The following is a 461,373-nucleotide window of genomic DNA, read 5'->3' as shown; positions in this document are numbered from 1 at the left end:
AGTCGATGTAGAGGGTGCCCGCGACGGTGTTCTCGACGATGTCGGGGAAGACCTGTTCGATCTGCTCGTCCTGGGGCAACATCGTGATGACGATGTCCTTGTCCCGGACCGCCTCTGCGACGCTGCCTGCGGCGGAACCGCCTGCCTCCTTGAGCTTGTCCAGCCCCTTGGGCCCGATGTCGTAACCGGTCACCTCGTGTCCGGCCTTGACCAGGTGTCCCGCCATCGGGCTGCCCATGATCCCGAGGCCGATAAAACCGATCTTGCTCATTTGATCCACTTCCAATCAAGCTCGGGGTCTTTGTATTCCAGGCCGATCCAGCCGTCGTAGCCTGCGGCGCTGAGGGTTTCGAAGAGTGTGGCGAAATCGAGTTCGCCGGTGCCCGGCCGTCCGCGGCCCGGATCGTCGGCGATCTGTACGTGGCCGATGTGCTGGGCGTAGGTCTTGATCACCTGGATGAGGTTCTCGTCCATCCGCGCCAGGTGGTAGAGGTCGCAGAGGAAGCGCACGTTCGGCTCGCCGGTCTGCTCGATCACGCGCACGGCATGCTCGGCGCTGACGATCGGATAGTGCGGCGACTCATGCGCGTTCAGTGCTTCCACGAGCACCGTGGCGTCGATCCGGGCGGCCGCTCGGGCGGCCAGCCGCAGATTCTCCAGCGCCAGCTCGTCCTGCTTCGCCGGGTCTTCGCCCGCAATACGGTTGCCGTAGAGGGCGTTCAGCGCGCGGCAGCCGGTGCGCGCGGCGATCCCGACGGCCACCTCGATGTTGTCGCGGAACCTGGCGATCTCCCCGGGGACGGAAACCAGGCCGCGACCCACCGGAATCAGATCGATGAAGTTCAGGCCGACCAACTGCACACCGGCGTCGTCGATCGCGCGAACAAATGCGTCGATCTCGTTATCGCCCGGCGTCGGGTCTTCGCCGAACGGCCACCAGAATTCGACCGCTTCGAAACCGGCGGCCTTGGCGGCGGCGGGACGCTCCAGCAATGGCAGATCGGTGAATAGAATAGAGCAATTGACGTCGAATTTCGGGAGACCGGACTCCCCTGCGTAATGCTTCACTCAGCTCCTTCGCGGTATTTCTTCCAGCTGCCGACGCGGGTGATGTCGATCAGCTCCGGGTACGAGGTCGGCGGGCGCCGCAGCACCATCGACAGCACCGACCTGCCGTCGTCCAGCTCGATCGCGCCGAGCTCCAGCTCGGGCGGTTCCGCAGGTAGCAGGTGTTCGCGGAGCACATCGAGGGGCACGTCGAACAGTTCGCCGGTGATCGAGTAGCCGCCGTCCGGCGACGGGTCGAGGCCGGGAAAGCGGTCGCCCACCGAGAAGAATCGGTACCGCGGCGCGGTTTTCGCCTCACCGGCGAACGGCGCACCGTTCAACAGATGGTTGAGCGGCCCGCCGCGCATGGCGGAACCGTTCAGGAATATCAACGGCATAATCGGGTCCTTTTGTGTCGAATTTCACCAAGTATGCAGGGATTACGGGCTATCGGGATAGATGAGATCAACCCAAAGCTGATCGATCATTCTGAAGTAGCATTTGTATGATGCTCCAGCCGAATAGCTTCACCAGGTCGGAACTAAGTCCCGATGGATAGGTCCGTCACTGGTGGTGAGTGGCTGCGTCGAGCCGCCGCGCCGCACAGCGACGATCTCGGCGGCGATGGCGACGGCGGTCTCCTCGGCCGTGCGCCCGCCCAGATCGAGTCCGATGGGCGAATGCAACACGGCCAGTTCGGATTCCGAGAGACCGACGGCGCGCAGGCTGGCCATCCGCTCGTCGTGGGTGCGGCGCGATCCCATCGCACCGACGTAGGCAACGGGTAGACGTAATGCTCTCTCCAGCAAGGGGATATCGAACTTGGCGTCATGAGTCAGCACGCACAGCACGGTCCGGGAATCGACGGTGGTGCGGGCCAGATAGCGGTCGGGCCACTCCACAACGACCTCGTGGGCGTCGGGAAATCGCGCCTGAGTGGCGAAGACGGGGCGGGCGTCGCAGACCGTGACGTGGTAGCCGAGAAACCGGCCGATCCGCGTCACGGCGGCGGCGAAATCGATTGCGCCGAAGACGATCATGCGCGGCGGCGGCACGTAGGATTCCACAAAGATGGTGACCTCGCGATCGCCACAACCGATCACGCGCACGCCCGTGGCGGCAACCTCGAGCATGGCCCTGGCTTCCGCAACCACCGCGGGATCAAAGGTCACTCCGAGCGTCCACCACGGTCCCAAAGCCATTGCGGCGCCGGTGTTCAGGTCGCGAACGAGCGCCACCGGCTCGGCCGATCGGAGCAGGGCTTCGATCGTGTCGTGCTCGGCGGGGGTGATCGGCTGGACGAACACCTCGATCTTGCCCCCGCAGGTCAATCCGACGGCGAACGCGTCGTCGTCGCTGTAGCCGAAGGTTTCGCGCACCGGCTGCCCGGTGCGCAGCGCCGCGCGGCAGAGCTCGTACACCGCACCCTCGACGCAGCCACCGGAAATGCTTCCGATGACAACGCCTTCGGCGTCCACCGCCAATACGGCGCCCGGTGGCCGCGGCGCGCTGCCGCTGACGCCGATGACGGTGGCGACGGCGTAGGACTTGCCCGCCGTGTGCCATTGCAGGAGTTCTGCCGCGAGGTCACGCATTTCGATTCGCCGTTCTATCCGCCGAGCAGTAGTTCGATGGCCGTGATGCCGAAGTAGCCGGCGAACACGACGCCGACCACCCAGATCAGCCAATGGATTTCGCTGAACTTGCCGCGCGCCGCCTTGATCACCACGAAGGCGATGACGCCTGCGCCGACGCCGTTGGTGATCGAGTAGGTGAACGGCATCAGCACGATGGTCAGGAAGGCCGGTACGGCGACTTCCAGGTCGGCCCAGTCGATCTTGCGGGCCTGGGTCATCATCAGCGCGCCGACCAGCACGAGTGCCGGTGCGGCGGCCTGGATCGGCACCACGGCCGCGAGCGGGGTGAACAGCACTGCGAGGCAGAACAATCCACCGGTCATCACGCTGGCCAGTCCGGTACGTGCGCCCTCACCGACGCCCGTCGCGGACTCGACGTACACGGTGTTGCCCGCGCCGCCGCTCACGCCGCCGATGACCTGTGCGACACCGTCGATGGTCAGCACCTTGCCGAGGCCCGGCATGGTGCCGCGCTCGTCGAGCAGCCCGGCCTCATCGCAGACCCCGAACACGGTGCCCATGGCGTCGAAGAAGCCGGTCAGTACCAGGGTGAACAGCACGACGCCCGCGACCAGCCCACCGGCCTTGGCGAATCCGCCGAGGAGGTCGATGTTCAGCAGCAGCCCGAAGTCCGGCGCGGCGAAGAAGCCCTTCGGCGTCTCCGGGACGACCGGCCCCCACGTCTTCGGATCGATCTTCGCCAGCGAGTTGACCGCGATGGCGAGCACCGTGGCGATGGCGATGCTGATCAGGATGGCGCCGGGCACCTTGCGGATGAACAGCGCGAGCATGAGCAGCAGTCCGACGGCGAAAATCACTACCGGCCAACCGGAAAGGTGACCGGCGACGCCGAGCGTGACCGGTGGCCCGGTCTGCGAGCCATGGCCGACCACCCCCGCGGACACCAGGCCGATCATCGCGATGAACATGCCGATCCCGACGCCGATGGCGTTCTTGAGCGACAGCGGGATGGCGTTGATGATCATCGTGCGCAGGCCGGTCGCGGCCAGGATCACGATGATCACGCCCATCAGCACCACCAGGCCCATGGTCTGCGGCCAGGTCATGTGCGGGGCGGCCTGGAAGGCGACCACCGGAACGACACCGAGGCCGGCGGCCAGGGCGAGCGGAACGTTGCCGACGAGGCCCATCAGAATGGTGCTGAGCCCGGCCGAGAACGCGGTCGCGGTGGTGAGTTGCGCGATGCTCAAGCTGTTGCCGTCAATGTCCTGGACCCCGCCGATGATCAGCGGGACGAGCAGGATAACGTAGGCCATCGCGACGAAAGTGGTGATGCCGCCGCGGATTTCGCGGGAGATCGTGGTCTTGCGTGCACTCAACCGGAAGTATCGGTCGAGCGGGGACCTTCCGGTGACCGGCTCCGGGACGGAGGAGTGGGTCTGGACTTGGGTCATGGCGTGCCCTCCTCGGGGCATGGCCGACCTACGAACCGGCCGTTACGGCCGGATCGCGTGGTTCGGTTCTGCTGTTGTGGGGTCCCTACCGCGGTCGCTGGACACGAGATACGGTCTGCCCCTGTTGATCAACTGCTCCGGATGATGTCTTCCGGACGCACCGGCACTCGGTTGATGTGCACGGTTCCTCCTGCGGATCGGCATGCGTCCCGAATGGCCGAGACGATCGCGGGAGTCGAGGAGAGTGTGGGTGGCTCTCCGGCGCCGCGCAGCCCGTATGGGGCGTGCGGGTCGGCGTTTTCGAGAATCTCCAGCCGCTGTGGCGGCGTATCGAGAATCGTGGGGATCAGGTAATCGGTGAAGGACGGGTTGAGCACCTTTCCGTCGCGAACTTGAATTTCCTCCATGACCGCGAGGCCGAGACCCTGCGTAGAGCCGCCGTGGATCTGGCCCTCCAGCGACAAGCGGTTCATGATCTTTCCGACATCCTGGACGGCGTCCAGGGCGACGACCTTGACCAGGCCGAGTTCGGTATCGACATCCACCACGGCCCGGTGCACGCACAAGGCGAGCTGGGTGTGGCTGTTGCCCTGACCGGTCACCGGATCCATGCCGGTGGTCGGCTTGTGGTGGTATTCCCTTGTCTCCTCGATGATCTCGTCACCGAGCAGGTCGACGATCGCGGCGTAGACCTCACCGTCGCGGGAGACCACCTTGCCGCCGATCAGTTGCAGGCCGCGGGTGGCGCCGAAACGTCCTTGGGCAAGGGCGAGTACGCGCATCCGCACCGCCTCGCACGCGGCCTTCACCGCGCCGCCGGTCATGTAGGTCTGCCGGGAGGCCGAGGAGGAACCGGAGTCGCCGACCTGGTTGTCGGCCGGGTGAATGGTCACCCGCTCGATGCCGAGCTCGGTGCGCGCGATCTGGGCCTCCACGGTGACCAGTCCCTGGCCGACTTCGGACGCGGCGGTGTGCACCAGCGCAACCGGTTCGCCACCGATGACTTCCAGCCGCACCCGGGCGGTCGACAGGTCGTCGAAACCTTCGGAGAAGCAGATGTTCTTGATGCCGACGCCGTAGCCGATGCCGCGCACGACGCCCTCGCCGTGCGTGGTTTGCGAGGCGCCGCCGGGCAGGTTGCGGATGTCGGAGGCATCCAGCGGTCCGGGCAGCGGCATGGCGCGGGCCTGGCCGAGCATCTCGGCCATCGGCATCGGGGCGTGCACGATCTGCCCGGTCGCCAGCTTCGAGCCCTGCGAGACCGCGTTGACCTGACGGACATGGATCGGGTCGAGCTCGAGTGCCTCCGCGACCTTGTCCATCATCGACTCGTGCGCGAAACACGCTTGCACCGCACCGAATCCGCGCATCGCGCCGCAGGGCGGGTTGTTGGTGTACACGCCGTACGCGTCGATCTTGATGTGCGGAATCTCGTACGGGCCCACCGCGAGTGAGGACGCGTTGCCGGTGACGTTGAGCGTCGCGGAGGTGTAGGCACCGCCGTCGAGCACGATCTGCACCTCGGCGAAGACGATCTTCCCGGCGCGAGTAACACCGTACTCGTAGCGCATCTGCGCCGGATGCCGGTGCACATGCCCGAAGAACGATTCCTCGCGGTTGTACATCATCTTGATCGGCTTGCCGGTGTAGAGCGCGAGCATGCCCGCGTGGATCTGCATCGACAGGTCCTCGCGGCCGCCGAACGCGCCGCCGACCCCGGCCAGGGTCATCCGGATCTTGTCGTCGGTGAGGCCGAGACAGGGCCCGATCTGCTTGAGGTCGTTGTGCATCCACTGGGTGGCGACGTAGAAGTCGAGCCCGCCGTCCTCGCCCGGCGCGACCAGACCGGCCTCGGGGCCGAGGAACGCCTGGTCCTGGATGCCGACCTCGTACTCGCCGGACACCACCACATCGGACAGCGCGCGACCGACCGCCATATCGCCGACCCGGACGGGCTGGTGCCTGGCGATGCCGCCGCGCTCCTGCACCTTGTTGGCCTCGGGGTCGGCGACCACCGCGAGCGGATCGGTGATGGGCGTCAACACCTCCCACTCGATGGCGATCACCTCGACCGCGCGGCGCGCGATCTCCGGATGGTCCGCGGCGACGAGCGCGATCGGCTCGCCGTGGTGGCGGACCTCGCCGATCGCGAGAACCGGTTGGTCCCAGGACATGTCGAGGCCGAAGACATTGCGGCCCGGCACGTCCTCGTGGGTGAGCACGGCATGCACGCCGGGCAGCGCGAGCGCCTGGCTGATGTCGATGCTGACGATGCGGGCACGCGGGTGCGGGCTGCGCAGGGTGGCGCCCCACAGCATGCCGTCCATCCACATGTCGGAGGCATAGGCGAACTCGCCCTTCACCTTCAGAGTGCCGTCGGGGCGCAGCGGGCTCTCGCCGATGCCGCCCTTGCCCGGCGCGGCGACCTCGCCGGGGAATCGCGTGCTGCGTACCGAAGTCATCGCTTTTCCTCTCGCCGTTGGGAGTTCGTACAGTCGCTCGGTGTTGTCATGCCCGTCCCCGCATCAGCCGTTTGCGGGCGGCGGCGCCTGCGCGACCGACCTGGTCGTGCGAGACCGTGCGCAGTTCGTCGTTTTCGACGACGGTGCGACCGCCGACGAGCAGCCTGGCCAGCGGCGGCGTCGGACCGAAGACCAGCGCGCAGACCGGGTCTTCGACGGCGGCTCGGAAGCCGTCCACTCGCCACATCGCGATGTCGGCGAGCTTGCCGACCTCCAGACTGCCGAGTTCCTGCTGGCGGCCGAGATTGCGTGCGCCACCGAGGGTTCCGATCTCCAGGGCCTGCCGCGCGGTGAGCGCGGTGGGTCCGTGCACGGCCCGCTGGAACAGCATGGCCTGGCGCATCTCCCCCGCCATCGAGGTCAGCTCGCTGGATGCCGCGCCGTCGACGCCGAGGCCGACCGGCGCACCCGCGCGCAGCAGCTCGGAGACGCGGGCGATACCGGCACCGAGGCGAGCGTTGGAACTCGGGCAGTGCGCCGAGCCGGTGCCCGTCTCGGCGAAGCGGCGGATGTCGGCGTCGTGCAGGTGCACCGCGTGCGCGAACCAGACGTCCTCGCCGAGCCAGCCGAGCTTCTCCATGTATTCGACCGGGGTGCAACCCATCTGCTCGCGGCAGTGCTCTTCCTCGTCGAGCGTCTCCGCGAGGTGGGTGTGCAGCCGGACGCCCTTGGTGCGCGCCAGCAGCGCGGCGTCGGTCATCAGGCCCTCGCTCACCGAGAACGGCGAGCAGGGCGCGACGGCGACCCGCAGCATCGAGTCGAACGACGGATCGTGGTACTTGTCGATGGTTTCCGAGGTGTTGATCAGGATCTCGTCCCGGTCCTCGACCACCTCGTCCGGCGGCAGGCCGCCGTCGGACTGACCGCGGTCCATCGAGCCGCGGCACGGGTGGAACCGGATGCCGAGCTCGTGCGCAGCGCGGACCTCGGCGTCGAACAGGTCGCCGCGGCCCTTCGGGAAGACGTAATGGTGGTCGCTGCTGGTGGTGCAGCCGGTCAGTGCCAGCCAGCCCAATCCCGCTGCGGCCGCGCCGTATACGACGTCGGCGTCCATGGCCGCCCAGGTGCGGTAGAGGCCGGTCAGCCATTCGAACAGCGTCGAATCCTGGAACAGGCCCTGGCTCGCCCACTGGTAGAGGTGGTGGTGGGTGTTCACCAGGCCGGGGGTGACCAGGCAGCCGGTGCCGTCGATGCGTTGCGCGTCGGGCACGATGGGAGCCGGTCCCGCACCGAGGGATTCGATCCGGCCGTTCGCGATCACCAGGTACCCGGAGGCGATCTCCGGGCCGACCACCGGTGCGATGTAGGCGTTTTCGATGATCGTCTTCATTGCGCCGTCGCCTTCCGCTGAGCCGCGAGCCGCACGGCGTCGAGGATCTTCTCGTATCCGGTGCAGCGGCAGAGGTTTCCGGCCAGTGCCTCGCGGATCTCCACATCGGACGGATCGGGGTTGTGCTCGATCAGGTCATGCGCCTGCACGATGAGACCCGGTGTGCAGAAACCACACTGGACCGCGCCCGCCTCGACGAACGCCTGCTGCATCGGATCCAGCTTCGCGCCCTGCGCGAGACCTTCCACCGTCCGCACCGAACAGCCTTCGGCCTGACCGGCGGCCACCAGGCAGGAACACACCGGCGTGCCGTTCAAATACACCGTGCAGGAACCACATTCGCCCTGCTCGCAAGCGTTCTTGGAACCGGGCAGGCCCATCCGCTCGCGCAGCATGTAGAGCAGGCTCTCGCCCTCCCACACGTCGTCGACGGTCTCCGTGGAACCGTTCACGTCGAAGGTCACGCGCATCAGGCTGCCTTCCTTTCTGCTAGGTAGTCCGTCCATGCCCAGCCCAGGGTGCGGCGGGCCTGCACCGAGAGAGCGTGCTTGCGGTAATCGGCGGTGCCACGGACGTCGTCGATCGGCTTGGCGGCGGCCGCGACCAGCGCGCCGAACTCGCGCAGCACCCGGTCGGTGAGCGGTGCCGGATCGTGCCACGGCAGCTGCGTAGCCAGGAATTCCTCGGCGGGCTTGGCGCGCAAGGGCGTCGGGCCGGACGAACCGATGCCGGTGCGCACCGTCCCGTTGCTCGGATAGAGCGCAATGGCGAACGAACACACCGCGATCACCATGGCGTTGCGGGTGCCGACCTTCGAGAAGTACTGCGGCCCTTCGGCGGGCGGCAGCCAGACCGCGCTGATCAGCTCGTCGGCCTCGAGTGCGGTCTTGCGCACCCAGATGTAGAAGTCGTCGATCGGGATCATCCTGGTGCCGCGGGCCGCCGACGCGACCTCGACCACCGCGTTGCCCGCGAGCAGCGCGGGATGGGCGTCACCGGCCGGGGACGCGCCACCGAGGTTGCCGCCGACCGTGCCGCGATTGCGGATCTGCGGCGAGCCGACGGTGCGGGAGGCCTGGGCTAGGCCGGGGAGTTGGTTGCCGAGCCGGTTGATGATCCGAACGTAGGGCACGCCGGAGCCGATTCGGATCTTGCCGTCGATCTCTTTGTAGTCGAACAACTCTCGGCACGGGTTCAGGTCGAGCAGGGCACTCGGGCGGCCCTTGTCGAAGTTGAGTTCGACCATCATGTCGGTGCCGCCCTGAATGGGGGTGGCGTCCGGGCGGCCTGCCTTGATATCGAGGGCATCCGCCCAGGAGGTGGGTCGTAGGAAATCCATCGTCACTCCCACGCCGGGCCGGCCGCGGCCGCGTCCTCGCGCAGCACGGTGCCCTCGATCAGGCCGTAGGGGCGGTCGGCGGCGTAGAACACCTCGTTGTCGTTCTCCAGTCCGAAGGCGGACAGGTCGACGACGAAGTGGTGCTTGTTGGGCAGTGACAGCCGGACCTCACCGATCTCCGGGCAGGTGTTGAGCACACGCTCGCCCATCGCGTAGAGGGTCTGCTGCAGTGAGTAGCTGTAGGTTTCGGCGAACGCCTCCAGCAGCGCGCGCCTGGCCTCGCGGTAGGTCTTGTCCCAGTCGCTGGGCTCGCCGATGAAGCGCCACTCCGCGTTCACCTCGGTGGCGAGGACGCGGTCGCAGGCTTCCTTCAGCGTCGTGTACTTGTCCTCGAGGTAGCCGTGGAACTCCGAGCCAGTGGAGTTCAGCACCACCAGGCCCTGCAAACCCGCGACGACCCAAGCGTTTTCGCCGTTGTAGTGCACTCGCGCGGTGCGGACCTCCTGGCCGGAACGGACGAACGAGTGCTGATCGTTGCTCGCGTCGAGCACGATGCGCTCCCAGGCGTACTCCTCGACGCTGACCCGCGCGTGGTGGATGGTCGGCTGCGAATCGACGAAATGCTTTGCCAGCAGCACACCGAACGCCTCGGGCGAGGAGATGCCGTGCTCCTTGGCGAACGCGAAGACGGTGTTCTTCTGCGTGTCGGTCGTCAGCACCGCGGCGTTGTCGCCGGTGAGGTGCACGTCGTCCATGTCACCGGAGAGGGCGACGCCGACATTGAGGTCGCGGATCTCGTGCACGCCACCGTTTTTCGTCACGCTGACGACATGGGTCTCCGCTTTGCCATATCGGTTCGGTCCGAGCTTGATCGACATTGTTCAGCTACCTCGATAGGTGGAGTAGGAATACGGACTGAGCAGCAGCGGCACGTGGTAGTGCGCGGCCGGGTCGGCGACGGTGAAGTCGATGGCGACCGAGGGGTAGAAGGGGCTGATCTCGCCGGTGTCGAAAGTCAGCCGGTGCGTGCCGGTTTCGGGCGCGGGCAGGTCCTTGATGCGGCCGTCGTCGTCGGTCTGCCGTTCGGCGAGCACGGTGCCGTCGGCGCGCGACAGCTGGACCCGCAGCCCCGCGGCGGGGCGCCCGGTCACCGCGTTCAGCACGTGGGTGGACAGACTCACTTGTCCCCCAACAGCTTTCGCACACGCAGCCGGGTGATGTCGGCGAGCTCGCTCTGCACCTTGATGCGCTCGTCGAGCAGCGAGTTGGTCAGGCGCTTGCGCAGCTCGGTGAGCATCTCCTCGGCGCTGCGGCCGGTGGCGCGGATCAGGAAGACGTGGCCGAAGCGATCCTCGTAGGCCCGGTTGCCCGCCGCGAGCTCCGTGCGCACCGCGAGGTCGGCGGTCGCCGCGCCGGACTGTTCGCCGCGCGACCACGCTGCCTCCCGCTCGGACAACTCGGCCTTGGCCCGGTCACCGATGCGCGGATGCGCCGACAGCGCCTCCTCGACATCCGGCCAGCTCAGCTCGCACACCGCGGCAACGGCCGCGTCGGTGGCACGCGCGGCGTCGGGATAGGGCCGGGAGGCCGCCACCTTCTGCGCCCACCGCCGGGACGCGCAGCAGGTCAGCAGTTCCTGCTCTGCCTGGTCCGGCGGCAATGCGTTGAGCCATCCGATGTCGCCTGCCATCTGACCTCCTGTCGGGGTTCACCAATCTGTTCCGCAAGTACACCCGCAGCGGAACAGCGCAGCTAGAAACGAGAAATCTGAACTGTGCGCCAGTTCACAGCCAACTCTTTGTGCGAATGTCCAAGGGCGTTTACCAGGGGGGCGACTGTTAGCCTTCGCAACGTGCGCCTTCGATCACTGCTGACCATGGCGGACCTGGGGCTCGAGCTCGTCACCGGCGAGGAAGAGCTGGACCGGTTCGTGCGTTGGGTGGTGACCACGGACATGCTCGATCCGGGTCGCTACCTGTCCGGCGGGGAGCTCGTGCTCACCGGCTTGCAGTGGCGGCATGATCCCGCCGACAGCGAGGTGTTCGTGCGCGCGCTGGCCCAGGCCGGGGTGGCCGGGATGGCCGCCGGTGACGCCAGGTACGGAGGTGCGCCGCCGGATGTGGTCGAGGCCTGTCGCAAGCATCGGATTCCGCTGTTCCGGGTGCCGGAGACAGTTGCGTTCGCCGCGGTCACCGAGCAGATCACCCGCAATCTGTCGACCGGGCGGGCGGCGGATCTGACCGCGATCCTGGACCGGCATCGCCAGCTCGTCTCGGGTGCCGGGCTCGGCTCGGTGCTGGAGCTGATCGAACGCGATCTCGGCATGCGATGTTGGGTGGTGTCGTCAACCGGTCGGGCGGTAGCCGGGCCCGGCACGCCGCCACCGGTCGAGGTGACCACCGCGTTTCTCAGTGCCCGTCGGCTGCCGGTCGCGTTTCTGCACGAAGGCAGCCGGTATTCCCTGTTCGCTGTCGATGAGCATCGAACCTCGCGGGCCGCGGACTGGTTCCTGGTCTTCGAGGGTGACTACACCGAGTGGCCCGAGGAGCGGCGCGCGCTGGCCGGTGAGCTCGCAGCCGTCGTGTCGCTGGAACGCGCGCGGCAGGACGACCGGCAGAGCGCCGAGGGGCGACTCGCGCAGGAACTCGTCGAGTTGATCGTGTCCGATGCCAAGCCGACAGAGATCATCTCGCGGCTGGAGCTCACCGGGCTCGGCCCCGCGGAGACCTATATCGCGGTCGCAGCCGCCGCCGATGACACCTTGCGGCCCGGGGAGTTACGCGTGATGTTGCGCGAAATCCTGTACGGCAGAAGGCCTGCCGCCGGTGTGGTGGACGGCGAAGCGATCGCGTTGATTCCGGCAGGTCCGGATACGCCGGTGATCGATGAAATCAACCGTGCGGTAACCGCTTTGGAGCCCGGGCTGCGTGGTAGCCGACTATCCGTGGGCGTCAGCGGCGTTGTCGACGGCGAGGGCCTACGCGGCGCCGTCGAAGAAGCCCGGTACGCCCGCCGGATGGCCGCAGGCCGACTACAACCCGCCAGCGTCGTCGGGCACGACGAACTCGCCACCCACATGCTGCTGCTCGCGTCGGTCCCCGACGAGGTCCGCCGCATGTTCCGGCTCCGCCTCCTGGACCCGCTCACCACCTATGACCAGGACAATCGCGCCGACCTCGTGCACACCCTGGAAACCTTCCTCGAGGTTTCGGGTTCGTGGACCAAGTGCGCCGACCTCCTGCACGTCCACGTCAACACCCTGCGCTACCGCATCCAGCGCATCGAAGAACTCACCGGACGCGACCTCTCCCGCCTCGAAGACCGCGTCGACTTCTTCCTCGCCCTCGCATTGCGCTGATCCTTCTGACACGCAACAGCTTCGGCACACTTACACGTCCGTCGAGCCGACCTGGATGATCTTCTGGAGGTTCAGGCGCGTCATCAGGTCCCGATGCAGGATACGGAGAAGATCGGTCAGGTCGGCCCGCTGTTCGGGGGTCAGGCTGGCGAGCAGGTCGGTCTCGCGGCCGAGCACATGATCGACCAGCCGTTCCACCAAGGCGTGTCCGGCTGGCGTGAGTGCGATGACCACGCCGCGGGAGCCGTCGTCGAGTGGCGCCCTGGTGACCAGGCCCTCGGCTTCGGCGCGGGTGACCCGCTGGGAGATCGCGCCCGCGGTGAGCATGGTGCGCTCGGTGAGTTGCCGGGTGGTCAGCTGATACGGCTCGCCGCTGCGGCGCAGCACGCTGAGTAGATCGAGGGTGGCCGCGTCGGTACTCTCCGCGGCGAGCACGCGGCGGCGGTCGTCGCCGAAAGCCTTGGCCAGATGCCATATTCGCGTCACGACGCCGATGCCGTCGACCGGGGTGCCCGGCCGCTCGCGGAGCCAAGCGAGCGCGATCGCGTCGACGGGATCGTTGTCATCCATGCCACTCCTCGGTTGCGTTTAGGTCTAAACGTCATCTACGTTTAGACCTAAATGTACTCGATGAGGGAGCTGACATGGGACGGAACATCGTGGTCACCGGCGGAGCCACCGGGATCGGCCGGGCGATCGCGCGCATCTTCGCGGCCGCGGGCGACACCGTGGTGATCACCGGGCGCCGGGCCGAGCCGCTGCACGCGACCGCGGCCGAACTCGGCGTCACGGCACGCGTCTGCGACGCGACCGATCCGGCGCAGATCGAGGCGCTGGTCGAACAACTCCCCCGCGAAATCGACGTGCTGGTCAACAATGCGGGCGGCAATACCGACTTCGACAACGAGGCGCCGACCGACCTGCGGAGTCTCGCCGCCGCGTGGCGGGCCAACCTGGACGCCAACCTGATCAGCGCCGTGCTGATGACCTCCGCACTGCGCGAACGGCTTTCGAGCACGGGGGCCGTGGTGAACATCGGCTCGATCGCCGCGGACAAGGGTGCGGGCGCGTACGGTGCGGCCAAGGCCGGACTCGCCTCCTGGAACACGCAACTGTCCGCGGAGCTCGGGCCGCAGGGCATCACCGCGAATGTCGTTGCGCCCGGCTACATCTCCGACACCGAGTTCTTCCGTGACAAGTTGACCGACGAGCGGCGCGAATCCCTCATCGCCGCGGCACACACCCGGCGCCCCGGCGTCCCGGAAGACATCGCCGCCGCGGTGCACTATCTCGCCTCGCCCGCGGCCCGGCAGGTGACCGGCCAGGTGCTGGCGGTCAACGGCGGCGAACGCACCACTCGATGAGCCCCGGAAAACCGGCGCGGCGCGCGGCGCAAGGCGGGCAATAGGGGCGATCCGGGCATCCCGGTAGGTAGGGGCTAGCATGGGCGAGCTGGTAACGGTGGATTTGCCGATCCCAAGGTGGTTCGATGACTAAAGCTGTTCCAAGGCCGGTTGCACTGGGCGATGATGCTGCCCGGACACTGGCGAATGCTACGAAGAGCGTTCCGCAGATGGAGTCGATCACCCCACGGTGGTTGGTTCATCTGTTGAACTGGGTGCCCGTCGAGGCCGGTATCTACCGGCGTAACCGGGTCACCGACGAACAAACCGTCGATATTCAGTGCGATAACTTCGACGAGTCTCCGCTGCCGGAGACGTTTATCGACTACGAGCGGGACCCGCGGGAGTATCGACTCAAGGCGGTGCACACCATTCTCGATGTGCACACCCGTGTTTCAGATCTCTACTCGAGCCCGCACGATCAGATTGCTCAGCAGTTGCGGTTGACCATCGAGGCAATCAAGGAGCACCAAGAGGGCGAGCTGATCAACAGCCCGGACTACGGTCTCATCGCGAACGCCACGAAGAAGCAACGGATCTCGACGATCGCCGGGCCGCCGACGCCGGACGACCTCGACAATCTGATCACGAAGGTCTGGAAAGAGCCGGGGTTCTTCCTCACCCACCCGCAGGGCATCGCGGCGTTCGGCAGGGAATGCACCCGGCGCGGTGTGCCGCCGCCGACCGTGAGCATGTTCGGGTCGCAGTTCCTGACCTGGCGCGGGATTCCGATCATTCCGTCGGACAAGGTTCCGGTGGAACGCGGGAAGACCAAGTTCGTGCTGATCCGCACCGGCGAGGCCCGTCAGGGCGTGATCGGTCTGTATCAGCCCGGCCTGGCCGGTGAACAGGGCCCGGGCCTTTCGGTGAAGTTCATGGGTATCGATCGCAGCGCGATCGCGTCATATCTGGTGTCGCTGTACTGCTCGCTGGCGATCCTGACCGACGATGCGGTGGCAGTGCTCGACGGAGCCGAGGTGGGCAAGTTCCATGACTACGCACCGACCTACCGGAGCTGACATCTCGCGCCCAGCGGACGATGGTGGCGCCGAGTGGATGCTGCCGGACGAGGCGACGCTGAATCGCCTTGCCGGAGCGTTCTTCTCGGCGCTGCCGTCGGGGTCGGCGGGCTTGCCCGCCGCTCCGGTGGGCCTGAGTGTGGCACAGCCGGATATGCCGACGTCGCCGCCGAACGCACCGGTGCCGTCACCCGTGCCAGCGGCGACAGCTGCTGGTGCGCCGGGGTTCTCCGGTGCGACGCATCCTGGTGGGCACACGCCGGATGCGGCATCGACGGGCGCATTGGGTACACCACCCCCAGGTGGCCGCACATCGTCGGGTACACAAGGTGTTTCGGGTACGACGCCGCCCGGCGGCAGCACCCCCGAGCCGTCGGTCCCCGGTGTCTACGGCACCGCGCCCGCCAGCGGCCGCACGTCGGCCCCAGGTGCGCAGGGACTTTCAGGCACCACTCCGCCCGGCGGCAGCACGCCGGAGCCGACGGTGCCGGGTTGGGGACGCGACGTGCCGATGGCCGACGCCGCGGGCCCGCCTGCGTACCCACCGGCGAATACCGCCGGAATACACAACGACCGATTCCTCACCACACTGCCGTCGTTGAGCAGTGTGCTGTCCCCGCAACGCTTTCCCGATGCCGCGCCCCAGCAAGCCGCCGGTGCGCCGAGCTTCTATTTCCTGGATTCGCCCGGTGCCGCGGCATCGACCGGTCCCGCCGCGTCGTATCGGGTACCCGACGCGCACCCGCCGCTCAACGTGCACGCGGTGCGCAACGATTTCCCGATCCTGAGGGAGCGGGTGAACGGGCATCCGCTGGTGTGGTTCGACAACGCCGCGACGACGCAGAAGCCGCGCGCGGTGATCGAGCGCATCGCGCATTTCTATGAGCACGAGAACTCCAATATCCACCGGGCCGCACACGAATTGGCGGCGCGGTCCACCGATGCCTACGAGCAGGCCCGCGACATCGTGGCCCGGTTCATCGGCGCGTCCTCGGCGGAGGAGATCATCTTCGTCCGCGGCGCCACCGAAGGCATCAACCTGATCGCCCAGACCTGGGGCCGCAAGAACATTCGCGAGGGCGACGAGATCATCATCTCGCACCTGGAGCACCACGCGAACATCGTGCCCTGGCAGATGCTGGCCGCCGAGACCGGCGCCCAGCTGAAGGTCATTCCAGTGGACGACAACGGCGAGCTGCTGCTCGGCGAGTACACCAAGCTGCTCTCCGATCGAACGAAACTCGTTTCGGTGGCGCATGTTTCGAACGCGCTCGGCACCATCACGCCGGTGCGCGAGATCGTCGCCGAGGCGCAGCGGGCCGGGGCGGTCACCATCGTCGACGGCGCGCAATCGGTCCCGCACACCTCGATCGACGTGCGCTCGATCGGCGCCGATTTCTTCGTGTTCTCCGGCCACAAGCTGTTCGGGCCCACCGGAATCGGCGTGGTCTACGGAAAATCCGAGATACTGCAAGATGTTCCGCCCTGGCAGGGCGGCGGCAACATGATCAGCGATGTCACCCTGGAACGTTCGCTGTTCCAGCCGCCACCCGGGCGATTCGAGGCGGGCACCGGCAATATCGCCGACGCGGTCGGGCTCGGTGCGGCAATCGAATACGTCGAACGCATCGGCATGGACGCCATCGCACGCTACGAGCACGAACTGCTCGAGTACGCGACTCCTCGGGTCGCGTCGGTGCGCGGCATCCGACTGGTGGGCACCGCCGCCGACAAGGCGAGCGTGCTCTCGTTCGTCATGGCGGGCTACGAGCCGCTCGAGGTCGGAAAGGCGTTGAACGAGAAGGGCATCGCGGTTCGGGCCGGTCACCACTGCGCCCAGCCGATTCTGCGCCGCCTCGGCCTGGAGGCGACGGTGCGTCCGTCGTTCGCCTTCTACAACACGTGCGAGGAGATCGATCGGATGGTTGCCGTCCTCGAACAACTCGCCGCTCGCGCGCCGCGGTGAACGCGGCGACCGGCAGTACCTGACACCTTTACGTCAGCCGCATATCACGTGCGGCTGACGTAAAGCTCTGTGCGCCAACGGCAGCCGATACGGCTGGAATCAGTACGACTTCGCCTGACCCGACCACCGCAGGTTCAACGTCCCGGATAAGCGCGCAGGGAAGGAGATCTGCTTTGGGTTCCCGTCCGAGGTGTAGCGCTGCTCCGGGCGCGCGGCGAGCCGGTCCAGCCAGTAGGTCGAATCGAAGTCGACCGCTGTTCTGCCCGAACGGATTCGGGGAACGGCCGTGGGATCGAGTTCGCCGTATTGCGACGGCGCGGGCTCGGAGCCGACCAGCATCACCGCCTCGAACGCGTAGCTCGTGCCGTCCCAGCTGCCCGCGGTGGCCAGGGTGCGATCGGCCGGGGCGATGCCGAGCGGCAAGGCCATGGTCCGGACCGGACCCGGGGTCGCCGACTCGATCGCGCGGACGTTGTCCGCCAGCTCGCGTTGGACTCCGGTGCTGTCGAGCTGCGCGAGGTTCGCGTGGGTCGCGGTGTGCGCGCCGATCTCGTATCCGTGTGCGGCCAACCACGATAGGGCTCGCGGATCGTCACCGAACGGCTGATTGTTGACGTAAAAGGTGGCGGTCGGCGCGAAGTCGGGGTGCTCGACTCGGAACTGTTCGAGCATGCCGACAACGGTATCGGGCGCGACCTTGCCGTCGGCGGTGAACGCGAGCTGGCTGAGGGTCGAGTCGTCGAAGGTGAGCACTATCGGGTGTGTGCCCGCGGGAAGGTCGATGGCGCCGGAGATGTAGGCGGCAGCGGTCACGGGACGGTAGTTCTCGCGGTACAGCCGATCGAGTTCGGCGCGGAATTTCTCTGGCGTCTGGTCGTATTCGCTGTCCGGCTCGGACGCCAGCTGGTGGTACATGAGGACGGGCACAACGCCGAGCTCGTTGGCGCCCACCGCGGCAGGATCGGGCGCAGGACTGTTCGACGGCTGCGCGGCCGCGATCAACGTACCGGCGGGGTTGGCCGGGCCGGGGTCCGCGGCACAGGCCGCGGTGGCCGTGCACGCCAGCACCGACAACATAACTCGAACACCGATAGTCGCGTTCTTCGTCACCGCGCAAACAGTACGCGAGCGCGACCATTTCGTTGTGTAAGGAACTCGGGCAAAGTAGCGACGGGCGCGGGCCGAACCCGCGATAGTTGAGCGATATCCTGACGAAAGTTGGTGTGCGCGTTGCTAGAACGACTAGGCGTTACAGGACACCGGCGTTTGGCGGCAGTCCTAGTTATCTCAGTCTTATCAATTCTTGTCGCTTCTGTGACCCTGAGTTGGGTGCGCACCGAACCGCGGGGATTGACCGTCACCGGTCTCCCGAGCAGCCTGGTCGGCGCGGCGACCTTGTCCGCCATGACATTGCGCGTGGACGCGGGTGAATACGACCCCGCCACCATGCGACTCGAACTCGACGGCAAGCCCGTCTCCGGCACCATCGACGGCCGCACCGTCGTCTACCGGCCAGGAGCGCTGCCCGACGGCGAGCACAAGTTCACCGCCGAGATCCCACCGAACTTCCTCGGCTTCCTGCGCACCGGGCCCGGCGTGTCCAAGACGTTCACCGTGGACAACGAGGCGCCGACTTTGGAGCTGACGCAGCCGACCGGCGTGACCTCTTACCGCCAGCCGGTTACCTTGCGCGGCAAGGCTAATGGGGCCGAGCGCGTATCCATCGGCACCCAGTCGGTGACACCCGCCGACGACGGGGCGTTCGAGATCACGATGCCGCGAGCGCAAACCGGCGGCCAGGTGGTAGCCGTGGACGCGGCGGGTAACGAGGCCGTGCAGGCGATCACGGCGGCGATAGAGCAGCCGCGGATCAAGGCGGTACATGTGACCGCGTACGGCTGGTCCGACGACGGACTCCGCGAGGACGTGTTGAACATGGCCCGCGACGGGCGCATCAACACGGTGCAGCTCGACATCAAGGACGAGGACGGCGTCGTCGGCTACGACTCCCAGGTGCCGCTCGCCCGCGAGTCGGGTGCTGTCAACAGAATCTACGATGCCCCTGCGGCATTGCGGCAATTGCACGACATGGGCATTCGGGTGGTGGGCCGGATCGTCGCGTTCAGAGACAAGACGATGGCCGAATGGGCCTGGCAGACAGGTCATCAGGACTGGGTGATCCAGACGCCGTCCGGTGAACCGTATTCCAGCAAGTACGGACCGATCGCCTTCACCAACTTCGCGAATCCCGAAATGCGCAGATACAACATCGATCTCGCGGTCGAGGCGGCCAAGCTCGGCTTCGACGGGATCATGTACGACTACATCCGGCGCCCGGACGGCGCGCTATCGCAGATGCACTTCCCCGGCTCGACCAGCTCGCCCACTGTATCGATCGCCGAATTCCTCAGAGAGAGCCGCGATCCCGTGCGTGACGCGGGCGCCGATCAGAGTGCCGCGGTGTTCGGTATCGCGTCCACCAGACCCGACGAGATCGCGCAGGACATTCCGATGATGGCCAAGTACGTCGATTACATCGCGCCGATGCTGTATCCCTCGCATTGGAACTCCGGTGAGTACGGTGTCGCCAACCCGAACTCCCAGCCCTACGACATCATCTTCCGCTCGCTGCAGGACTTCCGCACCCAGACGCAGGGCACCGCCGCCAAGGTCGTCCCCTGGTTGCAGGACTTCAGCCTCGGCGTCAGCTACGGACCCGGCGAGGTCAGGGCGCAGATAGACGCCGCCAACGACGCAGGCGTGAACGGTTTCTTCCTCTGGAGTCCCACGGTCCGCTATCACCTCGCGGGCCCCTCGGACTGAGTTCGGCAGGCGATCGCGCAACGCCCTGACGATGCGCGATCGCCATGCACGACCGATCGGTTGGATTGAATGAGCGGCAGCACACCCGTACCAGTCGACGCGGTTACGCTGGTGGAGTGAACGTTGAAGTGACGCGCCTACCGGGTATCGGTGTGCGCAAGGACTTTCCGGTCAAGGGCGTTCGCCGCCGGATCGGCGTCATCGATCACAAGGACGGCACGATCTATCTGATCGTCAGCAAGTCCGACAATCCCGAGGCCACCGACCAGATTCCGTTATCGGCGTCGGAGGCGGCCGCACTGGCCAATCTGCTGGGCGCCCCACAGCTGGTCGCTCAGCTGCGCGAGGAACATCGCGAGTTCGACGGCGTGAACACCCGGCAGTTCTCCATACTCGGCGGCTCCCCCTACGCCGACCGGCCGCTCGGCGAGACCGAGATGCGTACCCGGACAAGGGTTTCCATCGTCGCGATCATGCGCGGCGGGGCGGTGATCCCGTCACCGGGCCCGGATTTCACCTTCGCCGCCGGCGACCTGCTGGTGATCGTCGGAACCACCGAGGGGCTGGACGCCGCCGCCAGAATCCTCACCGACGGCTGAGCCTGTCCGCGATCAGCCGCTGAACAGGTCGAATACCGCTTCCGCCCGGTCTCGGGCGCGGTACATCTCCCACGCGGTGGCGGCGAGGTCGTCGGGATCGAGGGTGCGTCCTTCGAGCGAGCCGAAACGGCCCGGGTCGGCGGTGACCATTGCGTGGATGTCACCGCGTTCGATCAGTCTGCCGATGGTGAGGGTGGCCGCGTAGACGCCCCGGTCGGCGAGGGCGGCGTTGAGGGTGACGGCGTAGTTGCGCAGAGCGGCGGAGGGCAGGGCCAAGTGGCCGAGCATCGGCATGGGTCGGACGCTGGAGAGGCCGCCCGCGAAGAGTAGTGCGCCAGTGCCCCTGTCGAGCATGGCCGGGAGGACTTCGTGCACCATGTCGACGGCCGGCCAGACCCAATCGAACGCGGATTGCGCCGTGGTGGAATCGATTTCGGTGAGCGGGATGGGTTGTTGCGTCGGGCCCGGGCCGTAGTAGGCGACCTCGATGTCGCTGTCACCGGCGATCTCGGCGAGGACAGACTTCAGGCGGGCGCGGTCGGTCACGTCGGCGGCATAGGCGGTGGCATCGATGCCTTGCGCGGCAAGCTCTTTCAGATAGCCCTCGTGGCGTGCGTCGCTGCGCGAGACCAGCGCGACCCGGAATCCTTCGCTACCGAAACGCTTCGCCATGGACATGCCGAGGCCGGGTCCGACGCACGAAACCGAGGAGCCCCTCGACTTTTGTAGGATGGTCCTCATGACCAAGCCGATGCGCCGCGACGCGGCCCGCAATCGCGAGAAGCTGTTGCGGGAGGCCGCCGGTGTATTCACCGAGCAGGGGCTCGACGGATCACTGGAGGAGATCGCGCGGCGGGCCGGGGTCAGCATCGGCACGCTGTACAACCACTTCCCGCACCGCGACGCGCTCATCGAAGCGCTGCTGCCGCCGCGCCTGGCCGCCATCGGCGAATTCGCCACCCGGGCCGCGGCCGAGCCGGACGCCTGGCTGGCGTTCAGCGGATTCATCGAGGAACTACTCGGCCAGATGACCACCGACCGCGGCCTGCTCGAGGCGTTCACCGGCGACCATCCCGCCGCCGCCCAACTGGCCGAGGCCTGCCATCGCGGGATGTCGCACCTGTCGACACTGCTCCAGCGCGCCCGACAGGCGGGCGCGGTGCGTGCCGACGCGAGCGACGAAGACGTGGTGCACCTGGTGTGGGCGCTGTCGCTACTCGGCGAGGCGACCGGATCACCCGCCTGGCGTCGCTGCCTGGAACTCGTCCTCGACGGCCTGCGCCCCATCCACCAACCGACCCGATAGGAGCAGCACCGTGCCATATGCCAAGGCCGCCAACGGCGTTCGCCTCGCGTACCAAACCGCGGGCGCGGGCGCTCCCCTGCTGCTGCTCGCCGGGCAAGCCAACAATCACCACTGGTGGGACGGGATCCGCGAGGACTTCGAGACCCGGTATCGCACCATCACGCCCGACTGGCGCGGCACCGGCGACAGCGACAAGCCCGACGAGCCTTACAGCACAGTCGGTTTCGCCGACGACGTGATCGCGGTGCTGGATGACCTCGGCATCGATCGGGCCGCGGTGTACGGCACGTCCATGGGTGGCCGTGTCGCACAATGGCTGGCCGCCCGCCATCCGGAGCGAGTGCACGCCCTGGTCCTCGGCTGCACCTCCCCCGGCGGCAAGCACGGCATCGAACGCGGTCCCGACATTCGACAGTCGCTCATCGACCCCGATCCGGCCGTGGCGCGGCAGGCGCTGCTGGAACTGATGTACACCCCGGAATGGTTGGCGCACAACGCCGGTCCGTACAACACCGTCGGCGACCCCGCGATGCCCGCCTATGTCAGGCGTCGCCATCTGATGGCCAGCAACAAGCACGATGCCTGGGATGTCCTGCCGGACATCGAGACTCCGACCTTGATCGTGCACGGCACCGAGGACCGGTTCAATCCGGTCGCGAACGCGCCGCTGCTCGCCGAACGCATCCCGCACGCGCGCATGCACCTGATCCCCGGCGCCCGGCACGCCTACTTCGACGAATTCCGGGCCGTCGCGGGTCCGCTCGTGTTGAACTTCCTGGACGAAGTGTGCGCATAGCCCTATTCGTGCGCCTGCCGAATTGATCGAATTCCGCCGAAAGCCTTGACTCAGGCAGGTTCCCGGGGTTATTATTTCTACAGAGGAAAACATTCGACGTGGTTGTTACATGACCCCAAGTATCGAATGCCTATTGTGCTGCGCCGAATCTGTGAGTAACTTGGGACGTTGCGCTGGCTGCCTCCTGTCCGACCACACGAACCCAATTCCGTGAATCGCCATCAATGATGTGGTGTTCGCTTCTTGCGGTGTGCGAGTTTCGTTCGGTAGGTGACCACACGCAATTCATCAGCAGTGTGAGGTCGCGGAAGGACGCACCGTGTCAGTCTCGTCCCAGAAAGTCACCACAACAGCCCAGGTAGTTGCCGGTATCCCCGGCGCCCCGAAGCGGGTGTCGTTCGCCAGAATTCGTGAGCCCCTGGACGTGCCGGGGTTGCTCGACGTGCAAACTGACTCGTTCGAATGGTTGATCGGCGCACCGCAATGGCGGGCGCGCGCCGCCGCACGCGGCGAGAACAGCACCGCGGGCGGGCTCGAAGACGTGCTCGCCGAGCTGTCCCCGATCGAAGACTTCGCGGGCACCATGTCGCTGTCCCTGTCCGACCCGCGATTCGAAGAGGTCAAGGCCTCGATCGACGAGTGCAAAGACAAGGACATGACCTACGCGGCGCCGTTGTTCGTCACCGCGGAGTTCATCAACAACAACACCGGTGAGATCAAGAGCCAGACGGTCTTCATGGGAGATTTCCCGATGATGACCGACAAGGGCGCGTTCATCATCAATGGCACCGAGCGTGTCGTGGTCGCCCAGCTGGTTCGTTCGCCGGGTGTCTACTTCGACCAGTCCGTCGACAAGACCACGGAGAAAGACCTGTACAGCGCGCGGGTCATTCCGTCACGTGGCGCATGGCTGGAGTTCGACATCGACAAGCGCGACTCGGTTGGTGTTCGCATCGATCGCAAGCGTCGCCAGCCGGTTACCGTGCTGCTCAAGGCCTTCGGCTGGACCGCAGAGCAGATCACCGAACGGTTCGGGTTCTCCGAGATCATGATGTCGACGCTGGAAAAGGATCACACCGCGGGCACCGACGAGGCGCTGCTCGACATCTATCGCAAGTTGCGTCCGGGTGAGCCGCCGACCAAGGAGTCCGCGCAGACCCTGCTGGAGAACCTGTTCTTCAAGGACAAGCGTTACGACCTGGCGCGCGTCGGGCGCTACAAGATCAACAAGAAGCTGGGCCTGGACATCGCCTCGGCCACGTTGACCGAGGAAGACCTCGTCGCGATCATCGAGTATCTCGCCCACCTGCACGTGGGCGACAAGACGATGACCGCGACGGGCGGCGTCGAGGTGCCGATCGGGGTCGACGACATCGACCACTTCGGTAACCGGCGCGTGCGCACGGTCGGTGAGTTGATCCAGAACCAGATCCGAATCGGTCTGTCCCGCATGGAACGTGTGGTCCGGGAACGGATGACGACGCAGGACATCGAGGCGATCACACCGCAGACCCTGATCAACATCCGCCCGGTGAGCGCGTCGATCAAGGAGTTCTTCGGGACGTCGCAGCTGTCGCAGTTCATGATGCAGGACAACCCGCTCGCGGGCCTGACCCACAAGCGCCGCCTCTCGGCGCTCGGGCCCGGCGGCCTGTCGCGGGAACGGGCCAGCATCGAGGTCCGCGATATCCACTTCAGCCACTACGGGCGGATGTGCCCGATCGAAACGCCGGAAGGCCCGAGTATCGGTCTGATCGGCTATCTTTCGGTGTTCGCGCGGGTCAATCCGTTCGGGTTCATCGAGACGCCGTACCGCACGGTGGTCGACGGTCAAGTGACCGACCAGGTGGTCTACATGACGGCCGATGAAGAGGAACGGTACATCCGCGCCCAGGCCAACTCGCCGGTCGACGCGGACGGGCGGCTGCTGGAGAACAAGGTGCTCGCGCGGCGCTTCGGCGACGAGGTCGAGTTCGTCGCGCCCACCGAGGTCGAACTCATGGATGTGTCGCCGCGCCAGATGGTTTCGGTCGCGTCGGCGATGATCCCGTTCCTCGAGCACGACGATGCCAACCGTGCGCTGATGGGTGCGAACATGCAGCGGCAGGCAGTTCCGTTGATTCGTTCCGAGGCTCCAGTGGTGGGCACCGGCATGGAACTGCGGGCTGCCATCGATGCGGGTGATGTTGTCGTCAACGAGAAAGACGGTGTGGTGGAGGAGGTTTCGGCCGACTTCATCACCGTGATGGCCGACGACGGGACACGGAAGAGTCACCGCCTACGCAAGTTCGCGCGATCGAATCAGGGCAACTGCGTCAACCAGCGGCCGATTGTCGACGAAGGCGCGAGAGTCGAAGCGGGACAAGTACTTGCCGATGGCCCGTGCACCGAGAACGGTGAGATGGCGCTGGGCAAGAACCTGCTCGTCGCGATCATGCCGTGGGAAGGCCACAACTACGAGGACGCGATCATCCTGTCGCAGCGCCTCGTGGAAGAGGACGTGCTCACCTCGATCCACATCGAAGAGCACGAAGTCGATGCTCGGGACACGAAATTGGGCGCCGAGGAGATCACCCGCGATATCCCGAACATCTCGGACGACGTGCTGGCCGATCTCGACGAGCGCGGCATCATCCGGATCGGTGCCGAGGTGCGCGACGGCGACATTCTCGTCGGCAAGGTGACGCCGAAGGGTGAGACGGAGCTGACCCCCGAAGAACGGTTGCTGCGGGCCATCTTCGGCGAGAAGGCGCGCGAGGTCCGCGATACCTCGCTGAAGGTGCCGCACGGTCAATCCGGGAAAGTCATTGGCATCCGGGTCTTTTCGCGTGAGGACGACGACGACCTGCCTCCCGGTGTCAACGAGCTGGTGCGCGTGTACGTGGCGCAGAAGCGCAAGATCCAGGACGGCGACAAGCTCGCCGGTCGCCACGGCAACAAGGGTGTCATCGGCAAGATCCTGCCGACCGAGGACATGCCGTTCATGCCGGACGGCACCCCGGTCGACATCATCCTGAACACGCACGGTGTGCCGCGTCGTATGAACATCGGCCAGATCTTGGAGACTCACCTCGGGTGGATCGGCAAGACCGGCTGGGAGGTCAAGGGCTCCCCCGACTGGGCGCAGACCCTGCCGGAAGAGTTGCTGTCCGCGCCCGCGAACAGCAATATCGCCACACCGGTGTTCGACGGTGCGCGCGACGAGGAGCTCACCGGGTTGCTCGGCTCGACGCTGCCGAATCGCGACGGCGACGTAATGGTCGGCGGGGACGGCAAGGCGACGCTGTTCGACGGTCGCTCCGGTGAACCGTTCCCGTACCCGGTCGCGGTGGGCTATATGTACATCCTGAAGCTGCACCACCTGGTAGACGACAAGATCCACGCCCGTTCGACCGGCCCGTACTCGATGATCACCCAGCAGCCGCTCGGCGGTAAGGCACAGTTCGGTGGTCAGCGCTTCGGTGAAATGGAGTGCTGGGCCATGCAGGCCTACGGCGCCGCCTACACGCTGCAGGAGCTGCTCACCATCAAGTCCGACGACATCGTGGGTCGCGTGAAGGTCTACGAGGCGATCGTCAAGGGCGAGAACATTCCGGAGCCGGGCATCCCGGAATCGTTCAAGGTGCTCCTCAAGGAACTCCAGTCGCTGTGCCTCAACGTCGAGGTGCTGTCATCCGACGGCCACGCGATCGAGATGCGTGACGGCGACGACGAGGATCTCGAGCGCGCCGCGGCGAACCTGGGCATCAACCTGTCCAGGAACGAGGCGGCCACCGTCGAGGATCTGCCCAGCTGATAATCATGCGCCGAGATCGCCTGCCGGGCAGGCGATCTCGGTGCGTGATCGCTAAACGTGAACCGCGGCAACCGCGTCGGTCAGGTCCGGGTTCTTCGGCTTGGTGCGCGGCAGGAAGAACGCCGGAACCAAGGTCAGGATGATCAGCACCAGCGCCACCACGTAGGTGTGGCTGAATGCCGTTGCGGCCTGGTTCAATCCGGTCTCCAGCACGCCGGGTGGCAGCTTGCTCGCGAACTCGGGATTCGAATTGGCCGCGATCGCGGGCTTGGCGAATTCCCTGTTGTTCAGGAAGTTGGTCAGCACCACCGAGATCGTCGCGGTGCCGATCGAACCCGCCGTCTGGTTGACGATGTTCATCAGCGTCGAGCCGCGGGCGACCTGCTGATGGCTCAGCGTCTGGATGGCCGCGGTCATGATCGGCATCATCGTGCAGCCCATGCCGAGGCCCATCACGAACAGCGCGCCGAGCATCAGCGGGTACGAGGTGTCGACGGTGAGCTGGGTGAAGAACACCGTGCTGACCGCGATCAGCGTGATGCCGACCAGCACGATCTTCCCCGGCCCGATCTTGTCGACCAGCTTGCCGGCAATCGGCATGGTGACCATCGCGCCCAAACCCTGTGGGATCAGCAGCAATCCGGCCTGCAACGCCGATTCGCCACGGACCTGCTGCAGATACGTCGGCAGCAGCAAGGCCCCGCCGAAGAACGCGATCGCGAACAGCACCATAGTGAGCACGGCCATGGTCAGCGAACGGTTGCGGAACAGATGCAGATCGATCAGCGGATGCTCGGTGCGCAGCGCGTGGAAGACGAACGCGACCAACATGACGGCGCCGATGATGGCGGGCAGCAACACCTTTGTCGCGATCACCGTGCCCTCACCGGGAATGGACGAGACGCCGTACAGGAACAGCGCGAGTCCGGGCGAGGCGAGCAGCATGCCGAGGAAGTCGAACGACTCCGACGGCTCCGGCTTGTCCGCGGGGAACACGACGTAGGCCAGGATCAGCGCGATCACGCCGATCGGCACGTTGATCAGGAAGATCCACTGCCAGTGGAATTCGATCAGCCAGCCGCCGAGGATCGGGCCGCAGATCGGGCCGAGCAGCATCGGCACACCGAGCACGGCCATCACCCGGCCGACGCGTTGCGGGCCTGCCGCGTGCGTCATGATCGTCATGCCGAGCGGCATCAGCATGCCGCCGCCGATGCCCTGGATCACCCGAAATGCGATGAGCGACTCGATGTTCCACGCGGTGGCGCACAGCACGGAGCCGAGGACGAAGAAGGTCAACGCCGCCATGTACAGGCGTTTGGTGCCGAACCGGTCCGCCGCCCACCCGGTGAGCGGAATGACGGTGGCCAGTGCGAGCGTGTAGCCGGTGATCGTCCACGCCGCGATGGCGTAGCTCGTCTCGAATTCGGCTTGGAAGGTCGGAAGCGCGATATTGACGACGGTGATGTCGAGGATCGACATGATCGCGCCGAGCACGACCACGCCGGCCACTTTCAAGACCGCCGGGTCTAGTTTGTCGGCGGTCGGGTCAGGCCCCGTCGCCTGATTATCCGGAGGTTGAGTCACCGCTTCAGCGTTCCACCTCTTCGGCTCCTACACCAGCAATTTCTGTGGCAATTCGCGAGAACAATTCTCGAGGGCGGTCAGCGCGGCCGTTGTCGAGGCCTCGCTGGCAGGGAGCAGCGGCAGGCGAACCGCGGGGCTGGGGATGCGTCCCTCGGCAGCCAGGACCGCCTTGATGACGGTGGGGTTGGGTTCGGCGAACAGCGCGGTGGACAGAGCGGCGAGCCGGTGGCTGAGGGCGCGGGCCTCGTCGAGCGGGCCGTCGCGCCAGGCGGTGACGAGGGCGGCGAACTGTGCGGTGACCAGGGTCGCGGAGGCGAGGATGCCGCCTGCGGCGCCGAGGGCGAGCAGGGGTGCGGCGAAGAGGTCGTCGCCCGCGAGGACGGCGAAATCGGCTGGGCGCGTTCGCATCAGCTCGATGGTGGTGTCGTCGATGCTGCCGACGGCGTGTTTGACGCCGATGATGTTCGGGTGCGCGGCGAGCTGGCCGAGGGTGTCGGCGCCGAGGATGCGGCCGGTGCGGTACGGAATGTTGTAAATGACCAGCGGCACGGGGCTGGTGGCGGCGAGGGCCTGGAAGTGGGCGAGCACGCCCGCCTCGGAGGGGCGCGTGTAGTACGGGACGACGGTGAGCGCGGCGGTGATGTGTGGGCTGAGGGCCGCGACCGCGTCGATCGAGTCGGCTGTGCAGTTGGAGCCCGCGCCGACGATCAACTGGGCGTGGTGTTCTCGGCAGACTCGCGCGCAGATCTCCACGACGAGCGCGCGTTCCACGGCGGTCAGGGTGGCGGCTTCCGCAGTGGTGCCGAGCGCGACCAGGCCGGTCGCCCCTTCCGTCAGGGCCGAATGGGCCAGACCTTCCAACGCGTCGGCGCCTAGCGCGCCGTCTGCGGTGAACGGCGTGACAAGGGGGACGAATAAGCCTGCGAGCGTCATGAGTATGAGCTTGACCGGATTGAACCTTCAGGTCCAGTTCACGTTTCTACAGTTGAGCATAAGATGAGCTGATGCTGGACATTCGTAAGTTGCGGCTACTTCGCGAGCTGGCGCATCGCGAGACCATTGCCGCGGTCGCCGACGCGCTCGCCTACACGCCCTCGGCGGTGTCCCAGCAGCTCAGCGCGCTCGAACGGGAAGCCGGTGTGCCACTGCTCGAGCGGACCGGGCGGCGGGTCACGCTGACCCCGGCCGCGCGCACGCTGGTCGAGCACGCGGAGACGATCCTCGCGGTGCTCGAACAGGCGGCGGCCGAGTTGGCCACCACTCGTGCCGGACTGACCGGAACGTTGCGGATCGGGGCGTTCCCGACCGCGGTTCGGACGATCCTGTCCCCCGCGCTCGTCACGTTGAGCCGCGATCATCCGGGGCTCGAGCTGATGGTGACCGAACTCGATCCGGCGACTGCGCCCGCCGCGTTGCGGGCGGAGACCTTAGATGTCGCGCTGGTCCAGGAGTACGACTATGTGCCCGTCGAGCCGGATTCGGCGTTGGACACCGAGCCGTTGCTCGAGGAGACCATCTATCTGGCCGCGCTTTCCGACGCGTCGCTGGCCAGCTGGCGCGAAACCTCCTGGATCGCAGGGACTCCCGATACGTTGTGTCACACGATGACCGTGCGTGCCTGTCAGGCAGCGGGATTCACGCCGCGTATTCGGCATCATGCCGACGACTTCGGCACCGTGCTGGCGCTGGTGGCGGCGGGTCAGGGGGTGGCGCTTGTTCCGGAGCTCGGTGCGTTGACGTGTCCGGCGGAGGTCACGCTGACGCCGCTGCCGACGCGGCGGCGGACGTTGCTGGCGTATCGGCGGGGTACCGGGGACCATCCCGCCGTTCGGGCCGCTCGCTCTGCGCTGCATGCCTCGGTCGAGGAGATCGAGGCGGCAAGGCTGCCTCAGCTCAGTCGGTAGCGGCTGGTCGGCACCACGTCGATGTCGCGGTCGGCGCCGAAGGTGCTGATGCTGTTCATCAATCGGTTGATTCGCCGGGTCAGTTCGGCGTTGTCGCCGTTGCTGCCGTAGAACGCATGTGCGTCGGTGAGGGCTTCGATCGGGAACAGTTCCTCGACGATGGCCGCGATGTCGGGGGCTGCGTCGGTGACACTTTCGAGCACGAGGTTCTGGACGTAACCGAAGGTCGCCTGGGTAGCGATGGCGACCTCGGTGTGCTGGTCGCGCCAGCGGTGTAGCCATTCGGCTTGCGGGAGGGTGTCGGGGCGGCGCAGGAACGCGATGTTGGCCAGGCCCGGTGCGCGCTCGCGGAGTGGGACGCTGGGCGGCTCGATCGGGCTCACTTCCTCGACTCGCCAACCGGCGACCCGCTTCGCCGTCGACGCGAGAATGTCGGCGACGGTGTCGGTTTCGTGTTGATCGGGCAGCCAGACGCTGACTACGGCGTTTATCGGATCATCGAAGGTGGTCAGGCGCAGCATCGCGTTCGCGACGGTGGCGTCGGAGATGTTCGCCTGCACCGCAATGGTTCCGGCGGCCGACAGGCGCACGGTCAGTTCGTCGGCGAGGAGGTCGCCGGCGTCCCAGAGTGCGAACATCACCTTCATCGTGCAGCTGCTTTCTGTAACAGGTTTCACCTTGGCGCAGCGTAGCTCAAACTGTCGCGGGCACAGCTAGGGTTTGCGAAGTGAACAGGTTGGATCATCTTGTGCTGGCCACGCCCGATCTGCCGGACGCGGTGGCCACGGTGACCCGGTTGCTCGGGGTGGCACCGGTCGCGGGCGGGCGGCATGGCGGCCGAGGGACGCGTAACTTCCTGCTCGGCCTCGGGGACGGTGGGTATCTGGAGATCATCGGGCCCGACGACGACCAGCCCGCGCCAACGCTTCCCCGGCCGTTCGGGATCGATGAACTGGCCGAGCCACGGGTGGTGACCTGGGCGGTGCGGGTTACCGACATCGACGCGGTTGTTGCCGAAGCCCGGGTGGCCGGTTACGACCCGGGCGATGCCTTCGAGATGTCCCGCGACACTCCGGACGGGCAGGCGCTGCGCTGGCGGCTGACGTTGTCGCGGGACGCAGGTGTGGTTCCATTCCTTATCGACTGGGGTGCGACCGCGCATCCGTCCGCAAACCTGCCTGCGGTGACGCTGCGCGCCTTCGAGGCCGTGCACCCGGACCCCGCGGCGACCTCCGCCCGGCTGGGCACGCTCGCGGTCGATCTCGCGGTGCGACCGGGCCTGCGACCGGCTCTGATCGCCACTCTCGACGGGCCGAACGGCACCCTCACACTGCTCTGAATACTTGCCATCGCCTCGGGTAATCGGTCGGCACTGACCGAAGGTGGGTGGCCTGTGAGGACGATATCGACCGATATTCCGGCGCGGCTCGATCGTTTGCCGTGGTCGCGCTGGCACTGGATGGTGGTGATCGGGCTCGGATCCGTCTGGATCCTGGACGGCCTCGAGGTCACCGTCGTCGGCAGCGTGGCGAGTCGGCTCTCCGAACCGGGCAGCGGCATAAACATCACGGCCGCACAGGTTTCCGGGCTCGCGGCGGCGATGTATGTCGCCGGGGCGGGCTGCGGTGCGCTGTTCTTCGGTTGGCTCACTGACAGATTCGGCCGCAAGAAGCTGTTCCTGATCACCCTCGCCGTGTATCTGTTCGCGACAGCGATGACCGCGCTGTCGTTTTCGATGTGGTGGTTCATCCTGTTCCGCTTCCTCACCGGATTCGGCATCGGCGGCGAGTACGCGGCGATCAACTCCGCGATCGACGAGCTCATCCCGCGAAAGTATCGTGGGCGCATCGACATTGTCATCAACGGGACGTTCTGGCTTGGTGCCGTCGGCGGTTCGCTGCTGTCCATCGTCGCGTTGAACACCGACCTGTTTCCGGCGAATATCGGCTGGCGCTTGACCTTTGCGCTCGGCGCCGTGTTCGGGCTGATCATCTTGGTGGTGCGTCGCCATGTGCCGGAGAGTCCGCGCTGGATGTTCATCCATGAGCGCGAGGACGGGGCCGAGCAGACCGTCGCCGACATCGAAAAGCAGGTCCGCGCCGACACCGGACGCGAGCTGGAAGACGTGTCGGATCAGCGGATCGAGATCCATCAGCGGCGCACCATCAGCTTCCGGGAGATCGCCGCGGTGATGGTGAGGCACTATCCCAAGCGCAGCGTGCTCGGGTTGTCGCTGTTCATCGGGCAGGCGTTTCTGTACAACGCCATCACCTTCAATTACGCACTCATCCTGTCGAAGTCGTTCCATGTGGCCGACGATCGGGTCGGCTACTACTTCGCCGTGATCTGTTTCGGCAACTTCCTCGGACCGCTGCTGCTCGGCAAGCTGTTCGACACGGTCGGGCGCAAGCCGATGATCGCGGGCTGCTACATCGGCTCCGCGATTCTATTGTTCGGCACCGCATGGCTTTTCGCGGCGGGAGTGTTGTCCGCGGTGACGTTGACCGCGTGCTGGACCGCAGTGCTGTTCGTCGCCTCCTGCGGCGCCAGCGCGGCGTATCTGACGGTGAGCGAGATCTTTCCGATGGAGACGCGCGCCATGGCGATCGCGTTCTTCTACGCGCTCGGGACCGTCGCGGGTGGCGTGGCCGGGCCGCTGGTGTTCTCGAAGCTGGCCGCCGACGGTGATCCCGGCAAGATCGCGCTCGCCTTCGCCATCGGGGCCGCGGCGATGTTCGCCGCCGGGCTCGTCGAGGTGGCGTATGGCGTACGGGCGGAAGGCCGTTCGCTCGAGGACATCGCGAAACCGCTGAGTGCTACCACCGCGTCGGCCGAGGCTTCCTAAATTGTCTCAGACACCTTAGTCTGGAGGCCAGTCACGCCGAAGGGACACCGATGTCAGCCGCCATGCCGCACGCGCCGACCCGCGCCTTCAACAGCCTCGTCACCCACGGTTGGAATCGGCTCGCCCGGGTGTACAACATCCCCCTGGTGCAGCGGGTCGCCTACCGGCCGCCGCAGGACGAGATCATCGCGCAGCTGCGGCAGGATGATGTTCGCCGGGTCGCCGATGTCGGTTGCGGCACCGGGATTCTCGCGTCTCGCATTCACCAGGACCTGAAGCCCGACGTCGTCTTCGGTTGTGACGCTTCGGTCGGCATGCTGCGACAGGCGAAAGCGCGCTCCGGCGAGGTCAATTGGGCGTACTTCCCGCCAACCGACGAGATGCGGCTACTGGTCGAGGCCGCGGGCTTCCGGGTCACCGAGCAGCGCGCGGTGCGCAGGCCCGTGCCCAACCCGCTCGTGCCGGATGTGCTGACCGTCGCCCGGCGCGCCTGATCGGAGAATCGCTGTGCCACAACCGAGCTCGACCCAGTACCTGACCGCGCGGATCGACCGGCTGCCCGGGCCCATCCCCGCCGCATGGGGCGCCCGGATCCGGTTGCACACCGGGATCGAGGGTTTCATCAGCCGAATCCAGCAGCAGCACTATCGCTTTCGGGACACCGTCGCGTGGCCGAGCCTGCGCAGGATCGGTGTCGGCGAGCAGCTGCTCAATACCGCGCGCGTGCGACACGGCCGGATGTTCGACCGGGTATACGACGTCGCGCGTACCGCCCACTGGTACGTCTGACCTCGAAGTTCCGCCAGGTCACGGCCCTTTCACGGACTCCGCCCGCCTCGCCGACGAACTGTCGGCAGGCCGATGTAATCTTGTCGACCGGACGCGCTGCCCCAGCCCCCGCCAGCCGACCGTTTTGATACTGACATCGGTCTAAGGTTCGAGAGGGGCAGGTCGTTGGATCAGTCTGTTGATGTTCCGAACGTCGCACGTGGGGGCGGCGAAACATCGAGCACGGTGCTCGACGGAGCTATGGAGTCCGAGACGGTTCGACCGGTCGAGGAAGTGCTCGGCGCGGGCCGGGCGCAGAGCGCGGGCACCTTCCGCTTCTGGCGGGCCGATCAGCGCTGGGAATGGTCCGACGAGGTCGCGCTCATCCACGGCTACGAGCCGGGGTCCGTGCGGCCGTCCACCGAATTGCTGCTGTCGCACAAGCACCCCGAGGATCGGGAGCAAGTCGCGAACACCATCGCCAGGACGGTCGAGACCGGCGAGCCCTTCTGCAGTCGCCACCGGATCATCGATACCAGGGGGTGCGTGCACCACGTCCTCGTCGTCGGCGACGACATGCTCGAAGGCGGCGAGGTGGTCGGCACGTCGGGCTATTACGTCGATATCACCAACGCGCTCGAAGAAGACCGCAGGCAGACCCTCGACGGCGCGCTGCCCGAGCTCTACTCCGCGCGGGCCGAGATCGAGCAGGCCAAGGGTGCCCTGATGCTCATCTACGGAATCACCGCCGAGCAGGCGTTTCGGGTGCTCATCTGGCGTTCCCAGGAGACCGGGACCAAACTGCGCGCGCTGGCCGCCCAGCTCGTCTCCGAGGTGACGATGCTGGACGGGCCGATGGTCGAACTGCGCACCCGATTCGACTATCTGCTGCTGACGGTGCACGAGCGCATGTGAGCTCAGCGCGGGCGGTCGAGGATCTTGCCCGGGTCGATGGTGCGGTCCACCACGGCACGAGCGAGGTCCGGCAGCCGCCCGCGGGTTTGCCGGGCGTAGCCACGCAGCGCGCCGAACGCGGTTTCCGGGTCGAGATCGCCGTGCGCGGCGAGCATGCCCTTGGCCTGCTCGATGACGATCCGGCTCTGCAGCGCCAGCTGCAACTGCCCATTGACCGTCTTGTGGTCGGCGAGCAGCCGGGCCTGCAAAATCGCGATGCTCGCGATATCCGCGAGCGCCTGCCCGACCAGCAGATCGTCCTCGGTCAGATGCTCCTCGCCGGCGCTGAACAGATTCAGCGCGCCCACCCGATCCATCCGCAACCGCATCGGCAGCGCGTACACCGACCGAAAGCCATCCAGCAGAGCCTGTTTGGCGAACGCAGGCCACTGATCGCGCGCGTCCTCGAGGTCCTCCACAATCACCCGCTCACTACCCCGATACGACTGCACACACGGCCCGTCCTGCGCCTGAATCTGCAACAACTCCAACCACCGCGTCGCCTCACTGGTCGACGCCAGCACCTTCAACTCCCCGTCCTCCCCCGCCAACAGCACCGCGGCAGTATCAACAGGTAGCAAGTCAACAGCCCGATCCAGCAGCTCCTGCACCACGTCCACCGGCTCGTAATCCTCCACCAGCGAGTCCGCCAACTGCACAAACGCCTCAACCAGCCGCCGCTCCCGACTCATACCCGCCGTCTCCTTCCAATACGCCGGGCCCCGCAATCACCCGACACTTTCGTACCCTCCGGATGCCCCCACTGCTCGCCGCCAATCGGCCCCCACCTTCAGACCCTCGTCACACCCCCTGCGGCCGACCATGATTCACGCCACCCACCACCCCCCGCCACGCCGCTCACCAGGCGATTCGCTCCCCCGGGCTCACCTGAGGTAATCTCTTCGAGCGCCCAGCGATGGGCGTGAACGGGCTGTGGCGCAGCTTGGTAGCGCACCTGACTGGGGGTCAGGTGGTCGCAGGTTCAAATCCTGTCAGCCCGACAGCGAGAAACCCCTCCTGACCTCGGTCGGAGGGGTTTCGTCGTTACTCGACGATTCGGAGCTCGGGACCAATTTGGGACCAATCGCCCTGGCCCATGCGTGCCAGCAGTTCGGGCAACTGTGGTCCCCCGTGCCGAACTCGCCCAGCTCATCGTCGTCGGCAGTCACGGACACGGCGGCTTCACCGGAATGACGATCGGGTCGGTCAGCAGGCCGTACTGCACGGCGCCAACTGCCCGATACCCGCACCCGAACAAGTCGGGTGCGGGTATACCCCTCGGCAATTACGGCCGAAATTCAGACCCGGCTACAACGCTCGGTCTTTGGTCTCCACCAGCGCCTTGGTGCAGAGGAAACTCAGCACCGCCAATCCGGCCATCATCACACCGATTGCGTTGCTGCCGTACGCCGATGCGAGCGGGGTGGCGATCAGCGGCGGAATCGCACCACCGAGCACGCCGCCCAAGTTGTAGCCGAGTCCGGCCCCGGTATACCGATAGCGAGTCTGGAACATCTCCGGCAAGAGCGCACCGAACGGCCCGTATGCGACGCCGAAGATCGCCAGGGTAGTCAGGACGCCCATCACGAAGGCGGCCCGAGAACCGCTGTCCAGCAACGGAAACAGCAGCAGCGACCAGAAGATGGCGAGTCCGGACGAGACCATGATGACCTTGCGACGACCGAGCCGATCCGAGTACAAGGCCGAAAAGACAATGGCCGCACCGAAAACCACAGCTGCCACGATGCCTACGGTCAGCACGAAGAGACGGCTGAAGCCGAGGGTCTTGGTTCCGTAGCTGGTCAGGAATGCGGTGCCCGTGTAGAAGAAGCCGAACAGGATGGCCATCGCACCTGCCGAAAGCAGGATCTCCTTGGTCTGGACGCGCCAGGCTTCGAGGAACGGAATGCGCGTGTACCCGGTGTCGAGTGCGCGTTGCGTCGCACTCGCACGGAAAACGGGTGTCTCATCGATCGCCAGGCGCACATACAACCCGATGCCGACCAGCACGATGGAGAATACGAACGGGATCCGCCAGCCCCAGGTGAGGAAGTCGTTGTTCGTATCACCGAATACCGTGCCGGTGATGAGGAAGGTGGCACTGGCCATAGCGAAGGCGAAAGCGGACCCCATCTGCGGGAACATCCATAGAGGCCACGCTTTCCCGGTGGCGCATACTCGGCTGTCAGCAGTGTCGCACCTGCCCATTCGCCACCGACGGCGAACCCTTGGCCGAATCGCAACAGCACCAGGATCAGCGGTGCCGCGATGCCGATGGTCGCCGCGCCGGGGAGCAGGCCGATCAGCAACGTGGAGATACCCATCAGCAAAAGCGTTGAGACAAGGGTCTTCTTACGACCTATCCGGTCCCCGAAATGCCCGAAGACCATCGCGCCAACCGGCCTTGCGACGAAGGCGACCGCGAAAGTCGCGAATGAGGCGACGGTGCCCGCCGTCGAGCCGAGCGCAGGAAAGAACACCTTCGGAAAGACGAGCGCCGCCGCGGTCCCGTAGATGAAGAAGTCATAGAACTCGATGGTGGTGCCGATACAGCTTGCGACGGCCACGCGCCGCATACTGGTGTTGGCCGTCGTCAGCGTCTCCTGTTGTGGCGACAGTCTTTTCATACGTTCCTCATCTCATGCGCCACGCGCTGCCGGTCGGTGCGCGTAGTGAAGGGGACCGTAGTGATCTAGATCACTTTGCACTACCCCCGAAGAGGGGTAGTCGCTCAGCAGGAGGCCACGGGCACCGGCTTGCGCACCACCCACGCCGCGATCGCGTGCCAAACGTTCCTCGGCCGCGATCCGATCGTCCGCACGCAGTACCGCGCGGGCCACCGGCCGGGTGCCCACGACGCGGAACTTGCTCGCTTGGCCGGATTCGGACTACTTCGGGTGTAGTTTACTGATCGTTAGCTGTCCGCCCCGGTCCGTCTGGCAGGGAATGGAGTAGGTGATGGCACGCTGGGGATGTGCGGTGGTGACAGTGGCCGCCGTGATGTCACTAGGCTCGATATCCGGGACCGCCGCGGCAGATCCGGCACCAGAGATGGCGACGCACGCGTCCGACACCGTGGGTTACGGTCCGGTCCTGCCTCAGGGTGACGCCGCCTGGGTGGCCTACGGGCTGCTGGGCGATACCGATCTCGCGCCGCAGGGAGCGAACGACTGGGCTTGCAAACCCACGGCGGAGCATCCGCGGCCGGTCATTCTGCTGCACGGCTCCTGGAACAGTGCCATCGGCGGTTTTTCGCGCCTGTCTCCGCAATTGTCCCAGGCCGGTTATTGCGTCTTCGCACTGAACTTCGGCCGCCCCGACGTCGCCGGTGCCGGGCTAGTGCAACCCTGGATCGGCGCCGTCGGACCGATCACGGAGTCCGCGCGCCAGCTGGCCGTCTTCGTCGAACGGGTGCTCGCGGCGACCGGCGCACGACAGGTGGACATGATCGGACATTCCCATGGCGGGTTGGTCATTCGCCAATACCTGAAGGACGGCGGCGGTGCCGACCCAGCCGATCCCGCCGCGAACAAGGTCGAGAAGGTAATCACCTTCGGTGCCACCAATCACGGCACCACACTGATCGGACTGGGTAGCCTCGCGGTAGCTGTCCAACAACACTTGAGTTCGGGCTTTCTGCCGCTCTTGCAGGAATTCATCGGCCCAGGAGGCATCGAGCAACTCGCCGGCTCGCCCTACCTCACGCAGTTGAACGCGGACGGCGACACCGTTCCAGGGATCGAATACACCGTCGTCGGCACCCGATACGACGAGGTGAGCACACCGTTCGACGCCACCTATCTGAACGCCGGTCCGGGCGCCACTGTGCACAACATCCTGCTGCAGGACGGCTGCCCGCTCGACACGTCCACCCACAACGGCCTGCCCTATTCACCGCGGGCGGCCACGATCGCATTGCGGGCGCTGGATCCGGACAACCCACCAGAACTGGCCTGCACGCCCAATCTGTAATCCAAGCAAGTCCGTCGCCTCGGGAGTGATCGCGCACCGCTGCCGTCACTCGCCTGGCAACGAATAACACTCGGCCACATACACTTTGGAGCCAGTCCAGCTGCCTGTAGGAGCTGCGGAATCGTCCGCGGCCGAAACACCCACCGACAGAAGAAGTCCCGTGCGGCCGAGAGTTCCGCCGGAATGACAAGTATGGTCGGGGCATGTCGACGACGCCCGACTCCTTCCCCCGCCGGAGCGCTCGCACCCAGCGATTTACGCTCGGCGCACCGCGTGCTTTCACCGTGGCCCCCGACGGTGCGCGCGTCGTGTTCCTGCGCTCCTCCTCCGGTACGGACCGGGCGAATTCCGTCTGGGTCCTCGACATGGCGCTGGGCGAGGAACGGGTGGCGGCCGACCCGCGCGCCCTGCTGGGCGGCGCAGCCGAGGACCTGCCACCTGAAGAGCGCGCACGTCGCGAACGCAGCCGCGAAGGCGGCGAGGGGATCGTCGGCTATGCCACCGACGATGCCGTGGAGTTGGCGGCTTTCGCGCTGTCCGGCCGGTTGTTCGTGGCCCAACTGCAGGCCGGCACGGCACATGAACTCCCGGCCGCCGGTCCGGCGATCGACCCGCGTCCCTCCCCTGACGGCCGCCACGTCGCCTATGTCGCACACGGCGCGCTACGGGTCGTCGGGACGGAAGGCAAGGACGAGCGGGCGCTCGCCGAGCCGGAGTCGGCCAACGTCACCTACGGTCTGGCCGAGTTCATCGCGGCGGAGGAGATGAGCCGCTATCGGGGTTTCTGGTGGTCGCCGGATTCGCAGCGTCTGCTGGTCGCGCGCGTAGACGACACGCCGGTTCAGCGCTGGTGGATCTGTGACCCGGCCAGGCCGGAGGCTGACCCACGGCAGGTCGCATACCCAGCGGCGGGCACCGACAACGCGGACGTACAGCTGTTCGTGATCGGCCTGGACGGGGTGCGCACGGAGGTCGTCTGGGATCGGGAGCGCTATCCGTATCTCGCACATGTGCACTGGTCAGCAGCGGGTGCCCCGCTGCTACTCGTACAGGCGCGTGATCAGCGCAGTCAGCTGTACTTGGCGGTGTCCCCGGAGACCGGCGCGACCCGGATCGTGCGCGCCGACGAAGATCGAGTTTGGCTTGACCTCTTCCCCGGCGTGCCCTGCTGGAGCCCGTCGGGACACCTCGTACGGATCGTCGACGAGGGCGACGCACGGGTTCTCGCGGTCGGTGACCGCCCGCTGACCGGCCCACAGTTGCACCTGCGCGCGGTACTCGATGCCGGGCAGGACGACGTGCTGGTCACCGCATCGGCCGGCGCGGAGGCCGCCGTCCCGGAAACCGGCGAGGTACACGTCTATCGGGTCAACGAGGTTGGCCTGGAGCGGGTTTCGCGCGAGCCGGGTGTGCACTCGGCGGTGCGCGCCGGGGGCACCACCGTGCTGATGTCCGCCGCACTCGACCGGCCGGGCACCCAAATCCAGGTACTTCGCGATGGGACACCGGTGGCGACAATCGCCTCGTATGCGGAAGATCCCGGTCTGTCTCCGAGAGCGACCCTGACCGAGGCGGGCAAACGGCGCATCCCGTGCACCGTCCTCCTCCCCCGTGATCACGACGGCAAGACCCCACTCCCTGTCCTGATGGATCCCTACGGCGGTCCGCACGGTCAGCGGGTGGTCGCCGCGCACAATCCGCATCTGACCTCGCAATGGTTCGCCGACCAGGGGTTCGCGGTCGTGGTCGCCGACGGTCGCGGCACCCCTGGTCGCTCCCCTGCCTGGGAGAAAGCGGTCCGCGACGACCTCGCCGCAGTCGTCCTCGAAGACCAGGTGGACGCGGTGCAGGCGCTGGCCGACGACTTCCCCCTCGACCTGAACCGAGTCGCCATTCGCGGCTGGTCCTTCGGCGGTTATCTAGCGGCGCTCGCGGTGCTGCGCCGCCCGGACGTCTTCCACGCGGCCGTGGTGGGCGCGCCGGTCACCGATCTCCGTCTGTACGACACCCACTACCAGGAGCGCTACCTCGGCCACCCGGACGAGCAGCCGGACGCCTATCGGCGCAACTCACTGATCGACGACGCGGGCCTGGTAGACGCGGCCGAGCCGCACCGGCCGATGATGATCATCCACGGCTTCGCCGACGACAATGTGGTCGTCGCCCACTCCCTGCGGCTGTCCTCGGCGCTGCTGGCCGCCGGTCGGCCGCACGAAGTGCTGCCACTGTCCGGCGTCACGCACATGACCCCGCAGGAGTCGGTCGCCGAGAACCTACTGCGCCTCCAGCTGGAATTCCTGCGTCGCTCGCTCGCATAGCCGAGCAACTCGGGTCGCTCGCCCCGTCATCCGGTACACCAACGGCCACTGGCGAATTCGACAGCGCGGGCGGCATCGTGCCTGTGGGTGCGCCACAACGGTGGTGACACCCCACGCATCCGGGAGGTCGTGAGCCAACTCGGGGTCCAGGGTGTGGGCGTGCCGCCGAAGGTCGAGCCGATCGTGTTGTCCATACCGAGCGTCAGGTGTTGTCGGGGTAGGTGCGCCGCCGAGCAGGTGGAACGGGCGTCACCGCGGCACTGAAATCGACACCGGCACAGCATGATTCACACTGGTCCACGCGGTCGATGGCGGCGGCCACGGGCATGAGTCAGTCGGCGGTCTCGCGGATCTGATCGACACCGCGGCGCCCGGCAAGTTCGATCTGCACCTCACGAACGACGACGAGATCGCCGCTGTGAGCGCCCGGCAACCTCACCGGGCCGCGCTCTCGTTCCGGGAGCGCAACCGCATCCTGAGTCCGATCGGCTTCAGAGTGACGAGCTCATCGACTTCGAGTTGGTACTTCGAATCCGACTCGAGGTCGAACGCGTACAGCACGTGTGCCAGGATCAGGACGATTTCATGGATCGCGAACTGGCGCCCGATGCACGAACGCAATCCGATGCCGAACGGCTTGTATGCACCTGCCGTGCGCCGCGGGGTTGTGTCCGGAGCGAACCGATCCGGATCGAACCGGTCGGCGTCGGGTCCCCACGCGCGTTTGTCACGTTGGGCGGCAAGGAGATTCACATACACCCATTCGCCGCGCCCGATGTTGTAAGCACCCAGGTGGGTGTCCTGCTTGGGTCGCCGGAAGTACCCGCCCGCAACCGGCCACAATCGTAGCGTCTCATCGACTACTCGACGCAGATACTGAAGCTTCGCCACCTGCTCGTAAGTGAGTGTCGTCGGGTCGCCTCCGGCGATTGTGTCGATCTCCTGGCGCACCCGTTCGACGATGTCGGGCCGATCCCCCAGCGCGTGGAGAGCGAAAGCCAATGTGCCTGCACTCGTTTCGTGGCCAGCAATCAGAAAGGTGAGTACCTGGTCCCGCACGACCGTCCGCGACAGCGGGTGTCCGGTGTTCGGGTCAGGCGTTTCCATCATGCGCTGCAGAAGGTTAGGGGCCTCGGCGGCAGCGGGCCGACAATTGTCGATCATGCCGTCTGCGATTCGCTGCAGCTCCGCAACGTTGCGCTGGTGACGCCGCTGGGCGAATCGACCGATCGTCGCATCCAGGAGCTTTATCGAGACCGGTCGACTGGCGTACCGGAGCACGTCGAGCATCAGTTTCACGACCGGTAGACTTTTCTCGGCGCGCGGCCTGTCAAGCTTCGTGAAGCTATGCCCGAATCCCGCGCGGGCGATGACTTCCAGTGCCATGGAGTTCATTTCACCCGCCACGTCGACGGGATCGCTGCTCTGTTCCCACTTGCGTATCAGCTCGCCGACCACCTGCACCATCACTGGGTGGTATACGCGCATAGCCTCACGAGTGAACCCCGGCATGAGTACGCGGTGCGCGGCCCCCCACTGCGGATCCTCGGTGGACGCAACAATCAGCCCGGTGCGCACCACCTTCCGCAGGCGCCGGATCGGAGGCCCGAACTCCTTCTCCCACAGGGATTCCGATTGCACCACATCAACGAGGTCCGCGCTGTTGACGATCACCATCCGCATCGGACCGAAACGCAACTCATAGACCGAGCCGACCTTCTCCGAAAGCTTGGCCATCGACTGAACCGGCTTACGAGGGTTGATCGACAACACGTCACCGAGCACGGGAAGTCTGCCGGGCGGGTACGGAACCTCGTTCAGAGCGCGATATTTCCCTTCGATTGCGGAACACTCTACAGATCCAAGCGCAGGCAAACCCGAGCGCGAAATCCAGCCCTCGATGTACACGCGCTCAACCGATGTCGGGCAAACTCGCGTGCGCGTCGAGCTCGATGCCCAGTCCCCGGAGTCGGTGGTCGAGCAGTAGCCAGGCTTCCGTGGTGAGCTGGTCGACCAGGGCGTGCTGGCTGATCTCGCGGTGCACGAGCCACCAGCGGACCGAGGCGTCGATGAGGCCGAGTAGGGCGACGACGAGGCGGTCGGCGGCTTGGGGGTCGGCACCGAATTCGGGGATGTATCTTGTTGCGGCGGAGGATATTTCGGAGGCGAAGGCGCTGCCGCCTATTCTGGGTTCGTCGTTGCCGCGGCGGTAGTTTCGTTCGAGGAGCAATCGGTACAGGTTGGGGTGTTCGCTGGCCCATCCGACGTGTTCGGCGATCGGGGCTCGGATGATCGCGTACGGGGAGCCTTCGATTTCCAGTGCGGCACGGATCTGGTGGGTGAGGTCGTCGTGGGCTCGGCGGGCGACGGCGAGGTCGAGTTCTTCTTTGCTGGCGAAGTGTCGGTAGACGTGGCTGCGCGCCAAGCCGGCGCGGTGCGCGATCTGACCGGTCAGCGCCTCGGGGCCGTGCTCTTCGATGGCGGCGATGGCCGCGTCCACGATGGTTCGGCGGCGCTCGTCCCGGCCGGGGGCGCGGCTGGTCGATCGCCGGGCCTCGGCGGTGTCGGTCCAGCGTTGTTGTGCCACGGGGTCTCACGTTATCGGAAGTCGAGCAGGTCACGCGGCAGGATCCCTTGCCCGCGCGGCTTTAGTGGTACACACTGTACCCGCTGGGTACATGGTGTACCCGCGAACGCTGGTTACATATATTTGCCAGTGGTGCGCCCCCGAGCCAAAGGAGACTCGATGGCCGCCTACCGGTCGAGTTGGATGAACGACGATCTCGCCGCGCTGCGCGATCTTGCCCGAGCCTTCTTCGAGAAGGAGGTCACCCCGAACATCGACAAGTACATCGACCAGCATCATGTCGACCGCGACCTGTGGAACAAGGCGGGCGCACTCGGGCTGCTGTGCCTGTCCATCCCCGAGGAATACGGCGGCGGCGGTGGCACTTTCGCGCACGAGGCGGTGCTGATCGAGGAACAGGCCAGGGCGCTCGACACCGCATGGGGCGCGAGTCTGCACAACGGCATCGTCGCGCACTACCTGCTCAGCTACGGCACCGAGGAGCAGAAGCAGCGGTGGCTGCCGCAGATGGCCAGCGGTGAAGTGGTCGGCGCGATCGCGATGACCGAACCCGGCACCGGCTCCGACCTGCAGAACATCAAGACCAAGGCGGTCCGCGACGGCGACGAATACGTCGTGAACGGATCCAAGACCTTCATCACCAACGGCGCCCAGGCCGACCTCATCATCGTGGTCGTCAAGACGGACACCACGCAGGGCGCCGCGGGCGTCAGCCTGGTGCTCGTCGACGCTGATCGGGACGGATTCCGGCGCGGGCGGGTGCTCGACAAGATCGGCCAGAAGGGCCAGGACACCTCCGAGCTGTTCTTCGAGGACGTCCGCATCCCGGTGACCAACCTGCTCGGCGCCGCGGCGGGCCAGGGCTTCGTTCAGTTGATGCAACAGCTCCCGCAGGAGCGCCTCATCATCGCCGTCGGCGCGGTGGCAGGCATGGAAACTGCTCTGGAACAGACGCTTCGGTACACCAAGGAACGAGAAGCGTTCGGCCGCACCATCTTCAGCTTCCAGAACACCAAGTTCAAGCTCGCCGAAGTCGCCACCGAAGCCAAGATCGCCCGCGTCTTCACCGACGACTGCATCGCCAAACACATTGTCGGCGAACTGGATATCGCCACCGTCGCGATGGCCAAGTGGTGGACCACCGACCGCGCGATGTCGGTCGCCAGCGAATGTCTGCAACTACACGGCGGCTACGGCTACATGACCGAGTACCCGATCTCGCGCCTGTGGGTCGACAACCGCGTGCAGATGATCTACGCGGGCACCAACGAGATCATGAAGGAAATCATCGCCCGGACCCTGTGACGGACACGGCCCCCGACGTGACCATCCGCGTCGGGGGCCGCGCCCACCCCGTTCGCCGTCCGGCTGAATGCCTCTCAGATATGTTGGCGCAGTAAGCGACCGGACGCGGATCCAGTTGCAGACGTTCAACTGGAGACGCTGGCCTGGCAGACTTGCGGGGAGAACGGCGCCGAGTGCGCCTCGCTGCCTTGGCGGCCTACAACCGGATGGTCGGCACGGAATGCCGAGAGTGGTGTCGCGCCGACAGCAGCTGCCCGCTGCAAGGCCGCGATATCGCCGCCGAATATCGCGGCCTGGTCCTGGCGAGGTACTGGAGGTCGGCGATACCGGTGTGGTTGTTGTAGGCGGCGCTGTCGCCGCGATCGAAACCGATACGGCGAGTAGCGCGGGCGGTCGAACGCTATGCCGGTGGCGACGGGGTCACGTGGTGGCGGGGAAAGGCTGGGTCGCGCGCACCGGTGCTCAGCGGGGCCGGTCCGCGCCGTTCGATGAGCCCGTGCCGCTACGGCTCGGGCACCTCCTCGGTGCGCGGGACGTGACTCGATTCTGGGGCAACGGATGACTCGGCAGGAAGGGGTGATCGGCGACGGCTCGCCGGAAAGGTGCGCTCCAGCCACATTCCGGCCATCGCGGAGGTCACGATGGACAGCACGACGATGCTGGTGAAGAACTTCTCGTTGATGAGGCCTGCGGACAGTGTGACGGTTGCCAGGACGATCCCGGGGCCGCCGCGGGCGTTCAAGGCGACCGCGAAATTCTTTGCGTCGCGGTTGGATTCGCCGACCGCGCGGGCGGCGGCCCATACGCTGACGCCTTTCACCGCCGTCGCGGTCAGGAAGAAGGCGGCGAAGAAGGTGATGTCGAAGTTGCGGGCCAGGTCGAGTTGCATTCCGACGCCGGCGAAGTAGATGGGGATGAAGAACGCGAGGGAGAACTGTTTGATGGTGTCGCCCGCGCTCACGCTGAGTGCGGGCTCGACCTCTCGCCGGTCCGGCGGCGTGGCGATGTCGGCGGAGGCGATCCCGGCCAGCAATGCGCCGAAGATGGCGTTGATCCCGAGGAAGATGCAGGCCAGGACCAGCACGAGGGCGAACACCAGCCGGAACGCGACGGGACTGGCCCTTTCCACCAGGTTCACCCTGCTCGTGGCCAGCCGGTTGAACAGCTGCTTACCGACGAGCAGCACGGCGGCGATGAACACCAGGCTGACGATCACCTGATACGTGATCGCGGCGGTGCCGTCCAGCCCGAGTAATGAAATGAGCCCGAACGTTTGACCGTTCTTCGTCTGAACAAGACCGAATGTCACGGCGAGCGCCACGTACAGCACGACGTCCTCGAGCAACGCCACCGCCAGCACGATCCTGGCGAAACTGGTATTGAGCAAACCCAGATCGAGCATGATGCGCGAAATGACCGGAATGCTGGTGACGGCGAACGCTATTCCGAAGATGAGCGCGAAGGTGGCCTTCGTCCCGTGCGGGCCCGAATAGTCGTCGTGATCGAGCGCGAGGGCCACCGCGAGGCCGAGCACCATCGGGATGACCAACCCGGCCGCGGCCAACGCGGCAACCGTCCGCTGCCGACCCGGGTTGCGATAGGTCATGACCTCGCGCCCGGCCAGGAACATCAGCAGTAGCAGTCCGAATTCGTTGAGCACCTGCAACCCGGAGTGGACGACGCCGGTGGCCGGAAACAGCTCGCCTGCCACGCCGGGCGCCAGCTGCCCGAACACCGTCGGCCCTAAGAACAGGCCACCCAGGATCTCGCCGATGACCGGAGGTTGACGCAGCCTGGCACAGATCTGCGCGCCGACATGAGCGGCGATGAGGATGATGGCGAGCGCGACCAGCAAACTGGCGAACTCGTCCCGGGAAAGTGACATTAGACGCTCCTTGCCCCGTTAAGTTTGGCTCGAATTCAATGGAGTCGAGTGGCCTCCGGCGGCAAGGCCGCCAGCTTGTGGTCCACGGGCGGCCAGGGCTCGCTCGCGATCCGCCGAGTCGCCGTACCCGCGACGATGAAGGCGGCAGCGAACGGGAACCACGCCACAGCCCCCCAGACCGCGAGCAGCGACACGATGCCCGGACCAACCGAATGCTGCACGCCCACACCGATACTGAACACCGCGAGGTGTGCACCGCGCTCGCTGCTCGGCGCGTGCTCGTAGGACAGCTCCCAGGCCCCGGCGACCTGTAACGACTCCCCCACGGTCAACGCGATCACGCCGACGACGAGGGCGCCGACCCCGGCGACAGGTGGCAGCACAGCGCCCGCCGCGAAACAGGCGCACGTCACGGCCAACAGCACCCCGGCCACCTGCTCCGCGCGGGCCGCGCCTTGGATGGTGGCCGCCCACCGGCTCAACCTGCGCTGCAGCACCACCACCAGCACGGTGTTCAACACGTACAACGGCGGCAGCACGGCCGCGGGAAGCTGAGTTTGGTTGAGCACGTACAACGGCAGGGCCAGCTGAAGAATGCTGTCGTGCATCAGCATGACGACATTGAGCGAGGCGAGAGCGAGGTAGCGCGGCCGGACCCGGCGGTGCGGCGGATCATCGCTGCGGGTCCGCGGCGCGCAGGCATTGGGTATGCCGGACAACAGGATTCCGGCCAGCGCGAAGGAAACCGCGTTGCCGATCGGCAGCACGTTGTAGGCCGTCGTGGTGCCGATCGCGATCGCCGTGCTGGTTATCAATCCACCGACCGCGAACCCGCCATTGCGCACCGCGCGCACATAACCCATTGTCTCGCTGCGTTTTTCGGTCCCGACCGTGGCACCCACCATCGCCTGGAACGCGGGCGAGGCCAGCCGGTCCAGCACGGTCACCAGCGTGATCAACACGATGAATTCGGCCACGGTGCCGACGAAGAGAAACATCGGATAGAGCAACGCGTGGGCGAAATGTGTGACCCGCAGAATACGCTGATAGCCGAACCGATCGGACAGCATGCCGAGCGGAGTCACGGCGGCAAGCGCCACCGCGCCCGCGACCGCCAGACCACCGGCGATGACGGCGATACTCAACCCGAGCCGCTGACTGAAATACACTGCGGCACCGGAGGCGAACACACCCGTACCGACCGCGTCTGCCAAAGCAGAACCGGCGATCCGACCGGCGCCGACCGGTGGCAGGACTACCTTTCGCATCGCCTGCGCGCGGGTCACGACGCCATCACGACTTCCAGCTGCTGTACCGCCTGTTCCGCTGCGGCACTGGCGGATTCGACATCATCGGCGACCGAAGTGCAGTACGCGACCCGGTCGTCCGAGTCGCGCATCGGCACCACCAGCCGCGCACCGGGTTCCTTGAGGACCGTGCAACCGCTCACGCACGCAACCGCGATGGCTTCATCGACATGGTCCACGCGGAGCAGGCGACCGGACGCAGGCGGGACCCGATACCGAATGGCACCGGCCCGCGATGCGCGACCGGGTTCGGCCAGCAGCGCGTCGACTACCGGCAGCATCCGCTCGCCCAGCGACTGCCGCACCGCCAGCTCGACCAGATCGATTCCCGCCGCCGCGTGCAGCAACTGCGGGATCTGGTCACCGCCCGCACGGGTGTGTGTCTCCACGATCCGCGGCCCATCCACCGTGCGGATCAGCTCCGTGTGTGTCGGCCCGAAGGCGATACCGAGTGCGTCCAGAACCGAGCGCACATAGGCGGCCACCGGTGCGTCGGCGGCCGTCGCCTCGCGGACCACGTGCCCGATTTCCACGAAGTTGGCGTCCTTGATCTTGCGTGTGATCCCGAGGATCCGATGCGAACCGCGTTCCGAGAACGCCTCCACGCTGATCTCGTCGCCGTCGAGATACCGCTCGACCAACAGGTCACCGTCCACCTCCGACAGTGCGGCGTGGAGCTCAGCCGCGGTCGAGATTCGGACGATGTGCTCGCTGCCGGAACCGCTGCGCGGCTTGAGGATCAGCGGCAACCCGTACTCGTCGGCGAAGTGCTTCAGATCCTGCGCAGTATCGACCGCCGCCGCCGGTGTGTCATCGATCCCGCACGCCCGAAGTTGTTGCCGCATCAGCGTTTTGTCGTATACCCGGGCGATGACGTCCGGAGCGTGGAAGGGCAGGCCCAACGCGCCCGCGATCGCCGCCGCCCGATGCTGGTCGTACTCACCGAACGCGCCGACCGCGTGAATCGGCTCGAGCTCGTGCACGCTGCGTGCGAGCGCGACCCATTCGCCGGTCGATGCTGAGTCATCGAGCGCGATGACCCGGGCGCACGCACCGGAATGGCGAATTCTGTGCAGCCGAGGCACCGCGACCATGACGGTGATCCGCAACTCGGCCAGCCGACTCCGCAAAGCCGGCGTGACATCCCGAGCCCCGCCGATCAGCAGGAAGTGCCCGATCATCGCGGCACCACGGTGATACTGGCGAACAACCGCGTCAGCCAACTCTCCAACTCATCGGGGTCGGGCCCGGCGATCATGCCTGCGAAGGCGAGATGCTCAGGCTCGTAGCCAGGATCGGTCGTCGTCGGTGCGCCTTCCGGATGAATCCGGTGCGTCACCAACACGGGATCGGCAAGCAGTTCCGATGGCACCGTGACCGAGACCGGCGCCCCCGCATAGACGTGCCCGGGAAAGAGGAAGTCACCGTAGTAGAGCTCAGGCGCGGGTTCGGCGATCAGATCGGTCGCCAGCTCGCCGCGCACATCCGTGGCCATATCGACGGTGTGCAGATGAACACCGCTACGCCGAAACAGCATCTCGCCGAGATGCCCACCGCCGCCGCGCGCGGCGACCTCCAGGAACGCGGGGCCGTCCGCGGTCATGATCGCCTCGAGGTGGAACGTCACGGTCTCACCCCCGAGCGCGCGCACGCACTCGCAGGCCCACTTCTCGAGGTCCGGCGCGTCGTATTGGACTGTCCCGGAGGGCCGCCCGTCCTCGTAGTCCAGGCAGGTTCCGACGTATCGGGCGACCTGCACGGCCACCGGCTCGCCCCGGAACAGGAAACCGTCGATGGCGCAGACCGGGCCGTCGAGATACTCCTCGATCTCGTACCGCTCGACGAACCCGGGCTCCCGGCTACGCTCGGCGATCAGCTCGCGAGCACCGGCGTAGTCGTCGCAGACGAAGATCCCCCGGCTGGCATTCGCGTCCCGCGGCTTGACGACCACCTTGCCGGACCACGGACTCTGCTCCGGCATCGCGGCGACCGGGAACCACCGCGGCACCCGAATCCCTTCTCTGGCAAGGACTTCCTTCATGACGACCTTGTCCCGGAAGCGCAGCGCCGTCGCGGGCCGCATGCCGGGAATGCCGAACTCCTCGCGCAACTCGGCGGCCGGCATGATCAACAGCTCGCGCCGGGCGAAGATCCGGTCGAACGGCGACTGCTCCCGCAGCCACGGCCGGAGCTGATCGACAACCGGCAGACCGGGCGCCAATTCGAGCTTGCCGCAACGAATACGGGCCGGGATGTTGCCGAGTCGATCGGCATTGCCCGCGTAGACGACGTCGTGCTCGCCGTGATCGAACGCCCGCTCGTAACCCATGCGCTCGAACTTGCTCTCGTGCAGGACAAGGATTCTCATGCCGCACTCACCATGGGAGCGAGCAGGTCTTGACGGTCGTGTAGTTCCGCATTGCCTCGACGACCCCTTCTTTGTCTCCGAGCCCCGAATCCTTGAGCCCACCGAACGGCATCGACTCCAGCCGGTAGCCAGGGACTTCCGCGATATTGACGTTCCCGGCATGCAGCCCAGTGACGAAGCCGAACGCACGAGTCAGGTCGCGGGTGAGCACACTGGCCGACAGCGCGTACCGGCTGGAGTTGGCGATCCGGATGGCCTCGGCGTCATCCGCGAACCGCACTATCGGTGCCACCGGACCGAACACCTCCTCGGTCACCAGCGCCATCTCCGGCGTCACCCGCTCGACGACGGTCGGCGCATAGTGCGCGCCGACACGTACTCCGCCGCAGGCGATCTCGGCACCAGCACGGACCGCCGCGTGCACGGCATCTTCGATACGCCTGGCCGAACCCTCGTCGATAACCGTGCCGATGTCGGTCGCCGAATCCAGCGGATCGCCGGTTCGCCATTTCCGGGTCTGCGCCACGAGCAGCGCCGTGAACTCCGCCGCGACGGCGTTCTGGACCAGCACCCGCTTGATCGCGGTGCAGCGCTGGCCCGAATTGCCGTACGCGCCACGGGCAACGAGTTCGGCCGCCGCCGCCAGATCGGTGTCGTCGCAGACGATGGCCGGATCGATCCCGCCGAGTTCGAGGATCACCCGGCGGTATCCGGCCCGGTCGGCGATGCGCTTGCCGACCGTGCTGCTGCCGGTGAACGCGATCATGCTCACCCGAGGATCGTCCAGTAGCGCCGCACCGAGTTCGGCCGGATCGCCGGTGACCACCTGGAGCATTTCCGGCGGCAGCCCGGCTTCGTAGAGTGTGTCGGCGAACATCAACGCCGAAAGCGGCGTCTTCTCCGACGGTTTGAGCACCACCCGGTTGCCGATCGCGACGGCCGGAACGACCTTGTGCGCCACCTGGTTCAGCGGATGGTTGAACGGCGTGATCGCGCAGATCACCCCGAGCAGCGGTTCGGTGAGGGTGACAATCTTTCGTGCGCTGCCGCTTTCGGTCACGTCGCCCGGATAGACGCCGCCATGCTCGACGAGCACCTGATTCGCCGCGCACTGCAGGACATCGCAGGTGCGGCGGACCTCGTGCCGGGTATCCCGCAGGCACAGACCGGATTCCAGCGTGATCAGCCGCGCCCACTCGTCGGCCCGCGCCTCGATCAGTTCCCGTGCGCGCACCAGAATCCGATGTCGCTCATACCGACTGAGCGAGGACCGGAATCCCTCGGCGAAATCCAGTGCCTGCCGGACATCATCGGCGCTTGCCCGCCCGACGAGTCCGATCACCTCCCCGGTATGCGGGTAGCGCACTTCGATCGCGGAGGCACAGACCGGCCGCTTACCGCCGATCCGCGGCCCGTCCTCGCGGATGGCCAATACTTCAGTGCTCATATCACCAACTCCACCAAGCGTTCAGACGCTGCCGGGTCGCCCATTTCGAGGATCGTCTCGAGCGGCACGCCGAGCCGGTCGGCGAGTGAGCGCGAGTTCTGCTTGAGGCTGCCGATCCGCAGCGGCGGGCTGCCGAGCGCGTCGAGCCGCCGCAACCCGTCACACGCGCCCATCGCGTCATTGGTCACCAGCACGCACGACGCTTGCAGCTCGACCATGATCTCCAGCGCCTCGGGTGCCCTGGCCTCGAGCAGGTCGCCGCCGATCTCGACCACGACGAGGTCGGCGCGGTCGGCACAGTGCCGGATCAAGGTGCGTAGCATCGCCCGAAACCGTTCGACGTCGACGTCATAGGTCGAGGGCATGCCCGCGTCCACGAAATCGGTGACCACGTCGTAGTTCGCGTCGCGGTAATGCAGGCGGTCGCGCGCCCGGCCGGTGCCGCACGCCTTGATCGCGGCGATGCGCATGTTCGGGCGACACCGTTTCGCGGCGATCCCGAGGTTGCAGACCAGGGTCGTCTTGCCCACCTCGGCGGACGTGCCGCAGACGAAAAGCACCGGCGTGTCCGTGGGCTCCGGCGCGATGTCGGCGATCGGAATCACCGGCGCGTCAGCGATATTCACGATGCGGCCGTTGCCGGGAAAGCCGACGACCTCCACCGGCATTGCCCGCGAACCGTAGTACGCGGGCACCGCGACGCAGGTGGCGACCAGCCCGCCCTGCGCGACGAGGTCGAGCGGGTCGCCGGTGGCCAGCGGCCGGTCCGGGACCTCGCCGACCAGATTCGTGCCGGAGCGGCGGGTGCCGAGCAGCGCGACGAACACGTCGCCGGGATAGATGCGCACGGCCGCCCCGGTTTCGTCCTCGACATGGTCGTAGGCGCCTTTACCGTCCAGACAGCGCACCAGGACGAGATCGCCATCGCGCGGCTCGTTGTTCACCGGGACCAGCTTCTCCCGGCCGTCCAGCAGTGCCGATGCGTTGCGCACGCACGAGCAGATCAGCTTGACGGATTCGCCGGCTACCTTCGGTCGCAAGGGGTTCATACCGGCACTAGTCCAGCGCGACCAGTTGGACGGACGAGACATTGCGCTGCTCAACACCTTTGAGCGAGGCCACCGCGTGGTCGAGCGAGCCGACCGCCTCGTCGGCGTCGCGTTTGCCGAGCATGGCATCGAGCTCGCCCTGTAGTCGCGCGCACGCGGTCGCGAGGTCTTCCGGGGCGGGTGTCTGATCGGTCATTGCCTTTTCTCCATTCATTCGACGGTCACACTCCACAGCTCGCGGGGGTTGATCGCGTCATCCCGCATGCCGACGATGTTGCGGCGACCGTGCGCCATCCGGTTGTTGTCGATCAGCAGCAGATCGCCCGAGTCCATCGGGAAAACCGCTTGGAAGGCGGGATCGGCCGCGTTGGTCACCAGGTAGTCGACGGCTTCGGTGTAGGCGTCGAAATCGTCGATCTCCCCTTTGAGGTCGGGAAGTTTCTCCGTGATGTCCTGCTTGAGCCGGACACCGACGTCGTAGGCATCGGCGGCGTCGGGCAGCGGGTAGCACAGCGGGATATCCGTGTACTCCTCGCGAACGTTGTTGGCCGCGAATTGAATCGGCGTCGTGGTGAGCCGTTCGAAGTGCCGGGTGAACGTCTCGCCGTCACGCGCGGCGAGACGGGCGAACAGGTGCCGCCAGCTCAGCACCAGTGACTCGCCGCGCTGGCCCTCGGGAGTGTCCCGCCAGCCGGGGTCGACCATCAGCATCGCGAAACACGCGGGCCGCGGGGTGCGCCAGGAACGCGCCGAGTGCGGGCGCAACTCCCCCTCCTGATAGTGCACGGACTTGCGCGTGTACTGACCCGGCGGCTTGTACTTGACGCGATTGATCTGGGGATGTGGATCGTCGTCGGCCAGTTCGCTGCGCGAGGCGTAGTTGTCCAGAGGCTTGCCGAAACCGCGCAGGAACTCGAGGTACTTGCCCGGCTCGGTGGGAAAGCCGCGGACCAGGCAGACGCCGCGTTGATCCAACACCGCGCGCGCGGCGGCAACGACATCGGCGACGGTCTTACCGGCCGCGGGCACGCTTGCGCCCAGGATGGTCTCACTGGAAATCTCAGGGGCCGATTGTTCAAGCATTTTCGCGTTCCTTTCGTGCGTGCAGCAACATGGTGGCCAGCGCGACGCGGGTCAGTTCACCGGCGTCGGGGCGTTCGGCGCGCTCGGTCAACAGGCTCGCGGCCGCGTCCGAATGTCCTTGGCGGAGTAGCAGATCGGCGAGTTCGACGGCCACCTCCTCCTGCGCGGCGTTACCGGCCAGACTCTGCCGGTAGAGCACTTCCGCCAGGGCGGCGTCGCCGAGCTCGCGATCGGTGAGCCGAGCCAGCCTGCCCAGCGTGTAGGGGTGATTCGGACGTCCGGCCAGCGCGCGCAACATCAGTCGGCGCGCCTCGTCCGGGTCGTTGCGCTGCCGCCAGACGAGCTGCGCGTAGTTGCACAGCGTCCGCGGGTGCCGCGGATCGAGTTCCAGCGCGCGCCGGTACCGCTTCTCGGCGTAGTCCGCGTCGGCGTGCTTGTGCAGCGCGGACAGCGCGAAGTTGCTGTGCGCGCGGGCATGCCGGGTGCCCGCCGCAACCGGTCTGCCAGCGTTGCGTTTGACGTCATCCGGTTGCCAGTGGGTCTGCTCGGTCCACAGCGCGAGTAACCGGTAGTCGTCGGCATGCTCGGGGAACCGCGCGCGCATCTCGGCGAGCCCGATCGGGTCCGGCCGGTCCGGCAGATAGCCGAATCGCTCCATCGTCTCCCATTCGGAGAGCGTGATGAGCTCCGCGAGCTCCTCCGGATAGTCCGGCCGGGTCGACGTGGCGTTGACGACGGGGCCGCTCCGCAGCACGGATTCGTCGAAGTCCTCGCCGATGGTGCGCAGGAACTTCGCGAAGTCGTCCGCCAGTCGTTCCTGGTGTCCGATGAAGTCGATCTCGTCGTCCGGCGGACCGATGTAGGACCGGTAGATATTGCCGAGCGCACCGGGGAGCACGGAAACGGCCTTGCGCACAAAGGTTTCGAAGTCGTCGCTGGCGCAGTGCTCGTCCAGCGGATACACCGGCCGCCAGCCCTTCTCCATCCGGTAGGCCCAATACGAGCGATACCACTCGATCGGGCTGCGGACGAATGCGCCGACGCAGGAGTACTGCGCACGGTCGTAGGACGCGAGCAGGTCGTGGTCGCGCATCGCGGGATCGCCGATGTATTCCACCTCGATCCCGAGCTCGCCGAGCTTCGACCGGATCCAGGTGCTCCCGGTTTTGGGTACCAGGAGAAGTAATGCGTTGCTACGGACGAATCGAATAGCCATCTGAGCCTCCTTCGGCCGGTTCTTTCGAGCGACCTGCAAGCAGTCGCAAGCGAGTGGCGAAATGGTCGGTGACGTGATTACGGAACCGGAGTGCGAGATCGGGCAGCCGGTCCTTCGGCCGGGGCGGCTTCGACTCGACGCCGGGGCGGACGAGGCAGTGCACGAGCACGCAACCGTCCTGGTACGCAACGGCTTCCCGCAACGCGGCGGCCACGGCTTCGCGCCCGTCGCAGCGCCAGGCCGCCCGGTAGCCGCAGGCCAGCGCTGCCGCGGCGAAGTCGACGCCGCCACTGTTGGTGCGCTGACCGCCGGTGGATTCGTGGCGGCCGTTGTCCAGCACCACGTGCAGGAACGGCGTGCGGACGTGCCGGGCCAGGGTTGCTAGGGAGCCCATCCGCATCAGCAGCGCACCGTCACCGTCGAGCACGGTCACCGGCAACCCGGTGATGGCGAGCCCGGCGCCGAGCGCGGAAGCACAGCCCATCGAACCCACGAGATAGAAGTGGTTGTCCCGGTCGTCGAGGCCGTACAACTCCCGCGACGTGTAGCCGGTCGTTGCGACGGTCGGACGCGAGATGCCCAGTGCAAGCCAGCTATCGAGCACCTGAGCCCGGGTCGGCCGCGGTCCGCCGCGCAGTACTCGCACGGTAGCGCGCGGAAGTGGTTCGGGCTCAACGACTTCGCAGGACGGCACCGCGTTGTCCATAACGCCTTTTTCCAAAACGAATGCCGTCGAAAGCCGTTCGTCACACCGATCGGCCGCATAGGCCAGCTGCCGCGCTGCGGTGGCCGGGTCGGCGGCGAGGTTGTCGGTTTGAATATCCAACAGCCGCAACAGGTCCGGGGTGATCTGCCCCATGAGCGCGTGCTGCGGTTCGTCGGTTCCCGCTGGCCAACCACGGCGCGAGACGCCGAGGATCACCGGGATCTCGAACGGTTGGGTGAGCGAGCTCAGCGGATTGACCATATTGCCGAGACCCGAGTTCTGCGCGAGCACCAGGCCGCGCGAGCCGGCCAGCCAGGCGCCCGCCGCCATCGCCACCGCCTCGCCCTCGGAGGTCGCCGGAAAGTAGGGTCGCGTCCCGTCTTCGAGCATCGAATACAGGCCCGAGATGTAGGAGCACGGCACGCCGGTGATGCAGCCGATCCGGTGGTGGTCGAGTTCGTTCAGGAACCAGCCGGGGTTCAGCATGGCACCTCCTGCATGTCGCGGGTGGCCAGGGCATTCGGCGAGCGAAGCAACCGCATGCTCGACGACCCCTGCGGGTCGGGGGGTTCGTCCGCGCCTCGTAGCTGCCGGGCGAGGAAGCCTGCGATCAACTCGTCCTTGGCGCGCTGATTATCGGCGCCGACGATTTCGTGTCCCTCATCCGGAAAGAGCGCCAGCGTCGCGTCCCCACCGGCCCGGGCCAGCGCCAGGAACATCCGGCTCGACATCTCGACCGGCACCCGCGCGTCGTTGGCGCCGTGTACTAGTAGCACCGGACAACCCAGCGTCGCAGCGTTATTCACCGGCGACCGCTGTGTCAGTTGCCGTCGCTGGTCGCTGATTGCCGGATCGCCGATGCGGCGGCGGACCATCGGCGCCGCCGTGCGCCACGGTGCGGGCAGGTTCGCGACGAAGTCCACCAGATCGGTGAGCGGCGATGTAGCGACGACACAGCTGAACGCCCGGGCAGAGGTGGCGGCGAGCTGGAGCACGGCGTAGCCGCCGTAGCTGCCGCCGACCAGCGCGATGCGCTCGGGATCGACGTAGCCACGCCGAATCGCCCAGTCCAGGGTGTCTTCCAGGTCGTCCTGCATGGTCGCGCCCCACTGCCGATCGGCGGCGTTCACCCAGCGGGCACCAAAGCCGATCGAGCCGCGAAAGTTCGGCTCCAGCACGAAGTATCCCTGCTCGGCCAGCCACGCCCGGCGAAGTTCGAACTCCAGGCCGGTGCGCCGCCAAGGTCCACCATGGACGAGCAGCACGGCGGGTTTCGCCCGATCGTGCTCGCGGGGTCCGGCCAGATAGGTGACCGCTCGTTCCCCCGTCCGCATCGGCACGTCGGCCACGCGGCAGAAGATCGATGAGGGACGCCGGGCCGGTCGCGCGTGCGATATCGGCCACAGCTCGTCCCTGGCGGGCTCGTAGCCGAAATACTTTGCGTCCGAGTCGGTCTGGTGCTTGGCAACGAGCCAGTAGCGGTCGCCGAGCTGTCGTTCCAGGATCAGCGGCTGCGCGACGAGCCGACGCCGCAGCGCGCGCAGCGGCTCTTCCAGCGTCGGCTCGAGCGCGACCATGCGCCGCCGGAACCGTTCCACCTCGAGGTACTCCGGTCGCCCGGACGCCGAATCCGCCAGCACCCGGGCGATGTCGGCACGCTCGACGGAAAACAGGGTCTTCTCTTCCGACGCCTGCTCACCCTCTTCGCAGCGCAACGCGACGAGGCACGTTCCCGTATCACCCTCGGGCAGCACGAAATACGCGAGTTCGCCGTCGGCGGAGAAGTGGCTGAACCGGGTGACCAACGCGGCCTCGTGCGGTACGTGCAGGAACAGCTGCCTGGCCGCTCGGTCGTGCCAGACGTCGCGTGATCCGTCCGGGTTCACCGTCTCGATCAGGCGCGGCCGGAAGTCGGCATCGAAGTAGCACGCCGCGAATCCCGTATTGCGCAGTACGCGAGTGCGTTCGCCGGTGCGCAGGTCGAGGACGTCGTAGTCGTGATGCTCCGGGTCTCTCGCGTTGGTCGCGATGAGAACCTCCGCCGGGCGCCGGGGACTGAGCCCCGCGATTCGCAGCTGCGCGCCCGAATCCTGTGCCGCCACAGTCCATTCCCCGTCTTGTAGCCGGTGCAGCGACCACTCTTCGCTGCCCGTGGCGTCCGCCAGGGCCAGCCCGGTGCCGGGCAGGTGGGTCCAGCTGAACGCGCGCACGCGGTCCGGCGTACCGGTGATGCGAGACTCGATGCGGCGGCGCGCGACGTCGAACAGCACCAGCCGCGGCGTCGCGTCACCGCTCGACAACCATGCGATCCGACGCCCGTCCGCACTCATGGTCGGCGGGCCGTTCAACTCCCCCGCGCTCATCGTGTGACCGCCCGATCATGTACTGCCGCAACCACGTCGAGCACCGTGTCGAGATGCGGCGGGCGCGGCACGGTCAGTCGGATACCGACCGGGAAATCGGTGGGGTAAGCGGAGAGGTCGTGCAGCAGCCGGACCGGGTAGCCGATCTCGGCGAGGCAGGCCGCCGCCTTGCCGGCCAGCGGCGTCTCCATGCACAGGTAGTTCGACTGTGACGGCCACACGCGCAGATTCGGGATCTCCCCCAGCGCGGTGATCATCCGATCGCGGGATTTCCTTGCGGCCTCGATACTTTCGACGACACGTTCCGGGTGCGCGAGCAGGTGACTTGCCGCGCGCTGCGCGATCCCGGACACCGCGTTCGGAATCAGCGGGATGGACGCGCCCTCTTCGAACGCGGCGGAGGCGGCGAACCCGATCCGCAGATTCGCCAGACCCCAGGCCTTCGAGAACGTCCGCACCACATATAGATTCGGATACTGCGGGACCAGGCTCAGTGCCGAGAAGTCGGCGAAGTCCGCGTACACCTCGTCGAGCACGACGACTCCCTGTGCCCGCTCGAGCAGTGTCGTGATCGCGTCGGGCGGGAACTGGTAGCCCAGCGGATTCCGTGGCGACGAAAGGGATATCACCGCCTCCGGCCGGTCCAGGTAGGGCTCGAGCGCGGGGAGCAGTTCCTCGGGTTCGCGCACCGGAACCGCCACGCGCTGCCAGCCCTCCTGCGCGCATATCGTTGCGGTCAGGTGGAATCCGGGCGCGACGTCGACCACCAGTCCGCGATAGTGCTTGCGCAACAAGACATCGATCAGCTGCGTGGCACCGGCCGCTACTCGGACCGAACCGGCAGGCAATCCGAAGTATCGCGCGCAGGCCGCGGCCACGGACGTACACCAGGTCTCGTCCTTTGTCGTCAGATCGACCGTGCCCAGCGCCGCCACGATCTCCGCGGTGTGCGCGACCGGGTCGAGGAACTGACTGCCGGTCCAGGTGAGATCCACCGTCACCGGAATCTCCGCTTCTTGCCACCCGGCGGAGTGATCCGCGAGCACAACTCGAACTCCACTTCCTGATCCGGCAGCAGCTCGTCGACGGCGGCACGCAGGCTGCGGCGCAAGGCTTCCGGTTCCGGCCATCCGGCGTCCGGCATCCAGCGCAGCAGCGCTCCGTCCATTCTGGAGACGATCTGGAAGTCGCCCATGCCGGGCAGCGAGCCGAACCGCTCGGTCAGCTCCTGCGTTTTCAGCCGACGGGAACCGAAGCGCAGGGTTCGCGGTTCACGCCCCCACAGGCGCAGCAGCCGCTGACTGCCGTCGGCGTCGGTCTCGAGTTCGGCCCGGTCGCCGGTGCGGTAGCGCAGGAAAACGGTGTCACGGTAGATCAGATTGGTCAGCACCAGTTCACCGACGCCCGCGTCGCGCACGGCGCCGTCATCGGTCAGTACCTCGAGCCGCACGTTCGGCGCGAACACCTGATAGCTGTCCTCGCCCGGCCGAGTCGCCGCGATCAGCCCGCCCTCGGTGGACGCCAACGCGTCCACCACCGGCGCGCCGTAGTACTCGGTGAGCCGGGCCCGGTCGTCGGTGTGCAGCGGTTCGCCGCTGACCAGCACCAGCCGCGGCGACCAGGGCGGACTCGCGATACCCTGTGCGAGCAGCGCGGCCCGCAGATCGAGCAGATAGGTCGCTTTGCCGTACAGGATTTGCGCGGGCAGTCGGGTGAAGGTCTGCGCCGCCTTGGCCGAGAGGTCCAGCTGAATTCGGGCGTAGAGACCGTAATTCAGGGCGGGCAGCGGTCGGACGAAGTTGTCGCGGCCCGGCTTGTTGCTGACGAACAGCACCGCGAGCTCGCCCGCGGTGAAACCATCCGGCGGCAATCCGGCCAGCTCGCAGATCTGCGTGAAGAAGTGGTAGTTGACGGCGTACCAGGACGCGTCGTCCACGGCGACCGTGAGCGGGTTGCCGGTGGTACCGCTGGAGGTCAGGTGATTCTCCCCGGTCGGCGCACCCGAAGTGAAGTCGGTGACGCCGTGGTCGTAGGCCCGGCGATCGACGATCGGCAGCTCCGAAAGCTTCTGTGCGCCAACGCCTCGGTAGAACGGCACCGTGGCACGCGCATGGTCGAGCAGGTTCGCCTCGGCGTTCTCGGTCAGCGGTTGCACGGCCGTCCAGGCTCGGCGCAGACGGATAACGTCCTCCACCGTTTCCTCGGCCCGGCTCAGGGATCCGTTGCTCGCCACGGCTTCTCGGCCCGGCGGAACGTAGCGGCTGTACTGCGCCTTGGCTTGATCGAGTTCCGCGTTGTTCGCCAGCTCGAACACCCGGGACAGGTCGGCGATGCCGTCCTCCAGCCCCCGCATGGTTCGCTGCTCCGCCAGATCTCCGCACAGCCGCTGCATGGCGATGATCGCCGCGCGCAGGCTCTGATTCGCCCAGATAGCGACGGATACCCCCGCCTCTTCGAACACCGCCGCCTCGACGTGGGAGTACTTCGTCGGCACGATAGCGACCGGCACCCGGGAGTCCCATTCCGCCATGAAGGCGAGGATCTCGTCGGGGACAGTCTTCTTCGAGTGGATCAGCACTGCGTCGGCGCCGGACTCGGCGTACAGCCCGCAACGGTCGATCGCCTCGGACAGTGACTGTCCGGCTACCAGCGCCTCGCAGCGCGCGACCAGGAAAACGTCGGCGGCCGTATCCTTCGCCGCCTTCAAGCGACCGCAGAACTCGCCCGGCTCGGCCAGGACCTGGCCGGCGGCGAGGAAGGAATTGGCCTTCGGGAACAGCTTGTCCTCGATGCAGGCGCCGCCGACGCCGATCCGCTGCAATCTGCGCACCGCAAGCCGCACATTGTTGAAGTCGCCGTAGCCGGTATCCATGTCCACCAGCGCCGGCACGGCAATTCGGTCCGAGAGCATTTCGATGCGCTCCATGACCTGGGTCCACGACAACTCATTGGAGTCGCGCAACCCATTGATCGCCGATAGACCGAGACCGGAAACCCAAACGCCCGGAAAGCCTGCGTCCTGTGCAATTTGTGCAGAAACCGCGTCGTGTGCGCCCATTAAGAAATCGAGACTGTCACGTCCGAATAGGCTCTCCAGAGCACGAACTTTCTCCATCACACCTCCATACCCCAGATGTGAGGTTCGCTGATACATCCCCCTATAAGGCGATCAGGCACAGGAGAAAATGATCATCGTCAGGGCGATGATCACTTTCCCGCCGCTTAACCTCGCGTTCATCCAAGCATCCTCCGATTCATCCAAATGTCAACCGACTGAAACCAATTGCCGGGATCGCTCTACAGCACCTACCCACCGATCACGAACGGGTGACACCGACAATCGCACCGGGCCCCCGAAAAATGGGGCATGACAGCAACTGAACTAAAGTTACCAATGAAGACAGCGGCCAGAGCATCTGTGTTGATCATGGAGGCACGGGTCAACTATTCGCCAAAAAGGTTTGCAGAGCTGGTGTTTCACGGCGCGACCCTGACTTCTCCGCCGACTTGTCGCGCGCCTTGCACACGCTGCCGCCGAACGCGTACACCCGATTGTGTTGGTATGCAACTTGTTCCACGCATGGAACACGCCGGCGCACTGACCGGTCCGCAGGTGTACAAGCACAAGCGGAAGAAATATTCCGTTTGAAACGAAGCACAATCACGGCGTCATGGCAAATGGGGACAAATGGGGTGCCTAACTCCAGCCGCACGTGGTAAAACATTTGACATCACCGCTGTGCGTCCGACGCCGTTAATGATCTCGTGTCACGCACCGGTCGTATACGGGAGATCCGCAAGGGGGATCAATGATCTTGAAGTACGACGTGTCGTATTCACAACGGCTGGAAGCCGAAGCGGTACACATATTCCGCGAAGTGGCAGCAACACTCCGCCGCCCGGCACTGCTGTTCTCCGGCGGCAAGGACTCGATGGTTATGCTGCACGTCGCGTTGAAGGCGTTCTGGCCCGCGCCGCCGCCGTTTCCGATACTGCACATCGACACCGGACACAATTTCGACGAGATGCTCACATTCCGCGACGAAATCGTCGCCCGCTACGGCGTGCGACTGTTGGTGGAGCGGGTGCAGGACGATATCGATGCAGGCCGGGTCACCGAGGAAAGCGGACCGCGAGCGAGCCGCAATCGTTTCCAGGCCGTCACGCTGCTCCGGGCAATCGCGGAGCATCGATTCGACGCACTGTTCGGCGGCGCCAGACGCGACGAGGAGAAGGCGCGCGCGAAAGAGCGAGTGTTCAGCTTCCGTGACGAATCCGGCCAGTGGCTGCCGCGCAACCAGCGCCCCGAGGTCTGGGATCTCTACAACGGCAAGTGCCGCACGGGCGAGCACATTCGCGTCTTCCCGCTGTCCAACTGGGCTGAGCACGACATCTGGTGCTACATCCGCGATGAACAGGTCCCGCTGCCCGACCTCTATTACGCCCACCGGCGCCAGGTGGTCCAGCGGGACGGAATGTTGTTGCCGCACACGCGGTTCCTCCCGCTACTTCCCGGCGAAGATCCGTTCGAGGCCACCGTGCGGTTCCGCACGGTCGGCGACGCCACCTGCACCGGATGCGTGCGGTCGATGGCCGCGACTCCGCAGGAAGTGCTCAGCGAACTGCAAACGAGCAGGCTGAGCGAACGCGGCGCTACCCGCGCCGACGATCGCATCTCCGAGACCGGGATGGAAGATCGCAAGAAGGAGGGCTACTTCTGATGTCGGATCTGCTACGCCTGGCCACCGTCGGCAGCGTCGACGATGGGAAATCGACGCTCATCGGTCGCCTGCTCTACGACTCCAAGGCAATCCTCGACGACCGGCTCGCCGCGCTGGAACAAGAGGGCATCACGCACGGCCGGGACGTCCCCGATCTCGCCTTGCTCACCGACGGCCTGCGGGCCGAGCGCGAACAGGGCATCACCATCGACGTCGCCTACCACTACTTCGCCACGCCACGGCGCCGGTTCATTCTCGCCGACACACCGGGCCACGTGCAGTACACGCGCAACATGGTGACCGGCGCATCCACCGCCGACCTGGCACTGGTCCTGGTGGACGCCCGCAACGGCATGACCGAGCAGTCGCACCGGCACGCCTTCATCGCGAGCCTGCTCGGCGTGCCGCATTTCGTGCTGTGCGTCAACAAGATGGACCTGGTCGACTGGTCGCAATCGCGGTTCGAGGAGATCCGCGCCGAATTCACCCGGTTCGCCGCCAAGCTCGACATCCACGACCTCACCTTCGTCCCCGTCTCCGCGCTACGCGGCGACAACGTGGTGCAGCCGAGCCTCGAAATGCCTTGGTACGAAGGCACTTCGCTGCTGCACCATCTCGAGGAGATCCATCTGGCGTCGGACCGGAACCTGATCGACGCCCGGTTCCCGGTGCAGTACGTCATCCGTTCGCGCCAGCAGTCCGGCGACTTCCGCGGATACGCGGGCACCATCCGCGGCGGTGTGTTCCGGCGCGGCGACGAAGTGCTGGCGCTGCCGTCGCGCAAGGCCAGCCGGATCGAGGCGATCTTCGGTCCCGGTGGGGTCCCGCAGGACGAGGCGTTCACGCAGCAGGCCGTGGTGTTGCAGCTGGCCGACGAGATCGACGTCGCACGCGGCGACCTGCTCTGCCGCTCCGGCAACCGGCCGCAGATCGCGCAGGACCTCGACGCCATGGTCTGCTGGCTGTCGGACGAATCGGCCCTGTCCGAGAACGGGACCTACACGCTGCGGCAGACCACGGCGAGCACGCGGTCATGGATCCGGCGGATCGACTATCGGCTCGACATCACCACCCTGCACCGAGACCAAGCGGCTACCTCGTTGGCGCTCAACGAGATCGGGCGCGTCCGACTGCATACCTCGACACCACTGCTGTTCGACGCCTACCGCCACAACCGCGACACCGGCGGCTTCATCCTGGTCGACGAGCACACCAACAACACCGTCGCCGCAGGCATGATCATCGGTCCCGCGGCCACCGCGGGCAATGTCGTCTGGCACGCAGGCGATGTCCGGCGCGAGGAACGGACCGGCGCGGGCACGACGGTATGGCTGACCGGACTTTCCGGAGCCGGGAAGTCCAGCATCGCCGTCGCCCTCGAGCAGGCGCTGGTCCGTTCCGGCAGACCGGCGTATGTGCTCGACGGCGACAACTTGCGCCACGGGCTCAACGCCGATCTCGGCTTCAGCGCCGTCGCCAGGGCCGAAAATGTCCGCCGCACTGGGGAAGTCGCGCGGCTCTTCGCCGACGCGGGCGTGGTCGCGATCGTCGCGCAGATCAGCCCCTATCGCGCCGACCGAGATCGCGTGCGCGCGCAGCACGAAGCGGCCGGTCTGCCGTTCATCGAGGTGTTCGTCGATACGCCACTGCACGTCTGCGAAGCCCGCGACCCGAAAGGCATGTACGCCAAGGCGCGGGCCGGTGAGATCAGCGGCTTCACCGGTGTAGACGAGGTTTACGAGCCACCGCCGCGCGCGGACGTCGTGCTTCGCCCGGAGGACGGCGACCCGACGGCACTGGCCGCCAGCCTGCTCGGCGCGCTCAGCGACCTCACCGCCTGAACACGGCCAGATGCAGCACTGCGACCACCAGGCCCACCGCCGCGACACCGGCCCACAGCACAGTCCGCCCCGCCGAGGCGAACAGCAGCTGTCCGACCGGTGCGCCAGCGGCCAGTCCGAGATTCCACATGAACCCGTAAGCCCCTTGGTAGGCACCGATTTCGCCGACGGGCGAGCGCGCGGCCATGAAATCCGCGGCCAGCGGCACCTGCATGATCTCGCCCACCGTCCACACCGCCACCGTGACCGCGTACCACCCCGGGTTGTCCGCGAAAACCGTTGCCCCCAGGCCGAGTGCGATGAACGCGGCGGACAACGCGGCGGCAAGCCCGAACGGCATCCGGGCCACCGCGGGCGTAATGACCGGCTGGAGCACCACCACCAGCACCCCGCTGAGCGACAGCACCAGACCCAACTCCGTCGGCGTCAATCCCTGAGCGGTCATGTCCAGCGGCAGCGCACCCTGCTTCTGCATGTAGAGGCAGGACAGGATCAGGGTCGCCACGAGGAACCACGCCACGACCGGATCGGCATACGGTGCGCGGATACCGTGAATGAGCCCCGCGCCATTCGTTTTCCCGGTACCCGGCACCTCCGGCAGACCCGCGGCGAACAACGTGAACAGGGCCGAGGTGACCGCTCCGAGCACGAAGATGCCGGGCGGCCAGAACTGCACCAAGGGACCGGCGACCAGCGGGGACAGCGAGCTGCCGATGTTGCGCGACCAGTAGAGCCGCCCGTAACCGGTGATCTGCGCGTCGGCCGCCATCAGGGTGGGCACCATCGCGTTGGCCGCGGGCCGCGGCATGGACGCGCACGCGGTACTGAGCAGCACCAGCGCGGTCACGGCCACCACGCCACGGACGCCTGGCAGCACAGCGCACGCGAGGATGCCGACGGCTTGCGAATACACGATCGTCTTTCGCGGCCCGTATCGGTCGGCGAGCACACCCCCGGCAAGCGACGCCACCGTCTGCCCGACCCCGCTCGCCGCCACCACGGCGACGATCCCCACGCTCCCCAGATGCGTGACACTCGCGTACAGCACCACGAACGGCGGAGTCGGCATACCCAGTCGATTGAGCAGGATCCCGGCCCACAGCAACCGGAAGGCCCGCGGCCCCGCGTCGCTCGCCGACACCACCCGCACGCCGACCAGTATGCCCCCGGCGCGGTCGGCCGAAGTGCCGTTCGACCCAATATGTTTCGCCGAACTAACCGAACTACCGCCGAGCCCGGCGTAAGGACAGAGCTATGACAACTTCCTTTCTCGATCGTGCGCACGCCGTCCTCCGCGACACCCCGGTGGCGGACGGCCACAACGATCTTCCCTCGGCCATGCGAACCAAGGCCGGTTACGACCTCGATGCCGTCGACCTGGCAATGGATCAAAGCGCGCTGCTACACACCGATCTCGATCGCCTGCGCACCGGTGGCGTCGGCGCGCAGTTCTGGTCGGTATACGTGCCATGCCACCTAGCAGGTGACGCCGCGATCAGTGCCACCCTCGAGCAGATCGACTTCGTTCGGACGCTGATCGCGCGATTCCCGGATCGCCTGCAGTTCGCGAGTACCGCCGACGATATGGAGGCCGCCCGCGCCGCGGGCCGGATCGCCTCGTTGATGGGTGCTGAGGGCGGCCACAGCATCAACTCCTCACTCGCGACCCTGCGCGCCCTGCATCAACTGGGCGTGCGATACATGACCCTCACCCACAACGAGAATGTGCCGTGGGCCGATTCGGCCACCGACGAGCCGAAGGCCGGCGGGCTGACCGCGTTCGGCACGGAGGTGGTCCGGGAGATGAACCGCGTCGGCATGCTGGTCGACCTGTCCCACGTCTCCACCGACACCATGCGCGCAGCCATCGCCGTTTCCGAAGCGCCCGTGCTGTTCACGCACTCCTGTGCCCGCGCGCTCTGCGACCACCCGCGCAACATCCCCGACGACGTCCTGGCCACCCTCCCCGCCAACGGCGGCGTAGCAATGGCCACCTTCGTCGGCTACTTCCTGCTGCCCGCCGCCAAAGCCTGGGCCGAGGAAGCCGACGAAAACGGCCGCGCCCACGGCTTCCACCGCCTGGACCGCTCACCCGAGGCGACCGCCTGCCGCCAAGCATTCCAGGCCGACCACCCCCGCCCACACGTGACCACCGCGACGGTCGCCGACCACCTCGACCACATGCGCGAGGTGGTCGGCATCGACCACATCGGTCTCGGCGGCGACTACGACGGCACCAACTACCTCCCCGCCGACCTGTCCGACGTCTCCGGTTACCCCAACCTGATCGCCGAGCTCCTCACTCGCGGCTGGTCCGAACCAGACCTCGGAAAACTGACCTGGCACAACGCCGTTCGCGCCCTCCGCGACGCCGAAGACGTCGCAAAGTCCCTACAGCGCACCCGTCGCCCGTCCACCGCCACGCTCGACCAACTCGACGGTTCCGTGCGCTAGCAACATGTTTCGATCAGTCGAGCTCCCGGCTCACCGAAATCCGTTTGCCAGCAGGGTTTTCAGTTGGTCGTGCGGGAGCGCCGGTGAGTGGTGGTTGTCTCGGCCGGTCATCGAGGTGTTGACGATGAGGGCGTTGAGGACGGACTCTTCGACTGCTTCGACGACTGCGGTCAACCTCGTCGATCCATGCGGTGCCGGTCATTTCGCGATTCCACGAGATAGCGAGGAGAGTTGGATGGTCCACTAACCGATCTCCAGCAGTGGCCATTTGACCCAAGCGACAGACAGGTTCGGCTTCGCACACCTGCCCCTGACTTCGCACACTCCTCAGCACGCCACGAGCTATGTGGAAGAAGAAGCAGGTGTGCGAACAGGCCTGGCCGCCGCCGTACTAGCTGATCACGCCGGAACTGCACACCCTTTGTCTGAGCCGCACACCCTGTATGCGGGCGTGCGGGGTGTGCGGCCTAGACAAAGACATCCCAGGAGCTTGAATGTCAAGCAGCGGACTGCTGAGCTGGGTCGGGCCAGGCTGTGGTCTCGTTGTAGAGGGTTCCGGTTTTGAGGCAGCCGTGCAGGATCCCGACGAGTCGGTTGGCGAGCTGGCGTAGCGCGGCGTAGTGACCGACACCGCGGGCTCGCTGACGGTCGTAGTAGTCGCGGGCGCCCCGGGACCACATCAGCGCGGATTGCGCCTGGGTGGTGAGGGCGTCGATGAGCCGGTCGTTGTGTACGAACCGGGCCAGGGCGACCTTCTTCTTGCCCGACGCGCGGGTGATCGGGGAGGTGCCCGCGTAGTTCTTGCGGGCTTTGGCGCTGCGGTAGCGGTCGGGGTCGTCACCGAACTCTGCGAGCACCCGGGCACCGAGGACCTGTCCCAAACCGGGCTGGGACGCGATGATCTCAGCGGCCGGGTGCTGCCCAAAATGCGCCTCGACCTGCCCCTGCAACGTCTTGATCTGGGTGTTGAGGACAGTCAGGACCGCCAGCAGCGCCTGGACCGAGGCTGCGTAGGCCTGCGCCACGACCTCGGGCTGGCCGAGCTGCTCGCTGCGCAGTGCGGCCGCAATAGCGGTGGCTTTGTCGGCGACGTTGCGGCGGCGCGCCCGCTTCAACGCGGCACTGATCTGGGGGATCGTGAGCCGGGCCGCCGCAGCTGGGGTGGGTGCTTTGGCGAGCAGTTCCAGGGTGTCGGCGGCGTCGAGGTCGTCGAACGCGGCCAGCGCGGCGGGGAAGTAGTCACGCAGAGCGTGACGCAACCGCTGGGTGTGGCGAGTTCGGTCCCAGATCATCGTCTTGTGAGCACGGGCCACCACCTTCACGGCCTCGGCTCGCGCGGAATCCCCAGCGACAGGTCGCAATTCGTGGGAATGGGTGCGGACCATATCCGCCAGCACGTGAGCGTCACCAGCGTCGCTTTTGGCACCCGAGACTCCCAGCCGGTCCCGAAACCTGGCCGCCTGCAATGGATTCACCGCCAGTACCGTGTATCCGGCGGCGACCAGCGCCCCGACCCAGGGACCGCGGTCGGTCTCGATCCCGACCAGGACCTCGACCTCGTCGGCGTCGTCGACCAGGCCGCCGAGGATCGCGTGCAGTCTCGCCATTCCGGCGACGCCCTCGGGCACGCGCGCTTTGGCCAGGCGGCGCCCGGCGGTGTCCATCACCTCCACGTCGTGGTGGTCTTCAGCCCAGTCATCTCCTACGAACAGTCGCAACAATCCTCCAATTGCTAATGCCGATCACCGTCGAGCAGCCAGCAGGAGAACCATCAGCGACCTAATCAAGCAGTGCTCACGCCCATTCGGGCGGGCACGACATCCCAGCAGCGATCAACTCTCCCGGCCTACCGGCAGGGGCACGGTCTTTCTCCAGGACTCGAAGTCCAGGGTGCGAAAGTGCTCACCTACCGGCCGGCTACTACCAGGAGTGTGCCGGATAGCTCACTCCCAGAACTGATAAGGGTGTGCACCCCTTAACTCGCCACGCTGACAACAGAATCCTATGACTCGCCTCGATGGGTTAGCCTCGATCACGCCGGGCCTTCGGCCCGGCGTGATCGGGTTCGGATTGTGTTTTTCAGCCAGGTGGGCGGGGATCGAGAACAGCCGCAGCCGTAAGGTTTTCGGTTCCCAGCGGGCGCGCGTCGTGGTCGTGCAGGGCGAGGGTTTGCATCCATGCGGTCAGATCCATGGCGAGCGCGACGAGGGCGAGCCAGATGCGGTTGGCGTTGTAGCCGTGGAACGGTAGGTTCCGCAGGCCCGTGTCCTTGGCGGCACGGATGCGGTCCTCGCAGCGGGCGCGGCGGCGGTGGCGTAGTTCCAGGTCCGGGAGCTGGCCTTTGGTGGTGTTGGCGACGAACGCGGTCAACCTGAGTCCGTCGCGGTCGGTGGACCGCAGCTGCGCACCGGGATGCGGGCGTTCCTTGCCGACTGTGAGCCGCATGCCCGGTGGCCATCCGGTGAGGTCGAGGATGCCGGTGGCCTCGATGACCCAGGCGCCGTCGCGGACCTCGCCGTCAGCGTCGTAGGCCGGTGTCCAGTCCTCGGGCGTCGGGTAGGCGTCGAGGGCCTGCACGATCTCGTCGGTGAGGGTGAATCCGATCGAGTACTGCAGTCGGCGACGGTGGCAGTAGCTGAGGAACCCGTGGGTGCCGCCGCCGGAATCGGTGCGCACCAATACTTTCCGACCGACCCGCCACGACGGTTGCCACGGCAACCGCGCAAGGGCTTCGTGGAGCACCTACTTGTGGTCGGCGGCGGTGTTGGAGCCGGAATTACCTGGTCGCAGCATCGCCGCGGCGGGCTCGCCGGTGCCGGTCGTGCCGTGGTCGATGAACGCCCACAGCGGGTGGAACCCGAAACCTTTCTTGAATGTCGTTGCGGCACATTCTTTTTCCGAGTGGACGTCGGTCAGGGTGGCGTCGAGATCGATGATCAGCGGATGCTCGGGGTCGATATCGTGGTCCGGGGCGTGCTGACCGGGCTGTCCCCACCCTCGTGCTCGCGCGTCGGCGCGAGCAGAAGCGATGGCGGCCAACGCTTCCGGTGCGTCGGCGGCCAGCACCGACACCAGCCGTGACACCGTCGGATCCGAGGCCACCAGCCCGAACACACCCGGTTCGGCCCGCAGTAACGACAGATCCGACACGCAGTCCCCGCCGACCGCGAGCGAGATCGCCAAATCCATGATGATCATGCACGGCCAGAGGTTTACGCCACGGTGCCAATGCCAATGACAGGCCCTTGACCAGGCCGATCTTCTCAGCGGTCCGCAGCAACAGCACCGCCCCGGCCTGCGACACCACCCCCGAACCGTCCCCGTCGACAACCAGCCGCGGATACGACGATATTGACTCACTCACCAGAAAGGTGCTCCGTAACTCGATCAATTCAACCTTAGACAAGTCGAATTATCGCAGCTCAGAGCACCTTTCGCCATTCCAAAGGCGCCTCATCGGCAATTACCATGACCGGGCGAGGTTAACATTGCCGATCACCGCTGCCGTCCCGGCATCAGCACTGCGACCACCACGGCCGCGCCCGCCGTCGCGGTGGCCGCGGCCAGCGAACCTGCGTGCACCGAGGACATGAATGCGTCGCGCGCGGTGTGCATCGCGGGTCCGGCGACCTCCTCGGGCAGCCGACCGGCCACGCCGAACGCCGCGACCACAGACTTGGACGCCTCCTCCGCGGGCACCCCGAGCGCGGCGAACCCCCTGTTGACCCGGTCGGCGAAGACCTGGTTCATCACCGAGCCGATCACCGCGATGCCGAGCGCCGCACCGATCTCGCGGGTAGTGTCGTTGACCGCCGATCCTGCGCCGAAACGATTGGCAGACAAGGCATTCATGATGGTGTCTGTCGCAGGTGCGGTGCCCCAGGCCAGACCGGCCGCCATGAGCACCATGGAGCCGACCACCGGCCCCCAGTAGTTGGAGTCGGCGTCACAGGCCGTCGCCGTGAGCACGAAACCCGCTGTCAGCGAAAGCATTCCGAGCGTCACCACGATCCGCGTCCCGATCCGCACGGTCAGCGCCATGCCCACCGGCGCCATCAGGCCCAAGACCACGGCGAACGGGAGGGTCGCCAGACCTGCCTTCAGGGTGTCGTAACCGCGGATCACCTGGAAATACTGGGTGATCAAGAAGACGAAGCCGAGCAGGCCGAGGAACGCCATCATGATGGCGACGCAAGCCGCGGTCACCCGCCGGTCCCGGAAGATGACAACCTCGAGCAGCGGGTTGGCAACCCGCAACTCCCACCAGCCGAACAGCACGAAAAACACCGCAGCGCCGGCGAATCCACCCAGGGTGAGACCGGACAGCCAGCCGTCGGTCGGACCCTCGATCACGGTGCGCACCAGCAGACCGACCCCGGCGATGGACAGCAGCGCACCGACCACATCGAACCGGCCGGCATGTTCGGCACGCGAATTCGGCAGCAGCACAAGGCCGCCGATCAACGCCACCGCCACGATAGGCAGGTTGACCAGGAACAACGAGTGCCACGAGTAGTGCTTCAGCAGCAGACCACCCGCGACTGGTCCAAGCGCGACGCCGAGACCCGAGACCGCCGTCCAGACGCCGATCGCCGCGGCACGCTCCTTACGTTCGGTGAAGATGGTCGACAGCAGCGCCAGTGTCGCCGGATAGATGAGCGCGGCAGCCACACCGGTGGCTGCCTGCGCGGCGATGAGCTGGCCGGTCGTCGCTGCGCTCGCCGCGGCCGCCGAGAACACCGCGAACAGGACCAGGCCGATCTGCAGAGTTGTCTTGCGGCCGAAGCGATCTCCGAGGCCACCGCCGGTGAGCAGCAACCCAGCGAACACCAACGTGTAGGCATCTACGATCCACTGCATCGCCGTGGTGGAAGCGCCGAGGTCACGCCCCAGGGTCGGCAGCGCAACGTTGACCAGGGTCGCATTGACCACCGAGAGCAGCACGCTGACGCACACGACGGCCAAGGCCAGCCAGCGGCGCGCGCCGCCGCGTCCAGCCGGTTCGAGTTCGGCAGGAGTCCGTGACGGAGGTGCCTGCTTGATGGCCGCCGAGGTGTCGGCCTGCCCGGAAATTGAAGCGTTCACGTCGCCCTCCTATAGAACGATGCACTACTATTGTGTAACACTGTTCTACATCATTGTGGGCCAAGCCGTCAACCAGGGAAAAGCGGTTAAGATAACAGCCCAGAATCCGAACCGAGGAGACCCGACAGTTATGGCCGACCGCGCCCGCACCCCGAGCAAGGACGTCGAGCGAGCGCTCGTCGAAGCCGCCGAGGCGGTCCTGATACGCGACGGCCTGGCCGGCGTCACTGTGCGCGCGGTCGCAGCCGAAGCCCGCGTTGCGCCGATGGGTGTCTACAACCGATTCAGCGGAAAGCATGGCCTGGAACGAGAACTGCTCATCCGCGGCTTCCAAAACCTGCGCACCGAAGTCGGCGCACCGGCTGATGCCGACCCGCTCACCAGGCTGCGCAACGCGAGCATCGGATACCGCAGATTCGCCATCGAGCACCCCCAGCACTACATGATGATGTTCCACCAGACCTCGGCCAGCGAGCACTTCGCCAACGAAGCGGTCCAGGACACCGCGAACGGCGCGTTCAGCGAACTGGTCGCCAATGTCCGCTACGCCATCGCACGCGGCGCGATCGCCGAGGGTGACCCTGTCGCGCTCGCCCAGCATGTCTGGTCGGCGCTGCATGGCGCCGTGTCGCTCGAACTCGACGGCGCCATGCGCGTCGCCGACCCGGCGGCCAGTTACGCCGAACTCGTCGAGCTGCTCATCCGGGGCCTGCGGACCGGTCTCTGAACTACCGGTCCTACCCGCCCGGGATACGGGCGGGGTACGGGTCGTCGTCACGGCAAAGATGTTGCGCTGCGGGCGATCCCGCGGCGCTGGCGGCCGACCTTGTCCGCGATCAGGTCGGCCAGCTCGGGGTGTTCTCCGAGGTATAGAAATGCCCGCCGTCGAACACCTTCATGTCGAACTCAGACGTCGTGTGATCCGACACCATCACCTACGCGAAGAAGATCCGCACCCGCGCAACAGAATTGGGACGCGCGGACGGACTGCCGCTCATCATGAGCTCGTTCCACGCGACCTACGGCACCTCGGAAGCCGAGGTGCGTCGACTGGTGCGTGAGCGCGACGAGGCCACCGATTTCGAGGCCGGACGGATCGCGCTCGCCGACATGCTCGGCGGCGGCGTCGATCTGTCCGGACTCCCGTTGGATCAGCCCATCCCGGAACACCTGTTACCCGACGTGCGGTCGGTGCGCCGCCGACGCGGCCGAGTCGAGATCTTCAGCGGCTTCGCCCGTTCCGGAAAGAGGCTGCGCGAGTTGATCATTGCCGCCAAGGACGCCGGCCACTGGGCGGCCGCGGGCACCCCGGAACAACTCGCCGACGCCATCGCCGAACGCTACGACGCGGGCGTGCTGGACGTGATCAGCCTCGGCGGCCTCGCCGACCCCCGCACCCGTGACTTCCTACTGAACGGCCTGCTCCCAGAACTGCGGCGCCGCAACATAATCGGCACCGACTACGTGGGCGCGACCTTCCGCGACAACCTCGAATTGCCGCCCCTGCCGCCGATCGCACCTGCCTAGCGGACCGGCGCGATCGGCAAAGGCAAACTACTCGGTGAACGCGACCGCACCGGACGGACAGATGTTGACCGCCTCACGGACAGCATCCGCACTACCTGCGCCCGGTTCGGCCGCCAACACCTTGACGAGACCGTCATCATCGTCCTGGTCGAAGACGTCGGGCGCCGTCAACGCGCACAGCCCGGCGCCGACACAAACGGATCGCTCGGCAGTTACCCGCATGAGATCTCCTTTCGCTTCTCGCGCAACATCATTCACCATGTCACCGGAAGTTCGTTCACACCCTGAATCGTCGAACCCGGCCGCAAAACCAGTCGCTCCACCGGCACAGCCAGCCGCAATGTCGGGATACGCGCGAACAACGCCCCGAGAATGATCTCGAGCTCCAACCGCGCCAGATTCTGACCCAGGCACTGGTGCACGCCGTAACCGAACGCGATGTGATGACGCGCCGAGCGGTGCACATCGAAGGTGTCCGGCTCGGCGAACACCGAACCGTCGCGGTTGGCAATGGCATTGGACACGATCACGCCGTCGCCCGCCTTGATCACCTGCCCGTCGATCTCGATATCAGCCTTCGCGAACCGGCCGCCCGCGAGGTCGGCGATGGCGAGGTAGCGCAGCAGTTCCTCGACCGCGCCCGGGATGAGGGTGGGATCGGCGCGCAAGGCGGCGTGCTGATCCGGATGCTCCAGCAGCGTGATCACCGACAGGGAGGTCATCGATGCCGTTGTCTCGTGGCCCGCGACGAGCAGCAGGATCGCACTCGACACCAGTTCCTCGCGGTCGATCTCGCCGTGCGCCAACTGATCCGCGACCAGGCCGGACAGCAGCCCGGGGCCGGGTTCGGCCTGCAACCTGGCGATCAGCCCGTCAAGGTAGGCGCCGAGTTCATTGCGCGCGGCGATCGCGTCGTCCGCCGTCGTTGCCTGCAACAGCCGCCGGCTCGCGTCCTGGAACAGCTCATGGTCCTCGTACGGCACCCCGAGCAGTCGGCAGATCACCATGGACGGCACCGGCAGCGCGAACTGGCTGACCAGGTCGGCCGGCGGCCCCGCGGCCAGCATGTCGTCGATGAAGCCGTGCACGATCTGCTCGACGTCGGCTCGCATGCCCTTGACGCGCTTGACGGTGAATTCGCTGATCAGCATGCGCCGCTTCGGTCCGTGCTCCGGCGGGTCCATGCTGATGAACGCCCGTCGGCTGTCTTGGACAGCACGAACACGTGGCGAGGTGGCCGGAAAATCAGCGTGTGTCCGATCGGACGACAGCCGAGGGTCGGCGAGCAGCGCCCTAGCGGTCTCGTGCTTGGTAACCACCCAGGCCGGACGACCATCGAAGAGGGTTACCTGTCGCAGCGAGGGCGCTTCGTCCCGGAACCGGGAGTACTGCTCGGGCAGTTGGTAAGGACACGTGCGGTCGTTCGGGAAAGTAGGAGCATTGTCGGTTCGGGGCAGCGAAACAGTGTCGGTCATCAGTTCCCCTCGAGCTCGTAAGATACGCTTAGTACTCTATTTTCAGGTTAAAGTGTCTTCCCAAGCGACGCAACGTTTTTCAGGAGCTCGACTTCCAGTGAATGTCCGGCAATCCGTCGACGCGACGGACGACTACCGCAAAGGCACCCGCCGGCGCGGCGAAGAACTCGAACGCGCGATCCTCACCGCGACGCTGGATGAACTCGCCGACGTCGGCTACTCCGGCCTGACCATGGAGCGGGTCGCCCTGCGCGCCCGCACCAGCAAGACCGTCCTCTATCGCCGCTGGCCCGGCCGCGCCGAACTGGTCATGGACGCGTGCAAGATCGGTCGCATACCGGAGGTCGACATCCCCGATACCGGTTCCCTGCGTACCGATGTCCTCGCCCTGCTGCGTCAGATGTCCGCGACCATGGCCACCCCGTTCGGCGGCATCATGCGCGGCCTGCTCGCCGAGATGACCCGTGATCCCGAACTCGGCCGCCTCATCCGGGAACGGGTACACAAGGTCGGCCCGGTGAGCATCAACGCCATCCTGGAGCGGGCGATCGAGCGCGGCGAGGTCGATCGCCGCATCCTGGACTCCCGGCGCGCCACGGTCGCAACCGATCTGCTGCGCAACCATTTCCTGCTGTTCGGCACACCGGTCGACGACGCGATCATCGTCGACATCGTCGACGAGGTGTACCTACCGCTGGTCCTACGCCACCCACAATCCGCTGCGGAGTAACGACCACCGGTGAGATACGAAGCACCGCTGAGACTTACACCCGGCGAACAGGCCTGAACATCGGCGGTACAGCGGGCGAACTGTAGCGAGAGTCGACGGCACCACGGGCGCGGACCCCTTAGCTTTAGTTCCGTGTGGAAATGTCTGCTATGTCTGTTAATCACCCTGACAGTGATCACGGCACCCAGTCCGGCGTACGCGGCGGCGGATGCCGCTGTCGAAGCGCGCGGCACCGTCTTCCTCGACCAGAACGGCAACGGCGTGCGCGACAGCGGCGAGCGCGGACTGCCGGATGTATCGGTCACCGACGGATCCGTCTGGGCGAAGACTGACAAGGACGGCGGCTACCGCCTGCAGATAGATCCGAAGCGCCGGGAAACCGATCTGGTACAGGTGGTTTCGCCGGACGGCTACACCCCGGTACTGCGCGAGGACTCGGTCCCCCGCTTCTTCCGCGCACTCGACGAGGGCAAACCCCGGCAGGACGGCATCGACTTCGCCCTGGTCCCGGACAAGCGCGCCGCCGATCCGCGCGAGGCGTGGCTCATGTTGTCCGACACCGAAACCGACAACCGCAGCGACGCCTCCGCCGCGAACACGCAAGCCCAGTGGACCGGGCAGGTCGAGGCGATGGCACGGAACCGGGAAGCCACCGTCGCCATCGCGACCGGCGACATCACCGTCACCGACTACACCGCGCCGGGTCGCCGCCAGGGCAGCTACGACATCCTGCGGACCGGCCTCACCAAGGGTCGCTTCGGCCGCCCGTTCTACCCGGTGATGGGCAACCACGACGCGGGCGGGACCGGGAACAAGCCCGGGTACGCCGCGAGCATGGAGGTCTACCGGCGCAATATGGGACCGGAGTGGTACAGCTTCAACCGCAACGGCCGCCACATCGTGGTGCTGGAGAACAACTACGACACCAGTGCGCTGAATCCCCAATTGCAATGGCTCCGTGAGGATCTGAGCCGCCATGCCACGGGCAAGCAGGTGTTCGTCTTCGCACACCGGTCGCTGTTCACCAAATGGGGTCCGGGACAGGCCATTCAGCCGATCGTCGACGAACTCGCCCGCTACGACACGCGAATGTTCGCCGCAGGCCACAACCAGCAGAGCGAGTTCCGCCGCGGCGCGTTCCCGCGCTCGGTGGAGGTGAACAACATGGGCGCCACCTACGGAATCGACGGCGCGCGACCCGGTTACAAGGTGCTGGACTTCGCCGGCATCACCGATGACCCGGCGACACCGCAGAACGAGGACACCGGCTACGTCTCCGGCACGCACCGGCAGTTCTTCGTGCGCGACCGGACAGCCCTGGTGAGTCCCGCACCGGACAGCGCGCATCGGGCAGGCACCTCGATCCCGGTCGACCTGTATGTCGAGGATGCCGGTCGGACTCCGGCGAATGCTCAGGTACTGGTGCGTGATGAACGCGGCGGCGAGGTGTGGCGCGCGGACCTGCGCTTCGGCAGCACGCAAGCCCCACCCGGCTGGGTGAACTGCTACACGCCGCCCGGCGGCCAGGCCGAGTCCTGCCCGGCCATTCGCACCAACTGGGCGACCGCACACGGCAGCATCATGTTCCTGCAACCAGGCACCTACCGCGTCGAGGCGAACGCGACCGATACCGCGGGCGCGAAATGGCCTGCGCTGCAAGGAACTTTCCGCGTGCTGCCCGTCGGCGCACCACCGTCCGCCGGCGCGGACTGGCCGCGCCAGGGCGGTACCGAATCAGGTGGCTCCACCGCGGCATCCGACCCGGGTGCGGTGCTGGACCAGCGGTGGTCGGCCAACACCGGCGAGCAGTTCGGCCTCAACGGTGCCGCGGTGTCAGGCGACCTCGTGGTCGTGACCTCCCAAGCCTTCGCCTCGCCCTACAACCAGGTGCTGGCCTACCACCGCGACACCGGCAGGGAGCTGTGGCGAACCTACCTGGACGGTGACGCCGAGTCGTTCCCGACCGTGCAGGGCGGCCGGGTGTATCTCAGCACCGGAGTCGGCCGGGTCTACGCGCTCAACTCGCGTACGGGTGGCGTTGATTGGCAGACCATCGATGACGAGAATCGCACCGGAAAGACCGTGCGCCGCTATGGCCGAGCGGGCGGCCCGGTGAGCGTCTTCGACCTGCCCGAGCAGCATCGCGCGGTCGCGGTGTACCAGAAGTACGACCAGATCGTCTGTCGCGACGCCGCCAACGGCAAGCAGCTACCCGGCGGCTTCACCGCACCCGCGGGCTGGGGCGAATTCCACAGCGCCGCGGTACGCGGGAAGGACAAGGCCGCGGCCTACCTGCACTCGGGATCGAGCCAATCCCTCATCGCGATGGACCTGAACACCTGCACCCGCCGCTACTCCGTCGACACCCCGGGCGGACTGTTCAGCCACTCCTCCCCCGCGTTCACGGACGCGGATCGCCAGCTGATCACCATGACCGGCGGCGGCCTCAGCGGCCACGACCCGCGCGACGGGCGCGCACTGTGGCACGCCGAAATCCCCGGCAGCGCTTGCGAACCGGGCCCACCCCCGGTGACGAGTCCCGCTGTTCGCGGGCAGAACGTCTACGTCGCGTCCATCGATGGCACCGTCCGCGCATACGACACTCAAGCGAGCAATCCGGCCGAACCGATCTGGACGACCGGCACCGGCTACCTGCCCGGCACCAGCCCCCGCGACGACCCCGCGCGGGTCGCCGCAGGCTGCACCGCCGCACCGAACGCCCCCGCGATGCACGCGCTCGTCACCGAAACCGTGGTCTACGCGGGCACCTGGGACGGCCGACTGGTCGCACTCGACCGCCGCACCGGAAAGCTGTTGAAGCAGTACGACTTCGGCGGCGCGATCACCTCGGCGATGTCGGTCACCGGCGACTGGCTGTTCGTCCTGACCACCGACGGCACCGTCCACGCGCTGGCCCGCCGAGCGGACCAGCCCGGTACCTGGCCTATTTCTTGATCAGCGCGATCTTGGTGGTGTCGATTTGCACCCCTGGGACTTTCAGGACTTTCAGGGCTGCGGCAAACGCCGCGACGGCGTCGTTCTCGGCAGTGGCGGCTTTGTTTGCGAGGTCGACGTCATCCGGTTCGGCCTCGCTGTCCTTCGCCGCCGTTGCGGCGATCTTGGACTTGTCGATGATGTTGGTCACCTCGTCCATGGCCTTTTTCGCCTGGGCGGCCTTGTCGGCGGCCTCGGAGGCGGCGGTACCGGCGGCAGCGGCCGCCTTATCGAGCGCCGCGTCGACCTCGGCGTCGGTACCGCCGCCGGTCGCGGCCTGGGCCGCGGCCGCAGCGGCGACCTCCGGCGTTTCCGCCTCGTCCGCTTTCTCAGCGGCTTCATCGGCCTTGGTTGCCGCCGCGTTGGCCTTGGTCGCGGCGTCCTCGGCGGCCTTCTTGGCATCCTCTGCGGCAGAGTTGACCGCGCCGGAAAGGAGGTCGCTTGCTGTCGCCAGCAGGGTAAGCCGCGACGCGGCGCTGTAGGCGCGTTGGCAGTGCTAGATGATCAGTGCCTTCGCGAGCTCCCCGGCCTTGCCTTCCTGCGGTTGGGCGTTTTCGCCTGCACACTTGCCTGACCACGGCGGATCCGCGTAGGCGGGGGGTGGCTGCCAGCCCCGCTCCCAGACACATGGTGGTGAGCGCCACGGTCGATACCAGCGCACGCATTCCAGCCTTCACGAACACCTCCAGGAGAGATATCGAAATCGGGCAATGGACAAACGCAGCCAACCCCGGGATCCCGGGAGCCGGATGATCGAGCCAATCTCCTGTTCCACACCATCAGCGTCCAGGATCAGCGGAAGCGGCAGTTCGTGTCGCGCACACGACTCACTGCCGCCTGCGGTAGCGGACGCGGCACGGCTGCTGTAACTGCACCACCATCTTGGAGTGATCGTTGCGGTAGGTGTCCGACGGCTGTGCCAGCTCGAATTCCCAGTCCCGCAATAGAATCGAGAAGATCGCCTTCAACTGCATGAGCGCGAACGGCGCCCCGACGCAGCGATGCCGGCCCGCCCCGAACGGAATCCAGGTCCACCGGTTGACGATGTCTTCCTGCCGCGGATCGAGATAACGCGCCGGGTCGAAGGTGTCCGGGTCGGGGAAATCCGCCGGAATACGATTGGAGATCGCCGGGGTCGCGGCCACCATGTCACCAGCCGCGATCCGGTGACCGCACACCTCGAATTCGTCCCGCGCGATCCGCATCAAGATGATCAGCGGCGGATGCAGCCGCAACGTTTCCTTCAGTGCCGCTTCCAGGTTCGGAATCTGACGCAGCGCGTTGTGGCTGACCTCCGAACCGTCGGCATACAGCTCGTCCAGCTCGGCCACCACCGCGCCCAAAAGCTCGGGGTGGCGCAGCAATTCGATGATTGTCCACGCCGCTGTACCCGAGGTGGTGTGATGCCCGGCGAACATCATCGAGATGAAGATGCCGGTGATCTCGCTGGCGGAGAACCGCGGCACCCCCGCCTCGTCCTTGACCGACACCAGCACATCGAGCATGTCGCGATCACCTTTGCCCGCAGGTGGATTCGCCGCTCGACCGTCCATGATCGCCTGCACCAACTCGACCAACTGCACCCGCGCCGCATCCCGACGACGGAAGCTCTCGATCGGCGCGTAGGGATCGACGTAGGCCAGCGCGTCGGTGCCCTGCTCGAGCTCGTGGTATAGATGCGCGAACCGAGAATCGAGCTCCGCGCGGAACTTTCGGCCGATCAGGCAGGACGAGGACGTATAGATCGTCAATTCGGCGAAGAACTCGAGCAGGTCGATCTCACCTTCGTCCGCCCAACCGGCCAGCATCCGATCCACCTCACCGGCGATGGTCGCGGCATGCCCGCGCATATGGTCCGCCCGCAACGCCTGGTTGTGCAGCATCTCCTTGCGCCGTTCCGGACTGGCGTCGAACACCACGCCCGCACCGAAGATCGGCTTCATGAACGGGTAGGCCGCGCCCTGATCCAGGTCCTCGTCACCGGCTCGGAAGAAGAACTCGTTGGCGTCGGCCCCGGACAGCAGGATGACATCCCGCCCGGCGAGCTCGAACGACCCGACGTCACCGCATTCGGCGCGAACCCGCCGCATCAACGCGATCGGATCGGTGCGGAGCTCCTCGAGATGCCCGTGCTCGTCCGCTTCCCCGGACACCCGCTGCGGCTTGACCAGTGTCATTGGAAATCCTTCCCAGAAAATGCCCGACACACTAGGTGGACATGTGTCTGGACACTACACGGAAAGGGTCTCCCGACAAGCCCACTTCAAGCCAAAGGGCCGGTCCCGCACGCCCGCCTCGCTGTACTGCAGGCCGCGGATGACCGATGGCCGAGCACGGCTTAGGCGCGCTGACCGTCGAGGTTTCAGACGGAAGCATCGCAACGGGGCGAAGGGGCGAACGGGCGAAGGGGCGAAGGGGCGGTCAGATCTCGCGTCGGGTCGGTTCGAGGCACGAGTCCGCAGCCGTCGCATACGTGTGTGGCCCGCCCAGCGGTATCGAGATACCACCGGGCGGGCCACTTCCCCGTACACCCAAGGAACGCCGCCACGTCCACAAGGGCCGCGTAGATACTAACCCGTACCCGGTCCCACAGCGGGGAGGCGCTACCCCGTGTGCAGGGCGCGGAAGACTCGGTGGAGGTCAGCCTTGTCTTCGAAGCCGATGCCCGGAGTGTCGGTGAGCCGGAGGCGGCTGTGCTCGATGACGGCGGCGTCCGCGAAGCCGCCGGTGGGCTGGAACTCGCCGGGATAGGACTCGTTGCCGCCGAGCCGGAGGGCCGCGGCGATGTGCAGCGAGAAGAGGTTCTCGCCGGTGGCCAGCGGGCCCGGGCCGTTGGCGCTCCTCTCCGGAAAAGAGCGAATGCTCGCCGCCCTGCGGGACTGAGCCCGTCGACTATCCGGTGCGGGCGTCGGGCGCCGCGGTCAGCGCCGCATCGATGACGCGGACGATGTCGCCGACCGTCCAGCAAGAGAGCATCTGTTGCACCGTCAGCCGGACCCCGAGTCGTTCCTCGATGGCGACAATGCCGATCGCGACCGCGACCGAATCGAATCCCAGATCACCGACGAGGATCTCCTCGGGACGGGACTGCCGGACTTCCATACCCAGGTCCGTCTCGAAGATGTCGAGCACTATGGGCAGCGTGTGTTCGGACACGATCTGAGCCTATCGGCCGAATCCGGGCCGGTCTTGCATCGAATGATCGGACTGTACTCAACGAACGGCGTGGTTACGAACGGCGTTGAGAAGAGATCGACTTTCGGTCGATGAGCCGCCCGGGTCGCGGAAATTAGACTCGCCGCCATGATGACGAGCACGCCGCGGGTTCTGGTCGTCGGCGGCGGCATCGCGGGACTGACGCTTGCCGCGGCCTTGCGGTGCAACGGAATCGAACCGACGGTCGTGGAACGGGTCGCGCGGTACGGGGACGTCGGATACGTGATCACGCTGTGGCCGATGGGCCGCCTGGTGATCGAACACCTCGAATTCGGTCGGCGTTTCGACGCGCTCACGGTGCCGATCAACACCTACTCGACCCATGTCGACGGCGGTGGCAGGCTGCGCGACTTCGACTTTCGCGGTCGCCTCGGCGACGGTGTCCCGCGAGCGCTGCGACGGTCCGAGCTGATCGAGTTACTCGGATCCTACGGCGGGGGCACCGAGGTGCGGATGGCGCGCACCGTGGCGGGCATCGAGCAGAACGGTCGCGTCGTCGTTGTGCGTTTCGACGACGGTGCGACCGCCGAATACGACGTGGTGGTCGGTGCCGACGGCATCGACTCCGGAGTACGCAGGCTGGTCGCCGGGAACGTGCCGATGCATCGCACCGGGCTGCGGCTGTGGACCTGGTGGACGCGCGGCATCGGCGTCGCACCCGACGAATCGCACGAGTTCTGGGGTAAGGCACGGTATTTCGGCTACAACCCGACAACCGGTTCGGTCGGCTGTGCGGCCGCGCTACGCGCCGCGGGTGCCCCGGCGACCCCGAGTCAGCTCCGCGACCGCCTGTACGGCGTTGCGGGACCGATGGATTGGATGATCGACGCGCTCGACGGCATCGATCGGGTCGGCTGTTTCGACCTCGACGATCTGCGAATGCCGAACTGGCAGTTCGGTCGGGTGGTGCTGCTCGGCGACGCGGGCGCCGCCTTCCTGCCGACCGCGGGCGTCGGGGCATCGATGGCGATGGAATCCGCGCTGGTGCTCGCCGAGGATCTGTCGAAGGTGGATGCGGCCCAGGTACCCGATGCGTTGCGGCGGTATGTGCTGCGCCGCCGAACCCGAGTCGACGCCGTACAGAACAGATCGCGGTGGCTGATTCCGGTGATGCTGCGCCGGACCAGGTTCGGCACCGCGTTGCGCAATACGATGATGCGCGCGATGCCCGAGCAGGCGGTGATCTCCGAGATAACGCGCTGGAATCCGTGAGTCGGCTATCGCCCGGCCCGCGACAGCTCGGCCACATCCAGCAGCAGGTCGCGCAGACAGTCGGCGAACTCCGTTAGGGCACAAGGCAATATCCGAGGATCGGCAACGACACCGACGGACAGCTGATCGCGCAGGATCAACATGGTGACCATGAGCTCGTCGGCCATCAGCGGCGACAGCGGCAGCGTGGCGGTCACAGCGCGGCCGAATACGGTGTGCCGCCGGGTGAATCCCGGTGTGATGCTCACGCTGAGCTGACAGGTGTCGCGCACCATCCGCGCCATCAGGCGCGTCTGCGCCCGCCACGGCAGATACTGCAGATCCACACTGGCCGAGGCTAATGCGCGGGCCTGCGCCACCGGATCGATGGCGGCCAGTCCTTCCCGCACCGCCCGGACCCGATCCGTCACCGGCGCACCCGACGCGGCGACATCCAGGAACGCCGACGCGCTGGCATTACCCGTGTGACGCAACTCCGCATCGAAGGTGACCGGCACCATGATTCGCAGGTCGTTCCCCGAAACGTGCGGCGCCACCCGCCGATACGCTTCGGCCGCGGTCGCCAGCAGATACTCCGTGCTCGACCCGGCACCGCGCGCCGCGTTCTGCCGTATCCGCCGCACCGGAACCGAGAACACGGCGACCTGCCGCACGCAGTCCGGCGGCGGGAACGGCAGTACTCGCCCACCCCGGCGCACCGAACGCGCGGCGCGATACTGTCGAGGGACCTCGGTGCAGGTCCGCCAGGTGAGTGACCTGGTGAACGGAAACCGTGGTGCGGTAACGAATCTGGCGTAGTCGACGACCGGATCGCCGACGGTGTCGACGACGAGCGCGGCGAAACCCGGCGCGGCCAGACCGTCGCTCAGGCAGTGATGCACGCGCAGCAGCACCGTCTGGCTCCCGCGGTCCTGCTCGGTAACCAGGGTGATGTCCCACAGCGGCGCGGTGCGGGTCATCGGGGTCGCCATGAGCCGCTCGATCGAGCGCAGCAGCCCGCTCCGGTCCGCCACCACGGACTCGTGCACGCGCGGCCGCGGATCTACTTCTGCCCGAATGAATCTCGGGCGCCGCCGGAGGCGCTCGGGCAGGCTCAGCCGATACAGCTCGGGCTCGCGAGCACGCGCGGCCACCCGGGTACGCAACTGCTCGATCGTGATCGGATCTCCCGGATCGAGCTGAAAGCCGAGCATCCAATGCATCGGGTGCCCGATGCTGTCGAGGCGCAGATACTGACAATCCAACTCGCTCAACCGATCCCCGCGCCGTCCGATGGTCCGTCTCATGGTCCGAGCTCCCCTGGATAGCCGAAGTACCGCACCGTCGGCGCCGATTCGCCGCGGCCGATGGATTTCGCGAGCACCCGGCTCGGCCCGACCTCCACCAGCCGCGGACAGCCGAGCCGGGTCAGTCGCCCGATGACGGCGGTCCACCGCACCGGTGCGGTCAGTTGTCGCTCGGCCAGTTCTCGCCACCGCGCGGCGGTATACCGCCCAGCGTCCACATTCGCGACCACCTCGATAGCGGTCGACCGGAATTCGACCGCCGCCAGGGCCTGACGCAGCATCGGTGCCGCGGATTCCATGAGCGGGGTGTGAAATGCGCCGTCGACGGCGATTCGCACGACCTTCAGCCGGGACTTGCGGGCCGCCGCGGCCACCGCCTCGACCCCCTCGACCGTGCCGGATACGACGACCTGCCGCGGCCCGTTCACATTGGCCACCCAGACCAGCGCACCGCCGGAACGCGCGGCGGCGGTGAGCTCTTCGACGCTGTCCCCGCTCGCTCCGAGAATCGCGGCCATCGTGCCGGGTCGCGCCCGGATGGCCGCCCGCATCGCCGCGCCACGAGCCGCGACCAACCGCGCACCGGCCTGCGGCGTCAGCGCACCCGCCGCCACGAGCGCCGTGTACTCCCCCAGGCTGTGCCCGGCGCACGCGAGCACCCCATCGACCAGCCGATGCTCGATCAGGTAGTCCAGCGCCATCAAGGACATCGTGAAGATCGACAACTGCGCCGCATCCGTACTCCGCAAACGCTGCTCGCCCGTCCGTAATACCAGCTCGGCAATGTCACACCCGGTCCATTCGGAGACATCGCAGACGATCCGCCACTGTGGCGTGTCTCGCCATTGCTCGCCCATGGCGGGTCGCTGCGCGCCTTGACCGGGAAAGATCAACGCACATCCGGTTGGCTCGCCGGACCGGGTCAGCGTTGCCACCCTGTCGTCGCTCTCGAGCACAGCACGAGCGTATCGCCGGGCGCGGCACCGGTATTCGGTCAGACGTTGAGATCGGTTCAGCGAACGCACGATGATCCGCGCCGCGCCCGTCGATACGCTCGCGGTAGCTCGAACCACGAAGCCCGGTGTGCGACATCGGCCGTGGCACGGACAGCGCCTCGATGAGAGGGAACCGTGGACAAAACCGCAGTGACCACCCGACCTTCGCCCGACGGCGACCGAAAAGCGTTAGCAGAGTTGCGCTTCGAGCAGACGGTGCCCCGCTCCCTGGTGCATCGCGCCGCGGTCAACGAGGTGTTCCTCACCGACGCGGCGGTCATCGGCAAACGCGAATGGGCCGTGGCCGCCATGCTCCCCCGCAGTCACATGCTGTTCAACGACGGTGGCAATCCGGATTATCTGGACACGATCGCGATCATGGAGGTCACCCGGCAGGTGACCGAGTATGTGGCGCACCAGTTCGTCAATGTGCCGGACAACCAGTTCCTCGTCTTCCGGGATATGCGGATCGATGTCTTCGCACCCGAATGGCTACGCGCGGGGCCGGATCCGGCGCGCGTGGTGACCATCGTCAATGCGCGCACGTCCGAGCGACTGGCGCAGCACCCGGTGACCATCATCGTCGACGGCCACGAGTGCGGGCGGGCCGGCGGACGGTGGCTGCCGCTACCGCAGCACTACTACGAATACATTCGCGAACGGGCGCGGAAGAAGACCCTGAAACTCGACCCGGAACCGGCGCGCCAGGTCGACCCGGCCGCCATGCTCACCCCGGACCGGGTCGGCCGATACCATCCGCGAAATATCTTGCTCGCCAACGGTATCGCGACCGATGACGACAGCATGACCTTCCTGTTCACCTTCGATCCGACGCATCCGGTGTTCTTCGATCATCCGATGGATCACGTGCCGGGCATGTTGATGCTGGAGGCGGCCAGGCAGGCCTGCCTGGCCGCGCTGTCCGAGTATCGGAACACCGACCCGCGCCGAGCTCTGATCGTCGGCTGTGACGTCGATTTCGGCAACTTCTGCGAACCCGATCTGCGCACCGACTGCCGTGCCGAGATCGCCGACTCCGGCGCTCCCGGCCCGAGCAGGCGGCATCGGGTGCGCGTCGCCTTCGAACAGGCGGGAGAGTCGCTCGGCGCCATCACCCTCGAGGTGCTCGACGAATCCGGTTCGGGCTGACGGGAGAACCACGTGACGACACCGGAACGCGTCGCGGTGGTCGGGGCTGGGGTCTCCGGTATCGCCGCCGCGCTTGCGCTACACCGCGCGGGCTGCACGGTAGAGCTAGTGGAACGCGACGATCGAATCGGTGGCCGCCTCGGTTTCGCCGAACTCGACGATCGCGAGGTGCTGCTCGGCGGCAAGAACATCGGACGTGGCTACACCCGATTCCGAGCCATGCTCGACCTGCTCGGTGGCACCGGATACGAGCCATTCGGCATCAATACGTCCCGGATGGTCGCAGGCCGACTTGTCGGCCTGGACAGCGACAACCGCACCGAAGCGATCAACGGCATTCTGCGCATGTGCGATTGGCGGGACCTGACCAAACTGGACCGCATCGCCAGGAAGGTGCGGGCCGCGGACACGGCGCGGTTCCTGGGGTCCGATCTCGCCAGAAGCCTGGCGCGCCACGATGATCGGCCGCTGTCCGAGCACTTCGGCAAGCGCACAACTGACAACTTCCTCCGTCCGATCACGGTCCGGATGAACGGCGCCGAGCCGGACGAAGCCTATTACGGCAACTTCCCCACCAATATGGGGATGCTGCTCGACAAGTTCGACCAGCCGATCGTCGGGCTGTCGGCGCTGCTGTCCCGCATCGCGGATCTGGTCGAAATCCGTTACCGCACTCGCGTTACCGGCATCTCCCGAGTCCAGGGCGGGGTTGTCCTCGACCTCGTCGACGCGGGTGGCCGTGCCACGCAGACGCGATACGACGCCGTCGCCGTCTGCACGCCCGCCTACGCGGCAGCGCCGCTGCTCGCACCGCTGTCGGAGGCGCTGGCCGGGCTGCTGCGCGCGGTGCGATACTTCCCGGCCACGGTCGCGGTCGTGCGGTACGTCCACGACGTCTTCGCCGCCGATGTCCGCGCCATCGCACTGGACGACCAGCCGTGCAGCAACGCGGGAAGCTACGGCAAGGACACGAGAAACATTGTCCGATACACCTTTTCGGGCAAGCACGGCCGCCTCGGCGACACCGCCGAAGCAGACGTTCTCGACCTGGTCACCGACACCGAACAGCAGTTGCGCAGCCACCTCGGTGTCGTGCGACAGCCGAGAACCGCAGCGGCCATCCGCCATTGGCCGCAGGCCTACTGCGGCTACCTGCCGCACTACGGCGACTTCCTCGACACGCTCGCCGCGACCGCGACCCCACTCACCGGTATCGCCTTGGCGGGCGACTATCTGCTCGGCACCTCACTCGAGGCCTGCTGTCGCTCCGGCGAAAACGCGGCCGCCGCACTGCTTTCGGCACCGGTGCCACAGGGAGCGAACAGGTGAGAATCCTGATCGTGGGCGGCGGTATCGCCGGGCTCACCCTCGCGGCACGGCTCCGGCAGCGCGGCCTGCGCCCCACCGTGATCGACACGATCGACAGCTACGGCCGTGCCGGATACGCGATCACGTTGTGGCCGACCGGCAGTCGGGTGCTGCACGGCCTCGGCCTGTGGAACTCCTTCATCGATATGAGTGCGCCGCTACGGCGCTACGTCGTGCACGATCGCGACGGCGCCATCCTGCGCACCTTCGACCTCGACCGCCTCGACGCGCACAACGGGCTGCCGCGCGCGGCGCCACGCGCCGAGCTGCTCGCCATTCTCGAGTCGGCGAACGGCGGAACCCCGGTCGATCTGGAGACCGAGGTGGACCGGATGCGGCAGATCGGTTCCACCGTGCGGGTCCGCTTCGACGACGGCCGCGAGCGCGATTTCGACCTGGTCGTCGGCGCGGACGGCATTCGCTCACGAACCCGCAGACAGGCCGAGCTGGACACCGCCGAGCACCGGTTCGGCTGGCGCATCTGGTGGTGGTGGGCGCGCCGCGGTGTCACCCCACCGGGCGAGCTGCACGAAACGTGGGGGCTGCGGCGGATCATGTCCGCGTATCCGACCCAGGATCGAGTCGCCTGCTTCGTGGCGATCGCAGGCTCGTTCGACAGCGCGGCCGCCTCGGCAGGCACCGACCAGTGGCCGCCGAGCGACACCGACGCATGCTGGATCCTGCGCACCCTGCCCGACGCCGACCGGGTCGAATGCCTGGATCTGGTGGAAGTCACTGTTCCCCAGTGGATTCGGGGCCGAATCGTGCTGCTCGGGGACGCCGCGGCCGGGCTGGTGCCGAGCACCGGCATCGGCGCGTCGCTCGCGATGGAGTCGGCGGCGGTACTCGACGACGAACTCGTACGCGTCGACACCGCGCACATCGACATCGCCCTGACCCGGTTCGCCCGCCGTCGCATGCCCCGGGTCGATGCCGAGCAGCACCGGGCCAGGGTGTTCGGCGATTTCATGATGCTCGAATCGCCGATCGCGCGGCACTTCCGCGATCTCGGACTGCGCTACTTCCCGACGCCGGTGCTCTGCCGCGAGCTCGACCGCCGCAACCGCATTCCGCTGTGAACACCCATTGCCGAGGGAGACCCCATGACAACCATGCCGCTGGACGATATCCCCGGACTGTTTCGCTGCGAGACCGTCTCGCGCACCGACGCCACCGCCGAGCTGCTCGCGCTGACCAGACAGCTACGCGCGGGCACCGCCAACCGCGAGGTGTACACCGTGCATCAGCACGTCGAGTGTCCACCCGAGGTGCTCTACGACTATCTCCTCGATATCCGCAGCGTGGCCGAATTCACCTACAGCATGCGCAATTTCCGGCCCGACGGTGACAGCGGCCGGTACGTCGGCGAGGACGCGACCGACCCGGACACCAAGATCCATCTGCGGATCCGCGGCAATCGCGAGGTCGGCACCGTCGACTACGAGTCCGCGTTCGACCAGGGCGACGATCTGTGGATGGTGTTCTGCGGCCGGGTGCTGTCCGCCCGCCACGTGCAGCGCCGCAGCGGCGCGCTGGTGTCGTGGACGATCTGGCGCCACCCGTACTACGACAAGAATCCGTACCCGCATCTTGCCCCGCGCCGCGGCCGCGTGTGGCCCGGGTCGATGTGGCCGCTGTTCCACGCCTGCGATGTGCTGGAGCTCCGCAATATGCAGCGGATCCTCGAATACCGCATGCGGGCGCAGCCGTCGTCCGTCGCCGGGCGGTGACCCGTCGTGACCGATAACTATGGCGAGGCGGCGGAGTTCTACGACATCGCCGGTCGCCCCTACTGGAAGCCGCGCGCAGCCGCATTGACGAAGGCGATGTCGCCTGCGACACAGACGAATACGCCGATCGTGGATGTCGGCGCGGGCACCGGACTGGTCGTCGAGATCATCGGTGCCGCGGTGGCCGAAGTCCCGATCATCGCGATCGAACCCTCCCCTGCCATGCGCGCCGCGCTCGCCTGCCGGGTGCAGTCGAACGCGCTGGCACCGCGGGTGACCATCATCGCGTCCACCCTCGAGGACACCGCCCTGCCCGACCGGCTCGGCGGCCTGATCGCGTGCGGGGTGCTCGGGTATCTCGCACCCGACGATCGCCATCGGCTGTGGCGACTGCTCGCCGACCGGCTGGCCCCCGGCTGCCGCGCGGTAGTGGACTCCGCGCCGTTTCCCGCCACCCGGACAGTCCGGCCGATTCGGGTCGGTGTCGCGAGATTCGGTGTGCGACAACACGAGATCTGGCTCAGCTCACGGCCCGCCGCTATCCCGGGGCAGATCGAATTGACCACCACGTGCCGAGTGCTGCAGGACGGGCGGACGGTACGGGAGACGGTGAACACGGTGCAGTGGTGCGCCCTGGATATGCGGACCATCGCCGAGGAGGCCACCGCGGCGGGGCTCACCTGCCGTCGCGCCGGATGGGACCTCGCGACGCTGTCCGCCGCCGCGATCGGGCCTCTCGATGCTCAGCGGAGCGCCGCGGCGGCATCCACCAAGTGTTGAGACAGGTGTGACCATTCGGCCGAGGAACCAGGCCCGTACCCAAGGATATCGTCGTCTCAGACGGTGCCGGTTCGCCCGGCACAATCTTCCACCCCGGTCAGTGTTCGAAGTGGCGACGCGAGGAGTGTCATGCCGAATCAGATTGCGTCGGAGACAGATTCGACATTCTGGCACGGATTCACCAATATGCGCGGTTTTCGCCGGCGCGGCATCAGTATCGCCTCGGCCGAGGGTGTTTGGGTGGTGGACACCGAAGGCAACAGGTATCTCAACGCATTCGGCGGACTGTGCAATCTGAGCCTCGGCGGCGCCCATCCGGAGATCATCGAGGCCATCCGCGAGCAGGCGGGCAAGCTGCTGTACTTCCCCATCGAGCGCGCGACCCATCAGGCCGCCGACGAGTACGCGCGCCGACTGGCCACGGTGACCCCGGACGGCATGAACACCGTCTTCTACGCGTCCACCGGCTCCGAGGCCAACGAAACCATCATCAAGATGATGCGCCAGTATCAACGGCTCCGTTTCGGCGCGGACACCACCAAGCTCGGCGTGATCGCCTTGGACCGGGCCTACCACGGGGTCACCTACGGCGCGTTGAGCGCCACCGGCTCCGCGTTCCGCCGGTTCCGAAAGCAGTTCGAACCGCTGGTGCCCGGCTTCCACCACGCACCGTCGCCCTACGCGTATCGATGCGAATCCGGTTGTGCCGGAACATGTACCCTCGCGTGCGCCGATGCCGTCGAGACCATGGTCGAGCGGCTCGGCGCGGCGAACATCGCGGGTGTTCTCGTCGAACCGGCGCTCGGGGTCGGTGGCGCCATCGTGCCGACCCGCGAGTATCACGAGCGACTGCGCGAGATCTGCGACCGCAACGACATGCTGCTCGCCTACGACGAGGTGATCACCGGATTCGGCAGGCTCGGTGAATGGTTCGGCGCCGACTACTTCGGAGTGCGACCGGATTTCATGGCGCTGTCCAAGGGCATCAACAGCGGTTACCTGCCGTTCGGCGCCGTGGTCGTGCACGACGCCGTGTACCGCGAATTCCTTTCCACGGTAGACGGTTTCATCGCGACCGGCAGTACGACGAACGGCAACCCGCTCTGCTGCGCCTCGGCACTGGCGACCCTCGACATCATGGAGCGCGACGGCATCGTCGATCAGGTACGCCAGACCGGCAAGTACCTCTTCGACAAGTTCGCGAATCTGCGCGAGCACTCGATCGTCGGCGACATTCGCGGGGCCGGCCTGCTGATGGGCATCGAGCTCGTCAAGGACCGGAACACCAAAGAGCCGATCCCGCAACAGCAATGGCAGGTGATCGAGGACCGGCTCGCGCTGAGCGGACTGATCATCGGCAGTCAGGGCGCGGAGGGCCTCGGCGGCACCATCGGCATCGTCCCGCCGCTCACCATCACGACCGATGAGGTCGACGAGCTCTATCGACGCCTCGACGGCGTGCTCGCCAGGTATTCCCGGCTCACGACCAAGGGCTGAAACCCGTTACCGCAGAAAGAAACCCAACCATGTACACCGATCCGAGGAGAACGCCGTGGGGTCCATGCTGAGTTCGGAGGAACTCGACGACATCGTACGCAGCGCGGTCGCTTTGGCGCTCGCCGTCGAGCTCGACGACGTGACGTCGGACAAGTTACTGATTCCGGAGCTCGGCGCGGAATCAATCGACTTCCTGGACATCACCTTCCGGCTCGAACAGTTCCTGCCGATCTCGGTGCCGCGCGATGACCTGAACGAACAGGCCGAGGACGTGTTCGGCGCCGGAGCGGCGGTCGACACGCTCCGCAGGCTGACGCCGCTCGGCGCCTATCTGGTCCGCGAACGTCTGCTCGGTGTCGACCTGAGCAAGGTCGAGCCCGGCATGCGCGTCGAAGACGTCGCCGCGCTCTGGACGGTGCACACCTGGGGTGGCCTGTGCCAGCGGTTGCTCGACACCATCCCGGAGAAGTGCCAGGTGTGCGGTGGCGGCCGCACCTTCGTGCGCAACGAGGACGGCGAGTTCCACGCCGAATGTGACAGCTGCGCAACCGAACTCACCGCGATCCCCGGCGACGAGCTGAACCAGCTCTGGTTCGAGCAGATCCGCGATCTCGACGAGGTGGCGCAGCTGCTCGAGCAAAGCCGGGTGCAGGCGGCCGAAGCGGAGGCCGCGACCGGTCAAGCCCAGACGCCCGCCAACGCCGTCGCGGAGTGACCGGTGTTCGGCGAAGCGCACCAACGACGGGTGGTCATCACGGCAGCGGAGATGGTGACACCGCTCGGCTGGGATGCCGAGACGACCTTCCGTGGCTTCGTCGACGGCCGCTCCGGCGTTCGCACCACCTCACGATTCGACGCGTCCGGACTCGGCTCACAGGTGGCGGGCGAGGTCGATGACGGGTTTCTGGCCGCGGCGGTGTCGGCGGGGTACCTCGCGGGCGTCGAGGAGCTGTCGAGCACGGCGCCGCGCGCGATGCAACTCGGGCTCGCCGCGGGCACCGCCGCCGCGAAACACGCTGCGGGGCTACGTGGTACACCCGCCGAGCGATTCGGGGTGTGTGTCGGCACCTCCGGCCAGATGTACGACATCGGCGCCCTGGACGGGCTGATCCACAGCAGGCAACGCACCTCGGCCGCGGCCGGACCCGGCCGGGAGTTCGTCGGCCTGCTCGCCGCGCAGCGCCACAGCATGCGCAAGAACGCCAGCGCGGCGGCGCTGGCCAATGTCTGCGGCGCGGCCGGGCCGACCATGACGGTGTCCGCGACCTGCGCCTCGGGCACCCAGGCGATCGGCGAGGCCGCCCTCTGGGTCCGGGAGGGCGACGCCGACGTGGTGCTGGCCGGTGGCTGCGATTCGCTGCTCAGCTTCCTCGGGATCTCGTCGTTCGATCTGCTCACCGCGCTGGCCACCCGGTACAACGACCAGCCGAGCGCGGCAAGTCGTCCGTTCGACCGCAGACGCTGCGGCTTCGTGATGGGCGAGGGCGCCGCCTTCGTGGTACTCGAGGAGCTCGGACATGCGCTGCGGCGCGGCGTCGAACCGCTGGCCGAGGTGGCCGGGTACGGCGCGTCGTGCGATGCCTACCGCATCACCGACAGTCCGCCGCACGGTGAGGGCGCCGTACTGGCGATGTCGGGCGCCCTCATCGACGGCGGACTCCGGGCCGAGGACATCGACTACATCAGTGCGCACGGCACCTCGACGCTGATCAACGATCGGGCCGAAACACGGGCCGTGCACAAGGTTTTCGGGGACCGGGCGACATCGATACCGATCAGCTCGCAGAAGTCGATGATCGGTCACACGATCGCCGCCGCGGGCGCGATCGAATGCGTCACCTGCCTGTACGTGCTGCGCACCGGTCTGATTCCGCCCACCATCAACTACGAGTTCCCGGACCCGGACTGCGATCTGGACTATGTGCCGAATACGGCTCGCGCGCAGGAGGTTCGAGTCGCCATGAGCAACTCGTTCGGCTTCGGCGGCCAGAACGCGAGCATCGTGCTGCGCCGCTGGCCGGGCCCGGCGGACGGCAACGGCCATGCGTGAACGCGTGGTGGTGACCGGGGTCGGTGCGGTGTCCGCGCTCGGCAATGATCCGCGGACACAGTGGAATGCCTTGCTACGCGGGCAATCCGGGGTCGCGCCGCTGCACGCTCTCGCCGAGGACATCGAGCTGCGGGCCGGTACCGACCGGCCGCTCGCCGCGGGCCGGGTGCACGGTATCGATCCGCGGGACTGGATCACCGACCGCAAGGCCGCCCGTGCCATGCGGCTGCATACGCACATGGCCTTCGCCGCGACCGGACAGGCGATGACGTCGGCGAAGATCCACCGGGGCAATGTGGACGCCGACGCGACCGGAATCACGTTGGGCGTCACCATGATCGACTACGACATCGCCGATCTGGAACTCGCCGCACGGCGATCGGTACACGATTCGACCGGCTTCGACATCGAACGATTCTGCCGCACCGGCTGGCGCGCCATCTCCCCCATGGTCTCGATCGTGATGCTCAACAACGCCACGCTCTGCCAGATCGCCATGCAGTACGGGCTGCACGGGCCGAACGCCTCGTTCAGCCCGTTCGGCGAGGCGGGCGGGCAGGCCATCGGCGCGGCGCTGCGCATGCTCCAGGAGGGCGACGCCGAGGTCATGCTCGCGGGCGGGGTCAGTCCGCGGCTGAATCTCTCTGCACTGCAACGCATTCTCTACCTGGACATCGTCGCGGCGAGCACCGACCCGGCGGCCGAGTCGTGCAAACCCTTCGATCGGGACCGCACCGGAACCGTGCCCGGCGAGGGAGCGGCCGTGCTGGTGCTGGAGACCCTCCCGCACGCCAGAGCCAGGGGTGCGCACGTTCTCGCCGAGGTACTCGGTCACGGTGCCGCGGTCGGCGTGCCACCCGGCCGGGAACCGCACCCGCCGCGCCGGGCCATCGAACAGTCGCTCGCCGTGGCGCTCGACGACGCTGCGGTGTCACCCGATCGGCTCGCTTGCGTGTATGCCGACGCGCCGGGTCTGCCGTCGGGTGATTCGGTCGAGGCGGCCGCGATCGGCGCGGTACTGGGCAAGCACGCGCCTGACGTCCCGGTGACGTCCGCCAAGGGAGCCACCGGCCACCTGCTGGCGGCCGCACTGCCACTGCACAGTGTCTTCGCGGTGCACAGCCTGGTCGAACGGCGCGTACCGGCGATCACCAATCTTCGTCGTCCCGAACCCGATTCGGGCCTGGACCTGGTGTGCGACCGGCCGCGCCGGATCGGCACCGGCGATGCCGTCGCGTGCCTTGCCGCAGGGTTCCAAGGGCAGAGCGAGTGCGTCGTATTCGGCGAGTTCGAGGCGAAGGGGACGTGATGCGATTCCTGCTCTACGACCGGGTGCTCGAGGCGACCAAAGGCGAATCCATGGTCGCGGTGAAGCATGTCTCGCTCACCGAGGACCATCTGGCCGCGGGCTACGCGGGCCGCAGGGTGCTCAGCGGTTCGCTGCTGCTCGAGTCGATGGCCCAGGTGGCGGGCTGGCTGGTCCATCTGAGCACCGATTTCACCGTCTCGGCCTTCCTGTGCATCATCGATCGCGCCGAGATCGTCGGCGAGCTGCCACCGGGCCGGGCGATGCGGGTCGAGGCCCACATGCTCAGCCTGAGCAAGCGCTGGGCGCAGCTCAGCTGCGACGCCTACGACGAAGCAACGCCCGTCGCGCGCATCGCGCGGTTGAACTACGTCCTGCAGGACATCCACGACCCGGCCGAGGTCGCGGCCGAGGAAAACCGGTTCCGCTACTACTCCGGCTGGCCGCTCGACCGGATCCGGGCCGTACAGACCGGGACGGTGACCCCGTGAATCGGGTTGTCGTCACTGGCCTCGGAGCGGTGACGCCGATCGGGCTCGGCCACCGCCAATTCTGGGACAACCTCGTGGCAGGCACCTCGGGTGAGGCGCCGATCACGCTGTTCGACGCGTCCGCGCTGCCGACCCAGATCGCCGCCGAGGTAACCGAATTCGACGTACACGACTACTGGGACGGCCCCTTTCCGGCCGAGCTGCGCGCCGACCGGCAGGCTCGCTTTGCACTCGCGGCCTGCGCCATGGCACTCGCCGACAGCGGCTTGACCCGGCCGGGCGATCCGATCATGGCGACCGCCACCGACCGAGTCGGGCTGGTGATCGGTGCGGGGCTCGGCCTCGTCCGCATGGACGACATCGCCGGGCATCTCGACGACGACGGCCGGTTTCGCGTGCCCGCCCCGCTGACCAACGGGGCCACGATCGATCCGGTCTCGTTGATCCGTGACCCACAGGACCTGGTGATCGGGCTGCTGGCCGGACACCTCGGCGTCACCGGGCCGACCACGGTGATCAGCTCGGCCTGCGCGGCAGGCGCGCACGCCATCGGCACCGCGTTCCGGCTACTCCGGCGCGGCGACGCCGACGTCGTGCTCTGCGGCGCAATGGATTCCATGATCAACCCGCTCGGCATGGCCGGGCTCGTCGCGCTCGGCGCACCGTCCACCGACAATCTGCCGGGCCGGACCGGCAGGCCATTCGATGCCACCCGAACAGGTTTCGTGGTCGGCGAGGGTGCGGGCATGGTCGTGCTGGAGACCGAGGCACACGCCCGCCGCCGGTCGGCGCCCTGGTACGCCGAGGTTGCCGGATTCGGCAGATCCCTTGACGCACACCGGTTCACCGAACCGCACCCGGACGGCGCGGGTGCCGCCCTGGCCATGCGTGCGGCCATGGCCGACGCGGACGTGACCGCGGACCAGGTCGGGCTGGTCAATGCGCACGGCACCGCGACCATCCTCAACGATCGGGTGGAGACCACCGCGATCAAACACGTCTTCGGTAGTGCGGCAGCACGACTCGCGATCACCGCGAACAAGTCGATGACCGGCCATCTCATCGCCGCCTGCGGCGCCGTGGAATTCATCAGCACCGTGCTCAGCGTGCGCACCGCCACCGTGCCGCCGACCGTCAACTATCGCCATCGCGATGCCGAATGCGACCTCGACTATGTGCCGGGCACGGCACGGCACCTGCCGGTGGACGTGGCACTGACCAACTCGTTCGGCCTGGGCGGCCAGAACGGCTGTCTCGTGGTGCGCCGCGCCGCCGACGACTCGATGACACCAGTCCGATGATGGGATCGCGCACATGCACGTGTTATTCGTGAACCCCGACGTCCGGGACAAGAGCGTGATCTACGGCAACCGCATGCTCAATCCGGTTCCGGTCAACCTCGCCTACCGCGCGGCCATGACCTCGGTGGAGCACCGCGTCACGGTGATCGACGAGAACTCCACTCCCCTGACCGATTTCGCGTCCTTCGCCGATGTCGACCTGGTCGCCGTCACCTCGAAGTTCTTCGGCGAGCGCCGAACCGGTGAATTGGTCCGGGGTTTCGGTGAACTCGGTACACCGGTCGTCGCCGACGGATACTTCCCCAGCTACGACCCCGAGGCCGAGCGGATCGGCGCCGCCGCGATCATCCGTGGCGAGGTCGAACAGATCTGGCCGCAGGTGCTCGACGACGCGGCCCGCGGGCACCTACGTTCGAGCTACCTCGGCGGACCCGTAGACCTCGCGACACTGCCGCAGTACGGTCCCGAGCACCTCTCGCCGCACGACTACGTCTTCCCGATCGAAGCCACCAGGGGATGCCCGTTCTCGTGCAACTTCTGCATCGAGACCAGATATCACCACGAGGTGTTCCGCACCCGCCCGATCGAGCACGTACTCGCGCAAATCGACGCGCGCACCGGCGATTTCGTGCAGTTCTCGGACATCAACATCGTCGGCAACCCCCGCTACGCGCGGACGCTGTTCGCCGAACTCGAACCGCTTCAGGTGCTGTGGGGCAGTCAGGCGACGATCACCATCGCCCAGCGCGAGTCGCTGGTGGCGGCGGCCGGACGGGCCGGGTGCATGCTCGTGTTCATCGGCCTGGAATCGGTTCGCCCGCAGAACCTCATCTCCTCGGACAAGGGTTGGAGCCGCCCGACCGACTACCGCGGCCACATCGCCCGCCTGCACGATGCGGGCATCGGGGTGATCGGCTCGTTCGTCTTCGGTTTCGCGGGCGACACCCCGGACGTGTTCGAGCGGACCCTCGAGTTCGTCGTCGAGAACGAAATAGAGATCGCCCATTTCAACCCGCTCGGCAGCGGCCCCGGAGTTCCGCTGTACGAGCAACATCGACGCGAGGGTCGCATGATCGACCCCGGCCCGGCCGGTCCCTCCCACCTGCGCGCCTCGGTGGCGCCGGTGTCGATGACCGTCGGTGAGCTCGAGGACGGCCTCGAATACCTCTACACCAGTACCTATTCCCGCGCGGTGACCCGGCAACGGCTGCGCCGCCACATCTCCGACAGCACCCTGCCCGGCCCGCAGTCCGCGGCCAAGAAGCGGGCCATCATCGGCCTCAACCTCGCCTATCGGCGCGCCGTGGAGCGACACTATGGATCGGCCGTCGGCGCGGGTGGCGTCGGCACCCGGCACGACACGGAGCGACGGCCATGACCGCCGCCGCGACCTCCGTTCTGCTACCGGCGATCTCGGGCAGCACGGCAATGACGGTCGGCGTCGACATCGCGGCGGTCGGCCGGGTGCGCGCGCTGCTCGCCACCGGCAACGCGTTCGCCGACCAGGTCTTCCGCCCGGCGGAGATCGCGTACTGCGTCGGATTCCGTGATCCCGCACCACATTTCGCCGCACGATTCAGCGCCAAGGAAGCCACTCTCAAGGCTTTGCACGTCGGCCTCGGGCTACCACCGGCGATCCGGCGGCTGCGCGACATCGAGGTCTGCCGGGCGACCGGAGCACCACGGTTACTCCTGCACAACCGCCTCATGATGCTCGCGCAACGACGCGGTATCACCGGTGCCGCACTGTCATTGAGCCACGACGGTGACTACGCCGTCGCCTACATACTGCTGGCCACCGAGGCGGTGCGCGGATGAACCGCCTCAGTGACTCCGTCGCGATGGTGACCGGCGCCGCGGGCGTCTTCGGGACGGCCATCGCCACCCGATACGCCGAGGAGGGCGCGTCGCTGGTCCTCACCGACGTCGACGAGACCCGCCTGAAGGTCACCGTGCAGGCGGTCGAAGCCGTTGCCGCCGTGTCGATTACCGCCTTCGCGGCCGACCTGACCGAACCCGCCGCGGTAACCCGGCTCTTCGAGCACACCGACGAAGCCTTCGGCCGAATCGACGTGCTGATCAACAACGCGGGCGGTGCGCTGCGTTCGCCGCTGGTCTTCCACAACGACGCCGACTGGCATCGCATGCTCCGGGTCAACCTCGATACCGTCTTCTATTGCAGCAGGCAGGCGGTGCGCCGGATGCTGCCGCGGCGCAGTGGGCGGATCGTCAACGTCGCCTCGGCTCTCGGATTGACCGGCGGCGCCGACGAAGTCGCGTACGCGACCGCGAAGGCGGCGGTGATCGGCTTCACCCGCAGCGTCGCCCAGGAGGTCGGCCGACGCGGCATCTGCGTCAACGCCATCTGCCCCACGCTGGCCGACAGCGGCGTCAGCCGGGAGTACTTCGGGGGCTTCGATGTCGACATCCGGGCGGTCGCAGGCTATCTCGCCCGGCGTGCGGCGATGCCGCGCGCGATCGCGCCGGACGACGTCGCCGATATCGCGGTCTTTCTCGGCGCACGCGAAAGTGCGTACCTCAATGGGCAGGCCATCCTGGTCGGCGGAGTGGGATAGGAGTACCCGTGCGGTTCCTCATGGTTGACGCGATCACCGAGCTGGACGGCGGACGCCGGGCCGTCGGGGTGAAGAATGCCGCGATGAGCGAAGACTACTTCGCCGATCACTTTCCCCAGCAGCCGATTCTGCCCGGTGTGCTGGTGTTGGAGGCGATGACCCAGCTGGCGCGCTGGCTGGTGATCACCAGCAGCGACTTCCGCACCACCGTCGTGCTGAGCGCGGTGCAGCACAGCAAGTTCATCGACTTCGCGGTGCCGGGTGATCGGCTGACCGTCGAGGTGGACAGCCTCGACGGCGGCGCCGCGCCGGTCCCGTCGGCCGAGCTCGATTTCCGCGGTACCGCGCAGGCACACGGGCGCAAGATCGCCACCGCCACCTTCCGCTGCCGGAGCTACCCGCTGGCGGAGTTCGAGGATCCCGAAAGCACCCGCAGGCACTATCAGGTGCTGATGCTCAACGGTACGAAGGTGAACGGGAAATGAGGCGCCGCGTCGCCGTCGTCGGTGCGGGAATACTGTCCTGCCTCGGTACCGACTATCGCGCGCAGTGGCGGCGAATTCTGGCCGCCGAGACCGGATTACGGCGACGAGACAACGACAGTCCCTCGGAGATCGGCTATTTCGGCGCGGTCGACGACGCCGGACATCCCGTCGCGGCCGCCGACCGCAAGCATCTCAAACGGCTGACCAGAGCCTCCCGGCTAGGCGTATTCGCGGCCGATCTGGCGGTAGCCGACGCGGGTCCGGTCTTCCGTGCGGCGGCGGCACCGCGGCGCGGAATCTATATCGGCTCCAACGAAAACGAGGACGAGCAGAACTACCTCGAACGGTTCGCTCCGGTCCTGGCCACCGCGCGGCGCGCCGACGGCACCCTCGACTACGAACGACTCGGCTACGCGGCACTACACCGCGCCAAGCCGGACTTCCTGCTGTCCGGCCTGCCCAACGCGGCGCTGTGCCAGATCACCATCCGGCACGAGATCTGCGGCGCGAACAGCACTTTGGTCGACGGCTCGGCGATGGGTCTGTGCGCGATCGGGCGGGCCTTCCGCGCCGTGCGCGACGGGCGCGTCGATGTCGCGGTGTGCGGCGGAACCGACGCGGGCGCCGACGAATTCGCGCGACTCGCGCTACGCGAATTCGGGTTGACCTCGGCCTGCGCGGACGGCGTGCGCTCGGTCCGCCCCTACGACCGGCACCGCGATGGCTACATCTGCGCCGAGGGAGCTGCCGCGCTCGTACTCGCCGATGTCGAGCTGGCCCGCGCCAACGACGCGAACATTCTTGCCGAGATCATCGGTTTCGGCGCCGCCACCGATCGCGGTCGGCCGCTCGCCCCCGACCCCGAAGGCAGTGGCATCCGCGGCGCGATCGCCCGCGCGGTCGCCGACGCCGACATCGACCCCGAACAGGTCGGCTACGTGTACGGGCACGGGGACGCCACCGCCGACGGTGATCGCTCCGAACTGCGCGGCATCGCGGAAACCCTGGCCCGCGAACGACGGGTGCGACTCACCGGCACCAAGGCCGCCACCGGCCACATGGGCCCGGCCACCGATGTCGCCGAGGCGGCGTTCGCCTGCCTCAGCGTGCGCGACGGCGTCATCCCGCCGACGCTCAATCTCGGCAGGCTCGACAGCGCCGCACGCGATATCGACGTCGTCGCGGATCGGCCGTGCGCACTCGGCGCGCGGTACGCGATCACGCTCAGCCGGAACGTGGACGGTCCCGAGGTCGCCGCGCTGGTGCTCGGCGCACCGCGAGAAGAGAGGTGAGGCGCCATGTCGGAGGATCTCGCGGGTCGATCGGTCCTGGTCACCGGCGGTTCCCGCGGCATCGGCCGGGCGATCGCGCTGGAGTTCGCCGACCGCGGCTGCGACGTGATCCTGACCTACTGGCGCAAACGCTCCGCCGCCCGCGAGGTGGTCACGGAGATCGAACGCAAGGGCAGGCGGGCGCTCGCGCTGCGCGTCGACGTCGGCGAAAGAGACCAGCTGAAACGGCTTTTCGCGGACATCGGCGAACAGTGGGGCGGAATCGACTGCTACGTCAACAACGCCGCGTCGGCCATCATGAAACCGCTGTTCGCGCTGGAGAACCCGCACTGGCGCTACACCCTCGACACCAACGTCACCGCCGCACTGTTCGGTTGCCGCGCCGCGTACGAGCTGATGCCCGACGGGCGCGGCGCCATCGTGCTGCTGTCGAGCATGGGTGGCCGCCGCTATCTGCCCAATTACGGCGGCCTCGGCATCTGCAAGGCGGCGATCGAATCGATGGGCCGCTACCTGGCCGTCGAACTCGCGCCGGGGGTCAACGTCAACACCGTCTGCGGCGGGCTCATCGAGACCGATTCCGTGCGCGCACTGGCCGGCGCCCAGGAATGGATGCGGCAGGTCGCCGAGGTCGGTCCGATGCGGCGGATCGGGCGACCCGAGGATCTCGCCAAGGTCGTCGCCTTCCTGTGCACCGACGACGCGAGCTGGATCAGGGGCCAGACCATCGTCGTCGACGGTGGCGCCTCGCTGACGTCCGGATAACCAACGACTAGGAGAAGCTCCCGTGCGTACCGTGATCGAGCAGACCCGGGAAATCTACGACCTGACCCACCGTCAGATCACCCTCACCCCCTCCGGCCAGGCCATGATGGCCTACCTCTGGCGCGACTGGGGCGGCTACATCGGCCAGCTGAGCTGGACCACCAGAGATCAGCTGCGCGAGCTGACCCGCGCCACCGCATTGGCGCCGAAAAAGGCCGGCCTCGATCTCTGTTGCGGCACCGGCGGAATCGCCCGCTACCTGGCCGAGGCCACCGGCTGCGCGATGACCGGCATCGACTACTCCGGGCCCGCGATAGACATCGCCCGCCGCACCGCGGCCGATGTCACGCCGCCGATCCGCTTCGATCACGGCGACGCCCGCGAACTGCCCTACCCCACCGCGACATTCGACGCGGTGGTGAGCGTGGACAGTCTGGTCATCGTGCCCGACCGGCATCGGGTCATCGCCGAGTGTGCCAGGGTGCTGAAACCCGATGGCCGCCTTGTCTTCACCGACGAGGTGCTGACCGGACCATTCCCGCGGGACACGGACACGTTGCGTGCCTTGTCCGTCTACGGCCGCTTGTTTCCGCAAACGCCGTCGGGGTACCGGCGATTACTGACCCACGCCGGATTCGTCGGCATCGATATCCGGGACAGTACCGCGATGTTCGTCGCGATCAACCGGCGTTGGGCCGAGTCGTATCGACTGTTCGAGACGCAGGGGCGAGAGGTGCTCGGCGACAAGCTGTTCGACGACGGCCTGGCCTTCTTCGAGACACTCGGATATCAGGGAGCGGCGCACCGGCTCGGCCAGATCCGGGTGCTCGCCACCCGCAGGCACGGCTAGCCGATGTTCCACGCCGCCAGCCGAACCGGCCGCGAACACCGCACGACCACCGTGCCCGCGGCATCCACACTCGCGGTGCTGCATGCTGTTTCGAAGACCTTCGGCAGCGGGGACACCGCCGTGCGCGCACTGGCAGCGTTCGACCTGACCATCGCCGCCGGCGAACTGCTTGTGGTACTCGGCCCTTCGGGATCGGGCAAGACCACGTTGCTGAACGTGTTGGGCGGTATCGAAGCCCCGACGTGCGGTGCGATCAGCATCGACGGTCGAGCACTCACCGGTCTCGATGCGAAGGGGCTGTCCGCGCTGCGCCGGGAATCGCTCAGCTTCGTCTATCAGTTCTTCAACCTCGTGCCGACCCTCACCGCCTACGAAAACATCGCCGTACTCGCCGAATTGACCGGCGGTTCGGTCCGATCCCGCGTCGATGCAGTGCTCGCCGAGGTCGGGTTGGCCGACTGCGCGAACCGCTTCCCCGCCCAGCTGTCCGGTGGCCAGCAGCAGCGGGTCGCGATCGCGCGGGCGCTGGTGAACCGGCCGCGGCTACTGCTGTGCGACGAGCCCACGGGCGCACTCGATCTGGATACCGGGCGCAGCGTGCTCACCCTGCTGCAGGATCTGTGTCACCGCGACGATCGCGCCGTCGTGCTCGTCACCCACAACCAGGCCATCGCCGCCATCGCCGACCGGGTGCTGCGCATGTGCTCCGGTCACATCGTCGAAGATGTGCACCAGACCACGCCGCTGGCGGCGAGCGAGGTCTCCTGGTGAATCGGCATCCGACGTTGCGCCGAAAACTGTTGCGTGACATCCGCACCCAGTGGCCGCAGTTCGCCGCGCAGACCGTGATCATCGTGCTCGGAGTCGCGCTGTTCACCGCGTCCTACGGCGCGTACCGAAACCTGACGGCGTCCTATGACGGGACATTCGAGACGGAACGGTTCGCCCACGTCTGGGTCACCGGCGGTGCCTCGACCGTCATTGCGGCGCAGGCGCGCACGGTGCCCGGGGTCGCGGACGCCATCGTGCGCAAGCAGGCCGACCTCCCGCTGCGCGTCGGTGTGGAGAAGTTACGCGGCCGGATCGTCGGCATTCCGCCGGATCGCCCACCCGAGATCAACTCCCCGACCATCCTGTCCGGGCACTATCCGGCCGCGAACGAGATCCTGGTCGAGCATCACATGGCCGAGCACTTCGGGCTACGCGCCGGCGCAACGCTTTCGGTGCTCGGACCCGACGGCTGGCGCGACGTTCCGGTCGCGGGCGTGGCGTCCTCGGCCGAGTACCTCTGGCCCGCGCGCAGCCGACTGGACATGTTCCCGCTGCCCGACAACTTCGGCGTGATCTTCGCGGCCGCGCCATTGGCCGCCGCGGTCGTGCCGGACGCGACGGACCAAACCCTGATCCGATTCGCCGAAACCCCGAACCAGGCCGCGATGGACCGGATTCGGGATCTCGCGAACAGCAACGGTGCGCAGGAGGTACTCGACCGTGCCGACCAACCGTCGAACTGGTTGCTGCGCATGGACATCGACGCGTTCGGGCGCCTCGCCTATCTGTTTCCGCTGCTGTTCCTGAGCGTCGCCGGTCTGGTCGCCTACATCCTGCTGAGCCGGCGGGTGCGGACCGAGCGTCCGGTGATCGGTGTGTTGCTGGCCGGTGGCATGGACCGCGCGACGATCCTCTGGCATTACCTGCAGTACGGCATCGTGGCGGGGCTGGCCGGTGCGGTGAGCGGAATCCTGCTCGGGCTGGCCGGATCCGGTGCACTGAGCAGCATCTATCTGCGGGCGATCGACCTGCCGGAGTCCGCGGCGGTGGTCGAGGTCCTGCCGATCACCCTCCTCGGCGGGCTGGTCTTCGGCGTCGCGGCGGGCGCGCTCGGCGCACTGGCACCGGCGCTGCTCGCGTTCCGCACGCCACCTGCGACGGCGATGCGCGGGCCCGCACCACCCGGTCCCGGCCGAATCAGCCTGCCGGAACGGCTGATTCCAGCGCTGCGCCGACTTCCCGCGCGCTGGCTGCTCGTGCTGCGCAATATCGGCCGCAGTCCGCGACGCACCTGGAGCACGGTACTCGGCACCGCACTCTCGCTGTTGGTCATCCTCACCTCCTGGACGATGCTCGACACCATGGCCGAGGCGTTGGACGTGTCCTTCCATCAGGTCCAAACCGCCGACGCCCGAGTCGATTTCACCACTCCGGTAGACCAGGCTCGCCTGACCGAACTGACCGGCGCCGCCGGTGTCCTTGCCGCCGAACCGATGGTGCAACTGCCGGTCACCATGACCGCGGGCGGCCGTACGTATTCGACCGCACTCATCGCGTTGCCCCGCGACACCACGATGCACGGACTCCGCCCGGTCGCCGGTTCCACCGTGTCCCGCACCGCCGACGGCATTCTGGTCGGCAAGGGCATCCGGCGCCTGCTGCAGGTCGATTCCGGCGCCACGGTCGAGGTGAAAGTGCCTGGCGTGCAGGCTGTCCGGGTACCTATCGCGGGTGTGCTCGATGAACCGATCGGCACCTTCGCCTACCTTTCGCTCGAACAGCTCGACGCGCTCGCGGGTGCGCAGGTCCCGGTCAACTCGGCGCTGCTGCGGCTCGCGCCGGGCACCGATCCCGATCACCTCCGGCGCGAGCTGTCCGGCCGCCCCGGTGTCGCGGCTTACGAGGATCTGGCCGAGCTGAACCGGCTGATCGACCGCTACGCCGGATTCTTCTTCGTGTTCGTCGGCGTGATGCTGGGATTAGGCGGCGTGATGGCCTTCTCGATCATTTTCACCACCATGTCAATCAATATCGTCGAGCGGCGTCGCGAGGTCGGCGTGCTGCGCGCGGGCGGCATGCCACCGGGGATGGTCGCGCGCCTGATCACCGGCGAGAACCTGCTGATGACCCTGCTCGGTATCGCGCCAGGCCTCGTGCTCGGGGTGCTCGGCGGCCACGAGTTCCTGTCCACCTACACAAACGACCAGTTCCAACTCGAGCTGGTCGTCCGGCCGGGCACGCTCGGCATCGCGACGCTCGTGATTCTGGCCGTCGCCACCGTGTCGCTACTGCCCGGGCTGCGTGCCGTGCGCGGCCTCGACCTCGCCGCGATCATTCGCGAACGGTCCGACTGAGCCGCGGAGGTGTGCTGATGAACCATTCCGCCTTCGTCACCGGCGGCAACCGCGGCATCGGCCTGGCCATCGCCCGCGAGCTCGCGGGCCGAGGCAAACCAGTGGCGGTGTCGCTGCGTTCGGGTGCGCCGCCGGACGGATTGTTCGGTGTGCCTTGCGATGTCACCGACGAGCGACAGGTCGATCTCGCGTTCGCCGCGATCGAGCAGGATCTCGGCCCGGTCGACGTGCTGGTCGCCAATGCGGGTATCACCAAGGACGTGCTGCTCGCGTCGATGACCGAGGCCGACTTCGCGTCCGTGGTGGACACCAACCTGGTCGGCACCTTCCGGGTGATCAACCGGGCGGCCCGGACCATGATTCGACAGCGGCGCGGCCGGATCATCCTGGTGTCGTCGGTGACGGCACTGCTCGGTTCGGCAGGGCAGACGAACTACGCGGCATCCAAGGCGGGCATGATCGGCCTGGCGCGGTCCCTGGTGCGCGAACTCGGCGCCCGCAACATCACCGTCAACGTTGTCGCGCCGGGCTTCGTGGACACCGACATGACGGCTTCGCTGACCCCACAGTGGCGGGCGGAGGTCACCAAGAAGATTCCGCTCGGCCGCATCGCCCGTGCCGCCGAGATCGCGCGGGTCGTGGCCTTTCTCGCCAGTGACGACGCGGGTTACATCACCGGCGCGGTGATTCCGGTGGACGGCGGGCTCGGCATGGGCCACTGACGACCGCGGTGCAGTCCGTTGGCCTGCTGTGGCGCGTGGGCCTGCCCGTTGCCCGCGCTGTCGTCGAGCAGCGCGATCAGTCCGGTCTCATAGGCCACCGCGACGGCCTGCCCCCGCGTCCCGACCGCTAGTTTCTGCAGCACGTGATGCACGTGGCTGCGCACGGTTGTCGCCGAAACCGAAAGCTGCCGTGCGATTTCCGCGTTGGAACGGCCGTGGGCGAGCAGTCCGAGGACCTCGGCCTCGCGGCGAGTCAGGCTCCCGGCAACCTGGATGTCCAGGTTCCGGGTAACGCTGGAGGCGACGACGTGGTCGAGGCCACCGACGATCTGCGGCGGCACCACCAGCCGATTGCCCACCGCGACAACGCGAATGGCGCACAGCAGCTCGAACGGCGAGCAGCCCGAGGACAGCAATGCGCGCACTCCGGTCCGAACAAGCTTGACCGCGCGGGCCACGTCCTCCTCCGTCATCACCATGATGACCTTCGAGGCCGCGACGATTTCCGCCAGGCGATGTTTTCCTTCGACCGCACCGACGAGCAATACGACGTCCGGTGCGTGTGCCTTGATGGCGCCGATAAGGCTGTGCCCACCGGCGACATCGTCGACGACATCAATATCGGGCTCGCGATCGAATTGCACGCACAGACCCGAACGCATCAAGGCACTGTCCGCGCAGACCACCAAGCGAATGGTCACCGGTCTGCGCGCCGACATGTCCGATCCTCGGCAATCGCTCACCGATCCGAAGATCGGTGCCGCAACGGTAATCGTGCCGCGAAGTTGCGGTGCACGCCATTGCACTTGATCAGTTCCCTTGCGTGACAAAACATCTCACGCTCCTATCAGTCCTGGACTGTTAACCAGGGTAGCACGTAAATGTTGTATAAATACCTTGTTTCATCCGTAATATCTTGTGCAAATCAACGATTCTTCATGTGCACACTGTCGATTTACCGAAGACCGCTTCGGCGCCATTCTCAAACGGGCGTCCTATCCTTTCGGTCACCATAGCCCTCACGCACCCGGAGTAGCGTGGCGGCAATTTCGCGACCTGCCGTGCCCACTAATGAGCTCAGCGTTGTGCGATCCACGGTCCAGCGTGGCAGCCGTTCGAGAAACTCGCCGACCTCGGCCATCGCCGCGATCACCTCGGCCGCGCCATCGCCGGCCGTGCTCGGCGCGATCCGCATTTGCAAAGTAATTGCACCGCAACGCTTTCCGATAAGGCGCGCGACTACCGCCTCCGCGTAATTCTGCACCGACGGCCGCGGCCGCGCGCCGATCGCGCGCGGCGAAAGCACCAGCCTGCCCAGCAATCCGACCCGCCGATAACCCGAGAAGAGTGGAGATCGCGCCGCCCGACGGAACATCGCGTCCATGGCCGCCGCGATGTCGGCGGCCGACTGCCGGTCGTGCTCGGCCGCTTCGACCGCCGCGCGGGCGAGTCCGGCGGCCATGTCGTTGCGGTAGTGCGTGCGCAGCCAATGCGCCATATCAGGTGCCGCGCGGGACATCTGCTCGAAGACCTGGGCCGAGATCATCGCCGCCCCGATCGGGACCAGCGCATCACTGAGCGCCTTGGACAGCGCAACCAGGTCCGGCCGGAAGCCACGACCGGTACAGGTCAGGAAGTTATCGATATCGCATCGCCAGAAACCGGTGAACACCTCGTCGACGCCGACCAGAAAGCCGCCGGGCCCGCGCCGGTGCTCGATCTCGTCCAGCGCCGATTGCGGTATCTCGACGCAGTCGTAGCCTTGCACGAGCTCCAGCCAGACCAGGGCGATATCGTTGCGGCGCAGCGCTCGTCGCAGCCCATCGAGGTCGTCGATGTCGACCTCGAGCACCTCGACCGGGTACGGGCTGAAGGCATGCTCATCCCGGTCGCGGAAGAACGAACTCGTCCTGCTCAAGGCCAGCGACATCGGGCCCTTGCCGGAATAGTTTCCGCGACAGGTGATCACCGTCGCGCGACCGGGCCGACAGCACAGGGCGGCAAGTATCGCGCTGTCGACCGCGCTCTGCCCGCTCACCGCGGGGAGCATGATCGGCAATCCGGTCAGCTGCGCCAACTTCGCTTCCAGCCTGGGGGTTTCGTCGCCGTCCGAGCCCGCCGTCAGAATTGCCTCGGGCGACTGCACGTTGTGCCCGCGGAACGCGGGACCGGTGCCGGAAGCCAGGTCGGTGTAGGTGCGCGCGCCGAGCCGGTACGTGACGCCGTCGGCATGGTCGAAGGTCAGATTGATGGCCGCGAGATCGATCGCCCGGGTCTGCCAGGTGTTGCTGTGCATGCGCAGCCGCGCGCTGCGGGCAAATCTGTTGCGCCGCATCCGCTCTATCGCCGCGCGCTCGTGCCGATCCGTCGGCCGCCAGCGCATCAAAGTCTCGGACAGCATGTGCATTGCCAGTCCGTTGCCGCCGAAGGTCGACACGTGCGCGATGCTGTCCATCGTGTTGTTCCACAGCGCGAACATCTCGCGAGTGAACGACACAGTGCCACAGGGCATCTCACTGTCGGCGCCGACCTCACCCAGGAACACCAGGTCGGCCACGGCCACCGATCCGCGGAGCGTATCGAGTGCGGCTTCGTCGCCGAGCAGACCCAAGGCCACCACGGCTCCGCGCGCGCGTGCGTGCGTGAGCTCGATCCGCACCGACGCCATCTCGACCTGCGTAATACCGTCGGTAACAACGACATACGATTCCCAGTCCGCGCCGAGCCGACGCAGAAACTCCTCGACGGTGCCGACAATCACCATGCCGTCCGCGACCACCGCTTGCAACCCGGGCACCGCGTGCCCGAATGCGTATCGCGCGGTCCCGGTCGAGTCGAGCACCAGAATGCGGCATGCCCCGGCGCCGCCGCCACGATTATGCCGGTTGCGCAGGTACTTCCCCACCGTACCCAGTGCCTCCACACCGGAATTCACGAATACCGAATGCCATGCGGTTCCGGTGACATCGCCACGACTGAACATCCGGTGCAGCAGATAGGCCGCCACGGCACCGTCCGGCGGCACATAGGTGCTCGCCAGCACCATGTTCGGCGACTTCGCCGCGACCCGCTCGGCCAACACCTCCCGCACCCGGCCGTAGTCACCGGAAAACGCGGTCACAATGTGCGGTCGCGCCCACCGCGAGCCCCCCGGAGCCACACCAGCCGACATCGCCACGCTCCTCGCCGAACTCGATAGAAATACAGCGGCCACCGACAGCGCCACCCGCCCACTGATACCGGGCATGATCAAGTCCAGCCAGAATACCGCCGAAAACCCCGCCCTTTCATCGGTCGAACGCTGATATGAATATCAACGCTTGTCGGATATCCCTCGCATCGGACCGGCCGCAAATGAATTACGTGACAACCGAATCCAGCTGTTCCCTACGCCCTGCTCGCCACCACGATCTCATTCGTCCACGTCGACTCCGTATCCGCGCGCCAGGGTGGCCAGGTCGGTGGTGTATCCCTGACCCACCGCACGCAGCCGCCAGACGTCGCCGCGCAGATAGATCTCTGCGAGCAGCAAAGTTCGCTCCTCGGTCGCCGCATCAAGCGTTGATCGCACGGCGGTGCTCGCCTCGCTGCCCGGCGCGGTTTCGCATGGTGGCGATGCTCAACGACATGTTCGCCGCGGTCGTCCACTGCGTCGGCGCCGAAGGCGGATGGGTGAACAAGTTCGAGGGCGACGCCGCGCTCTGCGTATTCGGCCCACCCGACAACAACATCGGGCATGCCGCCGCTGTCTTGCGCGCAGCGCGATCGCTGCAAATCGCACTGATCGCGCTCGCCGAGAAGTATCCCGAACTCGATGCCGCGATCGGGGTGGCCTCCGGAGTCGTCGTGGCAGGCAATATCGGCGCCGAGCACCGCTACGAATACACCGTCATCGGCGACCCGGTGAACGTCGCCGCCCGTCTGACCGAACGCGCGAAGACCGTACCCGAACGGATACTGGTCGCACACGACACGATCGCCGACGCCGCCGACGAGGCTCGATGGTGGCAGCCGCACGAAACGTTGATGCTGCGCGGCCGCTCTACGCCGACGAAGACTTTCACCCCGGTCCCGGCCCACGATCCGACCGGGGCGCGCGCCTGAGTCCGCTACTCGAGGATCGCCGTGAGCCCGTACTCCGCGAGCACCTGCTGGACCACTTTGGCGAGTTGCTCGGCGTCGACCAGCTTCGGCGGGTGAAAACCGTTGGCGCGCAGTGTGATTTCCCCGGCGGATTCGAAGAGCGAAACGTAGAGGTTGCCACCGCGTTCGGTCAGCACGGTCCGCGAGTCGAGGCTCTGATTGACCAGGCCGAGCCTGATCGTCGAGGCCGGGTGGCCGTCGATGCAGAGCATCGCAGGGTCGATTTCACCGAGGTTGGAACATACCGAGACGGTCGCGTCGGCGGCGACCTTGCGCACCAGCACGGCGAACAAAACACGCGGTAGCGCGACCGCGATCGGAATCAGCGGTGCGGCGGGCTGTCCCGTGGTGACGGCCGCACTCAGCTTCTCCTTGATCAGGGCACGCAACGGGGCCAGGTCGGTGAGTGCTCCGTCACGAAGGTCCACCTCGAAGTCGATGGAAGCCAAGGCATTCGCGCGACGGTCCTCGTCGCTGCGGGTGCTGACCGGCATGATCATGCGAGCCAGCCCTTGTTCGTCGGTGCGACCGATCTCGGTGGCGATTGCCGCGGTCACCGCGACCGCCAACGTGGTCGCGGATCCGCCTCGGGCCCGGGCGGCCGCGTGCCATTGCGCCGCCGGAACTGTCGCGTCGACCGTCGGCAGGCGGAAATTCCGGTCGTCCACGTCGCTCTGGGCTTTGGTGTCGCCGCGCCGGGAAACGGCCAACTGCGCCGCCAGCCCGACGGCTTTCAGCAACGCCCCGCCACGTCGCGCGGCATCGCGAAAATCGCCGGACAGCAATCGCATCCGACCGAATTCATCGGACGAATAACGGACGTCGAAAGCCTTCCCCGCGACCGCCTCCGCGATCGCGTCACAGAACGCGAGACCATCAGCGATTGTGTGCGAAGCAAGCAGCGATACTGCACTTTCGCCGTTGTCGCAGTTGACCACCGACAACCGCCACGCAGGGCCGCCGAAAGTATGCAACTCCGCGCGCCCTTGCTCGACGATCCACGTCTCTAGATCCGCACGCGGAATGGGCGTCTCCGCGACCTCGAGCGGGGCGAATTCGGCTCGCGCACTCCACCGGTCACCTGCGGCAGGAATCATCGCAGCCACGACCACCCGCCCCAACCTGCCGGTTCGCAATGCCGCGTGAAATTCCGTCAGGGCGGCCATATCCACCGCACAGTCGTAACGCCAGACCGCCTGTATCGCCAAGGTCCCACCGAGCGCGGAATGCCCCCGCGCACTGACACAATCGATGTCGCCGAGACGGTACGCCATGGTAAATCTCCCTCGAATTGCCGCAGCAGCTACAGCGGTGCGGACTGCCGGACCCGGACATTACATCCGGCCCGGCAGCCCTGCGGTCAACCCTGTATCGGTGGGACAGCCCATTCCGCATCAACTCGAGTGATTTCCCTCATTCGGTGGCGGATTAGTTCACGAGATGATCGGCATACCGCACAATGGCAGCGAGAGCATCCTGAAATCAACGGGGTCGCCCGATCTCCCGAGCAGATGTCGGGCTCATCACCGAGATCCTGGGAAAGGGACGACTGGAGCGCGGCTATCAGCCCGACTTTCCGCTGCTGACGGTGGCCCGCAACCCCGGTCGATTCGGGCTCAGCCGCCCGTCCCGCCCCGGGGTGCCGATGCCGGACCCGTTCTGGCTACCCACTCCCAAGATGGTATTCGACTGGCACCGAGCCGGTTTGGGCCATTTCTTCCGCTACCACCTGCGCTGAAGAGTCCTGGACAAGCGAAGCGCTCAGCCGCGTTGGTCGCTCGGGGTGTACGGGATGTTGAGGGCGTTGTTCTCGTCGACGCGGATGGGGCGGCCGAGTTGGGGGAAGGCGCGTTGGGCGCAGGTGGGGCGTTCGCATACTTTGCAGCCGGGGCCGATCGGGATGGCGGTGCTCGGGTCGTCGATCGGGAGTCCGTGGGAGTAGACGAGTTTGTGGGCGTAGCTGAGGTCGCAGCCGAGGCCGATGGCGAAGTCGCGTTTGGGTGAGAGGTAGCCGGGGGTGCTCTCGTCGGTGGTGCGGGCCAGCCAGAGGTAGCGGCGGCCGTCGGGCATCTGTGCGATCTGGGTGCGGATCCGCCCTGGCGTGCCGAAGGCCTCGTGGACAACCCACAGTGGGCAACTTCCGCCGACGCGCGAGAAGTGGAATGCGGTGGCGGACTGGCGTTTCGAGATGTTCCCGGCCCGGTCGGTGCGGACGAACAGGAACGGGACACCACGTCGACCGGAACGCTGCAGGGTGGACAAGCGGTGGCTGACGGTTTCGAAGCCGACCTCGAACTTCGTCGACAGCAGATCGATGTCGTAGCGCAGCGCTTCCGCGGCGTCGTGAAAAGCGGTGTAGGGCAGGATGAGTGCCCCGGCGAAGTAGTTGGCCAGCCCGACCCGCAGCAGGCCGCGTGATTGTGCGGCAAGCGAATCGGCGCGCGCGATGATCGCGTCGATGGTGTCGGCGTGGGTGAGGAACGCCAACTGGGTCGCGAGCTGAAAAGCGCGCTGCCCGGCCGAAAGTCGTCGCGCGAGGGTGAGGATCCGGGTGCCTGGATCGAAAGTACGTTTCGGGCCGGGCTGATCGGGATCATCGGTCCTGATCGAGACCGCGATGTCGTGTTCCTCGCGCAGCAGTCTGGTCAGCTGTAGATCCAGCCCACCGAGTGTGAATCCGCGCCGGGTGAACAGTTCTTCGGCGGCGGCATCCAGGTCGGGGATGTGGTTGCGATTGTCGTAGAAGAAGTCTCGAACATCCTCGTACGGCATGCCGATACCCGAGCCGTCGGCATGGGTATCGATACCGGCGGAAACACGTTCGAGCTGTTCGGTGGCGCCACGCAGCCGACGGTGCATGCCGACCAGCACCCGCGCCGCGGCGGGGATCCGGGAAACGAGTTCATCGATCTCCGTGGTCGTGATGGTCGCACCATCCGGATCCTCGGCGAAGACTTCCTGAAGGTCGGCGAGCAGCCGCGCATCGGTGTCGGCGGCGAAGAACTGCATGTCCAGATCGAAGGTCGAGTTGAGCCGCAGCAGCACCGGCACGGTCAGCGGCCGCTGGTCGTCTCCAGCTGATTGATGTAGCTGATCGAGAGCCCGAGCGTCGTGGCCATCCCGGTCTGGGTCAGCCCCCGTTGCTCACGCAGCGCCCGCAGCCGACCGCCCGCGTACATCTTCTGCATAACCCGAAATCTAGCACCACCGTCTTACACAACTTCCACAACTTTGCAGATTACCTTCCACAAATATAGGCATTTGCGAGGTGTTTCCGCTGTGAACCGTTGTGTGTAGCGTGCGAAATAGCACGCATGAATCGATGTCTGGAGGATTTCAACGGTGAAGAATCATCTCGTTCGCACCCACCGCTCCGCCGAGCAGTTCCCCCGCGACGAACACCTCGCGTGGCGCATCGCCGAGGTCGCCACCGACCCGGTCGAGGTGGCGCCTGAAACGGCGGAGATGATCATCAACCGGATCATCGACAACGCCTCGGTCGCGGCGGCCTCGCTGACCCGCCGCCCGGTCGCCAATGCCCGCGCCCAAGCACAGGCGCACCCCTACCAGCCGGGTGCGGCTGTCTTCGGTGTCGGCGGCAGCTACTCCCCCGAGTGGGCCGCCTGGGCCAACGGCGTCGCGGTGCGTGAACTCGATTTCCACGACACCTTCCTCGCCGCGGAGTACTCCCACCCCGGCGACAACATCCCGCCGATCCTGGCCGTCGCCCAGCACGCCGGCCGCACCGGCCGGGACCTGATCCGCGGCCTGGCCACCGGATACGAGATCCAGATCGACCTGGTGCGCGCGATCTGCCTGCACGAGCACAAGATCGACCACGTCGCCCACCTCGGCCCATCCGCGGCGGCCGGCATCGGCACCCTGCTCGGCCTCGACGCCGAGACCATCTACCAGGCCGTCGGCCAGGCGCTGCACACCACGACCGCGACCCGGCAGTCACGCAAGGGCGAGATCTCCAGTTGGAAGGCCTACGCACCGGCGTTCGCGGGCAAGATGGCCGTCGAGGCCGTCGACCGCGCGCTGCGCGGCGAGGGCGCGCCGTCGCCGATCTGGGAGGGCGAGGACGGGGTGATCGCCTGGCTGCTCGGCGGTCCGAACAAGGAGTACTCGGTCCCGCTGCCCGGCCCCGGCGAGCCCAAGCGGGCCATCCTGGACTCCTACACCAAGGAACATTCCGCGGAGTACCAGAGCCAGGCACCGATCGACCTGGCCCGCCGGATGCGCGACCAGATCGGCGATCTCGACCAGATCGCCTCGATCGTGCTGCACACCAGCCATCACACGCACGTCGTCATCGGCACCGGCTCCGGTGACCCGCAGAAGTTCGACCCGACGGCCTCGCGCGAGACCCTGGACCACTCGGTGATGTACATCTTCGCGGTCGCGTTGCAGGACGGAACCTGGCACCACGAGCGGTCTTACGCGCCGGAGCGGGCGCAGCGGCCCGACACCGTCGAGCTGTGGCGCAAGATCTCCACCGCCGAGGATCCCGAGTGGACCCGGCGCTACCACTCCACCGACCCTGCGGAGAAGGCATTCGGCGCACGTGCCGAGGTCACCTTGAAGAGCGGTGAGGTGATCGTCGATGAGCTCGCGATCGCCGACGCGCACCCGCTCGGCGCGCGTCCGTTCGCCCGCGAGCAGTACATCGCGAAGTTCCGCACGCTCGCCGAGGGCGTCATCGCGCCGGCCGAGCAGGATCGCTTCCTCGAAGTCGCCCAGCGCACAGCCGAACTCAATGCCGCTGAGCTTTCTCAGCTGTCGTTCACCGTGTCCGACGAGGTCCTCGCGCGGGCGCCGCAACTGCCGAAGGGGCTGTTCTGATGAGTGGACTGATTGCCGCGGACACCTCGGCCGCCGACAAGCGTGTGGCCTTCCGTGCGGGTTTGACTTCGGGTTCGATTCAGCGGTTCCCCGGCGCGTTCAATCCGTTGGTGGCCAAGCTGATTCAGGAGATCGGGTTCGAGGGAGTCTATGTCTCCGGTGCGGTGATCTCCGCCGATCTCGCGCTGCCCGATATCGGGCTGACCACGCTCACCGAGGTTTCCGAGCGTGGGCAGCAGATCGCACGGGTGACCGAACTGCCGGTGCTCATCGACGCCGACACCGGTTTCGGTGAACCGATGAGTGCGGCGCGCACCGTGACCGTGCTCGAGGATGCCGGGATCGCGGGTTGTCACTTCGAAGACCAGGTCAATCCGAAACGCTGCGGCCACCTCGACGGTAAGGCCGTGGTGCCGACCGAGGAGATGGTGCGCAGGTTGCGGGCAGCCGTATCCGCAAGGCGGGAGCCGAATTTCGTGATCTGCGCGCGCACCGATGCCGCGGGGATCGAGGGGATCGACGCCGCCATCGAACGCGCCAAAGACTATGCCGACGCCGGAGCGGACCTTATCTTCGTCGAAGCGTTGATCACTGAAGACGATTTCGCGAAGTTCCGTGCCGCCGTCTCGATTCCGTTGCTGGCCAACATGACCGAGTTCGGCAAGTCCGAGCTGCTGACGGCGAAGACCTTGGAGTCGATCGGCTACAACGCGGTGATCTACCCCGTTTCCACACTGCGCCTGGCGATGTGGGCTGCCGAGAACGGGTTGCGCGAGATCTTCGCCGAGGGTACCCAGTCCGGTCTGCTCGATCGGATGCAGCCGCGCAGTCGGCTCTACGAACTGTTGCAGTACGAGCGCTACAACGAATTCGATTCCGAAGTCTTCAATTTCAGCTTGGGAAGGGACCAGTGACTACAGCATCGCATCGCGATTCGATGAGGGGTGGTGGCCGGGCGACGGGTGGGCCGGAGACCGCCGTACCGACGATCTACAAAGGTCTTGCCGGTGTCGTCGTGGACACCACTGCCGTCTCAAAGGTGGTGCCGGAAACCAACTCGCTGACCTACCGCGGCTACGCCGTGCAGGATCTGGCCGAACACTGCGGCTTCGAGGAAGTCGCCTACCTGCTGTGGTACGGCGAGTTGCCCAATGCCGCTCAGCTGGAACGGTTCTGCCAGCAGGAACGCGCCTCGCGCCGCGCGGATCGGTCGCTGCTGTCGCTCGTGACGAAGATGCCCGACAACTGCCACCCGATGGATGTCGTGCGCACCGCGATCAGCTACCTCGGTGCCGAGGACCCCGCCGCAGAGGACAACAGCCCGGCGGCCAACCGCGCCAAGGCATTACGGATGATGGCGGTACTGCCGACCATCGTCGCGGCCGACCACCGCCGCCGCCACGGCCAAGACCCGATCGCGCCGCACTCACATCTCGGCTTCGCCGAGAACTTCTTGAACATGTGCTTCGGCAAGATCCCGTCCCGAGAACTGGTGCACGCGTTCGAGGTCTCGCTGATCCTTTACGCCGAGCACAGTTTCAACGCTTCGACCTTCGCCGCCCGCGTGGTCACCTCGACCATGTCCGACGTCTACAGCGCGGTGACCGCGGCCATCGGCGCGCTCAAGGGCCCGCTGCACGGCGGCGCCAACGAGGCGGTCATGCACGACATGATCGCGATCGACGATCCCGCCCTGGCCGAGCAGTGGCTGCGCAACAAGCTCGCCAAGAAGGAAAAGGTGATGGGCTTCGGGCACCGGGTCTACAAGAACGGCGACTCCCGGGTACCGACGATGCAGAAGGCCTTCGTCGACATCGCCGCCGCCACCGACGGTCACAAGTGGGTCCGGATGTACGAGATCCTCGAGCGCACCATGAACGAAGCAACCGGCATCAAACCCAACCTCGACTTCCCCACCGGCCCCGCCTACTACCTCCTCGGCTTCGACATCGAGGTCTTCACCCCCATCTTCGTGATGAGCCGAATCACCGGCTGGGCCGCACACATCATCGAACAGAGCGAATCCAACGCCCTCATCCGCCCCCTAAGCGAATACGTCGGCGTACCCCAACGCCCACTCCTCGCCTGACAGAACAGTCGAATAGCCCCGGGAGCTGACTATGGCCTGGGCTTCGATTGGGGGCGGGTCGCACCCTCCGCGATGAACTAACGTGTGTTGGTGAAGGGGCCCTTCGGATCTTGCTGTGGATGTGGAGTTCGCTCGGCGGCAATAGGATTCGGGGTGGTCAGGTTGGGGAGGGCGGGTTGAGCCGTGCCACTACAGGGAATGGGGGGATCGTGACTGATATCGAACAGCACACTCAGGGTGTGGCCGAGTGGGTTGAGACTCGGGATGGGCGGCGGCTGTTTGCGATGGTGTTGGCGGGGCCGCGCTCTGATGTCGCCACACCTACTGTTGTGTTCGAGGCGGGGTCGGCGGCGGGGCGGTGGTCGTGGGCCGCGGTGCAGCCGGAGGTCGGGCGGTTCGCGCGGGCGATTGTGTACGACCGGTCCGGGTTGGGGCGTAGTGCACCGGATTTGGCGGATCGGACCTTGTCGCACATGGCCGATGATCTGAATGAGGTGCTCGATCATTTCGGGCCGGGGCCGTTCATTCTTGTCGGTCATAGCGCGGGTGGGCCTATTGTGCGTCTCGCCGCAGCGCGTCGCCTCGATCGGATAGCCGGTCTGGTGCTGGTCGATCCCACCGACGAAGCAGCCGATGTGTTGTTCAGTCGCGGGTTCCGTCGAATGGAGCAAGTCGCGATTGCCGTCGGTGCCGTTCTTGCTCGGTTGGGGCTGCTGAAGTTCTTGTTTCGTGGGCAACTGCGCGACGTCCCGGCCGACGTTCGCCGCGATATGGAGCGGGAGGCATTCAATCCCAGCGTGATTCGCACCCAACGGCAGCAGGCACGCACGTTCCTCGACGAGCTCGCCACCTGGCGCGATACCCCGCCTGAGCTGGGATCCGTCCTGGTCACCCTTATCTCCGGCGCACTCCCGGGAGACGGCATGAACGCTTCGATGCGTGCCGCGGCCATCGCTTCGCACGCCCACCGCGCCGCACAATCGCCGCACGGCCGCCATGTGATGGCCGAACACTCGAGCCATTACGTCCCCGCCACCGACCCGGAACTGATCGCCCGCGAGATCGCCGGAATGATCCCCTCGGCGGAATCTTCGCCTGAAGAATCCGGATAGAATTTACCCAATTGCACATTGTCGCGTTGCTACGGAACGTATACCGTGCAATGTCTTGCCGCAGCTTAACTTCTGTGTAGAACAACTTACACTGCTGGCCCGAATTGGTCGCGCGTCCTAAACTCTCAGACCCGACGGTATTCGACGGAAAGTAGCCGATGGGTAAGCACCGCGCAGTACGAAAGCCCGACGTTCCGATGCGGTTGGCAATGGTGTCGACAGCCGCACTGCTCACCGCCCTGGTCACCGCCGACCGGGACAGCTCGCAGAGCGGTACGCCGACCGCCACCGGCAACCACACCACCGTGGGCGAGCCGAGTGGCCCGTTCTCCGCACCACAGCCGGAAGCCCTGCCGGACGCGCCGAGTGACGAGCGCCCCTTCGTCGAGACGGCGCCGCCTGCCGAACCCGAGCCCGGCGGCAGACATCGTCGCGAAGATCCGCCCGCACCGGTCGACGAGCCCGAAACCCCGCCCCACCACGACGTGCTCAGCGGCATGACGGCCGCCTGGGTCTCGGGCACCACGCAGGGCTACGAGTGGCTGGTGCACATCGAGCAGTGCATCGTCTCGCACGTGATGTCCAACATGGAGCAACGCACCGTGTGATCGACCGTAGCGACTTGCGGTGAGTCGTTGCGGTCGGCACTATGACACCAGCTATGCCGCCGGTTTCCGATTCCGTTTCCGACAGCCTCGATGGCCTGTCCGTTGGTGATGCGCTGGGTGCGCAGTTCTTCGTGCCCGGCCGGTCCGTACCCGATCTACTCGCCGGGCGACCGCCGGCCGCTCCGTGGCCGTGGACCGACGACACCGAGATGGCCTGTTCGGTCTACTCGGAGATCCGCAACCGCGGCCACGTCGACCAGGACGCCCTAGCGGCCGTGTTCGCCGATCGCTGCGAACCCTATCGCGGCTACGGCGGCGGCACAGTCGTTGTGCTGCACGAGATTCGCGACGGCCGCGCGTGGGGTGACGCGGCGGGCGCTGCTTTCGGCGGACGCGGCTCGTGGGGAAACGGCGCCGCGATGCGGGTCGCCCCGCTCGGCGCGTACTTCGCCGCCGACCTGGACCGAGCGGCCGCGCAGGCGGCACTGTCTGCCGAGGTCACCCATCGGCATCCGGAAGCGATCGTCGGAGCGATGGCGGTCGCGGTGGCGGCGGGCCATGCTGCGGCGAGTCGCGAAACAGGCTGTGCACCAAGCGAATTACTACAGGTGGTCGAGCCGTATCTGGTCGATGGCCGGACGGCCGACGGTATCCGTCGAGCCCGGAAGCTGCTGGGCCGGTCGGTAGCCGAAGCGGCATATGAGCTCGGCAATGGCGCGGAAGTCAGCGCACAGGACACGGTCCCGTTCACCCTGTGGGCGGCGGCAACCTTTGTCGGTGATTATCCGGCCGCTATCACGGCGTGCGTAGAGGCTGGTGGTGATGCGGACACGACGGCTGCGATCGTCGGTGGAATCGTGGCGGCGCATACGGGAATCGGACGTCGAGGCGATATCCGCGGCATCCCGGAGGAGTGGTTGACCGCGCGCGAACCGCTCCCCGCATGGGCGACAGATTGACGCCCGATCATGTGTGGTTAGCACGGATTCCGGTCAGACAATGACCCGCATGATTGGTACTCGCCGATACCCAGCCACGCGAAGCGCCTTCTACTTCGCCGCGCTCGAATTAGGTTCACGGTCGAACAGTGGCGGCCACACTATTTGCAGCCGGTCGGGATCGGCGACAGAGTTCATTACTGCCCGTCCGCGCAGCCGCTTGGCATATGCCTCTGCGAATGCCGGACCGTCCGGTCCGGTAGTGCCGCTACAGAGGTAGCAGTAAATTAGCCGAGTATGCGCATCGCAAGCATCGAGATTTCGAGATGTCACGTCAAACACCGCTCACGACAAGGCATTTCCCCAGTTGAAGAGACCGCTCCGGCGCTAGTCGCCTGCGATTAGCCTCGATCTTTCGCCGGGTTGATGTGCTGGCCTGATCGGGTTCGGATTGGGTGTTTCGGTCGTAGTTTTCCGGTTGCGGGCAGGGCAGCTGGCCCGCGCAGCGGGCTGGCTGCCGGGTTCCACTGGCCCGGGTGGTTGGTTTCCTTGGTTGCAGGGACGGTTTCTGGCTGGTCAGCCGGGTTGCAGGCGTGCTGCGGCGGTGGTGAGCAGTTCGGTGTAGGGGGCGTGCCGCGCCAGGTGCAGTGTGGTTTTGCGGGCATGGCGGGCGATGCGTCCGGCGGCTGAAAACAGCCGCAGCCGTAGCGTTTTCGGTTCCCAGCGACGTGCGGGGTGGTCGTGCAGGGCGAGTGTCTGCATCCAGGCGGTCAGGTCGAGTGCGAGCGCGACGACGGCGAGCCAGATGCGGTTGGCGTCGAAGCTGTGGAACGGAAGATTGCGCAGGCCAGTGTCTTTCGCGTTTCTGATCCGGTCTTCGCAGCGGGCCCGCTGGCGGTGACGCAACTCGAGGTCGGGCAGCTGGCCGCGGGTGGTGTTGGTGACGAACGCGGTCAACCGCATCCCGTCGCGGTCGGTGAACCGCAGCTGAGCACCGGGGTGTGGTCTCTCTTTCCTGACGATGAGCCGCATGCCGGGCGGCCATCCGGTCAACTCGGTGATGCCGGTGACTTCCACGACCCAGGCGCCGTCGCGGACCTCGCCGTCTGCGTCGTAGGCCGGTGTCCAATCCTGCGGATTCAGGTGGGTGCCCATGGCGGTGACGATCTCGTCGGTGAGAGTGAACCCGACCGAGTACTGCAGCCGGCGGCGGTGGCAGTAGTCGAGGAACTCGTGGGTGCCGCCACCGGAATCGGTGCGCACCAGCACTTTCCGGCCGACCCGCCATCCCGGCTGCCACGGCAGCTGAGCGAGGGCATCGCGGAGAACCTGCTTGTGGTCGGCAGCGGTATTACTACCGGCGTTGCCCGGCCGCAGCATGGGCGCGGCGGGCTCGCCGGTGCCGGTGCGACCGTGGTCGATGAACGACCACAGCGAGTGGAAGCCGAAGCCCCGCTTGAACGTCGGTGTGGCGTTCTGTTTTTCCGAGTGCGCGTCGGTCAGGGTGGCGTCGAGATCGATGATTAACGGATCATCGATGTTGATCCCGTGACCGGGGGCGTTCGGCCCAGCCACGGCCCACGCCTGCGCCCGCGCGTCCGCGCGTGCAGAAGCGATGGCGGCCAACGCTTTCGGTGCCTGGGCAGCCAGCGCGGTGATCGTCCGCGACACCGTCGGATCCGAGGCCACCAGACCGAACACGCCCGGCTCGGCCCGTAACAACGCCACATCCGCGGCGCAGTCACCACCGACCGCGAGTGTCACCGCCAAATCCAGCACGATCTTGCCCGGGTCGTGGACAGCCATCGGTTTGCGCCACGGCCCCAACTGTTCCGACAAACCCCAGGTCAAACCAGTTATCTCGGCAGTACGCAGCAGCAGTGCCGCACCTGCGTGTGACACCACGCCCGCACCGTCACCGTCGATGGTCAGCCGCGGATACGGCGATATAGACTTGCCCACCAGAAAGGTGCTCCAAAACCTCGATCAATTCAGCCTTCGCAAGTCGAATTATCGCAGGTCGGAGCACCTTTCGCCATTCCCGCCGCAGGTTAGGCGCCATTACCATGATTGGCCGAGGTTAGTTACGAGTCAAACAGGAGCCGCAGTGTGATAACGGTCACACTGACACAGGCAAACACCATCCAGGCAGAGAGGCGTGAACCACCCCTGTCGAGTTAAATTCTGGCTACTGAAACTTATTTGCTCCGCCACGAGCAGCTTGATACGATAATTTCATCACAACAATTGTTGAAGATCAGTGATGACTAGATTTTCCATCAGCGTGATGATTTGTCAATGATTTCGGTTCAGAATACATGGATGAGCCGGTGGAAATCAAGCGCAGTTCACCGGAGGGAAAGCAGTGCAGGGGCTTACGCAAGAGGACGTGCGACATACTTTCGACGGTGGTCTCCCGTCCAGCAATAACATAGAGACCGCAATCATTGTCGGCGCCGGACTGTCCGGGCTGGCCGCCGCATATGAATTAGCGAAGCAAGGCACCCGAGTCACCGTCCTCGAAGCAAGTGATCGTCCAGGCGGGCGGACCTGGACCTATCGTCAGCCATTCGCCGACGGCCTGCATGCCGAAGCCGGCGCAATGACGGTGACCGAGCAATGCCATTACACCATGCATTACCTCAGGGAAATGGGCCTCGAGACCGAACCGAGCGATCTGGTCGACACCGACTTCAGCTACTACCGCAACGGCATTCGGATCCGCCCGGACCAGGTCGACGACCACGCCGAAGCCCTGGGCCTGCATGCAGACGAACAACATCTCACCGTCGCCGACCTCTTCGCCAGATACGTCACCAAGTTCAACGAGAACATCGGCCCGGAGGTCGCGGCCCTCGACTGGACCCCGACACCACACCTGCTGGAACTCGACCGGATCTCGGTGCGCCGCATACTCGAGGACCGCGGCGCATCCGCGGCCGCGATCGGACTGATCGAGCCGCTGTTCCTCGAAATGCGTGGCGGCGAACTGGAATCCGCCTCGGCGATGGCCTGGGCCCGCTACGAGTCCAGCCCCCGCTCCTTCTCCGCCGCGGACGCCCAGTGGTACAAGATCAAGGGCGGCACCGACCTGCTCGCCCACGCGCTCGCGGACAAGATGAAAGACCGCATCCACTACCGGAAGCCGGTCGTCCGCATCACCCAAACCGATCAGGACGCGCAGGTCACCTTCCTCGACCGCGACAGACTGCACACGGTGAGCGCGGACCGGGTCATCGTCACCGCACCGTTCAGCAGCATGCGACGGCTCAACCTGTCGACGGCCCGGTTGTCGGCCGCAAAGCACACGGCTATCCGCAAACTGAAGTACGTTTCGGTCCTTCGGATATACCTGCAGATGCGCACGAAGTTCTGGCCCGAAGATCGGCTGATGTTGTCGACCGACACCCCGATCTGCACGGTGCGCGATGCCACACCACGCCAACCCGGCCCCCGCAAGATCCTCGAATGCTGGCTCACCGGATGGCCCGCCCAGGCGGCCGCGAGCATGAGCGAGGACGAGCGGGTCGATTTCGCGCTGACCGAAGTGGAGTCGATGCTGCCGGGCGCACGCGACAACTTCGAGCTCGGCACCTCCGTAGCCTGGGACAACGAACCGTACGCCGGCGGCGCCTACGTCCTGCCGGAGGTGGGCCACAGCGAGCTCATGGCGCACACCCGAACACCTGAGGGCCGAATACATTTCGCAGGTGAGCACACCGCGTTCGAACCGAACGGCGGCTCGATGAACTACGCACTGGAGTCGTCTATTCGAGTTCTCCTCGAACTATCTTCCACCAGCTGACCTTTCCGCCACCGCCCAGCGCAGCACCGCCGGGCGGTCGGCCCACATTCGCGAGCAAGAAAAACTGAATCGCAACACCAGAAGGGAGGAGCGCTTTGCTTCATCCGCGCTTGTTGATCGTGTCGGATTGTGAGGGGATCGAGGATACGGTCAACGACCTCAAACGGCACGGTTTCGAACCCGAGCCGTCCTCGACGGGAGCCAAAACCATGGCGTCCTACCCCGACTTCGACGTAATACTCATCGACCTCGACTTCACCGATTTCGACGGGCTCACCCTGTGCCGGGAAATCCGCCGAGCCAGCGACATCCCGATCATCGGTTTCTCCTCGTTCGAACTCGACCAGGTGCTCGCGCTGGAAGCGGGTTGCGACGACTGCGTCGTCAAGCCGTACCACAGCCGTGAGCTCATGGCGCGCCTGCGAGGTCTGCTGCGGCGCGTGCACATGATGTCCCAACCCGCACTCATCGTCGGCCAGCTGGAGATCGACTCCGCGCTACGCGAGGTCCGAGTCGGCAATCGACTGGTCGAACTGACCCGCAAGGAGTTCGAACTGCTCCGCCTGCTCGCCACCGAACCGCAGAAGGTCTTCTGCCGGGCCGAGCTGTTGCAGCGGGTGTGGGGATACGACGACGTGGACGCCGAGGTGACGTCCTTGGCCAGCCGGACGATCGACACCCACCTCAGCAGTGTCCGCAAGAAGCTCGGATCGGCGGACTGGATCGTCACCGTGCACGGCGTCGGCTTCCGCTTCAATGAGGAAGCGACGCGCGGCAAGTCGGCGCTCGCCGCCGAGCCGGCCAGCGCCGGCGGAGCGGCCGGATAGCCTGCTACCCCGTCCGCGGCGGGAACTGCGGACTGAACGTGCCGCCGTGCACCGCGGCGAACTCGCCGATGATGGCGTCCTGCTCCGCTCGCACGTCGCGCCCCTGGCACAGCGAGTCGAGCACCGCGCTCGACTCCTGGTGCACTCGCTGTACGGCGTCATACGGCATGTGGGTGAACGCCACCAACTGGTACAGCGGCGTGTGCAGATCGGGACGCAGCTCGTGCAACCGTCGTTCCAGCGCCTTGCGTTCCAGGAACAGCGGGCTGTTCACGTGGTCGGAGAGTTCCTCGAGGTTCTGCATCGACAACTCGGCGAGCGCGTGCCCCGCCTTGACCCGCACGTCGCTGTATTCGTCGACGACGACCTCCGCGACGCTCTTCACGGTGCCGCCCTCGGCGCGGACCGCGGCCTGGAACTTCTCCAGCAGACTCGCCAGCGTGGCGGCGTCCTCGAAGCTGCAGTTGATGCCCTGCCCATAGAACGGGACAACGGCGTGCGCGGCATCACCGACCAGCACCGCGCGCCGATGGTGATACGGGGCGCAGTTGATGATCCGGAGGTATCCGGGACTCCGGCTCGCCAGTTCCTTACCGACCTCGGCCATCCGGCCGAACACATCCGGGAACTCGGTCGCGCAGTACTCGCTGATCGCCGCCGCCGACGGCAGGCCCGAAAAGTGCCGCCGCGCACCGTCTCCGGCCAGCGGCTTGAACAGACTGGTGGTGAACGTCCGGTCCCGGTTCGGTTGCGCCTGGAGGAAGTGATCGCCGCGCGGCCACAGATGCATACCCGTCGGATCGGCGTCCCCGTAGTCCATGGTGATCTCGGCGTAGCCGTGCGCGATCGTATCGCGCGTCATCCACATGTCCTTCGGGTGTGCGGCGACGATGGCATCACGCACCACGCTGTTGGCGCCGTCGCAGCCGACGAGCAGATCGCCGGCCACCCAGGTCGAGGACCCGTCCCGATCCCGCAGCAGTGCCGAGCCGCGCCCGGTATCAACGTCGATACACTGCTGCCCGTAGTGGATCCGCGCACCCGCGCGCAATGCCTGGTCCCGCAACAGGTCCTGCAAGACCCCGCGCGGGATGGACAGCAGGTGATGGTTGTACATCGTCCCGTACGCCTGGGTGGAGATCGCACCGTCCCGATGGTGGATGATCCGCTTGGCCAGCACCGAACCCTGTAGGTAGAGGCGGCGCCGGACCGACAGCGGCAGGCAGTCGAGCCCACGCGAGGTGAGCGTCAGGTTGAACGAGTGCCCCGACCCGGTCCCGGCCGACTCCGTTTGCCGCTCAAAGAGATCCACCTCCAGCCCCTGCCGCCGCAGCAGCGTGGCCAGCGCGCAGCCGACCGGTCCGGCGCCGATGATCACTACCGAGCGCATCGCTAATTCAGTCATTGTGGTCTCCTCCAAAGGCGATCCCGTCCGGCTGCGCGATGGCGCCGACGGCGCGGAAGTACTCGAACATCCGGTGGATCCAGCCCGGATCCGCTTGCGGATAAGGACATCCGACATCGGCGAGAGCGCGCCCGGACTTCTCGTTGTCGAACGAGTGCGCGCCGAGGCGCATCACACCCTCACGCATGAGCGGCACCAGGGGCCCGAGTCCGCGTCGCTGATCGTCGTTCTCGGCGGCCTCGCGTTCCAGCGCGGCCATCCACTCGGTTCCGGTGGTCGAGTCCGTCGCGTAGCCCTCCGCGCGAATGGTCTCGATGATCGCGGGCCAGGCGAGCCCGTCGGGGTGGTACAGATGCCAGTTCTCGTTGTCCGCCTTGCCTTCTGAGAGGCGGATGATGGCCCGCGCCACGTAGTCCACCGGCAGCAGATCGATGGCGGGTGTCTCGACGATGTCGTCCGGGTAGCAGCCGAGCAGTGCAAAACCCTTCATCTGCAACCAGAAGAAGTCGTCGTGCCTGCACGCGCCGGTGCGGCGGTGACCCGCGATGCGGCCGACGCGGTGCACGGTGACCGGCAGCCCGGCCTCCCGTGCCCGGAACGCGAGTTGCTCAGCGACCCACTTGCTTTGCGAGTACCCGATGCCCAGCGACGCGGGGTCGCCCGGCACCGTGTCCTCCCCGACCCGACCGGACGTGGAGTCGGGCGGGAAGACACCCAGCGTGGAGATCAGGCGCAACGGCGTGCGGTTGATCCCGCAGAAGTCGAGCAGGTGCCGCAGTCCGTCCACGTTCGTGCGCTTGACCGTGTGATAGGGCACAACGAAATTGATATGCGCGGCAGCGTGATACACGTCGGTTACGTCACGGGCCTGGGCTTCGTAGTCGTCGCCGAGGCCGAACCGTGGCTGGTCGAGGTCGCCGAGGCAGATGTCCACCTCGTCGAGCCCGGAGGGATCGAGCGCGAACTTCCGGAATGTCCTACGCAGGCGGTCCCGCCCGTCCGCGACGCTGTCGGCGCGGACCAGGCAGCGCACGCGATGCCCGGTGCGCTGTAGCTCATCGAGCAGGTGGCTACCAAGGAATCCTGTTGCGCCGGTGAGGAACACGGTGCCGTCGACCGGTTCCTGCCGCTCCCCCACGACCAGGTCGTGCAGGGCGGCGTCCGCCGAAAGGTCCGGCGCCGCAGCGGCATTGCGGTCGGCGAGGCTCTTCGTCATCCCGCGCGGTGTCGGCGTGCTCAGCATCGTCGACAGCGCGACGTCGGTGTGGAAGTGCTGCTTGACCAGCCGGTGCAGGCGCGCGGCGAGCAGCGAGTGGCCGCCGAGGACGAAGAAGTCGTCGTCCGGCGTCGCCGGACGGTCGCCGAGCACCTCGCTCCACAGTTCGGCCATCGTCCGTTCCGAATCCGTCCATGCGACATCGGATTCGGTGGGGTCCGGTGTTGTGGACTCGGTAGGCAGCGAAGCCAGGGCACGGCGGTCGGTCTTCCCGTTCGGTGTCACCGGGATGGCGTCGATGCGGGTGACCTGCCGCGGGATCATGTATCCGGGCAGGACGGCACCGAGCCGAGTGCGCCAGTCGGTGGGCGGCTCCGCGTCGCTCTGCACGAAGGCGTGCAGCGCACGGTCACCGCCGTCGGAGACCACGATCACGGCGGCCGCGTCCACGCCCAACTCCCGTTCCAGCGCGGCCTCGACCTCCCCCGGTTCGACGCGATAACCGCGGATCTTGACCTGGTCGTCCTTGCGGCCGCGGTAGTGCAGGCGTCCGTCCGGTGCCAGCACGACCACGTCACCGGTGCGGTACATCAGCTGACCGGGGACGAACGGATCGGGGACCATGGCTTCGCGCGTCTTGTCCGGCAGCCCGATGTATCCGGGCGAAACGACCGGGCCCGCAACGCAGAGTTCCCCCTCGACACCGAACGGCACCTGTCGGTCCGCACCGGTCGAATCGGCGTCGAGCACATACGCGTCGACGCCCGCGACCACCCGCCCGATCGATGGAATGGTCGGCCACGTGTCGGAATCGGCGGGAAGCTGGTCCCAGCTGCAGAGGTGGGCCTCGGACGGCCCGTAGGCGTTGATCAGCCGAGCATCCGGATTCCGCCGGAACATCGCCCGCACATCGCCGGTGATGACCAGCCGCTCGCCGGTGACATACACCTCGCGCAGATCCGGCAACTCCACCGTGGATGAACTCAACACGGCGGCGAGCTCGCGGAGCGTGACGAACGGGAGATACGCCCGCTCGACCCGCTCTTCCGCCAGCAGCGCGGCCAACGCCTCGAAATCGGTACGGGCCTGCGCTGGCGGGATGACCAAAGTTCCGCCGTTGCAAAGGGTTCCGAAGACCTCGATGGCGAACACGTCGAAGGCGGGCGGCATGTATTGCAGGGTGCGCATCCGCCGGTCCGACGTGAAGATGGCCTGGTTGTGCACGAGGTTGGCCAGCGTGATCTCCGGCAGCCGGACGCCCTTGGGGCGGCCGGTGGAGCCGGAGGTGTACACGATGTAGGCCGTGTCATCCGGTGTCTTCCGGGACTCGTCCAATGCAGCTTCCGTACTGGGGATTTCGGTCGAGTCGATGACCTCGAGACCGGCGGGCAACGATGCATCCGCTATGTCGATCTCCGGCGCACGCACCAGAATCGTTGCACCACAGTCGTTCAAGGTGAAGTTCAGTCGCTCCCACGGCTGATCGGCGTCGAGCGTGACGTAGCTGCCGCCCGCACGCAGGATGCCGATGACCGTCGCGATCAGATCCAGTCCCGGCCGCATCAACACGGCGACCGGCTGCCCGTCGCGGACGCCCCTGTCCACCAGTATCGCCGCCACCGCGTCTGCGCGCCTTGCCAATTCGGCGTAGGTGGTCACGGTGCCGTCTACCGTCACCGCGGGATCCGCACTCGCTGACGCCGTGGTCGCCGCGAACAGGTCGGCGGTCAACTCGGTGCCGAGTTCGGCCGCATCCGTCCGGCGGGCGCACAGGTCGGCGATCGCCCGCTGCTCCTCGTCGCTCGTCCAGTGCAGGTCGTCGACCTGCGCGTCCGGGTCGGCGAGCACGCTGTCCAGCAGCATCCGCAGGCGCAGAGCCAGGTATTCCGTGAAGTTCTCGCCGTCGGCCGCGGCTGTCGCGTGCTCGACGACCAACGTGTAATGGTCCGAGGTCTCGTCCACCGTGATCGCCAAGTCGTACTTGGCGCCGCCCGTCTCGTGTTCCCACGTCTCGACTCCCCAGTCGGGCAGGTCCAGACGTCGAGCAGCGGCGGGCATTACGGTGACCATCGCGTTGAACAAGGCCCCGTCCTGACTGCCCCCAGCCGCGCGCAGCTCGCCCAGGACAGCTTCCAGCGACGCATGCCGATGCCGAAGTGCCTCCAGCACTTCCCGTTTCACCGCACGCAGCACATCGCGGGTCGAGTCACGGTCGAACCGGTGCTGCAGCACAACGGTATTGGTGAGATGCGCGAGCACCTCGGCGTCACCGGCACCGCGCACGGACACCGGGATGCCGAGCAGTACGTCGTCCTGACCGGTCTGCCGGTGCAGCAGCACGAAACTGAGCGCGACAAAGAACATGCTGGTGGTGACGCCTTCCGCGGCGCAGAACGCACGCAGCGCCGCCGACACCCGCTCGTCGAGCACAACCTCCCGGGTGACGTGCCGCGCCGGCCCCTCGGCAGGCAGCCCGAGTGGCGCCGCCGCTGGTGCGTCCGCCAGCTTGTCCCGCCAGTACCGCAGTGTCTCCGCATCGGCGGACAGCTCGGTCCAGCGCTCGTAGGCCTCGATGGCCTGGCGCCGATCTTCCTGCGGCGGCTCGTCACCGTGCGTCACCGCGGTGTAGGCCGCTTCCACCTGACTGAGGTACGGCTTCCACGACATGCCGTCGAAGACGGTGTGGTGGATGTTGAACACCAGCACGCTATGGCCCGCATCGCTGAACCGAAGGTGGCGCACCCGCGCGAGTGGACCGGCGCGCAGATCGAAAGCGGCACCGGCGATCTCGGCCACCTGCTCGGCCACCCAGGCATCGGCCGCGTCGCCTGGATGGTCACGCACATCGACGGTCGGCGCCAACTCGCGGTGCACCACCTGTCGCAGCTCACCGTCCGCCGCCATCTCGAAAGTGGTGCGCAGTGCGGCATGGTCTCGGTGGACGACGTCCAGCGCCTCGACGAGACGGTCGTGGTCCAGCCGAGTTCCCAAACGCAGGACCAGTGGCTGGTTGTACGCCGTGGGATCGGCGCCGTAGATGCTGTCGAACCACAGTCCAGGTTGAGCCGGTGACGCGGGCAGGCGCTGCGCGCCGTTCGCGGTGTGTTGATCAGTAGCCGTCATGTCAACCTCGCACGCTTGGTGCGGATCAGGTCGGCGACACCGCGCACGGTGCCTGCGCCGACGATTTCGTCGGGTGCCAATGCGACACCCAACACGTCCTCGAGCCGGGCGCCGAGGTCGATCAGTTGCAGTGAGGTGACCCCGCTTTCGATCAGCCCGGCGTCCAGGTCGAGCTCGCCCGCCTTGGTGATGTCCGCCAGCGATGATCGGACAACCGCGGCCAGCCGGTCCGGGGTTTCGCTACGTGTGGCGTTGTCGCCTTCCGCAGCCTCCTCTTCGGCGGCCTCGTCGGCGCTGTGGGCCGCGAGCCGCGAGCCGAGTTCCTTGCGGTCGATCTTGCCGTTGGCGTTGCGCGGGAAGGCGTCGACCACCAACACCATCGACGGAACCATGTAGTCGGGCAGTTGATTTCGCAGATACGCCGTCAGGTCGGGTTCGGCGATTTCGTGACCGGTCGCCGGAACACACCACAGCGCAAGCTGATCCGCCGCGCCATCGCTCGGCACGGCCTGCGCGACGGCCTGCTGAACGCCGGGGAACGCCTCGGCCGTCACCTCGACATGCCTTGGCTCCACTCGGAATCCGCGCACCTTCACCATCTGGTCGGTGCGGCCTGCTAGGACGATCTCCCCGTCGGTGGTCACTTTGGCCAGGTCCCCGGTCCGCAGCAGTCGCTGACCGTCGTGCCGGACGAACTTCCGCTCGGTCTGTTCCGGGTCGCCGAGATATCCGAGGGCCACGCCGTCACCCGCGATGCACAACTCGCCGATCTGGTCGGGTTGGCATTGCTCCAGTGACTCGTCGCGCACCGTCATCTCGACGGTGGGCATCGGCCGGCCGACCGGGATCTCGGCATCGGACAGGTCCGCCGAGGTGATCTTGTGGACCGCGGTCAGCGCGGAGTTCTCCGTGCACCCGAAGGCGTTGAACACGTCACCGTCGACGACGGCCAGCGCGCGTTCGAGGTGCGACGCGGACGGGAAGTCGCCGCTGACGATCACCGTCCGAACGTGGTCGAGGCTCTGCCCATGATGCTCGACGAGCAGATTGAACAGGCCGACGGAGAGGTTGAGTACCGTGATCCGCTCGCGCGCAATCAGTTTCGCGAGCTCACCGAGTGGCGGCATCTCCTGCGGCGCGATCGTGAGGCGACCACCCCGCAGCAGGCAGGTCCAGATGTCGGTGGTCGACGCGGCGAACGCGGGCTGCGCCAGCTGCAGGAACCGGTCGTCCGGTCCCGGTGTGAAGCCGGTGAGATGCTGGGAGACCCGCGAGATCCCACGATGCGCGATCACCACGCCCTTGGGCACGCCGGTCGAACCCGACGTGAACAGGATGAACGCCGGCGCGGCCGCAGTAACCGCGGACGGTCCCGATTCGGTGGACAACGACGACGCCGCCGACAACAGATCACTGACCGGCAGGCATGTCTCCGCTGGAATCCCTTCTGCCGCTTCCGCGTCCGTCACCGTGAGCACCGGCTCAGCGACCTGAACCATGCGCGACTTGTGCTCTGCGGGATGGACCGGATTGAACGGCACCACCACGAGCCCGGCCTTGAGGATGCCGAGGATCACCTGATAGGTGGCGAGACTCCGCTCGAGATGCACCCCCACCCGTGACCCCGGGGCGAGTCCGCGTTCCCGCAGCGCTCGCCCGATTTGGCTACTGAGGCCGTCCAATTCGGCATAGGTCAGCGTGGTGCTGCCGTCGGAAATCGCTTCCCGTTCGGCATGTGCACGCGCGGTCCGCACGAAGGCGTCGGCGATCGTTTCGGTGGTTGCGGCCTCGGACGTGCCCGTCGTGACGGACTCGGCTGGGGCGGTCAGTGTGTGTTTCATCGCGCGGATGTCACCGTTCCTTCCGGTGTGGATGGTCCTGGGCGGCGCGGCGCCAGGCCGAGGTGCCGCAGGCTGGTCCGGCCGAACGGGGTCGACGGATCGGCCAGGTCGAGCGGCAGGTCGAAGTGGTCCCGCTCGGGCACGATCTGCGCGGTCACCGGGATCGACTGTGCGGCCAGGTATTCCGCGTACATCTTGTGCTGGCGCAGGTACGTTCGCGTCTCGTAGCGCCCGGCGGCGAGCAGGATCGAGTCGCAGCGCGGCGGCGGCATCCGCAACGGGCTGCAGTCGCGGGCGAGCTCGGGTGTCAGCCGGACCGCGTCGTTGACATAGGTGTCCGGGATCTCGGTGAGGTCGTACAGACCGCTCAGCAGGCACGCGCTGCGGACCTGGGGTGCACTCTCGCCGGTCAGCGCCGCGGCGAGCAGGTGCGCGCCCGCGCTGCTACCCGCCACGTGCAGCTGCTCCGGGTCGATGCCCAGCATCGGCCCGGTGGTGACGAGCCACTCCAGGGCCCGGGCCACCGAGGCGATCATGCCGGGCACCGTGCGGTCCGGGGCGAGCCCGTAACCCACAGCGACATAAGCACATCCGTGCGCCACCGCGTGTTCGGCAGCGAAGCAGGCGTCGTCGATACCGGACTCCTGCCAGTGCCCGCCGTGCACGAAGACCAGCGCGGGCGTCTCCGGCCCCCGAGTACCTTGCGGCACAGCGGGAAACACGTGGCACCGCTCGCCGTGTCCCTCCCCGTACGGCACGGCGATGTGCACGTCGAGCTGGGACCGGGCGGCGTCGCTGTGCGTCCGGTACCGCCGCAACGACCGGGCGGTATCACGCGCGACCGAACTCGGCGAGTATTCGCGGTCGAGTAGCTTACTCATCGGCCTTACGCCCTTCGATGACGCCGTGCGGCGTCCAGCCTTCGTTGCGGATCCGCTTGATATCGACGAAACCGGAAGCGACGAGCCACTCTTCGTGCTCGTGCCACGGATAGATCGTCGACTCCTCGGCGGGCAATGTCGCGAAGTACACGTTGTCCAGCGCGGTGTAGAGCGGGCCGCGTCCGTCGTCGTCGGCGAACGCGTTGAACACGATCACCCGGCCGCCCGGCGGCAGCGCCGCGTGCGCTCGTTCGAGCAGCGCCCGGTTCTGCTCCGGTGACCAGATGACGAACTGGTGCGCGAACAGCGCCATGTCGTATCCGCCGGGCAGCGGGTCGCCGAACATGTCACCGGCGACGACGTCGATCCGGTCGCCGAGCCCGGCGGCGGCGATGTTGTCACCGGCCACCTCGACGGCGCCCGCGAGGTCGAATACCGTGATCTTCAGGTGCGGGTGGGCCTGTGCGATCGCGATCGCGTTGACCGCGTCGCCACCACCGATGTCCAGCACCTTGGTCACGCCGCTGTAGTCGACCTGGTGCAGCAGCACCGGATTGGACAGCTCCGACCAGGAATGCATGCCGCGGAAGAACAGCGCCTCCAGCTCCGGCGTCTGTTCGAGCCGGGTGTACAGGTCATTCCCCTTGCCGGGCAGGTGTTTCAGGCCGAGGTTCTTGCCGGTCCGCAGCGACTCGGCGTACTCCTTCGCGGGCAGGTAGGACAGCCGCTGCTGGAAGTCGATGATGTTGCGGATGAGCGGCCAGGTGCCGTCGGCCATCGCGTCGTGCAGCATCGCGCTCAGCGTGTACTCCTCGCCCTCGCGGTCGGTAAGGCCGAGCGAGGTGGTGCCGAGCAGCAGCTGGCGCGCCGATTTGGCGGGTATGCCGAGGCCGGCGGCGGCCTGGTCGCTGGTGGACGCGCCGTTCAGGTCGAGGTATTCGAACAGTTGCAATTCCGAGGCCGCGCGCAGCTGCTGAAAGGCAGCGAACCCGAACAACACCGGGACAAGCGAGGTGAGGTCGACCGGTTTCGTCAGCTCGGTCTTCAATTCCGTCATTGTGATCGTATTCCTCCAGCAGTTGTTCTTGATCGGTGTTTGCCGCGTCTAGAGCCGGGTGCGGAAGGTCCACAGTTCCGGGAAGAAGCGGTGTTCGTTGATGGTGCGCAGCCACGGTGCTCCGTCGGTGCCCGCCGTTCCGTTCTTGCCGCCGAGCATCCGTTCGACCACCAGCAGGTGGGTGGAGCGCCAGTGCGAGAACTGATACGCGACCTCGAGCAGGCACTCCGCCAGCCGATGCGTCTCGAGATGCCGGTCGGGGTGCCGATAGATCTCCAGCCACACGTCTTCGACGAGCGGATTCGACTCGTGTTGCTGCGTCGGCGGTTTCGCGACGCAGTCGACCGGAATCGGAAACCCCTGCCGGGCAAGGTATTGCAGTACCGCGTCGTAGAGTGACGGCTCGGCCAGCTCCGCCCGCAGCATCGCGTGGCCGTCCCGGATCGCCGCTGTCACTTGACGTTCCGGCCGGTTACCCATCACGAATTCCAAGGCGCGGTAGGCGAACGACTGGGTGCCCGAGGCGTCGTTGAGCACATCCCGGAACGCGACGTACTCGTCGACCGACATGCCGTTCATCGACTCCCAGCAGGCCACGAGCACCCGCTGCGTGCGGGTCGCCCGGGCCAGCGCCAAGCAGGTGTCGGCCACGTCGTCGCGTTGCAAGGCGCAGCGGGCGGTGTCGAGATCGTCGATCACCGCACGGAACAGCAGCTCCTTGACGTGACTGATCAGGATGAAGTTCATCTCGCCGCGGGCTTCACTGCGCGGGCGTTGCAGCTCGTGCAGCTCGTCCATGTGGGCGTAGGTAACGTACTCGGGCGCAACGTATTCGGGGGCGCGGGTCATTGCACTCCTTCCACGGCGCGGCACAATGCGTCGACTGCGTTCGCCACCTGCTCGTGCGTCACATACAGCGGCGCGAAGGCGAAGCGGATCAGGTCGGGCGGCCGGGCGTCGACGAGCACGCCGCTGTCGGCGAGTGCTTCTTCGACCTTGTCCGCCTGGGGAACTCGCAACGCGAGGTGTCCGCCGCGGCGGTCCGCGTCCAACGGGGAGGCGAGCCGGCCCAGCAGTTCCGGGCTACGGTCCGCGAGGCACTCCAGGAAGAACTCGCCGAGTTCGCTGGAACGCCGGTGCAATTCGTGAATACCCACCTCGACCAGCGGGGCGAGCGCATGATTCAGGGCGACGAGGCTGAGCAGCGGCGGCGTGCCGGTGCGTGCCTGATCGATATCGTCGGCCGGGATGAAGGTCTGCACCATCGCGAACGGCTTGGCGTGCCCGTGCCAACCCGACAGCGGGAAGTCCACTGTCGGCTGAAGCCGGATGGGGACGTAGGTGAAAGCCGGTGCGCCCGGCCCGCCGCCGAGATACTTGTAACCGCACCCGACGGCGAGGTCGACCGCGTTGGCGTCGAGATCGACCGGCAGCACACCGGTGGCATGGCTGAGGTCCCACACCGATATAGCTCCGACGGCATGGCACAGCGCGGTGGTCGGGCGGATCTCGCGTCGCTCTCCCGTGCGGAAATCCACGGGCGCGGCGAGGGCCGCCGCCACCCGAGAGCCGTTGTCCCGCAGGTAAGTATCGAAGCCGTCGCGCGACTCGACAACGAGCTCGCGGTCAAGAAGCTTGGCCACCGAATCCGCGATGTACAGGTCGGTCGGAAACGACTCGGCCTCGATCAACAGCACCGGACGGTCCGGACGCAGGCGGCAGGCGGCGGTGAGTGCGTTGAACAAGGTCGTCGAGGTCGTCTCACCGGCCACCACCACCTGACCGGGCCCCGCACCGAGCAAGGTGCCCAGCTTGTCGCCGACCGTCCGCGGCAGATCGAGCCAGCCGTCCTTGAACCAGGCCTGCACCTGTCGAGGCGCCCACTGGCCGGTCACGACGCGATCGAGCTCGGCCGCAAGGCCGCTACGGGGCGGGCCGAGAGAGTTTCCGTTCAGGTGGATGACGCCGTCGGTTGCGAACGCACGCACGTACTCGGTGAGCGGAGCAAGATCGTCACGACGTCGCGCTTCATCGAGCAGGCGGGAGTTACCCGCGCTTGGCATAGTTGCTCTGGACTCCGGCAGAATTGTCATCAGATGTTTAGCGCCGATACCCCTCGTTTCATGAGGAGGAGGAAGCGCTGTCCTCCAATCGGTGTCGGTGGTGCGGGCTAGGTTGTGGGGTATGGATGAGGTGGTGCGGTACAGCTTTCGTATGCGGCCGGGCCGCACTGCGGAATCGGCCCTGATCTCTGAGTGGCATCGCTGCCGGTTCTTGTGGAATGAAGCCGTCCACCAGCAGAAGTCGGGAAACAGGCTGACTTTCGCCAGACTTGGAAAGCTTCTGACCGAGGCCCGTTCGGCAAGTGCGTGGTTGCGGGAGGGTTCGCAGGTCGCACAGCAGCAGACGCTGCGGACCTATGCGCAAGCGCTCACTCAGTCGTTCACCGTCAAGGGCCGGGGGCGACCGGTGTTCAAGGCCCGCAAGAGGACTTTGGTGTCGCTGGAGTACACGCGCCGCGGATTCACCGTCAGCGATGGGCGGTTGATGCTGGCCAAGGGCATCAGCGTCCCGGTGGTGTGGTCGCGGGAGTTGCCGTCCGAACCTACCAGCGTGCGGATCATACGAGATTCGCTCGGACACTGGTATGTGTCGTTCGTCGTCCGTCGCGCCGTCGAGCCCGCTGCCAAGACGGAGGGTGGCATCGGCATCGACTGGGGTGTGCGAACCACAGCCACTACAACAAACTCGGCATTCGATCTTTCCTACTGTGGGTATCGTGCCCGCGCCGCGGCGGAACTGGCTCGGGCGCAACGGAAGATGGCCCGCCGGAGGGTCAAGCACGGCCAGCAGTCTGGTGGGTATCAACGAGCCGCGCGAGTGGCGGCGAAGCTGCATAAGAAGGCGGCTCGGCAAACCCGACACGATTCGCGTGTCTGGGCGAAAAGTGTTGTCGACCATCATGATGTGATCGCGGTAGAGGACTTCAAGCCGAAATTCCTGACGAAGTCCACGATGGCGCGTAAGGCCGCTGACGCCGCTATCGGTGCGGCGAAGCGAGGGTTGATCGAGCGTGGCAGGCGGGCCGGCCGGAGGGTGGTGTTGGTGCAGCCCGCACATACGAGCATGACGTGTTCGAGTTGCTTCGCGAGAGCCAAGCAGCGACTCGAACTCGGCGAACGAACCTTCCGATGCCACGGCTGCGGATATACCGAAGGCCGGGATCGGAACGCTGCCAGGGTGATTCTGGCTGTGGCAGAGCGCGGCCACACACGTGTTGAGGATGTAAGACAATCGGATGACCTCCTTCGGGCGGTTGGTTCGGTTGCGGTCTGAGCGTGAGATCTCCTGTTTTTCGGACAGAAGAAGCGTTAAGCCTCGCTCACTTTCTGCTCGTCGTCGATCGCCGGAACCCATACCTGCCCGGTGATCTGCACGCTCGCGGTGCCGTCGTGCACCGAACCGGTGCAACCGAATACGGACTCGCTACCGTCGGCCGTCACCTGGCGGACCGTCACCCGACTGCCGTCGGTCAGGCCGAGCCCGGTGAGACCGAGCGCGGCTGCCGCGGGCAGGCAACCGGCGTCCTCGGGAATGCCGAAGCCGGGCGCGAACACTCGGGCCAGTACCTCCTGTCGATCCGGGTCCCAGCGAAACGCGGTGAGATCCGTCAGCCCTAGCTCCCGCATGCGATCGAGATCCGGGACGGGCAAGGATCGTGGGTCCTCGGTGACCCGAACGAAGTTGAAGGCGCGGCCGACGCCACCGGCGTGCGACGTACCCATGTTCCAGCCGAACACTTCGGGATCGTGCGGAATCTGTTCGTGCACAACGGGTCCGTCGAACGGCACCCGTACCTCGTTGCCGTCGGTCCACAACCATTGGCAGCCGACCTCGGCGGTGCGGCCGACTTCGCCCGGCGCCAGCTGGCCGGTGCCGACCAGGCAGGCGGCCACGCCCGCCAGCGAGTGCGTGCCGAACGGTGTCTCGCCGTCGGTGTTGAAGATTCGCGACGCGAAAGTCTTTTGGGTTCGGGAGCATTCGCTGACCAGCGCGCTCTCGTCCGAATTACCTTGGCGCGCATACTCGGTGGCTTCGGCCACCACATCGTCGTCGCACCGGCCGTCCGGGATGAGCACGTCCAGGGTGCTGCCCTGGCCAGGCGCCGCACCGAACATGTCCACTCGTAGTACTCGCATCACTCGCCTCCGAGGTGCTTCTCGGCGAAGTCGACAACGACCTGTTCGTCGCCCTGATACGGCTGGTCCAGCCGCGGCCAGTGCACGACGAGATCGGTGATGCCGACCTCCGCGAGCTCGCCGGCGGCATCCTCGTAGGCGGCCAGCGAACTGGTGATCCCGCCCACCGCCGCGTCGGCGACGAACAGCTTGCCGAGGGTGGCCGGATCCCGGCCCGCCCGCTCGCACGCGGCGTCGATGCCGCGCACCTGGTTTCGCAACGTGGGCACGACCTCGCGCAGCGGTCGCATGCGGAAGTCGTTGGGCGGGCCGGAGGTAACCCAGTACCGCGCGAACGTGGCCGCCAGCGCCATGCCCCGCGGGCCGGTCGCGGCCACCGCGAAGGGCAGGCGCGGCACGTCCTCGGCGCGCGGATGGAAACTCACGCCCGACGCGGTGTACCAGCGTGACACCTTTGTCACGGAGCCACGGACGAGCACGGTGTCGAGGAGTTCGACGAACGCCTCGAATCGGTCGGCCCGCTCGCGCGGGCCGAGGTCCGGCCCGCCGAGCACGCTCGCGTCGAAGCCCGGTGCGCCGGAGCCGAGTCCGCAGATCAGCCGTCCGCTCGCGATGTCGTCGACGGTGACGAGTTCCTTGGCGAGCGCGACCGGATGGCGGAAGTTCGGGGTGGCCACGAGCATGCCGAGGCCGATGGAGTTGGTGACGGTGGCGGCGGCCGTGAGGGTCGGAATCGAGCCGTACCACGGGCGATCGGCGAGCCAGCGCCACATCAGGTGGTCGTAGGTCCAAGCGTGCTGGTAGCCGAGTTGCTCGGCGGCGCGCCACCGGTCGGCGGCGACCTTCCACTCGTGCTCGGGCAGCAGGACTATGCCGTGTTTCATCGGCGCGCCTCCTCGAGTCGCATGTCCGATACCAGCCGGGCCGCCCGATCCAGCACGTGCAGGATGTCGGTGACCAGCGGTCGCATCGCCCCGCCGGACTTGGTGACGACCGGGTGGTGGTGGCCGTCGACGTTGGGGTACAGCCCGTTGTGCTTCAGGTCCGCGGTGAGATCCGCGATCCGGGAATCGAGCTGTCCCACGAATTCGGCGTGGCTCACCGGGCGGCGCATGGTCAGGAAGAAGTTGTCGTACAGGTCCTCCTTCTCCCGCGAAACGCTCACACCCGGTGCGCCGACGGACTGCTGCAGCAGCGAATTCCCGTCCGGCACAAGGTGATCGGCAATGTGACTGTGCGTCTCTTCGTTGCGGGCGACCGCCTTGCCGAGCGCCGCACACGACGGGTCGTCCTGCCACGGCATTTTGCCGCGGAAGAGTCGACGGACCGGTCGATAGTCCGGTGCCCAGGTGCCGCTGAATGCCGGGTGCTGCAACGCCATTCGCACCCTGATGTCGGCGTGATAGTGGTCCCGGGGGACGGTGGACGAGTAGAGCAGCATCGCGCTGTACCCGTCGAGGCAGGCGGATAGGAGGTCTAGTTCGCGCTCGCCGGGCCCGTCGGCATCGTCGTCGGAGTGATGACATACGACGTCGCGCATAGCTCGCCACAACAGGAACGAGACCTGGTGTCCCGCGATCCAGCGGTACCAGAACAACCGTTCCTCCTCGACCGGGTGGGCGCCGAAGACCGGGTAGTCCAACATTTCTCGGTCAACAGCCGCCGCCTCGTTGTCCGCATCCGCGGATCCCTCGAAGTCGTCGCCCACCGGCGGCATGAACAGCACGTGCGGCTGCAGTGGGGGCGGACGACGCCCATTCGAATCATGTCCGTTACGGCTACTCACGACCCTGCTCCAGGAAAGTAGAGGAACTCCATCTCGAGACCGTTGGGGTCCACGACGTACAAGCTCTGCATGCCGTCCGGATCGGTCACGATGTCGGACGGTGCCTCGTCCCTGGCCCACTCGAGGTCGGTCGATTGCCGCGCCTTCAGCCACTGCTCCCGAAGCGTGACAAGGTCTTCCGGTCGGTTCACCGTGATACCGACGTGTTGATATTGGTAGCCGAGCGGGTCCGGGCCGTCTTGCGTGTGCTCGGCCCGGTCGAAGACGTGAAACCGCACGTCCCCCGTCTTCAGCTCAACCAGCTTCTCGATTCCCGGCAGTCGCTCGAGAGTCAGTGGCGAGAAGTTGTTGAGCTTCCATTCCACTGTGGCGCCGAGGAATTCCTGGTACCACCTGATCGTGGAGTCCACGTCGTCGGTCTGAATGGCGAGGTGGTGAAATCTCGGCGCGATGTCAAGCCCGTGCATCGGATGCCTTTCCGTCCCGAATGTGCTCATGGCGGGTCCCTCACCGCTGTGGGAGGGAATGTCCCAGCACCTTCCATACTCGACGGACAGCGACGTCCGGGGCAATCAAAAGGGGTTCAAGAAACTCTTAAATCGCCGTCAGACAACAATTGTCGACACTTGCCGGAAACCTTTGCCTGCCAGGGGGTTTAGTCCGGCCCGGACGGGCTACTCCAGCGCACAATGGGATTGAAACGAGCGTTCACCAAGGCATGGCCTCGGTGAACGCTCGAAATGGACGATTTCGTCCGCAAACTATGTTACGCCGCAATGCAATCGGCGCTCCTCACAAACGCTTCCCGACCTCCTCGGCGGGCTGCATCGCGCCGCTGTCCTGGGTGGACGGGTGCGCGCGTTGCACGAGATCGGGTATCAGCGTGAGCAGCCCGCACAGCGCCATCGCCGCACCGATCCACAGCGGTGCCGCGAGGCCGAGCCCGGTGCTGATCCCGATACCACCGAGCCACGGGCCGAGCACGACACCGATGTTGATGGCGGATCCGTTGACGGTGTTGACCAGTGCACCCTCGTTCGACATCGACATCACCCTGGCGGCCATCGCCGGGTTGAGCGGCAGACCGACCAGGCCGAGCAGCACGGTGGCGACGAGCGTCGGCGCCTTGTATTCGACGCACAGCGCGAAAGCGGTGAGTACCAGCATCAACGCGATCAGCCCGCCGAACAGGATCGGCCGCGTATAGCGGTCCGCGAACCGGCCGACGACGGCATTGCCCACCACCGTCGCTATCCCGTACACGGCGAACAGCAGCGGCACGGTCGCCGGCGCGAAGTGTGTCGCGTCGGTGAAAATCGGTGAGAGATAGGTGAATCCGGCCACCACCGAGCCGATGACGAGGGCGTTGGTCACGTACGCACCCCACAGGCGCAGGTTCCGGAAGGCCTGGATCTCCGACCGGAAGTCCATGGTCTGGGTGTTACCGCCGGACGGAACCAGCAGGACGACCGCCGCGATACACACCACCGCCAACGCGTCGACCAGCCAGAAGCTGGCTCGCCAGCCGAAGTGCTGCTCGATGAAGGTGGCCACCGGCAGACCGACCACCTGGGCGACCATCATGCCGCCGTACAGCACCGACATGGCGCGTCCGCGCCGCTCGGCACCCACGAGTCGCACGCACACCGCGGCGGCGACGCCGAAGAAGGCAGAGGCGGCCAGCGCGGTCACTACCCGCGCCACCACGAGCACCCAGTAGTCCTGGGCCAGAGCGCCGATCGTCTGCCCGACAACGAACACCACGAGCAGCCAGATCAGCGACTTCTTCTGCGGCACTTTGGATAAGCCGACGATCAGCACCGGCCCGCCGACGACCATGCCGAAGGCGAAGATCGAGACGAGGTAACCGATGGCGGCAATCGACACACCCAGGTCGCTCGACATGCCGGGGATGAGCCCGGCGACCATGATCTCGGTCGTGTTGAGGCAGAAAACACCCAGGCCCAACACGTATACGGCGAAAGGCATAGCTCCCCTCCGGGGCGGAATGTGCGATTCGGTGTCAGCTGTCCGATGGCTGGGCGAACGCGGTCCACCGGTTGCCGAACGGGTCGGTGAACTGTCCGATGATCAGACCGGTCGCGTCGGAGAACGGATCCATCAGGCGTTGTCCGCCAGCCTGTTCGCAGCGTGCGAGCAGGTCGGGGACGTCGGTGACGAGCAGTCCCGGAATCGCGTAATCGGCCGGGTTCGGCAGGGTCGACACATCCATCGTCCCGCCGATCGGTTCCTTCGAACCGCCGGGGTGAATGCTGTAGTAGATCGCCCCTTCAGCGGCTTCGTCGCGCTCATACTTCCAGCCGAAGGCCTGTTCGTAGAACTTCCGTGTCGCCGCGAAATCCGTTGTCCCGATTTCGAACCACGCCGTGGCGTTCGGCACCGGGGCCGAACGAGCCTCGCGCACAGCGGGTTCAAACAGGCCTAGCTTGTTCCCCTGTACATCGGTGATCACCGCGTGCAGGTCGCCCGCAGCAGTACGGGCGGGATCCTCGAAAACCTTGGCGCCCAACGATTCCAAATGCGGAATCGTTGCCGCTATGTCATCACAGACCACGCTGATCCACAGCGCGTCCGTGCTGCCTCGGCGCAACGCGCCCATACTCGACGGCGCACCGGGCGCGGTGATCGTGTAATAGCCGGGGCCGAACGAGGTGAATTGCCAATCGAATATCCGCTGGTAGAACTGCTTATTGAGCTCCGGATCAGTGGCGGCGATTTCAAACCATCCCACAGTAGTCGGGTGCGTACCCGAGGTGCTCACGACTCCACCTCGCTAACGCTCGGTTCCGTCGTACGCACTGGGGCGCTGTGTCTTTGGTTCACTCGCTGACGCTCCCTCACGACCACTCCTCCTGTATGACAGAGTACGAGTTGGTGTAGCAATTGATACCGTAAACTAGTTTCCAGCGGGAAATCAAGTCCATGACCGGGTGAGGAGCGGCCAGTGCCTGTTGACGAAAACGAAAACAGCCAGGTACTCGACTGGCAGGACGGGATCGAGAACGCGCTGGCTCACCTGACGTGTGTGCTGGTGGCGCAACGCACCCGGACGACCCCCGAGCGGGTGAGTTGGCAGCAGTACGACGTGCTCGAAATGCTGCGCCTGCGTGGCCCGATGACGCCGTCGTCGCTGAGTAACGCACTGAGCGTGTCGCGGCCGACGATGTCGAAAGCGCTTCGGGTGCTGAAAGATCAGGACCTGGTCGAACAGGCGGCGCTCGGTACGGACCGGCGGGAACAGACGACCTCGCTCACCCCGGCCGGACGCGAATTCCTGGACCGCGCGGCGGCATGCAGGCGGGATAACGCCAAGATCGCCGAATCCGTGCTCACCCCGGCCGAGCAGACCGTCTTCGCCGAACTGTGCGGCAAGGTTGCCGAGGCTATCAACGCGTCCACCCAACCCGCGCCGATATCGTCATAGCCTGCACCGATTTACGGCTTCAAGAGCTTTTGACAGTAACTTGAAGATTCTCTGGATGTGCCGGGCACACCAGTCCGGATATGTTCGATGTAGTGGAAATTGGCCGCAGCCATAGTGCTTGCCATCGGTCAAACCATTGCGTCGAAAGGAGTTTGCCGTGCCTGAATTCAGCGCCGGCACAATACAGTCCGCGATCGTGGGTTTCGATCCGCTCGAGCGCAGTTGGGTCACCGGCGAGAATGCGGGCCTGTCGTTCGCTACCGCGCCCGCGCTGGACGGTGAGTTACTCGTCGATGAGCAGGCGCGCCAAGCAGTCGCCACCGATCTGGGCAACATCACCAACCACCAGCCCGCTGCGGTACTGCGGCCGCGCTCGGCGGACGACATCGCCGCGATGATCCGCTTCTGCCGCGCGCACGACGTGAGCGTGTCGGTCAGAGGCGCGGCACACACCACCCTCGGCCAGGGCCTCACCGACGGCCTGGTCATCGAGAACAAGTACCTCAATCGCATCCATTCCATCGGCAAGGACGTCGCCGAAGTCGACGCCGGGATCCTGTGGAAGGACTTGATCGAAGCCGCATACGAGCAGTCACCGCGACTGACACCGCCCGCGATCACCGGCTACACCTCGCTGACCGTCGGCGGGACCCTCTCGGTGGGTGGCCTCGGCGGTCTCGTCGGCGCGCTGAACACCGGCCTGCAGGTCGACCACGTGCGCGAACTCGAGGTCGTCACCGGGACCGGCGATATCGAGCGCTGCTCGCCCACGCACAAGCCTGATCTGTTCGAGGCGGTACTCGGCGGGCTCGGACAGTGTGGCGTCATCACCAAGGCCGTGCTCGACCTCGTGCCCGCGACGGAACGTGCCCGCAGCTACGTGCTGGAGTACACCGACAACGGCAAGTTCTTCAGCGACATGCGCACGCTCATCGAGCGGCCCGCCATCGACCACGTCTATGCCGAGATGTACTCGCCGGAGTCGGAGCCGACCCACCGGCTGTACGCCACAGTCCTTTACGATCCGGCCACGCCGCCGGACGATCAGGTCGCCGCGGAGGGTCTGACCACCGAACCGCTGATCGACGACACCACCTACCTGGATTACGTGTACAAGATCGACACGCTGGTCGACGGTATGCGGGCGGAAGTCGGCTGGGATCAGCTGGTCAAGCCCTGGTACGACGTGTGGCTGTCGGGCGCGGTCGTCGAGGAGTACGTCGGCGAGGTACAGACACAGCTCACCGCGCGCGATATCGGGCCATTCGGGATCAGTTTGATCTACCCGCAGCGGCGTTCGCGGATGACCAGGCCGTATCCGCCGGTGCCCGAGGCGAATGGCTCCGACTGGGTGTTCGTTCTCGATATCAACACCGTGGCCGAGACCCCCGGCGTCGATCCGGCGTTCATCGAAGAAATGCTGGACCGCAACGACCGAATGTTCGCCCACGCGCGCGATCAGTACGGTGCCGTGCTCTATCCGATCGGCTCGCTGCGATTCACCGCGCAGGACTGGCGCGCCCATTACGGCGACAAGTGGACGGCTTTCCGGGCCGCGAAGACTCGTTACGACCCGAGCGGCCTGCTCGCCCGTGGGCTGCGCATATTCGAGGACGCGTAACCGCTTTTCGCCGGAGTAAGCCGTCGAACTCGCATTCGCGCAACGACCTCCAACTACGCATTCAGAACTGTAGGGAGTACCCCCCATGCCTCCATCCAAGCCCGAGCTGACCGGGACCACCGGTGCCGTTGCCAGCACCCATTGGCTTGCCTCCGCGGCGGGCATGCGAATTCTGGCGAACGGCGGCAACGCATTCGACGCCGCCGTCGCCGCCGGATTCGTGCTCCAGGTCGTGGAACCGCACTTCAACGGCCTCGGCGGCGATCTGTCCGTCGTAGCGCATCGCGCGAAAAGCGATGACGTGCAACAGATCTGCGGCCAGGGCCCGATGCCGCAGGCGGTCAGCATCGACACCTTCGCCGAGCTCGGATTGAACAGCATTCCCGGCTCGGGCCTGTTGCCCGCCTGCGTGCCCGGCGCGTTCGGCGGCTGGATGCGGTTGCTCGCGGAGTTCGGCACGATGCACCTGGCCGATGTGCTGCAACCCGCGATCGGCTACGCGGACAATGGTTTTCCGTTGCTGGCCGAAACCGCGCAGGCCATCGAAGTGCTCGCTCCGCTGTTCCGCGAGGAGTGGACGGGGTCGGGTCAGACCTACTTGAAGGGTGGCGCCGCCCCGGCCGCGGGCAGTCGCTTCCGTAATCCCGCGCTCGCCAATACCTATCAGCGCCTCATCAAGGCGGCGGAGTCCGCATCGACCGACCGCGAAGCTCAGATCCAGGCCGCGCACGACGCCTACTACAAAGGCTTTGTGGCGGAGGAGATCTCGGAGTTCCTCGCGTCCGGTCCGATGCTCGATGCCACCGGCAGGCGCCACCGCGGCCTGTTGACCGCGGACGACCTGGCCCAGTGGCAGGCGACCGTCGAGACCGCGCCGAGTCACGGCTATGGCCCGTACCAGGTGTTCAAACCGGGGCCGTGGTCGCAGGGACCGGTGTTCCTGCAGCAGCTCGCGCTGCTGGACGGATTCGATCTGAAGAAGATGGGTCAGGGCAGCGCCGACTACCTGCACACCGTGACCGAGTGCACGAAGCTTGCGATGGCCGATCGCGAAGCCTGGTACGGCGATCCTGCCTTCAGCGATGTTCCGCTGGCAGCCTTGCTCGACGAGGACTACAGCCGGGAACGCCGCGCTCTGGTCGGGCCCCGCGCCTCGCTGTCCCTGCGGCCGGGGGCGCCCGGCGGCCGCACCTCGTTCATCCCCGAGCGGTCCGAGCCGGACTATCCGGAGGCCGAATCGGAGTGGATGTCCCAGCTGCGCAACGGATTGCCGACGATCCTGCAGGAGACCACGACGAAGGGCGACACCGTCACCGTCACCGCCGTCGACCGGCACGGCAACATGGTTGCCGCGACCCCGAGCGGCGGCTGGCTGAAGAGTTCACCCGCGATCGCGAGCCTCGGCTTCCCGCTCGGCACCCGCGGCCAGTGCGGCTACCTCACCCCCGACCACCCGAACTCGTTGGCGCCCGGCAAACGGCCGCGAACCACGCTCAGCCCGACCGTGGTGCTGCGCGACGGCCGCCCGTACGTCGCCTTCGGCACACCGGGCGGCGATCGGCAGGACCAGTGGACGTTGCAGTTCTTCCTCAACGTCGTCGACTTCGGGCTCGATTTCCAGGCCGCGACCGAGACCACGGCCTTCCACACCGATCAGGTGCCCGCGTCCTTCACCCCGCACGCGCATCGACCCGGCGTGCTGGTGGCCGAGGAGACCTGCGACCCGGCGGTCGTCGAGCAGCTGGCACAGCGTGGCCACGAGGTGGAACTCGTCCCCGCGTACTCGCTCGGCCGCGTCTGCGCGGCCGGCTTCACCGAGGACCAGGAGTTCGTCCGAGCGGCCGCCAGCCCGCGCAAGCGGCACGCCTACGCGGTAGCCGAATAGCGCTGGGCGACAACATTTTCGAAAGGGAACAACGATGACGACCACCGAACACCGTCCGGAGATCATCGAACTCACCGATGAGCAGCAACGCAGGGAGTGGCAGGCCTTCACGCTGTCCGGCCTGCCCGAGATGATCAGCGCGATGCACGTCTGCCACGCGGTACGGGCCATTGCCGACACCCCGCTGCTGGAGCGACTCCGTTCCGGTCCGCGCAGCCCCGCCGACGGCCTGCTGGCCGGGATCGATCCCGATATGGGGCCCGGCTTCCTGCGCTACCTGGTCAATCGGGGCATTCTCGAAACCCGGGGCGAGGAGTTCTACCTGACCCGGCTCGGCGAGTTCCTCACCACCGACGTCTCGCTGGCCAGGCTCGGCGTCTACGTCGACGCGTACGGCATGGTGACCAGCAAGACCGGTGATCTGCTCACCGGCAAGGCGGTCTACGGCAAGGACGTGATCCGCGACGGCGGCAAGCTCGGCGCTCACTGCGACACCCTGTTCTCCGCCTTCCACACACCGACCCTGCTGACAGCAATGCGCGGCCGGAATGTCTCACGCATCCTCGACATCGGTTGTGGCGGAGGTCAGTTGGTGGTGGACGCGTGCCTGCGCGACCCCTCGCTGACCGGTATCGGATTGGACATCGATGCCGACGCCGTCGCGGTGGCCAACGAGCACGCCCGCACCTGCGGTGTGGCGGATCGGGTCAAGTTCGTCGTCGGTGACGCCTTCGCCCCGAAGACCTGGCCCAAGGAATGCTTCGAGGCCGACGGGCTGTGCATGATGAGCGCGCTGCACGAGCACTTCCGGCACGGCGAGCAGGCCGTCATCGACCTGTTGAACGAGATCTCCGCGACGTTCCCGGCACTGAAGATCCTGCTGGTCGGCGAGCCCGAAATCCGTTACGACAGCAGGGAAAACGACGACGACTTCTTCCTGATCCACGTGCTGACCGGTCAGGGCCTCCCCCGCGACCGCGCCGCCTGGTTCGACGTGTTCGAGAAGTCCGAGCTGACCTGTCGCCGGATGTACACGCGACCGGAAGCCGGGCCCCGGTTGTGCTTCTACGACCTGGCCGGGAAGGACCAGCCGTGACCAGCTCGACACGGACGACCGTGGTCGAGACCGAGCTGGACCTGTTCTCCACCGAAGCACTCCTCGACCCGGTCCCCCACTATCAGACCTTGCGCGACCTGGGTCCGGTCGTGCACATGACCGAACACGATCTCTACGGTCTGTTCCGATACGACCAGGTGCGTGCGGCGCTCACCGATTGGGAGGGGTTCAGCTCCGCCCAGGGCATCGCGATGAATCCCACCGCCAACGAACTCTCGGACGGCTCACTCCTTTCGATGGACCCGCCGCGCCACCGCGCGGTGCGCAAGGTGATGGACGATGCGCTGCGACCGAAGTATGTGCGCCAGGTCGCGGGCAATATCGAGCAGCTCGCCGACGAGCTCGTCGATGATCTGATGCGGCGCAAGGACTTCGACGGTGTCACCGATTTCGGAGCCAAACTGCCGGTCGACATCGTCATGGACCTCATCGGCTTTCCCCGCGACGAACAGCGGGACAAGATTCTGGTGTGGGCCCTCGGCGCCTTCAACTACTTCGGGCCGCCCGGCGATCGTCAGCTGTCGACCTTTCCCGATGTACAGGCGCTCATGCAGTATCTCGTCGCCGACGCGACACCGGACAAGCTGCTGCCCGATAGCTTCGGCCAAATCGTCTGGGAGGCAGCAGATCGCGGCGAGATCAGCGAGAACGAAGCACTGATGACCATGAGCGCTTACGCCTGTGCCGGGTTGGACACCACCATCGCCGGGGTCGCCAGCACCCTCTGGCTGCTGGCCCAGAACCCGGATCAGTGGGCGGCTGTTCGTGCGGACCCGAAACTCGTCCCGGGCGCGTTCCTGGAGGGCGTCCGGCTGGAGACACCGATCCAGCACTTCTCCCGAGTCACCACCGAAAACCGGGACGTCGACGGCGTCACGATTCCCAAGGGCGCCCGGGTCCTCGTCTCCTACGCCGCGGCCAATCGGGACGAACGCCACTATCCCGAGCCGGACAGCTTCCAGGCAGACCGAAATCCCGCTGACACTGTCGGTTTCGGCTTCGACGTGCACAACTGCCCAGGACGCACCCTCGCTTCGATGGAGGCGAATGCCCTGTTCGGCGCGCTCGCCAAACGAGCGACCACGCTCGAACTCACCGGCGACCCGATCCGGGAACCGAACAACATCACCCGGGGACTGGAAACCCTCCCCATCCGTATCTCCTGAAAGGGGCGACCATGAGAGCGGCACAGATTGTCGAATACGGCGCCCCACTCGAGTTGCGCGAAATCCCTGATCCCGCACCGGAACCCGACGGCGTGGTGCTCGAAGTGCTCGCCACCGGTATCTGCCGCAGCGACTGGCACGCGTGGATGGGCGATTGGGGGTGGATGGGTGGCCAGGTCGCGCTGCCGCGCACGCTGGGTCACGAGATCGTCGGCACGGTAAAGGCTGTCGGTGCCGAGGTGCGCGGCGTGCGGATCGGCGACCGCGTCACCACCCCGTTTCACCTGGCGTGCGGCACGTGCGCGTACTGCCGTTCGGGGCAGGCCAACGTGTGCGACAACATGCAGGTGCTCGGGTTCTGGTGCGACGGTGGCTATGCCGAGTACGCCCAGATCGCCAACGCCGACTTCAACTGTGTGCCAGTACCGGACGAGCTCACGCCGGTGGCGGCCAGCGCGATCGGGTGTCGATTCATGACGGCCTTTCACGCGGTCACCGAGCAGGGGCAGGTTCGTCCCGGCGAATGGCTGGCGGTGCACGGCGTCGGCGGTGTCGGGTTGGCGGCGGTGCAGATCGCCAGTGCCGCAGGCGCTTCCGTGGTCGCGGTGGACATCGACCCGGCCAAGCTCGCGCTCGCCAAGGAGCAGGGCGCGGCGCACACGATCGACGCGAGCGTCGAGCAGGATGTGCCCGCGGCGGTCCAGGAAGTCACCGGCGGCGGCGCGCACGTCTCGATCGATGCGCTCGGTGTCCAGGCGACGGTGGTGAATTCCGTACGCTCGCTGCGCAAACGCGGGCGGCACGTCCAGGTCGGGCTGACCAGCGCGGCGGATGCCGGGGAGATCGCGCTCCCGATGGACACCATCACCATCGGTGAGCTGTCCATCGTCGGCTCGCACGGCAACCCGCATTCCAGCTATCCGCGGCTGCTCTCGCTGGTCTCGTCCGGTCGGCTCGCGCCACAAACGCTGGTGCAGCAGACCGTTTCACTGGATCGCGCCGGGGAAGTCCTCTCCGCGATGAGCGATTTCACCACCAATGGCATCACCGTCATCGACCGCTTCTGACACGGACCGGGAGGACCCATGGATACCGCATGCAGCACCGTGGGCGTAGCGGCCCGAAACTTCCTGTCCCGTAAGCACCTGCTGTACATCGACGGTAGGTTCGTCGCCGCGGCGGCCGGTCGGACGTTCACCACGATCGACCCGTCCACCGGCGGGGATATCACCGAGATTGCCCATGCGGGAGCGGAGGACGTCGCAGCAGCCGTCACCGCAGCCCGTGCCGCGCTCGACGGACCGTGGAGTCGCTTGTCCGCAGCCGACCGCGGCCTGCTCATCGCGCGCATCGCCGATCTCATCGAGCGCAATGGCGAGGAACTTGCCGAGCTCGAAGCCCTCGATGCGGGCAAGCCGATCACCATGACCCAAGCGCTCGATATTCCGGCGGCGGCGGCCCAGTTTCGCTACTTCAGTGGCTGGCCGGCGCGGATCGAGGGCGAGACGATCCCGGTCGCGGTGCCGAATACGTTGTGCTACACCAGGAAAGAGCCGGTCGGGGTGTGCGCCCAGATCATCCCGTGGAACTTCTCGCTGTTGATGACGGCCTGGAAGGTCGGGGCGGCGTTGGCCGCCGGGTGCACGGTGGTGCTCAAGCCCGCGGAGCAGACGCCGCTGACCGCGCTGCGACTCGCCGAGCTGATCGAGGAGGCGGGTTTCCCGGCGGGCACGGTCAACGTGCTGACCGGTGACGGCGAGACGGGTGCCGCGCTGGTCGATCACCCTGGCGTCGACAAGATCGTATTCACCGGGTCTACCGCGGTGGGGCGTGAAATCGGCGCGAAGGCGGGCGCGCAGCTCAAGCGGGTGACCCTGGAACTCGGCGGGAAGAGTCCGAACATCATTCTTCCGGACGCCGACCTCGATGCCGCGATCGCCGGGAGCTACAACGGGATCTACTTCAATACCGGCCAGGCGTGCAATGCCGCATCCAGGCTGTATGTGCACGCGAGTGTGTTCGACGAGGTTGTCGAGGGACTGGCGGCGCGGGCGAAGAGCGCGCAGGTCGGTCCGGCGCTGGATCCGGCAACCGAGTGCGGGCCGGTAGTTTCGGCCGAGCAGTACCGGCGGGTGCGTGGTTATATCCACGACGGGGTCGCCGCCGGTGCGACATTGAAGTCGGGCGATATCCCCGCATCGGTGCCGGATGGCGGATACTTCGTTCGCCCAACGCTTTTCACCGATATCACGCCGGACATGCGGATCTGCCGCGAGGAGATCTTCGGACCGGTTCTGGTGGCGGCTCCGTTCGACACCATCGACGAAGCCGTGCGCCTGGCCAATGACACCGAATACGGTCTCGCGGCGGGTGTATGGACCCAAAACCTCAGCGACGCACACACTCTCGCCGCACGCCTGCACGCAGGCTCGGTCTACCTCAACACGTGGGCACCGGGTGATCCGGCGGCCCCGTTCGGCGGGGTCAAGGCGTCCGGTGTCGGCCGGGAGATGGGGCGCGCCGGGCTCGACGCGTATCTCGAACCGAAGACCGTGTGGGCGACCCTCGCGTGAGCAGACGATAGCGAAAGGATAAGACGATGTGTGGAATCGTCGGCTGGGTAGATTTCGATCGTGATCTCACTGCCGAGCGCCGAGTTCTCCAGATCATGGTGGACACCATGGCTTTTCGTGGGCCGGATGCCGAGGGCATGTGGTTGCATCCACATTGCGCCCTAGGGCACCGGCGACTTTCGGTGATCGACCTCGAAGGCGGTAAGCAGCCGATGGTCACACCGGAAACGCTGCCCGACGGGACGCCACTGGCCGCGATCAGTTACAGCGGCGAGGTATACAACTTCACCGAGCTTCGCGACGAACTCGAGGCGCACGGTCACCGCTTTGCGACCAGGAGCGACACCGAGGTCGTCCTGCGGGCATACCTGGAGTGGGGCACGGAATTCGTGCGGCGGCTGAACGGCATGTTCGCGTTTGCGATCTGGGATAGCCGTGTCGAAGAACTGCTGCTGTATCGGGATCGGTTGGGCGTCAAGCCGTTGTTCTACTATCCGACCCCGAATGGTGTCCTCTTCGGGTCCGAGCCGAAGGCGATTCTCGCGCATCCGGAGAGCCGGGCGGTGCTCACCATCGACGGACTGCGCGATGTGCTGTCGTTTGTTCGTGTGCCCGGGCAGACACCGTTGCAGGGCATGTACGAGGTCCGGCCCGGGCATGTTGTTCGGGTTCGCGATGGTCGGCGAACCGAGGAGAAGTACTGGGAGCTGGAATCCCGGCCGCACACCGACGACATCCCCGCGAGCGTGGGCAAGGTCCGAGAGTTGTTGGAAGACATTGTCGCCCGGCAATTGGTCGCCGATGTTCCGCTGTGCACTTTGCTGTCCGGCGGTCTGGATTCCAGCGCGTTGACCGCCCTCGCCCAGCGCAAGCTCGATGGCGGCGAGCGTATCCGGAGTTTCTCGGTGGATTTCGAAGGGCAAGTGGAGAACTTCGCGCCGGAGCCGCTCCGGGAAGCCCCCGACCAGCCGTTCGCGACGGAGTTGGTGCGGCACGTCGGTACCGACCACGAGACCATCCTGTTGAACAACGCGGATCTGGTGTCGCCGAGCATACGGTCGGCGGTGTCGCGGGCTTGGGATCTGCCGTTCGGTGACGGCGATCTCGGGCCGTCGCTCTATCTGCTGTTCCGCGCGGTACGGCAGCAGTCCACTGTTGCCCTTTCCGGCGAATCCGCGGACGAGGTGTTCGGCGGATACCTATGGTTCCATGACGAAAAGGCCGTGCAGGCCAATACATTTCCGTGGCACGCGCTCGGCGAGCGCTCGATCACCGAGCAATCGACGGCTTTCCTGAATCCAGATCTGACGGCGAAGCTGAACCTTCCGGAATACATTGCCGACCAGTATCAGACTGCCCTGCAAGAGGTTCCGCACCTGACCGGCGAGACCGGGCACGATCGACGGATGCGGATCGCGAGCTACCTGAATCTCACGCGGTGGCTTCCGGTAATGCTGGACCGCAAGGATCGGTTGAGCATGGCCAGCGGGATCGAGGTGCGTGTCCCGTTCTGCGATCATCGCCTGGTCGAGTATGTGTTCAATGTGCCGTGGTCGATCAAGACCTTCGACGGGCGGGAGAAGAGCCTGTTGCGCGCCGCGACCGCGGATCTGCTCCCGGAATCAATTGTGAAACGCCGCAAGGCACCTTATCCGTCCACCCAGGATTCCGGGTACGACCGGGCGATCAAGCAGATACTGGGGAAGATCGTCGCGGAACCGAGTTCTCCTGCCCTGCCTTTGTTCAATCTGGACGCGATCGACAAGCATCTCAACGCGCCGGTCGACGGTGCCTCATCGATGCAGGAAAGAGGGCTATACAACGAGACGCCGATTCGCCTCGCCGAATGGCTGGACGCCTATGACGTGGACGTAATGGTATAATTTCCATTTGGAAACTAGTTCTGATCACGCTGAGGGGAGTGGATATGTCGGATCGAACCGGACGGCAAGCGAACGACAGTATTACGCTGCAAGGCGTCCGAGAGAACAACCTGAAGAACGTGTCGCTGGAGATCCCCAAAGGACGGCTGACCGTCTTCACTGGCGTATCGGGTTCGGGTAAGTCGTCGCTGGTGTTCGGCACGATCGCGGTCGAGTCGCAGCGACAGCTCAACGAGACCTTCCCCTGGTTCATCCGCAACCGGCTGCCGAAGTACGAGCGGCCGCACGCCGAGGGCATGTCGCATCTGTCCACCGCCATAGTGGTGGACCAGCGACAGATCGGCGGCAGTTCCCGCTCGACCGTCGGCACCATGACCGAGATCAATCCGATACTGCGCGTGCTGTTTTCACGGCACGGCAAACCCAGCGCGGGCGAGTCGACCATGTACTCGTTCAACGTTCCGCAGGGCATGTGCCCCGAATGCGAAGGACTGGGCCGCACCGCGAAACTCGACCTCGACCTGCTGCTCGACAAGAAGAAGTCGCTGAACGAGGGCGCCATTACCTCACCGCTGTTCGCCGTCGGCGGCTATCCGTGGATCACCTACGCGGAGTCCGGCGTGTTCGATCCGGACAAGCCGTTGCAGGAGTTCACCGCGGAGGAATACGAAAAGCTGCTCTACGGCGGGGGTTTCAAGGTCCGGCGGCCCGGCAAGGACGTGACGCACTCCAACGAGTACGAGGGCATCGTCGTCCGGTTCAATCGCCGCTACCTCAAGAACGGCCTCGATGCGCTGAAGGACAAGGAGCGCAAGGACGTCGAGAAGGTCGTGACGACCAGCACCTGTGAGGTCTGCGGCGGCGGGCGGCTCAACAAGGCCGCGCTCGCCTCGAAGATCAAGGGCAAGAACATCGCCGACTACGCGGACATGGAGGTGAGCGAGCTGATCGTCGAGCTGGGGAAGATCGATGATCGGGTCGCCAAACCCGTTGTGCAGGCGGCCATCACAGCTCTGACCCGCTTGGAGTCGATCGGTCTGGGTTACCTCAGTCTCGCCCGCGAGACTTCCACTCTGTCCGGCGGTGAAGGACAGCGGCTCAAGACGGTGCGCCATCTCGGCAGCAGCTTGAGCGACCTCACCTTCATCTTCGACGAGCCGAGCGTCGGCCTGCATCCGCGAGATGTGCACCGCCTCAACGAGCTTCTCGCCGAGTTGCGCGACAACGGGAACACCGTGCTCGTCGTGGAACACAATCCAGACGTCATGGCCGTCGCCGACCGGATCGTCGACATGGGTCCCGAGGCCGGTGCGCACGGCGGCGAAATCGTGTTCGAGGGGACCTACCGGAAGCTCCTGACGGCCGACACGCTCACCGGCCGAAGGCTGCGTGAACACACAGGTTTGAAGGATGAGGTCCGCAAATCGACCGGCTCGCTGGACATCAGCAAGGCGACGCTGAACAACCTGCACAATGTCTCGGTGAGTATCCCCACTGGAGTGCTCACCGCCGTGACCGGCGTGGCGGGCTCCGGTAAGAGTTCGCTCATATCAGGGGCTTTCGCCGCTCAGCACCCGGATGCGGTCATGGTGGACCAGTCGGGCATCGGCATCTCCTCGCGATCGACGCCTGCTACCTATGTCGACATCATGGACACCGTCCGCAGCTTGTTCGCGAAGGCCAACGACGCGGAGCCCGGGCTGTTCAGCTTCAACTCCACCGGTGCCTGCCCGGCTTGCAAGGGGCGCGGTGTCATCGAGACAGACCTCGCCTACATGGATCCGGTCACGGTGACCTGTGAGGTGTGCGAAGGCAAGCGGTACAACGACGAAGCATTGCAGAAGACGTTGCGCGGCAAGAACATCGCCGAGGTGCTTGCGCTCACGGTCGAAGAAGGGCTCTCCTACTTCACCGAGGAGAAGGTGACCGACAAGCTCGTGCTCCTTCGTGAAGTTGGCCTGGCGTATTTGACTCTGGGCCAACCGCTTTCGACGCTGTCGGGCGGCGAGCGTCAACGGCTCAAGCTCGCACTCCGGCTCCAGGACACCGGCACCGTCTTCGTGTTCGACGAGCCGACCACCGGACTGCACATGGCCGACGTCGACCGGCTACTCACCCTCTTCGATCGCCTTGTCGACGAAGGAAACACGGTCATCGTGGTCGAACATGATCTAGAGGTCGTCAAACACGCCGACTGGGTAATCGATCTCGGGCCCGACGCAGGGCGACACGGCGGTCGAGTGCTGTTCGAGGGCACCCCGAAACAGCTCATCTCGGACAAGAAGTCGGTCACCGCTCAGTACCTGCGGAAGGACCTCGAACGAGCAGATCGCTGACTAGCCCGGCGCGGCGAGCGCTCGGTCGGCCAGTGCGGCAACGATCGGAGTGAGAGCTTTCGCGTAGGTGACCGTCAGGTGGTTGTCGTCGCGGTAGATGAGGTTGTTGCGGTTGATGAGTGGGCAGCGGGCGGTGGTGCAGAACAGCTCGGTGAGGTCGACGTACTGTGCGCCGCCCGCTGTCGCCGCGGCTCGTTCGGCGGCGATGCCCACGTCGTTCACGGCAACCTGACGGGTCGGCGCGCAGGCCAGTGCGTCGTCCAGATGGTCGGACAGGCAGGTCGGCGCGGTGCTGTGCGGATCCGGAATGGGGCCGAGGACAAGGACATTCGCGCCGGTGGCCCGTAGCTGCGTGGTCAGTCTGGCCAGGCTGTCGATCCAGGCTTGGTCGTAGGTGGTGAAGCCGAAGTCGCCGCCGTAGCGCCGGGACATGCTCAGCACGATCAGCCGCGGATGCTCTGCTTGCAACCGGGTCAGGATCTGGTGGCGCCACTGCACACATTCGGTGTACTCCCGGCCCAGGTAGGGGCTGGTGATGGGCAGCTCCATCAGCGGGCAGGTGACCTTACTCATCGTCTCCAGTCGCCAATGCCGCTGCTCGGCAACCTGTTCGAACGCCGGGCTCCACATCGCGGCGTGCGAATCGCCGACCAGTGCCACCGTGCTGGCCGAATCGGGATCGCCCGAAACACACTCGGGCTGACCGACGTCGAGCCACGAACGCACGCAACCGTTTCCGAACACCGCGGCCTTGTCGCCCGGTGCGTCCGCCAGTGCCGGTGACAGATTCGAGGGGACAGCTCGCTGTTCGGCCGACGCCGCGACGGCAGCCTGCACCTGTGCGGTCAGCTGTTGCACCGCCGCATCGTGCGGATCGATGGCTTGCGACGACGCTGTCTCCGGTGCCGCCATAACCGTGAGAGCCTCGGCCGCCGCACCACGACCGACCGGAGCGGGCACAAACACCAGCAGCGCCACCGCGACTCCGACGGCTGCCGCGGTGACGCCGCCGCCACTGGCCAGACTAAGCGCCGCCGAACGTCGTAGCGGAGCCGCGAATCGGAGCGGATCCTCGACGAACCACAGGGTGAGCATCGCGAGACCACCGGCCGTGACCACCGCACCCACGGCACCGACTGTGTCGAGGCTGTGGCCGAACACGTGTGGTGCGAGCAGCAACACCGGCCAGTGCCAGAGATACCAGGAGTAGGAAAGTCGACCGAGTGACCGCAGCGGACTCACCGACAGCGCCCGACCGACTCCCCAGCGGGTCGCGGCACAGCCTGCGACTATGACCAGCACCGCGCCGAGGACAGGCAGCAGCGCCGCAGTACCGGGATACGGCGTCCGCCCGTCCAATCGCGTACAGGCAAACAGGATCAACGCCAACCCCAGCCACCCGGCAACGGTGGCCACCGATTCCGGCAGCCGCCGCCACACCGGCACCGAGAGCGCCACGATGCCGCCGAGCGCCAGCTCCCACGCCCGCGCAGGCAGTGCGAAGAACGCCCAAGGCGGCAACGTGCGAGTCCAGGTGAACGAGACCGCGAACGACGCCGCGGCAACCACCGCGAGAACAAGCAGGTACGGAGTCGGCGAGGCATCCCCTCCGCGCCGACTCCGCCGGTGCGCAAACCAGGCGACTCCAATGATCAACGCAGGCCACAACAGATAGAACTGCTCCTCCACCCCCAGCGACCAGTAATGCTGAAACGGCGACGGCGGCGTATCAGCAGCCAGGTAATCCGTGCCATTGAGCGCAAGCCGATAGTTGCCCACATACAACGCACTGGCAATCCCGTCACCGAGAACAGCCCGAGCCTGCAACGGCGGCAGCAACACCGCCGCCCCCACCGCCGTGGCAACCAGCACGATCCCCGCAGCAGGCAACAACCTCCGGGCCCGAGCACCGTAGAACCGCGCAAGCCGGATCGTCCCGGTGGCGGCCACCTCACGCCACAACATTCCGGTAATCAGAAACCCGGAGATGACAAAGAAAACATCAACCCCGACAAACCCACCACCAACTCCCCAAACCCCTGCATGAAACACAACCACCGCCAAAACCGCAACAGCGCGCAGCCCCTCGACGTCAGTCCGGAACGCCCGCACTCCCTGCCCCGCACCAGACCGACCACCCGAGCCGTCCTGCCGAACCATCAATTCACCGGAGGCAGTCCCTATCATGGGACGCATTCTTACCAACTCTTGCCAACAATGTCCCAACGACATTTACTAATCAAGACAGACTGAACAAATCTGTAAGCCACGCTTATTTACCACCGACAGAATTCCGGCGGAGCACCGATACCGGGTGATCGTCGGACTCGCCCGACTTTCAGATGCTTGACGTAATGATTACGTCACTATATTGTTGACGCGTGCTGTTCCCAACTCCCCCATTGAGCGACGCTGACGAACGCGTGCTGTCCGAAGTGGACCTCATGCGCGATATGCTGCGTCACCAGCTACAGGGCGCACCCACCGGGTGGACCGGTGGGCTGCGGAAGTTCCTGACCGCAGACGCGGTGGCGGCGTCCAACTCCATCGAGGGGTTCAAAGTCGCCACCGTCGATGTAGAGGATCTGATAGTCGGCGAGCGCGATGTCGATGTCTCCGAGGAAAACCGTGCGGAGACATTGGCCTATGAGCAAATGCTGACGTATATCCAGACCTTGCACGATGCCGAAGACTTCTCCTACAGCAAGGGCCTCCTCAACGCATTGCACTGGATGTTGCAGGGACACAGGCACGCTGCGCGCCGACCAGCCGGACAATGGCGACGCGGACCCGTATATGTGACCGATGTACGCGATCCGAGCATTGCCGCATACACCGCACCGGCGGCCACAGCCGTGCCGGCGCTAATGGAGGAGTTGGTGGATTGGCTCGATATCGAAAAGGGATCGCATCCCTTAGTTCGCGCCGCGATGGCGCACCTGCATCTGGTATCAATCCATCCATGGGCTGACGGCAATGGCCGTATGTCACGCTCGCTCCAAACATTGATGATTGCGCGGGAAGGCGTGCTGGCCCCAGAGTTCTCCTCGATCGAGGCGTGGCTGGGACGCCCTGGCAATACCTGGGAGTACTACCAGGTATTGGGACGGTGTGGTAGCGAGTATCGACCAAATCAGGATGTCTCGGAATGGATCCGGTTCAATCTGATCGCCTATCACCAGCAGGCGCAGACTGTCCACGCGAGGTTCATGCGTTCCGGTCGGGTGTGGGAGGTGCTGGCCGATTTCGCAAGAGGAAACAGCCTGGACGAGCGGCTCATTGCCGCGATGCACGATGTAGCGATGTCGGGTCGGGTACGTCGCTCCCGCTATGAACAGAACGAGGGACTGAATCTGCAACAGGCACAACGCGATCTACGCGAACTCGTACGTAGGCAGATCCTGGCACCGGTCGGACGCACCCGCGCCCGGTTCTACGTCGCAGGTGCGATGTTCCCCGAGACAGCGTTGGAGATCGCCCACACCCCAACGACATTGACAGATCCTTACGCTATCGCCCGGTAGCGAATCGCCGCCCTAACATCGGGAATCGGCTTTCCTGTGGGCGCCTTATCCATGGAGGCCATGGGCAACGGAGTAGCCGATGACGGCTGCGGCCAGACCCCCGCCGATACCCACTACGACATTGAGGATCGCGTACCGGTAGCTGCCTTGCTCGGCGAGGCGGACGGTCTCGTAGCTGAAGGTGCTGTACGTGGTGAACGCACCGCAGAATCCGGTGCCCGCCAACAACATCCACGGCGCCGACAGGCCCGCACCGGTCAGTCCGCCCAGCACGAGGCAACCGACTACGTTGACGGCCAGTGTGCCCCAAGGGAAACGGCTGTCATGGCGCACCTGGACAGCCCGGTCGAGCAGGTAGCGCGAGGGTGCACCGAGGGCCGCACCCACGATCACCAGCAGCGCGTTCATGACGCCACCTCCACCCGGGCGAACCGGGCTGCGGCCCGGGTGAGCAGCAGGGCAACGGTGGTGGCGACCAGTGCCGCGACCAAGGTGGCGATCAGGTAGACAGCGGCGATGAGGACGGTGCCCGGGTCGAGCAGCGCGCGAATGTCTTCGGCATAGGTGGAGAAGGTGGTGAACCCACCGAGCACCCCGACACCGAGAAACGGGCGGACCAACGGGTGCACCGGGCGGATCTCGGTGATCACGACCATCAGCACACCGAGCAGGAAACTCCCCGCAACGTTGATCGCGAATACCGCCCACGGGAATCCGCCCGCAGGTACGGGCCAGGCGAGGAGCAGGCCGTAGCGGGCCAAAGCCCCGAGCGCGCCACCCAACGCAATGACGGCGAGCACCGCGCCGTGCCCGCCTGTGAGCTCGCGCCGCTGGCCACGGATGTGCAGATCGATGTCGGGATCGACGGAAAGGCATGCTTGCGGGTCGATGGGCACGGCTGTCTCCTACTCCAAGGCCGCCCGAGAGCGGGGTGATGGGGTAGGGACTGTTGGCCGGCGATGCCCGCGGTTGTTCCGAATCCGATGTCCGGAGCGGCGAGCCCCACCGCCGCGGCAACCATTATATGCCGTGTCAACACTGCGGTGCGCGCGAGGTATGGCCGGAGGATTCCGAGGTCGGTCAGAGCACAGGTGTCATCGACGACGGAGATTGATCACCGCGCGGATCAGCCTCGGTGCGGCGAGCCCGGCGGCCAACGCGGTCAGCGGCACGAGAACCTGGCCCCAGGCATCCCGGATCGGGCGATAACGCGCAACACCGTGACTGATTTCGATATAGCCGAGCGGGCGCGCATCAATGCCGCCGCCCAAAACACCATCCGCACCACCGAATCCGATACCCGCGCGCGCAACGGGGACGACGGTGATGCCGTCGGCCGTGATCGGTTCGCCGAAAACCATTGCCGCCCCGGATTTTCCACTGACCAACTCCGCCATCTGCTCCCGCATCGCCACCGCATCGGCCGCCGCGAGCTCGGTGGAAACCGGATCCTGCGATGCCTGCATAGTCCTGAACCTCCATTGCCGTCGAAAGTGCCCGATCTCGAGGCTAGCTGGACGGTGCGCGGCAGAGCGCAACCCGGCGGTGCTGGCCCGCCGGGTTGCGTTCTGCCGTATTCGATTTCAGACCTACATGGCGAGTCCGCCGTGGTGGGTCTCGGTCTTTCCGCGCTGCTGGGGAGCAGACTTCGCAGCCGGGGTGCGGCTGGGCGGGTTGTCGCTGAAGGCGAAGGTCGCGACGGAGTAGGCGATGGCGCCGGTGTTCACGGCCAATGCCTTGTCGTTGATGTTCTTGGTCGTGTCGCAGGCACCGTGGTAGCAGGCGTCATAGGGCTTGCCCGCTTCGCCGCCGAACATCTTCTGTTCCTCGGGTGTCTTGATGCCCTCCGCGCCGGTGAACAGACCACCGACCGGGATCCCGACCGCCATGAACGGGCCGTAGTCCGAGCGCCCGTCGAGGGTTGCCGGGACGTGCGGGAGGCGGAGGAAGTCGAAGTAGCGAGCCAGGTTCTTCTCGATATCGACAGACCCGGCCGGTCCCGCGCTGCCGTCATAGATCATGTACGAGAAGTTCGGCGAACCGATCATGTCGTAGTTGGCATAGAGCGCGATCTTGTTGCGGTCCGCCTCGGGCAGGTTCGCCACGTAGTGATCGGAGCCGAGCAGGCCGAGCTCCTCGGCACCCCACCAGGCGAACCGGACCTTGTTCTTCGGCGGCAACTTGGCCAGCTGCAACGCGACCTCGAGCAGTCCGGCACTGCCGGAGCCGTTGTCGTTGATACCCGGACCGGCCAGCACGGAGTCGAGGTGCGCCCCCGCCATCACGACCTTGTCCGCGTTGCCGCGCTTGGTCTCCGCGATGATGTTGTTGGTCTTGCGGGTCGTGCTCTCGGTGTCGGTCTTCAGCCGGACCACCGTGTTCGCCGGGGAGGCGAGGTCGACGCCGAGGGCGAAGCTCACGCCGACCACCGGCACCGTGATGCCGGGCCCGCCAAGGGTTCCGGTGAAGGTGTCGGTACGGCCGGGCTGACCCTCGTTGAAGATGATCACGCCCGAGGCACCAGCCGTCTGCGCGTTTCGGGCCTTGTCGGCGAAGGTGCAGGTGCCGCGCTGCAGCAGGGCGATATTGCCCGCGGTGAAGCCCGCGAAGTCCTGCGCCTCGCAGCCGGAGGTCGAGCTCGGTTCCGGCGTGGGCGGCAAGACCAGATCGACGGCCTGGACTGTGCCCTGCGCGTTCCCGGAACCCGAATAGGTCAGGGTCGCGAAGTCACCGAGTTCGCTGCTGCCCGGCGCGGTCGGCTTGTAGACCTTGGCGTCGGGTGAGACCTGCTCCATGGCCGCGGTCGACTTCTCCCGGAAGAACGGGAAGTCGAACTTCTGCACCGTCACCTGGTATCCCGCGCCGCGCAGCTTTCCGGCCACGTAGTCGCTGGACTTGTCGAAGCCTGCTGTGCCGGAGGCGCGGGTGTGGCCGTTGGCGTCGGCGATCTTCTGGAACTCCTGCAGGTGCCGCTTGATGTTGGGCGCCTGGACCGAGTCGGCCAGTTGTCGCTCGGGTGGCGCGCCTGGGTCGGCGTGCGTGGTCCCGGCCAGCGCGAGGGATAGAGCGAGAGGCAGAGCGGCGGCTACAGCGATAACGCGACAAGCCTTGGCACGGCGGAAGATATGGGGCATGAGGGCTCCTCCAAAGGGATGGACAAATCCCGATCTTCGGAGGTTAGGCCCGGTATGTCGCTTTGGTGAAACCCCAGTCGAACTGGGGAAAGAGGTTGCGGGGGTGCGTCATCCGAGACGCGGTGGGGAAACCGAGAACGACGAAACCCCCGGCATGCGCAGGCAGCCGGGGGTCTTCGTGGTCGAACTACGTTCAGCCCTTGATCAATTCGGGTGCCGCGGCCTCGGACTCATCGGCGGCCACGTGGTCGGCTGCCCGGTTCGGCAGCAGCACCGCCATGACGATCACGACAATTGCCACGACGGCGGATACCAAGAAGGCCAGCCGCATACCGTCCAGGTGAGCGGTGATCGCATCGACGCCGTCCTCGACGAGCGAGGTGCTTCGGGCCGACATCACGGTCACCACCAGGGCGGTACCGAAGGCCGCGGCGACCTGCTGCAGGGTGCCGAGCATCGAGCTGCCGTGTGAGTACAGGTCATGCGACAGCGCACCGAGGCCGAGGGTGAAGACCGGGGTGAAGGTCAGGGCCAGCGACACCATCAGCAGGATGTGCAGTGCCAGCAGCTGCCAGTACGGCATGCTCATCGAGATCTGGGTGAATCCGAACAGCGACGCGGCGATGCCGATCGAGCCCGGGATCACCAGCAGTCGTCCGCCGAACCGGTCGAACAGCCGCCCGATGGTCGGTCCGAGCAGACCCATCGCCAACCCGCCCGGCATCACCAGCAGGCCGGTGGCCAGCGGGCTCAGGCCACGCAGGTTCTGCAGGTACAGCGGCAGCAGGATCATCGAGCCGAGCATGGCCATGAACGCGACCGACATCAGCACCAGCGCCTTGGTGTAGGTGCCTGCCAACAGGACCCGCAGGTCCAGCAGCGGACTGCCGGAGCGCTGCAGGCTCAGCTGACGGAACACGAACGCGGCGATGAGTGCGACACCGGCGGCGACGATCAGGGCCGGGCTGGTGAGGTTGTCGGCCTCGAATCGGCTGAGCCCGAACACCAGTCCACCGAAGCCGAGTGCGGCCAAGAACACGCTGGCCCAGTCGATCGCACCGGTCTGCGGCTCACCGACGTTCTCCAGCTGACGCAGGCCCAGCCAGGCGACCACACCGGTGATCGGCAGCACCAGCACGAAAAGCCAACGCCACGAACCGACCTGCAGCACCAACCCGGAAATCACCGGTCCCATCGCGGGGGCCACCGAAATGGCCAGGGTGACGTTGCCCATCACTCGACCGCGATCCTGCTCGGGTACGACGGTCATCAGCGTGGTCATCAGCAGCGGCATCATCACCGCGGTGCCGCCGGCCTGAATGATCCGGCCGAGCAACAGCACCTCGAAGGTCGGCGCGACGGCCGACAGCGCGGTACCGGCCAGGAAGACACCCATCGCCGTGGCGTAGGCCTGCCTGGTCGAAACCCGTTGCAGGAACCAGCCGGTGGTGGGAATGATGGCCGCCATGGTGAGCATGAACGCGGTGGAGACCCACTGCGCCGCCCGCTCGGTGACGTCGAGATCCTCCATCAGGCGGGGGATCGCGTTGATCATGATGGTCTCGTTCAGGATCACCACGAAGGTCGCGAGTACCAATACCCGGATTACGAGCGGTGTCCGTCCTCCCGTCGCGGGAGCGGCTGTTTTGGCGGACATCGGGTTACCTCCGGCATAGATGTTGACAGCAAGTGCGTGGCCTAGAGGTCCGAGGTCCCGGCGCCACAATGGATGAGACGGACTCGGGTGCTCGAACTCATCGGGCGCGCATCAGTAAACCGGGCGGTACCGACAAACTTCACCGGGTTTTACTGGCGATCCAGCTGCTATCTCGGCTGAAAGTGCTGTTCAGGGGCGTTTTGATGCCAGGCATCGGTGCCTGATCGTGAGCCTGATCACTCATCCATCCCGAGGAGTGGACTCTGCGCTCACGTTGTCGCGGCGTGCCGGGTCAGGAAGTCGTCGATCATCGTGTTGACGGTGTCCGGTACTTCCAGGGCGACGAGATGGGCCGCGCCTTCGAGTAGGACGAACTCGGCTCCGGGGATACAACGGGCCATCTCTTCGACCTCGGCCGGTGGGAAAGTCGCGTCCTCTCGGCCGGCGACTACGAGGGTTGGCGTGCGGATTTCAGTGAGCAGTTGGCGCTGATCCGGTCGCAGCGAGACGACGCTGCGGATCGCCGCAGATACCGAGGCAACGTCGTTGGCGCGCGCGACGCGCAGCATCGCCTCGACTACATCGGGTCGGGTTCGGCGCGAGGTCGGTCCGAGGAAGGCGGCGACGACGGATCGGGTGAGTGGTGGACGGATGCCGCGCAGTATCCGGGCGATCGCCAGCAGAGCCGCGTATTCGAGGCGTTGGCGTCGTGGTGCGGGCGAGGCCGTGCCGTTCATCAGCACGGCGCTGGACACGCGGTCGGGGTAACGGGCGGCGAAGGTGGCGCCGACCATCGCGCCCCAGGAATTGCCGACGATGGGGGCTCGGTCGAAGCCGAACGCGTCGAGGGGCTGCGCGATACATAAGGCGCATTCGTCGAAGGTGAAGGTTCGGGTGAGCGGGCTGCTCGCGCCGTGGCCGGGTGGGTCGATCGCGATGGTGGTGAATCGCGGGGCGAAATGCGCGACCTGGGCTTGCCACAGCGAGTGGTCCATCAACAGGCTCGGCCATAGCAGGATCGGGTCGCCCGCGCCCGCGATCTGGACGTGGAGCGTCCCCAATTGTGTTGGTATATCGCGGGTCTCGATGGTTTCCTCCGTTCACCCGAAGGCTTGTTCTACGGAATGCGTCCTTATCGCCGACGGTGGATCGCTGAGCATCGCAAACGTTACGCCGGAGGGCGGCTTTTCCGAGGGCGTGAGGTCGGGGTGATCGCCAGTTCATAGAGTGCGTTTGCCCCGTGATTCACCATTCGGCGAAGGAACCGTCCTTGCGGTGCCAGACCGGGTTGCGCCATCGATGGCCCAGCTCGGCGGCGCGCACGACCGCTTTCTCATCGATTTCGATCCCGAGCCCGGGGGCGTGCAGCAGGTCGACATAGCCGTCGCGGTAAGCGAATACGGCGGGGTCTACGAGGTAGTCGAGTAGGTCGGATCCGGTGTTGTAGTGGATGCCGAGGCTTTGTTCCTGGATGAGCAGGTTGGGGGTGGCGAAGCCGACTTGCAGGCTGGCCGCCAGCGCGATGGGTCCGAGCGGGCAGTGCGGCGCGAGGGCGACGTCGCGGCTCTCGGCGAGGGCGGCGATCCGGCGGACCTCGGAGATGCCGCCCGCATGCGAGAGGTCCGGTTGGATCACGGCGACGCCTTGGTCGAGCACGGTGCGGAAGTCCCATCGGGAGTACAACCGTTCGCCGGTGGCGATGGGAATGCTTGTCGCGCGGGTGATCTCGCCGATCCGGTCGCTGACCTCGGGCACCAGCGGCTCTTCGACGAAGAAGGGCAGGTACGGCTCGAGCAGCGGCAGTACCCGTCGCGCCATCGCGACGGAGAGGCGGCCGTGGAAGTCGACGGCGATATCGAAGTCGTCGCCGGTCGCTTCGCGCACGGCGGCGACGCGGTCGACGATGTCGGTGGTGGCGCGCGGGCTGTCGATCGCTTCGAGTTCGGCCGATCCGTTCATCTTGATCGCGGTGAAGCCCTGCTGCTTTCGTTCGAGCGCGGCTTGGGCGACGTCGTCGGGGCGGTCACCGCCGATCCAGCTGTACACCCGGATCCGATCGCGGACCGCGCCGCCGAGCAGCTGCCAGACCGGGACGCCGAGGGCCTTGCCGGTGATGTCCCAGAGTGCTTGGTCGATACCGGCAACCGCGCTCGACAGGATCGGTCCGCCGCGATAGAAGCCGCCCTTGGTGAGCACCTGCCAGTGCGCCTCGATACTCATCGGATCCTTGCCGACGAGGTAGTCGGCCATTTCGTCGACGGCGGCGGCGACGGTGTGCGCGCGGCCCTCGATCACCGGTTCGCCCCAGCCGGTGATGCCCTCGTCGGTGTCGACGCGCAGGAAGCACCAGCGCGGCGCGACCAGGTAGGTGGTCAGTGCGGTGATCTTCACCGTGATTCCTTTCGTACGCTCCAGCCGCCGTCGACGACGAGGTTGGCTCCGGTGATGAACGAGGCGTCATCGGAGGCGAGGAAGGCGACCGCGGCGGCGACCTCCTCCGGGGCGCCTAATCGGTCGAGGGCGGTGGCTCGTGCGGACAGTCGTCTGCCTTCCTCGTCGACGTCGTCCCAGACCGGGGTGAGAACAGGGCCGGGCAGGATGGCGTTGAATCGCACACGGGCGGGGCCGTATTCGACGGCGAGTTGTCGAACCAAGGCGGTCAACCCGCCCTTTGCAGCCGCGTAAACCGGGTACCCGGGCAGCCCGAACTGCGCGTGCACGCTGGATATGGCGACCACGTTGCCGGTGCGGGCGCGCAGATCGTCGATGAAGGTGCGCACGCCGAGGAACAGCGGCGTCAGGTTGATCGCCAGCCCTTCGTCCCACTGCGGACGGGTCAGCTCGTGTGCGGGGATGGTGGCCTGTTTGGATGCGTTGCTGCACAACGCGTCCAGTGGACCGAACAAGTCGTTGACCCGGTCCCGCAGCTGCACCCATGACTCCTCGCGCGAGACATCGCACCGGACGAATTCGGCGCGATGACCCGCCGCGCGAATCTTCGCGGCGACGTCCGCTCCCCCGGCTTCGGCGATATCGGCGATGACGACCGAGGCTCCCTCGGCGGCGAGGCGCTGCGCCGTGGCGGCACCGATGCCCGATGCGGCACCGGTGACGACCACGACTCGGTCTGCCAGACGACTCAATGGAATTCCCTTCGTGGTCATCGTTGAATGTCTGCGCCGGCGAGCAGGTCGAGTTCGTGCCGGAACGGCAGACCGGCCCAGTCGCCGGGTACGGATACCGCGAATGCGCCGCAGGTGGCTGCCAGCCTCAGGTTGTGCCGGACCGGGCCGCCGTCGAGGACGCCTGCCAGGTATCCGGCGACGAACGCATCACCGGCCCCCACCGGATCCACCATGGTCACCGGAACCGCCGGTTCCCTGAGCAACCTGCCGCAGTGCAGCGCGAGCGCGCCCTCCGCGCCGAGCTTCAGCACGACCTGCGACGGGCCGAGGGCCGCAAGGGATTCCGCCATTGCCGCCGCGCTCGCGGTGGGCACCAGCAGCGCCGCCTCGTCGAGTCCGGCGAACACGATGTCGGATCGCGACACGAGTTTCGCCAGTTCCGCCGCGGCTTCCACGCGGGGCCACAGCGCACTGCGATAGTTGATGTCCAGCGACACCGTCACGCCCGCGTCGACCGCCGCGTCCAGCGCGGCGTGCACCGCGTCGCGTGCGGACGAGCTCAGCGCCGGGGTGATTCCGGTCAGGTGTAGGACACCCGCCATGGCGATCTGTTCTTTGTCGACCTCGGCCACAGACAGCCGGGAACCGGCAAGTCCTCGCCGGTAGTAGGTGACCCGGATCCGGTCTGCGGTACGTCGTTCCCGCACCATCAAACCGCTCGGCAGGTCCGGATCGATCCGGCATCGAGATACGTCGACGCGCTCGGCGCGCAGTCGATCCAGCACCATCGTGCCGACCGCGTCGTCACCGACGCTGCCGATCCACGCGCTCTCGTGCCCCAACCTGCTGACCCCGATGGCAACGGTCGCCTCGGCACCCGCGAAATCCATCCGCATCGCCGCACCCGGAGCCAATGGCCCCGGCCCGATCGCCCCTACGACTCCCATCGCTTCGCCGAGCGTTACCAGCTTGCCCCTCATGACAATCCGTTCGCCGGGACCGACCGCCGGGACAGCTCCTCGCGCAGCACCGCAACCCGTTCCCGTAGTGCGTCCAGATCGCCGCCGGTGCAGGCATCGCCGATGAGCGGGGAGCCGATCCCGAGGGCAGTAGCGCCCGCGTCCAGGTAGGCCCTGGCATCGGCGAGGGCTACGCCGCCGGTGGGCACCAACGGGATGTCGGGCAGCGGGGCCCGGATCGCTCTCAGGTATTCGGGTCCACCGACGGAGGCGGGGAAGACCTTGATCATGGTGCTGCCCGCCGTCCAGGCGTGGTGAATCTCGGTGGGGGTGAAAGCACCTGAGATCACCGGGATGCTCAGTCGGCAGGCCTGGTCGATGACCTCGTCGCTGACGATCGGGGTAATCAGGTAAGCGGCTCCGGCATCGACCGCGCGGTCCACGTCCTCCGCCGTCAGGACCGTGCCGACGCCGATCGGGTGGGCGAATCCCGCGCAGTCGCGGAGCGCGTCCAACGCGCCGTCGGTGGTGAGCGTGAATTCGACCGCGGTGATGCCGGATTCGTGCAGGACGGCGGTGACTTCGGCGAACCGGGCGGCGGTCGGTGCGCGCAGGATCGCGATGACCGGCGTTTCCAGCTGCAAGAGATTATCGGCCATCGGTGCGCACCAATCCCGCATCGGCGTAAGGAGTTCCAGGCAGGCCGACGGCGCCGGGGACGCAAGCGAACAGGCGCCCGGCATCGGGCTCGTCGGCGGCCTTTCCCTCTGCGGCGGTAGTGATCACCAGGACGTCCAGGTCCGGCCCGGCGAACACACAGCTGGAGACTTGCGATGGACCGACTTCGATGATCGCCCGCCGCTGCCCGATGGGGTCGAAGGCGTGCACCTGTCCCGCGCCCCAGACCGCTACCCACACCCAGCCCTCGCCGTCGACGGTCAGCCCGTCGGGTTCGCCGTCCGCGAATCGCGCGAATGGTCGCCCCTCGCCGAAAGTGCCGGTGGTGATGTCGTATTCGAAGGCCTCGACCTTCTTCGTCGGGCTGTCCACGTAGTAGAGGACGGTGCCGTCGGGACTCCAGTCGATGCCATTGGAGATGGTGACCCCGTCGCGCAGGGTGTTGAGCGCACCGTCGGGGTCGAGCCGGTAGAGGGCGGCACTGCCCTGAATGCCGTCTTCGGACATGGTGCCCGCGAACAGACGGCCGTGCGGATCGGCCTTCGCATCGTTGAGGCGCCGCCGAATCCCGTCGTCCGGCAACGGTATTGCCGCGAGCCGCGTGGTGGTGCCGTCGGCGTCGATCCGAGAGATGGTGTCGCCCGCGGTGGCAAGCAATCCACCGGATGCGCACGGCACGACCGCACTGACCGGCGGCGGCATGCTGACGGTCGATCGAACGGTGAGGTCGAGCGTCGCTCGGTCCAATGCCGCCCGATGGATGTGTCCGCCGCGGATGTCCACCCACACCAGCTCATCGGTCCGGCTGTCCCACACCGGACTTTCGCACAACCGCCCCGGTGGCGGAGCGCACGGACGCGCACGCAACGTGATCATGGTTCGCTCCTGAAATGTCGGTCGGCCCCGGCGATGCCGGTGACCGTGTTGTCCGCAGGCCATGGCTAGGTCGGCAACCCGACCGCACGTTCACCACTGCGCCGCTGCTGAATCACCACTGCGGCGACAAGCAGCGATCCCTGTGCGACGTTCTGCCAGAACGTGTTGACGCCAACAACATTCAGTCCGTTGTCCAGCGCCCCGAGCAGCACGACCGCCAACAGCGTGCCGCCGACCGTCCCCTTACCGCCCTTGAGCGCGCACCCGCCGAGCGCCGCCGCGGTGATCGCCTTCAGCTCGAGACCTTCACTGCCCGACACCGGCTGACCCGATCCGGTCCGCGCGGTCAGGATGATGCCCGCGATCGCGGCCACCACACCGGCGAGCACGAACACCGCGATCAGGTACTTGTTGATGTTGATACCGGAAAGCCGTGCGGCGGTGTCATTGCCGCCGATGGCGTAGATGTTGCGGCCGATATCGGTGTACTTCAGCAGCACATGCACGGCCAGCGCGACAATCGCGAGGATGATCACCGGCACCGGCAGCCCGATGATCTTGCCTCGGGCCAGGAAGATGAACAGGTCGTTGTCCAGCACGAAGCCCTGCGCCTTGCCGCCCGAAATCAGTTGGGCCAGGCCCTTGTACGCCGCCAACGTGGCCAGCGTCGCGATCACCGGGTTCACCCGGCCGTAGACGATGATCAGCCCGTTCACCAGGCCGAGCACCACCCCGATGCCGATCGCGGCGAGGATGCCGAGCAGTGCGTTGCCGGAGGTCGCGGTAAACGCCATCGCGCTGAGCACCGAGGCGACGCCCGCTTGCGAGCCGACCGAGATATCGAGCGCACCACAGATGATCACCACGGTCTGCACGACGGCCAGCAAGCCGAATACCGTGACCGCGTCACCGATTCCGGCCAGGTTCGCCGGATCTAGGTAGCCGTCGTTGAGCGAGCCGAAGATCGCGACGATGACTACGAGCGCCCCGATCAGGCTGAGGTTTCCGGGGCCGATCGCGTGCAGTAATCGGCGAGGAGTGAGCGCGGCTGTATAGCGGGTCAGCGGAGGAACAGGTGTGGCGGAGGCCGGCACCGGCGGCAGTTCAAGTTGTTGCTCGGTCATCGGTTTCCTTGAGAGATATGCGTCAGGTCTTCGGCCATGGCCAGCGCGAGAATGGCCTCCTCGCTGGCCGCACTGCGGTCGAGTTCGCCGGTGACGCGCCCGTGCTGCATGACGACGATCCGGTCGGCCAGGCCGAGTACTTCGGGTAGTTCCGAGGAGATCACCAGCACGGCGACCCCGGCTTCGGCCAATTCCTCGATGATTCGGTAGATCTCGGCCTTCGCGCCGACGTCGACACCGCGGGTCGGCTCGTCCAGGATCAGCACCTTGGGTTTGCGGGCCAGCCAGCGGGCCAGCACCACCTTCTGCTGGTTGCCGCCGGAGAGTTTGCGCACCTCCTGCTCGATCGAGGGCGTGCACACCCGCAGCGATTCCACGTAGTGCTGGGCGAGCCGCCGCTCCTCGCCCGCCCTGACGAATCGAAACCGCCGCAGGTGGTCGAGCATGGCCAGCGAAATGTTGTCGCGCACACCGCGATGCAGCAGCAGGGCTTGGGCTTTGCGTTCCTCCGGCGCGTAGCCGATGCCCGCCCGCACCGCGTCTCGTGGCTGACGCAACCGCAGCTGCTTGCCGTCCACCCGCACCACGCCGGAGCGAATCGGCAGATCACCGGCCAGCGCACCCGCCAACTCGGACCGGCCCGCACCGACCAATCCGGCCAGCGCGACCACTTCACCGGCGCGCACCTGGAGGCTCACATCTCGTACGTCGTCGGTGGTGACCGCGTCGACGTCGAGCAGGACCCGACCCGGCGTGCTCGGTCCGCGGGCGAACAGCGTGGACAGGTCGCGGCCGACCATCATGCGGACGATCTCCTGATCGCTGGTCTCCGCGGTCGCGCGCACGCCGACCAGCGCACCGTCCCGCAATACCGCGACCTGGTCGGCGAGCTGGAAGATCTCCCGCATCCGGTGCGATACGTAGATCACCGCCAACCCACGCGCACGCAACCGGCCGATCAGCGCGAACAGCGATTCGGTTTCGTGGTCGGACAGCGAGGAGGTCGGCTCGTCGAAGGCGATCACCTTGGCCTCGGTGGTCAGCGCCCGCATGATCTCGACCAGCTGCCGTTGTGCGGCAGTCAGTTTCGAACCGAGGGTGGCCGGGTCGAGGTCACGGTCGAAGCCGAGCCGGGCCAGGTCGGTGCGCATCCGCTCGTGCAACGCCGCGCGGTCGAGCAGGCGGCCCGCCCGGCGCGGCAGTGCCCCGAGGTAGACGTTCTCGGTGACCGAGACATGCGGCACGATCTCCGGCTCCTGGCCGATCACCCGGATCCCGGCTGCCCGCGCGTCGGCCGGGGTGGCCGGTTCGAGCACGACCCCGTCGAGCTCGAGCCGACCGCTGTCCGGGCGGTGATCGCCGCCCAGGATCCGGATCAGGGTGGATTTGCCCGCGCCGTTCTCCCCCATCAACGCGGTCACCGCGCCGGCGGGGAAGTCCAGGCTCACGTCGCGCAGGGCGGGCACCCCGGCGAAACTCTTGCTGAGGCCGGTGGCGCGCAGGCCGGTCAGCTGCATGTGACGCCCGCCTGCTGCCAGCTGCTGGAGTCGACCATTGTGGTCGGCGCGAAGGCCTCGGCGGGCATGGCCTTGCCGTTCTTCAGGTAGTCGTAGATCGTCTGCACCGCGAGCGCGCCGACATCCTTGCCGTTGATGAACAGCGCCGCCTTGAACCCGGTCGGCTTGCCGCCGCGCCACTCCTTGCAGGCCAGGTAGGCGCCGAGGCCGACACCGAGCACATTGTCGGCGGCGTAGCCGGAGTTCTGGATGGCGGCGACGCCACCGCTGACGTTCTCGTCGTTGCAGCCCATGACGATCCAGTTCTTGACCGAGCGGTTGCCTGCGACCGTCGCGGAGATCTTGTTCTGGGCATCGGAGGGGGTGTTGTCGGTGCCGACGTCGATCACCTTGACGTCCACCCCGGCCGCCGCGCGGAAGGCCTTCTTGTTGGCCTCGACCCGGTCGGTGCAGACCGTCACATCCTGTTTCCAGGCGTCGACGATCGCGGTCTCCTCCGGCTTCCAGCCCGCCTTCTTGAAGTCCTCGCCCGCCCGGCGGCCGACCTCGGTGCCCATCTGGGTGCCGCTGAAGCCGACCCGCGGAACCAGTTGGTCCTTGGCGCATTTCGACGGATCCGGGCCGGTGGTACAGACCTGGTCGTCCGAGGTGAGCAGTGCGACGCCGCCGGTCTTGGTGAGCTGGGCGACCTGCGGACCGACCGAGGGATCCGGCACCACGACGATCACGCCGCTGGCCTTCTGGTTGATCGCGTTGTTGACCTCGGTGACCGCCTTGTTCGCGTCGTTGCCCAGGTTCACGACCTTCAGATCGATGCCCAGTTCCTTGGCCTTCGCCTTGGCGCCCTCGGCCTCGCCGATGAAGTACTCCTGGTCGCCCTGTTTCTGGGCGTAGACCAGGCTGACCGCGCCCGTCTGGTGCTGTGGGCCACTGGCGGCTGAGTCGGACTCCTTGCCCGATGAGCAGGCGGTCGCGGCCAGCGCCAGCGACACCCCGCACAGAACGGCACTGGTCCAACGTCGTCGATGGGTCCAGGACATGGGCACTCCTCGGTGATCTGACGCATACTCGCGTCGTGTAGTGATGCCGGTTACAGTAAGACTTCCACTAACTGTTGTAAATACTGTTGGTCGAAGTCGTTGGGTATGTTGGCGACCACCAGCGGAGGAGGAGGCCCGACCCGTGTACCAGCTGACCGCGCGCGACATCCGGCGCCGCAACAGGTTCGGCGTGCTACAGGCGGTGTATGCCGCCGTCGGCCACATCAGCAGGCAGGAGATCGCCAGGGCGACCGGCCTGTCGTTCGCCACGGTCGGCAACATGATTTCCGAGCTGCTCGACGTGGGCGTGCTGGCCGAACTCGGCTACGACGCGCCGGGCATCGGCCGACCGCGCGCCCAGCTCGCGATCAATCCCGAGCGCGGCATGCTGGTCGGGGTCGATATCGCCGAAACCGCTATCCACTTCGACCTTTTCGACCTGGCCATGACGGTGCAGCGATCGGTCGAGATCCCCGTCGATCCGGCGGCCACCGAACCCGACGATGTCGTCGCGCTCATCACCCGCGGCATCGGCGAGCTCACTGCCGACGATGCCGACAAGGTGCTCGGCGTCGGGCTGAGCGTGCCTGGGCTGGTCGAACCCGTCGGCGGCGTCTCGGTGTTCTCGCCGTACTGGCATTGGCACGACGTGCCGCTCTCACAACTGCTCGAGCAGCACCTCTCCTACCCGCTCTATCTCGATAATCCGCTCAAAGCCAGTACCGCGGCGCATCTTTGGTTCGGCGCGGGCCGGGACGTGGACGATCTGATCGTCGTCACGCTCCGCGCCGGTGTCGGCATCGGTGTGGTCGTCGACGGCATGCTCTATCGCGGCGTCACCAACAGCGCGGGCGAATGGGGGCACACCAATCTGGTGCTCGACGGACGCGAATGCCGTTGCGGGCGAATGGGTTGCGTCGAGGCGTATGTGAGCGCGCCCGGCATCGTGCGCACCCTGCGCGAACTCGCACCATCGAGCCCTTTGTTCGACACCGACGATGCCGTCACCATCGCGGCCATCGCCGAGGCCGCCGAGCGTGGTGAGACCGCCGCGCTGGAAGTCATCGACAAGACCGGCCATTACCTGGGCGTTGCGGTCGCCAACCTGGTGAACCTGTTCAACCCGAGAACCATCGTCTTCGGCGATCTCGTCGCGGACCACCTCGGCGCACCACTCTTGGACGTGACCCGCCGCGTAGCCGCCCACCACGCGATGACCGACCCCTTCGACGCAGTGACACTGCAACTTTCAACCCTCCCCCACAACCCCGCCAGCCTCGGCGCCGCGACCTTCGCCCTGGAAGGTTTCCTCGCCGACCGCGAAACCTTCGGTTCGATCGCCGCCCGCCGTGCCCTCCGAACCCCCACCCCCTGACCATCGACTCGACACCGAACCGAGTTGACCGGCCGCCGAGAATTGAACGATCTTTATCCCGTCACCATCCCTAGACTCACCCAGATGATTTACGAACCCGCAGTGTGGGCAGCCGCGGCAATGGGGGCCGTGGCGGTGTACCGGCTGCGCTGGTGGCGGGACATCCCTGAATCACGGCTGTTCACAATGGCGTTCGGCGCGCTCAGCGGCGCCTACGTCCTGGCCGTACAGCCGGTCGTCGAAGGACTCAACGGCATCTCGATCGATGTCACCGGAAGCGCGATCGCCCTGCTCGTCTCCGTTCTGCTGGCCACGCTGTCCTTCAGCGCTTTTGCCGCTGTCGCGCTCAAAATCCTTACCGGCTCACGACATCCCGGTCGCTACGTCGGTCTGGCATGGTCGGTGGCGGCGGCGATCTTCGTCGTATGCTGGATCACCGGCGACGCACGGCAATCCAAGACGCTGAATACATTCACCGCCGACGACGTCCCCGCCGCGGTATTCGCCCTCACCTACGTGATACTCGCGATCGCGACCGGCCTGACCACCGTGGTCGCCACCTGGCGGGTGCTCCGGCGAAAAGGCTTGCGCCCGAGGCTCAGTCGCGCCACCGGCGGCTTGTTCATAACAGCAGCCTGCCTGGTCGGCCTCGCCGCCTCGCTACTCCTCAACGCACTGGTCCTGCACCTGTCACCAGGAAATGCCCAGATCCTCGAGCAGATCTGGTGGTTGCCGATCACCATCGGTCTCGCAGTCGCGGGGCTGTGAGGCGAAAGGACGCCTTCATTGTCGAACACCTTGCGGCAGTGTGGATACGGGGACGGTTGAGAGGGCGGCGGCTTTTGCGGCGATCTCGGCGACTGGCTTGTCGACGGTGGCATCCACGATCACCAGGGGTGACAGGTAGGTCTTCCTGTTCATTCTGCCCATGAATGCCTGCCAGCCCGGGAGTTGGCGTAGATAAAGCTCGTCGTCGTGCAGCATGAAGGCGATTACCTGTCTGGTGTCTCGCGCCGTTGCTCGTAGCGGAACGACTCTGATCTCGTGGAAGGATTCCCAGCCGACCCGTAGACCAGTTTTCGGTATGTGCACGCCTTCCGCGTCGAGGACGACCACCGGGTGACCTGGTAGCGACCACGCCAGCAGCAGGTAACCGATGTATCCGATGACCGGGACACTCACGACGACCGCTGTCCCGATCAACCATGGATTCGTCCATACAACGCCCACAATGAGTAGGACAGCGACGATGAACAGGTAGGGCGCCGTCATCCGCATGATGCCCAGAGAGGTCAGCCTGATCTCCACTTTCTCGGACGAGCCCGGCGTAACCAGCTCCCTAGGCATCCCGCGGCTGATGTTCAGTAGCCGGATCAGCGCAAGCTTGCGACGGATCGTGACATAGCCGAATCCGACCACCATCAAGATGATCACTGGCACCAACACGATGAATGGCAGGCCAGCCAGCACGTTGAGAGTTCCCAGCAGCGAACCGATGACCAAACCGCCGGGTATAGCGACCAAGCCCATCCGGAGCTGAAAGTGCTTCAGCGCCTTCTCCGCATGAGCACTCGCGATCCGATCGGTCTCGGGATCGACGGCGGGCTCGCCACGCAGCAGCGCCTTCCGCGTGGCAGGGTCCAGATCGCGCCAGGTCTTCATAAACTCCACTCCTCTTAGAGAAGGAGCACCTTAACCGACCAAAGTGTCCGGTACCGCCGCTAAACTGCTCATCGAGCCAGTGGTACTTCGCGCGGCGAGCCCATTCCTGCCTGGCCGAGTCGGCTGGCTACTCCCATCGCAGGAGGTGGTGCCGTGCCGATTCGTCGAAGTGTGCTGGTTGCGGTGATGTGCGCGGTCCCGATCCTGAGTTCGCCCCAGGTGCATGCGGAACCGCAAAGCGACGGCTGCCACCAGGGCAGCGTGATGACCGGGCGGTTCATTCCCGGCACCGGCAGTGCGGGACAGTCCATCTGGCGTGAAGCCGCCGTGCACGAATGCGCGAGCTCCCTCCTCCCTGGCATCGACTCCGGTCGGTTCACCGCGACCATCCCGTGGAGTGCGCCCGGCACGAATTCGGTGGCCGAGTTCGCCTGGTCGGATGGAAGTGTCAGCACCGCAACCGGATACGGCAACGGTCTATGGCTGATCACCGGCGGTCCGGCGACCGGCCACGGGATCCAGGTGAACGTCGCCGACCCATGGAACGGGTGGTACCTCAGCAACGCCGACGTCGTCGTCACGTCCGTCGCCTTCGTGTCCTGACCAAGCCGCATACTGGCCCATGTTCGGTTTCATCAGCATTCGGGCCGGCCGGCCCAGGCGAGGAACTGGTTTGCGGTGAAGATCGGCTTGCCGAACCTGATCGCAGTCTTGGCCTTGCCGGATTGTGACCCGGCCTCGGCAACAACCAGGGCGTCGCACTTGGTTTTGGTCACGGTCCGCACGGGCACGAGTCCGCGAGTTGTGGTGAGGTCTTCCATCTCACCCCGCGACCACTCGTTGCCTTTGCCGTCGATGACCGTGCCGGTGAAGCAAATTCGAGCGCCGACGATTAGAACCTCGTTGATGTCCTGCTGAGTGACATCGACGTCGGAATCAAGGATGGCGTGCCCGAGCTGGTCCTCGAGTTGCCGGAGCAGCGCCACGGTTCGGTCGTCCAAGTGGAGCTGCTGGGCTTTGGTGCGCAGATACCCCGCCAGAACCTGTTCGAGTGTTGAAGAGGAGGTGGCGGCTCCGATCGCCTTGTAACAGCTCGGCTCGTGGCCTCGCTCGAGTAGATATCCGGTTCGAGCCTCTCCTGGGGGAAAGATGTCGGCGTGCGTGTGTGTCGTGGATCGGCGCATCGAGATCTCTCGCACGGCGCGGGCCCGGACGAGAGCATGTGAAGCGTTGAGTTGCTCCCGCTCTGCCGGTGACAGCATCGCATTGTCGAGCTCAGTGCCGACGGGCATGGGCGCGACATAGCCGTTGCGCTTGAGCTCGTAATCGAGGTAGCCGAGGTGTTGGTCGATGTCGATGCCGACTGGAGTTCTGCCCGCCAGGTGAGGTGCCAGTGCAGCCCAGGCTTCAGTCAGCAAGGGGGCAAGTTGGACATCGCTTGCGGTGATGCCGTAGGCGCTGCGGGCGTCACCGAGATCGCGGCCGGGGTTGATCAGCGTGGTGATCTCGGTGCCATCGTCGGTCACCACGGCGATCTCCACCGGCCGTGGCTTCCAGGCGCGTCCTTCGTCGCCCACGGTGCAGATACCCAGGTACGCGTTCCCCCGCGTGACCGTCTCGGGCCTGTCCGACTGTAGGAAACGGCGGATGCGTTGGTCGACTTTGAGGTCTCGGGGTTGCACCTCGCGCCGTAGTACGAGTCCATTCATCGATGTGCACCGGCTGAGTGCGACGTACAGTTGCCCGTCGGCGAAAGTCCCTCCGCTGAGGTCGACTACGAGGCGATCCAGCGTCTGGCCCTGACTCTTGTGGATCGTGATGGCCCACGCGAGGCGGAACGGCAATTGGGTATAGGTCCCGACCACTTGGTGGCGGAGCGTCCCACCCTCGAAGACTGGACGGGTGACCTCCCACGTGTACGGGCGCACCTCAGCAGCTTCGCCTGCGGGAAGTTCGACAGTGACGACCGGATCGCCGCGGTCGACGCGGTGTCCGATGATCCGCCCGATGGTTCCGTTCACCCATCGATCGCTCGGGTCGTTGGTCAGGAGCATGACCTGCGCCCCGACCTTGTACAGCAGATCGTCCTCGGTCGGCGCATCGAACCCGTCCACGTCTCCGGTCGTCGTGGCTCGATGGCGCGATTCAGTGCCGGGGAGTTGCTCGAGCATCTCCCGATTGCGGGCTTTCGCGATCCGATTGGTGGTGGTCAGTGTCAGCCAGTACTCGTCGACGGGCGGCCGGAACGCCGTATCGGTTCGCGAATTCAGTTCTGCGCGAGCGCCTTCCAGCAGTGCACCGACACGCACAGCATTCAGGATGTCGACGAGTCGCGAATCGCCGATCTGCCGGAATACGGTGGTGAGCTCGGTCATCGGGAAGTGCCTGCGGTCGTAGGCGTCGGCGGAGAAGAAGTATGGCGAGGTGTACCGCGTGCCGAAGTACTCTGTTTCGGCCTCGGTTACCACGGGCGGCAGCTGGAACAGATCGCCGACCAGCACCAGTTGAACCCCACCGAAGTGGGTTCCCGGCCTGGGCCCGAAACGTTCCAGCGCAGCGGCAAGGCAGTCGAACAGGTCTGCGCGCACCATCGATGCCTCGTCGATTATCAGCGTGTCGAGGTTCCGAAGAGTGGTGGCGAATTTGCTCGGAAAGTATCTGCCCCACTTGACCTCCTCGAGGGTGGTCGTCGATCGGAACGAGAACAGCCGGTGGATCGTGTAGCCCTCGACATTGAGTGCGGCGATACCCGTGGGTGCGGCGACGACGACATTCCGGTTCGTTGTCGAGAGGAACCGACGGATGAGCGTGGACTTGCCTGTACCAGCTTTGCCTGTGAGGAAGAGGTTCTCGCCGCGTTCGAGGCGGGACAGCGCTTCCTTGAACTCACCGGTGAGCGTGAGACCGGCAGATTCTTCGATGAGCATTTGGCGACCCCCCAGTATTTTCAGCCATTGCGGACTTGATCGCGCCTGTTAATCCGTCTATTACACCCAGAAGATGCCCGGATGCTCGCACGGGATCGACTGTGCTGTCACAACATTGATCGCCGTGAACGAGCGACCGGTCCCTCTCTGTCAGGCTGTGGTGAGACACTCGGACTTCCCTGAGTTCACTGTTTGAGGGCATGACTGGAGCAGCAATCCCCATGAGTAGCCCGAACCCCGCGGCCCGAGGTGGTGGGCCGGTTGATCCGGCGCCGAAGCCGACGCGGCGGACCTTCACCGCCCAGTACCGCGACAAGATCATCGAGGAGTACCGTGACGCCCCGCACGGGCAGAAGTCCGCGGTCCTGCGCCGTGAGGGTCTCTACCAATCCCAGATCGCCGAGTGGACCCAGGCCCGCGCCGCGAAGCTTTCCGGCGCCGCCCAGCACGCTGCCCGGCGATCCAGTGAAGCGGTCGCATCCCAGGCCGTGGACACGGCCGGGTGTCGGGAGAACCAACGTTTGACGCGTGAGAATGCCCGTCTGGCAAAGCAATTGAAGCAGACGGAGGCCGCGCTCGAGATCATGGGAAAACTGCATGTGCTTTTGGAATCCATCTCCGAGAGCACGGGCACAGCGCCGCGACCGACCAAGCCATGACCGACGCCTACGGCGACCTACGGGCCGTCGAGGTCCCTATCCGCCGGGCCTGCACGCTGATCGGGCGGGCACGAGCCACCCACTACCGCCATCAGCGCCCACCGATCCAGGGGCCCAAACCCGCGCGGGCGGTCCCGGGTAACGGTCAAGGGCTCACCGCCACCGAACGCGCCCATGTGCTCACGGTGATCAACTCAGCGCCCTACGCCGACCTGGCGATATGCCAGATCTGGGCGCGGGAACTCGACGAGGGTAACTATTGGTGCTCGATGTCGAGCATGTATCGCATCGCCGCGGGCGCCGGTCAGAACCGGGAACGGCGACGACAGGCCACCCATGCGGCGAAGGTGAAACCCGAACTCCTCGCCGACGGCCCGTCACAAGTGTGGACCTGGGATATCACCAAACTACGCGGCCCTGCCAAGGGTGTCTGGTTCCACCTGTATGTGCTCATCGACATCTACTCCCGCTACAACCCGTCCTGGATCGTTTCCCACCACGAAAGCGCTGAACTGGCACAAGAATTCATCGACGAGGCCATCGCACGCAACGGCGCCATCCCGCACACCGTCCACGCCGACCGCGGCCCGTCGATGACATCGGGGCTGGTCTCGGAGCTGCTCACCAACCTCGGTGTCACCCGATCCCATTCCAGGCCACGGGTATCCAATGACAACCCCTTCAGTGAGGCGCAGTTCAAGACCCTCAAATATCTTCATGATTTCCCGAAGTCCTTTGCCTCCCTGGCGGATGCGCGGTTGTTCCTGGAAGGATTCTTCAACGAGTACAACCACATCCACCGCCACTCCGGTATCGGCTGGCACACCCCCGCATCAGTGCACTTCGGCACCGCCGACGCGATCGACGAGGCCCGCCAGATCACCCTGACCGCCGCCTACCACGCCAACCCCGCCCGCTTCGGCCGCCGACCCACCCCACCGAAAATACCGGCCATCTTCTACATCAACGAACCCACACCCCAACCCCAAATCAACTGATCAGCACTGTCTCACTTGACTTGACAAATTCCGGGTTGGTTTCCAGGCTATTCGACGACTAGCGGGAGAGGGCGGAGGTCGGGTCCAGTGTGTTCGATGAGGAACGGTCGGGCCACACGCAGTCGCTCGAACTCGAACCAGGTGACAGCCAAGTCTTTCAGACTGTGTGCGGTGGCCAACACCGGCCGGATCACCGCTTCGGTTTGCTGGGTCAGCGCGAGAGTATTCGCCGGGTACACCACTTCCGGCCAGTTGGGCCGGACCGGTTGTTTGTACTTCGGCGTGCCCGCGACGTGCTGGGTGAAAAGAGCATCGGCAGAGTCGATCTCGGCTCGTACGCTGGCGACCATTGCGTCGATGTCGAGCGGACCAGCGGTGGTCACGCCTTTCGGAAGTTCCAGCCCGGTAACGCAATTGACGGTGTGGTACCCGTTGAGCAGGACGCCGATCTCCTCTGTTTGTTCGATGTCCAGCACCCAGGCGCCCGGCAACCTGGACAGTCCCGTACCTGAGCCGACATCGACGTGCCAGATGGCAAGACGGTTGTCGATGCGGTTGAGTACCGCGACGGCGAGGAACCTTGTCGTTGACGTCATGGACGTGAAGGTACCGCCGGGTGCCGACATGTCGAGCATTTCCCAGCGAATCGCTTTGCGTACAAACAGAAGTCGCCTGCAACCACTTGGACATAGCTGGGTACGGTGAGCCCGGGCGTGGGGTGACGCGTCGATTGTGTCTTCGATCGATCGGCGGGGAGCATGGCCAGTTCGCCGAGCAGCGGGACGGTCACACCCGGTTTCGCTACGTTCTACATGCCGTAGCCGGGCGCGGGGTGTTCTGCGAGGAGGACGCCCGAAACTCGTTGCAGGCTTTGGCGGCGGCGAAGTTCCATCGTTGCGCCGTAGCGTCGGGTCGGTGAGACCGAGGCCTGGCAGGCGCACCACCGCGACAGCACCAGCAACGATCGTGGGTCGTCCTCGTTCAGTGAGACCAGCAGGGTCGCGTTCCGCTGCGGGAACGCGGGCCAGTCGACGTGCAACAGCACGAGTGACTCCTGGTCGGGTTGCGCAACCACGGCTTGCACATGGAGCTCCGGCCAGTCCAATGCCGAACTCGGCTGCGGCACCGCCACTTTCTCGGCTAGCGCCTGCGCGTCCAGGTTGCCCGCGCGGACGAGGTAGGCCGTCCAGATCAACCCTGATCCGAAGAGCAGGGTGATGCCGATCAGCCCGACCGCTAGGCCCACCGATCGACAGTAAGCCGAAACAGTCCGCGACGCAGCAGGATTCCGTGGTCCTTAAAACGCTGACACTCGCGGCTGGATTCAGCTGCCGCCGCCATTGGATGCGATGGGAGGCAACGCAGGAGTTGACTCAACGGTCGCGTCACACGGTTCGGGACCGGGCGCTGCTTCCTGTTCAGGTTCGAGCGTGGGTTCCGGCATCGGCGTCAGCACCGGTTCCGGCTCCGCGCCAGGCTCTGGCTCTGGCTCTGGCTCTGGCTCTGGCTCTGGCTCTGGCTCTGGCTCTGGCTCTGGCTCTGGCTCGGGCTCGGGCTCAGGTTCGGGTTCCGGCTCGGGCTCGGGTTCCGGCGCCGGTTCGGGTTCCGGCGCCGGTTCGGGTTCCGGCTCCGGTTCGGGTTCCGGCTCCGGTTCGGGTTCCGGCTCCGGTTCGGGTTCCGGCTCCGGTTCGGGTTCCGGCTCGGGCTCGGGCTCCGGCTCCGGCTCGGGATCCGGCTCCGGCTCGGGATCCGGCTCCGGCTCCGGCTCCGGCTCCGGCTCCGGCTCAGGTTCAGGTTCAGGTTCAGGTTCGGGTTCGGGCTCCGGCTCGGGATCCGGCTCAGGCTCAGGCTCGGGATCCGGCTCCCACACAGAGTCGTCTGGAGGCGCTGGCGCCTCGTACTCGGGAATCGGGGGGACGCCGAAGTACCTTGGTGTGTACGGGATCTTCGATGTCGTGTCGGGGATCTCGTCGGGCCTCCGCTCGCTCTCAGGCGTTGTCTGGGGCTCTGGGGTGGGTGTCTGTTCGCCGGTCGGCGGCTGCCCACCCTCTGGCTGTTGCCGACCCTCCGGCTCCGGAGTCGAGTGCGGCTCATGCTCTGGGCGCGGCTGCGGCTCAGTCTGCGGCTCAGGGCGCGGCTGCGGCTGCTCGAACTCCGATCGGAATTCTCTACGCTGCGCGAGGAACTCGTCGACCTGCCGTTGCATCTCCATCCGCTGTGCGAGTAGCTCGTTCGGCCGCAGACCCGCCCCTTCGAGCGCGGCGGTCCGATCCGCGAATTCGGCTACGCGGTGGGCAAAGGCCTCCTCGCCGGTGCGCCGCAGCTGCTCCGGAGTCATGCCGTCCGGATCGATGCCGAGCGCCCGCGCTTTCTCACGGGTTGATTCGGCAACCTCGGCAGACTGCCGGACCTCCGCCGGTGCACGCTCCCCGGCCGGTTTCGACGTGCTCTCGGCTCCCGCTGCGGTTTCCGACTGTGGGTGCGCGGTGGCGGCCGGTCTCTCGGTGGCCGTGTTTTGCTGCTGCCCGAATCCGGCTCGGAGATCGTTTCGCAGGGACAGGACCTCATCGATCTGCCGTTGCATGGCCTTGCGATGGGCGAAGTGTTCGTCGGGCGGCAAGCCCGCAGCGTCCAGGTCGGCCATCGAGCCGGTGAGTTCCGACAAACGACGCACCACCGCATCCATACCGGCGCGCTGTACCTGTTCCGGGGTCATGCCCGCCGGATCGACGCCCAGTCCGCGCAGCTTCTCGCGGGTCGAATCCGGAACCCCCGCGGGTTGTTCCTGCTCCGGTGCGGCCTGCCGCTGTTCCTCGGCATGCGCACGGGGCTGGGCTTGTTCCGTTCCAGGAGTGTGGGTTTCGGACGCCTGCTGGCCGGTGGAGCTCGCCGCGATAGGCGCCTCGGCCCCGGTCGAGGCGGGACGACGTTCGGGTGTACCCGCACGCGATTCGGACCCGGCCGCACGTGATTCGTTACTGCCTGTTCGGGGCGTTGTCGGTTCCGGCGCCTTCACCGACGGCTTCGACTGGTGGCTGTCAGGGCTGGCTGTCGGCTTCGAATGGCTGCTGTCGCTGGCGGACGCCTGTGCAGGTGCTGCGGGGTGTGATTGGCCGCCTCCCGCTGTCTGCGCTGGACCGGACGGATGCGGTGTGCCCGGAGACTGGACCGCGCCGGTCGGCTGCCCGGCACCCGTCGGATCGGCCGCACCGACCGGGTGCTCGCCACCGGTGTTCGTCGAACCGCCGACTTCGTTTCCAGGGGATTTGATCTCGCCACCGATGGGTGAAGCCTGCTCCAGCGGAGCGGCTTTCGCATCCGCGGATGCGGCTGGGTGCGGCTCGCCGGTGGACGACTCCGGGTGCTGTTGCACCGACTCTGGTCGCGCATTACCTTCCTGCGGTGCAACGGGATTCGTGCCCTCGTTCACGTGTCCGGTCGGGTCCGTCGCGTGCGGCGGCGTGCCAGCGTTCTGTCCTGCATGAGTCGTGCCGGTCTCCTGCCCCGCACGGGTCGGTGAGGTAGCGCTCTCGCCACTCTGTCCGCTCGGGGCGGCGGCCTGAGATTCCCGGGGGCCAGCGATGATTCCGGATTCGCTGGTCCCAGCCGGTGTCACCTCGTTCGCACCCCTGCCCGAGGAGCCGTCTGGCATACCGGCACGGCTTTCACCATTCCGTCCTCCGGAATTCGTATTGGACGGGCTCTCAGCCTGATTCCGGGTACCGCTCGGCGACTCGCCCGGATGAGTGGGCGATCCGCCGTTCTCATTCACCGGATCCGCGGTGCGGGGCGCGGAACCATCGCCGGTACCGTTCCGCGAACCACCATCAGCACCGCCTGCGGGTCGGACCGGCGTGGAACCGCCGTCGCCGCCGTACCGTGCAGAATCCGGTGCGTTGAAACCTCTTGCACCAGAACCGCGCCCGGTCGGTGCATGGCGAAACCCTTTGCTACCGCCCGTCAATACACCGTACGCCGCGCCGCCGGTCAGCAGGCGTGGGTCCCAGGTCCAACCATTGGCGATACCACCGACTCCCCACGCCCCCAGCGCGCCGACCATGCCCGAGCCCGCGCCGACGGCCGCACCTTTGAGCGCCCCGCTCCAACGTCCCTCGGGTAGTGGAACTTTCGTCGCCGCCTTGCCCAGCAGTCCACCTGCGGGGCCGCCGATCGCGCCCGCAGCGGCTGCGGTATAGGCGGTCGTGCCGACCCGGTTCCAGTCGATGCTGTCGCGATGTCCAGCCCCGACCTGGTATCCCTGAATGGCGAGGTCCTGGCCCGCACCGAGCACGGTGCTGAAGACGACATGTTTCGCCGTGAACTTGGCAAGCGCGGCGAGACCGGTTTTCGCGGCGAATCGAGCGATGGCACTGACCGCCCGCTGACCGAGCAACCGCACCGCCAGCCGGGTGAGGCCGACGGCCGCCGCTTCGACGAGCGGTGCGGTGGGCGGAAACAACCATGCCGCAGCGATTTCGAACGCCAGCATGGCCAGCGAGCTGATGACGAGGATCTTGGTGTACTCGATCTCGGTGGCCAGCGCATCCGCGGATTCCGCGACCGAGTCCAGGATGTCGGCCAGCTCCCCGAACGACTCCGGGCCACGGTCCAGCTTGTCCAGCGCGGTGGTCATCGCCTCGATGCCCTCGCCCCAGGGGTACGCGTCGATGGTCGCTTTCTTGGCTGCGGCCAGGTCCGGTAGCAGGTCACGGATGTCGGCGGCGGCCTTGCGCCAGTCGGCGGCGATGGCCCACATCTTGTCTTCATCGCCGTCGGGCCAGTCCGATCCGGCGATCCAGCCGAGCCTTTCCAGCTCGCTGGGGATAGTGATGGACACGCGTTGTCAGCAGTAGTCGATCTACCGCCGGTCCATTCGAGCCAGCAGATCTGCGGCCTTGTACTGCCCGTCGGAGTACGAGTCGAGGGTCACCGCGGTATTGCCGATGCCCTCGGTGAGGTTCTTGTGCGCGGCCATGTAGCCCTGCGGGCCGTCGGCGAAGGTGCTGCCGTAGCCGTCGCCGCCCCAGGCGGCACCCTTTGCTGCCAGCGAGGTCTCCAAGGTGCTGAGAATGTCGTTCATCCGATCCCGCAGCACGCCCATTTTCCCGGCCGCACTGACCAATTGCTCCGGGGTCACCCCGACCTTCGACGCCACACCTGATCCCTTCAACCAACGATCCGGATTCAGACGATGTCAGTGCTGGATCGCGCCGGAAAGATCCGCGGCACCGATTTGACGCTTCCCTGACATGCGCTGCGGTGCAACAGTTCTCACCGAAGAAGCAGATCCGCCGGTCGCGCCGCTGACACCAACACGACTGACCGCCAACCAGTCCGGCGGCTTTGACGCGTCCTTTACGGCCACAAGCGCTACGACGAGCGCGCGTGCTCTGCCCGCATACGCTCCGCCAACGTGCGGAAGATCGTGAAGTTCGGAATCAAGCTCACCGGAAGCGATTCCAGCGGCACCGACTCCCCCACCACACCAACACTGACCCACCCCTTATCCAGGGCGATCCCCGTCACCCGCGACCACAGTTCCGACCGCTCCCCCGCGCCGATCTCGTCCTGCGTCATCCAGAAGTGCTCGAAGTCGAGGCAGCCACCCGCCTCCAGCACATCGGTAGCCATAGGCAACTGCGTGGCGGTGATCTCCCGATCGATCTCCGGACCCCACTCTTCCGGATGCTCGATCCCATGCCGCAACACAATCGGCTCACCGAGCGTGTCGTCAAGGGTGTAGGCGTACGAGACCTGGTTCAGCGCAGGAGAATCCGCGTGCTCGACGATGTTGCGCCGCAGCGTGGTGGTGTCGTACCGAATACATCGAGCTACACCCCCGACGATCACCACGAGACCCCGCTCGTACAGATCCAGCCGAACACGGCGGTTCCGACCTTGGATATAGGCCAGCCACAACAGATCCCACAGCAGCCGACCACCGACCATCAGCATCCCCGTCACACCGACAATCGCCACCACCGCAACACCACTCGCAAACCCGAACACTGCCACCAAGCAGGCGGCAACCGTCGCCACCCCTTCGATGACATAGCGCCGGACATCGGGTTGCGCTGCCGCATAGGTCCTTCGGTGCAAACCCAGATCCTCCCGCGCAGCGACACGGCCGATATCAGCGCGAAGATCGCGATCATCGCGGGCAGGATCCGTCACGACGGCTGACTATGCCCCGAACCGCCAGCCCCGACCACGGTCATTGACGGAACCCATACACATGGCCCATCGACGACCGACCCGAGCTCAGCGGCGCAGCGCGGTTTCGCTTTCCATGTGCAACAGCTTCTCGGGATTGCGCACGGCGTAGAGACCGGTGATGAGACCGTCGTCGATGCGCAGCGCCAACACGGTGTCGACCTCGCCAGCGAGTCGGTAGATCAGCCCCGGAGAACCGTTGACCTGCACCGGCTCGACCGACATCTCCGCACGAATCCGGTCGAACCCGACGGCCAGCAACCGAGCCACCTTGTCGGAACCGATGACAGGTCGCGGCACAGCCTGCTTGATTCCGCCGCCGTCGCCCAGTAGGACAACGTCCGGCGCGAGAATGTCGAGCAGGTCTTGCATATCGCCCGTTTCGATCGCCCGCTGGAACGCAGCCAGCGCATCTCGGGTCTCGGCCTGCGATACAACCCCGCGTGGTCGCCGCGCGGTGACGTGCGCCCGCGCCCGGTGGATGATCTGGCGAACCGCGGCCGGAGTCTTGTCGACAGCTTCGGCAATCTCGTCGTAGGACAGATCGAAGACCTCGCGCAACACGAACACCGCACGCTCGGTCGGCGCGAGCGTCTCCAACACCAGCAGCATCGCCATCGACACGCTGTCGGCCAACTCGACATCATCGGCCACGTCCGGTGCGGTGAGCAGCGGCTCGGGCAGCCAGGACCCGACGTAGGACTCTTTGCGTCGGCCGAGCGTGCGCAGCCGGCTCAACGCCTGCCGAGTGGTGATCCGCACCAGGTACGCCCGCTGATCCCGGACCATGTCGAGATCGACGCCCGCCCACCGCAACCACGTCTCCTGAAGCACATCTTCGGCGTCGGCGGCCGAGCCGAGCATCTCGTAGGCGACGGTGAACAGCAGGTTCCGGTGCGCGATGAACGCGGCGGTGGCGGGATCAGGGCGGTCACCCTGGCCGCGGTCCTCGGGCGCGGTCTTGGACGTACCTGCCATGGGTGGCTCCTGTCTCGCTCTCAGCTGTGTCACCCCACCAGACGCCGGGTCCCGCGGTTTTGTGACACCCCCGAGCCTTTGGCGCTCGTCACGCCGCCGCGTCTGTCACACGGATCGGGTCGTCGGCATCTCTTGTTCGTTCAGTGCAACACCACGAGTGAGGACGAAGTCATGGAATCTCGTATCGACCTGATCACCAATCCGATCGGCGTCAAGTTCGCCAAGCGGTTCGCCAATGCCGGCATGGTGATCCTCCAGTCGTCGCTGCCGAAGACCACGCAGGAGCTGGTTTCGCTGCGCGTCAGCCAGATCAACGGCTGCGGTTGGTGCATCGACCTGCACACCAAGGATGCCGCGGCCGCCGGTGAAAGCGCGCTCCGGCTCAACCTGGTCGCCGCGTGGCGCGAGGCCACCGTGTTCACCGAGGCCGAGCAGGCCGCGCTGGCACTCGCCGAGCAGGGCACCCGGCTCGCCGACGCCCACCAGGGCGTGTCCGACGAGACCTGGGCCCAGGCGAGCAAGCACTACGACGAGGACCAGCTGGCGGCGCTGGTTCTCCTGGTCGCCTTGATCAACGCGGCCAACCGGATGGCGGTGATCGTGCACCAGAAGGGAGGTTCCTACCAGCCCGGCATATTCGACAGCCTGATGAGCTGACCGGCAGGCAAATGGTGGTCCGGCCCGGGATCATTCGATCCGGGTCGGTCCCGCGCCTGTGCAGGTGCGCTGCACAGTGATCTAAAACTTACGCGGATAGGCCGCGGGCCGCGCAAAACTGGGAATGAACCGAGCGGTCCCAACGAGCGGACCCGAAACCGTGTCGATGAGGTCAGCCGCGATGACAGTGCCACCGCCCGCCCATTCCGTGAGCAACGAACCGCAGACGACCAAGCACAATTCCGTCCGGTTGCGACGGCCACGAATAGTCGCCGTGATCGCGCTGTCCGCACTGGCGGCGGGGGCGGTAGCGGGCGTCATCGCGACCCGACAGCCGCGACTCGACGGGTCGCCCGCACAGGTGGTCGCGACACAGACTTTGACACCGGAGGAGGAGGCAGAAGACAGATTCTACGACTTGAATGAGCTGGCCAAAGAAAGCTTCAATGCCGGGAAAATCAAGCAAGCCCGCGCCTACGCGCGAGAGTTGATGGCGCTGACGCCGCAGTACCAAGGGAATTGGAACTACGGCAATGCCGTGCACGACGCCAATATGGTGCTCGGCCGCATCGCGGTGCGTGAGGGGCACCGCAATGACGCCAAGCGTTACTTGCTTGCGGCGGGCATGAGTCCTGCCTCCCCGCAGATGAATTCATTCGGTCCGAACATGAGCCTAGCCATGGATCTGCTGGCAAAGGGCGAACGCCAGGTCGTCCTGGAGTACTTCGAATTGTGCCGAAAGTTCTGGGAGTTGCACCGTGGCCGATTGGATGAATGGAGTCGGCAGGTCAACGACGGGGCGATTCCCGATTTCGGCGCGAACTTGCTCTATTGAGCGGCACCGATCTCGCCAACTGTTGCCACGCTTGGGCTTTCACACCTGGTTAAGCTGCCGGACCGTAGCTTTGCGTAGGGTCGGATCGTGGTTGCTTTAGGGGTGGAGCGGTGGACTCGGCCGATGGTCGGCCCCACGGCGGTGCGGCCGGAGCCTGAGGGCAGATTGGATGACACCGCGCGGGGTTGGTGGGTCACGATCACGCTGACGGTGATCGCGGCGGTGACGCGGTTCGTGCGGCTCGGCTCGGTCACCGATGCGGGGCTGCCCGTCTTCGATGAGAAGTACTACGCGTTGCAGGCGTGGGACATGCTGCACAACGGGATGGGCATCGAGGACAACCCCGGCTACGTGGTCGTGGTGCATCCACCGGCGGGGAAGCTGCTGATCGCCATCGGCGAGGTGCTGTTCGGTTACAGCCCGCTGGGCTGGCGGTTCTCGGCGGCGGTGGCCGGAACCGTGTTGGTACTGCTGGTGATCCGGATCGTCCGGCGGCTGGCCCGGTCGACGCTGATCGGCGCGATCGCGGGCATCCTGATGATCACCGACGGCGTCACCCTGGTCTCGTCGCGGATCGGCATGCTCGACATCTTCCTGGCGGTGCTGGTCACCGGGGCGTTCGGCTGCCTGGTCGTCGACCGCGACGAGGTCAGGACGCGGATGGCCGCCGTCGAGGCCGCCGGGCGAATCCAGTTGAGCCCGTTCGGGCCTCGGCTGGGCGTGCGGTGGTGGCGGTTCTCCGCCGGTGTGCTCCTCGGATTGGCCTGTGGCACAAAGTGGTCGGGCGCCTACTTCATGGTCGTCTTCGTGATCCTTTGCCTGAGTTTCGATGTCGTCGCGCGACGGCGCCACGGTGTGCTCCGGCCGTTCGTGGGCACCATCGTGCGCGACGCCGCTCCAGCCGTTTTCGCGCTGATCATCGTGGCGATCGGGGTGTATCTGGGCTCCTACGCGGGGTGGTTCGCCAGCGAGAGCGCGATCAACCGGCACGCCGTCGGGATACAGGTCGGCCATGGCGGGTTCTTCTCGCTCGTACCGGAAGCGTTGCGGTCCTTGTGGTTCCAGCACGGCGCGGTGCTCGAAGTGCACACCCACCTGACCAATTCCGCGGGTTTCCACCATCCGTGGGAGTCCAAGCCGTGGACGTGGCCCATGGGGCTGCGACCGATGCTCTATCACTTTCCCGAGCCCGGGCAGACCACCGGATGCGGGCAATCGGCGTGCGTGCGCGCGATCATGCTGATCGGCACGCCCGCGCTCTGGTGGCTGGCGCTACCCGCCGTGGGGTGGGCGCTGTGGCAGTCGGTCACGCGCCGCGACTGGCGATACCTCGCCGTGCTCGCCGGCTATGCCGCCGGCTGGCTGCCCTGGTTCGCCGTGCTGGACCGGCAGATGTACTACTTCTACGCGACCGCGATGGCCCCGTTCCTGGTCATGCTGGTGGCGCTGGCGCTCGGTCAGCTCCTCGGACGCGCCACCGAATCCAGCGAGCGGCGTGGCACCGGATTGCTGCTGGTCTGCCTCTATCTGGGGTTGGTCATCGCGAACTTCGCCTGGAACTACCCGATCCTGACCGCGCTGCCGATCACACTCTCTACCTGGCAGCAGCACCTCTGGTTGCCGAGCTGGCATTGACCGACGGGTGATCAATCTCATTTAGGTGAGGCTTGCCTAACTGACAATCAGTCGTTCTAATGGCCGACATGGACACAATCCATATATCCCGCCGCCGCCTGCTCACGACCGCCTGCACAGTCGGGCTGGGCGCCGTCGCCACCGCGTGCAGCCGGTCCGCCGAGGACGAACAGTTCACGGGCCCGGGCGGCTGGTCGTTCACGGACGACCGGGACGCCACCATCCGTACGAAGGAGATCCCCTCCCGGATCGTCGCGTTCGTCGGCGCCGCGGCGATGCTGGCGGACATGGGCTTACAGGATCGTGTCGTCGGGGTCTTCGGCGAAACACGCACGGCGGCCGATGAACTCGCCCCACTCATCGGCGATCTCGACCTCAGCAAGGTGACCGTACTCGGCAACAACTGGGGCGAGTTCAATGTCGAGAAGTACGCGGCGCTCGAACCCGATCTCCTTGTCACGGATATGTATGTGCGCGACCGCCTCTGGTACATCCCGGATGAGAGCAAGGCGAAGATCCTGACGATCAATCCGAATGAGGCGGCGGTGCGGGTCACCCGCCGGACGCTGCCGGAGACCATCGCACGCTACGGCGAGCTCGCTCGCGCGCTGGGCGCGGATCTGAACGCACCCAAGGCAATCCAGGCCAAGGCTCGATTCGACGCGGCGGCGCAGGCGGTCCGCGACGCGGTCGCGCAACGGCCGGGACTGCGCGTCATGGCCGCCTCCGCCGCGCCGGGCATCTTCTATGTGTCCGATCCGAAGGCATCTGCCGATCTGAGCTATTTCGCGGAGTTGGGGGTGGATATGGTCCGGCCGGACCACCTCGGCAGCGACGACTTCTTCGAGCAGCTGAGCTGGGAGCATACCGACAAGTACCCGGCCGACCTGATCCTGCTCGACCGCAGATCCACCGGGCTGTCACCGGACGCGCTCGCCGCCAACCCGGTGTGGCGCGGCCTGCCCGCGGTGCGCGGCAACCAGATAGGCAGTTGGCAGCCGATCTACCGGTTCTCGCACGCGGGAACCGCACCGCTGCTCGAGGATCTGGCCGCGACCATCCGACGCTCCGGCAAAGTCATCTGACGAGGAATCATCATGCGCGCCCAACCTTTTCGTTTCTTCGAGAACGTGCCGTTCCTGCGGACCGAGCTGCTCAGCCCGTCCCAGCTCCGCATCGTCTTCGGTGGTAAGCCGCTGGCGGGCTTCGCAAGTGGCGGACGCGACCAGAGCCTGTCGCTGTTCCTGCCGCAGCCCGGCCAGTCGAAACCGTGGATACCGGTCGATGCCGGTGACAACTGGTTCGCCGAATGGCGGGCCGCCGATCCCGCCGTCCGCGCGGTGATGCGCGCGTATACCGCGCGCGAGCATCGGCCCGAAACAGCGGAGCTGGATATCGATTTCGTGCCACACGCCGATGGTGGACCGGCCTCGCGGTGGGCGGCCGAGGCGCAACCGGGAGATCGGGTCACCATCCTCGGGCCGTCCGACGGCGACAATCGCAGCGTCGCCTTCCGCCCGCCCGGCGACGCCGGATACGTCCTCATCGCCGCGGACGAAACAGCGTTGCCCGCGGCGGCGAGCATCCTCGAATCGCTGCCCGCCGGAACGGTCGCCAAGGTCTGGATCGAGGTGCCACACAAGGCCGATCGCAGGCAGCTGAACACCAAGGCCGACGCCGAGATCACCTGGCTCGTGCACGACGACCGCGACCGCGGCCAGATCGTGCGGGCAGTCGAGGCCGCTGCCTTGCCGCACCGACGGCCTTACGCGTGGATCGCGGGTGAATCGGGTGTGGTGCGTGCGCTGCGCCGCCACCTGGTCACCGAACGACGTATCCCGAAGGCCGACGTGACCTTTCGCGGCTACTGGCGCCTCGGTGCTTCGGAGGACGACCTGCGTAACGAATGAGCCGGTCGGTACTCCCTTCGACCGACGACTACCGGGACCGCAGGTTCTGATGAGTTAGGTCCTCTCGATCCTCAGGCAATCCGGGAAAAGTGCTTTACATCTAAAGCTTTAGATATAAAGTACTTGCTACCGCGACTTCTGAGGAGAGCGAATGAAGGTCGTGTGCATCGGCGGCGGGCCCGCCGGACTGTACTTCGGGCTGCTCATGAAGCAGCTCAACGCCGACCATGACGTCACCGTGGTCGAACGCAACCGTCCCTACGACACCTTCGGCTGGGGCGTCGTCTTCTCCGACGCCACGATGGAGACCATGCGGGTGTGGGATCGCACCACCGCGGACCGGATCGAGTCGGCGTTCAATCACTGGGACGACATCGAGTTGCGGTTCAAGGGTCGCGTCCTGCGCTCCGGCGGACACGGTTTCGTCGGCATCGGCCGCAAGAAGCTGCTGAACATCATGCAGGCGCGGTGCGAGGAGGTCGGGGTAAAGCTCGAGTTCGACCGAGAGGTCAACTCCGACAGGGAGTTTCCCGACGCGGACCTGATCGTCGCGGCCGACGGTATCTCCTCCAGGATCCGCAGCGAGCACCGCGACGTCTTCGCCCCCGACCTGGTGACGCGCCCGAACCGCTACATCTGGCTGGGCACCGAGAAGCTGTACGACGCTTTCACTTTCGACTTCGTCGAGACCGAACACGGCTGGGTGCAGGCCCACATCTACAAGTTCGACGAGAACACCAGCACCTTCATCGTCGAAGCGCCGGAACACGTTTGGCGAGCACACGGGCTCGACCAGGCCCGACCCGACGAGTCGGTGGCCTTCTGCGAGCGGATCTTCGCCGACAACCTGCAGGGCGAGAAGCTGATGACGAACTCCCGTCATCTGCCGGGGTCGGGGTGGCAGAACTTCCAGCGGGTCAAATGCGAGCAATGGTGGCTGCACAACGGCAACAGCCACGTCGTGCTGATGGGCGACGCCGTGCACACCGCGCACTTCGCCATCGGCTCGGGCACCAAGCTCGCACTCGAGGACGCCATCGAACTGGTGCGCCAACTCGGCGAGCACGGCGACACACCCGCGGACCTGCCCGCCGTGCTCACGCAGTACCAGGCGGTCCGGTCGATCGACGCACTGCGACTGCAGAACGCGGCGTGGAACGCGATGGAGTGGTTCGAGGTGTGCGGCGAACGCTATTGCGACCAGCTGGAACCCGAGCAGTTCATGTACTCGATGCTCACCCGCAGCCAGCGCATCAGTCACGAGAATCTGCGGCTGCGCGACAAGGGCTGGCTGGAGAACTACGAGCGCTGGTTCGACGCGCGGGCCGGAGTTACCCGAACCGCTGAAGAGCCTTCCGTCCCACCGATGTTCACGCCGTACACCGCCCGCTCGGTGACGCTGAAGAACCGGGTGATCGTCTCACCGATGGCCCAGTACTCGGCGGTCGACGGAGTGCCCGGCGACTTCCACCTGGTGCACCTCGGCGCCCGCGCGCAAGGCGGTGCCGGACTGGTTTTCGCCGAAATGACCTGTGTGAGTGCGACAGGCCGGATCACGCCCGGTTGCCCAGGCCTGTACACCGACGAGCAACGGCAAGCGTGGCAGCGCATCGCCGACTGGGTGCACGACAACACCGACGCGAAAATCGGTATGCAGCTCGGGCATTCAGGCGCCAAAGGCTCCACTCGCCGCATGTGGGACGGTACCGATCAACCGCTCACCCCTGACGACGATGAACCGAACTGGCCGTTGATCTCGGCCTCGCCGCAGCAGTACCTGGACGGGGTGAGCCAGTGGTCGCGGGCGATGACCCGGGCCGACATGGACGGGGTGACCGCCCAGTTCGTCATCGCGACCCGCCGCGCCGCCGAGGCGGGCTTCGACTGGCTCGAATTGCATTGCGCGCACGGCTATCTGCTGTCCAGCTTCATCTCGCCGCTCACCAACCAGCGCACCGATGACTACGGCGGCTCGTTGTCGAACCAGCTGCGCTATCCGCTGGAGGTCTTCGCGGCCGTCCGCGAAGCATGGCCCGCCGAACTGCCTATGTCGGTGCGGATTTCGGCACACGACTGGGTCGAGGGCGGCATCACTCCGGCCGATGCCGTCGAGATCGCCAGGTGGTTCAAACAGGCTGGCGCCGACCTGATCGACTGCTCCTCGGGCCAGGTGACCAAGCAGGAACAACCGACCTTCGGACGCATGTGGCAGACACCGTTCGCCGACCGGGTACGCCAGGAGGCCGGCATCGCCACCATCGCCGTCGGGGCGATCTCCGAGGCCGACCACGTGAACAGCATCGTCGCCGCCGGACGGGCCGACCTGTGTGCCATCGCCCGCCCGCACCTGGCGAACCCGGCCTGGACCCTCACCGAGGCGGCCAAGATCGGCTACACCGACCTCGGCTGGCCCAAGCAATATCGCGCCGCCAAACGGCAATTCGAAGCGAACATCCAGCGCCAGCAGACCGCCGCGGCAGCGGGGAAAGGCTGACCATGCCCGAGGTCGACTCCACCCGCGGTCTCGCCGACCGGCACGCGCTCGTCACCGGCGGATCACGCGGTATCGGCGCCGCGATCGCGAGCAGGCTCGCACACGACGGCGCGCGCATCACCGTGCTCTCCCGCGACTTCGCGCGTGCCACCGAAACCGTTGCGCGGCTGCCGAAGTCGGCACAGGCGCACGCCATCGCGTGCGACATCACCGACCCGGAGGCGATCGCGGCCGCGTTCACCGACGCCCGCCTGCTGCACGGCGCGGTCGACATCCTCGTCAACAACGCCGGGCAGGCCGCGAGCGCACCGCTGCGACGCACCAGCGATGAACTGTGGCAGCGCATGCTCGCGGTCAATCTCACCGGCACCTTCCTGTGCACGCGGAGCGCGGTCACCGACATGCTCGCCGCCGGACGCGGCCGAGTGATCAACATCGCCAGCACGGCCGGGCTACGCGGCTATCCCTACGTCACCGCCTACGCGGCAGCTAAGCACGGTGTGATCGGTCTGACGCGTGCGCTGGCACTGGAACTCGCGAGCACGCCGATCACCGTGAACGCGATCTGCCCTGGCTTCACCGACACCGACCTGTTGCAGGAGAGCGTGACTCACGTGATCGAGACGACCGGCCGCAGCGCCGACGACGCACGGGCGGCCTTCACCCGGCACAACCCGCAGGGACGGCTGATCGAGCCGGACGAGGTCGCGGCCACCGTCGCCTGGCTGTGCTCGGATGCTGCGGCTTCGCTGACCGGCCAGTCGATTTCAGTCAGTGGCGGGGAGGTGATGTGAGGTGACCGTCCGCCCCGAGCTCGGCGACGAACGCATCGGCATGGAGGCCCGCACCGTCTCCGGCGATCACCTCGACGTGCGACTGTGGTTGCGATTGCTGGCCACTACCAACGAGATCGAGCAGGAGATCCGCACCCGGCTGCGGGTGCGGTTCGCCACCACCCTCCCCCGCTTCGACTATCTGGCGCAGCTCGACCGGCATCACGACGGCCTGCGGATGAGCGCGCTGTCCCGCTATCTGATGGTGACCGGCGGCAATGTCACCGGCCTGACCGATCAGCTCGTAGCCGAGGGCTGGGTCGACCGGGTCCCGGATCCGGTCGACAAGCGCGCGACGCTGGTGCGGCTGACCGAGCTCGGGCGCGAACGCTTCGAAGAGATGGCCGCCGAACACGAACGCTGGCTGACCGAGATGTTCGCCGGGTTCGGCCGCGGCGACGAGCAGGCGCTGTTCGATCTGCTCGGCATGCTGCGCGTGCACTTGGCCGGGACGGCCGACCCTGCCCCTGTATCGAACCACCAGGAACGCTCATGACGCAGAACCTCGACCCCGCACTGCGCGAGGCCAACCGGACCACCCTCGCCGACTACTCGAGCATTCATTTCCAGTGGCGGGTGCACGACGGTGTCGGCACGATCATGCTCGACCGGCCGGACCGCAAGAACCCGCTGACCTTCGACTCCTATGCCGAGTTGCGAGATCTGTTCCGCCGCTTGGCCTATGCCGAGGATGTCGCGGTGATCGTGCTGCACGGCGCGGGTGAGAACTTCTGTTCCGGCGGCGACGTGCACGACATCATCGGTCCGTTGATCGCGCTGCCCGCGCCCGAGCTGTTGATGTTCACCCGGATGACCGGTGATCTGGTCAAGGCGATGCGGGCCTGTCCGCAGCCGATCGTGGCCGCCGTCGACGGGGTCTGCGCGGGGGCGGGTGCGATTCTGGCGATGGCGTCCGATCTGCGCGTCGGGACCGCCCGCAGCACAACGGCGTTCCTGTTCACCCGGGTCGGGCTGGCCGGGTGCGATATGGGGGCCTGCGCGATCCTGCCGCGCATCATCGGGCAGGGTCGAGCGTCCGAACTGCTGTACACCGCACGGGCGATGACCGGTGACGAGGCGTACGCGTGGGGGTTCTTCAACCAGCTGGCCGAACCGGAGCAGTTGCTCGAAGCCGCCGGGAAGCTCGCGCAGCGGCTGGCCGAGGGGCCGACCTTCGCTCAGGGCATCACGAAAACCATGCTGCACCAGGAGTGGTCGATGTCGGTGGACCAGGCCATCGAAGCCGAGGCACAGGCCCAGGCGCTGTGCATGCTCACCGAGGATTTCAAGCGCGCCTATCACGCGTTTCGCGATAAGCAGCGGCCGAAGTTCGAAGGGAACTAGTCATGTCCGAAGATCACTGGGACTGGCCGTTTTTCGAGGACGAGCATCGAAAGATGGCCGCCGGATTGCATGATTGGGCAGCCGAGCACGTCGACCACGAGACCGGCGACCTCGACGACCGTTGCCGCCAGCTGGTTCGGGACCTCGGCGACGCGGGCTGGCTGCGATACACCGTCGCCGGTACCGAGTTCGGTGGCATCAACGACCAGATCGATACGCGGGCAATATGTCTCGCTCGCGAGATCCTCGGCGAACGTGACGCACTCGCCGACTTCGCGTTCGCCATGCAGGGACTCGGCTCCGGCGCGATCAGCCTGGCGGGCACCGACGAGCAGAAGCGGCACTATCTGCCGCGGGTGGCCGCCGGAACGGCGATTGCGGCGTTCGCGCTCTCGGAGACCTATGCGGGCTCCGATGTCGCCGCGATGTCCTGTGCCGCGCGCGCCGACGGCGACGGGTTCGTCATCGACGGGGAGAAGACCTGGATCTCCAACGGTGGCATCGCCGACTTCTACGTGGTCTTCGCCCGCACCGGGGAAGCCGAAGGCGCACGGGGCATCTCGACCTTCATCGTCGACGCGGACACTCCGGGCCTGCACATCGCCGAACGCATCGACGTGATCGCCCCACATCCGCTCGCACGGCTGCGTTTCGACGGCTGCCGGGTGCCCGCCTCGCGACGGCTCGGCGATGCGGGTGCGGGTTTCACGATCGCGATGCGCACCCTGGACATCTTCCGGACCTCGGTGGCGGCTGCCGCCGTCGGCTTCGCCCGGCGCGCCATGGCCGAGGCCCTCACCAGGGCGACGTCGCGGCGCATGTTCGGCGGGGTGCTCGCCGACTTCCAGCTCACCCGAGCCGAACTCGCGCAGATGGCGACCACGATCGACTCGACCGCCCTGCTCACCTATCGCGCGGCCTGGCAGCGCGATCAAGGTCGGCGCGTCACCCGCGAGGCCGCCATGGCCAAGATGGCGGCAACCGAAGGCGCCCAACAGGTTATCGATGCCGCCGTGCAGATGTGGGGCGCGCTCGGTGTGGTCCGCGAGCAGCCGGTCGAGCGGCTCTACCGCGACATCCGGGCGCTGCGCATCTACGAGGGCGCCACCGAGGTACAGCAATTGATCATCGCCCGTGAACTACTGCGCGGCGCCACCGCCGATGTGACGTCCTGACCCACGATTCTCCTTCTCCCCCAATAGGTTCGACCATGACAAGTGCGCACATCGACACCTTCGCCCGCGACAACCTGCCCCCGATCGACCAGTGGCCCGATCTCGTGTTCGACGCACCCGAGTTGCAGTTTCCGGACCAACTCAATTGCGCCGGTGAACTACTCGACCGTCAGGTGGCCGACGGCAACGGCGACCGCCTGTGCGTACAGGCACCCGGCGGGCCACGGTGGACCTACGCCGATCTGCACGAGCAGGCCAACCGCATCGCGTCTGTGCTGGTGCACGACATGGGACTCGTGCCGGGTAATCGGGTGTTGCTTGACGCACCGAACAACCCGATGCTCGCGGCGTGCTGGTTCGCCGTGATGAAAGCGGGCGGCATCGCCGTGACGGCCATGCCGCTGCTTCGGGTCAAGGAACTCACCCAGATCGTCGACAAGGCGCGAATCACGCACGCGCTCTGCGATGCCGCGCTGTCCGCTCGACTCGACGCGGTAGTGGCGGCCTGTCTCACACTGGACCAGGTTCGCTACTTCCACAGCGAGTCCGACGACGGTCTCGAAGCGCTGATGGCACGCCACGACGGCCGGTTCGACACGGTGGCCACCGCCGCCGACGACGTCTGCCTGATCGCCTTCACCTCCGGCACCACCGGCGTGCCGAAGGCGACGGTGCACTTCCATCGCGATGTCATGGCGATCTGCCACTGCTTCCCGCAGCACATCCTGCGGCCGGAGGCTGACGACGTGTTCATCGGAAGTCCGCCGCTGGCCTTCACCTTCGGCTTGGGCGGGCTGCTGCTGTTTCCCATGTCGGTCGGTGCCTCGGCGGTGCTGCTGGAGCAGGCAGGCCCGCCGCAGCTGCTCGATGCGATCGAGAAGTTCGGCGCGACAGTTCTTTTCACCGCGCCCACCTCCTACCGCTTTCTCGCCCGGCACGACCTGCGCGGAACCTCGCTGCGCAAATGCGTTTCGGCGGGCGAGCCGTTGCCACCGGGCACCCGCGCTCGATGGCGCGAGGCCACCGGTATCGAGCTGATCGACGGCATCGGCGCGACCGAGATGCTGCATATCTTCATCTCCGCGGACGAAGCGCACGCCAGGCCCGGTGCGACCGGCCTGGCGGTACCCGGATATGAGGCGCGTGTCGTGGACGAAGACGGAAACACTTTGGGCCCCGGCGAGATCGGCCTCCTCGCGGTGCGTGGCCCGACCGGCTGTCGCTACCTCGCCGATGAGCGCCAGACCACCTACGTGCGCGACGGCTGGAACTACACCGGTGACGCCTATTCGATCGACGCCGACGGCTACTTCCACTATCAGGCCCGGTCCGACGACATGATCGTGTCGTCCGGCTACAACATCGCCGCACCCGAGGTCGAGGATGCCCTGGCCGGGCACTTCGCGGTCGCCGACTGCGCGGTGATCGGCATACCCGACGAGGATCGCGGTCAGATCGTCAAAGCGTATGTGGTGCTACGTCCGGAGATCGAGGCACGCGAAGGTATGGTGGAGGAGTTGCAGGATTTCGTGAAACAGACGGTGGCGCCGTACAAATACCCGAGGGCGATCGCGTTCGTCGAGGCGCTGCCGCGGACGCCGACCGGCAAGCTACAACGCTTCCGGCTGCGTGAAGTCGGTGCGGTGCACGGCGATTCGGCGGCGACGGCATGAGGGTGCTACAGCCACCGGGGTGGCCACGCCCGCGCGGTTACGCGAATGGCATTGCCGCACGCGGAGAGCTGGTGTTCGTGGCGGGCATGATCGGCTGGGATGCCGATGGTGTGATCCGATCCGATGACATCGCCGACCAGGTGCGCCAGGCACTGCTCAACATCGTGGCGGTGCTCGCGGAGGCAGGCGCGGAGCCAGCGCACATCGTTCGAATGACCTGGTACGTCACCGATGTCGACGCGTACGTACAGGCGTATCGCGAAATCGGCGTGGCCTTCCGCGAGATCATCGGCGACTTCTACGCGGCGATGACCGCCGTCGAGGTTACCCGCCTGGTCGAGAAGGACGCCAAGGTCGAGATCGAAGCCACCGCCGTGATCCCGGACCCGCCGCAGGCTGGGACAGCAGAGCAGGAGTGAACTCATGGGAGTTGTTGTCACGACGAAAGCGGGTGCCGTCGAAGGTCGTACCGACGGTGGGCTTTTCGTCTTCAAGGGCATCCCCTATGCCGCCGCACCAGCCGGGGCGCTCCGCATGCAAGCGCCCGTCCCGGTCGCCGACTGGGATGGCACCAGGCCCGCGCTCGAATTCAGCGTCGCGCCACCGCAGTTGCCGCTGACACCTGGCACCCCACCACTGTGGCGGCCCGCCGACGGCCTGGACTGCTTGAGTGTGAACGTCTGGAGCCCCGGCGGCGCCGGTGACCGGTTGCCCGTCATGGTGTGGATTCACGGCGGCGGCTGGAAGGCGGGATCGTCCAGCGATCCGGCGCACGACGGCGCGATCCTCGCCCGCGGTGGCGTCGTGCTGGTGACGTTCAACTATCGAGTCGGCTTCGAGGGCTTCGGTTTCGTCCCCGGCGCCCCCGCCAATCGCGGCTTCCTCGACCAGACCGCGGCACTGCGCTGGGTGCACGACAACATCGCCGCCTTCGGTGGCGACCCGGACAATGTGACGGTCTTCGGCGAATCCGGTGGCGGATTGTCCATCGCCGCTTTGCTTTCCGCGCCCGGCGCGCGCGGGCTGTTCCGGCGCGCCATCGTGCAGAGCCCCGCCGCACGCTTGCTTCCCGAACAAGAGGCCCAGCGGATCGCCGAAATCATTGCCGCCGCACTAGTGTCCTGCGCCTGAAATTCATTCAATTTATTCCGGGATGTGTTGGTGGGGGCGTAGGTTCGGTGCGTGGCGATGGGGCGACCGAAGTCCGAATTGGTGCTCAGTGATGAGGAGCGGGCGGCGTTGACCCGTGGTGCGCGCGCGGCGAGTTCGTCGCAAGCGTATGCGCTACGATGCCGAATCGTGCTCGCCTGCGCCGAGCCCGCTCCCAACACTGAAGTTGCTGTGCGGCTTGGGGTTTCGGCACCGACGGTGGGTAAGTGGCGGTCACGGTTCGTTGCCTCGCGGTTGGCTGGTTTGGCCGATGAGCAGCGGCCGGGTCGGCCGCCGTCGATCCTGCTCGACCAGGTCGAAGAGGTCCTCACCGACACGTTGGCTTCGAGCCCGGTGAACGCGACGCACTGGTCGCGGGCCTCGATGGCAGCTCACAGCGGATTGTCGAAATCGACGATCGGGCGGATCTGGCGCAGGTTCGACCTCAAACCGCATATCCAGGACGGATTCAAGCTCTCGACCGATCCGCTGTTCGTGGAGAAAGTCGTCGATGTTGTTGGCCTGTACCACAATCCGCCCGAGCGGGCCGTGGTGCTGTGCGTGGACGAGAAGAGTCAGATCCAGGCACTGGACCGTTCCCAGCCAGTATTGCCGATGATGCCGGGCATGCCCGAAAGACGCACCCATGACTACCAACGTCACGGCACCACAACACTTTTCGCGGCATTCAACGTCGCCGACGGCACCGTGATCAGCGAGCTGCGCCGACGTCACCGCGCAGCCGAGTACAAGAAGTTCCTGGTCGCTATCGACAAGGCGGTGCCGGCCGAGTTGGACGTGCACATCGTGTGCGACAACCTCGCCACCCACAAAACCCCGGCCGTCTACCAGTGGCTGGCACGGCACCCGCGCTTCCACGTGCACTTCACCCCGACCGGCTCATCCTGGCTCAACCAGGTCGAACGCTGGTTCGCCTACCTCACCGACCAACTCCTGCGTCGCGGCGTGCACACCAGCGTCCAGTCACTCGAACGCCAGGTAAACGCATGGATCACCACATGGAACGACAACCCAAAACCGTTCGTATGGAAGAAGACCGCCGAGGAAATCCTCAACTCCCTGGCGAAATATCTTCAACGAATTTCAGGCGCAGGACAATAGTTACGCAGTTGGGCGGCAGAGTCTTTGGCGAGCCGGCCGTACTCGGTGTCCCCGGGAGATCGGCTTGATCACCGAGGTTCATCCGGCGGCGGATCAGGCGAAGAGGTCACTCTCTTCCGGCACGACGTCGACTTGGATCAGCGAGGGACCCCGGTCGGCGAATGAGTGTTTCAGCGCACTGGCCAGCCCGTGGGGGTCCGTGACAGCGACCGCGGGCACGCCGTATCCCTTTGCAATGGAGACGAAGTTGATTCCTGGCAGGGTCAGCCCGGGAAGCTCGGGGGCGTTCAGAAACGAGCCGAAATCGGCGAGGACCTGGTAAATGCCGTTGCGGACAATGACATAGGTGATGTCGAGGTGTTGTTGTGCCGCCGACCATAAGCCGGTGATGCTGTAGTTTGCCGAGCCGTCACCGATCAGCGCGACCACCCGTCTGCCCGGCTGTGCGAGGGCGACACCGACCGCGGCAGGTAGTCCGTAACCCAATCCGCTTGCCGCGGCGTAGAAGTAGCTGTTCGGCTGGTTGATCGGCACCATGTCCCACCAGCTCCCCAGGGACGGGGCCTCGTATATCCAGGACGCGTCGTCGGGTCGCAATTGGGCGAGGACCTGCTTGAGTCGCGTGTTGGCGAGGGCACTGCCAGGCTGCCCGACAGGTTTCGAAAGCGGCTGCGGCATAGGGCGTTTACCCGAGTCGACCAGCTTGGCGAGTCGGGCCAAGGCGTCGGCAGGGTCACCGACTACCGCGTCGCCCACCGGGCTACGTGCCGCTTGATCCGGGTCGGCGGTCACCGCTATGAGTTCGGTGCCGGGTTTCAAATACGGGCCCGGTGTCCAAGCGTGATAGGGCAATACGGCTCCGCCGATCCAGGCGATGAAGTCGTAGGGCGCGAGTTGGTCGTGGATCTGTTCGACGGACAGACCCAAAGTGCCTTGGTAACAAGGGTGATCGGTGGGAAAGCCGATCCGGCCGTATTCGAAGCTGCCCAGCAGCACCGGTAGCGCGACCTGTTCCGCCAGTGCGACGGCGGCGTCCCACCCGCCGCACACGTCGACGTCGGGGCCGAGGACCAGCACCGGATTTCGAGCGGCGTTCAACCGCTCGGCGAGCCGTTCGAGTGCGGCGGTGGCGGCAACGGGTCGTCCTGCGACCGTCCTGGCGACCAGAAAGGACTGGTTGTCCGAGTCCGCTGTTTCGTTCCAATCCGACAGTGGCACAGACACATACACCGGACCGGTTGGCGCGGTGGTAGCGCACGCGATGGCGCGGGCGAGCACCGCGGGTACCGACTCCGGCGAGGGCGCTTCGAAGCTCCGTTTGACGTGCGGCTTAGTGGGCTTGCCCGTAACTCTGTCGGGGGTCAGTGGTTGAGGTAGAGGCCGCAGGCGCAGTCGAGGGCTTCTTGAGGGCTACCGATAGGCAGCCCGGAGGGCAGGATCTGGTCCTGGTATTTATCGTTGCTGGCCAGGTAGAGACCGAATCCCCAGAATGATGCCGACGAGCCGTATCGCAGGCGCAGCAGCGGTAGCCGGTTCCCGTCGGCGAGTTCGGCTTCGACGTAGGCGAATTGGGCGTGGAAACGGATGTGCAGCTCGACCAGCTGGGGCCAGTGGTCGCGGGCGTGCTGGCGCAGCCGCTGGCCTAGGGAAGTTTTCGTCGAGGCAGGGATGGCAGCCATACCGGCCATCTTGCCTGTTGCGGCGTGTCGTCACTGGTGACGGTGCCGAACCAGGGCATCCTCGCGCGGTCGGTTCGAAATTGATCGTGATGAAAGTTGTTGCCCACGTGCCTGTTTGCCGTGCCCGCCAGATCATGTTGACCGCGTCCGGGCGGCGCCGGCTGCAAAAGATCGCCTATTCCCGCACCCTCGCCTACCAGCACGTCATCCGGGCCCGGATCGTCTTGGACGCCGCGCGCGGGCACTCCAACAATATGATCGCAGCCCGCCGCGGCGTGGTCGTCGACACCGTGCGGCTCTGGCGCGGCCGATACGCCGACCACGGCCTGGCCGGGCTGGGCGACCGGCCTCGGTCGGGTCGCCCGCCGCGGTTCACACCGCTGCAGCGAGCCCAGGTCAAAGCCCTCGCCTGCGGACTACCAGCCGAGACCGGGGTGCCGTTGTCGCGGTGGAGCAGCAGCGATCTGGCCGTCGAGTCTGTCAGATCCGGTATCGCCGAATCTATTTCAGCCTCGACGATCCGGCGAATCCTGGCCGGTGCAGCACTCAAACCGTGGCAGTTCCAGTCGTGGATATTCATCCGCGACCCCGATTTCACCGCCAAAACTGCCCGAGTGCTCGACCTCTACCACCGGATCTGGGACGGGCAACCCCTCGCCGAGAACGAATACGTGATCTCCTCCGACGAGAAGACCTCCATCCAGGCCCGCTGCCGCTGCCACCCCACACTCCCGCCCGGCAAGTCGCGAATGATGCGCATCAACCACGAATACGACCGCGGCGGAGCACTGTCCTACCTGGCCGCCTACGACATCGGGCGCGCCCGCGTCCTCGGGCATTGCGCAGCCAAGACCGGAATCGCCCCGTTCATGACCCTGGTGCGCGACGTCATGACCAGCGAGCCCTACGCCTCGGCGAAACGGGTGTTCTGGGTGGTCGACAACGGGTCGAGCCACCGCGGGAAAGCCGCATGTGACCGGCTCAGCGCCAGGTTCCCCAACGCGGTCATGGTCCACACCCCGGTGCACGCCTCCTGGTTGAACCAGGTGGAGATCTATTTCTCCATCCTGCAGCGCAAAGCCTTGTCTCCCAACGACTTCACCAGCCTTGACCAAGTCGAAGACCGGCTCACCGCCTTCGAGCGTCGCTACAACGAGACCGCCCCGCCCTTCAAATGGGAGTTCACCCACACCGACCTCAAGGACCTCCTGGCCCGGATCGAGCGGCATAAACAGAACGAGCACTCCCAACAACCCACCGGCTGCGAGCACCAGCCTGCCGCATAACCAGCCGCCGCGTGAACCCCCGAGAAACTAACGGGCAAGACCACTTAGTACTGCAACGGCACCTATGTGAGTGAGTGCTGGTAGATCTGGTGTGTGGTGTTGGATCGTGTTGTGGCCGAGTTGGATTCGTTGATGTCACGGATTGCGGGCAGGTTCGCCCGGTCCGAGCCGCGGGAGCGGGCGCGGGAGTATGTGTCGGGGCTGTTGGCGGGTTTGGAACGCAAGAACGGGTGGACGCTCGCTGAACGTGCTGGTGAGGGCAGTCCGGACGGGATGCAGCGGCTGCTGCGCAAGGCTGATTGGGACGTCGATGCGGTGCGTGATGATGTGCGTGACTATGTGGTCGAACATCTGGGTGATCCCGAGGCTGTGCTGGTCGGTGACGAGACCGGATTCCTGAAGAAGGGCGTGAAATCTGCTGGGGTGCAACGCCAGTACTCCGGCACTGCCGGTCGCACGGAGAATTGCCAGATCGGGGTGTTCCTGGCCTACGCCTCGCGCCACGGGCATGCCTTGATCGATCGTGAACTCTATGTTCCCGAGTCGTGGACCTCGGATCGAGACCGCTGCCGCGACGCCGGGATCCCCGACGAGGTCGAGTTCGCGACCAAAGCGCGGCAGATGATCGCCATGCTGCAACGGGCGCTGGCCGCGGCAGTGCCGTTCGCGTGGTTCACCGCCGACGAGGTCTACGGACAGGCGCCCTACCTGCGGGACTGGCTCGAGGACCAGGACGTGTCCTATGTGCTGGCCACCCGCTGTGACCACCAGCTGAGCACCCGCGCCGAGCGCACCGCACGCGCCGACGAACTGATCGCCGACCTCGCCGCAAGCAAGTGGCAGCGGCTCTCGGTCGGAGCCGGCGCGCACGGACCCCGCGAATACGACTGGGCACGCCGCCCGATCGAGGGGACCTGGGCCCGCGGGCGCGGGCACTGGCTGCTGGCACGACGCGCGTTGAGTCCCAACAGCAACGGCGTCTACGAGATCGCCTACTACATCTGCTACGGCCCGCACCGATCCCGCCTGGTCGACCTGGCCTGGGTCGCCGGGTCACGCTGGCATGTGGAGGAGGCGTTTCAGCAAGCCAAGGGCGAAGCCGGGCTCGATCACTACCAGGTCCGCAGCTGGCGGGCCTGGTACGCCCACATCACCCTCTCGATGCTCGCACTCGCCTGGCTGGCAGCGTCGAAAACCCTTGCCGCAAAAGGGGAACCAGCGAACTCGAGCAAGACATGATCGCGCTCACGCTACCGGAAATCCGCCGCCTGCTCATCGCGTTCGTGCTCACCCCACACCATGTCGCCGATCACATCTGGGCCTGGTCGAGCTGGCGGCGACGCCGCCAGCACCAAGCCCGGTTATCGCACTACCGGCGGCGCGGCCACCCACTCACCTGAGTGCCGTTGCAGTACTAGGCAATGTCGTCGAATCAGGGTTGGCGAGCATGCCCTGCGAGGTGAGCAATGCGCGGCACTGCTGGCCGCTCATGATGACCAAGGGTGTGCCCGCCAGGTAGGAGTTGACCAGGTTGCCCATGGCCTGCCCGAAGCCTGCGGCCGAATGCAGGCTCACCAGGACCGGGCCGCCGGTGGCCTGCGCGTATCCGTCGGCCATGGCCAGTCCGGCGCCCTCGTGCAGCGCGAGGATGTAGCGGAAGTCTTCCGGAAAGTCTTGCAGGAAGGGCAATTCGTTGGAGCCCGGGTTGCCGAAGAATGTCGTCATTCCCCGTGCGCGCAACACCTCATATGACGCTTCCCGCACTGTCGCCACGGCCGCTCCTCCGATTACCCCTGGTCAGTTGTCTTTCCGGTCGAGTGATTCACGAATCTCGGCCTGGGCCGCGTGCGGCAGGGTGTGCATGATCTCGCGGACGCGGTCCTTGCGGCGCAGCACCGCCTGGCGGACCGGCATGCCCGGCTGCGCCTGCATTTGCGGGATGATGCCCTCGACCTCTTCGGCGCCACCGTGGTGGTGGCCCGCGTCGAACATCGCTTGCTCCCGGGCCATTTGGGCTTCGTCCTTCTCCTCGGACATACCGATCGGGCCCTGCATGCGTCCGTTGAGGAACTGCTTGACGACCGGTTCATCGGACGTGAGCAGCACCTCACGCGGGCCGAACATGACCAGCTGACGACGGAACAGCATGCCGATGTTGTCCGGCACGGTGCGCGCCAGGTTGATGTTGTGCGTGACGATCAGGATCGTGGCATCGATCTGGGCATTGATGTCGATCAGCAGCTGGCTCAAATAGGAGGTGCGGACTGGATCCAGCCCGGAGTCCGGCTCGTCGACGAGGATGATCTGCGGGTCGAGCACGAGGGCGCGGGCCAGGCCCGCACGCTTGCGCATGCCGCCGGAGATCTCACCGGGCAGCTTCTTCTCGTCCCCGAGTAGACCGGTGAGCTCCAGCTTCTCCATGACGATGTTCTTGATCTGCGACTCCGACTTCTTCGTGTGCTCCCGAAGCGGGAAAGCGACGTTGTCGTAGAGGGTCATCGAGCCGAACAGCGCGCCGTCCTGGAACAGCACGCCGAAGAGCTTGCGGATCTCGTAGAGCTCCTTATTGGAGCAGGTGGTGATATCGGTGTCACCAATATAGATCGAGCCGCGTTCCGGGCGTAGTAGCCCGATCAGCGACTTCAAAAAGACCGATTTGCCCGTACCCGACGGGCCGAGTAGCGCGCTTACCTCACCGTATGGCAGCGTCAGCGAGACGTCCTGCCAAATTCGTTGCGAGCCAAATGATTTGGTTACGCCCTCAGCCCTGACCGCGACGCCCATTGCAGACCTCCATAGATTCCCGACGAGAATCCACCGGCGAGGCCTGACCGCCTCCGACATCTCGTGCTGGACCGTCGATCCACTGTAAGGCCGGGAGCGGCACCGCGGTCGAATTCTTGTCGCATTTACCGATTCGACGCACTAATGAAACTGGACGGTTGACCCGGTTTTGTTTGATGCATGCTGATCGATCGTCGATCACCGACAGGTGGCCAGCGGATGAGATCGGCCGCTGTGCGGTCTGCGGCTCTTGGTTGCGAAGGGTGGCGTATGTCCCGGTTCGGATTTCGGCGTGGTGCCGCGGCAGTGCTAGCTGCGGGTTCGTTGCTCGCCGGTATGGCGTTCGCCGCCCCCGCCTCTGCCGACTCGTACGACCCCGGGGCTATACCGCTGAGCCGATACGCGCCCGCCGGGGAACACGAGGCGGTCAGTACAGCGGCGGTGTATCCGTGCCAGGCCCTCTACGCCGTGTACGACGCGGTTGGCCACGTGCTCGGCAACCATTCGGCCATGACCTGCACGCGCGAGTTTCCCGGCGGTCTGGACTCGCCGGTCGGCGTCGATTTCTACTACCCGAAGGACATCGCCACGATGACCCGGGTGCCTACGGTGGTCTGGATTCCTGGCTTCAGTTCCGAACCGGGCAATTACGATGCCAGCGCCCGGCTGTGGGCGAGCAACGGTTTCGTCGTCGCGATGCCGCACGACCTGGTGAACTCGCTGGACGAACTCCCCCTCGCGGCTGCGGCGGCCCTGTCTTCGGCTAATCGCGATCCTCGAAATGTGTTGCACGGCAAGCTCGATCTCAGCCGCACCGTGATCGGCGGCCACTCGGGTGGCGGGGGTGCCGCGATCAATGGTGCCGGTATCCCGCCGAACATCTACCAGCTGATCGATCCGGACTTCCGCATCATCGGCGCGGTCCCCACCCAGCCCGGACCGGTCGCGGCGGCCTTCCTCGTCAACGTCCCCACCCTGTTCCTCACCGGCTCGGCCGACTTCATCGTGCCGCAGTTCCTCCCGCGACTCGTCGAATACGACCTCGCTTTCAACGCCCCCGCAATCCTGGTGTGCCTCAAGGGCGTAACCCACTGGACCCCCTTCGACGACGCAACCCACAACCCGACGGCGACCATCACCCTCGCCTGGCTGCGCTACCTCGTCGACGGCGATAAGACCGCCGCAAGCTACTTCACCGGCCCCGGCTGGAAACTCCGCGCCGACCCCGCCGTCGACTACGCCCTCCGCAACGGACGCGCCGACAACCTCCCCGCTTAATACTGCAACGGCACTCAGGTGAGTGGGTGGCCGCGCCGCCGGTAGTGCGATAACCGGGCTTGGTGCTGGCGGCGTCGCCGCCAGCTCGACCAGGCCCAGATGTGATCGGCGACATGGTGTGGGGTGAGCACGAACGCGATGAGCAGGCGGCGGATTTCCGGTAGCGTGAGCGCGATCATGTCTTGCTCGAGTTCGCTGGTTCCCCTTTTGCGGCAAGGGTTTTCGACGCTGCCAGCCAGGCGAGTGCGAGCATCGAGAGGGTGATGTGGGCGTACCAGGCCCGCCAGCTGCGGACCTGGTAGTGATCGAGCCCGGCTTCGCCCTTGGCTTGCTGAAACGCCTCCTCCACATGCCAGCGTGACCCGGCGACCCAGGCCAGGTCGACCAGGCGGGATCGGTGCGGGCCGTAGCAGATGTAGTAGGCGATCTCGTAGACGCCGTTGCTGTTGGGACTCAACGCGCGTCGTGCCAGCAGCCAGTGCCCGCGCCCGCGGGCCCAGGTCCCCTCGATCGGGCGGCGTGCCCAGTCGTATTCGCGGGGTCCGTGCGCGCCGGCTCCGACCGAGAGCCGCTGCCACTTGCTTGCGGCGAGGTCGGCGATCAGTTCGTCGGCGCGTGCGGTGCGCTCGGCGCGGGTGCTCAGCTGGTGGTCACAGCGGGTGGCCAGCACATAGGACACGTCCTGGTCCTCGAGCCAGTCCCGCAGGTAGGGCGCCTGTCCGTAGACCTCGTCGGCGGTGAACCACGCGAACGGCACTGCCGCGGCCAGCGCCCGTTGCAGCATGGCGATCATCTGCCGCGCTTTGGTCGCGAACTCGACCTCGTCGGGGATCCCGGCGTCGCGGCAGCGGTCTCGATCCGAGGTCCACGACTCGGGAACATAGAGTTCACGATCGATCAAGGCATGCCCGTGGCGCGAGGCGTAGGCCAGGAACACCCCGATCTGGCAATTCTCCGTGCGACCGGCAGTGCCGGAGTACTGGCGTTGCACCCCAGCAGATTTCACGCCCTTCTTCAGGAATCCGGTCTCGTCACCGACCAGCACAGCCTCGGGATCACCCAGATGTTCGACCACATAGTCACGCACATCATCACGCACCGCATCGACGTCCCAATCAGCCTTGCGCAGCAGCCGCTGCATCCCGTCCGGACTGCCCTCACCAGCACGTTCAGCGAGCGTCCACCCGTTCTTGCGTTCCAAACCCGCCAACAGCCCCGACACATACTCCCGCGCCCGCTCCCGCGGCTCGGACCGGGCGAACCTGCCCGCAATCCGTGACATCAACGAATCCAACTCGGCCACAACACGATCCAACACCACACACCAGATCTACCAGCACTCACTCACATAGGTGCCGTTGCAGTATTAACCCGCTGACGCGGTGGGCTAGATTCGCTTGATGGTCGCCAACCAGGCTGGGGCGCCGTTGTCGCCGTGGTATCTCGTCAGGACTCGATCTGGTTGGACGGCAACGATATCCCAATCATCGGCGCGATCGAAGGCTCCGCTGAGTTCGTCCTGGGTGACGGGGTGTGGGCCGGGGTCGGGGCCGATGTCGCTGAAGCACAACACATATAGGGTTCCACCGGGTTCGATTGCTGACGCGAGGCTTGCGGCGTAGCCCGGTCGCTCGGCGGCGTCGCAGGTGTGGAACATTCCGCAGTCCAGCACGGTGTCGAACTTGCGGCCCAAGCGGTCCAGGTGGAACGCGTCGGCCGTGGCGAATTCGACCTCGATCCCCCGTTCGTCGGCCCGCTGTCGGGCGATCGCGAGGGCGGTGTCCGCTACGTCGACACCTAGGACCGAAAAGCCAAGTGAGGCAATGTAAAGCGCGTTGTCGCCCGAGCCGCAGCCGACATCGAGCACCGCTCCGGCGAATCCGCCTTCAGCGGCCACCCGCGCTATCGCGGGCTGCGGGCCACCTACGTCCCACGGCGCAGGGCCATCCTGATACGACGCGTCCCAGGGGAGGCCGGTCATCCGCTCGTGACTGGTCGGTTGCCGACCGTCGAACGGATCTTCCGCTGACCGCTCCGACAACGTCTTCTCCTTCAGGCGACCGACCATGTCACCTCATCATGGCACTGCCGCCGCCGTCATTTGACGTATCCGATGCGCTGGTTCATCCAGTCGCCGAGCCACTGGACGGCGTTTCGGCCGGAGCCGTCGACGATCAGGGCTCCGTAGTTCGCGTGCACGCCGGAGGCGACGAAGTTCGCGGCGCTGAGACCGTCGACGACGAGGTTGACCAGGTTGATGTCGTGAAAGGGGGCCATTCGGCCGAGCGGGGCGGTCAGGTCGTCGAGGTCGAGGGCCGGCTGGGCGATGGTGCGCGCGGGGGTGGGGGCCGGTTTGCCGAGCACCACCGGCGGGGTCTGCAGTGCCTTGCCGGAGAACATGTCGACCGCTGCCGAGGCCAGGTCGGCGCCGATCGGCAGCAGGCCGGACAACGCGGCGCCCGCGCCGATCAGATCGGGTGCCTGTCCGGGTGGCGGGACCAGCTTCTGCACCACCGACCAGGCGACGTCTTGGATCCGGGCGACGATGGTCGCCAGCCGCGGGATATCGACGCTGGACAGGATCGAGGTCACCCGTGCCGCGACCTCGGTGTAGCCCTGCGAGTCCGGGATGATCGACAGCACCTGCGAAATCCATTTGAGGTCAACGGATCCGACGAGTTCGACCAGGGGTTGCAGCTGGTTGTTCAGCGCACCGGCGACCTCGTTGGCGCCACCGGCGTCCATCGCGACGATCTTCTGCGGCAGCAAGTTGAGGTTGTCGAGGATGCCGGGGAGGTCGAACGTGGTGACGTCGGCGGCGACGTCGAGTGCCTGGTCGACCATCACGGTCGGCTTGAGCAGCGACAGGATTCTCGTCGACGATCCGAGGGTGTTGGACGGAGTGGAGGCCAGCGGTGCAACCCGGTTGCGAACGGTGTGTGCCTCGGCGCGCAGCGAGCGCGCCTTGGGTGAGTTCGCGGCCAGGGTGCCGACGCCCCGGTCCAGCAGTTTGGTCGCGGTGTCGGCGATCATGGAGGCCGCCGACGCGGCACCCGCTAGGTCGGAATCCCCTGCCGCGGTGAGCACTTCGCCTGCGTTGCGCTCGGCGGAACCTTCCGGGGCGGCGACCAATCGGGCGGTGGCGGCCGGGTTGGCCGCGCCGGAGTCGATCAGGTCGGCGAGTGGGTTGATGGTGTCCAGCAGCTTGTTCGCGCTGGTGCGGACCCGCGCCAGGTCGATGCCCGCGGGGGAAGCGAGCCCGGCACTCAGACCGGCGACGGAGGCGGCCAGGCCGGGGAGGTCGGACTTCGAGAAGTCCGAGGTCAGGGCCCCGGCCAGCGGGAAGCTGGTGTCGGCCGGTGCGGTGCCGCCGCTGAGGGCCTTGCTCAGGATCGAACCCAACGCGCCGAGCAGTGGGTTGACGCCCTTTTGGATCGAGCAGTAGAGATCCTTGGGGTCGCAGATCGAGGTGACCCGGCCCGAGAGCTTGCCCATGCCCAGCGGGCGGGGATCGGCGATGCCGGTGCCCGCGGTGCCGGGGCCGACGGCTCCTTCGCCCTTGGTGCCCGCGCCCGGGTCGGAGAGCAGGCCGACGGCCAGCACCCGGTCGGCGGGGACCGGGCCGCGATCGTTGCCGATCTCGGCCGCAAGGTCGCCTGCGGCGTCGGCGCCCTGGCTGTAGCCGTTGATGGTGAATCTCGCAGTGGGGCAACGGGAGCTGTAGTCACGCAGCGCGGCGGTCGCGTTGTTCAGTGCGGTGTTCTTGCTGTCGGCGTAGGTGTAGCCGTTGTCGAAGGCGCGGGCCATGTAGGGGGTGAAGAAGATTTCGGAGCGCGGACCCTGCTGGCGTTGGATGGCCTCCGCGATCGGCGCGAGCATGCCGACGGGGCGCGCGGGATCGGCGTTCTCGTCGGTCTCCCAGGTGCCGGGGATGAACAGGTTGAAGGTCGCCGCGCAGCCGCTCGGGTCCGCGTGTGCGATGGCGGGGGCAGTGACAGCAGTCGAACCGACGGCAACACCGACGGTCACCATCGTGGTGACCACATACCGCTTGGACGAACGCATGACGGACATCTGCACCTCACTACCGAGCTCGCCTCGGTGGCCGATCGCCGCGCGGACACGCGCCTCACCGAGCCGTCCGCCTCGAGGCGAGTGGACTGCGCTCGGGGCCCGTCGCCGGGCGAAGTAGCGTGCCGCGCTTCGATATATGGAATTCATGTCGAAGTAGCGCCGCCTGCACCGCGGCCTCTTCGTCTGGTCGATCCGGGACTACGTTAAATCAATTTCCCGAAACATGAACTCTCAGCGGTGCCTTACTAATGCTCTTTAAGAAGCCCTTTCAATCGACCCCGTTCAGCCGAGGACGAATGGGAGTTTCTTTGTCAGTTCGCCCAATTCGGCTTGTTCGGCTTCGGTCGGGATCCGGCGGCCGGTGCCGATGAGCAGCACGTTCTTGTCGGACCAGGACTCGGGGAACGGTGCCCCGGTGATCCTTTCGAGCATCTCGCGGGCGCGGGCCAGGGTTTCGGCGGGCGGCTCGGGTGCGTTCGGTAGGTCGACGATCAGGTCGAGGTGGTGCAGCGTCCATTCCATGACGTAAGCGCCCAGGTAGTCGCCGACGGTGAGTACGTAGTCCTGGGTGCTTACTCGGAGATCCGGATTCGCGAGTTCGGCGGCGCGACCCGCGGCGGCGCCGACGTCGTCGAGGTGAAACTTCAGCAGTTCCGGCTGCTCGTACGCGGCGGCCAGGCGGACGATGAGCGCGTCGAGTGGGTCGTCGCCCGTCGGTGGCTCGACGACCTTCCAGTAGGTCACCGCGTCGCGGTTCGGTTCCTTCTCGGTGGGGGTCACGAGGGTGATCAGGACGTCCTGCGCGTCGATGATCAAGTGACACACCAGGTCCCGCACCAGCCAGCCGGTGCAGCCGGACGGCCGCTCGAAGTCCTGGTCCGGCAGGTCTGCGACGGCCGTGCGCAATGCTGTCCAAGAGCGTGCGAAGAGTTCCACGGCGGCAAGTTAGCAGCGCGCGGACGCCGCAGCGACCTGTTTTCGGGCAATGGCCGACCGATGGTGTGTGCACCGGCCGGCCACAGCCGTTCGGCGCGGGATCAGTGCGGGCGTTGGACGCGGGCGATGGTCCGGTCCATGATCCACGCCATCAGCCCGGGTGCGACGGCGGCGAGCCAGCTCATCAGGCGACCGGACAGGGTCGGTACGACCGAGGCGCGGCCGCGGGCGGTGCCGACGAGCAGGGATTCCGCGACAGCGCTCGCGGTGATCGGTGCCGACGAGCTCAGTGCCCGCAGCTCCGGTGGTTTGGTCGCGGCCTCGGCTGCCAACTGCGGGGTGTCGACATCGGGCGGCATGACCACGGTGACCGTGACGCCATGGGGTTTGAGCTCTTGACGCAGCACCTCGCAGAGCGTCCGCACAGCGGACTTGCTGGGGCTGTACGCGCTGTAGCCGAAGCAGGGCAGCACGGCCGCCAGCGACGAGATGACCGTGACGCTGCCGCGTTCACCGGCGCACAGATCCGGTAGCGCCGACTGGATGATGTGCAGCGCCCCAAAGTAATTCACCGCCATGTGCCGGACGAAGTCGGCGTCGTACAGGTGCGCGAAGTAGTCGGGTTTGGCGATACCCGCGCACGCGATCACCGCACCGATCTCACCGTGGCGGGCACGGGCTTTCGCCACGGCGGCCTCGACCACCGACTTGTCCGTCACATCGGCGGCGAACACCGCCAAGCGCGGCTCGGACTCCGCGAAGGCCGAAAGACATTCCAGTGCAGTGTCTTCGAGCGCGAGGACACTCACCCGAGCACCCGCGGCCAGCGCCAACTCGGTCACCACCAGCCCGATTCCGCTACTGCCGCCGGTGATCACGACATGGCGACCGTTCCAGTACCGCACCACGTCGGCGGGCAAGGCGAGCTGGTCCGCGCGGCTGGATATGACCTGCGGGCCCGCACCATTCGGCAACGACCCATCGCGCCCGGTCAGGTAGAGAGGCTGAGACATAGCAAGCACTTCCTTCCGTCACGATCACCCGGCAACCACCGAGCGTCTCGTTCAGGTTGGGCGGCTCCCGTCAGAGCAATGCCAAGCCGACCGCAAAGCCGCGTAAGAATCCGCTCCGCCCGCCCTGATCGACGGCTGGGTTCGACTGCGGCGGGTTCGGGCTGCGTGTAGAAACGGGGTGGGTGTACCGAGCGGGACGAGGTTGGTATGTGGAAGATCTGTCAGACTTGCGCGGTCGAGCATGACGAGGTGGCGGAGAGCTGCCGGACGTGCTCGGATGAGCGGCAGTGGGTGCCTTCCGCAGGCCAGCAGTGGACGACGCTGGAGAAGCTCGCCGCGGCGGGGCACAAGGTGGCGGTGCGGGAGTTGGAGCCGGATCTGTTCGGCTTGACGGTCGAGCCGGAGTTCGGGATCGGGCAGGAGTCGCATCTGGTGCGGACGCCCGCGGGGAACGTGCTGTGGGACGTGACCGGATACGTCGATGAGGATGCGGCGCAGCGGGTTCGGGAGCTCGGGGAGGTGGTCGCCATCGTGCCGAGTCACCCGCACCACTATGGCGTGCAGGTGGAGTGGAGTCGGGCGCTCGGCGGTGTGCCGGTGCTTGTCGCCGAGGCCGACCTGGCATGGGTTGCCCGGCCGGATCCGGTGATTCGTCCGTGGTCCGGTCAGCTCGATCTGTTGCCGGGTATCACGGTGCGCCAGTTGGGCGGACACTTTCCGGGCAGCGCGGTGCTGCACTGGGCGGCCGGGGCCGCGGGCAAGGGTGTGTTGTTCAGTGCGGACACCATTCAGGCCAATCCGGACCGCAAGACAGTCGCGTTCATGCGTAGCTACCCCAACCGCATCCCGCTGTCGCCCGGGGTGGTCGAGCGGGTCACGAAAACGGCGGAAGAGTTCGAATTCGATCGCCTCTACGACAACTTCGGCAAGGTCATCGACGGTGACGCCCGCGATGCCATCCGCCGTTCCGCCGAGCGCTATATCGGCTGGGTGCGTGGCGATTTCGTCCACTTGACCTGAGTTACCAACCCCACCAACAGCATTCGCGTCGGTGCCGCACGATTCCGATCGGCTGTCCCCTCATCGATCGTCGGATCGCCACTCACGCCCGAGCATTCGGATCATCGACGGGTAGACGATCAGTCGCCGCACCGGCGCGATCGCGGCCAGGTAGGCGGCGCCGAACACGCCATTGGGTTTCACCAGTATCGCCAGCTGGCCGCGATATCCACCGGACACTTCGTCGGGCACCCAGCCGATGTGTAGCAAGGCGTGCACGGTCCGGTTCGCGTACTCCGACACCCACTCGTCGTCGATGAGGTACACCGACTTGAACGGAATCATGCGCAGGTCCGGGCCCGGCGGAGCGGCAAGGAGATCCGCGGGCAGCCGGTCGCGCAGGGTGCGCACCCGGGTGCCGACGCCGGAGTCTGGTCGGTCCCAGCCGAACGCTTCGCCGAGCGTCCAGCGAATTGCGAAGAGCGCGCGGACAACTCGCGAGGTATCTACCGGGTTGCTGTCAGCGAACTGACGAACCAACCGAGGGAAATCGTCAGGGCCGCCGGGGGTCGGCAGCGCCCACACGTCCTCCACTCGGAAGTCACTCGCGATTGCGTGAATCCGCCAGGGCTTATCGATGTGCGCGGCTTTCGAGAGCCTCAACACGGGGCAGGGGTGAAGCCCCAGCGGGCGGTGTCGGTGATTTGCGCGAGGCGCGAAATCTGGTCGCCACGAGTGGTGATGACGTGCGCGAAGGGCGCGTCGACCTCGGTGTCGCCGTTGCGGGCCGGGCCCCAATAGCGGCCGAGCACGACGACGCGGTCGGGGGCGACGGAGAGGTACTCGGTGGGGTCGACGTGGATGTCGCAGACCTTGCCGAGCACGTCCCACATTCGATGAACCATGTCGTCCGGACCGTGGTGCAGTCCGGCGACTCCGTGCGGCATGCCCGCGCTGATCTCGCCGACGAAGTCGTCGGTCAGCAGCGTTTTGAGCCCTTCGATATCGACCTTGGCCAATGCGGCGTAGAGCTGTTCGGCGGTTTCCGTTGCTGTGTTCACGATTCCTCCCAGCTAGTATTGGAGATCTGTCTCTAATACTAGCTGTAGGATTGCTGTCATGCCCAGACCTGCGATGTACGACACGGATCTGCTGCTGGATACGGCGGCCCGGATCGTCGCGTCAGCCGGGGTGGGCGGCCTGTCCGTGAAAGCGGTAGTCCGCGTTTCGGGCGCACCGAGCGGATCGGTGTATCACCGCTTCCCCACCGGCGCGGCGCTGAACGGTGCTCTCTGGGTCCGCACGCTCGAACGGTTCCACGCCGGGTTGCTGCCACTGCTGGCCGCCGACGATGCCGTCGAGGCCTGCGTCGATGCGGCTCGCTACGTGCTCACCTGGTCGCGTGCCCACCCCGACGAGGCGCACGTCCTACTCGCGGGCCCGGCCGCCTATCTGCCGGACCGATGGACCGCCGACCAAACCGCGCGGAACGCCGAACTCGGCTCCGCACTCCGAGCGGCGATCGGCAACGTCGCCCGACGGCTCGAACCAGCCGAACACGCCAGCGACAAGGTAGTGATCGCCGTGATCGACCTGCCCTACGCCATCGTCCGGCGGTATCTCGACGCGAACACCGAAATCCCGCACCACGTCGAACAACTCGTCGCGACCTCGGCTCGCGCGATCGTCACTCCCCCGTGACGACTTCCGCTTTCCGTGGCGGAATGCTGGTGCGTTCGGCTTCCAGCAGGCCGTTGATGTGATCGGCCAGCCAGACGACGGCGGCTTCCGACGCCTCGGACACGCGATCGGTGAACGACACCGGACTGTCGGTGACGCCGTGGGCACGATCGGGGTTGATCCATTGCTCGCGGCTGAAGAGCGTCTCCGCGCCGCGTTCCTCGAAGGTGTAGCGCAGGGTGGCGTCGTGCCCGCGGTCGTACAGCATCACCCGTCGGGGACGCTCGTACTCGCGCACCTCCCAGTACAGGTGGAAGTCGATCCCGTCTGTGACGCCGTGCTCGTAGATCGCATCGCCCAACCGGAAGGGTCGCTCGGTCACGCCGCCGACCGAACGGGTGTAGGGATGCCACTGGGGCCAGAATCGGGCCTGTGTGATCAGGTCGAATACAGCCTCGATGGGGCCGTGCAAGAGAACCTCGAACCTCAAGACGACCTCCGCAATCGGGGGAAACGCCCGGCACTCGGCCGTACTCAGCAATCCATCCGGACCCGCTGGATACGGTTCGAACATTCAACCATGCAGAACCGTCTATGTATGGTGACCCTGGACACTGGCACCGGTGGTTACTTGCCGTCGTGCCGGTGCCCGATTTCCTTCGTCAGGGCGATGATGTCGGTCAGCAATTTCGGCGATTCGTTGCATTCGTCGGTGGTGACGCGCTTGCTGCTGCCGTCGCGGTAGTTGACGGTCACGGCGTAGAAGTACGAGTCGCGGCAGTCGCTCGGGCCGGTGTAGGCGTCGGTGAGCGTCCGGAACTCGGGGCTGTCGACCATCTCGAACAGGTTGCCGCGCCGCTGGTTATCGACCGTTTCGTCGACGACGTACAGCTGGTTGACCCCGGCGAAGCCGCCGGTCTGGTTCACCTCGACGCTGGTGGCCGTCGAAGTCTCTGCCCCGGAACGGCTTTCGCCCGCGCCGCCGCATGCTGCCGTCGAGAGCAGCAGCGCGCCGACCACAGCGGAAAGGAGCAGCGGCTGCGCGAGACCGCGGCGATACCGAGATTCGCTCATAGCCGCAGAGTATCGGCGCGGGCGCGTCGAGACAATGCCGTTGCTCCCCAGTTGAATCGCGTCAGGAAGCGATGTCACCGCCACTGCGGGCCCGCAGGATTCGTTGAGCACCGGTCAGCGCCGCCGCGCCGAGGACGTCCTCCAATTGCTCCCAGCGACTGACCAAGTCGGCGAGCATCATCATCATGACGTCGGGGAAGGCGTAGAGGAACGTCTTGTACCGATAGTGGTCCAGGTAGTAGAGGCGGACCGCGGTCACGGCGGTCACGGTGCTGGTTCTGGCGTCGAAGAACAGGTCGTGACTGCCGAGTACCGCGCCTCGGGTCAGCACGGCGCGGTCGTAGACGCCGCCGAAATCCACCTCAACGTCACCCTCGGCGACCACGTAGACGCCGTGCGCGGTGTCGTCCTCGCGGCAGACGGGATCGCCAGGGCCGTAGGTGAGTTCATCGAACATCGAGGCCAGGGTCTCGAGGTCGGCGTCGACGAGGGGCGCGAACAGGCGCACGCCGAAGGGATCGACGCCCGCGGCGAGGCAAGCCACCCGGTCCCGCAGGCACTCGAAGCTCACGTGGCTCATCCGCATTCGCGCGAAGCGTTTCATCCGGTCGATGTCGCGGCGTTGTCGGCGTGAAGTTTCCGTGCTCGGCGGGCTATAGATCGACGGGTCGTCGGCGATCCGGGCCGCCTCGCGCAGACCCGATTCGTAGCCGCTGTGCACGCAGCCCAGTGGTAGCTGTTCGTCGCCTCGCCCGCGAAGAACATGCGGTCGCCGACGGGTTCGGCGAGGGTGTCGAGATCGCGCGGGGACGCGTCGACGCCGATACAGGCGTAGGAGCCGTGCGCGAACGGATCCGATGACCATGCGGTCCTGGAAACCTGCTTGGGCGCAGGGCTTTCCGCGCCGAAGATGTCCCGCACAACGGTGGTTGCGTAGTCCTCGACTTCCGCGTCGGACCACGTTTCCATGGCGCGGCCAAGTGATGCGCCGAGCAGCAGCACCAGGATCGGCTTGCCGTGTGACTTCCACATGCTGATCACCACGGTGGGGTAGCTGTCGGTCGCGCGGCGAGTTGTTCGACCAATTCGGTGAGCGGATTGCCCTCGGTCCCGTGAATCCAGTGCGCGCCGAGGTCGACACCGTCGCTGTCGGTCCAGATCCGGCCGCCGATCCTGGCCCGCGCCTCCAGCACGGTCACGGGATGCCCGCACTTCCGAAGTGCTTGTGCGGCAGCTAATCCTGCGATTCCCGCGCCAACGATGAGGACACGAGACGGCCCTTTCACATCGGCGATCCGCCCCGCGGGAGCGGGCTCCGAATCATCGTTCGAAGAACGAATCGCCCGGCTGTTCCATCACCACAGTATCGAGGAAACATGTTGCGCGACAACGCACATTTATCAGATCGTAAACCGACCAATCGACCATTTCTGTCTTGCGAAACAGACAAAAGCCAGTTTTACAGCACTAGGCCAATGACCCGGCGAAGTGATCGGCATCACCGAGTTTCACCCGAAGTGATCCATTGCATAGCATTACTATTTGGTCATGCCGCTAGGCTATGAATCAACTCGTTGCCATCTCGGTAAGGACGGAATCGTCATGCTGGATACGGTACGCACACAGAAGATCCGCATTATCGAGCAGTTCTTCTTCCGCATCTCGACGAAGGACCTCGATGGACTTCTCGCGCTGTGTACCGAGGACACGCAGATGTCGATTCCCTATCAACTTCCGGGCTTTCCGGACTACATCGACGGCGCGGACGAGGTCCGCCAGGCGTGGTCCGCGCTGGACCGATACGAGCCGAGCACGATCGCGATCGTCAACGTCGAACCGATGCTGAACCCCGACGCCTTCCTGGTGGAAGCCAAGGGCCACATGATCGTTGCCGAAACCGGCAGGCCGTACCGCAACGACTATCTGAACATCTTCCGCTTCCGCGACGGCAAGATCGCCGAGTGGACCTGTTATCGCGATCCGATGCGGCAGGTCGCCGCCTTCGGCGCCGAGAAACTGGCGACGGAAGCCGATTCCTTGGCGCCGATGGCGTCGTGATCACAAAGGCTTAGTGAGCGTCCGGGAACTCTCGCCAGCGGCGGCTGGTGGTGGGTTGCCCTTGGATGCGCCCACGCCGGGGGCCGGGATGCTGGATCGATGAATGTGGTTGCGGGTGAATGATATTCGGGTCGGCGTGGCGTAGCCCGAACATGAAGAACTCCTGGTAGATCAACGGTTGTCGAGACCAAGTTCCACCAGGAGTTCGTGTGCCAGTATTGCCGAGTTGGCTGTGTTCGTCATGCCCGGCCCACGGCAAGTCGCCGACGCCGTGTCCGGCGTATCCATCTTCGTGCAGCGACGAGCAGTGGGTGCTGCTCGAACCGCTGTTACCCGCGCCGGGCAACACCGCGGGTAAGGGTGGGCGCGGTGAGAAACATCCCCGCCGCCTGGTGCTCGACGCGATCTTCTACCTGGTGCGTGGCGGCATCGCCTGGCGAGCGTTGCCCACCGACTTCCCGCCCCCGACGACGGTCTACGACATCTTCTGTCGCTGGACCAAAGCCGGCGTGTGGCAACGAATTACCGATGTGTTGCGTGACCGGATCCGAGTCCGCGCGGGCCGGCGGCCCATCCCGACGGCGGCGATCATCGACTCCCAGTCGGTGCGCGGGGCCGACACCGTGCCCACCGGTTCACGCGGATGGGACAACGGCAAAAAGGTCGGCGGACGCAAACGTCATATCGCCACCGACACCATGGGCCTGCTACTGGGGGTCGTGGTCACCGCCGCCAGCACCCAGGACCGCGACGGCGCGGTCCCGCTACTGGCCGAGCTACGGGAGCGGTTCTCCACCATCGCACTGACCTGGGCGGATTCCGGCTACAGGGGCAGGTTGGTGGCCTGGGCGCACCAGGTCCTGGACCTGGCCGTGACGATCGTCAAACGCACCGATCCCGGCTTCGTCATACTGCCGCGCCGCTGGGTCGTGGAACGAACACTGGCCTGGATCAGCAAACACCGCCGCTGCGTCCGTGACTACGAAACCCGACCCGAGCACCACGAAGCCATGGTCTACATCGCCACCATCATGACCATGTCACGCCGACTCACCCGAGCATGACCGAAGTTCCCGGACGCTCACTTAGGCCGCTGCGGTCCGGATGATGTTCGCGACCACGTCCGGACGGGAGACGTAGATGGCGTGGCTGCCCGGGGTCTCGACCACGGTCGCGCCGATCCGCTCGGCCATCGAGGCCTGCGCCGCGGGCGGGATCATCTTGTCCTCGGTGACGCGCAGGTACCAGCTCGGCTTCAGCCGCCAGGCGGCCTCGCTGATCGCCCCGCCGAGCGCTTCCAGACCCCACGGAACCTGGGAATCGGCCAGGAACGCCCCCTCCTGCGGGGTGAGGTCGCCGGCGAACGACTCGTGGAACTTCGCCCGATCGAGGAACAGGTAGCCCTGCTCCGGCGGCAGGATCGGGGGCTGCGGCCCGTCCTGCGGGAAGGTGCCGAGTAGCGTGTTCACCGACTCGCCCTTATCGGGTGCGAACGCGGTGATGTAGACGAGCGCGACGACCTTGTCGTGGGTGCCCGCCTCGGTGATGACCGCGCCGCCGTAGGAATGTCCGACGAGGACGACCTCGCCGTCGATGTCGTCGAGGATCTGTCGCGTGGTCGCGGCGTCGTCGGCGAGTGACTTGGTCGGGTTCTGCACGACGCGCACGCTGTACCCGTCCTGGGTGAGGTCGTCATAGACCGCCCGCCATCCCGACCCGTCCACGAAACCTCCGTGAACCAGGACGACGGTCTTGTTCTTCGCACTCATAACGAGTCTCCTCTGCGCCGAATTGCTGTTCGCACCACCGAATCTAGGCTCGCGGGTAGGAGCGGTGAATCCGTCAGATGACGTATATCAGCCGGGTTGCCGACTCATCGCGTCGCGCAGTGCGCTGCGGGTGGCGATGCCGAGTTTCGGGAAGACGCGGTGCAGGTGCGTGGAGACCGTCCGTGCCGACAGGAACAGTCGCTCGGCGATCTCCTTGTTCGTCAGTCCCGAAGCCGCCAGCTCGGCGACCGCCTGCTCCTGCGGTGTCAACGCCGAGCCGCGAGCCTCGACGGGTGCGGGTTCGCCTGCTGCGGGCAGTTCCGATCGAGTCCGTTCCAACCACGGAATCGCTTGCAGCAGTTCGAAGGCCTGCGCCGCGATCGTCAGATGCGCTCGGGCCGCCGCTGGTTCGCCTTCGCGACGCAGGCGTTCGCCGTACAGCAGTTCGATTCGGGCACAGTCGAATACCCATCGACCACTGTCCGGCGTGGCCAGCGCATCCTCGAACAGGCTGCGCCACTCGAGTGGATCGGTAACGGCGAGAGCGGCTTTGGTGAGCATCCGGAGTCTGCTCGAAAGCTCGGGCAGACCGGCCGCGACGGCGGCCTCGGCGTGGGCGCGCGCCTCGACTACCCGGCCACTGCGCGCGGCGGCTTCGGTGAGATCGAGTACCAGCCAGAGCGCGTGTGGTGTGTAGCGCAGGAAAGCACCTGGTGGGTTGACCGACGCGGCATGCCGATACGCCTCGTCGAAACTCGACCGGCCGAGCGCGACGAGGCATCGGATGTGCGAGGAGTACCCGGCGTAGGTGGCGAGGTGACGCGGTGCGGCCCACAGCAGCAGTTCCTCGGCAGCCAGGTCGGCGGCCTCGGTATCGCCACGAGCCGCGTCGACGAGTGCGCGCAGGAATCGGCCCGGCCCGGCAACCAAGGTGTAGCCGAACTCGGCGCACAACTGGAGCCCCTCGTCGGCGACCTCGATCAACTCCGCCCAGTCACCTTCGAAGAAATCGGCCTGCGCGATCAGGAACAAAGCCTCGATGGCTTTCGCGACCGCCCCACCGCCGCGACCGTCGATGATCACCCGCCACAAGGATTCCCGGGCGAGGCCGACGCGATCGACATAGGCCGCCGCTGTCGCGACGCGGACGATGCGCAAGGGGTCGGCGGAGAAGCGCAGTCCGTCGAGTGCGTCGACGAGCTGGCGCAGCATGGGCGGCTTGGCTTCGACAGGATTGGCAAAGACGTTGTGCAGCAACGACAACGTGTCCATCGGTTGCGGCTGGGCGCGCTCGAGCACTTCCCCGATGTCGTCCCAGAGTTCCGGCTGTCCGCTGTAGAAACCGACGTACAGCAGCGTGTGCAGGGCCTCGACCATGACGTCCGCGCCGCCACCGATATCGTGCTCGTGCACGCAAATAGTCGCGAGCAGCAACCGGTTTGCGGTGGCGGCGTCACCTTCGTCATTGAGCAGCTGGGCGGCCGCGGCGACCGCCGTCTCCAATGACGGTGTGTCACGGACCTCTACGCGGTTCGCGTCCAGCAACAGCCGCGTGGTGTCCGCAAGGTCACCGGTGATCGACGCGCCCAGATAGGCCGCGCGAGCGGTGCGCCGGGCGCGATCGGCGTCCGAGGTGCTCAACTCGGCGGCCCGCAGCATCGCGGCCGTCGCACGTCTGCTGTCGCCGTGACGGATCAGCTGCTGCGACAACGCTTCCAGTGACGTGGCGATCTCGTCGTCGGGACCGATCGCCGCCTGCCCCAGATGCCAGGCCCGGCGCCGCGGGTCCTCGGCGAAGGCCTCGGCGAGGATGCGATGGACCTCGTGGCGTTCCGCACTCGTCGACTGCTCGATCACCGCCGCGCGAATCAGCGGATGACGGAACTCCCACCGGCCGGTGTGCGGGTTCGCGCGGAGGATCCCCGCGCGTTCGGCGGGCGGTAGATCGGCCAGGCCCGCCGGTGTGGGCGAACAGTCGTCCAGGGTCACGCTGTTCTCGGCACCGGCGAGAATGACGAACAGCAGCATCCGCCGCGTTCCCGCGGGCAGCCCGGCGAGCCGATCGGCGAACATGCGCTGCAACCGGTCGGTGAGCGGCAAGACCGCGGGCAGGTTGGCCGGGGACATGCCGTTCTCGAACGCGGCGGGCAATTCGAGCAGCGCCAGCGGATTGCCGTGCGCGTCGGCGCGCAGACGGCGGCGCACCCGTGCCGTCAGCGCGGGATACACCGCGCGCAGCAGCGCGTCGGAATCGCTGTCGTCCAGCGGTGCCAGGTCGTGGACCCGGAAACCACTGCGGGTGAAGCCGTCATCGGCGTCCGCGCGCACCGCGACGAGCATCCGGATGTCGCTGCCGATCCAGCGCCGGGCCGCGTAACTCAGCGCCATCGTGCTGGACAGATCCAGCCACTGCACGTCGTCGACGATCATCAGCAGCGCGGCGCCCCGTTCCGCCGCCGCCCGCAGCAGCGCCAGCGTCGCCGCGCCCGCGATCAGCTGCGACGGCATCGCGCCCGGGGTCAACCCCATGATCACCCGCAACGCGTCGCGATGCGCGGCACCGAGCTCATCGATTTCGCTCAGCAGCGGATGCAGCAGTTGATTGAGCGCACCGAACTTCAGCTCGGCCTCGTACTCGAGCGCCGCCGCCCGCAAGATCCGCAGACCATGCGACCCGGCGATATCGGCGGCCACGTCCAGCACGGCCGTCTTGCCGACACCCGGCTCACCCCGGATAACCAAAACCGGCTGGTCAACGGCCTGTCCGAGGACGAACGCCGCAACCAGGTCACGCTCGACTTCACGACCAACCAACACGGCGACCCAACCCTCGCTCGACAGCACGGTTCATCGAGTCAACGCACGCGACGAACAGAAACACAACTACTTCGCTCCATGATCGCGTCGAGGCAGCGCGTACGTACCCGATACAACCAGAACGCGAGACGGGCAATGTCCGGTTCCCGTCCCGCCGAGGAGACGAATCCGCCACCGAAGGCCGATACTGTTTGTACGCACTGTGATTCATCGATACGACCGGCCCGATCCGAAATGCCGGTTATTCGGAGGACTCACATTCCGGCCGTCAGCGGCGCTTCGTGCAACCTACGGACCGGTAACACCCGTTCGCTGTGCACATATTTGGATAAGAGGTGCACACTACGCGGGACCGTGAGTTGTCACCCCCGCCCGTCGATCGGGCCAGCTCTGGAGAGGAAGGAGTCGGCGAGTGTTCAGCCGCATCGCCATCGTGAACCGGGGAGAGGCCGCAATGCGCCTCATCCACGCCGTCCGAGATTTGGCCGCGGCAACCGCGCGTCCGATCGAAACCGTTGCTCTGTATACCGATGTCGACCGGAACGCGACGTTCGTGCGCGAGGCCGACATCGCCTACGACCTCGGTCCGGCATCCGCACGCCCGTACCTCGATCTGAAGGCGCTCGAGCAGGCGCTCGTCGCGACCGGCGCCGACTCGGCCTGGGTCGGTTGGGGTTTCGTCGCGGAAGACCCGGCGTTCGCGGAACTGTGCGAACAGATCGGGGTCACCTTCATCGGCCCGAGCCCGGATGCCATGCGCAAGCTCGGCGACAAGATCGGCGCGAAGTTGATCGCCGAGGAGGTCGGCGTGCCGGTCGCGCCGTGGAGCCGCGGCGCGGTCGAGACCGTGGAGGCCGCCATGACGGCCGCCGCCGAGATCGGCTACCCGCTGATGCTCAAGGCGACCGCCGGTGGCGGTGGGCGCGGTATCCGTGTCGTCACCAACGACGCCGACCTGGTCGATGCCTACGAGCGCACCCGGCAAGAGGCCGCGCGCGCGTTCGGCAGCGGCGTCGTCTTCCTGGAGCGCCTGGTCACCGGCGCCCGGCACGTCGAGGTCCAGGTGATCGCGGACGGCCAGGGCACGGCGTGGGCGCTGGGCGTCCGCGACTGCTCGGTGCAGCGGCGCAACCAGAAGGTCATCGAGGAGTCGGCGTCACCGGTGCTCAGCGCCGAGCAGGCGGCCGAGCTCAAGGCGTCGGCCGAGCGGCTGGCGATCGCGGTCGATTACCGCGGCGCGGCGACCGTCGAGTTCCTCTACCACCCCGGCGACCAGCTGTTCGCGTTCCTCGAGGTCAACACCCGGCTCCAGGTCGAACACCCGATCACCGAATACACCACCGGCTTCGACCTCGTTCGGGCGCAGCTGCACGTCGCCTCCGGCGGACGGCTGGAGGGCGACATGCCCGTGGAACGCGGGCACGCCATCGAGGCCCGGCTCAACGCCGAAGACCCCGACCGCGACTTCGCGCCTGCGCCCGGCCGCATCGCGCGGCTGAATCTGCCTGCGGGCCCTGGCATCCGGGTAGACACCGGTGTCAGCGAGGGCGACACCATCCCCGCCGACTTCGACTCGATGATCGCCAAGATCATCGCCTACGGCAGCGACCGCGAGCAGGCGCTCGGCCGACTGCGCCGAGCGGTCGCGCAGACCCGCGTGATCATCGAGGGCGGCGCGACGAACAAGAGCTTCGTGCTCGACCTGCTCAACCAGCCCGAGGTGATCGACGGCAGCGCCGACACCGGCTGGATCGACCGCGTCCGCGGCGAGGGCAGGCTCGTGTCGCACCGGCACTCCGCCATCGCGCTGGCCGCCGCCGCCATCGACGCCTATGAAGAGGACGAGCGGGCCGAGCAGCATCGGCTGCTGTCCACCGCCTCCGGCGGGCGCCCGCAGGTACAGCACGAGAGCGGCCGACCGCTCGACCTCAAGCTGCGCGGCTCGGGCTACCGCGTGCGGGTGGCCCGCATCGGCGCGCACCGGTTCCGCATCGGCATCGAGGCGAGTGGTGACATCCGCACCGCCGACGTCGATCTCGAGCGTTTCGACCGGCACACCGGTCAGATCATGGTCAACGGCACCCGCTACCGCCTGACCACCGGCACGCACGGTCCGATCCACCTCGTCGATGTCGACGGTGTGACCCATCGGATCAGCCGCGACGAGGGCGGCGCCGTCCGCTCCCCCGCGCCCGCGCTGGTCGTCGCGACGCCGCTCGAGGTCGGCGCCGAGGTCGAGGCCGGCGCACCGGTGCTGGTGCTGGAAAGCATGAAGATGGAAACGGTGCTGCGCGCGCCGTTCAAGGCCCGGCTCAAGGAATGCGCCGTCACCGTCGGCACCCAGGTGGAGACCGGCGCACCGCTGCTGTGGCTCGAGCCGCTCGGCGATGAGGACGAGGCCGAAGCCGAGGCCGCCGTCGGGTCCGTCGAACTGGACCTGCCCGTCGGTCCCGCACAGATCCAGCCGCACGAACGGACGACCCGCGGCCAGGAGGACCTGCGCAGCCTGCTGCTCGGCTACGACGTCGACCCGCACGACGACAGCCGCGTGCTCAGCGACTACCTCACCGCGCGCCGAGCCGCCCTCGCGGACGGCCGCAGGCCGCTCGCCGAGGAACTCGAACTCATGCAGGTGTTCGCCGACCTTGCCGAGCTGAGCCAGAACCGCTCCTCGGAGGAGGACGGCAACCACAGCCACGTACACAGCGCCCGCGAGTACTTCCACACCTACCTGCAGAGCCTCGATGTCGAGCGGGCCGGGCTGTCGGAGTCGTTCCAGGCCAAGCTCTCCAACGCGCTCGCGCACTATGGTGTCACCGAGCTGGAGCGTTCGCCCGAGCTCGAAGCCGCGGTCTTCCGGATCTTCCTCGCTCAGCAACGTCCGTCCGACACCGTCACCGTCATCACCACGCTGCTGCGCGAGTGGTTGCAGGAGCCGATGCCGGATCGCGCGCTGCGCGAGCCGGTCGGTCTGGCGCTGGAGCGACTGGTGGCCGCCACCCAGGTGCGCGTCCCGGTTATCGCCGATCTCGCGCGTGGCCTGGTGTACGCCTGGTACGGCCAGCCGCTGCTGCGGCGCAACCGGGCTCGCGTGTACACCAACATCCGTAAGCACCTGCGCCACTTGGACGCTCACCCGGACTCGACCGATCGGGCCGACCGCATTTCCGACATGGTGCGCAGCACCGAGCCGCTGGTGCGGCTGCTCGGCCAGCGGCTGGTGCGCGGCAACCAGGACAACACCGTCATGCTCGAGGTGCTGACCCGCCGCTACTACGGCAACAAGGGCATGGCCGGGGTGCGCACGCACGAGGTCGGCGGCTGCACCTTCGTGATCGCCGAACGCCGTGGCTTGAGCCTGGTGTCGGCGGCGGTGCGTTTCGACGCACTCGACACCGCGCTGCGCGGGCTCAAGGAGCTGGCCAGCGGTGCCGCGTCCATCGACGCCGACATCTACCTCAGCTGGGAGAAGCAGCCCGCGGACTTCGACGCGATGGCGGCGGCGTTGCACGAGGTGCTCGGCGCGCATCTGCTGCCGAGCCAGGTGCACCGGATCACGGTCGCCGTCGCGGGTAGCGGCGGCGCGGTGATGCACCACCACTTCACCTTCCGTCCGTCGGCCACCGGCATGGTCGAGGAGCGACTGATCCGCGGCCTGCACCCGTACATCGCACAGCGGATGCAGATGCAGCGGCTGCGCAAGTTCGACCTCACCCGGCTGCCGTCCTCCGACGACGAAGAGGTGTACCTGTTCCGTTGCGTCGCCAAGGAGAACCCGTCCGACGAGCGCCTCATCGCGTTCGCGCAGGTACGTGACCTGGCCGCGCTGCGCGAGCAGGACGGCAGGCTGCTCGCGCTGCCGACCGCCGAGATCGCGATCGCCACCTGTCTCGACTCGATCCGCCGGGCGCAGTCGTTACGGCCGTCGGCGAATCGGTTCAACACCAACCGCATCGTGATGTACATCTGGCCGCCGATCGACGTCAGCCCGGCCGAGCTGGAAACCGTTGTCCGGCATGTGCGTCCGACCACCGCGGGCGCCGGGCTGGAGGAGATCCTGCTCATCGCGCGGCAGCGTGATCCCGAGACCGGCGAGCTCACCAAGGTCGCCCTGCGGATCGGCTTCGATGCCACCGAGGTGACCGTCGGCGAACGCACCGACGAGGTGGTCGAGCCGCTCGACGAGTACCGCCAGAAGGTGCTGCGGGCCAGCAGCCGCGGCACGGTGTACCCGTACGAGCTGACCGGTTCGCTCGGCGAGTTCACCGAGTACGACCTCGACGCCACACACACGCTGGTTCCGGTCGACCGGCCCAAGGGACGCAACACCGCCGCGATCGTGGCCGGTGTGGTCAGCACCCCGACCCCGCAGTATCCGGAGGGCGTCACCCGGGTGGTCCTGCTCGGCGATCCGACGAAATCACTTGGCGCACTGTCGGAACCGGAATGCCGCCGGGTGATCGCCGCGCTGGATCTCGCCGAAGAGATGCGGGTACCGCTGGAGTGGTACGCGCTGTCCTCCGGCGCCCGGATCTCCATGGAGTCCGGCACCGAGAACATGGACTGGGTGGCGGGCGCGCTCAAGCGCATCGTCGAGTTCACCCAGGACGGCGGCGAGATCAACATCGTGGTCGCGGGCATCAACGTCGGCGCGCAGCCGTACTGGAACGCCGAGGCGACGATGCTCATGCACACCAAGGGCATCCTGGTGATGACGCCGGACTCGGCGATGGTGCTCACCGGCAAGCAGGCGCTGGACTTCTCCGGCGGCGTGTCGGCCGAGGACAACTTCGGCATCGGCGGCTACGACCGGGTGATGGGTCCGAACGGGCAGGCGCAGTACTGGGCGCCGGATCTGGCCGCGGCGCGCGACGTGCTGATGTCGCACTACGACCACACCTACATCGCCCCCGGCGAGCAGGGGCCGCGCCGGTCGCAGACCAGCGATCCGATGGATCGGGACGTCTCCGACTTCCCGCATGTGCTGGCGGACAGCGACTTCCGCACCGTGGGCGAGATCTTCTCCGCGACCGCCAACCCGGATCGCAAGAAGCCCTTCGATATTCGGACGGTCATGCGGGCGGTCTCCGACCAGGACCACCCCGTACTGGAGCGCTGGGCCGGGATGGCCGACGCCGAGACGGCCGTGGTGCAGGACGCGCACCTCGGCGGAATCCCGGTGTGCCTGCTCGGTATCGAGTCGCGCGGCGTGCCGCGGCGCGGGTTCCCGTCCACCGACGGGCCGGACACCTACACCGCGGGGACGCTGTTCCCGCAGTCGTCGAAGAAGGCCGCGCGGGCCATCAACGGGGCCAGCGGCAATCGCCCGCTGGTCGTGCTGGCCAACCTGTCCGGCTTCGACGGTTCGCCGGAATCGATGAAGAAGCTGCAGCTGGAATACGGCGCCGAGATCGGCCGGGCGATCGTGAACTTCCAAGGGCCCATTGTGTTCTGCGTGATCTCGCGGTACCACGGTGGCGCGTTCGTGGTGTTCTCTAAGCAGCTGAACCCGAACATGACCGTGCTCGCGCTCGAGGGCTCGTTCGCCTCGGTGCTCGGTGGCGCTCCGGCCGCCGCAGTGGTGTTCGCCGGTGATGTCAACCGGCGTACCGCGGCCGATTCCCGGGTGCGGGACCTGGCGGCGCGGGCCGCGAACGCGTCCGGCACCGATCGGGCGACGCTGACCGCCGAGCTCGATGAGACTCGGTCGTCGGTGCGCACGGAGAAGCTCGGTGAGGTCGCCGCGGAATTCGACAAGGTGCACAACATTCACCGCGCTGTCGAGGTCGGTTCGGTCGATGCGGTGATCAGTGCGGCCGAGCTTCGGCCGCGAATCATCGATGCGATCGAGTCGCGGCTGCTCGGTTAGTACCCGCTGACGATTGCCCATAGGCGAGCCCGGTCCGTTATTCGGACCGGGCTCGCCTTGTTTATGACGAAGCTCTCCCCGCGCGCAAAGCGATTCTGAGTACGGTCGAATGCCGCAGGCCTGCTACCGGCGCCGCTGCGACCGCAGTTGGTCGGTGATTGGGCGGTCGCGGGGATCTGTCTCGTTCGGCTCGGCCAGGTGCGTCCGGTGGGGCTGCCCGGTTCGATCGGTGTGCGCAGCGAGAATGCGGCACATCGAGTTGCTGTCGAATGGGACGGGCCGGATGGGGTCGAGAGTGGTGTGTACATTCCGCGGCGGGACAGTGGATCGCCGTTGAATGTGCTGCTCGGTGGACGACTGTTTCCGGGTGTGCACAGCCTGGCCCGTTTCGAGGTCGAGGAGAGCGAGCACGATCTGCACGTCGCGTTCACGAGTAAGGACAGTTCGACCCGGGTCAGTGTGGATGTCCGCACGGCCGACGAATTGGCGGGCAGCACACTGTTTCCCGACCTGGCCGCGGCCTCGGAGTTCTTCCGCCAGGGCCGCATCGGGTTCTCCGCCAGCCGTGACGGTAGACGTCTCGACGGTCTCGCGTTGAACACGTCCAAATGGCAAGTGCGCGCGGCACATACGCACGCTGTCCAGTCGACGTTCTTCGACGACCCGACTCGATTCCCCAGTGGCAGTGCGACTCTCGACTGCACGTTGCTCATGCGTGACGTCCCGGCCAACTGGACCGTCACCACGCCGATGCAGATACCGGCCATGGCCTGATTCTGTTCGGTGCGAACGATGTCTTGCGCCGCGGACGACCTGTCCTGAGGTTCCGGGATGACCGCAAATCACCTGGGCCGAGGCCGTCAGCGACTATCGTCAGCTTCGGCTGGTACTCGGACGTGCACAGATTCTCGGGAGGCATGCGTGCGCACCTTTGGCGACCCGATCGACATCTTGCTCGTGGAGGACGACGCCGGTGACGAGCGCATGACGCGAGAGACGTTGGAAGAGAACAAGGTCGGCAACACCCTGCATGTGGCTCGCGATGGACAGGAAGCGTTGGATTTCCTGTACCGGGAAGGCAATCACAGCGACGCACCGCGGCCCGAGCTGATTCTGCTCGACCTGAACCTACCGAAACACGACGGTCGCCAAGTCCTCGAACGAATCAAAGGCGACCCGGACCTGTGCGCTATCCCGGTGGTCGTGCTGACCACCTCCGCCACCGAACAAGACGTGCTCGGCAGCGATAAGCACCACGCCAACGCCTACATCACCAAACCCGTCGACCTGGTGCAGTTCCTGCACGCGATCAAGCAGCTCGACAACTTCTTCATCCAGTTCGCCAAGGTGCCTCAGCACGACTGACCGCGGAAAGCGACCCGGTCAGGATTCGATCCGGATGTATGCGAGATCGAAGTCGTGACGATCGAATTCGGTGCTACGGGTACGCGCGCCAAAAGATCTGGGGCCTCTTGTATGTTGGTGGAGTCTTCTCACCGGAAGAGTCCATGGGCTCTCGCAGGCTTCGGCCTCACCGACTGGTTTCTTGGTGTCACGTGGCATCGAGAAGGTGGGAGTCGCTTGCGACTTCGGTGAGGTATGCCTTGATCAGTTCACGTTTCTCTCCGCACGTCATTGTTATCGGTGCGGGTCTCGGCGGTCTTTGTCTCGCGCAAGGGCTGCGCCGAGCGAGGATCGGTGTTGCCGTCTATGAACGAGATGTCGCTGCGGTGGCGCGGTGCCAAGGCCACCGGCTGCATATCGATGGGCGTGGCCGGCGGGCGCTGTCGGAAGTCCTTCCGCCGCAACTGTTCTCGCTGATTGGTGCCATCGCCGGGCGGCCTGCGCCGAACGTCAATGGTTTCGACCATCAGCTGCGCCCGACCGGGGTGTTCGCGCTCGACGGTCCGGCACTTGGTCGACCAACCGGGGCGATGCCCGCGCACACGGTTCTCGATCGGCAGGTGCTGCGTCGGATTCTGCTCACCGGACTCGACGACGTCGTGCATTTCGGACGCCATTGCGTCGGTTACGACGAAGACGGGGAGACCGTGACGGCCCGGTTCGCCGATGGTGGCACCGCGCAGGGGTCGGTGTTGGTGGCGGCCGATGGCGTCGGGTCGGTGATTCGTGCCCAGCGGCTACCTCACGCGCACGTGATGGATTCTCAGACGCGCTTGATCTACGGCCGCGTGCCGCTGACACCTGAACTGCGCGACGCGTTACCGCCTGCGATGTTCAGCGTCTTCAATTCCATTGTCGGACAAGACCGCACGTTCGTCGGCATCGCGCCGGTGGAGTACCGCGAACCACCGACGACCGCCGCAGCCCGACTGGCACCTGAAGTAGCTCTCGAACCAGCCGAAGACACTCTCGCCGTGATGTTCGGTCGCCGCCTCGATCGGCTCGGACGCTCCGATCGCGAGCTTCGCGCGGCCTCCGGCCAGCAGCTCCGCGAAATGGTCCTCGAACAACTCGCCGGTTGGCATCCCTTGGTGACCCGGATCGTCGAGGCGTGGACTCCGTCGAGCGTCTACCCGATCAAAGTGCGCAGCAGCGTGCCGATCCCACCATGGCCGACCTCGAACGTGACGCTGCTCGGCGACGCGATCCACGCTATGAGCCCGGCCGCCGGGGCGGGCGCGAACATGGCACTGCGGGATGCCGCCGCGCTCGCCACCTCGCTGACCGAGGTCGCCGCAGGGCACCCACTCCTGGCCGCGGTGGACGGCTACGAGCGGGCGATGGCCGACGAGGGTTTCCGGATGGTTCAGTTCTCGGCCGCGAATGGGACACAAACACTCGGAGCGGACCCGCTGCCCAGCTGACCCAACCGGCGGCGTTGACAAAGCGGAACACTGCTCCGTATATTTATGTGGAGCAGCGTTCCGCTTCAAGATAGCCGAAGCCGCTGCTCCTGAACACCTCACCTGCCATCGGCAGCGTCCATCGAAGGAAATGCGCATCATGAGTGAATCGACTTACCCCGCCGACATCTTCGGCTCCCCCACCCCGGTGCTCTCGGTCAGCCCGGTCGTGCTGTCGGCTCCCGGCCGACCCGTGGACCTCCAGCTGCGTGTGTCCGCACCGCTGACCGGCAGCGATCTGCCGATCATCCTGCTCTCGCACGGTCAGGGCCACTCGAACAACCTCTCCTCGCTGAACGGCTACGCACCCCTCGTCAACTTCTGGGCAGCGCACGGCTTCGTCGTGATCCAGCCGACCCACCTGAGCTCCACGACGCTGAGCCTGGATCCCAATACCCCTGGGGCACCGATGCATTGGCGATCACGCGCCGAGGACATGCGACACATCCTCGACCAGCTCGACGCGATCGAGGCCGCCGTCCCACAGCTCGGCGGACGCCTGGATCACGGCAAGGTCGCCGTGGCCGGGCACTCGATGGGCGGGCACACCGCGAGCCTGCTGCTGGGTGCACGGCTCATCGATGCGGACGGAACGGAAGTAAACCTGATCGAGCCCCGGATCACCGCGGGCGTACTGCTTGCCGCGCCGGGCCGCGGCGATGCCCTCACCGAGTCCATTGCGCAGAACTACCCCTTCTTGTCGACCCCGGACTTCTCGACGATGACGACACCCGCGCTAGTGGTCGCCGGGGAGAAGGACGCCTCGGCCCACCTGACCGTGGCCGGCCCGGACTGGCACTCCGATCCGTACTTCCTGGCGCCCGGCCCCAAGTCCCTGCTCACCCTGTTCGACGCGGAGCACGGGCTCGGCGGGATCTCGGGATACGACGTCGCCGAGACCACCGACGAGAACCCTGCGCGAGTGGCCGCGGTCCAGCACCTCACCTCGGCCTACCTCCGCACCGAGTTCTACCCCGGCGATACCGCCTGGCAGGCGGCCCGTGACGCGCTGACGGGCAGCTCCGACCCGCTCGGACGGGTCGAATCGAAGTAAGCCGAAAAGGAACCCTCCGAATTGCGCGAAACACGGTGGGATGCTTGCTGATCCGATTCTGTCGGCAGGTACCGCTAGCCTGCTGACATGGTCGGAACAGACTCGGCACTGCGCCGACTAACACGCGAGGTAGGCAAGCTACTCCAGCCGTACGGCTTCGACGGCTCGGAAGACACGTGGGTGCGGGTCGTCGAGGGTGGTGTGGCGTCGGTCGGACGCACCCGAACACTGCGCACCTGGACCGACGGGCAGCAGGTGGTCAGATTCGGTCTGTGCCTCAGCGCTACGCCGATCGCCTGGTGGGAGTTCCGCAACTGGCGCAATGCGCGGCTGGGTCTCCCCCGCCTGCCGCTCGAGCAGGCGACCGGCCCCGGACTGATCAACGACCGTGGCATGCCGGCCGACCTGACCGAGATGTGGTCGCTGCGGGTGGATCCGGCCCAACCGGGTCGGCATGCGCTGCAGGCGGATGTCGACACCATCCGCGGCGAGCTACACCGGCGCGTGCATGCCTACGCGCGCCGAGCGCTGCGGCTGCTGGAACCGGACCGATATCTCGATGAGCTGTTGGCCGACCCGGATCCGCGGTTCGCGACCTGGGAGGCGGTCGTCGTCCTACTCGCCGATCGCGGACCGGGACCGGAACTCGACGAAGCGGTCATCCAACTGCGCGCATGTCTCGCAGATCAGGATGCTGCTGCTTACGTAGAGGATCTCATCGCATATGCGGAAAGCCGAGCCGCCCTGGTCTGAGCCGACCCGTCAAAAGGGTGCCAGAACTTCGCGTTTCGCGGCGGTGGCTATCTCTTCCCCTCCCAACATATAGCGCACTACGGGGCTTGCGGCAAGACCCGGGCACTACGGCATACTCGTCCGCCGTAGCCAGAACCTGCGTAAATGGGAGTAATGAGTGACGGACATCGACGTAATCATCGTGGGTGCGGGCCCGAGTGGCCTGATGCTGGCCGGTGAACTACGCCTGGCCGGAGTGCGAGCGCTGGTACTGGAACGGCAGTCGGCGCAGCGAGACACCCCGAAGGCCAGCGGCCTCGGCGGACGGATCCTGGACCTGCTGCGCTACCGAGGCCTGCTGGATCGATTCGAAGCAGTCAGCAGCGACCCGCACGTGGCTCCCCGATTCCCTTTCGGCAACATCTATTTGGACTTCACCGCCATGGCGGAGTCCCCGATGCACGCGTTGCCGATCCCGCAACATGAAGTCGAGCGACTGCTCGACGAGCACGCCCGCGAACTCGGCGCCGAGGTCCGGCGCGGACACGAAGTGATCGGGTTGAGTCAGGACGATGCCGCGGTGACCGCGGACGTGCGCGGGCCGGACGGGACCTACCAGGTGACCGCCCGATACCTGGTCGGCTGCGACGGCGGGCGCAGCCGGGTCCGCGAGCTGGCCGCGATCCCCTTCCCCGGCACCACCTATCCGGAGGTCAACAGGCTCGCCCAGGTCACCGTGCCCGATTCGGTGACTGTGCTCGACAACGGCGACATCGAAGTTCCCGGGCTGGGTCGAATCGTTGCGGGTTTCACCCGAACAGACAACGGTGTGTTCGCGTTCGCGGTCATCGACGGGATGTGGTCGCTGCAGACCACCGAGGACGAGTCCGTCGAATACGACGACGACGAGCCGCTGACCCTGACCGAGTTGGCGGCCAGCGCGCGCCGGGTGCTCGGCGCGGAGCTGCCGCTGGGCGAACCGATTCGACTGTCGCGCTACACCTTCAAGGATCGGCAGATCGAACGGTACCGCGACGGCCGGATCATGTTGGCCGGTGACGCGGCCCATCTGTTCCCCGCCACCGGAACGGCGCTCAATGTCGGCATGCTCGACACCGTCAACCTTGCCTGGAAGCTCGGCGCCGAGATCAACGGTTGGGCGCCGGAGGGGCTGCTGGATACCTACCACGACGAACGGCACTTCGCGGGCGCGCGGGCAACGTTGCAGACACGGGCGCAGGTGGCCCTACGGCGCGGAATCGACCTGCCGGGCGAGGCGCTTCACCAGGTCTTCCAGGAACTGGTCACCGACGAGCCCGCGCTGCGCCGGATGGGAGCCCTTGTCGGCCATGCCGATATCCGGTATCCGATGCCCGGCTCCGACCGGCACGCCTTGCCCGGGACTTTCGCGCCCGATCTCACCTTGCACACCGACGAGGGCGTCACCAGCGTCGCCGAGCTCATGCACGACGCACGGCCCGTGCTGCTCGTCCTCGCCGATCGTCCGGATCTTCGTGAGATCGCCGGAGACTGGCAGGATCGCGTCGATATCCGCACGGCGAAAACCGGTGACCGACCGGCCGACGCGCTGTTGATCCGCCCGGACGCCCACATCGCTTGGGCCGCAACGATCGACGAACCCGCCGACACCGCCGCAGCCACGCTGCGCGAGGCGCTCTCGCACTGGTTCGGGGCTTAGAAAACAGCCACAGCCGCCTCCGCTCGAGGGCGGCTAGGTCAGCGACTTTGCCCCCAGTTAGGTGATCGCGCAGGTTCACCCGAGCTCTGGCGACGCCTCCACTTCGTTTCCGATGCGGGCCAGCACGTCGATCTGGGCGGCGTTGTAGAGGTCGTTCATGGCCACGTCGACTGTCTCCCAAGCGAAGTGGGCGCCACGGGGGGCGTCGGCGTAGGCATTCAGCAGATCAGGATGCCCGGCGAGCATGGCCCGGACCTGTGGCCCCATACGTTCGGCCAGGTCGCGGCGGGTCTGCTCGTCGGCGTCCGCAGGGAGCTGGTCGAACTCGATGGTTTCGGGTTCCGCATTGTAGGCCTGCAGCATCTTGATGTAGGCGTCGATGCCTGAGGGGCCGAGCACGCGGGCCAGCACGACGATGAACGCGCGGTCGGCGTCGGAGAGGTCCGCGCGCGCGGCGGCCTCGGCCAGTTCCGGCGGCAGGTCGGTCGGGGCAGCGTGCCGGATGGTCAGTGCGAGCTCGACCCGAATCCGTTGCAGCCGTTCGATACTCGCGGCGAGCTCGGCGTCCAAGGTGCGTAGCGCCTGTTCGGGATGTTCGTCGGCCGCACCCATCTCGGCGATCTGGGCCAGCGAGAACCCCAGATCGGTGAGCCGTTTGATCCGCAGCAGGCGCACCAGATGCGCGACGCCGTAACTCTTGTAGCCGTTGGACCGTCGCTCGGGCTCGTCCAGCAACCCGACCTGGTGATAGTGCCGCACCGCCCGCACGCTCGTGCCCGCGAGTTCCGCGAGCTGACGGGTGCTCCACGCCACGACTGCCTCCTCAGGAATCGAAGCTGCCGGCCGGAGACCGCGCCGATAGCTCTTCCATTCAAAACTATGCCGGTGCGGCACGGTCAACCCAATCGGGGTGCCTCGACCCCGCGCGAGCAGGCGAGACTACCTTCCCAAGCACCGGCGAGTAGCCCTTACTTGGCGTCCCAGTAGCACTCGACCACGGCTGTCGTGAACGGGAATCGCACCGGTGTCGGGCCGAAGGTGATCCGGCCCGCGGTGTCCCCCGCGGTGGTGATCATCTCGGCGACCTTCGCGGCCTCCTCCGCCGGGCAGTGCACGATCACTTCGTCGTGCTGGAAGAAGACCAGCTCGGCGCGGAGACCGGCATGGGTCATGGCATGACGCAGGCCTGCCAGCACGAGCAGGGCCCAGTCGGCGGCGCTGCCCTGTACAACAAAGTTGCGGGTGAAGCGGCCGCGGGCGCGCGCCGCGGCGTTGCTGCCGTACCCGTTGACCTGCTCTTGGGCCAGGTCCGCCTGCTCGGGCGAGGTGACGGAGGCCGGTGGGCAGGTGCGACCCAACCAGGTGCGCACCAGCCGACCCTGCTCGCCGGCGCGTGCCGCGTCGTCGACATAGGCCATCGCCGTGGGATAGCGGCGGCGGAGTTCGGCCATGTGGGTCAGGGCATCGCCGGAGGTCTGGCCGTAAATGGCGCCCAGCAGCGCGAGTTTGGCCTGGGCGCGATCGCCGCCGAAGGCGCGTGCGGCCAGATCCGCGTACAGGTCTTCGCCGCGACCGGCCACTTCCATCAGCCCCGGGTCGCGAGAGACCGCGGCAAGTACTCGCGGCTCCATCTGATCAGCGTCGGCGACCACCAGGGACCAGCCGGGGTCGGCGCGGATCGCTTGCCGGATCACCTTCGGGATCTGCAGGGCCCCACCGCCGTTGGTGGTCCAGCGGCCGGAAACCGTTCCGCCGGGCAGGTATTCGGGACGGAAGCGACCGTCGTGCACCCACTGTTCGAGCCAGGACCAGCCGTTGGCGGTGTGCAGACGGTAGAGCGATTTGTATTCCAGCAGTGGCGCGACCGCGGGGTGATCGATCTGCTGTAGCTCCCATTTCCGGGTGGAGGACAACAAGAATCCGGCGCGGGCGAAGGCTTTGATGATGTCGTTGGGCAGGTCTGGTCGAACCCGTACGCCACCGAAGGCACGCGATACCTCGTCGGCCAACTCCGCCATTCGGCGCGGTTCCAGCCCGCCCGGAAAGCGCTCGCCGAGCAGCTTGTCCAGCAACTCGCGGTGCACGTCTGCGCGCCAAGGGATTCCGGCTCGGGACATCTCGGTGGCCACCAGCATGCCCGCCGATTCGGCGGCAACCAGCAACCGCATTCGCTCCGGATGTTCGGCTTTCGCGGTACGGGCTATCTGTCCCGCGTAGACCTCCAGCAGGGCAGTGAATTCGTCTGTGCCGGGTGGCAGCGGCACCGGGCCCGACTCGAACAGCGACGGCTGGGTCTCGGCGGCGCGTGCGGGCGCGTCCGCTGGGACGGGCAGGTTGTGCAGTCGCGCCCAGGCCGCCGCCAGCGAACGGGCCTGGCCGGACTGTCCCTCCTCGTGCCCGATCAGCAGGGCTTCGGCGGCCTGCACGTCGTAGCAGCGCTCGACCCGCACGCCCGCCGCCAGCAAGGGTCGGTAGATCTCCGCCGTGGATCGCCAGACCCACCGCTCGACCTCCGGCCGCGCGCGCACCGCCTCGGCCAGCGAGGGCTCGCATATCACCGGCCCCGCGGGCCGACCGTCCTGATCGAGCGGACAGAGGCGCGCACCCCCATCACCCGTCTCCGCCACCGCCCATCGCATGTCCCGAAGTCTCGCACCGGGCACCGACATCTTCCTCGGTGGTCGACCACTTCGCGAGAGTCGCGGTGCGGATCACCAGGCCGGGCGGCCGCCGATCGGCACATTCACGAAGCTCGGTTCGTTCGAGTCGAGCTGTAAATGCTGCGGTTTGAGCTGACTGTCGACCAGCATCGGCAGCAGTGGCAGTCCTTTCGGGAGGTTGCCCGCGAAGACGTCCACTCGCAGCCGGTGGCCGGGTTGCAGGACGGCATCGGTCGGGGTGAGGCCGATGTCGAGGGTGGTCGGCGCGCCGGGGAGGATCGGCTGGCGGCTGCCGAGGGTCAGCTGTAGATAGGGGGCGGTCAGGTCGCCGTTCGAGGAGCGCGCGCTCTTGTCGGGGTCGATGGCGCGTAGCGAGGCAACGAGTTGGCCGGTGGCCAGCACCGTCGATCGGCCGTCGGGAGCGACATCGTTGACGGTGGCGGTCCAGTAGCCGTCGATCGCGTCGAGCACGGTGTTGAGGTGAACGTTGACTGGGCCGGAGATCAGCGTCGGTGCGCCGACCGGTGCGCTGGTGAAGGTCAATCCGTTGAGTTCATGGGGCCGTGCGTCTTTCGCGCAGCCGGACAGGATCGAAGCCGCACCGGCGGTCACCACAGCGGTGTCGTTGGAGCAGATACTCGTCACGCCCGGTGCGACGGTCAGCCGTCCCGGGATGAAATCGTCGGCGGCGGTGAGGCTTCCGTCGTGCACGCTGGTGTTGCTGGTACCGCTTGGTGCGGCGCTGAGGCACATGGGCTGGTATTCGACGCCGGCGCGCGGGAACTGGTCGGTGCTGGTCCAGCCGCCGCCGATCTGCTTGCTGGTGACCGGCCCGTAGCCGTCGATGCCGTTGTCGATGCCCTTGAGCCACTTGTCGAACCACGCCCGCTGCAATACGTCTAGTCGGGGCGGGAAGCCCGGTTCACCGAAATCCGCGCCGACGTTGATGTGGTAGGCGTTGTCCATCAGCAACTGCTTCTGCCCCGGAGGCAGCTGGATCTGTTGGTAGATAACGGGTTCGGTGTTGGTGAACACATCGTGCCAACCGCCGACGACAAAGGTTGGCGTGCGGATCCGTTCCGGGTGCGACAGCATGCCGTCGCGCAGCGGACCGTGTTCGTTGAACAACGCGCGCACGGAGTCGGGTAGCTGGTCGACATCGGGCACGGTCAGTGCGGCGAACAGCAGGTCGAAGAACGTCATCGGACTGGAGACGCGGTCCGCCAACCACTTCCAGTCGAAGCGTCCCTGCGCGGCGGACAGCAGGTCCGGCAGCAGCTTGGTGCCGTTGACGCCGACCAGCCACGCGGGCACGAAACCGATCTGCAACGCGCCACCCGGTGCGAGGATGTCCCGCAACAGATCACTGCCCGGCACCACCGGAAAGATCGCCTTCAGCGCGGGAGGCTGCTTGTCGGCGGCCTGGATCTGATTGACCGCGGAGTAGGAGACGCCGCTCATCCCGATATCGCCGGTGGACCAGGGCTGATTGGTGGTCCAGTCGATCACCTCGACGGTGTCCTGCTGCTCGCGCGCGCCGAAGAACTCCATCACCCCCTGAGAGAATCCGGTGCCGCGCACGTCGACGACCACCTGGGTGTAGCCGGACTTGATCAGGTTGCGGTCGACGGTCAGGTTCCGTGGCAGGCCGGTGCCCCACGCCTTGGTGATGTCGGTGATGCCGTCGAAAGGCGTTCCGGTGAGGTCGAAGTCACGGAATAGCTGCAACAGCGCGTCGCCCAGCACCGGTACTGCCATCGCCGAATCCAGCACGTTCCACACCAGTTTGGTGTACGGCGTGAGGTTGAGAATGGTCGGCGTCGGCTCGGCGATCGGTGCGCCCGCCGCGTCGGCGGGACGATAGATGTTGGCTTTCAACACCGTTCCATCACTCATCGTGATGGGCACGTCCCAGTCGATGTGCACGTTCGGATAACGAGGTGACGCAGTGTAAGTCGCGGCCCACGTCGCACCATCCGCACCGGCATCCGGATTTGCATGTGCCACAGGAGAATACGGCGTTGCCATGAACAGGGCCGCGGATACCGCCAACAGCATCCGAAGCGCGAAACGATAGGGGGCGCGCATGCCGCCACCATATGTGGGCTGCATCACTATCGACTAGGACCGAGCCGGGCGGAGACAGTCGCCGAATCGAGCGCTGCGGTCACTGCTTTGGCGCGAACAGCGCAGTATCGGGCGCGTGCGATGCCTTGTAAAGAAGTCTTTCTAAAGATATCTTTAGATGGTGGCTGACCAGCATTCGCCCCGCTCCATCCAGCTGACCGACCCGCGCGCGCTACGCGCTTACGCGCATCCGACGCGACTTGCCTTGGTGGGCTTATTGCGTCGCGAAGGTCCTATGACCGCCACTCAGGCCGCGGACGCCATCGGCGAAAGTGTTGCCAGTTGCTCCTTTCACCTGCGCCAGCTCGCGAAGTATGGGTTGGTGGAGGAGGCCGGGGGTGGTCGTGGGCGGGAGAAGCCGTGGCGCGCGACCGCGATGTTCACCAGCTGGGACACCAGCAGTGCGGATCCGGCGGCGGCAGCCGCCACGGAGGCACTCGAATTGGCCGTCGCAGAGCGGTATTTCGAGCTCATGGCGCGCTGGGTTCAGACCCGCGCCGAGGAACCGGCCGCGTGGCAGGAAGCTGCTCGGTTCGGCGACACGGTGTTGCACTTGACAGTGGCGGAGTTGCGGGAGCTCGGCGACAAGTTCCAAGAGTTGGTACAGCCGTATCTGGAGCGGCTCGACGACGCGAGTAAGCGTCCCGCGCAGTCGCGTCCGGTTAGCCTGCTGCAGTTGGCGTTCCCCGTGGACGCCGCAGGCAGGGACAGCCACCGGGGCTGAGTACCGTGGCCGCTACTCCCTCCTGGCTACCTGAGCTTCTGCGGGATGTGACCTTCCGCCGTTACTGGACCGGCCAGACCGCATCCGCCCTCGGCGATCAGGTCTCACTCTTCGTGATTCCATTGGTCGCGGTTGTTGTCGTGCATGCCGACGCCGCACAGATGGGTTATCTCATGGCGGCACTCTGGTTGCCGCACTTGCTATTCGGATTGCATGCCGGGGTCTGGGCGGATCGCCGCGCTCATCGGCGCCGGGTGATGATCGCGGCAGATCTCGGGCGCCTCATACTCATTGCCAGCATCCCGCTGACCTATCTCTGCGGTGGACTGACCCTCGTCCAGCTCTACCTCGTCACCTTCGCGGCGGGCACGCTCGCTGTTCTCTTCGACGTCAGCAACGCGGCCCTGTTTCCCGCTCTTGTTTCGCCGCAACGGTATATAGCGGGCAACTCGCTACTCGGCAGTAGCCGGGCCATGTCAGCGATTTCCGGTCCGAGCATCGGCGGCTTGCTCGTGCAGGTTCTGTCAGCGCCGTTCGCCCTGCTTGCCGACGCGGTCTCGTTCGCCGTCTCCGCCTTCACCTTGTCCCGAATCGCACCTACGGAACCGCCTGCGCAGCAGGCGGTTCGAGGCCAGCTTGCCGAGGGCGGCCGGTTCATCGCACGCTCGCCCATCATGCGCGCCGCACTCGCCGCCACCGCCATTGTCAACTTCTTCACCTTGATGGTGGCCGCGGAGTTCATGCTCTATGCCATCAACACCCTGCACCTCGAACCCGGTGTGCTCGGCATGGTTTTGGGTGCGGGTGCGGTCGGCGGGTTGCTCGGCGCGTTCACTGCCGGGCCGCTCGCCAGAAAGATCGGTGTCGGCCCGACCTTCCTTGTCGGCTGCATCGCCTTTCCCGCCCCCATGCTGCTGATTCCGGCCGCCCATGGCTCCGATCCCGTCGTCCTCGGCCTACTCACCGCGGCCGAATTCGGTTCCGGTGTCGGCGTGATGTGGCTCGACATCGCCGCATCCTCCACCTTCACCGCCATCACCCCGAATCCCCTGCGCTCCCGCGTCTTCGGCGCATACCGCACCATCAACTACGGTGTCCGCCCCCTCGGATCCCTCGCGGGCGGCGCCTTGGCCACCACCATCGGCCTGCGGCCCACCCTGTGGGCAGCCGTAATCGGCGCGCTCACCGCATTCCTGTGCCTTCTACCGTCGCCTATCCCCCGCCTTCGCGAACTGCCGGTGTCCCCCGCCAATCCGGTCAATGACGGAGCACACCAACAGATTTGAGTCCTTCCCGCTATCGAAGGACGTCAAGCGCTCATTGCAGGTTCTTGTGCCAGTGGTCCCGGTAGGGCGTCGGCGTGGATGATGCGGAGGTTGCTGACGGCTCGGGTGAGGGCGACGTAGAGGCGGCGCAGGCCACGCTGTTCGGCGTCGACGATACGGGTTGGTTCGATGACCAGGACGGTGTCGAACTCGAGGCCTTTGGCGAGGGTGACCGGGACGAGGCTCAACCGGGCGGAGTCGCTGCTTGTTTCGTCGGTGCCAAGGATGACGTGTCGTAACCCGCTGCCGGAGAGGACTTTATGTAGTTCCGGGATATCACGGTCGGCGGCGATCAGTCCGACAGAACCTTCGTCGGCCAGCGCGGTGGTGCATGCCGCGACGACCGTCTCGGTCATCTCGTCCGGTGCTGTTCTGCTGGTCTGGAGGGCGTCGGCGGACTGTCGATACGATGCCGGGCCGCGTAGTTCGGGGGCGATGTGTGGCAGTAGGCGGGCGGCGTAGTCGATGACCTGTGCGGGGACGCGGTAGCCGCGGGTCAGTTCCTCGATCTGGCCGTCCGGTCTGCCGAGGTGGGTGAGGACGGCGGTCCAGTCTTCGACAGCCGAAAGGCTGGTGGCTTGGGCCAAGTCGCCGAGGACGGTGCAGGAGCCCGCAACGCGGCGGCCGATCGCTCGGATCTGCATCGGGCTGAGGTCCTGGGCTTCGTCGACCACGATGTGGCCGAGTTTCGCGGGGCGCTCGATCATGGCCGAGGCCTCGTCGATCAGCGCTAGATCGGCACTGGTCCAGCTCATTGCCTTCAGGCTGCGCGGACGTGGTGTGCACAGGATGGCGTGTTGCTCATCGGTGGAGAGGATGCCGTCCGCCGCACGGGCAAGGTAGTCGCTATCGGTCAGGAGATCGAAAACTATTCGCGCAGAATCGGTCTCGGGCCACATCTGCTGGACGGCGCGGACAATGGCGGTGTTTCGACGTAGCTGACGCAGGGTGGCGGTGCTGCCCGGATGCCCGGCCCGCTCCATCTGACGCAGCACGAGCAGGGCCAGGCGCTGAGCGAGCAACTCGATACCGCTGCTGTAGTCGGTGCCGCGGTCGCGCACCTCGTCGAGTTCGTCGGCGACCTCTTCGGGATACAGGTGCCAGGTGCGTTGGAGATGCTTGACATGCACCGTCTCGTCGAAGGGCCGGATTCGTGACCACAGTTGGCGCCGAACAACTTCCGCCATCCGGGCGTCACCTTTGATCCGCTCTGTCCGCGGTTCTTCGGCACGCGTAACGGTGATGCCCGAGTTCGTGAGCTCATCGATGGTGGTTTGCAAGACCTCTACTTCGCCGAGGGCGGGCAGTACGTTGCGCACATAGGCGAGGAAGGCGCGGTTGGGGCCGATCACGGCGACCCCACCCTCGCGCTGCAACCGTTCCCGCTCGGTGAACAGCAGGTACGCCAGACGATGCAGGCCGACAGCGGTCTTTCCGGTGCCGGGCGCACCCTGCACGCACAACGTGCGCTCCACCGGCGAGCGCACCAGGCTCATCTGTTCGGGCTGGATCGTGGCCACGATGTCGCGCATCGGCCCCTTGCGCGGCCGTTCGATCTCCGCGGCCAGCAGATCGCTGCCGCCTGCCTGCGCGAATCGCCGGTCGAGCGATTCGTCTTCGAAGGCGGACAGCTCGCCGTTGTGGTCGAAGCCGAACCGGCGGCGAACTCGGACCTTCATCGGATCCTGTTGGCTCGCTTCGTAAAAGGCACGCGACAGCGGGGCACGCCAGTCGATGACCATGAGCTCGCCCGCCTCGTCACTGACGCCGCGGCGTCCGATGTAGACGCGATCACTGTCCGGCGCGGCCGAAGGTGCACCGACATCTCGGATCTCGTCGTAGACGTCGCCGAGTGGGAAGTCCAGGCGTCCGAAGAACAACGGCACGTCGTCGAGGCCGGAGAGCTCCTTGATCTCCCTCTTGTGGAACTGGCGCGCCGCGAAGTTCTGGACCTTGTCGAAGACATCGCCCTCGCCCACACCCGTGGCGAGCGCCGCGACGGCCACTTCTCGGAGACGAACGAGCTCCGCCTGGCAGGCGCCCAGGTAGTCGCGTTCGACGCGAATCTCGGGCTCGACCTGGTCGTGATCAATGTGCTGCATGGTCGCCCAAGAGCAAGATCTCGCCGACGCGTTGCGCAGCACCGTCCGACCGAGCGACGAATTCACCGCGCATCTTGTTGCGGCGCAAGTCTTCAGCGCGCAGCGAATCCTCACGTACCACAATGCCCAGGCGATACGGTCCGGACAGAGTGCCGACGAGATCTACCAGACGGCCGTCGCGCACGCCGAGACCGCTTTCGGCCTCCTGGAGAGCGGATTGCCGCGGCGGTCGTGATTGCTATCCGATGTGTGCGGCGAACAGGTCGTCGACGAGGCGGTGAGCGTAGTCGGCACTCAGACCGTCGGGGCGAAAGAGTATGCGGTACATCATCGGAGCGACCACACGGTCGAGAATGACTTCGACATCGGGTGTGGATTCGCCGCGGCGATCGGCGCGGGCCACGATGATGCCGATCTGCTCCGCGGCGTAGTCCGAGCACTGTCCGGCGTTCGTGCCATCGGGGTCGCCGAGCAGGGCGTCGCGGGTGTAGGCGCGGCCGGGGGGTGAGTTCATTTCATCGAGGAATTGCTCGGCCCAGGCGGCCAGGTCGGCGGCCAGGGTGCCGTGGTCTTCCGGTTCGGTTTCCGGCCGGAGTCGTTCGACCGCGACGTCGGAGAGCAATTCGCGCAGGTCACCCCAGCGGCGGTAGATCGTCGACGGGGTGACTCCGGCGCGGGTGGCGATCAACGGAACGGTGAGCGCGTCGCGACCGACCTCGGCCATCAACTCTTGCGTGGCCGTGTGGACCGCCTGTTGGACGCGAGTGCTTCGCCCTCCGGGACGAACCATCGGCTTGCGACTCATCCCGTCACCTTAATCGCGTCGAGGGGGTCGTCGAGCTGCGGAGACGCGGTCTGTTCGTAGGCCTGCCCGACTCGGAGCAGGGCGGCTTCGCCGAAGGGATGGCCGAGTAGTTGCATGCCGATCGGGAGACCCATTCGGTCACGGCCGACCGGTAGTGACAGCGCGGGGATTCCGGTGATGTTGGCCGGGGCGGCGAGTCGCACGTAGGCGTCGGCGATTGCCTCGGATGTGCCGTCGGGCCAGGTCACGGTTTGTTGACCGACCCGTACCGCAGTGATCGGAACCGACGGTGCCGCAATCACATCCACGTTCGCGAGCACGTCGGCCCATGCGCTGCGCATCATGGTTCGGGCACGTTGAGCGCGTAGGTAATCCCCTGCCGACAGCAGCTCACCGGCCTCCAAGAGGACGCGCACATCATCGCCGTACTGCTCGCCGGACGTGCGGAGGGTTTGCTCGTGGTAGGAACTGGCTTCCGGAACCATCAGGCCCCACTGGGTGGCGTGGATGTAGCGGGTCATCGGGATTTCGACGTCGACGAGTTGGGCACCGAGGTCGCGCAGGTGATCGATGGCTCGCCAGACCGCGGCCGTTGTCTCGGGGTCGACGTGGTCGAAGTAGTAGTTGGTCGGTATGCCAATTCGCACTCGGGTCAGATCGGGCGGGGTCAGGTCTTCGGCGGGCGTCGGGACCGAAGCTGGATCGCGAGGGTCGTATCCAGTCAGCGCGGTCAGCACCAGGGCGGCGTCGGCGACTGTGCGGGTGATTGGACCGATGTGGTCCAGCGACCACGACAGCGGGACGACGCCGTGGCGGGAGATCCGGCCATAGGTCGGTTTGAGTCCGACGACGCCGTTGAGTGCCGCCGGTACCCGAATCGAACCGCCGGTGTCGGTGCCCACCGCAAAGGTTGCCGCCCCCGCCGCAACGGCTACGGCGGATCCGCCACTGGATCCACCCGCGACCCGAGTTGGGTTGCGGGCGTTACGTGTTTGCGGGGTGATCAGACCGTAGGCGAATTCGTGGGTGTGCGTCTTACCGAGCAAGACGGCTCCGGCGGCGCTCAGGTTCGCGGCGACAGCGCTGTCGGCTTCGGCGCGGTGGGTGGACCGAACGCGCGAACTGGCCGTGGTCCCGATACCCGCGACATCGATCAAATCCTTCAATCCCATGGGGATTCCGTGCAGCGGACCTCGCGAACGTCCGGCGGCAATCTCGGTTTCCGCTTCGTGTGCTGCGCGCCGGGCTCGATCCGCAGTCACCGTGACATAGGCGCCCAACCGTGACTGCACCTGATCTATGCGGCCGAGTACCGAATCGACCAATTCGACGGGCGAGATCTCCTTGGCATGGATCGCCGCCGATGCCGCGGATGCCGTCAGCTCATACGGTTTCATCGTGGTCTTCCTTCGCGCGGTAGACGGCAGCGGGCGGGGTGTCCGCGAAATCGAGCTCCCGCAAAACCGCGACGACAGAGTGGATGTGCTCGGCGGTGGCTGCCAGACCGGCGTGCCGCTCGAGCGGCAGCACCAGGCCCGCGCGTGCAGTCCAGCGCGCCGCCTCGGGCCCGGTGAGTGGGTGTGTCGACATGGGACCTTCCATCGATCGTTAAACGCGAATGGTTTGCGTTAACGTCACAGTAGGAGTTACCGTCACTTAACGCAAACCAATTGCTTTTACCGTCAGTCGGAGGAACCCCATGCCCGCATCCCAGTCCTGGACCGTCGGCAACCTCACCATCCACCGCATCGACGAGATCGCCCTGCCACCACACACCGGAGCCTGGCTACTCCCTGCGGCCACCCCCGAACTGGTCACCGAACAACGTTGGCTGCAACCAGATTTCGCCGACACAGACGGCACGCTGAACCTGGACAGCCACACCTTCGCCGCAACGATCGATGGATTGCGCGTACTCGTCGACACTGGCATCGGCAACGGCAAAACGCGCGCGAACCCCGCCTGGAACAACCTCGACACCGACTACCTACAGCGTCTCGCCGCGGCCGGATTCCCACCCGAGTCCATCGATCTCGTCGTACTCACCCACCTGCACACCGACCACGTCGGCTGGAACACCCACTGGCACAACGGAAGCTGGAGCCCCACGTTCCCCAACGCCCGCTACCTCACCTCACGCACCGAATGGTCCTTCTGGGCCGACTACGACATGGACGAGCCGCGACAGCAGATGTTCGACGACTCAATCCACCCCATCAACGACGCCGGCCTCCTCGACATCCTCGAAATCCCCGACTCAGGACTCGACGTCTCCCCCGGCCTACGCCTACTCCCCACCCCCGGACACACCCCCGGCCACCTCGCCGTCCAACTCGGCCACTCCGCCCTGATCACCGGCGACTGCATCCACCACCCGATCCAATTCGCCCACCCCACCATCGGCAGCTGCGTCGACATCAACCCCCACCAAGCCGAATCCACCCGCCGCGCCCTACTCCACTCCCTCGCAGGCACCGAAACCCTCCTCCTCGGCACCCACTTCCCCTCCCCCACAACAGGTCTCGTAGTCAACGACGAAACCGGCTACCGACTCATCCCCAGCGATCGGTAGTGATTATGCCCATCGCCGCCAGTGCGGCCGCGGGTTCCGGCATCGAGACGGTGACCATTCGACCGCTGGCCAAGGTCAAACGCAGCGCAGGTCCCATGTTCGGGGTCAGGAACCATTCGCGTTTTCGGGTCCAGTAGGTACCCCAACGACTCCGAAGCGTGACCGGCAAATCGACGATCTCGGCGCGGGCAATGTTCGCGCGGGCGACGGTAACGCGAGGGAAACCGAAGGCACCGAGATTCACCGTCAGGCCATCAGGCCCCGCGCTGACACGTTGACTGGCCTCCACTATCGCCTTCACTAGCGCGATGATCATGAGCGCCGTGAACAGGAACCTCAGCACCACAGAATATGACACCAAACCGAGGTAGGTCGCGAGGACCACACCGAAGATGTCGATCCACAACACCGGCCAATTGGTGGCTCGGCAGGTGTAGACCATCGCAGCGGGCATCACATCAACTCCTCAATCAAGCCGAGCACCTCGGCCTTGCCGTAACCATTTGCACGTGCAGACTCGATCAGCTGGTGCACGGCCTGCTCCACCGGCGCTGTAGTAGGAGCAGCCGCGGTGACTCGGACGCCACGCCCGCGCCGGAAGTCCACGACCCCCTCCTCCCGCAGGCGCCGATACGCGGCGAGCACGGTATTGCGATCGACAGCCAGCGCCTGCGCCAATTCCGTTGCAGGCGGGAGCTGTTCGTTGACCACCAGTTCCCCCGTGATGACCGCACGTCGGACGCACGCCGCGATCTGGTCTTGCAGCGACGCCCGGGAGGCCTGATCAATATGCCACAGCATGGTACTAATGAAACTAGCACTATTTCTGGAGTTCAGCCGCGCATCGATACGGTGCGGGGCGCCTCCTGACAACGCCGCATCAAGGACCCACCGCCGAGCTAATGAAAACGGCCCGGAGCTGTGTGCTCTGAGCCGTCTTCTTTGTAGCGCGGACACAGGATCTGAATCTACGACCGCTGGGTTATGAGTTCGGACGTGTTCGAGTCACATCATCAACTCAGACTTCGTTGGATGGCGGCTCATCCAACGACGAAATCTCCTGCAGAAGGCGCCACCCGAACCGAAGGAACCGACGTTGCCCGGCTTCCGAATGGCGCGCGTTGTAATTGGTGTAGTGCCCCACATGTCTATCGTCTCGATATCGTCGAAGACGTCGGCAATTTCAGACTCGAGAAAACACCAAGGAGCTACCGACGCGACGCCCGCAGGATCCTTTCTCCGAACGAATCCATGCGGTGCGATCAACGGCATAGATTCACGGTAACCGATCGAAAAGACGAAGTCAGGCCACAGATCGAATCCATACGATATTGTGTCATTTCCAGGGTCGACCGTCTCATTCACAACAACCGCCGCCAGCGCATCTCGAACAACTCCAGAACTTCCCGTCCGAAAACGCGTCGCCGCCGAAAAAGCCTCGAACTTCTCCTCCATTTCGCTTTCCGACTTCCGACGAGCACGCAGCGACGGTTCCAGCAATGAAGGCTGCGGCATCATCGACCGTAATAGATATAGCTGGAAGTCATCGGGGTTCAACACCCTAGTCCTTTGCTGCGATCATCGAACCATAATTTCAATGTTACCGCCGCGCCCTACTTTCGGTCTGTGGTGATGATTTTCCAATCCTGGGGCCGACACGCCATAGGCGCCGACCCCAGTCATGGAGCATCACTGCTTGCGCTTCAGCGGCGCATTCTCCCTCGCTGCGGGTCGTAGCAGATCAGGCCATACTCGTCTGCCAACTCGACGACCTGGTCCGAAATCTGATGCTCAGTGCCACGCAGTATGTGCATCAGAGACACCGGACCACCCACCTGTCCGGCTTCACTGACGGCCGGTGGGCCGAATCCGCCTTTGTCGTCGCGGTCCGACGCAGGCCGGAGGAGTTCCTCGATATAAGCCGCGACTTTAGGAGTCGATGGCAGGTTTCCGTCGTCGCGCACCAACTAGCACTCGGACAGTTTCGAGCAATGCCTATTCGAACTGCCGGTCCATGCATGTCTCCACCGTAGCGCCGGGTTCAGTTGGGTTCCAACCGTTCCCATCCATGGTGCCGCACCCAGCTCTGGGCTCGGGTTGGCTCACACGACAAGCACCTGAACTCGAAGTCGTCAACATCACGACTGCGCACCGCGATGATTGCGCCACCATCGCTGCCCCCATTTCCGCCACGCCACCTGCAAACCGAAGTAAAGAAATCCGACGGCTGCGCAGGCCTGCGCGTAGCGAATTTGCGTCTCGTCACCCAAACCTCGCGTGAAAGCGTAGTAGATCGATGCCGTCAATAATGCGATGCATATAACTATAGAAACTGACTGTATCCATCTCATTATAGAAACTGACCGTATCCATTTCATTTCAGAATACCCCCGGAAGCCAAGGCCCGTTGAGGCCGCCCAGCGAATAGACATCCGACGAACCATCCGCGTTCGAGCCCATTTGAATCGCGCCAGCCTGTATTGTGAGAATCGCACCAATAATAATCGCAGGAACACTCTGCCCTAGGGCTCCGAGGCCAGTAATTCCAACTCCGACCCACGTGGCACCTTGTATGGTTTGCGACATTGCAGGGTCTAGATGCATATGATAGCCATACCAGCGACCCTCGAGATAACTGCCGTCACCAAAATATGTTTTCGATATTTCGCTGCCACGCGGGATATTCGATGCGCCAGACAATAGCCGAACATCCGCCACTCTCGATTCAGGAGCTGGCGAACTTGCCGGCGCTGGCTTGTCATCGCCCCCAAAGGTGTTGACGCTCGGCGCTTCGATCGAACGATCTTTTAACTGCACCCCAGGACTATATATTAGCGCCGCATCGGCGATCACGGGAATCACCGCGACCGCAGCAGCACATGTTGGGCATCTTCCGCTGAGATCCAGAGAGTTCACCGGGTCGCCGTTGACATAGTCATAGTTGTTAGCCGAACCACCGGGGACGGGGTCGGTTTGCAGGAATCGGCCCAGGGTGGGTAGGTAGGTGCGAGCTCCCATTTCGAGAGCTTGCTGGCTGGCAAGGTGTTCGATGGGGACAGTGTGCTGGCCGAGCCATCCGAAGTCCATGCCGCCCTCGGCGGTGGCCGGGATCGGGATATCGCCGAAAGCGCCGGTGGCCGGGTCGATGTTCTGACCATAGGGGTCGTAGAGGTGGAGCGTGCCGGTACGCGTGCCTGCACCGTCGGCGGTGAACAGGATGTCGCCGTGGATGTTGGGGTAGGACCAGTTGCTGCTATTGGCGGTGTAGTTCTTGGTGAGTAGGGCACCGCCGGGCAGCTTCAGCAACCGCTGACGCAGGTTGCCGGATCCGTCGAGGACGAAGTCGGGGCCACCGGAGTCGGAGGTGAACCCGTAACGGGTCACCTGTGCAGGTTTGTCGTTGTCTTTGACCGTTCGCATCGTGATGCGGTCGATGACGTCGCGACTGTAGGTGACCGAGCGTCCGGCAGCGGTTTTGCTGGTTACGTGGCGGCGGGTGGAGTCGTAGCCGAGGGTGTCGGTACCGACCTTGATCGCGTTGCCGTATTTGTCGTAAGTGAACGAGAGATCAGTGGCACCGTTGGTGGACAGCAACCGGTCTGCATCGTCGTAGCAGTAGTTGGTGGTAGCAGGGGCTGCGCCGTTGAAGCTGTCGGTGAAGGCAGTACGGTTGGTGTTCAACCCCGCCTTCTTGTTCGGTCCGCAGCCATTGTCACCGGCGAAGGTGTAGGTGAGCTGGTGATGCGGCATGGTCGCGCCGACGAGGCGGCCAACACCGTCGTAGGTGTAGGCGTAGTCGTAGTTGGTGCCTGTGTTAGTGGAGTCGGTGATGGTTTCGTTGGTGATGCGTTGGTCGCGGGAACGGGTCACCGCACTGGTGACCACGGAATCGGGTACCTTCCAGGCATAAGCTGCGGCCGAGCCGACATCGTTATGCGTGATCGAGAGGTTGGATTTGTTGCTGTAGGCAACGCTTTTCAGGATCCCTGCGTTATAGCCGGGGGTGGCGACAGCGGTCCCGTCCAGATCCAGGCGCGTCAGGCGAAACGCGTCGTCCCAGGAATAGTTCAGGGTCGAGGCGACACCCTTGACCTTGGTGGTCTCACTGGCCTTACGCCCTGCGCGGTCGTATCCGACCGTGGTGGTGACGTCATTGGGGTCGGTGTAGGACACTGTCCGGCCGAGCAGGTCGACCACTTTGGTGGATGATCCGTTGTCGTCGCTGATCTTGAGTTTTAGCGGGTCACCACCGACTGCGTAGTCGTAAGCGCTGCTGCGAACTGGCTGGTCGCCCATCGCGGGGTACAACGTTTTGACAATCCGGCCGCGGGCGTCATAGCTGCGGCACGACCATGGCTCGTTGTTGGTGCGCATGGCGGAGATACGTCCTGCGGCGTTGTACACCGTCTCGACGATGTTGGCCGACCCGTCCGCGTCCTTTGCCCCGAGGACAAGTTTGACCCTGCCTCCTTGGCTGACGGCTGCGGACTTCGAATCACACGGGTTCGCGCGGGTTTCGTTGTCCCCGTAGTAGGTGGAGGCACCATGTTTGTCGGGATTGGTGAGGTCACCGGCAGGCAACACTGCAGTGAGTTGGCGCAGGAACCCTTGGCCGGGCCGCTCGAACACTGTCCGGCTGGTCAGATTGATCCCGCCCGGGTCACCGGTCTTGGAGACCGCCAGCCCGAAGACCGGGTCGATCCCGTTGGCCGGGTCGGAGTATCCGGTCGTGATCTGTTTAGCCGGGGCACGTTCGACATCACCACCGGAGGTGTTCTCAGTGACCAGGTTGGTTTCGAGTCCGTAGCGGGGCTGCAGGTTCTGGCCCGGCACAGTCACCGCACTGCCGGAACCCGGTGGTGTCCAGGTGAAATCGAGTGCACCGGCGGTGCCGCTGCGGTTGTAGTAGTCGACCCGGACTCGATGCCAACCACCGGGGGTGGTGTTGGTGTAGGTGCCGGGAACGGTAGCGGTGGCGGCTTTGTCGGTCCAGCTGTCCACGATCAACACGTCATCGATCCACAACCGGACACCGTCGACCACGGTGAATCCGAGCTTGTACTCACCGGTCGCGGGGAACTTGACCTCACCCATGAACCGACCCGACCAGCCATCACTGTTCGCCACCGGCGGCGTCGAACCCCAGCTACGTTTCAGGCTGCCGTCGGGGCTGCCGACACCGGTGCCCCACTCCTTCGGGACACCTGACAAGAACCGGTTGTCGTAGAACGCGGACTCCAACCCGACCAGATTCTCGTCAAACCCCTTGCTGACGTGCGGCATGGTCTGCGCACACTCGGGCTTGGGCAATTGCCCGTTGAAACAATCACCGGGGGCCGGACCGTACTGGTCCGTCGGGCGATCGGCATGGTCATAGATCACCGTCGAGCGCCGACCAGTCGTGTCGACCTTGGCCGTCTGTTTGTCTTTGGCGTTCCATTCGGTGCGGACAGTGTCGCCGACACCATCTGTTGAGGTGAGTTGACGACCTGCATCGTCCCAAGTCACCTTGCGGACACCCCATTTGTCGATGCCGCTGACATTGAGCAGTGAGCCTTTTTCATCCTGCTTGATGCGGGACTGCGGGATCTGTTGCCCTGCAAGGTAGTTCGACTGGACGTATGGCGAAGCCCCTGGTAGATCGGTTGTTTACCGCAACCTCCGAACACCAAGGGCTTCGATGCTTTTCTACCGTGCCGCGCTGCCGTTGTCACGTCAGACCCTCGACTACGTGGCCGGGGTGATCCGGCGACACCGTGGCGCGATCGGGTCGGTGTGGCGGCGGTTGAACCCGGGCCGGCAGGCGTTGCTGGTGCTGGCTTACCTGCGTAAAGGCGAAACTTTCGGTGATCTGGGAGCCGGGTTCGGGGTGTCGACTACGACGGCGTGGCGGTATGTCGAGGAAACCGTGGAACTGCTGGCCGGGCGTGCTGTGGGTCTGCGGAAGGCGTTGCGGCAAGCCAGGACTGACGGACATGCCTACCTGATCCTGGATGGCACGCTGATCGCTATCGACCGAGTGGCCGCGGATCGGCCGTTCTACTCGGGCAAACACCGCCACCACGGCATGAACGTGCAGGTGATCGCGACACCTGACGGTGACATCGCGTGGGTATCGGGCGCGTTGCCCGGCAGCGTGCACGATCTGAAGGCGGCCTGGATCTGGCGGATCTGCCACGAACTCGAGGCCGCTGGCTGGATCACCTTGGCGGACAAGGGATATCAAGGCGCTACCGCGCTGCTGACCCCGTACAAGGGTAAGAACAAGCCGGAATCCCAGAAGGCCGCCAACCGCGCGCACGCACGACTACGCGGCTGCGGCGAACGAGCCAACGCCCAGCTCAAGAGCTGGCGGGTGCTGCGGAAACTCCGCTGCTGCCCCGACAAAGCCGGACAGCTGGTCAAGGCCATCCACGTGCTACAGGATCGCGAAATCCGGACTGCCCGACAAGGATGAAAAAGGCTCAGTGCAGACTTGCCTGTGGTGTTGTATTGGTAGCCGTGGACGAGTCGGAAGCCCGTGTCTGCGCCGTCTGATTTAGGGGCGGTGAGCTTGATCGCCCGGGAATGCGGGGGCCGGGGTATTTCGGGGTCGTCTCGAAACTCGTCGTATTCGATCAGATACCGTTCGGCGTTCGAGTTGTAGGCCCCCTGTGTGGCCCGCCAGTCCACCGCCAAGCTGTCCCGGACCTCGTCCAGCGACCCGACAGCGTCCATGGCCTTCTGCTTTTTCTCGGTGTTGTTACCCGCCTCGTCGAAATCGCGTTTGGCGTTGATCAGGTTCAGGTAGCTGTAGTCCCGGATTTCCGAACCCGGGTTCTCGATCCGGCCCAGGGCACCGACGATGTACCACAAACGGGTTTCGGTGCCGTCCCAGTACTTGATCCGGCACAGCTTCTGCGCCGGTGCCGAGTTTGCGCCCGGCGGCAAAGCTGTTCCGCCGTAACAGTTGTTGCTGTTGTCGGTGTTGTAGTACAGGGTGTGCGCGCGATCCGACACCGGGTCCTTGATCTCGGTCAACCGCGCCGGATTCCCGGCATACCGGTACTGCAGAGAGGCAGGCTTCTTGCTGTCGGCCACCTTCGATACCGCGGACAGGGTGCCGTCGACGTTGAAGACCGACACCACACCGTCCTTGGTGACCGAGACCCGGCCCTCGGCATCAACAGCGAGAACACCGTCCTCATCCCTCGGTGGGGTATAGCCGCCCGCCGAGGCTTTGGCCCAGCCGTGCTTACCGCCTGAGGAATCGGTGAGCACGACCGACCCGTCGAGCATCTGGGCCGAGACAAACTCGCTGCCCATCAACCCGAGTGTCCATCCGCCCGGCAACGGCGACGGGTCCTGGGCGAACAACCAATCCGTCGTTACGATTTGAGGATTCCAGTTGTGGGTCCGCGAGGTACCGGCGCCCGTGGTGCTCTTGGCCCACAACACCATCTTCGGCCGCTCGGTCGTGCGGTGATAAAGCTCGATCTTGATCGGCACCCGCTGCCCGCCGGTCAGCGACACATCGGTGTTCTTCTTCGCGGTCGCGGTGGAGAAGTCACCGCCGACCGTGGCCGGGTTCGGATTGTCGTAGGCGAGGTTGTTGTCGACCCAGATCTTCGCGCCATCGGCGTGCGAGCCCGCGAAACTGAAATCACCCGTCACCGCTGCCCGGAAGTACCCTTCCCACCGCACGACGAACCACTGCTTGTCCAACGCGGCCGGCATCGGATCTTCCCGGAAGGGAGAGTTTTCCGGCACGTTGCTCCAGACGTTGCCCCAGTCCAGATTCACTTGAGCTTCGTTGCGCACCATCACCGGAGTCGCGTCTGCGGCACCGTTGTGGTCGGCGTCGTTGAAATACGACGCGCGCACACCATTCCCGTCTCCGCCCTGTCGCGAGTTGTAGGCGAAGGTGACTCCGGCGGCCCCGCCGACGGCCTCGAACACCGGCCCCGCTGCGCTGGTCTGCGCGTTGCCGTTGAAAAGGTTGACCGTGACCGGACCTATCTGGTCCGTCGGCGCCGGCCCCGGCTGACCGACGCGCTTGTCGATGGTGAAGTGCCCGACCCATTTGGACGGAGTAGGAGTTGTCGCACCGGCTGCCACCGTCGCCACGGTCCAGCTGTAGCGGGCGCCGTCGGTCAGCACATGCTGCGGCACCGTCCACTTCGGTGCGCTCAAGCAACCGGAATCGACCACGCTCCCGGAGCGGCCGTCGAAACCGGTGGAGATCTTGAAGCAATACTTGGTACCCGACGGGGCCGCGCTCACCGCCAGCGTCGGTTCATCGGTTGCTATTACCGAATCCTCCACCGGTGCAACCAGGTTCACCTGCGGGCCCGGAGCCGGGGGGTCGGTGGGGTTCGTCGGATCCGTGGGATTCGTGCCGCCGTCGCTATAGTCGACGATCAACGCGCCCTGGAGTTGTTTGTAGGTGTAGGTATTGGTGGTTTCGGCGCCACCGAGCATGAACCAGGTGTTCTTGTCGGTAGCTTTGACCCGCTCGCCGAGGTAAGTGGTCAGCGCCGGGCCAGTGAGGGAGCCGGATTCAGCGATACTTGCCGAAGCCAGCTGCGGGCCGATCGCACCGAAGCCAAGCGGTGTGGTGGCCTGATACAACGTCAGCTGGGATGCGGGCTTCATCTCTACCGGCGCGGCCCCCAGCTTCAGATCCAGGCGCGCACCGGTGACGGTCTTGCCCGCCAGCGGCGCAAGGTCGTAGCGGATCGCCGAGCGCCACAACACGTTCTGGCCAAGCCAGTCCCGCGCGTTGCCGGTCCGGATACCGCAATTCTGTGTGCACGGCGCGGCACCTGCTGGTAAGCGATCGATTCAGCTTGCTGACCGAATCCGAAGGTGTAGGTCGGATCGACCACGACCGGAAACTTGCGGGCAGAGTCTTTCAGCCACTTGGTGTCGACAGCGACCGTGAGCTGCCACGCGTCACCGTCACGGGCGAGGGTGTAGGTGCCATCGGTACGGGCCGAGGGCTTCTTGTCCTTGTCGTTACCCGCGGAATCCCAGACCTCGATCGGGGGTAGCGCGGCGACGACCTTGCCAGCTTTGTCGCTGATCCTGACCGTCTTGCCGTCGACCTTCGGCGTCAGCGCGCCGGTGTTCAGCTTGAACACCCAACGCCCTTCGCCCACAGCAGAAGCCGACTTCAGGACGATCGACTCTTTGATCGCATCCGCGGTCACGTCGTAGGTGACGTCAGTGTTCGGCAGGGCGTTGGCATAGGTCGCGGTCGACCCGGTGACCTTACGGCCAGCCTTGCCCGCACCCTTCAACTCCAGGGTGACCGGGGTGCCGTTCTGGTTGACCCGGAACAGATTCGGGTCGTTGGCGAACTCGGCGAGGTCGATCCCGACACCGGTCCGTGCTGCGGTAACACGTTTGGAATCCTTCTGCTCCACCAGCCGGGTATCGATCGGATCCCAACCGCCCTTGCTGTTGCGGACACTGACCGGGACCTGCGACAGCACCATTGTTTTGGTGCCGTTGGCGTTGGTGAACTCGACCGAATCCTCGGTCCGCGCCGACTCTTTCGACGTCTTCGGATCGAAACCGCCCTTCGCCGGAACAGCAGCGGCACCGCCAGCGAGCAGTGGCGTGAAATCGGCCTCCGGTTGGGCCTGCTTACCAGTTAGCGAAGGCTTCGAAACGGCCTTCGAAATTATCAGCGGAACATCGCGCGGGTTCTTCGGTTTCGGTGCGGCGGCAGCCTGTGGCGCCACAATCACCTGTATCAATGTGGCAATCAGCGCGGCAACCAATACGGCCGCCCACGCAATCCTGCTCAGGCCATGCATATAAGAGGGCCACCAACGCAGCGTGGCACCCCGACGGTGAGTACTCATCAAACTCCCCAATAACGAGCCCATCGACGACCAGCCCGAAGCAAGCCGTGACAACACGGGCAGACCAATTCCTGACGGAACCAGATTCAGCTGAATTCGACGACGTTCACCACGTCACCGTTACAGCTCTCGATGTCTTACTTCATATTTCTATCAAGCAGCAATGCTCCAATTCGATAAGAGGCAAGAGGTTGCCGATCAACCTACGACAAGGCTCGTCATGGCAGCCCGAACAGCGTTGCAGCCCTGAAGGTTTCGACACTTCAAGTCAGGCGCATACGCCATCGACTCAGCAGCGAACAGGGAAGTGATCTAGAGGCGGAATGTCCCGCAAACTCGAGAGGTTGTCCATGCACAACCTCGCCCGACCACTGGAACGGCGTACGCCGTTGCCACGCAGCTCGTTTCGAGAACTTCTCTTCAAGGAGTCATTGACCGATACACACTCCCCCGACATGAACTTCTTGATACCGAACGATATCGAGGCGACCACCGCCCGCCCGAACAACGGTACAGTCGAAATCAAATGGGGAACGCCCACAAGATCACTGGGGAACCGATCCAGTATGGCTCATGGTGCGGCCAACAACCCCTGGGCCAAGGCTGCCGTTACGGCAGCGGTGCGGTCGGAGACGTCGAGTTTCGTGAATGCGCGCTGGAGATGTGTTTTCACGGTTGTCTCGCTGATGTGCAGGAGTCGACCGATGTCGGCGTTGGTCAGTCCGTGCGCGACGTGACCGAGTACCTCCACCTCGCGGGCGGATAATGCCACGCGCGGGTGCTGACGTCGGTGATGCAGTCTTGCGCTGATCGATGGGGTCAGCACGGTCTCGCCGCGGGCGGCCGCGCGCACGGCGGCGGCGAGTTCGGCGCGCGAGCTGCCCTTCAGCAGGTATCCGCAGGCCCCGGCCTCTACCGCGCGCACGATGTCGGCGTGGGTCTCGTAGGTGGTGAGGATTACCACCCGGGTGTCGGGGCAGGCGGTCAGGATCCGCTCGGTCGCCGTAGCACCGTCGACATCGGGCATCCGCAGGTCCATCAACACCACGTCGGGCCGCAGCGCGGTTGCCACTGTCACGGCCTCCGTCCCACCGGCCGCCTCGCCGACAACAGCGAGATCGGTTTCCCGGGAAAGCATTCCGCGCATGCCCTCCCGCACCACTGGATGGTCATCGACGATCAATACAGTGATCACGCTGGCACCACGATATCTACCCGGGTGCCCATCCTCGGGGCGCTCGTGACCGTGACCGTCGCGCCGATCTCCTGCGCCCGGCTGCGCAGGCCGGGCAGCCCGAATCCGTTGGTGTCGTCGATGTCGAACCCGATTCCGTTGTCCGCCACCGACAGTCGCACCCCCTGGTCGATCTGGGTGAGTGTGACATGCACGCTGTCGGCATGTGCATGTTTGCGTACGTTGGCCAACGCCTCCTGCACGGCACGTAGCAGCACCACCTCGGTACCGATATCTAACTGCGGCACAGTCGAATCCAGCTGCACGACCACCTCGATCCCCGTCTCGTCGGCGAGCCTGCGACAGCGCCGCCGCACCGATTCGGCAAGCGGGCCGGTGCCCAATTCCGGGGGTGTCAACGCCTCCACCATGGTGCGCGCTTCGATCAGGTTCTCCCGCGCGGTGGCCTCGATCAGCGCGATATGGCGGCGTGCGACAACGGGATCCACGTCGAACTCCGATTCCACGGCCTGGGCCAGCGTCGCGATGCCGGTGAAACCCTGGGTCAGGGTGTCGTGGATTTCCCTTGCCAGCCGGGCACGTTCGTCCGCAGTGCCAGCTTCGCGGGACAGCCGGGCGACTTCGGCACGGCTCCCTTCCAGCTGGCGCAGCAGGACGGTCAATTGTTCACCGCGGTCGATGGCCAGCGCGATCGTCGCCCCGATCGGCGGGTTGAACACCACCGCGATCAGCGAGATCGCCAGGCCCATCGGCACATCTGTCTGGCGGACGAGCGAGTAGACCAGTGGCGTGAAACTGATCGCACCGGCGACCAACATCGCCGGCCGCACCGGCAGCGACATGTAGATCAGTGCGTACACCACCATCACCGCCGCGACGGCCTGTGGCGACCACCAGGCGACAACGAGATACAACACCAGCGCTACGGCCACGAACAGCACCGAGTTCCGATTCACCGTACGGCGATAGAACTCTTCCGGTTTGTTGCGGCGCGGCGCCAACTGCGCCGACCAGGCCAGCAGGCAAGCCAACGCCGCCAAACTCGTCCACTGGTACCCGGCGGACTCACGCTGCAACACGACAACGAGAACGCCGGTGGCGATGATGCCGACCACCACGTAGGCCGCCCAGATCCGAACCCAGAAGTCCCACCCCACGGGCACCGGGCCGCGCGCTGTCATGTTCCGACGATAACCTGGATCGGGCCTCCAGGTGTCCTTCGAACGGCGGACGTTTACCCCGCCGTATCCGCATACGCTGCGACAAAAGGCCACGTGAACAAGGGATTCACCATGACGACAAGTTCGGTCACGCCCAACCCGACCCTCTACCCGCCGCGCTGGCAGCCAGCTCTGCTGCGCTGGCACCACACCCGAGTGTCATGGTGGCAGTCGTGGCAGATTGCCGCTCAGGTGGTGCCGCGTTGGCGCAACCGTAGCGTCGCCGACTTCTACGGCAGCGGACTCCCCGGCCAGGACGACATCATGGTGGCCCGCATGCCGTTTCGGCGCTATGTCGCGGTGCGCAGCCCGGAGCTGGCGCGGCATGTTCTGGTCACCAACCAGGCCAACTACACCAAGAGCGCGGAATACGACATGCTCGCCGTGGGTTTCGGGCATGGCCTGGTCACGGAGCTGAACGAGCAACGCTGGCAACGAAATCGGCGCCTGGTGCAGCCGGTGTTCGGCAAACGCAATATCGCCACCCTCGCGGGCCCGATCACCGACGCTGCGCGCGATAGCGCCGACCGCATCCTCCGGCTCGGTGCCGACGGCGCATCCGTCGACGTGAACGCCGAAATGAGCAGGTTCACTCTCGATATCGTGGTCCGCACCATGTTCGGTGTCGACCTGACCGGACCGATGTCGCAGATCAGGTTCTCCCGCTTGCTGAGCCTTTTCGGATTCGGGTTCGTCGTGGCCCCCGTTCGTCGGCTGCGCGCACTCGCCGAGCTCACGGACCGGCATGACCTGCCCATGCGGGTGATGCGCGCCGCCAGTTGGCTTATCGCGCCGCGTACCGTCGCCGATCTCCGGCACGTCGAGCGGGTGATCGACCAGCTCATCGCCGATCACCGCAGCGGTGCGATCACCCATCGCGACAACCTGCTCGCGCTGCTGATGGCGGCGTGCGACCCGGAGACCGGACACCGCTACACCGATGCCGAAATCCACGACGAGCTGATGACATTCATCGGTGCCGGGATGGAAACCACCGCCACCGCGCTGACTTGGACGTGGAAGCTACTCGCCGAACACCCTGATGTCCGCGCCCGCCTGCATACCGAACTCGACGACGTCCTGGCCGGCCGCACCCCCACCGCCGACGACGTGGATCTCCTACCGTGGACGAAAGCCGTTTTCGCCGAGACCATGCGACTCTATCCGCCCGTCGTCGGACTCGCCCGCGTTGCGAAAGACGATGACCTGCTGGGCGATTTCCCGATTCAGGCAGGCACCACCATCGCGCTCAGCCTGCACGCCCTACATCATCACGACGGTGTCTGGCCGAACCCCGAGGTCTACGACCCGACCCGCTACCTGACAGAAAACCTGACACCCACTCAACGCCACGCTTCCGTGCCCTTCGGAGCCGGAAAGCGCATGTGCGTAGCCCACGTCTTCGCCAACACCGAAGCCGTTCTCGCACTGGCGACCATTGCCCAGCGCCTCGAGCTGGATCTGGCGACCACCAAACCGATTCGCCCCCAGTTCTCCTTCACCGGTGGTCCCGACGGACCGCTGCCCATGCATGCGAGCGCCCGGGTCGTCGATCCCGACAGGGAAACCCTCCGCAACTGAGGTTGCGACTCGTGGTGAACCACGGACTGCGCGAGCAGTATTGGGACAGCAGCCCGCGACGTACACTAGGCTCCCGACCACACGAACTAGAACAGGTTCTCAGGGGAGGGGCTGCCGCGATGCGGACAGTGTGGATCACAATGTTGCGGGCTGCCGTCGTGACCGCAGTTTTCGGGCTGATGGCGACATGTGCCTGCTGGGCATCGGCGGTGCCGCTGCCGGAACAGGATTCGTTCTACACGATGCCTCCCGGTATCGCCGACCTACCCAACGGAACCGTGCTCGCTTCCCGGCCGATCAACGCAGAGTCGTTCCTGTTGCCGCTACCGGCCGACGCGTGGCAGGTGCAGTACAAGACGATCGACAATCACGGGCGGCCCAGCGCCTATGTCGCCACAATCTTTGTGCCACAGCAAGAATGGACCGGCGCCGGTCCCCGCCCGCTGTTGTCGTATCAGGTCGCCGAAGATGGCGTCGGCTCGAAATGCGCGCCCTCCTATGCGTTGCGCGGTGGACTCGGCGGCGGTCCGAGTAACGCATTCTCCGAGACCGGGGTTATTCGTCTTGCGCTCCAACAAGGTTGGGCCCTGGTGGTGCCGGACTATCAGGGACCCGCCTCCGACTTCTCCGGTGCCGACGGTTACGCCCACGGCGTCCTGGACGGCATTCGCGCTGCCAAGGGTTTCGCGTCGGCGGCTATCGACTACGCCGCTCCGATCGGTCTGTGGGGGTACTCCGGCGGGGCGCAGGCCACCGCCGTCGCGGCCCAAATGCAAAGCGCCTACGCCCCGGATCTAGAACTGACCGGTGCGGCACTGGGCGGGGTGGTCGCCGATCTGGAGGCCACCATGTCGGGCTTCAGCGGCGGATCGCGGGCGGTGCAGTCGTTGTCGGCTTGGTCGGACTGAACCGGTCTTATCCGGAGGCCAACGTGCCGCAGTACCTCAACGAATCCGGCCGCGCGATGCTGGCGGCCGGCCAAACAGACTGTCTGCATGACGCCGCACTCGCGCACCCGTTTCTCAATGCGGCCGAGCTGGAGGCTTGGCCCGGTTCGGTCACCGACAACTCCGAGTTGAGCAAGGTTGTCCACATGGCGAGCCCACTCTTCCGTGAAGGGGCGCCCACCACGCCGGTGCTGCTCTATCACGCGATCGCCGACGAGTTCGCCCCGATCGGCGCCGCGCGGGCGCTCGCCGGAAAGTACTGCGCCGCCGGGACTCCGGTGCAGCGAGCGGAGAATCCGATCGGCGAGCACGGTACCGAGGCCGCAGCCGGGCTACCCGCTGCACTGACCTACCTGACCGACCGCTTCGCGGGAAAGCCTGCTCCCAGCACCTGCTGACGATTGCGTGGTCTTGACCCACGCACAGCATGGTCAATTGGGCATTCAGGATCTACCGTGGCAGTACGGATCATTAGGGGGATTCATGGATCTCGGCTTTCACATATCCGATTTCGAAATCGACGGCGGCACCGCCGCTATCGCCGGTGAGCTGGCCCGGATAGGTGCCGCGGCGGAGGCGTCGGGGGCAACCTGGTTGTCGTTCATGGACCATTACTTCCAGATCGAGCTGACCGGCTATCCGGCGGAGTCGCCCATGCTGGAGGGGTACACCACGCTCGGTTATCTGGCGGCGCACACCTCGACGATCGGTCTCGGCCTGCTCGTCACCGGTGTCACCTATCGGCATCCCGGCCTGCTCGCCAAGATCGTGGCCACCCTCGACGTGCTGTCCGGCGGCCGGGCAATGCTCGGCATCGGCGTCGCCTGGTTCGAGCGCGAGCATCGCGGGCTCGGTGTGCCCTTCCCGCCCGTCGCGGAACGATTCGAGCGACTGGAGGAGACGGTACGCATTTGCGCGCAGATGTGGGATCCGCAGCGCAACAGTTCATTTCGCGGCAAGCACTATCAGCTGACCGAGACCCTCTGCGCGCCACAACCGATCAACCGGCCCAAGGTCCTCATCGCCGGTGGCGGGGAACGCAAGACGCTCCGACTGGTCGCGCAGTACGGTGACGCCTGCAACCTCGTCGGCTCTTCTCCCGAGGATGTCGGGCACAAGCTCGACGTCCTGCGGCGGCATTGCGACGAAGTCGGCAGAGACTACAGCGAGATCCGCACGACCATCGTCGCGAGCAACCCCCGGCCGACTCCGGACACACTCGATGAATTCGTGCGCGGGATGGGCGATTACGCGAAGCTCGGCGTGCACGAGGTCCTGGTCATCCCGATGGGCGGTGCACCTGCGGCGTGGATCGACGGCATGGCGCCGGCCGTGGCGCGGCTCGCCGAACTCGGGTAGTGCCAGGAAAGGCTGCGCGCCTGTGAGATTGCCGGACCTACCGTGCCACAGTCGATCCGGCGCACAGACGTGATCTCAAGCAGGACACCGACATACGCTCACCGAGCTATGGGGGGCGCGGTCGGCGCGGTGACTCTAGGCCCGGTTGGAGCGTTGGCGGGTGCCCTGCTGGGCGGAAAGGGCAAGGACGTGACCTTTATCCTCACGCACGAGGACGGCCGAAAGATGTTGGCTACCAACACTTCCAAGCAGTATACGAAGCTGCAGGCCATCCTGTTCGCCTTCGAGACGATCCCAGAGCGCTACCGCCTAGTGTCCTGCGCCTGAAATTCGTTGAAGATATTTCGCCAGGGAGTTGAGGATTTCCTCGGCGGTCTTCTTCCATACGAACGGTTTCGGGTTGTCGTTCCATGTGGTGATCCATGCGTTTACCTGGCGTTCGAGTGACTGGACGCTGGTGTGCACGCCGCGACGTAGGAGTTGGTCGGTGAGGTAGGCGAACCAGCGTTCGACCTGGTTGAGCCAGGATGAGCCGGTCGGGGTGAAGTGCACGTGGAAGCGCGGGTGCCGTGCCAGCCACTGGTAGACGGCCGGGGTTTTGTGGGTGGCGAGGTTGTCGCACACGATGTGCACGTCCAACTCGGCCGGCACCGCCTTGTCGATAGCGACCAGAAGCTTCTTGTACTCGGCTGCGCGGTGACGTCGGCGCAGCTCGCCGATCACGGTGCCGTCGGCGACGTTGAATGCCGCGAAAAGTGTTGTGGTGCCGTGACGTTGGTAGTCATGGGTGCGTCCTTTCGGGCATGCCCGGCATCATCGGCGATACTGGCTGGGAACGGTCCAGTGCCTGGATCTGACTCTTCTCGTCCACGCACAGCACCACGGCCCGCTCGGGCGGATTGTGGTACAGGCCAACAACATCGACGACTTTCTCCACGAACAGCGGATCTGTCGAGAGCTTGAATCCGTCCTGGCTATGCGGTTTGAGGTCGAACCTCCGCCAGATCCGCCCGATCGTCGATTTCGACAATCCGCTGTGGGCTGCCATCGAGGCCCGCGACCAGTGCGTCGCGTTCACCGGTCTCGACGCCAACGTGTCGGTGAGGACCTCTTCGACCTGGTCGAGCAGGATCGACGGCGGCCGACCCGGCCGCTGCTCATCGGCCAAACCAGCCAACCGCGAGGCCACGAACCGTGACCGCCACTTACCCACCGTCGGTGCCGAAACCCCAAGCCGCACAGCAACTTCGGTGTTGGGAGCGGGCTCGGCGCAGGCGAGCACGATTCGGCATCGTAGCGCATACGCCTGCGACGAACTCGCCGCCCGCGCACCACGGGTCAACGCCGCCCGCTCCTCATCACTGAGTACCAATTCGGCCTTCGGTCGCCCCATCACCAGACGCCGAACCTACGCCCCCACCAACACATCCCGGAATAAATTGAACGAATTTCAGGCGCAGGACACTAGCCAGTGTTTTGAAAGTGTTTCGGGTTGAGGGGCGCCGTGTAGCGGCGCCCCTCAACCCGTGGAATGCAGAAGGTGTTGCCTGCGTTGGCGTGTCGGTGACCAGATGAAGGGAGGTCTCCGGTAGATGGTTCAGCGACGAAGAAGAACCTGAATACCGGAGACCTCGTGACCAGCGTATCGGTGGCGAGGCGCGCGGATCTGACCGATGCCCAGTGGGCGCGGCTGGAACCGCTGTTGCCTCGTGGCAAAAAGGCGGGCCGCCCGCCGAAGTGGACGAAACGACAGCTCATCGACGGGATTCGATGGCGCACCCGATGCGGGACACCGTGGCGGGACGTGCCCGAGTATTACGGGCACTGGCAGACGGTATACGGGCTGTTCCGTCGCTGGCAGCGTGCGGGGGTGTGGACGCTGATCTGGAAGATGCTGCAAGCGTTCGCCGATGCCGCCGGTCGCATCGGGTGGCAGGTGAGTGTGGATTCCACCATCGCCCGAGCGCATCGGCATGCCGCCGGGGCCCGCCGCGACGGCCACGCCCAGTCCGAGCCGCCTGGCGGGGTCGACATCGAGCCCGCCGATCACGGGCTCGGGCGTTCCCGTGGTGGATGGACCACCAAAACCCACCTGGCGTCCGAGCAGGGCCGCAAGGTGCTGTCCTTCCTGATCACCGCCGGTCAGCGCGGCGACAGCCCACAGTTCACCGCCGTGCTCGCCGGTATCGCGGTGCCCCGCCTCGGGAAGGGACGCCCGCGCACCCGGCCCGAGCGGGTACGCGCCGACAAGGCCTACAGTTCCCGCGCCAACCGCGCACACCTGCGCGGACGCGGGATCAAAGCCACCATCCCGATCAAGACCGACCAAACCGACAACCGCAAGAAGAAAGGCTCCGCCGGTGGGCGACCACCAGCGTTCGACGCCGAGGACTACAAGCAACGCCATGCCGTGGAATGCGGTATCGGCCAGTTGAAGGAAAACCGTGCCATGGCAACCAGATACGACAAACTCGCCGTCCGCTACCAGGCCACCGTCCACATCACAGCCATCGACCAATGGCTCCGACACGGGTGAGGGCGGGCACCTGCCCGCCCTCACCCACTTTCAAAACACTGGCTAGGCCCGCCTCGCCGCGTAATCTCCCAGCGATGAGTTCCCGTCCGGCCATACGTCGCTACTGTCGAACCCACATCGGGACCTACTGGCAAGGGAGATAGGGCTGTGGCGATTCAGCGGATGGACAACGTTCTGATCGTTGTCGAGGACCTCGACGCTGTCATTGCGTTCTTCGTCGAACTCGGTATGGAGCTGGAGAACAGGGGGCCGGTGGAGGGGCGTTGGGTGGAACGGGTGATCGGGGTCGATGACGTTCGGGAGGACGTCGCGATGCTGCGGACTCCGGATGGCCACGGTGGGGTCGAGTTGGCGATGTTCCATACGCCGAAGGCGATCAGGACTGAGCCGAAGAACGCGCCGACGAACACGCTGGGCATTCGGCGGATCATGTTCGCCGTCGATGACATCGACGATGTCGTTGCCCGCCTGCGCGCCCACGGCACCGAACTCGTCGGCGAGATCGCGCAGTACGAGCAGACCTTTCGGCTCTGCTATGTCCGTGGCCCCGAGGGCATTATCGTCGGGCTGGCCGAGCAGCTGAACTGATTGGTCATCCTGATTTTGCCGCGCCGCTGCGAGTGGCGACAATGGCTCCATGGTCGAACTCGTGCTGGTCCGGGGCGATATCACCGAGCAGGATGTGGATGCGGTGGTGAACGCAGCGAACTCATCACTGCTGGGCGGCGGGGGCGTCGACGGTGCCATTCACCGCAAGGGTGGTCCGGCGATCCTGGCCGCGTGCCGTGACTTGCGGGCATCGCATTACGGGAAGGGGTTGGCAACCGGCAAGGCCGTCGCGACGACCGCCGGGAATCTGCCCGCACGATGGGTGATTCACACGGTCGGGCCGGTGTGGTCGGCGCAGGACGACCGATCGGAGTTGCTGGCCTCCTGCTACCGCGAATCACTGCGGGTGGCAGACGAATTGGGTGCGCGGACGGTCGCGTTCCCAGCCATATCCACCGGTATCTTCGGCTGGCCGATCGACGATGGCGCCCGTATCGCGATCGAGACAGTGCGAGCCACCGACACCACGGTGCAGGAGGTGCGTTTCGTACTGTTCGGGCCAGATGCCTTTGACTCCTTCGCCGCCGCAGTGTGATTCCGATGTTGCCGAAAGAGGCTGCCATGCTTCAGTTTCCGGTGCCCGGGCCCGAACCCGGGTGGGAGCCAGCCGCGCAATACCAAGGGGGGAAACGGAACCCGGCACTTCAGTACAGTGCGTGGGAAGCGGCTTCCGCGAACCTGATTCTCGGCGGCGTCCTGGCGGCACCGTTGGATGCGCTCGCAGCACGATTACGTCTGCACGTCGAGCACACCTGGGCGGATCCCGGTCCGGTCGCAGTCGCGCTGTTCCGAATCGCCGGTGCCGAGATTGCCCTGAGCGCGATTGCCCTGGACTCGGAACACGCAGAGCTCGACGCCAACACGATGGTCTGGATCAGCAAATCCACCGTGGGTGTCGAGGAGACGATCGCTACCCTTCTCACTGCTCTCGGTCTACCTCAGGACGCGTTCACCACCGTCGATCGGCAGACTTGATGCCTACACCCAGGTCAGCTCACCTGCGACGACGGATGGTCGGTAACGCAGGAACTCTGTGCCTGCCTCGTAGCTGTCGGCGAGGTTGGTGAGCATCGCGGCGAGTGAAATCCACAGCGGCCCTTCGTCATCGCTGCCTTCGGCGGTGTATTCGATGATGCAGCCAGTGCGGTCGCCGGGGCGGGTGTCCACGACCAGCGTTGCACCGTCACGGTCGGCGATCGGTACGAATTGGGGCAGGAAGATTCCGGCCGGTGTGCCAGCAGGCATGGCGCCCAACGCTTCCTGGTCGAAGTCGGCGGCCATTTCGGGATGGCGTTCGCGTAGATCGACCATGATGTCGAGCCAGAGCTTCCGGATGTCGTTGCTGCGGTCCATCGATAGTAGGTCGTGATCCGGCAGGATCGGCAGTTCCGAACCGTTGGCGTGGGCGAACAAGTCCAGCATGTCCTGTGGCCATCGGTTTCCCGAATGTTGTTGTGCTGCTGTGATGGCTGCAGCATCGGCGGCGGGTAGGAACGCGACGCGACCGAGGTGGGTCTGGGTCCAGGTGGTGATGCGGTCGAGTTGCCTGCTGACGCCCCCAGGACCCGCGTGGATGTCGAGCCGGGCTCGGGAGATAGCCGGGGTGGGGCTGTTCTCGCCTGACGGTTCGAGAATGTTCCTGGCGTTCGGTAGCGCGGCAAGTATCTGTTGGACGATCGCATCGGTGGGTATGGAGAGGTCTGCGATGCCGAGGATTTCGAGCTGGAAGATTGTGTCAAAGTGCGCGATCGATAGTTCGCCGTAGCGTTCGGCTCTTCCGTGCAGGAATGTTCTGGCCGCGTCGACGAGCTCGCGAGCCGCCTGCTCCGGCGAGTCGGCCTCCCCGCGCAGGACGGCCGCCCCGGCTGAATCCCTGTGCTGGAGACCGACTGACCACTGCACCATTGCTGATCCCCTTTCTAGTTTGCCTGGTCTTGCCAGGGTGCTGCGTCGTGTCGAACACCACGCAGCACCCATCGTCACCGATTCTGGCTGGTGGCCGGTACCGGGAGGTATCCGTTGAGTGCCTCGACGTAGAACGGATCGTCTTTGAGAATCCTGTTCCAGTGGTAGAACCAGCGAACGTCGCCTCCTCCACTACTGTTGTGACCCGCATTGATGAAACAGACGCTGTAACCCGGTCCGGTGGGTCCGATCGCGACGTCCGGCATCTGGCATCCGTTGAAAGTCCGTTCCGTGCCATCATCTTTCGCGCCTTCACGAGACGACGCGAACGGGTACTCATCACAGCTCGTGGTCCGCGGCACTGGCTTGGGCACCCGCGGGTTCTTCCTACAAGCGTTGTCCCGGTGCTCTGTTTCCAGCTCTTTGGTTCCCTTGTGCAGCACCACGCCGCCGGGCCGACCCACGACACCGGAATTCTGTGCGGCCGCGATATGTCCGGCAAGCTCGGCGTTTTTGGCAGGGTTGCTGTAGGACAGCACCGGAGCCTCCTCTGGGTAGATGCACCCTGGCTTGTTTGCCGACATGTCGTTGTCGCATCGGATCGTGGACAACAGAGCCTTCTGGGTGTGCTGTACCTCTTTCCACGTGTATGACGGCGACGGCGCGAAGTTGAAGTCGGCTCCTAGTGTCTCGTGATTCTGATGGCGTTACTTCCCGTTGTTGTCGACGAGCTTCTTGATGTTGGTTTGAGTGAGTCGGACCTTGGCGAGGATCTCGTCGGTGGTCGCGGTCCATTCGAAGGGCCTCGGGTCGGTGTTCCAGTGAGTGATGTAGTCACGGATCTGTGTGACAAGGACTTTCACCGAACTGAAGGTGCCACGGCGGATCGACTGGCGGGTGATGATGCCGAACCAGATTTCGATCTGGTTGATCCACGACGATCCGACCGGGGTGAAGTGGAACTCCACGCGCGGGTGGGCCTCGAGCCACTTCACCACCTCGGGTGTGGCGTGGGTGGACAGGTTGTCGAGCACGATGTGGATGTCCTTGCCACGGTGTGGCTTGACGGCCTTGTCGAGGAACGCCACGAAGTCGGCGCCGTTGCGGGTCGGTTTGCATTCGCCGTAGACGCGCCCGGTGCCGATATCGAGGGCGGCGAACAGGTTCGTGGTGCCATGGCGCACGTAGTCGTGGGTGCGTTTCTCGGTCACCCCGAAGCAGATCGGCAACTGACGAATTGGCGGCGTCTGCGCCGGAGGGCAGCGCGGCGGTTATCGAGAAGGCCGGCCTCGGAAGTCGACTCGATCACCGCATAGATTCTCTCTGTCCACGGGATCGCGGGCGCGTTAACCTCGGCCAATCATGGTAATGGCGCCTAACCTGCGGCGGGAATGGCGAAAGGTGCTCCGACCTGCGATAATTCGACTTGCGAAGGCTGAATTGATCGAGGTTTTGGAGCACCTTTCTGGTGGGCAAGTCTATATCGCCGTATCCGCGGCTGACCATCGACGGTGACGGTGCGGGCGTGGTGTCACACGCAGGTGCGGCACTGCTGCTGCGTACTGCCGAGATAACTGGTTTGACCTGGGGTTTGTCGGAACAGTTGGGGCCGTGGCGCAAACCGATGGCTGTCCACGACCCGGGCAAGATCGTGCTGGATTTGGCGGTGACACTCGCGGTCGGTGGTGACTGCGCCGCGGATGTGGCGTTGTTACGGGCCGAGCCGGGCGTGTTCGGTCTGGTGGCCTCGGATCCGACGGTGTCGCGGACGATCACCGCGCTGGCTGCCCAGGCACCGAAAGCGTTGGCCGCCATCGCTTCTGCACGCGCGGACGCGCGGGCGCAGGCGTGGGCCGTGGCTGGGCCGAACGCCCCCGGTCACGGGATCAACATCGATGATCCGTTAATCATCGATCTCGACGCCACCCTGACCGACGCGCACTCGGAAAAACAGAACGCCACACCGACGTTCAAGCGGGGCTTCGGCTTCCACTCGCTGTGGTCGTTCATCGACCACGGTCGCACCGGCACCGGCGAGCCCGCCGCGCCCATGCTGCGGCCGGGCAACGCCGGTAGTAATACCGCTGCCGACCACAAGCAGGTTCTCCGCGATGCCCTCGCTCAGCTGCCGTGGCAGCCGGGATGGCGGGTCGGCCGGAAAGTGCTGGTGCGCACCGATTCCGGTGGCGGCACCCACGAGTTCCTCGACTACTGCCACCGCCGCCGGCTGCAGTACTCGGTCGGGTTCACTCTCACCGACGAGATCGTCACCGCCATGGGCACCCACCTGAATCCGCAGGATTGGACACCGGCCTACGACGCAGACGGCGAGGTCCGCGACGGCGCCTGGGTCGTGGAAGTCACCGGCATCACCGAGTTGACCGGATGGCCGCCCGGCATGCGGCTCATCGTCAGGAAAGAGAGACCACACCCCGGTGCTCAGCTGCGGTTCACCGACCGCGACGGGATGCGGTTGACCGCGTTCGTCACCAACACCACCCGCGGCCAGCTGCCCGACCTCGAGTTGCGTCACCGCCAGCGGGCCCGCTGCGAAGACCGGATCAGAAACGCGAAAGACACTGGCCTGCGCAATCTTCCGTTCCACAGCTTCGACGCCAACCGCATCTGGCTCGCCGTCGTCGCGCTCGCACTCGACCTGACCGCCTGGATGCAGACACTCGCCCTGCACGACCACCCCGCACGTCGCTGGGAACCGAAAACGCTACGGCTGCGGCTGTTTTCAGCCGCCGGACGCATCGCCCGCCATGCCCGCAAAACCACACTGCACCTGGCGCGGCACGCCCCCTACACCGAACTGCTCACCACCGCCGCAGCACGCCTGCAACCCGGCTGACCAGCCAGAAACCGTCCCTGCAACCAAGGAAACCAACCACCCGGGCCAGTGGAACCCGGCAGCCAGCCCGCTGCGCGGGCCAGCTGCCCTGCCCGCAACCGGAAAACTACGACCGAAACACCCAATCCGAACCCGATCAGGCCAGCACATCAACCCGGCGAAAGATCGAGGTTAAGCTCGGAATATGGTCGACTGCGCGCAGGTCGCCGTTCTATCGAGGCATTCCGGTCACAGGCTGGACAGGGTCGAGATTCCTCGTGCGGTCGCAGCCCTCGAATCGAGCCTGCCGCACAGCAAAGGGCCACTCCTCGGTGGCGTCGCCACGGTCGGAGCCGGACTCACCGTGCACAGCCTGCCCCTCGCTGTGCTCGGCGGTGTCGCGGTCGCAATGACGTTCATCGGCCCATGTCCGACGCTGACCCCGTATTGGCGGACCCGGCGACAGGTACAGCGATGGCAGCGGTTTGTCGCCGACCACGACGTGCTCAACCTCGACTCACCCGAGCTCACCCAACTCGCCGACGCCTACGACCAGCTCATCCACGCCACCACGCTGTCGGGCGTGGATCTCCCGGACGAGGCCGCCGGCGTCGCGCATCTCGCGGTGCTCGAATGCACCACATTGCTCTCCGGGCGGATTCCTGCCGGTCCGGCCGAGGCTAAGTACATCGCTGCGCGGACAGTCGAAATCCGCAGCCTCACAAATGAATTGACTCAGCAGCACCTGAACCGCGAGCGCCGCAAGGACCAACGAGTGCGCGAGGAGCGCCACCGGCTGGACGCTATCGCGCAGGCCAGAACCGAACTCGAACACACCACCCACGTCAGCGCACTGACCGCGGGCCGGGACCTCCGGGCCCGATATCACTACCGCGACTTCGAGATACACCACGGCTAGCGGGTCGACGAACCGGCTCTCTGCGAGTTTGACGTGGAGTACCTCCGCGACAGACCACACTCTTTACGAAATCCATTGTCGGACAATCAGAATCGACTGCACAGCGAATCGTCTAGTAGGAGTGGCACTGATGAGTGAAACAGGTGCAGTCCGCGAGTGGCATGCCGAGGAAGGGTGGGGCGTGATCGACGCGGCGGCGGTTCCTGCGCTGAAGTCCGAGCGCAGGGATCTGGTCGCCGGTGAGCAGGTGGAATTCGAGTGGGAGTTGGCCGAGCAAGACGGATTCCAGTTTCGGGCGCTGCGGCTGTGGCTTGCGGGGGCGAGTCCTGTCGAACCATCGATCAGGCATGACGCTGGAGGCGTCACTATGGCCGAATGGGATATCGACCCGGATACCTTGCGGCGACATTGAATTGACGAGTAGTGATACCGCAGCTGCTTGACTGCCGGGTGTACAGGACGATGGGGACCCGGCTACCAACGCACGATCGTCGAACCGGTTGTTCATCTGGCATCGGACTGCTCGAATCGCTGGGGCTGGGAGTTGGAGGTCGGCCCGGTTCTCACAGCTGGCGGGTGCGTAGTACCCCGGTCAGCATCGGGAGGGTGAATTCGTCGCTGATGGTCTCGGGTCGGCTCGCGAGGAAGGCGCGGATTCGGCTGAGTGTGGCCTCGCGTTCCGGTTCTGGCATGACCAGCATCCCGGCGCGCGTAGCGATTGTCGCGACCAGGGAGTCGGCGGTGCGGCGCTGCCCGTGCGAGAACTCGTCCTGCTCGGGCGAGCCGAACCGAGCGCGCACGCCGGTGGAGGGAAGGTGCAAGCCTGCTGTCGCGGCGCGCCAGCTGCTGAACGTGTCACGCGGGCCGACGGCCGCGGTGCCGCTGATCTGCTCGAGCCCGGCAACCCAGTCGACCCGGTTGTCCATGACATTCCACAGACCTGCCAGGATGCCGCCGGGTGCGAGGACCCTGGCGATCTCGGGCCCCGCCACACCCATGTCGAACCAGTGCAAGGCATTTCCCGCAAGCACGGCATCGACGGACCCGTCCGGCAGCGGTATCACCTCGGCACTGCCCGCCAGGGCATGGACAGTCGGCAGTGCATTGCGCAGCTGGGCCAGCATCGCCGGGTCGGGCTCGACCGCGATGACTTCGGCGCCCAGCGCGACCAGCGTGCCGGTCAGCTTGCCGGTCCCAGCCCCGAGATCCAGTACGCGCGGGCCGGGCGCGGACTCCAGTGCCCAGCGCACCGCGGCCGGCGCGTAATCCGGGTGGTGCTCGGCATATTCGACCGCCGCTGTGCCGAACGACAACGCATGAAGTTGCCGCGCATCCGGTTCCATCCACTCACCCTAGCCATGCCGCAGGTGCCTCTGACGCTGAATCAGGTCCGCGCTTCGGCCGACGATGCGGATTTCCCGCGGCCGCCGAATCGGCACGCTTCCCGATGTCGAGAATGTGGCACCGGCTCCGTCCCAGGGACAGAGCGGCCACAACGGCCCGCACGACGAAGGAGATCACCACCATGCGCAAACTCGTAGTCCAGCAGTGGGTTACCGTCGACAACATCGTCGCGGAGGAGGACGGCGGGCTCAGCTTCGTGTCCGCCGGGCCCTTCTCCGAAACCACCGACAGCGCGTTCAAGGCGAGCGTGCTGGGCATGGTCGACTCGGTCGACACGTTGATTCTCGGCGCGAACACCTACGCCCAGTCCACGGGTTGGGCCGACGTCACGGACCAGGGCGAGTACGGCGAGAAGCTCAACAAGCTCACCAAGTTCGTCGCCTCGTCGAAGCTGGACGACGCCCCCTGGGGTGACTTTCCCGCCGCGACCGTGACGCGCGACCCGATCGCCACTGTCCGGGAGCTCAAGGAGCAGAGCGGCAAGGACATCTGGCTGTGGGGAAGCTTGACACTCATGCAATCCCTGATGGACAGGTCGGCACCCGCCAGATCCGTGCGAGAAAGGTTGGCACTGACGAGGTTTGCTGCGGCGAGCGACGTGCACGCCGCACCAGCACTGCCGAAGTAGCAGGTCAGCTCGGCATCGGTCAGATCGGCACCGACGAGAAGCGCGCCGGTCAAGTCAGCGCCGCCGAGCTTCGCGCCAATCAGGTTGGCCCCGAACAAGTTTGCCTTGGACAGGTCGACGCATTGCGGTTTCTCGGTGGCCGGACATGACAGGGCGGCATGGGAGAGGTTCGAATAGGTCAGAGTCGCGCGGTACAGATTCGCACCGCGCAGGTTCGCGTAGGCGAGACATGTGTCCGTGAGGTCGATCGGGTTGTTGTCGTGGCGAGTGTTTCCGCGGCCGATCACGGTGAGTGCGGCTTGGGTAGTGGCCGGAATGGGCGCGGTAGATCCCGGGTTCGGCGAACTCCCCAATTCAGTTGTCTGGCCGCATGTTTGCGCAGAGGCTGGGTGGGTGCGCACGAACGCGCTGAGTACCTCGAAGATCGTTGCGCGATCGGGCGGGGAGTCACGAGCGAGGCGCTCGAGCGAGTAGATACCGCCGAGTTGGGTTTCGACTGCCGATGACCCGAGATGCTCGACAGCTCTGCTGAAGCGATCGGCGACTTGGCCCTGTTCGGACAGTCCGTACTGATCTCGTGTGGCACGAAGCGATTGGTTGGTGAACCAGAGTCCGGCCACCGCGGCGATAGCGACGGCCACCGCGGCGACCCCGGTGCCGATGCTGCCGACTCTCCCCCAGCCCGCCCAGCCGAACGTTGCCTGCGCAGCGTGTCGTACCCGCCGCCACCGGCCCGCGGGCGGGGGTGAAGGGCGACGTAGGCCACCCGATCCGCGAGCCAACACTCCGCTCCGACGGCGGGGCGCAGGCGGGATCGGTTGCGGAGAACCAGAACTCATGCCTGTCATCATCGGGTTCGGTCAGCCAGTTGTGCATCGTTTTGCGTGCGGCAAGTAGCGGCAGCCGATCGATTTGCCGCTGTCGTTCCGGGACGGTGAACGCTTCGGTGGTGCCGCCGTCGAGCCGTGACAGCTGCGATTTCGTCGGCACCCCTGCCCGCGCCGTCGACGGACGTGCCATTGGGGATGCGGGCAGCGGCCATCGCGTTGATGTTTCCAAGAACGCAGAGCGAACTTCAGGCAAGCGATCTCCGAACGATCGGGATCATCCCCTTGCGACCCGGCAAGGCATCACGACGATCGACATCATCGAAACTGAACTGCTCGATGGACTCGTGGAAACCGCAGTTGAACAGTTTCTACGAAGAGCTGGCCAGCCCGGATAACGCAGTTCGTCGGCGCGCCGCGACGGGCGTTGCGCGATAGAATTGAACTGCACGGTTTCCGGCTGCGGCGACGTTGTTCAGTAAAGGGAGTCCGAGCGAATGGATCGCCAGAACATGGGGATCAGCCGACGCCGGGTGCTGTTGGCGGCGGGAGCTTCGATCCCGCTCACCGTGATGGCACAGCCGACGCAGGCGGTGCTGATCACGCGCAAGGTGTCCGCCGGCCCCGAGGATCCAGGGCAGCGGGCGGAGCTTGCCGAACAAGCAATCGTGCAGCGACATGTGCGCACGCTCTGGGGCCAACCACAGATTCAGCTCGGCACGCTCATCTGGCCTGCATCCTTGCTGGACCAGTCCTTCATGCGATGGTGCTACTGGTGGCAAGCCCATCTGCTCGACTGCGCGGTCGACGCCGCGTATCGCGCTCGCACCCCTGAACGCATCGACCGGGTCATCGCCCTCGCACGCGGTATTCGGACCCGCAACCTCACCGGCTGGACCAACCGGTACTACGACGACATGTCATGGCTGGCGCTGGCGCTCGAACGCGCCGACCGGCTGCTCGGAATCCGGTTCGGCAACGCCGTCGGCGACCTGCGGGCCGACTTGCTGGACGGCTGGAACCCGGCCGTCGGTGCGGTGCCCTGGCGCGCCGGCGACGAGTACTACAACACTCCCGCGATCGGTCCGACCGGTATCGCCATGGCGCGTTTGGGTGAGCTGTCACGCGCCCGAGAACTCGCCGATTTCCTACATAACCGACTGCGCGACAACGGCAGCGGCCTGATTCTCGACGGTGTCCATGAGCCCGGCGGACGAATCGAGCGGATCATCCTCACCTACTGTCAGGGCGTCGCTATCGGGCTGGAAACCGAATTAGCTTTGCGCACAGGCGAATCGGTCCATCATCGGCGCGCGAAAGACCTCATTGCGGCGACCGGGGACAGGCTCACGAACGCGGGGGTGATCGCCGCGGCCGCCGGGGACGACTCCGGGCTGTTCATGGGTATCCTCGCCAGGTATCTCGCGGAAGCCGCACTGTCCCTAGGCGATACCACCGCCGCGGATATCGTGCACGCTTCCGCGCGGGCGGCCTGGCGGAACCGCGCCGAGGTGGACGGGCTACCGCTGTTCGGTGCGGACTGGAACCGCCCGGTCACGGTGCCGCCGCTGCCGGGGACGCTTCCCCAGCTCGTGCGCTCGTCCGCCGCTCCGTCGGAGAATCTGAACCGCGATCTCTCGGTACAGCTGAGCGGATGGTTGCTGCTCGAAGCGGATTATCAGCTCACCGCCGCAGGACGCTGAGACCGCGGCGGCGCGGTGTCAGCGGAACTGTCAGGTGGGTGTCAGGTCGGTGTCAGCCGGCCCGGCCAAAGTGTGTACATCGAACAAAACGGCCCAGTGCCACAAACGATTTCGAGGAGTACACGACATGTCCAGCACCATCACCCTCACCGACCAGGACAAGAGCACCCTGCGCACCGCCGCCTACGGCGCCGTGTCACTGATGGCCGCCGCCGGCGCGCCACACAAGGGCATCAGCCACGGCTCCATCGCCCTGGCCTCGGCGACCGGACTGGTCGGGCACGTGCTCGCCGCCAAGTCCAAAGACATTCACCTGCAAGGTAAGACGGTCGCCCAACTCGCCGACCAGGTGCTGCCTGCCCTGTCCGCGGCCATGCACCTGCTGGGCGAGCAGCATCCGGGCGAGGCCGACAACTTCCGCGACACCGTCCTGGTCGCCGTCGAAGCCGCCGTCCAGGCCCGCAAGGGTGAGGCAACCCCCGCCGTGGCTGCGATGGCCCGCAAGATCACGGCGGCACTCGACGCCGCCTGACGGATGCGGGTCGGTGTAGTTCAGCCGGTCGCGGGGTCCTGTCGGGGCCCCGCGGCACGGTTCAGTTTCCGCAATCCAGCCAGTATTTCGGTGGCAACTGCGTCATGACTACCGGGTACTTGATATTCCATTGAGGCGGCGCTGACGGACCGTTCTGGATGTTCCCGACCACGAACAGCCCGCCGATTACGATCATCACGGCCAGTACCCCGCGCAGCATCGAGACTTTCTCCGCGTTGGTCATCACACACCTCGATCGCTCCCCGTAACAGGTCAATCGCGTTCGGCACCACCGTGTTACGCGGGCAGCGCAAGTTGTTCACCTCGATTTGCCAACCGCCGATCCGCTTTCCGGGCGGCCGCGAGACGTCGTTACCGTGAGTTGTCATCGGACAGTTGTCGGACCAGGCGAGGAGACGTCTCGAATGAGCAGCATGGACAGCAAGGTCGTCGCCATCACGGGAGCCAGTAGCGGTATCGGCGCGGCAACCGCGCTGGAGCTGGTGACCCGCGGTGCGGCAGTTGTGCTGGGCGCCAGGCGAACTGACCGGCTCGGCTCGATGGTGACGCGCATCCGGGCTACCGGCGGCCGGGCCGAGATGCTGGAGGTCGACGTCACCAAGCGAGTCGATCTCGAGGAGTTGGTGACGCTGGCGGTGGACCGATTCGGGCGTCTCGACGTCTTGGTGAGCAATGCCGGAGTCGCCCGGATAGCGCCGATGGCCGACCTCGACGTCGACAGTTGGGACGCGATGATCGACGTCAACCTGCGCGGTGTGCTGCACGGCATCGCCGCCGCGCTGCCGGTGTTCCGCCGTCAGGGCCGCGGGCACTTCGTCACTACGATATCGACGGCAGGGCTGAAAATCGTTCCGACGCAGGCTGTCTACGCGGGGACCAAGAATGCCGTGCGCACGCTGTTGGAGGCGCTGCGCCAGGAGTCCACCGACGGCGTGCTGCGCACGACCTCCATCTCACCGGGATTCGTCCGCACCGAACTCGTCGACTACCTGGACAACCCGGAACAGCGCGAACAAATGCAGCAAAGCATGGCGAATCTCGGCATCAGCCCGGATGCCGTTGCGCGCGCCATCGCGTTTGCCATCGAGCAGCCCGATGACGTCGAGATCGGCGACATCACCATCCGGCCCACCAGACAGAGCTGACCGCAGGTACAGCCGCGCCTGTGCTTACGGCAGGTCGGAGAAGCGCACGTCGTGGGCGACGGCGGTGACATGGAGGCCGTCGGCGCCCGGCTGGATTGCCGTCAGTTTCGCGCCGAGTGGCAGCCGCTGTAGGGGCACGGTGAAGGTGAGGGTTCGGCGGAGCATGGCCAGGGGCATTGTCGGTCCGCCTGCCGCGGACTGGACCGAGACAGGAGTGACCTCGATGCCTTCGTCGGTCGGTGCGACGGTGACGACGATCGTCGCCGGCACCTGGATACCCTCCACCGGGAATGTCCCGGTGACGCGCAGCCCGTCCGGGCTGTTGGAAATCGACTCCACGCCCGACGGCGCGAAGCCCTGCACGGTGTCGTAGGGCACCACGGCCGTCGCCGTCGCGGTGGCCGCGACGAGGTTCGACGTGCGGTTGTTGAGCAGGTCGGTCAGCGGCGCGGCTACATCGATCAGCGTGACATCGAGGTTGTGCACCGAGAGGTTCTGCCCGCTCCAGTCGCCGACTCGGATGTCGATGTGGTGATAGTTGCCGTCGACGGCCTGGGTCAGGAACGGGAAACCGCCGATGTCGACGCTCGGTTGGTTCGGCAGACTGTAGTCTGCGGCGATCTTGCGCCCGATCTCGTTCTGCGCCATCCCCACCGCGACGCGGTCACCGACGATCAGCGCAATCACCAGCACAACGATCAATATCAACAACGCACGCATGTGCTCACCCGCTCGGTCATCCCCCCATCATGCTGTGCATCGCGGCGGGCCACCGCGCCGCGACCGATTCAGTCTGCGGACCCGGCGCGTCACAACCATCCGAAACCGATGCACGGAGCCGGCCTGCCGCGCACATCGTTTGGGGCCGTCGGGTCAGGCGGCGGGTTTGGCGCCGAGCTTGCCGACGACCGCGATGGTGATCGTGGAGTGGCCCATCACCTGGCCCGCGCGGAAGACCACCGCCGGATTGGTCTGGTTGCCCTCGCCGAGCACCATGTCGCGAACCATGGTGTTGCGGGTGCCGATGATCTGCTCGCTAACCGGATCGATGATGATCTCGTTGAGTTCGGTACCTTGCGGCAGGTAGCGGGTGCCGTCCACGAAGCCGAGCGCGGTGCCCTTGCGCCCGTCCAGATTCGGCACGTTCTCCTCGACCTTGATCCCAGGCATCCGCAGCAGCGCTTGGTGCAGCACGGCGCGCAGGTCCTTCGGCACCCTGCCGGTGGAAAGGAACTCCTGGGCATCACCGAAGGCATCGAGTTCCGGACTGATCTTGGCGTCGGGACTGGGGCCTTCCTTCAGCTTGGCCAGCAACGCGTCCGGGTCCCGCGGTAGCGCGGCAAGGAAATCCGGTGTGGGCCGGTGCCACTCGCCCTCGATCGGGCGGCACGCGGGTTTGTCGACGTTCACGCCCATATAGCTCCACGACCCGCAGGCAGCCCGCCATTCTCCGTCGAAAACACCCTGCTCGAACCACTGCTGTTTCTCGGGGGTGTCCTCGCTGGCGGGGATTATCTTGAACGGCCGGGCGTGATCGCGGCGTTCCATCCATTCGTCGGTCCAGACAGCCGGCATCCAGATTTCCCGCGTCGACTGCCCTGGTAAGCCACGTCGCCCCGCGAATTCCCGATCCCGTCGCCGCGACTCCCGACGTAGAGGTACTGGCCGGAGGCCAACCCCTTGTCCGGGTCGGCAGCGATGGAGAGTTGGGCCGCCGGCGGGGATTGGTCACCACCGGCCGCGGTGCAGGCCGCGGCACCCGCGATCACCACGGCGGCTGCGACCGCCATCGGCAGCCATCGGGATCTGCGCGAGACCGGCTTTTCCTCGCCCTGTGGGCGGAAATCATTGTTGATCATCAAGAGAACACACTCCATTCGGCCTGTCTGTGGAACACGCTCTCCAGAGAACCAACACCGCGACCGACCGGCGTCATCGAGCTGTCATCAACCGCTCATCGATCTCATTCCCGCAGGTAGCGGAAGAACTTCCGGCGGACCCGGTGACGAGTCTTCAGGTCTGCTCAACTGGCTCGTAGATATCCGCTTCGACGCCGAAGGTCCATGTCAGCTTCGTGCAGGCCTGCGGATTTCGGAAGAAGCCGCCGACTGTGGTTCGGCAACACCACCGCGATCGACTGCTGGACAAGATCGCCGCTTCCAGCGCGCAGAAGACCCTCGATGGTTACGACGTTTCAGATCCGGCGCTGGTGCCCGCGGTCGGGTTGCTCCGAGAGAAGGCGAATACCCAGGGCAGTAACGACATACCGGACGTTGCGCCCCGATCGTTCCCGAGCGACAAGCCCGCAATCGCGCAGTACGCGGAGATGTTGCGACACCGCGCTGGGCGTGACACCGAACATTCGAGCCAAGTCCCCGGTCGTCGCGGGGGATCGCAATGTTTCGAGCAGTTCGGTCCGCACCCGTCCGAGTAAGCGGATCGTGCTGGCTGCGGGCGTCTGATTCCCTGCAGTCCACAGTGACCCGATACCCCGTGCCGGATACCGCACTGTGGTCTGCGTGGACGTGCTCTTCTTGATCAGCACTTCCGGAGGGCAGAGAACGACGGGGATCAGGACAAGCCCGCGCGGTCCGAGACACACTGGACGTTCGCTCTGCCCTCGCGGCCGCTGCAAAATCAGCCGACCATCACGCCAGTGCAGATCCGAGTGCAGATCGGCGAACAGCTTCTCGGCACCACCGGCGACCAGATGTTTGGCGCGATAGCTGACGTCGGCGTCGAGGACGGCCCTGATGCGTGACCAGTGCGGAGCGATGAGCCGGTCATGTGCCGCATGCAATTCCGTCGCGATCGCACTCAATCCCGCGATCGGCCGCGCGGCGAGCGAGGCGACGTTCTCCGGGAGGGATTCCCCGAACACGCGGCGAAGGCTAGCCCGCACCTGCCCGGCGCTGGTGCGTTGCAGCGCTTCCAGATCGTCGATGATCGATGACTCGGTGCCCACCGGCGCGGGGACCAGGAATTCGGGCCAGCTCGCTCGCACGTTCGCGACCAGCGGCCAAGTAGCTGGAAGGTCGAGTGGATCCCCGGCAAGCTCATCGGTCGCCCATCGCAGCCATGGCAGGTTGCTGGCCTGCCGCTGGCGACCCGCCAACTGTTGCAGCGCGGAAACCGTCTCTGACAGAGGCGAAATCGCGAAGCGGGTAGCCGCCAACTCGGCAACGCCCAGATCAATCCGCAACGTCATCATCCGAGTGTGTAGCACTGACCTAAATACTGTCGCGACGGCGCTTGAAACCAGACGATCTCGCCATGACTCGGACACATGCAGAACCACGCCTATCTCGTGCCTACTGGCGATCGTGGTTGGCGACAGGCATCAGCAACATCGGCGATGGAGCCTTCACAGCCGCGGTCCCGCTACTGGCAGTGACCATCACCCACGACCCGCGGCTCATGTCGGTCGTAACTGCCGATGTATCTGCCCTGGTTGCTGCTGTCCCTGCAAGCAGGCGCGGTGATAGACCGACGCGAGCCTGTCGGCCTCATGTGGCGCTCGCAATTGATACAGGCAGTGATCGTCGGCGTCGTCGCGATCCTGGCCGTATTCGACCACGTCGACATCTGCGTGCTGGCGTGCGCCAGCTTCGGGTTAGGGGCGTGCGATGTCGTCTTCAGCATCGCGTCCCAAGCGATCCTGCCGGACATTGTCGCGAAGTCGTTGCTACACAAGGCGAATGGAAATCAGCAGACGTCGGTGACGGTCGGCAAGCAGTTCCTGGGACCACCATTGGGCAGTCTCCTGTTCGCTATTACCGCGGCGCTGCCGTTCGGGATCGACGCTGCCACGTTCGTTGTGTCCGCCGTACTGCTGTCAACGCTGCCCCGGCGTCGAAGACCAACGGTCCAGCATCGACCAATCACAGAGGGCTTGCGTTGGTTGGCCTGTCACCGGCTGCTGCGCACGCTCGCAATCCTGCTCGGAGTCAACACTTTCTGCGGCCAACTCGGCAACGTAGTACTCGTCTTGCTCGCGACTCAGACATTGCGGGTCGACACCGCCGGCTACGGCCTGCTGCTCGCAAGCGCCGCTACCGGCAGCGTATTCGGCGGTCTGATCAACGCACGCATCATCGACAAGATCGGCGCGCTTCCCGCTCTTCTCACCGCGCTCGCCACGAACGTCGTTGCCTTCGTTGGCATCGGACTGAGTCCGAACAGTTTCGTGCTGGGCAGCATGCTGGCTGCCAACGGCTTCGTCGTCACACTCTGGAACATCGTGGTCGTCAGCCTCCGACAAGAAATCGTGCCGACCGAACTCTTCGGACGAGTGAGCAGCGTCTACAAGATGCTCGGCTGGGGGCTGATTCCGGTCGGCGCGCTGATCGGCGGACTGGTCGCGCACCTACTCGGACTGCGCGCACCGTATCTCATCGCAGGCGGAGTCCGAGGGATCGCTTTACTGCTCGCGGTACCCGCCCTATGCCGCGCGATGCGTGACCGGCCGCAGGCCAACAAACACCAATCCGACCTCACCTGATCCAAATGCGCTGTCCGCGTACGCTCAGCAATCCGCGCTCCCGCTGACTTCGGGATCGGTGGGCAGCGCCACATATCGGTACAGCCGGAAAGGCGCATCCGCGTCGGCAGAAGCGCTCCGGCTCCGATGGTCAGACCGGTTCGAGTCGAACTCCCTCGACCGTCATCTTCGGGCCGACGAGTGCGATCGCGGCGAGAATGCGGTCGTCACCGAGCCGAAGCCCGAGAACCTCGAGCAGCGCCGCAATCTCGCCCCCGACGACAGTCATATCCCCTACTCCGACTCAGCTCACGCCGATCAACAGTTCGGGCACCCGATCGAATCGCCCGGCCTGCAACATCGGCCACCGAATGACCCCCGCTCTCCGATGACACCCGCTCGTTGGCAGAGGCGGACATTCGCGAGAACGACTGCTGGCCAATGTTTGCGTACCGTCCCGCCTCAGCCGGTGCCCTCCTGCACCGGATAGTGGATGACGACCGCACCGCCGGTGGCGTAGTTGGCGACATCGGCGGCCAGCCGCTGGCCGTGCGCCGACGCCTGTGCCGCGGCCATGGCGGTGGCGTCAGCGAAGTCGGCTTCGAAGACCGCGAAATACGGCGTTTCTCCCTTGGTCGCCGCCACGTCGAAGCTGTAGCGCCACGCAAGCAGGCCGGGCCAATTCATGACCAGTGGAAGGTGGTTGGTCACGTAGTAGTCGCGGAAGTGGTCAGGGTCGGCGGGCTCGGGATACAGGACCACCAGCTTATGCATGACTGCCTCCTGCATCGTTCATGAGTGCGGTGTCCGGTACCGCGGTCGGTTGAATCGTCATATGCGCAGGTTAGGGCTTGATGTGTGACCAAGGGAAAGACCGGGACGAGATAGGCTCAGAACGGATCGTTATCAATCGAGGGGGAGGGCATGTGGCGCCGGATACGGTGAGCCTGCGGTACTTCCTGGTGCTGGCGCAGGAGTTGAACTTCACCCGCGCGGCCGCACGGATCGGTATCGCGCAGCCCGCACTCAGTGCCCGGATGCGCCGATTGGAGGCGGAACTCGGTGCGAGCCTGCTGGTTCGTGACACGCGTAGCGTCGTATTGACCACGGCCGGTGCGGCTTTGGCGGAGTCCGCGCCGCCCGCGCTGGCGGCGCTGGACCGGGCATGGGACACCGCGCGGAATGCGGGGGCCGGCGAACTGGGTACGCTGCGCATCGGATACAGCCTCAGCACGGGGGCCGAGACGGCACCGGCACTGGTGGACAGGCTCATTCGCAGCAGCCCGGGACTCGAGGTCGGCGCGGTCCCGATGGCGACACCGGAGATCTCCCCCGCGGTCGCCGACGGCCGCATCGATGCGGGGATCACCCGCGGTGAACAGCCGGGTCGTGGCGTGCGCCGGTTCCTGCTGCGGCGTGAGCGCGTCGGTGTCCAACTGGCACAGCATCATCCGCTGGCCGAACACCCGGAGATCGAGATCGCCGATGCGGCCGCGTATCCGCTGCGACTCCCCGACCGTACAGCCAACCCCGTGATCCACGATCAGCTGTCCGCACTGTTCCGCGACACCCGGCCGAACCCCCGATTCCGCACGCCCGCAGTCTCTTTCGACATGTTTCAGCGCGACCTACGCGACGGGCTCACCCTCGCCCCGGCCAGTAAAGCCGCTGGTCCCGGCACTACCGGCCGGTCTCACGTGGCGACCGCTGCAGGGCGCACCCACCTTGACGATCCACCTGGTCCTCCCGCGCGTGCAGTCACCACTACACCGCCGCATCCGTACCGTCGCCAAAACCCTGGCACACGAGCTGCACTGGCTGCCGGACTGACGCGCAGCAGGTCACGCGAGACGGACGTCGCGGTGGTGGCGCAACACAGGCTCCGTCACACGGTATGGGCGGAGTGACAAAGGCCAGCGTCGGAATGCGGCTGGTGGGCAGTCGAGGGACCCATCCGCCCCGCCAACGCATAGGCGCTGGCGAGATCGTTGCGGTGTGTTTATGGCCGTTCAGCCGAGGTACTTGTCCGGGCAGTGGCCGTAGTCGGCGCGGATACCTTGTCGCAGAAGGGTATCGGGGAGTGCCGCGTAGAACTTCTTGAGGCGGGGCTCGCCGAACCACCCTGTCGGCAGGCAGCCGATGCTGAACGAGCAGAGCCTCTCATCCTCGTAGAGCCGGACGACGTAGATTCCGGCCGGTGCGCCGTTGCTGGATCTGAACGTCATGGTTTCCACGTCGATCTCAGGCCGCATCTGCGGTGCCGCGGACCTCGGACGGAGCACGTCGCCGCCAAGCGCGAAGGGACCGTCGGGCGGATGCCAACTCGTGTTCCCAAACAGGCCGAGCACGATGGGCTGAACTGTGCCCAACGAAGAATCGGTGTCAAGCCAAATCCCGGACATGGTATTTACCTTTCGCATTACGATGATTCGGACTCGACGCTACGAGTAGCTCCCAGCTGTGACCAGACGCGATTTTCGAGTGTCACCGCTGACCCACGTCACGCTGGATCGCTGACGCGGGGTGACCTGAACTGCGATGATTTGCCAATGACCGATCCCGTGGATCCGCTGGGGGCCGTATGAGCAGTACGACCGGCGTCCGCATCGGTGTCGTCGAAGATCATGAATTGTTGATCGATGGCCTCCGACAAGCCCTGGGTACGGCGTCCGATCTGACGATCGTCGCGACCGCCGCCTCGGTCAGTTCGCTACTATCCCTTGCGATTTCGGTGGACTTGGTGGTGCTCGACCTGTCCCTGCCGGATGAGTCGACGCCCCACGACAACGTCGAACAGTTGCGGTCGGCAGGAATCGGCAAGGTGTTGGTGCTCACCACGGGCGATCGGCCTGATCTGGTTCGCGAGGCTGCTCGCGCCGGCGTACTGGGCGTGGTTCGGAAATCCGAGTCCGCGCAGGCGATCTGCGACGCGGTGCGAATGGCCGCCAGCAATCAGCCCATCGGCACCATCGACTGGGCTGCTGCCATTGACTGCGATCCGTCCCGCCCGCACCTGGCGCCGCGGGAAGAGGAGGTACTGGCGTTGTATGCCGCCGGCGAGTCCGCAGACCAAGTCGCGGCATTGATGGAGATCAGCAAGAACACCGTGAATCAGTACCTCACCAGAATTCGAGTGAAGTATGCCGCTGCCGGTTCGCCCGTGACCTCCAGAGCTGATCTCCGCTATGCGGCGCGGCGCGACGGTTTCGTGTCCCGGCTGTGGTGGCGTCGAAGGAAATGACCAGCCCGGCGGGGAGAGTCGGCCGGACCGACTACGAACAGGTCCTGCGCTCCCTCGCCCGACTCATCGCCGTCGGATACCTCGGGTACGCAATACTGCTCGCGACCCGGGTGCATGCCAACTCCGCCTTCGTCGCGCGATGGTGGACCGTCGCCGCCGTGTTGCTGACGCTGATCCTCCCGCCGGTGTTGCTGGCGTTGTCGGCGCGGTTCGGCACAGCGACAACCATCCGCCACGCCGGGGTGTTCGTTGCCGCAATGTTCCTAGGGGTGGCGCTTTTGTGGCCGTGGGCCTGGCGCGGTGTTCCGCTGCCGGAATCCCTCTGGATGGCGTTCATTCCAGGGCTGGCGGCGATGGCGGCGGCGCTGGCATGGCGATGGTGGATCACGGTGTCGTACCTGCTGGCGGCCACTACGACGGCGCAATGGCTCAACCAGCATCGGGAGGCCGCAGCCAACTTCGCGTTCGGCTTGGAGTTGCTCTACTCCTTCGGGTTCTCGCTCGTTTTCGTCGCCATGATCCTCGAAGGTCTCCGCACGGCACGTGGCCTGGATCTGACCCGGGTGGCCACCGAACAGCAAGTGGCTGCCACCACCGCGGCGGAAACGCGTGCGCGCCAGCGCCTCGTGCACGCGGCGCTCGTGCACGACTGGGTGATCACTACGCTTCTCGCCGCCGCGAAACTCCCGCATAGCGAACGACTCCAGCGGCAGGCAGGGCAAACTCTCGCGAAAATGGATTCGATTCCGCTGGTCACCGAGCAGGTAGCGGTCACCGCCGACGACGCTGTCGGCACCATTAGTTCCGCTGTCGCCGAGGTTGCCGCGACTGTCGAAATAGAGGTGTTGACCAATGGCACAGGTGGTGATTTCGATGCCGACGCAGTGCGTACGGCGGCAGCGGGGGCCGCTGAAGCCGTGCGAAATAGTTTGCGGCACAACACGGCCAACGTGCGATGCCGTGTGCGTGTGATCATCGAGGCACATCTATTCCGGATTCTGGTCACCGACGACGGAGCCGGATTCGACGCGGCCGAGATACCGGCGGACCGGTTCGGCGTGCGCGGGAGCATCGACCAGCTGAACCACCTTGCGGGTGGGACCGTCACGATCTATTCCGTGCCGGGGCGGGGAGCCCGGGTGACCTTCGAATGGCGGCGGCCCACGAAGAATGATCCGCCGGACATTCGGGTTTTTCTCGGTATCAGAACACCCGCGGCCGCCGTTGTCACCGTGCTCTATCTGCTGGGGATCACCGCGCTCGCCATCATGAGCACGTCCGGCCCCCTCGGCTGGCCTGCCACCGCGGCACTGCTGCTGTATGCCGCGATGGCAGCAACATTCATCACAGCACCACGAGATCCCTTGGCGCCGTGGGCGGTCGGAGCAGCCGCACTCGGGCCGCTCGGCGCGGCCACGGCGTTGTGGGGCATGGATCCACTGCACTCGCCTGAGCAACTGTGGCCCGCGTCGGCGACCGCGGCGATCTATGCGCTACTGATGCTGCGCGGCCGTACCACCGTCGCATGGCTCGGCCAGGGGTCGGTCGTGGCGATCAGCGCGGTGTGGGCCCAATCGCACGGTTTTCCGGTATTTCCGCTGGTTATCGCACGATTGGCGGACTTCGCACCCTTGATCGGCTGTGCGGCGTTCGCCGCTATGGTCCGGCCTCGACTGCACGCGATCGTAGAGCTTCGTCATCACGCACTGCAGTTGATGAGACAGGAAGTCGCCGCACACACCGCGATCAGCGAACGCCAAGGCCAGCTGAAACACTTTGACAAGATCACACGACCACTGCTGTCAAGAATCGCACGGAGCGAACCGCTGAGCATCGACGAACGCCGTAAGTGTCTACTCGTTGAAGCTCGGCTCCGTGACAGCCTGCGGGGTGGAATCCTATCCACACCCGCACTCGCACAACCGATTCAGCGGGCTGTTGCGAAATGGTGGGTGGGTGTTGTCCGGCCGCGTAGCGGCCGGGCAACAGGATTTGTGGGTTGTTGGGTGTGTCGAGGGTTGGTGATCGATGATGTGTTGGTGGCCAAGGGTTATCGCTGGGTGGATCGTGATCAGCAGTTTTTGATGCCGCCGGATATGCGTGAGTGGTTGAGTGATTCCGATCCGGTGTGGCTGGTGATCGAGGCGGTGGCGGGGTTGGACACTTCGCGGTTGCATGCCAAACGCCGCACTGGTGGTGTGGGGCGTGCGGGGTATGACCCGGATATGTTGCTGACGTTGTTGATTTGGGCGTGGGCCCAAGGCCAGCGGTCCTCGCGCAAGATCGAGTGGTTGTGCTCGCGTGATGTCACCTTCCGGGTGATCTGTGCCGGGGATGTGCCTGATCATGTGACCATTGCCCGGTTCCGTGGCGAGCTGGCTGATGTGGTGGAGGAGTTGTTCACCCAGGTCCTGGTGTTGTGCGCGCGTCTGGGTATGGGCCGGTTGGGGGTGGTGGCGATGGATTCGGTGAAGATCGCCTCGAACGCGTCGTTGAGCGCGAACCGCACCGAGGAGGGGTTGCGGGCGGCTGCTGGCGAGCAAGCCGTCGCTGATGCGGCGCGGGCGGCCGCGCGGGCGGCCGCGCGGGCGGCGGCGGCCGAGCATGCGGCCACCGATGCCGCCGAGGACGAGCAGTTCGGGCCCGATGAGCGTGGTGGGGGCATGTCCACGGAGTTGGTCGAGCCCTCGGCTCGGGCGGCGCGGATCGCTGCGGCGTTGGCGGAGTTGGAGGCTGAAAACGCCGCTCGCGCCGAGGCGCGTGAGGGGGCCGGGGCCCGTCGGCGCGAGCGTGAGCAGGCCAGGCAGGTCGCTCGTGATGCGATGGTCGCTGACTATCAGCGCCGTCGTGACGAGCGGGGGCCCCGGGTCGGGTTGCCCCCGGCCGAGATCCGGGTGCAGGTGCTGACCCGCAACTGGGAACAGGCCCGCGCCGCGCAGCAAGCCAAGATCGAGCGCTGGCTGGCGGCGGGCGGGCGCGGGCGCCGGCCCGCCCCGGTGGATGAGGAGTACGCGGTCAAACGCGTGCGCCGGGCATTGGATCGTGCGGTCGCCGCGCAGGCGGTAACCGCGCAGGCCGAGGCGGTGACCCGGGCTGGGGCGGCCCGCAAGGCCGCCGAGCGGGCCGGCAACGATAAAGACGCCCAGCGCAATATCACCGACCCCGAGTCTCGCCCGATGCCGCTGCGCGGCGGGGGATGGTTGCAGGGATTCAACTGTCAGGCCGTCACCTGCGGCGACGGACTGATCATCGCTACCGGGGTCGCCAACAATCCCAGCGACTGTCCCGCCTTCGCCGAGATGATGGGCAAGGCCGCTACCGCCGCCGACCTCATCACCGCCCACCATCCCGTAGACACACACGAAAACCCTGCTATCGCAACACTTCTCAACGACTACACGGCCGCGGTAACAGCCCCGGCCGGTCCCGACACCACTGGTGAAACCTCACCCGCCCCGATCGGAATGCTGCTCGCCGACGCCGGCTACCTGAGCACCGATAACCTCACCGCCGCCGGGCCCGCCCGGCTCATCGCCATCGGCAAACGCCGTGACCTGGCCACCGCCGCCCGCACCCGGCCCACCACCGGCCCCCCGCCCACCGACGCGCCGGTGATCGAGCAAATGGATCACCGGCTGCGCACACCAGAAGGCGCCGCCCTCTACAAACAACGCAGCCACATCGCCGAAACCCCCTTCGGCCACGCCAAACACAACCTCGGCTTCCGACGCTTCACCAGCCGCGGAACCAGCCGGGCCGCAGCAGAATTCAGCTTCCACGCCCTCGTTCACAACCTGTTCAAAGCCATCGGAACCCGCCACCTCACCCTGGCGCCCTGCTGACAAGCAGGACCGGGAGGATCTACCAACCCCGTGTTGCCGGCCACTACGCGGCCCGCAACACCAGCACCCATTTCGCAACAGCCCGTCAGGACGCACGCGAACGCGGGGTGGAGGTATTGCTGTACGACGATCACGGGGCCGACGATTGCGCAGCCGCCGACCACGAAACGATCTTCGCGGCCGTTGCCGCCGAGCTGGCCGTTGTCGGCGTGGGGCAGGTCGTCGTCCGCATCCCGCCACCCGGCCGGGATATCCTCACGACAATCGTCGTCCGAACACCTACAGGCACAAGAAGACGCACAGTTGCCCGCAGTAGCCCGCTCCCCGTGAGCACGAGCGGAAACACCGGCAGTTAGCAGCCCAAATACTTTGCGGCGCAAGCGATGACGCCAATAGCCGACACTCGCGGTGTAAGCGCTTCGGCCGCGCTGCAGGTCGTTCGCGACGCCGAGGATGTCGCGAACGACCTGCGGCGCAGCCGTGGACCCATCGGCGCCACCACGACCGACTCGACGGTTCTGCGGGGTAACCCGAGGGTGTTCAGGTCTGCTGAACTGGCTCGTAGACATCCGCTTCGAGGCCGAAGGTCCATGCGACTCCTTCGCGGGCGGTGCTCGTCGTCGGAGGTACTCGTAGCCAGTAGGTGCGGTTGGTGCCATCGGGTTCGGGGGTGGAATTCACTACCTCGACCATTGCTACGTCCTCGTCTCCGTCGAGTTCGATCCGCCACAGCACGCCGGTTTCGTCGCGGTGTATCGGGCACGCGCCGGATTCGTCGAGGTAGCGGTCGTAGCCGTAGTACTCGAGCATGATGCGGCGGAGTTCGGCGTTCTCTTCCGCGCGGATCTGCTCGGGCGTCAATGACCGCAGGCTGTCGAGGAATTCGGCGCTGACGGACATGCCGCGCCAGGCGTGTAGTTCAAAGCCGTCGGTGTACGCCAGTGCGGGACCGTCGCCGCGGTCGAGGCGGCCTGCTTCGTCGCGGTGTAGTTCGGTCGGGCGTTCGCTGATCAGGGCGATGTTCTCGTACGGCCACCACCAGCCCGTTTCCCGTGCGACCGCGGCCAGTCCGCCGAGTGGCGAGCTCGCGTCGGTGTCGAATGCGCACAGCCATGCGGCATCGTGTTGGCCGAGTACGGCGTCAAGCAGCAGCAGCCGGACTCTAGTGCGTTCCTTGGGCTTGCTCGCCGCGGCTTCGATGACGCCCTCGCGGATTCGGTCGACCACGGTTCGCGTCAGCTCCCACAGGTCCGCGCCGATGGACTGCCAATGTTCGTTGAAAGCCTTCGGGCCCAACTCCGCGTGCACCCGTGCACGTTCAGCCGCCCACGGTCAGCTGCGCAGCGCCTCGCGCACACTGACGCCGCGGTCCCCCAACTCCCCCGCCGACAGCATCCGCACCGCCGCCAAAGGCGAAGCGGCCCAGATGATTCGCTCGGGCTCACGCAGTCCCGCCTGCCGGTAGGCAGAGCGCACCCCAGCCTCCGCCGCCGCCCGATCGCCGGCGCCGGTCTTGGCCGAAATCGACCGCCACACCTCATGTTCCGTCACGTCTTCGCTCTTCCTGTACTCGTCCAAGGTTTCTGACACCATGTCGTTCAGTCGGCAACGATCCGTACCGAACCCGGCACATACTCACGCTGGCGCACCACCCGATACCACCCTTGCGGCAGCGTGATGGCCGCGTGTTCCTCGTGTACGACGCGCCCACCCTCGGGTAGGTGCAGCAGCATCGGCCCGAACGCGCTCGCCTCGCGAATCAACCTGCCGGGACTCGGAATCGCGTGCGCGTGGCCGGTGACTTCGCCGAGCGCGAGGATCAATCGTCCCCGGGCGTCGCGGGGCTCCGACGCGGCGTGCACGGCCGTTTCGGGTACCGCGCTCGCCGCCAACGGAACGATCAGGACGTCGCCTTGCCGATACATGATTTCTCCTCCCACCGCAGCCCGAAGTCGGTGCCATGCCGAGGACGGTAGCGGCGGGCACCGACAAACCACGCCCGGTTCCCGGCTTGTCGGTGGGGCTTGGTAGAAAGCAGCTGATCACCATCCACACAGGGCGAAAGGTGCGGGGAAGCATGACCGTTGGGGAACACTTGGAAGCGCTCGGCGGCCTGCCCGCGTTCGACTTTCCGACCGCCGATTCGGACGGCACGAAGAAGGCGGCGGACGCCGAGAAGCTACCTGCGCCGGACTCGGTCGCGTGGCGCGTCGCCGCCTATGACGAGAGTGATTCCTGGGTCGAGGCCTTCGAGGAGTTCCTCGACACTGTCGACAGCACCCAGGTGCAGGCGTTCATCGTGGGTTGTTGGCCCGATGCGTACGACACGAGGCCGGATGCGGTATTCGACGCCTTGGTCGCCGCCAAGGATCGGCTGCCCGCGTTGCGTGCGTTGTTCCTCGGCGACATGGTCGCTGAGGAGTGCGAGATCTCCTGGATCCATCAGGGGCGGCCGACGGTGCTGCTCGAGGCCTTCCCGAAGTTGACCGAACTCGGCGTGCGCGGCGGCGACGAGCTGGAGTTTCCGGCGATACGCCACGAGTGCCTGGAAAAGCTGACCGTGGAAACCGGTGGTCTGGACGCCGAGGTCGTGCGCGGGATCGCCGAGAGTGACCTGCCCGCGCTGACCCATCTCGACCTGTGGCTCGGCACGACGGAGTATGGCGGTGATGCCGACGTCACCGATCTCGCCCCCATCCTTGCCGGGACCAGGCTGCCCAGCCTGAAGCATCTGGCGTTGCGCAACAGCGAGATCCAGGACGACATCTGTGCTGCGCTGGCGTCGGCTCCGGTGGTGGCTCGTCTCGACGTCCTCGACGTTTCCATGGGGGTACTCACCGACGACGGCGCGGCGGCCCTGCTCAGTGGACAGCCCCTCAGCCATCTGACTTTCCTTGACCTGCACCACAATTACCTGTCGGAGGCGATGCGTACTCGGCTGACCGAAACGCTCGAGCCCGCCGGGGTGCGGCTGAATCTGGATCCCGATGACGCCGACGAGGAGGAAGACGAGGACGAGGGCACCGTCTGGCGCTACGTCGCCGTCAGTGAATGAGTCGGTGGGGTCGTCGCCGCGCTGGGTAGTCGTCGGCAACAGCGAGAATCGCCGGGTCGGGTTGTTCATCGAGGTCGCGCGGGCGGCAGGTGTGCCCGAACCGCGGGTCGTCGAATGGCGTGACGTGCTGCGCGACGGCGGACACGACTTCGCCGACGACGAGATCGTTCGGCTCGATTCACCCGGCGAGAACCAGGCGGTGGACGAACTGCTGCGCGGCGTGAAAGATCCGACCCGCGTGGAGGGTTCGGCACGGTGGTACGCGCGGTTCCTCGACGCGGTCGGATCGCTGCGCGGCGGCATCCGACTCGACGATCCGGCGGAACTGGCGGTGCTGTTCGACAAGCGGCTATGTCATGCCCGTCTGGACGCCGCCGCAGTGCCGGTGCCGCGCTCCCCCACCTCGGGTGCCGCAGCGCCCGTAAGAGGCTGGGCCGACGTGCGAGACCGCATGCGCGACGGCCTGCCCCGCGTATTCGTGAAGCTCGCGCACGGCTCCTCCGCGTCGGGTGTGCTGGCGATCGAATCGACGAGCGCGGGTAAGTGGCGGGCGACCACGTCGGTGGAGGTCGCACCCGGCGGCCTACTGCACAACTCCCTCGAGATCCGTTGCTACACCAGCGAATCCGAGATCGCCGCGATTGTCGACCGGCTCGCGCCCGACGGGTTGCACATCGAACGGTGGGTGCCGAAGGCGTCGCTGTCCAGCCGGACCGCCGACTTACGGGTGCTCGTCGTCGCGGGCCGCGCCACCCATGCCGTGGTTCGTACCAGCCGGGCGCCGATAACCAACCTGCATCTGGGCGGCACCCGCGGCGACCTCACCGCCGTTCGCGCGGCAGCGGGTAATCGCTGGGACGAGGCGTTGACGATCTGCGAACGTGCCGCGGCATGCTTCCCCGGAACGCTCTGTGTCGGCGTCGATCTGCTGCCCTCGATCGGGTGGCGTCAGTTCACGGTCGGCGAGGTGAATGCGTTCGGCGACCTCCTGCCGCGACTCACCGGATTGCCGGAAGGTCCTGCCGAGGGACGAGACACCTACACCGCGCAGCTTCTCGCAGCACCGAACTTTATTGCTTCGCAACTGGATTCATCGGAGGTGACGTATGCGACGGCCTGATATGAACGAGGCTGTCGGCCGTGACGATCTGCTGCTGCTCACCCTCGATACCCTCCGCTACGACGTCGCGGTCGAGCTCGCGGCCGCAGGCAAACTGCCCAACCTGTCCGCCCATCTCCCCGACGGCAAATGGGAACAGCGGCACGCCCCAGGCAATTTCACCTTCGCCTCCCATCAGGCGATCTTCGCCGGATTCCTACCGACGCCCGCGGCACCTGGTCCGCACCCTAGACTCTTCGCCGCGCGCTTCGCAGGTAGCGAAACGACCGCGGACGGCACCTTCGTCTTCGACTCCCCCGATCTCGTGACCGCGCTCGCGGACCGCGGCTACCACACGGTGTGCATCGGCGGCGTGGGGTTCTTCAACAAACAGGGCGCGCTCGGCAACGTGCTGCCCGGGCTGTTCGCCGAAAGCCATTGGGAGCCCGACTTTTCCGTGGCATCGCCGAGCTCGTTCGAAGCTCAAGTGGCCTGCGCCGAGAAGGCGGTCGCCGACCTCTCCGCCGAGCAGCGACTCTTCCTGTTCCTCAACGCTTCCGCACTCCATCAACCCAACTGGTTCCATCTGCCAGGAGCCACCCGCGAGACCGGCGACAGTCGCGAGACACACGCCGCCGCACTGCAATACATCGACGCACATGTAGGCCGCCTATTCGACGCGATGCGCTCCCGGCGACGCTGTTTCGCGATCGTCTGCTCCGACCACGGCACCGCCTACGGCGACGACGGCTACACCGGCCATCGACTGGGCCACGAATCCGTATGGACCGTCCCTTACGGCCATTTCTTCCTGGAGTCTTCCGCATGATCGACACCATCGCGCTACCCCGGCCCTACCAGAACTACGTGTACGCGTATCCGCACAAGACGGCGTACCGACCGCTGACGCCCCGTCCCGCACTCGCCGATCTGTGGGCAGGTCAACCGCGACAAGCGCTTTCGCTGTATCTGCACATCCCGTTCTGTGAAGTGCGTTGCGGCTTCTGCAATCTGTTCACCCGCGTCGGCGCACCGGACGGGCTCACCGGCCGTTACCTCGACGCACTCACCCGGCAAGCGCGGGCCGTGCGGGAGGCACTCGGCGACGAAGAACCGGTGCGTTTCGCGAATGCCGCGTTCGGCGGTGGCACGCCCACCTATCTAGAGGCGGCTGAGTTGTCGCGGCTGTGCGATATCGCCGAGCTGGTCATGGGCGCCGACCTGCGGTCCATTCCCCTGTCGGTCGAGGCGTCGCCGAGCACGGCCTCCGCCGATCGACTGGCCGTACTCGCCGAGCGCGGGACAACCCGGCTGAGCATCGGCGTGCAGAGCTTCATCGACGAAGAGGCCCGCGCCGCCGTGCGACCCCAGCGGCGCGCGGATGTCGAGGCGGCGCTCGGGCGCATTCGCGACACCGATATCCCGGTCCTCAATATCGACCTGATCTACGGCATCGACGGTCAGACCGAGTCGAGTTGGCGACTATCGCTCGATGCTGCGCTGGCCTGGCGGCCGGAGGAGATCTACCTCTACCCGCTCTACGTGCGCCCGCTGACCGGGCTCGGCCGACATGCCGATCCCGCTGTCGCCGACCTCGATTGGGACGAACAACGGTTGCGCCGGTACACCGAGGGCCGTGATCATCTGCTCGCGCACGGCTACCAGCAGGTCTCCATGCGCATGTTCCGGCGAACCGACGCCCCGCCGCAGGGCCCGGACGATTACGCATGCCAGACCGACGGCATGATCGGACTCGGTTGCGGCGCACGCTCTTACACCTCCGAACTGCATTACTCGTTCGACTACGCGGTCGCCATGCGGGAGGTGCGCAGCATTATCGATACCTACACCGCCACAACTGATTTCAGCAGCGCGGTACACGGGCGAGCGATCGATCAAGACGAAGCCAAGCGCAGGTATCTGCTCCAGTCGCTGTTGCAGGCGGACGGCTTCGCACTCGCGGACTATCGACTACAGTTCCACAACGATCCGTGGCAGGACTTCCCCACCGAGTTACGGACGCTCGGTGACCGCGGCTGGCTGTCGGACACCGAACCCGACCACCTACGCCTCACCCCGGTCGGCCTTGCCTACTCCGACGCGATCGGACCTGAATTCTTCTCTCCCGCAGTGCAAGCGGCAATGGCCGCGTACGAGTTGCGGTGATCCGTGGACCTGACGATCCTCTACCGCGGGCCACTCGCCTCCTGCGACTACGACTGCCCGTACTGCCCGTTCGCCAAACGCCGGGACAGCACCGAGCAACTGCGAGCGGATCGTGCCGCCCTCGAACGATTCACGGCATGGGCGCACCAGCAGACCGGCGATCGACTCTCCCTACTGTTCACGCCGTGGGGCGAGGGACTGGTGCGGTCCTGGTATCGGCGAACCCTGGTCGAGCTGTCGCACGCACCGCATATCGACCGTGTCGCGATCCAGACCAACCTCAGCTGCCGCACGAACTGGTTGTCCGACGCCGACCCCGACACCATCGCCCTCTGGTGCACGTATCACCCCGGACAGACTCCCTACCAACGTTTTCTCGACAAGACCGACCAGCTGGCCAGTTCCGGCATCCGCTTCAGCGTCGGAATCGTCGGCATGCCAGAGCATTTGGAGCACGCGCAACGGTTGCGGAAGGATCTCCCCGACCACGTCTACCTCTGGGTGAACGCCGCTGAAGGCTACACCTACACCGACAACCAAGCCGACGACTGGACAGCGCTCGACCCGCTGTTCCCCTTCAGCCGTCACCCGCACAACTCTGCCGGACAGGCGTGCCGAACCGGGTCGTCGGTCATTTCCGTCGACGGCGACGGCAACGTCCGACGCTGCCATTTCGTGCGAGACACGTTGGGGAACCTCTACGACAACTCGTACCGCAGCGCGTTGACGCCACGCGCCTGCCCGCTCGCCGTGTGCGACTGCCACATCGGCTACGTGCACCTGGAAACGCTGCCGCTCTACGACGTTTTCGCGGGCGGTGTCCTCGAACGCATTCCCAGCCAACTCGGACCTGTCGACCTCGCGATCCGCACATAAACCGAACATGTGTCGCGGGCTCTCCCGCAACCGTCACCTCACGATCCAAAACTTACACCCGTTACCTCTTGCCTCAGATCAACTTACAGCCGTAGCCTTACTGTCGTTAGCTCAACAGATCGGGCCCGCATCCGATCACCGCAGCAGCACACAGCAACCGGATCTGAGCATTGGAGTTCTTCGCATGTCCGCAGTCATGTCGCAGCCCGTCCGCCGCCGCTGGTGGTGGTTCCTGTGGGGTCTCCTGGCCGCCCTCGCGATCGGCATCGCGGCCTACTTCGTGACGCCATACCTGTTCGGCGGTTCGACCGTGCCGGTCGACAGGGGCATCCCGGGCTATTACGTGAGCCTGGTGGTGCACGCGGCCCCGGCCGGCCTGGCGTTGATCATCGGACCATGGCAGTTCGTGCCGCAGTTGCGAACTCGTTTTCCGAAGTTGCACCGGACAGCAGGCCGGGTCTACTTGATCTCGGTCGTGGCAGCCGCAGCCGCGGCGTCGTACGCCGCCGCCGTGACGCCGAGCGGTTTCCCATTGCAGGTCGCGTTCTACATGCTGGTGGTGGCCTGGCTGTACACCGCCACGCAGGCCTATCGAACGATCCGCCGCCGTGAGATCCAGTTGCACCGGATCTGGATGATCCGCAACTACGCGTTGACCTTTGCCGCCGTGACCCTGCGTCTGTACCTACTCGCCGGTACGGAGGCAGCCAAGTTCATCCCGTCACTGGAGTACCGCGATATCTACACCGCGAGCGCGTGGGCCTCGCTCCTCGGCAACGTGCTCGTCGCCGAATACTTCATCATCCAAACCACATTGGCCCCGCTGGCCCGCCGAGCGCGGCACAGCGTCACCACGGTTACCGAGACACCGCAACCGTTGAGCCAAGCCCACTGACGCCGAGCCGGGTACGCACCGCACCACCCGCGCACGCGATGACCGCGAGCCCGCCCGCGAACGTGAGCCAGCCGATGTGTTCCCCGAGCAGTAGCGCCGCCCAGCAGATGCTCATGACCGGCTGAACGAGCTGAACCTGACTGACCCGGGCGATCGGGCCGATCGCCAAACCCCGGTACCAGGCGAAGAACCCGAGATACATGCTCACCGCCGAAAGGTATGCGAAGCAAGCCCATTCGACTGCCGTGCCCGACGGCGCCTGACGGGCAACGGCAACTCCGGCCAGCACGAGCATCAGCGGCGAAGAGAGGACCAATGCCCACGACACCGTCTGCCAGGACCCGATCTCACGGGCGAGCAGCCCGCCTTCCGCATACCCCACGGCGGCCGCGAGCACCGCACCGAACAGCAACAGGTCGGCCCAGTGGACTCCAGCGAAACCACCGCCTTGCAGCAGTGCGAACCCGACTGTCGCGACCGCGCCCGCGAGGGAGAAAAGCCAGAAGGCCGGCGCGGGCCGTTCGCCGGTACGCAGCACAGCCACCACCGCGGTAGCCGCCGGAAGCAGCCCGACCACGACGGCACCGTGACTCGCGGGCGTCACCGTGAGGGCATACGACGTGAGGATCGGAAAGCCGAAGACAACTCCTGCCGCGACGACACCGATCCGCTTCCACTGCGCGACCGAAGGCAGCGCTTGACGCGTGACCACCAGCGCCACACCCGCCAGCACCGCGGCGACCACCGCACGACCCGAACCGATGAACAGCGGTGAGAGCCCGCCGATAGCAACGCGGGTGAGCGGCATCGTGAACGAGAACGCCGCGACACCCACGAATCCCCAGACCAACCCGGTCGATGTGGACGATAGCGGAACCCAAGCATTGACAGTAGCGCTACTCTTGACTGACATGTTCAACGATAGCAGCACGCGAATCGCCAACGGCATACGCGCGTGGATCGCCACTGCGGCCCCGGGCGCGCAGCTGCCGTCCACCCGTCAGCTGGTGACGGAATACGCCGCCAGCCCGGTAACCGTGCAGAAGGCCCTGCACGCCCTCACCGCCGACGGCCTTATCGAGAGCCGCCCAGGAGTCGGCAGTTTCGTTCGTGCGCCACGGCCCATGCGTCCGCAGGATTTCGGTTGGCAGACCGCAGCTTTGGGCACTCCGCGCCGCACCCTGCCGAGCATCGGCGGCACCATGCGCACCGCGCCACCTGACGCGCAGGCTCTGCATTCCGGCTATCCCGAGCCAGACCTGTTGCCCGAGCGGCTGATTCGCGCAGCCCTGACGCGCGCGGCGCGCGGATCAACTGCCACGTCACGACCTCCCGCCGCGGGCCTTAACGACCTCCGGAACTGGTTCGCGACCGAGTTGGCAGACAAGACACCTGCCGGGCATGCGTCCCCCACCGCGAACGACGTGGTGATCGTCCCCGGCAGCCAAAGTGGGCTCACCTCAACGTTTCGCGCATTGGTCGCCCCGGGACACCCACTGCTCATCGAGTCCCCGACGTACTGGGGCGCGATCCGCGCGGCACATCAGTCCGGCGTCCGACTCGTTCCCGTACCGAGTGATGCCGAAGGACCCGATACCGCCGGACTGGATCGTTCCTTCCGCGAGACCGGTGCCAGAGCCTTCTACGTCCAGCCGAACTACGCGAATCCCACTGGCGCACAATGGTCCCCGGACCGCGCCGACGCCGTACTCGAGGTCGTCCGGTCCCACGGCGCGTTCCTCGTCGAGGACGACTGGGCCCACGACTTCGGCATCGATACAGACCCGCGGCCAGTAGCAGCCCAAGACAGCACGGGCCACGTCGTCTACGTTCGGTCCCTGACCAAGAGCATGTCACCGACCATCCGGATCGGCGGCGTCATCGCCCGCGGTCCCGCCCGCGACCGAGTCCTGGCGGACCAATCCGCCGAGTCCATGTACGTGAGCGCGCTCCTCCAGCAAGCCGCGCTCGAGGTCCTCACCGATCCCGGCTGGAAGACCCACCTACGCCGCCTCCGCGGCCAACTCCGTGAACGCAGAGACCTGCTCATCGACAGCCTGAACGCGCACGCCCCGCAACTCCGAATCGACCACGTGCCGAAGGGTGGACTCCATCTCTGGGCACGACTGCCGGACAACACGAACACCGACCAACTCGTCCGCGACTGCGAGACCGGCGGTGTGTACGTCGCATCCGGTCACGAGTGGTTCCCGGCCGAACCCTCGGGCCCTTACCTGCGCCTGAACTTCACCGGCCCGAACCCGAACGGATTCCCGGCGGCCGCGCAGACCATCGCCGCGGCGCTCGCCACCCAGCACTGAGCAGCCACCGCGCAAGCGTCGCGCCAGGCCGGTGCAAGAGGTGTCGAAAAGCATTGAGTCATGGATGAATTCGACGTAGTGATCGTGGGCGCGGGCCCGGTTGGTCTCTTCCTCGCCTGCGAGCTCGGTCTCGCGGGCTGCGCTGTCCTGGTGCTCGAGCGGGAAGCCGAGCCCGAATCCCCGTGGCGGACAGCACCGCTCGGGATGCGGGGCCTGTTCACCACGTCGATCGGGGCGTTCTATCGCCGTGGGATGCTGGACCCGCTGCTGACGGCGTCGGGCGGGCCCGCCGATCCCGGCGCGGACGAGCCCGCACGTCCGCGCAACGTCGGCCACTTCGCAGGCATGATGCTCGACCCGGCCAAGGTCGACCTCGACGTACTGCCGTTCCGATTGCCCAGCCCGACACCGGGATTCATGATGACAAGCCTCGAAGCGGTCGAGACCATACTGTCGGAGCGGGCGGCCGAGCTCGGCGTGCAGATCCGGCGCGGCGCCGCGGTCTCGGCCATTGTGCAGGAGACGGACAGCGTGGTCGTGCACGTCGGCGAGGACGAATACGCGGCCCGCTGGGTCGTCGGCTGTGATGGCGGACGCAGCACGGTACGCAGGCTCGCGGGCTTCGAATTCGTCGGCACCGAACCACAATTCACCGGCTACGTCGCGCTCACCACCATCGCCGATCCGGAGCAGCTGAGCCCCGGATTCAACCTGACGCCGACGGGCATGTACCTCCGGATGCCCGCGTCAGGGCACATCGGCATGATGGATTTCGACGGCGGCACGTTCGACCGCTCGCAGCAGCTGACCCGCGACCACCTCCAGGCGGTGCTGCGCCGGGTGTCCGGCACCGACGTCACGCTGAGCGAGGTCCATCTGGCCTCGAGCTTCACCGATCGGGCTATGCAGACGACCACCTACCGGCAGGGCCGCGTTTTGCTCGCGGGCGACGCCGCGCACATCCACTCCCCCCTCGGCGGGCAGGGACTCAACACCGGCCTCGGCGACGCGGTGAACCTGGGCTGGAAGCTCGCGGCGACGGTGCGCGGGCACGCGCCGGACGGGCTGCTCGACACCTATTCCGCCGAGCGTCATCCGATCGGCGCCAAGGTGCTCGACTGGTCGCGCGCACAGGTGGAGGTCATGCGGCCGGGGCCGTATGCCGGGGCGCTGCAAGGAGTGATCCGCGACCTGCTGGCGACCCGAGACGGCACAACCTATGTGTTCGAAAAGGTTTCGGGCGCGTCGATCCACTACGACTTGGGCGGCGAACACCCGCTGGTCGGCCGCGACGCCCCGGACTTTCAGCTCGCGGACGGTACTCGCCTCGGCGACCTGATGCAGGACGGACGCGGCGTCGCACTCGATTTCAGCACCGACCGACGCTTGCACGATGCGGCGACAGGCTGGGAGAACCAGCTCCGGTATGCGGCCGGGGCGGTGCGAAACGACCTCGGATTGGGTGCCCTGCTGATCCGACCCGACGGCATCGTGGCCTGGGCAGCCGGTCGCCACTTCGATCGGGAGGAGTTCGAGCGAGCCGCCCGCCAATGGTTCGGCAGTCCGGCAAGCCGATCCCTTTTGGCTGCGCCTGGTCGCGTGACCGTGCCGAAACACGCTCGATGACGCAGACTTCCTCGCCACGGCATCTGACGAATGTCGACATCGTGGCGGCGGCTCCGACGTTTCGGGTAAGGATGGGTCAATCGGGCGCATCCGCGATCGTGAAGGAGCCGTGATGAAGTACGTGATCCTGATTCACTCGAACCCGCAGCCTTGGGGACATCCGACAGGTGACTACCTGCCCGAGTACCAGGCGATGTCGCAGGAGGAGCGGGATCGGGTGAACTCCGATTTCGAGAAGTTGCTCGGCGAGATGCGGGAGCAGGGTGAGTTGCTGACGGGGGAAGCCCTCGGTGCGCCCGAGTCGTCGCGGCTGTACCGCTGGGGTGACGGGAAACCGCTGGTGACCGACGGCCCGTATTCGGAGGCCAAGGAACACCTGGCGGGGTTCTTCCTGATCGACGTCGAAAACCACACGCGCGCCGAGGAAATCGCCGCACAGTTCGCCGGTCCGGGGGAAACCGTCGAGCTGCGGCCCGCGATGTGGCCGGGCGGCGACGACCAGTGAGCGACCGGGTGGTGGAGGACGTATGGCGACACGAGTCGCCGCACGTCCTCGCCGCCCTGCTGCGCAGGCACGGCGACTTCGGCGACTGCGAGGACGCCGCCCAGGAGGCGGCCGAGGCGGCGGCGGTGCAGTGGTCCCGCGACGGGGTGCCCGACAATCCGCGGGGCTGGCTCATCACCGTTGGGTCGCGGCGCTTGATCGATCGGGTGCGAGCCGACCGAGCCCGGGCCGGGCGGGAAGAGGCGGTGGCCGTCGCGCAGCCGAGCGACGCATACCTCGCGCGGTCGGCGGATCAGCCGACCGCGGGCGACGACATGCTGCAACTGTTCGTGCTGTGCTGCCACCCGAGCCTGAGCCGCTCCTCGCAGGTCGCGTTGACGCTGCACGCCATCGGCGGTCTGGGCACCGCCGAGATCGCCGCCGCCTACCTCGTTCCGCAACGCACCATGACGCAACGTCTTACCCGGGCCCGGTCGACCCTGCGGTCGGCCGGTGCGACGTTCGAGCTACCGAGCCGAACGGACCTGCCCGCGCGCATCACGTCCGTACTCGACGTGTGCCATCTGCTGTTCACCGAGGGCCACACGCGTTCTGCCGGTGGCGCACTGATGGATTGGAGCCTGACCGATGAAGCGATTCGGCTGACCCGTCAATTGCATTGTGCGATACCGGATCACGACGAGGTCGCGGGCGCGCTGGCGCTCATGCTGCTCACCCACTCCCGGGCAGCGACCCGTACCGAGAACGGCAATCTGATCCCGCTGGCCGAGCAGAACCGTTCGCGGTGGGATCAGCACCTGATCGCGGAGGGTGTCGCCATCCTCGAACGGGTGCTGCCCCGCGGCCACGTCGGCCGGTTCCAGTTGCAGGCGGCGATCGCTGCCGTGCACGCGGAGTCGCCCACTTGGGAGAGCACGGACTGGCGGCAGATCTGCGTCCTCTACGCCATGCTCGACCAAGTAGCGCCGAGCCCGGTCGTGACGCTCAACCGGGCCGTCGCCATCAGCATGGCCTTCGGCCCCGAGCAGGGCTTGGACCTGATCGCGCCCCTGCTCGACAACCAGTCCATGGCACGTCATCACCGGACCCACGCGGTGCGCGCACACCTGCTGGAGATGATCGGCGACCAGGCCGGTGCCATCGACAGTTACCGGCGGGCCGCGCAACTCACCGCGAGCGTCCCCGAACAGCGGTACCTCAACGATCGGGTGCGTCGCCTCACGCGCTGACTTCGACCACGCTCACATCGGGTACACCGAATGCTTGCGCGGATTGAACTCCGGCTTGGCCGGCGGCTTATCACGCAACAAACGCAGCGCGTGCCGGATCTCCAAGCGAGTCCGCGCGGGTTCGATGACCGCGTCGATGTAACCGCGTTCGGCCGCGATCCACGGGGTGGCCATCGTCTCGTTGTAATGGTTGATCATGAACTCGCGCGCGGCCGCCCGCTGCTCCTGCGGCACCGCCGCCAACTGCCGCTTACCGATGAGGTCGACCGCGCTTTCCGCGCCGATCACCGCGATCCGGGCCGTCGGCCAGGCGAAACTGATATCGGCACCCACCTGCCGGGCCGCCATCATGCCGTAGGCGCCGCCGTACGACTTGCGCACCACCAGGTTTATGATCGGCACCGTGGCCTCGATGATCGCGCGCGGGACCCGGCCGCCGCGGATGATCACACCGTTGGCTTCCTGCTCGAGACCCGGCAGCACGCCCGGGGTGTCGACGACGAACACCAGCGGAATGTTGAACGCGTCGCAGAGCCGGATGAAGTAGGTCGACTTGTCCGAGCAGGCGGCGTCGATCGAACCACCCAGCACCAACGGCTGGTTGGCGATCACACCGACCGGATAGCCATCGACCCGGGCGAATCCGGTGATCAGGTTCGGCGCGAACTCGCTGCGGACCTCGTGGAATTCGCCGTCGTCGAAGATTCGCAGCAGGATGTCGTGCATGTCGTACCCGGCGCGATCGGAGTCCGGGATGATCTTGTCGAGTTCCCGATCGGTATCGGTGATCTCCGGCTCCAGGCCGGGGTTCACGACCAGCGGTTGCTCGAGGCAACTGGTCGGCATGTAGCTCAGGTACCGGCGGGCCCAGTCGTAGGCGGCCTGCTCGGTGTCCGCCACATGGTGCAGCGTGCCGCGCTTGGCCTGGACCTCGGCGCCACCGAGCGCCTCCGCCGTGACGTCCTCACCGTTGACGGCCTTGATCACCTCCGGCCCGGTGACGAACATGTAGGAGTCCCGAGTGCCGATGAGCACGTCGGTGTTGATCGGCCCATACACCGAGCCCGCAGCGCACTTGCCGAGAATGATCGACACCTGCGGCACATAGCCGGACAGCTTCTCCAACACCCGGGAGATATCACCGAACGAGGCGATCGAGCCCACCGCGTCCTGGATACGCGCGCCGCCGGAATCGTTGATCGTCACCACCGGGCACGCGTTGTCGAACGCGAACTGCAGCGCCCGCATGAACTTGCGGGCGGAGGTGACACCGACCGTCCCGCCGTACACGGTCTGATCGTGCGCCACCACCACCACCGGGCGGCCACCGATCAAACCTCGACCGGTGACCAACCCGTCGCCGTACAGCGTGTCCGGTTGGTCGGGCTGACGAGCCAAAGCACTGGTCTCGATGAACGTCCCGCGGTCGAGCAGCATGTGCACCCGCTCGCGGACGCTCGGCACGCCCTTCTTCTCTCGCTTGGCAATACCGGCTTCACCTGCCGGTTCCGCAGCGATCGCCAGGATCTTGACCAGTTCATCGAGCTTCGCCTGGGTATCAACCACGCCCGCCGCCACCTTCCCTACAACTGTTGTGCTGTGGCGACGTTAAGCGGTGTGGACACTAGAACGGGTAATCGGCCCGCAGATGCGGGAGAGGTCACAGTCCGGGCCGGGTTCCTATGGCATTCCGAACAGCTCGATTGGCAGGTTTACCCGCCTACGTGGTCGCCCGCTCGCCCGGTGGCCGAGTTCAGTGTGGGCAGGTAGCCGCGGGCATGGCCGTCGCCGTCAGGATGGTAGGACTCGACGGGGTCGGCGACGTTCAGTTGGTTGATCCACGGATCGCGGCCGCAGATTCCGTGTCCGGCGAAACGGGAGGTCGGGTTGGCGAAGGTGAATCCGGCGGACTGCGCGCGGGCCGCGATGACGCGGTCGAGTTCGTCGGCCCCGCGGTTGAGCGAGTCCCGTTTGTGCAAGCTGAAGCTGAACGGGCAGACGTCACGCTCGAAGAGCCGAGGGTAGCCCAAGACGACGACCTTGGCCTTCGGCGCCTTGGCCTTGATGTCTTGGTAGAGCCCGTCGAGGCGGCCGGGCAATGTGCGATTGGCATAGTTGATGCCCGCGTTCACCGCCGCGTCGCAGCTGGCATCGCTGGCCGGGAACACGCAGGAGCGCAGGATGTCGGAGAAGCCGACGTCGTTGCCGCCCGCGGTGAGGGTGACCAGGCCGGTCCGATCGTTGAGCACGTTCAGTTGGCCGGAGCGGACGTCCTGAGTTGTGGCGCCGCTGCAGGCCTTGAAGGAGAAGGTGCCGACGGTGTGGGATCCCGCCCATAGTGCTGGGTAGGCGGAATCGCTACGGCGACAGTCGCCGCTGTCGGGCCGGTACTCACCGATGCCGGTGCCGGACGAGTAGGAGTCGCCGAGCGCGGCGTAATCGATGGGTGCGGGGGTGGGGGCAGGTGCGGCAACGGCGATGGTGGCGGGCAGCAAGGCAGTCGCGAGGGCGGCGAAGGTCGCCTGCAATGCCCGGGCGCGGATCATTTTTGCTCCAAGGGGAGGGAACAGCAGCGGCGCGGAATCATGAGAAACACTGCCGTTTACCAAAGATGGCTGCGTGCAGTGCCGAGCAGTGAACGGGGGCATTGCAAACCATACGAACACTTACGGTCCCGCCGCGAAAGCCGTTGTTCCCCAATGTTTGACATGCGGCGATACACAACTGGGGAGTTCGCCGTGCCGACCTCGATCAGCTGCTCAGCGTCGCCTCGGGCGCCGCCGACGCGAGGACGTAAACCCACGCCTGCTTGCCCGACCCCAATGGCACCAGGATCCGAGTGTAGTCGGCGACCTCGTAGGCGTCAGCGGCCGCCAAATCCGCTTCGGTAACGGCGAACACAGTGCCGGCCACGCCCGCGGCAGCATCCGCAGGCACCAGGACCGGGTGGCGCGCGCTACCACTGGTAGCGATCACCGCCGGATCGGTAATGACCACCTCACCGAGCTCGTACCCGACGATCTCATCGACGTGACCATCCAGCTCACGCCCGAACACGGTGCGCTGCACCTCGACCTGCCGCAGGGTCCCGTACGAGAACAACCAGATCTCTCCCATGCATCCACCCAATCAGATCCGCGCGGCACGGCACTCGTGGCGTTGCTCTCACGTCTGGCACAACCCCACACTGGACGCGGAGAGGTGCACGTGCCGGAATGGACACGGCGAAGACGCCCTGCTGCGCTCTTGAGACGATCATGCTCATGGAGACCCGATCTGTTGGCATCATCGGACTGGGTCGGATGGGGTCGACCCTGGCCGCAGGGTTCAGCAGAGCGGTCGAGCCGGATTGTCTGTTCGCATCGGGCCGCTCGGAGGCCGGCATGGCGCGAGTCCACGAAGCGGTGCCATCCATCACGATCGTGCCGTTGGCCGAGTTGCCGACCCGGGCCAGACTCATCGTGCTCTGTGTGCGCAACGCCGATCTCCCCATGGTGCTGGGCGATATCCGGCCTCAGCTGACCGACCAGCACGTCCTCGTCACGATCAACAACGGGCTACCACTGCTCGAGCTGGCCACGCAACTGCCGCCCGATCTGGCCGAACAGCTGGTCACACAGAGCGTAAATGCCGCAAGCCGACTGCTGACACAGGGCGCATGCTTGGACGAGATCATCGACCGGGTAGCCGTACCGGGCGGCAACACCGCGGCTGCCGTAGCGGTCAGCCGCGACGATCTGACCGCAGCATGGCGGGCGGCATTCCAGGCTGCGGCCGACAACGAGCGTCGCAAACCTCTACCCGCGCTTTGACTTCCACGGCCCACGGTCAGGGTTTGCGTAGGATCCCGCCGTATTCGTAGACCTTGCTACGACTTTCGGTGGCACCGACGTATCGGCGCAGTGGCTCGGGTACCGGTTCCAGCGGGGGCTGGTTCGGGTCGGGACGCCAGTCGACGAGATTGACCAGACCGGGGGCGATCTGTTCGAGACCGTCGAACAGTGCGTCCACCTCCTCGGGTGAACGATGCTGCCAGGGGATTCCGGACTCGTCGATCTTGCGGGCGAACGTCGCACCGAGCGTCGGGTCGTCGCTGACGACCTGGGAGAAGGCGAGGTGGCTGCCGGGCACCGCGACGGTGTCGATGACGTGCCGCAACACATGCCGTGCACCCTGGCCGACCTTGTCGACGTCTTTGAGGTGATGGCCGACGGACAGGAAGAGCACGGCGACCGGCTCGCTGAAGTCGATCAACCGTTCGACGTCGGGATCGGCGAGAATCGTTTCGGGCGAACGCATATCGGCGGTGATGACGGTGGTGTTCGCCCGGGCTTCGGCCAGCATCGCGCGGCCGTGTGCGAGGACGATGGGGTCGACATCGACGTAGGCGACACGCACGTCGGGGTTGAACCGTTGGGCGACCTGATGGACGTTGTTGTCGGTCGGCAGCCCGCATCCCATGTCGAGAAACTGGCTGATGCCGGCTTCCTGCACGAGGTAACGGACCGCGCGGTACAGGAATTGGCGGTTCTGCCGGGCGATGTCGACGCATTCGGGAAACCGGCCGAGCATGTAGAGGAGGATGTCCTGGTCGGCCGGGTAGATGTCCTTCCCGCCGAGCATCCATCCGTACGCGCGCGCCGAACTGGGCCGGTCGAACGAGATCGCCGGTCTTTCCCTCCTGTCACCCGAGCTCATTGTGACGTCCTCTCACCCTGCGCCATGCAGCCGAACGGAGGCCCCGGTGCGGCTGTACCGCATCGAGCACGACAACCGGATTCGAGTCATCAGCCGCTGCACGCGTCCTGAACGAATATAGCCGTACTCAGGCGTTTTGGACGCAGACTGCGGACTTTGGATCGAACAACGTGGATGGCCGCGCCGGGCTCGTAGCCGATCAGGTCGGATCGGCGATGAGCTGCAGGTACGCGGTGTCGAGGGGGATGTCGACGGCGAACCAGGCCGCGGGTCGATCGTCGTCGCGGGGGCACCAGGCGGTCGCGATGCACAGTCGGGCTACTTCCCCGGTGGCCAGGCCGGGTAGATGCCACTCGATGCGGGCCGGATCCGCGTATCGGACACCGTATTCGGAGGTTGCGTCGGTCGGCAGCTGACGCGCCCAGCGGGTAGGCATCAGCCGACCGTCCGCGGCCTGCATGGCGAGCAGCTCGGCATCCGGGCCGCCGATCGACACCATGAAGTGCTCGTTCTCCACACTCACCGCCGCGAGGCATTCACCGGAATCCGGCCCGCCGTACGCATCGGCGGGCAGGTCGGTCAGTTCGGCCGAGACAATCAACCCGGACACCCTGGCTCGCGCCTCCACCTGCCAGATTCCGGCCCACATCGGGACCGGTGCGCCGCCGTCCCAAGCCGGTACGTCGATGCTGCCGATCAGCAGATCCACCGTCGCGTTGCGATGCCGCCACCGATGCAGATGCGAGCCATTCGGCAAGCGCCACAAGGTATCCGGCTCGGCCGGTAGCAGATCCGAGCCGAGCGTCACGGAGAACCCGGTGATACCGAGGGGCGTGTCGATCACGGCTCGGCGACGGTCCGCCTGGGCCAGGTCGTCGGTGGGGAGCATGCGCCCATCATCCAGGTTTGCGTTCCCCCGCCACCGACAGGCCACAACTTTCCCCGCACGCCGCACCCACCAGGGCCGCCTCCGGCTGCCCAGAACGCATGGCCCGAAGACCGCCGATATCCGCCGCATCTCGAACAGCACGCCGACCGGCTCGTCCCCCAGCTGATCGACACACCAGGCAGGCAACCAGTCCGGCAGAGTGTCCGACGGCACGGTGAGAGATGTGCCATGGCGGCGAGTACGGCGGAAGTCCGTCCGGCGATTCAACTCTTGCCGGAGTCCGCGGCGGTCAGGAGCAGGCTGGTTACCTGGGTGATGATCGCGTCGCGGTTGTTGTCGAAATCAGGGCTGGTCAAGCCTGACTCGGGCAGACCCTCGAGTACCGGGACGTGAATGTGTCCACCGGGCAGGTCGGCACCCACTACGTCACGCAATAGTGTTGCACGATAGGCACTTTCGTTGGAGAGGTAACTTCCGCCGCCGCCTGCCCAGGCGACCGAATCCGGCGGCGGGCCGTCGGGGGCGGGGACGCTCGGAATGGTGGGGAGGCCGCAGAATGTGATGACAGGCAGTGTGGGGAAGAAGGGCAGGGCGGTGTCCACCGAGGTGCGTACCTTGACCGCGAACGCCCCAGGGACAGTTGCCATCTCCGGTAACGGCAAGGTCGAACGAGTCCACTGCGGCTCGGTACCCGCGGCGGCCGCGGTGTTGGGGGTGCGACCCAGGTAGCAGACGGATTCGTTGTCGGCCTTGCCGCCGCGCCAGGCCCCGTTGGTCTGCTCGAGGTCGAATTCGCCTGGGCTGCCTACGCTGAGCGTGGCAAACAGGTCCACCTGGTCGGCGCCGTTGGTCAAGAACGGCCGCAAGGTCTGCTCGACAACTCCGTCACCGAAGTCACGCCAACGAACCGGGAGCATCGCGGCGGCGAATTCGACACGGCCCTTGTCGGTTTCGATGACCTTGCCATCCAACGCCAAAGCCGTTGCACCCGAAGGATTCCCACCCCTGATGTCCGTGTCCAACCGATAGGGATCGAACCCGGTGATCAGGACATGCCGGGTAGTCGAACGGGGCGTCGAGTAGGCAATGCCATCCTGGCCGCGCCCGGTTCGGTCGATCGCCGTGACGATATCGGCGCGTTGCTGTGGCGACAGGCCGAACGACGGCTTCCACTGCCGCACCGATGCCACCGCGGCCAGCCGGGCCCAGTACAGCGGCCGATCGTCGCTTGCCGACAACGAGCCGCTCGGCCCCCTCCCCTGGGCCCGGTCGACCGCACGGCGCCACAGCTGTCGCGCATCGGTGGTGGCAAGCGCAAGGGCCGCACCGTAATCCGTTGTCGAGCAAAGATCCGATGCGAACGACTGCACCAGATCGGTGAAGCCACCACCCTCGATCAGCGCAGCCGGTTCCGGCCGCTGCAAGCGTGCTTCCTCGGGACCGAGTTGGATCGACCGATCGATGCACTCGGCGGTGGGAATCTGTGTTACGCCAACGCCGTCGTTATCGGCTGTTGCCGGACCAGCCGCGACAATCGGCGCGATCAGCACTATGACAGCGGCCGACAGCCGCACACGGATATTGCTCAGCAACTACGTTCCTCTCAGCGCGTCCGGAACCGCGCATGACATGCGCGAACTCCTATGACCAAAACCCGTGCTACGACACCCTGTTCGTCCCGACGGGATACTAAGAACGGCTCAGTTCTGCGGCCGTCCGACGTTCTCCGGGAACCGACCCTGGACGTTTCCCGGCGGCGTGAAGCGAGCCACCACGAAGGTGCTGGGCTGAGCGAGATCGTACCCGCCGGACACGATCCGATGCCCACGGTGAGCTGCGTGCTTCCCTTCCACACCACCTGGGTGAAGTGCCCGGTCGCGGACGAGAAGCCAGGATGGTTGTAGTCGTAAGCGCTCGCCTCCGACATCCAACTCTCCATCGCATCGTCGAAACTCCGGTCACCGGTACCCGCGTACAGGTTCTCGCCATAGCGACCGCCCGAATTCGAATGCTCGAACTTGCACGCCTCCGCATATTGCTTTGTGCTGGAAGACAAGTCGGAGTTTCACGTCAACGCCGTCGCCCCATACTTCGCCCGCGCCGCGTTCGCCACCGACAGCATCTGATCCTCGGACGTCCCCGCACCGGCCGGAACAGCACCCACGACCGACCCCACACAGCGGGCCACCAGAGCACCGGCAATCGCTGACCACGACTTCTTCATTCGATTTCCTTCCGATTGGTACAGACACCGAGTGCAAGCCAGGTTAGGGCCGTGTGCCCGACGCCACAAGAGACCGCTCCCCAACGCGTTCAGCGTGGGCCTCGACGTGGGCGTGGTAACCGGCGCCGAAAACGCTAGCGTGGCAACCATGAACGCCGTGACTGTCGCCGCATTGCACAGCTATCCCGTCAAGAGCTGCGCCGGGATAGCCGTCGACGATGGTGTGCTCACCCCCGCCGGGCTCGAACACGACCGCAGTTTCCTGGTCGTGGACGGCGACGGTGTCTTCCGTTCACAGCGTGGCAATCCCCGTTTGGCCTCGATCCGACCCGAAATCAGCAGCGACGGAAGGCAACTCGTCCTGCACGCACCCGACATGGACCCGTTTCGGCTCGCGGTGGACCCAGCCGGTCCCCGCCGAGAGGTGACTCTGTTCGGCGCTCCGTTCGAGGGCATCGACCAGGGACACGATGTCGCGGAATGGATCTCGACCGTGCTGCAAGCGCCGAGTGGGCTGATGCGGGTTCCACCGGACCACCATCGCGTCACCGACGGACAGACACCGGGGACCTCCGCCTATGCCGACAGCTGCCCCATTCACATCATCTCGCTGTCCTCGGTCCGCGATCTCAACCAACGCATCGCCGCCCGAGGCGCGCACCCGCTACCCGTCGACCGCTTCCGCGCCAATCTCGTGCTCGATGGTTGGGACGACCCCTACCGCGAGGACGAACTGCGCCGAATCACCATCGGCGACACCGAATTCGGCTACGCCAAGCTCGCCATCCGCTGCGCCACCACCCTGGTCGATCAGCAGACCGGAACCAGAACCGGCCCCGAACCGCTACGAACCCTCGCCGGGTATCGCCGCACCATCGGCGGCGTCGCGATCGGCGCCAAGTTCGCCGTGTCGCGCCCCGGCAAGATCAGCATCGGCGACTCGGTAGATGTAATCGACTGGGGCCCAACGGAACTGTGATGGCAGCGGAGGAGAAACGATCGGAGTTCGTGTCAGCCGCAGGCCGTTCAGCCTGTTAGCTGCTGGATAGCGATGCTCGTGATCTACAGCCGCGCGGCGGCTGCGGCCATCAGCTCCCGCGAATCCTCCGGCGTTTCGGCCTGCACGGCGAGCCGGTCCATCACCTCGCGGTACAGGTGCAGGTCCTCCCGGCTATCCAGATACAGCGCGGTGGTCAGCTGTTCCAGGTAGACGAGGTCGGACAGTTCTCGTTCGGCGAAGCGCAGCATCGTGAACGAACTGCCTGCCGCCGCGCAGCCGCCGGATCGATAGGACAGTACCTGGATGGTGACGTGCGGCTTGGTCGACATCTCCACGAGATGCTCGATCTGCGCGCGCTGCACCTTCGTGCCGCCGACCGGTCGATGCAGCACGGCCTCGTCCAGCACCGCCCACAGCGTCGGCCCGCCCCGCACATTCAGGATCTCCTGCCGCTTGGTGCGCAACTCCACCCGCCGCGCCGCCTGGACGTCGATCCCCTGGCGCTGACCACGCTCCCTGCGCCGGGTCGCTTCGGAGTTCTCGTAACCCACCGCGACGACGGCGCTGGCGTAGTCCGCGGTTTGCAGCAGTCCCGGAACCAGCTGGCCCTCGAAGGTTCTGATCGTGCGCGCCGCGCCTTCCAACCCGAGGTACGTCTCGAACCATTGCGGCAGCAGATCGTTGTAGCGATGCCACCAGCCCGGCTCGTTGGCCTTGAGCGCCAGATCCACCAGCTTCGTCCGCTGCTCCGGATCGGTGACCCCGTACAGGGTCAGCAGGTCCACGATGTCGCGTTCCTTGTATCCGGTCCGGCCGAGCTCGAGCCGACTGATCTTGGCAGCCGAACCGCGGATGTGCTCGCCCGCAGCCTGCGGCGTAATGCCGCAGGCCTCACGCAGCTTGCGCAATTGACCGCCGACCGCGATCCGCAGCGCCGTCGGGCCGCGTTCTGCGACACCCGAATCGACTTCGATCAGCCTCGGTTCTGCGGTCATTAGCGTCCACTCCGATGTTTGAAGACCACCGGCGGTGCCGCGCCCGTTACCGTCGCGCACCACACCGCGTCCACCATGATGGTATCGCTGATATACGCCAGAACAATCATTCCGCAGGGGAACGTTCCCGAGATGTCGAGTCATCAATCGGTCGACCGCACAAATCGGCTTCCACAATCGGTTGTCGGCGGTGAACGTACTGGTCACCCCGGTTCGCATCTCTGTCGAGCCACGCCACGGCGAAGAACCGGTAACCAGCACCTGAATCCCACTGGCGTTCAGTATTTTTCATCGAACACGGCGTCAAGATTGAGGCCAGGCGAACCGGTCGCTCAACTCGAAGCAGTCCGGCTGTGGAGTCATCGCGAAGCGCCTGAGCCCATGTGACAAACGATCTCGTTCCGAACTCACGATTCGTGCGCGCCGGAATGGTGTCGCGTTGTTCGAATTTCGATGGAGCTGGAGCGCCAGCGCACCGAGATCGGCCGGGACGGACCCGAAAAGTCGTGGCTTCGCATCAGCGAACGGGATGGATAGCGTCTCGCCGGGAGGAGGCATCGCCGCCCGCGGTCAGATCAGCTCTGCTAGCGTGGAACTTTGCCAGATAGTTGCTGGGCCCGCAGTGGGGGGCCTGGGTATCGCCCCACTGATCCGCGTAAGGACAGGAGTCATGATGCGAGGCGTTCTGAAGTTTTCAGCAGTATCGATCCTTCCGATGGTCGCGTTCGCCATATCCTCTGGTCCAGCGTCCGCGGACCCGGTGTCGTTCGACCCGGCACGCGTCGACGGCGGGCCGGGGTGCTCAGGAAAGGCCACCGCCGAGGTCTCGGCCAGTCAGGGGCAGCAAGCCCGTGAGTTCGCGGACTTCATCGATAGCTCGGCACGCGTGACGGTGAACTTCACGCCCGACACCGCCAGCAATCCGTTGGGCTCGATGTCCGCCGCGCCGGGTGGCGCGAACGACTGCCAGATCTCCACGACGGTCACGATGCGCAATGTGGATACCGGCGCGAGCACGACCGAGACACGGACCACCGAGCACGACGGCCATTACGGCTGGAACGCCGCCTTCTTCACGCTCGCCGGTTCGGGGCGCGTCGTCGTCACGGTGAGCACGAACCCAACCCCGTCCGAGCTGACCATCGACGTACCCGCGCCCCTCTGACGGCCGGGACCGGTTGGCCGGACGCCGATCGGTCCCAGTCAGCTGGCCGGGGTCTGGCCCGGCCGCAGTACCGGTCCGCAGTCGCCGGACGACCGGAATCCGGGCCACAGGGGTGGGAGGACTCGGCCTGCGTAGTCGCGCAGTTGTTGCAGTTGATGTTCGTCGCGCACAACGTCTTTGCGCACCCAGTCCTCGTCCGGCCGTTCGAGATCCGGGGATCGGTGCATCCGGTAGTAGTCGCGTTCGATTCGTGGGTCGATGGTGATCTCGTTGCTCAGCCAGATTCCGTGCGTGTGGATGAAGGTGGGTTTGAGGTCCTCGTACACGTAGTCACCGAGGTTCGTGGAATCGTTGCCCGCGTAGATGTCCGCGATCCGTGATTCGGTGAGTCCGGCCATGTCGATCAGCTGCAAACGCGAGGTCAGCGAGCTGCCACCCATGTCGGGGGTGAGCAAGGTGCCCTGCTTGATGTCGAGGATGTCCGCGTAGCCGTTGAAGACCTGCCCGAAGCGAAGGACGATCCAGCACAACGGGACATCCGAGTTGGCGCGGTACGAGTCGGATGCGTCGGCGAACGCGACGCCCGACGGGATCAACGCGCCGACCAGTGCCAGCACGACCAGAGCCCGGCGGTGCGCGCGCAGCCTAGACAGCAGCTCCCCCACCGAGATCACGGCAACGAACGCGCCGAGAACCCATGCCGGAGTGGCGAATCGGAATTGCGCCATCCAATCCGGTTGCAGCACGCAATAGGCGATCATCGCCAGTGCCAGCGGCACCAGGAATGCGACGGCGCCGTCACGCCACCTGCTCGGTGCGGCCAGGGCGAGACCGACTACTCCGACGGCCGCGAGCACCGCGGGTGCGCCCGCATACTGCACCAGGTCGCCGCTCCTGGTCAGGTCGTGCACGGTGGGTATCGCCTGGTTCTTGGCGACCGCGGTGTTCGCGACGAGCCTGCCGAACTCGTTGAACCGCCACAACAGGTAGGCCCCGAACGGAATCGCGAACGCCAGCCCCGAGTACAGCACGCATCGAACAGCGGCGGGCAACGTCGCGCGGCGCACCAGAATCACCGAAATCAGTGGGTACGCAGCGAGATAGATCAGGCCGTCGGGACGGGTCAACGCCGCGAACGCCGCTATCGCACCGGCGGTCACCGCGACCGTCGGCGTCCACAGCCGGTCATCCAGCACCGCCACGAACAGGTGGACGGCCAGCACGCATACCGCCAGCGCGAACAATGCGTTCTCCAGGCCGGAGAAGCACCAGATCACGAACGACGGGATCGCGGCGAGCGTCGCGCCGGTTCCGAAGGTGACCAGCGCGGGCCATCGCGAGACCCTGCGCGCCGCAAGGTAACAGGCAACGAGGATGCCCGCGCAACAGATCAGCGCGACCAGCTTCGGATAAAGGACATAGTCGGGGATGCCGAAGACACTGCCTCGGTCGAAGAGTCCGCACCATTCGCCGATCACGAGCACCAAAAGCCAAGTGGGATTGGAGAATCCTTCTACCGACGGTGCGCCGGGCTGTAGCACCGGACCCAGACCCGCGGCGACGCTGCGCGCATACGCGAAGGTGATGCCCGCGTCGTCGATCATCCAGCTGCCGTACGTACTGGCCCGCCAGCCGAGCAGCACCAAACCGCCCGACACCGCCACCAACGGAGCCAACCACGACCCAGCGCGCCGTTGCCGCAGGCCCTGCAACGCCTCGACCGAAGATCGCAACCGCGCTCTCAAATACCCCACCAATCCGTGAACCGGCTGCCAAACTTACCCGGCCGTCGGCTGCAAGACACGTTTTGTGATCCTCAGCTCCCCCGAAACGGGCCGCGTTACAAGGTGATTGGCTTCGATGGGGAACTGGCATCGCTGCGGCTCTTGAAAGCCGTTGAACCTCAGCGTATTCAGCTCCGATCCGTACCGACCTGCCCGGAAAGTATGGATACGCAGTCGGAGCGGCGATGTGCATCACCACCGAACTGGGGGCTTGACTTGCTGGCTGCACAGCGGGTCAGGCACATCGGGCGAACCATGCTGGAGTCGGCGGCTCGCCACGATCGTTCGACGCAGTAGCACCCAGTTTTGATGGCGAATCGCAGTGCTCGCCGCGAACCGATCTAGCCTCCAGACCCGGCGCTACCCTGATGACGACGTACCGCACCGCTGCCGATATCGCGAGCGGCGGCGCAGCACCCTGATCGGTCCGTCCGAATTACTGAACAGGCGAAGGGAAGTCACAGGATGCTGTTGCCATCGACCGAGCGGGCGTTGTTGCACCGGGTCGCCGTCGAGCAAGCGGAGTATCGGGTGCCCTCGCTGATCGCCGCCGTGGTGCGCGACGGGCAGCTGGTGTGGTCGGGTGCCCGGGGCCGGGTCGATGGGAGCCAACCGACCACCGATACGCAGTACCGCATCGGCTCGATCACCAAGTCCATGGTGGCCACCGTCGTGCTGCGGTTGCGCGACGAGGGCAAGCTCGACCTGTCCGACCCACTGGCCGAGCACGTGCCCGGCGCACCGCTGGCGGATCGTACTGTTGCCCAACTGCTTTCGCACACCTCCGGTCTGCGCGCGGAGTCCCCCGGCGACTGGTGGGAGCGCACCGAAGGTGGGGATTGGGCCGAGCTGGCCGCCGGCCTGGACGGCGACGCGGGCAGCAAGGCGTTGCTGCACCGGGCGGGCCGCCGGTACCACTACTCCAACGTCGGCTTCGCCGCGCTCGGCGAGTTGGTCGCCCGGTTGCGCGGACACAGCTGGTTCGAGGCACTGCGCACCGAGGTGCTCGCCCCGCTCGGCATGGACCGCACCACCCTGTTACCCGCCGCCCCGCACGCCACCGGCTGGGCGGTGCACCCCTGGGCGGACGTGGCACTACCGGAGCCGTCGCACGACCACGGGGCGATGGGCGCGGCAGGCCAGCTGTGGTCCACGGCGCACGATCTGGCCCGCTGGGCGGCGTTCCTCGGCGGCGACACCGGCGATGTGCTCGCGGCCGACACACTGGCGGAAATGCGCGAGCCCGCCACGGTCGAAGACGGCGACGAGTGGAACTCCGGATACGGACTCGGCATGCAGTTGCAGCGCCACAAAGGTCGCCGACTGTCCGGCCACGGCGGAGCCATGCCCGGCTTCATCGCCACCGTCTGGGCGGACCCCAAGGACCGCACCGGCGTGCTGTTCCTCTCCAACACCACCTACGGCGGCATCCGGGGAAAGCTGACCGACGCGATGCTGGATATCCTCGCCGAGCACGAGCCGAGCTTGCCCGAGGAATGGTTGCCCGCCTCCTCCGTCGACCCAAAGCTGTTGGCGCTCACCGGAACCTGGTACTGGGGCACCGCCTCCATCGCCCTGCACCTGCGGGCCGATGGTCTGCTACAGCTGAAGGCCCTCGCACACGGCGGGCGGCAGTCCCGGTTCCGCCCCGAGGCCGACGGCTCCTGGACCGGACTCGACGACTACTACGCCGGTGAACGCATGGCGATCGTGCGTGACCCCGACGGCACGCCACAGCGGCTGGAACTCGTGAGCTACGTGTTCACCCGCGCGCCTTACGAACCCGCCGAGCCCATACCCGGCGGTGTCGACCCGGCGGGCTGGCAAGCCCGGGACTAAGGGAATCTGCCGCCCGACTTGGGCGTATCCGCCGCAGCTGGATTCTCCAAATCCAAGCAGCGTCAACCGAATACCCGCAGCAGACCGGCACCCATCACGGCCCGGTCTGCCACGTGGTGCCGCCATCGGCGCGGCCAAACCCACTGAGTCGCAGCCATTGCCGTCATGGTTACCCATCGTGTATTCAATATAGGTAGCGTAAACCTAATACTGGAGGGGACACCATGGGATTCATCAGCTTTCCCGCCGCGGCGGGCGTGGCCGGCTTCGGATTCGTGCTGCTCGCGGTCGTCATCAACGTGGCCTACGTGCGCGGTCGACTGCCACTTCCGGTGGGCGCCAAGGACTTCGATGCCGTCGCGGCGTCCTTCGCTGCGGTCGGCGACGCCCTGAAGAAGCCCTCGGTCGCCGCTCCGGCGGGCTGGGTGTGCACCACCGTCTTCGCCGCAGGCATGCTGTCAGTGCTGTGGCGCGGCGGGTCGGGGCCGGAAGCCTGGGCGCTCGTCGGATTCGCCGGAGTCCTCATGCAGAACGTCGCGTTCACTTGCGTAGAGGCGCTTCGGTTCGGCATGGCCTCGGCCGCCGAACGTGATCGCGATTCGGTGGCGGGCCTGTGGAGCCTGAGCAACGTACTGTTCGGCTTCAACCAGGTCTTCCTGGCCATCGCACTGTTCGGCTTCACCGTTGCCGGGGCGAGCACCGGATTGATTCCCACGTGGCACTCCTGGCTCGGATACATCAGCGCCGCACTACTTTTCGTCGCTTCCGCAACCAGCCCGTACAACGCCGACGGAGCCAATCGGACCGCACTGATCGGTTTCCTCGGCTGGCTCGGCTGGGCAGGCTGGATAATCGCCTGCAGCGTCGCCCTGCTGCGCTACTGACCGGCCGGTGACCGATGGTCGGCGGCGAGGCCTGCCGGCCACCGACCGATACGATGACCGATTCCCCGATGCGCGCAGACTTCTAACGTTGCCCGCATGAGCAACAACACCGCATCCCCCACCGTCGTGGACACTGATCAAACACCTCTCACCGCGGTGGACAGATTCGAGATCTTCGAACAGCTGGTGCGCCACCAGCGGTACATCGACAACGACCCGAGCCGCGAATCCGTCGACAAGTACGTGAGCCTGTACTGGCCGGAGGCCACCTTCACGGTGCACGACCTGCGGTCGCAGACCTTCACCGGACCCGAAGGACTGAAGAGCCTCTACGACTACGCGCACAGCGTCTTTCCGCTGGAGAAGTGGTACCACGACGTCGGCTGGTTCGAGATCGACGGCGCGGGCGACACCGCCATCGTGTCCTGGCGCTGGCGCGTCAACTGGAAAGAGGACAACGAGGGCGTGGTGTCGACCGGCACCTACCAGGATCGGTTCGAACGCCGCGCCGGCGTGTGGAAGGTGATCGATCGCGTCTCGAACATCGATCCGAACTGGCCCGCCGCACTGTTCCAGCCCTACCTCGACCGCCAGGACGAGTTGTTCAAGGCCTCCTGAATCGCAGCTGCCCCAACGTGTTCGGCCACAGACCGAGCGCCCAGCCGAGCCGGGATTCGCAGAACTGTTCCGGGCCGCCGCGCGCTCCCGCGAATGAAACGCCCATCCGAGTTACTCGTAGGTCCGAATACCGGGAAGTACGGTGAATCGGACCGCCCGGTCCACCTCGACGAACGGGGCTTTGAATGCAGCTGAGGCGAGCAGGCAGCACGGCAGTCGTAGTGGCGTGTGTTGTTCTTTGTGTGTCGACGCAGGCCGACGCCGCGCCGACTGAGATGCCGAACTTGGCGGGTAAGAGTCTCGTGGATGCCGTCAAAACCTTGGACGGGCACGAGAAGACAGATGTCAAGGACATGGACGGACAGCAGTCCGTCACGTGGCCTGTCAACTGGAAGGTCTGTACTCAGTCACCGAAGGATGGTGCACCACTGACCGAGGACACCACCGTGTCGCTCGGCGTCGTCAAGACGAAGGAGAAGTGCCCGAAGTAGCCGAACCGCTGTGGCGGCACTGCACAATTCGGCTGAGAGTGCCGCAAAGCTCCTGCGGCAGCTGCACTTTCAGGATTCGCGGGCCGCGATTGCGGCCTGGATTCGTCGTAGCGTGCGCAAGCCTTTCTTCGCGGCGACGCTCACCATGCCGTCGAAAACCGTAGAGCCCCGGTCGTTAGCCATCAGTCGCTCCAGCGTCGGCACAGCACGATCGTCGCCGGTCGAACCGAGCGCGACGGCCGCCCAGTAGCGCTGGTCGGGGTCGGCGCTGTCGGCCGCCTCGCACAGCCTCGGGATGATGTCGGGAGCGAATTTGGCCAGCGCGCTGGCGATATAGCCGATGCGGTAGTACCGGCGGTGCTCGAGTTCGTCCCACAGTGCGGCCAGGGCCGTATCGCCGCCGATCATGCCGAGGGCCTCGGCGGCGCGTTCGCGCATTCCGCCGATCGAGTCCTGCAACAGCGGCGTGAGCGCCGGAACCACCGATTCGTCGCCGAGTGTGCCCAGCGCGATCACCGCTTGCTCGCGCGCCATCTCCTGCGGGTGATCCAGCATCGCGACCAAGCCGGGAACCGCGGCACGGAAGCCGAGCGCCGCGCAGCCCATCGCCGCCCAGGCCTGGCAGTTGTACCGAGTGTCGGCGAGTGACGCGAGCAGCGGTGCCTCCAGCGCGTCATCACCGAAGACCGCCGCCCGGTTCAACGCCCGGCTGTACAGCGACCGGTGGTAGTCGGGATAGTCGCGGACGAGCGCGCACAGTACTTCCTTGGCGGATGCGTCACCGTCGGCAGCCCGCACGAACAGCAGGCGCAGATTCTCCTCACGGGTATCGAGATCGCCGTCTTTGAGGAGTCGCGCATCAGCTGGGTTCACCGCCCAACGGTACCTGGCGACGATCTCGACCCCCGCCACGCTTCAGGCGGTCAGCGCACGTGACATTTGCACATGCCGCGTTCGTTCCGAAGAACGCGAGAGTCTGTCGCGTTCAACCCACAGCACGACCTGACGACGGCGATCTCGGACACCGAAGGCTCATGGCAGGCTTGGACGAGGTGGGTGCCGACCTCCCTCGGCCCGACCATCCAGCGTGACGCGAGCATACGAAAGGGGAGGTCGCTGATGACCGTCCACACCGTGGACACCGAGGCAGGGCGACTGTCCGGCGACCACACCGACGGCGTTGCCCGCTTCCTCGGAATCCCCTACGCGGCAGCTCCAACGGGCGAACGCCGATTCGCACCCCCGGCACCTATCGAACGTTGGGCGGGCACCAGGCACGCCACCGCTTACGGCGCCACCGCACCCCAGCCGACATTGCACCCCGCGCACGCACATCTGGCGCCGCTGACCGGACCCGGATGGGTCGTCGGCGACGGCGACTACCTCAATCTCAACGTCTGGACACCCGACCCCGGCACGGGTGGACTGCCGGTGCTGGTCTACCTGCACGGCGGCGGGTTCATGATCGGCTCGGGCGCCGCCCCCGCCTTCGACGGCACCTCGTTCGCGCGTGACGGCGTCGTCCTGGTCACCGTCAACTACCGACTCGGGGCGGAGGGTTTCCTCGCATTCCCTGGTGGGAGTACGAACTTCGGATTGCGCGATCAGATCGCCGCCCTGCGCTGGGTTCGCGACAACATCGCCGACTTCGGCGGCAACCCGGACAACGTCACCGTCTTCGGCGAATCGGCCGGGGGCACCTCGGTCGCGTTCCTGCTGCACTCCCCGCTGGCCGCCGGACTGTTCCGGCGAGCGATCGTCGCGAGCGGACACGACGAGATGGCCCGCAGGCTCGAGCTCACCGAAGAACTCACGAAGGCACTCGCCGCCCGGCTCGGAACCGTCCCGACGACAACGGCATTCAGAGCATTCGCTGCCTCCGATCTGCTGCGCGCGCAGGCAGCTCTGTTCAGAAACGAGCCCCGCCCAGATCTGCGCGACGACAACGGTATCGACCCCGGCCACCGCCGCGCGCTGTTCCTCCCCACCACAGGTGACGACGTCCTCCCCGACCCGGTCGGCGTCCCGAGCGCACACTCGCGCGGCGTCGACCTGTTGATCGGCACGACACTCGAGGAAGCCAACCTCGGTTTGGGTGCCGAGGCATTCGCCGCCTTCGACGCGCACGACGCCATAGCCGAGCTGGCCGCCACCTACCCCGACGCCGAAGCACTCCTGCAGCAACACGGCCTCCACGACGCCGCCGTCACCCCCGCGCACGCACTGACCGCCGCCTACACCGATCTGATGTTCCGATCACCGAGCCGCCGCACCGCACGCCGCCACCCCGGCCCCACCTACGTCTACGAATTCGCCTGGCGCGCACCACAACACGGTGCCGCACACGGCCTCGACATCCCCTTCGTCTTCGACACCACCCAGGCATGCCGCGACCTGATCGGCGACGCCGCCCCCAACACCCTCACCCGCGCGATGCACCAAACCTGGCTCGACTTCGCAACCCACGGAGACCCCGGCTGGCCCACCTACGACGACGCCAGAAAAACGATGAGGTTCGACACCGACCCCCGCCTCTGCGAGGACACCGCTCCGGACGACACCACCCGCTCTGCCGGTTCGGCCATGTGAGACCGGAACCGGTTGCGTGGTAGTCGGCGCTACCGAATGTTATGAGCCGCAACGGCTCTGGTCTCGCAGGCCACCTCCGCGTGACCGCTTCGTGCAGCGCGCGGGTCGCGGCATTGCCGCGCGTTCGCAGGTCCCCGGACCAGCAACCAAACTGCGCCATCGCAGCCTGCCACCGTAGTCCAGCGCCTTTGCGAAACGAGCGTTTCCAGAGGTGATCAGTCCGGCCAGGGGTGGCCCACCAGCCTGCCCACCGAAGGCGGTGTACAGCGTGCCCAGGTGACCGCCGAACGTAGATCGGCGCGCTGGGCCGCACCCGGGCGGTGAGCCCGCACCAGCTACACGACCGCAATCGACCACGATGGGAGGTGTGACTTCAGCCGTGAATGACGCTCGGACCGTTCGCGTTTCGGCAGAAGGTCAGGGCCGGTCCGGGATCCCGACTAATGTAACGTATCGACGGGCAACAGACCTCAGTGATCCAGCTCGGTTGACGCCTATTCGTGCAGGAGACCCTGTGTGGACGATCGAGGAAGTCTGAAACCGAGGCAGGTCTGTCGAGAGTGGTACGGAGATCGTTGCTCGACCGCTGATCCAGGAGTGGCAATGACTGACCTGGTCGTAAGGACCGCTTCGTGTAGCCGGGGCATCCAGCGTCTTGCCGCCGACGGCGCGGGCCGGTTGTTCAGCGACCTCACCGACGGACATCAGAGAAGGAGTGGGATCGCTGTTGTCCGAGATGTGGTCCGATCACCCGAAGTCTCTGGCCTCGAACCTGCCGGATAGAAAGGCAACATCCAGTGGATCTTCATGACGTCCCGTGCGGGCCTGGACGTGTGCCGGTTCTCGGGCACGGTCAGCAAATGTTGCGTGATCCAGTCCAGTTCATGGTGGATCTGGCCAGCGTCGGGAAAATAGTACGTGTAGATATCGGCAGTCTCGTTGTCTACGTCATTACCGATTTCGAATTACTGCGCCGGGTGCTGGTAGAGAACTCCGAAGCCTACGAGCGAGGGCTCCTCTTCGAACGCATCCGTCTCATATTCGGAGAATCGCTGATCGTCGCGGATGGCCAGCAACACAAGGATCTTCGTCGTCTGCTGCAGCCGGCGTTCCATCGGACAGAGTTGGAAAGCTACGAGCACACTATAAAGCGTAACGCGGACGCCTTGGCGAGTTCGTGGCAGCCAGGCCAGATTATCGAGGCCCGTGCCGAGCTGCTGGGGTTGGTGATCGCCAACCTGCTCGGGTCCATGTTCTCGCACGAACCCGACACCGAGGAGCTGCAACTCATCTCGGGTCTGATCGAGGACATAGGCGCAGGTGCCATCGTGGGCAGCGTGCTGCCGAAGTGGTTGGCGAGCCTGCCATTGCCGGTGAACCGCAAATTCCTGTCGGCTGGAACGCAACTGCGGGAATACTGCCAGGAGCTGCTCGTCGCGCGCCGGGGCAGCGGTGAGCGACGGAACGACCTGATCGACATCCTGCTGAATTCGTTCGGTGACGAACACCGTAGTGACAAGTTCCTGGCGGAGCAGGCCGTGACCATTCTCTTCGGCGGGATCGACGCCTCGACCGCCGTGCTGACCTGGGCTCTGTACGAGTTGTCACAGCATCCGGAGGTGGCGTCGAGACTCCAGCAAGAGATCTCCGCCGCAGGAGATTTCGATCCCCGAAGCCCTGACAAACTCGACTACCTGAACCGGTTCCTGAACGAGGTCACGCGGATCCATTCGCCGCTACTGCAGACCAGACGCACCGTCACCACGGTCGAACTCGACGGTTTCACCTTTCCCGCTGGGACCGATATCGGCTACAGCATTGCCGCTATCCACCGCAACCCGCATGTTTTCACCGATCCGAACACTTTCGACCCCGATCGGTGGCCGACCGCGGGCTCCGGCTCGAAATGCCGGAGCTTCGTTCCATTCAGCATGGGCAACCAGATGTGTATCGGTAACAACTATGCCTGGATGTCACTGGAAACGACGCTGCGCAGTCTGCTGTCGAAGTGGGAATTCCAGCCGGTGCCGACCAAGAAGCTCCCGCGAGCCATGGGTCCGATCCCGGTGATGCGAAGGCTTCCGCTCGAGGTTCGTCCAGTCTCTGGTAATCGCGCGGCCGAAGTCCGTGGCGACCTTACAGCGGGCGAACAATCGGCGCCGCAGTCACCGGGCTCGTAGAGCTTCGCTCAGGTTGTGCCTGATTTGGCGAGCGTCGTTCTGCGCCGTCCGGACAACCGGCGAATGAGCGAGGGTAGGACGGCTGTGGTGACGAAGAGGGCGCCGGCTATGAGGACGAAGTAGAGCAGAGATCCGTTGCGGCCGAAGCGAGGAAGGAAGGCGACTTGCTGGCCGGTCGCGGCGACGGCGTTGAGGAACGGGGCGTAGGCCTGCAGAGTGAATCCATTGGGTAGCAGATTGAGGGAGTTCTCGGCCACATAGACCCAGAACAGGAGGAAGGCGACGGCGGCGGACGGAGTGCGAATCACCGACCCGGCCGCGACACCCACTCCGCATGCGGCGAACGCGTAGGTCGGTACGGTCCAGAGGAACCGGATACCGGCGGAGTCGGTGATGTCCACATTCCCATAGATCTGGGGGAACTGGTGTGGCAGCGTGACCATTACGACGACGAGTAGCACGACTGTCGAGATCGCCGTGATGGCGCCGTAGTAGATCCACCGGGCCAACGCCACCGTCCAAGACCGGGGAAACAGGAAGGCATTGAGATCGCTTGTCTGACCGCGCCATTGGCTGGCATGGGCGTAGGCGGCGGCGACCATCATGACCGACACGGACAGGGTGATCACCCAGTACACGGAGTTCGTGGTGGAGACCGTGGCTACGTAACTCTGTCCGAGGAGGGTGGCGAGTCGTTCTGCGACAGCAGCGATTCCGAAGGTGACGACCAGCGGCAGCACGAAGGTGAGGGGGACAGCGACGGTCCACAGGAAGCTACGTCCGGCGGTGCGGGTCCATTCGGCGGCGACGCCGCGGCGGATCAGGGTGGCCGGACCGGGGCTGTTCATGGGGCCACGCCGAACGCGCGGTGGGTAGGCAGGCCGGCGATGCGCAGGTAGGCGTCTTCGAGGCTGGTCTCACCAGGCCCCAGGGTGTTCATGAGTTGTGCGAACGGCTGGTCGGTCAGAATGCGCTGGTTGCCGAGGATGACGATGTGGTCGGCGTTGCGTTCGACCTCATCGAGCAGGTGTGTGGCAACCAGGACGCAGGTCCCGGCATCGGCGAGCTGACGCAGCAGTTCGCGTATCCAGCGGATGCCCGCAATGTCGAGGCCGTTGAGCGGTTCGTCAAGCAGCAGGGTTCGCGGCTCGGAGAGCAATGCGGCGGCGATGCCGACACGTTGGAGCATGCCGAGCGAATAGTGCCCCAGCCGGCGATCGGCGACCCGGACGAGGTCGACGATCTCGAGGACGTCGTCGACCCGGCCGGTGGGTAGTCCACGCGCGCGGGCGATCCAGCGCAGGTGCCGACGTGCGGTGTGGCGTGGGTGGAAGGCTCGATAGTCGAGGTGCATGCCGAGAGTTGCCGGTGTGGTGTGATGGGCCCGGATGAGGGTGCCGTCGACCCGGACGGTGCCGATGGCAGGCGCGATGACGCCACAGATACACCGCAGCAACGTAGTTTTGCCGGTGCCGTTGAGACCGATCAGGTAGGTGAGTGCCCCATCTGCCACGGTCAGCTCGGGGACTTCGAGGACGGTGACGCCTGGGTAGCTCAGGGCGAGGTCACGGATGTCGATCACGGCGCTCGGAGCCGGTCAGAAGTCGCAGCCCATTGCCAGCCCGACGGCCTTGACGCCCTCGCACACGGAGCTGTTGGACAACTTCCAGACACCATCGATACGCTTCCAGACCACGCGCGCAACAAGATCCGGCTGTCCCGCTGACTTGCTGCGCAGCATCGCGGTGTGCACGTTGCCGTCGTGGGTTTCGGGACCAGTGATGTCATTCGACCCGCGCGGAGCTCGGTACCAGCCGATGTTGTAGAGGGTGTCCGCAACCACGACCGCCCGCATGCCGCCTTCCATATTGGCCGCCTTGGCCTCGTCGGAGGCGGGTGTTTCGATCAGGAACGCGACCTGAGCGTCGAGATCCTCCAGGGTGGGAACCTCTTTGGTGATAAGGAACCCGCCGGGAGCGGCAGCGGCGATAGGGGCATTGACAACCGTGGCGCCGGTCGTGACAACGGCGACCGATGCGATCGTCGACACGACACCAGCGACAGCTTTGAGGGTCTTCATTGTTTCATCCTCTGATCGACTGGGACAGCACCTGACGCACGCTCGAATGTGCAGGCGGCCAACAACAAATTGGCGTGTTCGAGATTACTCTTGTTCCTGTCGGATTCTCAGGGTTTGCGGCCGATGGCACCGAGCATGACCATTCGAGTTTCCGGCAAGTCGGGGCGGAGCCACTCCTGTACTGGCACCACACCAGGTTCGAACAACTCGAAGCCGGCGAGGAATGCCTCCGTCTGTGCTGTGGACCGAAATTCCACCTGGGTTGACGTGTTCTTGGTGGCGGCGAGCACCTCGAGTATTTCCGGGGAGGAATCACTGGAGCCATGAGTGATCGCCAGGTAACTGCCTGGTGCCATCTGATCGCGGAAGGCGGCGATGATCTCGGCGGGGTGTTCGTCGTCCATCACGTAATGCAGCACACCGATGAGCAGGATCGCCACCGGCTCGTTGAAGTCGATCAGGGTCTGGTTCTTCAGCTGATCGAGGATGTCGTGGGGATGACGAATGTCGCCCAGTAGTGCTGTGACACCGCGTGGTTTGGCCAGCAGCGCATCGCAATGGGCCCGCACGACCGGGTCGTAGTCGACGTACACCACCTGCGCCGACGGCTCGATCTCCCGCGCCGCCTCGTGCACGTTGGGCGAGTTCGGGATGCCCGAGCCGAGATCGACGAACTGACGGATACCGGCGTCCGCGGCCAGCTGGACCGCTTTGAGCATGAAACTCCGGGCGAACCAGACCACGGTCTTGATTTCGGGTGCGCGAGAGAGCATTTCATCGGCCTTGTCACGGTCGCTCTCGTGACTGTCCTTTCCGCCCAATAGGTAGTCATACACCCGGGCAGAGTTGGCCAGATCGATGTCGAACGGTTGCGGCTTTCGGTCGTCCTCCGCCGCCGGCCCTGCAGTTCCTTCGATCACAGGTGCAACGGTAGCCGATCGCTACCTCGGCCGGATGCTCCTCCAGAGATCTGCTGCCCAGATTTTGTGGAGTACGCGTTGCCCGAACGAGGCGCTGCTCCGCCCGCCCGAACCCGGCCCCCGATCCGAGCCATCGACGAACCGTGCTCCGACACAACATGATCCAACACTCCGCGACAGGTCTGCCAGCACTTACTCGCCACCGCCGTCGCTGGTGGGGCTTGGACGTGTGCGTAGCACCGTCGAAGAGTTCCGGCCGCTTTACGGATCTGTTTCAGCCAAGGCGACTGCGTGTGCTACCGCGGACCGCGCCCGGTCGACGGTCGTATAGCGGCCTAGACCGCATGGGGCCGCGACGTCCAACAGGCCGCCGTAGGCCGACTCCGCTGCCGCCAGCCCCTGTCGTGCTTGCGCGAGCGGCTGCGTCGGATGCGCAAGCCCGGCGACAACACGCGTAGTGGCAGGCAGTTCGAGGCGCGCGAGGGGCGCGTAGTACTGCGGCCGAACCGGTGCCTGTTTGCCGTCGCCGATGGGGAAGTGGACGAAATCGAGATGCCTTCCCGCAGGCCAGTATCGCGCTATCGCGTTGGCCAGTGCGACGACCGGGGCCGTCGATCTCGGCTTGACGACCGGCTTGTCGTCAAGGCTCCCGTAGCACAAGTGCACACCGAAACGGGAACCATGAGGCGCCCGTGCGACGAGGCGTGCGATCGCTCGACCCGTCACGGTGGCCGGGCCCTGGCGCAGGCCCGCAGGCATCCCCGCGCAGAGGAGCGTCTCCCCTGGCAGTTCGAGTTGGAATACGACGTTGTCCCGCAACGCCTCATGGATACGGACGATCTCCCGGACAGTGGCATCGATAATCGGGCGGTAATAGGGAAAGCCTCGGTCACCACGACCGGCCGAGCCGCGACGCCACCTGAGCATCCGCGCCTCGAAGGCGATGAAACCGATGACGAAGGGCGTCGGTATGCCTACCTGCAAGCGAAGTCCGGGATCGGTTCGGCGCCTGTCGACCAACGCGTCCCAGGCACGCCGGGCCTCCTCCGCATAGCCGAGCGCGGCGTCGATATCGGCTTCGGCCAGCGATCGGCCTGCCCGCAGCTTGAAGGTGTCACGGGAACGCAGGGTCGACCAATCACCGCGGCGCACGGGCGTCAGCGCCGGGGATTTGCCGAGCCGATCGATGATGGGTCTGACGTACCACTGGGCCCGATAGGGATCCGCTTCACCGCCCGGAACCAGGCCGTCCAGGAAGTCACCGGCGGTGTCGAGGGCGAACGCCATTGCCTTCTCTGGACTGTCCAACTGCGCGGGCAAGCTGCCCACGAAGTGAATCCTGCGCTTAGGCTGCACAGCGCCAGTCTCGCATAAAGACCATCCCGAGACGGGGGCGTTGCTCAACTGTCGGGAGACCTAGGATTCGTCGCCCTGACAGTGAGATTCGACGTGCATCAGGGTGAAGCCCGGTCTTGCGGTCGGTGATCGGGTTGTTCCACCGCGTACTGGCATCACACCAGGGGTCGGACGCATGACCGAGTACTCCCGCTGGCCGCGTCCTCACGGGCACCGTCGAATGTTCACGACCCCCAATAGATCTCCCAAACTCCATCGTCCCCCTCGTGGATGCCTTCGAAGAAGACGTGATGCACGTCGACGCCGCCGAACCACTGCGACTGCTGGCGAGTGCTCCGTTCCGTCTCGGCGATAGCGGCGATCAGGTCACGCACAGTGAACCGCTTTCCGTTGGGCGCTCGGTGTTCAACGGGATCGCCGAACCCACGCAAGTTCAGCATGGGCAGTTCCAGGACGACGCGGTCGAACTCATCGACGGTCAAGTCACGGAAGTCCCCCTCGCCGAACACATTCAGCGCAAACGAAACTCCCCTGATCGCCGCGGTTGCCGTCGCACTCTGATTAGACAGGTTCGCCGCGACATCTTTGGTCGGTTCCGTCAGCTCGATCGCCAACGTCCCGGACAACCCATTGAAGAACTCCAGTGACATACGAGAATGGTGGCATGGAGCGCCGACACCTCACACACGCCGACCGACCGCCGATCGCGCGCCAGTCAGCGTGTGCGGACGTCCTTGCGCCGTAGCGCTGCACACGACGGCGCGTATCGCGCTGGCCGTTTCGATCAGCGCGGTATGCCGGTCGCGGTGCACGCGCATGGACGCCGCGAGATCGACCGCGGCCCGCCCGTTGAGGATGGCTGGACACACGGAAATGCCGGGTAGGCCGAGCGCATTACTGCGCCCGGCCCCCCTCAGAACCGGACGTGCACGATTTCCATGCATCCGGCTCAAGCAAGCCCTTGGCGGGCTGATGGTGTGCCGGGCTGCCGGGGGTGGCAGCGTGTGTGGATGAGACGGAGTTCGGATTGGTCCGGTGCCCGGTCCCGTAAGGTGATGGCGTTGTTGGTGATTGCCTTGCGGGTAGCCGCCAGCCACTGTTCCCATTCGGCCGGGGTTTGTGGCGGATGCTCGGCGTGCAGGAGCAACTCACCGCATCGCGGGCAGCGACCGTGCTGCGTTTGGAGCAGCCGCAGTCGGGTGCTGTCGATGGGAAGCCGTATTCCTTTGCGCCGCCGGGTTTTCCAGTAGTCGGTTAGGGCGGGATCATCGACCGATGCGGTGCCCTTGACCATCTGGTGCCGGACAATCCTGGTCCAGGCGAATTTCAGCAGGTAAGCGCCGCTGACGCGGTCACCGAACACCCACCGATCTCGCCGGGATGTGTTGAACGCACCGAAGTAGCGGCGAACGATCCACCGCGTCGGCTTGTTCGGGTGGCTGTGTTTGGCCCATTTGTAGATGAGCTTCCACAGGTAGTGATCCAGATCGTTGAATTCCTCACTGGATACCACGCTCCGGTAATAGGCGGCCCAGCCCCCGATGATGGGGTTGAGCCGTGAAATCACTGCGGCCGCATTGGATCCCCGCAGGGACCATATTTCGGTGCGCAGCCGTTCCCGGATCCGTCTCAGTGCCGCTTTGCTCGGTTTGATCAGCAGCGTGCCGCGATAGCGGCGGACGTTGAACCCGAGGAAATCGAAGCCCTCGTCGAGGTGGGCGATGCGTGTCTTGTCCTCGTTGAAGGCCAGTCCCCGTGGATTCAGCCATGCGGCAAGCTGTGCTTTGATCTGTTCGGCCTGCTGCCTGGAGTGACAGAGGGCGACCAGGTCGTCGGCATATCTGATCAGCACCGGGGAATTCCGTTGCGCCACCAATGAATTAGCATCGACACGCGCATATCGGACTCCGGCGGCCTGCTCCATTCCGTGCAGGGCCACGTTCAGCAGCACGGGGCTGACCACCCCACCTTGCGGTGTTCCCGCCTCGGTGGCAGTGAACTGCCCGTTGTCGACCACTCCGGCCCTGAGCCATCGCCGAATACTCCTGCTGGCAGGGAATCCGCCGATCTGATCGAGCAGGCTGTCGTGGTCGATGCGGTCGAACGCCGCCCTCAGGTCGGCGTCGAGCACCCACTGGCGTCCCGGGTTGGTGCCCTTGGCCACCTGGAAGATGGCCTCGATCGCGTCGTGGCAGCCGCGACCCGGCCGAAATCCATAGGATCTCGGTTCGAATCGGGCCTCCCACTCCGGTTCCAGCGCGTTGACCACCCGCGCTTGCAGCACCCGATCCACGATCACCGGAATGCCCAGTGCCCGCCGCTTCCCGTTGGCCTTGGGGATATACACCCGCTTGACCGGCCGGGCCGTCCACGGTTTCACTTGGCGGTGAACCCACCGCGTCAGTTCCACCTTCTCCGGGCCGGTCGAGATGACCTGCCCGTCGATGCCCGGGGTCTTGCGACCGGCATTGATCTCCGTCACCCGCCGCACGCTGATCAGCGTGTTCGCGCGCGAGCGGAGCATCAGCTTTTGCAGGTTGCGGACCCGTTTCCAGTTCCCTGCCTGCGTCGCCGTGAAGATCCGTTGCCGCAAACGCCGTACGTTGTTCTCGACGGCCCGCCAATCCAGCGCGGCCCAATCGAATTCGCCGTCCTCCGGTCCGTTCACCATCACAGCTCGCGCCGATCCGGTATCCAACTTGTCCGTCGGTTCCAGTGTCGTTGTCAACCAATACCTCACAGGCTCACCTGGCCCGCGTCAGCACCCTAATCAGTTCTGGGAGTGAGCTATCCGGCACACTCCTGGTAGTAGCCGGCCGGTAGGTGAGCACTTTCGCACCCTGGACTTCGAGTCCTGGAGAAAGACCGTGCCCCTGCCGGTAGGCCGGGAGAGTTGATCGCTGCTGGGATGTCGTGCCCGCCCGAATGGGCGTGAGCACTGCTTGATTAGGTCGCTGATGGTTCTCCTGCTGGCTGCTCGACGGTGATCGGCATTAGCAATTGGAGGATTGTTGCGACTGTTCGTAGGAGATGACTGGGCTGAAGACCACCACGACGTGGAGGTGATGGACACCGCCGGGCGCCGCCTGGCCAAAACGCGCGTGCCCGAGGGCGTCGCCGGAATGGCGAGACTGCACGCGATCCTCGGCGGCCTGGTCGACGACGCCGACGAGGTCGAGGTCCTGGTCGGGATCGAGACCGACCGCGGTCCCTGGGTCGGGGCGCTGGTCGCCGCCGGATACACGGTACTGGCGGTGAATCCATTGCAGGCGGCCAGGTTTCGGGACCGGCTGGGAGTCTCGGGTGCCAAAAGCGACGCTGGTGACGCTCACGTGCTGGCGGATATGGTCCGCACCCATTCCCACGAATTGCGACCTGTCGCTGGGGATTCCGCGCGAGCCGAGGCCGTGAAGGTGGTGGCCCGTGCTCACAAGACGATGATCTGGGACCGAACTCGCCACACCCAGCGGTTGCGTCACGCTCTGCGTGACTACTTCCCCGCCGCGCTGGCCGCGTTCGACGACCTCGACGCCGCCGACACCCTGGAACTGCTCGCCAAAGCACCCACCCCAGCTGCGGCGGCCCGGCTCACGATCCCCCAGATCAGTGCCGCGTTGAAGCGGGCGCGCCGCCGCAACGTCGCCGACAAAGCCACCGCTATTGCGGCCGCACTGCGCAGCGAGCAGCTCGGCCAGCCCGAGGTCGTGGCGCAGGCCTACGCAGCCTCGGTCCAGGCGCTGCTGGCGGTCCTGACTGTCCTCAACACCCAGATCAAGACGTTGCAGGGGCAGGTCGAGGCGCATTTTGGGCAGCACCCGGCCGCTGAGATCATCGCGTCCCAGCCCGGTTTGGGACAGGTCCTCGGTGCCCGGGTGCTCGCAGAGTTCGGTGACGACCCCGACCGCTACCGCAGCGCCAAAGCCCGCAAGAACTACGCGGGCACCTCCCCGATCACCCGCGCGTCGGGCAAGAAGAAGGTCGCCCTGGCCCGGTTCGTACACAACGACCGGCTCATCGACGCCCTCACCACCCAGGCGCAATCCGCGCTGATGTGGTCCCGGGGCGCCCGCGACTACTACGACCGTCAGCGAGCCCGCGGTGTCGGTCACTACGCCGCGCTACGCCAGCTCGCCAACCGACTCGTCGGGATCCTGCACGGCTGCCTCAAAACCGGAACCCTCTACAACGAGACCACAGCCTGGCCCGACCCAGCTCAGCAGTCCGCTGCTTGACATTCAAGCTCCTGGGATGTCTTTCGAGTCCGGACACATGGTCCGGTATCCGGCCGGTTATCCACCACGCACCAGCGGAGGGGCCAGTAACTACCGTCGTGGTTTCCCGTTGCCTTTCGGCCACCGGCATTCGCTTCTCGGGCCATCCCGATCCCGCTCGGGGAGTTCAGCTTTCCTCACAGTCGGCCTACCCGACACCAACATTCGATGCCCGGACCCCGTCGGGGTTACCACGTTCCACACGCGCGAGATACGACCGGGGAGGGTGCCTCCTATATCCCGGGGACGGCGGTGCTCTCCCGGTCGAGTGCCGTCCCCGACCGGCGCCTGCCGCTTCCCAACGGCCAGCCCCTACCCCCTGCCAACACTTCATCCATCGACAGGGCCCGCTTTACGAGACATCAACGAAGGTTCACGCAATTCACCCGTCCGGCCTGCCCCTGGCCCGTGGCCCCCGGATGGAACGGAGACCCTTCGGCGTTCCTCTGAGCTTCGCACCCTGCCGTTACCAGCAACGCACGTCAGAGCGGGGCCGGGCATCGAGCACGCACCCGGAACTCACACAGCCGAAACCAAGTTCGGCCCTCCTATCTGCGAGTTCACTCGCATCGTGTGACCTCGTGTCGCAACGGCACTACCGGACGTTCGATCACCCAACGACGAAGCCGTCTTCGAGATACACGACGCCACCGTCGCGGCGGACTGAGCGCGCGGCGGCCACGCGGCGAGCCAACACCGCCGGCAGTCGCTCTGAGACCTCGGCCTCGTCGCACCACGCCCAATTGCGAAGTTCGTCTGCCTGCAACGCTATTGCCGCTGTCTGATCGGCTCCGAGCTACCCGCCGTCGTAGAGGAACATCACCCCGTCGCTGGGATACAAACCTGGCGGAACCCAATCCACCACCAGTAGCCGACCCATCGACACCGTCAGACCGAGCTCCTCATCGATCTCCCGGACAACCGCGGCCAGGGGCGATTCGTTGGCTTCGACGACCCCTCCTGGTAGTTCCCAGTAATCCTTGTACGTCGGCTCAACCAGTAACACACGGTCGCGCTCATCGACGAACAACGCGCCGGAACCCATCCGCTTACGCGGCAGCCTGGCAACGCCTTCGACTAGCCTCGGCCAATCATGGTAATGGCGCCTAACCTGCGGCGGGAATGGCGAAAGGTGCTCCGACCTGCGATAATTCGACTTGCGAAGGCTGAATTGATCGAGGTTTTGGAGCACCTTTCTGGTGGGCAAGTCTATATCGCCGTATCCGCGGCTGACCATCGACGGTGACGGTGCGGGCGTGGTGTCACACGCAGGTGCGGCACTGCTGCTGCGTACTGCCGAGATAACTGGTTTGACCTGGGGTTTGTCGGAACAGTTGGGGCCGTGGCGCAAACCGATGGCTGTCCACGACCCGGGCAAGATCGTGCTGGATTTGGCGGTGACACTCGCGGTCGGTGGTGACTGCGCCGCGGATGTGGCGTTGTTACGGGCCGAGCCGGGCGTGTTCGGTCTGGTGGCCTCGGATCCGACGGTGTCGCGGACGATCACCGCGCTGGCTGCCCAGGCACCGAAAGCGTTGGCCGCCATCGCTTCTGCACGCGCGGACGCGCGGGCGCAGGCGTGGGCCGTGGCTGGGCCGAACGCCCCCGGTCACGGGATCAACATCGATGATCCGTTAATCATCGATCTCGACGCCACCCTGACCGACGCGCACTCGGAAAAACAGAACGCCACACCGACGTTCAAGCGGGGCTTCGGCTTCCACTCGCTGTGGTCGTTCATCGACCACGGTCGCACCGGCACCGGCGAGCCCGCCGCGCCCATGCTGCGGCCGGGCAACGCCGGTAGTAATACCGCTGCCGACCACAAGCAGGTTCTCCGCGATGCCCTCGCTCAGCTGCCGTGGCAGCCGGGATGGCGGGTCGGCCGGAAAGTGCTGGTGCGCACCGATTCCGGTGGCGGCACCCACGAGTTCCTCGACTACTGCCACCGCCGCCGGCTGCAGTACTCGGTCGGGTTCACTCTCACCGACGAGATCGTCACCGCCATGGGCACCCACCTGAATCCGCAGGATTGGACACCGGCCTACGACGCAGACGGCGAGGTCCGCGACGGCGCCTGGGTCGTGGAAGTCACCGGCATCACCGAGTTGACCGGATGGCCGCCCGGCATGCGGCTCATCGTCAGGAAAGAGAGACCACACCCCGGTGCTCAGCTGCGGTTCACCGACCGCGACGGGATGCGGTTGACCGCGTTCGTCACCAACACCACCCGCGGCCAGCTGCCCGACCTCGAGTTGCGTCACCGCCAGCGGGCCCGCTGCGAAGACCGGATCAGAAACGCGAAAGACACTGGCCTGCGCAATCTTCCGTTCCACAGCTTCGACGCCAACCGCATCTGGCTCGCCGTCGTCGCGCTCGCACTCGACCTGACCGCCTGGATGCAGACACTCGCCCTGCACGACCACCCCGCACGTCGCTGGGAACCGAAAACGCTACGGCTGCGGCTGTTTTCAGCCGCCGGACGCATCGCCCGCCATGCCCGCAAAACCACACTGCACCTGGCGCGGCACGCCCCCTACACCGAACTGCTCACCACCGCCGCAGCACGCCTGCAACCCGGCTGACCAGCCAGAAACCGTCCCTGCAACCAAGGAAACCAACCACCCGGGCCAGTGGAACCCGGCAGCCAGCCCGCTGCGCGGGCCAGCTGCCCTGCCCGCAACCGGAAAACTACGACCGAAACACCCAATCCGAACCCGATCAGGCCAGCACATCAACCCGGCGAAAGATCGAGGCTAGTTCGGACTCCATGGGGCACAACACTATCCAGCCGACCCCAGGCACGGTGTGATGTTCCAGGGCCGTTGGCAGCCAACCGATCAGCGGTATGGATGCGCGCCGAGCTTGTTCAGTACGGGCAGCGGCCGCCGTGGCACCGGCTCGGACACAACGATCGAGGTGGTCGTCTGCCCGAACATGAGGAATCCGTCGAGCAGTTCCTCGAGCTCACCGATCGACGGGCCGTGCACCTTGAGCAAGAAGCAGTCCTCGCCGGTGATCCGGAAGCACTCGACAACCTGCGGCGTATCCCGTTCCGCCGCAACGATTTTCGGCAGTTGACCGGGCCCCGGCCGGATACGCACCAGCGCGGTCACCGGCATGCCGAGGGCGGCCGGGTCGACTTCCATCCGGAAGCCGGTGATCACGCCCTGCTGTTCCAGGCGCTGCACCCGCTCGGTGACCGCGGGCGCCGACATGCCGACGCGGCGGGCCAGTTCGGACATGGACAGCCGCGGATCGTCGTGCAGTTCGTTGAGCAGCCGCACGTTCACCTCATCTAGCAGCCGCGATCGCTCGGTAAAGGAATCTCGACCATTCAGCCTTGTTTTTTCAGCCAACTCACACCATTTTCCTGGATAGTGCCATTCCCGCTGCGGGCATTTCTTTGGAAGATACTCCGCATGACAACACCGTCCGGGATCGCGCCGCGACGAACGATGCCGCGGCTGCCGTCACCGGCATACTTCGGCATCAGCGCAGTCTTCCATTACCTCGGGCCCGCCTTCGCCGTTCTACTGTTCACCCGGATGGACGTACTCGGCGTTGCGTGGCTTCGGATCGCCAGCGCCGCAGTCATTTTCGCGATGTGGCGCAAGCCGTGGCGGCTGCTCCGACACAGCACACCGGAGCAGCGATGGGTGCTGCTCGGGCTCGGCGTGGTACTCGCGGCCATGAACGCGACGTTCTACCTGGCCATCGCGCGGCTACCGCTGGCAACCGTCGGGGCGATCGAGTTCCTCGGCATCATCACGCTCGCCGCGATCGGTATGCGCAACGGCCGCAACGTGATTGCCCTCGCACTCGCCGTGGTCGGCGTGGTCGCGTTGGTCGACATCCAGCTCGCCGGCGCGCTGCTCGGGTTCGTCTTCGCCTTCGTCAACTGTTCACTGTTCATGCTGCACGTGGTCCTCGGCCACCGGATCGCCAACACCGGTGGGCTCTCCGGAATAGACCAACTCGGCGCCGCGATGCTGATCGCCGCGGTGGTCGCGACACCGTTCTGCATCGGCGCCGCGACCCCTGCCTCCACCAAACCGGTGGCGCTGCTGGCCGGAGTAGGCGTGGGCATCTGCTCGTCGGTAATCCCTTATGTGACAGACCAACTCGCCATGGCCCGGCTACGCCGCAACACCTTCGCGCTGATGCTGAGCATCCTGCCCGCTGTCGCGACGCTGATCGGGATCGTGGTGCTCGCGCAGGTCCCCACAGTCCAGGAGCTGACCGGCATCGCGCTGATCGCCGGTGGCATCTCGATCCACCAGGAACAACGAGAAACCAAGGAGAACTAATGGAATACATCCGATTGGGCACGTCCGGTCTCACCGTGTCTCGAATCTGCCTCGGCATGATGAGTTACGGCAATCCCGACTCGTGGGCGTGGATGCTCGGCGAGGACGCCGCGGAGCCGATCGTCCGACAGGCCATCGAGTCCGGAGTGACGTTCTTCGACACCGCGGACGTTTACTCCGAAGGCGTCAGCGAACTGATCACTGGACGCTTGCTCGCCAAGCTGCTCCCCCGCCGCGACGACTTACGTGCTGGCCACCAAGGTCTACTTTCCGATGGGGTCCGGCCCGAACGATAAAGGCTTGTCCCGCAAGCACATCATGGCCGCCATCGACGCCTCGCTCGACCGGCTCGGCGTCGACCACGTCGACCTGTACCAGATCCACCGCTGGGACAACGAGACGCCGATCGAGGAGACCATGCACGCACTCAACGACGTAGTCACTGCCGGAAAGGCTAGATACATCGGCGCGTCCAGCATGTTCGCCTGGCAGTTCGCCAAGGCACAGCACGACGCCGAGACACATGGCTGGACGAAGTTCGTCTCGATGCAGAACCACTACAACCTCGTCTACCGCGAGGAGGAGCGGGAGATGATCCCGCTCTGCCGCGACCAGGGTGTCGGCGTCATCCCGTGGGGCCCGCTGGCACGCGGGCTGTTGACCGGCTCCCGCGCACGCGGCGGCGAACAGACCACCGTGCGATCCAGCTCGGACCACATCGCGAACAGCATATACACCGACGAGGACTTCGACGTGGTGGACGCAGTGCGCGCGGTCGCCGCCGAGCGCGACCTGCCGCCGGCGCAGATCGCGTTGGCCTGGCTACTCAGTCGACCCGGAGTGACCGCGCCGATCATCGGGGCCACCAAGACAAAACACCTGGAGGACGCCGTCGCCGCAGTGCGGATACGACTGAGCGACGACGAGATCGCCACGCTGCAAGCGCCTTACCGACCGCACCCGGTGCTGGGCCACCAAGTGACCTTCGGCCGGTACCGAAAGCCCACAACTAGCCGTATCCGGCAAGCCTCCGGCCTGGGTCACCATCACGACCAGCAGTAAACATTCAGCCGGTTCGGTAGCTGGATGGTTGTCGGGGGCGTGCGGTGTCGCAGTTGGTGGTATCGGTGCTGGTGGTGCACGATGTGGGGGTGCCGGTTGAGCTGGGAGTCGAGGAGCTCAGAGAGCTTCTGGCGCAGCGTGATCGGCAGGTTGACCGACGTGATGAGCAGATCGCGGCGCTGACCGCGGCAGTGACGGCGTTGTCGGAGACGAATGCGGAACTGGTCGCTCGGGTAGCGCGGCTCGAGCATTTACTGACTCGGAACTCGGGTAACTCCTCGATGCCGCCGTCGCGGGACGACGATCCGGGCCACAAACCCCCGGCGGAGAAACAGAAGAAGCCGAACCCTGCTGTCCAGCAGCGTAAACGGGGCAAGCAGCCGGGGTCCCCTGGCACGAATCTGGCGTGGACCCAAGACCCGAACGCGACGGAAAACCTGTTCCCGCAAGGCACATGCGATTGTGGTGCGGACCTGGCCGGTGGCCAGGATCTGGGAATAGTGGACCGGTATCAGCGCCACGACATCCCGGAGGTGACCGTGCGCGTCACCCAGTTCGACTGCCACGAGGTCGCCTGCGGGTGCGGGCGCACCCACGCCGCGTCGCGCCCGGACGGAGCCCGGTCGGGCCCGGTGGGTTACGGCCCGAATCTGCAAGCTCTGGCCGTCTATCTCCTTGTCGTACATCATCTTCCGGTCCAACGATGTGTGGCGTTGCTGGCAGCGTTGACCGGTGCCGCACCGAGTGCGGGGTTCGTGCACGCCATGCTGGCCCGCACCGCGGCCACATTGGGTGCGGTGCAGGCACGCATCCGGGCGTTGATCGTGGTGTCGCACGTGGTGTGCTGCGATGAAACACCGATCCGGGTCGGCCCGGCCGCCCCGAAGGCGGGGAAGAAGAAAGCCGACAAGTATCTGCTGGTCGCTGCCACCGATCTCTATACCCATTACCTGCTCGGTGGCCGTGACCTCGAGACGTTCAAAGCGTTCGTGCTCAAAGACCTCGCCGCCGCCGGCGCGATCGTGGTGCACGACCGCTACGTCAACTACGACTCCGACCACCTCGGAGCGCTCATCCACCAGTTGTGCTGCGCCCATCTTCTCCGAGATCTCACCGGCGCGGCCGAGGTTTATCCCGACGCCGAATGGCCCACCCAGGTCGCGGACTCCCTGCGCGGGCTGATCCATCACGCCAATCTGGCACGCGCGGAGAACCTTTCGGCGATCGAGAAGGGCGCGGCCCAGGAGTTGATCACCCGGCTGCGGGACGGGGTGAAAGTCGGGTTGTCCGAAACCGTCCGCCACGGTGACCGGCCCGGGGAACGCAAAGCCCGCCTGCTGCTGCAATGCCTGCGCGACCGCGAAGCCGACGTACTGCGCTTCACGACCGACTTGCGCGTCCCACCCACCTCCAACCAAGCCGAACGCGACCTGCGGCCCGCGAAAATTCAGCAGAACATCTCCGGGCGCCTCACCAGCGAAGACCGCACCGAAGACCGGTGGCGCATCCGCGGATACGTCTCCACCGCCATTAAACACGGTCACGCAGCCCTCGACGTCCTACGCGACGCCCTGACCGGACGTCCCTGGATCCCACCCGATCCTGTCCCCGTCTAACCACTCCCAGACAGCAACCCGACCGCACACCGGCCGGGCACACCCTCACACCCGAAAACCGCAGGTCAGCAACGGCGCTGAATGTTTACGACCAGCAGTGCCAGTAAAACAACCGACCAGGCCACCGCACTCCGGAAACGCCACAATGCAAATAGCCATCGCACCACTGCGCCACGACTACGAAACCTACTCACACCCCATACCTCAACAACGACCCGCGAACGGGCGAATCAACCTAACAACGTGGTGCTGGCCTCCGTCGAGCCTGGATCCTGAGGCTGCGCAAGGTCCGGCACATCACGAGAGCCCGTTAACCCCTGGGCTTCTCACTTCTCCGGAGAATTCTTCAATCCGCTCGACCACACCCGGTCGAGCGCCACCTCATCGACCCGACCAATCCGGGCCAACCGGCGGACGAACGCGACGCCACACACCAGCGGGTCGCACCGCCGCCACCCATTCACTCATCTGCCGCTCGTCAACGGGCGATCTGTCATGCACTGACGAGTCGGCAATCCATCACCTTTACATTTACACCGAACATCTTCTGCAAGAACAGAACTCGGTTACTGGTCGTCTTACTTCGAGCAGCCGTTGGCGCACACCGCAGTGTTGCCGTTGCCGACCTTGATACCACCGCTGACCGACGAACCGGAATCACTGCTACCGGCGGTCAGCGAATCGATCAGACCGCCCAAGGCGCCTGCCGAACCGGTGCTTGCGACGGGTTCGGCCGCAGCGGGTTCCGCCGAAGCCGTACCCGCCGCCGCCAGCAACAGACCCGATGCCACGAGCATGGCGACACCGACCGCACGAACATTCTTCATGGAATTTCTCCTCATCAGGAATTTATATCGCTACCCAATTGGTCCCCACCGAAAGGGTTGCGGCCGAGTCGCAAAAGCTGCGGCGACGAATTTCTAGCATATCTCCAGGGGTGTGACAACTAGCGACAAAGATGCTCTCCCCCAACGAGTTACGGGCACGCCAAATCGCCCGAACATACAGTTCAGGAAAGGCTGAATACCTATATTCTGCGCTGACGAAGCGTTATCTCGTGTAGCTGGTGGCGGTGGCGTGTATTTGCCTCACGTAAGTGTCGGAATGGTTGTAGGCGAAGATGGCTTGTCGCCACCCGCGGGCCGTGGACAGGTCACCACCGGACGCACACAGGTAGCGTCCCGCCGCCAGTGCCGCGTCGTCGATGTTGTCCGGGCTGCCCGTCAGCTCGTTGGATGCCGCGGGATTGGCTTTCTGCAGCGTGCTGGCCAGAGTTTTGTAGTCGGTGTCAGCACGCACGCCCCACCGTTTCCAGGTATCGGGGATGAACTGGAACGGACCCGCCGCCGCCGCGAAGACAGTGTGTCCAGTGCGGGCGGATGCGTCGGGATCGACGATGCGGGCGTTGCCTTTGGTGCCATCGAGCGCGACACCACGAATCGGCGGCTTCACCTGTCCATCGGTCGCGATCTTCGCGCCACGGTGACGACCGTGGTCGCTTTCCACCCGGGCGATACCGGCCAGAGTGGTCCACCCGAGATGGCAGCCGGGTTGGGTTTTCGCCAGCGCCACCGCCGCATACCCGTAGGCCTGCAACGCACGCGCCGGAATCCCATACTTACCGCCCCGGTTCCGTGCCCAGTCCTGCAACGGAGCAGCCTGCCGACCGGCCGCGACCAACTGGATCGCCGGCAACGGTTCACCGGCACCGGGCGGCGCGGCCCCGACCTGACGATCAGGGCCGCGACCGCACCCGGCGACGCCGATAACCACTGCGACTACGGACACCAGCAGCGCGAGACTCCTCCGACCCCCAACGCCGGAGGCGTATCTGCTGTTCATCATTCCTCGAAACTCACTGCCGCCGTTGCCGATACCACGTTTCCTACTTGCACGGACGGGCCGTGGTCGTGGTGGTGGTCGTCGGCTTCTTCGACGTCGGCGTCGGTGTGGTCGTGCGTTGCGGGGTCGTCGTCACCGGCGCCCGGGTGGTCGTCGTCGGCGACGGTGTCGTCGTCTTCGTCTTGGGCGGCGTCGTCGCGGTCGGGCACCCGGTCGGCTTCGTGGTCGGCGGCTTCGTCGGCTGCGGTGTTGTCGGTTGCGGTGTTGTCGTCGCCGGAACGATCACCGTGACGGTGGACGGTTGCGGTGGCGACGTAACCGCCGGGACAACCACGGTGACCGTCGACGGGCGACCATCCTGCGTGGCAGGTGGCCGGGACGCCTGCACCGAAATGCTGCCGTCGATCGAAAACCCAGGCCCCGGCCCCGCGGTCGGTGTCTCCGTAATCGTCGACGGCGCAACAGTTTCGGTCGCCACGCTGGTCTCCGTCGTGACCGGATCCCCACTGACATTCTCGACCGGAGCCGAGTCCGTCACCGTCACCGTCACCGGAGTGATCGACTGATCGCCGTCCCCAGACTCCACATTCGGAACCTCACCCGGAGGCGGCACATCACTCGGCGTCTCGGAAACGGTAGGCGGGAAAGTCGTCTCGAGCGGTGTCGTCGTATTACTGAGACCGCCCTGGAGAAGCTGAGTGATGTCATCGAAACTCTGTGTCCCCGAAGACGACTCCGACGACGACGCGGTATCGGTCACCTCATCGCTCTTCTTCGGAGCAGTCCCCGCCACGATCACCACCGTGATCACCGCGATGATCACCACGGCCGCCGCCGCGGCGAACATCATATGCCGACGAACATCACCCGCGGTGACATACGCGGTCGCCTGACGCCACCGCCGCACCAACGGCGACACCGCCTCCTCATCCAGCGCCCCGTCCTCCCCGGAGCCATCCCCGTCCGACACCTCGTCGGCCGAATCATCCACATCCTCAACGGCATTCGCCTCATCCGAACCATGCTCACCATCAAAAGCACCAACAGGAATGCCGATGACTTTCGTCGCCTCAGGATCGTCATAGTCGGGTTCATTGTTGTCGGGTGGTCTCACCAGGTCTTGCTTTCTCCTCAGAGACGAGCCGCCCCACCGCCCGAAGACATGCAGGACCAACTCGTCAACGCCCCAAACGGGGCACGCACTACGAGTGACGAACTATCCGATGTGTTGATCCGCGGAACCGCGCTGCCCGCACAGTCCCGCGCCCAACGGGCGGCTATACCAATGCCCCAGCACAGCCGCCCACGATGGTGCTACCGAATCTCAGGACCCAGTAACCACACCACGCAAAACACGCCCCAAAAACCGCCCATCCGAAGACCCCGAAGACCCGTCCCCCTCTTCCCCACTCTCCTGCGACCCGGTATTCAGCGACCCCGACGACCCAGTCGTCGACGAACCCGAAACCCCCGGCCCAGAGAACGACGACCCACTACCACCCTGATCAATCGGCTCGGCGGTTACGGCGTTGGACGCGACCGACAACGGCTGTGCAGTCGCGGTTACCGCGGGCAGAGCCAACGCCCCCAACAAAGCACCAGTAAATATTACGTTGATCTTTTTCATCTAACCCATAAACCCTTCAACATAAACCGGCGCAATGGCGCACCGTAACATTACCAATTACCACAAGAACACGCCGCTCGATGGCGCGATCCAACCACATGTACAGCACCACAAAGTATCTATCGTCTTCGTTGCCACACGTCGAATCACTCAACGACACTAGAGTCGCCGATGTACTTTCTACGACTCTCCAGGATATACGTAGCCGCTTTCGCCAATTTCTTCCAGCCGTTCCTCACCGATCACTGACTCCACAAGATCCCCCAGGCGTCCCCGTATCTTGGCCAATCTCGGAAACACGTTCCTGTCAACAATATAGTCCATCAGGATCTGCGGATCAGCACCCCAGGTGATCCGAGAGGAAATTCTATCGAACGATATAACAAACTCATTCATATCACGAAAGAGCTCCAACGCATCGACCAGAGGGAGTGGCACATCAACATTCTCTGACATCATCGCACCATCTCGATATTCGGCACACCCTGACTCTTCTCGGCTACCCACGCCGAAGTGTCCATTCGAGAATCAAGAAATCTCCGGAGAGCGTGTCAGCTGATCGAACAAATTGCACAACCTCACCACTCCTACAGGACGCTGACATAGTTCCCGTACCGACCGTTCAGCGCATCATTCGCGGCTGCGGCGATGATCTGGCGGCTGTCTTGTGAACCGCGGGTGAGGAAAGCCCGCACCCGTGGCCCGGACCATCCGGCGGCAGCGACAGTGGGCCAATACGGCAGGTACTTCTCGTCGAACCTAGTCTCGGTGTAGTCCAAGATTTGGTCGACCGCGTCTTCTGGAAGGTTCAACTGGAGCATCGCTACCGCACGCAGCGCGCCGTCATCGAGGAGTTCTACGTCCTGTTGCAGGCACCAGAGCGCGGGGCGCGGGTCGTTGTCGGTTTCGCGGTCGAGTCGGACGATTGCGTCTCCGAGCGCGGCGTTGACGGCTGTGGCCTTGCGGGGCTGCAGAGCCAATTCTTTCAAGATTTCGGCGTCACCCTGGGAGCCGGTCATGCCGAGGGCCATGATCAGGTGATATTGAGTCTCCCAGGTGCGTTGGTCTTGCATTTCACGTTCAAGCGCACCGCGTATCTCGGCTGATGTAGTCGGATCAGCGAGCGTACGTAGTCTTTGGGCTCCACGCCGTCGCCGTGCTGACGCGCGATCGGTGAGTAGCGCCAATGCCTCGTCTCGCGACAGTGTCATGATGGTCCGCCTTGCTGTGTTTACGTGCTCAATTGGATATTCAAGTCTTACGATTGATCGTCAACTCAGTTTGCCGTTTCGCGCCCCGGCCATCCAAGCCGGGGCGCGAAACGATGACACCACTGACACACCCGCCCTTCGAGAGACTTATGGATAGCCGACTATAGCGGGCTCGACAGGTTGATCATGGACTGGTAGTCGAATCAGAGACTTGGGCCAATCATTCATTTTACGTCCATCCCCGTTAGCTTCGTCCAGCGATATACCTTCGACGGAGTACCTATTACCATCCCAGCGGAAAAGTTTGTCCGACTTTTCGATGTTGCACGCTCGACATTTGATTTCTCCATTGTCTGGGGTGCCGGATCCTCCCTTGGATCTCGGTTCGACATGGTCACGTTGCCTCTCGTTCGAGGGAGGAACGTACCCTCGAGTGTGTTGCTGCCCGGGCACAACCTCGACCTTGCACTTTTCACACCGGTTCACACCTCCATACTTAGCGGCATTCCGTTCATCGATAATTCTCTTTCCAGCTGGAGTGAAATCCTTATAAGGACGGCTGCCTGGCGCGCCACCCACAACCCTGCAGTTGTGGACCAGGATCGATGATTCGGAACGTAGAACATAGTAGGAATGGACTTCATCGACTGTCAGGTTGTAGACGACGCTGTCTGCTACGTCTCCCTTATCGCTGACCCAGGCGACTCGTCGAAACTCGAATTCCCTCGCCCCGCGGAGCAAGTCTCCTTCCTTGAGGTCGATCGAGGACACCCAGCCCGAATTCTCGACCCAGACCGGATGACCAGCCGTGGCAGTAATCGCCACATCGGACCCTTCGATTCCGATCTCGACGAGGTGCCGCACGCCTCGGCCGACAATGACATCGACTACAGGTTGTGGTCCGGTACTTCCCGTCGCGGTATCTGTTGCGATGACCGAGTCGCCGACCTGGATCTGAGAAATAGGCTTCGATGTCCCGTCGGACAGCAAGACCAAGGTGTCAGGTGTGAATGAATTGCCGCCAGATCCGCAGCTAGCGGCTTGCGCTACCTTCCCAGCTGCAGATGCTTCCTTGCCGGCGGCTTTAGCGACGGTGGACACCAATTTGCCACCGGGGACCATGCCCATTGCGCTGGTCGCCGCTTCGGAGTACTTACCCTGCGCCAGATTTCCAGCCGTCGCCACGCCTGCTCCGACTGTGCCGATCGGCCCGGGCACGAATGCGACAACATCGCCGACCTTGGTGGCCACCGATAACGTCGTGCTCCATGCCGATGTGCCAGCAAGGTCAAAGCTATTGATCGGGTCGGCGTAGACGTAGTCGTAGTCGTTGGCTGAGCCGCCTGAGACCGGGTCGACTTGCAGGAACCGACCCAGAATGGGCAGGTAGGTGCGGGCGCCCATCTCGATCGCTTGCACTCCCGCAAGGTGTTCGATCGGTCGCTGATGCTGGCCTAGCCAGCCGTAGTCCATGCCACCGGACACGGTGGCCGGGAGCGGGATGTCACCGATCGCCCCGGTGGTCGGGTCGATGTTTTGACCGTAGGGGTCGTACTGGCGGATCACCGCCGATCGGGTCGCGGTGCCGTCCGCAGTGAACAGGATGTCACCGTGCAGGTTCGGGTACGACCAGTTCGTCGTGTCCGGCTGTGGGTGCGGACTGTAATTCTTGGTCAGCACCACACCCGAGGGCAGCGGGACAAGGCGCTGGATCATCGCACCGTCGCCATTGAGAATCACATCGGCGGTGTCTTGATCAGTGGTGTAGCCGTACCGAGTAGTGCCGTTGTCACTGGCCGCAGGCGCGCCGGTGACTGTGCGAGTTTTCAGCCGGCTCGTGGCGTCGTACTCATACGCGACCAGTGTGCCGCTCGGCGTTTTGGAGGAGACGTGACGTTTCGTGGCGTCGTAACCGAGTTCGTCGCCGCCGACTTTCACCACGTCGCCGTGTACGTCGTAGCCGAACCGCAATGCCGAAGCACCATTGGTGGACAACAATCGGTCAGCGTTGTCGTAGCAGTAGGTGGTCTCCTCGGCGGGAGCACCATCGCGACTGTCGGTGGAGCTGGTCCGATTGGTGTTCAATCCAGCCGATCCGGCTGGGCCGCAACCATTGTCGGGCGCAAACCCATAGGTGAGGTCGTGGTGCGGGACCTTTGCCGCGACAAGACGTCCGACAGTGTCGTAGGTGTAGGAGTAGGCGGCGGTGGGTGCGTTGTCAACGGTCACGACGTCGTCGGTGATCCGGTTGTTGCGCGAGCGTGTAACGGTGTCGACCACGGTCGATTCCGATGTCTTCCATGTCAGGCTGGTGAGGGCGCCGGTATCGTTGCGTCCGATGCCGTCGAGCCGAGACCCGTTGCCGTACACCACATTTGCCAGCTCACCTGCGGGGTTATATGTCGAAGTGGCGAGTCGTTTTCCGTCTAGGGTGACGCCGACCATTTGACCGACGTCATTCCAGGTGTAAGCGAGTTCGCTGGTCGCACCCTTGACAGTCGTGCGGTCCTTGGTCAGTCGGCCGGCGAGATCGTAGGTGGCGTCGTTGACTACTCCATTGGCGTCGGTGTATTTCACGACCTGACCGAGGAGATCGATAACGGTCGTCACTGAGCCGCTCTCGTCGGTGGTCTTCTTGACCCGAGGGTCGCCGCCCACAGCCCTGTCGGTCACGACTGTGCGCGCCGGCTTACCGCCGAAGGCGGGTTGAACGGTCTTCGTCACGCGTGCACGCGCGTCGAACCACGTGCACGACCAGTCACCGGTACCGATTCGACTGGCGACCACCAGACCTGCGGCGTTGTAGATACTTTCGCCGACCAGCGCCGCCGCCTCACCAGGTTTCGCGCTGGTGACAGTCTTGGCCATACCGCCTTGGTTCACCGCTGGCGATGACGGTTCGCACGGGTTGGCACGAGTTTCGGTGTCACCGTAGTAGCTGGTCGAGACCCGCTTGTCGGCGTTGCCGATATCGCCTGCGGGCAGCGCCGAGGCCAGTTTTCGAAGGAACCCATCGCCTGGCTTTTCGAAACTCGTCCGGGTGGTGAGTTTTGCTCCTTCTGGATCAGCGGTTGTCGAAACTGCCAGTCCGAGCACCGGGTCGATAGCGGTAGCGGCGTCGGCGTAGTTGAACGTCGTCCGCTTGGAAGGCGCACGTTCAGCACCGCCGCCGGAGGTGTCCATGACGTGCGTGCTGGTGGACAGCCCGTACCTGGGAGCTAAATACTCTCCAGGAACGGTCTCCGAAACGCCACCTGGACGGGTCCAGTTCAGGTTCAGCGCGCCGGTGGTGCCGCTGCGGTTGTAGTAGTCGACTCGAATGCGGTGCTTGCTGTCAGCGACGGTGTTGCTGAATTCGCCCGTCACTGTGGTGGTGGCTTTGTCGGTCCAGCTGTCGATGAGCAGGACGTCGTCGATCCACAGGCGGACACCATCGACCACGGAGAACCCCAGCGCGTATTTCCCGATACTGGGGAAGGTCACTTCACCGGTGAAGCGGGCCGACCAGCCGCCGGAGTTGGCGACCGGCGGGGACGCCCCCCAATTCCGCGACAGGGAACCGTCAGGTGAGCCGACCCCAGTCGCCCACACGTCGGGTACTCCGGAGAGATAGGGGTTGTCGTAGATCGCCGTTCCCAGTCCAACCAGCCCTTCGTCATACCCGGCGCGGGTATGTGGCATAGATTGCGCGCATTCCGTTTTCGGAAGCTGACCGTTGAAGCAGTCCGCCGCGGCGGGACCGAACTTGTCGACGACACGGTCGGCGTGGTCGTACACCAGCGTGCTCCGGCGTCCGGCGGAATCTACCGACGCGGTCGCCTTATCCTTCGCATTCCACTCGGCACGAATAGTGGCGCCGCTCGAGTCCGTCGTTGTGAGTGTCCGTCCTGCGTCATCCCAGGTCGAAATTCGGTGGTACAAGCCATCGAGGCCCGCGATCCCAACCGAGGCCTTCTTCTTCTCGATGTCGTAGTAGTACCTGTGCAACGGCATCGACCCGATGTCCCGACCGCGATTGTTCGGCCCGGTGACACTGACGGCCCGCGAATGCGGAGGCCGGGTACCCGATAAGTCGTCGTAGAACGAGTCGTACTCGATCTTGTACCGTTCATATCCGGGAACTACCGCATCGATCGCGCGTAGATCCACCGCCAGACTGTCTCGGACCTCGTCCAAAGACCCGACAGCGTTGACGGCCTTCTGCTTTTTCTCGGTGTTATTACCTGCCTCGTTGTAATCGCGTCTCGCGTTTTCCAGATTCAGGTAGCTGTAGTCACGGATTTCCGACCCGGGATTCTCGATCCGAGCCAGCGCACCGACGACGTACCACAGTCGGGTTTCGGTACCGTCCCAATACTTGATCCGGCACAATTTCTGTGCGGGAGCCTGATGGGAACCGGACGGCCGCGAGGTTCCGCCGTAGCAGTTGTCGCTGTCATCGGTGTTGTAATACAGGGTGTGCGACCGACCGGATACGGGATCCTTGATCTGCGTCAACCTCGCTGGGCTACCGCTGTACAAATACTGCAAGGACGCGGGCTTCTTACTGTCGGCAACGCCGGAGACCGCCGCCAAGGTGCCGTCGACGTTGAAGATCGACACCACGCCGTTCTCGGTGACCGAGACCCGGCCACCGGGATCAACCGCGAGGACACCGTCGGTGCTTACCGGTGGTGAATAGCCGCCCGCCGATGCCTTCGACCATGCACGTTTTCCGCCTGAGGCGTCGGTCAATACAACGGAACCGTCGAGCATCTCCGCCGAGACATAGGCGCTGCCCATCAAACCCAATGTCCAGCCACCAGGCAGTGGCGAGGGATCCTGCGCGTACAGCTGATCGGTCAATACGATTCGCGGCGACCAGTTATGAGAGCGCTGCGTCGTGCCGGTGGTGCTTTTCGCCCACAACACCATCTGCGGTTTCGCGGTGCTGCGGTGATACAGCTCGACCTTGATCGGCACCCGAGCGCCTGCAGTCAACGAGACATCGGTCGAATTCTTCGCCGATGCTGTATTGAACTCCGAGCCGACACTCGCGGAGTTCGGATTGTCGTAGGTGAGCTTGTTGTCGACCCAAATCTTGGCTCCGTCGGCATGGTTGCCCGCGAAACTGTAATCCCCGGTGACAGGTGCCTGGAAATAACCTTCCCACCGGATAACAAACCACTGCTTGTCCAGCGCGGCAGGCATCGGATCTTGCCGGAACGGAGAATTCTCCGACACGTTGGACCAGACATTGCCCCAATCCAGATTCACCTGTGCCTCGCCACGCACCATGATCGGCGTGGTGTCAGCGGCACCGTTGTGGTCGGCGTCGTTGAAGTACGAGGCCCGAACACCGTGGCCGTCGCCGTTCTGGCGGGAGTTGTACGCGAACGTCACGCCCGCGGAGCCACCAACGGCCTCGAACTTCGGGCCTGCCATTTCGGTCTTGGCGTTGCCGTTGAACAGGTTGACGGTCATCGGCCCGAAGCTGTCGGTCGGTGCGGGACCAGGCTCACCGATCCGCTTGTTCACCGTGAAATGACCCACCCAGTTCTGCGGTGAAGGCGTCGACCCGCCAGCGGGCACCGTGCCCACCGTCCAGGTGTACTTCGCGCCATCACTGAGCACGAACTGCGGGACAGTCCATTTCGGGACCTTCAGGCACCCGGAATCGACCACACTGCCCGAGCGGCCATCGAAACCAGTGGAAATCTTGAAGCAGTACTTCGTATCCGACGGTCCCGGGCTGACTTCGAGAGTCGGCATATCGGTCGAAATCACTGAGTCCTCGGCCGGGGCAACCAGATTCACCTGTGGACCAGGAGTGGGATCGGTCGGCTTGGTGGGATCGGTCGGCTTGGTCGGATCAGTGGGCTTGGTCGGGTCAGTCGGGTTAGTGCCGGTTCCGTCGCTGTAGTCGACGATCAACGCAGCCTGGAGTTGTTTATAGGTGTAGGCGTTGGTGGTTTCGACGCCGCCGAGCATGAACCAGGTGTTCTTGTCGGTGGCCTTCACGCGGTCACCGAGGTAGGTGGTCAGCGCAGGCGCGGTCAACGAGCCGGATTCACCGACGCTAGCCGAAGCCAGCTGATCCCCGAGTGCGTCGTAGCCAAGCGGAGATTTGGCTTGGAACAGGGTTACCTGGGACGCGGCTGTCATTTCTACCGGCGGTACCGGTGGGTTCGGTACCTTCAAGTCGAGACGCGCGCCGGTCACGGTTTTGCCTGCGAGTGGTGCGAGGTCGTAGCGAATCGCCGAGCGCCACAACACGTTCTGGCCCATCCAGTTGCGGGCGTTGCCGGTCCGGATGCCGCAGTCGGTGGTGCAGGGGGCCGCGCCTTGCTGGTAGGCGATCGTTTCGGCTTGCTGGCCGAATCCGAAGGTGTAGGTCGGGTCGACCACCACCGGGAACTTGCGGGCGGAGTCTTTCAACCACTTCTTGTCGACAGAGACCGTGAGCTTCCACGCCTCGCCGTCGCGGGCCAGGGTGTAGTCGCCGCCGGTGCGGGCCGAGGGCTTCTTGTCCTTGTCGTTGCCGGCCGAATCCCAGACCTCGATCGGGGGCAGTGCGGCGACCACCTTGCCGGCTTTGTCGCTGATCTTGACGGTTTTACCGTCCACCATCGGCGTCAGCGCACCGGTGTTCAGCTTGAACACCCAACGGCCCTCGCCCACAGCAGAAGCGGACTTCAGGATGATCGACTCTTTGATCTCAGCCGCGGACACTTCGTAGGTCACGTCCGTGTTCGGCAGCGCGTTGGCATAGGTCGCGGTCGAGCCGGTGACCTTGCGGCCGGCCTTGCCCGCACCCTTCAACTCCAGGGTGACCGGGGTGCCGTTCTGGTTAACCCGGAACAGATTCGGGTCGTTGGCGAACTCCGCCAGATCGACACCGACACCTGTGCGCGCCGCGGTAACCCGCTTGGAGTCCTTCTGCTCCACCAACCGGGTATCGATCGGATCCCAACCGCCCTTGCTGTTGCGGACACTGACCGGGACCTGCGACAGCACCATCGTTTTGGTGCCGTTCGCGTTGGTGAACTCGACCGAATCCTCGGTCCGCGCCGACTCTTTCGACGTCTTCGGATCGAAACCACTCTTCACCGGAGCAGCCGCGGCACCGCCGGCAAGCAATGGCGTGAAGTCGGCCTCCGGCTCCGACTGCTTACCTGTCAGGGAAGGCTTTGCTACCGCCTTCGACAGCATCAGCGGAACGTCGCGCGGATTCTTTCCTTTCGGTGCCGCAGCAGCCTGCGGCGACACAACCACCTGCACCAATGTCGCGATCAACGCGGCGACCAAGATAGTCGACCACGAAACCACTTTCACCCGATACCAACTAGCAGGGAACCAACGCATCGACGCGTCGCCCTGACGGCGAAACCTCATCACACTCCACAACACCCGAGCCCATCCCCTTGATAGGCCATCCCCAAATCGGGCGAAAGCGTAGCAACGCCACAAACCACTCTCATCCACTTCCATGCGGAATCAATCGTGCACTAACTACACGAAATGTGAAACACATCACACCATCGCTTGCCGGGGCATTGATTTAGCGCCTATCAGGCAGTTGATTCTTCAACTTCGTTCCACGGCAAGCCATTTGAGTTCACGGCCAGCCATTCCGATACAGCGGCCAGGCGAACCATCCAGGGATACAAACGCATTCGACCAGCGCCACCGAAGTAGGACGCGCAATGGAAGCTGAGATCTGGCCGAACTCGTCGGTACTGCAAGGGCTCTCGCGCACACAATCCATCCGTCAACCAACGGCAGTCGGCCACCAGGATCGACAAACCCCTGCCGCACAACATTTTTCAAGGCAGACTCCACACACAGCACAATGCTTACGGCGCTCCACAACCGTCATATCTCCTGCTCCCAAACAACATTGGCGCACACTCTTATCACCCGGAAGCAGCTACATGCTTGCCGTAGCGCAGACGATTCGACCGCGACCCCATCGATGCCCGGACTCAGCCCCAGAATGCCGAACCCCGCTTGCCAGGTCATCCGAAATGCCTACACGCCCAATTCCAGCATCGACGAAATCGATTGCACAGCTGTAGATCCGACAATCCACCACCCGAGGACAGGACGCGGTCCAGCACCCGACGAGCAGGCCTCCACGGACGCCAGCCGAGCCGGATCGGCGACATGCCCACCCTTCTCTCAGCTCCCCCTCAGCCTCCCCTGCTAAGAATACTCGCTAACATCAAATCCGGATCGCTGGCGGTAAGCAGATAAACCACTGCGGCACAACGCCTTTCGCGCAGTCATCAAACCCCGGTCATCAATGGACGCATCCCAATAGGTGGTACAGCAAGCGTCGCGCGGTAGTTAGCAATGATCACGACAACCGTTCGAATCTGCATCCGGCTAGTGAGATAGATCACTGTTAAGTTGAACTTCACCAACTTAACTACACACCGGTCACCCACCATTCGACCTGCTCACGGCCCATCTAGTGCCCGACACCGCCACTCCAGGAACACATTCCAACGTCAACGCTGTCGCTCGGTGACCACCCGCACAGACTCGCGACCGACTCGGTCAGTGAGCGTCCGCTGAGCGCAGGTTCGTGAACGCACCGGCACGCGCGGCGAGCGCGGCACCGGCAGCCGCATGGTCGGGCAGACAAGGATCAGGTGGCGTACGCAGCAGCACCAACTGGTGATAGAGCGGCGCGGTAGCGGCGATCAGCAAGGCACGCGCATCGACATCAGCCGAGAGTTCCCCCCGCCGAACCGCTCGCTCAACGACGATCTCGCTCTGCACATACCGGTCCTCCCACAACCGCCGCAGAGCTCGCGCCGCCTCCTCGGACCGGAACGAAACCGCGATCAACGCCGCAGCAAACGACGGCTCCTCGAGCAAGGAATCCTGAATCTCCTGATTCAGCGCCGCGAGATCACCACGCAGCGAACCGGTGTCGCGCGGATGCCACTCCATGTCGGCCGTCGCGTCGAAGACATCAGCGAGCAGTCCGCCAACGTCGCGCCAGCGGCGATACACCGTGGTGCGGTGCACCCCCGCGCGTGCGGCAACCGTGTCCACGGTCAACGCGTCGTACCCATACTCGGTCAGCTCCGCGCGAACCGCATCGAGGACTTGGTCGCGGATGCGGGCGGTTCGACCACCCGGCCGAGGTCGGGGCGCGGAGGAATCGCCTGGTGAAGGCGGTGTGGAACTCATCGTCGGCAGTCCGGTTGCTCGTCGGGGCAGGCTGTGGCAACATGTTAACGCAACATCCGTAGCACTAGCGAGGTCAGCCGATGCTCATCCGAAACGTTCACCCGACCCTGTGGTCCCCCACGACCGCGTCGTCCTCGAATGCTTCGGAGTGTGTACATGCCAACCCAGATCACCGCGCTCGCGGTCAGCAAGTCCTTCAACGGCAGACTCGTTCTCGATGAGGTGACGTGTTCGCTCGCCGCGGGTGAGCGCACCGGCATCATCGGCGAGAACGGATCCGGCAAGACCACCCTGCTGCGTCTGCTCGCCGGACGGGAACGGCCGGATCATGGCGAGATCGTCGTGCAGGCCGACGGCGGCGTCGGCTACCTCGCCCAAGACGAGCAGCTGCCGCCACAGATGACCGTTCAGCAGGTCATCGATCGGGCATTGAGCGAGCTACGAGCGATCGAACAGCGGCTGCGCAGCCTCGAAGTCGCTATGGCCGCGGACGATGCAGGACTGGCCGAATACGGCGAGCTGACAACAGTTTTCGAACTACGCGGCGGCTACGACGCCGACGCCCGCGTAGAACGTGCGCTGCACGGCCTGGGCTTGGGTCTGGTCGACCGCGACCGCACGGTCGGCGGGCTGTCCGGCGGCGAGCAGGTCCGGCTGCGCCTGGCGGCGGTGCTGGCGGCAGGCACCGAGGTGCTGCTGCTGGATGAGCCGACCAACCACCTCGACGATGACGCCCTGACCTGGCTGGAGGATCACCTGCGTACCCGCCGCGGCACGACGGTGACGGTCTCCCACGACCGCTTCTTCCTCGAACGGATCGCGACCACTCTTCTGGAGGTCGACGCGGACCGCCGCCGAGTTATCCGCTACGGCAACGGCTACGCGGGATTCCTGACCGAGAAGGCGGCGGCACGTCAGCGGTGGGCGCAGGCGCACGAACAATGGCGGGCCGATACCGACCGGCTGCGCGAGGTTGCCGCCACCACGGCCCGCAACGTCGCACCGGGCCGGGCGATGAAGGACAACAACAAGATGGCCTACGACCGGGCCGGTGGACGAGTGCAGCAGTCGCTGGCCAGCCGAGTCCGCAACGCCGAGGAACGGTTACGCCGTCTCCTCGCGGACCCGGTGCCACCGCCGCCGGAACCACTGCGTTTCGCGCCAACCCTAAGCAGCGGCCGGGTGCACGGCAGCGTGCTCGAAGCCACTGATATCGGTGTCGCGGGCAGGCTCGACCGGACGAGTGTCACGATCGCCGCAGGTGACCGCATGCTGATCACCGGCCCGAACGGCGCGGGCAAGACGACCTTGCTGCGCGTGCTGGCAGGCACGCTCACGCCGGACAGCGGCACTGTAAAACGCTGCGGCAGAATCGGTTACCTCGCGCAGGAGCCCTGTCCCGCCGAACCCGGCGACACGCTGCTGGCCGCCTTCGCCCGCGGACGCACAGGAGGAGTCGACCACAACACCGAAAAGCTGTTGTCGCTAGGACTATTCGACCGCACGCAGCTCGACACACGCGTCGAGAACCTGTCCACCGGTCAACGGCAGCGCCTCGCGTTGGCGCGTTTGGTCAGCGAACCCGTCGATGTACTGCTGCTCGACGAGCCCACCAACCACCTGTCCCCCGGCCTCGTCGAAGAGCTGGAAACCGCGCTGGCCGAATACCGCGGCGCTGTCGTAATCGTCAGCCACGACCGACGACTACGTACCCGTTGGCGAGGCGCGCACCTCGACCTCCGCGCGTCGGCCTCCGTCTGACATCCAATCCCGCACGCACCGAAGGAGTTTCGCTGTGCCCAACGATCCCACCCTGCTTCCCGCAGACCCGACGGTGCTGCACCCCATGCCCGGCCAGCCGCGCGTGGTGCTGTTGAAGCCGCTGGTCACCTCTCCCCTGATCGAGGTCGGGGAGTACTCCTACTACGACGACCCGGACGACGCGACCGCGTTCGAAACCCGAAACGTGTTGTACCACTACGGACCCGAGAAGCTGATCATCGGAAGGTTCTGCGCACTGGCCACCGGAGTGCGGTTCATCATGAACGGTGCCAATCACCGCATGGACGGACCCTCCACGTTCCCCTTCCCCACCATGGGCGGCTCGTGGACGAACCACTTCGACCTGATCACCGGACTGCCGAACCGAGGAAACACCGTCGTCGGCAACGACGTCTGGCTCGGTCACAGCGTCACGGTGATGCCCGGCGTGCGGATCGGCCACGGCGCGATCGTCAGCACCGGCTCCATCGTCACCGGCGACGTGCCCGACTACGGCATCGTCGGCGGCAATCCGGCCCGCCTCATCCGAACCCGCTACGACGACAAGGACATCGCCCGACTGCTGGCGCTGGCCTGGTGGGACTGGCCCGTCGAACACCTCACCGAACACGTGCGAACGATCATGTCGGGCAGTATCGCCGACCTCGAAGCCGCCGCCGCTGACCTGAAATGAGGGAAACCCCAATGCCTTCAGACCCTATCCACATCGCGATGGTCGGCATCCCGATCGTCAGCCACGTCCTACCGAGCCTCGAGATCCTGCTGAGCTGAGCTCAAACGGGGCAGTCGTTCCCGGGTTGACCCTGACGCAGGGTCAACCGCTCAGCATGGTTGGCATGACTACGAACGTATTCACCGTCCACCACGATGGCGTCACAATCCCGGTGTCTCGCGGCGGCGAAGGGCCGCCGTTGGTTCTGTCCCCCGGTCTGACCTCGACGCAGGCCGAACTGCACGAACTCATCGAGCTGTTGCGGCGCGACTTCGATGTGCTGACCTTCGACCTGCGAGGTCATGGCCTTTCCTCGGCCGGCGACCGGTACTCCTTCGAGGCGTTGCTCGGCGATTTCGCTGCCGTGATGGCGGAGGTGGGACGGCTCGGGCTGCCCTCGGCACCGGTGCTCGCGGGTCACTCGTTCGGCGCGGACCTGATCGTGCACTACGCCGCCGATTTCCCCGACGCCTTCAGCGAACTCGTGGTCATCGATGGGGCGAACCCGGTGCCCGCACCGTTCATCACTGCGGCCGACCTGCCTGAGTTACGCGGAATGTGGGAGGACTTGGCGACGTGGCAGCAGACCATCAAGGGCACCCCGCGTCAGGTGTTGCTCACCGCGCAGGAAATCCTCGACCTCAATCTCGAGCTGGACGTGCTGCGGTCCGGAATCGACCTCGAGATCGATGTGGTCGGGTCCGGAATCCTCGACCAGTACCGCAAGATCGACCGCCCGATCCACCTGATCATGTCGACCTCGATGGCAGGCGACAGCGGCGAAGGACGTGCACCGCGACACAATCGACTGTGGCGCGCGGGCATCGAGCGACTCACCCGGGAACAGCCACAGATCCGCACAACCTGGCTCGACGCCACGCACGCGTTGGTCGTCACCCACGCCCCGGACATCGCCCAGATCATCCGGGGCGCGCAAACCCGGGCGACTAGCCAAACCTAGGAGACTTGTTCGATGCTGACCATCGGCGAGCTGGCGTCGTACGCCGGAGTAACGGTGCGCGCGGTGCGGCACTATCACGCCAAAGGGCTACTGCCAGAACCTGAACGGGACCACTCCGGTTACCGCAGGTACGGCCCCGGCACCGTGGTCGAGCTGATCAAGATCCGAACCCTCGCCGAAGCCGGAGTCCCACTGGCGCGCGTGCGAGAGCTGCTCCAGGCCGACCCGGAGGAGTTCGCCGCAGCCGTCGCCGACATCGATAAGCGCCTTCAGGCCGAGATCCGGCAGCGGCAACTCCACCGCGAGCGGATCGCCCGGCTCGCCGCGGGCGACAGTCTGGCGTTGCCATCCGAGGTGGTCGAGTTTCTCGACCAATTGAGGGCACTCGGTGTCGACGAGCGGATCATCCAGGTCGAACGCGACGGCTGGATCCCGCTGGCCGCGCGCACACCCGAACGAGTCCCGGAGCTGATGGCACGCAAGCGCGAGCAGATCACCCACCCGCCGCTCATCGACTTCTATCGCACCCTCAGCCAGGCCCTCGACCGGACCGACAACGACCCGATGCTGACCGAGCTGGTCGACAAGGTGGCCGACTACCTCACGCAGCTGGCCGACGACCAGGGCGAGGACTATGTCGGCGGCGCCATCGAGCCATCGTTGGTCGACCTACTCGACACCCTCGCGCTCGATACCGCCCCGCCCACCCGTCGCCTGATCGAACTGCTGAACAAGCGAGGCTGGACCGGCTGGACCAAGCTCGAGCGCGTGGCGCCGACGGCCTGACGCAGACCTCAGGCCGACAGCTTCGAAACGACCAGCTCCAACGCGATGTTGTCCGGGTCCCGGAACTCCAAGATGTAGCTGACACCGATGTCTTTGATCTCCTCACGTTGCACCCCGCAGACATCGAGATGGGCTGCGGCAGTTTGCAGTTCACCAAGTGACCCGAGCGAGAACGCGAGATGGTCGAGCCCGACGTTGTTCTCGTCGAACGGATCGGTGCCCACCGGCCGCAGTCCGATCAACCCGTGCTTCATCCGGTAGATCACCCCACCGTGCAGGAAATCGAGCTGCTGACGGGTCTCGTCGTCCGCATCAGCCGGAATCTCCAGTGCCACAGGCCATCCGAAGACCTTCTCGTAAAAGGCCCGCGACCGGTCGATGTCACACACCGTGAGGCGCAGATGTGCAATGGATTCCACAGAGATCGACATGCGACCGATGCTCGCACACCGCTGCCCTACCCGCCGGTTCGACGGGGCCGGACGAGCTAGTCCAGGTTCTCGACGGTGACCGGCTCGATACCTTCCGCCGGTGGTGTCTTGAACCCGAAAACCTGGCCGTAGAAACTCAACTCGGCGTCCAACGCCCGGCGGATGTTCTCCGCGCGGCGGAAGCCGTGCTGCTCGCCCTCGAAGACTAAGAAGGCCACCGGGATTCGCCGCTCCCGCAGTGCCTCGACGATCATCTCCGACTGATTGAGCGGCACCACCGGGTCGTCGCTGCCCTGCAACACGATCAGCGGTTTGCGCAGCCGGTCGACGTGATGGATCGGCGACCGCTCGCGGTAGATGTCGCGCCTGGCCGGATATTCGCCAATCAAACCGTCGAGGTATCGACTTTCGAACTTGTGGGTGTCAGCGGCGAGCGCCTCGAGGTCGGCGACGCCGAAATGGTCCGCACCGGCGGCGAACGGAGTGTCCGTCCGGGCCAGCGCGGCGAGCGTCGTGTAGCCGCCTGCCGAGCCGCCGCGGATGGCGAGTCGCTGTGCATCGACCCGGCCGTGCTCGCCGAGCCAGCTCGCCGCGGCCATACAGTCGGCTACATCCACGACTCCCCACGCGTCTTTGAGCAGTTCACGGTATTCGCGGCCGTATCCGGTGGAGCCGCCATAGTTGACGTCGACGACGGCGAATCCTCGGCTGGTCCAGTACTGGGTGCCCAGCGACAGCACCGGTAGCGCGGAGGAGGTCGGGCCGCCGTGAATCATCACCAACAGCGGTGGCAGTTCGCCGGCCGGGCCACCGTAACGGTGGCTCGCGGGCGGGTAGAACAGCGCGTGCGCGGTCCGTGGCGCGCCGCTGCGGTCCGTCGAGGGAAACGAGATCGGCTCGGGCACCGAGACCGACGCGGGATCGAGGTCGAGTTCCCGCGGCGCACGGAGGAGCTCGATATGTGTTGTGCCGTCGCCGAATTCGATGCGGTACACACCGAATTCGGTAGTCGGAGTGGCCGCCACCACGACGACGGCGTTCGTACCGGCACGCTGAATCGCGGTGATGGTCGAGAAAGGCAGGTCCGGGTCGACCACCGAGCCGTCCGGCCTGCGTAATCCGAGGCCGTCGTAGCCGTCGCGCCAGCGGGCGAACACGATGCCGCCGTCGTCGAGAACGGTGTAGCGTGCCGACCCCAATTGCCAAGCGGGCATACCGATCTCGGCGTCCAGCTCGATCACCGGGGTGACCGTATCGCCGGATGTCCAGCGGTAGAGATTCCACCACCCACTGCGGTCGGAGAGGAACAGCAGCGAGCCGTCGGGCTGCCAGCGCGGTTCCATCACCGATTCGCCCGGGCCGCCCGCGACCACGGTATCGGCGCCGGTCGCGAGATCACGCACCCGCAGCACGGTGTCGTCCCACGGCATGGACGGGTGATCCCACGACACCAGGGCGAGCGAACCCCCATCCGGACTCAGCCGGGGCGCGACGACGAAATCCGGTCCGGTCACCAGGACTTCCGGCTCCGACGCACGGTCCGCCGACAACCGCACGATCTCGTTGCGAACATCGCTCGCGCCATGCCCGTCGACCGGATGCCTTTCGCGGACAGCCACGACGGCAGTGCCATCCGGGGCGAGCTCGCCGTCGCCATACCGGTCGCCGCGGGGCGCGGCCGGGACCGGGGTCAGCGGCACCGGCACACCACCGGTCTCGAGCCGGTACAACCGCTGGTCGGCCCAGTTGGTGAACCAGAGCACGCCATCGCGCACCCACCATGCCGCGCCGCCGTATTCGTGGACCGCGGTGCGCGCGTCCATACCCTCCGGCAGCAGGTCGGCGACGGTGCCGTCGGCACCGCGGCGCACGATCTGGGTCCGGCCCCCCTCGCTGGGACGTCCCTCCGACCAATAGACATCGGTCCCGTCCACCCGGACCTCCGACAGCCGCACCGCGGCCGTGACAACGAATTCGGAGGTGATGGAGGTCGGCCACGATCCGAAGGGCATCTCTGTGACGGTCACGCGGCCCAGGCTAGTCGTTGGGGCTCGCGTCGCGCCGTCCGATGCGCGACCATTGAGTTGCGTGGGTGGAAGGAGTCGGTGATGCCGCAGCCAACCATTTCGGTCGAACTCCGTTGCTGGCACAGACGTTTGGCTGCGCTGTTCGTATGCGTTTTGGTCGCCGCGATGCAGGTGGCTGCGGCGTCCGGGTCGCAGGCGGCGGGACTGACGCCGCTGCAGTTGGCCGGGCAGCGGGTGATCTATTCGTATCCGGGTTTGGTTCCGCCGCCGGTCCTGTTCGACGCCATCCGCAATGGTCAGGCCGCCGGGGTGATCTTCTTCGGGGAGAACATCTCCAGCGCGGCTCAGATTGCCGGAGTGGTCGGGCAGTTGCGGCAGGCGCAGGCGGAAAGCCCCATCTCGGTGCCACTGTTGTTGATGACGGATCAGGAGGGCGGACTGGTGCGGCGGCTGCCCGGGGATCCGGTGCTGTCGGCGAAACAGGTTGGCCAGTCGGCCAATCCGGTGCTCGCCGCCATCGATGCGGGTATCGGTGCGGGGCGCAACTTGCGCGGGGTAGGGATGAACGTCAACCTCGCCCCGGTGCTGGATGTCTATGACACGCCTGGCAATTTCATCGATCGCACCCAACGCTCCTTCAGCAACAACCCCGCTCTGGTGGCCACGCTGGGGCTGGCGTTCACCGCCGCACAACAGGCCACCGGCGTTGCCGCCACCGCGAAGCACTTCCCCGGCCTCGGCTCGGCGCCCAACGGCCAGAACACCGACCTCGGCCCGGTCACTCTCCCCGTGAGCGCGTCCACACTGCGCTCCGTCGACGAATTCCCTTACCCGGCAGCGATATCCGCCGGGGTGAAGCTGGTCATGCTGTCCTGGGCCATCTATCCGAACCTGGACCCCGTCCTCCCTGCTGGCCTGTCACCCACGATCGTCAACCAGGAACTACGCGCCCGCAACGGCTTCACCGGCGTCACCATCACCGACGCCATCGAGGCAGGGGCGCTGGACTCGTTCGGGACCACCGGGCAACGCGCCACCGCCGCAGCGGCCGCAGGCATGGACCTCATCCTGTGCTCGGCTCGCGACATCAGCCAAGGTGAAGGCGCCACGACCGCCCTGGCAGACGCCTACACCAGCGGCCAACTCGACCCCGCCGCGTTCACCGCCGCCGTCGACCGTGTGACCGCCCTGCGCGCCGGGCTCCCCTGAACCGCGGCATCCAGGATCGCGGCGGCGACCAGCTGTGACGTGGCCGAACACCGTGTCAGCGACCATGTCAGGTCAACGTCAGCCCGGTGTCAGCCGAGCTCGCGACAGTAGTCCACATGAACAGCACACCGAACAACGCGACCGACTCGACCTGGACCGGCCTGGTGCCGATCGACGACACCGCCCTATCCGTAACCGACACCCGCGGCCCCGGCCTCCCCATCGTCTACCTCAACGGCTCCTACGCCGACCGACGCCCGTGGCGGCACCTGATCGCCGAACTCGGCGCCGAGTACCGGCACATCAGCTACGACGAGCGCGCCCGCGGCAAGTCGAAGCAGTCGGCGGACTACTCCTTCGAGGCATGTCTGCGAGACATCGATGCAGTCCTCGACGCCACCGGCGTGGAGCGTCCGATCCTCGTCGGCTGGTCCTACGGCGCATTGCTCGCGGCGCACTGGGCCGAGCGCAATCCCGACCGCATCCGCGGCGTGGTCTCCGTGGACGGCGCGATGCCCTACGGCCTGACCGGCGAGGACGGCCGCGAGCGAATCCGAAAGCTGTTCCACCAGATGCGATTCCTGCTGCCACTGGCCCGTCCGCTCGGCCTGGCCGCGCGAATGAGCGCCGAGCAGCACGCCGACGTCAACATCGAAGCGAACGAACTGCACGCCGCCCTCGCACCGGTCCTCGACAACGTGACCTGCCCGATGCGCTACGTCCTGGCCACCGGATCCAATCTCGGTGGCGGCCAAGAGGAAATGGAAGCCGCGCGCGCCTCACTCGATCCAATCTTCGCCCACAACAAGAACATCCAGGTCAGCGCGAAAGTCCCCAGCAACCACTCGCACATCCTGCGCAAGGACTTCCGAGCCGTCGCCACCGCCATCCGTGAGACGGCAGCGGCCCACGACCAGCAGGGTTCGTCGAGCCGATGACCAGGCTACTTCCAGGCCACCTTGTCGGACGGCCCAAGTGGCAGCACTACTTTCGATGGGTACTGGGCTGAGTGCTCGATCTGCACCGACGACCCGATCAGCCCGGGAATGTCCTGCGGTAGCGGCATCGTGGACGGGAAGCTGCCACTGGAGATTCGGACACGCAGCCGATGCTGCGGTTCGAGTTTCTGAAACGTGGGAAAGACCCGCACCTGATACTCGGTGACCACCCCGGGGGCGACCGGCTGCGTCGAGGTCGTCGTGTTGGGGTGGATCACCGCGTAGATGGTTCCGTCGTCGGTCTTCCACGATCTGTCCTCGTCGACCGCTCGGCGCGTGGCCATCAACGAACCATCGGTGAGTTGCCGGACCGAGCCATCCGGGCCGACGTCCTCGACAGCCACCTGGAAGAGCGCATTGGCGGTGGTCGAACTCGCGAACAGGTCGGCGGTGATCGGTCCGGCGAGCACCATGGATTCATCGAATGGTGCTGTGGTGTAGGTCAATCCGTGCTGCGGCCCGAATTCCGATTGCGAACACGGTTCGTGCACATTGCCGAGGCTCAACAGATTGAAGAGGAATTCGAAGACGCCACCGGTCGCCTTGCCCAGTTCTCTGCCGCATGGATTGTTGACCAAGGAGTAGTCCCAACGATCCGAGGGCTGGTCGCCGGACACCGGTGTGTCGGTCAACCGGTTCCCGTCCAGGTAGAACTTGGTGGGCGTGGCCTCGGTGAAGGGATAACTCGCGGTGCTCAATGCGTTGCCGTTGTTATCGATGACGTTGACCAGCTTGTCATTTAGACCGACACCGTTGTCGATATCCTTGAGCCAATGGTCGAACCAGGCGGCGGTGAGTTCCTCGGTGCGGATCTTCCCGGCCGGGGCGAAGCCGGTGGTGACATGCTGCCAGGGACCTTGCAGCACCTGATAACGCGGATCGGGCTTGATTCGGGAATCCATCGGCCCGTAGGGATCACGGCCCGCGGCGGCATTCTGCAATGCCGCATACATCTGGAAAACCGCGCCCTGGAAGATGTCGGAGTCGCCGCCGACGGCGTAGACAGCTACGTCGTTGTGCACGATATCGGCGATGTTCTCGGACAGCAGCCGGTTGCCGACGATCGGGTTATCCGCGTAGATGCCCTGAGTCAGCAGGTTGGCCGCGAGGCCGAGAACGCCCTGGCCGTCGTCGCCGATGAGTCCTTTGAGGCGGTCGATGATCAAGCCGGGCAACCGAAGTGGCTCGACAAGCGTTGCTTCCCACAGGTTGGCGTACTGGAGCCAGAGTCCCGGCCAGATCACCACGAACAGCGAGATCAACGGGGCCCAGATGCCGTCGCCGAAGACGGACTGGACCACGTCGTAGTCGGTATTCATCGCGAAAATCGCCTTCAGCGGGGAGTTCTCGCCGATTGTCGTGGCGGCATGCATCGCTTCGACACCGGGGAAGGAGTAGCCGAACATGCCGACCTTGCCGTTGGCGTTCGGCAGCTTCGCACTCCAGTCGACGAGCTCGGCGACGTCCTGGGCGCTTCGTGCGCTGATCGGCGACCATTGGCCGCCGGACGCGCCGGTGCCGCGAACATCGGCGATGACGTTGATATAGCCGCGATTGACCAGATCGACCGGGGCGCTCACCTCTTGCAGCACCGAGTTGATGACCGGACCGAGATCGCCGGGCACCGGAATCTTGTATTCCTCGAAAACACCGCCGATCGCGGCCACCAAGGCGCCGTTGTACGCGCCATACGGTGTCACCGACAGCACCACGGGAAACGGGCCTACCGCTGGTTGGTGCGTAACCGGATCCAATGGGAACCGGATCGTCGTGTGTAGATCGGTGCCGTCGCTCATTCGAACGTTTTCGACGATGTCGTAGCCGGACTGGTACTTGCTCTCACTCGGCGTGTAACCCGCAGGCAGGCCGAAACCATTGGGGGCGATGGAAACTGGTCCTACGGCCGGGGCCGCAGTCACCTGAGCGGCCGGTATTGCCGTCCCCGCCAAGGCAATACCGAGCAATACCGCGACCACTGGCACACACTTTCCGCCCGGAATACCCACGCGGTGGAAACTCCGAAATGTGTACCTCATATGCCGACTCCTGCGCGTTTTCCCCGGATGGGTGGTATCCGGTGAATCACATCACGCGCGTTCCCCGGGCCACCATTGACAGAGTTGAGGGATATCGACCTCGTCTGTTGTGCATATGCCCGGCCGCGATCACGCCTCCGAGGGTTCACCTACCTTGCGAACTCGGGTTGTTGCCGCAGTGACGAGCTTGCCCTCGCGGTTTTCGGCGCGCAGTCGGGTGAGCGGATCGCCGTCACGATCGATGAGGGTCGAGTGGGGTTCGTTGTCGGCGAAGGCGTGGCGTTCGCCCCACTGACGCAACGCCACGACGACGGTGAAGAGATCCCGCCCCGCTTCGGTGAGTTCGTAGCTGTGCCGCTTGCCGCCGGGGGTGACGCTGGTGGCGAGGATGCCGTGCTCGACGAGCCTGCGCAGGCGGTCGGTGAGGATGTTCCGGGCGATCCCGAGGCGGTGCTGGAAGTCGGTGAAGCTCGCCGCGCCGTCCATGGCGTCGCGCACGATCAGCAGGCTCCACCGGTCGCCGACGAGGTCGACGGTTCGGGCGACCGGGCAGGTGGGGTCGGTCCAGTCGCGGCCGGAGCCGAGCGTCGTGGTCATGAGCCTCCACCCGATTGGTTGCAATTCGAAACCATTATGCCCTACGCTCCAATGGTTGCATTTTGCTACTAAATTGGGAGGTGCGGTGGCACCAACAGTCACCCGATCGCAGCGATTCGTCTTGGCGCTGGTGTGCGCGGTGGCCGTGTCGACGATCTATGCGATCCAGCCGGTACTGGAAGCAGCAGGCACCAGCCTCGGACTGGCGCGTGGGTCGCTCGGCTGGCTGGTCGCCGCCGGGCAGGTCGGCTACTTCGCCGGGCTCGTCCTGCTGGTCCCGCTCGGCGACGTGCTGAATCGTCGTCGGCTCATCACCGTGCATCTCGTACTCACCGCCGCTGGAGCCGCAGTCGTTGCTGTCGCGCCGAACGGTGCCATCGCGGTGACGGGACTGGCGATCGCGGGCCTGTTCGCGGTCGTCGTTCAGGTGACCGTCGCCTATGTCGCCGCCGTCTCCGCGCCGAGCGAGCGGGGCCGCAACATCGGCGCGGTCACCTCCGGTGTGGTGATCGGCATCCTCGGCGTCCGCGTCCTCGCGGGCGTCCTGGGCGACACGGTCGGCTGGCGTGCGGTGTACGCGCTACTCGCCGCGCTCTGCGTCGCGCTGGCCCTCATCGTCCACACGACGCTCTACCCGGACCACCGAACTCCCGGCGCACGGTACGCACAGGTGCTGGCATCGATGGGACGCCTCGCACCCACGGATCGCCTGTTCCTGAACCGAGGACTGATCACCTTCTTCCTCTTCGCATCCTTCGGAACCCTCTGGAGCGGCCTCGCCCTCCCTCTCAGCACCGCCCCTTGGAGTTTCGGCACCACCCAGATCGGGCTGTTCGGATTGGTAGGCCTGGCCGGAGCACTCGGCGCCGCCCGCGCGGGCCGATGGGCGGATTCCGGTCGCGCACAAGTGATCACCGGTTCCGCATTGGTGTTGCACAGCGCCTCCTGGCTACTCATCGCCCGGACCGAAACAACCCTGTGAATGCTCATCATCGGCATCGTGCTGCTCGACTTCGCCGTCCAAGCAGTACATGTCAGCAGCCAACACCTACTGACCGCAAAGCACCCGGACCACGCCAGCAGCGTCATCGGCGCCTACATGGCCTTCTACTCCCTCGGATCCGCCCTCGGTGCGATCACGACCACCTGGGCGTACAGCCCCTGGGGATGGTCGGCCTCCTGCTGGGTAGGCGCGGCCTACTCCCTCGCCGCACTGGTTCTGTGGGCACTGGCCCAGGTCACCGGCAACACCACTGTCGCCAGTTTGCCCAATCGACAACCGAAACCCAGCACCCATGCGATGCACTAGCTGAGGACTTGACCCTGACCCTGCGTCAGGGTTGGAGGGTTGTCGCATGACGAACAACATCACTTCCTCGGAGCGGCTCGCGCCGCCGATCGGAGGGTTTCAGGAGATCGACGGACGCCGCGTTTTCGTGCATCGCTCGGGTAGCGGCGGACCGGGCGTCGTGTTCCTGCCAGGTGCGAGCGCGGTCGGACTGGACTATTTCGTTGTGCAGCAACAGGTTTCGCAGTTCACCACCGCCGTGGTGTACGACCGCGGCGGCACGGGCTACAGCGATCCGCTTGCCCTGCCGCGCACCGCCACCGCGGTCGCCACGGAACTGCGCGAGTTGCTGCGCGCCGAGAACATCCCCGCCCCATACATTCTCGCGCCACACTCGCTCGGCGCCTTCTACGCGCATCGGTTCGCACAGCTGTATCCGCAGGACGTGGCCGGACTGGTCTGGCTGGACGGACTGCATCGTGACTGGGACGAGTTCATGCCGCCCGCAATGCAATTGGCCGCAGCCGAGCAGATGGGACCCGATTTCGAGCAGCTCGCACGGCTGCGCCCGGCCCTGCGCGAGATGCACGCCGAGTTGTACGCGGACTACCCGGAGCACATCCGGCAACCGCTGATCGACGCCCGGGTGAGTGACGAATGGCTGCGCGTCGGCATCGCCGAGCGCGGCGGCCTGACCGACGTCGCCACCGAACTGCGCGCCGGGGCGAACCTTCCTGACGTCCCGTTGGTCGCTCTCAGCGCGGTGGGCCCCGACCCCACCCAGCAGGCGGAGACGTTGCAGCAGATGCACGACGGCCGAAAGAGAATGGACGCCGCCGTGGTGAGCGCGGTCTCACACGGGGAACAACGCATCCTCACCGACACCGTCCACCACCGCCTCTGCTTCGACCGCCCCGACGCCGTCGTGCAGGCGATCCGCGACGTCATCGACCGGGCTGCTCGCCACTGAATTCCCCCACCCCGCCGTCCCCCTAGACTCGGCACGAACACGTTTCACGAAGACCTGAGGAGGGCGGTGCTCACGATCGGCCAACTGGCGGCAACCGCCGGCGTGACCGTGCGCACCGTCCGCCACTACCACCACGTCGGCCTGTTGCCCGAGCCCGAGCGCGACGCCTCCGGCTACCGCCGCTACAGCGCGCAAGCGGCGGTCGATCTCATCCGGATCAGAACCCTCGCCGATGCCGGTGTGCCCCTGGCCCGCATCGACGCGCTGCTGCACGCACAGCCGACCGAGTTCGACTCGGCCATCACCGACATCGACGCCGAATTACAGCGCAAGATCGACCAGCTCACCGAATACCGCAGCCGGATAGCCGAATTGGCCAGCGGCGAAAGGCTTGTCCTACCCCCCGACGTGGTCGCCATCCTGAACCGAATGCGCAGCCTCGGAGTCAGCGAACTGCGGGCCCGACTCGAGCGCGACTCATGGATTCTCCTGCAAGCACTCGACCCAAGCGCCATGCCTCGGCGAATACGGGCCAAGAACGCCAGCCTCGACGACCCCGAAACAACCCGCCTGATCCTCGCCTGCGACCAATCGGTCGACTGGGATCCCGACGACCCCCGCCTCGACGATCTCATCGATGACCTGGACGCCTGGGAAATCAAATACGAACGAGACAGCACCCAGCCCGAAACCCTGAAGCTGGTCTCCTCCCGAATCTCCGAAGCATCACCGGCCTGGCAACGCATCATCGATGCACTCGCCCACCGCGCCCAACGCCGCCGAACCGCAGGCACCGCGCTCACCTCCGACAGCTGATATCCACGTCGACATACACTGAGTCGCAACGCATCTCGCTGGCCCAGACCTCCTACTTGCCGTTCTGTCGACGCACCATTTCGGTGATCCAGGTAGGTGCGAACGGAGACGTGCAGTTCGGTGGGGTCGGGTAGTCGGCGAGTACCTGCAGACGTTCACCGATGGCGATCGCGCGGGCGCGGTGGCCGAGGTGTTCGATTCCGATCTGGGCCAGGCAGTGGTTCATGGACCATTGCAGGCGATCTGGGGCGTTCTTCATCTCGGCTTCGATGAGGTCGAGTAGTTCGGCGAGGTCGAGGCCCTCGGGCTGTTTCGCGACGCGTTCGGTGGTCAAGGCCCAGCCTGCGCTCGCCACCACTGGATCCGGATCGGCAAACCAGGCCTGGCGCAGGTCTTCTGCGTGCGGGTTCTTCTTCACCACGTAGTTCACGAGCCAGTCGTGCACCTTGGGTATGCGGGCCTCGCGCAGCATGACGTCCAGATCGTCGCGTTCGAAGGCCTTCGGGCGGCAGATCAGGATCGCCAGCAGTCGAGCCGCGGTGTCTCCCGTCTGCCAGAGCTCTATCGCAAGTTCCTGCTGCGTTTTCAACCTCTTCGCGAGCGCGCGCAACTTGGTGAGGTTCACGCCGTGATCGTCACCATGCTTCTCGTTCACCGCGCGTGCCTTCGGGTCTTCGAGCGCGACCAACTCGGCCATCACCTCGGCCACCGGCGTCTCGGTCACCTCAGCCTCCTGTCCGTCACGTGGGATTCAGCCTAGCTTTGCACTAACTGCCTGCAGGCAAGCCAAGCCCCGAAAGTCGTTCCAGATGGGGGTAGTTTGGTCAGCGGACATACGATAATGCCGTGGCCGCCGGTCGCACGTACTGCGCTGTGCCACAGCCGGTTCTACCTATCGGAGGAATGCCGTGCGCGCTGAGGGAGATTCCTGGGACATCGTGAGCAGCGTCGGTGCCACCGCACTGGGCATTGCCGCCGCTCGGGCCATGGAGACCGCCAAACCCGACCCGCTGGTGCGCGACGAGTACGCCGCGCTCTTCGTCCTGGCATCCGGGCACGAGCGGATGATTGCAATGCTCGAAGGCCCTGCGGCCCAGGATGATTGGCTGCTCGGCTCGGGCATGATCGGCCTGCGCACCAAGTTCTACGATGACCATTTCATCGCCGCCGCCGCCGACGGAATACGCCAAGCGGTGATCTTGGCCGCGGGCCTGGACGCGCGTGCTTATCGGCTGCCGTGGCCCGCTGGCACGGCCGTGTTCGAACTCGATCAGCCCGCGGTGCTGGAATTCAAGCGCCGGGTGCTCACCGATAACGACGCGCAGCCGTCGGCGGATCGGCGCGCGGTCGCGGTGGATCTGCGCGAGGACTGGCCCACCGCTCTGCTCGACGCGGGTTTCGACGCGTCTGCGCCAACGGCATGGCTCGCGGAGGGTCTGCTGCCATATCTGCCCGGCGCGGCCCAGGAGGGGTTGTTCGAGCAGGTCACGCAGCTGTCGGCGCCCGGAAGCCGCCTGGCGTTCGATTGGATCGGCAACTACCAGAATCTGGATCAGGTGACCGAGCACCAGACCGAACAAACGCAGAACTCGCCGATGGCCGAGATAGATCTGAGCGAGCTGTTCTACACCGACCAGCGCATCGAGCCGGAGGATTGGTTCGCTACCCGCGGCTGGTCGGCGAACCCGGCGAAGGTGCCCGAACTCGCGGCCCGCTACCACCGCGAACTGCCGCCGATCCCGGAACCGCTCGAGGCGATGTTCCACAGCTCGCGCTGGGTGACGGTCGCCAAACCGCGTTAGCGAGTCGATCCGTCAGGTGTCGAGCAGGTCGGGCGCGATGATCTCCTCGACCGTCCAGCGGCGGGCCGACAGTCCCTGCTCATAGTGGTAGCCCAGGAAGGTGTCCAGCGCCTTCCAATTCGCAGACACCCCGTAGGGCCACCAGTCCTCGCCGACCAGCCGGTCGTTCGCCTCCAGCAGCGGGTTGAGCCACGGCACCATCAATGGCGTTTGGTAGAGATGACGGAACCGCCGGTAGCGTTGGGCGCCAGCCTGTTTGGCTTCGAGGAAGGCGGTGTAGAGCGCGCGGGCGAGGCCCGGGTTGTGCTCGAGTAGTTCCCGCCGAACCACGACCGTGTGCATGATCGGGAAGTACCCCGTTCGCCGGTAGTAGTCGCGTTCGAGTGGCTCGTAGTCGGGAAACAGCCGGCCGATGTGCGGTGAGCCGTCCAGGAACGGTTGCGGCACATTGGCGGTGAACAGCGCGTCGATCTCGCCGGAATCGAGCATGGCCGACAACGTCTTACCCGCCGGGGTGGCGGTGATGTCGAGGTTGTCGGGATGCGGGTGGCTGGTGAAGGTGAACGGCGGCGCGGGATGCTCCAGCCCGCCGATCACCCAGCGATTGCTTTCGGGCCGAAACCCGTACTCGTCGGCCAGGATCCCCTTCATCCACACGCCGGGATCCTGGCCGTAGACACCGAACTCGCCGATCGTCTTGCCGACGAGGTCGGCGGGCCCGGCGATGCCGCTGCCGGTGTTGACGAAGACCGCCGAGTGCCGAAACGCCCGGACGGGAAAGGCCGGTACGGCAACGAGCGGCACACCCTGGTCGAGTGCCCGCAGCAAGAACGTCAGGCCGAATTCCGACGCGTCCACCTCGTCGGCCACCACCCGCTCGAAGATCTCGGGCAGGGTCGCCGCGGTCGACATCGTGGTGCTGCGGGCCCCCTGCACCGTGACCGATCCGTCGAACAGCGCCTCGGTCGTGTCGTAACGGAAACCCCCGATACGCAGGTCCATGTTGGTTGCTCCCTTCATGACTGGCTACGTTCTCGATCCTCGTGACGACGCTGATGAGCGGCCAACACCGTTGTGGTTCAGTCGATACCGGATCGGTATGGTGAGGTGGTGGAGCTGCGCGGACTGCGGTACTTCGTTGCCGTCGCCGAGGAACGACACATCGGCCGGGCCGCCGCCCGGCTCCGGATGACCCAACCGCCGCTGAGCCGAGCCATGCACCAACTCGAGGCCGACCTCGGCGTGACCCTGTTCGCCCGGACCCCGAGCGGGGTCGAGCTGACCGAAGCGGGGCACCTCCTCTACGCGGACGCCCGGTCGCTGCTGGAGCAGGCCGACCGGATCGAGGCGCGGGTGCGCGCCACCGCTGGTCGCGCCACCCTGACCGCCGGGTCGCTGGCCGACACCGCTGACCTCGTCGGTGGACGGATCGCCGCAGCGTTCCGCGAACGCCACCCGACCGTGTCGGTGCGCATCCACGAGGCGGACCTGGGTGATCCCAGCGCCGGTTTGCGAGCCGGGCTGGTCGATGTCGCACTGACCCGAATGCCGTTCGAGGACAACGGACTACGCAGCCATGTCCTGCACGTCGAATCGATCGGAGTCGTCGTCCGCGACGATGACCCGCTGGCCGGGCAAGCATCGGTACGGCTGGCCGACCTGCCCGACCGGCGATGGGTGCAGCTGCCGCCGGATACCGATCAGATATGGCGCACGTACTGGACCGGGTCGACGGCCGCCGCCGACCCGGCCACCCCGATGCGCACCATCCAGGAGTGCCTGCAGGCAGTGCTGTGGAACGGCATGTCAGCACTCGCCCCGCTGGACCAGGTGATACCTGCCGGGCTGGTCACCGTTCCCGTCGTCGACCGACCGCCGAGCACGCTGGTGCTCGCGTGGCCCGCGATCCGCCCGTCGCCACTGGTCCGCTCGTTCGTGCGCATCGCGGCCGAGGTCTACCGCGGTAGGCAACGCGGCTGATGAGCGCATGCCCCCTCGCGAGGCCACACGAGTTCCATAGCAGCTCAACATGATTCAACCAAGCTCGGTCGATCGAATATGCCTTGCACGAAGATCGGTACGTGAGCAAGCTGGGTCCATGACAGACTACGAACCCATCCGTCGTGTCGTCACCGGCCACGACAGCACCGGCAAGGCCATCATCGTCCGCGACGAACAGGTGCCCTCCATCTCGCCACCGGAATTCGGTGGGCGCTGGGCGATCTGGGGCGCCGACGCCACCGTATCCCTCCCGAACGACGGCACCGCACCGGACGAGACCGACAAGCAGTTCCCGCCGCCCGGCGGAGTCAAAGTGATCAAGCTGGCGCTACCCCCGAAATACAACCCCGACGCACTCACCGACACCACCGAACTACTCGACCCGGAACTCCTCGCCCAACTCGGATTCCTGGTCGACCCGAACCCCCCAGGCACCTACGGCTCCCGGCCAGGCATCGCAGGCATGCACGCCAGCGCAACCGTCGACTGCGTCCTCCAACTATCCGGCGAAACGGTACTCATCTTGGAGGACAACGAAGTTCACCTGAAACCAGGCGACTCGCTAGTGCTCAACGGCGTAGTACACAGCTGGCGCAACGACGGCAACGAACCCTCAACCCTCATCGGCATAATGGTCGGCGCCGACCACAGCGGCATCCCGAAGCGCTAGGCCCGCGGACGCCATCCGGGCTCGCCATGTCCCGGATGGCGGTGGCTGCGGAGGACTACACGCGATGCCGGATACGCGCAGCGTCCTGAGCGAGCTGCGCCAGCCACATCCATGCGACAGTGGCAGGACGGAATCTGTTTGCTACCAAGGCATTTGGCCCATGGACGGCATCGGCGGCCGCCCAGTTGTCGGACCGAGGTGAGATGCTTCGGGCGTGACTCCTTGGAATCTCATAACAGTCGACAAGGCACTGCGGGCGAGTTGGGCTGCTGATACCTGTTCTCCGGATGACATCGAGCGGGCGGGTTGGCAGCCGGAGAATCCTGCTTGGGGGCATTGTGATGTCACTGCTTTGGTTGTCAATGACATCTTCGGGGGTGAGCTGATGGTTGGGGAGGTTTGGCTCGATGGGGAGCAGCACGGGTTTCACTGGTGGAATCGGTTGGGTAGTGGTGTCGAACTCGATTTGACTCGTGAGCAGTTTCGGCTGGGGCAGACGATTGCGGCGGTTCGGGTTGTCGAGCGGCCGGGTGGTCCCACGCGGTATCGGTGGAGTGAGTATCTGCTCTTGCGGGAGCGGGTTATCGGTCGTCTCGGTGAGCTGCCGGAGCCTCCCATGTGAGCACTGTTAGGCGAGAAGGGGCCGGTTCGCAGTGTGGGTAACCCTCACAGTTCGGCGCGGAAGTTGGGGGAAGTGGCTGATGCCGTTGACTGGCGGGCAGGTAAAGCTCAGTGGGGCTGAGCATCTCGGCTCAACCGGTTCACTCGAAGTGAGGATTTGCATGTCGAAGCCGACCACCCCGCGCTCGGTTCTGGTCACCGGCGGTAACCGCGGTATCGGGCTGGCGGTCGCGCGACGGCTGGCCGAGGACGGCCACCGGGTCGCGGTCACTCACCGTGGCACCGAGGCTCCGGAAGGGCTGCTCGGCGTGCGCTGCGACGTCACCGACACGGCGTCCATCGATGCGGCTTTCGCCGAAGTCGCCGAGCAGCACGGCGAGGTCGAGGTGGTGGTCGCCAACGCAGGGATCACCGACGACATGCTCTTCACCCTGATGAGCGAGGACCAGTTCGAACGCACCCTGAACACCAATCTGACCGGCGCGTTCCGCGTCGCCAAACGCGCGAGCCGAACGATGCTCCGCGCCCGCTGGGGACGATTGATCTTCCTCGGCTCCGTCGTCGGCATGCTCGGCACCCCGGGCCAGGCGAACTACGCCTCCTCCAAAGCAGGCTTAGTCGGCCTCGCCCGATCGATCACCCGTGAACTCAGCTCCCGCGCCATCACCGCAAACGTCGTCGCCCCCGGCTTCATCGACACCGACATGACCCAGGCCCTCGACGACAAGTACACCCAGCTCGCCAAGCAAGCCATCCCCATGCAACGTATCGGCGATCCCGAAGAAGTGGCCGCCGTGATCAGCTTCCTCGCCTCCGACGAATCCAGCTACGTCTCAGGTGCGATCATCCCCGTCGACGGCGGACTCGGCATGGGCCACTGACGGTCAAAGCGTCAAGCAGCCGGGACCGAACAAAGCCTTGAGGTCTCCCATCAAGGCAGGCGACTTGCGAATTCGCAACTGCGGATCGATCGAATACTTTGTCGGCCCGGCCTTTCCGACGAGTTCGATATGGAGTTCGGTGCTGCCTGGATGACGTTGCAACGCTTCACGTAACGCACGCACGTTGTCCTTCGTACACGCCTGCACCGTAATGGTCACCGTGATCGGCCGTCCCCCACTCGCTCCCGCCAAATCGGGAGCGGTGACGCGTTCGCCGAACAGCGAGGTGCGCCCGTCCCGAATGCTGACCTGCGCGGTGACGAGCAGCACGGCATCCTCGCTGAGATACGACGCGACATCGGCGTAAACACTTGGGAAGAACAGGATCTCGGTGCTCGCATCGAGATCTTCGAGCCGCACGATCGCCCACGGATCACCGTTCTTGTTCACCCGCCGCTCGGCCCCGGCGACGATCCCACCCAGAACGACCTGCTGCCCGTGCCGAACCCGCCCCTCCAGGATTGCGGCGATGGGGGTGTCGGCCAGCGCGGCCAGCGCATGGTCGACACCGTCGAGCGGATGTCCGGACACATACAGACCGAGCATTTCGCGCTCGAAGGCAAGCAATTGCGTTCTGTCCCATTCCTGTTCGGGCACCGCCACATCGAAGACCGGCGCGGCGTCAACCTCGCCGGTACCGTCCGCGAACAAGTCGAACTGACCGCGCGCCGCCGCCTTCTTGGTGCCCATCACCGCCTCGATCGCGTCTCCGTGCACCAGGAACAACCCCTGCCGCCGATACCCGAGCGAGTCGAAACCCCCTGCCTTGACCAAGGCTTCGGTGACCTTCTTGGTGCAGGCCGCAGCATCGATCTTGTTCAGATAGTCGGAGAAACTCACGAACGGCCCCGCGGTTTCGCGGGCACGAATGATCGTCTCGACAATGTTGGCACCCACGTTCCGGATGGCACCGAGCCCATACCGGATGTCGGTGCCGACCGAGGAGAATGTGCTCACCGATTCGTTGACATCCGGCGGCAGCACCCGGATCCCCCGCTTGCGGCAGTCGGCCAGGTAGATCGCGGACTTGTCCTTGTCATCACCGACGGAAGTCAGCAACGCCGCCATGAACTCGGCGGGATAGTTGGCCTTGAGGTACGCCGTCCAATACATGATCAGGCTGTAGCCCGCGGCATGCGATTTGTTGTAGGCATACCCTGCGAACGGCAGCACCGCCTCCCACAGTGCGGTAACAGACGCGTCGCTATATCCGTTGTCGCGCATCCCATTTCGGAAGTTCTCGAACTCCAGCGCGAGCACCTCCGGCTTCTTCTTCCCCATCGCCCTGCGCAACAGATCCGCTTGACCGAGGCTGTAACCGGCCACCTGCTGCGCGATCTGCATGATCTGCTCCTGATAGACGATCAATGCATAAGTCTCGGAAAGGATTTCGTGCAACGCCTCGTCGAGTTCGGGATGGATCGGGGTGACCTTCTCCCGCCCGTTCTTACGGTCGGCGTAGGACCAGTGCGCGCCGACACCCATCGGCCCCGGCCGATAGAGCGCGTTGGACGCGATGAGATCGTTGAACTCCGTCGGCGCCATCTTCAACAGCAGTTCCCGCATGCCCGCCGAATCCATTTGGAAGACACCGAGATTGTCGCCACGGGCGAGCATCGCATAGGTAGCGGGATCATTGAGCCCAAGAGTGTCCAGATCGAGATCGATACCGCGGTTGCCGCGCACATTGTCGAGGCAGTCACCGATGACGGTGAGCGTGCGCAACCCGAGGAAGTCCATCTTGAGCAGACCGATGGCCTCGCAGGACGGATAGTCCCAACCGGTGATGATGGCGCCGTCCTGCGGCCTTTTCCACAGCGGCACAACATCTATCAGCGGTTCGCAGGACATGATCACCGCGCAGGCGTGCACCCCGGCCCCGCGCACGATCCCTTCCAGACCGGCGGCGGTGTCGTAGATCTTGCGCACGCTCGGATCGGCTTCGATCAACGCCCGCACCGCGGCGGCCTCGCCGTAGCGTTCGTGCGACGGGTCCATGATCCCGGCCACCGAGATGTCCTTGGCGGCCACCGCGGGCGGCAGCGCCTTGGTCATCCGGTCGGCGATGGCGAAGCCGGGCTGGCCGAATTGCACTCTGGCCGAGTCTTTTATCGCCGCCTTGGTCTTGATGGTGCCGAAGGTGATCACCTGGGCGATCTTGTCGGCGCCCCATCGTTCGGTGGCGTAACGGATCATCTCGCCGCGCCTGCGGTCGTCGAAGTCGATGTCGATGTCGGGGGCGGACGGCCGCTCGGGGTTGAGGAACCGCTCGAACAGCAGACCGTGCTCGATCGGATCGATATTGGTGATCGCCAACGCGTACGCCACCAATGACCCGGCGGCCGACCCACGCCCCGGGCCCACCCGAATGCCAACTTCGCGCGCATGCGCCACCAGGTCACCGACGACCAGGAAATAGGCGGGAAAACCCTTGTCCCTGATGATGTTCAGCTCGAACGCCGCACGGCTCAGGTAGGAGTCGGGCACGCCGCCGGGAAAGCGCCAGCGCAGTCCCGTGTCGACCTCGTGCCGCAACCAGCTGTCTTGCGTATGCCCATCGGGCACGGGAAAGACCGGCATCCGATCGTGGAACTGCCAGACCTCATCATAGGGCTCGACACGCTCCGCGACGACAAGAGTCGCGTCGCAAGCACCGGGAACCTCTGCGTCCCAAAGCATTCGCATTTCCGCAGCGGACTTCAGGTAGTAACCGTCACCGCCGAACCGGAACCGAGTGGGATCGGACAATGTCTTTCCGGTCTGAATGCACAGCATCGCCTCGTGCGACGCGGACTGCCCCTGCCGCACATAGTGGCAGTCGTTGGTCGCCAACGGCGCGATACCGGCCTTGTGCCCGATCGCCAGCAGATCATCGCGCACCTTCTTCTCGATCGTCAGCCCGTGATCCATCAGCTCCAGGAAGAAGTTGTCGGGACCGAAGATCTCGCGCCACCTCCCCGCGGCCTGATACGCCTCGTCGAACTGCCCGAGCCGCAACCGGGTCTGCACCTCACCGGACGGACAACCGGTAGTCGCGATGATGCCCTCCGCATGCGCCGCGATCAGCTCGGCATCCATCCGCGGCCACTTGCCGAGCTGCCCTTCGATGGAGGCCAGCGAGGACAGCGTGAACAGATTCCGCAGCCCGACAGCGTTTTCCGCGACCATCGTCAGGTGCAGGTAGGCGCCCGACCCGGAGACGTCGTCGGCCTTCTGCGACGGATCGCCCCACCGCACCCGCTTGGTCGAGCGCCGGGATTCGGGCGCCACATACGCCTCGATCCCGATGATCGGCTTGATCCCCGACTGCTGCGCCTGCCGGAAGAAGTCCGCGGCACCGTACATATTGCCGTGGTCCGTCATGCCCACCGCGGGCATGCCCAACCGTTGCGCCTCGGCGAACAGCGGCCCGATCTTCGCCATCCCATCCAGCATCGAGAACTCGGTGTGGTTGTGCAGATGCACGAAAGAAGCTGCCTCATTCATCACGGTCCACCTCACGACGTCGTTCGACGCACCGGCTCCTGCTGCACTCGAACTCGTTGTGAATCAACGAGATCGATCGCCGGTGTGCTACGCATTCGACCTGAGGTGAGGGCGGCTGGTCGAACACCCGACACGCTAAGCTGCACACCCATCGGATGTAGGAGGAGGTTGACGATGGATCTCGATCTCGCCGCGGTCCGCACGGTCGTCGCGGTCGCCGACGAAGGACAGTTCAGCCACGCGGCCGCGGTCCTCGGCATCAGTCAGCAATCGGTGTCGAAGCGCATCGCCAAGATCGAGGCACAGCTCGGCCCCCTCTTCGAGCGGACCGCTACCGGCGCGACGCCGACCGCGTTGGGCGCGCGCTTCCTCCCCCACGCCAGGGCCGTGCTCGCCGCGGCCGACGCCGCCATCCGAGCCATTCGACGACCGTTGCGCGTCGCCATCCACGGCGAGTCGATCGCCGACGCCGAACTGATGCGGTTCTACGCGAGCCAGCGTCCGGATGCCGATTTCGAGACGGTCGTTCCCAACACCCTCACCACCGCACCGGATATCAAAGCCTTCACCAACACCGTCGTCACTCCGAGGAGTGCGGTCATCGGCGGGCGAGTCGACGTCGCCCTGGCCCGCGCGCACTGGGCGGCCGAGCCGCTACCCGCCGGAATCACCAGCGTCCCCGCCTATCTCGAACCCTTCCACCTGCTCGTCGGCAAGGATCACCCGCTCGCGACTCGAACCAGCGTCACTCTGGAAGACATGCGTGCCTACCCCGCCTGGGTCCCGGGCGCAGCGATCAGATCCGAATGGGCTGACTACTACCGCGAACTCAGCCGCTTCAGCGAGATCGACATCGAAACCGGCCAACGCCCGGAGCCCATGGGCAAAATCGTTGAGCGGGTGGCCAACTCCCCCACCTTGATGACCTTCATCGGCGAAGGCACAAGCACCCCATGGCATCCCAACAGCCGCCGCCTACCGATCACGAATCCGACTCCCGCCTACCCCTTCGCCCTGCTGTGGCTCGCCACCAACCGGCACCCCGAGTTACCCCACCTGATCGACCACATCACCACCAACTACAACGACGACACCGCCGCCGACTGCTGGATCCCCGCGGCAGACCGTGCCCTGTTCGCGCCGCACCGCGCGGTCGTTCGTCGGAATGGGTCGAGTCGAGGTTGACGGTCAGCACCAGGGCAGGCGCACCGCTTCGAGATCCGGCGCCGCCAGCAGCGCCTCGATCAGCTCGACCGGCCCGGCCACCTTCGTGCCGCAGAGGTCCCAATCGGACCAAGTGATCCAGGATCGGTCCGCCGCCCAGAGATTCGAGGGCGAGCCGACCCCACGCGGATGGTCGTACAGGTCGACGGCATCGCCGAGGCGGCCCGCGACCGTGACTCCGGTGTCGTACTCGCCGCTGACCGCCGGGCCGAAATACGCCACGCACGTGGTGTTCACACCACCCGGGGACCATCCGATCAGCACGTCGATCAGCACCCGCCACGACTCTCGATCGAGGGAACCCTCGGCGGGCGGGCGGATGCTCACCGGCCAGCTGCCGCTCGGGTGCGCGCCGGCCAGGCTGCGGAAAGTCGGGTATTGGCCCTCGGCAACGGCAGACTCGCCAACCCGAGCGGCGAGTTCGGTCCAGCGCAACCGCTCCCAGCCAGGCCCCGGATGCTCGGATCGGCCCAGCTCATTGCCGATCACATACGACTTAGCCTCGAGATCGAACCCGGCGATCATCGTCGGCTGCTCGACCCCCGCGGCCACTCGCTGCCGCCGCTCGTCGTCATAGGTGAGCTCCGCCGTGCCGGACTCACGCTCGTACATCGCATGCAGTAGCCACGCCGCGTCCGGTCGCGAGTCGACCTTGTACCCACACCACCCGAGATCGATTTCGGGCGTGCCGAGCCACGAAACCAGTTCTCGATCGGCAACTTTCCAGTTCACAGCGGGTAAGCGTACCCAGCATCACCGACACCCCCGAGCACCGACTCGACCCGCCAACCCGCGACCCACGCCGCACCCACAAGATCTTCATCGACCGCCCCGCCGCAGCGCGAACAGCACCGCGCCGGAACACAGCAGGCCTATGGTGTGGGACACGTAGCTGAACTGGAGCAGAGGGGGAGACCGCTGTGCCATATAAGGACGAGAAGCAGTCGGCGCACCGGGCGTTGGTGGATAGCGTGCTGAACGGAAAGGGCAGGGCGTCAGCGGATGAGCGTGCTCGCGCCTTCCGAAACACGGATGTTCCTCCGCCCTTGCAGGAGCTGATCGACAAGGTCGCGACGCGGCCGACGCAGGTCACCGACGCGGACTTCGCTGCGGCCAAGGCAGCGGGCTTCAGCGAGGACCAGCTGTTCGAGTTGGTGGTCTCGGCGGCGGTCGGTCGGTCCGGCCGGCTGTACGACGCGGGGTTGGGCGCCTTGGCCGAAGCACTCGGTAGCAAGGCGGGCGAGTGATGCGACTCGAGATCCTCAACAGCGGTTACCGTCCCGGAACGAAGTTGCTGTTCACGCTGATTCGGGTGTTCTCCAGGCAGGCGGTACCGGACGCCGCGAAGCTGGTCTTCTATCGCCCCGACTTCTACGGTGGCCGGGCCAAGGAGTTCACGCATCAGGCGATGCGGGGCTCTTCCGAATGGGCGGTGGCAGATCGGGAGTTGATGGCGGCGTTCGTGTCGAAGGTCAACGAATGCGCGTTCTGCATCGGCGCGCACTCCGCGACCGCGGGGCAGGCGTACCACGATGACGCGAAGGTTCGAGCGGTGCTGGCCGACGTGGATTCGGCCCCCATCGAGGAGGGGCTGCGGGCCACGCTGCGGATGCTCGGCAAGCTGACCAGGTCCGGCACGGTCGACGCGGCGGACATGCGCGAAGTGCTCGCCGCCGGTGTCACACCCCAGCAGATCGAGGACGCGCTGGCAGTCTGCGCCGCGTTCGACACGACCAACCGACTCGCCGATGCCTTCGGCTTCGAACTACTCAGTCCCGCGGGCTTCGCGGCGGGAGCCAAGTACCTGCTCAAACGCGGCTACCGCTAAGCGCGCATAGAGCGCGAGATCTGCTGTGGCACAGCGCATCCCACTCGCCAGGGCGGTCGACCGGCATCCATAATGGCGATGGCCCCCGAACCAGAGCAGGTTCGGGGGCCTCGACCAGCAAACTTACACCGGTAATCCGTCGCACCGAGGCGGATTCGCGAAACTTTCGACTAGTTTCGGAGACTCGCAAGGTCGGCAGACCGTTTTCACATTTGGAGGGGACCCCAATGATCAGTGCACCGGAGCCTGAGTTGACGCGCATCAAACCGGTCGTGACCGCCGCTGTCCGCGCCGTTGTGCCGGTGGCCGGCCTACGCGACTTCTTCGACGCGTCCTTCGGCGCATTGGCCAGGACGATCGCCGCCCAGCGACTGGAAATCGTGAGCCCGGCGTTCGGTCTCTACCACGGCCCGGACGGCGACCCCATCGACATCGAGGTCGGGTTCGCCGTCAGCCAGGCAGTGGAACCCAACGACACGGTGGTCAACGGATCGCTCCCCGGCGGCAGGGTCGCGCGGGTGATCCACGCAGGCGGTTTCGATGAATTGAGCTCCGCCTGGGACGGATTGCACGCCTGGATCTGGAGCCGCGGCCTCACCCCTGGTGACGAGCGTTGGGAGGTCTACACCACGCAACCGTCCCCGGAAATGGATCCCGCCGACCTGCGCACCGAGCTCAACTGGACTGTGGGCGGCTGATCTCGCCGTCACGCGCACTGGCATCAGGCGACAACGATCCGGCGCGTGCTTTCCCGCACGCGCAACCGGGCAGCGAGAACAGCCCGTTGAATCGGGAACTCTTCGCCGACGATCCGGCGTAACAACAGTTCGGTGGCCTGTCGTCCGATTTCATAACTGGGCTGCTCCACCAACGTGATCGGTGGCGCGAATCCCGCCCAACTCATCTCATCGAACCCGGCGAGCAGAATGTCCGCCGGGAACGTGACACCGGCATCGACGAGTGCGTTCAAAGCGCCGACCATCATCAGGTTGTTGCCGACGAACAACCCGTCCGGACGATCTGGCAGCGCGAGAATCGCCCGCGCCGCCGCCCGCCCACCCTCGATGCGATAGTCACCGCAGAACTCGAGACCCGGATCGGGTTCGATCCCGGCCCGGCGCAACGCCGATCGATACCCGCTGAGCCGCCCGGTCGCCGTCGACGCATCGGACGGCCCGGTAATCATCGCGATCCGCCGACACCCGGCCGCGATGAGATGGTCCACCGCCTCCTTGGCGGCCTTCTGATTGTTGACGGTCACGCTGTCGACGTCCGCCTTGCGCAGCCGCCGGTCGATGGCGACCACGGGAATGCCACGCTCAGTGAGCGTGCCGATCCGACTGTGCGTGGTGGAGGAGGGTGCCAGGATCACGCCCGCCATCCGCTCGGCCGCGGCAACCTCCAGGTAGCGCTGCTCCTTGTCGAGACTCTCGTCGGAATTGGCCAGGACCACCGAGTAATCACGCTCGCTGGCAGCATCTTCGACCCCGCGGGCGAGTGCGGTGAAGAACGGATTCTGGATGTCGGTGATGATCAAGCCGAGCACCTTGGTCGCCCGGGTGCGCAGGGACCTGGCCTGGCTGTTCGGCCGATAACCCAGCTTTGCGACGGCACCGTGCACGCGTTCGCGCAGCTCCGCGGCAACCCGCGGGTCCGCGTTGAGCACCCGCGACACCGTCGCCGGTGAGACGGCGGCCAGTGCCGCGACATCACGAATCGTCACCGTCGCCATCTGCGGCGTAACCACCCTTCGGTCCCGCGCCGGATTTTGCTGGCGCTCAATGGTCTTGACGGCTCGACGAGTCAAAATTTACGGTATCAGAAATCGATTTCTGAGACCGGTGTCACACTGGATGGATCAGTCACCGTTCACGGCGACACCCACCGGTCGATGAAGGGGAGGGGTCAGGTGGCACACATCGGGCTTCGCGGAATCCCATGACCGGCACCGACGCTCACGCGCCGCTGCTCGCGATGCGCGGCATCGTCAAGGAATTCCCCGGCGTGAAAGCACTGCGCGGCGTGCAACTGACGCTGCGCGGTGGCGAGGTGGTCGCGCTGCTCGGCGAGAACGGCGCGGGCAAGTCGACCTTGATGAACATCCTCGCGGGGGTCTTCACCCCCGATGCGGGCAGCATCGAAATCGATGGCAGCCCGGTGCATTTGCGCTCCCCCAAGGATGCGACCAGGCACGGCGTCGCGATGATCCACCAGGAGCTGAACCTGGTGCCGGAGTTGTCGATCGCCGACAACATCTTCCTCGGCCAGGAGCTGCGCACGATCCGAGGGACGCTGGACCGCAAGGCAATGGACGCGCAGACCAGCGCGCTGCTGGCCCGGGTCGGCCTGGAGTTGAAGCCGCGCAGGCTGGTTCGGCAATGCCGCCTCGCCGAACAGCAGCTCATCGAGGTCGCCAAGGCGCTCAATCACGACCTGAAGGTCCTGGTGATGGACGAACCCACCTCCGCGCTCACCGAATCGGAGGTGGCGCGGCTGTTCACCGTCATCCGGAACCTGACCGGGCACGGCGTCGGCGTCGTCTACATCTCGCACCGGCTCGAGGAGCTGGAGGAGATCGCCGACACGGTCACGGTGCTGCGCGACGGTGACTACGTCGGGCATCGATCGATGAAGACCACACAACGCGCCGAACTCATTCAGCTGATGGTCGGCCGACCGCTCGGCGAGCTGTTTCCGCGTCGCGCCGAACAGCATTCGGGCGGACAGGTGCGCCTGACCGTGCGGCAGCTGACGACTACGCCGACGGCGGGTAGCGACGCCGTGCCGCTGCACGACCTGTCGTTCGAGGTGGCCGAGGGCGAGATCGTGGGGTTGGCCGGTCTGATGGGTGCGGGTCGCAGCGAGGTCCTCGAAGCCATCTACGGCGCGGGCACCGGTATCAGCGCGACGATTCAGCTCGCGGGCCGTCGCTACCGGCCGCGCAGTCCGCGCCGCGCCATCGCGAACGGCATCGCCCTCGTCGCCGAAGACCGCAAGGCGCAGAGCCTGATGCTCGCCAACAGCGTGCGGTTCAACGCCTCGCTGGCCGCGCTGAACCGCTACCTGCGCCCGTGGGGCACGGTCGACGGCAAACGAGAGCGCGCCGCGGTCGCCGCGAAAGTTGCTGAGCTGAAGGTGAAGACGCCGTCGCTGGCCACCACCGTGGCCACCCTGTCCGGCGGCAATCAGCAGAAGGTCGTGCTGGCCAAATGCCTGCTCACGCACCCGTCGGTGCTGCTCATGGACGAGCCGACCCGCGGCATCGACGTCGGCGCGAAGGCCGAGGTGCACGCCCTGATGGACCAGCTCGCGCAGCAGGGCACGGCGATCCTCGCGGTGTCCTCCGAACTGCTCGAACTGATCGGCATGTGCGACCGCATCCTCGTGCTCTGCGAAGGACGCCTCACCGGTGAGTTCCACCGTGACCCCGGCCGTGGAGCGCCGTTCGACCAGGAGGCGATTCTCGCGGCGGCCATGGCCAGGGCGCCCGCCATCCGAACCCGGCGAGAGGACCAGGAATGACGGACCCACAAACCCCGCCTGATGATCAACGTTCCATCGGCTCGCGGGTGTGGTTACGCCTGACCCGGCTGACGCCGTATCTCGGTGCGGCCCAAGGGTATATCGGTCTGTTGCTGGTGATTCTGATCGGGATCAGCACCAAGGGCCAGTACTTCTGGAACCAGACCAACATCACCAACGCCATCACGGCGTTCTCCTCGCGCGGCATCCTCGCGGTCGGGGTCACCCTGGTGATCATCACCGCGGGTATCGACCTGTCCGTGGGGTCGATCCTCGGCATCGGCTCGATGACCGCCGCGATGCTGCTGGTCGATCACAGCCTCGACCCGTGGCTGATCATCCCGGCCTGCGCGCTGGTCGGCGCGTTCTTCGGGCTGTGTAATGGGTTGGGCACCACCGTGTTACGGATTCAATCCTTCGTCATGACGCTGGCGATGCTCTCGATAGTCCGCGGGATCGACCGGCAGATCTCCGGCAATGTCGCCGTCGGCACCGCCGTGTACGACGAGAACGGGCACCTCACCCCCACCTCGTCCGAGTTCGCCCTGCTCGGCACGCCCGGCCACACCCTGTTCAAGGGAACCTGGTTGCCGCTGTTCGGCACCTCCGGGATCCCCTATCCGGTGCTCGCCCTGGTCGGCGTCTGCATCATTGCCCAGCTCGTCCTGTCCAAGACCACGTTCGGCCGCCACATCTACGCGGTCGGCGGAAATCCCACCGCCGCACGGCTTTCCGGTGTCAACGTGACACTGGTGATCATCGCGGTGTTCACCCTGTCCGGGATGCTCGCCGGATTCGCCGGACCGATCGACGCCGCCTACCGCGCCTCCGGCGACCCGTTGGCCGGCGCCGGATACGAGCTGGACGCCATCGCCGCCGCGGTCATCGGCGGTGCCAGCCTGGCGGGCGGAAAGGGCACCATCACGGGCACTTTCGTCGGCGCGCTCATCCTCACCCTGCTGGACAACGTGCTCGGTTTGAACGCGGTCAGCGACAACCTCCAGCTGATCATCAAGGGTCTGATCGTCGTGGTCGCCGTTGTGTTGCAGCGGCCCGGCTTCTTCCGCGGCATCAGCGGTCCACTGGCGCGGTGGCTGCCCCGTCGACCGGAGATCGTCACCCGCGAGTAAGCGGCGGCACTAGATGCCGTTCGCGACCGAGGCCGCCGGGCCGGAGTCGTTCCCCACCAAATCCGTTCCAGGAGTGCAAATGTCATCCACTCGTCGCTCGATTCTCATGGCGATCGCGCTGTGCACGACGGCCGTGGCCGCCACGGCGTGCGCGTCCAATCCGCCGAGCCCGTCCGACGGCGGTCAGTTCGTCGTCGGATACTCACAATCCAACAACGCCGAGCCCTACCGGGCGCAGCTCAACCTCCAGCTGCAGTACTTCGCCAAACAGCATCCCGACCTCAAACTGCTCCCCATCACAGATGCGCACCAGGACAGCGCAACTCAGGTGAGCCAGGTGCAGACCTTCATCCAGCAGAAGGTCAACGCGCTCATCGTGTCGCCCAACGAACCGGCCCCGCTCACCGCCGCCGTGCAGCAGGCCTGTGATGCCAAGATCCCCGTCATCATCCTGGACCGCACCGTCAGCACCGACTGCTACAACGCGTTCATCGGCGGCGACAACTACGTCATCGGCAAGCTCGCCGGGGAGGCCGCCGTGCAGGCGCTGCCCAACGGCGGCAACGTGGTCGAACTCCGCGGCATCCTGTCCGACCAGCCACAGGTCGACCGAGACAAGGGGTTCCGGGACGCCATCGCCGGCCACAACCTCAACATCATCGAGGAGCAGGAGGCCAAATGGCTGAAGGCCAACGCCACCACGGTCATGCAGCAGTGGCTGTCCAAGGGTGACAAGATCGACCTCGTCTACGCGCACAACGACGACATGGCGCTCGGCGCCCAACTCGCCATCCAGGGCGCGGGCAAGGCCGGATCCATCCAGATCATCGGCGTCGACGGCCTCGCCATCCCCACCGGCGGCATCCGCGCCGTACAAAACGGCCAACTGCTCACGACATTCGTCTACCCGACCGGCGCCGAGCAGGCAGTCGACACCCTGGTCAAGCTGCTGCACAACCAGGCGGTGGAGAAGAAGCAGGTGCTGTCGACGACCCGAGTAACCCCGGAGAACGCCGCACAGATCTACCAGCAGTACGACATGTCCGACAAGGTAGGTGGCTGAACCTCGGTGGCCCGTTTACCCAGCCGGACTAAGAAGGGTCGATAATCCCTGGGCAGAGTCGATTCCGCACGAACCGAGGGGGCAGAACCGTGGCTGGATGGTGGAAACGGTTGTTCGGCAAGAGTTCCAGCTCCAGCACCAGGTGCTATCCGCCCGGCTGCACCAAGGAACAGATAGCGCGGATCGACGCGCAGTTCGATGACTTCGACCGCCAGCGGCGCGAGGCCGAGGCCGAATTGCGGGCCAATCCTTACCATCCCGACCCGGGCGACAATCCCGGTATCGAAGCTGCCCTCCGTGCCGCACCGCCGGAAGCATGGCAGCGACTGTGGTCGGCTGTCGATGAAGTCCTCTCCGCAGCCCCGGAGTCCCAAGGAACTTGGCGATTCAAGAATCGCGACGGCTCCCTGTCGATGCCCCACGTCGACTACAGCGACGCGATCTATCGAATGAACAAGGCGCTCTACGACGTCGATGCGATCGTGAGTTTCTCGTGGACGAAATGGAACATCAGGAGTATCTACCCGGGCGGCCATGGTCTGGACACCGCTCCGGTTGCCGATGCCGCCCGCGTGCTGACCGCCGTGGTCAATGCCGAGCGCTTCAGCGATGGCACGATCCTCGCGGCACTGAGCGACGGCCTGCTTCCGTCGGCTCTGCAACGGCTGCGGAGCTGGTACGAGCAGCAAACGAGACCTTGATCCGAGGATCAACCGATCGCAGGTTGTCCGAAATACATTGCGTTAGAGCAACATTCGTAAAGTCCTACGATGGACGTATGGGGATGCCGCGAATGTCCCCGACGACGCGAATGGAGACCGGTCTCATGGCGGATATGAACAAGTGCAATCTTATCTACTTCGAAAACCCCTCCATGCGAGGGTTGTTCGAGACCATGGAAGCTTGGCAGCAGGCGGCTAATCGGCGCCTGTTGTCCATCAGTGTTCAGCAGGATCGAGACAACTACTGTTGCATCGCATTGACCAATCCGACCGAGGTTGTGATCACCAGCCCGGATGGGCATAACCACGCGAACGTCAGTCGGTTCGGGATGCTCGCCGTGGACCCGGGCTAGCCGCGGCCCGCGTTGCGGGCGGTGCCGCGGTGGGCGGGCACGGTGGTGGGGTCTTCCGGCCAGGCGTGTTTGGGGTAGCGGCCGCGTAGGTCGGCGCGGACCTGGGGCCAGCCGGTACGCCAGAAGGAGGCCAGATCCGCGGTGATCGCGACCGGGCGTTGGGCGGGTGAGAGCAGGTGCAGCACGATCGGGACGCGGCCGTCGGCCAGGCGGGGGGCTTCGGTCCAGCCGAAGACCTCCTGCACCTTGATCGCGAGCACCGGTGGATCGGTCGAGTAGTCGAGGCGAGGACTGCTGCCGGAGGGGACCGCGAGGCGTTCCGGCGCCAGTTCGTCCATCCGGGCGGCGTCCGGCCAGGGCAGCAGGCGGCGCAGTGCCTGTCCGGCGTCGATGCGTTCGAGGTCGGCGCGGTTGCGGGCGGTGGCGAGTTCCGGGCCGAGCCAAGTATCAACAGCGGCGAGCAGCGACTCGTCATCGACTGCGGGCCAAGGGTTTCCGAGGGTGCGGTGCAGGAATTCGAGGCGCTGACGCAAGGCGATCGCATCGGAACTCCACCGCAGCATGCCGAGACCGGTCGAACTCAGTCCGCGACGCACCGCGGCACCGAGCAGATCGCGATCGGGATCACGAATCCGCTTCTCCGACAATACGATCGCCCCGAGCCGTACGACCCGTCTGGCGACCACATCACCGTCGATCCAGTCGACCTCGTCGACGGTCGTCAGCAGGCTCGATGCGGCACGGCGGGCCAACTGCTCATCGGCGACCGCGGCCAACCGGATCCATCCGTCGGATCGACCCGGATCGCGCGTCGCCACGCCGACCGCCAGCCACTCCGCGTCACCCATTCCGGAGGCGGGCGGCAGTGTCACCGCGGTGCCGCCGACCATCAGGTAGCTGGCAGATCCCGGACCTCGCCGTCGCGCCAGCCGTTCCGGATGAGCAAGTGCGACAACGAAAGCCGGATCATCGACGCCGTCCGACGCCTCGACTAAACGGGCCAGCCGATCGACCTCCCGCTGCCAGCGCGCCGGTCGCTCGCGCCGCAGCACCCGCAGACCGGCCGTGAGATCGACTCCGGTTATGAGGGCGTCGTCGTCGAGGACGGTGACCACTTCCGCGGCCGCCCGCGCACCGACCACGGCCGCCCCATCGAGCAACGCTCGCGCCAACCGAGGATGCAGCCCGATCGCGGCGATACGCCGACCACGCTCGGTCACCGCACCGTCCTCGTTCACCGCCCCCAACGCACACAACACATCTCGGCCCGCCGCCAACCCACCGGGCGGCGGCGGATCCCACCAAGCCAGGCCATTACCATCTGCTGTCCCCCAGCAGGCCAGTTCCAACGCCAACCGCGTCAGATCCGCCGTCTTGATCTCCGGCTCCGGATAGGCGGGCAGCGTGCCGTGCTCGAATTCCGGCCAGCATCGCCACACCCGCCCCGGCGCCTCACGCCCGGCCCGTCCGGCGCGCTGCTCGGCCACCGCCGCCGAAACTCGAACTGTCGCAAGCCCGGACAGCCCACGCCCTCGATCGATGCGCGGCACCCGAGCCAGTCCTGAATCCACCACCGCGCGCACGCCGGGCACCGTCAAACTGGACTCGGCGACCGCCGTGGACAACACCACTCGCCGCCGCGGCCCGGGACGCAATGCCGTGTCCTGCCCCGCAGCCGAAAGTCTGCCGTGCAACGGAACGATGTCAACGCCGTCCACATCAGCCAGAAGCGCTGTCGTCCGGCGGATTTCGGCTGCACCGGGCAGGAAGACCAGCACGTCACCCTCGGTTCCGGCGAGCGCGGCCCGGGTAGCGCGGGCCACCTGCGCTTCGATCCGCTCCCGTGGCAACGACGGAACATACGTCACCTCAGTCGGATAGGTCCGCCCCTCGACCTGAACCACCGGCGCCGCACGATCTCCACCCAACAGCGCCGAAAGCCGTTCGGCCGCAACGGTCGCCGAGGTAGCAAGCACCCGCAGATCCGGCCGTAACCCGGCCCGAGCGTCGAGCAGCAACGCCAACAACAGATCCGCGTCGAGATGCCGCTCATGACACTCGTCGAGCATGACCACATCGACCCCGGCCAACTCTGGATCGCCCTGTAGTCGGCGCACCAGTAACCCCGACGTGACGACCTCGACCCGCGTCCGTTTCCCGACTCGCCGATCCCCGCGGACCGAGTACCCGACGGTCTCCCCGACCGACTCCCCCAGCAACGCGGCCATCCGCCCGGCCGCGGCGCGCGCCGCCAACCGCCGCGGCTCGGCCACCAGCACCCGGCCCGAAGTCCCCGCCGCCAACGCCAGCGGCACCAACGTCGTCTTCCCGGTCCCCGGCGGCGCGACCAGCACAGCCGTCTCCCGCTCGGCCAACGTCTCGACAATACGATCGAGCACACCGCGGACCGGTAGATCAGGAAGCTCAGGCAGTTTCATTGCCAACCAGTCTGCTGCCTCGGCTCGGAGCGACGGCACCCACCCACCGTCACCGCCCCTGGGTCGTCAGAAGCTGCTGTTGGACTCTTTGCTGATCCGGAATCCATGGCCGCCGGAGTCGTTACTGCGGCAGGTCATGCCGTCCGTCTGCGTTACGCAGGTGAATCGGTACGCGCTGATCTTCGACCCGTGCGGCAACGCGGTCGTGGATTGCGTGTTCGGAGCGAAGGGTCGCCCAGGGTCCGTACATCTGGATCTGACGGTGTCCGGTCCAGGGGTCTGCGAGTGCCAATTGGTGATCGTCATATCGACGGTGAACCCTGGGGCCTGGTCGGCGCAGTTGGCGGCGGTAGCCGGTGCCACGCTCTGGCCTTGGCAGGAGGTTTGACTCGGGGCGATGAAGCACTCGAAGTCACCGGTGGGGGTGGCGAAGTTGTAAACCAACTCACCCTGGGCCGTGTGGGCGTAGGGAGCAATGTCGACCGGTGTGGCATCGTCACCGGGCGCGGCGGCGGCGACCGACTCGGTCCCGCTGGCCCCATAAGCCAAGAACGACACAGTCATGGCAAGTGCCACGACGACTGTAGTTCTCCGGGCTCGGCGCGGCGACCTCGGAAACTGCTGCGCCGCAGACGCATTGCCTAGTTCAGTCCGGCGAGGAACTCGCTCAACAGACGGTTCGCCGAGTCGGACTCGAACAGGCGCTCCAGGTCCGCCCTGGCGATCTGGCGCCGGAATTCACCTTGATGCGAAACGTCTCCAGCGTTGTGCACCAGGTCGTTCCACCATGCCGCGAAGGCCTGATAGTTCCACACGTGCCGGAGACACGTCGTCGAGTAACTGTCGAGCAGGCTCGAATCGTGTTCCTTGGTCTGGTACCGGATTACGGCTTTCGCGAACACCTCTGCGTCGTACAGGGCCAGGTTCATTCCTTTTCCGCTCATCGGCGGAACAATGTGCGCGGCATCCCCGAGCAGGTACAACCGGCCGTAACTCATCGGGCTGTAAACCACACTCCGCAGCGGCACCAGCTGTGTGCTGGTAATCGGCCCCCTATTTGCCAAGGGCGCACCGAAGCGGGCCTCCAGCTCATCCCAGATGTTCTCGTCTGTCCACTGCGATAGGGAGGTGTCGAGGGGGCACTGCAAGTAGATTCGACTGGTTTGCGGTCCGCGAGTGACCTGGCCCGCGAACCCTGCTGCGGGCAGAACCGCCCACCGCCGTCACCGCCTGATTCGACCGGCAGGGCACGCGTCTCGCCGTCGATGCGGAAGTTCAGCACCGGCGCGAAGGGGACCCCGCCGACCACCCGATCCTCGAGCCCCCATTCGCGGAACATGTGTACCGACCGAGCGTCGAGACCCCCGGCTCGCTGTCGCTGCTCGACGTATTCGCGGCTACTCCTTTCCAAGATGATGCAATCAATCCCATTGCGCAGCAGGAAATTACCGAGCGTGAGCCCGGCGGCGCCCGCTCCGACGATTACTACGGTGGTGTTCTCATCTGCTTCGGACATGACGCTCCCTGATCAGCTTCAAACAGACCGAGGCATGCCCGGCCCGCTGGCTTTCCAATGTGAGGTCCTCCAGAATTCGAGGTGGGTAACGAGATTCCCGCTGAAGCGGGAATACCAATACGGTATGCAGGCCCCCGAATGCGCACCACCGGCATACCGTCACCTGACACCGGAAACCCGCCAGGGTCTCAACGCGACGAGCCCGAGCACGGTGTGCGGAACACGCACTATCTTTTGCCTATGACGCAAAAGGACGACGAGCTGGACAGCCTGGTGCGCAAGCGCATCCGCGCTCTTCGGGTCGCGCAGGGCTGGTCCCTGGAGGAACTGGCCGCGCGCGCCCGGCTCAGTCAATCCACGCTCAGCCGTATCGAGAACGGCCAGCGCCGCTTGGCGCTGGACAGTCTCGTCACGCTCGCCCGGGCCCTGGACACCTCACTGGACCAGCTGGTCGAGACGGCCACCGACGATGTGGTCTCCCATCCGATGATCGACGGCGCGCACGGGCTGATGCGGTGGCCCATCAAAGCGGATCCGGGCATGACCGTTGTGCGTCAACGCATGACGAACCCGGCGCCGGACGACCCCGCGCGCCTGCGCGCCCACCCGGGCCGTGAATGGCTCGTCGTCCTCTCCGGCACCGCCGTCCTGCTGCTGGGCAACCGGCGCCTCCGCGTGGAGACCAACCAGGCCGCGGAGTTTCCGACCATGCTTCCGCATGCGATCGGTGCGGAGGGTGGACCGTGCGAGATCCTGGGCATCTTCGATCGTGACGCCCGCCGGGGGCACAAGTCCGACCTGGAGACTCCCGCAAAGTGACCGCTGCACGGCCCCTTGCGTATCTGGCGGGTTCGGCACCCATCGCCTTGCCTTATACGCAAAGCCCTGTGTATTCGGCGCATGATCGACTTACCGTGGCGTTATGACGCACACGGACCACGACCATGGCGCGCACCACCTCCACCAGCACGGACACGACCACGGACCCCGCGACGACGACCAGTCGGAGATCCTCGACCTCGACGCCGAAGTGCTCGCGGAACACATCGCGTCCATCATCGCGTGGCTGCCCGTCGAGACGAGTCCTGGCCAGATCGTCGATCTCGGCTGCGGAACCGGCGCAGGCACTTTCGCCTTGCTCGAACACTTCCCCGAGGCGCACGTGACCGCCGTCGACTCCGCTGCCACCCACCTGCACCGCCTGTCGGAAAAGGCCAGTGCGCGTGGGGTAACCGGCCGCGTGCGCACCGTTCAGGCCGATCTCGATACCGAATGGCCGGACCTCGGGCGGCCAGACTTGGTGTGGGCATCGGCCTCCATGCACCACATGGCCGACCCCGACCGCACGTTGCGCCAGGTCCACGACACGCTCGCCCCCGGCGGGCTGTTCGCCGTCGTCGAGCTGGCCGGGTTCCCCCGATTCCTGCCCGAGAACGCCCCGGCGGAACGGCCCGGTCTGGAGGAACGCTGCCACGCCGTGAGCGATCGCTACCACGCCGAGCACGTCTCCCACCGCGGCGCCGACTGGGGTCCCAAGCTGACCGCCGCCGGATTCACCCTCGAAGGCGAACGCACGATCGCCGTCGCCGTCGCCGTCGACGTCGACGTCGACGTCGACGTCGAACCGTCCCGCTCCGAGGCGGTCGGCCGCTACGCACTCAACAGTCTGCGCCGCATGCGCAGTACCGTCGCCGATGCGCTGTCCGCCGAAGATCTCACTGCGCTGGATGAACTGCTCGACACCGACGGTCCGCACAGCATCCTGCGTCGAGCAGACCTCGCGGTACGTACCGAACGGATGGTGTGGGCCGCGCGCCACACCTGAGCGATACCAGGCGAAACCGTCTGCGTCCCTGACGAATTTGGTCACGATGGTCACGACTCGCGGTACGAACGGCGACTATCGCGCGATCCGCCCGTGCGCGGCGCGCAGCCAGTTACCCTGAGGTGATGCGATTCCGGTTCCGTAGGTATGCCTTGGCCGTACTCGCCGCCGCCGCGTCGACCATGATGCTGTGTACGAACGCTCCTGCGGCCCCGCCGATTCAGCCGGTGGCGGCTGCGCCGCCGGTGGACCCGGGTTTTCTGTGGGGTGTCGCCGCCTCCGGATTCCAGTCCGAAGGCCATGCGCCCGACAGCAATTGGACGCGGTACATCCCTGCGCACCCCGACTACGAACCAGTGTGGGATTCGGTCGACTTCTATGACCGCTACGCTTCAGACATCGACCTGGCGGCCGGGCTCGGCGTCAAGGTGTTCCGGGTCGGGATCGAATGGGCCCGTGTGGAACCGGCACCGGGCGTGTGGGACGAGCAGGCGTTTCGTTTCTACGACGACGTCGTCGCGCATATCGCGCGGGCGGGGATGCGACCGATGATCACCCTCGACCACTGGGTGTACCCGGGTTGGGCGGTCGACCGCGGCGGCTGGCGCAATCCTGGCATGGTCGGCGACTGGCTGGACAACATGCGTACGGTGGCCGATCGCTATGCCTCCCGTAATCCGCTGTGGGTCACGGTGAACGAGCCTGCCGCCTACGTCTCGCAGGAGGTCCGCCTGGCCGGCGCCGATCCCGGCGCGATGCAGGACCGGATCGCGCAGGCGCACAACGCCATCTACGACTACATCCACCAAATCCAGCCCGGCGCACAGGTGACCAGCAACGTCGGTTACGTCGCGGGCTCGGAGGCAGAGGTCAACGGCGCGTTCATCGATCGCGTCGCGAACCGGCTCGACTATGTCGGCGTGGACTACTACTTCGGCTACGACCCGGCGCAGTCGGTACTCGCCGCCATCACCAGGGCCCTCGGATCCGGCATGCCGAGCCTGCCGGGCATGAACATCTGGGACCTGCCCTTGCGTACCGAGGGCATCTACTATGCGCTGCAACACTATTCACGTCGCTTCCCGGGCAAACCGCTCTACATCGTCGAAAACGGCATGCCCACCGAGAACGGCCGCCCCCGCGGCGACGGCTACTCCCGCAGCGATCATCTGCGCGACACCGTCTACTGGATCCAGCGCGCCAAGGCCGACGGCATGAACGTCATCGGCTACAACTACTGGAGCATCACCGACAACTACGAATGGGGCAGCTACACACCACGTTTCGGCCTCTACACCGTCGACGTGCGTACCGACCCCGGCCTCGGCCGCCGCCCCACCGATGCCGTCGGCACCTACACCCAGCTCATCAACGAGGGTGGCGTCCCCGCCGACTACCGCCCCACCCGCAGCCCAGCCGTCTGCTTCGTCGTCGACCCACCGGCCAGCTGCTTGACCCCGGTCGGCGTCCCGTAACCGCGTCCCCGGACACGGGCGGCCGACGATCTCGATGATCGAGGTACACCGATGCGCATTCTGATTTCCGGAGCCAGCATCGCCGGACCCGTACTCGCCTATTGGCTCGACCGGTACGGCTTCGACGTCACCGTCGTCGAACGCACACCGGCACCACGCAAGACCGGGGGCGGTCATGCCGTAGACCTATTCCGGCCCGCCATGCAGATCGTCGAGCAAATGGGTGTGGCCGACCAGATCCGGGCGAAAGCCACTGGGACGGAAGCCCTTGTGCTGCGGCGGCCCACCGGCAAGCCGGTCACTCTCGATCTACGCAAACTCTTCACCGCCGTGTCCGACAACCACGTCGAGATCATGCGTGACGACCTGAGCGAGCTCCTTTACAACGCAACATGTTCCGACGTCGACTACATCTTCGCCGACTCGATCACCGCCATCGATGACGGCGAGGTGACCTTCGAGCGCAGCCGGGCGCAACGTTTCGATGTGATCGTCGGCGCCGATGGTCTGCACTCGAATGTCCGCGCACTGACCTTCGGTCCGGAATCCGAGTTCACCACCTGGCTCGGCGCGTATCTCGCGATCTTCTCCGTGCCGAACTATCGGGAGCTCGATGGCGTCATGGAGATGATCGTGGATTCCGGCCGAATGGCGGGCATCTACAGCGCCGCGCACATGGACGACGCCCGTGCGGGCTTCTTCCTCCGCCTACCGCAGCCGCTGGATTACCACCACCGTGACATCGAACGGCAGAAACAGTTGCTGCACAATCACTTCCACGACATGAAGTGGGAGGTTCCCCGGCTGCTGGCCGAGCTGGACCACACCCCGTCCTTCTACTTCGATTCCATCATGCAACTACGATTGGACACCTGGTCCCGCGGCCGGGTGACCCTGGTCGGTGACGCCGCGTACTGCCCCGGCCCGGCCGTCGGCGGCAGCACCAGCATGGCCGTGGTCGGCTCCTACATTCTCGCGGGCGAACTCGCCGCGCACGCGGGCGACCACGCGGCCGCGTTCGCCACCTACGAACGCGAGATCGGTGAATACGTCCGCCGCAGTCGGGGTTTCGCCGTCACCGCGGCGAAGTCGCTCATCCCCCGCGGCCGCTTGGAGGTGTGGGCAATGGTCAACGCCATACGCCTGATCAACGTGCTACCCGCACCGGTGAGCCGCGCCGCGGCCAAACTCAACACCAAAGGCGTACGCCTGCACGATTCGATCGCCGTGCGGGACTACACGGGATTCGACAGGATGCGCGAGTAAGCCGTGTAGTCCCGATCACGGACGAGGTGTCGGTTTCCTAGGAGGTCAGCACCCGGGTCGCGGTGTCTGCCGAATTACGGATGGCGTCGAGCAGGCGGTGGAGGTGGACTCCGTCAGCGAAGGTCGGGGCCGTTGTGGTGCCGGTTCGAATGTCCTGCGCGAGTACCGCATACAGCCTCGCGACGTTGCCGACCTCGGTGCCGAACGTCATCTCGGTCAGCGGATCGTCGCCCGGCAACGGCTGCCAGGTGTCCTTGCTGCGGGAACCCAGCAGGTTCAGTTCACTCAGCGAAATGCCGCCCGGCCCGTTGACGCCCGAGACGATCGCCAGATCGCCTGCGGTGCCGGAGATTTCGATCCGGGTGCGACCGTTGGTCACCTTGGAGTCGTGGATGTGCGCCGACACCACGACTCCCGCCGCCGTCACGGCATCGAGCAGCAGATGATTCGGAGTGGTGACTTCGATTGCCGCGCCGGTCTCCTCGATCACCGCATGCGGGTGGCGGATGGCCAGCCGGGCCGACAGGTCGGTGAAATCGCCGATCAGGTGTTCGACCACGTCAAGGGTGTGCCCGCCGACGATCTCCAGGACGCCCGCACCGTTGCTCCGGTCGAGTGTGTAGGCCGCCCAGTCCGGCACCTGCGTGCCCGCGCCCAGGTGCCGTGCGGAGTACACGGTCGCTGAAACAACTTCCCCCACAAACCCTTCCGCGAGCAACCGGCGGGCACGGACGATGGCTGGTGCGAATCGGGTCTGCAGGCCGACCGCGTGGCGGACGCCCGCGTCCTCGGCGAGCCGAGTCAACGATTCGGCCTCGGTGGTGTTCAGCGCGAGCGGCCACTCGCAGTAGACATGCTTGCCCGCCGCCAGCGCCATGCGGATCAACTCTGCGTGTGCGGGCACCTTCACCGTGATCGCCACCAGGTCGACCTCAGGATCCTCCGCAAGTCGGCGCGGATCGGTGAAGGCGTGCGTCGCGCCGAACAGCCGCGCCGCCCGCTGTGCGCTCTCCGCGCGACTGGTGCCGACAGCGGTGATCCGGAAGTAGTCGAGCGCTTGCAACGCGGGCACATGTGCGCGCACAGCCCAGCCGCGATCGGGACTTGCGCCGATGATGCCCACCCGAATGGGGTCCATGATTGCCCTCCCAGATAAACGGACCTGACAAGTCCGTTTATAGCCAAGCGGACTCCGCAAGTCCAGTTGTTATGCTGGCCAACGTGATCAGCGCCGTGGATCGACTGCTCGCCGACGAGGCTGGTCAAATACCCAGGGCCGATGCGCGGCGCAACCTCGAGCGCCTGGTCACGGCGGCACGGTCGGCGCTGGCCGAGGTCGGAGTCGAGGTCACCGCGCAGGAGATCGCCCAGCGCGCCGGAGTCGGCAAAGGCACCTTCTATCGGCGGATTCCCTCGCTGGCGGCGCTGCTGCAAGTTGTGCTGGAGGAAGTGCTCGGCGACATGATCGCCAGCGCGGATCGCGCGATCGCCGACCCCGACCCATGGCACGGGTTCACCGACTTCGCCTCCGTGTACGTGCGACTGCGCGCGGAGAGCTGCGGCGCCAACGAAGCTCTAGGCGGCGCTGACATCCCGGGCCTGGATCGCCTGCTGGCCGAAATACGCAACCGGATCAGGCATTTGGTCGAGGCCGCGCAGCACGCGGGCGAGCTGCGACGCGATATCACCTGGCAGGATGTAGCTTTCCTGCTCGCCGGAGTCTCGACCGACTCGCACACCATCGGACTGCGGAGCGGCAGCGACCAGTGGAGCCGCAACCTGCGGATCGTCCTCGATGGACTCAGGGACCGCGACGGTTCCTAGCAGCGATGAAGGGGGAATCTCCTTGCCAAGTCCCGTAATTCCGTCACGATCCAGCGGTATCCCCGGTCGCGCGGTCGCCGTGCTGGCGATCCTTGCCGCGGCCCTGGTCGTTGCGTTCTTCGTTGCTGTGCCCACGCTGGCGGCGAATGGCTCGAGCGGTGACTTCGGCGATGAGGGCCGACTGCGCGACGCTTTTCACCCGGCGTTCGTCGAGTATTGGAGTTCCGGCGAGCGGGATCTCGCCCCCGGCTTGGCGACGGTTGTCGATTACTGGTTCCGCTACCACGTGGTCAAAGCCGTCATCGCCGCGATCCTGCTGGTTGTGCTCATTACACTCGGGGTTCTCCTCTGGAAGGCGTTCCTGAGGATTGATGGTCGCGGGATGCGAAGGAGAGGGGCGCTCGCGTCGGCCGTTCTTGTCACGGCGCTCGGGCTGCTCTCGTTGGTGACGGTGATGGCGAACATCCAGGGTGTAGTGACACCATTCGCGTCGCTGCTGCCGATGCTTACGACCGGCACAACCGATGGTGAGCTTGCCAATACGCTCGATCAACTACGACGGCAACTGGCCGAGTCCCTGAATGCAGGTGGCCGAACCGCACCCGCCCTCGACGTGATGATCAGCGACTTTGCTCGATATCACGCGGCGATGGCCGTGATCGCCGCGACGGTGGCGGTCGTCTTCATCGTCGCCAGCATGGTGTTGTGGTGGAAGTTTGCGAGAACGGACTCCGCTGACCGGCGAACCAGGCGTGTGTTGGGGTCGTTCGACATCCTCACCGTGTTGTCGACGCTGGGCTTGATCGTCGTCGCGGTGGTGAACACGAGCACCGCGGCAGATCCGGGCCCGGCCCTCTTGGCCCTCTTCGAGGGCGGGTGGTGATGCGCCGCTCCACGTTCGGCAAGCGTCAGACGAGCAGCGTTGCGGAACTCAGCCCGATCGCGCCGATCACGACCAGCAGCAGAACTGCCAGCAGAGCGCCGTGGACGTTGTCGATGAGGGCGGGTTCGTTGCGCGCGGCACGCGACACTGCCATGAAGAGGACCTCCGGTTGTCGGACGGGTGATTGCATCGCGATTCCCGGTTCGGCGAATGCCAAACATGACGTGTTTCGACTCACCCAGGTTTGCCGAACCGACTGGCCCCATGTCCAGAAGTCCCGCTGCGGATTTCCCCGCACGGCATCCTCTAATCATCAAATCGATCGAAAGCCTAACGGATGCAAGATAATCCGTTCGGATAGCGGCTTTCGTCACTGCAGGAACGGCAAGCTCATGATTGTTGTCTTCATTGCCAAGGACATCGATGTTCTCGAGGCCGGATATGACGACTCGGAATACAAACCGGCCACCTTCGGTCACGCGTACGCCTACAACAAGAAACTCTGGCCCTGTGCCACGCTCGGCAAGACCGAGAACCTCTTCATCACTGCCCACGGCGACGCGGACTCCATCGGCGACGAAGACTCCACCCCCGGCAAAGGACCGGTAATCGACCTGAACGCGGATCAGCTCGCCGGTATCATCAAGGCCATCCTGCCCGGCGGCTATACCGGCAACATCTACATCTCGACCTGCAATTCCTTCAAGATCGCCCAGGCGGTCGCGGCGAAACTGGGCATGCTGGTCGGCGGCGATGTGTACGGCACCAAGAAGTCCATCGACTTCGCCATCCAAGGTCCGAGCGGTAGCAACTGGTCGCTCGCGGGCTGAGATCCGTAACAGCACCGGCGGATGGTGGCGGTTCGCGCCCCCACCATCACGCCTCGGTCAGCAGTTCGTCTTACGCAATGGTCAGTGCCGGCAAAGCCATTCGGTGCCGTAGTGCGCGGCGTCGCCGCCGGTGAGGTGGACCCAGTGGCCGTCGCCTTCACAAGGGGCACCTTCGACCCGGGCCGTGTCTTGCGGAGCCGTTGAGGTGGTCTCGAGCGGCGGCGGGGTGGTTTCGGGACCGGCACCGTAGTTGGGGTTGGTGCAGATCGTGCCTTCACACGGCACCCAGGTGCCGTCGCCGTTCGGGCTGGGGATAGCGTTCGGGCCGATGTAGCTCCCCAGCGGGCAACCCGGATCCTGGTTCTTGGCACAGTATTCCGGGCTCAGGTTGTTGTTGGTGGAGCCGTCGGCACCACGCTGTTGCTGAGTGGTGGTCGGTTGCGGCGCCACCGCCGCCGTCGTCGTGGTGATGGCGGTGGTCGGTGCCGCCGAGGTGGTGGTCGTCGCCTTCGCGGTGGTGGTGCTCGGTGCTGGTTTCGAGTCGTCCGAACAGGCTGCGACACCCCAAATGGCGACCATCCCGACCAGGACTGTCAGTACACGTTTCATCGTTCCCGCCTCTCTCGAATGAACCACGAACCCGTTGCCGGTCATTGGGGTCGCCGTGCGATCACCGGATGCGATCGCGGTGCCAAGTCTTCAGGTGCGGGCGCCCAGCAGGGCATATCGCCAGCCCGCAACGGTGTGTCGGCGGTAGGTGGGGCCAGCACTACCAGAAAGAAGGGTGGCTACCGGATAGGAGAGGTACCCCGATTCCTCATAGCGTGACGGTGTCCGCAACAGGAAGGAATCGCCTTGCACATCAGGGTAGGTAATCGATCGTTGGCCACCGCGGTGGTAACGGGAGCATTGGTCGTCGTCATAGCCACGTCGTGCAACTCCACGGGACCCGATCGAACAGAGCCCGCCTTCATGGCTGAGGGAAGGGCGAAAGTCACTGCGGCCCTGCACAATTTGATCTCGGCAGACCACCTGCCCGGCGCCCAGGTCGTGGTCACCGAGCACGGCCAGGTCTGGACCGCGAACGCGGGAGCGGGCAACCTCGAACAAGGCACACCTTTCCCGGACAACGCACAAGTCCGGATCGCCAGCAACACCAAGACATTCGTGGCGACGGTCATGTTGCAGCTGGTCGCCGAGGGCAAGGTCGAATTGGATGCGCCGGTGGAACGGTATCTGCCCGGCGTGGTGCACGGCCCGGGTATCGACGGAAACCACATCACGATCCGAAACATGTTGCAGCACAACAGCGGAATTCCCGAATACGCCGCCGAGTTCGGCGTAACCCCCAAACCGGGACAGATCGAGACCCACAACGAGCAAGTGCGTTGGGGGATAACGGATATGGACGAAGTAGTGCGCAACGCACTAACCGCGCCAGCCGATTTCGAGCCCGGGGCACAGTGGGCATACTCCAACACCAACTACGCCCTCGCGGCAATGGTGATCGAAAGGATCACGGGGTCCTCGATCGGCGCGGAAATCACCCACCGCATCATCGAACCTCTCGGCCTACTCGACACCTACTACCCCAACCCCGACGAAACCGACATCCGCGGTGCACACCCCCTCGGCTACAGCCAGATCGACGGCAAACTCGTCGACTACACCCGCCAAAACGTGACCTCGGCGGGCGCGGCCGGAGCAATGGTCTCGACCGGCGCCGACCTCAACCGCTTCTTCACCGCGCTCCTGAACGAGAACCTACTCCCACCCGCCCAACTGGCGGAGATGAAACACACTGTCCCCCTGCCGGTTCCAGGACCGCCAGTAGGCTACGGACTCGGCCTCATGTCCCAACAACTCTCCTGCGGCAAAGACAGCTGGGGCCACGGCGGCGACATCGACGGCTTCGAAACCCGCGGCGGCGTCACCAGCGACGGCCGCTCGGTCACCGTCATCGTCAACCAGGTCCCCGACGCCCCGGAACCCACCCGCAACATCAACCAGATCGTCGACACCGTCCTCTGCGCCACCCCCTGAACCACCGTCTCGCAGTATCAAGGGACAGCGGATGTGTCGGTCCCTCGTGCCAGGCTGAAGAGTGGAACCACCTGGCCGGAGGAGATTGATATGGCCGTGACCGACGACAAACCGGAGGTGCGGGTAGTGGCGCACTGCCGCCGATGCCACGGGTGGCTGGTGTCCGCGGCATCGGTCTCACAGGGCATCGGGCCGACCTGCGCGGTGCGTGAGCGCGCGGAGCAACATGCCGCGGCGGCGCGCGAGCTTACGCTCTTCGACGTCGCGGTATGACCCCTGATCGCGTCGATTTCGCTAGTAGCGCAACCGATTCCCGGCACGCCACGGCGGACGTACCGTGAGCGCATGAATTCACCGATCACGGGCACCGCCGCCGGCGTGCCGTTCACCGCGTTGCCGCCGGTCGGCGACGCCGCCGCGCCGTTGATCGTCACCTGGCACATGCTGGACGCGCCGCGGTCGGACGCCGCGTTCGCGGCCGCGTTGCCGATGCACGACCTGCCCGCGTGGCGGGTGCACCTCGGGATGCCGATGTGCGGGGCGCGGATGGTCGACGGCACCATGGATGCGGGCACGGAGTTGATGCGCAAGGACGTTCTGATGTCGTTTCTGTACCCATTCGTTCAGCAGGCGACCGAGGAGTTCCCGGCCGCGCTCGCCTCGATCCGCGAGCAACTGCCGGTCGGCGACGGCCCGATCGGCGTGCTCGGCGGTTCGCTGGGCGGTGCCGTCGCGTTGCGGATCATTGCCGACACTGAAACGCCGCTCTTCGCCGCCGCCCTCGTGAACGCCGCTATTCATATGCGGTCCGTCGTTGACCTGTTCCCAGGCGAGTACCCGTATGACGCCGAGTCCGAGAAGGCTGTCGACAGCCTGGATTTCGTCGCCAAGGCGGGTGCCATCGCCGGTCGCGCGCCGCTGCTGGTGGTCAGCGGCGAGCTGGATCACCCGGCACTGCGAACCGACGCGGCCAACCTCGTCAACGCGGTGGGCGAAGGTGCCGAACTGCAGACGATCCCCGGTTTGGCGCATCCCCTCGCCGACGAGCCGGGCATCGAGCCCGCACCGCAGCTGCCCCAGGCCCGCGCGGTGGACGTCGCCCTCACCACGTGGTTCCGCCGCCACCTCACGTAGCAGCGAGAACGCCCTCGAACCAGCGGTTCGAGGGCATGATCTCAGCCGACGTAGTCGGGCTCGATGAGCGCGACGACCCGATCCAGGTCGCGCGAGTAGGGGTTACCGGTGTACTTGATCGCGATGCGGTCGATGATCGCCCAGGCCGCGTCGCCGTCGAGCCACTCGACGACCCTGCCTCGAATGGCAACCGGATGAAAGAAGTTGTCGGACGGCGTCATCGAGAGCGCCACCCGCGGGTCACGTCGCAGATTGCGGGCTTTGCGGGAACCGGGTCCGGTGAGGATCACGACGTAATCACCCTCGGTGCCGACATAGACCGGAACCGAATGGGGAGCACCGTCGGGAAGGATCGTGGACAGGTGAGCATGCGGCGCGCCGTCGAGCACCTGGCGGACCTCGGGTTCGAGATTCATCGCAGCACCTCGTAGTGCAGATGCGTAACACCCGGCGCCGGAACCGCTTCGATCAGGCGCAGCCGCACGTGCTCGGGCAGCGCCTGGAAGAAGGGCTTGCCACCACCGAGCAGGATCGGCACCTGGTGCAGGATCAGCTCGTCGACGAGCCCGGCCCGCAACGCCGCGGCCACGACGCCGCCACCCATCAGACCGACATCCTTACCGCCCGCGGCCTCGCGAGCCGCCGCGACCGCGTCCTCGATCCCGGTGGTCACGAGGATCTGTTCCTCGGTCACCTCCGGTGCGGGCCGGTGACTGAGCAGCACCAGCCGAGCCTTCGGATGCGGGCTGCCGCCACCGAAATGCTCGGAGTCCTCGTAGGTATTGCGACCCGCGATCACCGCACCCACGCGTCCGGCCGCGGCGTCGAAGACCCGCGCGCTCGGCTCACTCAGCTTGAACCCGTCGAATTGCTGGCTGGGTGTGTCGCCGTCGAAGTACCAGTCGAACAGCATCCCGCCGTCCCCGAGGCCGTGCCCGGCGCGGGGATCGCGACCGGTGATGTACCCGTCGACCGACACTGCGTGGGCCCCTAAAACCTTGCTCATCTCCGCAATCCTTCCCAAGTTCCTTCAAGAGACTCCAGAACCATAACAGCCAAAGTTCCCTAAGGGAACCCCGATTGCTAGACTGATTTCATGCAACGTACGAACTTCGGCGAGATGGCCTGCTCGCTCGCACGCACCCTCGATGTGATCGGCGAACCGTGGTCACCGTTGATCCTGCGCGACGTGTGGGTCGGACTCAGCCGCTTCGAGCAACTCCAGGCCGACCTCGGCATCTCCCGCAAGGTGCTGACCGAGCGGCTCAACCACCTCGTCGAGCACGGCATACTCGACCGAAAGCCCTACGACCAGCGGCCACGCTACGAATACACGCTGACCGAAAAGGGCACCGAACTCGTCGACCTGCTCATGGTCATGGTCGGCTGGGGCGACAAGTGGCTCGCGGGCGAGGCAGGCCCACCGGTCCTCTACCGCCACCACGCCTGCGGTGAGATCAGCAACGTCGACCTGCGCTGCGCCCACTGCGGCAAACCGATGCACGCCAACGATGTCGACGTACTCCCCGGCCCCGGCGCCGCCGTCTAGGCGAAGCCGTCCCTGCTACTCGGCCCGTCGCCGACGATCGCGCACGGTAACCGCGATCACCGACCGGGCAAGTGCACGCAGGTCATCGGGGATGAGCAGGGGTTCGACCGCGCCCTCGAAACCTTCCAGAATCGCACCGTCGGGCCAGCGGACTTCGTAGCGATACCAGCACCAGACCTCACTCGGGTGGTACGGCAGTTCCAGCTCCAAACGCACCGCCATCTCGACCAATGCCGCCGCCACCTGCGCGGCACCGCCGGTATTGGTCACCTGCCACCACAGCGCGCTCCCTCGGTCGTTTTCGGAGATTTCGACCAGGTACATCAGCTTGCCCCTGTCGCTGAACTCGGTCACATCTGACACCCTGCCAGAACGAACCGAGCCAGCGAACCAAAACCGGTGCGCGACGGCGCATCTCGCTAGTCAATGCTTCAACAATCCGAGTGCTGCGCGCAGCGGAACGGACCCGGATTCCGTGATCGGCAGCGCGCCCGGCACAACAGCCGTCGGCACAATGACCTTGAACAAGGCGATCACATCGAGGACGAATCCGGTTCGGCTGACGCCCAATCGACGCAGCGCGGGCCCGTGGTCCGCGGCGACCACCACCGTGGCGCCGATCAGCACGATCCACCACAGCAACACCGGAACCAACCTGGCCGCGGGCGAGGTCTTCGCGAACGCGACCCGCAGCCGGTGACAGTGTAACGGCACATGCCGCATTTCGTCGTTGAGGATCAACCCCGCGACCTGGGTAGTCAACGCATCATCAGTACCGTCACGCAATGCGCGGTAATACCGCAGCGCCACCACCTCGGCAACCATCAGCACCATCAACTCCAGCCGCAAACCCAGCGCGCGCCGCAGCCGGACGAACACCGTGTCACTCCAGTGCGCGCGAATCGTTTGCCACGCACCGGCATTCAGCAGCAGCTCCAACATCCGCGCGTGGTTGATTTCCTCGGCGACGAACAGTCGCACCGCGGCGCTGTACAACGGATCCCCCGCGGCTTCGGCCTTGGCGATCAGGTTCGCCCCGTCCCCGCTCTCGCCGACCTGAAACCGCTGCACACTACGAGCCACCGCCGGATCGAGATCCGCTCCCCTACTCCACTCCGGATCCCCCGTCGCGGCTCGTGCGACCTTCTTCGCCTCGAATTCGGTTGCCCATCTGGAAAACTCGTCCACACCCTGCATACCGACCTCCATCTCGTCGGCCCGCCGCGACGGCGGGCTTCCCGGTTGAGGCCAACCTAGACATCACGTGTGCAGGTCTAGGGCGTCAAACGTGGAGATCCTGTGCAGACCCCGAGGCACAATAAGCCCGTGAAGCTCGAAGACCTGACGATTCCGGACGCTGCGAGCTGTCGCGCCGCCACCGAGGTAGCGGCCGCCTACTGCACGCCCGCCCTGTTCAATCACTCGGTCCGCTCGTACCTGTGGTCCGCGGGCCACGCCCAGCTCAACGGCATCGAATTCGACGCCGAATTGCTCTATGTCGCCGCACTGCTGCACGACCTCGGCCTGGTCGAAGAGTTCGACAACAACGCTCTCTCGTTCGAGGTTTCCGGCGGCCACCTGGCGTGGGTCTTCGGTGCCGCCGCCGGTTGGCCGGCGCAGCGGCGGGCGCGCGTGTCCGAGGTGATCATCGCGCACATGGCGGACAGCGTCGACGTCACGATCGATCCCGAAGGCTACCTACTGGAACACGGGACCGGAGTGGACATCTCGGGCCGCGGGTGCGACGCGTTCCCGCCGGAGTTCCGGCTGAGTGTCCTGGAACGCCATCCTCGGCTCGGCCTGCCCGACGAATTCCTCGCCTGCTTCAACGCTCAGGCCGGTCGTAAGCCACACAGCTCGGCAGCGGCCGCCGTGCGCAGCGGGATGGTCACCCGAATCGCGGCCAACCCACTCGACCACTGAACGCGTAATCACATGTCGCGCAACGTTTCCACGGCGAGCGCGAGCTGCTCGCCGTCCACCGTCGCGGCCGACGGCGCGATCAGCTGCGTCATCGCGAGCCCCTGAAAGAGCAGGAAGTAAAGGGTGGCGACGGCGCGCGCCTGCTCGGCCGACAGCTCGGGGTGCGTCTCGCGCAAGACGTTCGCGAGATCGCTGAACGCGGTCTCGGTCGCGTCCGCCATGAACTCCTGCGACTCCGGCGACCGCGCGACGAGCAGAGCGTTCTCCGCACTCAACAGCAGCGCCTCATGATTGGTCCGCAGCACCTCGAGCAGCCCGGTCCAGGTGGGCGCCACGGCATCCCGCAGCGATCGGCCTTCGCCCCCGGCGCGGATCGCGGCCTCCATGCCGTCACCGATACCGCTGCCGATCGACCCGGTGATCGCCTCGGTGATCAGGCGATCCTTCGAACCGAAGTGGTAGCCGATGGCCGCCAGGCTGACCCCGGCGGCACCGGCGATATCGCGCGCGGTGGTTTTGGCGAGGCCGCGCTCGAGCACCGCCTTGCGCGCTCCGGCCAGCAGGTCTTCGCGATTTCCCATCATTCGAGACTATCAGCGTCTTAGACGTTTGTCACAGACAAATGTGCCACCATGGCCGTGACCTGCGAGAACTTCACTCCGCGACAAAGTTTTCCGAAACCGCCCGCAGCCAAGACTTGAATGAGTAATATTTCTGAACGTGTCCAACCCTGGTGAATTCGAGCGGATGCTGCGCGGCGCGGCGCTGCGTGTGACGGCCCCGCGATTAGCGGTGCTCACCGCGGTGCACGACCACCCGCACTCCGATACGGACACCATTCTCGGCCACGTGCGCCAGACCCTCGGCGCGGTTTCGCACCAGGGGGTTTACGACGTGCTGCGCGCGCTCACCGCCGCGAAACTGCTCCGGCGCATCCAGCCGATGGGCACCGTGGCGCGCTACGAAACGCGCGTCGGCGACAACCACCACCACCTCGTCTGCCGATCGTGCGGCGTAATCGTCGACGTCGAATGCGCCGTTGGCGAGGCCCCGTGCCTGACCGCCGCGGACGACAACGGTTTCGTCCTCGACGAGGCCGAGGTCATCTACTGGGGCTTGTGCCCCGACTGCGCGGCGCTACCCGCGCCGCTCCCCCACTCGTGAATACAGCCCGATGCACCACCCCTGAAAGGAATTGCCGTGCCCGAAGAACACCCGCCCATCGGAGAGGCCAACACGGAGCCCGCAGAAAGCGGTTGCCCCGTTTCCGCTCGCCTCAAGTACCCGACCGAGGGTGGCAGCAACCGTGACTGGTGGCCGAACCAGCTCAACCTGAAGATCCTGCAGAAGAACCCGGCCGTGGCCAACCCCATGGACGCGGACTACAACTACGCCGCCGAATTCAAGACCCTCGACCTGGCCGCAGTGAAGCAGGACATCGAGGCCGTGATGACGACCTCGCAGGACTGGTGGCCCGCCGACTACGGCCACTACGGTCCGTTCTTCATCCGGATGGCCTGGCACGCCGCGGGCACCTACCGCGTCAACGACGGCCGCGGTGGAGCCGGTGCGGGCATGCAGCGGTTCGCGCCGCTCAACAGCTGGCCCGACAACGCGAGCCTGGACAAGGCGCGCCGCCTGCTCTGGCCGGTGAAGAAGAAGTACGGCAAGAAGCTCTCCTGGGCCGACCTGATCGTCTACACCGGCAACGTCGCGTTGGAGTCGATGGGCTTCGAGACCTTCGGTTTCGGCGGTGGCCGGATCGACCAGTGGGAGCCCGAGGAGGACGTCTACTGGGGTCCCGAGCACACCTGGCTCGGCGGCGACGAGCGCTACACCGGCAAGCGCGACCTCGAAAACCCGCTTGCCGCAGTGCAAATGGGTCTGATCTACGTGAATCCGGAAGGGCCCAAAGGCAATCCGGATCCGCTGCTCGCGGCCACCGACATCCGGGAGACGTTCCGCCGGATGGCGATGAACGACATCGAGACCGCGGCGTTGATCGCGGGTGGCCACACCTTCGGCAAGACACACGGTGCGGGCCCGGCCGACCACGTCGGCCCCGAGCCCGAGGCCGCCCCGCTGGAGGAGCAGGGCCTCGGCTGGCGCAGCTCGTTCAACACCGGCGTCGGCAAGGACGCGATCACCAGCGGTCTGGAGGGCGCCTGGACGCCGACCCCGCGGACCTGGGACAACAGCTTCGTCGAGACCCTCTACGGCTACGAGTGGGAGAAGACCAAGAGCCCAGCCGGTGCGTGGCAGTGGATTCCGAAGGACGGCGGCGGCGCGAGCACCGTGCCCGACGCGCACGACTCCTCGAAGACGCACACCCCGGTCATGCTGACCACCGATCTCTCGCTGCGCGTCGACCCCATCTACGAGCAGATCACCCGGCGCTGGCTCGACCACCCGGAGGAGCTCGCGCAAGAGTTCGCCAAGGCTTGGTACAAGCTGACGCACCGTGACATGGGTCCGATCGTCCGCTACCTCGGGCCGCTGGTTCCGCAGGAGACGCTGCTGTGGCAGGACCCCGTCCCCGCGGTGACGCACGACCTCATCGGCGCGGCCGATATCGCCACCCTCAAGAGCCAGATCCTTGCCTCGGGTCTCACTGTCTCGCAACTTGTTTCGACCGCGTGGGCGGCGGCGTCCTCGTTCCGCGGCAGTGACAAGCGCGGCGGTGCCAACGGTGGGCGCATCCGGCTCCAGCCGCAGCGCGGCTGGGACGTCAACGAGCCCGACCAGCTCACCCTGGTGGTGCCGGTGCTCGAGGGAATCCAGGAGTCGTTCAACTCGGCGCAGACCGGGAACACGCGGGTGTCCTTCGCGGATCTCGTGGTGCTGGGCGGAACCGCGGCGGTCGAGCAGGCTGCGAAGGCGGCCGGGTTCGACATCGAGGTGCCGTTCAGCCCGGGCCGTACCGACGCCACCCAGGAACAGACCGACGTGGAGTCCTTCGCCGCGATGGAGCCGAGCGCCGACGGCTTCCGCAACTACCTCGGCAAGGGCAACCAGCTGCCGGCCGAGTACCTGCTGCTCGACAAGGCGAACCTGCTCACCCTGAGCGCGCCCGAGCTGACCGTCCTCGTCGGCGGCCTGCGCGTGCTCGGCACCAACTACCAGCAGTCGTCGCTCGGCGTATTCACCGCCACGCCAGGGTCATTGACCAACGACTTCTTCGTGAACCTGCTCGACATGGGCACCAAGTGGGAGCCGACCTCGGCCGACGAAGGCACCTACGAGGGCAAGGATCGCGCCACCGGCGTGACCACCTGGACCGGCAGCCGAGTCGACCTGGTCTTTGGATCCAACTCCCAATTGCGTGCCCTCGCCGAGGTTTACGCAACCGACGACGCGAAGGAGAAGTTCGTCAAGGACTTCGTCGCCGCCTGGGACAAGGTCATGAACCTCGACCGCTTCGACCTGTCCTGATCACTCAGCGCTAACCGCCCGCTAGGCGGTCACCGCACACCGCACCCCGCGAACTGATTCAGTTCGCGGGGTGCGGTGCTGTATCAAGCGCCGTATGCGGTGAATCCGGCCCAGGTGAAGCTGTGGTCGCCGCGGGCATAGGACGTGGCGATGGCGGTTTTGAGTGCGACGTGGGCTTGCTTGCCTGCGCGGAGGGCGTGGTGGAGGTCTTCTAGGAATCTGACTGTTGCGCGGGAATCGATTACCGGTAGGGCAGAGGCGATTACGGTGCGTGCGCCGGCGGATAGGAAGACGGCGGGGAAGCCTAGTAGTTCGTTGGGGAGGCTGGTTACTGCTCCGCCGACGTGGCAGGCGGATAGGACGATGACGCCGCCGGGGGCTACCGGGCGGATGAGGAATTCGCTTAGGGAGACCGGGTTTTCACCGAGGAGTAGGACCGAGTTGAAGACCGGTTCCGCTACCAGGACGCAATGGCAGGCGAGGTGCACGATGGCGGCGCGTTCGATGGCGGCGAGGATGCCGTCGTCGGGGTGCGGTGGGTGGAAGGCGAGATCGTCGGTGATTTCGCGTAGTCGGCTCGGGGGCATGGTACGAGTGCGGGGTGATGCGGCGGCCGCTTGCGTAATGCTGTTCGGCCGCAGGTTCATTGAGCGTGTCCCGTGGATCGCGGCTATCGCGTCGCCTTCTCGTCCGACTTCGGGCAGGAAGTCGGCGCCGGTCGACGGATCCACGGCGACCACCGCGGCGCGGGAGGTCGGTTTGGGATGCAAAGTGGCGGAAAGGAAGATGCTGGCGTTGGGGATGACGGTCATATCGAACTGCATCTGCGCGGGCTGTCCGTCCACCAGTGCGCCACCGAACGGCAGTGCGGCGGCCGCGCCGACCGGGGCGAGCGCGAACGCCGTCAGATCGGGCCACCGCACGCGGATAGCCGCCAGGCTCGCGTCGCCGAGTTCCGTCAGGATCTCGCTGAGTTCGTCGTGCAGGGCTGCGGCACTCAGATCTTCGGTCTCCCACCGCCGATAGAGATCGCCGATCTGGCTCTGCCACATCTGTACCCGCTGGCTCGTGAATCGGGGAAGGTCGATGCTGACCGTGCGACCGATACGCGCGGCATCACCGAACGTGCGAAACGCGGCACCGCCGACCGGGCTGGCGACGACGTAGACGACGTCACGACCCGAGCGGCTCGCGGCCAACTCGGTGACGCAATGCCGAGCATCGGCTTCGAGCGTAATGCGGTGGGCGGGTGCCGCTTCCACCATCTCCACCTGCCGAGCGCGGAACTCTTCGAGCCGCCGGTTGATCATTCCGGTGTCCCGCTCCCCCGGATCCCAGAACTCCGCCGACTTGATGTCGGCACCCCAGAGTTGGCTCTCCTGCGAGAGTTCGACGAGCTTCTGCGGATCGGGATCGAACGCACGGATCGCCGTCATGACTTGCGTTGCCAGATACAAACTGCCCGAGACGTTCTCCAGCAACAGCGGCGCGAACGCGGGCATCGCGCACCGGTGATGCGCATACGCACCGATCTCGAACACGATCTGATTGGCCGCCCGAAGCGGCATCTGAGCCTCGTCGTTCTGCCAGAACTGCGCCACCGCGTGCGCATATGCGCCCGCGTGCATCGTCGCGGTCAGCGCCACCCGGAACCAATTACACTCCGGCAGCTGCGATTCCAGCACGATCGCCCATCGCAGCACATCCGTGCCGATCAGCGCCCGCCCGACATCCCCACCTATCGTCGGCACGAATTCCAAGATGAACAGGTTCACCTCGGCAAGAGCCGCCCGAACCACATCGAGCGAACCCGCCTCCTCGGCCGCGATGACGCGCTGTTTCAGCGACTCCACCTGCCGCATCAGCGCCGGGTCGAGGCGATCCTGTTGGCGCGTGAACAGGTGCTGCGCCGACGGCTGTTCCGCGCCGCTGAAAACGAACCTTCGCTGCTCCATGGTCCGATCCAGCCTATCGATGCCCGCCCGAATGCGGTGTCCACCAAACGGTCTACAGCAGGCGTCGAATCGCGATCATGCTGGCCAACAACAGGTTTGCGCGCTACACCTCGACCCGCTCACCCATGATCACCGTCCTATTTCCGGGCAGCCCGAAGTACTCGGCAGCGTCGGAGGTGATGTAGGAGGTGGCGATGAACAGGCGCTTGCGCCATGCCGCCATCGTCGGTTCCGGCCCGCGCTTCAACTCGATCTTCGACAGGAAGTAGGACGCGTCGTCGACCGAGATCCGGCCCTCGGTCTGCGACGGGTCGAGCAGGCGCAGCGTGTCCGGGATGTTCGGGGTTTCCATGTAGCCGAAATGCGCTGTCACATGGATGATTCCGTCGTCGCCGTAGCCGAGCGCGTCGATCTCGGTCCGCTGCCCGTCCGGCACGCGCGGCACCGGCAGCGTGTCGATCGCCATGATCACCACGTGCTCGTGCAGCACGTGATTGTGCTCGACATTGGCCCGCATCGCCAGCGGCGCGGTCTCTTTGCCGCGGTTCAGGAACACCGCCGTGCCGGGGACCCGCACCAAAGGTGGCTGATGATCCTGCAATTCGTCGATGAACGCGCGCAGCGGGCCCTCCTTTGTTTCCCGCGCGCGAGTGACTACGTCGCGACCGCGCGCCCAGGTGCTCATCACCGTGAACGCCGTGAGCCCGATCAGCAGCGGCAGCCAGGCGCCGTGTACGAGCTTGGTCATGTTCGCCGCCAGGAACATCGCGTCCACCGCCAGCAAGGGGATCGCGCCGAGCAGGACGAGCCAGAGCGGCGTGTTCCACTTGATTCGGGCGAGATAGAAGAACACCAGCGTCGTGATGGAGATCGTCGCGGTCACCGCCATGCCGAACGCGTAGGCCAGCGCCGCCGAACTGCGGAACGCGAAGACCAGCGTCAGCACCGAGATCATCAGCACCCAGTTGATCCACGGCACATAGATCTGGCCGATGGTCGACTCCGAGGTGTGCGCGATCCGTAGTCGCGGCAGGTAACCGAGCTGCGCGGCCTGCGAGGCCACCGAGTACGCGCCGGTGATCACCGCCTGCGAGGCGATCACCGTGGCAGCGGTCGCCAGCAACACCAGCGGCAACCGCGCCCAACCGGGCGCGAGCAGAAAGAACGGACTACCAACGGTGCTTTCGTCACCCAGAATCAGGGCACCCTGCCCGAGGTAACTCAACACACAGGCGGGCAGCACCAGCCCGAGCCAGCCGCGGGTGATCGCCCGCCTGCCGAAGTGCCCCATGTCGGCATACAGCGCCTCCGCACCGGTGATGGCGAGCACGATCGCGGCCAACGCGAAGAACGCGATGCCGAAGTGCCCGAACATGAAACTCACCGCGTAGGTCGGCGACAGCGCCTTCAGAATCTCCGGATGCCGCGCGATACCGGAGATACCGAGCGCACCGATCGACCCGAACCAGAGGATCATCACCGGCCCGAACAGCCGACCGACCGCCGCCGTGCCGCGCCGCTGCACCGAGAACAACACGATGATGATCACCGCGGTAATCGGCACGATCAGCTCTTCCAACCCCGGCTGAACGATCTTCAAACCCTCCACCGCGGACAGCACCGAGATCGCCGGGGTGATCATGCTGTCGCCGAAAAACAGCGCGGCACCGAAGATCCCGACCCCGGCCAGCAGCGTGGCCGCCCGACCACCGCGCGCACCACCCAGCCGCCGCAGCAGCGTGATGAGCGCCATGATCCCGCCCTCACCGTCGTTGTTCACCCGCATCACCAGCGAGATGTAGGTCAGCGTGACGATGATCATCACCGACCAGAAGATCAGCGACACAACGCCGTACACGTTGTCCGTGCCGATCGGCACCGGATGCGGATCGCCCGGGTTGAACACCGTCTGAATCGTGTAGATCGGACTGGTTCCGATATCACCGAACACCACACCGAGCGCCCCGACCACAACCGCGGTCCGGACCTTTCGATCCGCACCACCCGCGGCTACCGACGGTGTCACGTCGACCCCTGTGTCCATGACGCCTCCTCGCTGCGCGGCCCGCACCCATCGTGCCGTGGTTTGCCGCCACGTCACTGTAACCACGCGGCGAGTCGATGACCTGGCACGCAGCGACGAGACGCCCATGCCGTCCTAGAGATCGATCGCAATTCCCCGGCGCCCTCGGACACGCGCTACGACAACGCGCTGGCAAATGGCGATCCCCCTTGACACAACCGCGATTCAGATCAGGCTCCGGAAAGGGTCGAGAAGACCTGGCGCGCAGCCGAACCCAGCGAGACATCATCGCTGGTCCGCGCGGCCGACACCCCGGAAGATCAGAAGCAAAAGCGGGTCACCCGCACCGGCCTCGCCGGGCGGCCCGCCGACCGTCTCGATTGGACTCGAGCTTAAGACACTTGAAGCAGCGGCGAATTCACAGCATTGACATATGAATTCACGTACTCTTATACACAAGTCCCATCGCGGATCGGTCGCTAGTTCATCACCATTGGATAACAGGTAGTCAGCGCTGCCGCATGCGTGCGCGCTAGACGCCTGACTTACGTGACGATCGAGGTCAAACCGGATGTGCATACGGGTACAAACGCGCGCCGATGCGTGGCGCCGGTTGGTTGGGAATCAGCGTAGCGGGCACCGAGCGCTGCCGGACGGAGGCCTGGGATGACCCCGCCGCCCGATCGAACAGCCAACTGGCACAACGGGTTCCGAAGATTCGGCGGGCGCACGGGCATGCTGAGCGGCCCGCCGCTGATCGAGATAAGGGAACCGGGCCGGGCCGCCAGACGGCTGATGCTGAGCGGCCCGGTGACCTTCGGTCGTAATGGCGACAACGAGCAATTACGCGACACCATGATTTCGCCACGACACCTACGGCTGGTGCCGAGCCCGACGGCACTATCGGTGGTCGATCTCGGCAGCCGCAACGGCACCACGGTCAACGGCATCCCGCTCACCGGCCGCGCCGCGCTGACCTCCGGCGATACCGTTCAACTCGGCGACACCGAGATCATCGTGCTGTACGACCCGGTCACCGAACCACTGGCCCGCGTCGAGGAAGACACGCCCAGCCCGCCGCCCGCCACCGCCCCGCCGGAAGATCCGCCGCACTCCGCGCTGATCACCCTCGCAAATCGAATTCTCGGCATCGATCCGACCGGAACCCGAAATCTGTTCCCCGCCTCCACCGAACTACCCACCCGGATGCCGCGGAAGATGTGGCACCTCGTGCGAATCGCGAGCATCTCCGTCTATCTAGAAATGATCGTCGCGATGTTCGTCAGACCCGCGGGCGGCTTGTTCGTCTTCTTCGGCGTGGTAGTGCCGCTATTGCCGGGACTGTTTCTGATCGCGCCGGGGCTGTGGCGAAACAGTTGCCCGCTGGCCGCGACAAACCAGATCCCGCGCCTACTTCGCTTCACCCGCGGCAAGAATCCACCCGATTGGCTATATGCCCGCGGCTATCTCGTGGCGACCACACTGTTCTTCGGCATCGCGGGCGCCCGACTGGCGGGCCTGGATCGCAACGGGGCGGCCGCGGGCATCGTGCTCCTGCTGGTTGCCGTCGCCGCTTTCACCGGCGGCGTGCTGTTCAAAGGCAAGAGCGGCTGGTGCAGCAGCATCTGCCCCCTGTTTCCGCTGCAACGCGCCTACGGACAGACACCGTTCGTCACCGTGCCCAACAGCCATTGCGAACCATGCGTCGGCTGCGCCAAGAACTGCTTCGACCTCAAGCCGCGTGCCGCCTACCAATCGGATCTCACCGATCCGAAACTGGCGTGGAGCGCGCCGCGCAAGCTGTTCGCGGCCGCGCTCCCCGGCTTCGTGCTCGGCTTCTTCACCCTGGCCGGAAAGACCGAAACCAGCCTGGTGCAGCGCTATTCGCTACTCGGGCTGTTCATGATCGTCGCGGTCGGCCTGTTCTTCGCACTGGAGGCGATGACACCGCTCAGCATCGCGACGATCAGCGTCGGCTATTCGGCGCTGGCACTCAACATCTTCTACTGGTTCGCCGGAGCGACCCTGGCCCGGTCGTTCGCGACGGTCACCGGGCTCAACGCACCGTGGCTACATTGGCCGATCAGCGCCGCGATTCTGCTAGCCACCGTCGTGTGGATCGCCAGGACCCGCGTCGTCGAACTGCAATTCGCGCTCAGCACCGGAACCCGCACCGAACCGGTCTTGCTGTCGCTGCCGAAGATACGACCGCGCGACCCGGAAAAACCCAGCGCGCCTACGACTTCGGTCAGCTTCGATGGTGTTCAGGTGGACGCCGAGAGCGGCATGAGCCTGCTCGACGTCGCCGAACGCGGCAAACAGACCATCGAGGCCGGCTGCCGGATGGGCGTGTGCGGCGCCGACCCGGTCGCGGTGCTCGACGGCATGTCGTGCCTGTCGCCGCCCGGCCAGGACGAGCGGAACACGTTGCGACGCCTCGGTTTCGCCGACAACACCCGGATGGCCTGTTGCGCGCGGATCAGCAGCGGTGCCGTCCAGGTTTCACTGACCCCGGAACCCGGCAGCGGAAACCGACAGCGGCCGAAGCGATTCGATCGGTCCATCGTCAGCGTCGCCGTGATCGGTAACGGCATCGCGGGCGTGACCGCCGCGGACTTCCTCCGGCGCAACCACCCCGATTGCGAAATCCACCTCGTCGGCCGGGAATCGCATCCTCTGTACAACCGGATGGGTATCTCACGGCTGGTGTACGGACGCTCCGCGATGCAGGGCCTGCACCTACTACCCGAGCAGTGGTACGACGACCATCAGATCACCACCTGGCTGAACACCCTCGCCACCAGCATCGATCTGGCAGGACGGCGGGTCTTCCTCGGCACCGGCGAGGCACTCCCCTACGACCGCCTGATCCTCGCCATGGGCGCGAGCAGTGCGCTGCCACCGATCGAAGGGCTCGCGCGGCCAGGCTGTTTCGTGCTTCGCGAGGCCAGCGACGCGATCTGGATCCGCTCCTATGCCCAGCAATTCCGCTGCGCCACCGCGGTCGTCGCGGGTGGCGGGCTGCTCGGCCTGGAGGCCGCGCACGCGCTGCATCAGCTCGGCCTCCACGTCACCGTGCTCGACCGTGGTGATCGGTTGCTGGCCAAGCAGATCGACGCTCGCTGCTCGCAACTGGTGCTCGAGCACTTCACCAGGACCGGCATCCAGGTGCTGCGGCGTGCCGAAACCGTGAGCGTCACAGGCGATCCCGCGGTTCGCCGAGTGGTGCTGCGGGACGGCCGCGAGATCGATTGCGACCTCTTCCTGACCGCCACCGGCATTCGGCCGAATATCGAACTGGCTCGCAGCGCGGGTGTGCCCGTCGAACGCGGTGTCCTGGTGGACGATCGGATGCGCACGCACATCCCCGATGTCTACGCCGCCGGTGACATCGCCGAACTCTATGGACAGGTGTTCGGACTGTGGCCGATCGCGGCCGAGCAAGCGCAGATCGCCGCCGTGAACGCACTCGGCGGCGACCGGACCCTCGCTGGTGCCGCGCCCGCCATGATTCTGAAAGGTGTTGGACTCGAGCTGTTCTCGACCGGAAAGGTAGAGCCGGAGTGGGGCGACGAGCTGATCGTCATCGATCGCCCCGACTCCTATCGGCGCCTGATCCTGTCGCACGGGCGAGTAGTCGGGGCCACCGTGCTCGGCCACCATCCCGGCGATCTCGCGGCAGCACAGCAGGCGATGGGTAGTCGACTGCCGGTGCCGGTCACCGCGCGGGCCGCCCTGTATGCCGGGGATTGGTCGGTACTGGCCCACAGCGAAACTATGCCGCCGGTTCCGACGAGGTGAGGTGCCCTGCCTGACCCCTCGGACGGGCAGGGCACCATGCGTCAGCGCGCGGTCCGGGTGGTCGACACCACCAGGGCCGCAAGGACACTGAGCCCTGCGCCGAACCAGAGGACCGCCGAGAGGACGGCGCTGTCGGCGATGATGCCGCCGATGAGCGCGAAAAGCGCTAGGACAGCGGCGATCAGCGTGCTGATGGTGATGAGGGCCGTGCGGACGTTGCGCCCCGCCGCCACCCCGGTGACGAAGTTGCCGACGATCCCCGCGGCACCGAAGGCCAGCAACGCCGGGCCGACCATCGACTTATCGATACCCGAGACGGACTGCAGAATCAGGCTCACGAAGGTGAAGGCCGCGAAGTGACCACTCACCATCAGGAACGTAACCAGCACTCCCGCACGGACAACCGGATTGCGGAACTGCTCGCCCAGGGTGCGCAGCCGCACCGGCTCGGTCGCGGGCATCCGCGGCAGCAGCCACAGCAGTGCGACCACCACCAGCAAACCCAACCCGCCGAGCAACCCGAACGCGATCCGCCAGTCGGTCAACTCGCCGATCAACGTCCCGGCGGGAATGCCGAGCACGTTGGCCGCGGTGGCACCGCCGAAGGCGATCGCGGTGGCCTGCGGCACATACTTCGCGGGCACCATGCGCACCGCGATCCCGGCGGCCAGCGCCCAGAACCCGCCGATCGCGATGCCGACCAGGAACCGAGCAGCAAGCAGCAGACCGAAGTTCGGCGCGAAAGCGGCCAGCACATTCGCCGCCGCCATCAGCGCGATCAAACCGAGCAGCACCACCCGGCGGTCCAACCGCCCGATCGCCACCGGCAGAATCGGCGCCGTCGCCGAAGCGACCAGCCCGGGCACCGTCACCATCAGACCCGCCGTCCCCGGCGAGACGCCGAGCGCGCCACTCACCGAGGTGAGCAGCCCGACAGGCAACTGCTCGGACGTCACCATCGAGAACGTCCCCAGGGCTACTGCGACAACCGCGAACCATCGTCGAAGCGGCACCTTGTCCGCCGTGGAATCGACTGCCGAATCGGCAACTGTCATCATCTCAATCACTCCTCGTTAAGAACATCAACGTTAAGTAACTGAGCACTAAGGTTTATTCCGTCCCCACTCCAGCCCCACGGAGGTAGCGGACCGATGCTGTCCGCTAGGGGTGTCAGGGTAGCTGCGTAGCCGCAGGCGGCCGAAACCATCTCAGCGGGAACGAGATTGCGATCGAGTGCCTGGGCTGGTGCGAGAAGTGCCGCGGGTGGCGGGGATTCGCGGCGCTTCTCACACCAGCTCGGGCCGCCACCGATCGCGTGGCGCCCGTGAGATCACGGTGAAACTCGCATGAGACCCGCACCCTCGACACTTCGATGCGTACTCATCCATCGGTCAAGAATCCGGGGGCACCACATGAAACTATCGACTCTTTCCGCGGCCAAAACGGCAGCACTGACCTTGATCACCGCGGCCTTCGCCAGCACAGCGGTGGGCGCGGCGGGTCCCGCGCACGCCGAGTTCGCCTACTGGCTCATGTACAACCGGGGTACCGGTCAGTGCATGACTACCGAGAACGACCCGCACAATGGGTTCACCGGCACCGCCCGATTCGCCCCGTGCAACGCGGGCGATCGACGTCAGTGGTGGCTGCGCGCGACGACCGGACCGGACACGATCGCATTCAGCACGCATGATCTGACGTCGAGGGGCAAACACCAATGCCTCGAAAATGCGCCGGGTGGTTGGGGTTTGGCCTTCCTGGCCAACTGCGACAGCGGCAACTTCCGGCAGAACTTCACCCTCGAATACGTCTTGTTCCCGGACGGCACCGGCAGCACCGTCTACAAGGCCGCCCTCGACACTCGTCGGCTCAGCGTTCCCTACGCGGCAGGCACGTCCTACGTCACCATCCGCGATGGCTTCCCGAACGAAGACGCGCGAATGCAATGGGACCAGCTCCCCACCCCCGAGCGAACTGGATGACACCGGTTTCTACGAGGGACAGCTGCAAGCGCCGGACGGCACCTCGACGGCCGACGAGCGGAAACCATGGTTTTCCCCGCCGGTTTGGGCGCGCCCACCGTTCGACCCACCGGCGCAAAGCACTCCAGGACGCAAACGCGGCGACCCGGTTCTCATTGCAGGCCGCTACCTGGTCACCCAGGCGATCCGGCATTCCAACCGCGGCGGGGTCTACCGTGCCCGTGATCAACACACAGGCGAAGAGGTCTTGCTCAAAGAGGCACGCCCGCATATCGCGGCGGATCCGAACGGGCAGGACGCCAGGGACCGTCTGCGGCACGAGGCCGAAATCCTCGAGAAACTCGGGCCTGCCGGGATCACTCCCGCGGTGCGCGAAGTAGTGGCCGTCGCGGAGCATGTGTTCCTCGTCGAGGACCTGATCGACGGCACGAACCTGCAACGATGGCCCGCGGAGCGCGACCTGCAGGCCCCGGTGTGGCAGTTGGCGCGCGAGCTCACCCGGCAGCTCGGCGAGGTGCACGAAATGGGTTACGTACTACGCGATCTCACACCGAGCAACGTCATGGTGACACCCGAGAACCTCCCGGTGCTCATCGATATGGAATGCACGGTGCGCACCGGTCAATCAGCTTATGTCGCAGGCACACCGGGGTTCGGTGCGCCCGAATACTTCGACGCGACCGGCCCCGAACGAGCAACGCCGCTGCCTGCCCCCGGCCCGGAAGTCGATTGCTTCGGCCTGGGCACCACCCTCCTCTATGTCGCCAGTGGCATCAATCCCGTACTGGCGGCGGATATCCCGGCCGCACGACCGACTGGAGCACGGATCGCGGCAATCGTCGAGGCCGCCGCGCCATCCTCTCCCGCGCTGCATGCACTCGCCCCACTCATCCTCGGCCTCACCGCGGACGTACCGCACCGCTGGTCACTGCCACGAGCAGCCGCGTTCCTCCGATCCGAACCCGCTGTAGGGCAATCGCTTCCGGGGCCAGAACTGCCAAGCGAGAAGATCGACCGGCTGGTAAGCGACGGCCTGACGTATCTAGCGGACACGATGACCCCGAACAACACATACCTCTGGCCACGACCACCAGCCCTACCGCCCGGCGATCCATGCAACGTACAACTGGGCGCCGCAGGCGTACTCGCCGTCATCGACCGCGCGGTGCGCTCCGGAAACCATTGGCTGACACCGACATTGGCAACCGCAGCAACCTGGCTCGACCATCGACTCACCAATCCGAGCCGAATCCTGCCCGGACTGTATTTCGGCCGCTCGGGCACCACATGGGCCCTACACTCCGCCGCCGAAACCCTGGGCGACGACGCACTGGCGAACCGCGCGCTCGACTACGCGCTACGCATCCCGCTCGACTGGACGAACCCCGACATCTGCCACGGCCTGGCAGGCGCGGGCCTTGCCCAACTTCACCTCTGGCAGGCCACCGGCGACCAACGGTTCGCCGACCGAGCAGCGGAATGCGCCGACCGACTGGTCCAACTGACCAAGGCGGCCGACACCGGCGTGGACTGGCTGGCCGGTCCACAGTTCCGCGACGAACTCGCAGGCTCGGAGTCCTACGGCTTCGGCCACGGCGTCGCGGGCAACGCGGCATTTCTGCTGGCCGCGGGTCGCGACCTGAATCAACCCGACCTGATCGAGATCGCGGTGGGCGCCGGACACGCGCTCTGCGCCGTGGCAGAACGCGACGACGACAGCGCGCGCTGGCCGAAAGGACCGCGCAAAACCGACACCCCTGACGTCAACTTCTGGTGCAACGGCACCTCCGGCATCGGCACCTTCCTCGTCCGGCTGTGGCAGGCGACCGGGGAACCGCGATTCCGCGAGTTCGCCGAACGCGCAGGCCACGCGGTGTACCAGGACAGGTGGCGACTCGCGACGGGCACCTGTCACGGCATCGCGGGCAACGCCGAGCTGCTGCTCGACCTCGCCGAGGCGACCGGACAGCCGCGCTATCGGCACTGGGCGGCAGAGATCGCCACCTGCCTGTTCGTCCGGGCCGTCGAACGAGACGGCAGGCTACTGGTCCCCGACGACACCATGCGTGCGGTCTGCGCGAGTTACAACGTCGGGCTGGCAGGCGTACTGGATTTCCTGTTGCGCCTTGGACATGGCGGGCCCCGTTCCTGGCTGGTCGACAACGACCGATCCAGCGACGGCCCACCGTGATGAGAAAGAACACCGGAATCGCAAGAAAGAAGGCGAATCATGGAGACCGACGTCTTGGAACTGCAAGACCTGCCGGAGACCGAAGAGCAGCCGATGGAGCCGCAGATGTGCTGCCGCAGCCATTACCGCAGCTTCGAATGGGGCCGACAGCTACAACTCGACGCCCGAATAGCGTGATTCTGCCGTGCGGGGAATATCGCTATCCCTGCACGGCAGCCGCTCGGCGGCGATGTGACGCCGCCCAAGCCCGCACGGAAAAACTGTGCCGCATCCCAATCTGAAGTTCGGTGTGAAGTAGATCCACACGCACAAGATGCTGGTCAATGCGGTGTGCGCTAGGCTCGGCACCGCGCAACACATCCCCAGTTGGCGCTGTCTTATTCTTAACAGAATATCGACGCCGAAAATCGACTATGCCCGGCATATTGATAAACGTGTCCCGCTGGTTTCGCACCGTCGAACCGGAGATGAGGAGCTTTTGTGCGTGGTTTCAGAATATGTGCGGCCGGCCTGAGCGTGCTGGCGCTCACCTTCCTGTCGGCCGCCACCGCCTTCGCCGATGACCCCGCACCCGCCCAGGGCTCGTCCGACCTGGATGTCGTACCACCGCCGCCGGGCGCGAACGACTGGACCTGCCGACCGAGCGCCGCGCACCCGCGTCCAATTGTCTTGGCACACGGCACCTTCGAGAACCGCCTGGACAACTGGTTCGCGATGTCGCCACGGCTCGCGGCGGCAGGCTACTGCGTCTACGCGCTGGATTTCGGCCGCGGTCTGGGCGGCACGGTTTCCGGTCTCGGGCCGATGCGCGCCTCCGCACAAGAGATCTCGGATTTCGTTGACCGGGTGCTGGCGGCGACCGGTGCGCAGCAGGTCGATATCGTCGGTCATTCCCAGGGCGGCATGCTGCCCCGGTATTACCTGAAAAACCTTGGCGGCGTGCCGAAGGTCCATACTCTCGTCGGCCTCGCGCCCGATAATCACGGCACCACATGGGGTTTGGTCGGTCTGCCGATCACCCTGATACCACCGGCAACCAACCTGGTCTGCCCGTCGTGCACCGAACAGCTGCCGACCTCCGACTTCATCACGCAGCTGAACAGCGGTGGCGAAACACAACCCGGCGTCAGCTACACCGTGATCGCGTCGAAGTTCGACGAGTTCGCGACGCCGTACACGACCGGATTCCTCAACGGCCCGGATGTCGACAACATCACCCTGCAAGACGTTTGCCCGGGAGACTTCTCCGAACACATGGGGATTACCTCCGATCCCACAACGATTCAGTTGGTACTCAACGCACTCGACCCGGAACACAAGGCACCGGTTCCGTGCGGCTTCGGCACCGGATCGGCACAGACGAAATAGCACCCCAGTTTCGGTGGCGCATCTTCCCGGGTCTGTCCGCGACGATGTCACCGCCGATAGCCTCACGAGCGGCGGCCCCGGCCGCCGGCAACGCGATCGGCTATCGCGGCGGTCGCCTGCGATAGCCGCTCGCTCGGTGACTAGCCGGGAATCTGGAAGTCTGCCTTGAATCGCGGCCCCGGCGGCAGACCACGCAGCACCGCGCTGATCCAGGCCACTGCGGGCGCCCATCCCGCTGCCGCGTTGACGACGTGTTCAGGCAGCGGCATCGTGTAGAACCGCAGGTCCGCACCGCGGTTCCAGTAGTCGTTCACGACAGGCAAGACCACGGACGCGGGAATCAGCTCATCCCAGATCCCGTGGAACCAGAAGATCGGACTATCCGGAATGTGCTGTCCCAGGCTCTGTTCCTGCAGCACCTGCATAACGCCGGGCGCGTTCTCCAACGTCATGCCCGGGTTGAAGTAGTCGCTGATCGGCCGGTACATGCCGGACAGCGCCACCGTGTAAACACAGCGACTCTGCATGTCCTGCAGGATCGCCTGACCTTCCTTGGTCAGCAGCTTCGCCGCATCGAACTGCTCGGGGAACTCGCGGGACAACCCGGCGAAACCGAGCCACATGGTGAAGTTGCTGATCCCGGTGAGTCCAGGCCGCTGCTCGGTCGCGTACCGCGCCTGCAGCCGCAGGTCGCCGGGCGTGCCACCGATGGCGGTACCGAGCAATCGGACGTCGGGAGCGTAGCTTTCGCGCAGTTCGGCCGCGCGGATCGACCCGGAGCCACCACCCGAATACCCGTACGTCGCGATACCGGAATCCGTAAGACCAAGCGAGGCATCGTTTTTCATCGCCCGCAGACTGTCCAACACCATCTTGCCCTCGTCGAAGGTGTTGAAAGTGTTGAACTTACCGTCGAAGTCGGGCACGTTGATCGCGAAACCCTGCGCCAACCAGCCCACCGCCAGCGCGGCTTCCTTCATGGTGCCGACCTGCAGCGTGTAGGACGGGTTGCACGCCGAGTTCGTCGAGTCGATCGCCTCCTGGAAGGAAACTACCGGCCGCGGTCCGCCTGCCCAGGGAATCCCCGGCGTGATCACCGAGGTCGCGGTGGCGATCGGGTTGTCGTGAAAATCGTTGCTGCGGAACAACAGCTGCTTGGTATCGACAGGGAACGGGATGCCGAGGATTCGAGTCTGCACGGTGCGCGAGCGAATGATCTGCCCCGGCGCGTACGACGCCAAATCCTCGGGATCGGCGTACCACGGGTCCTCGGCGGGCACCGGGATCGGGAGCAGGTCATAGATCTGCGGTTCGGTGGGCAACTGCGGCAATTGATTCTGGTCCGGAGGGAACACCGGATACGGATCGCCTGCCGCGATACCGGCGCCGGATACCGCGAGGCAGAGTGCCGTCAGTGGCACCGCCGCCCATGTGAATCTCTCCCCGAACATGCACCCTCGTCTCGTCGCGTGTGATCGGCATCATGCGAAGACCGAACTGGTGTCAGTACACCCCCGCGCGAGAACGTTCCGCTATCGACAAACGGACAGAGTCCCCTCTGGGACAGTTGTGCACATCCATAGAAATCGACCCGCTGCGGCCATTCCCGAGACAGGTCAGGCGGAGAACCCCTTCGCCTCCAGCAGTTGCGCGGTCCGCGCCGCCGACAGTGTCATCGCCTCCGTCGGACGCTGCGGGTCGTATCCGGTGAGCTCGGCGATCCGCGCCAGCCGATAGGTGATGGTGTTGCGGTGCACGAACAACAGTCGGGCAGCGGCATTCTGGTTGCACTCGTTCGCGAAGAACACACCGAGCGTCTCCGCCAGCACCGGTTGATCCGCGAGCGGCTCCAGCACCGAGGCCAGCTCTTTGCGGACCGACCCGTCGACCGCCACCGCGTACTCCAACCGCAGGTCCTGCCGACGGCAGATCACCTCGCCGCGCGACAGGCATCGACCGAGTTCCGCGACGACCCGCGCCTCCGCCAAGGACGCCGGTATGGCCGCCCGAGTCGGCGCAGGCGAAACCCCGATCCACAGCAAAGGGGGTGCACCCGTGCCGATTCCGGGTGCCAGCCGGGCCGACAGATTCTCGGTGACCGCCGCGCTGTCGTCGCGCGAATCGATCGGAATCAGTGCGGTCCAACCACTGATATCGCGGCGCAGGAAGGCGCCGGGGAGATCGTGGATCCGATGCCGCAGATCGGTCAGCGTGCCGGGACCGGGGTCGCCGGGGCGGATCACCGCGACCACGAACGCGTCCGCGACCGGCACCGCGGGATCACCCATCCAATCGACCGGATCACGCCCGGCCAGCAGCGCGTCGACGATCCCGCGCCGCCGTTCCAGCTCGTCCCACGGCCGCCGCCGGGCATCCTCCACACAGGCCATCGCGATGCGGGCCGTCATGAGCGAGAGATACTCGGAAAGCGGGCGACCGATCTCCGCCAGCGCCTGCCGACCGGCCGAGGATGCGGAGTTCGGCAGCTGGGACCAGAGAAAGTCGACGCCGATCCGATAGTTTCCCAATACCTCGTCCAGCGGTATACCGTCGTGCACCAGCGACACCGCGCGCTCGACCAGCGGACGGGTGTCCTCCTCGGCTGGCTCGTTGCCGTCGAGCCAGAACCGGAAGAACAGCCGCACCTTCAGCTCGGCGGCAGGCACGAAGTCCGCGTCAACGAGCGAGCTCGGGAGTTCGTTATACAGCGGTGCTTGCGTCGAGAAGCCGTGGACCAACGCGATCGCTTCCGCCAGCAACCGCTCGATCATGTCGGACCGACGGGTCGTGCGGTCGAACGCGGCAACGGTCACGGCAACTCCCAACGACGATGTTTGGTACCGCCAAGCGGCACCGGATCCATGAACCCGGTACCGCCGGTAACGCCAATTTAGCAGACCTTCAGTCACCGCCAGCGGGATTCACCGCTGCCCTTCCTACCGATCGCCCTCGTCGTCGCGACACCCGCGCAGCGTCCGGTCGGGGTTGTTTCGCATGTACGTGTCCTCGGTCCAGAAGCTGATCGTGCCCCAGACGGCGATCGCACCGATCGCCAGCGCGACGAGCGTGACAATGATGTCCATCGAAAGTCACACTCCCCGTTCGGAAATCGAGATCCGCGCAGGCGGGCCCGCGGCGCGGATCTCGGATAGGTGAGAGTTCGCGTACTTCAGTGGTCTAGCCATGCAGCAATGCTCGCCGCCGAGCGGCGGTCGGGGTATCCGCTGAACATCCGACAGCGCCTACACCGGCATCGATCGCCAGTTCGCAGCCCTGAAATAGCTGTCCCGCCGAGATTAGAGCCGATATCTCCCGCGCATCCGCCAACCGACCAGCGATTTCCAGCAGAATCCACGTTTGATCTCCCGGCAACCGGGGAATTGCCCGCCTGTAGCTGATCGACCGTGCCTGTTCGCGGCGGGAATCAGCCACGAAACAGGAGCGCAACGCTGATATCGCCAACAGACAGTCCGAGTTCGACCGGGACGCCGATGACAACCAGCTGGCAAGCGCGACCCTCATCAACGATCACGTCCAGGCCGAAGGCACCAAGGACCTAATCGCCGCAGCATCGGCGGCGAACTGGCCACGCTTTGTCGGCTCGCGCATCGCACTGACGAATCGAGGAGACCATGCCTGAAATGTTGGATACCCATCGAGGAAAGACCCGGCGGCGCACCTATCTCGCGGTCAACGCCGTGGCTCTGCTCGCTTCCGGGCTGCTGGCCACCGCACCGTCCGCGGTGGCCGATCCGTCCGCGGACGCGACCAATGCGATCGACGCGCACTATGCCGAGTTCGGCGGGGCGGGGTCGTTCCTCGGCGCCCCGCTCGGTCCGGCCACCGATGTTGCCGGTGGCGCCGAACGGGCCTACCAGGGCGGCGTCATCTACTACTCGCCGGATACCGGCGCGAAAGCGGTCTACGGCGAGATCCTGGTGAAGTACAAGTCCCTCGGCGGGCCCAGCGGGCCGCTGCGCTTCCCGACCAACGATGAGACCGGCGCGGGCGATGGCGTCGGCCGCTTCAACGAGTTCGCCGAGCCCGGCGGGGCCGCTATCTACTGGAAGCCGGAACTCGGCGCCTGGACGATCAGCGGCAAGGTGCTCGACGCGTGGCGCGAAAGTGGCGGAATCACCGGACCTTTCGGTTACCCCCGATCGGATCTGACCGTCCAGGACGGCGTCGCGACGGCCAACTTCGAGGGCCCGGCGGGCACCGAGATCAAATGGTCGGACAGCGACGGACTAGCGACGCTACCGCCGGAGCTAGCCGCGTCCCTACCGGGATTCCGGGCGAACTCCCCTGACGTCGCGGTACCGAATCCGGTGCCGAACCCCGACGTGAACGCCACCAACGACTCGAACAGCTCGGGCATCAACAGGTGGTGGGGCATCCCGATCGGTCTGGCCATCACGGCCGTCGTTGCGGGGCTGCTCGCAATGCTGGGTCGTCGTCGGTCGGATCCGACCCACTCGACAACGCGGGGAACCGTCGCGCCTAGCGCGCGGACCTCGGCGGCGACCACGACGGGCGATCGAAAGGGCTTCGTGCCGCCGCGCGCCGATGCCACCGCCGCAGCCACCGCTGCCGGAGCCGGAGCCGGAGCCGCACAGCGCGGTACGGCGACTGTCGCTGGTGCACATGAGATGCACCGCGACGCACCGCGCACTCGCGGCTAGCCGGAACAAACGACCACGGGAAAGGAACGACAATGGAATGGCTATTGGGCGTACTCGGTGGATTGGTCGGCGGGAACATCGCCGGTGCGGGTAAAGGTTTCGGCATGGCGGGCAACACCGCCGCGGGCGCGGTCGGTGGCGGTGTCACCGGCGCGATCATCCAGGCGGCGACCGGTTCGGGCCTCGATCTCGGACAGGTCATCGGTCAGGTCGCGGGCGGCGGTGTGGTCGGCGCGGTGCTGACCGCGGTGCTCGCGATGTTCGCGAAGAATCGCGGGACGGCGGACCGGCGCGAGACGGTCAACCACCGGTAGTTTCGTTGTGACACAAGAATTCCCGGCGGTGCAACCTCTTCGGAGTTCGCACCGCCGGGAATCTCTGTCAGCTGTTGAGCGCTACTCGTGCAGGCTCGACTGCAGCCGGTCGAACTCTTCCTTCGTCAGTTCGTCCGGCGACCGCTCCGGCAGCTGCCGGGATTCGACGCCGACCGGACCGACGTTGCCGCCGTCGAATACCACTGAGGCCCAATTGTTCTGGGCTTGCAGCGTGGTGTAGTTCCGGTCGTTGTTGACGCTGGTCCGGATGGTGCCGGTCTGGATCGACCCGTTGCAGTTCCAGTCGATCGGCTGGTCTGCCGATCCGGTGGTCCGCCTACGGGTGTTGTCCGGGCAGAAGTACTCCGTCTTCCACCCCGCGGCCACCGCCCCGAGTCCCGAACGCTCTTGCAGCGAGTTCTCGTTCAGTGCAGGAGGATTCACGCTCGAGTAACCGAAATTCGAACTGCCGTCCGTCTTCGGTACACCCGAGAACTGGAAGCTGTAGTTCATCACGCTGAGGTAGTTCGGCTTGTAGTTGACATGGTCGGTACCACCATGTTTCAGGCCGAGGTTGTGCCCGAGCTCGTGGATGAACGTGCCGACGTTTCCGTTGTCGCCCGGATTCCAGTTGCACTGCGGCCCCAGCGCGACGACGAAGGTGTCGGCCGGGATGCCCAGCGAAATGCCGCTGCTGCAACCGTTGTCGTAGGAGTCGGCCCAGATCATGTAGTGGAAGATCCGAGCACGAGCGGAGGCGAAGTTGGTTCGTTTGATCGCGGCGACCTGATCGTCCACCGGGGACAGATTGCTGTCGTAGGGCACCTGGTTGCCGCCGCCGAGATCGTATTTGGCGCCTCTGGCGTTGCCCGCGTCCAGATGAATGTTGATCCCGTTGCGGCCGTCCGGGTTGGTCACCGGGGCATCAGCGAATACCCCGGTGACCCGGTCGAGCGCCGCGGCGGTTGGCAGACGCCCGTTCATGTAGTCCATCTCCACGAAGATGTCCTTGTGTTTCGGATTCGCGCCCATCTTGGGCAGATCGACATCGATCTTCCCGTCGCCGTTGGCGTCGTATCCGTTGGTCTCCCACGCGTCGGACAATCCGTCACCGTCGCTGTCGACCGCGGCGGCCTCTGGTTGGGCCACTGCGGTCACCGGGGTCAGGAAAGCCCCCAGCCCGGTTAGTAGCGCGAAGCTGGCGATAAGAGTTCTTCTGTAAGGCGACACCTCGGACTCCTTCCGGATCGTATTTGGGGACGATCCTGTTATTCGGCCGAACCGAATTGCGATGGGTATTCGATATCCGAAGTGGCCTTCGGATTATTGCGCAGCGTCAGCTATTTCCAGTCCACCTGCGGGGAGCGATAGAAATTGATGCCCTGCGCGGTCCAGATCGGGCCCTGCTTGGCCAGCCGCACCCGATACTTGTCCCAGTTGTGGGTCGCCTGCGGCGACCAGCCGATCTCGGCGATGCCCGCGAGCCGAGGGAAGGCCATGTACTCGATGTCGGCGCTGGTCCGCAGGGTCTCCGACCACAGCGGCGCCTCGACCCCGGCGAGCTGCTTCTCCGAAACGCCCTGCAGGAAGGTGGCCGGATCCCAGTTGTAGGAATCCTTCACCTCGACGTAGCCCGCCCAGTGCAGACCGAGTGGTGAATCCTTGTTGTACTGCATATCCAGGTACGCCTTGTTGGCCGGCGACATCAGGATCTTGTTGCCCCGCTTCGCCGCCGCCGCGACATCGGCATTGGTGTTGGCGGTATCCCAGTACTGCGGGATCGCCGACGTGGGCGGGTTGGTGACGACGATGTTGTGCCAGCCCGTCGCCTTCTTGTCGTAGGTGGCGAGCATCGGCGTGACCTTGTCGTAGAAGGTCTTGTAGTCGGCTGGGGAGGTGGAATGCGCCTCGTCACCGCCGATGTCGATGTACTTGCCCGGGGTCATCGCCGACAGCTCGCGGATGACGTCCTCGACGAACTTGTAGGTGGTCGGGCTGCCGATGCACAGCGAGCTGTAGCCCACCTCGATGTCGGTGCGCGGCGGCACCGGCTTGCCGTCGCAGTTCAGCTCGCCATACGACGCCTGTGCGGCATTGGTGTGGCCGGGCATGTCGACCTCGGGAATCACCGTGATGTGCCGGGACGCCGCGTAATTGACGATGTCCTTGTACTGCTCCTGGGTGTAGTAGCCACCAGGATCGCCGCCCACCGCGGTCAGCCCGCCGATCTCGGCCAGCTTCGGCCAGCTCTTGATCTCGATGCGCCAGCCCTGATCGTCGGTCAGGTGCAGGTGCAGGGTGTTCACCTTGTACTGGGCGATCTGGTCGATGTAGCGCTTGACCTGGTCGGGCTTGAAGAAGTGCCGGGCCACGTCGAGCATCGCGCCGCGCTGACCGAAGCGCGGGTAGTCGACCACCTTGCCGCCGGACACGATCCAATCCTGGTGCTGCACCGACGTTTTGTTGATCGCCGCCGGGAACAGCTGCCGCAGCGACTGCACGCCGCCGAACAGACCGTCGGTGGTGTTCGCCTTCAGGGTGACCCCGTTTTTGGCCACGGTGAGCTGGTAGCCCTGGTCGCCGACGCGATTGCCCGCGTCGCCGAGCTCCAGCGTGATTCCCGGCTTGGCCTTGTCATATCGATCGACCACCGGCAGCGGGAAACCCGTGGCGGGCCGGAGCAGCCCGCCGAGGTAGTCGGCGACGCCCTTCGCCTGGTGCTCGGCGCGGATCACGCTCGCGGCGGTCAGTTTGAAGTTCGCGCCGGGGTCGGCCTTGGCTTCGACGGGGATGGGCACGATATCGGTGACACCGCGTTCGGTCGCTTGTTGGTTATCGGCGGCGTAACCGGTTTGACCAGGCATCACGAGCGTGGTCAGAGCCACGACTGCGCCGAATGCAAAGGGGTATAGAAACTTTCGCATAGCGTACCTCCGGTACAACTTTAGGGGGCATCCAGAAGTATGGATCAGCGCGCAAGATATGAGTGGGGACCTTCTCAACTGGGGATATGCGCCGATTTACCGATCACGCGCCGACGTCGTAACAGGCCCGCACCGAATTCCCCACTTCTACTGGGGATCTCCGGGGAGCCCTTTCGTGTGATGCTTGCGCCGGTTGTTCGGGGACATGGCGGTCAGCAGGCTGTCCATTGACTGAGACATAGAGTTGCACAACGGCTCTCATGAGACATCCACTTGTACAACAGCTCTCGGGCTCGTTGAGATGTGACGGTCGGCGTCGCACGCAACGAGTAGCGGGAAATAGATGTCGCGGTGGACGATTCGTGAACGCGGCATGGATTTCCGTGCCCGACGAAGACTTTCGCCGGCGAGGGGAATTCACAAATGGTGGCGGTACCGCTCAGGTCACCGTCGACACCGACGAAGGATTGGTGACCCGATGCGAATATCAGGTCCGATTGCCGCATCCGCGCTCGTATTTGCCGGGCTGTTGATTTCCGGGTCCGCCGCGTCCACCACGGGACGCACGAACGTCCCCGCGGGCTGGCTGGCGGCCGCGAGTTCACCTACCGGTCAGGCGAATACCTCGACCGTGGTTCCGACCTCCACCGAACCGCTGAACATGCAAGCGAATCCGCCACAGATCGAACCCGACGGGACGGTGCCGATCCACGATGTCGCGCTGCCGGACGTGCCGACCCGCGGCATTCCGGAGATCGCGCTCGCCGCCTATCGCAACGCCGAGTTGTCCCTGGAGGCCTCGACACCCAAGTGCGGGATGCCGTGGCATCTGCTGGCCGGCATCGGGAAGATCGAGTCCAACCACGCGGGCAACGGACGCACCGACGCCGACGGCAACACCCGCGGCATCATCTACGGCCCGGCACTGGACGGCACCCTGCCCGGCAACGAGATCATCAAGGCCGCCGACGGCAACTACGTGCGCGCCGTCGGGCCGATGCAGTTCCTGCCGGGTACCTGGACCCTGTACGCCGCGGACGGCAACGGCGACCGTAAAACCGATCCAAGCAACATCTTCGACGCCGTGCTCGGCGCGGGCAAATACCTGTGCTCCGGTGATCTGGATATGCGCGATCCGAAACAGGAGACGCGCGCCGTCCTGCGCTACAACAACTCGCTCGACTACGCGTCGAAGGTGCTCAGCTGGTCCAACGCCTACAAGACCGGCGGCGCTCCCCCACAGGGCGAGCTCGCCCCCATTCCGGACAGCACCCCCGACGGTGGCATGCCGGACGGCGCGGGCTCGAGCATGAGCGCGGGCGAAACAGCCGTCCTCGCCGATCCGGCCGATCCCGCCGCCCCGGCAGACCCGCCCGCGCCGGACACGACGACCGACCCGAGCCTCACGCCCGCGCCGGACGCGCCCACGACCACACCGCAGAGCCCCACGGGCACACTGGAACTGAGAATCCAGGTGATGATCAACATCCCCGGCCGGGCACCGATCCCGTGCGGCGTCTTCTGTCCGCCCGCACTGCCGAAACCGCCCACCATCCCGGTGCCGATCACACCCCTCCCGACCTCGACAACCCCGGTGCCGACCACCACGTTGCCGACCCCGACAAGCCAAACCACCACCACGACAACACCACCCAGCTCGACCACCACACCAGCGCCGTCGACCACACCAACGCCGACAACAACATCGACGACACCGACACCCGCGGTCGCGCCGAGCTTGTCCACGCCGCCGCCGCCCACCACCCAGCAGCCGGTCGCTCCGGCCCCCAAGACCACCGAGCAGAAGCCACCACCCCAAACACCCACCGCAACACCAGAAGTCAAATCGGAGAAGCCGAGCACCCCGGCCCCGACAACCACGTCGAAACCCCCGGCCCCTCAGCCCACTCCCAACCGGACCCCGCCAGTCCAACAACCGCCCGCACCAACCTCACCCGCGCCAGCCCCCAAGCAACAACCGACCCCGACTACCCCCGTATCGGCCCCAGCAGCACCTGCACCTAAGCAACAACCCACCGCGCCAGCTGCACCCGCACCCCAGCAACAACCAGCTGCGCCCACCGCCCCGGCCCCCAAACAGCAACCAGCTGCACCAACCGCACCCGCACCCGCGCCCAAACAACAACCCACCGCGCCTGCGGCTCCCGCGCCCAAGCAACAGCCAGCAGCACCAACCCCTGACCAGAAACCACCCGCCCCGAAACCCGTTCCAGCACAACCAACCGCAACCACTCGGCCACCGATACCGCCCACTCCGTAACCGCGAGCGCCCCACGACGCTTCATGCTCAACGGGACACAGTGACGCCCCTTCTCACACGTCGCCCCCACCATGTCCCGTTGAGCCCGGCCCGCCCGGTCACTCAGCTGGTTGGTGCGGTTTCGACCGAGGCCGCACGAGTCGCTCGACCGGCCCAGCGATTATCCACAGCAACAGCGACCACAGTCCGACACGCGGCACTGATATCGCGATCACCAGCGCGAAGCACACCGTCACCACCGAAATCCAGCGCACCGCAATGTCGGTGCCCGTCACCTGCGCCGCGTCCGCCAGCAGCTTCGCCCGGTAGAGCACCAACTCCGCCAATCGACTGAGCGACATCGCACCGATCATCGCCCCCAGGTAGATACCGATGGCAAGCCGGTCACCTCGATGGGAATACACCTCGAGAACGGTCGCGAGCGGCAAGGCAACGATGCAGAGCAGCCACAACATGTTGATCCGCACGAGCAACGGCGTATACCCCGTCGCGCGTTCGAACAGACGATGATGCTCACGCCAGAACGAACTGATCACCACAAAGCTGACCAGCGCCGCGGTGAGCGCATAGCTGTTCTCGGACAAGAACTTCGCCGTAGACGTGGCCGCGACCTCGCGCGCACTGTCGACCAAAGGCAACACGATCAACGTAATGGCGATCGCCACCACCGCATCACTGAAGAAGATCAGCCGTTCCAGTCCCCGTTCCGTCCGAATCGGTCCGTGCACGTCGCCGGTAACTTGGTCGGTCATCGTGCGAGACTACCGAGCGCAACGGAAATCCCCTGACATACAAGCGGACCGCTCCGATATTCGGGTGCGCGTGCAATAGACGCCGACTAGCGTCCGAGTGATGACGCTCCCCCACGATGTGGCAGGTGACGGTCCGGCAGTGGTCCTGTTGCACGCGGGCGTGTGCGATCGGCGAATGTGGGATCCGCAGTGGACCGCCCTCATCGATGCCGGATATCGCGTGCTGCGTTGCGATTTCCGGGGTTTCGGCCAGAATCCGGTGCCGCCGCACCTGTTCAACGATGCCGAAGACGTCCTTGCCCTGCTGGACCTGCACGACATCAGGCAAGCGGTACTCATCGCCGCATCCTTTGGCGGGAAGGTCGGTCTGGAGATCGCCGCCCGCTGGCCGCACCGCACGGCGGCTATGGCGTTACTGTGTTCCGCTGTGCCGGAACATAATCCGAGCGCTGAACTACAGGCGTTCGACGCACATGAGGACACACTGCTCGAAGCCGGAGACATCGCGGCCGCGGTGGAACTCAATGTCGACACGTGGCTCGGCCCGAACGCGAATACGGAAACGCGAGAGGCAGTGCGCCAGATGCAGCGGCGCGCCTTCGAACTCCAACTGGCCGCCCCGGACGCCCCCGGCCGGATCAAGGCCGCATTCGACCTGTCCGCGATCACCGCACCGGTGCTGGCCATCTCCGGCGAACACGATCTGCCGGACTTCCGCCAGTTCGCCGCCAGGCTCCCCGACCTACTCGCCGACGCCCGGCACCTGGAACTCGCAGACGCGGCCCACCTGCCCAATTTGGAGCGTCCCGTCGAGACGACGGCAGAGCTGATCGCCTTTCTGCGCAAGACGATGCCGACCAACTGATCTGCCGCTATCGGAATTCAAATCCGGTAAGACAGCTTGTCAGATTGCATAATCCTTGCTAGGTTTCGAATATCAGCTATTCATCAGCTAAATCGACGCACCCTCGACCCCAGGAACTCACCGCCCACACCGCCAGGAGGACCTGGATGCGCCGACCCCCGACGCCGCGATACGTTCTGATACTCGAAACCACCGTCCTGATCATGATCGCGATCGGTTTCGTCTTGGTCCGCCTATCCGTCAAGATCTCCGGCGGCCACATGACGAACTACTGGACCGCAGGCGCGGTACTAGCCGGCCTCGCCGCGATCTGGGCGCACTACAGCGCCCGCCGGGCACGCGCGGTACTGGAACCGCCCGATGCCGACAACCCGGTCACTGACCCGTAGCAGACCTCGTCACGGCCGCCCGGCGCGAGTGCCGGAAAAGCCACCACATGCCCGGTGGTAGCGGGCCCCGAAAACTCGTCGCGCGCACAACTACTGCGGGCGGTACACCACGATGCCGGGGACCGACCCGACGTACTCGGCGAACGACGAGTCGACCACCTTGTTGTTCGCAACCAGTGAGGACGCGTTGCGGAAGACCGGCCCGTTCGGCGTCATGACGAAGATCCCGACGTGGGTGACGTCCAACCCCGGCTCATCGGTGTACGCACCGATGTAGTCGCCCGTGCGGAGTCCACGGATGACGCCGTCGTCCACGTTGGCACTGGGAATGTAGGTGATGTCGCGATCCACCACCGGCAGCCCGGGCAGATACGTCCCGCCGTTCGCCTTCGCGTTGAGGTGCTTGGCGACGGTGACGGCGGCAGTACTCACCGCGCCGGTGATATCGGTGGCGGCGACCCTCGGTGTGTTCGCCCAGTCGCTGAAGAAATGCTTGCGCTGGAGGAAATCGACTCGGCCTCCGGCATATCGCGTGTTGATCAGGTTCGCGATGAACTGGTCTCGATCGGTGGACCTGCTGAGCGCTTCGACGTAGTCGAGGTAGGTGAAGCAATCCACGCGCCGGAAGTCGACGACGAGTCGTTCGGGCTGGGTCGCCGAGCCGACGAGCATGTCCGCCCCGTACGGCGTGCCGAGGAACTGCCGCGACAGCAGCTCGATCAACTCGCCCTTGCTCTGCGCGCCGGGCGCAGCGGCCCCCACTGCCAGCCACGCATCGATCTTCGCCGCGGTGGCATCATCGATCGCCGAGCTCGGCGCACCGATTGCCGCGGGCACCATCGACGCCGTGCCACCGGCGACAACCAGCAGGACGAGCAGTACGCGGGCGAGGGTGCGCAAGAAGCCTCCAACACGGGTGAACGATCTGTCGACGAACACCCACGGTAGCCCGCCGGTCAATCCGGCCGGTCCGCACGACGGTGGACCGTTGCGAGAAACCCGCAGCGGTCCACCGTGTGCGACCTACCGTCAAGCCACTAGATAGACAGGCTTCTTCTTGAACACACCCTTGATCCCGACCGGCGTATCCGTGCCCACATTGACCCCTTGCACACCCTGCGGCTCATAGCTGCCGGGCCCGCACGACACCACTCCCTGCGGACAGCCCGTAGGCGAGGAGATCCGGTCGTCCGGTACCGCATGCAGCGCGGCCACAATGAACGGTGCGATAGTGGCCGCCGTGACGAAGGTCCTTATCGACCGCGGCAGTGCCTGTATCGAAGCGACGGACGTCATTTCCGGTCCCCGCGACCGAACGGCCACGCGTCGGTACCCGGCTCCTCGGGAGCGCCCTGCAGACCCTGGTTGCTGAGGCTGCCCGGGTACAGGTATTCACTGGCAGGCCGCTTCTTGCCGTTCAGCCAGGCATCGAAGAAGCCGTCCAGCTTCTTGGTGGTGCGGGACTGCACGAACTGACGGAACTCCGGAATCGACGCGTTGCCGTGCTTGTGGCCCTGCGCGAAATCCTTGACGGCGGTGAAGAATACGTCGTCACCGATGTAGCGGCGCAGTGCGTGCAGGAACAGCGGACCGCGGGTGTACACGGTGGTGAATTCCTTGCCCTTGCCGGGATCGTAGAGCGGCGTCGACCAGACGCCCTGCTGATCGGCACTGGCGAGGGCCCGACGATAGATCTGGTCGGCATTCTTGCGATCGACCCGTTCCGGGTACAGGATGTCGGCGGTGTAGCTGGCGAAGCATTCGTTCAGGCAGACGTCGCGCCAGTCCTTCACCGATACCGAATCGCCCCACCACTGATGGGCGTTCTCGTGGATCAGCGTGTTCAGGTCCGTCCACGGCGCGTAGATCGGCCGGGTCTGCGTCTCGAGCGAGAACTGCAGGTCGGTGTCCACATAGATGCCGCCGCCCGCTTCGAGCGGATACGGGCCGTACAGCTGCTCCTCGAAGGCGAGCACGCTGGGCAGCTTCTTCTCCAGATCCTTCTTCTGCTGGGCGCCGCCCGGGGCGAAGAAGCTCTCCAGCGACGTGTTGCCGACCTTCTGGTTCAGGCGGGTGAACTTGTCGATCGCGATCGTCGACAGATACCCGATGATCGGATCCTTGGCCTCCCAGGTGACGGTGTGCTTGCCCGTCCCGGCGGCCACGTCGGACGTGCGGACGCCGTTCGACGCCACATCCCAGCCGGTCGGCACGGTGGCCTTCACGGTCAAGGTGACCTTGTCCAGCGGGGTGTCGTTGAGCGGGTACCACGTTGTCGCCGAATGCGGTTCGCCGGCCGCGAAGGCGCCACCGGACGGTGAGTAGGTCCAGCCGTTGCCGTTGGTGTTGGGAACCGTGCCTGCGTAGTCGACGATGACCGTGAACGGTTGTCCCAGCGGCAGTGCCGCCTTCGGGGTCACCACGAGCTCGTGCTCGCCGGTCTTCTTGAACTGCGCGGGCTGACCGTTGACGGCGACGGCACTGACTGCGGGACCGGCGTAGTCGAGGTTGAAGGCCGACAGATTCTGGGTGGCCTTGGCCGTGATGGTGGCCTTGCCTTTGAGGTTGTGCGTCGACGGGGTGTAGTCGACGGCGACGTCGTAGTGGGTCGCGTCGTAGCCGCCGTTGCCGTCTTTCGGGTAGTAGGGGTCACCGAGACCGTCGGAGCCCGGTGTCGGATCGGCCGCGCTCGCGGCCGCCCCGTTCGGCGCGTCCGGTGGCGCCGCGGCCACCGCGGCAACGCCGGCCGTCAGGCTCAACGCGAGAGCCAACGCGGACACCGCGACCGGCCGCGCTCTCAGCGCGGCCGGGATCGGATTGCCTCTGTCTGACCATCTTTGAATTCGCATGGTGCACAACCTCTGTGGTAGGCGATCCGGTGAGCGAGCTCGGTCGCGCGAACGTATCGATGCCCGATCGGATCTGTATTCGACTGCAGGAAATGCCAACTCGGCAATCTGCAGGTTCTGCCGGGGAACGACCTGGCCGGCCGCTGAGAGCCACCAGGCCGATCCCCGTAAACCGATGTGCCGCTAGGCGGCAGATTCAGCGACCACTCCAGCCGCCGAGCACGCGGCCGGTGTTGTTGGCGTCGATGAACACGACCCACTGCACGGGCTGCTTACCTTGCGCGGCAGCGCCTTTGACCGAGACCTGATACGCGGGGACCGCGACACTGGGCGCTGCCGAGTTCTTGGCGGCCAGCTTCGTGTCGAACCACATGGCGACCGTCCCGGAGACGGCGAACTTGTCGCGTGACTGCTTGGTCTGCTCGGCCAGTGCGCGCAGCGCGGTGGCCGCCACGGCGGTGGGCGGCGTTGTCACCCCTGCGGGGTACTTGCCCTTGGCCTGCTGGGAGAGTGCACCGCTGGCCGAGACGAGCGAACCGTCGGCGGACAGCTTCTCCGCCACCGTCGCACCGTAGACCGGCACCGAGTCGATCTCCTGGCGCATCTGGACTGTGGAACCTTGGTCGGCCGGGGACACCTTGTCGACGACGAGGTTGCCTACCGAGTTCGCACCGAAGACCTGCTGGACTGTCTGCGCCTGTGCCTGCGCGATGGCCGGGGCCTCGGCGGCGGTGCCCGCTGGGATCGGCAGCGGGTTCTTGAAGATCACCTGCATACCGATGCCGTCAGGCTCGGTGAAGATGTTCCTCGGCAGGGAGGGGAGTTCGAAGATGCCCGGCTTGGTGGTCGTCGGCGGGGTGGTCGTCGGCACGGTAGTCGGGGATGACGTGGTCGTCGGCGACGGCGAGGTGGTGGGCGACAACGTCGTTGGATCGGTGGACGGCGACGGCGGGGTGGTCGGAGCTGAGGTCGTCGGCTCGGTCGTTGTCGGCGAGAACGTCGTCGATTCGGTAGTGGTCGTCGAATCGGTCGACGGGATTGATTCGGTCGACGGCGACGATGAGGTCGTCGGCGATGTCGAAGGGGTAGTCGGCGTTGGGGTTGACGAGGGCTGGGCAAGCGCACCGGAGCTGGTCGTGAAAACCGTTGCCGCTAAAACGAACACCACGGTAGCGGTGAAGCGAGCCGCCCTTCGATGTGGGTATTTCATATTCAAGTAGAACCACACCGTGGGCGTCATTTTCGACTGGGGACGTACTGGGGAGTTTGTATTACGACTTAATTAAGTTGCCTGAACCGTAATTCGGCGAAGTGTCCCGCACTTGCGCTCGGGCAGCAGCACTTTCGGCGCAAGTGCGACGAAAGATCAAGCCGCCGAGACGGACTGGCGCCATGATGACACCGCCGCGCGACGATGTCCTCCGACGGACCTTCGGTGCCGCAATCAACTCGGTCCGGAGAGCAATCTGCTCCGTCTCGAATAGCGCCGACGCCGGTAATGCCGGCGTCTGCGAGGTGGATCGCGGCACCGAAGGCTCGCCGACGCGCAACCTGCGTACAAAGTTCGATTCGCAAGTCACGCACCGTATCGCGAGGTAAAATCCGCCATCATTTACTCTGCAGCCGATCGCCGATTCGCGTTGCGAAGTCCTGCCAGTTGGCCGCGTTCTGTCGTGCCATATCGAGCACGAGGTTCAAACAGTGTTCCGGGATGCGGTCGGCCAGATCGAGCGACTGCGTCGGCGTGCGCGGGCTGGCGTCGAGCCAGCGCAGTACCGTGCGCCCGGTTTCGGTGAGCCGCAGCGATGGATCGCGGCGCAGGCTCTGCAATACCGAGGAGGGGCAAACCCGCTCGGGTGGTGTGGGATCGGGCGCGAGCGGTGCGCCGTCGGAGCCGTCGCAGGGCTTTTTCCGGCGCTGGTGTTCGACGTCCGGGCGGCGCACTCGGCGCATCCGGCCGTCGCGCCCTAGTCGGTGCCTCGTCTGGGGAACATCCCCAGACGACTGCCTGCGCACCGCACCGACCGTCTTGTGGTCCAGCCCGGCCACTTCGGCGACCTTGCGGTCCGACCACAGCGGGTACATCCGCATGATGCGCAGCGAGGCGGCTTTGCGATCGAGAATCGACAGTGGCAGGCCGTGCGCGATGTTGGCCTGTACCGCGAGCACGAATGCCTCTTCCTCGGTGCCGTCGAAGAACTGTGCCCGGATGACGTTGTCCCCCTTCAATTTCGCGGCCTTCAGACGGTGTACACCGTCGATCAGCCGCATGGTTTCTCGATGCACCAGGATCGGCGGAAGTTCCGCCTCCGTCGTCGCTAGCACCTGCGTATGCGCCGAGTCCTCAGCACGCACGCGCAGTGCGCCGCTGATGTCTATCGACTCGATAGGAATCTCGATGACTACGTCGGCAACTCCGACTCTCGCATCGTCTTCCACGTTCAACCTGTGTTCACTCACGGCGGTACTCCTGCGTCGAAGCCGAGATCATTCCGTAGCACACTTCGCCCCGCTGCCAGTACCGATCCGAACCACCACAACAAGCGGGACGTATCGATGCGGTAGGCACGGCGCTGTGCCGGGTCAGCAGTGACTAACTAGCGCGGACAGCAATATTTCACATTGGCAGAGTTCCGGCAACGATACGGTGTCGAAACGGTCCTGCATTCGCAATCTGCGGATCGCCAGCTTGATTCATGGCGTTATTTGTGAATGGTGTTAACCCGAAGATCCCCCCGCCCACCTTTCGGAAACATTTCGGAAACTACCAGTTCCAGCCCGAAACCGCAGTCAGCGTGCATACGCTTGAGAGTTGGACTTCCGCATCGGCCGCGAAGGCTACTGCGGACATGCTTGTTCGCCAAGATATAAGGCGGGACAAAGCTTCCGAACACGATGACCACCCTGGCCACCGCGATGACAATAAATAGAAACCTGCACCATTTGAATAAGGGCGCAACAAAACGACGGTATTCCGACCGAAGGAATAACCGCTGTACCTATCCCACGTGCCTCAGGCACACCAATCGCGCGTTCGTGTTCAAGTCCCCTCTCGCACACGAAGAAGCAGGCGTGTTCCGCCTTCTTCCAAACGATTTGATCCGAGGAACTCATCTGCCCGAACATCCCTCAGTTCCGACCCATCCTATCATCGGACCTCCCACCCAGCAGCGCGACCAACGAAAAACCCCGGGTTAGCTCACCCTTCGAGAGTCCATACAGCAGAACATGTTTCGGTGATATCCGGTAGCGGCCACCGAAAAAAGTGTCGGGGGTCCGTTCGCCGCCGTCTAGCTGGATTCCGGCAGCGCTACCGGCGAGCATGGAGTCGGCGTCCTTGTGACACAACACATTGCTGGCCTGATCGGACACGCGACGAGGCCTGGTCGCACTATCCGAGCCGTATCGGCCACGCACTGCGCCCGCCGCGCGCCAAAGTGGGTGCGACCGAATCCAATCCACGCAAGCACTCTCGCTACCGGTGCCGAAACCCTGAGTCAGCTATACAGAATGCTGCGGAATCACCCCTAGCACCACGGTATTCCGAGCAAATAGCCCTGCGGCGGGATGCTCGATCGGGTTACCGATTCATACGGTCGAGACATGCTCAACGTCGAACCCGATTCAGCCACCAACGACGCGCCCCGCGCGCTTTCCACCGTCCCCCGGCCGCGCCTGCGCGCCGGACTGGCCCTCGCCGCAGCCACGGTCGCCGCCGCAGGCCTCGTCGGCGCGACGACCGGCAGCGCTAGCGCCACACCCGCCGGAGATTGCCTGTGGGCAGGCACCGGCCATGCACAAGGCACTACAGTCACGGCAGGTGGCCGCGCATTCACCTGTGCGACAGACCAACTCGGCGCACCGCGGTGGCTTCAGGGTGCGGCCGTCCGCACACCGAGCACCGTCGCCAGTCCGGGCGCCCTGACCGCGCCCGCGGGCAACTTCAGTGCCGGCGCGCAGCAGCCGGGCACCGAGTACAACGACTACTGCGTCGGTACCCAGCTCATCGGCGGCAGCGAGTCGGTGTACGAGGTGGTCTCGGACGCGGCGGGTGCCCTGCGCTGGAAGGCAGCGGGACCGATCGCCCAGTGGACGTTCACCCCCGGCACCGGCCCGGCACCGACCACCCGCTCGGCCGGCCTGTGCCTGCCGGACCAGGTGATCTTGCCGGAGCCGAGCCGCTTCACGAATCAGTAAGCGATGAACAGGATCTCGTCGCGCGAGTAGTCGTGGCCCGGATGATTCTCGGCCAGGTGGGCCTTCGTCTTCTCCACAAGATCGTCCTCGTCGATGCCGACGATGGCTTCTCCGCAGGGGCAGTTCAGGTTTCGCTTCATCAGTGGTCCTTTCCGCTCTCGATCGACAGTCTAGGAGGACGACCGGCGGTTAGCGCCCCGAGGAGTACTGACCTGGTCCTCTCGGGGTAGTCCCCTACGCATCTCGGGGTACCCCGCCTCGTCCGACGGGCTGACGCGCTCGCGACGCGACCTTTGCCATCATGACGTCGAGCCGAACGTCGAGGAGGACCACCGAAGTGATCACATTGCGCAGCTGCGCGCTGGCGCTGACCGCCGGCATGGCCGCGACCGTCCTGCTCACCGCGTGCGAGCAGAACGCGCCCGAGCCGACCACAACGGCCACTGCGAAGATCACCTTGCCGCCGCTGAGCGGGCGCTATCCGGTCGGCACGACCGACCTGCATCTGGTGGACACACGGCCGGACCCGTGGCATCCGGCCGACAAGCGGGAGCTGATGGTCACCGTGACCTATCCCGCGCAACGCACCGGTGAACGCGCCGCCTGGATGTCGCCGGGCGTGGCGGCCGCCGTCGACCAGCGCACGGCCGGTTCGCCCGAGAACGGCCTGAAACCGGGCACGATCGACTGGGCGGGCACCAAACGCCAGGCGAGCACCTCGGTCGAGGTGGACCGCACCGCCGGTGCCTGGCCGGTCGTGCTGTTCTCGCACGGTTTCGGGGTGGAACGCGAGCTCAACTCGGTCCGCACCGACGACCTGGCCAGTCACGGCTATGTCGTCGTGTCTATCTCCCATACCTACGACGCGAGCGTGGTCGAGTTCCCCGGCGGACGCGTGGTCACCCGCGATGCCAGCCCGGATACGGCGTACCTCGCGACCTCGGTCGACGCCCGCGTCGCCGACACCAGGTTCGTGCTCGACCAGCTGACCCGCCTGAACCTCGGCGAGAACCCGGACGCCGAAAATCGCACGCTCCCCACGGGATTGCCGGGCGCGCTGGACCTGTCGAAGGTCGGCATGTTCGGCCATTCGCTGGGCGGCTACGCGGCGGGCGAGGCGATGTATCAGGACCAGCGCATCGGCGCGGGCATCAATTTCGACGGCGGCATGAGCGTCGGTAAGGTCGGCGAGATCGTGCAGCACGGCGTGGACCGTCCGTTCATGCTGGTGGGTGCCGACGGCGTGGATCCGGAGACCGGGCGCAAGTTCGAGCACTCGCACCCGGCCGACTTCGACACGAGCTGGGGCCAGTTCTGGACCAATCAGCAGGCGTGGAAACGGGACCTGCACTTCGACGCCGCCGCCCACATGAGCTTCACCGATCTCCAGGTCGCGGTGCCGCAGTGTGCCAGCCTGCTGACCGAGGAGGTGCGGCAAAGCATCGTCGGCACGATCCACCCGGCCCGTTCGGTGAGCGCACAGCAGGACTACATCGCGGCGTACTTCGACCTGCACCTGAAACACCTCGCCACCGACCTGTTCGACGGGAACAATCCGCGCTACCCGGACACGAGGTTCATCCCCTGACGCCGCCCGGCGGACCACCAGCGACGTTCACCTAAGCTCCTGGACCTATGGCCCTTCCCGCAACACTGCACAACTTCGCCGTCCAACTGGCCGACGTCGACCGCGACGTGTACCAGGATCTGGAGTTGCGGATAGCGCGCCACCCGTCCGAGACCGCCGAGTTCATGGTGACCCGACTGCTGGCCTACTGCCTGGAGTACCAGGAGGGCATCGCCTTCAGCGAGGGTGGCATCTCGTCCACCGACGAGCCCGCGGTGCTGGTGCGCGATCTCACCGGGCGGCTGACCGCCTGGATCGAGGTCGGCGCGCCCGACGCCGAACGCCTGCACCGGGGTAGCAAGCTGGCCGGACGCGCCGCCATCTACACCCACCGCGACCCGGCCAAGGTGCTGGCTCAGCTCGCGGGCAAGCGCATCCATCGCGCCGAAGCCATCCCGCTCTACAGCTTCGATCGCGACTTCATCGATGCCGCCGTCGCCGCGATCGACCGGCGCAACACCGCGACGCTGTCGATCACCGAGCGCTCGCTGTACCTGGATCTCAACGGCACGAACCTGAGCGCGCCCGTCGAAGAGCACGCGATCGGCTAGCGCTGGTTCGGAATTCGGGGGCGTGACCGCGGCCGGGCGAGCGGTATGCGTTCCGCTCGCCCGGCGCAGGGGTCAACGGCTGACGGCGAACTCGTCGCTGACGAGGCGCAGCCGACGGGCCAAGTCGGAGACGAACACTCGCTCCGGGTCGACGGCGTCGCGGACTCGGCGCCATTCGTCCAGCCGCGGATACATCGCGCGGACCATTTCCGGTGTCGTGCGGGAATCCTTCGCGAAGTACAGCCGTCCGCCCGCGGCCAGTACACGCTGATCGAGTTCGGCGCAGAACTCGCCGAGTCCCGGCTTGAGCGGGAAGTCGAGGCTGAGCATGAATCCGGGATGCGGCCAGGACAACGGAGCCTGGTTGCCGGGACCCATGCGCTTGAAGACGTTCAAGAACGATCGATGGCCCGAGTGCGCGATCGCTCGCACCGTGTCGGCGAGTTGTTCCTCGGCGCCGAACGGCATCGAGAACTGGTACCGCATGAAACCGCGGCGACCGTAGGCGCGGTTCCACTCGCCGAGCAGATCCAGCGGGTGATAGAACTGCGTCAGGTTCTGGATCCGGCCGCGTGCTTTCTGCGGATACACCCGGTACGCCGCCTCGGCGGCGATTCGGGATGTCACGTTGTTGACCATCCCGTTCGGAAAGATATCCGGCACGGTAAACAGTTGCGGCGCATCGAATTTCAGTGGATCCCGCCGCAATTTGACCGGCAGCTGGTCGAGCTTGGCCAGTGATCCTCGGCTGAATGCGGCGCGGCCAACTTTCGCGCCGGTGCTGATCGTGTCGGGCACCGACATCGAGTACTCGTAGCCCTCGTCCGAACCACCGGTCAGCAGTTCCATGGTCTCGTCGAGGTTGTCGGTGCGATCGTTGTCCACGATGAAATACGCGGTCTCGGTGTGCTTCATCCGTACGCGGGCCCGAGCAATGATGCCGGTCAGCCCCATTCCACCGACCGTTGCCCAAAACAGTTCCGCGTCAGCGCCTTCCGGTGCGATGGTGCGCACCGATCCGTCGGCGGTCAACAGCTCCATCGACAACACGTGATTGCCGAAACTGCCGTGCGAATGATGGTTCTTGCCATGGATATTGGAGGCGATCGCCCCGCCCACCGTCACCTGCCTGGTACCGGGCAACACCGGAACCCATAGACCACTCGGTAGCACGGCCCGCATCAGCGCGTCGAGACTCACCCCCGCGTCGACATCGACCACCCCGCTATCCGGATCGATGCTGTGCACGCGGTCGAGCACCGTCATATCGACGACGAGACCACCACCGTTCTGCGCCGGATCGCCGTAACTGCGGCCGAGCCCGCGCGCGATCACCCCGCGTGGCCCCGCCTCGCGAACGTGCCGCGCGACCTGGTCGATATCAGGCGTGGACAACACCCGCGCAACAGTCGACGCCGTCCGGCTCCAGCCGGTCAGTGGACGCTGATCTATCACCGAGCCCCCTTCTGCGAAATTCACCAAGCCACCGTACCGCTCGACCGAAGATGGGCAAGCCTGCACCGGCAGTGCAAATTTCAACTGATATTGCCCCAATTCTCCCCACTTCCACTGGGGAGATACGGCCTATCTCTTTCATGTCACTATTCAGACAGTTGTTCAGAAAATGGCGGCGGACCCCGCGGCCGTCGACTGGGACATCCTCTCGCACAACAGTTCTCGTTCGGCCATATCCTTCGGCGACCGCTCGCGGCGAGCAAATGGGAAAGTCCCCGGCGCCGGTAGTAATGGGTTCGTCTGACTGTTCAGCACCCTGCCCGGTACGTTCCCCCGAAGCGAGATCAACCATGAACCGCAAACGTCTTTTACCCGTAGTCACCGCCTGCTTAGTCCTGTCGCTCGGACCCGGCTCAGTGGCGGTGGCGGCCCCCGGTCAGGCAGCAGACCCCGTGGCTGCCGCGCCCTTCTGTTACGAAGAACCGTCCAACCCGACGGCCGATATCAGCGACCTCAAAGCGCGCTTCAACCGGTCGAATTGGATGCCGACCCTGCAGGCCATGTACAAGCGTCGCTGGCCGAGCGGGGAGAAACTGGCGATCGCCCAGGCCAAGGACCAGTACTGGAATCAGTTCGTGGAAACGAGCAGTTTCGAGGCGTTCGCCGAGTCGATGATGGTGGCGATCCACGAGGAAACCCACATGTGGGACCTCGACGGGGCGCGCACCGAGTGGGACAAGTACACCGCGTCGTGGATCAATGCCACCCAGCAGATGACGAACATCCCGCTGTACGGCGGTTTCCCGCGCAAGGAAATCCTGCCGTTGATCAAGGACAAGCTCAGCGACGACATGGACGGCATCTACCTGCGCGACCGCGAGCAGGGCGACTATCACCTGCAAGGCGTGACAGCGGAATTGAACGCCGGGCTCACCGGCCTGCCCGCGGTGACCGTGGTGCAGGAATACATCAAGGGCATCGGCGCCAGCAATGCCAGGGACATCGCCGCGACCAATCTCCGCTACCTGCTGCTGTACTTGCGCGTGGCCAAGACTAAGCACCCCGACTACTGGGCCAAGATCAAAGCCGAGCCCAAGCTGCGCGACCTGGTGCTGACCCAATTCCTGCGCACCGCTTACTGGTTGGAGAAGTCCGCCCCATACACCGGCAAGCTCGGCGGCCCGAACGCTGACAAGATCACCGAGAAGAATTACGCCCCCGAGAACATCTCCATCCTCGAGGAGTTCACCGGCCGCAAGGTCCGCACCGACGCCCAAAAGAACTGCACCACCTGATATTCCGCAGGCGAGTTGGCTTGCCGCGGACTCGGCCCGTCCGCGGCAAGCCCACAGGCGCTCATCTTATGGCCGGACCGCCTCGGTTGGCTTCGGTAAAGAAAAGGGCGTGCCTAGTGCATGGATCGGGTGTTACCGTCGCGCGTTCCATCCGGTCGATCAAGGAGGCCATCATGCAATACGACAAGTTCCAAGCTTCGTTTCGAACGAACCAGTAAGCGCCGCAAGGGGTTCCCTTAGCGAGACCAAGGTCAAGCGGGGCACTCGCACGGTCGGCGACGATACCGAGCTCGTCGAGAAACTCGGTGGTAAAGACCCGTGTCCCTGTGGTTCCGGGCGCCGGTTTCCGCCGCTGTTGCCGACCCGTCGGCCGTTACGACGACACTCTCGGCCACTACTACGTGCGTGACTGACCGTGACGGTGTGATGCCCGTCAGACCGTCTCGTGAGGATGTTGGGCCCGTGCTGGATATGATCTTCGGCACGGGCCGACTACGCCGACCGAGACCGAGATTGCCGCTATGCCTGCACACCCCGACCTGGCCGATGTGATCGAGGCCCTGCACTCGGACCTGGCCGAGTGGATGGGTTCGAACGCTCCACCCAAAGTGTTCGACCGATTCGCCAATGCGCTGCACGACGAGTTCTCCTCGGTCACCACGACCGGGCAGGTCATCGATCGGGACACACTGCTGGCCGGCGTGTGGTCGGCACGAAATGCGCAGCCGGGGTTCAACATCGAGATCACCGACATCCAGGAGATCGCACAGAGCGGCAGCATCCTCACCGCGCGCTTCACCGCCGAGAACCAGCAGGGTGAGGTCCGCAGCCGCCGTTTGGTCACCGCGATACTGCTCAACACCGACCACGGGTACCTGTGGCGCTCGGTGCACGAAACAGCCACTCCCCCAGCCGAATAAGGCGCTCGAGCCAGCCGCTTCGGACCGGGTCGCCAAGTGCCAGAATCATTTCCGACAGCCGCGCCCGAACACTATCCGGAGGCGAACATGACGAAACAGGAATTGCCCGAGGAGCCGACGAGCGAGGCAGACAACACCTCGCCTGCTGCGGAAGATTTACGCCACTTGGCAGAACTCGTCGTCCTGGACGACACGGGCAAGCCGATGCCCTACGAGGAAGCGGCCGCCTGGCTGGCGGAAAACGTCGACGACCGCAAAGAGGAGTTCCGCTCCTATCTCACCGACGATCCGCAGGCTACTTACCCCAACGAGCCCGGATCCGCCTGATCGTCTGCTGCCACGCCAGTTTCGGCACCGCGACGGTTTCTCTGGCGAGCATCCCAGCGTCTGCGCCGTCGACACCGACGCGGGCCATCTCCACCATCACTTTGCGGCGGAACGCATCGGAGACCTTGCTCGGATGGCCTGCGTCGTACGGTGGTTGGGGGTCGTACTCGATCAGCAGCTGGGCTGCCTCTGCCCGCTCCTTGCCCGCGATCTCGCCGAGGAGCCACAGCGCCATGTCGATCCCCGCGGACACCCCGGCCGCCGTCACGTACTTCCCGTCCTGGACGACGCGCTGATCCCGCATCGGTTTCGCGCCGAGCGCCGCCAAACCCGATTGCGCCATCCAGTGCGTGGTCGCGGACCTGCCGTCGAGCAGGCCCGCGGCGGCGAGCACGGTCGCCCCGCTGCAAACCGAGGTGGTCCACGTCGTGGTCTGGTCGACCTTGCGGAGCCACGCATGCAAGGTGGCGTCGGCGGCCACCGCCAGCGGCATGCCGCCGGGCACCAACACGATGTCGGGCGACGGGGTCTCGTCGAAGGTGTGCGTCACGCCGACGGTGAGCACACCGCTGTCGACGATGACCGGGCCGATCTCGTGCCCGACGAAGCGGATTCGCGAGTCCGGGATCCACCGCAGGACCTCGTACGGCCCGATCGCGTCGAGAGCGGTCATCCCCGGGTAGAGCACAATGGCAATCTGCACAGTTGCCACCGTAATCCTCCGGGGCCCCGACTGCCGGGGTCATCGCGTGGGTCAGTCGATCCACAAACGAGTGTCGTGGCCCTCGATCAGTGCACGGATTTGCGCGATCGCATTGTCGGCAGGCTGAGCAGGTAGACGACGTCCGTCGCGCAGCCGCACGGCCACGTCTCCATTCGCGATCTCGGCTGGCCCGAGAATGAATTGGTAAGGCATCAGCCGGGTTTCCCGTACTCGCGCAGACAGACTCCCGGACTCCGCGTCCAAAACCCGCACGCGCAGACCCGCATTGAGGCAACGGTCGCGTAGTTCAGCGGCAGCAGCTTCCTCGGCCGCGGATATCGGCAGCACCGCCACCTGAACCGGGGCCAGCCAGGCGGGGAACGCACCGCCGTGCTGTTCGATCAGCTGGGCGACCGCTCGCTCGATGCTCCCGATAATGCTGCGGTGCACCATGACCGGCCGATGCTTTGCACCGTCGGCACCGATGTAGTTCAGGTCGAACTGCTCCGGTTGATAGAAGTCGACCTGAACGGTGGACAAGGTCGATTCACGGCCTGCGTGATCGGTCACTTGGACGTCGATCTTCGGGCCGTAGAACGCAGCCTCACCCTCGACGGCCTCGTAGGGCACCCCCGCCCCGTCGAGCACCTCGCTCAGGATCTTGCTGGCGCGCTGCCACATATCCTGTGACGCAACGTATTTGCCGCTCGCACCCGGCAGCGACAGGCGGTAGCGCGCGTTGCTGATACCCATCGCCTGGTACGCGGAGCCGATCAGCGCGAGTGCGCTGGCGGCCTCGTCCGCGACCTGGTCGAGGGTGCAGAAAATATGCGCGTCGTTGAGCTGGATGCACCGCACTCTGGTCAAACCGCCCAGCACGCCAGACAATTCGGAACGGTACATCCCGCCGAGCTCCGCCATCCGCAACGGAAGTTCGCGATAACTGTGCGAGCGAGACCGATACATCACGGCGTGGTGCGGGCATAGGCTGGGACGCAGCACCACCTGCTCGCCACCGATATCCATCGGCGGATACATGTCATCGTCGTAATGCGCCCAGTGCCCGGATATCTCGTACAGTTCCCGTTTGCCGAGCACCGGTGAGTACACGTGCTGGTACCCGGCGCGACGTTCCGCGTTGCGAATGTACTCCTCGAGACTGTGCCGAACGATCGCGCCGTCGGGCAGCCAATATGGCAATCCAGCCCCGATCAGCGGGTCGGTATCGAACAAGCCGAGCTCCCGGCCCAGCTTCCGATGGTCGTACATGTGGGTCTCCTCCTGGTAGAGGGCGGATGACCACATGGCAAAGCCCCGGGCATCCGCCCGGGGCTTTGCTCAGAACAGGGTTCAGCGCGCCGGGACGTCGTCCGGCGTCGTGATGAACTGAGCGCGCTGCACGGCCAGGACGCTACACCAGCCGCAATCCACCGAGCAACGGCAATTTGGTCGACCGGGTCAGTAGTACTGGACCAGGCAGAATTCATGTGCTTCGGGATCGGCCATCACGACGACCACGCCCTCGTCGTAGTCGTGCCGTTCTCCGGTGTGCCGGCCGCCGAGGGCGATGACCTGTGCGATGCCCTGGTCGATGTCGTCGACCGCGATGTCGAGGTGCAGGCGGACCTTGCCCTGCTTCGGGTCGGTCACCGGTTGGAACACGAGGCGCGGCTGCGGATCGCCGGGCTGGCCGAGATAGATCCAGCCGGGCTGGGACGGTCCCTGCGGGCGGTCCAGCAGGGCGCTCCAGAAGCCCGCGATCCGTTCCACATCGACGCAGTCGATGGTCACGCCAACCCAGCGGTTCGTCATTTCGTCATTCCTACCAGGTGACCGGAAGCCGTTGCACGCCATAGACACCGATGGTGTCCGGGCGCATCCGGACCTCGTCCGCAGGCACTGCGAGACGCAGGGTTGGGAACCGGGATAGCAAGGCGGGCAGGGCGATGCGCAGCTCGACTCGGGCCAGCTGCTGGCCGAGGCACTGATGGATGCCGTGTCCGAAACCCAGGTGTCCGAACGCGTTGCGCCGTAGGTCGAGGGTGTCTGGATGATCGAATGCCGTTGAATCGCGATTGGCGGCCTGTAGCGAAAGTGCCACCGTCTCACCGGCTTCGATCACCTGCCCGGCAAGTTCGACATCCGCCAAGGCAGCGCGAGTGGCAGTGTGGGCGACGGTCAGGTAGCGCACGAGTTCCTCTACTGCCCGATCGGGATCGGCATGCAACGCGGCGATCTGCTCCGGATGGCTCAGCAGCGCAAAAGTGCCCAGTGCCAACATATTCGCGGTGGTGTCGAACCCGCCGATCAGCAGCAGCACAGCCACTCCGGCGAGTTCGACGTCCGCGAGATCGGTGCTGGTCAAATCGCTGAGCAGGTCGTCGGTCGGTTCGGCTCGTTTGGCGGCGAGCAGGTCCCGCATGTACTCCTGTGCCTCTTCGAATGAGGTCGCGCTCCGTTCGAGGCGCTCATCCGGCAGCGCATCCAGATCGTTGAGCTTGGCGACCAGGTCGGCCACCAGGCTCTGGAACCGATCCCTGTCGGCTTCGGGCACACCGAGCAATTCACAGATCGTCAGCGCCGGAACCGGATGGGCGAACGACGTCACCAGATCCACCGGACCGCCAGTTCGTGCCATGGTGTCGAGATAGCGAGTGCTGATCTGCGCTACCCGTTCAGTGAGCAGCCGCATCCGCCGGACGGTGAACTTACCGGCCAACAGCTTTCGATAGCGGGTGTGCTCCGGGGCGTCGAGGTGGAGGAAGGCGCCGGGCGATGCCGAGGGCAACGGGCCGAGATCCACTACCGCGGAGTGCATGAGCTCGGTTCGCGCACTGAAGCGCGGATCGGCCAGGATGGCGCGCACCGTGGCATGCCCGGTCGCCAGCCAGCCGTGATGTCCGTCCGGAAATACCATGCGGGTCAGCGGATTTCGCTCACGAATCTGTGCCAGCTCGACGGGTGGATCGAAGGGGCAGCCCACCGGGCGGGTGGTCGGTAACGAGGCAATGGTGGTCAGCGGCTCGGTCATCGGTTTCCTCACTGGCGCACGAGTTTCACTATGGACCGAACGCTAGGTTGCGTTCAGGGATCACTCAACAGAGAGTGTGCGCCGAATCTGCATTACCGCAGGTATATTCGGTTTCGCCTGTGCAATGGCCTTGCCGTCGAACGCAAACGCCAGGCACGTGGCATGCAATGAGCTGTCGCTGAACGCATCCCGACACCACCAGATGTACCTGAAGGAAGACTGCACCGATGCCAGGAGGCAGGCTCACGCTGCACGAACGGGAATGCATCGCGGCCGGACTCGCCGATGGGCTTGGATACACCCAGATCGCAGCCCAACTCGAACGACCGGCATCGACGATCAGCCGTGAAGTAACACGCAACGGCGGACCCGGTCGCTATCGCGCCGACCGCGCGCACCGAGCCACCGCCGTGCGCGCCCGACGAAGCACAGCGGTGACGATGCAACAGCCTGCCGCAACGGGATTCGCGGTCGACAACGATGCGCTGCGCGATTTCGCCGCCTACTTCACCGAGCTGTTCGTCAACGACGGCATGCCCCGCATGCAAGCCCGGATAATGACTTGCCTACATCTCACCGACTCCGGCAGCCGCACCGCCGCCGAACTGGTAAGCCTGCTCGAGGTAAGTCCGGCCTCCATCTCCACCGCCATCCGCGCCCTGGAGCAACGGGACCTCGTTCGCCGAGAACGCGATTCCCGACGCCGCGACCGCTACTACATCGACGACGACACCTGGTACCGCACCACCCTGAACCTGGCCCGTGTCACCGAAGTACGAGTCCACGCCCTCCGCCGCGCCACCGAAATCCTCGGCCCGACAACCCCAGCGGGCGCCCGCCTGGACGGAATAGGCCGATACCTCGACTACCTCAGCCAGGAGATGGTCGCAGTAGTCGAACGCTGGCATCGCGAGTAACACCGCGGCTGAGCTCACTGGCAAAGCGAGATCCTTCGTAAGATGCGCGCCATGGCGACATTGGATCAGGTGATGGCATCGTTCTGGGGTGATTCCGACTACGGGGTCTTCCCTCCGCTGACGGACGAAGCGATTCGGGAAGCCGAGGATCGGTTTGGGGTTACGTTGCCTGCCTCGCTGGTGCGGCTCTTGCGAGTGCAGAACGGTGGGACCGTCGCCAAACAGCGGAATGCATTCCCCTTCCCTCCGCACACACCGGGCGGTGACCGCTACGCGCCATTCGATGTCGTTATGGGTATCAGCCCCGCTGATGCCTTCGTGTCCATGCTGGATACGCCGTATCTGGTGGCGGAGTGGGGTCTTCCCACTCCGATCGTCCTGCTCGCTGGCAACGGGCATTGGTGGGTCGGGCTCGACTACCGGAGCTGTGGGCCTCAGGGCGAACCGTCGGTGGCGTTCTTCGATGCGGACCGGGAGAGCTCACTGACCCTGGCGTCCGACTTCGAGACGTTCCTACAGGGTCTTACTGCGGCCGAGTCCTTTTGGCGATAACGGGAACTGCGGTTGGCGGTGTGTCGCTGCGTAACGTGTTGGTCGTCAGCGCGATTCAGCTCTTGTAGGCGAGGGCAGGGACGTGTGATGAACGAACTTCGGCTATTTCCGTTGTGGTGTTCGTGGCGGCGGAGGCAGTTCAGGCGGCTGACGCGGCGCAGCAGGCTCAGCATGCTGCGGCCGTTCATGGGTGTGGCGGCGGCGCTGATATTGGTCTGCGGCGGGATGGTGGCGTTCGGATACCAGGGGTACGTCGGGCACTCCGAGCAGGGGGAGCGGACGATACCGAGTGGGCCCCGGCTGCCGGTTTACGTGCAGCCGTTGCCCACGAAGTAGCTGCCAGGCTTACCGCTCAGGCTGGGCAGGCCTGGCCGACCTCGATGTAGTTCGGGCCCCAGCTGCGGTAGGCGGCGCCACCGTGGCCGGTCTCCTCGTAGGCCATGAGACCGTGCTGGCCTGGGGTTTTCGGGGTCCAGGTGATGCTGACTTCACGGATGTCGGGTTCGTGGACGGCGGTGCCGATGGGCAGGCCGTTGTCTTCGAAGCTGACTATGCCGCTGACACCCCAGTTGGGGTTCACATCGACAGTGACCTTGTAGCTGGTGCCTGCGTGTATGGCCGTGGCGGAGACGATCGGGTAGGTTCCGGCGGCGGGGGGCGGCGGTGTGGGGCAGGCGGGGCTGACCTCGACGTAGTTGGGGCCCCAGCTGCGGTAGGCGGCGCCACCGTGGCCAGTGTCCTCGTAGGCCATGAGGCCGTGCTGACCGGGAGTCTTCGGGGTCCAGGTGATGCTGACTTCACGGACATCGGGTTCGTGGACGGCGGTGCCGATCGGCAGGCCGTTGTCTTCGAAATGGACTATGCCGCTGACACCCCAGTTGGGGTTCACATCGACGGTGATGGTGTAGGTGCTTCCCGCGTAATGAGTCGTGCCGGAGACGGCGGGGTAGGTGGTGTCGGCCGATGCCGTCGGCACTGTGAAGAGAGTGGCGGTGATTACGGCTAGGCCGATGGCGCCTCGGCGGATCATGGTCGACAGTGACATGGTGGATCTCCTTTTATCATGTGGCACTGCGCAATTCGGGCTCGAAAACGAACCGGCGGAGCGCGGGCCGATCCAGTGCAGTCACTCGCATCCAGCACCGCCCCCCGATGTCCATTGCGCGGTCGGCGAACTCCCGGTCGCCAACTCGTAAGGATCCCAACAGACCCCCCGGATGAATGATGACACAGCGCGGCCGCAACAGCACCTCGGCAAAGGTGTTCCGCGCCAAGGATGTACGAAGATCTGTCGCGAGGGCCGTCAGTTCCCGGCGGGCGGATCAGACGGTGGCGGCACTCGCATAGTCCGGCAACGGATACTCGCTCTTTGCGCCGATCAGACGAGTAACCAAGGCCCGCAACGGATGCAGCGGTCGCGACACCAACACCCCCATGAGGGTGAGCATGAACGCGACCCCACGACGAGTTTCAGGGTGACGCAGCCGCACCGACCCCTCGGTACCCTTCTGCACCTCGGCCACCAGCGGCCGCAGCAGTTCCTCATAACGGTCGAACGAGCGCCCGAGATCGTCTGGCGTTGCGGCGATTTCACCGGCAAGGAGATACGCGCCGATCAGGGCCAGTGCGGTGCCCATCCCGGTCATCGGCGATCCGCAGTAGGCAGCGTCGCCGAGCAGCACGACCCGGCCCTGCGACCAGCTCGGCATCCGGACTCGGGACAC

The 461,373-nt window shown here is 65.8% G+C and carries 414 protein-coding genes, 1 tRNA gene and 9 pseudogenes (2 of these 424 only partly in view); 214 read left to right on the top strand and 210 right to left on the bottom strand.

Annotated features, from left to right (window positions below; translation table 11 throughout):
* The 12 genes from ACQPW1_RS20780 to uraD all read right to left on the bottom strand — a co-directional run.
* Nucleotides 1-271: the beginning of an NAD(P)-dependent oxidoreductase gene (locus ACQPW1_RS20780; protein WP_433664351.1), read on the bottom strand. Its footprint begins 605 nt before the window's first position; 271 of the gene's 876 nt are visible here — the first part of the coding sequence; its start codon is at nt 269-271; its stop codon lies beyond the left edge, outside the window.
* Nucleotides 268-1,068, bottom strand: coding sequence for a hydroxypyruvate isomerase family protein (locus tag ACQPW1_RS20775; RefSeq protein ID WP_433664350.1), 801 nt, complete (start codon nt 1,066-1,068; stop codon nt 268-270). The genes ACQPW1_RS20780 and ACQPW1_RS20775 overlap by 4 nt, the downstream gene beginning before the upstream one ends.
* The gene (locus ACQPW1_RS20770; RefSeq protein WP_433664349.1) at nt 1,065-1,445 is read right to left on the bottom strand and encodes an allophanate hydrolase-related protein; all 381 of its coding nucleotides are present in this window, start codon (nt 1,443-1,445) and stop codon (nt 1,065-1,067) included. The genes ACQPW1_RS20775 and ACQPW1_RS20770 overlap by 4 nt, the downstream gene beginning before the upstream one ends.
* A gap of 129 nt (nt 1,446-1,574) precedes the next feature.
* Nucleotides 1,575-2,642, bottom strand: coding sequence for an XdhC family protein (locus ACQPW1_RS20765; RefSeq protein ID WP_433664348.1), 1,068 nt, complete (start codon nt 2,640-2,642; stop codon nt 1,575-1,577).
* A 14-nt stretch (nt 2,643-2,656) separates the two neighbouring features.
* The gene (locus ACQPW1_RS20760; protein WP_433664346.1) at nt 2,657-4,099 is read right to left on the bottom strand and encodes an NCS2 family permease; all 1,443 of its coding nucleotides are present in this window, start codon (nt 4,097-4,099) and stop codon (nt 2,657-2,659) included.
* A gap of 128 nt (nt 4,100-4,227) precedes the next feature.
* Nucleotides 4,228-6,561, bottom strand: coding sequence for a xanthine dehydrogenase family protein molybdopterin-binding subunit (locus ACQPW1_RS20755; RefSeq protein WP_433664345.1), 2,334 nt, complete (start codon nt 6,559-6,561; stop codon nt 4,228-4,230).
* Between the two features lie 46 nt (nt 6,562-6,607).
* The gene (locus ACQPW1_RS20750; RefSeq protein ID WP_433664344.1) at nt 6,608-7,951 is read right to left on the bottom strand and encodes an 8-oxoguanine deaminase; all 1,344 of its coding nucleotides are present in this window, start codon (nt 7,949-7,951) and stop codon (nt 6,608-6,610) included.
* Nucleotides 7,948-8,421: a (2Fe-2S)-binding protein gene (locus ACQPW1_RS20745; protein ID WP_433664343.1), complete on the bottom strand. Its 474-nt coding sequence runs from the start codon at nt 8,419-8,421 to the stop codon at nt 7,948-7,950. Before ACQPW1_RS20745 ends, ACQPW1_RS20750 begins: the two co-directional genes overlap by 4 nt.
* Nucleotides 8,421-9,290, bottom strand: a complete 870-nt coding sequence (locus tag ACQPW1_RS20740; protein ID WP_433664342.1) for an FAD binding domain-containing protein — start codon at nt 9,288-9,290, stop codon at nt 8,421-8,423. The genes ACQPW1_RS20745 and ACQPW1_RS20740 overlap by 1 nt, the downstream gene beginning before the upstream one ends.
* 2 nt (nt 9,291-9,292) lie before the next feature.
* Nucleotides 9,293-10,168, bottom strand: coding sequence for a factor-independent urate hydroxylase (gene pucL / locus ACQPW1_RS20735; protein ID WP_433664341.1), 876 nt, complete (start codon nt 10,166-10,168; stop codon nt 9,293-9,295).
* Between the two features lie 3 nt (nt 10,169-10,171).
* Nucleotides 10,172-10,471, bottom strand: coding sequence for a hydroxyisourate hydrolase (gene uraH, locus ACQPW1_RS20730; RefSeq protein WP_433664340.1), 300 nt, complete (start codon nt 10,469-10,471; stop codon nt 10,172-10,174).
* Complete coding sequence (uraD, locus tag ACQPW1_RS20725; protein ID WP_433664339.1) at nt 10,468-10,980, bottom strand: 2-oxo-4-hydroxy-4-carboxy-5-ureidoimidazoline decarboxylase; 513 nt, start codon at nt 10,978-10,980, stop codon at nt 10,468-10,470. Before uraD ends, uraH begins: the two co-directional genes overlap by 4 nt.
* Nucleotides 10,981-11,142: 162 nt before the next feature.
* Between uraD and ACQPW1_RS20720 the strand changes: the two genes are divergently transcribed.
* Nucleotides 11,143-12,648: a PucR family transcriptional regulator gene (locus ACQPW1_RS20720; RefSeq protein WP_433664337.1), complete on the top strand. Its 1,506-nt coding sequence runs from the start codon at nt 11,143-11,145 to the stop codon at nt 12,646-12,648.
* A gap of 30 nt (nt 12,649-12,678) precedes the next feature.
* Here the strand turns inward: ACQPW1_RS20720 and ACQPW1_RS20715 are convergent, their stop codons facing one another.
* Complete coding sequence (locus ACQPW1_RS20715; protein ID WP_433664336.1) at nt 12,679-13,218, bottom strand: MarR family winged helix-turn-helix transcriptional regulator; 540 nt, start codon at nt 13,216-13,218, stop codon at nt 12,679-12,681.
* A gap of 74 nt (nt 13,219-13,292) precedes the next feature.
* On the opposite strand from ACQPW1_RS20715, the gene ACQPW1_RS20710 reads away from it, so the two are divergent.
* The 3 genes from ACQPW1_RS20710 to ACQPW1_RS20700 all read left to right on the top strand — a co-directional run bounded on the left by ACQPW1_RS20710 (nt 13,293) and on the right by ACQPW1_RS20700 (nt 17,036).
* A complete protein-coding gene (locus ACQPW1_RS20710) occupies nt 13,293-14,012 on the top strand; it encodes an SDR family NAD(P)-dependent oxidoreductase (RefSeq protein ID WP_433664335.1) in 720 nt (239 codons plus the stop codon).
* Between the two features lie 125 nt (nt 14,013-14,137).
* On the top strand, nt 14,138-15,070 hold the full coding sequence (locus ACQPW1_RS20705) for a family 2A encapsulin nanocompartment shell protein (RefSeq protein ID WP_357383968.1): 933 nt from the start codon (nt 14,138-14,140) through the stop codon (nt 15,068-15,070).
* Complete coding sequence (locus ACQPW1_RS20700; protein WP_433664334.1) at nt 15,042-17,036, top strand: family 2A encapsulin nanocompartment cargo protein cysteine desulfurase; 1,995 nt, start codon at nt 15,042-15,044, stop codon at nt 17,034-17,036. The genes ACQPW1_RS20705 and ACQPW1_RS20700 overlap by 29 nt, the downstream gene beginning before the upstream one ends.
* A gap of 99 nt (nt 17,037-17,135) precedes the next feature.
* Here ACQPW1_RS20700 and ACQPW1_RS20695 read toward each other — a convergent pair whose 3' ends face one another.
* The gene (locus ACQPW1_RS20695; protein ID WP_433664333.1) at nt 17,136-18,146 is read right to left on the bottom strand and encodes a polysaccharide deacetylase family protein; all 1,011 of its coding nucleotides are present in this window, start codon (nt 18,144-18,146) and stop codon (nt 17,136-17,138) included.
* 219 nt (nt 18,147-18,365) lie between these two features.
* On the opposite strand from ACQPW1_RS20695, the gene ACQPW1_RS20690 reads away from it, so the two are divergent.
* Nucleotides 18,366-19,859: a putative glycoside hydrolase gene (locus ACQPW1_RS20690; RefSeq protein WP_433664332.1), complete on the top strand. Its 1,494-nt coding sequence runs from the start codon at nt 18,366-18,368 to the stop codon at nt 19,857-19,859.
* A gap of 116 nt (nt 19,860-19,975) precedes the next feature.
* Nucleotides 19,976-20,458 carry a cation:proton antiporter regulatory subunit gene (locus tag ACQPW1_RS20685; RefSeq protein ID WP_433664331.1) on the top strand — a complete coding sequence of 161 codons (483 nt, stop codon included), beginning with the start codon at nt 19,976-19,978 and terminating at the stop codon, nt 20,456-20,458.
* A gap of 12 nt (nt 20,459-20,470) precedes the next feature.
* Here the strand turns inward: ACQPW1_RS20685 and ACQPW1_RS20680 are convergent, their stop codons facing one another.
* Nucleotides 20,471-21,199, bottom strand: a complete 729-nt coding sequence (locus ACQPW1_RS20680; RefSeq protein ID WP_433664330.1) for an SDR family NAD(P)-dependent oxidoreductase — start codon at nt 21,197-21,199, stop codon at nt 20,471-20,473.
* On the opposite strand from ACQPW1_RS20680, the gene ACQPW1_RS20675 reads away from it, so the two are divergent.
* The 3 genes from ACQPW1_RS20675 to ACQPW1_RS20665 all read left to right on the top strand — a co-directional run bounded on the left by ACQPW1_RS20675 (nt 21,198) and on the right by ACQPW1_RS20665 (nt 26,356).
* Nucleotides 21,198-21,764, top strand: coding sequence for a TetR/AcrR family transcriptional regulator (locus tag ACQPW1_RS20675; protein ID WP_433664329.1), 567 nt, complete (start codon nt 21,198-21,200; stop codon nt 21,762-21,764). The genes ACQPW1_RS20680 and ACQPW1_RS20675 overlap by 2 nt on opposite strands.
* A gap of 10 nt (nt 21,765-21,774) precedes the next feature.
* Complete coding sequence (locus ACQPW1_RS20670; RefSeq protein WP_433664328.1) at nt 21,775-22,560, top strand: alpha/beta fold hydrolase; 786 nt, start codon at nt 21,775-21,777, stop codon at nt 22,558-22,560.
* Nucleotides 22,561-22,879: 319 nt separating this feature from the next.
* Nucleotides 22,880-26,356: a DNA-directed RNA polymerase subunit beta gene (locus ACQPW1_RS20665; RefSeq protein ID WP_433664327.1), complete on the top strand. Its 3,477-nt coding sequence runs from the start codon at nt 22,880-22,882 to the stop codon at nt 26,354-26,356.
* 51 nt (nt 26,357-26,407) lie between these two features.
* On the opposite strand, the gene ACQPW1_RS20660 is transcribed toward ACQPW1_RS20665, so the two are convergent.
* Together ACQPW1_RS20660 and dapA are read right to left on the bottom strand one after the other, a co-directional pair.
* Complete coding sequence (locus ACQPW1_RS20660) at nt 26,408-27,943, bottom strand: DHA2 family efflux MFS transporter permease subunit (RefSeq protein WP_433664326.1); 1,536 nt, start codon at nt 27,941-27,943, stop codon at nt 26,408-26,410.
* A gap of 27 nt (nt 27,944-27,970) precedes the next feature.
* Nucleotides 27,971-28,876, bottom strand: coding sequence for a 4-hydroxy-tetrahydrodipicolinate synthase (gene dapA, locus ACQPW1_RS20655; protein WP_433664325.1), 906 nt, complete (start codon nt 28,874-28,876; stop codon nt 27,971-27,973).
* Nucleotides 28,877-28,947: 71 nt separating this feature from the next.
* Between dapA and ACQPW1_RS20650 the strand changes: the two genes are divergently transcribed.
* Nucleotides 28,948-29,847, top strand: coding sequence for a LysR family transcriptional regulator (locus ACQPW1_RS20650; protein ID WP_433664324.1), 900 nt, complete (start codon nt 28,948-28,950; stop codon nt 29,845-29,847).
* Here the strand turns inward: ACQPW1_RS20650 and ACQPW1_RS20645 are convergent.
* Nucleotides 29,832-30,494, bottom strand: coding sequence for a hypothetical protein (locus ACQPW1_RS20645; protein WP_433664323.1), 663 nt, complete (start codon nt 30,492-30,494; stop codon nt 29,832-29,834). The two genes, ACQPW1_RS20650 and ACQPW1_RS20645, sit on opposite strands and share 16 nt — an antisense overlap.
* 80 nt (nt 30,495-30,574) lie before the next feature.
* Here ACQPW1_RS20645 and ACQPW1_RS20640 point away from each other — a divergent pair, with 80 nt between their 5' ends.
* The 5 genes from ACQPW1_RS20640 (at nt 30,575) to ACQPW1_RS20620 (ending at nt 34,375) form a co-directional block, all read left to right on the top strand.
* Nucleotides 30,575-31,186, top strand: a complete 612-nt coding sequence (locus ACQPW1_RS20640; RefSeq protein ID WP_433664322.1) for a VOC family protein — start codon at nt 30,575-30,577, stop codon at nt 31,184-31,186.
* A gap of 54 nt (nt 31,187-31,240) precedes the next feature.
* Nucleotides 31,241-32,692 carry an MFS transporter gene (locus ACQPW1_RS20635; protein ID WP_433664321.1) on the top strand — a complete coding sequence of 484 codons (1,452 nt, stop codon included), beginning with the start codon at nt 31,241-31,243 and terminating at the stop codon, nt 32,690-32,692.
* 50 nt (nt 32,693-32,742) lie between these two features.
* On the top strand, nt 32,743-33,186 hold the full coding sequence (locus ACQPW1_RS20630; protein WP_433664320.1) for a methyltransferase domain-containing protein: 444 nt from the start codon (nt 32,743-32,745) through the stop codon (nt 33,184-33,186).
* 13 nt (nt 33,187-33,199) lie between these two features.
* Nucleotides 33,200-33,481 carry a hypothetical protein gene (locus ACQPW1_RS20625; protein WP_433664319.1) on the top strand — a complete coding sequence of 94 codons (282 nt, stop codon included), beginning with the start codon at nt 33,200-33,202 and terminating at the stop codon, nt 33,479-33,481.
* 240 nt (nt 33,482-33,721) lie between these two features.
* On the top strand, nt 33,722-34,375 hold the full coding sequence (locus ACQPW1_RS20620; protein ID WP_433664318.1) for a PAS and ANTAR domain-containing protein: 654 nt from the start codon (nt 33,722-33,724) through the stop codon (nt 34,373-34,375).
* A gap of 2 nt (nt 34,376-34,377) precedes the next feature.
* Here ACQPW1_RS20620 and ACQPW1_RS20615 read toward each other — a convergent pair whose 3' ends face one another.
* Nucleotides 34,378-35,106 carry a GAF and ANTAR domain-containing protein gene (locus tag ACQPW1_RS20615; RefSeq protein ID WP_433664317.1) on the bottom strand — a complete coding sequence of 243 codons (729 nt, stop codon included), beginning with the start codon at nt 35,104-35,106 and terminating at the stop codon, nt 34,378-34,380.
* A gap of 235 nt (nt 35,107-35,341) precedes the next feature.
* Between ACQPW1_RS20615 and ACQPW1_RS20610 the strand changes: the two genes are divergently transcribed.
* A tRNA-Pro gene (locus ACQPW1_RS20610) sits at nt 35,342-35,415 on the top strand.
* Nucleotides 35,416-35,722: 307 nt separating this feature from the next.
* Here the strand turns inward: ACQPW1_RS20610 and ACQPW1_RS20605 are convergent.
* Nucleotides 35,723-37,041: pseudogene (locus tag ACQPW1_RS20605) on the bottom strand (MFS transporter).
* Nucleotides 37,042-37,372: 331 nt separating this feature from the next.
* Between ACQPW1_RS20605 and ACQPW1_RS20600 the strand changes: the two are divergent.
* Together ACQPW1_RS20600 and ACQPW1_RS20595 are read left to right on the top strand one after the other, a co-directional pair.
* On the top strand, nt 37,373-38,386 hold the full coding sequence (locus ACQPW1_RS20600) for an esterase/lipase family protein (RefSeq protein WP_433664316.1): 1,014 nt from the start codon (nt 37,373-37,375) through the stop codon (nt 38,384-38,386).
* Nucleotides 38,387-38,589: 203 nt separating this feature from the next.
* Nucleotides 38,590-40,704 (top strand): prolyl oligopeptidase family serine peptidase, encoded by a 2,115-nt coding sequence (locus ACQPW1_RS20595; RefSeq protein WP_433664315.1) that lies wholly within the window; start codon nt 38,590-38,592, stop codon nt 40,702-40,704.
* Between the two features lie 435 nt (nt 40,705-41,139).
* Here the strand turns inward: ACQPW1_RS20595 and ACQPW1_RS20590 are convergent, their stop codons facing one another.
* Both ACQPW1_RS20590 and ACQPW1_RS20585 read right to left on the bottom strand, forming a co-directional pair.
* Nucleotides 41,140-42,612, bottom strand: a complete 1,473-nt coding sequence (locus ACQPW1_RS20590) for a cytochrome P450 (protein WP_433664314.1) — start codon at nt 42,610-42,612, stop codon at nt 41,140-41,142.
* Nucleotides 42,613-42,616: 4 nt separating this feature from the next.
* Nucleotides 42,617-43,291, bottom strand: coding sequence for a TetR/AcrR family transcriptional regulator (locus ACQPW1_RS20585; RefSeq protein WP_433664313.1), 675 nt, complete (start codon nt 43,289-43,291; stop codon nt 42,617-42,619).
* 159 nt (nt 43,292-43,450) lie between these two features.
* Here ACQPW1_RS20585 and ACQPW1_RS20580 point away from each other — a divergent pair, with 159 nt between their 5' ends.
* A complete protein-coding gene (locus ACQPW1_RS20580) occupies nt 43,451-44,596 on the top strand; it encodes an acyl-CoA dehydrogenase family protein (protein WP_433664312.1) in 1,146 nt (381 codons plus the stop codon).
* A gap of 502 nt (nt 44,597-45,098) precedes the next feature.
* Here the strand turns inward: ACQPW1_RS20580 and ACQPW1_RS20575 are convergent.
* Genes ACQPW1_RS20575 through ACQPW1_RS20515 form a run of 13 tightly spaced genes read right to left on the bottom strand, consistent with a single transcriptional unit; the run spans nt 45,099 to nt 61,078 of the window.
* Nucleotides 45,099-46,481, bottom strand: coding sequence for a cation:proton antiporter (locus ACQPW1_RS20575; RefSeq protein WP_433664311.1), 1,383 nt, complete (start codon nt 46,479-46,481; stop codon nt 45,099-45,101).
* A gap of 35 nt (nt 46,482-46,516) precedes the next feature.
* Nucleotides 46,517-47,767 carry an MFS transporter gene (locus ACQPW1_RS20570; RefSeq protein ID WP_433664310.1) on the bottom strand — a complete coding sequence of 417 codons (1,251 nt, stop codon included), beginning with the start codon at nt 47,765-47,767 and terminating at the stop codon, nt 46,517-46,519.
* On the bottom strand, nt 47,764-48,969 hold the full coding sequence (locus ACQPW1_RS20565) for an ATP-grasp domain-containing protein (RefSeq protein WP_433664309.1): 1,206 nt from the start codon (nt 48,967-48,969) through the stop codon (nt 47,764-47,766). Before ACQPW1_RS20565 ends, ACQPW1_RS20570 begins: the two co-directional genes overlap by 4 nt.
* A complete protein-coding gene (locus ACQPW1_RS20560; protein ID WP_433664308.1) occupies nt 48,966-50,156 on the bottom strand; it encodes an ATP-grasp domain-containing protein in 1,191 nt (396 codons plus the stop codon). The genes ACQPW1_RS20565 and ACQPW1_RS20560 overlap by 4 nt, the downstream gene beginning before the upstream one ends.
* Nucleotides 50,157-50,163: 7 nt before the next feature.
* Nucleotides 50,164-51,603: a phosphonoacetaldehyde dehydrogenase gene (phnY, locus tag ACQPW1_RS20555; protein WP_433664307.1), complete on the bottom strand. Its 1,440-nt coding sequence runs from the start codon at nt 51,601-51,603 to the stop codon at nt 50,164-50,166.
* Nucleotides 51,600-52,652, bottom strand: coding sequence for a hypothetical protein (locus tag ACQPW1_RS20550; RefSeq protein WP_433664306.1), 1,053 nt, complete (start codon nt 52,650-52,652; stop codon nt 51,600-51,602). The genes phnY and ACQPW1_RS20550 overlap by 4 nt, the downstream gene beginning before the upstream one ends.
* A 7-nt stretch (nt 52,653-52,659) precedes the next feature.
* Nucleotides 52,660-52,848 (bottom strand): hypothetical protein, encoded by a 189-nt coding sequence (locus ACQPW1_RS20545; RefSeq protein ID WP_433664305.1) that lies wholly within the window; start codon nt 52,846-52,848, stop codon nt 52,660-52,662.
* Nucleotides 52,849-52,862: 14 nt separating this feature from the next.
* A complete protein-coding gene (locus ACQPW1_RS20540) occupies nt 52,863-53,735 on the bottom strand; it encodes a TauD/TfdA family dioxygenase (protein ID WP_433664304.1) in 873 nt (290 codons plus the stop codon).
* Entirely contained in the window at nt 53,728-54,951 is a 1,224-nt protein-coding gene (locus ACQPW1_RS20535) for a tetratricopeptide repeat protein (RefSeq protein ID WP_433664303.1), read from the bottom strand. Before ACQPW1_RS20535 ends, ACQPW1_RS20540 begins: the two co-directional genes overlap by 8 nt.
* Nucleotides 54,929-56,143, bottom strand: a complete 1,215-nt coding sequence (aepY, locus tag ACQPW1_RS20530) for a phosphonopyruvate decarboxylase (protein WP_433664302.1) — start codon at nt 56,141-56,143, stop codon at nt 54,929-54,931. Before aepY ends, ACQPW1_RS20535 begins: the two co-directional genes overlap by 23 nt.
* Complete coding sequence (locus ACQPW1_RS20525) at nt 56,137-58,020, bottom strand: alpha/beta hydrolase family protein (RefSeq protein WP_433664301.1); 1,884 nt, start codon at nt 58,018-58,020, stop codon at nt 56,137-56,139. Before ACQPW1_RS20525 ends, aepY begins: the two co-directional genes overlap by 7 nt.
* Nucleotides 58,017-59,021: an aminotransferase class I/II-fold pyridoxal phosphate-dependent enzyme gene (locus ACQPW1_RS20520; protein WP_433664300.1), complete on the bottom strand. Its 1,005-nt coding sequence runs from the start codon at nt 59,019-59,021 to the stop codon at nt 58,017-58,019. The genes ACQPW1_RS20525 and ACQPW1_RS20520 overlap by 4 nt, the downstream gene beginning before the upstream one ends.
* Nucleotides 59,018-61,078 (bottom strand): isocitrate lyase/phosphoenolpyruvate mutase family protein, encoded by a 2,061-nt coding sequence (locus ACQPW1_RS20515; protein WP_433664299.1) that lies wholly within the window; start codon nt 61,076-61,078, stop codon nt 59,018-59,020. The genes ACQPW1_RS20520 and ACQPW1_RS20515 overlap by 4 nt, the downstream gene beginning before the upstream one ends.
* 751 nt (nt 61,079-61,829) lie before the next feature.
* On the opposite strand from ACQPW1_RS20515, the gene cysD reads away from it, so the two are divergent.
* Together cysD and cysC are read left to right on the top strand one after the other, a co-directional pair.
* A complete protein-coding gene (cysD, locus tag ACQPW1_RS20510) occupies nt 61,830-62,741 on the top strand; it encodes a sulfate adenylyltransferase subunit CysD (protein ID WP_433664298.1) in 912 nt (303 codons plus the stop codon).
* Entirely contained in the window at nt 62,741-64,582 is a 1,842-nt protein-coding gene (gene cysC / locus ACQPW1_RS20505) for an adenylyl-sulfate kinase (RefSeq protein WP_433664297.1), read from the top strand. Before cysD ends, cysC begins: the two co-directional genes overlap by 1 nt.
* Here the strand turns inward: cysC and ACQPW1_RS20500 are convergent.
* Nucleotides 64,572-65,732, bottom strand: coding sequence for an MFS transporter (locus tag ACQPW1_RS20500; protein WP_433664296.1), 1,161 nt, complete (start codon nt 65,730-65,732; stop codon nt 64,572-64,574). The genes cysC and ACQPW1_RS20500 overlap by 11 nt on opposite strands.
* 104 nt (nt 65,733-65,836) lie before the next feature.
* Here ACQPW1_RS20500 and ACQPW1_RS20495 point away from each other — a divergent pair, with 104 nt between their 5' ends.
* Nucleotides 65,837-67,036: a dipeptidase gene (locus tag ACQPW1_RS20495; protein ID WP_433664295.1), complete on the top strand. Its 1,200-nt coding sequence runs from the start codon at nt 65,837-65,839 to the stop codon at nt 67,034-67,036.
* 30 nt (nt 67,037-67,066) lie between these two features.
* Here ACQPW1_RS20495 and ACQPW1_RS20490 read toward each other — a convergent pair whose 3' ends face one another.
* The 4 genes and pseudogenes from ACQPW1_RS20490 to ACQPW1_RS20475 all read right to left on the bottom strand — a co-directional run bounded on the left by ACQPW1_RS20490 (nt 67,067) and on the right by ACQPW1_RS20475 (nt 72,121).
* Nucleotides 67,067-67,210 (bottom strand): hypothetical protein, encoded by a 144-nt coding sequence (locus ACQPW1_RS20490; protein ID WP_433664294.1) that lies wholly within the window; start codon nt 67,208-67,210, stop codon nt 67,067-67,069.
* A 323-nt stretch (nt 67,211-67,533) separates the two neighbouring features.
* Complete coding sequence (locus tag ACQPW1_RS20485) at nt 67,534-68,757, bottom strand: IS110 family transposase (protein ID WP_433653875.1); 1,224 nt, start codon at nt 68,755-68,757, stop codon at nt 67,534-67,536.
* Nucleotides 68,758-69,117: 360 nt separating this feature from the next.
* A pseudogene (locus tag ACQPW1_RS20480) lies at nt 69,118-70,400 on the bottom strand (IS1380 family transposase); the annotation flags it as partial.
* Between the two features lie 131 nt (nt 70,401-70,531).
* Complete coding sequence (locus ACQPW1_RS20475; protein WP_433664293.1) at nt 70,532-72,121, bottom strand: DHA2 family efflux MFS transporter permease subunit; 1,590 nt, start codon at nt 72,119-72,121, stop codon at nt 70,532-70,534.
* Here ACQPW1_RS20475 and ACQPW1_RS20470 point away from each other — a divergent pair.
* Both ACQPW1_RS20470 and ACQPW1_RS20465 read left to right on the top strand, forming a co-directional pair.
* Nucleotides 72,078-72,848, top strand: coding sequence for a TetR/AcrR family transcriptional regulator (locus ACQPW1_RS20470; protein WP_433664292.1), 771 nt, complete (start codon nt 72,078-72,080; stop codon nt 72,846-72,848). The two genes, ACQPW1_RS20475 and ACQPW1_RS20470, sit on opposite strands and share 44 nt — an antisense overlap.
* A gap of 197 nt (nt 72,849-73,045) precedes the next feature.
* Nucleotides 73,046-73,648, top strand: a pseudogene (locus tag ACQPW1_RS20465) (LLM class flavin-dependent oxidoreductase); the annotation flags it as partial.
* Between the two features lie 27 nt (nt 73,649-73,675).
* Here ACQPW1_RS20465 and ACQPW1_RS20460 read toward each other — a convergent pair.
* Nucleotides 73,676-73,870, bottom strand: coding sequence for a ferredoxin (locus ACQPW1_RS20460; protein WP_433664291.1), 195 nt, complete (start codon nt 73,868-73,870; stop codon nt 73,676-73,678).
* 32 nt (nt 73,871-73,902) lie between these two features.
* Nucleotides 73,903-75,123, bottom strand: a complete 1,221-nt coding sequence (locus tag ACQPW1_RS20455; protein ID WP_433664290.1) for a cytochrome P450 — start codon at nt 75,121-75,123, stop codon at nt 73,903-73,905.
* Between the two features lie 97 nt (nt 75,124-75,220).
* Here ACQPW1_RS20455 and ACQPW1_RS20450 point away from each other — a divergent pair, with 97 nt between their 5' ends.
* Both ACQPW1_RS20450 and ACQPW1_RS20445 read left to right on the top strand, forming a co-directional pair.
* Complete coding sequence (locus ACQPW1_RS20450; RefSeq protein ID WP_433664289.1) at nt 75,221-75,853, top strand: TetR/AcrR family transcriptional regulator; 633 nt, start codon at nt 75,221-75,223, stop codon at nt 75,851-75,853.
* A gap of 171 nt (nt 75,854-76,024) precedes the next feature.
* Nucleotides 76,025-78,808: a PQQ-binding-like beta-propeller repeat protein gene (locus ACQPW1_RS20445; RefSeq protein ID WP_433664288.1), complete on the top strand. Its 2,784-nt coding sequence runs from the start codon at nt 76,025-76,027 to the stop codon at nt 78,806-78,808.
* Here ACQPW1_RS20445 and ACQPW1_RS20440 read toward each other — a convergent pair.
* On the bottom strand, nt 78,798-79,007 hold the full coding sequence (locus ACQPW1_RS20440) for a hypothetical protein (protein WP_433664287.1): 210 nt from the start codon (nt 79,005-79,007) through the stop codon (nt 78,798-78,800). The two genes, ACQPW1_RS20445 and ACQPW1_RS20440, sit on opposite strands and share 11 nt — an antisense overlap.
* Between ACQPW1_RS20440 and ACQPW1_RS20435 the strand changes: the two genes are divergently transcribed.
* Nucleotides 79,006-79,329, top strand: coding sequence for a hypothetical protein (locus ACQPW1_RS20435; protein WP_433664286.1), 324 nt, complete (start codon nt 79,006-79,008; stop codon nt 79,327-79,329). The two genes, ACQPW1_RS20440 and ACQPW1_RS20435, sit on opposite strands and share 2 nt — an antisense overlap.
* Nucleotides 79,330-79,674: 345 nt before the next feature.
* On the opposite strand, the gene ACQPW1_RS20430 is transcribed toward ACQPW1_RS20435, so the two are convergent.
* The gene (locus ACQPW1_RS20430) at nt 79,675-81,024 is read right to left on the bottom strand and encodes a cytochrome P450 (RefSeq protein ID WP_433664285.1); all 1,350 of its coding nucleotides are present in this window, start codon (nt 81,022-81,024) and stop codon (nt 79,675-79,677) included.
* A gap of 715 nt (nt 81,025-81,739) precedes the next feature.
* Nucleotides 81,740-82,003, bottom strand: coding sequence for a phosphopantetheine-binding protein (locus ACQPW1_RS20425; RefSeq protein ID WP_433664284.1), 264 nt, complete (start codon nt 82,001-82,003; stop codon nt 81,740-81,742).
* A 147-nt stretch (nt 82,004-82,150) separates the two neighbouring features.
* Here ACQPW1_RS20425 and ACQPW1_RS20420 point away from each other — a divergent pair, with 147 nt between their 5' ends.
* The gene (locus ACQPW1_RS20420; RefSeq protein WP_433664283.1) at nt 82,151-83,275 is read left to right on the top strand and encodes an FAD-dependent oxidoreductase; all 1,125 of its coding nucleotides are present in this window, start codon (nt 82,151-82,153) and stop codon (nt 83,273-83,275) included.
* A 5-nt stretch (nt 83,276-83,280) separates the two neighbouring features.
* Here ACQPW1_RS20420 and ACQPW1_RS20415 read toward each other — a convergent pair whose 3' ends face one another.
* Together ACQPW1_RS20415 and ACQPW1_RS20410 are read right to left on the bottom strand one after the other, a co-directional pair.
* Nucleotides 83,281-84,561 carry a wax ester/triacylglycerol synthase domain-containing protein gene (locus ACQPW1_RS20415; RefSeq protein WP_433664282.1) on the bottom strand — a complete coding sequence of 427 codons (1,281 nt, stop codon included), beginning with the start codon at nt 84,559-84,561 and terminating at the stop codon, nt 83,281-83,283.
* On the bottom strand, nt 84,558-85,517 hold the full coding sequence (locus ACQPW1_RS20410) for an ACP S-malonyltransferase (protein ID WP_433664281.1): 960 nt from the start codon (nt 85,515-85,517) through the stop codon (nt 84,558-84,560). The genes ACQPW1_RS20415 and ACQPW1_RS20410 overlap by 4 nt, the downstream gene beginning before the upstream one ends.
* A 174-nt stretch (nt 85,518-85,691) precedes the next feature.
* Here ACQPW1_RS20410 and ACQPW1_RS20405 point away from each other — a divergent pair, with 174 nt between their 5' ends.
* The 21 genes from ACQPW1_RS20405 to fabG all read left to right on the top strand — a co-directional run bounded on the left by ACQPW1_RS20405 (nt 85,692) and on the right by fabG (nt 107,043).
* The gene (locus ACQPW1_RS20405) at nt 85,692-86,705 is read left to right on the top strand and encodes an AfsA-related hotdog domain-containing protein (protein WP_433664280.1); all 1,014 of its coding nucleotides are present in this window, start codon (nt 85,692-85,694) and stop codon (nt 86,703-86,705) included.
* A 12-nt stretch (nt 86,706-86,717) separates the two neighbouring features.
* Nucleotides 86,718-88,034, top strand: coding sequence for an FAD-dependent oxidoreductase (locus ACQPW1_RS20400; protein WP_433664278.1), 1,317 nt, complete (start codon nt 86,718-86,720; stop codon nt 88,032-88,034).
* Nucleotides 88,031-89,152 carry an FAD-dependent oxidoreductase gene (locus ACQPW1_RS20395; protein ID WP_433664277.1) on the top strand — a complete coding sequence of 374 codons (1,122 nt, stop codon included), beginning with the start codon at nt 88,031-88,033 and terminating at the stop codon, nt 89,150-89,152. Before ACQPW1_RS20400 ends, ACQPW1_RS20395 begins: the two co-directional genes overlap by 4 nt.
* 24 nt (nt 89,153-89,176) lie before the next feature.
* Nucleotides 89,177-89,803, top strand: a complete 627-nt coding sequence (locus tag ACQPW1_RS20390) for an SRPBCC family protein (RefSeq protein WP_433664275.1) — start codon at nt 89,177-89,179, stop codon at nt 89,801-89,803.
* Between the two features lie 6 nt (nt 89,804-89,809).
* On the top strand, nt 89,810-90,583 hold the full coding sequence (locus tag ACQPW1_RS20385; protein ID WP_433664274.1) for a class I SAM-dependent methyltransferase: 774 nt from the start codon (nt 89,810-89,812) through the stop codon (nt 90,581-90,583).
* A 129-nt stretch (nt 90,584-90,712) separates the two neighbouring features.
* Nucleotides 90,713-92,080, top strand: coding sequence for an aspartate aminotransferase family protein (locus ACQPW1_RS20380; RefSeq protein WP_433664273.1), 1,368 nt, complete (start codon nt 90,713-90,715; stop codon nt 92,078-92,080).
* A 64-nt stretch (nt 92,081-92,144) separates the two neighbouring features.
* Nucleotides 92,145-92,795, top strand: a complete 651-nt coding sequence (locus tag ACQPW1_RS20375; RefSeq protein ID WP_433665294.1) for an acyl carrier protein — start codon at nt 92,145-92,147, stop codon at nt 92,793-92,795.
* 3 nt (nt 92,796-92,798) lie between these two features.
* Complete coding sequence (locus ACQPW1_RS20370) at nt 92,799-94,130, top strand: beta-ketoacyl-[acyl-carrier-protein] synthase family protein (protein ID WP_433664272.1); 1,332 nt, start codon at nt 92,799-92,801, stop codon at nt 94,128-94,130.
* Nucleotides 94,123-95,439, top strand: a complete 1,317-nt coding sequence (locus ACQPW1_RS20365) for a beta-ketoacyl-[acyl-carrier-protein] synthase family protein (RefSeq protein ID WP_433664271.1) — start codon at nt 94,123-94,125, stop codon at nt 95,437-95,439. The genes ACQPW1_RS20370 and ACQPW1_RS20365 overlap by 8 nt, the downstream gene beginning before the upstream one ends.
* The gene (locus ACQPW1_RS20360) at nt 95,439-95,927 is read left to right on the top strand and encodes a hypothetical protein (protein ID WP_433664270.1); all 489 of its coding nucleotides are present in this window, start codon (nt 95,439-95,441) and stop codon (nt 95,925-95,927) included. The genes ACQPW1_RS20365 and ACQPW1_RS20360 overlap by 1 nt, the downstream gene beginning before the upstream one ends.
* Entirely contained in the window at nt 95,924-97,228 is a 1,305-nt protein-coding gene (locus tag ACQPW1_RS20355; RefSeq protein ID WP_433664268.1) for a beta-ketoacyl-[acyl-carrier-protein] synthase family protein, read from the top strand. Before ACQPW1_RS20360 ends, ACQPW1_RS20355 begins: the two co-directional genes overlap by 4 nt.
* A gap of 13 nt (nt 97,229-97,241) precedes the next feature.
* A complete protein-coding gene (locus ACQPW1_RS20350; RefSeq protein ID WP_433664267.1) occupies nt 97,242-98,606 on the top strand; it encodes a B12-binding domain-containing radical SAM protein in 1,365 nt (454 codons plus the stop codon).
* A complete protein-coding gene (locus ACQPW1_RS20345; RefSeq protein ID WP_433664266.1) occupies nt 98,603-99,046 on the top strand; it encodes a holo-ACP synthase in 444 nt (147 codons plus the stop codon). The genes ACQPW1_RS20350 and ACQPW1_RS20345 overlap by 4 nt, the downstream gene beginning before the upstream one ends.
* Entirely contained in the window at nt 99,043-99,804 is a 762-nt protein-coding gene (locus ACQPW1_RS20340; protein WP_433664265.1) for an SDR family NAD(P)-dependent oxidoreductase, read from the top strand. Before ACQPW1_RS20345 ends, ACQPW1_RS20340 begins: the two co-directional genes overlap by 4 nt.
* Nucleotides 99,805-99,812: 8 nt before the next feature.
* Nucleotides 99,813-100,289, top strand: coding sequence for a 3-hydroxyacyl-ACP dehydratase FabZ family protein (locus tag ACQPW1_RS20335; protein WP_433664264.1), 477 nt, complete (start codon nt 99,813-99,815; stop codon nt 100,287-100,289).
* The gene (locus tag ACQPW1_RS20330; protein ID WP_433664263.1) at nt 100,286-101,581 is read left to right on the top strand and encodes a beta-ketoacyl-[acyl-carrier-protein] synthase family protein; all 1,296 of its coding nucleotides are present in this window, start codon (nt 100,286-100,288) and stop codon (nt 101,579-101,581) included. The genes ACQPW1_RS20335 and ACQPW1_RS20330 overlap by 4 nt, the downstream gene beginning before the upstream one ends.
* Nucleotides 101,582-101,587: 6 nt before the next feature.
* Nucleotides 101,588-102,346, top strand: coding sequence for an SDR family oxidoreductase (locus ACQPW1_RS20325; RefSeq protein ID WP_433664262.1), 759 nt, complete (start codon nt 101,588-101,590; stop codon nt 102,344-102,346).
* A gap of 22 nt (nt 102,347-102,368) precedes the next feature.
* The gene (locus tag ACQPW1_RS20320; protein WP_433664261.1) at nt 102,369-103,196 is read left to right on the top strand and encodes a class I SAM-dependent methyltransferase; all 828 of its coding nucleotides are present in this window, start codon (nt 102,369-102,371) and stop codon (nt 103,194-103,196) included.
* A gap of 3 nt (nt 103,197-103,199) precedes the next feature.
* Nucleotides 103,200-103,967: an ABC transporter ATP-binding protein gene (locus tag ACQPW1_RS20315; protein ID WP_433664260.1), complete on the top strand. Its 768-nt coding sequence runs from the start codon at nt 103,200-103,202 to the stop codon at nt 103,965-103,967.
* On the top strand, nt 103,964-106,321 hold the full coding sequence (locus ACQPW1_RS20310; protein WP_433664259.1) for an ABC transporter permease: 2,358 nt from the start codon (nt 103,964-103,966) through the stop codon (nt 106,319-106,321). Before ACQPW1_RS20315 ends, ACQPW1_RS20310 begins: the two co-directional genes overlap by 4 nt.
* Before the next feature lie 17 nt (nt 106,322-106,338).
* Nucleotides 106,339-107,043, top strand: a complete 705-nt coding sequence (gene fabG / locus ACQPW1_RS20305; protein ID WP_433664258.1) for a 3-oxoacyl-ACP reductase FabG — start codon at nt 106,339-106,341, stop codon at nt 107,041-107,043.
* Here the strand turns inward: fabG and ACQPW1_RS20300 are convergent.
* The 3 genes from ACQPW1_RS20300 to ACQPW1_RS20290 form a co-directional block, all read right to left on the bottom strand.
* On the bottom strand, nt 106,989-107,762 hold the full coding sequence (locus tag ACQPW1_RS20300; RefSeq protein ID WP_433664257.1) for a response regulator transcription factor: 774 nt from the start codon (nt 107,760-107,762) through the stop codon (nt 106,989-106,991). The two genes, fabG and ACQPW1_RS20300, sit on opposite strands and share 55 nt — an antisense overlap.
* Nucleotides 107,763-108,025: 263 nt before the next feature.
* On the bottom strand, nt 108,026-110,215 hold the full coding sequence (locus ACQPW1_RS20295; protein ID WP_433664256.1) for an aminotransferase class III-fold pyridoxal phosphate-dependent enzyme: 2,190 nt from the start codon (nt 110,213-110,215) through the stop codon (nt 108,026-108,028).
* A 240-nt stretch (nt 110,216-110,455) separates the two neighbouring features.
* The gene (locus ACQPW1_RS20290) at nt 110,456-110,614 is read right to left on the bottom strand and encodes a TerD family protein (RefSeq protein ID WP_433664254.1); all 159 of its coding nucleotides are present in this window, start codon (nt 110,612-110,614) and stop codon (nt 110,456-110,458) included.
* A gap of 44 nt (nt 110,615-110,658) precedes the next feature.
* Between ACQPW1_RS20290 and ACQPW1_RS20285 the strand changes: the two genes are divergently transcribed.
* A complete protein-coding gene (locus ACQPW1_RS20285; RefSeq protein WP_433664253.1) occupies nt 110,659-111,147 on the top strand; it encodes an adenylate/guanylate cyclase domain-containing protein in 489 nt (162 codons plus the stop codon).
* Nucleotides 111,148-111,152: 5 nt separating this feature from the next.
* Here the strand turns inward: ACQPW1_RS20285 and ACQPW1_RS20280 are convergent, their stop codons facing one another.
* Together ACQPW1_RS20280 and ACQPW1_RS20275 are read right to left on the bottom strand one after the other, a co-directional pair.
* Nucleotides 111,153-112,460, bottom strand: a complete 1,308-nt coding sequence (locus tag ACQPW1_RS20280; protein WP_433664252.1) for a hypothetical protein — start codon at nt 112,458-112,460, stop codon at nt 111,153-111,155.
* 487 nt (nt 112,461-112,947) lie between these two features.
* A pseudogene (locus tag ACQPW1_RS20275) lies at nt 112,948-114,374 on the bottom strand (short-chain fatty acyl-CoA regulator family protein).
* A gap of 154 nt (nt 114,375-114,528) precedes the next feature.
* On the opposite strand from ACQPW1_RS20275, the gene prpD reads away from it, so the two are divergent.
* From prpD to ACQPW1_RS20245, 6 genes are all read left to right on the top strand, one after another.
* Nucleotides 114,529-116,031 carry a 2-methylcitrate dehydratase PrpD gene (gene prpD, locus ACQPW1_RS20270; RefSeq protein ID WP_433664251.1) on the top strand — a complete coding sequence of 501 codons (1,503 nt, stop codon included), beginning with the start codon at nt 114,529-114,531 and terminating at the stop codon, nt 116,029-116,031.
* Nucleotides 116,031-116,945, top strand: a complete 915-nt coding sequence (prpB, locus tag ACQPW1_RS20265) for a methylisocitrate lyase (RefSeq protein WP_433664250.1) — start codon at nt 116,031-116,033, stop codon at nt 116,943-116,945. Before prpD ends, prpB begins: the two co-directional genes overlap by 1 nt.
* A gap of 23 nt (nt 116,946-116,968) precedes the next feature.
* Nucleotides 116,969-118,120 carry a bifunctional 2-methylcitrate synthase/citrate synthase gene (locus ACQPW1_RS20260; RefSeq protein ID WP_433665293.1) on the top strand — a complete coding sequence of 384 codons (1,152 nt, stop codon included), beginning with the start codon at nt 116,969-116,971 and terminating at the stop codon, nt 118,118-118,120.
* Nucleotides 118,121-118,329: 209 nt separating this feature from the next.
* Entirely contained in the window at nt 118,330-119,232 is a 903-nt protein-coding gene (locus tag ACQPW1_RS20255; RefSeq protein WP_433664249.1) for an alpha/beta fold hydrolase, read from the top strand.
* A 158-nt stretch (nt 119,233-119,390) separates the two neighbouring features.
* Complete coding sequence (locus tag ACQPW1_RS20250; protein ID WP_433664248.1) at nt 119,391-119,840, top strand: hypothetical protein; 450 nt, start codon at nt 119,391-119,393, stop codon at nt 119,838-119,840.
* A 41-nt stretch (nt 119,841-119,881) separates the two neighbouring features.
* Nucleotides 119,882-120,799 (top strand): ADP-ribosylglycohydrolase family protein, encoded by a 918-nt coding sequence (locus ACQPW1_RS20245; RefSeq protein WP_433664247.1) that lies wholly within the window; start codon nt 119,882-119,884, stop codon nt 120,797-120,799.
* A 555-nt stretch (nt 120,800-121,354) separates the two neighbouring features.
* On the opposite strand, the gene ACQPW1_RS20240 is transcribed toward ACQPW1_RS20245, so the two are convergent.
* A complete protein-coding gene (locus ACQPW1_RS20240) occupies nt 121,355-122,740 on the bottom strand; it encodes an IS1380 family transposase (protein ID WP_433655183.1) in 1,386 nt (461 codons plus the stop codon).
* A 427-nt stretch (nt 122,741-123,167) separates the two neighbouring features.
* Here ACQPW1_RS20240 and ACQPW1_RS20235 point away from each other — a divergent pair, with 427 nt between their 5' ends.
* Both ACQPW1_RS20235 and ACQPW1_RS20230 read left to right on the top strand, forming a co-directional pair.
* A complete protein-coding gene (locus ACQPW1_RS20235) occupies nt 123,168-124,583 on the top strand; it encodes a flavin monoamine oxidase family protein (RefSeq protein ID WP_433664246.1) in 1,416 nt (471 codons plus the stop codon).
* A gap of 95 nt (nt 124,584-124,678) precedes the next feature.
* Nucleotides 124,679-125,410, top strand: a complete 732-nt coding sequence (locus ACQPW1_RS20230; protein ID WP_433664245.1) for a response regulator transcription factor — start codon at nt 124,679-124,681, stop codon at nt 125,408-125,410.
* Between the two features lie 4 nt (nt 125,411-125,414).
* Here the strand turns inward: ACQPW1_RS20230 and ACQPW1_RS20225 are convergent, their stop codons facing one another.
* From ACQPW1_RS20225 to ACQPW1_RS20195, 7 genes are read right to left on the bottom strand one after another with little or no spacing between them, the layout of a single operon-like run.
* On the bottom strand, nt 125,415-126,815 hold the full coding sequence (locus tag ACQPW1_RS20225; RefSeq protein ID WP_433664244.1) for an FAD-dependent oxidoreductase: 1,401 nt from the start codon (nt 126,813-126,815) through the stop codon (nt 125,415-125,417).
* Nucleotides 126,808-131,154: an amino acid adenylation domain-containing protein gene (locus ACQPW1_RS20220; RefSeq protein WP_433664243.1), complete on the bottom strand. Its 4,347-nt coding sequence runs from the start codon at nt 131,152-131,154 to the stop codon at nt 126,808-126,810. The genes ACQPW1_RS20225 and ACQPW1_RS20220 overlap by 8 nt, the downstream gene beginning before the upstream one ends.
* Entirely contained in the window at nt 131,151-132,995 is a 1,845-nt protein-coding gene (locus tag ACQPW1_RS20215) for a non-ribosomal peptide synthetase (RefSeq protein WP_433664242.1), read from the bottom strand. Before ACQPW1_RS20215 ends, ACQPW1_RS20220 begins: the two co-directional genes overlap by 4 nt.
* Complete coding sequence (locus ACQPW1_RS20210; protein WP_433664241.1) at nt 132,992-133,876, bottom strand: alpha/beta hydrolase; 885 nt, start codon at nt 133,874-133,876, stop codon at nt 132,992-132,994. The genes ACQPW1_RS20215 and ACQPW1_RS20210 overlap by 4 nt, the downstream gene beginning before the upstream one ends.
* Nucleotides 133,869-134,933: a methyltransferase gene (locus ACQPW1_RS20205; protein ID WP_433664240.1), complete on the bottom strand. Its 1,065-nt coding sequence runs from the start codon at nt 134,931-134,933 to the stop codon at nt 133,869-133,871. Before ACQPW1_RS20205 ends, ACQPW1_RS20210 begins: the two co-directional genes overlap by 8 nt.
* 48 nt (nt 134,934-134,981) lie before the next feature.
* Entirely contained in the window at nt 134,982-135,782 is an 801-nt protein-coding gene (locus ACQPW1_RS20200; RefSeq protein WP_433664239.1) for a tryptophan 2,3-dioxygenase, read from the bottom strand.
* Nucleotides 135,779-136,996: an aminotransferase class V-fold PLP-dependent enzyme gene (locus tag ACQPW1_RS20195; RefSeq protein ID WP_433664238.1), complete on the bottom strand. Its 1,218-nt coding sequence runs from the start codon at nt 136,994-136,996 to the stop codon at nt 135,779-135,781. The genes ACQPW1_RS20200 and ACQPW1_RS20195 overlap by 4 nt, the downstream gene beginning before the upstream one ends.
* Nucleotides 136,997-137,117: 121 nt before the next feature.
* On the opposite strand from ACQPW1_RS20195, the gene ACQPW1_RS20190 reads away from it, so the two are divergent.
* A complete protein-coding gene (locus ACQPW1_RS20190; protein WP_433664237.1) occupies nt 137,118-138,269 on the top strand; it encodes an RNA-guided endonuclease InsQ/TnpB family protein in 1,152 nt (383 codons plus the stop codon).
* A gap of 35 nt (nt 138,270-138,304) precedes the next feature.
* On the opposite strand, the gene ACQPW1_RS20185 is transcribed toward ACQPW1_RS20190, so the two are convergent.
* The 6 genes from ACQPW1_RS20185 to ACQPW1_RS20160 all read right to left on the bottom strand — a co-directional run bounded on the left by ACQPW1_RS20185 (nt 138,305) and on the right by ACQPW1_RS20160 (nt 143,700).
* Nucleotides 138,305-139,132: a phenazine biosynthesis protein PhzF gene (locus ACQPW1_RS20185; protein ID WP_433664236.1), complete on the bottom strand. Its 828-nt coding sequence runs from the start codon at nt 139,130-139,132 to the stop codon at nt 138,305-138,307.
* On the bottom strand, nt 139,132-140,016 hold the full coding sequence (locus ACQPW1_RS20180; protein WP_433664235.1) for an LLM class flavin-dependent oxidoreductase: 885 nt from the start codon (nt 140,014-140,016) through the stop codon (nt 139,132-139,134). Before ACQPW1_RS20180 ends, ACQPW1_RS20185 begins: the two co-directional genes overlap by 1 nt.
* Nucleotides 140,013-140,918 carry an L-tyrosine 3-hydroxylase gene (locus ACQPW1_RS20175; RefSeq protein WP_433664234.1) on the bottom strand — a complete coding sequence of 302 codons (906 nt, stop codon included), beginning with the start codon at nt 140,916-140,918 and terminating at the stop codon, nt 140,013-140,015. The genes ACQPW1_RS20180 and ACQPW1_RS20175 overlap by 4 nt, the downstream gene beginning before the upstream one ends.
* Nucleotides 140,915-141,415 carry a VOC family protein gene (locus ACQPW1_RS20170; RefSeq protein WP_433664233.1) on the bottom strand — a complete coding sequence of 167 codons (501 nt, stop codon included), beginning with the start codon at nt 141,413-141,415 and terminating at the stop codon, nt 140,915-140,917. The genes ACQPW1_RS20175 and ACQPW1_RS20170 overlap by 4 nt, the downstream gene beginning before the upstream one ends.
* A 295-nt stretch (nt 141,416-141,710) precedes the next feature.
* Nucleotides 141,711-142,907, bottom strand: coding sequence for an MFS transporter (locus tag ACQPW1_RS20165; RefSeq protein WP_433664232.1), 1,197 nt, complete (start codon nt 142,905-142,907; stop codon nt 141,711-141,713).
* Between the two features lie 34 nt (nt 142,908-142,941).
* Entirely contained in the window at nt 142,942-143,700 is a 759-nt protein-coding gene (locus ACQPW1_RS20160) for a VOC family protein (RefSeq protein WP_433664231.1), read from the bottom strand.
* A gap of 183 nt (nt 143,701-143,883) precedes the next feature.
* On the opposite strand from ACQPW1_RS20160, the gene ACQPW1_RS20155 reads away from it, so the two are divergent.
* The 9 genes from ACQPW1_RS20155 (at nt 143,884) to ACQPW1_RS20115 (ending at nt 156,944) form a co-directional block, all read left to right on the top strand.
* A complete protein-coding gene (locus ACQPW1_RS20155; RefSeq protein ID WP_433664230.1) occupies nt 143,884-144,363 on the top strand; it encodes a MarR family winged helix-turn-helix transcriptional regulator in 480 nt (159 codons plus the stop codon).
* A 157-nt stretch (nt 144,364-144,520) separates the two neighbouring features.
* Nucleotides 144,521-145,984 carry an FAD-binding protein gene (locus ACQPW1_RS20150; RefSeq protein WP_433664229.1) on the top strand — a complete coding sequence of 488 codons (1,464 nt, stop codon included), beginning with the start codon at nt 144,521-144,523 and terminating at the stop codon, nt 145,982-145,984.
* An 85-nt stretch (nt 145,985-146,069) separates the two neighbouring features.
* Nucleotides 146,070-147,869, top strand: a complete 1,800-nt coding sequence (locus ACQPW1_RS20145; RefSeq protein WP_433664228.1) for a gamma-glutamyltransferase family protein — start codon at nt 146,070-146,072, stop codon at nt 147,867-147,869.
* 34 nt (nt 147,870-147,903) lie between these two features.
* Nucleotides 147,904-148,965 (top strand): methyltransferase domain-containing protein, encoded by a 1,062-nt coding sequence (locus ACQPW1_RS20140; RefSeq protein WP_433664227.1) that lies wholly within the window; start codon nt 147,904-147,906, stop codon nt 148,963-148,965.
* Nucleotides 148,962-150,152 carry a cytochrome P450 gene (locus ACQPW1_RS20135; protein ID WP_433664226.1) on the top strand — a complete coding sequence of 397 codons (1,191 nt, stop codon included), beginning with the start codon at nt 148,962-148,964 and terminating at the stop codon, nt 150,150-150,152. Before ACQPW1_RS20140 ends, ACQPW1_RS20135 begins: the two co-directional genes overlap by 4 nt.
* Before the next feature lie 11 nt (nt 150,153-150,163).
* Nucleotides 150,164-151,219 (top strand): zinc-dependent alcohol dehydrogenase family protein, encoded by a 1,056-nt coding sequence (locus ACQPW1_RS20130; RefSeq protein WP_433664225.1) that lies wholly within the window; start codon nt 150,164-150,166, stop codon nt 151,217-151,219.
* A gap of 18 nt (nt 151,220-151,237) precedes the next feature.
* Entirely contained in the window at nt 151,238-152,725 is a 1,488-nt protein-coding gene (locus tag ACQPW1_RS20125; protein WP_433664224.1) for an aldehyde dehydrogenase family protein, read from the top strand.
* A 26-nt stretch (nt 152,726-152,751) separates the two neighbouring features.
* Nucleotides 152,752-154,608, top strand: coding sequence for an asparagine synthase (glutamine-hydrolyzing) (gene asnB, locus ACQPW1_RS20120; protein ID WP_433664223.1), 1,857 nt, complete (start codon nt 152,752-152,754; stop codon nt 154,606-154,608).
* A 44-nt stretch (nt 154,609-154,652) separates the two neighbouring features.
* Nucleotides 154,653-156,944: an ATP-binding cassette domain-containing protein gene (locus tag ACQPW1_RS20115; RefSeq protein WP_433664222.1), complete on the top strand. Its 2,292-nt coding sequence runs from the start codon at nt 154,653-154,655 to the stop codon at nt 156,942-156,944.
* Here ACQPW1_RS20115 and ACQPW1_RS20110 read toward each other — a convergent pair whose 3' ends face one another.
* Nucleotides 156,945-159,104, bottom strand: a complete 2,160-nt coding sequence (locus ACQPW1_RS20110; RefSeq protein ID WP_433665292.1) for an acyltransferase family protein — start codon at nt 159,102-159,104, stop codon at nt 156,945-156,947.
* Between the two features lie 221 nt (nt 159,105-159,325).
* Here ACQPW1_RS20110 and ACQPW1_RS20105 point away from each other — a divergent pair, with 221 nt between their 5' ends.
* Nucleotides 159,326-160,468: a Fic family protein gene (locus ACQPW1_RS20105; RefSeq protein ID WP_433664221.1), complete on the top strand. Its 1,143-nt coding sequence runs from the start codon at nt 159,326-159,328 to the stop codon at nt 160,466-160,468.
* A 45-nt stretch (nt 160,469-160,513) separates the two neighbouring features.
* Here ACQPW1_RS20105 and crcB read toward each other — a convergent pair whose 3' ends face one another.
* The 14 genes from crcB to ACQPW1_RS20035 form a co-directional block, all read right to left on the bottom strand.
* The gene (crcB, locus tag ACQPW1_RS20100; protein WP_433664220.1) at nt 160,514-160,876 is read right to left on the bottom strand and encodes a fluoride efflux transporter CrcB; all 363 of its coding nucleotides are present in this window, start codon (nt 160,874-160,876) and stop codon (nt 160,514-160,516) included.
* Nucleotides 160,873-161,364, bottom strand: a complete 492-nt coding sequence (locus ACQPW1_RS20095) for a fluoride efflux transporter FluC (RefSeq protein WP_433664219.1) — start codon at nt 161,362-161,364, stop codon at nt 160,873-160,875. Before ACQPW1_RS20095 ends, crcB begins: the two co-directional genes overlap by 4 nt.
* 198 nt (nt 161,365-161,562) lie before the next feature.
* Nucleotides 161,563-161,934, bottom strand: coding sequence for a hypothetical protein (locus ACQPW1_RS20090; protein ID WP_433664218.1), 372 nt, complete (start codon nt 161,932-161,934; stop codon nt 161,563-161,565).
* A gap of 123 nt (nt 161,935-162,057) precedes the next feature.
* Nucleotides 162,058-163,602, bottom strand: coding sequence for a M28 family metallopeptidase (locus ACQPW1_RS20085; protein ID WP_433664217.1), 1,545 nt, complete (start codon nt 163,600-163,602; stop codon nt 162,058-162,060).
* Nucleotides 163,603-163,795: 193 nt separating this feature from the next.
* Complete coding sequence (locus tag ACQPW1_RS20080) at nt 163,796-165,259, bottom strand: MDR family MFS transporter (protein WP_433664216.1); 1,464 nt, start codon at nt 165,257-165,259, stop codon at nt 163,796-163,798.
* Between the two features lie 269 nt (nt 165,260-165,528).
* A complete protein-coding gene (locus tag ACQPW1_RS20075) occupies nt 165,529-166,332 on the bottom strand; it encodes an alpha/beta fold hydrolase (protein WP_433665291.1) in 804 nt (267 codons plus the stop codon).
* Between the two features lie 172 nt (nt 166,333-166,504).
* Nucleotides 166,505-167,650 (bottom strand): galactonate dehydratase, encoded by a 1,146-nt coding sequence (dgoD, locus tag ACQPW1_RS20070; protein WP_433664215.1) that lies wholly within the window; start codon nt 167,648-167,650, stop codon nt 166,505-166,507.
* Complete coding sequence (locus tag ACQPW1_RS20065; RefSeq protein WP_433664214.1) at nt 167,647-168,423, bottom strand: SDR family NAD(P)-dependent oxidoreductase; 777 nt, start codon at nt 168,421-168,423, stop codon at nt 167,647-167,649. Before ACQPW1_RS20065 ends, dgoD begins: the two co-directional genes overlap by 4 nt.
* On the bottom strand, nt 168,420-169,364 hold the full coding sequence (locus ACQPW1_RS20060; RefSeq protein ID WP_433664213.1) for a sugar kinase: 945 nt from the start codon (nt 169,362-169,364) through the stop codon (nt 168,420-168,422). The genes ACQPW1_RS20065 and ACQPW1_RS20060 overlap by 4 nt, the downstream gene beginning before the upstream one ends.
* The gene (locus ACQPW1_RS20055) at nt 169,361-170,002 is read right to left on the bottom strand and encodes a bifunctional 4-hydroxy-2-oxoglutarate aldolase/2-dehydro-3-deoxy-phosphogluconate aldolase (protein ID WP_433664212.1); all 642 of its coding nucleotides are present in this window, start codon (nt 170,000-170,002) and stop codon (nt 169,361-169,363) included. Before ACQPW1_RS20055 ends, ACQPW1_RS20060 begins: the two co-directional genes overlap by 4 nt.
* Nucleotides 169,992-170,897 (bottom strand): SMP-30/gluconolactonase/LRE family protein, encoded by a 906-nt coding sequence (locus ACQPW1_RS20050; RefSeq protein ID WP_433664211.1) that lies wholly within the window; start codon nt 170,895-170,897, stop codon nt 169,992-169,994. Before ACQPW1_RS20050 ends, ACQPW1_RS20055 begins: the two co-directional genes overlap by 11 nt.
* 65 nt (nt 170,898-170,962) lie before the next feature.
* Nucleotides 170,963-172,021 carry an ABC transporter permease gene (locus ACQPW1_RS20045; protein WP_433664210.1) on the bottom strand — a complete coding sequence of 353 codons (1,059 nt, stop codon included), beginning with the start codon at nt 172,019-172,021 and terminating at the stop codon, nt 170,963-170,965.
* Nucleotides 172,018-173,538 (bottom strand): sugar ABC transporter ATP-binding protein, encoded by a 1,521-nt coding sequence (locus ACQPW1_RS20040; RefSeq protein WP_433664209.1) that lies wholly within the window; start codon nt 173,536-173,538, stop codon nt 172,018-172,020. The genes ACQPW1_RS20045 and ACQPW1_RS20040 overlap by 4 nt, the downstream gene beginning before the upstream one ends.
* Nucleotides 173,529-174,578 (bottom strand): substrate-binding domain-containing protein, encoded by a 1,050-nt coding sequence (locus tag ACQPW1_RS20035; protein ID WP_433664208.1) that lies wholly within the window; start codon nt 174,576-174,578, stop codon nt 173,529-173,531. Before ACQPW1_RS20035 ends, ACQPW1_RS20040 begins: the two co-directional genes overlap by 10 nt.
* Before the next feature lie 142 nt (nt 174,579-174,720).
* Here ACQPW1_RS20035 and ACQPW1_RS20030 point away from each other — a divergent pair, with 142 nt between their 5' ends.
* Both ACQPW1_RS20030 and ACQPW1_RS20025 read left to right on the top strand, forming a co-directional pair.
* Complete coding sequence (locus ACQPW1_RS20030; protein ID WP_433664207.1) at nt 174,721-175,953, top strand: ROK family transcriptional regulator; 1,233 nt, start codon at nt 174,721-174,723, stop codon at nt 175,951-175,953.
* A gap of 84 nt (nt 175,954-176,037) precedes the next feature.
* Entirely contained in the window at nt 176,038-176,721 is a 684-nt protein-coding gene (locus ACQPW1_RS20025) for a hypothetical protein (RefSeq protein WP_433664206.1), read from the top strand.
* 15 nt (nt 176,722-176,736) lie between these two features.
* On the opposite strand, the gene ACQPW1_RS20020 is transcribed toward ACQPW1_RS20025, so the two are convergent.
* Nucleotides 176,737-177,615 carry a hypothetical protein gene (locus ACQPW1_RS20020; protein WP_433664205.1) on the bottom strand — a complete coding sequence of 293 codons (879 nt, stop codon included), beginning with the start codon at nt 177,613-177,615 and terminating at the stop codon, nt 176,737-176,739.
* A gap of 153 nt (nt 177,616-177,768) precedes the next feature.
* Between ACQPW1_RS20020 and ACQPW1_RS20015 the strand changes: the two genes are divergently transcribed.
* Nucleotides 177,769-178,218, top strand: coding sequence for a hypothetical protein (locus ACQPW1_RS20015; RefSeq protein WP_433664204.1), 450 nt, complete (start codon nt 177,769-177,771; stop codon nt 178,216-178,218).
* Nucleotides 178,219-178,250: 32 nt separating this feature from the next.
* On the opposite strand, the gene ACQPW1_RS20010 is transcribed toward ACQPW1_RS20015, so the two are convergent.
* Nucleotides 178,251-180,542, bottom strand: a complete 2,292-nt coding sequence (locus tag ACQPW1_RS20010; protein WP_433664203.1) for an AAA family ATPase — start codon at nt 180,540-180,542, stop codon at nt 178,251-178,253.
* 221 nt (nt 180,543-180,763) lie between these two features.
* Here ACQPW1_RS20010 and ACQPW1_RS20005 point away from each other — a divergent pair, with 221 nt between their 5' ends.
* Both ACQPW1_RS20005 and ACQPW1_RS20000 read left to right on the top strand, forming a co-directional pair.
* Nucleotides 180,764-181,201, top strand: coding sequence for a hypothetical protein (locus ACQPW1_RS20005; protein ID WP_433654082.1), 438 nt, complete (start codon nt 180,764-180,766; stop codon nt 181,199-181,201).
* Nucleotides 181,198-182,199: a transposase gene (locus ACQPW1_RS20000; RefSeq protein ID WP_433654083.1), complete on the top strand. Its 1,002-nt coding sequence runs from the start codon at nt 181,198-181,200 to the stop codon at nt 182,197-182,199. The genes ACQPW1_RS20005 and ACQPW1_RS20000 overlap by 4 nt, the downstream gene beginning before the upstream one ends.
* Nucleotides 182,200-182,246: 47 nt before the next feature.
* Here ACQPW1_RS20000 and ACQPW1_RS19995 read toward each other — a convergent pair whose 3' ends face one another.
* From ACQPW1_RS19995 to ACQPW1_RS19970, 6 genes are all read right to left on the bottom strand, one after another.
* Nucleotides 182,247-182,795 (bottom strand): hypothetical protein, encoded by a 549-nt coding sequence (locus ACQPW1_RS19995; protein WP_433664202.1) that lies wholly within the window; start codon nt 182,793-182,795, stop codon nt 182,247-182,249.
* A gap of 212 nt (nt 182,796-183,007) precedes the next feature.
* On the bottom strand, nt 183,008-183,445 hold the full coding sequence (locus ACQPW1_RS19990; protein ID WP_433664201.1) for a hypothetical protein: 438 nt from the start codon (nt 183,443-183,445) through the stop codon (nt 183,008-183,010).
* A 78-nt stretch (nt 183,446-183,523) separates the two neighbouring features.
* Entirely contained in the window at nt 183,524-187,036 is a 3,513-nt protein-coding gene (locus ACQPW1_RS19985; RefSeq protein ID WP_433664200.1) for a hypothetical protein, read from the bottom strand.
* Between the two features lie 21 nt (nt 187,037-187,057).
* Nucleotides 187,058-187,354: a WXG100 family type VII secretion target gene (locus ACQPW1_RS19980; RefSeq protein WP_433664199.1), complete on the bottom strand. Its 297-nt coding sequence runs from the start codon at nt 187,352-187,354 to the stop codon at nt 187,058-187,060.
* A gap of 215 nt (nt 187,355-187,569) precedes the next feature.
* Complete coding sequence (locus ACQPW1_RS19975) at nt 187,570-188,373, bottom strand: DUF6585 family protein (protein ID WP_433664198.1); 804 nt, start codon at nt 188,371-188,373, stop codon at nt 187,570-187,572.
* A gap of 87 nt (nt 188,374-188,460) precedes the next feature.
* Nucleotides 188,461-189,390 carry an RNA polymerase sigma-70 factor gene (locus ACQPW1_RS19970; RefSeq protein WP_433664197.1) on the bottom strand — a complete coding sequence of 310 codons (930 nt, stop codon included), beginning with the start codon at nt 189,388-189,390 and terminating at the stop codon, nt 188,461-188,463.
* Between the two features lie 171 nt (nt 189,391-189,561).
* Here ACQPW1_RS19970 and ACQPW1_RS19965 point away from each other — a divergent pair, with 171 nt between their 5' ends.
* The 14 genes from ACQPW1_RS19965 (at nt 189,562) to ACQPW1_RS19900 (ending at nt 204,217) form a co-directional block, all read left to right on the top strand.
* Nucleotides 189,562-190,047, top strand: coding sequence for a carboxymuconolactone decarboxylase family protein (locus ACQPW1_RS19965; RefSeq protein ID WP_433664196.1), 486 nt, complete (start codon nt 189,562-189,564; stop codon nt 190,045-190,047).
* A gap of 274 nt (nt 190,048-190,321) precedes the next feature.
* Nucleotides 190,322-190,882 carry a hypothetical protein gene (locus tag ACQPW1_RS19960; protein WP_433664195.1) on the top strand — a complete coding sequence of 187 codons (561 nt, stop codon included), beginning with the start codon at nt 190,322-190,324 and terminating at the stop codon, nt 190,880-190,882.
* 123 nt (nt 190,883-191,005) lie between these two features.
* Nucleotides 191,006-192,517 carry a dolichyl-phosphate-mannose--protein mannosyltransferase gene (locus ACQPW1_RS19955; RefSeq protein WP_433665290.1) on the top strand — a complete coding sequence of 504 codons (1,512 nt, stop codon included), beginning with the start codon at nt 191,006-191,008 and terminating at the stop codon, nt 192,515-192,517.
* A gap of 68 nt (nt 192,518-192,585) precedes the next feature.
* Nucleotides 192,586-193,602: an ABC transporter substrate-binding protein gene (locus ACQPW1_RS19950; protein WP_433664194.1), complete on the top strand. Its 1,017-nt coding sequence runs from the start codon at nt 192,586-192,588 to the stop codon at nt 193,600-193,602.
* Between the two features lie 12 nt (nt 193,603-193,614).
* Nucleotides 193,615-194,427 (top strand): siderophore-interacting protein, encoded by an 813-nt coding sequence (locus ACQPW1_RS19945; protein WP_433664193.1) that lies wholly within the window; start codon nt 193,615-193,617, stop codon nt 194,425-194,427.
* 151 nt (nt 194,428-194,578) lie between these two features.
* Entirely contained in the window at nt 194,579-196,921 is a 2,343-nt protein-coding gene (locus tag ACQPW1_RS19940) for a bifunctional salicylyl-CoA 5-hydroxylase/oxidoreductase (RefSeq protein WP_433664192.1), read from the top strand.
* 2 nt (nt 196,922-196,923) lie between these two features.
* Nucleotides 196,924-197,715, top strand: coding sequence for an SDR family NAD(P)-dependent oxidoreductase (locus ACQPW1_RS19935; RefSeq protein WP_433664191.1), 792 nt, complete (start codon nt 196,924-196,926; stop codon nt 197,713-197,715).
* 1 nt (nt 197,716) lies between these two features.
* Nucleotides 197,717-198,250, top strand: coding sequence for a MarR family winged helix-turn-helix transcriptional regulator (locus ACQPW1_RS19930; RefSeq protein WP_433664190.1), 534 nt, complete (start codon nt 197,717-197,719; stop codon nt 198,248-198,250).
* On the top strand, nt 198,247-199,098 hold the full coding sequence (locus ACQPW1_RS19925) for an enoyl-CoA hydratase family protein (RefSeq protein WP_433664189.1): 852 nt from the start codon (nt 198,247-198,249) through the stop codon (nt 199,096-199,098). The genes ACQPW1_RS19930 and ACQPW1_RS19925 overlap by 4 nt, the downstream gene beginning before the upstream one ends.
* A 2-nt stretch (nt 199,099-199,100) precedes the next feature.
* Complete coding sequence (locus ACQPW1_RS19920; protein WP_433664187.1) at nt 199,101-200,273, top strand: acyl-CoA dehydrogenase family protein; 1,173 nt, start codon at nt 199,101-199,103, stop codon at nt 200,271-200,273.
* A gap of 35 nt (nt 200,274-200,308) precedes the next feature.
* On the top strand, nt 200,309-201,946 hold the full coding sequence (locus ACQPW1_RS19915; RefSeq protein WP_433664186.1) for an AMP-binding protein: 1,638 nt from the start codon (nt 200,309-200,311) through the stop codon (nt 201,944-201,946).
* On the top strand, nt 201,943-202,365 hold the full coding sequence (locus ACQPW1_RS19910; RefSeq protein WP_433664184.1) for a RidA family protein: 423 nt from the start codon (nt 201,943-201,945) through the stop codon (nt 202,363-202,365). Before ACQPW1_RS19915 ends, ACQPW1_RS19910 begins: the two co-directional genes overlap by 4 nt.
* Nucleotides 202,366-202,369: 4 nt before the next feature.
* Nucleotides 202,370-203,077 carry a carboxylesterase family protein gene (locus ACQPW1_RS19905; RefSeq protein ID WP_433664183.1) on the top strand — a complete coding sequence of 236 codons (708 nt, stop codon included), beginning with the start codon at nt 202,370-202,372 and terminating at the stop codon, nt 203,075-203,077.
* 57 nt (nt 203,078-203,134) lie between these two features.
* Nucleotides 203,135-204,217 (top strand): IS630 family transposase, encoded by a 1,083-nt coding sequence (locus ACQPW1_RS19900; RefSeq protein WP_433664182.1) that lies wholly within the window; start codon nt 203,135-203,137, stop codon nt 204,215-204,217.
* A 93-nt stretch (nt 204,218-204,310) separates the two neighbouring features.
* Here ACQPW1_RS19900 and ACQPW1_RS19895 read toward each other — a convergent pair whose 3' ends face one another.
* Nucleotides 204,311-205,435, bottom strand: coding sequence for a thiamine pyrophosphate-dependent enzyme (locus tag ACQPW1_RS19895; protein WP_433664181.1), 1,125 nt, complete (start codon nt 205,433-205,435; stop codon nt 204,311-204,313).
* Between the two features lie 143 nt (nt 205,436-205,578).
* The gene (locus ACQPW1_RS19890) at nt 205,579-205,896 is read right to left on the bottom strand and encodes a hypothetical protein (protein ID WP_433660427.1); all 318 of its coding nucleotides are present in this window, start codon (nt 205,894-205,896) and stop codon (nt 205,579-205,581) included.
* Nucleotides 205,897-205,985: 89 nt separating this feature from the next.
* Here ACQPW1_RS19890 and ACQPW1_RS19885 point away from each other — a divergent pair, with 89 nt between their 5' ends.
* The 3 genes and pseudogenes from ACQPW1_RS19885 (at nt 205,986) to ACQPW1_RS19875 (ending at nt 208,582) form a co-directional block, all read left to right on the top strand.
* Complete coding sequence (locus tag ACQPW1_RS19885; RefSeq protein WP_433664180.1) at nt 205,986-207,182, top strand: IS630 family transposase; 1,197 nt, start codon at nt 205,986-205,988, stop codon at nt 207,180-207,182.
* A 93-nt stretch (nt 207,183-207,275) separates the two neighbouring features.
* Nucleotides 207,276-208,397: pseudogene (locus ACQPW1_RS19880) on the top strand (IS701 family transposase); the annotation flags it as partial.
* 20 nt (nt 208,398-208,417) lie between these two features.
* On the top strand, nt 208,418-208,582 hold the full coding sequence (locus tag ACQPW1_RS19875; RefSeq protein ID WP_433653860.1) for a hypothetical protein: 165 nt from the start codon (nt 208,418-208,420) through the stop codon (nt 208,580-208,582).
* Here the strand turns inward: ACQPW1_RS19875 and ACQPW1_RS19870 are convergent.
* On the bottom strand, nt 208,575-208,955 hold the full coding sequence (locus ACQPW1_RS19870) for a thiamine pyrophosphate-binding protein (protein WP_433664179.1): 381 nt from the start codon (nt 208,953-208,955) through the stop codon (nt 208,575-208,577). The two genes, ACQPW1_RS19875 and ACQPW1_RS19870, sit on opposite strands and share 8 nt — an antisense overlap.
* Nucleotides 208,956-208,979: 24 nt before the next feature.
* A complete protein-coding gene (locus ACQPW1_RS19865; RefSeq protein ID WP_433664178.1) occupies nt 208,980-209,966 on the bottom strand; it encodes an ABC transporter ATP-binding protein in 987 nt (328 codons plus the stop codon).
* Nucleotides 209,967-210,236: 270 nt separating this feature from the next.
* Between ACQPW1_RS19865 and ACQPW1_RS19860 the strand changes: the two genes are divergently transcribed.
* Nucleotides 210,237-211,244, top strand: coding sequence for an alpha/beta hydrolase (locus ACQPW1_RS19860; RefSeq protein WP_433664177.1), 1,008 nt, complete (start codon nt 210,237-210,239; stop codon nt 211,242-211,244).
* Between the two features lie 14 nt (nt 211,245-211,258).
* Here ACQPW1_RS19860 and ACQPW1_RS19855 read toward each other — a convergent pair whose 3' ends face one another.
* From ACQPW1_RS19855 to ACQPW1_RS19830, 6 genes and pseudogenes are all read right to left on the bottom strand, one after another.
* On the bottom strand, nt 211,259-211,423 hold the full coding sequence (locus tag ACQPW1_RS19855) for a hypothetical protein (protein ID WP_433653860.1): 165 nt from the start codon (nt 211,421-211,423) through the stop codon (nt 211,259-211,261).
* A gap of 20 nt (nt 211,424-211,443) precedes the next feature.
* Nucleotides 211,444-212,565: pseudogene (locus ACQPW1_RS19850) on the bottom strand (IS701 family transposase); the annotation flags it as partial.
* Nucleotides 212,566-212,631: 66 nt separating this feature from the next.
* Nucleotides 212,632-213,225, bottom strand: coding sequence for a class I SAM-dependent methyltransferase (locus ACQPW1_RS19845; protein ID WP_433665289.1), 594 nt, complete (start codon nt 213,223-213,225; stop codon nt 212,632-212,634).
* Nucleotides 213,226-213,341: 116 nt separating this feature from the next.
* A complete protein-coding gene (locus ACQPW1_RS19840) occupies nt 213,342-215,309 on the bottom strand; it encodes a cutinase family protein (protein WP_433665288.1) in 1,968 nt (655 codons plus the stop codon).
* A gap of 291 nt (nt 215,310-215,600) precedes the next feature.
* On the bottom strand, nt 215,601-216,254 hold the full coding sequence (locus ACQPW1_RS19835; protein WP_433664176.1) for a maleylpyruvate isomerase N-terminal domain-containing protein: 654 nt from the start codon (nt 216,252-216,254) through the stop codon (nt 215,601-215,603).
* A gap of 101 nt (nt 216,255-216,355) precedes the next feature.
* Nucleotides 216,356-217,267, bottom strand: coding sequence for an SDR family NAD(P)-dependent oxidoreductase (locus ACQPW1_RS19830; protein ID WP_433664175.1), 912 nt, complete (start codon nt 217,265-217,267; stop codon nt 216,356-216,358).
* A 207-nt stretch (nt 217,268-217,474) separates the two neighbouring features.
* On the opposite strand from ACQPW1_RS19830, the gene ACQPW1_RS19825 reads away from it, so the two are divergent.
* Nucleotides 217,475-218,287 (top strand): MBL fold metallo-hydrolase, encoded by an 813-nt coding sequence (locus ACQPW1_RS19825; RefSeq protein WP_433664174.1) that lies wholly within the window; start codon nt 217,475-217,477, stop codon nt 218,285-218,287.
* A 60-nt stretch (nt 218,288-218,347) separates the two neighbouring features.
* Here ACQPW1_RS19825 and ACQPW1_RS19820 read toward each other — a convergent pair whose 3' ends face one another.
* Nucleotides 218,348-218,932, bottom strand: coding sequence for a DUF2867 domain-containing protein (locus ACQPW1_RS19820; protein WP_433664173.1), 585 nt, complete (start codon nt 218,930-218,932; stop codon nt 218,348-218,350).
* Entirely contained in the window at nt 218,926-219,327 is a 402-nt protein-coding gene (locus ACQPW1_RS19815; RefSeq protein WP_433664172.1) for a nuclear transport factor 2 family protein, read from the bottom strand. The genes ACQPW1_RS19820 and ACQPW1_RS19815 overlap by 7 nt, the downstream gene beginning before the upstream one ends.
* 58 nt (nt 219,328-219,385) lie before the next feature.
* On the opposite strand from ACQPW1_RS19815, the gene ACQPW1_RS19810 reads away from it, so the two are divergent.
* The gene (locus ACQPW1_RS19810) at nt 219,386-219,967 is read left to right on the top strand and encodes a TetR/AcrR family transcriptional regulator (protein WP_433664171.1); all 582 of its coding nucleotides are present in this window, start codon (nt 219,386-219,388) and stop codon (nt 219,965-219,967) included.
* Here ACQPW1_RS19810 and ACQPW1_RS19805 read toward each other — a convergent pair.
* From ACQPW1_RS19805 to ACQPW1_RS19785, 5 genes are all read right to left on the bottom strand, one after another.
* Nucleotides 219,954-220,436 carry an SRPBCC family protein gene (locus ACQPW1_RS19805; RefSeq protein WP_433664170.1) on the bottom strand — a complete coding sequence of 161 codons (483 nt, stop codon included), beginning with the start codon at nt 220,434-220,436 and terminating at the stop codon, nt 219,954-219,956. The genes ACQPW1_RS19810 and ACQPW1_RS19805 overlap by 14 nt on opposite strands.
* Before the next feature lie 137 nt (nt 220,437-220,573).
* Entirely contained in the window at nt 220,574-221,020 is a 447-nt protein-coding gene (locus tag ACQPW1_RS19800; RefSeq protein ID WP_433664169.1) for a hypothetical protein, read from the bottom strand.
* Between the two features lie 61 nt (nt 221,021-221,081).
* Nucleotides 221,082-221,591 carry a Crp/Fnr family transcriptional regulator gene (locus ACQPW1_RS19795; protein WP_433664168.1) on the bottom strand — a complete coding sequence of 170 codons (510 nt, stop codon included), beginning with the start codon at nt 221,589-221,591 and terminating at the stop codon, nt 221,082-221,084.
* A gap of 29 nt (nt 221,592-221,620) precedes the next feature.
* Nucleotides 221,621-222,061, bottom strand: coding sequence for an FAD-dependent oxidoreductase (locus ACQPW1_RS19790; protein WP_433664167.1), 441 nt, complete (start codon nt 222,059-222,061; stop codon nt 221,621-221,623).
* Nucleotides 222,058-222,315 carry an FAD-dependent oxidoreductase gene (locus tag ACQPW1_RS19785; protein WP_433665287.1) on the bottom strand — a complete coding sequence of 86 codons (258 nt, stop codon included), beginning with the start codon at nt 222,313-222,315 and terminating at the stop codon, nt 222,058-222,060. Before ACQPW1_RS19785 ends, ACQPW1_RS19790 begins: the two co-directional genes overlap by 4 nt.
* A 253-nt stretch (nt 222,316-222,568) precedes the next feature.
* Between ACQPW1_RS19785 and ACQPW1_RS19780 the strand changes: the two genes are divergently transcribed.
* Nucleotides 222,569-223,078: a nuclear transport factor 2 family protein gene (locus ACQPW1_RS19780; protein WP_433664166.1), complete on the top strand. Its 510-nt coding sequence runs from the start codon at nt 222,569-222,571 to the stop codon at nt 223,076-223,078.
* 230 nt (nt 223,079-223,308) lie between these two features.
* The gene (locus tag ACQPW1_RS19775; protein WP_433665286.1) at nt 223,309-224,142 is read left to right on the top strand and encodes an IS5 family transposase; all 834 of its coding nucleotides are present in this window, start codon (nt 223,309-223,311) and stop codon (nt 224,140-224,142) included.
* A gap of 21 nt (nt 224,143-224,163) precedes the next feature.
* On the opposite strand, the gene ACQPW1_RS19770 is transcribed toward ACQPW1_RS19775, so the two are convergent.
* Nucleotides 224,164-224,847, bottom strand: a complete 684-nt coding sequence (locus ACQPW1_RS19770; protein ID WP_433664165.1) for an alpha/beta fold hydrolase — start codon at nt 224,845-224,847, stop codon at nt 224,164-224,166.
* 87 nt (nt 224,848-224,934) lie between these two features.
* On the bottom strand, nt 224,935-227,664 hold the full coding sequence (locus ACQPW1_RS19765; RefSeq protein WP_433664164.1) for a LuxR C-terminal-related transcriptional regulator: 2,730 nt from the start codon (nt 227,662-227,664) through the stop codon (nt 224,935-224,937).
* 412 nt (nt 227,665-228,076) lie between these two features.
* Here ACQPW1_RS19765 and ACQPW1_RS19760 point away from each other — a divergent pair, with 412 nt between their 5' ends.
* From ACQPW1_RS19760 to ACQPW1_RS19750, 3 genes are all read left to right on the top strand, one after another.
* Nucleotides 228,077-233,533, top strand: a complete 5,457-nt coding sequence (locus ACQPW1_RS19760) for a carboxyl transferase domain-containing protein (protein WP_433664163.1) — start codon at nt 228,077-228,079, stop codon at nt 233,531-233,533.
* A 207-nt stretch (nt 233,534-233,740) separates the two neighbouring features.
* Nucleotides 233,741-234,307, top strand: coding sequence for a DUF2071 domain-containing protein (locus ACQPW1_RS19755; protein ID WP_433664162.1), 567 nt, complete (start codon nt 233,741-233,743; stop codon nt 234,305-234,307).
* A gap of 147 nt (nt 234,308-234,454) precedes the next feature.
* Nucleotides 234,455-234,898 carry a response regulator gene (locus ACQPW1_RS19750; RefSeq protein WP_433664161.1) on the top strand — a complete coding sequence of 148 codons (444 nt, stop codon included), beginning with the start codon at nt 234,455-234,457 and terminating at the stop codon, nt 234,896-234,898.
* A gap of 248 nt (nt 234,899-235,146) precedes the next feature.
* Here ACQPW1_RS19750 and ACQPW1_RS19745 read toward each other — a convergent pair whose 3' ends face one another.
* Nucleotides 235,147-235,404, bottom strand: coding sequence for a hypothetical protein (locus tag ACQPW1_RS19745; protein ID WP_433664160.1), 258 nt, complete (start codon nt 235,402-235,404; stop codon nt 235,147-235,149).
* 63 nt (nt 235,405-235,467) lie between these two features.
* Here ACQPW1_RS19745 and ACQPW1_RS19740 point away from each other — a divergent pair, with 63 nt between their 5' ends.
* The 4 genes from ACQPW1_RS19740 (at nt 235,468) to ACQPW1_RS19725 (ending at nt 239,885) form a co-directional block, all read left to right on the top strand.
* Nucleotides 235,468-236,361 carry an FAD-dependent oxidoreductase gene (locus ACQPW1_RS19740; RefSeq protein WP_433664159.1) on the top strand — a complete coding sequence of 298 codons (894 nt, stop codon included), beginning with the start codon at nt 235,468-235,470 and terminating at the stop codon, nt 236,359-236,361.
* A gap of 139 nt (nt 236,362-236,500) precedes the next feature.
* On the top strand, nt 236,501-237,454 hold the full coding sequence (locus ACQPW1_RS19735) for an alpha/beta hydrolase family protein (protein ID WP_433664158.1): 954 nt from the start codon (nt 236,501-236,503) through the stop codon (nt 237,452-237,454).
* Between the two features lie 87 nt (nt 237,455-237,541).
* Nucleotides 237,542-238,207, top strand: coding sequence for a hypothetical protein (locus ACQPW1_RS19730; RefSeq protein ID WP_433664157.1), 666 nt, complete (start codon nt 237,542-237,544; stop codon nt 238,205-238,207).
* Between the two features lie 157 nt (nt 238,208-238,364).
* Nucleotides 238,365-239,885 (top strand): FAD-dependent monooxygenase, encoded by a 1,521-nt coding sequence (locus tag ACQPW1_RS19725; protein WP_433664156.1) that lies wholly within the window; start codon nt 238,365-238,367, stop codon nt 239,883-239,885.
* A 75-nt stretch (nt 239,886-239,960) separates the two neighbouring features.
* Here ACQPW1_RS19725 and ACQPW1_RS19720 read toward each other — a convergent pair whose 3' ends face one another.
* The 3 genes from ACQPW1_RS19720 to ACQPW1_RS19710 all read right to left on the bottom strand — a co-directional run bounded on the left by ACQPW1_RS19720 (nt 239,961) and on the right by ACQPW1_RS19710 (nt 244,573).
* The gene (locus ACQPW1_RS19720) at nt 239,961-240,698 is read right to left on the bottom strand and encodes a MerR family transcriptional regulator (RefSeq protein ID WP_433664155.1); all 738 of its coding nucleotides are present in this window, start codon (nt 240,696-240,698) and stop codon (nt 239,961-239,963) included.
* Between the two features lie 155 nt (nt 240,699-240,853).
* Nucleotides 240,854-242,524 (bottom strand): bifunctional 3'-5' exonuclease/DNA polymerase, encoded by a 1,671-nt coding sequence (locus ACQPW1_RS19715; protein WP_433664154.1) that lies wholly within the window; start codon nt 242,522-242,524, stop codon nt 240,854-240,856.
* A 72-nt stretch (nt 242,525-242,596) separates the two neighbouring features.
* Nucleotides 242,597-244,573, bottom strand: coding sequence for a CocE/NonD family hydrolase (locus tag ACQPW1_RS19710; RefSeq protein WP_433665285.1), 1,977 nt, complete (start codon nt 244,571-244,573; stop codon nt 242,597-242,599).
* A gap of 220 nt (nt 244,574-244,793) precedes the next feature.
* Here ACQPW1_RS19710 and ACQPW1_RS19705 point away from each other — a divergent pair, with 220 nt between their 5' ends.
* A complete protein-coding gene (locus tag ACQPW1_RS19705; RefSeq protein WP_433664153.1) occupies nt 244,794-245,396 on the top strand; it encodes a winged helix-turn-helix domain-containing protein in 603 nt (200 codons plus the stop codon).
* 47 nt (nt 245,397-245,443) lie between these two features.
* Complete coding sequence (locus tag ACQPW1_RS19700) at nt 245,444-246,682, top strand: MFS transporter (protein WP_433664152.1); 1,239 nt, start codon at nt 245,444-245,446, stop codon at nt 246,680-246,682.
* Nucleotides 246,683-246,705: 23 nt separating this feature from the next.
* Here the strand turns inward: ACQPW1_RS19700 and ACQPW1_RS19695 are convergent, their stop codons facing one another.
* A complete protein-coding gene (locus ACQPW1_RS19695) occupies nt 246,706-248,823 on the bottom strand; it encodes a HelD family protein (RefSeq protein ID WP_433664151.1) in 2,118 nt (705 codons plus the stop codon).
* Here ACQPW1_RS19695 and ACQPW1_RS19690 point away from each other — a divergent pair.
* Nucleotides 248,822-249,058, top strand: coding sequence for a hypothetical protein (locus tag ACQPW1_RS19690; RefSeq protein ID WP_433664150.1), 237 nt, complete (start codon nt 248,822-248,824; stop codon nt 249,056-249,058). The genes ACQPW1_RS19695 and ACQPW1_RS19690 overlap by 2 nt on opposite strands.
* A 3-nt stretch (nt 249,059-249,061) precedes the next feature.
* Here the strand turns inward: ACQPW1_RS19690 and ACQPW1_RS19685 are convergent, their stop codons facing one another.
* From ACQPW1_RS19685 to ACQPW1_RS19675, 3 genes are read right to left on the bottom strand one after another with little or no spacing between them, the layout of a single operon-like run.
* The gene (locus ACQPW1_RS19685) at nt 249,062-249,613 is read right to left on the bottom strand and encodes a TetR/AcrR family transcriptional regulator (protein ID WP_433665284.1); all 552 of its coding nucleotides are present in this window, start codon (nt 249,611-249,613) and stop codon (nt 249,062-249,064) included.
* 11 nt (nt 249,614-249,624) lie between these two features.
* Nucleotides 249,625-251,025: an amidase gene (locus ACQPW1_RS19680; protein ID WP_433664149.1), complete on the bottom strand. Its 1,401-nt coding sequence runs from the start codon at nt 251,023-251,025 to the stop codon at nt 249,625-249,627.
* Nucleotides 251,012-251,218, bottom strand: coding sequence for a hypothetical protein (locus ACQPW1_RS19675; RefSeq protein WP_433664148.1), 207 nt, complete (start codon nt 251,216-251,218; stop codon nt 251,012-251,014). The genes ACQPW1_RS19680 and ACQPW1_RS19675 overlap by 14 nt, the downstream gene beginning before the upstream one ends.
* 109 nt (nt 251,219-251,327) lie before the next feature.
* On the opposite strand from ACQPW1_RS19675, the gene ACQPW1_RS19670 reads away from it, so the two are divergent.
* A complete protein-coding gene (locus tag ACQPW1_RS19670; protein ID WP_433664147.1) occupies nt 251,328-252,200 on the top strand; it encodes an MBL fold metallo-hydrolase in 873 nt (290 codons plus the stop codon).
* On the opposite strand, the gene ACQPW1_RS19665 is transcribed toward ACQPW1_RS19670, so the two are convergent.
* From ACQPW1_RS19665 to ACQPW1_RS19650, 4 genes are all read right to left on the bottom strand, one after another.
* Nucleotides 252,181-252,654, bottom strand: coding sequence for a hypothetical protein (locus ACQPW1_RS19665; protein WP_433664146.1), 474 nt, complete (start codon nt 252,652-252,654; stop codon nt 252,181-252,183). The genes ACQPW1_RS19670 and ACQPW1_RS19665 overlap by 20 nt on opposite strands.
* Nucleotides 252,654-253,001: a GntR family transcriptional regulator gene (locus ACQPW1_RS19660; protein ID WP_433664144.1), complete on the bottom strand. Its 348-nt coding sequence runs from the start codon at nt 252,999-253,001 to the stop codon at nt 252,654-252,656. The genes ACQPW1_RS19665 and ACQPW1_RS19660 overlap by 1 nt, the downstream gene beginning before the upstream one ends.
* 204 nt (nt 253,002-253,205) lie before the next feature.
* Complete coding sequence (locus ACQPW1_RS19655) at nt 253,206-253,757, bottom strand: hypothetical protein (RefSeq protein WP_433664143.1); 552 nt, start codon at nt 253,755-253,757, stop codon at nt 253,206-253,208.
* A gap of 822 nt (nt 253,758-254,579) precedes the next feature.
* Entirely contained in the window at nt 254,580-257,708 is a 3,129-nt protein-coding gene (locus tag ACQPW1_RS19650) for a PA14 domain-containing protein (RefSeq protein ID WP_433664142.1), read from the bottom strand.
* Between the two features lie 172 nt (nt 257,709-257,880).
* Between ACQPW1_RS19650 and ACQPW1_RS19645 the strand changes: the two genes are divergently transcribed.
* Nucleotides 257,881-258,657 (top strand): transposase family protein, encoded by a 777-nt coding sequence (locus ACQPW1_RS19645; protein ID WP_433656363.1) that lies wholly within the window; start codon nt 257,881-257,883, stop codon nt 258,655-258,657.
* 992 nt (nt 258,658-259,649) lie between these two features.
* Here ACQPW1_RS19645 and ACQPW1_RS19640 read toward each other — a convergent pair.
* From ACQPW1_RS19640 to ACQPW1_RS19625, 4 genes and pseudogenes are all read right to left on the bottom strand, one after another.
* A pseudogene (locus tag ACQPW1_RS19640) lies at nt 259,650-259,916 on the bottom strand (PA14 domain-containing protein); the annotation flags it as partial.
* Between the two features lie 941 nt (nt 259,917-260,857).
* Complete coding sequence (locus ACQPW1_RS19635; protein WP_433664141.1) at nt 260,858-262,051, bottom strand: hypothetical protein; 1,194 nt, start codon at nt 262,049-262,051, stop codon at nt 260,858-260,860.
* 571 nt (nt 262,052-262,622) lie between these two features.
* Nucleotides 262,623-263,246 (bottom strand): response regulator transcription factor, encoded by a 624-nt coding sequence (locus ACQPW1_RS19630; RefSeq protein WP_433664140.1) that lies wholly within the window; start codon nt 263,244-263,246, stop codon nt 262,623-262,625.
* The gene (locus tag ACQPW1_RS19625; RefSeq protein WP_433664139.1) at nt 263,243-264,427 is read right to left on the bottom strand and encodes a sensor histidine kinase; all 1,185 of its coding nucleotides are present in this window, start codon (nt 264,425-264,427) and stop codon (nt 263,243-263,245) included. Before ACQPW1_RS19625 ends, ACQPW1_RS19630 begins: the two co-directional genes overlap by 4 nt.
* A gap of 111 nt (nt 264,428-264,538) precedes the next feature.
* On the opposite strand from ACQPW1_RS19625, the gene ACQPW1_RS19620 reads away from it, so the two are divergent.
* From ACQPW1_RS19620 to ACQPW1_RS19600, 5 genes are all read left to right on the top strand, one after another.
* The gene (locus ACQPW1_RS19620; RefSeq protein ID WP_433664138.1) at nt 264,539-266,047 is read left to right on the top strand and encodes a cytochrome P450; all 1,509 of its coding nucleotides are present in this window, start codon (nt 264,539-264,541) and stop codon (nt 266,045-266,047) included.
* A 158-nt stretch (nt 266,048-266,205) separates the two neighbouring features.
* The gene (locus tag ACQPW1_RS19615; RefSeq protein WP_433664137.1) at nt 266,206-266,955 is read left to right on the top strand and encodes a lipase family protein; all 750 of its coding nucleotides are present in this window, start codon (nt 266,206-266,208) and stop codon (nt 266,953-266,955) included.
* Nucleotides 266,943-267,392 (top strand): lipase family protein, encoded by a 450-nt coding sequence (locus ACQPW1_RS19610; protein ID WP_433664136.1) that lies wholly within the window; start codon nt 266,943-266,945, stop codon nt 267,390-267,392. Before ACQPW1_RS19615 ends, ACQPW1_RS19610 begins: the two co-directional genes overlap by 13 nt.
* An 85-nt stretch (nt 267,393-267,477) precedes the next feature.
* On the top strand, nt 267,478-268,353 hold the full coding sequence (locus ACQPW1_RS19605) for an LLM class F420-dependent oxidoreductase (RefSeq protein WP_433664135.1): 876 nt from the start codon (nt 267,478-267,480) through the stop codon (nt 268,351-268,353).
* Between the two features lie 108 nt (nt 268,354-268,461).
* Nucleotides 268,462-268,680: a hypothetical protein gene (locus tag ACQPW1_RS19600; protein ID WP_433664134.1), complete on the top strand. Its 219-nt coding sequence runs from the start codon at nt 268,462-268,464 to the stop codon at nt 268,678-268,680.
* On the opposite strand, the pseudogene ACQPW1_RS19595 reads toward ACQPW1_RS19600, so the two are convergent.
* A pseudogene (locus ACQPW1_RS19595) lies at nt 268,663-269,746 on the bottom strand (IS630 family transposase). The gene ACQPW1_RS19600 and the pseudogene ACQPW1_RS19595 sit on opposite strands and share 18 nt — an antisense overlap.
* A 240-nt stretch (nt 269,747-269,986) precedes the next feature.
* On the opposite strand from ACQPW1_RS19595, the gene ACQPW1_RS19590 reads away from it, so the two are divergent.
* From ACQPW1_RS19590 to ACQPW1_RS19575, 4 genes are all read left to right on the top strand, one after another.
* Complete coding sequence (locus ACQPW1_RS19590) at nt 269,987-270,889, top strand: IS5 family transposase (protein ID WP_433654540.1); 903 nt, start codon at nt 269,987-269,989, stop codon at nt 270,887-270,889.
* Nucleotides 270,890-271,036: 147 nt separating this feature from the next.
* Complete coding sequence (locus ACQPW1_RS19585; RefSeq protein WP_433664133.1) at nt 271,037-271,477, top strand: VOC family protein; 441 nt, start codon at nt 271,037-271,039, stop codon at nt 271,475-271,477.
* A 49-nt stretch (nt 271,478-271,526) separates the two neighbouring features.
* Entirely contained in the window at nt 271,527-272,033 is a 507-nt protein-coding gene (locus ACQPW1_RS19580; protein ID WP_433664132.1) for an O-acetyl-ADP-ribose deacetylase, read from the top strand.
* A 26-nt stretch (nt 272,034-272,059) separates the two neighbouring features.
* Nucleotides 272,060-272,473, top strand: a complete 414-nt coding sequence (locus ACQPW1_RS19575; protein ID WP_433664131.1) for a hypothetical protein — start codon at nt 272,060-272,062, stop codon at nt 272,471-272,473.
* A 3-nt stretch (nt 272,474-272,476) separates the two neighbouring features.
* Here the strand turns inward: ACQPW1_RS19575 and ACQPW1_RS19570 are convergent, their stop codons facing one another.
* The 3 genes from ACQPW1_RS19570 to ACQPW1_RS19560 form a co-directional block, all read right to left on the bottom strand.
* Nucleotides 272,477-273,403 carry an SMI1/KNR4 family protein gene (locus ACQPW1_RS19570; protein WP_433664130.1) on the bottom strand — a complete coding sequence of 309 codons (927 nt, stop codon included), beginning with the start codon at nt 273,401-273,403 and terminating at the stop codon, nt 272,477-272,479.
* Nucleotides 273,404-273,477: 74 nt separating this feature from the next.
* The gene (locus ACQPW1_RS19565) at nt 273,478-273,942 is read right to left on the bottom strand and encodes a NucA/NucB deoxyribonuclease domain-containing protein (RefSeq protein ID WP_433664129.1); all 465 of its coding nucleotides are present in this window, start codon (nt 273,940-273,942) and stop codon (nt 273,478-273,480) included.
* Nucleotides 273,943-274,110: 168 nt separating this feature from the next.
* Entirely contained in the window at nt 274,111-274,632 is a 522-nt protein-coding gene (locus ACQPW1_RS19560) for an IS630 family transposase (protein WP_433664128.1), read from the bottom strand.
* Between the two features lie 239 nt (nt 274,633-274,871).
* Here ACQPW1_RS19560 and ACQPW1_RS19555 point away from each other — a divergent pair, with 239 nt between their 5' ends.
* From ACQPW1_RS19555 to ACQPW1_RS19545, 3 genes are all read left to right on the top strand, one after another.
* Nucleotides 274,872-276,257 (top strand): IS1380 family transposase, encoded by a 1,386-nt coding sequence (locus ACQPW1_RS19555; protein ID WP_433655183.1) that lies wholly within the window; start codon nt 274,872-274,874, stop codon nt 276,255-276,257.
* Between the two features lie 184 nt (nt 276,258-276,441).
* A complete protein-coding gene (locus ACQPW1_RS19550; protein WP_433664127.1) occupies nt 276,442-277,155 on the top strand; it encodes a hypothetical protein in 714 nt (237 codons plus the stop codon).
* Between the two features lie 130 nt (nt 277,156-277,285).
* Nucleotides 277,286-277,567, top strand: a complete 282-nt coding sequence (locus tag ACQPW1_RS19545) for a hypothetical protein (RefSeq protein ID WP_433664126.1) — start codon at nt 277,286-277,288, stop codon at nt 277,565-277,567.
* Between the two features lie 151 nt (nt 277,568-277,718).
* Here ACQPW1_RS19545 and ACQPW1_RS19540 read toward each other — a convergent pair whose 3' ends face one another.
* Both ACQPW1_RS19540 and ACQPW1_RS19535 read right to left on the bottom strand, forming a co-directional pair.
* Nucleotides 277,719-278,498, bottom strand: coding sequence for a class I SAM-dependent methyltransferase (locus ACQPW1_RS19540; protein ID WP_433664125.1), 780 nt, complete (start codon nt 278,496-278,498; stop codon nt 277,719-277,721).
* A 358-nt stretch (nt 278,499-278,856) separates the two neighbouring features.
* The gene (locus ACQPW1_RS19535) at nt 278,857-280,026 is read right to left on the bottom strand and encodes a pentapeptide repeat-containing protein (protein WP_433664124.1); all 1,170 of its coding nucleotides are present in this window, start codon (nt 280,024-280,026) and stop codon (nt 278,857-278,859) included.
* Nucleotides 280,027-280,121: 95 nt separating this feature from the next.
* Between ACQPW1_RS19535 and ACQPW1_RS19530 the strand changes: the two genes are divergently transcribed.
* The 3 genes from ACQPW1_RS19530 (at nt 280,122) to ACQPW1_RS19520 (ending at nt 282,249) form a co-directional block, all read left to right on the top strand.
* The gene (locus tag ACQPW1_RS19530) at nt 280,122-280,412 is read left to right on the top strand and encodes a hypothetical protein (protein WP_433664123.1); all 291 of its coding nucleotides are present in this window, start codon (nt 280,122-280,124) and stop codon (nt 280,410-280,412) included.
* Nucleotides 280,413-280,511: 99 nt separating this feature from the next.
* The gene (locus ACQPW1_RS19525; protein ID WP_433664122.1) at nt 280,512-281,717 is read left to right on the top strand and encodes a glycoside hydrolase family 76 protein; all 1,206 of its coding nucleotides are present in this window, start codon (nt 280,512-280,514) and stop codon (nt 281,715-281,717) included.
* 127 nt (nt 281,718-281,844) lie between these two features.
* Nucleotides 281,845-282,249, top strand: a complete 405-nt coding sequence (locus ACQPW1_RS19520) for a hypothetical protein (RefSeq protein WP_433664121.1) — start codon at nt 281,845-281,847, stop codon at nt 282,247-282,249.
* A 61-nt stretch (nt 282,250-282,310) separates the two neighbouring features.
* On the opposite strand, the gene ACQPW1_RS19515 is transcribed toward ACQPW1_RS19520, so the two are convergent.
* Nucleotides 282,311-282,493: a hypothetical protein gene (locus ACQPW1_RS19515; RefSeq protein WP_433664120.1), complete on the bottom strand. Its 183-nt coding sequence runs from the start codon at nt 282,491-282,493 to the stop codon at nt 282,311-282,313.
* Between the two features lie 181 nt (nt 282,494-282,674).
* Here ACQPW1_RS19515 and ACQPW1_RS19510 point away from each other — a divergent pair, with 181 nt between their 5' ends.
* Nucleotides 282,675-283,415, top strand: a complete 741-nt coding sequence (locus ACQPW1_RS19510) for an SDR family oxidoreductase (protein ID WP_433664119.1) — start codon at nt 282,675-282,677, stop codon at nt 283,413-283,415.
* A 24-nt stretch (nt 283,416-283,439) separates the two neighbouring features.
* Here the strand turns inward: ACQPW1_RS19510 and ACQPW1_RS19505 are convergent, their stop codons facing one another.
* The 3 genes from ACQPW1_RS19505 to ACQPW1_RS19495 form a co-directional block, all read right to left on the bottom strand.
* Complete coding sequence (locus ACQPW1_RS19505; RefSeq protein ID WP_433664118.1) at nt 283,440-284,135, bottom strand: LmeA family phospholipid-binding protein; 696 nt, start codon at nt 284,133-284,135, stop codon at nt 283,440-283,442.
* Between the two features lie 153 nt (nt 284,136-284,288).
* Nucleotides 284,289-284,990: a hypothetical protein gene (locus tag ACQPW1_RS19500; RefSeq protein ID WP_433664117.1), complete on the bottom strand. Its 702-nt coding sequence runs from the start codon at nt 284,988-284,990 to the stop codon at nt 284,289-284,291.
* Between the two features lie 619 nt (nt 284,991-285,609).
* Nucleotides 285,610-286,713: an ArsR/SmtB family transcription factor gene (locus ACQPW1_RS19495; RefSeq protein ID WP_433664116.1), complete on the bottom strand. Its 1,104-nt coding sequence runs from the start codon at nt 286,711-286,713 to the stop codon at nt 285,610-285,612.
* A 138-nt stretch (nt 286,714-286,851) separates the two neighbouring features.
* On the opposite strand from ACQPW1_RS19495, the gene ACQPW1_RS19490 reads away from it, so the two are divergent.
* Nucleotides 286,852-287,916 carry an MFS transporter gene (locus tag ACQPW1_RS19490; RefSeq protein ID WP_433664115.1) on the top strand — a complete coding sequence of 355 codons (1,065 nt, stop codon included), beginning with the start codon at nt 286,852-286,854 and terminating at the stop codon, nt 287,914-287,916.
* Nucleotides 287,917-288,046: 130 nt separating this feature from the next.
* Here the strand turns inward: ACQPW1_RS19490 and ACQPW1_RS19485 are convergent, their stop codons facing one another.
* Both ACQPW1_RS19485 and ACQPW1_RS19480 read right to left on the bottom strand, forming a co-directional pair.
* A complete protein-coding gene (locus ACQPW1_RS19485; RefSeq protein WP_433664114.1) occupies nt 288,047-288,184 on the bottom strand; it encodes a hypothetical protein in 138 nt (45 codons plus the stop codon).
* 173 nt (nt 288,185-288,357) lie between these two features.
* Nucleotides 288,358-288,669: an EthD family reductase gene (locus ACQPW1_RS19480; protein WP_433664113.1), complete on the bottom strand. Its 312-nt coding sequence runs from the start codon at nt 288,667-288,669 to the stop codon at nt 288,358-288,360.
* Between the two features lie 152 nt (nt 288,670-288,821).
* Between ACQPW1_RS19480 and ACQPW1_RS19475 the strand changes: the two genes are divergently transcribed.
* A complete protein-coding gene (locus ACQPW1_RS19475; protein WP_433664112.1) occupies nt 288,822-289,802 on the top strand; it encodes a LysR family transcriptional regulator in 981 nt (326 codons plus the stop codon).
* 102 nt (nt 289,803-289,904) lie between these two features.
* Here the strand turns inward: ACQPW1_RS19475 and ACQPW1_RS19470 are convergent, their stop codons facing one another.
* A complete protein-coding gene (locus ACQPW1_RS19470; RefSeq protein ID WP_433664111.1) occupies nt 289,905-290,120 on the bottom strand; it encodes a hypothetical protein in 216 nt (71 codons plus the stop codon).
* 356 nt (nt 290,121-290,476) lie between these two features.
* Here ACQPW1_RS19470 and ACQPW1_RS19465 point away from each other — a divergent pair, with 356 nt between their 5' ends.
* Both ACQPW1_RS19465 and ACQPW1_RS19460 read left to right on the top strand, forming a co-directional pair.
* Nucleotides 290,477-291,136, top strand: coding sequence for a response regulator transcription factor (locus tag ACQPW1_RS19465; protein WP_433664110.1), 660 nt, complete (start codon nt 290,477-290,479; stop codon nt 291,134-291,136).
* A complete protein-coding gene (locus ACQPW1_RS19460) occupies nt 291,133-294,978 on the top strand; it encodes a transposase (RefSeq protein ID WP_433664109.1) in 3,846 nt (1,281 codons plus the stop codon). The genes ACQPW1_RS19465 and ACQPW1_RS19460 overlap by 4 nt, the downstream gene beginning before the upstream one ends.
* 540 nt (nt 294,979-295,518) lie before the next feature.
* On the opposite strand, the gene ACQPW1_RS19455 is transcribed toward ACQPW1_RS19460, so the two are convergent.
* Genes ACQPW1_RS19455 through ACQPW1_RS19445 form a run of 3 tightly spaced genes read right to left on the bottom strand, consistent with a single transcriptional unit; the run spans nt 295,519 to nt 296,903 of the window.
* Entirely contained in the window at nt 295,519-296,286 is a 768-nt protein-coding gene (locus tag ACQPW1_RS19455) for a DUF6745 domain-containing protein (protein ID WP_433664108.1), read from the bottom strand.
* Between the two features lie 24 nt (nt 296,287-296,310).
* On the bottom strand, nt 296,311-296,529 hold the full coding sequence (locus ACQPW1_RS19450) for a hypothetical protein (protein WP_433664107.1): 219 nt from the start codon (nt 296,527-296,529) through the stop codon (nt 296,311-296,313).
* 47 nt (nt 296,530-296,576) lie between these two features.
* Nucleotides 296,577-296,903 (bottom strand): hypothetical protein, encoded by a 327-nt coding sequence (locus ACQPW1_RS19445; RefSeq protein WP_433664106.1) that lies wholly within the window; start codon nt 296,901-296,903, stop codon nt 296,577-296,579.
* A 152-nt stretch (nt 296,904-297,055) separates the two neighbouring features.
* Here ACQPW1_RS19445 and ACQPW1_RS19440 point away from each other — a divergent pair, with 152 nt between their 5' ends.
* From ACQPW1_RS19440 to ACQPW1_RS19415, 6 genes are all read left to right on the top strand, one after another.
* Nucleotides 297,056-298,033 (top strand): STM4015 family protein, encoded by a 978-nt coding sequence (locus ACQPW1_RS19440; protein WP_433664105.1) that lies wholly within the window; start codon nt 297,056-297,058, stop codon nt 298,031-298,033.
* Nucleotides 298,026-299,153, top strand: coding sequence for an STM4014 family protein (locus tag ACQPW1_RS19435; RefSeq protein WP_433664104.1), 1,128 nt, complete (start codon nt 298,026-298,028; stop codon nt 299,151-299,153). Before ACQPW1_RS19440 ends, ACQPW1_RS19435 begins: the two co-directional genes overlap by 8 nt.
* Entirely contained in the window at nt 299,140-299,961 is an 822-nt protein-coding gene (locus ACQPW1_RS19430) for an STM4013/SEN3800 family hydrolase (protein ID WP_433664103.1), read from the top strand. The genes ACQPW1_RS19435 and ACQPW1_RS19430 overlap by 14 nt, the downstream gene beginning before the upstream one ends.
* Nucleotides 299,958-301,298 (top strand): STM4012 family radical SAM protein, encoded by a 1,341-nt coding sequence (locus ACQPW1_RS19425; protein ID WP_433664102.1) that lies wholly within the window; start codon nt 299,958-299,960, stop codon nt 301,296-301,298. The genes ACQPW1_RS19430 and ACQPW1_RS19425 overlap by 4 nt, the downstream gene beginning before the upstream one ends.
* A gap of 3 nt (nt 301,299-301,301) precedes the next feature.
* On the top strand, nt 301,302-302,174 hold the full coding sequence (locus ACQPW1_RS19420) for an STM4011 family radical SAM protein (protein WP_433664100.1): 873 nt from the start codon (nt 301,302-301,304) through the stop codon (nt 302,172-302,174).
* A gap of 184 nt (nt 302,175-302,358) precedes the next feature.
* Nucleotides 302,359-303,069, top strand: coding sequence for a DUF2306 domain-containing protein (locus ACQPW1_RS19415; RefSeq protein WP_433664099.1), 711 nt, complete (start codon nt 302,359-302,361; stop codon nt 303,067-303,069).
* Here ACQPW1_RS19415 and ACQPW1_RS19410 read toward each other — a convergent pair.
* Nucleotides 303,032-303,982 carry a DMT family transporter gene (locus tag ACQPW1_RS19410; RefSeq protein WP_433664098.1) on the bottom strand — a complete coding sequence of 317 codons (951 nt, stop codon included), beginning with the start codon at nt 303,980-303,982 and terminating at the stop codon, nt 303,032-303,034. The genes ACQPW1_RS19415 and ACQPW1_RS19410 overlap by 38 nt on opposite strands.
* On the opposite strand from ACQPW1_RS19410, the gene ACQPW1_RS19405 reads away from it, so the two are divergent.
* The 4 genes from ACQPW1_RS19405 (at nt 303,981) to ACQPW1_RS19390 (ending at nt 308,750) form a co-directional block, all read left to right on the top strand.
* Complete coding sequence (locus tag ACQPW1_RS19405; protein WP_433664097.1) at nt 303,981-305,390, top strand: PLP-dependent aminotransferase family protein; 1,410 nt, start codon at nt 303,981-303,983, stop codon at nt 305,388-305,390. The genes ACQPW1_RS19410 and ACQPW1_RS19405 overlap by 2 nt on opposite strands.
* A gap of 60 nt (nt 305,391-305,450) precedes the next feature.
* Nucleotides 305,451-307,016 carry an FAD-dependent oxidoreductase gene (locus ACQPW1_RS19400; protein WP_433664096.1) on the top strand — a complete coding sequence of 522 codons (1,566 nt, stop codon included), beginning with the start codon at nt 305,451-305,453 and terminating at the stop codon, nt 307,014-307,016.
* Between the two features lie 112 nt (nt 307,017-307,128).
* On the top strand, nt 307,129-307,521 hold the full coding sequence (locus ACQPW1_RS19395; RefSeq protein ID WP_433664095.1) for a YciI family protein: 393 nt from the start codon (nt 307,129-307,131) through the stop codon (nt 307,519-307,521).
* Complete coding sequence (locus ACQPW1_RS19390) at nt 307,518-308,750, top strand: RNA polymerase sigma factor (protein ID WP_433664094.1); 1,233 nt, start codon at nt 307,518-307,520, stop codon at nt 308,748-308,750. Before ACQPW1_RS19395 ends, ACQPW1_RS19390 begins: the two co-directional genes overlap by 4 nt.
* Nucleotides 308,751-308,762: 12 nt before the next feature.
* Here the strand turns inward: ACQPW1_RS19390 and ACQPW1_RS19385 are convergent, their stop codons facing one another.
* The 3 genes from ACQPW1_RS19385 to ACQPW1_RS19375 form a co-directional block, all read right to left on the bottom strand.
* The gene (locus ACQPW1_RS19385; protein ID WP_433664093.1) at nt 308,763-310,316 is read right to left on the bottom strand and encodes an acyl-CoA carboxylase subunit beta; all 1,554 of its coding nucleotides are present in this window, start codon (nt 310,314-310,316) and stop codon (nt 308,763-308,765) included.
* A gap of 146 nt (nt 310,317-310,462) precedes the next feature.
* A complete protein-coding gene (locus ACQPW1_RS19380; RefSeq protein WP_433664092.1) occupies nt 310,463-311,296 on the bottom strand; it encodes an SGNH/GDSL hydrolase family protein in 834 nt (277 codons plus the stop codon).
* 205 nt (nt 311,297-311,501) lie between these two features.
* The gene (locus ACQPW1_RS19375) at nt 311,502-311,867 is read right to left on the bottom strand and encodes a gamma-glutamylcyclotransferase family protein (protein ID WP_433664091.1); all 366 of its coding nucleotides are present in this window, start codon (nt 311,865-311,867) and stop codon (nt 311,502-311,504) included.
* A gap of 146 nt (nt 311,868-312,013) precedes the next feature.
* On the opposite strand from ACQPW1_RS19375, the gene ACQPW1_RS19370 reads away from it, so the two are divergent.
* Complete coding sequence (locus ACQPW1_RS19370; protein ID WP_433664090.1) at nt 312,014-312,562, top strand: pyrroline-5-carboxylate reductase family protein; 549 nt, start codon at nt 312,014-312,016, stop codon at nt 312,560-312,562.
* A 16-nt stretch (nt 312,563-312,578) separates the two neighbouring features.
* On the opposite strand, the gene ACQPW1_RS19365 is transcribed toward ACQPW1_RS19370, so the two are convergent.
* The 5 genes from ACQPW1_RS19365 to ACQPW1_RS19345 all read right to left on the bottom strand — a co-directional run bounded on the left by ACQPW1_RS19365 (nt 312,579) and on the right by ACQPW1_RS19345 (nt 316,561).
* Nucleotides 312,579-313,448: an SAM-dependent methyltransferase gene (locus ACQPW1_RS19365; protein WP_433664089.1), complete on the bottom strand. Its 870-nt coding sequence runs from the start codon at nt 313,446-313,448 to the stop codon at nt 312,579-312,581.
* A 199-nt stretch (nt 313,449-313,647) separates the two neighbouring features.
* Nucleotides 313,648-314,337 (bottom strand): hypothetical protein, encoded by a 690-nt coding sequence (locus ACQPW1_RS19360; protein ID WP_433664088.1) that lies wholly within the window; start codon nt 314,335-314,337, stop codon nt 313,648-313,650.
* 263 nt (nt 314,338-314,600) lie between these two features.
* Nucleotides 314,601-315,929 (bottom strand): hypothetical protein, encoded by a 1,329-nt coding sequence (locus tag ACQPW1_RS19355; protein WP_433664087.1) that lies wholly within the window; start codon nt 315,927-315,929, stop codon nt 314,601-314,603.
* An 11-nt stretch (nt 315,930-315,940) separates the two neighbouring features.
* Nucleotides 315,941-316,393: a CAP domain-containing protein gene (locus ACQPW1_RS19350; protein WP_433664086.1), complete on the bottom strand. Its 453-nt coding sequence runs from the start codon at nt 316,391-316,393 to the stop codon at nt 315,941-315,943.
* A 9-nt stretch (nt 316,394-316,402) separates the two neighbouring features.
* Nucleotides 316,403-316,561: a hypothetical protein gene (locus ACQPW1_RS19345; RefSeq protein ID WP_433664085.1), complete on the bottom strand. Its 159-nt coding sequence runs from the start codon at nt 316,559-316,561 to the stop codon at nt 316,403-316,405.
* A gap of 148 nt (nt 316,562-316,709) precedes the next feature.
* Here ACQPW1_RS19345 and ACQPW1_RS19340 point away from each other — a divergent pair, with 148 nt between their 5' ends.
* The gene (locus tag ACQPW1_RS19340; protein ID WP_433664084.1) at nt 316,710-317,540 is read left to right on the top strand and encodes an MOSC domain-containing protein; all 831 of its coding nucleotides are present in this window, start codon (nt 316,710-316,712) and stop codon (nt 317,538-317,540) included.
* An 83-nt stretch (nt 317,541-317,623) separates the two neighbouring features.
* Here ACQPW1_RS19340 and ACQPW1_RS19335 read toward each other — a convergent pair whose 3' ends face one another.
* Nucleotides 317,624-318,556 (bottom strand): helix-turn-helix domain-containing protein, encoded by a 933-nt coding sequence (locus ACQPW1_RS19335; RefSeq protein ID WP_433664083.1) that lies wholly within the window; start codon nt 318,554-318,556, stop codon nt 317,624-317,626.
* Between the two features lie 670 nt (nt 318,557-319,226).
* Between ACQPW1_RS19335 and ACQPW1_RS19330 the strand changes: the two genes are divergently transcribed.
* Complete coding sequence (locus tag ACQPW1_RS19330) at nt 319,227-319,721, top strand: hypothetical protein (RefSeq protein WP_433664082.1); 495 nt, start codon at nt 319,227-319,229, stop codon at nt 319,719-319,721.
* A gap of 38 nt (nt 319,722-319,759) precedes the next feature.
* Here ACQPW1_RS19330 and ACQPW1_RS19325 read toward each other — a convergent pair whose 3' ends face one another.
* On the bottom strand, nt 319,760-321,454 hold the full coding sequence (locus ACQPW1_RS19325) for a hypothetical protein (RefSeq protein WP_433664080.1): 1,695 nt from the start codon (nt 321,452-321,454) through the stop codon (nt 319,760-319,762).
* A gap of 516 nt (nt 321,455-321,970) precedes the next feature.
* On the opposite strand from ACQPW1_RS19325, the gene ACQPW1_RS19320 reads away from it, so the two are divergent.
* The 4 genes from ACQPW1_RS19320 to ACQPW1_RS19305 all read left to right on the top strand — a co-directional run bounded on the left by ACQPW1_RS19320 (nt 321,971) and on the right by ACQPW1_RS19305 (nt 325,337).
* Complete coding sequence (locus tag ACQPW1_RS19320; protein ID WP_433664079.1) at nt 321,971-323,344, top strand: serine hydrolase domain-containing protein; 1,374 nt, start codon at nt 321,971-321,973, stop codon at nt 323,342-323,344.
* A gap of 224 nt (nt 323,345-323,568) precedes the next feature.
* The gene (locus tag ACQPW1_RS19315) at nt 323,569-324,228 is read left to right on the top strand and encodes a 2-oxoglutarate/malate transporter (protein WP_433664078.1); all 660 of its coding nucleotides are present in this window, start codon (nt 323,569-323,571) and stop codon (nt 324,226-324,228) included.
* 96 nt (nt 324,229-324,324) lie between these two features.
* The gene (locus ACQPW1_RS19310; protein WP_433664077.1) at nt 324,325-324,846 is read left to right on the top strand and encodes a nuclear transport factor 2 family protein; all 522 of its coding nucleotides are present in this window, start codon (nt 324,325-324,327) and stop codon (nt 324,844-324,846) included.
* Nucleotides 324,847-325,088: 242 nt separating this feature from the next.
* Nucleotides 325,089-325,337, top strand: coding sequence for a PASTA domain-containing protein (locus tag ACQPW1_RS19305; protein WP_433664076.1), 249 nt, complete (start codon nt 325,089-325,091; stop codon nt 325,335-325,337).
* Between the two features lie 69 nt (nt 325,338-325,406).
* On the opposite strand, the gene ACQPW1_RS19300 is transcribed toward ACQPW1_RS19305, so the two are convergent.
* Nucleotides 325,407-326,210 (bottom strand): HEAT repeat domain-containing protein, encoded by an 804-nt coding sequence (locus ACQPW1_RS19300; protein WP_433664075.1) that lies wholly within the window; start codon nt 326,208-326,210, stop codon nt 325,407-325,409.
* A 246-nt stretch (nt 326,211-326,456) separates the two neighbouring features.
* Here ACQPW1_RS19300 and ACQPW1_RS19295 point away from each other — a divergent pair, with 246 nt between their 5' ends.
* Together ACQPW1_RS19295 and ACQPW1_RS19290 are read left to right on the top strand one after the other, a co-directional pair.
* Nucleotides 326,457-327,926, top strand: coding sequence for a carboxylesterase/lipase family protein (locus ACQPW1_RS19295; protein ID WP_433664074.1), 1,470 nt, complete (start codon nt 326,457-326,459; stop codon nt 327,924-327,926).
* A 797-nt stretch (nt 327,927-328,723) separates the two neighbouring features.
* Nucleotides 328,724-330,106 (top strand): cytochrome P450, encoded by a 1,383-nt coding sequence (locus ACQPW1_RS19290; protein WP_433664073.1) that lies wholly within the window; start codon nt 328,724-328,726, stop codon nt 330,104-330,106.
* A gap of 8 nt (nt 330,107-330,114) precedes the next feature.
* Here ACQPW1_RS19290 and ACQPW1_RS19285 read toward each other — a convergent pair whose 3' ends face one another.
* The 7 genes from ACQPW1_RS19285 to ltrA form a co-directional block, all read right to left on the bottom strand.
* Nucleotides 330,115-330,954, bottom strand: coding sequence for an ABC transporter permease (locus ACQPW1_RS19285; RefSeq protein ID WP_433664072.1), 840 nt, complete (start codon nt 330,952-330,954; stop codon nt 330,115-330,117).
* Nucleotides 330,951-331,688, bottom strand: a complete 738-nt coding sequence (locus ACQPW1_RS19280) for an ABC transporter ATP-binding protein (protein WP_433664071.1) — start codon at nt 331,686-331,688, stop codon at nt 330,951-330,953. Before ACQPW1_RS19280 ends, ACQPW1_RS19285 begins: the two co-directional genes overlap by 4 nt.
* Nucleotides 331,689-331,703: 15 nt before the next feature.
* Nucleotides 331,704-332,186, bottom strand: coding sequence for a hypothetical protein (locus tag ACQPW1_RS19275; protein WP_433664070.1), 483 nt, complete (start codon nt 332,184-332,186; stop codon nt 331,704-331,706).
* A gap of 107 nt (nt 332,187-332,293) precedes the next feature.
* Nucleotides 332,294-333,106 (bottom strand): SAM-dependent methyltransferase, encoded by an 813-nt coding sequence (locus tag ACQPW1_RS19270; protein WP_433664069.1) that lies wholly within the window; start codon nt 333,104-333,106, stop codon nt 332,294-332,296.
* Between the two features lie 261 nt (nt 333,107-333,367).
* Nucleotides 333,368-334,435 carry a hypothetical protein gene (locus ACQPW1_RS19265; RefSeq protein ID WP_433664068.1) on the bottom strand — a complete coding sequence of 356 codons (1,068 nt, stop codon included), beginning with the start codon at nt 334,433-334,435 and terminating at the stop codon, nt 333,368-333,370.
* 251 nt (nt 334,436-334,686) lie between these two features.
* Entirely contained in the window at nt 334,687-335,112 is a 426-nt protein-coding gene (locus ACQPW1_RS19260) for a hypothetical protein (protein ID WP_433664066.1), read from the bottom strand.
* 299 nt (nt 335,113-335,411) lie between these two features.
* The gene (gene ltrA / locus ACQPW1_RS19255) at nt 335,412-337,190 is read right to left on the bottom strand and encodes a group II intron reverse transcriptase/maturase (protein ID WP_433662340.1); all 1,779 of its coding nucleotides are present in this window, start codon (nt 337,188-337,190) and stop codon (nt 335,412-335,414) included.
* 280 nt (nt 337,191-337,470) lie between these two features.
* Here ltrA and ACQPW1_RS19250 point away from each other — a divergent pair, with 280 nt between their 5' ends.
* Nucleotides 337,471-338,694, top strand: coding sequence for an IS110 family transposase (locus ACQPW1_RS19250; RefSeq protein ID WP_433654210.1), 1,224 nt, complete (start codon nt 337,471-337,473; stop codon nt 338,692-338,694).
* A gap of 835 nt (nt 338,695-339,529) precedes the next feature.
* Here the strand turns inward: ACQPW1_RS19250 and ACQPW1_RS19245 are convergent.
* Nucleotides 339,530-339,778 (bottom strand): NUDIX domain-containing protein, encoded by a 249-nt coding sequence (locus ACQPW1_RS19245; protein WP_433664064.1) that lies wholly within the window; start codon nt 339,776-339,778, stop codon nt 339,530-339,532.
* 154 nt (nt 339,779-339,932) lie between these two features.
* On the opposite strand from ACQPW1_RS19245, the gene ACQPW1_RS19240 reads away from it, so the two are divergent.
* Nucleotides 339,933-341,318: an IS1380 family transposase gene (locus ACQPW1_RS19240; protein ID WP_433655183.1), complete on the top strand. Its 1,386-nt coding sequence runs from the start codon at nt 339,933-339,935 to the stop codon at nt 341,316-341,318.
* 255 nt (nt 341,319-341,573) lie between these two features.
* Here ACQPW1_RS19240 and ACQPW1_RS19235 read toward each other — a convergent pair whose 3' ends face one another.
* Complete coding sequence (locus ACQPW1_RS19235) at nt 341,574-342,026, bottom strand: Lrp/AsnC family transcriptional regulator (RefSeq protein ID WP_433664063.1); 453 nt, start codon at nt 342,024-342,026, stop codon at nt 341,574-341,576.
* Nucleotides 342,027-342,155: 129 nt separating this feature from the next.
* Between ACQPW1_RS19235 and ACQPW1_RS19230 the strand changes: the two genes are divergently transcribed.
* The 4 genes from ACQPW1_RS19230 to tnpC are packed head-to-tail and all read left to right on the top strand — an operon-like array spanning nt 342,156 to nt 345,721.
* Nucleotides 342,156-343,043 (top strand): EamA family transporter, encoded by an 888-nt coding sequence (locus ACQPW1_RS19230; protein ID WP_433664062.1) that lies wholly within the window; start codon nt 342,156-342,158, stop codon nt 343,041-343,043.
* Nucleotides 343,043-343,339 carry an aldo/keto reductase gene (locus ACQPW1_RS19225; protein WP_433664061.1) on the top strand — a complete coding sequence of 99 codons (297 nt, stop codon included), beginning with the start codon at nt 343,043-343,045 and terminating at the stop codon, nt 343,337-343,339. The genes ACQPW1_RS19230 and ACQPW1_RS19225 overlap by 1 nt, the downstream gene beginning before the upstream one ends.
* Nucleotides 343,340-343,343: 4 nt before the next feature.
* On the top strand, nt 343,344-344,105 hold the full coding sequence (locus ACQPW1_RS19220; protein ID WP_433664060.1) for an aldo/keto reductase: 762 nt from the start codon (nt 343,344-343,346) through the stop codon (nt 344,103-344,105).
* 44 nt (nt 344,106-344,149) lie between these two features.
* Complete coding sequence (tnpC, locus tag ACQPW1_RS19215) at nt 344,150-345,721, top strand: IS66 family transposase (RefSeq protein WP_433654008.1); 1,572 nt, start codon at nt 344,150-344,152, stop codon at nt 345,719-345,721.
* Between the two features lie 578 nt (nt 345,722-346,299).
* Here the strand turns inward: tnpC and ACQPW1_RS19210 are convergent.
* A complete protein-coding gene (locus ACQPW1_RS19210) occupies nt 346,300-346,548 on the bottom strand; it encodes a hypothetical protein (RefSeq protein WP_433664059.1) in 249 nt (82 codons plus the stop codon).
* Nucleotides 346,549-346,771: 223 nt separating this feature from the next.
* Complete coding sequence (locus tag ACQPW1_RS19205) at nt 346,772-347,509, bottom strand: murein transglycosylase (RefSeq protein WP_433664058.1); 738 nt, start codon at nt 347,507-347,509, stop codon at nt 346,772-346,774.
* A 101-nt stretch (nt 347,510-347,610) separates the two neighbouring features.
* Between ACQPW1_RS19205 and ACQPW1_RS19200 the strand changes: the two genes are divergently transcribed.
* Nucleotides 347,611-348,129 (top strand): hypothetical protein, encoded by a 519-nt coding sequence (locus ACQPW1_RS19200; protein ID WP_433664057.1) that lies wholly within the window; start codon nt 347,611-347,613, stop codon nt 348,127-348,129.
* A gap of 135 nt (nt 348,130-348,264) precedes the next feature.
* The gene (locus tag ACQPW1_RS19195) at nt 348,265-348,456 is read left to right on the top strand and encodes a hypothetical protein (protein ID WP_433664056.1); all 192 of its coding nucleotides are present in this window, start codon (nt 348,265-348,267) and stop codon (nt 348,454-348,456) included.
* Nucleotides 348,457-349,370: 914 nt separating this feature from the next.
* On the opposite strand, the gene ACQPW1_RS19190 is transcribed toward ACQPW1_RS19195, so the two are convergent.
* The 3 genes from ACQPW1_RS19190 to ACQPW1_RS19180 form a co-directional block, all read right to left on the bottom strand.
* On the bottom strand, nt 349,371-349,646 hold the full coding sequence (locus tag ACQPW1_RS19190) for a hypothetical protein (RefSeq protein WP_433664055.1): 276 nt from the start codon (nt 349,644-349,646) through the stop codon (nt 349,371-349,373).
* Nucleotides 349,647-349,777: 131 nt separating this feature from the next.
* Nucleotides 349,778-350,263, bottom strand: a complete 486-nt coding sequence (locus tag ACQPW1_RS19185) for a hypothetical protein (protein WP_433664054.1) — start codon at nt 350,261-350,263, stop codon at nt 349,778-349,780.
* A gap of 285 nt (nt 350,264-350,548) precedes the next feature.
* Entirely contained in the window at nt 350,549-356,371 is a 5,823-nt protein-coding gene (locus ACQPW1_RS19180; protein ID WP_433664053.1) for a PA14 domain-containing protein, read from the bottom strand.
* Between the two features lie 916 nt (nt 356,372-357,287).
* Here ACQPW1_RS19180 and ACQPW1_RS19175 point away from each other — a divergent pair.
* A complete protein-coding gene (locus ACQPW1_RS19175) occupies nt 357,288-357,761 on the top strand; it encodes a hypothetical protein (RefSeq protein ID WP_433664052.1) in 474 nt (157 codons plus the stop codon).
* 1,181 nt (nt 357,762-358,942) lie between these two features.
* Here ACQPW1_RS19175 and ACQPW1_RS19170 read toward each other — a convergent pair.
* Nucleotides 358,943-359,584 (bottom strand): TetR/AcrR family transcriptional regulator, encoded by a 642-nt coding sequence (locus ACQPW1_RS19170; protein WP_433664051.1) that lies wholly within the window; start codon nt 359,582-359,584, stop codon nt 358,943-358,945.
* Nucleotides 359,585-359,740: 156 nt separating this feature from the next.
* Between ACQPW1_RS19170 and abc-f the strand changes: the two genes are divergently transcribed.
* The 4 genes from abc-f to ACQPW1_RS19150 all read left to right on the top strand — a co-directional run bounded on the left by abc-f (nt 359,741) and on the right by ACQPW1_RS19150 (nt 363,825).
* Complete coding sequence (gene abc-f / locus ACQPW1_RS19165; RefSeq protein WP_433664050.1) at nt 359,741-361,345, top strand: ribosomal protection-like ABC-F family protein; 1,605 nt, start codon at nt 359,741-359,743, stop codon at nt 361,343-361,345.
* An 85-nt stretch (nt 361,346-361,430) separates the two neighbouring features.
* Nucleotides 361,431-362,039: a CatB-related O-acetyltransferase gene (locus ACQPW1_RS19160; protein ID WP_433665283.1), complete on the top strand. Its 609-nt coding sequence runs from the start codon at nt 361,431-361,433 to the stop codon at nt 362,037-362,039.
* 163 nt (nt 362,040-362,202) lie between these two features.
* Nucleotides 362,203-363,039, top strand: coding sequence for an alpha/beta fold hydrolase (locus ACQPW1_RS19155; protein WP_433664049.1), 837 nt, complete (start codon nt 362,203-362,205; stop codon nt 363,037-363,039).
* Nucleotides 363,040-363,051: 12 nt separating this feature from the next.
* Nucleotides 363,052-363,825, top strand: coding sequence for a MerR family transcriptional regulator (locus ACQPW1_RS19150; protein WP_433664048.1), 774 nt, complete (start codon nt 363,052-363,054; stop codon nt 363,823-363,825).
* An 8-nt stretch (nt 363,826-363,833) separates the two neighbouring features.
* Here ACQPW1_RS19150 and ACQPW1_RS19145 read toward each other — a convergent pair whose 3' ends face one another.
* Entirely contained in the window at nt 363,834-364,256 is a 423-nt protein-coding gene (locus tag ACQPW1_RS19145) for a VOC family protein (RefSeq protein ID WP_433664047.1), read from the bottom strand.
* Nucleotides 364,257-364,312: 56 nt separating this feature from the next.
* Nucleotides 364,313-366,283: a S9 family peptidase gene (locus tag ACQPW1_RS19140; RefSeq protein ID WP_433664046.1), complete on the bottom strand. Its 1,971-nt coding sequence runs from the start codon at nt 366,281-366,283 to the stop codon at nt 364,313-364,315.
* Between the two features lie 81 nt (nt 366,284-366,364).
* Here ACQPW1_RS19140 and ACQPW1_RS19135 point away from each other — a divergent pair, with 81 nt between their 5' ends.
* Together ACQPW1_RS19135 and ACQPW1_RS19130 are read left to right on the top strand one after the other, a co-directional pair.
* Nucleotides 366,365-367,492 (top strand): glycoside hydrolase family 3 N-terminal domain-containing protein, encoded by a 1,128-nt coding sequence (locus tag ACQPW1_RS19135; RefSeq protein WP_433664045.1) that lies wholly within the window; start codon nt 366,365-366,367, stop codon nt 367,490-367,492.
* 116 nt (nt 367,493-367,608) lie between these two features.
* The gene (locus tag ACQPW1_RS19130) at nt 367,609-368,430 is read left to right on the top strand and encodes an alpha/beta fold hydrolase (protein WP_433664044.1); all 822 of its coding nucleotides are present in this window, start codon (nt 367,609-367,611) and stop codon (nt 368,428-368,430) included.
* Between the two features lie 5 nt (nt 368,431-368,435).
* Here ACQPW1_RS19130 and ACQPW1_RS19125 read toward each other — a convergent pair whose 3' ends face one another.
* Together ACQPW1_RS19125 and ACQPW1_RS19120 are read right to left on the bottom strand one after the other, a co-directional pair.
* Nucleotides 368,436-370,526: a CocE/NonD family hydrolase gene (locus ACQPW1_RS19125; protein WP_433664043.1), complete on the bottom strand. Its 2,091-nt coding sequence runs from the start codon at nt 370,524-370,526 to the stop codon at nt 368,436-368,438.
* 129 nt (nt 370,527-370,655) lie between these two features.
* Entirely contained in the window at nt 370,656-371,123 is a 468-nt protein-coding gene (locus ACQPW1_RS19120) for a winged helix-turn-helix transcriptional regulator (RefSeq protein ID WP_433664042.1), read from the bottom strand.
* Between the two features lie 85 nt (nt 371,124-371,208).
* On the opposite strand from ACQPW1_RS19120, the gene ACQPW1_RS19115 reads away from it, so the two are divergent.
* The 4 genes from ACQPW1_RS19115 (at nt 371,209) to ACQPW1_RS19100 (ending at nt 374,197) form a co-directional block, all read left to right on the top strand.
* The gene (locus ACQPW1_RS19115; protein ID WP_433664041.1) at nt 371,209-372,105 is read left to right on the top strand and encodes an MFS transporter; all 897 of its coding nucleotides are present in this window, start codon (nt 371,209-371,211) and stop codon (nt 372,103-372,105) included.
* A complete protein-coding gene (locus tag ACQPW1_RS19110; RefSeq protein WP_433664040.1) occupies nt 372,106-372,432 on the top strand; it encodes an MFS transporter in 327 nt (108 codons plus the stop codon).
* Between the two features lie 46 nt (nt 372,433-372,478).
* Complete coding sequence (locus ACQPW1_RS19105; protein WP_433664039.1) at nt 372,479-373,381, top strand: alpha/beta fold hydrolase; 903 nt, start codon at nt 372,479-372,481, stop codon at nt 373,379-373,381.
* A gap of 66 nt (nt 373,382-373,447) precedes the next feature.
* Nucleotides 373,448-374,197 (top strand): MerR family transcriptional regulator, encoded by a 750-nt coding sequence (locus ACQPW1_RS19100; RefSeq protein WP_433664038.1) that lies wholly within the window; start codon nt 373,448-373,450, stop codon nt 374,195-374,197.
* A gap of 52 nt (nt 374,198-374,249) precedes the next feature.
* On the opposite strand, the gene ACQPW1_RS19095 is transcribed toward ACQPW1_RS19100, so the two are convergent.
* Entirely contained in the window at nt 374,250-374,894 is a 645-nt protein-coding gene (locus ACQPW1_RS19095) for a DNA alkylation repair protein (RefSeq protein WP_433665282.1), read from the bottom strand.
* 211 nt (nt 374,895-375,105) lie between these two features.
* Here ACQPW1_RS19095 and ACQPW1_RS19090 point away from each other — a divergent pair, with 211 nt between their 5' ends.
* A complete protein-coding gene (locus ACQPW1_RS19090) occupies nt 375,106-375,999 on the top strand; it encodes a class I SAM-dependent methyltransferase (RefSeq protein ID WP_433664037.1) in 894 nt (297 codons plus the stop codon).
* Between the two features lie 12 nt (nt 376,000-376,011).
* Here ACQPW1_RS19090 and ACQPW1_RS19085 read toward each other — a convergent pair whose 3' ends face one another.
* Nucleotides 376,012-377,001, bottom strand: coding sequence for a 4,5-dihydroxyphthalate decarboxylase (locus ACQPW1_RS19085; protein ID WP_433664036.1), 990 nt, complete (start codon nt 376,999-377,001; stop codon nt 376,012-376,014).
* 108 nt (nt 377,002-377,109) lie between these two features.
* Here ACQPW1_RS19085 and ACQPW1_RS19080 point away from each other — a divergent pair, with 108 nt between their 5' ends.
* From ACQPW1_RS19080 to fabG1, 4 genes are all read left to right on the top strand, one after another.
* Nucleotides 377,110-377,979: a LysR family transcriptional regulator gene (locus tag ACQPW1_RS19080; protein ID WP_433664035.1), complete on the top strand. Its 870-nt coding sequence runs from the start codon at nt 377,110-377,112 to the stop codon at nt 377,977-377,979.
* Nucleotides 377,980-378,097: 118 nt separating this feature from the next.
* Nucleotides 378,098-378,670: a cupin domain-containing protein gene (locus ACQPW1_RS19075; protein ID WP_433664034.1), complete on the top strand. Its 573-nt coding sequence runs from the start codon at nt 378,098-378,100 to the stop codon at nt 378,668-378,670.
* Between the two features lie 214 nt (nt 378,671-378,884).
* A complete protein-coding gene (locus ACQPW1_RS19070; protein WP_433664033.1) occupies nt 378,885-379,292 on the top strand; it encodes a YunG family protein in 408 nt (135 codons plus the stop codon).
* A 160-nt stretch (nt 379,293-379,452) separates the two neighbouring features.
* Entirely contained in the window at nt 379,453-380,172 is a 720-nt protein-coding gene (gene fabG1 / locus ACQPW1_RS19065) for a 3-oxoacyl-ACP reductase FabG1 (RefSeq protein WP_433664032.1), read from the top strand.
* Between the two features lie 3 nt (nt 380,173-380,175).
* Here fabG1 and dnaE read toward each other — a convergent pair whose 3' ends face one another.
* Nucleotides 380,176-383,718, bottom strand: coding sequence for a DNA polymerase III subunit alpha (gene dnaE, locus ACQPW1_RS19060; protein WP_433664031.1), 3,543 nt, complete (start codon nt 383,716-383,718; stop codon nt 380,176-380,178).
* Between the two features lie 174 nt (nt 383,719-383,892).
* On the opposite strand from dnaE, the gene ACQPW1_RS19055 reads away from it, so the two are divergent.
* Nucleotides 383,893-384,903 carry a LysR family transcriptional regulator gene (locus ACQPW1_RS19055; RefSeq protein WP_433664030.1) on the top strand — a complete coding sequence of 337 codons (1,011 nt, stop codon included), beginning with the start codon at nt 383,893-383,895 and terminating at the stop codon, nt 384,901-384,903.
* A 3-nt stretch (nt 384,904-384,906) separates the two neighbouring features.
* Here ACQPW1_RS19055 and ACQPW1_RS19050 read toward each other — a convergent pair whose 3' ends face one another.
* Nucleotides 384,907-385,674 carry a hypothetical protein gene (locus tag ACQPW1_RS19050; protein WP_433664029.1) on the bottom strand — a complete coding sequence of 256 codons (768 nt, stop codon included), beginning with the start codon at nt 385,672-385,674 and terminating at the stop codon, nt 384,907-384,909.
* Between the two features lie 188 nt (nt 385,675-385,862).
* Between ACQPW1_RS19050 and ACQPW1_RS19045 the strand changes: the two genes are divergently transcribed.
* The 3 genes from ACQPW1_RS19045 (at nt 385,863) to ACQPW1_RS19035 (ending at nt 387,468) form a co-directional block, all read left to right on the top strand.
* A complete protein-coding gene (locus tag ACQPW1_RS19045; protein WP_433664028.1) occupies nt 385,863-386,189 on the top strand; it encodes a hypothetical protein in 327 nt (108 codons plus the stop codon).
* Complete coding sequence (locus ACQPW1_RS19040; RefSeq protein ID WP_433664027.1) at nt 386,189-386,770, top strand: carboxymuconolactone decarboxylase family protein; 582 nt, start codon at nt 386,189-386,191, stop codon at nt 386,768-386,770. Before ACQPW1_RS19045 ends, ACQPW1_RS19040 begins: the two co-directional genes overlap by 1 nt.
* Nucleotides 386,771-386,997: 227 nt before the next feature.
* Entirely contained in the window at nt 386,998-387,468 is a 471-nt protein-coding gene (locus ACQPW1_RS19035; RefSeq protein WP_433664026.1) for a GyrI-like domain-containing protein, read from the top strand.
* 23 nt (nt 387,469-387,491) lie between these two features.
* Here ACQPW1_RS19035 and ACQPW1_RS19030 read toward each other — a convergent pair whose 3' ends face one another.
* A complete protein-coding gene (locus ACQPW1_RS19030; RefSeq protein ID WP_433664025.1) occupies nt 387,492-388,493 on the bottom strand; it encodes a LacI family DNA-binding transcriptional regulator in 1,002 nt (333 codons plus the stop codon).
* Between the two features lie 215 nt (nt 388,494-388,708).
* Between ACQPW1_RS19030 and ACQPW1_RS19025 the strand changes: the two genes are divergently transcribed.
* The 5 genes from ACQPW1_RS19025 (at nt 388,709) to ACQPW1_RS19005 (ending at nt 393,560) form a co-directional block, all read left to right on the top strand.
* On the top strand, nt 388,709-390,292 hold the full coding sequence (locus tag ACQPW1_RS19025; RefSeq protein WP_433664024.1) for a sugar ABC transporter ATP-binding protein: 1,584 nt from the start codon (nt 388,709-388,711) through the stop codon (nt 390,290-390,292).
* On the top strand, nt 390,289-391,422 hold the full coding sequence (locus ACQPW1_RS19020) for an ABC transporter permease (protein WP_433664022.1): 1,134 nt from the start codon (nt 390,289-390,291) through the stop codon (nt 391,420-391,422). Before ACQPW1_RS19025 ends, ACQPW1_RS19020 begins: the two co-directional genes overlap by 4 nt.
* A 79-nt stretch (nt 391,423-391,501) precedes the next feature.
* A complete protein-coding gene (locus tag ACQPW1_RS19015; RefSeq protein ID WP_433664021.1) occupies nt 391,502-392,485 on the top strand; it encodes a substrate-binding domain-containing protein in 984 nt (327 codons plus the stop codon).
* A gap of 89 nt (nt 392,486-392,574) precedes the next feature.
* Nucleotides 392,575-393,186, top strand: coding sequence for a DUF6508 domain-containing protein (locus ACQPW1_RS19010; RefSeq protein WP_433664020.1), 612 nt, complete (start codon nt 392,575-392,577; stop codon nt 393,184-393,186).
* 125 nt (nt 393,187-393,311) lie between these two features.
* Nucleotides 393,312-393,560 (top strand): hypothetical protein, encoded by a 249-nt coding sequence (locus ACQPW1_RS19005; RefSeq protein WP_433664019.1) that lies wholly within the window; start codon nt 393,312-393,314, stop codon nt 393,558-393,560.
* Here ACQPW1_RS19005 and hrpB read toward each other — a convergent pair.
* From hrpB to ACQPW1_RS18985, 4 genes and pseudogenes are all read right to left on the bottom strand, one after another.
* Complete coding sequence (hrpB, locus tag ACQPW1_RS19000; RefSeq protein ID WP_433664018.1) at nt 393,557-395,998, bottom strand: ATP-dependent helicase HrpB; 2,442 nt, start codon at nt 395,996-395,998, stop codon at nt 393,557-393,559. The genes ACQPW1_RS19005 and hrpB overlap by 4 nt on opposite strands.
* 66 nt (nt 395,999-396,064) lie before the next feature.
* On the bottom strand, nt 396,065-396,562 hold the full coding sequence (locus ACQPW1_RS18995; protein ID WP_433664017.1) for a hypothetical protein: 498 nt from the start codon (nt 396,560-396,562) through the stop codon (nt 396,065-396,067).
* A gap of 77 nt (nt 396,563-396,639) precedes the next feature.
* Complete coding sequence (locus ACQPW1_RS18990; protein ID WP_433664016.1) at nt 396,640-397,146, bottom strand: FAD-dependent monooxygenase; 507 nt, start codon at nt 397,144-397,146, stop codon at nt 396,640-396,642.
* Between the two features lie 218 nt (nt 397,147-397,364).
* Nucleotides 397,365-397,514: pseudogene (locus ACQPW1_RS18985) on the bottom strand (FAD-dependent monooxygenase); the annotation flags it as partial.
* Nucleotides 397,515-397,754: 240 nt separating this feature from the next.
* Between ACQPW1_RS18985 and ACQPW1_RS18980 the strand changes: the two are divergent.
* From ACQPW1_RS18980 to ACQPW1_RS18965, 4 genes are all read left to right on the top strand, one after another.
* Nucleotides 397,755-398,333, top strand: coding sequence for a helix-turn-helix domain-containing protein (locus ACQPW1_RS18980; protein ID WP_433664015.1), 579 nt, complete (start codon nt 397,755-397,757; stop codon nt 398,331-398,333).
* Between the two features lie 103 nt (nt 398,334-398,436).
* A complete protein-coding gene (locus tag ACQPW1_RS18975) occupies nt 398,437-399,339 on the top strand; it encodes a class I SAM-dependent methyltransferase (protein ID WP_433664014.1) in 903 nt (300 codons plus the stop codon).
* A gap of 125 nt (nt 399,340-399,464) precedes the next feature.
* On the top strand, nt 399,465-400,814 hold the full coding sequence (locus tag ACQPW1_RS18970; RefSeq protein ID WP_433664013.1) for a family 1 glycosylhydrolase: 1,350 nt from the start codon (nt 399,465-399,467) through the stop codon (nt 400,812-400,814).
* Nucleotides 400,815-400,865: 51 nt separating this feature from the next.
* The gene (locus ACQPW1_RS18965; RefSeq protein ID WP_433664012.1) at nt 400,866-402,080 is read left to right on the top strand and encodes an FAD-dependent monooxygenase; all 1,215 of its coding nucleotides are present in this window, start codon (nt 400,866-400,868) and stop codon (nt 402,078-402,080) included.
* Between the two features lie 37 nt (nt 402,081-402,117).
* On the opposite strand, the gene ACQPW1_RS18960 is transcribed toward ACQPW1_RS18965, so the two are convergent.
* Nucleotides 402,118-403,218, bottom strand: coding sequence for a Gfo/Idh/MocA family protein (locus tag ACQPW1_RS18960; protein ID WP_433664011.1), 1,101 nt, complete (start codon nt 403,216-403,218; stop codon nt 402,118-402,120).
* An 83-nt stretch (nt 403,219-403,301) separates the two neighbouring features.
* On the opposite strand from ACQPW1_RS18960, the gene ACQPW1_RS18955 reads away from it, so the two are divergent.
* Nucleotides 403,302-403,904, top strand: coding sequence for a TetR/AcrR family transcriptional regulator (locus ACQPW1_RS18955; RefSeq protein ID WP_433664010.1), 603 nt, complete (start codon nt 403,302-403,304; stop codon nt 403,902-403,904).
* A 79-nt stretch (nt 403,905-403,983) separates the two neighbouring features.
* On the top strand, nt 403,984-404,787 hold the full coding sequence (locus ACQPW1_RS18950; protein ID WP_433664008.1) for a hypothetical protein: 804 nt from the start codon (nt 403,984-403,986) through the stop codon (nt 404,785-404,787).
* A 25-nt stretch (nt 404,788-404,812) separates the two neighbouring features.
* On the opposite strand, the gene ACQPW1_RS18945 is transcribed toward ACQPW1_RS18950, so the two are convergent.
* On the bottom strand, nt 404,813-404,941 hold the full coding sequence (locus tag ACQPW1_RS18945) for a hypothetical protein (protein ID WP_433664007.1): 129 nt from the start codon (nt 404,939-404,941) through the stop codon (nt 404,813-404,815).
* A gap of 238 nt (nt 404,942-405,179) precedes the next feature.
* On the opposite strand from ACQPW1_RS18945, the gene ACQPW1_RS18940 reads away from it, so the two are divergent.
* Nucleotides 405,180-405,617 carry a hypothetical protein gene (locus ACQPW1_RS18940; RefSeq protein WP_433664006.1) on the top strand — a complete coding sequence of 146 codons (438 nt, stop codon included), beginning with the start codon at nt 405,180-405,182 and terminating at the stop codon, nt 405,615-405,617.
* An 81-nt stretch (nt 405,618-405,698) separates the two neighbouring features.
* On the opposite strand, the gene ACQPW1_RS18935 is transcribed toward ACQPW1_RS18940, so the two are convergent.
* Entirely contained in the window at nt 405,699-406,226 is a 528-nt protein-coding gene (locus tag ACQPW1_RS18935; RefSeq protein WP_433664005.1) for a hypothetical protein, read from the bottom strand.
* 363 nt (nt 406,227-406,589) lie between these two features.
* On the opposite strand from ACQPW1_RS18935, the gene ACQPW1_RS18930 reads away from it, so the two are divergent.
* The 3 genes from ACQPW1_RS18930 (at nt 406,590) to ACQPW1_RS18920 (ending at nt 408,794) form a co-directional block, all read left to right on the top strand.
* Nucleotides 406,590-407,660, top strand: a complete 1,071-nt coding sequence (locus tag ACQPW1_RS18930) for a serine hydrolase domain-containing protein (RefSeq protein ID WP_433664004.1) — start codon at nt 406,590-406,592, stop codon at nt 407,658-407,660.
* Between the two features lie 90 nt (nt 407,661-407,750).
* Nucleotides 407,751-407,933: a DUF6011 domain-containing protein gene (locus ACQPW1_RS18925; RefSeq protein ID WP_433664003.1), complete on the top strand. Its 183-nt coding sequence runs from the start codon at nt 407,751-407,753 to the stop codon at nt 407,931-407,933.
* Between the two features lie 72 nt (nt 407,934-408,005).
* Nucleotides 408,006-408,794, top strand: a complete 789-nt coding sequence (locus ACQPW1_RS18920; protein ID WP_433664002.1) for an alpha/beta hydrolase family protein — start codon at nt 408,006-408,008, stop codon at nt 408,792-408,794.
* Between the two features lie 41 nt (nt 408,795-408,835).
* On the opposite strand, the gene ACQPW1_RS18915 is transcribed toward ACQPW1_RS18920, so the two are convergent.
* Both ACQPW1_RS18915 and ACQPW1_RS18910 read right to left on the bottom strand, forming a co-directional pair.
* The gene (locus ACQPW1_RS18915; RefSeq protein ID WP_433664001.1) at nt 408,836-409,210 is read right to left on the bottom strand and encodes a TIGR03618 family F420-dependent PPOX class oxidoreductase; all 375 of its coding nucleotides are present in this window, start codon (nt 409,208-409,210) and stop codon (nt 408,836-408,838) included.
* Entirely contained in the window at nt 409,207-409,800 is a 594-nt protein-coding gene (locus tag ACQPW1_RS18910) for a dihydrofolate reductase family protein (RefSeq protein ID WP_433664000.1), read from the bottom strand. Before ACQPW1_RS18910 ends, ACQPW1_RS18915 begins: the two co-directional genes overlap by 4 nt.
* Nucleotides 409,801-409,890: 90 nt before the next feature.
* Here ACQPW1_RS18910 and ACQPW1_RS18905 point away from each other — a divergent pair, with 90 nt between their 5' ends.
* Nucleotides 409,891-410,343, top strand: coding sequence for a winged helix-turn-helix transcriptional regulator (locus ACQPW1_RS18905; protein ID WP_433663999.1), 453 nt, complete (start codon nt 409,891-409,893; stop codon nt 410,341-410,343).
* A 15-nt stretch (nt 410,344-410,358) separates the two neighbouring features.
* On the opposite strand, the gene ACQPW1_RS18900 is transcribed toward ACQPW1_RS18905, so the two are convergent.
* A complete protein-coding gene (locus ACQPW1_RS18900) occupies nt 410,359-410,697 on the bottom strand; it encodes a hypothetical protein (protein ID WP_433663998.1) in 339 nt (112 codons plus the stop codon).
* Nucleotides 410,698-410,766: 69 nt separating this feature from the next.
* Nucleotides 410,767-411,540: a ferritin-like domain-containing protein gene (locus tag ACQPW1_RS18895; RefSeq protein WP_433663997.1), complete on the bottom strand. Its 774-nt coding sequence runs from the start codon at nt 411,538-411,540 to the stop codon at nt 410,767-410,769.
* Nucleotides 411,541-411,669: 129 nt separating this feature from the next.
* On the opposite strand from ACQPW1_RS18895, the gene ACQPW1_RS18890 reads away from it, so the two are divergent.
* A complete protein-coding gene (locus tag ACQPW1_RS18890) occupies nt 411,670-412,266 on the top strand; it encodes an HD domain-containing protein (protein ID WP_433663996.1) in 597 nt (198 codons plus the stop codon).
* Nucleotides 412,267-412,274: 8 nt separating this feature from the next.
* Here ACQPW1_RS18890 and ACQPW1_RS18885 read toward each other — a convergent pair whose 3' ends face one another.
* Nucleotides 412,275-412,847 carry a TetR/AcrR family transcriptional regulator gene (locus ACQPW1_RS18885; protein ID WP_433663995.1) on the bottom strand — a complete coding sequence of 191 codons (573 nt, stop codon included), beginning with the start codon at nt 412,845-412,847 and terminating at the stop codon, nt 412,275-412,277.
* Between the two features lie 166 nt (nt 412,848-413,013).
* On the opposite strand from ACQPW1_RS18885, the gene ACQPW1_RS18880 reads away from it, so the two are divergent.
* Together ACQPW1_RS18880 and katG are read left to right on the top strand one after the other, a co-directional pair.
* Nucleotides 413,014-413,430, top strand: coding sequence for a Fur family transcriptional regulator (locus ACQPW1_RS18880; protein ID WP_433665281.1), 417 nt, complete (start codon nt 413,014-413,016; stop codon nt 413,428-413,430).
* 36 nt (nt 413,431-413,466) lie between these two features.
* A complete protein-coding gene (gene katG, locus ACQPW1_RS18875; RefSeq protein ID WP_433663994.1) occupies nt 413,467-415,698 on the top strand; it encodes a catalase/peroxidase HPI in 2,232 nt (743 codons plus the stop codon).
* Between the two features lie 83 nt (nt 415,699-415,781).
* Here katG and ACQPW1_RS18870 read toward each other — a convergent pair whose 3' ends face one another.
* Entirely contained in the window at nt 415,782-417,653 is a 1,872-nt protein-coding gene (locus ACQPW1_RS18870) for a CHAT domain-containing protein (RefSeq protein WP_433663993.1), read from the bottom strand.
* Between the two features lie 103 nt (nt 417,654-417,756).
* Complete coding sequence (locus tag ACQPW1_RS18865; RefSeq protein ID WP_433663992.1) at nt 417,757-419,697, bottom strand: potassium transporter Kup; 1,941 nt, start codon at nt 419,695-419,697, stop codon at nt 417,757-417,759.
* Between the two features lie 645 nt (nt 419,698-420,342).
* Between ACQPW1_RS18865 and ACQPW1_RS18860 the strand changes: the two genes are divergently transcribed.
* Nucleotides 420,343-423,477: an FAD-dependent oxidoreductase gene (locus ACQPW1_RS18860; protein WP_433663991.1), complete on the top strand. Its 3,135-nt coding sequence runs from the start codon at nt 420,343-420,345 to the stop codon at nt 423,475-423,477.
* A 41-nt stretch (nt 423,478-423,518) separates the two neighbouring features.
* Here the strand turns inward: ACQPW1_RS18860 and ACQPW1_RS18855 are convergent, their stop codons facing one another.
* The gene (locus ACQPW1_RS18855) at nt 423,519-424,535 is read right to left on the bottom strand and encodes an MFS transporter (protein WP_433663990.1); all 1,017 of its coding nucleotides are present in this window, start codon (nt 424,533-424,535) and stop codon (nt 423,519-423,521) included.
* 354 nt (nt 424,536-424,889) lie between these two features.
* Between ACQPW1_RS18855 and ACQPW1_RS18850 the strand changes: the two genes are divergently transcribed.
* The 4 genes from ACQPW1_RS18850 to ACQPW1_RS18835 all read left to right on the top strand — a co-directional run bounded on the left by ACQPW1_RS18850 (nt 424,890) and on the right by ACQPW1_RS18835 (nt 429,018).
* A complete protein-coding gene (locus ACQPW1_RS18850; protein ID WP_433663989.1) occupies nt 424,890-425,459 on the top strand; it encodes a hypothetical protein in 570 nt (189 codons plus the stop codon).
* Complete coding sequence (gene lanL, locus ACQPW1_RS18845) at nt 425,392-427,650, top strand: class IV lanthionine synthetase LanL (protein WP_433663988.1); 2,259 nt, start codon at nt 425,392-425,394, stop codon at nt 427,648-427,650. Before ACQPW1_RS18850 ends, lanL begins: the two co-directional genes overlap by 68 nt.
* A 39-nt stretch (nt 427,651-427,689) precedes the next feature.
* Complete coding sequence (locus tag ACQPW1_RS18840; RefSeq protein WP_433663987.1) at nt 427,690-427,827, top strand: hypothetical protein; 138 nt, start codon at nt 427,690-427,692, stop codon at nt 427,825-427,827.
* Nucleotides 427,828-428,130: 303 nt separating this feature from the next.
* Complete coding sequence (locus tag ACQPW1_RS18835) at nt 428,131-429,018, top strand: esterase/lipase family protein (protein WP_433663986.1); 888 nt, start codon at nt 428,131-428,133, stop codon at nt 429,016-429,018.
* Between the two features lie 140 nt (nt 429,019-429,158).
* Here the strand turns inward: ACQPW1_RS18835 and ACQPW1_RS18830 are convergent, their stop codons facing one another.
* From ACQPW1_RS18830 to ACQPW1_RS18820, 3 genes are all read right to left on the bottom strand, one after another.
* Complete coding sequence (locus ACQPW1_RS18830; protein WP_433663985.1) at nt 429,159-430,469, bottom strand: lipase family protein; 1,311 nt, start codon at nt 430,467-430,469, stop codon at nt 429,159-429,161.
* A gap of 165 nt (nt 430,470-430,634) precedes the next feature.
* A complete protein-coding gene (locus tag ACQPW1_RS18825) occupies nt 430,635-431,831 on the bottom strand; it encodes a PucR family transcriptional regulator (RefSeq protein WP_433663984.1) in 1,197 nt (398 codons plus the stop codon).
* Between the two features lie 123 nt (nt 431,832-431,954).
* Nucleotides 431,955-432,101: a hypothetical protein gene (locus ACQPW1_RS18820; protein ID WP_433663983.1), complete on the bottom strand. Its 147-nt coding sequence runs from the start codon at nt 432,099-432,101 to the stop codon at nt 431,955-431,957.
* Nucleotides 432,102-432,659: 558 nt separating this feature from the next.
* Here ACQPW1_RS18820 and ACQPW1_RS18815 point away from each other — a divergent pair.
* Together ACQPW1_RS18815 and ACQPW1_RS18810 are read left to right on the top strand one after the other, a co-directional pair.
* Entirely contained in the window at nt 432,660-433,700 is a 1,041-nt protein-coding gene (locus ACQPW1_RS18815) for an LGFP repeat-containing protein (RefSeq protein WP_433663982.1), read from the top strand.
* Nucleotides 433,701-433,732: 32 nt separating this feature from the next.
* Nucleotides 433,733-434,014 (top strand): hypothetical protein, encoded by a 282-nt coding sequence (locus tag ACQPW1_RS18810; RefSeq protein ID WP_433663981.1) that lies wholly within the window; start codon nt 433,733-433,735, stop codon nt 434,012-434,014.
* A gap of 81 nt (nt 434,015-434,095) precedes the next feature.
* Here ACQPW1_RS18810 and ACQPW1_RS18805 read toward each other — a convergent pair whose 3' ends face one another.
* Together ACQPW1_RS18805 and ACQPW1_RS18800 are read right to left on the bottom strand one after the other, a co-directional pair.
* The gene (locus ACQPW1_RS18805) at nt 434,096-435,244 is read right to left on the bottom strand and encodes a hypothetical protein (protein WP_433663980.1); all 1,149 of its coding nucleotides are present in this window, start codon (nt 435,242-435,244) and stop codon (nt 434,096-434,098) included.
* Between the two features lie 110 nt (nt 435,245-435,354).
* Nucleotides 435,355-436,878: a beta-N-acetylhexosaminidase gene (locus tag ACQPW1_RS18800; protein WP_433663979.1), complete on the bottom strand. Its 1,524-nt coding sequence runs from the start codon at nt 436,876-436,878 to the stop codon at nt 435,355-435,357.
* A 538-nt stretch (nt 436,879-437,416) separates the two neighbouring features.
* On the opposite strand from ACQPW1_RS18800, the gene ACQPW1_RS18795 reads away from it, so the two are divergent.
* Nucleotides 437,417-439,219 carry a lytic murein transglycosylase gene (locus ACQPW1_RS18795; protein WP_433663978.1) on the top strand — a complete coding sequence of 601 codons (1,803 nt, stop codon included), beginning with the start codon at nt 437,417-437,419 and terminating at the stop codon, nt 439,217-439,219.
* A gap of 98 nt (nt 439,220-439,317) precedes the next feature.
* Here ACQPW1_RS18795 and ACQPW1_RS18790 read toward each other — a convergent pair whose 3' ends face one another.
* Nucleotides 439,318-439,971 carry a TMEM175 family protein gene (locus ACQPW1_RS18790; protein WP_433663977.1) on the bottom strand — a complete coding sequence of 218 codons (654 nt, stop codon included), beginning with the start codon at nt 439,969-439,971 and terminating at the stop codon, nt 439,318-439,320.
* A gap of 100 nt (nt 439,972-440,071) precedes the next feature.
* Between ACQPW1_RS18790 and ACQPW1_RS18785 the strand changes: the two genes are divergently transcribed.
* Together ACQPW1_RS18785 and ACQPW1_RS18780 are read left to right on the top strand one after the other, a co-directional pair.
* Nucleotides 440,072-440,836: an alpha/beta fold hydrolase gene (locus ACQPW1_RS18785; RefSeq protein WP_433663976.1), complete on the top strand. Its 765-nt coding sequence runs from the start codon at nt 440,072-440,074 to the stop codon at nt 440,834-440,836.
* A gap of 146 nt (nt 440,837-440,982) precedes the next feature.
* The gene (locus tag ACQPW1_RS18780; protein ID WP_433663975.1) at nt 440,983-441,225 is read left to right on the top strand and encodes a hypothetical protein; all 243 of its coding nucleotides are present in this window, start codon (nt 440,983-440,985) and stop codon (nt 441,223-441,225) included.
* A 90-nt stretch (nt 441,226-441,315) separates the two neighbouring features.
* Here ACQPW1_RS18780 and ACQPW1_RS18775 read toward each other — a convergent pair whose 3' ends face one another.
* The 4 genes from ACQPW1_RS18775 to ACQPW1_RS18760 all read right to left on the bottom strand — a co-directional run bounded on the left by ACQPW1_RS18775 (nt 441,316) and on the right by ACQPW1_RS18760 (nt 444,849).
* Nucleotides 441,316-442,125, bottom strand: coding sequence for a DUF1460 domain-containing protein (locus ACQPW1_RS18775; protein ID WP_433663974.1), 810 nt, complete (start codon nt 442,123-442,125; stop codon nt 441,316-441,318).
* A gap of 129 nt (nt 442,126-442,254) precedes the next feature.
* A complete protein-coding gene (locus ACQPW1_RS18770) occupies nt 442,255-442,521 on the bottom strand; it encodes a hypothetical protein (protein ID WP_433663973.1) in 267 nt (88 codons plus the stop codon).
* Nucleotides 442,518-444,074: a M1 family metallopeptidase gene (locus tag ACQPW1_RS18765; protein ID WP_433663972.1), complete on the bottom strand. Its 1,557-nt coding sequence runs from the start codon at nt 444,072-444,074 to the stop codon at nt 442,518-442,520. Before ACQPW1_RS18765 ends, ACQPW1_RS18770 begins: the two co-directional genes overlap by 4 nt.
* Before the next feature lie 196 nt (nt 444,075-444,270).
* Entirely contained in the window at nt 444,271-444,849 is a 579-nt protein-coding gene (locus tag ACQPW1_RS18760) for a hypothetical protein (protein WP_433663971.1), read from the bottom strand.
* A 19-nt stretch (nt 444,850-444,868) separates the two neighbouring features.
* On the opposite strand from ACQPW1_RS18760, the gene ACQPW1_RS18755 reads away from it, so the two are divergent.
* Nucleotides 444,869-445,294: a hypothetical protein gene (locus tag ACQPW1_RS18755; RefSeq protein WP_433663970.1), complete on the top strand. Its 426-nt coding sequence runs from the start codon at nt 444,869-444,871 to the stop codon at nt 445,292-445,294.
* A gap of 388 nt (nt 445,295-445,682) precedes the next feature.
* Here ACQPW1_RS18755 and ACQPW1_RS18750 read toward each other — a convergent pair whose 3' ends face one another.
* Nucleotides 445,683-446,534 (bottom strand): ParB/RepB/Spo0J family partition protein, encoded by an 852-nt coding sequence (locus ACQPW1_RS18750; RefSeq protein ID WP_433663969.1) that lies wholly within the window; start codon nt 446,532-446,534, stop codon nt 445,683-445,685.
* A gap of 1,143 nt (nt 446,535-447,677) precedes the next feature.
* Here ACQPW1_RS18750 and ACQPW1_RS18745 point away from each other — a divergent pair.
* On the top strand, nt 447,678-448,271 hold the full coding sequence (locus tag ACQPW1_RS18745; RefSeq protein ID WP_433663968.1) for a hypothetical protein: 594 nt from the start codon (nt 447,678-447,680) through the stop codon (nt 448,269-448,271).
* On the opposite strand, the gene ACQPW1_RS18740 is transcribed toward ACQPW1_RS18745, so the two are convergent.
* The gene (locus ACQPW1_RS18740) at nt 448,265-448,411 is read right to left on the bottom strand and encodes a DUF1059 domain-containing protein (protein ID WP_433663967.1); all 147 of its coding nucleotides are present in this window, start codon (nt 448,409-448,411) and stop codon (nt 448,265-448,267) included. The genes ACQPW1_RS18745 and ACQPW1_RS18740 overlap by 7 nt on opposite strands.
* A 197-nt stretch (nt 448,412-448,608) precedes the next feature.
* Here ACQPW1_RS18740 and ACQPW1_RS18735 point away from each other — a divergent pair, with 197 nt between their 5' ends.
* Nucleotides 448,609-449,859 carry an alpha/beta hydrolase family protein gene (locus ACQPW1_RS18735; protein WP_433663966.1) on the top strand — a complete coding sequence of 417 codons (1,251 nt, stop codon included), beginning with the start codon at nt 448,609-448,611 and terminating at the stop codon, nt 449,857-449,859.
* Between the two features lie 47 nt (nt 449,860-449,906).
* Nucleotides 449,907-450,449: a YaeQ family protein gene (locus ACQPW1_RS18730; RefSeq protein ID WP_433663965.1), complete on the top strand. Its 543-nt coding sequence runs from the start codon at nt 449,907-449,909 to the stop codon at nt 450,447-450,449.
* 72 nt (nt 450,450-450,521) lie between these two features.
* On the opposite strand, the gene ACQPW1_RS18725 is transcribed toward ACQPW1_RS18730, so the two are convergent.
* Nucleotides 450,522-451,928, bottom strand: a complete 1,407-nt coding sequence (locus ACQPW1_RS18725; RefSeq protein ID WP_433663964.1) for an FAD-binding protein — start codon at nt 451,926-451,928, stop codon at nt 450,522-450,524.
* A gap of 428 nt (nt 451,929-452,356) precedes the next feature.
* Between ACQPW1_RS18725 and ACQPW1_RS18720 the strand changes: the two genes are divergently transcribed.
* The 3 genes from ACQPW1_RS18720 to ACQPW1_RS18710 all read left to right on the top strand — a co-directional run bounded on the left by ACQPW1_RS18720 (nt 452,357) and on the right by ACQPW1_RS18710 (nt 454,446).
* Nucleotides 452,357-453,199 carry a hypothetical protein gene (locus tag ACQPW1_RS18720; RefSeq protein ID WP_433663963.1) on the top strand — a complete coding sequence of 281 codons (843 nt, stop codon included), beginning with the start codon at nt 452,357-452,359 and terminating at the stop codon, nt 453,197-453,199.
* A gap of 521 nt (nt 453,200-453,720) precedes the next feature.
* Nucleotides 453,721-454,119 carry a DUF4440 domain-containing protein gene (locus ACQPW1_RS18715; RefSeq protein ID WP_433663962.1) on the top strand — a complete coding sequence of 133 codons (399 nt, stop codon included), beginning with the start codon at nt 453,721-453,723 and terminating at the stop codon, nt 454,117-454,119.
* Between the two features lie 87 nt (nt 454,120-454,206).
* Nucleotides 454,207-454,446: a hypothetical protein gene (locus tag ACQPW1_RS18710; RefSeq protein WP_433663961.1), complete on the top strand. Its 240-nt coding sequence runs from the start codon at nt 454,207-454,209 to the stop codon at nt 454,444-454,446.
* Here the strand turns inward: ACQPW1_RS18710 and ACQPW1_RS18705 are convergent.
* The 4 genes from ACQPW1_RS18705 to ACQPW1_RS18690 all read right to left on the bottom strand — a co-directional run bounded on the left by ACQPW1_RS18705 (nt 454,415) and on the right by ACQPW1_RS18690 (nt 458,180).
* The gene (locus ACQPW1_RS18705) at nt 454,415-455,149 is read right to left on the bottom strand and encodes a DJ-1/PfpI family protein (protein ID WP_433663960.1); all 735 of its coding nucleotides are present in this window, start codon (nt 455,147-455,149) and stop codon (nt 454,415-454,417) included. The two genes, ACQPW1_RS18710 and ACQPW1_RS18705, sit on opposite strands and share 32 nt — an antisense overlap.
* A gap of 51 nt (nt 455,150-455,200) precedes the next feature.
* Nucleotides 455,201-456,454, bottom strand: a complete 1,254-nt coding sequence (thrS, locus tag ACQPW1_RS18700; RefSeq protein WP_433663959.1) for a threonine--tRNA ligase — start codon at nt 456,452-456,454, stop codon at nt 455,201-455,203.
* 153 nt (nt 456,455-456,607) lie between these two features.
* On the bottom strand, nt 456,608-456,961 hold the full coding sequence (locus tag ACQPW1_RS18695; protein WP_433663958.1) for a VOC family protein: 354 nt from the start codon (nt 456,959-456,961) through the stop codon (nt 456,608-456,610).
* Between the two features lie 10 nt (nt 456,962-456,971).
* Nucleotides 456,972-458,180, bottom strand: coding sequence for a cytochrome P450 (locus tag ACQPW1_RS18690; RefSeq protein ID WP_433663957.1), 1,209 nt, complete (start codon nt 458,178-458,180; stop codon nt 456,972-456,974).
* A 227-nt stretch (nt 458,181-458,407) separates the two neighbouring features.
* Here ACQPW1_RS18690 and ACQPW1_RS18685 point away from each other — a divergent pair, with 227 nt between their 5' ends.
* The 3 genes from ACQPW1_RS18685 (at nt 458,408) to ACQPW1_RS18675 (ending at nt 459,985) form a co-directional block, all read left to right on the top strand.
* On the top strand, nt 458,408-459,097 hold the full coding sequence (locus ACQPW1_RS18685; RefSeq protein WP_433663956.1) for a helix-turn-helix domain-containing protein: 690 nt from the start codon (nt 458,408-458,410) through the stop codon (nt 459,095-459,097).
* Between the two features lie 51 nt (nt 459,098-459,148).
* Nucleotides 459,149-459,649: an SMI1/KNR4 family protein gene (locus ACQPW1_RS18680; protein ID WP_433663955.1), complete on the top strand. Its 501-nt coding sequence runs from the start codon at nt 459,149-459,151 to the stop codon at nt 459,647-459,649.
* A gap of 171 nt (nt 459,650-459,820) precedes the next feature.
* On the top strand, nt 459,821-459,985 hold the full coding sequence (locus ACQPW1_RS18675) for a hypothetical protein (protein ID WP_433663954.1): 165 nt from the start codon (nt 459,821-459,823) through the stop codon (nt 459,983-459,985).
* Between the two features lie 16 nt (nt 459,986-460,001).
* Here ACQPW1_RS18675 and ACQPW1_RS18670 read toward each other — a convergent pair whose 3' ends face one another.
* Together ACQPW1_RS18670 and ACQPW1_RS18665 are read right to left on the bottom strand one after the other, a co-directional pair.
* Nucleotides 460,002-460,694 carry a hypothetical protein gene (locus ACQPW1_RS18670; protein ID WP_433663953.1) on the bottom strand — a complete coding sequence of 231 codons (693 nt, stop codon included), beginning with the start codon at nt 460,692-460,694 and terminating at the stop codon, nt 460,002-460,004.
* 277 nt (nt 460,695-460,971) lie between these two features.
* A protein-coding gene (locus ACQPW1_RS18665; protein WP_433663952.1) for an FAD-dependent monooxygenase crosses the window boundary here: on the bottom strand, nt 460,972-461,373 show its 3' end. 843 nt of this gene lie beyond the right edge of the window; 402 of the gene's 1,245 nt are visible here — the last part of the coding sequence; its start codon lies beyond the right edge, outside the window — the gene reads right to left on this strand; its stop codon occupies nt 460,972-460,974.

This window comes from Nocardia sp. CA-128927 (assembly GCF_050955855.1).
In the GTDB taxonomy this organism is placed as follows: Bacteria; Actinomycetota; Actinomycetes; order Mycobacteriales; family Mycobacteriaceae; genus Nocardia.
The sequence above is the reverse complement of the archived record's forward strand: the minus strand, read 5'-3'. Positions and strand labels throughout refer to the sequence as shown.

Bases quoted from the DNA above. Each gene is read 5' to 3' on its own strand.
- ACQPW1_RS20770 (WP_433664349.1), bottom strand. From the start codon at position 1,445: ATGCCGTTGATATTCCTGAACGGTTCCGCCATGCGCGGCGGGCCGCTC.
- ACQPW1_RS20765 (WP_433664348.1), bottom strand. From the start codon at position 2,642: ATGCGTGACCTCGCGGCAGAACTCCTGCAATGGCACACGGCGGGCAAG.
- ACQPW1_RS20760 (WP_433664346.1), bottom strand. From the start codon at position 4,099: ATGACCCAAGTCCAGACCCACTCCTCCGTCCCGGAGCCGGTCACCGGA.
- ACQPW1_RS20755 (WP_433664345.1), bottom strand. From the start codon at position 6,561: ATGACTTCGGTACGCAGCACGCGATTCCCCGGCGAGGTCGCCGCGCCG.
- ACQPW1_RS20750 (WP_433664344.1), bottom strand. From the start codon at position 7,951: ATGAAGACGATCATCGAAAACGCCTACATCGCACCGGTGGTCGGCCCG.
- ACQPW1_RS20745 (WP_433664343.1), bottom strand. From the start codon at position 8,421: ATGCGCGTGACCTTCGACGTGAACGGTTCCACGGAGACCGTCGACGAC.
- ACQPW1_RS20740 (WP_433664342.1), bottom strand. From the start codon at position 9,290: ATGGATTTCCTACGACCCACCTCCTGGGCGGATGCCCTCGATATCAAG.
- pucL (WP_433664341.1), bottom strand. From the start codon at position 10,168: ATGTCGATCAAGCTCGGACCGAACCGATATGGCAAAGCGGAGACCCAT.
- uraD (WP_433664339.1), bottom strand. From the start codon at position 10,980: ATGGCAGGCGACATCGGATGGCTCAACGCATTGCCGCCGGACCAGGCA.
- ACQPW1_RS20715 (WP_433664336.1), bottom strand. From the start codon at position 13,218: ATGGATGACAACGATCCCGTCGACGCGATCGCGCTCGCTTGGCTCCGC.
- ACQPW1_RS20710 (WP_433664335.1), top strand. From the start codon at position 13,293: ATGGGACGGAACATCGTGGTCACCGGCGGAGCCACCGGGATCGGCCGG.
- ACQPW1_RS20705 (WP_357383968.1), top strand. From the start codon at position 14,138: ATGACTAAAGCTGTTCCAAGGCCGGTTGCACTGGGCGATGATGCTGCC.
- ACQPW1_RS20700 (WP_433664334.1), top strand. From the start codon at position 15,042: ATGACTACGCACCGACCTACCGGAGCTGACATCTCGCGCCCAGCGGAC.
- ACQPW1_RS20675 (WP_433664329.1), top strand. From the start codon at position 21,198: ATGACCAAGCCGATGCGCCGCGACGCGGCCCGCAATCGCGAGAAGCTG.
- ACQPW1_RS20680 (WP_433664330.1), bottom strand. From the start codon at position 21,199: ATGAGGACCATCCTACAAAAGTCGAGGGGCTCCTCGGTTTCGTGCGTC.
- dapA (WP_433664325.1), bottom strand. From the start codon at position 28,876: ATGACGCTCGCAGGCTTATTCGTCCCCCTTGTCACGCCGTTCACCGCA.
- ACQPW1_RS20650 (WP_433664324.1), top strand. From the start codon at position 28,948: ATGCTGGACATTCGTAAGTTGCGGCTACTTCGCGAGCTGGCGCATCGC.
- ACQPW1_RS20645 (WP_433664323.1), bottom strand. From the start codon at position 30,494: ATGAAGGTGATGTTCGCACTCTGGGACGCCGGCGACCTCCTCGCCGAC.
- ACQPW1_RS20630 (WP_433664320.1), top strand. From the start codon at position 32,743: ATGTCAGCCGCCATGCCGCACGCGCCGACCCGCGCCTTCAACAGCCTC.
- ACQPW1_RS20620 (WP_433664318.1), top strand. From the start codon at position 33,722: ATGGAGTCCGAGACGGTTCGACCGGTCGAGGAAGTGCTCGGCGCGGGC.
- ACQPW1_RS20615 (WP_433664317.1), bottom strand. From the start codon at position 35,106: ATGAGTCGGGAGCGGCGGCTGGTTGAGGCGTTTGTGCAGTTGGCGGAC.
- ACQPW1_RS20600 (WP_433664316.1), top strand. From the start codon at position 37,373: ATGGCACGCTGGGGATGTGCGGTGGTGACAGTGGCCGCCGTGATGTCA.
- ACQPW1_RS20595 (WP_433664315.1), top strand. From the start codon at position 38,590: ATGTCGACGACGCCCGACTCCTTCCCCCGCCGGAGCGCTCGCACCCAG.
- ACQPW1_RS20580 (WP_433664312.1), top strand. From the start codon at position 43,451: ATGGCCGCCTACCGGTCGAGTTGGATGAACGACGATCTCGCCGCGCTG.
- ACQPW1_RS20575 (WP_433664311.1), bottom strand. From the start codon at position 46,481: ATGTCACTTTCCCGGGACGAGTTCGCCAGTTTGCTGGTCGCGCTCGCC.
- ACQPW1_RS20565 (WP_433664309.1), bottom strand. From the start codon at position 48,969: ATGATCGGGCACTTCCTGCTGATCGGCGGGGCTCGGGATGTCACGCCG.
- ACQPW1_RS20560 (WP_433664308.1), bottom strand. From the start codon at position 50,156: ATGAGAATCCTTGTCCTGCACGAGAGCAAGTTCGAGCGCATGGGTTAC.
- phnY (WP_433664307.1), bottom strand. From the start codon at position 51,603: ATGAGCACTGAAGTATTGGCCATCCGCGAGGACGGGCCGCGGATCGGC.
- ACQPW1_RS20550 (WP_433664306.1), bottom strand. From the start codon at position 52,652: ATGAACCCCTTGCGACCGAAGGTAGCCGGCGAATCCGTCAAGCTGATC.
- ACQPW1_RS20545 (WP_433664305.1), bottom strand. From the start codon at position 52,848: ATGACCGATCAGACACCCGCCCCGGAAGACCTCGCGACCGCGTGCGCG.
- ACQPW1_RS20540 (WP_433664304.1), bottom strand. From the start codon at position 53,735: ATGCTTGAACAATCGGCCCCTGAGATTTCCAGTGAGACCATCCTGGGC.
- ACQPW1_RS20535 (WP_433664303.1), bottom strand. From the start codon at position 54,951: ATGGCTATTCGATTCGTCCGTAGCAACGCATTACTTCTCCTGGTACCC.
- aepY (WP_433664302.1), bottom strand. From the start codon at position 56,143: ATGCTGAACCCCGGCTGGTTCCTGAACGAACTCGACCACCACCGGATC.
- ACQPW1_RS20525 (WP_433664301.1), bottom strand. From the start codon at position 58,020: ATGAGCGCGGGGGAGTTGAACGGCCCGCCGACCATGAGTGCGGACGGG.
- ACQPW1_RS20515 (WP_433664299.1), bottom strand. From the start codon at position 61,078: ATGGGCGCACACGACGCGGTTTCTGCACAAATTGCACAGGACGCAGGC.
- cysD (WP_433664298.1), top strand. From the start codon at position 61,830: ATGATCTTGAAGTACGACGTGTCGTATTCACAACGGCTGGAAGCCGAA.
- cysC (WP_433664297.1), top strand. From the start codon at position 62,741: ATGTCGGATCTGCTACGCCTGGCCACCGTCGGCAGCGTCGACGATGGG.
- ACQPW1_RS20495 (WP_433664295.1), top strand. From the start codon at position 65,837: ATGACAACTTCCTTTCTCGATCGTGCGCACGCCGTCCTCCGCGACACC.
- ACQPW1_RS20470 (WP_433664292.1), top strand. From the start codon at position 72,078: ATGGCCGCCGAGGTGTCGGCCTGCCCGGAAATTGAAGCGTTCACGTCG.
- ACQPW1_RS20460 (WP_433664291.1), bottom strand. From the start codon at position 73,870: ATGCGGGTAACTGCCGAGCGATCCGTTTGTGTCGGCGCCGGGCTGTGC.
- ACQPW1_RS20455 (WP_433664290.1), bottom strand. From the start codon at position 75,123: ATGACCGACACTGTTTCGCTGCCCCGAACCGACAATGCTCCTACTTTC.
- ACQPW1_RS20435 (WP_433664286.1), top strand. From the start codon at position 79,006: ATGGCCTTTTTCGCCTGGGCGGCCTTGTCGGCGGCCTCGGAGGCGGCG.
- ACQPW1_RS20440 (WP_433664287.1), bottom strand. From the start codon at position 79,007: ATGGACGAGGTGACCAACATCATCGACAAGTCCAAGATCGCCGCAACG.
- ACQPW1_RS20430 (WP_433664285.1), bottom strand. From the start codon at position 81,024: ATGACACTGGTCAAGCCGCAGCGGGTGTCCGGGGAAGCGGACGAGCAC.
- ACQPW1_RS20420 (WP_433664283.1), top strand. From the start codon at position 82,151: ATGATGACGAGCACGCCGCGGGTTCTGGTCGTCGGCGGCGGCATCGCG.
- ACQPW1_RS20415 (WP_433664282.1), bottom strand. From the start codon at position 84,561: ATGAGACGGACCATCGGACGGCGCGGGGATCGGTTGAGCGAGTTGGAT.
- ACQPW1_RS20390 (WP_433664275.1), top strand. From the start codon at position 89,177: ATGACAACCATGCCGCTGGACGATATCCCCGGACTGTTTCGCTGCGAG.
- ACQPW1_RS20380 (WP_433664273.1), top strand. From the start codon at position 90,713: ATGCCGAATCAGATTGCGTCGGAGACAGATTCGACATTCTGGCACGGA.
- ACQPW1_RS20375 (WP_433665294.1), top strand. From the start codon at position 92,145: ATGCTGAGTTCGGAGGAACTCGACGACATCGTACGCAGCGCGGTCGCT.
- ACQPW1_RS20365 (WP_433664271.1), top strand. From the start codon at position 94,123: ATGCGTGAACGCGTGGTGGTGACCGGGGTCGGTGCGGTGTCCGCGCTC.
- ACQPW1_RS20360 (WP_433664270.1), top strand. From the start codon at position 95,439: ATGCGATTCCTGCTCTACGACCGGGTGCTCGAGGCGACCAAAGGCGAA.
- ACQPW1_RS20350 (WP_433664267.1), top strand. From the start codon at position 97,242: ATGCACGTGTTATTCGTGAACCCCGACGTCCGGGACAAGAGCGTGATC.
- ACQPW1_RS20345 (WP_433664266.1), top strand. From the start codon at position 98,603: ATGACCGCCGCCGCGACCTCCGTTCTGCTACCGGCGATCTCGGGCAGC.
- ACQPW1_RS20340 (WP_433664265.1), top strand. From the start codon at position 99,043: ATGAACCGCCTCAGTGACTCCGTCGCGATGGTGACCGGCGCCGCGGGC.
- ACQPW1_RS20330 (WP_433664263.1), top strand. From the start codon at position 100,286: ATGAGGCGCCGCGTCGCCGTCGTCGGTGCGGGAATACTGTCCTGCCTC.
- ACQPW1_RS20325 (WP_433664262.1), top strand. From the start codon at position 101,588: ATGTCGGAGGATCTCGCGGGTCGATCGGTCCTGGTCACCGGCGGTTCC.
- ACQPW1_RS20315 (WP_433664260.1), top strand. From the start codon at position 103,200: ATGTTCCACGCCGCCAGCCGAACCGGCCGCGAACACCGCACGACCACC.
- fabG (WP_433664258.1), top strand. From the start codon at position 106,339: ATGAACCATTCCGCCTTCGTCACCGGCGGCAACCGCGGCATCGGCCTG.
- ACQPW1_RS20300 (WP_433664257.1), bottom strand. From the start codon at position 107,762: ATGTCGGCGCGCAGACCGGTGACCATTCGCTTGGTGGTCTGCGCGGAC.
- ACQPW1_RS20295 (WP_433664256.1), bottom strand. From the start codon at position 110,215: ATGTCGGCTGGTGTGGCTCCGGGGGGCTCGCGGTGGGCGCGACCGCAC.
- ACQPW1_RS20285 (WP_433664253.1), top strand. From the start codon at position 110,659: ATGCTCAACGACATGTTCGCCGCGGTCGTCCACTGCGTCGGCGCCGAA.
- ACQPW1_RS20280 (WP_433664252.1), bottom strand. From the start codon at position 112,460: ATGGCGTACCGTCTCGGCGACATCGATTGTGTCAGTGCGCGGGGGCAT.
- prpB (WP_433664250.1), top strand. From the start codon at position 116,031: ATGAGTGGACTGATTGCCGCGGACACCTCGGCCGCCGACAAGCGTGTG.
- ACQPW1_RS20260 (WP_433665293.1), top strand. From the start codon at position 116,969: ATGAGGGGTGGTGGCCGGGCGACGGGTGGGCCGGAGACCGCCGTACCG.
- ACQPW1_RS20250 (WP_433664248.1), top strand. From the start codon at position 119,391: ATGGGTAAGCACCGCGCAGTACGAAAGCCCGACGTTCCGATGCGGTTG.
- ACQPW1_RS20245 (WP_433664247.1), top strand. From the start codon at position 119,882: ATGACACCAGCTATGCCGCCGGTTTCCGATTCCGTTTCCGACAGCCTC.
- ACQPW1_RS20225 (WP_433664244.1), bottom strand. From the start codon at position 126,815: ATGACTGAATTAGCGATGCGCTCGGTAGTGATCATCGGCGCCGGACCG.
- ACQPW1_RS20220 (WP_433664243.1), bottom strand. From the start codon at position 131,154: ATGACGGCTACTGATCAACACACCGCGAACGGCGCGCAGCGCCTGCCC.
- ACQPW1_RS20215 (WP_433664242.1), bottom strand. From the start codon at position 132,995: ATGAAACACACACTGACCGCCCCAGCCGAGTCCGTCACGACGGGCACG.
- ACQPW1_RS20210 (WP_433664241.1), bottom strand. From the start codon at position 133,876: ATGAGTAAGCTACTCGACCGCGAATACTCGCCGAGTTCGGTCGCGCGT.
- ACQPW1_RS20205 (WP_433664240.1), bottom strand. From the start codon at position 134,933: ATGACGGAATTGAAGACCGAGCTGACGAAACCGGTCGACCTCACCTCG.
- ACQPW1_RS20200 (WP_433664239.1), bottom strand. From the start codon at position 135,782: ATGACCCGCGCCCCCGAATACGTTGCGCCCGAGTACGTTACCTACGCC.
- ACQPW1_RS20195 (WP_433664238.1), bottom strand. From the start codon at position 136,996: ATGCCAAGCGCGGGTAACTCCCGCCTGCTCGATGAAGCGCGACGTCGT.
- ACQPW1_RS20190 (WP_433664237.1), top strand. From the start codon at position 137,118: ATGGATGAGGTGGTGCGGTACAGCTTTCGTATGCGGCCGGGCCGCACT.
- ACQPW1_RS20185 (WP_433664236.1), bottom strand. From the start codon at position 139,132: ATGCGAGTACTACGAGTGGACATGTTCGGTGCGGCGCCTGGCCAGGGC.
- ACQPW1_RS20180 (WP_433664235.1), bottom strand. From the start codon at position 140,016: ATGAAACACGGCATAGTCCTGCTGCCCGAGCACGAGTGGAAGGTCGCC.
- ACQPW1_RS20170 (WP_433664233.1), bottom strand. From the start codon at position 141,415: ATGAGCACATTCGGGACGGAAAGGCATCCGATGCACGGGCTTGACATC.
- ACQPW1_RS20165 (WP_433664232.1), bottom strand. From the start codon at position 142,907: ATGCCTTTCGCCGTATACGTGTTGGGCCTGGGTGTTTTCTGCCTCAAC.
- ACQPW1_RS20145 (WP_433664228.1), top strand. From the start codon at position 146,070: ATGCCTCCATCCAAGCCCGAGCTGACCGGGACCACCGGTGCCGTTGCC.
- ACQPW1_RS20140 (WP_433664227.1), top strand. From the start codon at position 147,904: ATGACGACCACCGAACACCGTCCGGAGATCATCGAACTCACCGATGAG.
- ACQPW1_RS20130 (WP_433664225.1), top strand. From the start codon at position 150,164: ATGAGAGCGGCACAGATTGTCGAATACGGCGCCCCACTCGAGTTGCGC.
- ACQPW1_RS20125 (WP_433664224.1), top strand. From the start codon at position 151,238: ATGGATACCGCATGCAGCACCGTGGGCGTAGCGGCCCGAAACTTCCTG.
- asnB (WP_433664223.1), top strand. From the start codon at position 152,752: ATGTGTGGAATCGTCGGCTGGGTAGATTTCGATCGTGATCTCACTGCC.
- ACQPW1_RS20115 (WP_433664222.1), top strand. From the start codon at position 154,653: ATGTCGGATCGAACCGGACGGCAAGCGAACGACAGTATTACGCTGCAA.
- ACQPW1_RS20110 (WP_433665292.1), bottom strand. From the start codon at position 159,104: ATGGTTCGGCAGGACGGCTCGGGTGGTCGGTCTGGTGCGGGGCAGGGA.
- crcB (WP_433664220.1), bottom strand. From the start codon at position 160,876: ATGAACGCGCTGCTGGTGATCGTGGGTGCGGCCCTCGGTGCACCCTCG.
- ACQPW1_RS20090 (WP_433664218.1), bottom strand. From the start codon at position 161,934: ATGCAGGCATCGCAGGATCCGGTTTCCACCGAGCTCGCGGCGGCCGAT.
- ACQPW1_RS20085 (WP_433664217.1), bottom strand. From the start codon at position 163,602: ATGCCCCATATCTTCCGCCGTGCCAAGGCTTGTCGCGTTATCGCTGTA.
- ACQPW1_RS20080 (WP_433664216.1), bottom strand. From the start codon at position 165,259: ATGTCCGCCAAAACAGCCGCTCCCGCGACGGGAGGACGGACACCGCTC.
- ACQPW1_RS20065 (WP_433664214.1), bottom strand. From the start codon at position 168,423: ATGACCACGAAGGGAATTCCATTGAGTCGTCTGGCAGACCGAGTCGTG.
- ACQPW1_RS20060 (WP_433664213.1), bottom strand. From the start codon at position 169,364: ATGAGGGGCAAGCTGGTAACGCTCGGCGAAGCGATGGGAGTCGTAGGG.
- ACQPW1_RS20055 (WP_433664212.1), bottom strand. From the start codon at position 170,002: ATGGCCGATAATCTCTTGCAGCTGGAAACGCCGGTCATCGCGATCCTG.
- ACQPW1_RS20050 (WP_433664211.1), bottom strand. From the start codon at position 170,897: ATGATCACGTTGCGTGCGCGTCCGTGCGCTCCGCCACCGGGGCGGTTG.
- ACQPW1_RS20045 (WP_433664210.1), bottom strand. From the start codon at position 172,021: ATGACCGAGCAACAACTTGAACTGCCGCCGGTGCCGGCCTCCGCCACA.
- ACQPW1_RS20040 (WP_433664209.1), bottom strand. From the start codon at position 173,538: ATGCAGCTGACCGGCCTGCGCGCCACCGGCCTCAGCAAGAGTTTCGCC.
- ACQPW1_RS20035 (WP_433664208.1), bottom strand. From the start codon at position 174,578: ATGTCCTGGACCCATCGACGACGTTGGACCAGTGCCGTTCTGTGCGGG.
- ACQPW1_RS20025 (WP_433664206.1), top strand. From the start codon at position 176,038: ATGATTTACGAACCCGCAGTGTGGGCAGCCGCGGCAATGGGGGCCGTG.
- ACQPW1_RS20020 (WP_433664205.1), bottom strand. From the start codon at position 177,615: ATGAAGACCTGGCGCGATCTGGACCCTGCCACGCGGAAGGCGCTGCTG.
- ACQPW1_RS20010 (WP_433664203.1), bottom strand. From the start codon at position 180,542: ATGCTCATCGAAGAATCTGCCGGTCTCACGCTCACCGGTGAGTTCAAG.
- ACQPW1_RS20005 (WP_433654082.1), top strand. From the start codon at position 180,764: ATGAGTAGCCCGAACCCCGCGGCCCGAGGTGGTGGGCCGGTTGATCCG.
- ACQPW1_RS20000 (WP_433654083.1), top strand. From the start codon at position 181,198: ATGACCGACGCCTACGGCGACCTACGGGCCGTCGAGGTCCCTATCCGC.
- ACQPW1_RS19995 (WP_433664202.1), bottom strand. From the start codon at position 182,795: ATGACGTCAACGACAAGGTTCCTCGCCGTCGCGGTACTCAACCGCATC.
- ACQPW1_RS19970 (WP_433664197.1), bottom strand. From the start codon at position 189,390: ATGGCAGGTACGTCCAAGACCGCGCCCGAGGACCGCGGCCAGGGTGAC.
- ACQPW1_RS19965 (WP_433664196.1), top strand. From the start codon at position 189,562: ATGGAATCTCGTATCGACCTGATCACCAATCCGATCGGCGTCAAGTTC.
- ACQPW1_RS19955 (WP_433665290.1), top strand. From the start codon at position 191,006: ATGGTCGGCCCCACGGCGGTGCGGCCGGAGCCTGAGGGCAGATTGGAT.
- ACQPW1_RS19950 (WP_433664194.1), top strand. From the start codon at position 192,586: ATGGACACAATCCATATATCCCGCCGCCGCCTGCTCACGACCGCCTGC.
- ACQPW1_RS19945 (WP_433664193.1), top strand. From the start codon at position 193,615: ATGCGCGCCCAACCTTTTCGTTTCTTCGAGAACGTGCCGTTCCTGCGG.
- ACQPW1_RS19940 (WP_433664192.1), top strand. From the start codon at position 194,579: ATGAAGGTCGTGTGCATCGGCGGCGGGCCCGCCGGACTGTACTTCGGG.
- ACQPW1_RS19935 (WP_433664191.1), top strand. From the start codon at position 196,924: ATGCCCGAGGTCGACTCCACCCGCGGTCTCGCCGACCGGCACGCGCTC.
- ACQPW1_RS19925 (WP_433664189.1), top strand. From the start codon at position 198,247: ATGACGCAGAACCTCGACCCCGCACTGCGCGAGGCCAACCGGACCACC.
- ACQPW1_RS19920 (WP_433664187.1), top strand. From the start codon at position 199,101: ATGTCCGAAGATCACTGGGACTGGCCGTTTTTCGAGGACGAGCATCGA.
- ACQPW1_RS19915 (WP_433664186.1), top strand. From the start codon at position 200,309: ATGACAAGTGCGCACATCGACACCTTCGCCCGCGACAACCTGCCCCCG.
- ACQPW1_RS19910 (WP_433664184.1), top strand. From the start codon at position 201,943: ATGAGGGTGCTACAGCCACCGGGGTGGCCACGCCCGCGCGGTTACGCG.
- ACQPW1_RS19905 (WP_433664183.1), top strand. From the start codon at position 202,370: ATGGGAGTTGTTGTCACGACGAAAGCGGGTGCCGTCGAAGGTCGTACC.
- ACQPW1_RS19900 (WP_433664182.1), top strand. From the start codon at position 203,135: ATGGGGCGACCGAAGTCCGAATTGGTGCTCAGTGATGAGGAGCGGGCG.
- ACQPW1_RS19890 (WP_433660427.1), bottom strand. From the start codon at position 205,896: ATGGCTGCCATCCCTGCCTCGACGAAAACTTCCCTAGGCCAGCGGCTG.
- ACQPW1_RS19885 (WP_433664180.1), top strand. From the start codon at position 205,986: ATGAAAGTTGTTGCCCACGTGCCTGTTTGCCGTGCCCGCCAGATCATG.
- ACQPW1_RS19875 (WP_433653860.1), top strand. From the start codon at position 208,418: ATGATCGCGCTCACGCTACCGGAAATCCGCCGCCTGCTCATCGCGTTC.
- ACQPW1_RS19865 (WP_433664178.1), bottom strand. From the start codon at position 209,966: ATGGGCGTCGCGGTCAGGGCTGAGGGCGTAACCAAATCATTTGGCTCG.
- ACQPW1_RS19860 (WP_433664177.1), top strand. From the start codon at position 210,237: ATGTCCCGGTTCGGATTTCGGCGTGGTGCCGCGGCAGTGCTAGCTGCG.
- ACQPW1_RS19855 (WP_433653860.1), bottom strand. From the start codon at position 211,423: ATGATCGCGCTCACGCTACCGGAAATCCGCCGCCTGCTCATCGCGTTC.
- ACQPW1_RS19845 (WP_433665289.1), bottom strand. From the start codon at position 213,225: ATGACCGGCCTCCCCTGGGACGCGTCGTATCAGGATGGCCCTGCGCCG.
- ACQPW1_RS19840 (WP_433665288.1), bottom strand. From the start codon at position 215,309: ATGCGTTCGTCCAAGCGGTATGTGGTCACCACGATGGTGACCGTCGGT.
- ACQPW1_RS19830 (WP_433664175.1), bottom strand. From the start codon at position 217,267: ATGTCTCAGCCTCTCTACCTGACCGGGCGCGATGGGTCGTTGCCGAAT.
- ACQPW1_RS19825 (WP_433664174.1), top strand. From the start codon at position 217,475: ATGTGGAAGATCTGTCAGACTTGCGCGGTCGAGCATGACGAGGTGGCG.
- ACQPW1_RS19810 (WP_433664171.1), top strand. From the start codon at position 219,386: ATGCCCAGACCTGCGATGTACGACACGGATCTGCTGCTGGATACGGCG.
- ACQPW1_RS19800 (WP_433664169.1), bottom strand. From the start codon at position 221,020: ATGAGCGAATCTCGGTATCGCCGCGGTCTCGCGCAGCCGCTGCTCCTT.
- ACQPW1_RS19780 (WP_433664166.1), top strand. From the start codon at position 222,569: ATGCCGCTAGGCTATGAATCAACTCGTTGCCATCTCGGTAAGGACGGA.
- ACQPW1_RS19770 (WP_433664165.1), bottom strand. From the start codon at position 224,847: ATGAGTGCGAAGAACAAGACCGTCGTCCTGGTTCACGGAGGTTTCGTG.
- ACQPW1_RS19745 (WP_433664160.1), bottom strand. From the start codon at position 235,404: ATGGTCGAAACCATTGACGTTCGGCGCAGGCCGCCCGGCGATGGCACC.
- ACQPW1_RS19740 (WP_433664159.1), top strand. From the start codon at position 235,468: ATGCCCGCGCACACGGTTCTCGATCGGCAGGTGCTGCGTCGGATTCTG.
- ACQPW1_RS19735 (WP_433664158.1), top strand. From the start codon at position 236,501: ATGAGTGAATCGACTTACCCCGCCGACATCTTCGGCTCCCCCACCCCG.
- ACQPW1_RS19730 (WP_433664157.1), top strand. From the start codon at position 237,542: ATGGTCGGAACAGACTCGGCACTGCGCCGACTAACACGCGAGGTAGGC.
- ACQPW1_RS19715 (WP_433664154.1), bottom strand. From the start codon at position 242,524: ATGCGATGGGCGGTGGCGGAGACGGGTGATGGGGGTGCGCGCCTCTGT.
- ACQPW1_RS19710 (WP_433665285.1), bottom strand. From the start codon at position 244,573: ATGGCAACGCCGTATTCTCCTGTGGCACATGCAAATCCGGATGCCGGT.
- ACQPW1_RS19690 (WP_433664150.1), top strand. From the start codon at position 248,822: ATGGTCGCCCAAGAGCAAGATCTCGCCGACGCGTTGCGCAGCACCGTC.
- ACQPW1_RS19695 (WP_433664151.1), bottom strand. From the start codon at position 248,823: ATGCAGCACATTGATCACGACCAGGTCGAGCCCGAGATTCGCGTCGAA.
- ACQPW1_RS19685 (WP_433665284.1), bottom strand. From the start codon at position 249,613: ATGGTTCGTCCCGGAGGGCGAAGCACTCGCGTCCAACAGGCGGTCCAC.
- ACQPW1_RS19680 (WP_433664149.1), bottom strand. From the start codon at position 251,025: ATGAAACCGTATGAGCTGACGGCATCCGCGGCATCGGCGGCGATCCAT.
- ACQPW1_RS19675 (WP_433664148.1), bottom strand. From the start codon at position 251,218: ATGTCGACACACCCACTCACCGGGCCCGAGGCGGCGCGCTGGACTGCA.
- ACQPW1_RS19670 (WP_433664147.1), top strand. From the start codon at position 251,328: ATGCCCGCATCCCAGTCCTGGACCGTCGGCAACCTCACCATCCACCGC.
- ACQPW1_RS19665 (WP_433664146.1), bottom strand. From the start codon at position 252,654: ATGCCCGCTGCGATGGTCTACACCTGCCGAGCCACCAATTGGCCGGTG.
- ACQPW1_RS19660 (WP_433664144.1), bottom strand. From the start codon at position 253,001: ATGCTGTGGCATATTGATCAGGCCTCCCGGGCGTCGCTGCAAGACCAG.
- ACQPW1_RS19645 (WP_433656363.1), top strand. From the start codon at position 257,881: ATGCTTTTCTACCGTGCCGCGCTGCCGTTGTCACGTCAGACCCTCGAC.
- ACQPW1_RS19635 (WP_433664141.1), bottom strand. From the start codon at position 262,051: ATGAGTACTCACCGTCGGGGTGCCACGCTGCGTTGGTGGCCCTCTTAT.
- ACQPW1_RS19625 (WP_433664139.1), bottom strand. From the start codon at position 264,427: ATGACAGCGCGCGGCCCGGTGCCCGTGGGGTGGGACTTCTGGGTTCGG.
- ACQPW1_RS19620 (WP_433664138.1), top strand. From the start codon at position 264,539: ATGACGACAAGTTCGGTCACGCCCAACCCGACCCTCTACCCGCCGCGC.
- ACQPW1_RS19605 (WP_433664135.1), top strand. From the start codon at position 267,478: ATGGATCTCGGCTTTCACATATCCGATTTCGAAATCGACGGCGGCACC.
- ACQPW1_RS19600 (WP_433664134.1), top strand. From the start codon at position 268,462: ATGGGGGGCGCGGTCGGCGCGGTGACTCTAGGCCCGGTTGGAGCGTTG.
- ACQPW1_RS19580 (WP_433664132.1), top strand. From the start codon at position 271,527: ATGGTCGAACTCGTGCTGGTCCGGGGCGATATCACCGAGCAGGATGTG.
- ACQPW1_RS19575 (WP_433664131.1), top strand. From the start codon at position 272,060: ATGCTTCAGTTTCCGGTGCCCGGGCCCGAACCCGGGTGGGAGCCAGCC.
- ACQPW1_RS19570 (WP_433664130.1), bottom strand. From the start codon at position 273,403: ATGGTGCAGTGGTCAGTCGGTCTCCAGCACAGGGATTCAGCCGGGGCG.
- ACQPW1_RS19550 (WP_433664127.1), top strand. From the start codon at position 276,442: ATGGTCGACTGCGCGCAGGTCGCCGTTCTATCGAGGCATTCCGGTCAC.
- ACQPW1_RS19545 (WP_433664126.1), top strand. From the start codon at position 277,286: ATGAGTGAAACAGGTGCAGTCCGCGAGTGGCATGCCGAGGAAGGGTGG.
- ACQPW1_RS19540 (WP_433664125.1), bottom strand. From the start codon at position 278,498: ATGGAACCGGATGCGCGGCAACTTCATGCGTTGTCGTTCGGCACAGCG.
- ACQPW1_RS19535 (WP_433664124.1), bottom strand. From the start codon at position 280,026: ATGAGTTCTGGTTCTCCGCAACCGATCCCGCCTGCGCCCCGCCGTCGG.
- ACQPW1_RS19525 (WP_433664122.1), top strand. From the start codon at position 280,512: ATGGATCGCCAGAACATGGGGATCAGCCGACGCCGGGTGCTGTTGGCG.
- ACQPW1_RS19520 (WP_433664121.1), top strand. From the start codon at position 281,845: ATGTCCAGCACCATCACCCTCACCGACCAGGACAAGAGCACCCTGCGC.
- ACQPW1_RS19515 (WP_433664120.1), bottom strand. From the start codon at position 282,493: ATGACCAACGCGGAGAAAGTCTCGATGCTGCGCGGGGTACTGGCCGTG.
- ACQPW1_RS19510 (WP_433664119.1), top strand. From the start codon at position 282,675: ATGAGCAGCATGGACAGCAAGGTCGTCGCCATCACGGGAGCCAGTAGC.
- ACQPW1_RS19505 (WP_433664118.1), bottom strand. From the start codon at position 284,135: ATGCGTGCGTTGTTGATATTGATCGTTGTGCTGGTGATTGCGCTGATC.
- ACQPW1_RS19500 (WP_433664117.1), bottom strand. From the start codon at position 284,990: ATGCCGGCTGTCTGGACCGACGAATGGATGGAACGCCGCGATCACGCC.
- ACQPW1_RS19490 (WP_433664115.1), top strand. From the start codon at position 286,852: ATGTATCTGCCCTGGTTGCTGCTGTCCCTGCAAGCAGGCGCGGTGATA.
- ACQPW1_RS19485 (WP_433664114.1), bottom strand. From the start codon at position 288,184: ATGACTGTCGTCGGGGGCGAGATTGCGGCGCTGCTCGAGGTTCTCGGG.
- ACQPW1_RS19480 (WP_433664113.1), bottom strand. From the start codon at position 288,669: ATGCATAAGCTGGTGGTCCTGTATCCCGAGCCCGCCGACCCTGACCAC.
- ACQPW1_RS19470 (WP_433664111.1), bottom strand. From the start codon at position 290,120: ATGACGTTCAGATCCAGCAACGGCGCACCGGCCGGAATCTACGTCGTC.
- ACQPW1_RS19465 (WP_433664110.1), top strand. From the start codon at position 290,477: ATGAGCAGTACGACCGGCGTCCGCATCGGTGTCGTCGAAGATCATGAA.
- ACQPW1_RS19460 (WP_433664109.1), top strand. From the start codon at position 291,133: ATGACCAGCCCGGCGGGGAGAGTCGGCCGGACCGACTACGAACAGGTC.
- ACQPW1_RS19445 (WP_433664106.1), bottom strand. From the start codon at position 296,903: ATGTATCGGCAAGGCGACGTCCTGATCGTTCCGTTGGCGGCGAGCGCG.
- ACQPW1_RS19440 (WP_433664105.1), top strand. From the start codon at position 297,056: ATGACCGTTGGGGAACACTTGGAAGCGCTCGGCGGCCTGCCCGCGTTC.
- ACQPW1_RS19430 (WP_433664103.1), top strand. From the start codon at position 299,140: ATGCGACGGCCTGATATGAACGAGGCTGTCGGCCGTGACGATCTGCTG.
- ACQPW1_RS19425 (WP_433664102.1), top strand. From the start codon at position 299,958: ATGATCGACACCATCGCGCTACCCCGGCCCTACCAGAACTACGTGTAC.
- ACQPW1_RS19415 (WP_433664099.1), top strand. From the start codon at position 302,359: ATGTCCGCAGTCATGTCGCAGCCCGTCCGCCGCCGCTGGTGGTGGTTC.
- ACQPW1_RS19405 (WP_433664097.1), top strand. From the start codon at position 303,981: ATGTTCAACGATAGCAGCACGCGAATCGCCAACGGCATACGCGCGTGG.
- ACQPW1_RS19410 (WP_433664098.1), bottom strand. From the start codon at position 303,982: ATGTCAGTCAAGAGTAGCGCTACTGTCAATGCTTGGGTTCCGCTATCG.
- ACQPW1_RS19400 (WP_433664096.1), top strand. From the start codon at position 305,451: ATGGATGAATTCGACGTAGTGATCGTGGGCGCGGGCCCGGTTGGTCTC.
- ACQPW1_RS19395 (WP_433664095.1), top strand. From the start codon at position 307,129: ATGAAGTACGTGATCCTGATTCACTCGAACCCGCAGCCTTGGGGACAT.
- ACQPW1_RS19380 (WP_433664092.1), bottom strand. From the start codon at position 311,296: ATGATCCGCGCCCGGGCATTGCAGGCGACCTTCGCCGCCCTCGCGACT.
- ACQPW1_RS19375 (WP_433664091.1), bottom strand. From the start codon at position 311,867: ATGGGAGAGATCTGGTTGTTCTCGTACGGGACCCTGCGGCAGGTCGAG.
- ACQPW1_RS19370 (WP_433664090.1), top strand. From the start codon at position 312,014: ATGGAGACCCGATCTGTTGGCATCATCGGACTGGGTCGGATGGGGTCG.
- ACQPW1_RS19365 (WP_433664089.1), bottom strand. From the start codon at position 313,448: ATGAGCTCGGGTGACAGGAGGGAAAGACCGGCGATCTCGTTCGACCGG.
- ACQPW1_RS19360 (WP_433664088.1), bottom strand. From the start codon at position 314,337: ATGCTCCCCACCGACGACCTGGCCCAGGCGGACCGTCGCCGAGCCGTG.
- ACQPW1_RS19345 (WP_433664085.1), bottom strand. From the start codon at position 316,561: ATGAAGAAGTCGTGGTCAGCGATTGCCGGTGCTCTGGTGGCCCGCTGT.
- ACQPW1_RS19340 (WP_433664084.1), top strand. From the start codon at position 316,710: ATGAACGCCGTGACTGTCGCCGCATTGCACAGCTATCCCGTCAAGAGC.
- ACQPW1_RS19335 (WP_433664083.1), bottom strand. From the start codon at position 318,556: ATGACCGCAGAACCGAGGCTGATCGAAGTCGATTCGGGTGTCGCAGAA.
- ACQPW1_RS19330 (WP_433664082.1), top strand. From the start codon at position 319,227: ATGATGCGAGGCGTTCTGAAGTTTTCAGCAGTATCGATCCTTCCGATG.
- ACQPW1_RS19320 (WP_433664079.1), top strand. From the start codon at position 321,971: ATGCTGTTGCCATCGACCGAGCGGGCGTTGTTGCACCGGGTCGCCGTC.
- ACQPW1_RS19315 (WP_433664078.1), top strand. From the start codon at position 323,569: ATGGGATTCATCAGCTTTCCCGCCGCGGCGGGCGTGGCCGGCTTCGGA.
- ACQPW1_RS19310 (WP_433664077.1), top strand. From the start codon at position 324,325: ATGAGCAACAACACCGCATCCCCCACCGTCGTGGACACTGATCAAACA.
- ACQPW1_RS19295 (WP_433664074.1), top strand. From the start codon at position 326,457: ATGACCGTCCACACCGTGGACACCGAGGCAGGGCGACTGTCCGGCGAC.
- ACQPW1_RS19285 (WP_433664072.1), bottom strand. From the start codon at position 330,954: ATGAACAGCCCCGGTCCGGCCACCCTGATCCGCCGCGGCGTCGCCGCC.
- ACQPW1_RS19275 (WP_433664070.1), bottom strand. From the start codon at position 332,186: ATGAAGACCCTCAAAGCTGTCGCTGGTGTCGTGTCGACGATCGCATCG.
- ACQPW1_RS19260 (WP_433664066.1), bottom strand. From the start codon at position 335,112: ATGTCACTGGAGTTCTTCAATGGGTTGTCCGGGACGTTGGCGATCGAG.
- ACQPW1_RS19245 (WP_433664064.1), bottom strand. From the start codon at position 339,778: ATGGGTTCCGGCGCGTTGTTCGTCGATGAGCGCGACCGTGTGTTACTG.
- ACQPW1_RS19230 (WP_433664062.1), top strand. From the start codon at position 342,156: ATGACAACACCGTCCGGGATCGCGCCGCGACGAACGATGCCGCGGCTG.
- ACQPW1_RS19225 (WP_433664061.1), top strand. From the start codon at position 343,043: ATGGAATACATCCGATTGGGCACGTCCGGTCTCACCGTGTCTCGAATC.
- ACQPW1_RS19210 (WP_433664059.1), bottom strand. From the start codon at position 346,548: ATGAAGAATGTTCGTGCGGTCGGTGTCGCCATGCTCGTGGCATCGGGT.
- ACQPW1_RS19195 (WP_433664056.1), top strand. From the start codon at position 348,265: ATGTCATCGAAACTCTGTGTCCCCGAAGACGACTCCGACGACGACGCG.
- ACQPW1_RS19190 (WP_433664055.1), bottom strand. From the start codon at position 349,646: ATGTCAGAGAATGTTGATGTGCCACTCCCTCTGGTCGATGCGTTGGAG.
- ACQPW1_RS19185 (WP_433664054.1), bottom strand. From the start codon at position 350,263: ATGCAAGACCAACGCACCTGGGAGACTCAATATCACCTGATCATGGCC.
- ACQPW1_RS19180 (WP_433664053.1), bottom strand. From the start codon at position 356,371: ATGCTCGGCGGCGTCGAAACCACCAACGCCTACACCTATAAACAACTC.
- ACQPW1_RS19170 (WP_433664051.1), bottom strand. From the start codon at position 359,584: ATGAGTTCCACACCGCCTTCACCAGGCGATTCCTCCGCGCCCCGACCT.
- abc-f (WP_433664050.1), top strand. From the start codon at position 359,741: ATGCCAACCCAGATCACCGCGCTCGCGGTCAGCAAGTCCTTCAACGGC.
- ACQPW1_RS19160 (WP_433665283.1), top strand. From the start codon at position 361,431: ATGCCCGGCCAGCCGCGCGTGGTGCTGTTGAAGCCGCTGGTCACCTCT.
- ACQPW1_RS19155 (WP_433664049.1), top strand. From the start codon at position 362,203: ATGACTACGAACGTATTCACCGTCCACCACGATGGCGTCACAATCCCG.
- ACQPW1_RS19150 (WP_433664048.1), top strand. From the start codon at position 363,052: ATGCTGACCATCGGCGAGCTGGCGTCGTACGCCGGAGTAACGGTGCGC.
- ACQPW1_RS19145 (WP_433664047.1), bottom strand. From the start codon at position 364,256: ATGTCGATCTCTGTGGAATCCATTGCACATCTGCGCCTCACGGTGTGT.
- ACQPW1_RS19135 (WP_433664045.1), top strand. From the start codon at position 366,365: ATGCCGCAGCCAACCATTTCGGTCGAACTCCGTTGCTGGCACAGACGT.
- ACQPW1_RS19130 (WP_433664044.1), top strand. From the start codon at position 367,609: ATGAACAGCACACCGAACAACGCGACCGACTCGACCTGGACCGGCCTG.
- ACQPW1_RS19125 (WP_433664043.1), bottom strand. From the start codon at position 370,526: ATGAGGTACACATTTCGGAGTTTCCACCGCGTGGGTATTCCGGGCGGA.
- ACQPW1_RS19120 (WP_433664042.1), bottom strand. From the start codon at position 371,123: ATGACCACGACGCTCGGCTCCGGCCGCGACTGGACCGACCCCACCTGC.
- ACQPW1_RS19110 (WP_433664040.1), top strand. From the start codon at position 372,106: ATGCTCATCATCGGCATCGTGCTGCTCGACTTCGCCGTCCAAGCAGTA.
- ACQPW1_RS19105 (WP_433664039.1), top strand. From the start codon at position 372,479: ATGACGAACAACATCACTTCCTCGGAGCGGCTCGCGCCGCCGATCGGA.
- ACQPW1_RS19095 (WP_433665282.1), bottom strand. From the start codon at position 374,894: ATGGCCGAGTTGGTCGCGCTCGAAGACCCGAAGGCACGCGCGGTGAAC.
- ACQPW1_RS19085 (WP_433664036.1), bottom strand. From the start codon at position 377,001: ATGGACCTGCGTATCGGGGGTTTCCGTTACGACACGACCGAGGCGCTG.
- ACQPW1_RS19075 (WP_433664034.1), top strand. From the start codon at position 378,098: ATGACAGACTACGAACCCATCCGTCGTGTCGTCACCGGCCACGACAGC.
- fabG1 (WP_433664032.1), top strand. From the start codon at position 379,453: ATGTCGAAGCCGACCACCCCGCGCTCGGTTCTGGTCACCGGCGGTAAC.
- dnaE (WP_433664031.1), bottom strand. From the start codon at position 383,718: ATGAATGAGGCAGCTTCTTTCGTGCATCTGCACAACCACACCGAGTTC.
- ACQPW1_RS19055 (WP_433664030.1), top strand. From the start codon at position 383,893: ATGGATCTCGATCTCGCCGCGGTCCGCACGGTCGTCGCGGTCGCCGAC.
- ACQPW1_RS19040 (WP_433664027.1), top strand. From the start codon at position 386,189: ATGCGACTCGAGATCCTCAACAGCGGTTACCGTCCCGGAACGAAGTTG.
- ACQPW1_RS19035 (WP_433664026.1), top strand. From the start codon at position 386,998: ATGATCAGTGCACCGGAGCCTGAGTTGACGCGCATCAAACCGGTCGTG.
- ACQPW1_RS19025 (WP_433664024.1), top strand. From the start codon at position 388,709: ATGACCGGCACCGACGCTCACGCGCCGCTGCTCGCGATGCGCGGCATC.
- ACQPW1_RS19020 (WP_433664022.1), top strand. From the start codon at position 390,289: ATGACGGACCCACAAACCCCGCCTGATGATCAACGTTCCATCGGCTCG.
- ACQPW1_RS19015 (WP_433664021.1), top strand. From the start codon at position 391,502: ATGTCATCCACTCGTCGCTCGATTCTCATGGCGATCGCGCTGTGCACG.
- ACQPW1_RS19005 (WP_433664019.1), top strand. From the start codon at position 393,312: ATGGCGGATATGAACAAGTGCAATCTTATCTACTTCGAAAACCCCTCC.
- hrpB (WP_433664018.1), bottom strand. From the start codon at position 395,998: ATGAAACTGCCTGAGCTTCCTGATCTACCGGTCCGCGGTGTGCTCGAT.
- ACQPW1_RS18995 (WP_433664017.1), bottom strand. From the start codon at position 396,562: ATGACTGTGTCGTTCTTGGCTTATGGGGCCAGCGGGACCGAGTCGGTC.
- ACQPW1_RS18980 (WP_433664015.1), top strand. From the start codon at position 397,755: ATGACGCAAAAGGACGACGAGCTGGACAGCCTGGTGCGCAAGCGCATC.
- ACQPW1_RS18975 (WP_433664014.1), top strand. From the start codon at position 398,437: ATGACGCACACGGACCACGACCATGGCGCGCACCACCTCCACCAGCAC.
- ACQPW1_RS18970 (WP_433664013.1), top strand. From the start codon at position 399,465: ATGCGATTCCGGTTCCGTAGGTATGCCTTGGCCGTACTCGCCGCCGCC.
- ACQPW1_RS18965 (WP_433664012.1), top strand. From the start codon at position 400,866: ATGCGCATTCTGATTTCCGGAGCCAGCATCGCCGGACCCGTACTCGCC.
- ACQPW1_RS18960 (WP_433664011.1), bottom strand. From the start codon at position 403,218: ATGGACCCCATTCGGGTGGGCATCATCGGCGCAAGTCCCGATCGCGGC.
- ACQPW1_RS18945 (WP_433664007.1), bottom strand. From the start codon at position 404,941: ATGGCAGTGTCGCGTGCCGCGCGCAACGAACCCGCCCTCATCGACAAC.
- ACQPW1_RS18940 (WP_433664006.1), top strand. From the start codon at position 405,180: ATGATTGTTGTCTTCATTGCCAAGGACATCGATGTTCTCGAGGCCGGA.
- ACQPW1_RS18935 (WP_433664005.1), bottom strand. From the start codon at position 406,226: ATGAAACGTGTACTGACAGTCCTGGTCGGGATGGTCGCCATTTGGGGT.
- ACQPW1_RS18930 (WP_433664004.1), top strand. From the start codon at position 406,590: ATGGCTGAGGGAAGGGCGAAAGTCACTGCGGCCCTGCACAATTTGATC.
- ACQPW1_RS18925 (WP_433664003.1), top strand. From the start codon at position 407,751: ATGGCCGTGACCGACGACAAACCGGAGGTGCGGGTAGTGGCGCACTGC.
- ACQPW1_RS18920 (WP_433664002.1), top strand. From the start codon at position 408,006: ATGAATTCACCGATCACGGGCACCGCCGCCGGCGTGCCGTTCACCGCG.
- ACQPW1_RS18915 (WP_433664001.1), bottom strand. From the start codon at position 409,210: ATGAATCTCGAACCCGAGGTCCGCCAGGTGCTCGACGGCGCGCCGCAT.
- ACQPW1_RS18910 (WP_433664000.1), bottom strand. From the start codon at position 409,800: ATGAGCAAGGTTTTAGGGGCCCACGCAGTGTCGGTCGACGGGTACATC.
- ACQPW1_RS18905 (WP_433663999.1), top strand. From the start codon at position 409,891: ATGCAACGTACGAACTTCGGCGAGATGGCCTGCTCGCTCGCACGCACC.
- ACQPW1_RS18895 (WP_433663997.1), bottom strand. From the start codon at position 411,540: ATGCAGGGTGTGGACGAGTTTTCCAGATGGGCAACCGAATTCGAGGCG.
- ACQPW1_RS18885 (WP_433663995.1), bottom strand. From the start codon at position 412,847: ATGGGAAATCGCGAAGACCTGCTGGCCGGAGCGCGCAAGGCGGTGCTC.
- ACQPW1_RS18880 (WP_433665281.1), top strand. From the start codon at position 413,014: ATGCTGCGCGGCGCGGCGCTGCGTGTGACGGCCCCGCGATTAGCGGTG.
- ACQPW1_RS18870 (WP_433663993.1), bottom strand. From the start codon at position 417,653: ATGGAGCAGCGAAGGTTCGTTTTCAGCGGCGCGGAACAGCCGTCGGCG.
- ACQPW1_RS18865 (WP_433663992.1), bottom strand. From the start codon at position 419,697: ATGGACACAGGGGTCGACGTGACACCGTCGGTAGCCGCGGGTGGTGCG.
- ACQPW1_RS18860 (WP_433663991.1), top strand. From the start codon at position 420,343: ATGACCCCGCCGCCCGATCGAACAGCCAACTGGCACAACGGGTTCCGA.
- ACQPW1_RS18855 (WP_433663990.1), bottom strand. From the start codon at position 424,535: ATGATGACAGTTGCCGATTCGGCAGTCGATTCCACGGCGGACAAGGTG.
- ACQPW1_RS18850 (WP_433663989.1), top strand. From the start codon at position 424,890: ATGAAACTATCGACTCTTTCCGCGGCCAAAACGGCAGCACTGACCTTG.
- lanL (WP_433663988.1), top strand. From the start codon at position 425,392: ATGGCTTCCCGAACGAAGACGCGCGAATGCAATGGGACCAGCTCCCCA.
- ACQPW1_RS18840 (WP_433663987.1), top strand. From the start codon at position 427,690: ATGGAGACCGACGTCTTGGAACTGCAAGACCTGCCGGAGACCGAAGAG.
- ACQPW1_RS18830 (WP_433663985.1), bottom strand. From the start codon at position 430,469: ATGTTCGGGGAGAGATTCACATGGGCGGCGGTGCCACTGACGGCACTC.
- ACQPW1_RS18820 (WP_433663983.1), bottom strand. From the start codon at position 432,101: ATGGACATCATTGTCACGCTCGTCGCGCTGGCGATCGGTGCGATCGCC.
- ACQPW1_RS18815 (WP_433663982.1), top strand. From the start codon at position 432,660: ATGTTGGATACCCATCGAGGAAAGACCCGGCGGCGCACCTATCTCGCG.
- ACQPW1_RS18810 (WP_433663981.1), top strand. From the start codon at position 433,733: ATGGAATGGCTATTGGGCGTACTCGGTGGATTGGTCGGCGGGAACATC.
- ACQPW1_RS18800 (WP_433663979.1), bottom strand. From the start codon at position 436,878: ATGCCTGGTCAAACCGGTTACGCCGCCGATAACCAACAAGCGACCGAA.
- ACQPW1_RS18795 (WP_433663978.1), top strand. From the start codon at position 437,417: ATGCGAATATCAGGTCCGATTGCCGCATCCGCGCTCGTATTTGCCGGG.
- ACQPW1_RS18790 (WP_433663977.1), bottom strand. From the start codon at position 439,971: ATGACCGACCAAGTTACCGGCGACGTGCACGGACCGATTCGGACGGAA.
- ACQPW1_RS18785 (WP_433663976.1), top strand. From the start codon at position 440,072: ATGACGCTCCCCCACGATGTGGCAGGTGACGGTCCGGCAGTGGTCCTG.
- ACQPW1_RS18780 (WP_433663975.1), top strand. From the start codon at position 440,983: ATGCGCCGACCCCCGACGCCGCGATACGTTCTGATACTCGAAACCACC.
- ACQPW1_RS18770 (WP_433663973.1), bottom strand. From the start codon at position 442,521: ATGACGTCCGTCGCTTCGATACAGGCACTGCCGCGGTCGATAAGGACC.
- ACQPW1_RS18765 (WP_433663972.1), bottom strand. From the start codon at position 444,074: ATGCGAATTCAAAGATGGTCAGACAGAGGCAATCCGATCCCGGCCGCG.
- ACQPW1_RS18760 (WP_433663971.1), bottom strand. From the start codon at position 444,849: ATGCAGGTGATCTTCAAGAACCCGCTGCCGATCCCAGCGGGCACCGCC.
- ACQPW1_RS18745 (WP_433663968.1), top strand. From the start codon at position 447,678: ATGCTCAACGTCGAACCCGATTCAGCCACCAACGACGCGCCCCGCGCG.
- ACQPW1_RS18740 (WP_433663967.1), bottom strand. From the start codon at position 448,411: ATGAAGCGAAACCTGAACTGCCCCTGCGGAGAAGCCATCGTCGGCATC.
- ACQPW1_RS18730 (WP_433663965.1), top strand. From the start codon at position 449,907: ATGGCCCTTCCCGCAACACTGCACAACTTCGCCGTCCAACTGGCCGAC.
- ACQPW1_RS18715 (WP_433663962.1), top strand. From the start codon at position 453,721: ATGCCTGCACACCCCGACCTGGCCGATGTGATCGAGGCCCTGCACTCG.
- ACQPW1_RS18710 (WP_433663961.1), top strand. From the start codon at position 454,207: ATGACGAAACAGGAATTGCCCGAGGAGCCGACGAGCGAGGCAGACAAC.
- thrS (WP_433663959.1), bottom strand. From the start codon at position 456,454: ATGTGGTCATCCGCCCTCTACCAGGAGGAGACCCACATGTACGACCAT.
- ACQPW1_RS18695 (WP_433663958.1), bottom strand. From the start codon at position 456,961: ATGACGAACCGCTGGGTTGGCGTGACCATCGACTGCGTCGATGTGGAA.
- ACQPW1_RS18690 (WP_433663957.1), bottom strand. From the start codon at position 458,180: ATGACCGAGCCGCTGACCACCATTGCCTCGTTACCGACCACCCGCCCG.
- ACQPW1_RS18685 (WP_433663956.1), top strand. From the start codon at position 458,408: ATGCCAGGAGGCAGGCTCACGCTGCACGAACGGGAATGCATCGCGGCC.
- ACQPW1_RS18680 (WP_433663955.1), top strand. From the start codon at position 459,149: ATGGCGACATTGGATCAGGTGATGGCATCGTTCTGGGGTGATTCCGAC.
- ACQPW1_RS18675 (WP_433663954.1), top strand. From the start codon at position 459,821: ATGCTGCGGCCGTTCATGGGTGTGGCGGCGGCGCTGATATTGGTCTGC.
- ACQPW1_RS18670 (WP_433663953.1), bottom strand. From the start codon at position 460,694: ATGTCACTGTCGACCATGATCCGCCGAGGCGCCATCGGCCTAGCCGTA.